Genomic DNA, 453,766 nt, shown 5'->3' on the forward strand with positions numbered 1-453,766 from the left:
GATTTGAGTCGTTCGGAAGCCGAACGTAGCCTCCAGCGGTCGGATGTACGACGCGTCGGCCTATTCGCGTCATTCGTGGCGGGTCGGAATCCGCTCGATCAGTTCGAGCAACTGACGTTCGACCGTTTTCGGCAGCGCAGTCGCGCTAGCAATCTCCTCGAGGTCGTCACTCGTGATCGCGCCGGTCATGATTGAGGCGACGGCGAACACGACCGCACCGAACGGCGGGACGATCACGAGCGAGAGGATCGACGAGTCGATCGCCCACGAAACGAGAAAGATCGACGTTGCCGACACAGTGATCGTGACGAACGTAGCCCCCCAGCGGATGCCCGCGAGCGGTCGGTACCCCATCCGTCGAGCGATGGCCGTCTGGAACACGACGAGGCTTCCGTAGCCGATCGACGTCGCGACGGCGGCTCCGATCATTCCGTAGCCCGGAATCAACAGTAGGTTTAACAGTACGTTGATCAGCGAGCTGGCGCCCGTCGCGACGAGGAGCGGACGAAGCGATCGCCTGGCCTGGTTGATGGCGAGTGACGGTCTCGCGACCGCGAACCCGAGCACGCCCGGGAGCAGCAACAACAGGGGCGTGACCGCCGGTCGAAACGACTCACCTAAGTAGAGCGGAACGAAGTCAGCTGCCAGCGCAGCGAGGCCGAGTACCAGCAACGTCGTAAACAGGAACACGTACCGCGTAACGATTTGTGATTGTTGCTCGATAGCGTCGATGTCCCCACGCTCCCAGAGGTGCGAGACACGCTGTAAGAGCGCGTACTGAACGGCGATCGGTGCGAACCACAAGACTTCAGCGATCACCAGCGCGCCTTTGTAGTATCCCACGAATTCGTCGGACAACCAGACCTGGAGCAAGAGCACGTCGACGTGGTACAGGGACGTCAAAAAGAGGAAGAAACCGATCGTGCTCGCGGTGTAGGTGAGAATCTGTCGTTTCGGAAGGTCCACACCGCTCGAGAAGAAGGCCTGGCGAACGGGCAACAGACGGCTGACGATTGCCAATCCGAACACGATGGTGAACGCACTGGAGACGATGGATCCGAGCAATACGCCCTCGACGCCGTATCCAAGGTAGACGAACGTGATCGCGAACGCGACGAATAGCGTCTCCTTGACTACTTTTAGCGGTTCCGAGCGAGACTCCAGTTGGAGTCCCATGAGCGTCCACAGGACGTGCGTCGCCAGCTGGTTGAAAACGAGGTACGCGGCAAGCACGTAGAAGAGTGACGTAAACGCCGGTCCGAACGTGGATGCTGCGAGACCCGTGTACGCCGCCAGAGAGAATAGCGTAGCGGCGAGGAGCCCGATGACGAACACCGCTCTGAACACGTACCCGAAGATGGCGGCTTGCCACGCCGCGTCCGACCGCTCGGAGATGTACTTTCGTACCGTATCGCCCGTTCCTGAGACCAGAACGATTCCGACGACGGAGTAGACGGATAGGACGAGCGCGTACCGACCGTACTCGACCGGTCCGAGGAGCCGAACGAGAACTGGTGTGAACCCCACTCCGAGGAGTAAGATGTACGCCTTCGAAACGATGATCGAGACGACCGCGGATGAAAATGAATTGCGCATGGTTCAGACTAGAGCGTGCGTTTGCCCCGGTGACTGCATGCTACTCGGAAGTTTGATCACGAGAAAACCCGACCAACGACTCTCGATTTAATTTCTGCCGTTCTCTCTTGCACGGACCCAGGGGTAATCGATGTCGAGGACGTAACCCATCGGTGAGCGACGCGTCCGCCGTTCAGCGCCGCCAGGGCGACCTGTGGATAGCCCCGCTCCCACGTAAGACTGGGGGCCGCGTGGGTAGCGAAGCGTTCCTTGAATCGAAACAGTCCGTTTCGAAAGTCGGGCTCCGTTCCACGGAAGTTGTACGTCTCGTAGCCATTGTCGATGGCCCACTTAATGGCGTGTTCGTGGATCAACTCCGATGCGTTGTACTCGAAATGATCCTCCGTAACGCCCGAACAGAGATAGTGAAGCATCGACCGTTCGTCGTCCAGCACGAACAGCATCAGTCCGCGTCGTTCTCCGTCGACGTGGAGCGAGAATATCTTGATCCGTTCGGGGAGGTTGCGAAGTTCGAGAAAGAACGCTCGAGTCAATCGGGTGCCACCGACACGTTCCGCGACATCGGTATAATTCGAGTGCATCTCGCTGAGGACTGCTCTGGTCAGTTCTTCCTCGACGACCTCCCCGTCGTGATCGTGTCCTCGCCTGATCGCTCGTCGCCTCGAGCTATCCATCTCGGCGAGGAGGGCGTCCCAGTCGCGCGACGTATCGAGGAACATGTCACAGTTAGTAATTCGCAGGTTGTACCCGTGTTCCAGGAAGCTATCGTGGTATCGAACGTAGGACGAATCGACGTTACTGATCTGGTGAAATCGAACCGACCCATCACTGAGGCGGGCCGTCGATTCGAGTATTAGATCGAGCGCGGTTTCCTCGTCGCCCATGGCGATTGGACCACCCGAGCCGGGTCTAATACTGTTGAGGCGTCGAACCGGGGTCGACCCAATCGAACTGACGAAGTTTGGAGAAATCGCGATGGGGTTGCCCTTCTTTTCGACGAGTAGATGACGTGGCTCGAGCGGTTGACCCCGTTCGACTGCCCGGAGCCAGCCGTAACGATGGAAGACGCTTCCCAGATCGGCCTGCTCGACGACGTGGTTCCACTGGTTTCTATTGGCCTGTTCGATGCTATCGTGACGCGTTACAGTGAGGGACATAGGGCTTCGTTACGGTCGATTAACGGCCCACAGGGAAGCAGAAATAACTTCGTCCGAATCCTCAGAGTAGTGTGACGTTTTCGACCGTGGCTCGAGGATGAATCGATTCCTGCGACGGCGAAACCCCCATCGATCCTCTCGAGTCGAACCGAGTAGTACTCGTCTGCCCCAATGTCGTTGGTCTTCGTTTCGACGGTTTCGTTAACACTCGACCGATGACGTCGGTCGCAATATCGGACCACCGCTATCAGGTTGAGATAGACGTCTTGCATCGCATATAATTAGATATATAAAATTCCTGACTACCGAAGAGGTCGGTATACCGTTTCAGATACACTGTGAACGGCATCGATTCGGGTGACAGACGGGTCCACATCCGTTCTCCAGCCAGTACTCGATCACTAATTCAGGTCACGAATCGACGAGCGAGGATACGGCTCACAGACGGTGGGGCGAACGTATTCCAACCGTGGATTACTCGAGAAGCGCCACGAATACGGTCGCTATAGTTTTTACCGTGTTGCTCGTTCGATCCATCCACTAATGAGACCGCACCGAATGCGGTTCGTCCTCGTTCAGTGTTCGTGGTTGCTGGGAACGGTACTCGTGCTCTCGATGACCGGATTCTTTACTTACGGCCTGTTTATTCTGTTCTCCGCACTCGGCGTCGCCATCTTGACGAACCTGCTCACCATGTCACACGTGCAGCCACGATGGGTCGATCGACCACGAATCCTCACCAAGGTCTTGCTGGCGGGCGCCGCAGCGGTGCTCTGCTACCGTTTCGTCAGCCTGTTCGTCCTGTCGCCATAGCCAGTGCTCCGTCACGCGTTAATCGATGAGACGAACCGGACACGAATATCGGTTCGTCTCACCACTTCAGGTTCGACACGACACCAGTTCACCGGTGGCAGCCGGGATATCAGCGACAGCCTTCGCTTCGAACGACGCCTACCGATACTCGAGGACCCACGTTCCGTCGTCGGATAGCGCAGTAGCCTCGAACGAGATCCGGCGGTCGAGACCGACTGCGAGACCCACTGCGAGGAAGGAGGCGACCGGATGGTCGAACTGATCCGGGGGGCCGAAGACGTTCCCCGAAATGGTAATCGTGACGACCCCCTCGTCCGGTCGCACGGTCGCGTCGGCGTCCGTGACGAACTCGAAACGGTGTTTGAGCGAATCGGTCAACTGTTCGGTCAGCAGTTCCGGAGAGCTCGCAACTGGTTCGTCCAGTTCCCGCTCGAACTCCCGGAACAGCGTTTCCCCAGTCGGTTCGAGGACGAGTCCACGTTCCTCCGAGTCGACGATAGAGAATCCAGCCGCGTCTTGGACGCCGCCGTCGACGGCGGCCGGGACGAATAGCCGAGCCCCGGATTCGGCGCCGTCCGGGTTCGGCACGTAAATTCGCTCGGTACTCGAACCGAACGTCGTCGTGATCGCCTCGAGGTTAGTCGCACACGTCTCGTACACTTCGGCCCCATCTCTGGCCTCGATCGACCGCGTCCCCGTCACTCCGTACGTTAGAATACTGGCGAACAACCCGATCCCGCCGAGCGAGAAGAGGACTTCACGACCCGCCGATACGACGAACCCAACAGCGAAACAGAACACGCCGATGGCGACGAATCCCGCTATCGTGAGTCGCTCTCGCGTCGTTCGAGCGCCGGTGGGGAACTGTACCGTCCGATCACGAACGACGGAGGTTCTGGCACCGTCGGCTGGGGCAGTTCCTCCTTCGAAAGCCCGCTTTTCACCACCCTGGTCGAACGCAGCGGACGACGCATCCGGCGTACTATCGTACTCTTCCGGGCTCATGTGGGAGTACTCAAATGAGACGGCGGTTCGTTCGAATGGGAGGTCACGTCGACGCACGACCGTGCCATCTGAAGCCAGCGAGGGACGGACAGGCGTCGTGGGCACGAACCAGCTTCGTCCCGCCACCGAGGGACGTGCGAGTAATCGTGGCCGTCTGTGGGGGTCGTCACAGTGTCTCTTCTCAAACTACCGAGGACCACTGCTTTAAATTGCTGGTCGTCAATCACGGTTTACCTGCCGTGAAAGGGTCTAAACGGCCGATTTCTTGCAGTGGGGCCGCGGCCATATCGCGCATCACGACAGCGTTTGGTGGTTCAACTATCATTGGACCCAGACAGTCCGGACAACCGTCCATCCGATTTTAATCGCGGTTCGTGAAAGAGACAGAGAGGATGATTCGTTCGCTCGTTCGACCGCACGATCGTCGACTGCCAGCGGACCTGACGGTAGTCCTCGCTCTCACGGCCCTGACGAACGTCGTCGTGTTTGCCCCGGTGATACGGGAAACGCCCCTTCGCGTTCCGTTCGGTCTCGTCTTCGTCCTCGTCGCTCCAGGATACGCGCTGATTGCTCTCGTGTTCCCGGAGCGCGGGCCAGTAGACCGGTTCGACGATGCCGGAAGCGGGGTTCAGTCGCCGACGACCATTCTCGAACGTCCCCGGTCGTGGTGGGGAACGATCGACGGCCCGGAACGCATCGCGTTTTCGATCGCTTCGAGTGCCATTATCGTTCCGGTGATCGGTTTCATCCTGATCACTGCGCAGGGGACGTTCCGATTTGGACCGACGTTCGTCGCCGTCTCGGCCGTTACCGTCGCCCTCACGGCCGGCGCAATCTGGAGACGCCTTGCGCTCCCGCCGACCGATCGGTTTCGAGTTCCATATGACGAGTGGATGGACACTCTTCGCACGTCGGTGTTCGATCCCGACTCTCGCGGTTCAGCGATCCTGAACGTCGCACTGGTCTGTACGATACTGCTCGTGATCGCGAGCGTTGGATACGCCGCCACGGCACTCCCACAGGACGACGAGTACTCCACGATATACGTTCTCTCCGAGGATGATGCCGATTCGGTACTCGAGATCCCACCGGGAGAGAGCCAGGAGGTCGTCGTGGGGGTCGACAACCACGAACGACGCACGACGACGTACACGGTCGTCGTCGTCGAACAGGAGATGGACGTCTCGGAAAACGAAACCCGCGTCGTCGACCAGCGCGAGCTCGAGCGGTTCGAGGCGACGACCGATCACGGCGAAACGTGGCGTCTCGCTCACGACGTCGAGCCGACTGCGAACGGCGAGGTGCGCATCGTCTGGTTGCTGTACGTCGACGACGTTCCCGCGGAGCCGTCGATCGAGTCTGCACCATACCGGGTGCACCTGTGGGTTGAGGAAGCCGATTTGTGAGTATTCGTGATGGAGAAACGGCGAACCCGTTGCCCACTTCGACTCCTCTCTACCTGCTTCGACTCATTCCTGCCCTACTTCGGCCCCCTACCCGATCCTGTTCTGGAGAACCCGCCGAAGTTCGCGCGAAAACGGAACAGGATCGTCGAGTCGAAAGACGTCGAAGTGAGGCGTCCGGATGCACGACTCGAGAAGGTCTTGTGCCGTGTCCAGGACCGGGGGCCGGTCGACGAGTATCGGCTCGTCTCGTCGAAGACTAAGCAGGTAGTTTGCTTCGCCATAGAGGTAGTGACTTCTGACGCCACGTTCGTACTTCGCGTCGATCGACGAGCCACGGCCGAGCGCCTGCAGCCAGTAGTACGCCGGGAAGTCGGCGCCCGCCCGGACCGCACAGGGGAGCGATTGCCAGAACCGCGGGTTGATCTCGAGCAGTTTGTACTCGCCGGTGGTGGTGTCCTTCGCGTACTCGATGCACGCGATGCCGTGCCAGTCGAGACTATCCAGTAGCGCCCGGCCGACCGCCTCCAGTTTCGGATCGCGTATGGATTCCCGATAGACGCCGCCACCGCCGGTGTAGGACGTCCCGCGGATCTGTCGGTGCTGGAACGTCGCAACCGCCTCGCCCTGATCGTACAGCGCGCCGAACACGTACTGGTCGTCGTGTCGAATGTACTCTTGGACGATCGGTTCGTGTCGCATACCGGAGCGAATCGTCGCTTTGTCGGGTTCGTCTCCCGGTTTGACGTAGACCACGTCTTTTTCGACCGCGGACGTATCCGAGGCGAGCGACGGCGTGAGTTCCGACGTGAGAAGATTGTACCGGGATTTGATGACGGACGCGACGTCCCACCGGTCGACCTCGTCGAGACATCGCGTTTCGGGAACCGGAAGGCCGGCCTCGCGAGCAGCGTCGAAGAGTTTCGTCCGGTCGTTGACGACCTCGAGCGCCTCGGTCGGCGGCGCGATCACTGACGCGTATCGTTCGAACTCGTCCCGGTAGGTCGCGAACACGTACGGATCGGCCGGGCGGAGAGGGAGGATCGTTCGGACGTCCGGTCGAGCGGCGATTCCCTTCAGTGCGTCTTTGTACGCGACGAGGTCGTCGTCGGGGGAACAGATCTGGATCTGTTCGTCACAGAATCGCGATCCGCCAGCAGGGACATTTTCGTGTTCCGAGGCGACGATCGTGTGAACGCCGCGCTCGGCGAGCGAGCGAACGCACGTGTAGCAGGCGGGGTTGAATTTCGCGGGGAGCAAGACCGCTCCCTGGCCGGACGCGTCGGTGACCATCGAGACGAACGAGAGGGTGCAACGGTATTAACGGCGACAACTGTTCGTCTACGTAATTACGTGTTTCTGTCGTCTCTCGCAGGCGTGGTCGGACGTTGCATTCCGTCTCGATGGCGAACGAGGGAGTGCCGTCGACGCGTTCAGTAGTGGTCTGGTTTCGCCGCGGGAGGTGATAAACCGTCTCTCTCACTTCACCGCAAGATCGCGAGAACCACCTCTCTCGTTTCGTCGCGGGAGGTAACGGAACCCCTCGAGCGACGGCGGCATTCCAAATGCCCTATATTTTTACCCCCTCGCTGGCATCTACAGCGTAGATGCGAATCGCGTTCGTCTCCTTCGAAACCGCCCACCACCGAGAGACGGAGACGAACGAACGGTTCCGGACCGTTCTCGACCTCCTCACCGACCGCGGCCACGACATCCACGTCTGCTGTGCCCAGTTCTGGCCCGGTGAGCCGTCCACGCTCGAGCGAGACGAGATCACGTACCACGGCGTCTCGACCGGCCTCGAGGCGCGCCAGTCGTTCCTGCTTCGCCTCCCGTTCGTCCTCCGGTCGATCGGCCCGGACGTGATTCACGCGAGTGCCGATCCCGCGGGCCAGGTGCGGGCGGCCAACTGGGGGGCGACGCTGGCTCGAGCCCCGCTAGTCCTCGAGTGGTACGGCGCGGGAATCGGCGTCGACGGTGCCGTTGGCATCCCGGACGACCGCGGCCATCGCTACGCGGCCCGGAACGCCGACCGCATCGTCACGCCGTCGCGGATGGTCCGGACCTGGGTCAGAGAGCGAGGCGCTTCGGGTGAACGCGTCGACGTCGTCCCGAACCCGATCGACCTCGAACGGATCGAGGCGACGCCGCCGGGCGACCGAGTCGACGTGGTCTACGCCCGGCGACTCGACGAGGGGGCGAACCTCGAGAGCCTGCTTCTGGGGCTCGCGGAACTCCGGGACCGCAACTGGCACACGCTCGTCCTCGGGGACGGCCCGCAGCGAGGGATGTACGAACAACTCGCGCGGGACCTGCGGATCGACGACCGGGTGACCTTCGCCGGGGAGACGAGTCGGGACGAGCGCATCGCGGCCTACCGGAGTGCGCACGTCTTCGCCCAGACGGCCACCGAGTGCGTCTTCCCGACCGAGTTCGCCTGGGCGCTCGGCGCGGGCTGTGTCGGCATCGTCGAGTACCACGCCGACTCCGCGGCCCACGAACTCGTCGAGGGCTGGGAACGGGGCTTCCGGACCACGAGCGAACAGGAACTCGCCGACGCTATCCTCGAGGCCGGCGACCTCGAGCACCGGACCTACGACGAGTCGTTCGCGAACCTGGATCGGGAGGCGGTGCTGGAGACGTACCTCGAGACCTATCGGGAGCTCCAGGACGCACGCGGGCTGCTCTAGCGCTGACCGCCCGTCGAGGCCCTTTTCCAACTCGATGCCCTGTAGCCGATAATGAATGAGCAAGCCGAGGATGTCGATGCGGGATTCTGCGACGGCGAAGACGGCTCCGAGGCCCGCCAGCGCTGTCGATCGCTGGTGAACGCGATTGACGACGGGATCACGGTCGTCGACGCCGACGGCGAGGTGACGTTCGCGAACGAACGTGCCGGGGACCTCCTCGAGCGGTCCCGAGACGCCCTCGTCTTCGCCGACGATGCTCGCTGGAATTTCGTCGACGAGGCCGGCGAACGGCTCGAGCCAGGTGACTCCCCGTTCGATCGCGTTTGCGCTCGACAGACCCCGATCTCCGATCAGATTGTCGGTCTCCGTCGCCCCTCCGGAGCGTGCACGTGGCTGTCGGTCGACGGCGCGCCACAGTGGAACGAGAACGACGAGTTCGACGGCGCTGTCTTCGTGTTCGAGGACGTCACCGACCAACACAACGCGGAGAGCGAAGTCGAGGAAATCCTCGGACGGGTAACCGACGCGTTCTACGCCCTCGACGAGGACTTCCGGTTCACCCACGTCAACAACCGGGCCGAAGAGTTGCTCCAGGCGACCGAGGACGAACTGCTCGGCGAAGTGCTGTGGGAACTGTATCCGGAGGCTGCCGAAATCGACGATGTGTGGAACGCCTTCCAGGCGGCGATGGAAACCCAGGAACCCCAGGGGTACGAACTCTACTTCGATCCCCTGGAATTCTGGGTCGAAGCGACCATCTATCCCTCCGAGACCGGCGTGTCGGTGTACTTCCGGGACGTCACCGAGCGCAAGGAGCGCGAGCAGTATCTGGAGGCTGCCAAGACGCAACTTGAGGCCGCGACGGAAGCCGGCGCCGTCGGCACCTGGGAGTGGTACGTCCCCGAGGATTCGTTCGTCACCGGTGCCTCATTCGCTCGAACGTTCGGCGTCGATCCGGAAGCCGCTCGCGAGGGCGTCCCGCTCGACCAGGTGCTGTCGTCGATCCACGAAGACGACCGCGACCGCGTCGCCGCGGAAATCGAGAACGCCGTCGAGCACTGCGAGTCGTACGAGGCGGAGTACCGCGTCTGGGACGCCGACGACGAACTTCGGTGGGTCGTCGCCCGCGGCCACGTCGAGTGCGACGAAGACGGTAACGCCGAGCGGTTCCCCGGCGCACTCACCGATATCACGGAACGCAAGCGAGCCGAACTCCAGGTCGAAAAACAGTCGAGAGAGCTCGAGACGCTGTTTCAGGTCCTGCCCGTTGGTGCCGTAGTCGCGAACGCAGACGGATCGCTGCGCAGGGCGAACGACACGGCCAGGGACATCTGGGGCGGCGACGTCTTCGATGCCGAATCCGTCGAGGAGTACGAGAAGTACACTGCGGTGTGGTCGGACTCGGGTGAGCCAGTCGGGCCCGAAGACTGGACGATGTACCAGGTGCTCCAGGGCGAGGAAGTCACGGAACCGAACATCTACGAAATCGACGCGTTCGACGGCGAGCATCGAATCATCATGGAACACGGCAAGCCGGTACGAGACGAGTACGGGAACGTGAGCCGCGCTGTCGTGACGCTCACCGACATCACCGAGCGTCGGGCATACCAGCGAAAACTCAAGGAGTCGAACGAGCGCCTCGAGCAGTTCGCCTACGCGGCCAGCCACGACCTCCAGGAACCCCTTCGCATGGTCACGAGCTATCTCCAGTTGCTCGAGAACCGGTACGGCGACGCCTTCGATGAGGACGGCGAAGAGTTTCTCGAATTCGCCGTCGACGGCGCCGAACGAATGCGAGAGATGATCGACGGTCTCCTCGAGTACTCGCGCGTCGATACGCGCGGCGATCCGTTCGAACCGGTCGACCTGAACGGCGTCCTCGAAGATGTCCAGGAAGACCTCACGGTGCGGATCGAGGAGAGCAACGCCGTGATCGTGACCGACGACCTGCCTCGTGTGAACGGCGACGCCAGCCAGTTGCGACAGCTGTTCCAGAACCTCCTGTCGAACGCGATCGAGTACCGGGGTGACGAGCCACCGCAGATCGACGTCACTGCCGAGCAGGCGGGCGAGCACTGGGTGCTTACGGTTCGCGACGAGGGGGTCGGGATCGATCGGGAGGATGCAGAGCGCATTTTCGAGGTGTTCCAGCGGCTGCACACGCACGAAGAACATCCGGGAACCGGTATCGGTCTCGCGCTGTGCGAGCGCATCGTCGAACGCCACGGTGGCGAGATCTGGGTCGAGTCCGAACCTAACGAGGGAGCGACGTTCTCGTTTACGCTTCCCGCGGTTCGTGCGGAGTGAGCGCTGGGTGAATCGATTCCAGACCCGATTCAGGTATCCGTTCTAACCCTGATTCAGTTTCCGGTCCCAGTTCTAATTCCACCCGGTTCCACGATCAGGGCTCGCCACTCGAGACGCCGTCGCCACGAGTCGCCAGCGCCGTCTTCATCGCGGCGACGTTCTCCGGGACGTCGTGGACGCGGACGACGTTTGCGCCGCGGTCGACCGCGAGGGCCGTCGCCGCGATCGTCGGCTCGAGTCGCTCGCCGTGGGCGCGACCGACGCGCTCGAACATCGACTTGTGTGAGTGACCGACAAGAACGGGGCAGCCGAAGGTGCGAAACTCCTCGAGTCGGTCCAGGAGTTCGAAGCTCTCCTCGGGCGTCTTCGCGAAGCCGAGTCCGGGATCGATGAGGATCTGGTCGCGCTCGAGGCCGGCTTTCTCCGCCAGCAACACGCGCTCGGTGAGTTGCTCGATGACGTCCTCGACGACGTCGTCGTACTGGACGTCGCGATTCGGGACGACCGGCGCGTCGATGCTGTGCATGAGGACGACGGGGGCGTCGTACTCGGCGGCGACGAAACGCATCTCGGGGTCAGCCAGCCCGGAGACGTCGTTCACGACGTCCGCGCCGGCCTCGAGGGCGGCCTCCGCCACGGCGGCCCGTCGGGTGTCGACCGAGAGCAGGGCGTCTATGCCTTCGTTCCCGTTCCCGTCCCCCTCTCCGCCCCCACCCTCGTCCACGTCCCCGCCCGCGGCCAACCGCTCGATCACGGGCACGACGCGCTCGATCTCGTCGTCGATCGAGACGGGGTCGGCGCCGGGGCGGGTCGACTCCCCGCCTACGTCGACGATTTCGGCGCCGGCGTCGACCATGCGCTCCGCACGGGCGAGGGCGTCCTCGAGGGCGTCGTACCGGCCGCCATCGTGGAAGCTGTCGGGGGTCACGTTCAGGATGCCCATGATGCAGGGGCCGGACTCCCAGGGGTAGTCTGTCCTCGCGTCAGTCGCTGCGTCGGTCCCTGCGTCCGTCTCCGCGTCCGCGGGGGCGTCCAGCCCGAGGGCCGTCCGCAGATCGTGGGCGATCGACGCCAGGCCGTCCGATCGGTTGGCGAGCGTCTCAGTCAGCCGTTCGTACTGGGCGAGCGTCCCCATCAGGACGGCCTCGACCGGATCGTCCCCGGACCGGACGCGCGAGAGCGAACACTCCCCGCCCACTCCCACGAGTTCCCGTTCGATCGTGGTCGCCCCGTCGCGGGGCAGGGCCATCGTGACGACGCGGTGGACGCCGCTCTCGGTCACGTCGGTGATCGTCGCCGCGTCGACGTCCGCGTGCTCGAGCACGCCACGGGCGTCGTCCCGGTCCCGGACCCGTTTCGGGACGGCCGTTCGCGTCCACCGACGACGGGCCTCGGCGATGGCGAACAGCGACCCGGTGACGAGCACGCAGTCGTCGGGTTCTGCCGCCTCGAGCGCCGCGTTCAGGGCGTCCGGGACCCCCGATACGGTGTCGACCGACGGGGTGCCGGCGTTCGCGAAGACCCGCGCGAGCACGTCGGCGTCCTCGGCGCGCTCGAGGCTCGGTTCGCAGGCGGTGACCCGGTCGGGAGTCGGTAGCGCCGCGGCCATCTCGCGGTGATCCTTGTCGTGCATCGCGCCGACGACGAGGTGGAGGTCGTCGTATTCGAACGAGGCGAGGGTCTCGGCGAGTCGCTCGCAGGCCCCCGGGTTGTGCGCGCCGTCGAGGACGACCAGGGGATCGGTTCCCATGACCTCGAATCGGCCCGGCCAGTGGGCGTTTCGGAGGCCGCGCTCGAGGTCGCGCGTCGAGACGTCGGCGACCTGCCGGGCCAGCGTCGCGGCGATGCCGGCGTTTTCGGCCTGGTGGGCGCCCAGTACCGGGAGGCGGGCGTCGACAGTCCATCCGTCACCGTCGATGGAGACGGCGGCCTCGGCGTGGTTCGTTCGGCCTCCGTAGCGAACGGTGACGTCGGGTCCGTCGGCTGGTTCGCTCTTATCCTCGAGAGCGCCGCCTTCGACAGTTCCCACCGTCACGACGCTGCCGGCGACCGACCGAATCGTCTCGAGGGCCGTCCCGGTCGTCGCCGTGACCAGCGGCGCGTCCGAGGGGGCGACCTGGGCCTTGTCCGCAGCGATCTCCTCGATCGTGTCGCCGATGATCCCCGTGTGCTCGAGGCTAACGCTCGTGACCGCGCTGGCGACTGGGTCGACCACGCTGGTAGCGTCGTAGCGGCCACCGATACCGACCTCGAGGACGGCGACGTCGACGTCTTTCCGACCGAAGTGCCAGCATGCGAGGGTCGTCATCGCCTCGAAGAACGTCGGCGAGGCGCCCTCGGCGGCCTGGGCGGTCAGGTACTCGCCGGTGCGCTCGCCGAACTCTCGAACGGCAGCCTTCGGGATTTTCCGTCCGTCGACGCGAACCCGCTCGCGGAGGTCCTCGAGGTGCGGTGACGTAAAGAGCCCGACCGTGAGCCCCGCCTCCCGGAGGATCGACTCGAGCATCCGCGCCGTACTGCCCTTTCCGTTCGACCCGGCGATTTGTACGAACGAGACGCCCTCGTGTGGGTCCCCGAGGTGCTCGAGGAACGCCCGGGTCGACTCCGTACCCGGACTGGGACGGAATCGCCGCAGGCCGACGAGGAGGTCCGCCGCCTCGTGGTATTCCATACGCGTCACTCAGAGCGCGGCCGCTTTAGGGTGTCGGACCTCGGTGAGCGGAGACTCGAGAGGTGGTGCGTATCGAAACCCGTGGTGGCGCGATCAGTGGTGGCGCGATCAGTGGTGGCGCGATCAGTGGTGGCGCGATCAGTGGTGGCGCGCGTAGATGTCGTATTCGAAGCGATAGCTCCGCACCGGTTTCGGTACTACTCTTTTTATAGCTTTGATCCTCTCGACTGCCACGCGCGGTTCATCTTCGATACCGCGTGTCGAACCAACGTCAGACGCCGCCGTGACCGTTCGGCGGCCGCAACACCATGCCGTCGAGCATCGCCACGAGACCCACCAGACTGGCCATCACGAGCGCGGACTCGAGTGCGATGTCGGCCACCAGACTCGCCACAGCAGTGGCCAGGAAGGCGAGCGGGATAATCGCAAGATGCAGGTCGTAGCGGTCGAAGTCGATCACGAGGTCGAATCGGGGATTAGTCGGCGTATCGATACCTCTCGTCGTCATTGCAATCACCGGTAGGCGGTACGGGGTCGCTCGCCAAATTTGTTTTGATACTCCTGGCGATTACCGTGAACCTGCCGTAGTAGTGGTGACGGCTCGTCGAACGCGACGAGACGTGAGATGCCCTTCGAGAGCCGTCGCTCGGCTCTCTCGCACGCTCGTCGTCGCTGCTAAATGGGGCGAGCGATACGGTAATAATCCGGCGAGCGTCTGTATCGCTATGGGAATCGAAACGGACGGTGATGAGTCGAAACTGGGCGTGGGAATTGCGGTCGGCGTCGGAATGGGGGTATCCATTGGCGTGGCGATGGACAATATCGGTGCGGGAATCGCCATCGGCGTCGGAATCGGCGTTGCGCTCGGAGTCGCGTGGAGCGAGGTCGAAGACTAGTCGACGAACGGCCGTCCGCGTGCACAGGCAATCGCGACCACGAGGGAGTGCGTTCTGTACGTTATTCCGTCCGGGAAGACCCTCTGTTCTGACTCTCGAGAATCGCTCGAGCGTCCGCCTCGATGCGGTCCGTCACGGCGCGTTCGCTTCCGTCGGGCACCTCGAGGTGCTCGAAGTCGTTCATGATGCGGACCATCGCGACCAGTTCGTAGAGCGGTTCGGGGGTCGAAACCGCGTCCGCTCGATCCGGATTCGCCGTCCGGTACCCCGACAGCATCGCCTCGCGGACGAGGGGTCGCCGATCCGACACGCCGGGCAGCCCCGCCAGGAAGGCCCCGCTGTAGAGGTAGGCGGCGAACTCGAAATCGAACGCCGCCGGCACGGCGAGGGTGTAGCCCCAGTCGAGCATCGCGGTGACCTCGCCCGTCTCGGAGTCGACGAGGAGGTTGTGCAATCCGTGATCGTTGCGCCCCATCACGGGATCGAACGGTCCTTCCACCTCTAACGCGTCGATTCTCGCCTCGAGCCACCGGCGTAGCTCAGCGGTGAGCGCCGAAAACCTCGAATCCGCATGGCGCTCGAGTTCGCGGTCGACGTACGCCCGCAGGAACGTCGGCCAGGTCTCCCGCGGATCGCCGACCGTCAGAGTCGACGGCTCGCGATCGGGTCGCCCGCCGACTAGGTCGGGCCCGTCGCGCCGGACGTGGCCGAACTGCTCGACCGCCGGCACCGCGTGTAACTCGGCCAGGTACTCGCCGGTTTCCCGCGCGAGTCGCGAGAGAGCGCCGTCGTCGAGGTGGCACACGTCTTCGTAGGGGAGCGCCTCACCGGGCAGCGCCTCCATCAGGTAACACGGTGCGGGGAGCGTCTCGTGGTCGTCCACGACGCCGAGTACTTCGGGGACCGGGATCGTCGTGTGGGCATCGAGAACGGCCTGGACGCGTGCCTCGTCGGGGATTCCCCACGTTTTCCCGTCGGGAGAACACTTCAAGAACAGACTTCGTGATCCATCGCTACCGTCGACCTCGAGCCGGTAGACCGAACAGAAGCCGCGTTCGACGGCGGTTGCGTCTCGAACCTCGAGCGCCGGGTCGATCGACTGGACAATCGTGTCGACGGCTGACGCCGACAGCGCTCGGGCCTCGGGAACGTCGTCCATAGCCCGGATACCGAATCGTCCGACAGAATTCTTTCGGTGGTATGTGACCTCTTAGCAGTACCCCCCCTTACTAAGGCAAGGCCGGCCCGATCAGCCGCCCCAGTTCGCCGCCCGCTGTGGCCGGTCGGTCACGGCCGCAACGTCGAGATCGCCGTCGAATCCCTCGAGCGCCTCGAAGTACGCGCGAGCGCTGGCCTCCGTCGAGAGGTACGGGACGTCCTCCTCGACGGCCATCTCGAGGGCGTCGCGGTCGTCGCTGACGACGAAGTCGACCTCGCCCTTCATGATCGCGGCGGGGACGTCCTCGAACTCGGCGACGTCGAAGAACTGCTCGAAGCCGTCGACCGCGAGGTCGATCACGGCAGTTCCCTCGCTGACGGCGTTGCCGGCAGCCTGTTGCCCCTTCCAGTAGGCCGTCGCGAAGTCGCTCGCGGTGCCCATCACTTCGCCGGTCGACTTCATCTCCGGGCCGAGGCGCGGGTCGCTTCCCGGCAGGCGGTCGAACGGCAGGACGACCTCCTTGATCGAGGTGTGCTCGGGAATCCGCTCGTCGATGCCCTGCTCCGCGAGCGTCTCGCTGGCCATCACCTTCGCGGCGAGTTTGGCGATTGGGACGCCGGTCGCCTTCGAGACGAACGGCACCGTACGGGAAGAGCGGGGGTTGGCCTCGAGGACGTACACCTCGGTCGGCTCGTCCGTCCCGACGCCGGTGACCGCCAGCTGAACGTTCAGCAGACCGACGGTCTCGAGCGCGGTCGCGATCTCCTCGGTGACCTCGCGGACGCGGGCCATCGTCTCGTCGTCGAGCGAGCGCGGCGGGATCGCACACGCGGAGTCCCCGGAGTGGACGCCGGCGCTCTCGACGTGTTCCATGACGCCGCCGACGAGCACGTCCTCGCCGTCCGAAACGGCGTCGACGTCGAGTTCGACCGCGTCCTCGAGGAACTGGTCGATGAGGATCGGCTTATCGGGGCTCACCCGGACGGCCTCCTCGATGTAGGTCTCGAGTTCGTCGTCGCTGTGGACGACCTGCATCGCGCGGCCGCCGAGGACGTAGGACGGACGGACGAGGACCGGGTAGCCCAGGTTCTGGGCTAGATCGAATGCCTCGTCGCGGCTGTAGGCGGCGCCACCCTCGGGCTGGGCGATACCCAACTCGTCCATGAGTTGGTTGAACCGGTCGCGGTCTTCCGCGAGGTCCATCGCTTCGACGCTGGTGCCCATGACGGTACAATCGAGGCCGCGGCGCTCGAGTTCGGCCTCGAGCGGTTCCCCGATGTCGACGGAGGTCTGCCCGCCGAACTGGACCATGACGCCGTCGGCGCCGGTCGTCTCGACGACGTCGGCGACCTCCTCGGCGGTGATCGGCTCGAAGAACAGGCCGTCGCTGGTGTCGTAGTCCGTCGAGACGGTCTCGGGATTGTTGTTGACGACGTGAGCGTCGATGCCCAGTTCCCGCAGGGCGCGCACCGCGTGGACGGCGCAGTAGTCGAACTCGACGCCCTGCCCGATACGGATCGGGCCGCCGCCGACGACGACGACGCTCTCGACGTCGGTGTCGACCTGAACTTCGTCGTGGGCGATAGGGGAGGAACCCGACTCGAGGGCGTCCCGCGCCGAGTAGTAGTACGGCGTCGAGGCAGCGAACTCGCCGGCGCAGGTGTCGACCTGCTTGAAGGTGCGCTCGGGAGCGGCGGACTCGACCGCGCCTACCTCGGCACCCGCGCGGGCCGCGACTTGCTGGTTCGTGAAGCCGAGTTCGGCGGCCTCGGTGAAGTCGCCCTCGGAAGCGGCGACCGACGCCTCGGCGATGTTCTCGAAGCGCTCGACGTACCACTCGTAGATGCCCGTCAGGTCGCAGACGTCCTCGACGGTGTAGCCACGTTCGAACGCCTCGAAGATGGCGTAGGGGCGATCGGGCGTCGGGGTCTCGAGGTAGTTGGCCTCGAGTTCCTCGTCGGAAACGTCGGCCCAGTCGACGGCGGGGTCGTACTCCGAGGAGCGGAGCGCCTTGAGGAGCGATTCCTCGAACGTGCGTCCGATGGCCATCGCCTCACCGGTCGACTTCATCGCCGTACCGAGTTCGAAGTCGACATCGTCGAACTTGTCCTTGGGCCAGCGGGGGACCTTGGTAACCACGTAGTCGATGGCCGGCTCGAACGCCGCGGTCGTCTGGCCGGTGATCTCGTTTTCGATCTCGTGGAGCCGTTTCCCGAGAGCGACTTTCGCGGTCACGCGGGCGATGGGGTAGCCCGTCGCCTTCGAGGCGAGCGCCGACGAGCGAGAGACGCGGGGGTTGACCTCGACGACCCGGTACTCGCCGCCTGGCGTACCGTCGTCGTGCCAGGCGAACTGGATGTTACACCCGCCCTGGATGCCGAGTTCGCGGATGACGTCGAGCGCCGCGGTGCGCATCTCCTGGTGACCGTCGTCGGGGATGACCTGCGAGGGGGTGACGACCGTCGACTCGCCGGTGTGGATGCCCATCGGGTCGAGGTTCTCCATGTTGCAGATGATGATACACGAGTCGTCGGCGTCGCGCATCACCTCGTACTCGAGTTCGACCCAGCCGGCGATCGATTCCGTGATGAGGACCTCGTTGTTCCGCGAGAGGCGAAGTCCTTTCCGCACGCGAGCGAGGAGTTCGTCCATCTCTTCGACGACGCCCGATCCGGAGCCGCCTAGCGTGTAGGTCGTCCGGGCGATGACCGGGAGGCCGCCGACGGCGTCGACGGCGTCCTCGACGCGTTCGCGAAGGTCCTCGTCCGTGATCTCGGTGACCGACTCGCCCGAATCCAGCGAGATGGTCGTCGACTGCGGCACTGGCTGGCCGATGTTCTCCATACGCTGGCGGAAGAGGTCGCGGTCCTCCGTGGCGTAGATGGTGTCGAGCGGTGTGCCCATGATCTCGACGTCGTACTCCTCGAGGACGCCCTCCTCGGCGAGTTCGGCCGTGACGTTCAGTCCCGTCTGGCCGCCGAGCCCGGCGATGACGCCGTCCGGGCGCTCTTTCCGGATGATTTCAGCGATGGCGTCGGTCGTGATCGGCTCGAGGTAGACCCGGTCGGCCATCTCCGGGTCGGTCATGATCGTCGCCGGGTTCGAGTTGACGAGCACGACGCGCGCGCCTTCCTCCTGGAGGGCCCGGCAGGCCTGCGCGCCTGAGTAGTCGAATTCGGCGGCCTGACCGATCTGAATCGGCCCGCTGCCGATGAGCAGGATCGTGCGTCCGTCGTCCCCGGTGTCGTGGTCGGTACTCATTCGTTGTCCGTCCGAAGTGTGTACATCGTAATAAGCGCCACGAAATAGTGCGATTCTCGAAATAGAATTTCGAATTTCGTACGGTCGGCTCGGGACACCCCGTCGCCGAGAACGATCCGACGGCCGAACTCCTTATGGTAGTACCCAGTCATCTATTGCTAACTACATGTCTGGTGGTGGTAGTGGTGAACGACGGGCATTCGATGGTGGGTCGCTCGTCTACGTCGACCCGACCGACCGAGCGCCGCGAGTCGTCGACGCCCTCGAGTCGTCGTGTCCAGGGCTGTCCGTTCACAGGGTCGAGACGGCTGTAGACGCAGTTCGAACACTCGGCAATCGGTCTGTCGACGGTGTGGTGGCCGTCGACCGGTTCCCCGATTCCGACGGTCTCGAGCTCGTCGAAACGATCCGGCGAACCTATCCAGCCCTTCCGATAGTACTGTACGCCCGTCACGGCTCCGAGGAACTGGCGAGTCGCGCGATTGACGCGGACGTGACGTCGTACGTCCCCATCGACCGCGATAAACCCGAGGACGCTCTCGAACGCCTATGTGAGCGGGTCGAGCGCGTACTGACCTCGAGCGACGACGGCCGCTTCCGCCGGGTCGACGCGATGCACGACGTCGCCCTCGAGTTCGAGGCCTGCCGTGACCCCGAAACCGTCTACCGACTCGCGGTCGAGGCGATGATTCACGTCCTCGAGAGCGACGACAGCGCGCTGTACGTCGAGGAAGACGGCGTGTTGCGCCCGGCGGCCGCCGAGGGCACCATCGTCGCCGAACTCACCGAGGCGTTCGAACCCGACCAGGGGGTCGTCGGCCGGACGTTCCAGTCCGGCGAATCCTCTCTCGACCTCGACATCGGCTCCGACGACGATGCCGATCCCGTTGACGACGAACTTCGCTCCGGGCTCAGCGTCCCCGTCGGGGCCTTCGGTGTGCTCCAGGCCACCTCGCGCGACCCGGCGGCGTTCACCGAGCGCGACCGAACGCTGGCGGAACTGCTCGCGGCACACGTCTCCGCGGCAATCTCGCGCATTCGATCGGAACAGGCCGTCCGTCGCGAACGCGATCGATTCGGCGCGCTGTTTGAGAACGTCCCCGACGGCGTCGTCGTCGTTAGCGATCCGGGATTGGACCGGATCGTCGCCGCCAACCCCGGCTTCGAGCGCCTGTTCGGGTACGAGGCGGACGAGATCGAAGGCGAGATCCTCCGTGAGTCGCTGCTCCCGGCGGGTGAGGACGCCGTCCCAATCTACGACGCGGTCGGCCTGGATGAAGTCGTCACCGAGGAGGTCACGCGACTCACGGTCGACGGTCCCCGGGAGTTCCTCCTCAGGGGGTTCGCCGTCGAACTCGACGGCACCGTCTACGAGTACATCATCTACACCGACGTCACCGAACGGAAACGGCGTGAACGGAAACTCGAGGAGTACCGGACGCTCGTCGAGACGGTGGGCGACCCGATGTACGTCCTCGACGCGGACGGGACCGTGGCGGTGGCAAACGACGCGATGGCCGAGGCGGTCGGCCGATCCCGGCAATCGGTCATCGGCGCTCACGCTCGCTCGTTCATGCCAGAAGCGGCACTCGAACGGGGAATCCGTGAGATTCGGGCGATCCTCGAGGAAGACCGGCAGTGGGGAACGTTCGAATTCGAGTATGCCGACGCCGACGGTCAGAACCACGTTGCCGAAGCGAACATCGCTCCGGTGATCGACGACGACGAACTCGCCGGAACCGTCGGTGTCATCCGGGATATCGGCGAGCGAAAGGAACGCGAACAACGGATCCGCGCGCTTCACGACGGCACCCGACGGCTGATGGCCGCCGAGAACGCCACAGAGGTTGCAACCGTCGGCTGTGCGCTCGCGACCGACATCCTCGAGTATCCGCTCACCGGCATCCATCGGTACGATCCGGAGGTCGACGCCCTCGTTCCGGAGGCGATATCGGACGACGTCGTCAGCCTCCTCGGCGAGCCGCCCTCCATCGAACGTGATGGTGGACTGGCCTGGACGGCGTTCGAATCGGGCGAACCGATGGCTCACGACGATATTCGGGACGAAAGTGGCGTTCGAAATCCCGAGACGCCGATCCGAAGTGAGGCTCACCTCCCCCTGGGGGAGTACGGCGTTCTCCTCGTCTCCTCGACCGAACGAAACGCCTTCGACGAGGAATCGCTCGCGCTCGCGAACATCCTCGCTGCGAACGTCGAAGCCGCCCTCGAACGCGCCGAACGAGAGAGCGAACTCGAGCACCAGCGACGAGAACTCGAGCGCCAGAACGAACGCTTAGAGGAGTTCGCGGGAACGGTCTCACACGACCTCAGAAACCCGTTGACACTCGCGACCGGCCACGTCGAGATGCTCGCCGCCAAACGAGACGAGGGACACCGAGACCACCTCGACGAAGTGCAGTGGGCGCTCGAGCGGATGGACGACATCATCGACGACGTGCTCGTGCTCGCTCGCAGCGGGCGACAACTCACCGACACCGAATCGATTTCCCTCGAGACGGTGGTTCGTCGGGCCGGTCGAACGGTCGATCCAGCGCTCGACATCGACGTCGACGGCTCGCTTCCGGCCGTGACGGGCGAGGAGACGCGACTGCTCGCGCTGTTCGAGAACCTCTTTCGGAACGCCCTCGAGCACGTCGGGTCCGACGTACACGTCACGATCGGAGCGAGCGAAGACGGCTTCTACGTGGCCGACGACGGGCCGGGGATCCCGCCGGACGAACGGGAGGCGGTCCTCGAGTCCGGTTACACGACCCACCCGGAGGGAACGGGGTTCGGCCTGGCGATCGTGACGGAGGTCGTGGACGCTCACGGCTGGGAGGTGGCGGTGACGGAGAGCGAAGCCGGCGGCGCTCGATTCGACGTTTCGCTCGGAGAAGACGGGGGAGATGTCGATGGCGATGGCGACGGCAACAGGGATGACGAACGAGTGACGCAGATCGATACGGAGTAGGTCTCGTTTCGTCGAGACACGGTGACTCGAGCTGCTGACTCAATACACGTCGCCTCGAGCCACGGTGACTCGAGCGCGAGGGGCCGTAGGGCCGTTCACGGTGTTGTCGTGCTCTTGCTCACCTCTCTCCGCATTCGTACTCAGCTATCTCGTTCGGATGGGTCGCTCGCTGGCGGGGCCACCCCGAGACGGCCTTCGACGAACGCGGCCACGTCGGCCGCGAACGACTCGACCTCGTGCCAGTCCGTGAACTCGACGTCCCCGGACTCGTCCGCCGGCGGCACGTCGGGAATCGTCCGCCCCGCAATCTGTTTCATCAGTAGTCGTTTGAGGAAGCCGTACTCCGAGTACCGGAGCGCGCCGCCGAAGAGGCCGACTCGATCCGGATGCCATCCGGTAGTTTCGACGAATTCGTCGACGTATCCCGCCGCCTGCGTCCGTCCCTCCTCGGTTGCAGACGAGAGCGACACCTGGAAGAACTCGGTCGGCTTCGCCGCAAGCGCCTCACTCATCGACCGAACGAACTCGGTGACCGGTTCCTGGTGTTTCCCGGCGTGGATCGATGCCCCAACGAGCACCGCATCGAAGCCCTCTATCTCGAGCTCGTGCGCGGTCTCGGCTGCGTCGACGACCGTCGTCTCGTGGCCGCGTTCGGCGATCTTCTCGCCAATCCGCCTCGCGACGGTCGCCGTCTGTCCTTCACCGGTTCCGTACAGTATCAGAAACGAGGCCACGGTAGGTCACCGTTCCTGGTACGCGTTCGACGTCAATAAAACGGTGGCTCGGACATGGAACGACGAAACGACGAAACGTATCGGCGAAAACAAACGCTGACCTCGCACACGAACGCCGGTCACACCGGCGCGTCGTACTCGCTCTCGAAGTCCCGCACGTCACGGTACTGATCGACGAACGACTCGACGTCGAACTCGAGCATCTGCGTCTCGAACTCGGTGATCGCGTCGCCGTCATCGGCGTGGCTGATCGCGTGTTCCATCAACTCGACGATCAGTTCCACGACGACGACGTGGAGCCGTCGGGCCTCGAAGTCGGTCACCCACAGGAGCGTGTACCCCACGGCGCCGTCCTCTGATGCGTCGTGGACGACCACCTCCTCGGGGAACTCCTCCATGACGATACCGAGCAGGTGGGGCGTGCCGAACTCGTCGAAGTCGTCGGCCGTGTCGACGGTCTCCTGGAGGACCGCGACGAGCGACTCGGGGACGAACCGCGAGGGCGGGTGGACGTCCGTGACCACGGCGTGGCGATCGCCACACGAACAGCTGTACTCGCGCATGCCGAGGTCAATCTCGTGCGGGTCGAGCGACTCTCCGCAGGGTAGCTCGAGGCGGTTGGTGTCGTCGCCCGGGACGCGAGGCGCGGGGTCGGCCATCGCCGGGGTTTGGGCCGGTGTCGTGATAAGGACGACGACTCGAGACGGCCGCGCGTCGAGCCTACGGGAGAAGTTCGTCGTCGATACCCGCCCACTTTTCGTCCTCTTCGGTCCGACGGGCCTCGAGCTGGTCGAACCCGCTCGCGAGCAGGGCCAGCGCGAAGAGCCAGGCCAGCGAGCCGAACGCGACGTTGGCGAGTTCACCCGCGACGGGCGCCGACTCGAGGGCGGCGAGGGCGACGGCGCCCAGTGAACTCACGGTGAGGAAGCTCAGGACGATGACGACGAGGAGGACGAAGACGCGAAGCCAGGAGCCGCGGGTCAGCTCGATGCTCCGGCGGGCCGCATCGATCGGTCCGACTCGCTCGATTGCGAGGTACGGGTGGGTAAACGCGAGGGCCGTGGCGGCGACGAGTCCGGGAAGGACGAACAGTGCGAGGCCGAGTCCCACCAGCAGCGACCCGCCGAACGCGGCGACGACTGTCGAGAGCGTCGTTCGACCGAGTTCGTCGTTCCACCGGGGCGCATCGTTCGACGGTGACTCGAGCGGCGATTCATCCTCGACGGGTTCACCATCGACGTCGTCGGTGTCGTCCCGCCTCCGCGTGCGTGCCGCCCGCTCGGAGAGGACGCGGAACGCCACCACCGAGAGCGCGACGAACGCCACCAGCATGGCGAGCCAGAGCGCGGTCGCCACCCCGACCGAGAGCTCGACCGCGAGGGGCAACTCGTCGGGGAGCGTTTCGAACCCCGGGACGAACAGCTCTTCTTCCTCGATAAACGCCCGCTGGGCCTCGAGCTGGCTCTGGAGGCCGACCAGCATCAGTGCCTGGACGGCGACCAGCCCGCCCAGCACCGTCAGAGCGCGGCGGTCGCTGATGCGCTCGAACGCCTCGTCGATGGCCGTCAGTACCGAGAGCTGGGCCATTTCAGGGCCAGTCGTCGCGAATCGCCTCGTCCGGATCGTCGGCTTCCTCCGGCTCGGTCGACAGCGTCCAATCGGCCGCCTCCGCGGCGTCTTCGACGTGGAGGAACTCCCAGCCGACCTCGTCGGCGAGGGCCTCGTCGTCGTCGCCGACGCCGACGAAGACGTGTCGATCCGTATCGAACTGGCGTTTGACGCTCTCGAGGCTCTCGGCCTTGCCGCGTGGGCCAGAGAAGAAGTCCTGTCGGACCCGGTTCTTCCGGGTGAAGTTCGTCACCACGTACGTCGGCTCCTCGGAGACGACGCCGACGTAGGAACTCCAGCCCCGAGCGTCGTCGAAGACGGCCTCCGGCGAGGCGAGCGCCTGCAGGGCCTCGAGTTCGAACGCGAGCGTCATGTCGCTTCCGCCGTTCATGTCGCCTAGATTGCGTCGCACCCCGGAAAACCGCTTCGATACGCCCGGCGACAGGCCGACGGCACACCACCCAGAGGCGGATTGTCGACCTGCCCGCAGGAGGGGGTGATTCGAAATCCACTCCCGGTAACCTGGAACGACCTGGGCTCAGTCGTAACTCACGCAGAAGTAGTCGGTGTGAATAATCACGTCGCCATCGGCCAGTTCCATGTCCTCGCGGACGGCAGTCGAGCCGGCTTCCACGACCTCGAGGAACCGGGTTAGTGCCTCCTCACTCAGCTGATCAACGTGGCGAACTCGCGACGATGCCGGGATCGATTCGGTTCGCCGGACGGTCAACTGCCGCTGGAGGGGTTCAGTGTCACTGGAGGACATGTTCCAAGATACCAATTGACACGGGCGGTCATAAACGTTCGGTTCCAGGAAGAATCGCGCGGAACAATATGTTCGCCTACTAACGACTCGTTCCGTCCGTCCATGGTGCGTCGTTCCGTGAACTGAATTTTGCACCAATCCTTCCCGCCACTGTCCAGCAACTGTTATCGAGGCACCTCCTCGAGCGTGAACTGGTTCGAGCGACGTCGAAATCGACTCTCGAGAAATCAACTGGCTTGTGCGCTCGCTGTCGCCGTGGTCGCTCGCGGAAACTGGAGTCGAACGATGCTCCCTCGAGGCTCGTTCTCGGCGAACTCGACGTCTCCACCGGATCGAGCAACGATCCAGTTCACGAGCCACAACCCGAGTCCGCTGGCGTGCTCCAGCGACGTCTCCCGTCCGGCAGTCAGCACCTCTTGTTCGACCGCCGGGATGCCCGGCCCGTCGTCGGCGATGACCACGTCGACGGTCGTCTCCGTCCGGTCGAGGGTGACCTCGATCGACGGGTTCGACCGATCGCTGTGCTCGACCGCGTTCTTGAGGACGTTGTCGATCGCCGACGGGTACAGAGGATTAACAAGGGCGAGCGCCGCTTCGTCGACGTCGACGTCGATGCCGACAGTAACGGTCGCATCGTCGTAACTCCGCTGTAGCCGCTCGGTCGCCGCATCGACTGCAGCCGCCATGTCGACCGTCTGATGGTCCGACTTCCCGTGTAACACCATATCGACTTCCCGCGCCAGTTCGCTGAGGTCGGCGAGGGCCGTTGCGTTCTCCTCGATCGTTTCGAGGTACGATTCGCCGCCGGCATCGATGTGATCCGCGAGCAGATCCGCGTAGCCCGTGATGATGTTCACGTTGTTTTTGACGTCGTGTCGAAGCACGCGATTGAGCACCTGGAGTCGCTGTTCGTAGATTCGCTCGTCGGTGACGTCCGTCGAGGTCACGACGAACTCGCCGGCACCGTCGAACAGCGGTTCGGTCGTCGTCTTGAACACGTTCCAGGTACCGTCGGCGTGTGTCACCCGATGTTCGATCGAATCGGTACCGGGTCGCTCTCGAGACTGTGTCCGCAACTCGAGTAGGTCTGCTCGATCGTCCGGATGGACGTACTCGAGGAGCGAATTTCCGACGAGTTGTGCCGGCTCGTAGCCCAACACCCGCGTGATGGACGGACTCACGTATCGGAACGTCCACTCTTCGTCGACGGTCGCGACCACGTTCGGTGACTTTTCGATCATGCTCTGGTACCGTCGCTCGAGCGTTTCCTCGTCGGTCACGTCCTCGAACAGCAGGACTGTCGCAACGGTTCCTCCTGACGTCACGTCCAGCGCAGATACCTCGAGTCGTTTCGTTTCCTCGCTCGTTTCGACCGTGACACGCTCGTTGTCAGCATCATTGTCGACGACCGAGACGACCTCTGGATACGCTTCGAACGCCTCTGGGAGCGAGATTCCGAGTATTCGATCGTCGAACAGCGACCGCGCGGGGTCGTTGGCGTCGATAACGGTACCTCCGTCCGAGAGGACGACCACGCCGTCCGCCAGGTTCTCGAACACCACGTCTCGGGCGACCGGCGAGATTTCGAACAGCCGGTGGCTGAACAACGCCCAGGCGACGAGGGGCGTCGTGAGCAGGAACGCGAGCGGCGTGAGATCGAAAAACAGTGGCGTGATCCACCCGGTCATGCCGACGAGGGTGGCGACGGCCGGTATGAGTCCCGCGACCAACAGGAGTATCGCCTGCCGACGGACTGGCCCGGCCTGGCGTCTCATCGTTCGCCAGAGCAGCACGTAGGTCACGCCGTTGATCGCGTAGGAGTACGCCTGCACGAACAGGAAGAACGCCCCTGGCGTAAACGTGAGCACGTAGAGCCCGTCGACGTATTCGACGGCCGGCTCGAGATACAAAAACTGGTCTGCCCTGCCACCCCACACGAGCAGGAGCGTCGCGGTCGGTAGCGCGGCGAGCAGGGCGAGCCGCTTCCCACGAGCCCACCGCTCCCGTCCCGTGTAGACGAGAACGAAGAGCGGCCACGAGACCATCATCAGGGCGACGCCGGTCCAGACGAATCGATTCCAGGCCAATTTGGCCGACACCGTCGTCGCCGAGACCTGGAGCGCGTAAGTCAGCGACCACCACACGGTCGCAGTGGAGATTCCGAAAAAGGCCACGACGACGGCGTCGTCTCGTCGGTAGTAGTTCCGGAAGACGTACACTGCGAACGCGAACGAGACGAGTGCGGTAACACCGAGAAGCGCCGTCCACAGTGATACGTGCCATTCCATGAGTTGTCTTTCACTGCTTCTGGCGCGAGTCTCTACGCATTCTTCTGTGAGTTCGGACGTTATCCGTGTTGTGGCTCCGCTCGAGCCATTAGTTCGACAATTGATGCGTTAACAGAATTCCATTTGATGCTCGATTGCAGGTGGGCTAAAGCGCATCGAACGAGTGGAATCCGTTGTTTATCTCGATCATTGGTCTGGAACCAACCGATGTGGGAGACGCCCCACACGAGCGTAGAAAATTCTATGACTCCCGAACGGGAAGCCGTCGTATGAAGCCGAAGACGAGGCGGAAACTGCTTTTTCTTGGAGTCCTCCTTGTCCTCATCAGTCCACTATTCTTCTGGTCGACGTGTAGTGATGTGGGATACGGGCCCGACGGGCCGCCGGGTGGCTACGAACTCGAGGGAGTTACTGGCCTGACAGTCACCTATACGCCTGACGGCGGGGTCAATACGTGCACCGCTGGGCTAGGGCCAGTGTATCTCCCGATCGGAGTCGTTATGATACTAACTACATTCGTCCGTTAACTGATCGCTCTGTACTGTGCAATCACCACTTCTGGTTGGTTGACTTGCATCTCGTGAAACAGTTGCGCCGTTCTATCTTGCAGTACCTCGACAAACTACTGAGTTGTTGTCAGAGGTGTAGCGGGAGATACAGAGGATTGATTCGTCGCAACGAGATGCTGTTGGCAATCGTTGCCCGAACCGGTCAAGGAGGGTGAATTCGACATGTGAAACAGTTGTAAATAGAATAACTCAGTCATAATACCTGGATAGTAAAGGGACTCATTGATGGTGGAAGGGGTATGCACGATGTGCATCGCCGTTCGGTCCTTGCAGCAGGTGCAGCGCTTTCGACCGGGATTGGACTCGCCTCGAGTGGGGTCGGCGCATCCGACGTCGATGGGGACCTCCCCGATCCGTCGCTGGTCCCCAACCCGGAGATGGACGAAGACTGGGCGTCGCACCGTGGTGACGCCGGCCACGCCAGGTTCATCGAGGACGGGTACGAGTTCGACGGCGACTCGCTCGAGATCGCCTGGTCCGTTGACCGGACGGACCCCATCGAACTCGGTGACTACACCGTGTACACGACGGCAGTCGCCGACGACACCGTGTATACGACGACGACGGACGGGGTCATCGCCCTCGACGCGGCAGATGGCTCGCTCCTCTGGGAGAACACCGACGTCGACGCGCACAGTCCCGCGGTAGTCGGCGAGACGGTGTATCTCAACGGTGGCGAGATTGTAGCGCTCGATCGAGACGATGGCAGCGTCCGCTGGGAGAGTACGCTCGGTGCCGAGGAGTGGACGGGCAACCACACAGTAGCGTACGACAGCGTCTTCGCCGTCGTCGACGGCACCCTGTACGCGCTCGAGGCCGACGACGGGTCGGTCCGATGGAAAAAAGACACGGCCGTCGTCGAGTCGAGCGACGGTGAAGAAAAGGAGTCCGGATTTGTCACCGGGACCGCCGCAGCGAACGGCCTCGTGTACGCTGGTACGGAGAACGGCACTCTCGCGTTCGATCACACGACCGGAGAGACCGTCTGGCAGAACTGGCGAGGGTACTACAACTACAACTCAGGACACGATATCTACGCGACTGAGACGGCGGTTCTCGTCGAGTTGCCGGGGGAGGAAAACCCGCTTTACGATGCCCAAACTGGCGAGTTGCTGAACCATGTCCCGTCGCATACCGGACGGGCACTCAGCAACGAATCCGCGATCGGAGGAAACGATCAGGGTTACGGCAGTTACTCGGCCCACGACGACGAGTACAAGGACTGGAGCATCGACGTCACGTACACCTACGGGGAGGCCGTTATCAGTGGCGAGACCGTCTACGTCTACTTCGAGGTGGACGGCCACAACCACGGAGACCGGGATTACGATCAGAAACTCGTCGCGCTCGACAAAAACGACGGGAGCGAGAAGTGGACGCTCTCGAAAGACGACGCACCGGTCGGACACATTCGGGCGATCAGCGGCGAGACGATATACGTCGAACACGAAGAGGAACTCTTCGCGCTTCGGGAACAGACGGACGACGAAGATGACTCCGCTGACGAGGGAGACGGAACTGACGACGATGGGCAAGATGGCGCGGACGACGGCGACAGCACCGACGACACCGGTGACGAGGAGACGTCGGACGAAGATGAGGAGTCCGGCGGCGGCGACAGCTGCGAAGTTCCCGGCGACGAAAACGACGACGGCGAGGATACGACCGACTCCGACGGGAACGGATCCGACGACGATGACGAGACCACGACCGACTCCGACGACGGAGACGACGGGGCTACCGAGGCCGAAGAACGCACCTCCCAGACCGACGCGGACGAGTCACCCGGCTTCACGACCGGCGCAGGGATCGTCAGCGGCCTCCTCGGCCTCGAGTGGCTGCGCCGGCAGTCGAATACGGACGAACCGGACGAGTAACAGAGGTTGTCGGGTGCGGTGAATCGCGACGAGAGTCGGTAGAACCCGACGACCTCGCTAACCTGACACCCGCATGCGTGCTATCCGGTAGTTTCGCCAGACGCAGGCAGCTGTCAATCCAGAAGTGATCTCGTTCATACGGATCGAGTGATTCAGATACCCGCTCCTCGAGCATTTGTCGTTGTAACATTTGCGCTGTGAGTTCAGCACAACTGCTACAACGTATCACCGCACGAGGACGTCGACAATAACTATACCTGCGGTGTGTCGATGAACGAGCGACAGGCCCTCAGCGACGACTGCCCGACTATTGATCTTGACTCGGCGCGAGTTCGTCGAGGTCGACTTGCTTCTCGAGGAGGACCTCGGCCTGGTCGGCGACGATACGCTGCTGGCGCATGAGCTGTTTGAGCTTGCTCTGGGCGGAGAGGTCGCCGATGAGGACGCCGCCGACGACCTTGCCGTCCTTGAACGCGATACGGCGCCACTCGGTGTCTGAGTAGCGGCGTTCGGCGTGTTCGTCGCCCAGGGTGGGGTGACCGAAGGAGAGGAACGGGAAGTCGAAGTGGGTAATCGAGTACGAGGAGACCCACTCGAAGGGCTCGGCCTCGTCGTCGGCGGCCATGTTGATGCCCGCGACTCGACCCTGCTCTTTGGCCGAGCCCCACGAGCCGTTCTGGGCCTGCTCGCCCAGGAGAACGTCGTAGAACTGCGTCAGGTCGCCCGCCGCGTAGACGTCCTCGAGGTTCGTCTGCATGTACTCGTCGACGACGATGCCGTTGTCCTGCTCGAGGTCGGTGTCGTGGAGGAACTCGGTGTTGAACGTCAGGCCGATCGCGACGCCGGCGAAGTCACACGGGTAGCGGTTGCCGTCGCCGCCGATGGCGGCCTCGACGCGGCCGTCCTCGTCGACTTCGAACTCGCTGACGCCGCTGTCGAAGATCGGCTCGACGCCTACGTTTCGCATCCCCTCGTGCATGATCTCGGCGCCGTCGGCCGAGAGCGCGTAGCGCCACCAGCGGTCCCCGCGCATCAGGAACTTGCCGTCGACGCCCTGGGAACCACAGACTGCCGCGAAGTCGATGCCCAACAATCCGGCCCCGACGATGACGGCGTCGTCGGCCGCTTCAGCGCTCTCGCGGATCTTTCGGGCGTCCTGGAACGTCCAGAAGTGGTGGACGCCCTCGGCGTCGCTGTTTTCGACCGGCAACTGCGTGGGCGTTCCGCCCGTCGCGATCAGCAGTTTGTCGTAGGGAACGTCGTCTTTTTCGTGGGTGCGGACGATCTTCTCGTCGGTGTCGATCGTCGTCACGTGCGTGTTGAGCGAGAGGTCGATGTCGCGCTCGTCGTACCAGTCCTCGTCGTGGATCGAGATGGGTGCCTCGGGCAGTTTGCCCTTGGCGTGTTCTTTAATCAGGATGCGATTGTACAGCGGTTCGCCCTCATCGGTGATGACGGTGATCGACGACTCCGGATCCTCCTCCCGGAGTGTCTCCGCGGCCGAACTGCCGGAGATCCCGTCCCCGATGATAACGTACTCGGTCATGTCGGGAAATTTCGTAACGGGGGTTAAAGTCGGTTGCTATCTGGACTACCCTCGAGGTCGAGGCGCCATCGTCGAGTAGCCTCGCCGCGGGCGTCGCTCGTTCGTCATCAAGGAATCGATCATACTATACTGTCTATAGCTAGACAATCCGTCCACTCCACATTGCTCATTAGGCTCGAGTCCGTCCGCTCGAGTATGAAACTCCGCCAGAACGCCCGTCACTTCGCCTCCCGAAAGGCCCTCGAGACCCCAGTCGTTCGTTCGGTGGCCATTTCGGGTCTCGTTCGCCTGCACACGAAGATCTTCCTGGGCAAGGCCGATCCGGCCCGTGCCGACGAACGCAAGGCCCATCTCGACGGCCTCTTCGAGGCGACGATGGACAGCTACCTCGAGGCCCTGCGCGCCGGGTACTCCGAGGCCGAGGCCCGCGAGATCACGCACATCCAGGCGAACTTCGACTTCTACAACCACGGCTGGACCGAGATGATGGAGTTCCCCGCCGACGAACTCGAGGACCACTACGACCGCTACCACGACTTCTTCGCGACCTGGGGGATCACGATCGATCGACCCCTGGGCGAGTTCAGGCCCGACGGTGGGCTTCCGGAGGCCCCGTCGACGCCCGAACGCCTCGAGAATCCCGAGCACCCCCACGCCGAGGGCGGGTTCGCCGACGACGTCTACGTGGAGAACGAGGACGGCGAGTTGGTCGTCGGCGGTCAGGACGACCCAGAGAACGTGGACGTCTCGAGAGCCGTCGGCGTGAACGACGAGTCGCTCGAGGAGGAATAACCGTTACGCCGTCCGAAATCGAATAGCCGGCGAGCTACCTCGCCCGTCGGAACGGACGATACCGAGGAAAGTGGTGCCGACGAATCGATTCCACGATCAACACCACCCCTCCGATCCCGAATGCCAGCGCGAGCAGTCCACTCGGACTGATCCAGTCGACGACCGTCTCTCGAGGAATGACGTGATACTGTCCGTCTCGAGAGACGACACGGCCGTCACCCCACGCGATGGCGACGTTCTCGTCGTCGTCGAATCGATATCGTTCACCCTCGACCGCGCCGTCGACGATCCGCCGGTGCTCGGTCGATAGTTCGTCGTACCGAGCGACTCCGTACCGATCTATCTCGTCTGAAACCTCACCGCCGTCCGTAGCGGTTTCCTCGAGGGCAATTTCGTACTCCACCGCAGCGAGTCCACTGAGTATAGCCGGGAAGAAGAGTGCGAAACCGAGAAAGAGCATGCCAAAGTGGAGCCACTCTCTTCGGATCATAGTATGGTTATATATCAAAAGTATAAGTAATTGGCTAAATGTGGGAATTATTAAACGTATTGCTGGGGAAGATACGCCAACGTCGACCCGTACGACAGTGTTCGTTGGCGGTGTCGTCTCCACCTCATCCGGTCGTCACGTCAGTTCTTCCCCGGCGCAGGCCACCGCGGATCGATCGGTTCCTCGATGCGCTCGAGGTCTCCCTCCGTCAACTCGACCCCGACGGCCCCGACGTTCTCCTCGAGGTGGTCGATCGACCGCGGGCCGACGATCGGCGCGTCGACGACGTCCTTGTGGAGGAGCCAGGCCAGTGATACCTGCGCGGCGGTCGCGCCCTGCTCTTGGGCGAGCTCCTCGATGACCTCGAGGACGGCCCAGTTCTCGTCGGTGAAGCGCCGTCTCGTGTACTCGTCGGTCGCGGCCCGCCCCTCGTCAGGATCGTCGTCCCGGTCGTACTTTCCGGTCAGGAAGCCGCCGGCCAGCGGCGACCAGGGGATGACGCCGACTCCCTCGCCCGCGCAGGCGGGAAGGAGGTTCGCCTCCTCGTGGCGATCCACGGCATTGTACTCCGGTTGCATGCAGACGAAGCGCTCGAGGTGCTCGACGTCGGCGGTGTACAGCGCCTTCGTGAACTGGTAGGCTGTCATCGTGCTCGCGCCGACGTAGCGAACGACCCCCTCGTCGATCAGGGCGTCGAGCGCGCGCAGGGTCTCCTCGATCGGCGTCTCCTCGTCCCACCGGTGAATCTGGTAGAGGTCGATGTAATCGGTCCCGAGGCGCTCGAGACTCGCTCGACACTGGTCGAAGATGTGCTTCCTCGAGAGGCCCTGCCGGTTCGGTCCGTCGCCCATGCGTCCGAACACCTTCGTGGCGATCGCGAGTTCGTCCCGGTCGTAGGGCTCGATCGCCCGGCCGACGATCTCCTCGCTCTCCCCGCGGGAGTAGACGTTGGCCGTGTCGAGGAAGTTGATCCCGAGATCCAGCGCGCGCTCGACGATCTCGATCGATTGTTCCTCGTCATCGATCATCCAGGGCTCGGCGCTCCCAAAGTTCATGCAGCCCAGACAGAGACAGGAGACCTCGAGTCCCGTCTCGCCCAGGGTCGTGTACTCCATCTCGTCGGCGTAGCCGATCGTCCGATCCGCCATACTCTGTCACACATCGGTACCCGACAAAAGGGTGCGGGTGGGGACAGCGTCTCGAGTTCTCGAGGTCAGCGAGCGCGGCCACCGAACGCCCCCGCCACTCTGCCGATTTCCGAGTCGCTAAGTACCCCGACGCCAGCCATTTGACCACCGTCTCGCATGTCTCTCGATTCGAACGACCGCTCGATCGCCGGTTTCACCATGGCGGGCCACGCCCTCGTCCACTGGTTCGAGACCTCGATACCGATCTTCCTCGTCGTCTGGCTCGCCGAATTCGACGTGAGTGTCACCCTCGTCGGGTTCGTCGTCGCGCTGGGGTACGCTCCCTTCGGTATCGGCGCACTTCCCGGCGGCGTCCTCGCCGACCGGTACGGTCCGAAGCGGCTCATCCTGCTCTGTCTGCTGGGGATGAGCCTCGCCTTCGTCACCCTCGCGGCGGCCTCCGTCCTCGAGTCTATCTACGCCGTGGCCGTCGGCCTCCTGCTGTGGGGTATCGCCGCCAGCGTCTACCACCCCGCCGGACTCGCGCTCATCAGCACGGGCGTCGAGGAGCGCGGCACCGTCTTCGCCTGGCACGGCATCGCCGGCAACTTCGGCATCGCCCTCGGGCCGTTCGTCGCCGCCACGCTGTTGATCGTCCTCGAGTGGCCCGTAGTCGCCGCCCTGCTGGCGATCCCCGGTTTCGTCGCCGTCGCTTACGGGCTCAGTGCGAACTTCGACGCGACCGCCGCAGTCGCGGACGACGTCGATGCCGGGCGGGACGAGGCGCTCTCGCTGCCGGAGTTTCTCGCCAACTCTCGGGCGCTCTTCGCCAGCGCCTTTGCCATCGTCTTCGTCCTCGTCACCTTCGAGGGCCTGTACTACCGCGGCGTGCTTACCTACCTGCCCGAGATCATGACCGGCCTGCCGGCGCTCGAGGGACTCGAACTGTTCCCGACGCTCGAGCGCTACGACATCGACCCTGGCTTCTACGTCTACGTCGGCCTGCTGGTCGTCGGCATGGCCGGCCAGTATACCGGCGGGAAGCTCACGGACCGCGTTCCAGCGGCTCGCGGGTTGGCCGCACTCTTCGCCGTCCTGGCCGCTCTCGCACTCGCGTTCGTCCCCATCGTCGACCGCGGCCTGGGCGCCCTGCTCGTCCTCTGTGGCGTCCTGGGCTTCGTCCTGTTCGCCATCCAGCCGTTCTACCAGAACGCCGTCGCCGTCTACACGCCCGCCGACAGCCGCGGCCTCTCCTACGGCTACACCTACCTCGGCGAGTTCGGATTTGGCGCGACCAGCATCGCCATCGGTGGATTTCTGCTCGGCGAGGCAGGCCTCGCGACCTTCTTCGTCGCGCTCGCTGGCTTCGCCCTCATCGGAGCCACTCTGTCGGCCGCGCTCGCACTCGGCCTCGACCGCCTGTTCGACCGGACGGACGCGGACTCGAGCGCCGACGCGAAGGCCTAGCGCGCTGCTTCGAACCGGTCAGTCGGCTTCTTCCTCCTGAGGGGCGGTTTCTCGATAACGGACCTCGCGGAACTCCGTCGACCCACACCGGCAGCCGTTCTTCGTTCCGATCGGTTGCAGTTGTCCGTCGGACCAGCTCGTGGCTGCATAGGCGGTCCCGCAGGCGGAACATGCGACGAGTGTACGCTCGCGTTTACCGGAGGGCATCGTACGTGTAGTCCAAGGAGAACGACCATCAGGATTGCTTCGCGTTATACAAAACCCTTTTAAGCGATCTATCGATCCGAGCGGCCTGTCTCGGAGAGCGTACTCCCCAGAATGTGTTTTATTCCGCGCCGAAGGCGAGAGGCGACGGCCTGCTGGGAGATGCCGAGTTCGTCGCCGACCTCCCCCATCGTCACCTCCCGGGGGGTCTCGAAGTAGCCGCGGTCGAAGGCGAGTACCAGCGCTTCCTGTTGGGGATCGGTGAGTGCCGCCTCGGTGTCCGTCTCGACCGGCGTCAACGCGTGGAGGCTCGTCAGCGTGACCGGTACGTCCAGCTCCCGACAGCGTTGCTGGAAGGCCGCGATGTCGCTTCGGTCGTCGCCGCGAACATCGAACGTCCACTCGTGGCTCGTGCCGACGGCTTCGATGAGCGGTATCTCCGTCTCTACGAGCGCGCTGAGTACGCCCGAATACTCGACCGCCCACTCGACGCGCAGCAGATACTCGTCCGCGACGGAGTCGACGAGATGGATGTCTCTGACGCCGGGGTGTTCGGTAAATGCCTCCTCGATGTCGTCGACGACGGTCCCTCGCACCCAGAAGTAGGGCACTACCACGTCCTGTGCGGGGATGATCCGCTCCAGGGAGACCGTCACGTCCGGTAGCTGCTCGAACACGGTCCCCAGCGGGAACTGACTCGAGGGGACGGTAAACGTCGCTTCGGTGGCCATCGTTGAGTCTATTTGTTGTCATCGACCTTCGATTTTGTGGAGCGGATCGAAGCGAGAGACGTAGTTCGTAAGGTCCATTATCGACAGGGAGCCTCATCCGACGAGGGTGGCCGTATCCGAACGGCCGAGATCAGGCCCGTCTACCTCGGGGTGAAACGAAGCCTCAGCCGCAGCGGACCACACCAGTTTTGTCCGCACAGTCGAACCCTCGAGCATGATCGAGGCGACGCTCTGTTTCGTCCTGGACGGCGACGAGGTACTCCTCATCGAGAAGCGACGTGGACTCGGCGAGGGGTGGTACAACGGACCCGGCGGCAAACTCGAGGACGGCGAGACGCCGCGTGAGTGCGCTGTTCGCGAGGTTCGCGAGGAGGTCGGCCTCGAGCTCCCCCTCGAGGCGCTCGAGCAGGCCGGCGAGCTCACGTTCACCCTCGACGGGGAGGTTCACACGGTCTGTCACGTGTTCCGAACGGAGACCTACGACGGCGAACCGGTGGCGACCGAGGAGGCCCACCCCGAGTGGGTTTCAGTCGAGGACGTGCCGTACGACAGCATGTGGGAGGACGATCACCTCTGGCTACCCGCGGTGCTCGAGGGCGATACCGTCGAGGGAACCTTCGCATTCGAGGGTGGACGACCACTCGACGAAGCCGAGTTCGTCGACTACGATCTCGAGCGCGGCGCGTCGCTCGAGGAGTGACCGCGTCGGCGCACACGATTCGGATTATTCGCTGACGTCCCGGTCGTCGGCACGGACCTCGACGACCACGCTGTTCGGTTCGTAGGCGTTCGCGGCGTACCCGCCCTCGTTCCAGGGATACTCGTCGGTCTCGAGGGCGTCGCGCCAGGCTTCCGGTCCGGAGATTCGCGCCGGCTGTCGTCGGCCCAGGTCGTCGGCGGCGCGCGACAGCAGGGTGTGGCTGCCCGGACCAGCGTCCCAGTCGTACCGGAAGAGTCGCCACGCGCCCGCGTAGTCGGGGCCGAACAGTTCTGCATCGTTCCAGGTCTCGCCGCCGTCCGTGGAGACCTCGACGCGGTCGACCGCGTCGTCGCCCGCCCAGGCGACGCCGCGCACCTCGACCGTCTCGTCCGGACGTACGCCGACGGGTGATTCCCCGGACGGGGCGCCGATCAGCGACATTACGTTCGCGTCGAACGTGTACGGGTGCTCGACAGCTCCCTCGAGCTGGGCCCACGTATCGTACGTGTCGACCGTCTCGTTCTCGTCCGGTTCGCTTCCCTGGGGATAGATGCGATAGGATTCCTGTTGCCAGTGGGCGTGTTCTCCGGGACGCTCGAGGCTCCCCTCGGTCACCATCGAGTCCATGACGCGGAGTTCCTCGACCCACTTGACGTTGTTGACGCCGTACCAGCCGGGAACGATCAGGCGAACGGGGTAGCCGTGTTCTCGCGGCAGCGGGTCGCCGTTCATCTCGTACGCCAGCAAGCAGTCGTCGAGGGCCTTCTCGAGCGGAATCGACCGAGCGAACACGTCGTCGCCGTCCGAGGGGTCGCCGCCGACCGTCGTGAGCCACTGCCCGTCGGCCGCTCTCACGCCGTGATCGCGGAGAATCGAACTCACTGGAGTCCCAGTCCAGAGGGAGGTGGCTGCAGCCTCGCAGTCCCACTGGACGCTGCCCGTCTCGGGTCGGTGCTGGCCGCGCCCGTTGCCGGCACACTCCATCGTGTGTGCGACCGCCACGCGCGGATACTCGTCTCGGATGTCGGCCATCGAAAGTTCCCCGTCGAGCCTCCCGGTGAGCGAGACGGTCCACGCGTCGGCGTCGGCGTCCGGAATGTCGTTCCGGTGGCAGACGAAGTGCTCCTCGATCGGCGTGAGCCAGTTCGCGAACGTGCGTCGGCTCGCGGCCCCGAGGACGGTGTACTTGTCGGCTTCGTCTCTCGTCTCCGCGACGCCGCCCGCCTTCTGCTCAACAATCGCGTCGATTTCGCTGTGACGGGCCTCTCGAGGGCGTTCCGTGGCCATAGGTGAGTGGCCCACAGGCAGCACAAAATAGCTATCACTCGCCATCCGAGGTTCACCGATTCGTCCTCTCGAATCGTCGGCTCATCGTCTCGAGTCGACGACCGCGTGCTGCTCAGGGAATCAGCACGACCTTCCCCACACTCTTTCGATCCTCGATGAACTGGTGGGCTTCGCTCGTGTCCTCGAGCGCGAACGTCTCCCCAACGATTACCTCGAGGTCTCCATCGGCCAACCCCCGGGTCAGGTCGGGAACCGCCCGCATGATCCGCTTCGGGTCGTGACGGGACGCCTGTCCGAGATGGAATCCAATGACTGACTTGTTCTCGAAGAGCAGGCGCCGGTTCTCGGCGCTCGCGGGCACGCCGCTCGCCACGCCGTAGGTGACCAGCCGACCGAAGTGCGCGAGGGCGTCGAGGCTCCGGTCGAACACGTCGTCGCCGACGCTCTCGAGGACGAGGTCGACGCCCTCGCCGTCGGTCGCCTCCTCGACGGGGTCGCGGAAGTCGACCTCCGTGTACTGGATCGGGTGGTCACAGCCCAGCTCGGCCGCCAGCTCGAGTTTCTCCTCGGTGCTCGCCGTGCCGAAGACTTCCGCGCCGGCTCGTGAAGCCAGCTGGACGGCCGCCGTGCCGACGCCGCCCGCCGCGGCCTGGATCAGGACGGACTCGCCCTCCTCGAGGCCGCCCCACTCGAACAGACAGGAGTGGGCGGTCAGGAACTGGACGGGGAAGCCGGCGGCTTCCTCGAAGCTCATCCCGTCGGGGATGGGCAGGAGCATCTGCGCGTTGGCGGTGGCGTACTCGGCGTATCCGCCCCCGCCGAGCATGCCGACCACGCGGTCGCCTTCCTCGAGGTCGACGCCTTCACCTGCGGCGTCGACGGTTCCGGCGGCTTCCATCCCGGGGACGTACGGCGGTTCCGGCCCACCCGGATACACGCCGCGTCGCTGCATGACGTCCGCGAAGTTGATCCCCGCGGCCTCGACAAAAATTCTGACTTCGCCCGGTCCTGGCTCAGGTCGTTTGCGATCCGCGGTCTGGAGGACACCACTGTCACCGTATTCGGTAACTTCGATGCTTCGCATACCCCGTCTTCGTGACGGATTTGTAAAAAGGCGAGAGAACCGGAAGAAACGGCCTCGCGGTTCCTCATCGCGACCCGGGCAGAGAGCGAGCGGGTCACCCGCCGGCGGAGAGCAGTTCCGGCAGGTCGGCGATCGAATCGAGGACGTGGTTCGGTTCGTACCGTGCACTCGAGAGGTCGGTCCTGTCGCTCGCCCCCGTGAGCACGAGCGCGGTCGCCATCCCCGATCGGGCCCCCATCTCGACGTCGGTCTCGAGGCGGTCGCCGACGAGCAGGCACCGTTCGGGGGTGCAGTCCATCCTCGCCATCGCGATCTCGACCGCTGTGGGCGACGGCTTTCCGAGCACGCGGTCGAGCGATCGACCGGTAACGCCCTCGATCGCGCCGATCATTCCGGCGGCGTCGGGAATCTCCCCGTCCTCGACCGGACACGTGCGGTCGGGATTGGTCGCGACGAACGGCGTCTCGTCGTCGAGGGCCTCGAGTGCCAGCCGGAGCGTCTCGTAGTCGAACGACCGGTCCATCGACGCGACGACGATCTCCGTCTGCCGGGGATCTTCCGTCACGGTGATGCCGGCGTCCTCGAGTTCGGCAACGAGCGGGCGCTCGCCGACGACCAGCGCTGGCCGACCTGGATGGTTCGCCCCGAGCCACTCAGCGGTGATGGCTGCCGAGTTGAGCACGTCATCGTCGTCGGTCGGAATACCGAACGCGGTCAGCCGGTCGGCGTACTCTGGCGGCCGCTTCGTGGGGTTGTTCGAGAGGAACAGGACGCTCGAACCGGATGCTCGAGCGCGCTCGATCGCGGCCGTCGCTCCAGGAATGAGTCGGTCACCCCGATAGACGGTTCCGTCGAGGTCGAAGATGATGCCGTCGTAGTGCATGCGGAGAGAAAAAGTGGGGTCAGCGCACCTTCGACCGAAGGTACGCCGAGATCAGCTCGCTCACGATGACGACCGCGAGGATGGCGATGAGAATCGTCAACACGCGGTGCCAGTCGAGAAAGTCGATGCTGTTCTGGAGTTCCATGCCGATGCCGCCCGCACCGACGAAGCCGATGATCGTGCTCGACCGGACGTTGATGTCCCAGCGGTAGACCGACACCCCGACGAACGCCGGCTTCACCTGCGGGACGATCCCATACAGCAACGTCTGCGTTCTGCTCGCGCCGGTCGCGCGAACGGCCTCGACCTGCGTCGGATTGATCTCCTCGATCTCCTCCGCGATGAGCTTCGCGACGAATCCGATCGACCGGAAGCCGACCGCCAGGACGCCGGCGAGCGCGCTCGTTCCGAACAGGATTACGAAGATGATCGCCCAGATGATGACGTTCACCGAGCGCGAGGCGACGATGAGGAACTTTCCGAGCAGGTAGGTCGCCCGGTTCGGCGTGGTGTTCTCCGCCCCGATAAACGCGACGGGGAGCGCTAGCAGGATCGCGAGGCCCGTCCCGAGAACGGCAATGTTGATGGTCTCGAGCAGCGGACCGACGATTTCGTTGGCGTACGCGGCGTCCGGCGGATACATTCGGTTGAGGAGGTCCCGAACGGACTCCGGGGCCGTCTCGAGGTACTCGTACCGGACGTTTAGTGCCCGCCAGGAGATCGCAACGACGACGAACGTGACGAGCAGACCGACGTACCGGACGAATCGCCGCTTCCGACCCCTGGTGTCCCACGCCGTCGAGGTATCGGACCCCATCGGTTGATCGGTCATTGTATCCGCCTCCGAATGTAGACGCTCATTGCCTCACCGACGAGGACGACTGCGATGATGGCCATGATGATCGCGATCGCGAAGTCGTACTCGTAGCGGTCGAAGGCGTTGAGCAGCGTCGTCCCGATGCCGCCCGCGCCGACGATGCCGATGATCGTACTCGCCCGAATGTTGATGTCCCAGCGGTAGATCCCCAGCCCCGCGATTCGGGGGATCACCTGGGGATAGACGCCGTACAGCAGGACTTGCAGCGGCGATCCACCGACCGCCCTGATGGCGTCGCGTTGTCCTTCGTCGATGTCCTCCAGGTCTTCGGCGAGCAACTTCGAGTAGAATCCCGGCGTGGCGAACACCAGCGCGATCACACCGGCGAGCGGGCCGATCCCGACGGCCATGACCGCGAGGATGCCGAGCACGAGCTCGTGGAGCGCCCGCGACACCGAGACGATTCCCCGCCCGACGTAGTAGACCGGTCGAGGAACGAGGTTCTCGGCGGCCATCACCGCGATCGGGATGCTGATGATGACGCCGACGAACGTGGCAACGATCGACATCGCCATGCTCTCTATCATTCCGCGGTAGATGAGCTCGCGCTTTCGTGGCCCGAAGTTCGGCGGGTACATCCCCTCGGCGAGACTCGTTGCAGCCTCGTAACCGGACACGAACCGATCGATGCCGATCCGCATCTCCCAGATACTCCAGAGAACGAATCCGGTGATAACCAGGTAGACGGCGTACTTCACCGCGGCGTTGTAGAACACCGTCGGCCGCTCCCACGTACCGGGGTAGCCTCCGTCGGTGCACAGGTCCTCGCTCGTGCGGTCCCCGTTTGTCCCGCTACTCATACGTCTCTGGTCGGGCTCTTGTCCGGCGCGTGCTCGTCAGTGATTGCGGACCCCGGTTCGCTCGAAATCTGACCGTCAGCATCGCGGTGGTCGTTATTCTCACCGCGGTAGATGACGTCGCGCGCGCCCTCGTCGACGGCTTCGGGACCGCCCTGGAAGACGATCTCGCCGTCGTGGAGGCCGACGACGCGGTCGGCGTACTCGAGCGCGAGTTCGACCTCGTGAATGTTGATGAGCACCGGAATCGACTCCTCTCGAGCGATCTCCGTCAGGAGGTCCATGACGGCTCGAGACGTGTCCGGATCGAGGCTCGACGTCGGTTCGTCCGCGAGCATGATCTTCGGGCGCTGGACGACCGCGCGGGCGATGCCGACGCGCTGTCGCTGGCCGCCCGAGAGCTCGTCCGCTCGCTTGTCCTCCATCCCGGCGAGACCGACCCGGTCGAGGGTTTCGTACGCGTGCTGTACGTCCTCCTCGGGGAAGTTCCGACGGAACGCGTTCCAGTTGCTGAGGTAGCCGAGCCGGCCGGAGAGGACGTTCTCCATGACGGTGAGGCGCTCGACGAGTCCGTACTCCTGGAAGATCATCCCGATGTCTCGGCGCGTTTCCCGCAGATCCCGCTTCGACAGCTCGGTCAACTCGGTGTCGTCGAGCCACACTTCCCCGTCGGTCGGCTCCGTCAGTCGATTGATACACCGGATGAGCGTACTCTTTCCGGCGCCGCTGGGGCCGATGATTGCGACGACTTCGTTCCCCGACACTTCCATCGAGGCGCTCTTCAGCGCGTGATCTCCGGTCGGATACGTCTTGTCCAGATCGACTACTTTGAGCATCGGGTATTATGCTTCGTCTTCCTCGTAATCGACGCCGTTGACCTGGTGGTTGACGAGGATGTCGTGATAGTGGGTCGCGTAATCGATCTCTACCCACGTCCCGCGCCCTTCGAACTCCTCGGCGATCTCCGTGTCCTGGTAGTCGTATTCGAGGAACGCCCGCTCGATACCCTCCTGGATGTCGGGGTGGAGGTTGTAACGGTAGCAGAATGAGGTCGTCGGGAACGGGGCGCTCGCCCAGATGCACTTGATCTCCGAAGCCTCGACGTCGCCACGCTCCGCGACGCGGGCGTAGCAGGTGCTACAGATCGGCGCGACGTCGTAGTCGCCGTGGTAGATGCCCGCGGCGCTGTTCTCGTGACTGCCGGAGAACTCGATCTCGTAGTCCTCGCCGGGGGTCACGCCAGCATCGGTGAAGAGCGCGTTCGGCGCGAGGTGACCCGAGTTCGACGACTGGCTGGTGTGAGCGACGCTCTTGCCGGCCAGGTCATCGAGTTCGGTGATTTCGTCGTTGTCGGCCTGCGTGATGACCCACAGCCGGTAGCCGAACTCCTCTTCGCCGACCTGAATGCTGAACGGGACGGCGCCCGAGTTGTTGACTGCGAACGGCGTCGACCCGGTGGAGAAACCGGCGACGTGCAGGCGCTCGTTGCGCATCGTCTCGATCTGGGCTGCGTAGGACTGGAGCGGGTTGTTGACGACTTCCTTGCCGGTCTCTTCCGCGATGTTCTCGAGCAGCGGGTCGAGTACGCCTTCGAAGACGGTCGGATCCTCTGTGGGAACCATCGCGAAGTCGAGCGTGTCGGGATCGATCCACTCGCTCTCGTCGTCTGGCGTTTCCCGTGGTGGACTGCCGTAGACGGGTTCGTCTCGCTCCTCGAAGTTGTCGAGCTCCTCGAGGGCCCCGGTTTCGAAGCTGTGCTCCATCAGCGTCGAAGTTAGCTGCGGGAATTCGGGGTCGAGCGGGTCGAATTCGGGGTAGTCGCCCTGGCTCGAGTCGTTTCCGTTTCCGTTTCCGTCGCCGTTGCCGTCGTCTTCGTCGCCATTTCCACTCAAGCAACCGGCGAGCGTTGCACCACAGCACGCACACGCCGCCCCTTTCAAAAATCGTCGCCGGGATTCATCGCTAGATGCCATAGTGGCAGTAAATATAATGGAACCTAATAAATATGCACCATCCTACGGTCCATTTTGTATGATCCAGTTTCCCTCGTACGGACACAATCTATACTAGCGTTAACTCAATTCTATTCCGAGTACAGAACATTCGTACACTCAGGGCGAATCGTCCCGTTGCTACTCTCACAGTCCTTTTCGTGATCGATAGTCACCCGTCACTCGTAAAGAAGTAGGCAGTAGCCGAAACACTTACTTGATGCAGGTTTTGTACTGATATCAATGGAGTTGTGGGAACGAGTCGACCGTCGGATATCTGACGATCGAAACCGGCTACTCGTCGACGAAGCCGCGCTGAATCCGGCGATCCACCCCGAGCAACCCACCGGTCACGGAGCGAGTGCAGAACGACTGCTCGACGTACTCGAGCCGGCGTTCGACGGGTCGCTCCCACCGTCCTGTCGGGTGTACGGACCACCGGGATCCGGCAAGTCAGTGCTCGTTTCGAGCCTGTTTCGCCTGCTTCGCGAGCGGTTCTCGCCCAGCGACGCGCCCATCGTCACCACCACCCGAACGGCTGTCGTCCCGCGCACGGAGTTCGTCTACGTCGACGCACGCGGGTCGAGTACGTTCGACGTCCTTCGAGACTTGCTCGATGCGCTTACCGTCGAACCGACGCCGAAGCGCGGAATCGGTTTCGACGAGCTCGAACGGCGGGTAGCGGACGCGATGACGACCGCGGAACGAACGGTTCTCGCTCTCGACCACGTCGACGAATCGCACGTGGAGGCGATTCGGAGCCGACTCCCCGCGAACGCGTCACTGGCGACGATCACGGTCGGTCGACGACCGCTAGAGGGCGTCGATAACACGGTTCGAGTTCCAGCCTACTCCACCGAAACGCTCCTCGACATTCTCTTCGCCCGGGCGTCGACTGCGCTCGCCTCCAACGGATTCGAGTACGCGCTTGTCCGCGAAATCGGGGACTGGGCGGCTGGCGACGCGACGAGAGCGCTCACTGCGCTGTACGCCGCCGCGATTTTCGCCGAACGAGACGGGGCGACGAGCGTCGGCACCGAACACGTCGACGAGGCGGTCGAAACCACGCCCGACCGGTGCGTCCACGTCGAGACGCTCACGTCGCTACACGATAGCAAGCGGATCGTCCTCGACCGGTTCGTCGAACTGGGCCTCACGAGTACGGGAATCGACGACACGGCCGTGACGCTCGCCGCAGACGTCGACCTCTCCGCGGAAACCGTCAAGCGACACCTCTACGAGCTGGCCCAGCGCGGCGTATTCGAGCGCGTTCGAACCGACGGCACTGGCGTCGGGCGGCCGTCGACCAGACTGGTCCCTCGGTTCTCACCGGTCGTGTACCGCCGCATTCGAGGCCGGGGTTGACGGTATACGTCCCGCCAACGCGTCATCGACGGCCGACACAGCCGTGATCCACGTCGATACGCGGCCGCCGGTCCCGTGTCACCCGACGCCGTACCTTCGCATCGTTTAAGAGCGCGCTGGCAGACTGTCGAGGTATGAGCGAAGAATCACAGGAACTCGGAATCACCGAGTCCAAGAATCATCGACCCGGCGAGTGGTACGCCGAGGTCGTACAGAAGGCCGGCCTGGCGGACTACGCCCCCATGGGCGGCTTCATCGTCATGAAACCCCGCGGGTACGCGCTGTGGGAGACCCTCCAGGACACCCTCGACGGCTGGTTCAAGGAGACTGGCGTCACGAACGCCTACTTCCCCCTGTTCATCCCCGAGAGCTACCTCGAGCGCGAGAAGGACATCGTCGAGGGATTCGACCCCGAGGTGGCGTGGGTCACCCACGGTGGGCACAACGAACTCGAGGAGCGCCTCGCCGTCCGCCCCACCAGCGAGTCGATCATCGCGCCGTTCATGGCCGAGTGGACCCGCAGCCACCGCGACCTCCCCATGCGGCTCAACCAGTGGTGCTCGGTCGTTCGGTGGGAGGCGACGGACACGAAGCCGTTCTTCCGCACGAAGGAGTTCCTCTGGCAGGAGGGCCACACTGCCCACGAGACCGACCAGGGAGCCTGGGAGGAGGTCTGGACCCGCCTCGAGCAGTACGAACGCGTCTACGAGGAACTGTTCGCCATCCCCGTCCTGAAGGGGAAGAAGCCCGAACACGACAAGTTCCCCGGCGCCGATACCACGACGACCGTCGAGTGTCTGATGCCCGACGGCAAGTCCGTCCAGGGCGGCACGAGCCACCACCTGGGCCAGAGCTTCGCGGAGGCGTTCGACATCACCTTCGCCGACGAGGACGAGAAGGAGCGGACCGCCTACACGACCTCGTGGGGGCTCTCCTGGCGCGCGCTCGGGGCGCTCATCATGACCCACTCCGACGATCAGGGACTCGTCTTGCCCCCCACCGTCGCGCCCACGCAGGTCGTCATCGTCCCCATCTGGCAGGAGGACACCGAGGAGCAGGTCCTGGGCTACGCGAACGAGGTCGCCGACGAACTCGAGGCCGCGGGCTTCCGCGTCGAACTCGACGACCGCGACGAGCGCAATCCCGGCTTCAAGTTCAACGAACACGAACTCGAAGGCGTTCCTCTCCGGATCGAGATCGGCCCCAACGAGGCCGACGACAGCGAGGTCACGCTGGTCCACCGCCCGGACAACGAGAAGACCGTCGCCGACCGCGAGGGCGTCGCCGACACCGTCGAGGAGCACCTCGACGCAATCTACGAGAAACTGTACGAGGCCGCCCGGAAGACCCTCGAGTCGAACGTGCGAACGGCCGACAGTCCCGAGGAGATCATGGGGACGATCGGGCGCCACGGCGGCTACGTGAAGGTCCCGTGGTGTGGCGACCAGGCCTGCGAGGAGGCCATCAAGGAGAAGGTCTCCGCGGAGATCGTCCTCCAGCCTCTCGCCGAGGAGAGCGCCGAGACCGACGGCGAGGCTGCCGCGCCCGAGGACGAAGACGCCAGTTGTACGGTCTGTGGCGAGCACGCCGACCAGCTGGCGTACTTCGCCAGAACCTACTGATCGAGCGGTCCTCTCCCCTGTTCGTCTCGGAACGTTCTTCCGGTGCCCGTGTGTTCGCGTAGCGGCGCCCTCGAGTCCTCGTCTCCGCGTGGACGGGTGGGCGTGAATATGGGTGTACGACCGTGAGCCAGCGAGTGTCTACAAGCGATAGAGAGCGAACGAGTGCAAAGGAGAGTGAGTGTGAGTGAATGAGTGACTCACCCGAACCTAATCGTTTAGCCCCATAGTGCATATGGCTCCGGCGATGACTATCTATCGTGGTGTGCATCCAGCGGATGGACACTACGTGCCTCTGACACTTTCTCTGGCGACGATTCTCACTGAGCGAGAGCGATGTGACCGCCGGCCGGCCGCGAACCGATTTACCGAGCGTTCAATGCCCCTCCTGCGCCCCTAGTACGCGCTTTCGTATTCTCGTACACCCTTACGGTTTTAATTCCCTAATATGGCATTATAATACCCTTAGTCATAATGGGGTATCCTCTTGTGGGTGTGGGTCACTCGAGTGTGTATGACACAGCCACACAGTGACTCGTCTCACGGCGAGCGGGGCCTCGCCAGCCCCGTAGACGAACGGTCGAACTGCGGTCTCGGCGTCGTTATGGACCTCGACGGCGGAGCGAGCCACGACGTCGTCGCCGACGGCCTCGAACTCCTCGTCAACCTCGAGCATCGGGGCACCACCGGCGCCGAAGCGAACACCGGCGACGGCGCGGGGATCGTGCTCCAGACGCCGGACGCCTTCTTCCGCGACGAACTCACAGTCGACCTGCCGCCGCAGTACGCCGCCGGATCGATCTTCCTCCCACAGGAAGACGCCGCCCGCGAGGCGCTCGTCGACCTCCTCGAGGACACCCTCTCCGAGTACGGACTCGAGACCCTCGCCTGGCGAGACGTACCGACGGAAAACGTCGGCCTCGGCGCGACGGCCCTCGAGTCCGAACCCGACGTCTGGCAGGTGTTCGTCTCGTCGACGGACGAACTGGCCGACGACGACTTCGACCGCCGTCTCTACGTTGCCCGGCGCGCGCTCGAGAACGCGGTCGAGGACGCCGACGTCGACGGGTCCGATCGATTCTACGTCTGCTCACTGGACTCGAAGACGCTCGTCTACAAGGGCCTCCTCAAGGGCGAGCAGGTCGCCGAGTACTACCCCGACCTCGCCGACGAGCGCCTCGAGTCGACGTTCGTGATGGTCCACGAGCGCTTCTCGACGAATACGCTCGGGGCGTGGCACCTCGCTCACCCCTACCGGAATGTCGTCCACAACGGCGAGTTCAACACCATCCAGGGCAACGTCAACTGGATGCGCGCCCGCGAGACGGACCTCGAGAGCGACGTTATAGCCGATCTCGAGGCCGTCAAACCCGTCATCAACGATCCCGACCAGTCCGACACTGCGAGCGTCGACAACGCGGTCGAACTACTGTTGCAGGACGGTCGTGACCTCCCGCACGTACTCCGCATGCTCGTCCCCGAGGCCTGGCGCGGCGACGACCAGATGGATCAGGCGCGCAAGGATTGGTACGACTTCCACGCCTCGCTCGTCGAGCCGTGGGACGGCCCCGCACTCGTCGCGGCGACCGACGGCGAACGCGTCGGCGCCGTTCTCGACCGGAACGGCCTGCGTCCCTGCCGGTACGACGTGACGACCGACAACCGCCTGATCGCCGCCAGCGAGGCCGGAGCGCTCGAGACCCCACCAGAGAAAATCGCCGAGCGCGGGCGGCTCCAGCCCGGCCAACTGTTCCTGGCCGACCCGAACGAGGGCCGGGTTATCCCTGACGAAGAGGTCTTCGACGGCCTCGTCGACGACCGCTACGGCGAGTGGCTCGCCCGCGAACAGGTTCGCGTCGAGGACCTCCTCGAGACGGCCGACCCGGAACCACGCCAGGCCGTCAACGGACTGCGTTCTCACCAGGCCGCGTTCGGCTACACCCACGACGAACTCGAGAATCTGATCGAGCCGATGATGCAGAAGGGCAAGGACCCCATCGGCTCGATGGGCGACGACACGCCGCTGTCGGTGCTCACCGAGTTCAACCGGCCGCTGTTCTCGTACTTCAAACAGCTGTTCGCGCAGGTCACGAACCCGCCGCTCGACTACATCCGCGAGGAGCAGGTCACCTCGCTCGAGTCCCGGCTGGGATTCCAGCGCAACCTGCTCTCGGAGTCGCCCGCCCACGCCCGCCAACTTGTCCTCGACTCGCCCGTCCTCACCGACGCCGAACTCGAGGCGATCCGCGATTGCGAGAAAAACGACGTCACGGCGGGAACGGTCGACGTCACCTACGAGCGCTCAGAAGCCGCCGACAAGCCCGATGGCGAGGCCCTCGAGGCGGCCATCGAGCGCGTTCGCGAGGACACCGTCGCGACAATCGAGGCTGGCAACGACGTCGTGATCCTCTCCGACCGTGACGTCGACGACGACCGCGTCGCGATCCCCAGCCTGCTCGCGATGGGCGCCGTTCACCACCACCTCGTGCGTAACGGCCTGCGCAACCACGCCGGGATCGTGCTCGAGTCGGCCGACCCGCGAACCGTCCATCACGTCGCGACGCTGGTCGGCTACGGCGCCGACGCAATCAACCCCTACCTCGCCTACCAGACCATCGAGGACCTCACGGCCGGCTCCGACGGCGCGGACACTGGCGTCGCCATCGACGCCTACGTCGGCGCGCTCGAGGATGGCCTCCTGAAGATCATGGCCAAGATGGGCATCTCGACGGTCGAGAGCTACCAGGGCGCCCAAATCTTCGAGGCCGTCGGCCTCGACTCGAGCCTGGCCGAGGAGTACTTCGAGGGGACCGAGAACCGCACCGAGGGGATCGGCCTCGCCGAAATCGAAGCAGATTTCCTGGAGCGCCACGAGGCCGCATTCGGCGACGAAGCGACCCTCGACCGCCAGGGCGAGTTCGAGCACCGCTCGGGCGGCATCCACCACCAGTGGAATCCCCAGAGCGTCGGGACGCTCCAGCAGGCCGTTCGATCCGGCGACTACGAGCGCTACCGGGAGTACGCCGAGGGGATCAACGACCAGTCCGCAGACCTGCGGACTCTTCGGGGCCTCCTCGAGTTCGATTCCGACCGCGAGTCGATCCCGCTCGAGGACGTCGAACCCGTCGCCGACATCGTCGGGCGGTTCTCGACGGCCGCGATGAGCCTCGGGAGCCTCTCGCCCGAAGCCCACGAGAACAATTCCGTCGCGATGAACCGCATCGGCGGGAAGAGCAACTCCGGCGAGGGCGGCGAACCGCCCGAACGCTTCGGCACCGAGCGCGAGTGTACCGTCAAGCAGGTCGCCTCGGGCCGCTTCGGCGTCACCAGCACGTACCTCTCGAGCGCGGACGAACTCCAGATCAAGATGGCGCAGGGGTCAAAGCCCGGCGAGGGCGGCCACCTGCCCGGTCAGAAGGTCAACGAGATGATCGCCCACGTGCGAAAATCGACGCCCGGCGTCGGTCTCATCTCACCGCCGCCGCTGCACGACATCTACTCGATCGAGGACCTGAAACAGCTGATCTTCGACCTGAAGGCGGCGAACGAGGACGCCGACATCAACGTCAAACTCGTCTCGGAGGCTGGTATTGGCACCATCGCCGCGGGCGTCGCGAAGGCCAACGCCGACGTGGTCCACATCTCGGGCCACTCCGGCGGCACCGGCGCCTCGCCTCGGACGTCGATCAAGCACGCGGGCCTGCCGTGGGAACTCGGGCTCGCCGAGGCGAACCAGATGCTGTGTGCCACCGGATTGCGAGACCGGATCCGCGTCTCGGCCGACGGCGGGATGAAGACCGGCCGCGACGTGGCCGTCGCCGCCCTGCTCGGCGCCGAGGAGTACGTCTTCGGCACCGCCTCTCTCGTCGCCGAGGGCTGCGTGATGGCTCGTCAGTGTCACAAGAACACCTGCCCGGTCGGCGTCGCCACCCAGCGCGAGGACCTCCGCAAGCGCTTCCCCGGCGAACCCGAGCACGTCATCAACTTCATGACGTTCATCGCCCAGGAACTGCGCGAGATTATGGCCGACCTGGGTTTCGAAACCGTCGAAGAGATGGTCGGGCGCGTGAAGGTCCTCTCCCAGCGCGAGGACGTCGACCACCCGAAGGCCCGAACCGTCGACCTCTCGGCCGTCCTGGCCGAACCCGAAGGCGACGTCCGGACCAAAATTCGGGAACAGGACCACGGCCTCGAGGATCACCTCGACCGAACCCTCATCGAGGAGGCCAGCGCGGCCCTCGAGGACCGGACTCCCCAGACCGTCGAAACCGAGATCAGGAACGTCGACCGCGCCGTCGGCACCATGCTCTCGAACCGGGTGTCGAGCCGCTACGGCGAACCCGGCCTCCCCGAGGATACCCTCACCGTCGACCTCGAGGGCACCGCCGGCCAGAGCTTCGGCGCGTTCCTGGCTCACGGCCTCTCGTTCCACCTCGAGGGGAGCGCGAACGACTACGTCGGCAAAGGCCTCTCGGGCGGGAAACTCACCGTTCGGACGCCCGAAACGGCCGCCTACGAGCCGACCGAGAACGTCGCCATCGGCAACGTCGCGCTCTATGGCGCGACCGGCGGCGAACTGTACGTCAACGGCGTCGCCGGCGAGCGCTTCGCCGTACGCAACTCCGGCGCCAAGGCCGTCGTCGAGGGCGTCGGCGACCACGGCTGTGAGTACATGACCGGTGGCGTCGTCGCCGTCCTCGGCGAGACCGGAACCAACTTCGCCGCGGGGATGTCCGGCGGCGTCGCGTACGTCTTCGACCCCGATGCGGCACTCGAGCACAAGGCCAACACCGGCATGGTCTCGCTCCACGAGGACCTCGACGAGGCCGACGAGGCCATGCTCGAGCGCCTGCTCGAGAACCACGTCGCCTACACCGGTTCCGAGCGCGGGCGGGACCTCCTGGCGAACTGGGAGCGCGCCCTCGAGTCGTTCGTGAAGGTCATGCCCGAAGCCTACCATCAGGCGATCACCGAGGACGGGCGGGACGACGTCCGCGCCGAGCTTCCCGAATCGCCCGCGGTAGGTTCCGAATCCGACTCGCCGGAGTTCGCCACGAGCGACGATTAAGAGGGGCGTGCGAATACTAGCACGACGGTCAGGTGGTGGATGGCTCCGACGATCGTTGCGGACGCTCGAATCGGCCACGCTCGAGGCAACGTGGTTTCGTGGAGGGTCGATCCGTTTTTACGTCATATTTCGTCTCGATACCACGCTACGTCACGTCTAGCGGGGGCCCGCACCCGAGGGACCGATGCGGACAGCTCCGACAGTGCGACCCCGGCGTCGTCTCGGCGTAGGTCGGTCGATCCAGCGCCTCGAGTCCGCGTCGAACCGCCCCCCAGTCGGGCGTCGCCGACGGCGAGTGGAGGGCGACCCGGGGGCCCTCGACAGGTCCCACGTACACGTAGCCGACGGCGTCGACGGGCTCGCCGAGCCGGCGTTCACAGGCGCGGGCGTACAGCGAAAGCTGGAGGGCCGCTTCGGGGTCGATCCGCTCGCTCGTCGCCTTGTAGTCGAGGACGACGAGTCGTCCGTCAGGTGCCCGCCGGACCGTATCCACGTAGCCGACGACCGAGCCGTCGACGCCGGGCACGTCGTCGGCCGCAAACGACAGTTCCGCGGCGAGTTCGTCCCACGCGTGAACCGGCGCCTCGAGGTCGGGTTCTCGAGCGTCGAAGTACCGATCGATACACCGGTGGACGGCCTTCTCGTATCCTCGTTGCCCGCGGGCCGTGAGCCGTCTGGTGGCCGCCCGACGCCACTCCCCGGGGCTCGAGTACTCCCGGTAGAACGCTTCCTCGGCCACGGCGTGAAAGACCGTGCCGACGAGTCGCGGGTTCGACTCGCGGCTCGTTCGACCGTTGCCCGGGGTCGAATCGACCCACTGTCGACCGTCGTCACCCGAGACCGGATCGTCGGGCGCCCCGACGACGTACTCGAGGTAATGCTTTCGCGGACACTCGTCGTGGGTTGCCAGCGCGCTGTAACTGTGCTCGAGTGCTTCGGGGAACCGTTCGCGTCCCGATTCCGAGAACGCGTCCGGGGCGAATCGCGAAGCCGCCGTATCCAGCGCTCCGACTCGTCGCCCCGCCGGCGCGTCGAGTTCGGGGACTGTGGGAGCGGCGTCCGCAGCCGGTAGCAGCGTTCGGTTCCGAAGCTGTCGCCCCAGTCGGTGGACGACGTCGAGCGCCTCGTCCGTCTCGAGCGTCCGGTGGCCGTCGGTATCGAGGTAGTCGATGGTGCCGGTGGCGTGCGTCGACGGTTCAGCGAGCGAGTCGGTGACGTTGACGACCGTTTCGGGGTACGTTTCCTGCACCCGGTCGAACGCCGTCACCAGTTCCGACCAGAGGTTCATCCGCTCGCCGGTAACCGACCACTCGATCGCGGAGGGGAGACACGCGTCGGCCATGGAGGCGGCGAGGTCGCCGTCTCCGCCCTCGTAGTCGTAGTTCGAGCCGAAGACGAGCAGGTGGTTTTCCGCCCTGGTGAGCGCGACGTGGAGAACGCGCCAGGATTCAGCCGTCGGCTCCGCGGCGAGATCCGCACACAGCGGCGAGTCGACGGCCGGGTCGAGCCTCGCGGCAAGCAGACGATACCGGGCCCCGTAGGCGTAGTCTCGCCGAACGCACCACTCCTCGTCCGAGAGGTACGGCGCGAGGACCGTGTCGAACTCGAGGCCCTTGGCCTGGTGCACCGTCATGACGTCAACGGCGTCCGCGGACGTGGTTCCCTGCTGGCGGTCGCGCGATCCGCCCGCCAACACCCGCTCGAGCGCGTCGACGAACCGGGTCGAGAGCGACTCGAGCACGTCGGTGCCGGTCCTGGCGTCGACGAACCGTTCGATCCGCTCGAACGTCTGGCGGTCGTCGGGACCCAGAAACCACTCGATGCACGTTCGCTCCCGGAACTGTCGGAGAAACGGCGCTATCGGGGAGGCGTCTTTCGCCGCCGCGAGCGCCTCGAGGTCGGCACGCGCCCGCTCGAGTCGATCCGGTTCGTCGAAGGGTTCGGCCTCGAGGTCGGCCTCGAACAGCGCGTCGTACAGCCGACGGTTGCGGCGGTGGAGGCGGGAGAGATCGGCTTCACACACTCGATATCGTGTGAGAAGCACTCGACGAAGGTGCGTGTCGGCGTCGTGATCGACCAGCACGCGGAGGTACGAGAGAACCGTCTGGGTGCCCTCCGACACGGACCCTGTCGCCGAACCCGACCGCTCGCAGGGAATCTGGCGCTGCTCGAGTTCTGCGGCGATATTCCGCGCCTGTGCGTTCGTCCGGACGATGACCGCGATGTCTTCGAGCGTTCGCTCCGGGACGGATCCACAGTCGCCGTTCAGGAGTCGTGAAATCGCCGTCCCGACCTGTTCGGGTGTCGACGACTCGAGTTCGTCGCTCTCGACTTTCAGCACCCGGTGGGGCGGGTTCGCCTCGTCGTACGCACCTCGGGTCCGCTCGTACTCGCGGAGCGTCTTCGAGGGCTGGGTGCCGTACGAACAGTGGTTCGTCAGGTCCAAGATTTCCTGTTTCGACCGAAAGTTCAACTCGAGTTCGACCGACTCGTGGTCGCCGTCGTTCGCACCGAGACGCTCGAGGCCCCTGGGGTCAGTCCCGCGCCAGCCGTAGATCGCCTGGTCCGTGTCCCCGATGGCGAGGAGGTCTGGTCGATCCGGGCCGCGCGTGAGTTCGGTGACGAGCGTCCACTGGGTCGCATCGGTGTCCTGGAACTCGTCGCAGTAGACGTGGCTCCACCGGCGGGTGATCTCCTCGGCGACGGCCTCGTCTTCCAGCAGGCGCGTCGCGGTCCGAACGAGTTCGTCGAAGTCGACCGCGCCGTCGGTCTCGAGCCTCGCCCGATAGTCGGCGTAGATTTCGGCGTAGTGGCCGGCCTGTCGGAGCACGGCCACGTAGTGCTCGAGTCGGCCGAACGGCGTCTGTTCGACCGTTTTCGCCCCGTCCCGCCAGAGTTCGTTGCCGAAGAGAACGGGCGGCAGGTGCTTCGTCGACGGGTCGTCGAGCGACATCGCTTCTCGCGTTCTCGTCACGCACGCCTGAAGCGTGCGGAGGTAGGCGTCGACCTCTCGAACCACCGGATCGTCGCGAAACGCCGCCGGACCTTCGGCGATCTTCTCTCGACAGAACGTCAACAGCGTGCCGTACTCGACGAGCGCCTCGCGAATTTCCCTCACGTGTTCGTCCCGGTTGAAGTACCGAATCGCCTCGTTGTCGAACGACAGCGATTCCGTCGCCTCGCCGCGGAGCCACAGGAGCAGTTCCTCGAGGAGGTCGAGCGTCCGTTCGTCGGGTAGGGCGTCGATGAGGGCGTCCGGGGCGATCTCCTCGCGACTCATCACCGAGACGAAGTGGTCGACCGATCCGGCGAGCGTCGACGGGGTGGCCGATTTCGTCGGCGCCACGTCGACGGCCGCAAAGTCGTACTCGTACTCGGCGAGGAGCCGGTTGAGTAGCCGTCGTCGCTTCCGCTCGGTGACGACCTCGAACGACGGGGAGAGCCCGAGATAGTAAGCGTACTCTCGAACCAACCGGTAGCAAAACGAGTGGTACGTGTGAACCTCGATCGCCGCCGCGACGGACGGCTCGAGTCGCTCGGTGATCGACGCTCGAATGCTCGCGGCCGCCTCGTTCGCGAACGTCACGACGAGCACGTCGGAGGGATCGACGGCACCGTCCTCGAGCGCCCGTTCGATCCGCGCCAGCATCGTGGTCGTCTTTCCGGTACCGGCGCCCGCGTCGACGGACGTGCACGCGGCCTCGCTCGCGATGACGGCGGGCTGATTTCCTTTCGGGGCTGGGCCCGGGGTCGACCTCGAGAGCCGGTGGTCATCCATCGAAGGCCACCTCGCTCGAGAGGTACTTCGTACAGCAGACGGCGTACGGACACGTCGGGCAGACGTTACGTTCGATCTGGTCCCACCGGGATTCGAAGGCTTCGTCGTCGACGCCGGCGATGGCGGCGGTCGCCACTTGTCGCAACCGATCGTCAACGGTCTGGTTTCGGTGTTCGTGTGTCATCCCGAACGTGTGGTGGTCCAGGTAAGGTTCGGTGAGGTCCACCGGCTCGACGCTCGTTTCGACGCGCTCGCGAAGTGGGTTGACGGTCAGCCGATCCCGATCGAGGACCGGGACCTGGACGTACCGACAGGTACGGGCGTCCGTGAGGGACAGGTGGTCACGAAGCGTCCGCAATCCATCGAGAGCGGCAGCCGTTTCGAGCAGGGTGGCGACCATTTCGGGGGCGAATTCGGCCCGGTCCGGATCGAAGTGTCCGGCGAACCGATCGGCGACGTCGCCGTCCCACGCGGCTCGATAGCGAAGTATCCCCAGGTGTGCGGCGGTCGGGACGAACCGAACCCCGACGAACGACGATCCCTCGAGGACGGCGTAATCGATCGGCACGTCGATCTGGAGAGGAGAGGCCTCGTCGTCATCAGCCGTCGGTCGAGTCGCCGTCACCGTCGATCGAATCGGCAGGTCCGGACCGACGAGTTCGCCGCCGACGCCGCTCGCCCTGGTGGCGTACAGGCACTCGGCGTGGTCGGTACCGATGGCCTCGACGTACGCCCGAATTGCCGCCTCGAGCACTCGACGCTCGTGTCGTCGCTGGGCGCGTGAGTGGACCCCCTCGCCGTAGTCCGCCCAGCGGTTGGCAAACCGGTCCAGGGCACGCGTCTCGAGCGTGTCGACGTCCCCCGCACGAAGGGCATCACAGATGGCCGTTCGGAGCAACTCGAGTCGGGCCGCCTGCGGATCGTCTTCGCCCGTGTGCAGGCCGTACTCGTGGGCGTATCGGTACCGTTGCGGACACCGGAGGTGGGTTCGCACGCCGTCGATCGAAATCGGTGGTGCCTCGGCGCGCGATGGCGGCGACGTCGTCGCGTCGGCCTCGGTGGGGTTCCTCGTCATCGACTCACCTCCCCCGCTGCGAACTCGAACTGCGTGTACACGGCGTCCCGGACCGTCTCGTCGACGTTTTCGTGCTCCAGGGCGAGGGCGAGCTCCTGGATTCGCTCCGCCGTGGCATCGAGGTCGACGGGTTCGCCAATCGACGCACGGCCCAGGAGTGTCTCGAGGTCGGTCCAGGGCACCTCGAGAGTGGCTTCGAGGGTTCGTTGCCGTCCGTAGCCGACGTGGTCTCGGTGTTTTACGTCGACAGGCTCGAGGTCTATCCCGGGCATAACTGTGAGTTCGCGAACGAATCGGGACTCGTCGTGGGTTCGTCGGAGGCCCTCGGTTTCGCGCTCGTACGAACAGCAGTAGAGCCGGGTCCGGGCTGTCCGAGAACCGAGAGCGAGACGTCGACGTGCCCGTTCGGCGTGGTACGTCTCGAAGCGGTCGGCGACGGCCGACCCGTCCGTGACCGTGGCGAACGTCTCCTCGAGCGTCGATGCGGAGGGGTCGGTCACGGCGGGAAAAGATGGCATCGAGCGCAGCCACGCCGTCGGAAACAACGGCGTTAGAAACTGCGTCCCGGGATAGGTGTCGTCGATCAGATCCAGCAAGAACACGACCTCCCGCGAGTCGTACGCCAGGTCGTCGATCGGACAGACGGTTACCCCACCGCCCGGCCCTCGCGTCTCGATGGCGTGGACGTGCGGGGCGTCGTACTCGATCGTTCGCTGGAGCATTCGTCGGAGGCCCTGCCAGTCGGGGGCGACGAGGTCCGTCCGCTCGACGAACCGGGCGATCTCGAGGACCCGGTGAATGCTCTGGAACTGCTCGCGGGCGTCGATCCACGGTTCGTCGCGGGCGATGCGCGCCTTCAGATTCGTTCGCTGGATCCACGACTCGAGTGCGGTCGTCACTGACTGCCCGTGGGCGGTTTCGACGTCACGCGGAGAAAATTCCTCGATGCGGGCTTCGAGTCTGGCGATGACGGGTTCGGTTATCTCGGTCGGGTCGTGTCCCTGCTCGAGAGTACAGTGCGCTTCGATGACGGCGTAGAGTTCGCTAACGGCGGGATCGTCCGCCAGGGAGGGCGTACCGATCGTAGCCGTGGGAACGCCCACGTCGCGAAGGAGTCGTCGTGTCCGGGGAACGCGTTCCGCTCGTGGGACGGCGACCGCGAACTCGTCGAACGACCAGTCGAATCGGTCGCGGAGCGACTGGATTTCGCTGGCGACCCACCGCACCTGCGCTCGAGCGGTTTCCGTTCGAAGTCGGTACGCTCGAGCGGTCGTGTGCTCGTCTTCGTTCTCCTCTTTTCGTTCGTTCTCCTCCTTTCGTTTGTCGTCCTCTCCGCGCTCGTTTTCGGCTTTATCGTCCTCCTTGCGTTCGTTCTCGTCCTCGACATCGGAACGCTGGCCGTAATCGTTCCCGCCATCCCTTCCTGTCGCCAGTGCTCGAGCGACCGCGTCGTGGGCCGGCCTCGATTCGGGTTGTCGCGTCGGCGGCCGGACCTCGAGGCCGTCCGCGATCGATTCGAGCGAACCGGGTTCGACCCGCGTTCGTTCGACGCTCGCGTGGCGCTGGCCGACGCAGACGAGTTCGGCCTCCCCGGTCAGCGCCGCGAGATAGCGCCTGTCGAGGCGGCGAAACTCCTCGAACTGCACGGCGAGAACGGCGTCGAACGAGTCCGTAATCCGCTCATGGAGGCCGTCAGCGTCGGCCTCGAGCAGGTCGACCACTCGTGGGATCACGTCTGCCCGCTCGACGAAGCCCCGAGAGTCGAGTTCGTCGTGGAACCGGTCGTTCATGGCGTAGAGGAAGGCGAGACAGGGGTGGATGGCGTCCCCGTCTCGATCCCCCGTGGCGTCGATCTGTTGCCGGGTCGCCTCGAGCAACAACCGTCCGACGTCGCGGGCGAAACTGTCGTGCTCGCTCGCGCGTTCGAGGTACGGCGGCACGTCGCGACTCGCGCCAGCGATGACAAGCGAGATGAGTTCGATCCGCTCTTCGTACTCGAGGCGTTCGAGTGTCGGGTCGTAGGTCTCGAGGACCTTCGAGGCGTGTTCGGGAAGTGATTCGACTCGCGGGCCGCTGACGGCGTTCTGGGTCGCGTTCGGGTCGTCTGTCGTCTCGGGAAGGACTCGCTCGAGGCGGTCGAGTCCCGCCGGGTGCCGCTTGAGGACGAGGACGTTTTTCGATCCGTGGGACTCGACGAGCGCGGCGTACTCGTCGGCAACGCGCTCGAGGAGGTCGTGACGGGGATACGGGAGGGCGACGAGCGTCCCCTCGAGCGTCGGGGACTCGGATGTCGGCATTGCGGTATGCCACGGAGTAGTGACTGTATAGTACTTAAACCTGTACCCGACCTGGCCGGTTACTGGCCGCTCTGGCTCACGACGCCTCGACCACCGTCAGATACGTCACGTACACGAGCGCGGCGGCAACGAGCGAGATCGCGACGACGGTGACGCCGACGAAGTTCTCGAGGAAGACCGCCGGATCGTCCATGATGTAGGCACCGCCCTCGACCGCGAGGACGAACAGGGCACCGTACAGGGCCGCGACCGCCATGGCGCGAGCGATGGCGACGACCAGCCCGGCTCGGCGGCTGTTGAGGAGTTCGACGACGAACAGCAGGGCAATCGCAAGCAGGTAAAACGGCTCGGGGAGGGCCTGTCCGAGTCCGTAGGGCCCTTGAATCGCGAGCCAGCCGTAGTACGCGAGCGCCAGCAGGACGCCAGCGACGAACGTCATCGCGACGCCGTATCCCGTCGTGTCGTCGACGCGTGGGCGCCTCGACTGTGTCGCGTCGTCGCTCGAGTCGGACGGTTCTGGTGCGGCCATCGTGTATCGTGGTACGTAGGACCGCGAGCGGGTTAGTTCTCGAGGGTACGTTCATCACATTTGATGCGCTGGAAAGTGGGGACAGGGGAGGGGCGTCACTGGGACTGACACGTCGATGACCTGCTGGCCGCGCTCGAGCGGGCCGGGGTGTCACCCCATGGCGTGAGAATATTTATAGCCGGACTTCAATACCACTACGTATGGACGACATTTTCGTTGCCAGATTGATGAGTTCGGATCTCGTAACGGTCGCACCCGACACCCTCGTCGAGGACGCCGGCCAGACGATACTCGAGAACGGCATTAGCTCACTCGTCGTCGTCGACGACGACGGTCGCCTCGAGGGAATCCTGACTACGACCGACTTCGTTACGATCGTCGCTGAGAGTTATCCGAAAGCGGAGACGACCGTCGAGCGCTACATGACGACCGACGTCGTGACCGTCTCACCTCAGCAGCCGATCACCGAGGTGGCGAATGTGATGCTCGAACACGGGGTTCACCACCTGCCGGTCGTCGACGAGGACGAGGGCGTCGTCGGCATCGTCACGACGACCGACCTGGCGGGGTATCTGACGACGATGCGGGCGTCGGTGTAGGTACTGAACTGGCCGATTTGGCCACACAGGGAACCGCGTTTTTACCAGTAATTTATAGCACGGCTTCTTTATTCAGTGTGAGATGTGAAACTCGCGTTCAGTACGGGGGAGAAGACTTATCACTTCAGTTGGGTGATTGGAAATAATGGCTGTGTTGACAGTAGCAACTCTTATTGCAAAGTATTCAGCAGGGGGAACGCTTGGTAGTCTATTTATCGCATATGGTCTAAGAGAGTTTCTGCGGGCAACTGGTGGTGGATTCTATTGTTGCCGTCACGGATTCTATCAAAGTCAAGGAATCATCCTTACATTCATCGGGTGGGCGATACTTTCCATTACAATCCTCAACTTGTATGGGTCGTTGAACGAACAGTAACACACGTAGTTGCCGAATCGCCTGTTTCAGTTTCATGCGCGCACCCGAATAACAGGAAACTGCGCTACTATCTACGGTTACGACTCGAGGAGATGGCGAGCGTCGAGTCCAAGAATCGATCGTCGAGACCCCGCAGTGGTCAGTCGTCCCAACACTGTCAGCGTCTTCGAGGAATAGAACACCGCGTAGACTACTCTGAACGTGCCGTTCGTCGCGCTCGCTCTGTCGTACCATGCATGGATTTGCTATACTAACATGGGGTTTATTCACGTCTCGAGGGGTCGAAACCGCTGGCTCCAGCGTTGAATCCGAAACTCGATATTCCGTACACTCGCGGAGTCAACTGGACGAGTCGAAAGAGAGCGTGGCTCCGATCCCGCGGATAGTACGGTGACGGACGTTCACTCGCGACGGGCACCGCTCACCTGATTCGAACCCGTCGCTCGTTCGATCTGACGTTCGAATAGAAAGAGCCAGTAGAGGGATTTGAACCCTCGACCTAATCCTTACGAAGGATTCGCTCTGCCAGCTGAGCTATACTGGCGCAGGTGTCTGCGTCCACTTCTACGTAGGACCGATAGCCGGCATAAGGATTGCGAATCGAGTCTGTTGCCCGAGTTGGATTCGATCTCACCTCGTCGAGCCGAGCTCGATCTCTCATCTCGAGTCAGGCTCGGGATCCGCTCACTGTGACCGGGTCTAGGCCATCGCCTCACCGCCGCTCGAGGCGCACGTCCAGGCAGACGTTGAGCTCGTGAGGGGCGTAGGATCGAACGACGCGCCGGGTCTCGACGGTCACCTCGTACTCGGGCTCGGCTGCCGCGCGAATCGCTCGCTCTCCCGGTCCGAAGGGGTCGTCCTCGTGCTGGATGTCGTAGTAGTGAATCACGCAGTCGTTACCGGCAATCGTCACCCCGGACTCGAGGAATGCGTCCGCGCTGTGAGGGAGGTTCATCACGATCCGGTCGGCCCAGTCCTCGTACTCGGGAGCGACCTCGCGGACGTCGGCGTCGATGGCCGTCACCCGATCCGCGACGCCGTTCCGGTCGGCGTTCTCCCGGAGGTACTCGATCGCGACCTCGTTGACGTCGACGCCGACGCACTCGGCGCCGCGTCTGGCAAACGGAATCACGAACGGGCCGACGCCGGCGAACATGTCGAAGACGCGCTCGCCCTCGCTCGCCTGCTCGACGACCCGGTGGCGTTCCGTGGCGAGACGCGGCGAGAAGTACACCGTCGCGAGGTCGAGTGCGAACTCACAGCCGTACTCCCGGTGGACGACGGTCGTCCCCTCGCCGGCGACCACGTCCCAGTCGCGTACGCGAGTCTCGCCCTTGATCTTCGAAGCCTTGTTCAGGACCGTCTCGAGCGGGAGGTCGGACGCGACGATCGCGTCGGCGATCTCCCGCGCCCGCTCCGGGTCGTCCTCCTCGAGGAGCGCGGTGTCCCCCAGCCGTTCGTAGGAGGGTTCGAAGCCGAGGAGATCCGCGGGCATCGTCTGTGTATCGCGAGCGGGTACGTCCCGACCGACGAGCGCGTAGTCGACCTCGAGATCCGAGAGCAGGGCGTCTACCGGGCGTTCGCTCGAGTCCGAACTCGATCCCGAATCGTCGAGCGGCACGTAGAGCCAGCCGTCCTCGACGGCGATCTCGAACTCGTCGGCGATCAGGTCCGCGTCGGCGAGCCGACTCCGAACGGTCTCGCCGTGCTCGGGGCGAACGCGGACACACGGCACGTCCATACCTCCCGTCGCTGCTCCGGCGTCCTAACGGTGACGTTTTGTCGCTCGCGCCGGAAGCCCGGCCCATGGCAGGTCGGACGGAACTCACGAGGCTCGAGACGGTCCAGGAATCCCGGTCGTGGCTGTTCACGGTTCGCGACCGCTACGGCGAAGCCGAGGAGGCGATCCTCGTCCCCTGCGAGGACGGCGTCGAGGGGTGGATCAACCGCTGTATGCACGAACCGCAGCGACTCGACGTCGGCCGCGGCGTCGCGATGCGCGACGATGAGATCATCTGCCCGCGACACGGCTCGATGTACGACGCCTGTTCGGGGGCGTGTGACAACGGCGAAGCCGCCGGCACGCGACTCGTCGGCATCGACGTGACCGCCGAGGACGGTCGGGTCTACCTGACGGATTCGATATATCACTTCGACCACGAGGGCGGCCTCGAGGACGACGGAGAGGCGGACGAAAACGGGAGCGACGAAGACGGCGACGACGGTCCGTCATCGACCTCGCACATCTCTTTTTGAGGGGAGTCAGCCGGCGGTGTTCGAGGCCTCTCGAGGCTTAGAAAGGCCTCGAGCGGAGTCGAGATAACTAAACCTCAAGAGCAATCGAGACGCCTGATATCGAGATCAGTCGAGATACCCGAGCACGTCGCTCCCCTCGAGATAGACGAAACCGTGGCGGTCGGCGTAGGCTCGCGCGTCCGCAGGCGCGAGCGCCTCGCCAGTCCGGTCGTCGAGCATCTCACAGACGACGACGGCGGGCGGCAGGTCGGCCTCGAGGGCCAGCGCGACGCCCAGTTCGGTGTGGCCCTCGCGTTGCTCGAGGAGGTCGGGGGCCGCCCGAAGCAGGTGGACGTGACCGGGGACGCGAAACTCCTCGGCGAAGTCGGTTTTGTCCGGATCAGCGGCGGCCTCGCCGAGCGACTGGATCGTCAGCGAACGGTCGTTGTCGGTGATCCCGGTGTAGGTGTCCCGGTGGTTGACCGTCACGGAGAACGACGAGCGCTCGTCGTAGCCCAGGTCGTGGCCGGCCGTTGCCGGATGGTCGACGGCGTCGTCGTAGAACGGGAGGTCGAACGCGTCGGCGACCGCGTCCTCGAACGCGACGCAGACGAGGCCGCCGGCGTCGTTGCGCAGGCGGGAGACGGCCTCGGGCGTGACGGCGTCGGCGTGGTAGATCAGGTCGGTCTCGCCTTCGCGGTCGGCCGCGTCGTGGACGAGGATCGGTTCGCCAGCCTGCAGGCGCTCGAGGGCCGATTCGACGCTCGCGGCAGTTGTCAGCGGTTCCTGGCGGGGGTTGGTGGTGTCTGATCCGTTCATGTTAGCGGTCTCCGACGGTGATCATCACGTGGTCGTCGTCCTCGAGGTCGAGTTCGTCGCGAAGTTTCGCGGGCGCGATCAACTCGAGTTGATCCTCGTCGTGGTGGGTTCGTTCGGGGGCGATCGCGTGGGCGGTCTCGTAGACGTCGCCGTCGGCCGTCTCGACGGTAGCGGGGTGACAGACCGCGGGGCCATAGGTGCGCTCGTCGTTCTCCCAGCCGTTGATCGGAATCGACTCGAGGGAGGCCATCGCCCGGCGCCGTCGCATGCTCTCGTCGTGGAGTTCGACGTTGAGCGTCCCGGGGAACGGCTCGTAGCCCAGGCGGTCGGAAAACTGGCGGCTGTAGCCGGGCAGCGAGATGTAGTGGCGGCCCTCGCCCATGCCGCTGGTGACGACGCCCTCGAGTTCGACCTCGGGGTCGGCCTCGAAGAGCCGTTTGTACTCCTCGTACTCGGTGCGAAGCGCGCCCTCGCCCGCGTCGGTGACGACGACCCACTGGCCGTCGGCGACGGTGTCGCGCTCGAGGTAGCCCGCGCTCTCGAGACGCTGGAGCCGCCGCGAGGCGGTCTGGTTCGACGCCTCGAGTCGATCCGCGAGGGCCGAACAGGAGATTTTGATGTCGCCCTCGAGACCCCCGTCGAGTGCGAGGAGTTTGAGCACGGCAAGTTCGTCGTGCCCGACGGTGGTCGATACGGTCTCGTGCATACGCGACGCTTCGCCCCTCCGTGGCATAAGCGTACCGAATGTGGCACGCATTCCAAAACTGTTATGGGGTTGTCGGCAGTTTATCGCTCCGACGGCCCGGAGTCCTTTCGAGAATGCGTTTTCGACTCCATCGGTATGTATCGATCGGTCCGTCCCAATTTCGATATCCACCCACGACACCGATTCGGAGACGTAGATCGTCCGGTTCGAGACGGCGGAGTCCCGTCACCGACAGGTGGTTCACCAATTGTGATAATTGCCGTCAAAGGGACCCCTTTTCACTCAACCGCTCGAGACAGGGTCGCGCTCCCAGAACTCACTGTCCTTCTTCAGCTTCGGGACCCACGTATCGTCAGTCTTCGAGAGCAGGGCGACCCGCGAGGCGGGAACCTCCTTCACCTCGGTGAACTCGGGCATGTGGGAGGCGACCTCGCGTGCGAACTCGGCGACGTCCTCGTGATCGGGCATTGAGGACCTGTCGAGTCGGCCGCGAGAGTGCCCGACGTGCATGTACGCTTTGAGTTCGACGAAGTCGGGGTCGGCCCGCTGGTAGAAGGCGGCGTACCAGTCCGGGTCGCGCATGTTCTCGCCGTCGATCAGCGTCGTCCGCAGGACGGTGCGCGTCTCGTCCTTCTTGGCGAGGACGTCCATCGTCTCGACGAGGCGCTCCCAGGCGTCGTCCTCCATGGCCTTGACGACCTGGTCGAACGTCCAACGCTCGGGGGCGTCGACGCTGACGTACAGCTGGGTTGGGTCGCACTCTCGCAGGACTTCGGGGCGGGTGCCGTTCGAGACGAGGAACGTCGTGACGTCTCGGTCATGGAACGCCTCGAGCAGTTCCGGGAGATAGGGATACAAGGAAGGCTCGCCGTCGAGGCTGATAGCGACGTGGCGGGGTTCCATGGCCTCTTCGAACACGGACCGGGGGACCTGGTCGTTGCCGCCGAAGCCCGAGAGGAGCTTCTTCTGGAGGCGGATGGAGGCGTCGACGACGGCCTCGGGGTCGTCCCACTCGACGCCCTCGAGTTCGTAGGCGTGGCCGTTGTGGTCGCGCCAGCAGAAGACGCAACGCTCGTTACAGCGGACGACGGGCGTCATCTGGATACAGCGGTGCGATTCGATGCCGTACCAGATGTTCTTGTAGCACTTGCCCTCGCCGCGGAGGGCGTTGGCGGTCCACCCACAGGTCTGGGCAGCGGTGTGGTTCTCGTGGTGGTAGTTCGGCGAGTCGACTTGCATCGGTCCGCCACCGTCGTCCCCGTCTACGTCTACGTCGCCGTCCTCCGACGACGCGTCGGCCCCGGAATCCGCGGCATTGCTCATGATGGAACGCGATTGGACGCCCGCGAGTAAAAGGCGTGTGGTGTCGTGCCAGCGGTTTCTACGAGCGGCGGTCGAGTCACTCGCTATGTCCACGTACCCGCTCGAGCACGCTCAGCGTCCCGTCGGCGTGAGCCGTCTCGAGCACCTCGTCGGCCGCTGCCTTCGCCGCGTCGTCCGCATTGGCGACGGCGAAACTTCGACCGACCGCTTCGAACGTCGAGACGTCGTTCTCGGAGTCACCGACGGCCACCGCGTCCTCGAGGGCGAAGCCGACGTGCTCGGCCAGGCGGGCGACGCCGCGGCCCTTGCTCGTCTCCGGATTGACGACGTGGTAGGCGTAGCTGGTGTCGAGGACCTCGAGGCCGTGCTCGGCGGCCAGTTCTCGGAGGGGTCCTTCGGGTTGCTCGCGATTGACAGCCACCTCGGTCTCGCGCCAGCGGTTGACCGTGTCCTCGGGCCCCCAGCCGAGGTCGTAGCCGGCCTCCTGGTAGGCCTCCGCGACGGCCTGGGCCGCGGCGCGGTCGGCGGTGTAGTGGACGGACTCGCCGGTGTAGACGACGCCGCCGTTCTCGGCGACAACGAGTTCGGGAAGCGCCGCGAAGTGACAGAGGGCGACAGGATACGGGAACGCTTTTCCGGTGGCGACGACGACCGGGGCGTCCCACTCGAGCAGCGGATCGAAGATGCGAGGGTCGATGCCCCACCCCTCCGGGCGGGTGAGCGTGCCGTCGATGTCGAGGACGAGCGGCGGGTCGGCGGTCATACCGAAAGGTGCTCGAGGCGAAGCCTAAAGGAGTCGGTCTTCGGTCGCACTTGTGCCCGCCGCGATCTGGGTACTGCGAGGGCCGAGGTAAAATCACTCCTCGAGTCGGGCGTGAGTGGGTCGAACTGAAGGTCGCTGCTGTGAGTAGAACCCAGAAGGGGTGGTGATCAGCGGTCAGGGCGTCGGGACCCAGACCGTCGTCGGGAAGATGCCGAGGAAGTACGCCACGGCGATCAGAATCGTCCCAAAGACGATGGCCGCCGCGGGCGGGTCCCAGTGGGTGTCGCCGTGGGCGTAGAACACCCGCTGGAACGCTTCCCCGAACAGCGCACAGATGATCCCGAAGACGGCGGCGACGATCAGGGCGACCTCATTGCTGGTCCCCGCGAGAACCGCGTCGCCGCTCGCGACGACCGCCAGCGCGGCCGTCGAGGACGGGAGCGTGATGTGGTGCGTGACCGGGATCTTCTCGACGCCGCAGTTGAGGAAGACGAGGGAGGCGGCGCTGATACCGAACGCCAGGAACGGGCTCTCGGTGACGAGCGCCGTGTACCCGCCCAGGAGGCCGCCAGCCAGGCCGATCATGGCGACGTGGTCCCACTTGTACTGGTGGGGGAGCCACGGTTCGACGGCGAGACGCGAACTCTGGGCGGCCGCCGCCTCCGTCTCTGCTCCTGCGTCCACCTCGCCGCCGTCGGTGATCGCCCGCGTCTCCTCGCGCTCGAACGGCGACATGTCGAAGTAGCCAGTGCCCCGGACTTTCCCGATGATGCTGTAGCCCAGGATTAGCCGGTGAAACAGCGCCGAGAGGACGACCCCCATCGCGATGGGATCCCAGGGCAACCCGAGCGTCGCCGAGGTCACCTGGAGGACGTACCCGAGGACGCCGAAGGCGCCGCCCACGGCGAGGACGTCGGGTTTCGTCCCGAGAGCGTAGGCGATGTTCTTCGCCTCGTGGAAGTCGAAGGCGGTGTCGATGTAGCCCCGGCGAGCGGCGTAGGCCGTCGCCGCAGCACCGCCAGCGAAACTGATTGCCGGAGAGAACGGCGGGCCGAACGCGACATCGCCAGTGATCGCCGCGGCATCCGGATTGACGAGCGTCGCCGACTCGCCCGCGATAACCATGAACCCGGTGAAGATGAACGCCGGAAGCGCGCCGAGGGCCGCCCCGAACGCACCGCCGCCGAACGCGGCGATGAGCATCTCGAGGTCGAGCAGCGCCTCCAGGAGCTCACCGAGAACCATGGTCAGTCGCCTCCGTCGGTGGCCCAGCCGAGCGAGCGCTCGACGGCGTCACTCCAGCGACTGTACATGCGATCGGCTTTCTCCGGATCCATCTCGGGAGTGAACTCGCGGTCGACCTGCCAGTTGTCGCGCAGCCCCTCGACGTCGCCCCAGTAGCCCACCGCCAGGCCGGCCGCGTAGGCCGACCCCAGGGCCGTCGTCTCGTCGACGACGGGACGAGAGATCTCCGAGCCGATGATGTCCGACTGGAGCTGGCAGAGGTAGTTGTTCTTGACCGCGCCGCCGTCGACCTTGAGATCCTGCATCTCGATGCCCGAGTCCGCCTCCATCGCCTCGGCGACGTCTCGCGTCTGGTAGGCGATGGACTCGAGGGTCGCACGGACGACGTGTTCCTTCCGGGTACCGCGGGTCATCCCGACAATGGTGCCGCGGGCGCGCTGGTCCCAGTGCGGGGCGCCTAGCCCCGTGAACGCGGGGACGAAGTAGACGCCGTCGGTCGAATCGACGCTCCTGGCCAGTTCCGCCGTCTCGGCCGGGTCGTCGATCAGCGTCATGTCCTCGAGCCACTCGATCGCCGCGCCGGTGATGAAGATGGCGCCCTCCAGAGCGTACTGGACGGGTTCGCCCGAGCGCTGGAAGCCAATTGTGGTGAGCAGGCCGTGTTCGGACTCGACGGCCTCCTCGCCGGTGTTCATGAGGAAGAACGAGCCCGTCCCGTAGGTGTTCTTGGCCTCGCCGGCGTCGAAACAGGTCTGGCCGAACAGCGCCGCCTGCTGGTCGCCGAGCGCGCCCGCGACTGGGACCTCGGCCTCGAGGAAGCCGTCCGGATCGGTCGTCCCGTAGGTGTCCTCGTCGCTCGAGGGGCGAACTTCCGGGAGCATCTCCCGGGACACGTCGAACTCCTCGAGCAACTCGTCGTCCCACTCGAGGTCGTGGATGTTGTAGAGCATCGTCCGCGAGGCGTTCGTGACTTCGGTGATGTGGTTGCCCGTGAGGTTGTAGATCAGCCAGGTGTCGATGGTCCCGAAGAGGACCTCGCCCTCGGCCGCGCGGTCCTGGATGTCCGATGGCCGGGTACGCTCCATCTTGATCGGGTCGGCGTTCTCGAGGAGCCACTCGGCTTTCGTCGCCGAGAAGTAGGCGTCGGCCTCGAGGCCGGTCTTCTCGCGAATCGTTCCGACCAGACCGTCTTCCTCGAGTTGCTCGACGCGACTTGTCGTCCGGCGGTCCTGCCAGACGAGCGCGTTGTGCACCGGTTTCCCGGATTCGGCGTCCCAGAGCAGCGTCGTCTCGCGCTGGTTGGTGACGCCGATGGCCTCGAGCTGGTCCGGGCTGATCCCGGCCTGGCCGAGTGCGCTCGTGATCACCGATTTGGTGTTCTCCCAGATCTCCATCGGGTCGTGTTCGACCCAGCCGGGTTCCGGGTAGATCTGTTCGTGTTTCTCGTACGCGTTGGCGACGACCTGGCCGCTGTGGTCGAACACCATGAATCGCGTGCCGGTCGTACCCTGGTCTACTGCGCCGACGTATGTGTCTGTCATTGGTGGTCACCCGTTGTGTCGCTCGGTTGCGAACATCTTTACCGACGATCCGGTATTACTGATAAACAACACCAACGATCGGTATAAACATTGCCCAATATGTAAGTCGGTATTTATGTATTTCTCGAGACAACCTCTGTGAACGAAACCATTACTGCCTAGGAATATCGAGTAGACGAATTTACAGGGGCGTTTCTCGCCTGTACTCGTTCGACCCACGAAAACTCCTGACACAACGACGAACTATCTGGAAAAACGGTGATTGTTATGGGTGTTGGCTGACCACCGATAAAATAATGGCGCGTCACCACGTCGTTGAGTCAACGGATGGCATACGATACGGAGGTACTCGTCGTCGGCGGCGGCTCCACCGGCTGTGGCATCGCCCGGGACCTGGCGATGCGCGGGCTCGAGGTGACGCTCGTCGAGCGGGGAAACCTCACACACGGGACGACCGGCCGGATGCACGGCCTCTTACACAGCGGGGGCCGCTACGCCGTGTCGGACCAGGCCAGCGCGAAGGAGTGCATCGAGGAGAACGAGGTCCTGCGCGACATCGCCGGCCACTGCGTCGAGATGACCGGCGGACTGTTCGTCCAGCGCCCGGAGGATCCGGACGACTACTTCCAGGAAAAGCTGCGTGGGTGCAAGGCGTGTGACATCCCCGCACGTGCCCTCTCGGGGCGGGAAGCCCGGGAGATCGAACCCTACCTCGCCAAAGACGTCGAGCGAGCGATTCAGGTGCCCGACGGTGCGATCGATCCCTTCAGACTCTGCGTGGCCAACGCTCTCGATGCCGAATTCCACGGGGCGCGCGTCGAAACCCACGCCGAAGTGATCGACCTCCTCCGCGAGGGCGACGACGTCTACGGCGTCGAGGTCCGCCACGACTCCGGCCCCGGAAAGCGGACCCACCGGTCGCCCGGCGCCACCGAGGAGATCACGGCTGAGTACGTCGTCAACGCGACCGGCGCGTGGGCCGGCCAGATCGGCGAGATGGCCGACCTCGAGGTCGCCGTCCGCCCCTCGAAGGGCGTCATGACCATCATGAACGTCCGCCAGGTCGACACGGTCATCAACCGCTGTCGACCGAAAGGCGACGCCGACATCGTCGTGCCCCACGAGACGACCGCCATCCTCGGCACCACCGACGAGGAAGTTGAGGACCCCGACGACTACCCTGAGGCTGGCTGGGAGGTCGACCTGATGATCGACACCCTCTCGGAACTGGTGCCGATCCTCTCGGAGGCCCGCACGATCCGCTCGTTCTGGGGGGTCCGCCCGCTGTACGAACCGCCAGGAACTGGGACGGTAGACCCCACGGACATCACCCGGGATTTCTTCCTGCTCGATCACGCCGAACGCGACGGCGTCTCGGGAATCACCAGCATCGTCGGCGGCAAGTTCACCACCTACCGGATGATGGCCGAGCAGATTTCCGATCACGTCTGCGAGAAACTCGGCCACCGGGCCACCTGCGAAACTGCAAGCGAACCACTTCCGGGAAGCGAGAACCTCGAGACCCTCGAGGACGCGATGGACGACTTCGGCCTGCGTTCGCCGATCGCGCGACGGAGCAAACAGCGCCTCGGGAGTCGCTCCCAGGAGGTGCTCGGAACCACCGATCCGAACCCGGTCGTCTGCACCTGCGAGGGCGTCACGCGCGCCGAAATACAGGACGCCATCGAGCAATCCGGCTCCGACCTGAACGCCGTGCGAATCCGGACCCGGGCGTCGATGGGCAACTGCCAGGGCGGCTTCTGCTGTCACGTCATGGCCAACGAACTCCACCCCGAGTACGACGAGCCGACGGCACGAGCCGCCTACGACGAACTCTTCCAGGAGCGCTGGAAGGGCGAGCGCCACGCGCTCTGGGGCGAACAGCTCTCCCAGGCGATGCTCACCTACGCGCTGCACGCGACGACGTTCAACGCCGACGGCGATCCGGCTCGAGCCGACGAGCCGGTCGACTTCGGGGCGTTCGACGGCGGACGGCCGGACTCGGCTCGGGAGGCGACCGGCGGCGTCGCGACCGACGGCGGTCCTCGAGACTCCCGACAGCGTGGCGAGGATCCGAAGGGAGGTGATCGTTGAAATGGCCATCACCGACGACGTGTTCGTCATCGGCGGCGGACTCGCCGGCGCCACGGCGGCGCTCGCCGCGGCCGAACGCGGCGTCCAGGTTCGCCTGCTCACCTACAAACAGAGCACGCTCCGACACGCCAGCGGGCTGATCGACGTGCTCGGCTACGCGCCTAATGGAAAGGGACCACTCGCCGACCCCTTCGACGCCCTCGAGTCGCTCCCGGAGGGCCACCCCTACGAACGCGTGGGTGGCGATTCGGTTCGCGAGGCGCTGCTCTTCTTCGACGCGATCGTCGGGGACGCCTACGTAGGCGAGCACACGGACGCAAACGCGCTCGTCCCAACCTCGAGCGGCGCGATCAAGCCCACGGCCCGCTACCCCGCCGGCGTCGCGCCCGGGCTCGCGAGCGATCCCAGCGACGCGCTGCTCGTCGGCTTCGAGACGCTCCCCGAGTTCGATGCCCCCCTCGCCGCAGCCCACCTGGAGGACACCGGCGCTCCGTTCGAGGCCCGCGGCGTCACCCTCTCGTTCCCGGGCATTCGGCGCGACGACGCCAAGGTGACCCGGTACGCGCACCTGCTCGACCGCGACGAGGCCGTCGACGTCGGCCGCGGCGAGACCTCCGCGCGGGCCGCGTTGGCCGCCATCGTCCGCGACCAGCTCGAGGGCGAGTCCCGCGTGGGGTTCCCGCCAATCCTGGGCGACGACAATCACGCGACCGTCCGCCGGGACCTCGAGGAGCGCCTCGGCGTCGACGTGTTCGAGGTGCCTTCGGGGCCACCGAGCCTGCCAGGAATGCGCCTCGAGGACCGCCTGTACGACGCGCTCGAGGACGCTGGCGTTCGCGTCACGACGGGCGTCCCGGTGGTCGACTACGAGGCGGCGGAGCGCAACCGTGGCTCGAGTTCGACGCGAATCGAACACGTCCTCGTCGACCGCAAGGGCCAGGACGTCCCCTACCGCGCCGACGAGTACGTCCTCGCCACCGGCGGCCTCGTCGGCAAGGGCGTTCGATCCGAACGCGAGCGGGTCTTCGAACCCATCTTCAACTGCCACGTCGAGGCGTCGCCGGACCGCTACGACTGGTTCGACGGCGACGCCTTCGGCGACCACCCGTTCGCTCGCTTCGGCGTGGCCATCGACCGCGAGTTGCGCCCGCTCGACGCCGCGGGCGACCTCGAGTTCGCGAACCTGCGGGCGGCGGGTGCCGTCCTCTCGGGGTACGACTTCGCCGCCGAAAAGTCCGGCAGCGGCGTCTCGCTCGCGACGGGGTTCGTCGCGGGCGACCGGGCTGGATCGGAGGTGCGCGGATGAACCGAGCGGTTCGTTCGCGTGCTGGCCCGGACGCACTGTACGGACCGTACGCAGCCTCGAGTGGCCCCTCGAGCAGTGTGTGCGATCAGTGGCGGCCGGATCGACGGGCGACCGAGAGCGAGACCGAGACTTGCGGTGGAGACGAGTTTCAGAGCCAGGCTCAGGCGCACATGCAGATTCAGAGACGGATCCAATTTCAAACCAATATGACGGTGATTCCATGAGCGACGCGACACGACCGACCGACGACCACGTCCCGGGCGACGACGAGTTCGACCCCATCGAGGTCTTTCCGGAAGCCGACGACATGGACCTCCGGCCGGGGGCGGACAACTGCTACAAGTGCTCGACCTGCGATACCAACTGCCCGGTCGCGGAAGTCGACGACGAGTTCCCCGGACCGAAGTTCCAGGGGCCGGAGCAGTGGCGGCTGAAACGCCAGTCCGACCACGACGTCGACGACTCGATCATGAAGTGTTCGAACTGCATGCGCTGTGACCACGCCTGTCCCTCGGAAGTGCCGCTTTCCCAGATGCACAACAGCGCTCGCGGGGAGTACGTCGAGGAGCGGATGAGCAAGCGTTCGCTCGAGTACTGGCGAAACCGTCTGCTCTCGAACTACCGGCTGATGGCCCACCTCGGGAGCAAGGTCCCCCGGCTGACGAACTTCGTAATGGGGCTCACGCTCACCAGTGTATTCAACGAGAAGGTCCTCGGCATCGCGGGCGAACGCGAGTTCCCCGAGTTCGCCACCGAAACTTTCCGGGAGTGGTGGCGAGCGCGGGGCGGTCACGAGGCCTCGAGAGAACGAGCACAGGCGGCTCGGGAGGAACGCGGCGAGTCCGGCGCCGAAAAGCGGGTCGCCTACTTCCACGGCTGCTACTCGAACTACAACACGCCCGAGGTCGGCAAGGCCCTCGTACGGGTGTACGAACACTTCGGCTACGAAGTCGTGGTGCCCGAGCAGCGCTGTTCGGGGACGCCGATGTTCGCGAACGGCATGCTCGACGACGCCCGCCGGGCCGCCGACACCAACGTCCCCGAACTCGCGGCCGCCATCGAGGACGGCGCCGACGTGATCGCTTCCTGCACCTCGTGTTCGATGTCGCTTCGCCAGGAGTACCCCGAACTGTTCGACATCGACGGCGTCGACGACGTCTCGAGTAACACCTGGGAGGGCCTGGAGTACCTCCGCGTCCACGAGGACCTCGAGGGCGAACTCGCGGGGACGCGCGCCGACGTGCCGAACCTGGCCTACCACACTCCCTGTCACGCCCGTAACCAGGGACTGGACGGACAGGCCATCGAGGTGCTGACGACCATCGACGGCGTCGAGGCCCAGGACGTGGGCGAGTCCTGTTCTGGAATTTCGGGCACCTACGGCTGGAAGGAAGAGCACTACGAGACCTCGATGCAGATCGGCGAGGAGATGTTCGAGCACATGGAACGCGCCGACGGCGACACCGGTCTCACCGAGTGTCCAACTTGTGCGATGCAGATGGAACACGGGACCGGATACGAGATCAAACACCCGCTCGAGGTGCTCGAGGCGGCGCTCGTTCCGGACTCTCCAAATGTCGCGCGTGCGACGACGGATGGCGGCGTCGACGAGGTGGGCGAGGCGGGCCGTCGAGACGAGGTGCGCGGATCGGACCGCGAAGACAGGACGGACGAAGCTGACCACGAAGACGGGACGGGCAGACCGGACCGCGAAGGCCAGGACGAGCCGTCCGGAGCGAACTGATGGATCTCGCGGAACGAATCGCCCGTCGGCGAACCGCCCAGCCGCATTCGGGGTTCGTCCTCGACCGGGAGGTGCTGAGCCCCACCGTCCACCGCAGTGAGCCCGTCGGCCGCGGTTCGACCCTCGAGGCGCTCCTCGACGCCGTCGAACCCGCCTTCAGCAACTTTCTGCCGAAACCGTTCGCGGTCGTCGGTCCTGCCGGGTCCGGAACGTCGGCCGTGATCACCGCGCTCTTCGCCGCACTGACGGCGGAGCTGGGCGATTCGACTCGAGCGATCGGGACGACGACGCGCGCCGGCAGCGACCGGCGGGCGATCCGGTTCGTCTACGTCGACGCCCGGCGGACGACCAGTGCGTTCGCCTTCTATCAGGCCGTCCTCTCGTCGCTCTCGACGGATTCCGTTCCGACCAGCGGCGTCGGGACGGACGACCTCCGCGACCGTCTCGCCGCGCGGCTGGCCCGGCCCGACCGCCGGGCAGTGATCGCCGTGGACCACCATGACGAACCGGAAACGATCGACGTGACGAGGGTTCGGGAGTTACTCGAGGCGGTCGACGAGAGCACCACGGTCGTCCCGGTCGGGCGGCGAGCGCCCACCGGGTGGGACGGGTCCGTCGTCGATGTCCCGGCCTACCGCCAGCACGAACTCGTCGACGTGGTGACCGAGCGAACTGCCGCGGGACTGGCCGCCGGCACACTCGACCACCAGACAGTCCGGTCGCTGGCGGAGTGGGCCGACGGCAACGCTCACGACGCGCTAGCGGCGGTGTTCGGCGCCGCGTACCTGGCGACGGAGGCGGGCGCCGAAGCGATCGACGACCGCCACCTCGAGGCCGCGAAGACGGACGTGCCGGGTGGCGGCGTCCACGTCGACCGGGCGCTGGCCCTGCCGGAATCGCGCCAGCGCGTGCTCGTCGCGCTGATCCAGGTGTGTGACGACGAAACCGACCGTCGGTCGATTCGCGCCCTCGCGGACGACATTGCCCGCTCGTCGTCGCTGACGAGCGGAACCGTCAAGCGGTTTCTGTACGAACTGGCCGACAGAGGGCTGCTCGAGCGGGTGTCGATCGACGAGGCGGTCGGGAGCGAGGGAGGGAGTGGTGGTCGCCGCCCGAGCACGCTCGAGCCGCGATTCCCGACGATCGCGTTTCAGGCGTTGACGACGGCCCAGGAGTAACCGAGCGCTCGAGCGGCTTTTAATATAATTCCTATAGTATTAGTGGATCAGTACTGGTTAGAGCCTCGGCGTTCTCCTCACTTTGACGGACGATGATTCGTCGCGATTCTGTCGACGCGCTACTCGAGCACCCGGCTTCGGATCCCCTTCGGAACGGCGTTCGCCACCATCGTGCGGTCGTAGCGGCCGGTTCGCAGGAGGCCGAGACAGAAGACGCCAGCGACGGCCGCGGCGATCCAGTTGCCGTAGAGGACATTGATCGATCCCCACAGGAGCACGAAACTCACCAGGTCGTCGAGGATGAACGGACACTCGTGGACGCGCTCGAGCAGCGCCTCGCGGTCGAAAGCGAGGTCGACGAGAACCACGGCGACGGTCCCTGAGAGGAGCCACCCGACGTAGTTCGAGAGCGGAACACCGTAGTAGACGCCCGTCTCGAACGCCCAGAAGCCGATGGAGACGGCGGCGGGGTCCAGCACGAGGTCGACGGCGACAACGGCGACGACGGCGGCCGGGAGCCGGACCAGCGGGTTCGTGGCCCGCTGGCCGAAGACGAGCACCGTGAGGAGGTAGGCGTTGAGTACGAGCGGAACGAAGAACAGCGGCAAGGCGAGTGGAATCTCCCCGAAGAGCATCGGTCCGAGCGAGATTGCGTACTCGAAGTCGCCGTAGGGCCAGTCGATACGCACGCCCAGCAGTTCGACGCCGTAGGTGTAGGCCGTGAGCAGGCCGAGCCAGCCGAGCGCCCGCCAGCCGATCCGGGGCAGGAGACCCACCACGAGGGGCGAGCGCATCACGAGCGTGCCGAAGAGGATCAACAGCGGGTTGTACGCGAACGGCTCCGGAATTACGCCTTCGGCGCTCCCGACGAGGCTAATTGCGCCCACCAGCGGGAAGATCACGGCGATAGTGAAGCGATTCTCCAGGACGAGCGTCTCGAGGCGACGCTGGATCCGTTCTCTGCCTGCCCGATTCGGAGCTGCCGCGGTCCCGCCGTCAGCCATAGAACACCCCCCAGAGCCCGCCCATCGTCAGCGCCATACCGACGACCGTGTTGATCGCCGGGAACCACCAGTAGGCCCGCGAGACGGCCACGCTCGAGGTCGCCACGCCCAGGACGAAGAACGGGTAGATGCCGAGCAGTAGTCCTAGACGGTAGTCGAGCGCCCCGAAGGCGAGGGCGGCGGCGAGCCAGCAGGCGGCGCAGTAGGCGTAGGTGCGCCGTTTTCCCAGCACGGTCGCGGTCGTCCGAATCCCAGCCCGGCGATCGGGTTCGATGTCGGGAACGGCCGAGAACGTGTGCATGCCCATCGCCCAGAGCCAGGCGCCGACGAGGGCCAGAATCGGCGGCTGGGAGCCAGAGATGGCAGCGTAGGCGGCCGCGCCGGGGGCGATGTAGAGGCCGTTCGAGACCGAATCGAGCAACGGTGTCGTCTTGAATCGAAGCGGCGGGGCGCTGTAGCCCGCACCCAGCACGAGGAAGACGGCGATCCAGGGCCACGACGGCGCCGGCAGCCACGGGAGCAGGACAAGCGGGACGAGTGCGCACGCGACGACGCCAACGGGAACGAATCGCTGCCCCTCGTAGCGCGCTTCGCGACCGTCCTTCTTCGGATTCTCGGCGTCAATTTCCCGGTCGTACACGTCGTTGATTCCGTACAGGAAGACGTTCGCCGGGACCAGGAAGTACGCGAACAGGACGAGCGCGGTGAGCGACAGCAGTTCCCCGACGCTCTCGGCGGCGTAGGCGATTCCCACCAGCACCGGCCCGGCGAGGTACAGCCAGAACCGTGGTCGAGACAGCGTCACCAGGTACGCGAGCGGGTCGAGGATCGGGCGCTCGCTCGAGGAGCGTCGGTTGGCGGTCACGGTGGCTCACCGGGGAACGATTCCCTCGCTGGCAACGGCGCCGTCACCGCCGAGTGACAGTGTCGGTTCACCATGGTTTGGCTTCGGACCTGTGTGTCGGTCGGTGCCATCGTGGTCACCTCGAGTCAGGTACCAGCGCCGTCTGTACCGAAATCCTCGAGCACCTTCTCGGCCGTGAGTTCGCCGCTGATGAGGCACATCGGGACGCCGATGCCGGGTGTGGTGTACGATCCGGTGAAGTAGAGGCCGTCGACTTCTTTCGAGCGGTGTGGTGGCCGAAAGAGGGACGTCTGTCGCAGGGTGTGGGCCATCCCCAGCGCAGTGCCCGCGAAGCTGTTGTACCGGTCGGCGAAATCCTCAATGGAGAACGTCTCCTCGAAGACGATTCGATCCCGGAGGTCGGTGCCCGTGTGTTCGGCGATGTCCGCAAGGACGAAGTCGCGGTACTCCTCCCGGATCTCGGGGGTATCCTCAAGTCCCGGCGCGACCGGGACGAGCACGAACAGGTTGCTGTGGCCCTCGGGGGCAACGGTGTCGTCGGTTTCGGAGGGGACACATAGGTAGTAAGCCGGGTCGTCTGGCCAGGCTGGCTCGTCGAAGATCTGTTCGAAGTGGTGCTCCCAGTTCGTCGGAAGCACGAGGGTGTGGTGAGCGAGGTCCGGCACGTCACCCTCCACACCGAGGTAGCACAAAAACGCGGAGGGGGCGTAGGTACGCGACGCCCAGTAGTCGGCGTCGTAGCCGCGCTTCTCGGGTGGGAGCAGGTCCTGCTCCGTGTGGGCGTAGTCGGCGTTGCTAACCACCAGATCCGTCTCAAGAGGTCCCTTTGGGGTCTCGACGCAGAACGCCCCCTCGCGGCCCTTAATCTCGGTCGCCGGCCGGTTCGTCTCGTAGGTGACGCCGAGTTCGCGCCCAAGGTCGGCGATTCCGTCGATGACCCCGCCGATGCCGTCCTCGGGGTACCAGACGCCGAGGTTGAAGTCGACGTGGCTCATCAAATTGTACAGCGCGGGGGTGTTCCGGGGCGACCCGCCGAGGAAGACGAGTGTGTACTGCATTATCTGCTGGAGCTTCGGGTGGTCGAAGTAGTTCTCGACGTGGCCCTGCATCGACCCCAGCAAAGAGAGGCCGCGGGCATGGCGGGCCACGTCGAGGTCCAGATAGTCGCGCAGGTGCTCGCGGTCCTCGTAGACGAAGTGTTCCATCCCGACCTCGTAGTTCTCCCTCGATTTCTCGAGGTAGCGTTCTAACGCCTCGCCGGCGCCATCTTCGTAGGATTCGAACACGGCTTTGGTCCGCTCGAGGTCGCGCGTGACGTCCACCCGGTCTCCGTCCTTGAAGAAGATCCGGTAGTGTGGATCGAGGTGGGTGAGGCTGTAGTAGTCGCTCGGCGAGCGGTCGAACGTCGCGAAAAACCGCTCGAACACGTCCGGCATGAGGTACCAGGAGGGCCCCATGTCGAAGCGAAAGCCGTCTTTCTCGAGGCGGCTGGCTCGACCGCCGAGTTGCTCGTTCTTCTCGATGACCTGCACATCGGCCCCGGCATTCGCGAGGTAGCACGCCGTCGACAGCCCGCCGATCCCGGCCCCGATTACGACGACCGACTCTCCCGCGAGCGAGTGCATGGTCCCAAAGTAGTGTTGGATCGGTGATAAACGTGTGCCTACCTACGTAGGTGTCGCTGTCGTAGGAGGTCTTTTTTCGCCGGTCGATGTGCTTGCGTAACTGGCTACGGCGAGTCGATACGCTCGAGTAACTGGCCGCCGTGGGTCGCGCATGGACGAACGGACGGTCGTCGTCACCGGCGGGACGCGCGGAATCGGTCGAGCAGTCGCCGCGGCCTTCGCGGCGGAGGCGTGGACGGTCGTCGTCGGGGCTCGAGACGCCGCCGAACTCGAAGAGGCGGTCGCGGACCTCGCCTCGGGGACCGACGGGGCCGTCACGGGTCTCCGGACCGACGTTCGCGACGAGTTCGACTGCGAGCGATTGATGGAGACCGCCTCGAGAGCCGGACCAGAGAGCGGGATCGACGTCGTCGTCGCCTGCGCCGGCGTCTATCACGGGAACGCAGGCGAGACGCCGATCGACGAGGAGTCTTACAGCCGGTTCGACGACCACTGGCGGACGAACGCGCGCGGCGTGTTCGCCACGATCACGGAAGCCCTGCCGCACTTGAGCGACGGCGGTCGCGTGCTTGTGCCGACGGGTTCGGTCGCTCGCGACGGGAAGCTGGGCTACGGCTCCTACGCCGTCTCGAAAGCGGGCGCCGAGGCGGTCGTTCGCGGGTTCGCTGCCGACACCGATACCGACACCGTCGTCGGCTGTCTCGATCCAGGCCAGGTCGGCACCAACCTAACAGGTGGCGAGGGACGGGACCCCGTATCGGTGGCCGAACTCTTCGTCTGGGCGGCGACCGAGTGCGACCCGGACGTGCTTGACGGCGAGGTCGTCGGCCTCGCCGACTGGAAACGAGCGACGAGGGATGAGACGACCAACGGAGTCGACAGGTAGGAAGCGACCGGCGGGTGGACGGATAGGGGCGACCCCGAGACCACAGGTGTTTACGATGCCACGCCGTACGCCCGGTATGACGAGACTGTCGGCGATCACCCGGTGGATCCGAGCGACCATCGATCGCCAGCGCGAGGCGCTCGCGGACGAGGGCACGCTCACCTACCTTCGCACCCGCCCGCAGGCCGCCCTCGGCGCCTTCGGCACCCTGTTACTCTCGATGGACTCGAGGCGAATGGACCCTGATGAGGTCCAGGAACGCTGGGCGGAGCGCTCGGGCGTCTACTCGCCGGAGTTCTACGCCGACATGGGGACGACCGGCGGCACGGAATCGATCCGTTCGGTGCTCGACGCGCGGGTCGACCGCGACGCGACGATCCTGGAGGTCGGCTGTAGCGCCGGTCGTCACCTCGAGCACCTCCGCGAGCACGGCTACGAGAACCTCCACGGGATCGACCTGAACGAGGACGCCAGCGACGTCATGGCTGAGCGCTATCCCGAGTTAGCCGAGGACGGAACCTTCTACTGGGAACCGCTCGAGGACGTCCTCCCGCGACTCGAGGACGGCCAGTTCGACGTCGTCTTCTCAGTAGAGGCCCTCCAGCACATCCACCCAGACAACGAGTGGGTTTTCGGCGAAATCGGCCGCGTGACCGACAACTTGCTGGTGACGAAGGAGAACGAGCCCGACGGCGACCAGTTGTTACGGACCACACAGGTCGAGGACTTTCCGCTCTATTTCAGGCAGTGGAAGCCGATCTTCACCGACCTGGGATTCACCCAGCTGGCCCGGACCGAGGACACCGTCGATACGCTCCGGGTGTTTTACCGGGAGGACTCGGCGCTCGCTCTCGAGGACGACGACCGTGTCGTGGACGAAGCCGGAAAGCGGAGCCCGGTCGAGAACTAAATCGAGTGTACTGTTCAAGCGAGCCGATGCGATCAGGGCGTCGAGCCGCCCGAACGGTCTGCCGACTCGAGTTCTAGCGTACGGACTCGAGTAACAGCTTCTGCTCGACGCGCTTGACCTCGTGTTGGACGTCGCGGACGGCGTCGATGTTCGCCGAAATCGAGCTGACGCCCTCGTTGACGAGGAACTGGACCATCTCGGGCTTCGAGCCCGCCTGGCCGCAGATGCTCGTGTCGATGTCGTGCTCGCGGCAGGTCTCGATCACGTCCCCGATCAGGCGGAGAACGGCCGGGTGAAGTTCGTCGAACCGGTCGGCGACGTTCTCGTTGTTCCGGTCGACCGCGAGGGTGTACTGGGTGAGGTCGTTCGTCCCGAAGGAGGCGAAGTCGATCCCGGTCTCGGCCATATCGCCAACTGAGAGCGCCGAGGCTGGCGTCTCGATCATCACGCCCCACTTGCGCTTCTCGGGGTCGATGCCGGCTTCCTGCATGAGCCGCTTGGCCTGGAAGACGTCCTCGGCGTCGTTGACCAGCGGGAACATGATCTCGACGTTGTCGTAGCCCATCTCGAACAGCCGGCGGAACGCCTCGAGTTCGTAGGCGAAGACGTCCGGGCGGTCGAGGCTGCGGCGGATGCCGCGGTAGCCGAGCATCGGGTTGTGCTCGGCGGGTTCGCCCTCGCCACCCTCGAGTTCGCGGAACTCGTCGGTCGGGGCGTCGAGGGTGCGGACGCGGACGGGGCGCGGGTAGAACTCGTCGGCGACCGTTCGGACGCCCTCGATGAGTTCGCCGACGTAGGCGTTCTCGCCGTTGTCCTCGATGTACTTCGCGGGCGTCTTGCCGAGCGAGAGGATCATGTGCTCGATGCGCAGCAGGCCGACGCCGTCGGCGCCGGTGGCGGCCGCCCGGTTGGCGGCCTCCGGGATCGAGACGTTGACCTTGACCTCCGTGGCCGTCATCGGCTTGACCGGCGACTGCGGCCGGACCTCCTCGACGGGTTCGCGGTCCGCATCGGGTTCGCTCGCCCCCTCGAGGACCGTTCCCTTGTCGCCGTCGAGGGTGACGATTTGTCCGTCCTCCAGGACGGTACTCGCGTTCTGGGTGCCGACGATCGCGGGGACGCCGAGTTCTCGCGAGACGATGGCGGCGTGGCTGGTCATGCCGCCCTCGTCGGTGACGATGCCGGAGGCGCGTTTCATCGCCGGCACCATGTCGGGCGTGGTCATCTCGGTGACGATGATGTCGCCCGATTCGACCTTGTCGAGTTCGTCGAGTTTACGGACGATCCGGACGGCGCCGCTGGCGGTGCCGGGGCTCGAGCCGAGGCCGTCGACGATGACCTCACCAGTTTTCGAGCCCGAGTCGCCGGATTCGCCGCCGGCGACCGATTGTGAGCCGCTGCCATCAGTGAGGCCGGTCGCCGCGTCCGCCTCGACTCCGGACTGGTCGAGCCCTGAGGTTTCGACGTCGGGTTCGAATCCACCATCGATGGTCGTGATCGGCCGTGACTGGAGCATGTAGATGTCGCCGTCGACCATCGCCCACTCGACGTCCTGGGGCGTGTCGTAGTGCGATTCGACGCGCTCGCCGAGTTCGACCAGTTGCTCGAGGTCGGTATCGGAGAGCACCCGCGCGTTCCGGCGGTCCTCGTCGACCTCGCGCTCGACGGTTTCCCCCGTCGCCTCGTCTTTGACGTGCATCACCTTCTTCTCGGCGACGGTGACGTCGATCGAGCCGTCCTCGCGGGAGACGACGTAGTTGTCCGGGGAGACGGCCCCGGAGACGACGGCCTCGCCCAGTCCCCAGGCGGCCTCGATGATCATGGTGGGGTCGCCGGTCGAGGGGTGGCTCGTGAACATGACGCCCGAGGTCTCGGCGTCGACCATCTGCTGGACGACGACGGCGATGTTGACGACGGAGTGGTCGAACCCCTGCTCCTGTCGGTAGTAGATTGCCCGCTGGGTGAACAGCGAGGCCCAGCACCGGCGGACGCGGTCGAGCAGGTCGTCCTCGGTGATGTTCAGGAACGTCTCCTGTTGGCCGGCGAAGGAGGCGTCCGGGAGGTCCTCGGCCGTCGCCGACGAGCGCACGGCGACGAAGGCTTCCTCGTCACCCCCAATCTCGCGGTAGGACTCGAGGATTTCCTCGCGAAGCTCGTCGGGGAACGGCGTCTCGAGGATGAGGTCCTGGGCGCCGTCGGCCGCGCTCGCGAGCGCGGCCGAGTCTTCGACGTCGACGTCGACGACCTCGAACAGTTCCTCGTCGATGCCGGCGTCCTCGATGAAGCGTCGATAGGTCCCGGCGGTGACGACGAACCCGGGTGGGACGGGCAACCCAGCATCCGTGAGTTCCCCGAGAGAGGCACCTTTGCCGCCGACAGTCTCGATGTCGTCGGCGCTGATCTCGTCCAGCCAGAGTACTGCCATCTGTGTCTTCGTGGACACCGCATCGAATAAAGAAGGTTGCGAACGATGCTTACAATTTCCAACTCGATATCGAATGAATTTCTCGGACAGCGTCGGATCTGGTTAGTCGGACGGAACCGTCCGTTCCTCCTCCGAATACCCGTATAGAGCGATATTCGTGAGTTCATAAGCGACCTTCATCGGTGAATAAACGCGCCCCGCTCCGGTGCAGTCCCGAAGTGACTATACCGCTCGAGTGAGATTCACTCGCGTATGGACCTTGCGAAGGTACTCACGCGGACGCTCCAGTATCGGGCTATCGTGACCGGCTCGCTGATCGGCGGGTTCGTACTCGTCGCGCTCGGCCTCATGGTCGGCCTGTCGGGGTCGATCGGCGCGTTGTTCTCGGATCCGACCAGTCCGGGGGAGGCGCTCGAGGTGACGAGTCCGGTAATAACCGTGATCCTCGTGCTCCTCGGGATCGCTATCTGGCAGTTCGGCCGAACGTTCGCGCTCCTGTACACCGTTCCGGTGGCCGCGGGCGAGGAAGCTGCCCGCCAGTTCGACCGGCAGACCCTCAAGAGCGACATCCTGCAGGGCCTCGACGGCCGACTGACGGACCTCGAGGAGGACGTCGCGGAGACCCGCCGGAGCGTCCAGGAACTCAAGCGCGAAGAACACGCCGCGAGTTTCGACGAAGGGACGGCGCTCAAGAGCGGCGCGGGCGACGAACCGTCGGCACTCGAGTCCGGTTCTTCGACTGGCGGCGCAGGGCGGCCGCTCAACCGCGAGGAATCTCGAACGAATCAGGGAACGACCTCGAGTTCTCGGTCCGAATCGGGTTCGTCGGCCGGCACGGGAGGGTCCGACTCGACCGGGTCGGGGTCGAGCCACTCGAGCGACCGTGAACGCGACGAGTCAGGGACAAATCAGGGGTCCGATCCGCTACCCTGAATCGTTCTCTCCTCACATCGTTCGTTCTAGTTTCTTCCGTACACTGGAACGGCGTCCCGTAGCGGCAGCTCCCGTGTACTTGACTGCGATCGATCTCGAGTGTCCCAACTCGACCCTCTAAAAGGTCCTGTAGAATGTTTAAATTTTACAGGAACCTGGGGGCGTGCTGAATACAGGGCGCGAATGCAGCATGGATCAACGATCACTCGGAAGACATTACAATCGCTTAGTGTAGAGAAACGAGATAACACACCGGCCACAGAATATCGAAAATTTGTCTGGATTGTGCGCTGAATATCAGGGACGGAATCACCGAATTGAACCTTTTGTTCGTGGCGCCGGCTCACTCGAGCACGAACCGCCAAATATCTGGAGCGGGGCGTCAACACTCAACTGGTTCGACCCATATCGTCGCAGGTTCTCCGTCGGGAACCCCGAGGAAGATCGCGTATGCTCGGGCGGGCTCATCGTCGCTCAGGTTATCAGCATTGTGGACCACTCCGGGATCGAACCATCCATCACCTGCCGAGTAGGTGCGAGGGACACAATCTCTCTCCCACGTGACTTCGACTTCACCTTCGAGCATGCTGACGAGCACCACTCCTGGGTGGTGGTGCCAGCCGGACGACCCGCCTGGCTCCCACCTGACATCGGCGACGATCATGGTTGACTCACTGTCCAGCGTTTGATGCGCACCGATGGGGACACCGGGGTCATCGTGATCTGTTTCAGCAAACGTGTGCGAGAACGTCGCCGCCAATTCGTCAGGAAAAGGGGCGTGCTCTGCGAGGATATCGACTTCGAAGCCGTCCGGTTCGTCAATGGCGCCGTCCTCACCGTTGGTGTCACTCTCGTTGTCTCCGTCATCAGCAGTTGACACAGGACCGCTCATGGCAAGTGCACCCGCTGTGACCGCGCTCGCTTTCAGGACTGTTCGGCGCAAGAGACCTTTAACTGGGTCTGTATTTTGGCTCATATTCTCTTTCCTCAATCCCCCAACTGTCGTTTTCAGTTAGAGCATTCAACGCAAACGTTAACATACCACATAATACTATCAATCAAACAATAACAAGGAACGTCATAGCTAACAACTCGTTTGAGGATACACCTGCTTAGTTCGCAGCCGTATGTCTCAGTTGGTTCCGAACTGACTGGGTGAAATAAATGGCGCTATTGTGCTGAATTCACCCTCTGTATCTAGCACACCACTTCTGATAGCAACTCGGTAGTTTGTTGAGTTTCTGCAAGAGAGAAGGTGCGAATGTAGCACGGACTGAAGCCGACTTTCAAGGAGTGGTGATTGCCCAATAGAGAGGGCTCCCCTATCGCTCTATCCAGAGGGGAAATTATTATACCTCATTGAACAATAATCGATCTATAGATGGTAAAGTACCTGGCTGCACTGGGGTTCGGATTTGTGAGAGAGTTGATTGGAGAGGGACGCAACAGCAGGTGGCAGCATTTCTTTTGGCGTTAATGGAGATAGCATATTGTTCGGTATTCCACACCTGTTCGGGTCAGTTTCTACCAGCCAATCACTAGGCAGAGCTGATTGACTCCTCTGATGTAGCGGCGACGTCGACGCTTGTCCACTCAAATCGCGCCCCACCCGACTCACTTTCAGTGAGGTCACACTCCCAGCCGTAGGCGTTGGTGATCTGAGCAACAAACGAGAGGCCAAACCCAATACCAACTTCACCAGTGGTGTATCCAGCATCGAAGACGGCGCCGCGGTCTTCCTCTGGGATTCCGCGGCCATTATCTTCAACGTAGAACCCTCCGTCAAGATCACCGATACGAACGGTCACACCCTCATGGTTATTCTCGATCGCATTTGAGAACAGATTCTCGAGTAAATGGTAGAGGTGAACCGGATCGACGTAGATTATCTGTTCGGTTTCGATCACAAGCCGTGCTTGTCCTGATACCAGCGCCGCCCACGCGTCTGTGGCCACGTCTGAAATCGCCACCACCTCTCCCTCCAGAGTTGCTTCATCTACCCGTGCAGTCAGTAGAAGAACACTGATGATCTCGTCGATACGGTTGTGCGCCTGCTCGACCTCGTCGAACGCCTCGTCGTTACCGTCCGCGAAATCATTGAGGCGTATCTGTGCGATTGCCAGCGGGTTTCGCAGTTCGTGTGCGAGCATTTTCGAGAATCCCTCAAGGCGCTCGTTCTGTTGTTGAAGCCGATGTTTGTGCTGTTTGACCTCACGGTTGTGCTGTTTGACCTCACGATTGTGCTGTTCTGCCTCACGAGCGCGGGTCGTAGTTTGAGCTTCGTTCATACCAATTGCGAAGCCACCGAGAATACCGATTGCCATCGTAATCGTAATCGACCAGAGCACCCCGTCAGTAGTCACACTGGGGTCAACGATACGCAAAGAGATGGCGACTGTCATCACTCCTACCGCGCCTAAACACCAGATTGCAATCTGTGAGTACGTCTCCGGGTGGACTCCGGAATGATGCAGCCGATACCCACCGTACAGAAGTACAATACCAGGGAGACCAATCTTGAAGAAATCGAGTACCGCGGGGGTGAGTGACGTCTCCTCGAGTGCACTAAAGAAAACTCTCCAGACAGCAATCGCGACAAACAGGCCTCCGACGGCAGAAATAATGCGTGGCCAGAGATTCCTGTACCCTTCATTATCTGTCGTATTGGCAGACATGGTTTTATAATGATAGATAGCCTCTGTCGCGAAGGGTAGATGACGCGCTTCCGTCTATATTCCCGAGAGATGTACCTCTAGTGACCTGTATGAGTCTCACCCCAAAAGCAATTTCCAGGCAGCAGACGCCTTGTGTTATGATGGCGTACCCGACATTTCCGACCATACTGTTTCACAGGAACGAACAGTGTTTGAATGTGACTTTTGCGTAGGTAACCAATTCATATACTCATTTGGCCGGGCTGACTAAGGTACTCCCAATCAGCCGTCTGGTACCTCGTTGCAATCTGGAGGCCAGCGCTTGTCGTGTAATCCCGAGTTCGTCAGCGACCATTGTTTGCGCTACTTCCCGTGGAGAGTCGTAGTACCCGCGTGCATATGCGAGCGTCAGCGCCTCTCGCTGGGCCTCAGTGAGATCATACTCTTGCCCTGATCGTAAGGGTGCAAGGGCATGAAGCTGGGTGAGTTTGATTGGAATCTCGTTACTGCGACAGTAAGACTGAAAGTTGGAGACAGCTTGTTGTTCGTCGCCACGTATTTCGAACGTCCATTTATCCTGCTTCCCAATGGCTGAGACCAGTATGACATTTGTTTCGAGGATCGCAGTTAAGACGCTCTCGTAGTCGAAGTCCCAGTCAATGCGGATAAGGGCTTCACCAGCAACGTCATCGATCACACGAAGATCGTGAACGCCAGGATGCTCGATTTCGCCAAGTTCACTCTCTGCAACGTCACTGTCCCTCACCCAGAAATACGGAACAACCGCCTTGTCCGTCGGGACAACACGGTCTAATTCGATTTGCGCATCTGGCAACTCCGAAAAAACGGCTGCAAGCGGGAATTCACCGTCTGTAGTAGCAAATGATGCTTCAATGGCCATACGCGAAATACTCGAGTTGGAATAAAGATCTATCGACCACAATGATCGATTCGCAGGTTCTATATCGAGTAATTCAGAAACAGCCGAGGGAAATAAAGAAAGTCATCATGTTGCATACCTTCTCTGAGCCGACCTCGGTCGCCGCTGGATTGGCGAGGACGAACGCAACACCTCGTTGCAGGTTGAGGGTCGGCCTCGCGCAGGCGAGTCACCGCACGGATACCGCTCCGCTCGTCGCCATGAACGCGGGCAACGATCACTACCTCGGGCTCTCCTGGTCCCCGAGCGGTTACATCGAGCGGACCGAAGTCTCCTTCCATGTTCCTGTGGAAATTATCCCGAACACGGGTTTGGCTCGTCTGCTGGCATATACCGGCCCGAACGGAGGGCACGTAGTTCAATCGCGTTCGCTCCGTAGGTTGGTCCCTCTCATCGAGTGTCTAATCAGCATTTACACGAACTCGATTTTACGTCACCAGCGCGAAACAAACGGTGCTGCCGTTCTAAACTCATCCTCTGTATGCAGCAGCCTCGAGCTGCCAGAAAAACGATAGTCTGCTGAGCTGGTGCTGCATACACAGCGCGAATGCAACACGAGATTCTGTTCAATCGGTAAAAGTGGGAGCCGCTCGGTACAGGAGGACAATATACCGAGACAGGTGTTAGCATGCCTAAACCCTGTCAGGAAACGCGTGTTGAATACGGATGACGAATTTCATCTCTTTCTGGCTGAATGCGCACGAAAAAAGACACCCGTACAAGGGTTTAACCGCATTCGAGGCTACAGACCTGTATATGAAAATAGCGGATATGACCGGAACTGCATTTTGGGGGAATGTAGATGCCGATCAAGCCCTCCAAAATTATCAAACCCTTGTTAAGACGGCAGATGCCGGGATCTATCAACTCGACTCCGATGGACGGTTCGTCGGGGTTAACGATGCTATTACTGAGATAACCGGTTACAGCCGCGAGGAACTCGTAGGCTCGCACGTTTCGCTTCTCCTCAAGGAGGCCGCGATCGAACGCGTTGAAGAGAACCTTCGCAACCGGCTCAAAAGCGGTGAAACCCCGGATAACCAACGAACGTTCGACCTGTTGATTGAAACTGCCGATGGCGAATCGAAACCCTGTGAAGTCCGACTGAGCCTTCTTACCGACGATGGTGACTTCTATGGAACGTTCGATATCGTTCACGAAACCTCCGAACAGAACCAGACGGAGCGGACACTTACCTTCCGTGAAAAACCGGAACAACGACTCGAAGAACAAGAGGCGACGTTACGCGAGATTCACGAGGTCATCTCTGATGGAGAGCGATCGTTCGAGGAGAAAGTCAATAGTTTGTTAGGTATCGGGCAGGACGTGATTGGAACGAAGTACGCTTCTCTGTCGCACGTCAACGGAGATGAGTACCGCTTCGAGGTCGTACGCGCACCAGACGGCACAATACAGGCAGGAGATGTCGTTCCGCGTTCGGCGACGGTGTGTGAACGAGTGACCCGCACTGGAGAGTCGCTCGTCCTCGAAGACGTCGCCGCCGACGCGCCGGCACTCGCTGACCGAGCAGAGAACGCTGAGTGGGGAATCGCGTGCTACCTCGCCGCGCCTGTCTTTAAGGACGGAGACCTGTACGGTACGTTCTGCTTCTACGATGACGATGTTCGCGAAGAACCGTTTTCCGACTGGGAAATCACGCTGGTAGACCTGCTAAGTCGGTTGGTCACCTCCGAAATCGAACGGAAAGAACAAGAGGAGGAACTCCGCGAGAGCGAGGAGAAATTCCGCCAGCTCGCCGATCACCTCACAGAAGTCGTCTATATCGAATCGGTCGATGGAGACGAGATACACTACGTTAACCCATCCTACGAAACCATCTGGGGCCAAAACCGTGAGCACCTCTACGAGAATCCAACAGCGTTCGTCGATGCGATCCATCCGGATGACCGAGACCGTGTTCGGAAGCTGGTCACCGAACAGACCGAGTACGAAACGGAATACCGGATCGTCCGCCCCGACGGCAGTGAACGGTGGATCCACGACCGGACAAACGCCGTTCACGACGAAGACGGAACGGTAGCACGAATCGTTGGGATCGCCTCCGACATCACCGAGCGGAAAGCGCGTGAGCAGTATCTGCACGACGCGAAGGAACAACTGGAAGCCGCAACCGAAGCCGGAGCGATTGCCACGTGGGAGTGGGACGTCCCCGAAAATCGGCTGCGCGCCGGTGCCTCGTTCGCCACGCTGTTCGGGATCGATCCTGATGACGCTCGTGATGGTATCCCGCCTGATAAGTACTTGACTTCGATCCACGAGAACGACCTCGAGCGTGTCGAACGAAAGGTTGGTACATCAATCGAGACCTGTGGCGAATTCGAAGCAGAGTTTCGCGTCTGGAACGCCGACGATGAACTTCGATGGGTAGTTGCCCGCGGTCACGTCGAGTGCGACGATGACGGGAACGCCCAGACGTTCCCCGGGGCACTGACCGACATCACGGAGCGAAAACGAGCCCAACTCAAACTCGAGGAGCGAACGAAGGAACTCGAAACGCTATTCGAAGTGCTACCCGTCGGTGTTGTAGTCGCGGATGAAGACGGGTCACTGTGTAGAGCGAACGACACTGCAAAGGAAATATGGGGCGGCAATGTCTTCGATGCGGAATCGGTGGATGAGTACGAAAAGTATTCCGCGGTGTGGGCAGGATCAGGCGACCCGGTCGACCCAGACGAGTGGACGATGTCCCAAGTGCTCCGCGGCGAAGAAGTCACTGAACCGAATATCTACGAAATCAGTACGTTCGACGATGAGCAGCGTATTATTATGGAGCATGGGATGCCAGTCGAGGACGAACACGGTGACGTGAGTCGCGCAGTCGTGACGCTTACTGACATCACGGAGCGCAAGAGGTATCAACGCAAACTCGAGGAGTCCAACGAACGTCTCGAACAGTTCGCGTACGCCGCCTCACACGACCTTCAAGAGCCGCTCCGGATGATTACCAGCTATCTCAACCTCATCGAGCGCCGATACGATGAGGAGTTGGGCGAGGATGGGCAGGAGTTCCTCGAATTCGCCGTCGACGGTGCCGAACGGATGCGTGAGATGATCGACGGCCTGCTCGAATACTCCCGCGTCGAAACGAGAGGCGAACCGTTCGGATCGGTTGCTCTCGAAGAGGTGCTTAAAGACGTTCGAATGAATCTTCAGCTCAAGATTGAGCAATCAGACGCAGAGATCACGGCGGAGTCGCTCCCGCACGTTCACGGAGACGGCGGCCAACTCCGGCAGGTGTTTCAGAATCTGTTGAGCAACGCCATCGAGTACAGCGGCGAGGAGCCGCCCCGTGTTCACATTTCGGCAGCACGCGAGGGATCGAAGTGGCGTATCTCGGTTCGCGATGAGGGAATCGGCATCGACCCCACCGATACCGACCGGGTCTTCGAGGTGTTCCAACGCCTCCATAGCCACGAGGAACACGATGGGACGGGGATCGGTCTCGCACTCTGTAAGCGCATCGTCGAGCGACACGGCGGTGAGATTCGGGTCGAGTCCGAGTCGGGTGAGGGAGCGACGTTTTCGTTCACGTTACCAGCTGCAGACGATCTACGTGAATGACGACCTCTACCGATTAACCACACATCCCTATTGACCGACTATCGACGCCTCCTGAATAAATATCTTGTATTCATTACGACCCACCGAACAGCGTCTTAGCTGACAGAAATCCCACTGATCAACTCGCCAGTTTATCGATCGGCTGATCCAGCGCAAATCACTCAGAACCATGAAGTCGTTCGCTGAATCTATCCTCTGTATTCAGCACGCGATTCGTATCAATCTCTAAGGGTTTCAACAGAGCCTCTCGAACCGACACTCAGGCCTCGAGTATGTCGTCCGCCTCCGCTTCGGGAACCTGTAACGAGCCGTCCAGGACTGTCACCGCCCGGCCGCCGACCTGCACCTGATCGTCGACGCGGACGCGAACGAGCCCCGGACGGTCGACGTAGTGGCCCTGCTCGAGACGCAGTTCCTCGGGGAAGTCGTCGAACGCACCGAAGTGCTCGAGGTAAGCGCCGCAGGCGCCGCTCGCGGTGCCGGTCACGGGATCCTCCGGGACGCCGGCCCCCGGGGCGAACGCTCGGCCGTGGAGGGTCGACTCGGCCTCGAGCGCGTCGAACGTGAACAGGTAGACGCCCGCAGCGTCGACCCGGTCGGCGAGCGCCGCCACGGCGTTCACGTCCGGGTCCGCCCCGCCCACGTCCGAGAGGTAGGTGATCGGGACCTGCAGAAACGGGAGGCCGGTCGAGGAGACCGCCAGCGGGAGGTCCGCGGCGACGCCCTCGAGCCCCGCCTGGTCGACGCCCAGCGCGTCGGCGACGTCCTCGTACTCGAGGTCGACCTCGCAAATCGTCGGGGCGTCCTGGGTCATCCAGACGGTGCCGTCGGCCTCGACGTCGATCTCGAGGACTCCCACGTTCGCCTCGAGGGTCGAGGTTCCGGGCTCAACGTCGCCGTGCTCGGCGAGCCAGGCGAAGCTGGCGATAGTCGCGTGCCCGCAGAGGTCGACCTCCTGGGTGGGGGTGAAGTAGTGGATTCGGCGGTCGGCGTCGTCGCTCTCGAGGAGGAACGCCGTCTCGCTGACGGCCATCTCGTTGGCGATGGCCTGCATCTGCGTCTCCGAGAGGTCGTTCGCGTCCGGGACGACGCCGGCGGGGTTTCCGGCTAGCGGTTCGTCGGTGAACGCGTCGACCTGCAGTATGCGTCTCGTCTCCATGCTGGCGGCGACGGCTGACAGCCAAATGAATCCACCGACGGACGGATCCAACGAAGAGGTGGACGTCATTGGTCGACCCTTCCGAAGAGGTGGACGCCATCGGTCGATGGCTCGATGGCGCTCGTGTCCGAAGGCGGTCGTATTCAGGGCGCTCATGTCCGAAAGCACGCACGTTAGCGCGAATCGGTGGTCGCGTCGACATTCGGATCGCGGTCTCTCTCGACGCTCGTCTCGTCGGTTACAACCTTACCCCCGTCGTGGACGCCAACTGGCGGCAGGTTGACTGAAGCGGCCGGCGAAGTCTCGAGATCCGTCCGTCCCGTCAGTCGACCCAGTTCTCCCTCCTCGCGGGTATCCTGGTCGATGCGCATCGAACAGAACTCGACACCGCACATCGAACAGAAGCGAGCCTCCTTGTAGTTGTCACCGGGGAGCGTCTGGTCGTGGAACGACCGGGCGCGCTCGGGGTCGAGGGCGAGGTCGAACTGGGTCGACCAGTCGAACGCGTACCGAGCCTCCGAGAGGGCGTCGTCCCAGTCTCGAGCCCCGGGGCGGCCGTTCGCGACGTCGGCGGCGTGGGCGGCGATCCGGTAGGCCGCGAGTCCGTCTCGAACATCGTCCTTCTCTGGCAGCCCGAGGTGTTCTTTGGGCGTGACGTAACAGAGCATCGCGGCCCCGGCTCTGGCCGCCATAGCCGCCCCGATGGCGCTCGTGATGTGGTCGTATCCCGGCGCGACGTCGGTGACCAGCGGCCCGAGGACGTAAAACGGCGCGCCATCGCAGACGTCCTGCTGACGCTCGACGTTTTCGGCGATTCGGTCCATCGGGACGTGGCCGGGCCCCTCGACCATAACCTGGACGCCCTGATCCCAGGCCCGCCGCGTCAGGTGTCCCAGCGTGTCGAGCTCGGCGTACTGCGCCTCATCGCAGGCGTCGGCCAGCGATCCCGGGCGGAGGCTGTCTCCGAGGCTGAACGTCACGTCGTACTCCTCAAAGATGGCACAGATGTCGTCGTAGACCTGATAGAGCGGATTCTGTTCCCCGTGGGCTTCCATCCACTTCGCGAGGATCGAGCCTCCTCGCGAGACGATTCCGGTCGTTCGCCCCTCCGTCAGCGGCAGGTGCTCGAGGAGGATTCCCGCGTGAATCGTCATGTAATCGACGCCCTGTCGAGCCTACTTTTCGATCACCTCGAGCAGCAGCTCGGTCGTCAGGTCTTCGGGCGAACCGGCGCGTTTGACCGCTTCGTACACGGGAACCGTCCCGATTGGGACGGGCGATTGCTCGACGTTGGCCGTTCGAATCCGATCGAGGTCGCTTCCCGTGCCGAGATCCATGACGGTATCGGCGCCGTAGTGCACTGCCGTGTGAAGCTTCTCGAGTTCGGTCTCGACGTCGCTCGTCGTCTCGCTGTTACCGATGTTGGCGTTGACCTTGGTCGCGAACGAGCGGCCGATGATCATCGGATCGAGCGCGTCGTGACCGACGTTCGCTGGGATAACGGCGCGTCCGTCGGCGACTGCCTTCCGAACGGTTTCCGGGTCGCGTTGTTCTCGCTCTGCGACTCGTGCCATCGCGTCGGTGACCGTCCCCGATCGGGCAGCCTGTAGTTGCGTCTCTGCCATCGACAACTTAGTGGTACCACTAGATTATAATTCTTCACATCCCAATCTACAGCAACGTACTTATCTGTCGGGCGAGTATGTACCACGATAACACATGTACGAGTGTATCCTCGTCCCGACCGACGGCTCGGTCGAGGGCGAGCGTGCAGTCGAGTACGCCATCGACCTCGCCCGGCTCCACGACGCGACGGTGCGCGCGATCTACGTGGTCAACGCGGCGAACTATGGCGGGCTGCCGATGGAGACCGCGTGGGACGGGATCACCGACGCACTCCGGGAGGAGGGGGAAGCGGCCGTCGAGCGCGTCGTCGAACTCGCACCCGACGACGTAACTGTCGAGACGCAGGTGCTCGAGGGCTCGCCCAGCCGGGTGATCGTCGCCGAGGCCCAACCCGAGAAGTGCGACCTCGTCGTCATGGGGACCCACGGACGCGGCGGCATCGACCGCCTCCTCCTGGGAAGCGTCACCGAACGCGTCGTCAGACGGGCTGGCGTCCCGGTCCTGACCGTTCGCGTCGACGGCGACCGCGACGACGAACTCGAGGGCGTACAGAACGCCCAGGCGACCGTCGAGTAGCCCGTTCGACGCCGATCACTCGACCGGGCGAAGGTGCTCGCAGTCGCCTGCCGTCACCGTCCGATCGCCCTCGTCGGTCGCAACCGTGAGCGCGCCGTGCTCGTCGACGTCGACGGCTCGACCGACGAGTTCGGTTCCGGCGACTTCGACCCGAACGCGCTGGCCGGGCGTCGCCGCGAGCTCGCGCCAGGCGGGGATCACCGCGTCCAGATCCGACCGGTACTCGTCGAAGGTCTCGAGCACTCGCTGGACGAAACGACGTCGATCGACGGCCCCCGCCTCGTCGCTGATGCTCGTCGCCCCCTCGGGCAGGTCGGCGACCTCGAGGTTGGCGTTGACGCCGATGCCGACGACGAGCCACGCGACGCGGTCTGTCTCGCCCTCCATCTCCGTCAGAATACCGGCTAGCTTGCGGTAATCGCCCCCGTCGCCGACCGGCACGATCACGTCGTTGGGCCACTTGATCGCCGCGTCGACGCCCGCCTCTCGAGCGGCCCGGGCCGTAGCGACCGCGGCTGCGAGGGTGTAGAGGGGCGCGCGAGCGGGCGGGATCTCTGGTCGACAGACGATACTGAGCCAGACGCCGCCCGCGGGGGCGTCCCAGGCGCGCTCGAGGCGGCCACGTCCCTCAGTCTGCTGATCGGCCACCACGACGACATTGGTCTCGCCGCGTCCCGCGAGTTCCCGTGCGCGATCGTTCGTGCTGGTGAGCGTCTCGTGATACTCGACCGCGAACGGTGCCTCGAGACCATACTCGATCGCCGGCCCGGAGTAGGCGTCGATCGAATCGCCGGCCAGGACGTAGCCCGATCCGGTGCTCTCGACGTCGAAGCCGGCGTCCCGGAGGGCCTCGACGTGTTTCCAGACGGCCGCGCGCGAGCACTCGAGGTCGGCGGCGAGGTCCGGCCCCGACACGGGGCCATCAGCCAGCGCCTCGAGGACGGCGCGTCGCGTGTCGTTCATGCGTGTGAGGCGGTTCGCGGGATACTTAATCGAGGTGGTCGCGGTTGGCGGCGGTTTGGTCGTGACGGTTCGTCCGGACGAGCGTAAAGGAGGATCAATAGGGAGTCTCGGAGGAGTTCACAGGTTCCTCACGGAGAACCGAAACACGTCACTGAAGAGTGGGTCTCGAGCGGTCCAGTTGACTACGAAAATCCCCTTGGACTCGCCTACACCATCGCGAGCACGGTTCCGCTGAGATACGTTCCCATGGCGACACCGATACCGGCCCCGAGCCCGGAGAGTGCGGCTGATCGCCACGACAGGTTCGTCACCCTGTAGAGGAACGCAGCGGCGGGAATCGAACAGAGCCCTGCAGCGAGCGGATCGGCAGGATGCCGAACAACCCCATCTCGAGAGCGACGACGAGGAGACCGATTCCGAGGAGGAATGCAGCGATGCGCCCCCACTGATACGTCGCTCGCTGCGCATCCATTGTATTTACTTCCGATATCCGAACACATATCTATTGTGATCGGTCGTGCCCCGCTCGTGAACGCCCGAGGATGCTCGTGGACCCGAGATTAGCTCGACGACTGATAGAATCGAATTCGCTAATTCGCCGATTCGCCACCGCCTGAAACCAGACACCGTCGAGACCAGTCTCCCATCGAGACTGATAAACGAACCGTATATTCACCCGTAACTGAATACGGCTGGTATCCCACTCTCGAGTCGACCACGATGGGAGGCGAGCGCGACGGGAACGATGACGTCGGCGGCGGTCGGTTCGGAACCGTGTACCTGGGATCGGACGGACGATTTTACACCAGCTGGGACGTCCTCGAGAAGCACCGCTCGGGCACGTGGGAGCCCTGTCTCCGCCACCGATCCGGTCGACGACTGGTCGCCGACGGTGACGCGCTCCTGTCGTTGACGCCGGTCGCCGCCAGCGACCTGCCCGACTGGCTCGAGATCAGGGTGGCGACGGGCCAGCGACGGGTGAAGACGCGAGCGATCGATACGCGACAGTGACAGTGGCAGCGGGATGTCGCGGGCGAGTGAACCTGCGCCGGTGTCACACACTTAATGGATGGCGATGTGAATACCAAGTTTCTAGATGGTTTCGTTCAACGCTCCGAGCGTGAAGCGTCGGTCGTTTCTCGCCGGGGTCGGATCACTGGGCACGCTGGGAACGCTCAGGTACGCCACGCGCGAGCCGGCGACCGAGATCGAGGTGCGGTTCTGGCTGACCGAGCAGGCCTCGACGTACGACATCGCCGACCTGCTCGCGGCCCACATCGAGGCCGCGCTCGAGTACGAGTTCTGGGACGTCGACGTCTCCTTCGGTGGCGTCGTTCCCGTCGATTCCGAGGACGGGGCCCGACCCGTCCGGTCGGGCCGGTGGCCCATGGCCGTCGGATCGGGGGCGACGGGGATCGGTTCGATCGACGCCGCGAAGGACGTCAACCTGCTGGTCACCGACGGGCCGATGCACACGTCACCGACAGGGTACGCGATTCCACACGTTGCCTCGGTCGGCGGGGCGCGTCACATCGCCGAACTCGAGCCACCGGATCAGGAGGCGGACGAACTCCCGTACTCGCGACCCAACCTCACCATCCAGGTCGTGATTCACGAGGTCGGCCACACGCTCGGGCTTCGCCACGAGCACGGGCGGACGTACGTCGCCAACCAAGCGACCGTGTCGACGCCGATGATGAGCGCCTACGCGTGGGATTCGTCGTTCGACTCCGCGGAGTCTCGGTGTGGTCAGGAGTACACCCCCCCGCCACACCCGGACCGAAAGCTCACTCACCGATTTTCGCTCTGTGCGGAGTCGACGTTACGCGAATACAAGGGTGGCGTTAATCTGCGGTAGTTACTGGGCGTCGATTGCCGAGTGTCCCTTAGACGCCGACTTCTGAGTGTCCGTAGAACAGCTATCTCCAGCCCTCACTCGAACCGCCCAGCCGTCGCGTCGACGAGCCAGTCCAGGAGGTGTGCTACGGCTCGAGGCGATCGAACCTGACACGAGGCGGCCGTCTCCGTCGCTCGTCCGACGGCCACCCCTAGCCCATTCGGGCCGAGGCGACGAAAGACCGTCTCGTCGGTCACGTCGTCGCCGACGTACAGGACGAACGGATCCCGCGCTCGCTTCGACCGAAGCAAGGAGACAGCGTCGCCTTTCGTCCAGGGAACGCGCGGGCCGAACTCGAGGATGGCCTTGCCGTGACTGCACTCCAGGTCGCCGTCTCCGACCCGGTCGACGACCGCTCGCGTCTCCTGTTCGACGACCGGGACCATCTCCCGCGATACGTGGCGGACGTGGACCGTTCCCGTGAGTCGTTTGTTCTCGACGCGACAGCCGGAGACGCCCTGGAGGCGGTCTTCGAGGACGTCACAGCACCGCTCGACCAGCCGGGATCGCTTCCGTGCGACGGGGTGGACGGCGACCGAGTCGTCCCGCGCGAGTTCGAGGCCGTGATTCCCGCCGTAGACCGACGGTCCGTCGACGCGCCGGGAGACGTCGGCGAGCGCGCGCCCGCTGACGATTGCTGTCGTCACGTCCTCGTGGGAGTCGAGGCGCTCGATGGCGCGTTCGGCCGCCGGAAGCGGTCGCGCCCGCTCGGGGTCGTCGACGATGGGGGCGAGCGTGCCGTCGAAGTCGAAACACGCCAGCAGTTCGTCGTGGCGATCGAGTCCGGTCGCGAGGCGTTCCTGCAGGTCTCGGGTCGTTCGTTGCTGAAGGGACATCGGGGACTCAGAGGGATCGTGACACGTCGTTCACTCGTCGGTCGGTTGCTGGAAATCGGGCTGCCTCGATGTGGGCGAACTGCTCGCTCATCCACCACTCGAGGTCGTGTTCGAAGACGTAGTTCCGCAGGGCGGCCATTCGGGTCGTGCGCTCGCTTTTCGGGGCTCCGAGCGCGTCGGCGATCGTTCGCGCGAACCGATCGACATCCGCTGGGTCGATCGTGAACGACGGATAGCCGAGTGCGTCGGCCGCTCCCGCGTGCTCGCTGAGAACGAGGGCGCCATCACCGTCGGTCGATGACGCGACGTACTCCTGGGCGACGAGATTCATGCCGTCGCGGACCGAACTGACGACGAGGAGGTCGGCCTCCCGATAGAGCGTGGTCAGGTCGGCGCGGTCGAGGAAGTCCTCCGTGTAGATGATCGGCTGCCAGTCGTCCGTACCGAAGCGCTCGTTGATCCGGTCGACGGTCGATCGAACTTGCCGTCCGAGTCGATCGTAACTCGGAATCTCCGTCCGACTCGGCGTCGCCTTCTGGAGGAACGTGAACGACTCGCGCCATTCGGGGTAGCCTTCGAAGAGACGCTCGAGGGCGGCCAGTCGCTCCGGGATTCCTTTGGTGTAGTCGAGTCGGTCGACGCCCAGGCCGACCGCACAGTCGTCGGGGATGGCGTACCGTTCGCGCAGGGAATCCCACCTGTCGTCTCCGATCTCTCGGGCCCGTTCCTCGTAGCTGCTCGCGTCGACGCCCATCGGCGTCGCGACGATTTGCGTCTCGTGGCCGTCGTACTGGACCGTACGTTCGCGGTAATCGACCGTCGCAGACGGGAGCGTCTCCTCGACGCACTCGAGGAAAGCCGTCCCGTAGCGCTCGACGTGGAAGCCGAACACGTCGGATCCGAGCAGCCCGACGAGGAGTTCGCGGGCGTTGGGACAGGCGGCGAACGACGACGGGTCCGGCCACGGAATGTGCCAGAACTGAGCGACCGTCGCACCCGCTGGTGCCTTCGCCTGGATCATCGACGGCGCGAGCCCGAGGTGGTAATCCTGGAGCCAGATCACGGACTCGTCGGTGGCCTCTTCGAGGACGGCGTCGGCGAACTGCCGGTTGACGTGACGATACCACTCGAGGTCGGTCGGTCGATACTCGAGCAGTTCGGTCATCCCGTGACAGAGCGGCCAGAGGACGCGGTTGCTGTAGCCCGTGTAGTAGCCCTCGACGGCCTCGTCCGAGAGCCAGACCCGCCGCAGCGTGTACTGATCATCGCTTCCGGGTGGGACGTCGACGCGGTCGTTTTCGTCGGTGACCGCGCGGTCGGCGCTGCCGTCGCCCCACGCGATCCAGGTGCCGCCAGTCGCTCGCATCACGGGGTCGAGTCCGGCGGTCAGGCCGCCGGTCGGTTCGTCGACGGTGACGTCACGCTCGCTCGAGTCGGTTTCGTTCCCGGCTCCGTCGCCGTTGCCGTTCTCGTCGCTATCGCCGTTCCCGGCTCCGTCGCCGTCGTCCCCGCGCGAGCTACCGTCGGCCCACTCGTGACGATACGGCTGCCGGTTCGAGACGACGAGTAGCGATTCCGGGGCGTCGAAATCGGCGCCACCGTCGGTCACGAGCCGTCTACCGTCGTCCCGTAAATCGTTCCCATGATTCGACTCCGCCACCGCTACTCGCTCCGTAGATCGCATCTATGAAATTTCCTCGTTTGCCCTACTGTTTCGTTCGCGGCCTGCAGTCACAGGCCATTGATATACACCACCCTAACCGGCTCGCTGCAGGGACATTCACGGGCGCTCGAGGGTGACGGCGACCGGGCGATCAAACCGTGAACCAGCGACTTGCGATCAGCGACCAGCGACCGACGACCGGCGCCTCGAGCAACGCTCAAGGGGCTCCCCCTGAATCGTCAGCCATGAACGAGCCGTTCGCCGAACGAGTACGGCAGTGCCAGCGAGGACTCACCGACCGTGGTGGCGCCGCACTGATCGCCTCGCCTGGGCCGGCACTCACCTACCTGACGGGCCTCGAGGAATCGCCGTCCGAACGCCACTTCCTGGCAGCCGTTCCCCGCGACGGGCCGCCGGTCGTGGTCGCGCCCGCGATGTACGAGGCGGATCTCGAGGCCGCGCCCATCGACCACGTCATGCTCTGGGACGACGGCGACGACCCCGTCGATGCGCTCTCGAGCGCGTTCGAAACCGCCGGTCTCGAGCCGGGATTCGGGGCCGGCGAGACGATTCTGCTCGACGACCGCCTCTGGACGACCTTCGCCCAGGACGTTCGCGGTCTGTTTCCCGACGCGACGTACGGCCTCGCGAGCGATGTGCTCGAGTCCCTTCGCCTGCGAAAGGATCGAACTGAACGGGCGACTCTCCGACGAGCAGGGGCCCTCGCCGACCGCGTCTCCACGACGCTCCGCGAGCGCGGCGAGGCGGTCGTCGGGCTGACCGAACGGGAACTCGCCGAGGAGATCGATCGATTGCTCGAGGCCGAGGGTGGTCGCGGCACCGCGTTCGACACCATCGTCGCCGCGGGCGAGAACGGGGCGCGCCCGCACCACCAGCCCGACGACCGCCCCATCGAAGCCAGCGATCCGGTCGTCCTCGACTTCGGCGCGTTCGTCGACGCGGACCTCGAGTCGGGGCAAGCCCGCTATCCTGGCGACCAGACCAGGACGATGGTCTTCGCCGGCGACCCGCCCGAGGGGTATCGGGAGGTACACGAGACCGTCGCCCGCGCCCAGCGGGCGGCCGTCGAGCACGTCGAACCCGGCGTCACGGCCGAGTCGGTCGACGCCGTCGCCCGCGAGATTATCGCCGACGCAGGCTACGGCGACGCCTTCGTTCACCGCACCGGCCACGGCGTCGGCCTCGAGGTCCACGAACCGCCCTACATCGTCGAGGGCAACGACCAGGCCCTCGAGCCGGGCATGGTCTTCAGCGTCGAGCCGGGAATCTACCTCGAGGGTGAGTTCGGGGTCCGACTCGAGGACCTTGTGATGGTCACCGAAGACGACTGCGAGCGGTTGAATACGACGCCGCTGGACTGGACGTGCGAAGGGACTCGCCGGTAGCGGAGTTGGCCTCGTCGAGCTGGATGCTGTTGTGTACCCTGGAAACGGTGGCGGAATGAGAACCACTGTGGTCCTGGGCCGTCAGAAGAGTGAACCCTGGTTCAGACTGGCTGGAGAACCGAAGGCTGTGCTGGTGATTGCTCGGAGGCGAGTGCGTCGACTTCCCGTTCGAGCCGGTGGGCGTACCGAAGTCGAAGTTGCCGTGCTTGCGCCCGAGACAGCCGAGGGCTGTCCTCGAACTCCGTCGAGAGCGGACGATAGGCGGAGGGGTCGAATCCCATCGTCTCGAGGTATCGCTCGACAGCAGGCGCCTCGAGCCCGTAATCGATGGCGTCGCTCACGTGCTGTTTCACTCGATCGAACTCGGGAATCGACACTGTCGACCCCGTAACGTCGCCCCGTCCACCGATCTCCACGCGTCTACGCTCGACGAGACTCAAGATGTCTCGAACGTCTTCGGCGAGTTGCAGGACCTGTCCAGGGAGTGCGACGTCCGGGGCCCGCCATTCGATCGTGTCGAATTCGTCGCGCAACCGAACCGGTGCCCAGATCGTATCCTCTGGCGTAAAGTGCTCGTCGAACGTCTCCTGGTCGAAGCCTTCGGCAACTGCCTGTTGGCGAAAGTCGTCGAACGTGGCGTCGATCCGGTCGTTCCACTCGTCTACGTCCTCTGCGTAGGGCCACAATCGGCCGAGCCGGGGATGGTCGCCGTAACACGTCCGCCGGTAGACGTGGGGGCGCGCACAGGCAGCCACGTTCTCTCCCTGGTGGTACGTGGAACTCCCAGCGAGCGCAAACGCCGGGTCCAGTGCGGTCAGGAGGTTCAACTGGTCGGCTTCGGCTCCCTCGATCTGATCGACGTGCAGGTGGGTGCCGGCACAGTAGGTGGCCTTTTCGAACGCTTCGCCGAGCACCTGACGCTGAATCCGCGTTCGAGGCGTATCGCTCGTGCCGAGAGAACCGGCGTTGAGCGGCGTACTGAGCGGGACGAGGTGACGTCCCTCTTCTCGCCCGACGTCGATCGCTTCCTGGAGTCTGGACGCGACCTCCTCCCGGAGTTCGGGGATGCCATCGCACGGATCGGTGACGACCTCGAGCATGGGGTCTGCGCTCTCGGCGTGAAGGTCGTCGATGCGGTCGAGCACCGGTGTTGCAGGTGCGAGTGCACCCGTATCGTCAACGGTCCAGTATTCGAGTTCGAGACTGAGTTGCATGGTGTTGGTGAGCTACTGCACGCTGAGTGGTTTCACATCACAGCGACGGCGGCACGGGATCGACCCCGGATATGGGGTCAGTCGTCGTTCGACCGTACAGAAACCAACCGAGTGAGCGGGAAGACCCCTCTCCCAAAGTGATTTGGGCAGCTGTGATACCGTCGTGAATACAGATACTTGGCGACTCGAACCTCAGGCCAGCTATCGGTCGTACGCGGTGCCACCGGCTATAGAGGGGAGTTCGAACAAATCTGTGTGTTACCTATCCTCTCTGACCAGGAGAACTGCAACGGCGTTCGAAATCGTTCCGTAGTCCAAATCGACAGTGACGCGGGTATTCTCTCAGCGGTTGCCAGGCGGGAATGCGCAATCTCGAGCCGGCGACGATCTGCTCCACGCTGACGCGCGTGGATACTCGAGCGTGTGGATACCGTTTACCGCCGACGAGCGTTCGAGCGCCAGAGCCCACTCACAACTCACAACTCGATCCGCTCGGCGCTCGCCGCCGCCGCTTCAGCACGTTCGAACAGGTCGTCTGGCTCGACCTCGAGCAACCGGTCGAGACGGGCGTTGGTCTCGGCGCGGTTCGGCGCGATCCGGTTACAGCCGGCGTTGATCGTCGAGTCGCGGTAGGTCCCGATCTCGCGGGCCTGCGCGACGATCTCCTGTTTGTCTCGCGTGAGAAGGGGCCGGTGGATCGGCAGTCGCGTCGCACGACTCGTGACGGCGACGTTCTGGGCCGTCTGGCTCGACTTCTGCCCGATAGCTTCGCCCGTGACGATTCCGCTCGCGTCGTGTTGTTCGGCAATCTGCTCCGCGATCCGGTAGAAGAATCGCCGCAGGGAGAGCATCCGCCCCTCCTCCATCGTCTCCGCGAGCAGGGAGACGGTCTCGCCGCCGGGCACGCGATAGACGCTCAGGTCGACGTTCGGCGCGTACCGCGAGAGCGATCGGACGGTCTCGATGGCCCGGGCCTCGTGGTCCGGGCCGCCGTAGTCACCGAGCGCGACGTAGACCGGGATCACCGGCGAGCCCCGGCGCATCATCTCGTAGGCCGCGACGGGGGAGTCGATGCCGCCGCTGACGAGCGCCACCATCGGCGCCTGCGATCGGAGGGGAAGTCCGCCTGGCCCCTCGAGACGGTCGAGGTAGACGTAGGCCGCCTCGTCGCGAACCTCGACGCCGAAGGTCAGGTCGGGCTCCTCGAGGTCGACCTCGGGATCGAACTCGTCCTCGACGGCCTCCCAGATGGCGGTCCCGCCCTGCCGGGCGACGTCCTCGCTCGTGAACGGGAGTCGCTTGTCGGCGCGGGTGGCGTCGACGGCGAAACTGCCGCCGTCGTAGCGGGCGTGGGCGGTCTTGGCGAGTGCGTCGCAAATCGTCTCGAGGTCGGCCTCGACCACGATTGCGGGGCTGGTCGAGACCACGCCGAAGACGTCGGCGGCGGCAGCGGCCGCGGCCTCCACGGCGTCCTCGGTGGTGTGGATCAGCGGGCGGTTCCAGTTGCCCTCCACGTCGCCGGCCACCGAGCGGTCCGCGAGGACGGCCTCGAGGTTCTCGAGCAGGAAGTCGAGCATGTACCGCTTGACGGTGTTGCTCTTCGTGTTGAGGTCCCCGTGTCGGACGAGGACGGTGTCGGCGCCGGGCGGGTGCATGGAGAGAGATAGATGGGCCGACGTATAAGGGGATTACGAGCGACGAAGCCGCGGTACCGGCGGGCGAGACGCTCGAGAACACGGCGCACATCGGGTCGGTAACACGGCTTTTATCCTCACTCGGCCCCTGCTAGAATCGATGACAGACGGGGACGTCGCCGCCTTCACTCACCTCGGCTCGAGCGTCCGGGAGGCCCTCTCCGAACGCGGGTTCGCGACGCCGACGGCGCCGCAGCGACTCGCGATTCCGCCGCTGGCCGCCGGCGAGCACACGCTCGTGATCGCCCCCACGGGGAGTGGCAAGACCGAGACGGCGATGCTTCCCGTCTTCGACGACCTCGTGGCCGACCCGCCCGACGGGTTCGGCGCACTCTACGTCACCCCGCTGCGGGCGCTCAACCGTGACATGCGCGAGCGCCTCGAGTGGTGGGGCGAGTACCTCGGCCTCGAGGTTGACGTCCGTCACGGCGACACCACCCAGTACCAGCGCGGCAAGCAGGCCGAGAATCCGCCCGACGTGCTCGTGACGACTCCCGAGCCGCTCCAGGCGATGCTCACCGGCGAGCGCCTCCGGGAGGGGCTCGAGGACGTCTCCCACGTCGTGATCGACGAGGTTCACGAACTCGCCGCCTCCAAGCGGGGCGCCCAGCTAGCGGTAGGGCTCGAGCGACTCCGCGAACTCTCGGGCTCGTTCCAGCGAATCGGGCTCTCCGCGACCGTCGGCGACCCCGACTCGGTGGGCCAGTTTCTCACGGGCGGCCGACCGTGTACGATTCGCGAAATCGACGTCGGGAGCCGGATCGACGTGCGGGTTCGCCAGCCCGAGATCACGGACGAGGATCAGCGACTCGCGGGCGAACTCGCCACCGACGCGACGACGGCCAGCCACGTCCGATTCATCCGAGACCTCGTTGCCGAAAACGAGTCCACGCTCATCTTCGTCAACACTCGCCAGACGGCCGAGGCGCTCGGCTCGCGGTTCACCCGCCTCGACCTGCCGATCGGGGTCCACCACGGATCGCTCTCGAAAGAGGCCCGCATCGACGTCGAGGACCGGTTCAAGGCCGGCGACCTCGACGCGTTGCTGTGTACCTCCTCGATGGAACTCGGGATCGACGTGGGCCGGATCGACCACGTGATCCAGTACCAGAGCCCGCGCCAGGTCTCGCGACTGCTTCAGCGGATCGGCCGCGCGGGCCACCGCCGCGACCAGGTCTCACGGGGGACCATCGTCACGACCCGCCCGGACGACACGCTCGAGGCGCTGGCCATCGCCCGGCGGGCGAGCGCGGGCGAGGTCGAACCGGCCGAGATCCACGACGGGAGCCTCGACGTGGTCGCCAACCAGATTCCGGGGATCGTCCAGTCGACCGGCTCGCGCCACATTTCGGAAATCCGTGACCTGTTCGCCCGCGCCTATCCGTTCCGCGACCTCGAGGAATCGGCCCTGCGGAGCGTCCTCTCGGAGCTTCACCGGAATCGCATCGTCTGGTTCGACGAGAGCAGCGAGCGAGTCGAGACCACCGGCGGCACCTGGCAGTACGTCTACGCCAACCTCTCGATGATCCCCGACGAGGCGACCTACGAGGTCCACGACATCGCCTCGAGCGGCCAGATCGGCACTCTCGACGAGCGATTCGTCACGACCTTCGGTCAGCCGGGGGCCGTCTTCATCCAGCGCGGGGAGATGTGGCGGATCGTTGAAATCGACGACGACGAGGAGCGAGTACGGGTCACCCCCATCGAAGATCCAGCAGGCGAGGTCCCGTCCTGGATTGGCCAGGAGATTCCCGTCCCCGAACCGGTCGCCCAGGAGGTCGGCGAAATTCGCGGTACCGTCGGCGCCCAACTCGAGACCGGCGCCGAGGACGACGCCGTCGCTCGCGACCTCGGCGGGCGCTACCCGGGCGACGATACGACGCTCCTTGGGGCCGTCTCCGGGCTTCGAAAACAGCTCGAGGGCGAGGCACCGATGCCGACTCACGACCGCATCGTGCTCGAGCGCCAGGGGCGGACGGTCGTCCTCAACGCCTGCTTCGGCCACCGGACGAACGAAACCCTCGGTCGCGTGCTCTCGGCCCTGCTCGGCCAGCAGTCCGGGTCGTCGATTGGCCTCGACACCGATCCCTACCGGATCGAACTCGAGGTGCCGACCGACGTGGCGACGAGCGACGTCGTGGCCGTCCTGACCGAGACGGACCCCGACCACGTCGGCACCATCGTCGAGCTGGGATTGAAGGGATCGGACGCCCTCGCCTACCGCCTCTCGCAGGTCTCGGCGAAGTTCGGCGCGCTCAAGCGCTGGCAGGGCTCCGGCCGCATGTCGAACGAGCGGTTGCTCAAGGCGCTCGAGGACACGCCGATGTACGCCGAGTCGATCCGCGAGGTGTTCCACGAGGACCTCGACGTGACGGGCGCGAGCCGCGTCCTCTCGCGGCTCCAGTCCGGCGAGATATCGCTCGAGACGGTTCGCGGCCGGACGGCCATCGGGAGCGCGGGCCGCTCCGGTGGCAAGGAACTGCTGGTACCCGAGAACGCCGATGCGAGCGTCATCCAGACCGTCAAGGAGCGCCTGCAAGACGACCGGGTGACCCTGCTGTGCACCCACTGTCGGGAGTGGTACTCGCGGACGAAAGTGAAGCGGGTCGCTGAGCAACCCGAGTGTCCGAATTGCGGTTCGACGCGTGTGGCGGCACTGAGTCCGTGGGCCGACGAGGTCCTCCAGGCCGTCCAGGCTGACTCGAAGGACGAGGAACAGGAGGAGCTGACCCGTCGCGCGGTTAAAAATGCGAATCTGGTCCAGAGTCACGGCAAGCGGGCCGTCGTCGCCATGTCCGCCCGCGGGGTCGGCCCGCACAACGCCGCCCAGATCATCAGTCGCTTACGCGAGAACGAGGCCGACTTCTACCGAGACATCCTCGAGAAGGAGCGCCAGTACGCCCGGACGAAGGCGTTCTGGGATTGACTGAGACTGAGCATGGGGCCAGGTTCGGGCGGGAATCGGTCCCACTCGAGCCGCGGTCGTAACGCCCAAGCGTTCACGCCGCGTTCGTCCGACTATGAAGTTCGCGCCGGGTGCGTGGCGCTACGCCATCGTTCCGCTGGTCGTGGCCCCGTTCGCCTACCTCATCAGCGTCGGCGTCGGCATCGCGACCCTCCTGCTCGGCGTCGGGACGCTCGCGTTCTTCCGCGATCCCGAGCGAACGCCGCCCCTATCTGGCGTCGTCGCGCCCGCCGACGGCAAGGTGTCCGTCATGCGGACCGAGGGTGACCGGTTTCGGCTGGGGACGTTCATGAACGTACACAACGTCCACGTCGTCCGTGCGCCGTTCGACGCCACGGTACGGGACGTGGAGCACTCGCCGGGCGGATTCAAACCCGCATTCTCGAAGGACTCCGACCGGAACGAGAAAGTTCACCTGCACCTTGAGCCCACAGAAGGGGCGTTCTCCGAGAATGACGACGAGACCCCCAACTCGAGCGCCGACGAAACCGAATCCCAGGAACGATCGACGGAAGCCGAGGTCACGTTCATCGCCGGCGCGTTCGCCCGCCGCATCCACCCCTACGTCGAGCCTGGCAACTCCCTTGAGCGCGGCCAGCGAATCGGCCACATCGCGTTCGGCAGTCGGGTCGACGTGGTGTTTCCCCCCTCAGTCGACCCCGAGGATCTGGTAGTCGAGCCGGGTCAGAAGATGACCGCCGGAGAGACGGTGATCCTCGAGACCGACGAAAATCTGCTGTCGGGCAACGACGGACTCGACGACGGTCGCTCGAGCCGCTGATCAGTTCCTGGCCGATGTGCGACCGGCCAACCGGCACCAGCCGTCAACCGGTCAGCCAGCACCAGTCGTCAATCGGCCAGCCAACACCAGCCGTTAGCGTTTGGCGTCCACCGCATCCCGGGCCGCCTCGAAGTGGCGCTGCTCGACGACAACGTCGTCGGCGTGGTCGTTCGCCTCTTCGGGACCGTACTTCGTAGCGACCTCGCGGATCGCCCGCATCGAGGCGTCCCGGACGAGCGCCTCGAGGTCGGCACCGGTGTAACCCTCGAGGTCGTCGGCGAGGGCATCGAGGTCGACGTCCTCCCCGAACGGCTTGCCGCGGCCGTGGACCTCGAGGATCTTGCGGCGGGCCTCGAGGTCGGGTTCGGGCACGAGGACGTGCGTGTCGAGGCGGCCTGGTCGGAGCAAGGCCGGGTCGAGGTGGTCCTTGCGGTTGGTCGCTGCCAGCACCACGAGATTCGGATTCTCCCGCATGCCGTCGAGTTCGGTCAGCAGTTGTGAGACGACGCGGTCGGTCACCTCGTGGCCGTCGTCGCGATTGGCCGCGATGGCGTCGATTTCGTCGAAGAAGACGATCGAGGGAGCCGACTGGCGGGCGCGCTCGAACACCTTGCGGATCGCTTTCTCGCTCTCCCCGACGTAGCGGTCGACGATCTCCGGGCCGTCGACGCGGACGAAGTTGACGTCGGTCTCGCCGGCGAGTGCCCGCGCGAGGAGTGTCTTCCCCGTCCCTGGCGGCCCGTAGAGCAGGACCCCCGAGGGCGGATCGGTGTTCGTTCGATCGAAGAGTCGCTCGTAGGTCAGCGGCCACTCGACGGACTCCCGGAGGACCTGTTTGGCGTCCTCGAGACCGCCGACGTCCGCGAAGTCGGTGTTGGGCGACTCGGCGACGTACTCGCGCATTGCAGAGGGTTCGACGGCCGCGAGCGCGGTGTCGAAGTCCGCCCGGGTAACCGTGGGATTCGCGCTCCAGGCCGCGCGATCGTCGGCGTCGGTGGGTCGGCGGCGGATGGCAGCCATCGCGGCCTCGGTGACGACGGAATCGAGGTCCGCGCCGACGAAGCCGTGGGTCCGACTCGCGATTTTGTCGACGTTGACGTCCTCGGCCAGGGGCATCCCGCGGGTGTGGACCTCGAGGATCTCGCGTCGACCGACCATGTCCGGGACGCCGATCTGGATCTCGCGGTCGAAGCGGCCGCCGCGCCGGAGCGCGGGATCGATGGAGTCGACCCGGTTCGTCGCCCCGATGACGATCACCTCGCCGCGGGCGTCGAGCCCGTCCATCAGGGTCAGCAACTGGCCGACGATCCGGTTCTCGGCGTCGCCGTCGTCGTCGCGCGTCCCCGCGATGGAGTCGATTTCGTCGAAGAAGATGATCGTCGGGGCGTTCTCGCGGGCCTCCTGGAAGGTCCGTCGAAGTTGCTCCTCGGACTCGCCCTTGTACTTCGACATGATCTCCGGCCCGGAGATGGTGACGAAGTTGGCCTCGACCTCGTTGGCCACTGCGCGGGCGATCAGCGTCTTCCCTGTGCCTGGCGGTCCGTACAGCAGGACGCCCGACGGCGGCTCGACCCCGAGGCGTTTGAACAACTCGGGTTCGGAGATTGGCAACTCGATCATCTCCCGGACCTGCTCGAGTTCCTCGTCGAGGCCGCCGATGTCCTCGTAGGTGACGCCCGATGGTCGATTCGGCTTGGCCGCCGTCCCTGCCGATCCGCGCCCGTCGTCGCCGTCTCGAGACGGCGTCGAACTCGGCGTATCGGCGCCGTCGGTATCGGTGTCGTCGAAGACTAGCACGGTCGTGGAGCCGGTGATCTGGACGTCGCCCGCGGGTTCGGTCTCGACGACGGTGAAGGGGTCGGCCGCGACGCCCTCGATCCGGATCTGTTCCCCGGCGCGAATCGGCCGGTTGCGCAGTTTCTGGTTGGCGACGCGCTCGGCCAGTCGCGACTCGGCGTCGCTCAGCGACGGCGGCGGCGAGAGCGTAACGGTTTCGGCCTCCCGGATGGACGAGCCGTCCGTCGCTCGCACCTCGACGGTGTCGCCCACGTTCACGCCAGCGTTCGCGCGGGTGTCGGCGTCGATCTGGACGACCTGCTCCGGGATCGCCGGATCCGCCGGCCACATCTTCGCGACGGTTCGCCCCTCGCCCTCGATGACGACGGTGTCGCCGCTCAACACGCCGAGCTTTCGCCGCGCGGTCTCTGGGATCCGTGCGACGCCGCGGCCGGCGTCGCGCTTCTCCGCCGCGCGCACGGTCAGCGTGACGCCGTCGTCAGTCTCGGTCATGACAGATCGTTGTGGGGGAGTCGCCTTGAGAATTTCCCACCAGCGGCGATGCGTTCGATGATCGACGGGGGAGTGTCCATCGATCGGCGTCGAGAGTGGAATCTCTCCAGACGCGGGGTGAATTACGCTGGAAGCGTCGACTGCGACCCGCTAGAATCCGCCACTTCCGCCGTTCGATTCCCGCGCCGTCGCCCGAAACGACAAGGTAGGCACCACCGATTGCTCGAGCGGAAGCCCGCCTCGTGGAGTCGATCTCAGCCTCGCCCTCGACGTTCGACCGACCCCGTGTCAGCGCCATAATTACAGCGCGAGCAACAGTTTCTCTACGTGAAACGTTCGGATAAACAACCGCATAGGAATAGGAGGAAGTCCGGTTTTCCCACCTATGTCGTCCTGGAAACGACGGTCCGTCTTGGCAACAGGTGCAGCACTCGCGACTGGTAGCGTCCTCGTCTCCGCCGGAGCAACTCAGGAGGTGGAGGACTCGCAACAATCGTTCGAAGAGCAAAGTGGCTGGTCCTCCCACCACGGAGGTGTCAAAAACTCGTCGGCTATCCCGCTCGATGGCTGGTTGCCCGCGCCGACGTCGGTCGCCTGGGAGTACGACTACACCGGAGACGTTGCCGTCGTCGATGGGGTCGTCTACCTTCGAACTGACGGGGAAGTACACTCACTCGAGGCCGAGGACGGCACGGTCCGGTGGGAGAGCGACGACGTCGGTGCCGCGGGGACGCCGGCGGTGGTCGACGACGCCGTCTACGTCGGCGGCGACGCAGTGACGGCGCTCGAGGCTCGGACGGGCGAGATTCGCTGGCGAGCGGAATTCGAGTCCGATAGCGAGGTTTCGGTTCCGGAGCCGGTCGTCGCATACGAGACAGTGTACGTCGTCGTCGACGGGACCCTGTACGCGCTCGACCGAACCGACGGCTCGGTCCGGTGGAAGCGAGAGTCCGTCAAACTCGAGACCCGCCATTGGGAGGAAAAAGAGGAGGAGGCGGTTCGGTTCACATCGACGCCGGTCGCCGCTGACGATAAATCGATCTACGCGGGCGTCGGCGATGCGGGCTTCGTCGCGCTCGATCCGGTTACGGGTGACGAGCAGTGGTCCTACCGGAAACTGTATCATGCCACGCATGTTGACTATCACGACCACCTCACCGTCGGGGCGGGACTCCTCTTCACGGGGCAGATCAGCGACGGCGAGGAATTCCCCGTCCTCGACGTGACGACCGGTGATCAAGTCGGCTACACGACGTACCGGTTCCCGCTAGCGGTGACAGAAACGGCAAAAGTCGCGGTGGGCAGAGCCGGCTTCGGAGCGTACCACTACGACACGGACTCCCGGTGGTCAATCGGCGGCTCGACGGACGCCTGGGGCCGACCAATCGTTGCCGGGAAAACCGTTGTCATTCCGCACCACTCGTATTCGAGGGAACAGCCAGAGCTGTACGGATTCGACCTCGAAAACGGGGACGAACTCTGGTCGTTTTCGCTCGCGAAACTCGGCGTCGAGGATTACAGGGGCGCAATGTGGCCGGCCATGTCGTGCGCCGCCAACGGGGACACTCTGTACGTCTCGACACCGGATAGGGTCGCGGCCCTTCGCTCGTCCGAAGACGGGGACGAGAACCCGAACGGCAATCCCCCACGTCTCTCGGTCCAGGCCCCGGAATCGATCGAATACCGGGAAGACGCCGAGCCCGCCGAAGACGGCGCGGACTTCGACGTCACCGTGACGAACCGACGCGACGAGACGACCTCGATCGAGGTCCGGCTCGAGATCGGTCCGTACAACGAGTCGATTTCCCTCGAATTGGACGGTGGCGAGACCGACGCCGTTCACTTCACCGTCACGAGCAGGGATCTCGGGGTTGGCGAACACGACTGGATCGTCTCCGCGAACGACGTGACCGAGACGGGGACACTGGTCGTCACCGAGCCGAAGGAGTGCTGAGCGTCAGGAGCGCGGTACGCGAGACGACTCGACGGCCACGAGACACCTACGCCTAAGCCTCGCCGGCGTGGAGGTGATGGCATGCGACCGGATCGAACCGCTGAACTCGCGCTCTTGCTCGAGGTCGCCGGCACGCCGAAGCCCGGGAACGTCGACCGACACCGCGACCTCGAGGACTTACGATTCGAACACTTCCTCGCAGGGGCCGTGGGAGCCCGCGACGGCCTCGAGATGGCAGCCGACGGCGCATCCGTCGGTCCGGCGTTCGAACGCGCGATCGAAGGCATGGCCGAACAGGAGGGCGGGAACACGCAGTTCGGCGCACTGCTGGTGCTCGTTCCGCTCGTTCGGGCTGCTCGAGACGGTGACGGCCTGACCAGATCCGCCGTCACGAGCGTCGTCGAGGGGACGACCGTCGCCGACGCGGCGGCGTTCTACCGCGCGTTCGATTACGTCGACGTCTTCGTCGGCGACCCGCCCGCGGACATGGAACCCCTCGACGTGCGCCGCGGGAGCGACGCGATTCCGGCCCTCGAGGAGCGCGGGCTGACGCTGTACGACGTGATGGACGGGAGCGTCCCCGGCGACGACGTCGCTCGCGAGTGGATCCGCGGGTTCGAGCGGTCGTTCGCCGCGGCCGACCGCCTCGAAGCGGCCGGGGGATCGATCCTCGAGCGCGCCGCCTCGGTCTTCCTCTCGTTGCTCGCAGAGCGTCCGGACACCCTCGTCGCCGCCCGCCACGACGAGGACGTCGCGGTCGAGGTGACCGACCGCGCTGCGATGCTCTACGAGCGGGACGCCCTCGAGACCGATCGACCGGCGGTCGAGACGTTCGCCGACGAGCTGGTCGACCGGGGGATCAACCCGGGAACGACGGCGGATCTCACCGCGGCCGGGCTATTCATCGCCCTCGAGCGCGAATCGGTCGAGATATGAGTGATTCCGGCCCGGACGGCGACGTTCGCTGGGTACTTGTACAATGCAGTAGGTGCAGTGGGAAGCCAGGTCTGCCATGTCCCGGAGCATCCACGAGCTGAAACAGTGCTTCAGGAATTTGTAAGGAACTAGCAGTCTTCATAGATCGCCAGGGCGTTGCCGATGTCTATTTCGAAGGTCATCCTCGAAGTATGGCAAAGTTGGGTATCTACTTCGTGTTCGAACTTATTATCTCCATGATAATCGAGTGTTAAAGATAATGTATATTGTCCTGGTTTCGCAATATCTTCACGATCTATAGTTTCTGAGGCAGGAACCTCAAATGAATCGTGGAAAATAGTATCTGATCCAGTTTCAACAGAGATGGAAACGGGTCTTTTAGATTCTGTAAGGTTTCGAACTGATAGGGAGAGATCATCCCGTGTTACCCACCAACCGATACCACCAATACTGACGAGTCCTGTCGTGGCTATACCAAAGGTTTTCAAGAATCCTCTTCTATCCATAGAAAATCTATATCCGAAGAGCATATATGATTATTGTAGGATTTACCTCCGTTACATTATTTCTCATAGCTACCATCCACACCATAATCGGTACTAACATCGGCGACCACGAGGACAATCCGGGAACGCCGGCCGATCTCACCGCGGCCGGGTTATTCATCGCCCTCGAGCACGAAACGGTCGAGATATGAGCGACCCGGGAACCGTCGACGACGGCGCGAACACCGTAGGGTGGCCACTCGAGTTACGCGGCGTCAGCGAAACCGTCGTCACCACGCTCGGGCCCAATGGGCTGTGGAACGTCGCCGCACTCGGCGTGTTCGCCGGCGACCCCGCCACCGCCAGAACGTGGGGCAACACGCGAACGCGCCGGAACTTCGAGCGGCGAGGCGAGGGCTACGTCCAGTTCACCCGCGACCCGGTCGACTTCGTCGACGCCGCGCTCTCGATCACCGAACGCGAGGACCCGATCCTCAAGTCCGCCGACGCCTGGGCTCGCGTCGCAGTCGAGCGAGTCGAGACCGGCACGGCCGACGGCACCGGCTGGGCGGAGTGGACGCTCGAGCCACGCGAGTCGGCCGTCGAACGCGAGTCCGTGACGCCGGTCCCAATCAATCGCGGCTTCGGCGCCGTGATCGAGGCGACCGTCGCGGCCTCCCGCCTCGGAGTCGAGGGCTACGACCGCGCGCGACTCGAGGGGCTGTTAGAGCACTGCTTCGAGGTTGTCGACCGGGCTGGCGGCACCAGAGAGCGAGCGGCGTTCGGGAATCTCGTGGCGTACAGCGAGTGGAACCCGTCGGCGCGAGCGCGAGACGAGAACGAATGGCTTTAGAAGGCGCTCACGGAATAACGGGTATGGCAATCAAGCCGGCCTACATCAAAAAGACGGGGAACATCCTCCTGGAGCAGTATCCGGAGGCGTTCACGACCGACTTCGAACAGAACAAAGACAGCGTCACGAAGCTGACGAACATCGAATCGAAGGGCGTTCGAAACCGAATCGCGGGCTACGTCACGCGAAAGAAAGGCGCCGCCATTTCGGCCTGAATTGGGGATTTTCTCGACTGCCACTGAATCGGTGAGTGACGACGCTGACGACCTTTGAGCCGGCGAGTCGACACGATAGCGACTCGAAACACTACGCGTTCGAGCCCACGCTCATCGATCCCGCTCGAGCGCCTCGTCCTCGAGCACGACGGGACAGTCGACGACGCGATAGGTGTCCATCGAAGGCATCTCGAGGATTTCCGTCCCCTCGTGGGTGCAGGCGACCGTGGGTGGGTCGGAAAAGTACTCACACTGGTGGCAGTAACTTCGCTTCGGAATAGTCCGATACTCCCGTTCGGTGGATGGTTCCGGCGACACCTCCGTGGACTCGTCCTCGAGTTCCGCCCAGAGGCGCTCGCGATCGATTTCGGCGACGTCTTCCCGATCGAACAGGTCGTCGATGGCCGGATCCCGCTTCGGCGATGACGTCGCCTGGTCGGAGACTCGTGCCGCGAGGTCGCCGAGGGGGTCCGTACGGTCGTCAGGTTTCTGGGAGGCTGACTCGAGTGCTGGCGGCGTCTCGTCAGTGGTGTCGGGTTCGAGCGCTCGTTCGTCGAACGCCACGGCTCTCGAGTCCTCGTCCGCTTCTGAGTTTTGGCCCGGTCTCGAGTTCGCGTCTGGGTCCGACGCGTCCAAGTTTGACGCGTCCGAGTTCGATGCAGAATCCGAATCTGGGTCCGAGTTCGTGTCTACGTCCACATCACCGTCGTCGAACTCCCGGCTCACATCGCCGCCGCCGTCGCTACGATCGTCACTCATTTGCCTTCCTCCTCGCTCGCGGTCGATTGGTCGTCGACCGCCGGTTCCGCGTCGGCCTCGACCGTCTCGAAGACCGACGCCGTCTCGTCGGTGTCGACCGCCGCGTGCGCTGCCGGTTCGAGGGCCGGCGGCTCGCCCGTCTCGAGCGTGTGCGACCCCAGGAACGAGCGCTTCTTCGAGACGTCCGCGAACTGCGTACCACAGTATGGGCAGGTCGGTTCGGTCAGGAGTCCCATCGAAACGGCCGTCGAACACGCCGCGCAGGTGGCCGTCTGAATCCCGAGCCGACTCGCCGCTCGCTGCAGTCGTTCGGCCTCCGAACGGCGACGCTCGCGAGCCGCGAGGGCGTCTCGCTGTTCGCGAAGGTCGAGCACCGCCGTCGCCAGCGTCGTCGACCGCCGCTCGAGTTCGTCGGTGGTCTCCAGAACGTGCTCGAGGACGTCCTCGAAGTTCTCGAAGCCCGAGTCGACCGCCTCCGAGAGGGCCTCGAGGTCGGCTTCCAGGCTCGAAAGCGCGTCGATCCGGTCCTCGAACGCCGACAGTCGCTCTGCCACGGTCTCGAGGTCCTCGTCGAGCGCTTCGACCGCCGAACGGTCGGCGTACTCGTCATGGTCGTGCTCCTCGGGGGCCTTCCCATCAGCCTCCTGCTTGACCTGGACGACGCGCTCACGAACGTCTTCGACGTGGTCGATGAACTCGGTTCGCTGCTCCTCGAGTGCGGATCGGAGCGTCTCGGAGTCGACGGGCTCGATCCGGTCTTCGTCAGGGCCTTCATCGTCGGGTCCCGCATCGTCGGTGGTGACCGCGTGCGTCGCCGACAGGAGCTGTCGACAGAACGCCGCTCGCGTCTCGCCGTGCCGGTCAGCCTCCTCGTCGATCCAATCGTCCACATCGGCTGGTAACGCGAACGAGACCGCCCCGTCCTCGTGGTTCTCGCTCGCCATGCGTACCCGATTCGACGGGCGCACTCTTAGGGGTTGTGTCGGTTTCAGCGCTCGATACGCGCAGGAGATTGGCTCTCAGCGTGGTATTCGGCTGACGGGTGTAGATGGGCGGATGGCGAGGGATGGAGGTGGGGGCGGTGAAGGGAGGAGATGGGGATATGAGGGCGGTGAAGGGGAGGGGTGGGAGGAGCCTACCGAATTTTTCGAACGTTACTGATGTCGAACCCGCTGTCGCGAATCTCGGTTTCGAACTGGACGATGTTCTCGTCCTCGAGCCGCGAGAGCACGCCTCGAAACTCCTCGACGACCAGCGTTCGATCCCGTTCGGAGCCTCCGCTCTCCCACTCGAAGTGTAGCGTCCCGTCGACGGCTTCCTTGAGCCGACCGAACGCCTGCCCGGTGAGCGTTTCGACATCGACGAGCAACAGGACGATGCCACCCCATCGGTACGCCGCTCGTTTGAGCCCCTTGAGCAGGATCGTCAGATCGCTCTGGGAGAACTGGTCGCTGGTGGCCGCGGCCGCCAGCAGGTCCGTTGCGGAGTCGATAACGACCAGATTCCCGGAAGCGTGTTCCGTGAGGTACTCGCCGAGCGCCTCGAGCACGTTCCGGCGGTTCGTCCCGTCGCCAAGGTTCGTGATGTCGGTTCGCGTGTCGCTGTACCAGTCGGTCGGTACCGGGGTCAACTGGAAGAACTCCTGGGAGAGGTCGACGAACGAGACGGCCGACGTCCCCGCCTCGACGAGGTCGTCGTCGAGGACGAACCGCATCTCGTCGACTATCGCGTCGCGTTCGCTCGTAAAGGAGACGTAATGAACGTTGTCGGGGAGCACGACGCCAGGCTCGAGGTCGCCGTAGTAGAACTCGAACTGGTCGCCGTCGGCTCTGGCGAGGCCGTTCATGGCCGTCGCCGTGTAACAGAACTCCCGGCCGCCGGCACCCGCCTCGGTCGCCAGCAAGACGACGCTTCCGCTCGGTGCGCCGCCGCCGATCATCGCGTCGAACCGCGAGATACCGAGTGGCATCCGCTGCATACGGTCAGCGTCGCAGGGGACTCGCTTACGTGTTGTGGCAGGCTCGAGGTCGTCCGGAGACAGCAGAGAGTCACGCAGTAACGGATGTACTCTCGACTCGAGTGAATCCTCGACTCGAGTGCGTGTCCTCGTCTCGAGTCGCCTCGGAGCCTAAAAACGAAACGACGAAACAACGAAACAACGAAACAACGAAATAATGAAAATCCGACCGACTCGCGCTCTAGAGGAAGCTCTCGATGTGATCGGCGACTTCCTCGGGCGTGTCGCCGACGGGGACGCCCGCGTCGTTGAGCGCGTCGATCTTGCTCTCTGCGGTGCCGGTACCCGAACCGGAGACGATGGCGCCCGCGTGGCCCATCCGCTTTCCTGGCGGGGCCGTTCGGCCGGCGATGAAGCCTGCGACGGGCGTCTCGACGTGCTCGTCGATGTACGCCGCGGCCTCCTCTTCGTCCTCGCCACCGATCTCGCCGCACATGACGATCGCCTTTGTCTCAGGATCGTTCTCGAACAGCTCGAGGGCGTCGACGAAGTCGGTGCCGATGATCGGGTCGCCGCCGATACCGACGGCGGTGGTCTGGCCGATCCCGCGCTGGGTGAGGCTGTCGACGACCTGGTAGGTCAGCGTGCCGGAGCGGGAGACGAGACCGACGTCACCCTCGGCGAAGATGTTGCCGGGAAGGATGCCGAGTTTGGACTCGCCGGGCGTGATCAGGCCGGGACAGTTCGGCCCGATGAGCCGCGTGTCGGTCTCGGTCAGGCGCTTGTTGACCTTCGCCATGTCCTGGGTCGGGACGCCCTCGGTGATCGCGACCGCGAGGTCGAGGTCCGTGTCCAGGGCCTCGAAGATGGCATCCGCGGCGAACGCAGGCGGGACGAAGATGACCGAGGCGTCGGCGTCTTCTTCCTCGACGGCCTCGTCGACCGTGTCGTAGACCGGGACGCCGTGGACCTCCTGGCCGCCCTTTCCGGGGACGGCGCCAGCGACCACGTTGGTCCCGTACTCGAGCATCTGACCGGCGTGGAACTTCCCTTCGCCGCCGGTGATTCCCTGTACAACCACGCGAGTGTCGTCGTCGACTAAGACGCTCATTGTTCTCCCTCCGCGTACTCGACGGCACGCTGAACCGCATCCTCGAGGGTCTGTTCGACCGTCACGAGGTCCTCGTTCAGAATCTCCATGCCTTCCTCCCAGTTCGTTCCGGCCAGCCGCACGACGACCGGCTTTGGAATCTCGTCGAACTGTCCGAGGGCCTCGTTGATCCCTTTGGCGACCTCGTCGCCGCGGGTGATGCCCCCGAAGATGTTGAACACGACCGAATCGACGTTCTCGTCGGAGAACACCATATCCAGCGCGTTGGCGATTCGCTCGGCCTTCGCGCCGCCACCGACGTCGAGGAAGTTCGCGGGCTTCCCCCCGTAGTGGTCCACGAGGTCCAGCGTCGTCATCACGAGACCGGCACCGTTGCCGATGATCCCGACGTTGCCCTCGAGGCGGACGTAGTCGAAGTCGTACTCGTCGGCCTTCTGCTCGAGTTCGTCGCCGCTCGCGGCTTCGTCTTCCATCTCCGCGAGCTCGGGCTGGCGGAACAGGGCGTCCTCGTCGATGTTCATCACGGCGTCGGCCGCGATGACCTCGCCGTCGCTGGTGACCATCAGCGGGTTGATCTCGGCGTCGGATCCGTCGCGGTCGTCCCAGAGGTCGTAGAGCGTCGTCAAGACGCCCGCCACGTCGAGGGCGAGGTCCGGATCGACGTCCGCGTCGTAGACGGCCTTGCGAGCCTGGTAGGGGTGCATGCCGAACGCGGGATCGACGTGTTCACGAGCGATCGCTTCGGGCGTCTCCTCGGCGACCTGCTCGATGTCGACGCCGCCTTTCGTCGAGACCATGGCGACGGGCTTGCCCTCCCCGCGATCCATCGTTACGCCGACGTACAGTTCGTTGACGAAGTCGACGGCTTCCTCGACCAGCACGCGGTCAACGTGGTAGCCCTTGAGGTCCATCCCGAGGATCGATTCGGCCGCGTCGCGGGCCTCGTCGGCGTCCTCGGCGAGTTTGATCCCGCCGGCCTTGCCGCGACCCCCGACCTGAACCTGTGCCTTGATCGCGACCGGATAGCCGATCTCGTCGGCGGCCGCCAGGACGCCGTCGACGTCCGACGCGAGCGTCGACGCTGGCGTCGGAACCCCGGCGTCAGCGAACACCTGCTTCGCCTGGTACTCGTGGAGTTTCATTGCGCACTCGAAAAGCAGTCGCGCCGTTGCTTAAATCATGGGAGTTTGCGTCGAGTCTCGAGTTTCGTGGCTCGAGTTGTCACACCTGGTTACCTGCGATGTGTGCAGCTATGATGGATACAAGGATGAGGTGAGTAATCCCGAAACGTTCCGTGAAACGGGTTTTATCGATGGTCGTTGTGGGATGATCGAGGGGATTACGGAATATCGTACTGCTCGAAAGCAATCGCTTCGTCCCTGACGGTCAGAAGCCACGCGACTCGATCGACTGGGTCGACGTTCTTGCTCATTCTCTCAGCCGCGCCAGCATACATCACAGGGACTCCTCGCCATTTCTTTGACCTGGCATCGTGATGATGTCCCGAAACAACGGAATCGAATTGACTCCCAAACCGACGTTGAATCTGATAGAGATCAACGCTTTTTCGACCGGGTCCAGAAAGCTGCTCGAGCGTCTGGTGGAGGATAAGAATAGAAACGGGTTCACTGACTGCGTTTGGAAACTCGAGAGTATGCCAGCGAAGCTTGCCTTCTGGATGGTGATCGATACCGAAAAGTCGGACCGTCGATTTGACCGATATTCCACTGGTGTCGATCCGTGAGACCTGCACGCTGTCTCTGCTTGCGAGCAATTCGTCGCCTGGTTCTGCCGAGTGATTACCGCGAACGTAGTAGAACGGGATCCCAGCTTCGGCCAGCGGGTCAAAGACGCGTTGCTCGACGGCCTTCGCTTGAACGGCAGTCGCCGTATCGTGGAAAATATCCCCAACGTGTACGACTGCATCGACGTCCTGTTCGATACCGTAGTCGACAGCCGCACTGAACGCCCCAATCGGATCGATCGTTTCACCAGTTCGTGGATGCGTGGTCCGACCGACGTGCGTATCCCCAATCACCAGAATTCCGGCGGTTCGTTCGATCGGACCAATCGAATCGATCTCCGTTCGTTTGCTCGGAGAGAGCTCGAGAGCGTATCCACCACCTCCAGCTTGAACTGCGCATCTGGAAATTCGATACCGGTGGTTTCGCTTCCAGTCAATCGAGATTTTCGCGCCTTCGTAGTCGACGAGCCGTAGTTCGTTTCCTCTACAGTCGACGAGGGCAACTTCCGCTCGCCGCGCGACTTCAGGGTCCCAACAGACTTCTGTAACGGTGAACACCATCGGGCCAGAAAGTCTATCACCAGGAGAGAGATTCTCGATCGTCGCCACCATAGATCACTGGTCTCCCAGACTCGGGTTCCCAGCAAAGGTGTGTCGGCCTCGATCCCCAGTCAGTGGGGAACAGGAGTGGTCACCACTCGAGGCGCGGGACAGGATTCGAACAACGCGAAGACGTGCTCACTTCGTTGCGCGCGACTTCTCTCGTTCGAATCCCTCGTCGCGATGCCTCTCCTCGCGGAGTGCTCGGAGAGGCATGCGCGGGACAGGATTCGAACCTGCGGACTCCTACGAGACAGCGTCCTAAGCGCTGCGCCGTTACCACTTGGCTACCCGCGCTCGAGTTCGAATACACGTCGAATCGGCTAAGAAAGTATCGGTCCGTCCTAGTGCGTCACCGGTTCCTCGGGCGACCAGTCCGGCGGCACGATGAACGTGATGTGCTCGGCGTCTCGCAACTGGTGGAGTTCGGCTGCCTGCTCGGCCAACGATCGGTCTCGATACGGCATCTCGAGCCCACAGCCAGTACAGACGAGTTTGCAAGTTGGTTCGTTCATGTGGTGACGCGTACCCCCCGCCGGGTGCGTGGTCCTTGCTTCGAATCCGAACCGCTTTAGTAAGAGTGACCTAGTGAAATCCCGGGCGAACGGCCAGTTAGCCTAGGGTTTCGTAGCTGGACGTTGTCTGGCGTAGCACGTTATTGCGATGAGAATCACGGCTGCCGCCACAGTCCTCGATAGGTGAACGATGGTGGGACGCGACGGGAGCGATCGCCAACCGTGTGTTTATGGTGCAACCATCCGTTGTAACGAGCATGTACAGCGCCAATACGCGCGTCGAACACGAACCGTGGCTCGAGGAACTCGAGCAGGCCGCGGATCGCCTCGAGCTGACGGGCGAGGCTCGCTCGACGGCCGCCGATCTCTTTCTCGCGAACGTCCCCGAGGCCGATCGATCGAAGCCGGCGGTGCTGGCCGCGAGTATCTACGCCGGGTCGCTCGTCGCGGGCGACGGCCGCACCCAGTGTGCCGTCGCCGAGGCTGCGGACGTCTCCCGCCTCTCCATCCAACAGCGCTGGAAGGACCTGCTGGCTGGCGCCGGACTCGAGCCGCCGAAGTGGTAGACCGATCGGTGATCGAGCGCAACGCGAGTGACTCACCTGGACCTGGAAGAACGCGCAGACGCGCCGAACCGCATCGTCAGCGCAGATCGCCACCGATCCGAGCGAATCAGCTGAGCGCCTGATTCCCTCGCGAACGCATCCTCTTCTATTCGCGATCCACCGTCGCCAGATAGTGAGGGCTTCATTCGGCGCACTGAGTAATGGTCGATACTCCCGATTCACGGGATCGTTCCAGCGGGAAAACACCGATGTCCTTCCGGTAGGCGGCCGCTACACTAGCGAAAGTGTTCCGTTTCCTGATGGTTTTCGAGACGTCGAGACGCGTTTTCGCCCGGTGCGCTCACCGAGTGTCGCCGACCGATTCGCGCTCGAGACGACCACGCCCACCGGCCTCGAACGCCGACGGCAAATGCGAGTAGCGAGGCGTTATTCGTCGTCCTCGCGGGCGAGACGCTTCGCTGCCAGTGCGGTTCCGCCGGCGACGCCTGCGGTGCCGACGACGGCGCCGAAACCGGGGAGTCCATCGTCTTCCGATCCGCCGTTTCCGCCGCTTCCGCTGTCGTCGCTCGAGCCGCCATTACTCTCGTCCGTACTTTCGTTTTCGTCGTTGCCGTTGCCGTCGGCGTCGCTACCATTGTTGTCTGCGCCATCGCCGTCGCTGCCGTCGTCGCCGTCGGCCCCTTCGCTGCCGCCGCTTCCATCGCTTCCATCGCTCCCGTCGCTCGAGGACCCGTCCCCGGCCTCGGGCAGGTCGACGTCACCGAGTACGACGAACGGAAGTTGCGGCACCGATCCGTCGGATTCCGAGAGCACTTCGACGCGGTCCACGCCCTCGGGGGTGACCATGTCCATCACGGCCGGATCGTTCTCGCCAGTGCCGCCGCCGATAACGTACTCGCCGGCCTCGGGGGCGATACCGCGAATCGCGCCGTCCCCGTAGCCGTCGAACGGGGCGACGAGTGCCGCGATACCGATCCCGCCGTCGACATCGACGTCCCAGCCGATGGCGTCGGCAGGAACGCGGACCGAGACCGTGCCCCCTTCCACGTTCGTCTCGACGTTCGACGACACGGAATCGCCCGCCGCCGACTCGACGCTCTTGACCGACTCGCCGTTGACGACGACGCGGTAGTGGTAGGGCGTCGCCATGTTGGCGTTCAGCCCGGTTCGACCCTCCGTGGTTCCCTCTACGTCGGCGTCGGGGTCGTGGACGTACACCTGGAAGAACTGGTGGGAGAAGCCGCGGGGGAGCCCCCAGGGGTTCTGGATCTCGCTGGCCATCGTGAACGCGAACTCGACGTGATCTCGCGAGGCCGAGACGGTCAGTTCGTCGATGTCCCAGGCACCCTCGTAGAAGTCGTCGCTCGTCGGGTACTCGTAGGTCCCCGGGCCGTAGGGCTCGCCGGTGGGTTCGTCGAACGTGGCGACCGGCTCGAGTGTGGTCACGAGCGGGATGTACTGCACTGTCGCTCGCGTCCCGTCGCTGTAGGCCAATCCACGGTACCAGTCGACGTCTGCCGGCGTCACCACGTCGATCGCGTTCGGCGCGGAGTCGTTCTGTGCGCCGCCGAAGGTCGTCTCGGTGGCCTCCGCCTCGGCCTGCATGACGTTCCCCGGCGCGTCCGGATCGTAGCCCAGCATCACCACCGCGACGTCCAGGTCGTCGAGGGGCGTCTCCAGCGCGGCCTTCGGCACGTCGACGAGAATCTCGTCGGCGGCCGGGTTCGCGGCGACGTCGCCCTCGGCGAGGAGCGTCCCGTCGGCGGCCTCGAGTCGCGTCCCGTGTTCGCCGTCGACGACGACCCGGTACTGGTGAGGGCGCTCGAGAGTCGCGTTGACGCCCTCACGCATCTCCGTCGTCCCGTCGTCGGAGCCGTCGCTGAGGTACAACTGGAGGTGCTGGGCGGAGAAGCCCCCGTCGTAGCCGTCGTAGTTCTCGAGGTCGCCGCCGACCGCCGCGCGGAACTGGTAGGTATCGCCGCCGTCGTGAACCGAGAACGCGGTCAGATCGAAGATGCCGTCGGTGAACCGGTCGTCGGTCGGGTACTGGTAGCGGCCGTTGCCGCCCTTGTCGGTTCCCGGGGTGACGGAGAGGTTCGCGATGCGGTCGCCCGCGGCGAAGAACGTCGGCGTCTCGAGGATCGCGACCTGGTCAACCTCGACAGCGCGTCGTTCGTCGTCGGCCTCGACCTCCAGATCCGCGCCGGAGACGACGTCGGTCACGTGCACGTCCGACCGCAGGTCGACGGTCGCTGCCCCTTCGGGGTCGAAGTTGACGATCACGACGACGCGCTCGGGCCCGTCGACGTCCTCGAGGTGGCTGGCGTCGCGGCCGAAGACGAGCACGCGGTCGTCGGATTCGTGCCACTCGCCGACGAGCTCGGCGTTGTTCTTCAGCACGTCGAGGTCGTGGTACGCACTGATGAGTGTCCGGTAGAACTCGAGGTGGTCCTCGTCGTACGCGTCCCAGTTCATGAACGCTCGCTGGCGACCGCCGGGGCGGACGTCGGCGCCACTGTTGACCGAGCCGTCGTCATTGTAGCCTCGAAGGTCGTCCTCGCCCATGTGTCGACCCTTGCCGAAGCGGCTGATCTGGCGCTCCTGGCCGTAGTAGACGAAGGGGACGCCGGGGAGGGTGACGCCGGCGGCCCAGCAGGCGCGCTGAAGGGCGGCGCCGCCCTCCCACTCGTCGTCGGAGGTCTCGTCGTGGTTCGGGTTCGCCTGGTCGATCACGGTCTGGTTGAGCAGGCGCAACTCGTCGTGGTTCTCGGTGGCGTTGAGCACGAGCGAGTGGTCCGGGATCCCCTCCGACGCTCGCGCCCGTACGTCGTCGTAGAGGTCGGTGGGCGAGGCCAGTCCGCCGGCAACGTCGTGGGTCGTCGTCGTGAACCCCTCGGTGTCGAAGTGCATGTCGAACTCGTTCTCCGAGAAGGCGGGATCCTTCGGGATCGTCTCGTCGAGCATGAGGAACTCGCTATCGTTCGACCGAACGACCTCGCGGACCGCCTTCCAGAAACTGTGGGGGACCCCCCAGGCAATGTCACAGCGGAAGCCGTCGACGCCGACCTCGCCCGACCAGAACTCGGCAACGGCGAGCATGTGCTCGCGGACCGCCACGTTGTCGTAGTTCCAGTTGGGCATGACCCGGAGGCCCCAGAAGCCGGTCGGACTGGGGGCCGGTTCCACCGTCTCGCCGTCGTGGGTGATCGGCGCCTCGAGGCGGTCCCACCAGTCGAAGTGTTTCGAGTCCTCGTTCCAGGCTTCCACGGGCGGGTACTCCCAGCTCGGTGCTGGCGGTTTGGATCCCTGCTCGGCGATGGTGTCCTGGAAGTAGTCGTGTCCCCGTCCGGCGTGGTTGCTCACGAGGTCGAAGACGACCTTGATGTCCTGCTCGTGGCAGGCGTCGACGAATGCCGCGTAGGCCTCGATGGGATTCATCCCGTCCGGGACGAGGTCCTCGGCGATTCCGAAGTAGTCGTTCGTGTCGTAGCCGTGCGGTCCGCCGCCGGGCGGCCCCTCCTGGAAGCCGGAATCGTTGTTGTTGCCGTACAGTTTGTCGACGCTCTCGGCCGGAACGACGGGCGTCAGCCAGACCGCGTCGACGCCCAGATCGGCGAGGTAATCGACGCCGTCGATCAGGTCCTCGAACGTCGTCGCGCCACGTTCGCCCGCCCACGAGCGCGGGAAGATCTGGTACATGACGCCCTCGGCCATCCACTCCGGCGGGCGGTTGGGCAGGTTGATCGCGCCGTCGGGTCCGAGTTCGATCGTATCGAGGGTGCTCAGGCTGTCGCCGTCGTAGGCGACCGCGTGGACGCGGGCAGGCTCGCCCTCGAGGGCCGACTCGGGTACGCGCCCGGTTAGTCCGTCGACCTGAATCGCGTCGGTAGCGAGCGCGTCGCGGTCGTCCGCGAGGAAGGCGACCTCGAGGTCGGCCCGCGTCGCCCGACTGTTCGGCGCGAGTCGCGCGTTCGTCTCGAGGACGTACTCGCCGTCCTCGTACCGTCCTTCGAGTTCGATCCGGGGCTGGCCGCCTGCTCCCCCCTCGGATTCGGGAAACGCGTGGATCGTCAGTTCATGAGTGCCGTCGGGCGCCTCGAGTTCGAGGACGTAGGTGCCGGGGACGTCGGCCTCGAACTCGGCGACGTTGTCCCGGCCCTCGTCGTACCTGGGTCGATCCAGGTCGAGTGACGACTGGTAGGTGAGCTCGACCTCGCTCCCCTCTGGACGCTGCGCGACGGACCAGGTGAAGTCCTCAGCTGTGTAGCCCTCCGGGTTCGGGCTGGCCTCGGGTACCCGCGGGGCGAGGTTGTCTCGCCCGCCAATCATCTCGGGGCCGACGAACGCCGAGTTCCACAGTTTCTCGCCGACCTGGACGAAGCGCGGGTGGCCGGGGTGGAAGGAGTCGATGCCGCTTGCCGTCACGCCCTCCGGGGCGCTCGCCGCGACCGAGCCGCTCAGTCCGGCCGTCAGTCCGTAGGCGCCGAGTCCCGCAACGCCGCCGAGGACGGTTCGTCTGTACAGCGATCTCGAGTCGTCGTCTCGTGAATTGTCGCTCATGGTTGGTGGATCGTCCGATGGTGTCCGCGAGCGCGAGTTCGGACCGCCGCTCGAGCGTGCGACTCGAGGCCGTGTGCCGTGTCATCGCGCCTGATGGCTGTTGCAAGTGGGGTGTAATTATTCCTCACACTTAGAGATATCTATTGGCGCTCCGACGAGATTAGGAAATCCGTACGTCGTCAGATAGCGGCGGTCGACCCGCTCGAGGGTTCGATCGAGTTACGGTTCTCGATCGATACTGACGGTGATAGCCAGACGCGCCGCTCGAAGACCTCGTTCGCATCCCGCAGAAAATCTGAACGGCGCTCAAGGTCGCGTCTCGGCGCCGAACGAAAACTGGCCGAATCCGCTCGGTACGTCGCGTTACTCTGGCCGAGAGGACTCCCGCCCCTCGCGGTCGGGCGTCAGGTTCCCGTGCTCGTCGATCTCGCCGTTGACGATGCGAGTACTCGAGATGATGTCGTCGTCCTCGGCCCGGACGTGGGGGACGACCACGAGTTCCAGCGGGTCGTGGCCGCGCTCGCGGCGCAGGTCGTTGATTTTCTTGCCACCATCGACCGTCTCGGGCGAGACGATCAGGTAGTCGAACTGGGCCTCTGTCGCGATTCCCGTCGGCTCGGTGAGCGTCCGGACCTCGAACTCGCGGTCGTGTTTCTCGGCGAGTGCCTCGAGTTCGGCCTCCAGGTCGCGCTTTCGCTCGTCGTAGGGGCGGACGTACCGGTCGACGTGTCGGGTCTTCGGTGCAAGTTCGTTGCTGGTCAGCCCGACGGTCACGTCCCCGAGTTCGAACGCCCGTTCGAAGAGCCGTCGATGGCCATCGTGAACGGGGTCGAAGGTCCCACCAAGCGCGACGTCCATACCCGTTGTCACTGGTGGGGTGCGTATAAAAGGGTCGAATCGTCGATTCCCGCTCTCGAGCGATATACGACGATCGTCGAACATCCGCTTCGCATCGTTTTTTGTACTGCACGTTCCTCTCCCCGATATGGGACTGGACGAAGACTCGCTGGAGTATCACCGGAGCGAGCCACCGGGCAAGATCGAAATTTCGACGACGAAGCCGACGAACACCCAGCGAGACCTCTCGCTGGCGTACTCGCCGGGCGTCGCCGCGCCGTGTATGGAGATACACGAGGACGAAACCGACGCCTACACCTACACAGCGAAGGGGAACCTCGTCGGCGTCGTCTCGAACGGCTCCGCCGTCCTCGGACTGGGCGACATCGGCGCGCAGGCCTCGAAACCCGTCATGGAAGGCAAGGGCGTCCTGTTCAAACGCTTCGCCGACATCGACGTCTTCGACATTGAACTCGACGAGGCCGACCCCCACAAATTCGTCGAGGCCGTCAAGATGATGGAACCGACCTTCGGTGGCGTCAACCTCGAGGACATCAAAGCCCCCGAGTGTTTCACCATCGAGGAGCGCCTCCGCGAGGAGATGGACGTCCCCGTCTTCCACGACGACCAACACGGGACGGCCATCATCTCCGGCGCCGCGCTCGTCAATGCCGCCGAAATCGCCGGCAAGGACCTCGAGGACCTGAAAATTGTCTTCTCGGGCGCCGGTGCGAGCGCGCTCTCGACGGCCCGGTTCTACGTCTCGCTGGGCGCGAAGCGAGAGAACATCCAGATGTGTGACTCCTCAGGGATCATCACGCAGGCGCGAGCCGACGCCGGCGACGTCAACGAGTACAAACGCGAGTTCGCCCGCGACGTCCCCGAGGGTGACCTGGCGGACGCGCTCGAGGGTGCGGACGTCTTCGTCGGCCTCTCGGTCGGCGGCATCGTCTCCCCGGAGATGGTGGCGTCGATGGGCGACAATCCGATCATCTTCGCGATGGCAAACCCGGACCCCGAAATCGGCTACCAGGAGGCCAAAGACGCCCGCGACGACGACGTCATCATGGCCACCGGCCGCTCGGACTACCCCAATCAGGTCAACAACGTCCTCGGGTTCCCGTTCATCTTCCGCGGCGCTCTCGACGTTCGCGCGACCGAGATCAACGAGGCGATGAAAGTCGCGGCAGCCGAGGCGCTCGCCGACCTCGCCCGCCAGGACGTACCCGACGCGGTCGTCAAGGCCTACGGCGACGAGGCGATCCAGTTCGGTCCCGACTACATTATCCCCAAGCCGGTCGATCCGCGGGTGCTGTTCCGCGTCGCCCCCGCGGTCGCCCAGGCGGCGATGGACTCCGGCGCGGCCCGGACCGAGATCGACGTCGAGGCCTACGAGGAGCAACTCGAGGCCCGCCTCGGGAAGTCCCGGGAGATGATGCGCGTCGTTCTCAACAAGGCCAAGAGCGACCCCAAACGCGTCGCGCTCGCGGAGGGCGAAGACGAGAAGATGATACGGGCAGCCTACCAGCTCCAGGAGCAGGGGATCGCCAACCCGGTCCTCATCGGCGAGGAGGACACGATCGCCCGGACGGCGGCGAATCTCGGCCTCGACTTCACGCCCACTGTTGCGGACCCGACCGCGGGCGCCTACGACGAGTACGCCGAACGGCTGTTCGACCTGCGCCAGCGCAAGGGGATCACGCGCTCGGAGGCGACCGAACTGATCCGCCGGGATACGAACTACTTCGGCAGCGTGATGGTCGAGGAGGGGGATGCTGACGCCCTGCTCACGGGACTGACCCACCACTATCCCTCGGCGCTTCGACCGCCGTTGCAGGTCATCGGCACTGCCGACGACGTCGACTACGCCGCCGGCGTCTACCTCATGACGTTCAAGAATCGGATCGTCTTCTGTGCGGACGCCACCGTGAACCAGGACCCCGACGAGGAGGTGCTGGCGGAGGTCACGAAACAGACCGCGAAACTCGCCCGCCGGTTCAACGTTGAGCCGCGGGCAGCCCTGCTCTCGTACTCCAACTTCGGGAGCGTCGACAACGAGGGGACGCGAAAGCCACGTCGCGCCGCCGCGATGCTCCAGGGCGACCCCGAGGTCGACTTCCCCGTCGACGGCGAGATGCAGGCTGACACGGCCGTCGTCGAGGACATCCTCACCGGTACCTACGAGTTCTCCGACCTGGACGCCCCGGCGAACGTGCTCGTCTTCCCGAACCTCGAGTCGGGCAATATCGGCTACAAACTCCTTCAGCGCCTCGGCGGTGCGGAGGCCATCGGCCCGATGCTCGTCGGGATGGACAAACCGGTTCACGTCCTCCAGCGGGGCGACGAGGTCAAAGACATCGTCAACCTGGCCGGAGTGGCGGTCGTCGACGCCCAGTCGGAGTAACGCGCGTACTGGTGTTCGGTAATTTCGATTTTTGACTTTCAACTCCCGATCGCCAACCGCCACGGTGCGACTCTCGGACGACTAGCCGCTCGAAGCCGGTGCCAGGTTCCAGGTGCCAGTGAGGAGTGAGAATGGCCACCTCGGGAGGGGGGAGGGTGGGAGAGGTGGCCAGATTCGATCGTCAACGGGTGAATTCCAAGCGGTCTGTGTCCTCTCGCGCTCGAGGTTTCAGACCAGGTTGAAAGTCACCGACAGACACAAAAAACGTTGACCTGTCGTATTCAAGTACGCGTTCAGACGGTGTCACGGCCTCGGTTTCAGCACGTAGAACCGATTCTCCGAGTTCGGCGCTCGATTCGGCAGTTCGCCGTCTTCCGACTAGGGGCCACACGTCGAGTAACGCCGTTCACCCTACGAAGGTCACCCAAACACGCGATCGACGTCGAGTCTCACGTAGTGCCAGAGCGTGCCCGTCAGACCGGTCGCTGCGATCCGTCGACCCGACGTCTCGACCAACACCCGCGGACAGTAGCCCGTCGGAAACGAGCGCGCGAGCGTCCGACTGAACGCCGTGTCCTCGTTGGCGACCGGTGGAAAGCCGCCGACTGCCTCGAATGCGTCGCGGTGGACGAACGTGTTGAACCCCGGCAGGACCGGCCGCTCGAGCCGCGGGAACACATAATTGATCGTCGCCTCCATGCACTTCGCCCGGAGTGGGCCGGTCACCCGACAGCGCGAGGAAGCCGCGGCCAGCCCCTCGGCCTCGACGAACCCGAGCATCCGGGTCAGGTACGAGGCGCGAACCTCGGTGTCGGCGTCGACGAAGGCCAGCCACTCGCCCTCGGCCTGGTGCGCACCACGGTTTCTCGCCGCCGCGATTCCGTCCGCCGGGCCGGAGACGACCGTCACGTCGTACTCGCAGGCGACGTCTCGAGTGGCGTCGCTCGAGTCGCCGTCGACGACGATCACCTCGTAGTCGTAGGCAGTGTCCAGGGCCTCGATGCTCGAGAGGGCCCCTCGAATGTACTCGGCCTCGTTTCGCGCGGGGACGACGAAGCTCACCAGGGGTCTGCTCGAGCGGTCGGCGCGTCTGGCGCGTTGGCCGTCAGTACGGTCGTCCGCGTCGGTACGTTCGGGCTCGTCACCGCCGTCTGCACGCATCTCGGTTCTTCGGTCGTCTATTGTGTCCAACCCCGTCGACCGCCGCCTCGAACGTCGCATCTACGACCCAGGTCTCGAGGCACTGACTTATACTGTCGGCTCTTCGTTCGACTGTCGGTTCAGGTCGTCGGCCAGATCGACGCTCGGGTCCTCTATCCAGGTCGACGTTCGGATCGAGAGACGGCGTCACGGTGTTCTTCGGTTGTGATCGGAGAGTGGTCAGGTAGTGATTGAGTAGTAATCGGATAGTGTACTGATAAGTGGCGCACAATATTTGCCGCGAGCCACTCTCGAGGGTCCCGAGAGCGCCGGTTTGCGCCCCTCGTGCGAAACGTTAAAACGTCAGTCTTGCGAGTTCACGGGTATGACTCGCAGATTCGACATGGATCGCCGTGCGTACCTCAAGACCGTCGGCGCGGTCGGTGCGACCGCCGGCGTCGCCGGTTGCCTTGGCGACGTCCTCGGTGGTGGCGACGAGGACGTGATCGTCCCTGGCACCGCATCTGGATTCGCACCGTTCGAGTTCATCAACGAGGACGACGAACTCGTCGGATTCGACATCGACCTCGCCGAGGAAACCATCGACCGGGCCGGCTACGAGGTCGGCGACTGGACCGACACCGAGTTCGACTCGCTGATTCCGTCGCTCACGGAGGGGAACATCGACTTCATCGCCGCCGGGATGACGATCAACGAGGAGCGCCAGGAAGCGATTGCGTTCTCGGACCCCTACTACGAGTCCGACCAGGCCGTGCTCGTCGCCGCCGGCAGTGACGTCGACGCGAGCGCGGTCGAAGACCTCGAGGGCCTTACCGTGGGCGCACAGGGCGGAACGACCGGTCTGGACGAAGCCGAGGCACTCGTCGAAGAGGGCATCCTCGAGGAAGACGATGTCCGCCAGTACGACAACTACCCGCTGGCAGTCGAGGACCTCGAGAACGGGAACGTCGACGCAATCATCATCGACATCCCCGTCGCACAGAACTTCGCGTCCGGGCGGGACGTCGAAGTCGCGTTCGAGATCGAGACCGGCGAGGTGTTCGGCTTCGGCATGCGTCAGGACGACGACCGCCTCGGCGACATTAACGACGCCCTCGAGGAGATTCGGAACGACGACACCTACGAGGAACTCATCGAAACCTGGTTCGAGTAACGAATCATGGACCCCGTCGTCTTGCAGGCGAGCGACTGGCAGTTCGTCGCCTCGAGCTGGGATTTTCTCCTCCTCGGCACGTTCGTCACGGTCTTGCTCACGATCACGAGCCTCACGCTCGGCTTCCTGTCGGGATTCCCGGCGGGCGCCGTAGAGGTATATGGCTCGGGCTGGCTTCGGGAGACGGTGAGCACCGTCGGCGTCGTCCTCCGTGGAACCCCCATCGTCGTCCTGATCGTCCTCTTTTACTTTGGGTTGCCGATCCCTCGACTCGGGACGATTCCGGGGCTCGACGTAGGACTGGAGGCGTTTATCGCCGCGACGCTCGCGCTCGGCCTTCGAAGCGGTGCCTACCAGGCGCAGGTGTTCAGAGGCGCCATCCAGTCGATCAGCGAAGGCCAGATGGAAGCTGCGCGGTCGGTCGGGATGACGAAAATAGGGGCGATTCGACACGTGATCTTCCCGCAGGCGGTCCGCCGATCGATCCCCGGCTTTCAGAACGAATTTACAATCGTCCTCAAGGACACGAGCGTCGCCTTCGCTATCGGGCTCGCGGAGTTGCTCACCCGAGCGGAGCAACTCTACCTTCGCCCCGGACGCGACACGGCCGTCATGGAGGTCATCATCGCCATCAGCCTGATCTACTTCGTGTTGACGTTCGTGACGAACCGCTCGCTCGACCACTTGCACGACCGCTACGCGATTCCCGGAGGAAACGACTGAGCCTATGAGTCTGTTACGCGTCGACCACGTCGACAAATCCTACGGCGACGAGGAGGTACTGCACGACGTCAGCTTCGAGATGGAGTCCCAGGACGTCGAAGTGATCGTCGGCCCCAGCGGGTCGGGGAAGTCGACCTTGCTCCGGTGTGTCAACCGACTCACCGAGATCGACGACGGCGCCATCTACCTCGACGACGTCGAAATCCACGACATCGACGAGAACGACCTCCGACGGCGCGTCGGCATGGTCTTCCAGGACTTCAGCCTCTTCGCCCACCGGACGGCGCGAGGCAACATCACCCTCGGGCTCGAGGAGGTCCTCGGCCTCTCGAGCGAGGAAGCCGACGCCAGAGCCATGGACTACCTCGAGCGCGTCGGACTCGAGCCCCAGGCGGACTCCTATCCCGCCGAACTCTCGGGCGGCCAGCAACAACGCGTCGGCATCGCTCGCGCGCTCGCGATGGACCCCGAACTCATCCTCTTCGACGAGCCGACCAGCGCGCTCGATCCCGAACTCATCGGCGAGGTGCTCGCGGTCATGAAAGACCTCGCCGACGAAGGGATGACCATGCTCTGTGTCACCCACGAGATGGGGTTCGCCCGCTCGGCCGCCACGACGCTGACGTTCCTGGACGAGGGACGGATCGTCGAGCGCGGCCCGCCCGAGGCGCTGTTTGACGACCCGGAACACGACCGCACTGCCGCCTTCCTCGGCGACCTCACCGTCCACCGATGAGCACGCTCGAGGAGGCTCGCGGCTCGGCAATCGACACCCTCCCCGGTCGGCGACGGCTCGTCGTCGGCGCCGTCGGGATCGTCTTCTGGACGTGGTTGCTCGCCCGCTGGGCCTACCACAACGCGTGGCTCGACAGCCTGTTCACCGCCGTCGGGTTCCCGGACCTAATCCGCTCGGAGCTGGGAGTCAGCCAGCGCGAGCCCTGGCTCCCCCTCGAGCCGTTCGAATCGTTCGACCTCGTGAGCCTTGCGATCGAGTCGGCGCCGTCGCTGGCGGCAGGTGCGTTCATCACCGTCTACCTGACGGTGCTCTCGATGCTCTTCGGCCTGGTGATCGCCGTCCCCCTCGCCGTCGCGCGAACGTACGGCGGCCCGATCCTCAGCCGGGTCTCGCTGGCCTACACCGAACTCATCCGCGGGACGCCCCTGCTCGCCCAGCTCTTCTTCCTTTACTTTGGGTCGCCGCTGGCGAGCGCATTCGACTCGATCGGCTTCGTCGGCCAGGGTGGGATTCCGCGGGCCGCCATCTTCGTCGCCATCGTCGGCTTCACGATCAACTCCTCGGCTTACCAGGCCGAGTACATCCGGGCGGCCCTGCAGTCGGTCGATCCCGGACAGCTCACGGCGGCCAGAGCCGTCGGCCTCTCCAGAACGGAGGGCATCCGCCACGTCGTCCTCCCGCAGGGGCTCCGGTTCGCGATCCCAGGCTGGACCAACGAGTTCATCTACCTCATCAAGTACTCCTCGCTGGCGGCGTTCATCACCGTCCCCGAACTGTTTCGCCAGGCCAGACACATCGGCTCGGATACGTTCCAGTTCACCAATATCTACATCGTCGTCGCGCTGTTTTACCTCGCGCTGGTGCTCACGACTTCGCTCGCGATGGCCCGCCTCGAGCGAACGGTTGCGATTCCAGGACTGGGGACGGCGTCCGAACGGAGCTGATGGAAACACGAACTGATTTTTGGGTAGCGGGCGTAGGCTCGAGTGGCCGATGACGACGTACTCGCTCCGAACCGGACTCGGCACCCGGTGATGACGAGCCCTATGAGTGCTGAGGCCACCGATTTCCTCGAGGTATTTGGCTATGCGGGCCCAACGTGGATAGAGACGAGTCGTCCGCATCGAAGGCAGATCGATTCCCTGGAATTTCGAAAGCAGTCCGCTCCACTCCCCGTTCGGACAGTCGATCGACTCAGAGCTTCTGGGCCTCGCGCGCCTGAGCGGACCGACGTTTGGCCTGCTCGAGGCGGCGTTCGGTCGCGCGGACCCGTGTCGGCGGAAGCGAATCGCTGGCCTCCACCAGCCGCGTCTCGACGGTTTCCAGGCGGGTCGCCACCGCGTCGAGACTCCGGTTCGCACCGCCCCGGTCGCCCGACTCGGCGCGCGTTGCGGCTCGGCGGGCGGCGTCCACGACGGCTTCGAGCGCCTGCGAGAGTCCCTGAATCGCGTTTTCTCGGCCCTGGTCGTCGGATGGGTCCGAGTCGTCGGTCGCCACACCGACACGGGTCTCCTCGGCGAGGTCCGCGAGGTAGGTTGCAAGGGGGGTCTTGCCCGTCCGCGGCTCGTCGATGTGCACTCGTTCCTCATCGCCGGGGTTGACGCGGAACGCGCCGACCTCGCCGTCGCTGTCGCGAATTTCGGTCGTGAACGCTCCGCCGCGGTGGACGTACACCGCGTCGGGGCCGGACAGCGGGGCGTCGTACAGCCGTCCGGCGAAGTCGTCCTCGACGGCGAGGGCGGTGAGGTTGCTGTCGGCGTCGTCAGGATCGATCTCGAGTTTCGTGGCGTTCTCGCGGGCCACGGTGGGGATTTCGCCGTTGACGCCGGCGACCGTTGTGTCGCCGTCGTCGGAGACTGTGATCGTCTCGCTGTGGGGAGCGACGCCAGCGCCGTTTATCGTCAGGGTGTGCTCGCCCTCGGGGACGTCCTGGAGGACGGCGATTCCCTGGAACGTCGGTACCGCTTTGGGGTCGCTCTGGAGCAGTGCGAGCATCTCGATCGACGAGGATTCGGTGGTCAGCCCTTCGTCTTCTGGGGCGTCGTCGGAAGCCACCACGTTCGTGATGCCGGCGACGATCTGGTTGACTGGCGAGGGGTCGCTGATAGCGTCGTATCGATCTGAAAGCGCCTGACGGTGTCTAATTTCGGTGATGTCGCTTGCTGGTTCGTCGTACCGGGCCCCTTTCCAGGGGACGCCGGTCGTCGTGAGGTGGCCGGCCATGGCGTCCTCCGCGAACTCCGGAATGGCGAACTCGAAGCTCAGTTGCGGCCCCGTAAATTCCTCGATGTGTTCGAGTTCGGCCGTCGGGACCAGTTCGTACGCTACGTCGGGGTCTGCCCCCTCACGTCCCCGGTACTCGAAACGGTAGCCCGACTCTCGGCCCGGAAGGTCTGTCGGCGGCGACTGGAGCGTGTCGAACGAGCGGACGGTTAACTCGTCGGGAACGAGATCCGAGGCGTCGACTGACGGAAGCCGCTCGTGTTCGTAGATCGGTTCGCCCTCGAGTTCGGGGACCGCAAATGGGAGCGCCAACCCCTCGTCGCGCGGGAGGCCGTAAGCCAGCGGAATTGCCGCGACGTCCTCGAGGCTCTCGACGACGCTATTGGTGATGTCGGCTACGTCGTCGTCTATGGGGAACCGCTGGAAGTGTTCGGCGTCGGCGTTGACCGAGAGGGCACTAGAGTGCGATCCGAGTTCCGAGAGGATCCGCGGTCGCTGTTCGGGGTCGGGGTCGAGGAACTCGTTGTTCGGCACCGATCGGGAGTGGGAACTGGCGACGTACAGTTGCGGTTCGTCGGTGTCGGTGTCGACGAACACCTGCAGGACCTCCCAGTCGTGCCAATGGAAGTTCGTAGTGAACTGATCGAAGACGGAGTAACACCAGAACTGCACGACTACCAGCGGCGAATCGTCGTACTCGACGGCGTGGTAGAACACCGTCGGTTCTGGCGGTTTTCGTCCGTCACCATCGTTCCGGCGCTTCACGTACCCGTCGAAGGCGTCGAATCCATTCACGACGAATTCGCCATCCCGCTCGCTCTCGTATCGTCGAGGATCTGTCGGGAACCACTGCTCTTGACGATCGAAGTACATCGTCGGTGCGAACCGTTCGGCGAGTGAGCGCGCCCGTTCGTCGTCGAGGTTCGAGGTTGCGTTATCGGCGCTCCGTTCGAGCAGCGAACAGCCCGCCAGTAACGCGGCCGCCCCGCTCGCAACTGTCCCGAGTACTGTCCGTCGGTCGATCGGCAGATCGGTGTCTTTGCTCATTCGTCATCAACTGTGCAGGTCCTGACGATGGCAGCCCTTCCACACGTATCGTCCGGCACGGCCGTACGGTTCCACATCGTCTAGGAACCACCGTGGCGGGAGTACGGATAGGCTTTCTGGAGTTACACAAAGCCGGACGTGACCCAATCTCGCATTGGTAGACTACTGTACGAGCGAACACTACAGAAACTGTAAACACAGTGGCTGTGGATAGTAGACCAGTCGTGAGTGCCGGCGCCATCGAATTACTAGTCCTACTTCTCGTCCTCCCAGGGAAATCGGCGCATTCGAATTCGGATGAGGAGGCTACGGTCGGTCGGGGAACAGTGCGAGGTGACTGATGATAAGCCGACTCTCCAGCCCACCCGCCAACGCGCCCGAGAGTACCCCGATGGTGCTGATGAACGCACCGGTCCGGACGAGATCGATGAAGCCCACGGTCGGCTCCTCGAGACTCGGCCAGTTGGACATCAAATTCGGCGGGAAGACGACCAGTTCGATGACGAGAATGATCGCCCACACGAGCCCGAATAAGCCGACCATCGCCAGCAAGAGGACGAAAAAGACCGTGACGTTGACTAAGGCCGTGTGTTCGGTGACGATCCGATGTCGCTTCCGCGGGAAGGAGAGGTTCTGGACGAACAGGAGGTAGAGCGTTGCCGTGAAGATACTGACGGCCGCGAACAGCGCTGCCGTCACGTTGGTCATGTGGAAGCCGACGTCCCAGGATTCGGCGCTGAAGACGATGACGAGCGTCGGTGTCAGCGCGGCCGTCGACAGCTTCGGTAGCGAGAGCGGCAACAACGGCGCCCGACTGTTACCGAGCGCCTGCAGGATTCGTCCGGGGTTTCGGACGGCACTGGCCGCGTGGAAGACGAGACGCGCTATTGGGCCGCGCGGGCGGGCCTCGGCCGCGGGGAGCTCCGCGGCGATCCGATGGAGATATCGCTCGACGTCCGCGTCGAACGGCGGCACGGCCCGTCGGTCCGGATCGAACTGGAACGGCTCCATGACGCCCCCGTCGGCGTCGCGGTGACGAGCACCCAGCATGTGTCCGACGAGGTGGACCACGAGCGTCGCCGTATTCCAGCGGACGGCGTCGTCCTCGAGCGAGCGTCGAGGTTCGTTGCGGGGCGCACTGCGGAGGTTGTTCGTCGAGACGACCGCGATGCGAGAGAGCGGCGACGCCAGTCCGGGGACGAACCGTTCCTTACTCGAGACGAGCGGAACGTCCGTCACGACGAGGATCAAGTCGTACGGCCCTTCGACCATCTGGTGTGTGGCGCGGTCGAGGAACTCCGAGGGCCGTCGCTTGTCGTGGTCTGCGAGCGGTACCGCGTCCTCGAGGTAGAACCGCCAGGTGACGTCCGTGACCGACGCGAGTTCGTCGACCGTATCTTCGGCAGCTTGCGTCGCAAACGACTGAAGCCGGCCGGGATCGGTTCCCGGCGCGTGAGCGACCAGCACCCCTACGTCGACCTGCAGCCCGGTCGACCCCTCGCACTCGGCCGCCACGAGCGTCGGACCGTCGCGGTCGCCCGATAGAGAACGACACATCGTCCGACGGTTCATCGTGGGGGGTCTTAACGGCTGGTGGCGACGTCCCGGTGTGAGTACCGTGGGACAGGCCGACCTAACCCTGCCAATTCGAAGCGTACTGCTAGCCCGGTACCGTCGCGTTCGATTCTGCCCGAATAACACCTGCCGAAGTGAGTACGGATGGATTCGACTGAGCGGTACGAGTACACCATCTCCGTTCGAGTGCCGAGGCCCCGTTTCTAATGTTTGATTCCTGTCTCCGTCTGTCTAGTGTGACCTCGTGCGTGCAGTAGGTGTATTGACCGTCGTACTTCTGGCGGAGTGCGGACACTGCGATTGACTTCAGCTTCCGATGTGTGTCCGATTCACCTCCGGGAACACCGTTACAGCCGCCTGCATTGCTGCCTGACAGATGGTAGAAGTGACGACCCGTCCCATTCTCGAACGGTCCTCGCGCCCGCATCTGCTCACAACAGGACGGGCAAATAACATCTTCTTCATCGCTCACCTCCTCAGGGATTACAGTCCGGTGGTCCTTCCGAGCAATGAACGGCATATAGTCGGGTAGAATCAGACTACTTCAGCTCTTTCCGGAACGGATTTTCCTTCGCTTCCTGAATATTCTCCTCTTGGACCATCTCATTTGCGCTCTTTTCACCGTGTTTTTTCACAGTCTCTGCTATCCGCTTCTTTGTTTGTCGGAACGTTTCATCAAGCCGCATCTTGGTTCGCTCGTACCCGCTCATATACCGCTCGCCTTTCTCCGTTTGGCGAATTTCGTGTGGTTCATTCTCTTCATCTACTTCGACATGTCCTAGGTCGATATACCGCTGCATCGCCTGAGACAGTCCCGGATCATACGGACCCCGTTCTTCCCTTACAAACGCCAACTCCGAGTCCTCAGCTTCCTCGTCAACGTAATTGTAGAGCAGTTTGTGATACTTAGCCCGGCCTTTGATTTCCCCGTCTGCTTCGTCTAATAGTAAGAGTCGCGGATGGTGAGCTTCGTCATCAGTCATCAGCAATCAACTCCTCCATATCGTCAAACGTGTACTGGACCTGAATTCGGTCTAGAGATTTGACTTGCTGCGGATTGAAGTGGGACTCCAGCTCCTCGTTTGAGGTCATGATGATAAACTGAATATCGGAATCGCGGATGTACTCGAGTGTTTCCTCTCGGATGTCTTCATCGATGTTTGCAAAGGGTTCGTCGAGAACAAGGATTTCCCAGTTGTGCCCGCCTTCTTCGGCTTCGGTTGCTTGCTCTGCTAGCGTATATGCAAACGACAAGTTCAGGAGCCAGATTTCCCCAGTACTTAGTTCATCATATTCCCGAGCACCTTCATTTCCTGGAAGAATAATTGTCCCATCGGATTCTATGTTAATTTCGACAGCCAACTCAGGAGCCATTTCCTGGTAGTTGTCTGACCATGCGTCTCGGAACGACTGTATAATCTCTTCAAAGCTCTCCTGAGAGAGTTCGTCTATACGGTCGTTTATAGCAGTAAGTTCATCATCCAGATCAGCAAGTGTAGCCTCGATCTCTACAACTTCCGCCTCAAGCCGGTCTTTGCGTTCTTGTAATTCCTCAATATGTTCTCGGTGTTGATCCAGTTCCTTTCGTGTTCGTTCTGCCACCGCATCAATGTCGTAGTCGTTGTCCTCAAGCGTATGTTGGGCGAGATCATTCAGGTCAGACAAATCCGGGACGGAATCCTGTAGTGACTCAATCTCGTTCTCAAGTTCGTCCTTCTCCTCTTGGAGTTCTTCGATTTTTGTTTCCAGCGCCTCGACATCGTCATCTGCGCGTTCAACTTTGGAGTTGAGGTGGCTTTTCAGTTCGTCCAAGTCACGCTTCCGACCACATTGCGGACAGCGGCCATTTTGGAGGCGTTGTTTTGCGGTTTCTTCGACGACGATCTGATCGCAAACGGCACAGGTCAATTCCTGGATCGCGTCGACAATGATGTTGTTGACCTGTTGTGTATAGCGCCGTGCTTCACGTAGCTGACGTTGTTTCTTCCGAAGTTCTTGTGCGACTCCCCGTTTCCTAGTGTTGAGGTCGCTCAGTTCCTCACGGATCTCCTCGTTATCCAAAAGCCGTTGTTTGATGATATCAATCCGTCCAGAGTTGATGAGCGATTGAAGATGCTTGATTTTCTCCAGTCGACGTTCATATTGGCCGACGTTGATATCGTCTAGGTCTTCTTTCCGTGGCTGGAGTTCTGTTCGCTGAATTCGTTCAATCTCATGCTCTAATTCTTCTCGTTGTTCTCGAAGTGCCACGATTTCATCCTGAAGGTCGGTATCCACGACACGCCGAATCACTGATAGACGGTCGTCTCCGGATAGCTGTGCAAGTGGTAACTCGTCCTTCTCGGAAAGGAGAAACTGAAGGGTGACGAGTTTCGCTGGACCAATCCTCTCTTCGATTTTCTGGTCTGCTTCCCCCTTTTCGTAGGTTTCGTCGCCGTGCGAGTATTTTCGACCTCCACCTCCGCGTTCGACGATATCATCATCGTCGAAGTGAAATCGAACTGTGCTTTTGCGCCCCGGTGAAACCCCAAAGGTCGCCTGTGGACCGTAGAGGCCGTATAGAAGCGCGTTGAATGTGAGGGTCTTGCCGGATCGATTGCCTCCCATAATAAGGAGGTCATCACCGGACACATCGTCCTTAGTGAACTCGGGGAATTCGTTTCGTGCGAACTGCTTGATGTGGAGTCTACTGATTTTCATATTTTGCTTTGTATGGTTCGGTAATGTCCCGTGCCAAGGTGTTCAGTTGCTCAATTGACCTGCGGCTCAGCCATTGCACTGCGAGGACTGCAATAACGAAGCCGACTATGGCTCCGACAAGGTTCTGGTTATAAAATCCGAGGAATGGTGCACTAATCGCGATGATGAGGCCCGTGAGGATAGTGATGTTATTTTGGTATGCCCGTCGGTCAAAGTCGTCGATGCTTAATTGGACGTTTTCATTCACTGCATGATAGAAGTGATCTTCACCCGTCAGCGTATGTACGTACTCCGTAGAACGGTAGAGTTCTCCTCCTGCCCAGAAATCAATAAGCTCGTTACTGTACCGCTCAACGAGGAACATGACGAGAATGGTCGGCAGTGCGGCGAAGGACTTGTATACATGATTGTCAGGGGCCATCATATGAATTGCCATAAGAGAATAGATGGTGAGAAAGAGAGCACCCCATCCGCTATCCCAGATCTTCGTTGGAATCTGCATATCTGGTAAGACAATCGGATGTTCTCATCAAGGTTACATAAAACATAGGGAATAAATGAAGATGAACTACAGTTGCGACTACAAGTCATTGGGTCCCTGATCGCCAGACGTATCGTCAATCAGTGTGTGAATCGTTTGGAGGCAGTACGAGCGAATGGGGGCAGCGGTGATCGCTGGCCAGTTTCTCGAGGAATCTGGGTCGTATAACGTAAAGTGGAACAAGCAATATTCGTATGATTACGGGGAGAAGCAAATCGACTTCTAGTTGTGAGCGAAGGCGACGAAGACGAAGTCACAACACTCGTTGAATGCAAACATCACGACAACAGAATCGAACAAGATGGAAGTGTGAACATAGGCCCCGGTCAGCTCCTCGCTGGACAGACGGACACGATTTGAGAGCGTTGCCGGCCAATCGTGGCCTATGGCCGCCGAAATCTCCGACCGGGTTCGAGAAATCGCCGAAATTCGCGGCCTTCCGGAGTCAGAAGTGTCGAGCGGGCACTCGAGCGCGGTCTCGAAGACCTGTGGGAGGACCTCGTACTCACGCAGTGCCTCGACGGAGAGCTCGACCGCGAGAAAGCCATCGAGCACGTCGGTCGGACGAAAGTCGAACGCGTCGAACGAGGGCGGAAAGCCGTCGAGGTGGATGTCGACTGGGGACTGAACGCGTGACGCCGCCGCGTCTCGGACTCAGTGACCGTCCGCGTGCGGTTCTTCGAGTACTAGGAAACGACGATATTGTTGCCTGCACGAGGTGTCGCTCTCGACGAGGACGTCGACTCAGCCATCAGAAATCCCTCACGAGTACGACGACTTCAGGGCTAGAATCCATCTAAACGGCGTGGAACTCCCGGCGAGCAGGTAACGTAGGCATGCCACTAACCGTGGCGATGATCTCGCCGTTGCCGGACTATCGATGGCGAGCCGTTCTATACGTCCGCTTTACATTCACAGTGAAGTGAACGATCAAACCGCGAGGCAACGATTCTATTTGATCAGGAGGCGTTTCCACCCTATGCGGCTCGTCCAGTTTCCTGTCCCGAGCGGTGAACGGGCCACTGTCATTTCGTTCCTCGACGACTCCGAACTCGACTACACACTCATCGAAGAAGTATCTAACCGCGAATACGAGGCGATGTTGCTCGTTCCGGTCTCGACAGATGCTACGGATCAGCTCATGGACGGCCTCCGGGACATAGGAATCCAAGAGCGGGGATTCGTCGCCGTTAGCGATCTCGAAACGCTCGTCTCACACCGGTACGAGACGAGCGATGAAACCACGGGTGTAGCAAAGGAGTCGACGGACAACGCGCGCATCGCTCACGAAGAGTTACTTTCTCAAGCCGAACAGATGGCGGAATCTGGTCCGAGTTATTTCACGTTGATCGCCCTTAGCGCGGTCGTCGCCACGGCGGGACTGTTGACCGACAGCGCGGCGGTTATCGTCGGTTCGATGGTAATCGCGCCCCTTCTCGGCCCCGCAATCGGTGCAAGTGTCGGCCGAATGATTCACGAGCCGGAGTTGTTCCGCGAAGGAGTGCGTGCACAGGTGCTCGGAGTCGTCCTCGCGGTCGTCAGTGCGCTCGTATTTTCGCTCGTGGTCCGCTATACGATCGGCGCGGGCATAGAGATTCAGACTCACCAACAAATCGCCCAGCGGACGAATCCGGGTGTGCTCTCAGTTGTAATCGCGATTGCCTCAGGTGTCGCAGGCGCACTGGCGTTCACCACAGGTGCGAGTGCCGTACTGGTCGGAGTGATGATCGCAGCTGCGCTCATCCCTCCGGCAGCTGCCGTCGGCATCGGGGTCGCCTTCGGGGACCCCGTGCTCGCGGCGAGCACTGCCATCCTCGTACTCGTGAACGTTCTCTGTATTAACCTCGCGGGCATGGCCGTCCTGTGGATGCGGGGCTATCGCCCCAAACGGTACCGGGAAGAGAAAATCGCACGCGGGCAGGCGATAAAACAGTTCGTCGTCCTCCTTGTCTGCGTGCTCCTCCTCTCGTCGTTCCTTGTCGGTACGACCCTCGACGCAACCCAGGATGCCGCTTTCGAGAACGACGTCGAACGCGTAATGGCGAACACCGACGCGACCGTTCTCTCACATTCGGTTTCGTACGAAACTAACCTTTTTTCGAGGACGCCGACCGGTGTAACCGTTACCGTTACCGGCGACACGTCGACGACTGCTGCGGCTCTCCAACAGGATATCCTCGAGGAAACCGGACACGAGGTCTCTGTCACTGTTTTCAGTGAAGAAGCGACGGTCGCCGAAAGCAACGAATCGAGCGAAACTCTCTCTGAATTCGGCATTGGTTACTAACCTTCTAAGTGAGACCTCGTTACGCTCGAGTGATCGGTCCCGACTCCTGCTGGATAACCGACCTGTTGTCGGACCCGGTTTCGACCGGCAGGACGCGACAGCGCCAGATACATACCTATATGGCTACCCTCTGCCATGGAAGCCGATAGAGTCGAAACGGCTCAGATATCATGAACGTCAACGAATTTGTCGATGCGAACGAACCCAGGGAGGGTGGCGAGACCTTTCAACTCGAGAGCGACAAACTGCTGGACATCGACCTCGACGGGTCGGTGATCGCGAAGGCCGGCTCGATGATCGCCTACAGCGGCGAGGTCTCGTTCAAAGGAAAGTCCTCCGCCGAGGGCGGCATCAAGGGATTCCTCAAGGAGAAAGCGACGAGCGAGGGAACTCCGGTGATGGAGGCGACCGGCACCGGCCACCTCTACCTCGCAGATCAAGAGAAGAAGATCCAGCTACTCGAACTCGAGGACGGCGAAGAGATTTCGGTCAACGGAGACGACGTGCTCGCGTTCGAATCGAGCGTGAACTACGAAATCCGGACCATCAAGAGCATCGCGGGCTTCTCGGCAGGTGGATTGACGAACGTCTCGCTCGTGGGGCCGGGGTGCGTCGCGATAACGACCCACGGGTCGCCGCTGGTACTACGGCCGCCGGTCCGGACCGACCCGAGCGCGACCGTCGCCTGGAGCGGCACGACGCCCGGGAGTCACGTCGACCGGACGCTCTCGAACATGATCGGCCAGTCTTCAGACGAGACCTACCAGCTCGAGTTCACGGGATCGGAGGGGTTCGTCGTCGTGCAGCCGTACGAGGAACACGGTTCACAGCAGTAGCAGGCCACAGTATCATCGCGGGGCGCACCGTAGGGTGGCCGGTACGCGTTTCAGTTGACGAGACACGAGAGTTGCACTATGAACCGACGAGTCCTCCTCGCTCTTTCGGCAGCGTTCGCACTGACGCTCCCCTGGGTCGTCGTGGGCGGAGCAACGACCATCCTTCCATGGCTCGCGCCCCGGCTGGGACTCGAGTACCAGGCACCGACCGTGCTCGCCACGCTCTCAACCCTCGAGACCGTGTTCGTGACGGGACTCGCCGTCCTCGGCTCGGCGTTCCTCCTCGCGTGGGCCGCCGAGACCGCCGAGAAGGACGTCCCGCAGGCGTTCGCGATTGCCGTTTTGGCCGTCCTGGCGGTGGCCCCCGAGTACGCCGTCGACGCGCTCTACGCGTGGAACGCGGGCGCATTCGCGGGAACCCCGCGGGGCGCCGAAGCCGGGAACCTCGCCGTCGCCAACATGACCGGCGCGAACCGCATCCTCATCGGTCTCGGCTGGGCCGGCGTCGCGCTCTTTACGATCTATCGGACTGGGGCGTCCGACGATCCAGCGGTGCGAAACCGACGCGGCATCCTCTCCGATTCGGTCGTTCTCGACCGCGAGATCGGCCTCGAGGTCGTTTTCCTCCTGCTGGCGACCCTGTGGGCGTTCCTCGTGCCGTTCAACGGCGGCATCGACATCTTCGACATGCTGGTCCTGGTCGGACTCTACGTCTGTTACATCGCGGTAATCATCCGCGGCGACGTCGAACCCGACATGGATCACGTCGGCGTTCCGGCGTACCTCCAGCAATTCCCGAAACGACTCCGGATAGCCACCGTGTTTGCGCTGTTCGCGTACTCCGGGACGATGATCTTTACGGCCGTCGAACCCTTCGCTCACGGTCTCGAGTTCCTGGGCGAGGGAATCGGCATCCCCGCGTTCTTCATGATCCAGTGGATCGCCCCGCTGGCTTCCGAGGCGCCGGAGCTCATCGTCGTCGTCTACCTGGTGAACAAGGCGCGATCGACGGCGGGGTTCAACGCCCTCATTTCCTCGAAGCTCAACCAGTGGACGCTGCTCATCGGGACGCTCGTGGTCGTCTACTCGATCGCGCTGGGGCGCTACGGCGTGCTCGCGTTTGACTTCAAACAGGAGGCCGAAATCTGGCTCACCGCCGCCCAGTCGTTCTTCGCCGTCTCGTTGCTAATCCGGTTCGAAATCTCCGTCACGGAGGCGCTGACGCTGCTCGTGTTGTTCCTCTCGCAGGTTCTGCTCGAGTTCATTATCATCCGAGACTTCGTGACGCTCCCCGTCTCGAGTATCGAACTTTTGCTGGCGTACTCCATCGTCTACATCGTTCTCGGGGTGACGTTGTTCGTCCAGCGTCGTCGAGAATTTTTGCTCCTCCTCCGTCGGACTGCGGGGACGATCGGCGAGGCGATGTCCCCCGGTGACGACCGCGCTCACGGCGCTGACGATTGAATCTGGCTCCATCGTTCGAAGCGTTATACTTCCTCCGCTCGTTTTCGACGAGCCGGGAGGCGTCACGTGTCTGGAGGTTCTTCTGTGCACTGGCTTTCAGCATTTCAGTTGCCTGTGCCTCGAGTCTCGAGTGCGAACTTTTCGAAAGTCCCGGGGTCGCTTCGTACTCGGAGAAGGGTCGATATCGGGGTTCCAATCGCCAGCTACCTGTCCGAGAATCGCGTCGCCCGGGCCCGTCCAGGGGAGCGCACTGCGATCAGTCAGCGGCGGAGCCGACGGCCCTCGGCTGGTCCGGCGCTCCCTCGAGCAGGTAGAGGTAGTCGTCCAGGTCGAGCGCGAACGAGTGTGGCTCTCGGAGGTCGATCCAGGAGTACTCGAACTCGAGGCCGACCTCCTCGCCCTCGCCGGTGACGACGTGGGTGAACTCGTCGGGCGCGTCGTGGACCGTCGCATGGAAGAAGTGTCTGACGTAGTACTTCGGTGGGGATTCGTACCGGTTCCAGACGTCGGTGGCGACGTGGCTGGTCGGGCCAACCGCGCTGAGGCCGCTCTCCTCGACGATTTCGCGAAAGACGGCCGCTCGAGGTGACTCGCCGGATTCGATCGTTCCCTTCGGAATCTGCAGTCCGTCGTGCTCGGGGCTCTCGAACGCCAGTAGCTCCGCTTCGTCTCGAGTGATGTACGCACACGATTTGTGCACGTACGTCGGTGATCGAGTGCCCATTCTATACCACTCAATCACGGTAATACATAAAAAGGTATCACCCAATGAGTCCTAGGATCATTAAAGGTCTCTTCCGACCGACGAGAGAGTCGAGACCGTCGTCCTCGAACGCACCTCGATTCGTCGGCGCGGGGATCCGATTCGCTTGGCTCGTTCGGCTTACTCGACTCGCGGCGCAGTTTCGTCGGTCCGTCCCGGAAGCTCGAGTTCGATCTCGAGTTCCGGGTCGCCCACCCCGTCGAAGTCGATCTCCAGCTCGATCGGTTCGCCGAACGCGAAGGGGAGTTCCCACTCCTCGCCGCTGATCGTGAGTTCGTTGCCCGCCTGGAGTTGTTCGCCCAGGGAGATCAGGAAGGCGCCGACCTCGTCCGCGTCGAGGCGGTACGCCTGTTCGAACTTCCGGCCGCTTCGGATCACCGTTCGTTCGGCGTCGGTTTCGTCTGACGACATGGTGATATCGATTCGGGTCGGATGCGGATAGGGGCGTCGCTCGAGCCAGCGTGACCGTCCAGTAGATTCATCCGGTCGCTCCGACACGAGTACGTATGGACGTCGACCGAGCGGAACTCCGGAAGGGGCTCACCGAGACCCGGCGGTTCCTGCTCGCCCACCACCTGCCCTCGGAACGACACCGGTGTTACTCGCCGGTCGTCTTCGGTCGCCGGGTGGACGTCTGTGCCCGGTGTCTGGGTATCTACCCGGGCATCGTCGCCGGATTTCTCGCGTATCTATTCGCTCCGTTGCCAGCGAACCCGACGCTTCTCGTGGCAATCTTGCCCGCACCCGCACTCCTCGACTGGTCGATGACGACCTTTCGAGAGACCCGCGGAACGAACGCCGTTCGAACGCTGACCGGCGCACTGCTCGGATTTGGCTACGGACTGGGTCTCTCGCTCCTGTTCCTCGAGTCGGTGCTGGCGGTCCTCGTCGTCGGTCTCATCTACGGGCTCCTCGCCGCCCTCTTGCTCTCGTACTCGCTTCGCCGATCCGACTGAACAGCACCTCTTGCACCTGGTTATTTACCTCGAGCGTGAGAAGTTTCGCTGACACCTGTCCATGAAACACTGCATCAACTGCGGCGACGAAATCCAGGATCAGGCATCGGTTTGCCCGAGTTGCGGAGTCAATCAATCGATTTCCCTCGAGGGAAGCCACGGGGAACGCGGCGCGAACGAGAAGTACTGCGTCGAGTGCGGGTCGCTCATCGCCAAGCAGGCGGAACTGTGTCCGGAGTGTGGCACTCGACAGCCCGCGTCGGGCGGTGGATCGGCCAATTCGGACAAGGTTGTCGCCGGTGTTCTCGCACTGTTTCTCGGCGGAATCGGTGCCCACAAGTTCTACCAGGGGAACATGAAACTCGGCGTACTGTATCTGTGTTTCTTCTGGACGTTTATTCCGGAGATCCTCGGAATAATCGAGGGCATCCTCATGCTGATAGCCGACGACGCCGAGTACGAGGAGAAGTGGGCCGACGGGAGTCTGCTGGGCCGATAACGGGTCCAATCGCTGTTCTTCTTGCGAGTACGTCCGCGCCTCGAGACCACCGGCACCCCCACCTTCGTTCATCATCTTCGCCCGCGTAACACCCATATGCTACCCTCGAGCGACGACGCGACCGACACCGGCGATACACGAGCACGAGACGGCGACGCAGCGATCGGAAGCGACCTCGAGCAGGACCGAACGACCATCAGTTCGGTGTTAGGAACACCTATCGTGGGGAAGTCTCCCGGGAAACGACCTGGCGCTCGCGCCTCGATCAGACGACGACCTGGAGCGTTACCATCATGACGGCCATCCTGACCTGGGCGTTCTCGAGTACGGACAACCCCCACTACATCATCCTGATCGCGGGCCTGGTGGTCACCACGTTCCTGTTCATCGAAGCCAGACGCTACCGGGATTACGACGTGTATCGCGCTCGCGTCCGCCTCATGCAACAGAATCTGCTGGCGGCGGCGCTCGATCCCGACGCGCCCGTCGATAACGCCGACTGGCGTGTCGAACTGAGCGACGACTACCGACGGCCGACGGTGAAAGTGTCGACGCTCGAGGCGCTCGCGAACCGACTCCGACGAATCTACCTGGCGCTGTTCACCGTACTGGTGCTGGCGTGGGCCTTTCGGATCACGGCGTTCGTCCCCAGCGACGCCTGGCTCGAGTCGGCGTCGATCGCCCTCGTTTCTGGCGAGGTGGTCGTCGCCGTGTGCGCCCTCTGGTACCTAGCCGCCGTCGCCATCGGCCTCTGGCCGCGCGAGCGGCAGGCGAAAGGGGAGTTTCGTGAGGGCGAGCACGGCGAGTGGAAGTCCGGGCAGTAGACGGCTTCACAATCCCAATGCCACTGAATCCGAGCGACGGTCACTCCGCCGTCTCGACTTCTCTCCGGCCAGTGACGCGGTCCGGCACGAGCCGAAAGTCGCGAAACGTCACGTCGTCGGGCGGCCGTTCGAAGACGTCGACGGCCGGAATTTGTACTGCCCACATCCCCTGAACCGCCGCCGATTCGTATGGCGCGTCCGAGATCTCCTCGAGCGATCCGGTCGCCACGACGCTGTGCCAGCCGTCGTCGGTCTCCGCGTAGACGACGAACGAGACCGGTCGGTCGAGGACCGCTGTCTTGCCGCCGCTGTGTCCCTCCGGGAACGATAGCCGGAAGTAGAAGTGGCCCTCGTCCGCGTAGTAGCCGTAGGAAACCGGAATCGAGAACGGCGGTTCCTCGGCGGTCGAGCCGAACGAGAGAACGCCGGTCCCGCCCCGGTCGAGAAACGAATCGAGGTCCTCGCCACCGAGTTGTACCCAGCGAAGCCCTTGTCCGTGCATGTCAACCGGTACGAGCGTCGGCCAAAAATAGACCGTTCACGAGCGCACGGACTGTCTCGAGAAACGGATCATTTCCGCCCGGGCGCTCCCGGCGCTCTTTGCTCGCCGACGCTCGAGTCCGGCACGTCAATAACGGTTTTCGCTTCCTCCCCATCTCGAGGATTCTCTCGTTTGCTTCGATGCACTGATTCACCCGGACCGCCAAGGGGAACTCGAGCCACGATGCCCGAGACATCCTCGCGCGCCGGCGTCATCATCGCGGGCGGATTTTCGACTCGCTTCCAGGACGGCGACAAGGCAGTCGCCGACCTCGACGGCACCCCGTTGATCGGTCACGTCGCCGACCGACTCGAGGACGTGACGGACGAACTCGTCGTCAACTGCCGCGCCGAGCAGGTCGACGTCCTCCGGGGCGCAGTCGAATCCGAGTCGCGGACGATCCAGGTGGCCGTCGACCAGACGCCCGACCGCGGCCCCCTCGCCGGGATCGCGACGGGTCTCGAGGCCGCGAGCGCTCCCGTCGCGGCGGTCGTGGCGTGTGACATGCCGTTCGTGGAACCGGCGTTGTTCGAGGCGCTGTTCGAGCGACTCGAGGGCGGTGACGCTCGCGATTCCGACGAACGGACGGCAGCCGTCGTTCCGAAACACCCGGACGGCTGGTTCCAGACGACCCACGCGGTCTACCGGGCGGAACCGATGGCCGACGCCTGTCGCGCGGCGCTCGAGGCCGACGAGGGCAAGATACTGGCCGCGCTCGACAGGCTCGAGTGGACCGTCTTCGAGCCGGCCGACTGGAAACGATACGCGACGCTCGACTCGTTCGACAGCATCGACACGCGAGCGGACCTCGAGGCGGCACGGGCGCGGTTCTGACCGGCAGAAAATCGGCCCTCGACCGATCAGGCTACGCGCGGCGACACGAGCAACACGTTCCCCTTCGCGCGGGCAACGATGTCCTCGGAGACGCTCCCGAGCAGGAGCCGTCGCAGGCGGCTGTGTCCGCGTGAGCCAACGAGGGTCGTCGTCGGCTCGTACTCGGACTCGACGTCGAGGATTTCGTCGGCCGGGTCGCCCTGCCGTATCTCGATCCGAGTGTCGATTCCCCACTCCTCGAGCTGGTCAGCGAGTTCCTCGAGTCGCTGGCGGGGATCCTCCCCCTCTGGTAGCCCGGGGTCTTTCGGCGTCTCGACGTGAACGAGGGTCGCCTCCTCGGTAGCGTGCCGGAGATACGAGAACGCGTCGAACGCGCGGTCGGCGTTCTCGGAGAAGTCCGTCGCGTAGAGCATCCGCTGGAACAGGTGTTTGCGGACGATTTCGGGTTCGTCGACGCCGCGCTCGATCCGGTTGACGAGCAACGGCGTCTCGCTCGTTCGCGCCAGGTTACGTGCGGTCGACCCGATCACCCGGTTCTCGAGCGGGCTCTTCCCGCGGGAGCCGACGATCGTCATGCTCGCACCGATCGTCTCCGCGATGCCCCTGATTCGTCGGTGGGGCGTTCCCCGGACGACGTGGCTCTCGACGTCGAAGCCGGCGCCCTCGATGACGTTTCGGTATCGCTCGAGTGCGCGCTCGCGCCGCCCCTCGAAGTCCATGCCGGGCATGCCCGCGTGCACGTTCAAGGGGATGACCGTCACCAGGTGAATCTCCTCGATGCCGATCCGGCCGAGGCACTCGAGGCAGGTCTCGGTCTCGATCGTGGCTTCACTGGCTGCGGACAGGTCGGTTGCGATGACGGCCTTCATAACGTCACTAGGGATCTCCAGGTTTAATATTGTTTCGTACACCCAATACCGTGTTGGGAATGTCTCGGGCATTGATCGCTCTATTCGACGTGTACAACTGGTCGCTCGGTGCAGTTGGGGAGGCGTACGAATTTGCCACCGTTCGTTCTCCGTGATCCGCACAGATGGCTCGAGTCCTCGATTCGCCGGTGCGATGGAGATCAGCCAGCGAACGGTTACAGCGAGCGCGTCGACAGGCGAGCGAAACAGGTGCATTTGACTAGATGCCCTCGTGACTGGTGACCACGCGTTGTCGTGGCTGGGAGTCGATCTGCGCGTGAGACGATAGGGCCCGTGCTCAACCCTCCCGGCGAAGGTCTTCGTATTCCTGTAACGTATTCGAATATCTCTGTTGGTTAGGCGTGGGATAGGTGACAGTAATATTGTGCACTAATCCCAAAAGCGTTATAGGCACTTCTGCAGTAGAAGGTAATGAGCAGAAAACCATGATCCGTACACAACCGGAACGCGCGAAGAACGGAGGTCGAGACGAATGATCGAGCTCGCCTCCCTGTCGGAACCAGTACAGGCAGGCGTCCTCGTGGGAGCCGTCCTCGTCGAGGCGATCGTCCTCTACGGAGGATACGGCTTGCTCGAGCGAGTCGGCGCACCGCCCCTGATCGCCACGATCGAGAACGTCTAACATGGAGGTATTCGGCATCGCGCTCACGATGCTCGTCCTGTTCGTGAGCTTCGGCTTCATGGTCGGCGTCCTGTTCGGCTTCTTCGGGATGGGCGGATCCTTCCTCGTGACGCCGGCGCTCCTGGTCATGGGCTACCCGGCCCGCGTCGCGGTCGGGAGCGGCATGGCGTTCGTCTTCGGGACCGCCGTCATCGCGACGATGAAACACCACGACCTCGGCCAGGTCGACTACAAACTCGGCGGGTTGATGATTGTCGGGACGACCGCCGGCATCGAAGTCGGGCGAATCGGGGTCTTCTACCTCGAGGAACTCGGCCTCGCCAGCGGCGTCATCGGCGTCACGTACGTCGTTCTGTTGGGCGCAATCGGTCTGTTCGTCACCCGGAACGCGCTGAAGAGTGACGGTACCGATAGCTCGAGCGGCCACCACGACGCCGCCGACGAGGAGATCGATCCGGACGCCATCCCAGACCTTGCGAAGAAGATCCAGTCCTACCACGTGCCCCCGATGATGACCATCGCCGGCGGAATCAAAGTCTCGCTGTGGATGGTCCTCGGCGTCGCGTTCGCCACGGGGCTGTTGTCGGGCTTCCTCGGCGTCGGTGGCGGGTTCATCCGCATGCCTGCCATGTTCTACCTGATCGGGGTCCCCGTTCCGGTGGCCGTCGGGACCGACCTGTTCGAAATCGTCTTCTCTGGTGGGATCGGGTCGTTCCTCTACGGCCTCGAGGGCGGCGTCGACCTCTCGATCGTCGCGCCGCTGCTGGCCGGGAGCGCGCTCGGCGCCCGCATCGGTTCGGCGGCGACCAGCATCGTCGACGAGGGCGACATCAAGATATACTTCGGGCTGATGCTCCTGGGTGGCTCGGTCGCCGTCGCGTTCCGCCAGGCCGGAGATTACCTCGGAATCGAGGTCCTGAGCACGATCAGTTTCGCGCTAATCTTGCTCTCGGCGTTCATGGTCAGTGGGGCCGTCATCTACAGCACCATCGCCACGATGCGCCAGAACGCTCGAATCGCTCGTTCGACGGCCGATTAGTCGAGCCTCGAACGCGTTCGGCAGATCTGTTTTCACCGTGACACGGTACTCGAGACCGTCAGCCAGTGGTCTCGAGCGACGCGACCGACAGTGATCGAATATCAATCACCAGTACGGACGGAGCGACTCGAGTTTGAGCCTGCGGGGACACTATATTGGATCGTCGGGTTCGTGCTCGGCAGCCATTCGGGATGCCTCGGTCGCGTAGCGTTCCCGCTGGTCGCGGTCGTCGACCGACCCGAGGTTGTCGGCGTCGACCTCGAGTGCGGCGGTCGTCTCTCGAGCGTCGGTGAAACTCGTGAGCGCCCGTTCCTTGCGGAAGTAGCGCTCGCCGTCGGGCGTCGCGTAGACGAGGATGATGAGGTTCTGTTCGTCGTCGGAGTACGTTCGCTCGACCAGCCAGACTCGAATGCCTTCTTGGTCCCCTTCGGACGCCATAACTGGATCCAGGACGCGGATTCCCAAAGCCGTTTGGCAGTCACGTGCTCCTTCGAGAGGGACCCACTCTCGTCTGCGCCGGGCGACGCTTGCATGACCATGTGTGGCGTTGATCCGGTTTGGTGTTGTTCGTTCTTGTGATGGCGCTACAACAGCTCCCGCGAGACGACGAGATGAAAGACTGCATCGACAACTGCCTCGAGGCCGCCCAGGTCTGTGAGTGGTGTGCGGACGAGTGTGCCGACCACGGCGAGGAGATGGCCGAGTGCATCCGGCTCTGTCGGGACGTCGCCGACCTGGCAACGTTGCACGCGCGATTCATGGCACGCGATTCGGATTACCACGGCGACCTCGCCTCCATCTGTGCGGACGCCTGCGAGGCCTGTGCCGAGGAGTGCGAACAGCACGACCACGACCACTGTCAGGCCTGTGCGGAGGTCCTTCCGAAGTGTGCCGAATCGTGTCGTGAAATGGCCAGCTAGCATGGCAGCACCCCCGCGATCCGAGAGGTGGCTCGGGCTCTCCGCGCGGTCGAAGCCGCTCGTCCAAGCCGGAGCCGCCCTCGGCGTCGGGCTAGGCGGTTTTTTCGACGGTATCGTCCTGCACCAGCTCCTGCAGTGGCACCACATGCTCTCGGCCCGGACGGACACGACCGACCTCGCCGCAATGCGGCTCAACGTCCTCGCTGACGGGCTCTTTCACGTGGCGACCTACGCGTTCACGATCGTCGGCATCGTGTTGATCGTCCGCGCGTGGCGTCATCCGTACGTCTCACCCTCGGGTCGAACGCTATTCGGCTCGGTCCTGATGGGCTGGGGAATCTTCAACCTGGTCGAGGGACTCGTCAATCACCACCTCCTCGAACTCCACCACGTCTGGCCCGACGGGCCGGCGAGCGTTCTGGTCTTCGACGTCGCGTTCTTGCTCTCGGGCATGCTCTTGCTCACGCTCGGGTACGGTATCGCTCGCTCGCACTCGGATGCAGCCGGCGGCGCTCGAGATGGAACCACCTGACTGCGAACAGACTGCTATTTCGATCCTGGAGAGAAATTTGGACTGGGCACAATCTCGAGGAGACGAACGCCGAACTGGCAGCGGAACCGGCAGCCCCCACGATCGAGGCCAACGATTAGGACCTTCGGCGAGTAGACGTACCTACCTTCATGGACTACGAGACCCTTCGCGCGGACATTCCAGCGCTCGAGCACGGCATCTACCTGAACACTGGCGCCGGCGGGCCCAGTCCCCGGCCCGTCGTCGAGACGATCGAGTCGTCCCTCGAGTCCCACGAGTACGACGCGCCGACCGGCGAAGGCATGTACGCCGCTGCCGTCTCGAGCCTCGACCGGGCGGAGGCGGCAGTGGCCGACCTCATCGGCGCTCACGAGACCGAAATCGCGCTCACCCAGAGCACGACCGACGGCATCAACCGCGTCGCCGGCGCGTTCGACTGGGACGAGAACGACGTCGTTGTCCGTACCGACCTCGAGCACCCGGCGGGTATCCTGCCGTGGCGACGACTTGAACGCACGCGCGGCACGGAGGTTCGCGTCCTCGAGACCACGGAAGGAAGACTGGACCTCGAGGCCGCGAAGGACGCACTCAAGGGAGCGACGCTGCTAGTCGTGAGTTCGATCACCTGGACACACGGAACGCGACTGCCGATCGAGGAACTCGTCGAACTGGCACACGACGCCGGCGCACGGGTGCTCGTCGACGCCGTGCAGTCGCCCGGACAGACAGCTGTCGACGTCACCGGCTGGGGAGCCGATTTCGTCGTCGGTGCCGGTCACAAGTGGCTGCTTGGCCCCTTCGGCGCCGGCTTCCTCTACGTCCGCGAGGGGGCCGAACGCGAGTGCGTGCCGGGTGCGATCGGCTACCGGAGCGTGACCGATGCCTCTGCGCACGACTACGAGTACGCGCCCGGCGCTGGCCGGTTCGAGGTCGGCACGACCAGCCCCGCCCTCTACGACGGCCTGGCGGCGGCAATCGACTATCACCAGGAACTCGGGACGGACGCGATCGAGTCCCGTATCGCCGACCTCACCGGGTATCTCAAGGATGGCCTCCCGGACTCCGCATTGCTCAGCCCTCGCGAGTTCGAGTCCGGGCTCGTCACGATTGATGTGCCCGATCCGGAGGCGACGGTGGACCGCCTCGCCGAGCAGGACATCACAGTTCGGTCGCTCTCGTACCCGGATGGCATGAGAGCGTCAGTTCACGCGTTCAATACGCGAGACGACCTGGACGCGTTGCTCGAGGCGTTGAAACGATAATTTCAGGAGTGAAAGAGAAGAATCGGAGCCGATCAGGCGCTGGGGTGAGAGAGCAACAGTTCGATCCCGCTGTCGGCTTCGACCGAGATCTGGACGTCGTCGACGCGGTGGCCGTACTCGCTCGTGTGCTTGCCCGAGCGGCGGATGCGAAGTTTCTCGTCGAGCATCCCCGCGTCGGTCAGCTTCTCGATTTTGCGGTAGGTCGATGAGAGGGGGACGTCACAGCGCTCGGAGAGTTCGGATGCGGTGAGATACGCGGCGTCTTCGTTGAGGGCCTCGAGGATGGTCCGGCAGTCGGCGTCGGTGAGCGCATCGAGAATGGTCTGGACGTCGTCGCCGGTCGTGATCGTCGTCTCGTCGCTTGGGGTGTCGTATCCGAAGGGGCTCGTCGTCGCGGTCAGTGACTGGCTCATACTTCTGTAGAGGAACCGATGGCCCTCGAGTGTACACCACCGATATCGTGGGTTATTTATATAGGGTGGCGAAAATAGCCGTTTCGGGGCCTGTGAACGCATCACACGGCCTCGAGTGGCTGTTGGAACGAGGGCGTCTCGCACACGGCTTGCGGGTCGTCTTCCGGTGGTCGTCATTATCATCGCCATCGCAGAACTCGAGTCCTGGACGTCCTCCACTCCGTCCATGTCGTCGAATCGCGACGAAGCCGGCATTCGTCAACAAAATTCGCCCATCGAGCGTCGGTCGTGAAAAGAGAAGAGAGAAACGGGCGTTCGACTCGTCGGTGACGGGCGGTAATTCAGGCGTCGTTTTCGGCCATCTCTTCGAAGTCCGCTCGAGAGACGGTGCTTCCACAGATCACACAGCCGTTCTCGACGAGGGCGTCCCGCATCGACGCGTTGACCGTGATGGTCTGGGCGCACTCGGGACAGACGAAGCGATAGTCCTCACTTGCACTCATTGCTACTAGGTCAGACACCCTCCAGTAATAAGTTGTCCACTCTCGTTCTGAGATGATGAGAATACCCCACGGGCGTCGAGTCTCGCCCTGCTGGGGCGATTCCTCTCTTCGGGAACGAACGACGGGGCGACGGCGTCGAGGACGTCGCTCGAGTGTCCAGGTCGGTCTGGACGCGTTCGCGCGTCCGCGCATCCGTATCGTGACCGCTGCGGGCCTCACTCGGCCCGCTCACCGACCGAAGGGAGGGTAAACGAGACCGTGGTTCCGTCACCGGGTTCGGACTCCGCCCAGACCTCGCCGCCGTGGCGTTCGACGATCCGCTCGCAGACGGCGAGTCCGATCCCGCTTCCCTCGTACTCCGTCCGACTATGCAGTCGAGTGAAGACATCGAAAATGTGCTCCGTCTCGTCGGGATCGATGCCGATCCCGTCGTCTCGGACCGAAACGACCCATCGGGAGCCGTTTCGTTCCGCCGAGACGTGGATCGACGGCGGCTCGTCGCCGCTGTACCGAATTGCGTTGCTCATCAGGTTCTGGAAGACCTGTCGCAACTGATCGTGGTCGCCCTCGACGGTCGCCTCGTGGAGTGATTCGGCCGTGATCGCCGCATCGCTCTGGGAAATCTGCACCTGGAGGTCCTCGCGAGCGTTCTCGAGGACGGCCTCGAGATCGACCGGCTCGAGCGGTTCGCCGCTCGTTTCCACCCGCGAGTACGCGAGCAACCCCTCGATCATTCCCCGCATGCGGTCGGCCCCGTCGATCGCAAATTCGAGGTACTCTTCCCCATCTTCGTCGAAGACGTCGCCGTATCGGCGCTCGATGAGCTGGAGGTAACTCGAGACCATTCGGAGCGGTTCCTGGAGGTCGTGGGAGGCGGCGTAGGCGAACTGCTCGAGGCGCTTGTTGGATTCTCGAAGACTGGCGACGGACTGCTCGAGTTCGTGCTGGTACTGGTGGCGTTCGATGGCCTCCGCGATGATGTTAGCGACGCTCTGGACGAACGTGACATCTTCGTCGCTGAAGACCTGTGGATCGGTGTCGTGAGCCCCCAGGATTCCCCACGGATTGTCATTCGGGCCGATGATGGTACTAATTCCGCTGCGAACGTCGTGGTTTCGGAGCAAATCCGGACCGGTAAATCGCGTTTCCGCCTCCAGGTCTTCGACGATGATGGGACGATCGTTTGCCAGCGTGTACGCCGCCTGCGAGTCGGCTTCGACGGCGGAAACCGTCGCCGCTCCGACGAGCCCGGGTTTCCAGCCGATCCCCTGGCGAAGGAGCAATTCGTCGGCCTGGGGATTCAGATCGAGCACTTTGCAGTATTCGATGTCGAGCGCAGCCGTCACCCGCTGGGTCGCTTCGCGCATGAGCTCGTCGAGGTCGTCCGTCTCGAGTGCGAGCTGGCCGAGGTCGGCGACGACCTGTTGCTGGCGAATCCGATCCGTGAGCTCCCGTTCGCGGTCTTTCCGCCCGGTGATGTCCTGGGACATGACCAGCACGGCGTACACGCGTCCGCCTTCGTCGGTCAACGGATGGGTACGGAACTCGAACACCTGTTCTGGCGTCTCCAGTTCGAAGACGGTCGATTCGCCCTCGAGCGTCGCGCGATAGTGCGGTTCGGCGACGTCCACGACCTCCGGCGGGAAGGCGTCCTGGACGCGTTTTCCCCGTAGTTCGGTCGGATCGTATCCGGTTTCCTCGAGGGCGTTCCCGGCGACGAGCGTGTGTCGTAACTCGGTGTCCAGCAGCGCGACGGCCCCGTTCGGAAAGTTCTCCGTCAACGTTCGGTAGCGCTGTTCGGACGCTGCGAGACGATCGAGCGTCTCTTCGAGTTCCGCCTGCGTGTCCTGGAGTTCCTGATTGCGCTGCTCGAGAACGTAAGTTCGCGATTTTGCGCGCGCATCGTACGCCCCTGCGCCGAAACCGGCGACGCCAGCGAGCGCAGTGAGGATGAGGAAGTTGTTCACCGGGTCCGATAACTGACCGGCGAGGTAAATGAAGAGGAGAATACTGACAACCACGCCAATCGCGCGGAGACACCAGCGGGCGATGGTCGCGAAGAACCTCGGCTGAATGTCGGTCTGGGGCAGCCCGTATCCCCCGTAGAGAAGCACGAGGCCGGAGCCGCTGACCAGAACGACGACGATTAGTACCGCCGAACTCGGCAGTACTTCGCCAGCCTGCGTGAGTGGCCAGATCACACCGATAGCGGCGTACAGACCCCCGAGTGTGAGGATCGCACGACGCCCACCGAACGTCGAGTGGAATCGGGCCAGGGGATTCATACAATTCCAGACGTAGAGCCAAATAAATAGTACTTCTGGATCCGACCGTCACTCAGACGGACGTATCGTCACCCGGTGTCGATCGTCGCTCGCCCCGCGGCTGCCGGAGCGTCTTTTGGAGGTGGGATGACGAATTGTCATCTCTACCCGACCGTGCGTATCATGCGCGATGGTGGCCTACCCCGCTGGAAGGCCCCGTACCACCACTGGGTATCACGCGGGATGAAATGGCCGTACACCGACACGCCGACCCGGAGTCCGCGGAACCCTATCTTCATTAGGCCGGCCTTCGAACACGACCCTAGACGATGTCGCCGGGAATTCGCGCGACGGTGAAAGTCGGGTCGCCTGAGGGCTGTCCAATCGCGGCCTTTTCACAGCGGACGGGGACGACGGTCGATCGAGTCTCGACGAGTGCCGCCAGCGAGGACAGCTCGAGTCACGGTGGGGGAAGCACCACGGAGTTCCTGGCTGCCACCGACGAGGAGATCGACGACGTCTCCGGACCGATCTTCTCCTACGGGTCGACCAACCTCTATCGCCACGCGCACGACGACTCGAGCTGTCCCTGCGCTTGCCTCGGCTCGTTCGGCTGTCCGGTCCACCGCTACGTCGCCGAGGACGGGGACCTCACGCTGGTCTTTCACGCCGAGGACTTCGACCAGCTCCAGGCGATCATGGCCGAGTTCCGCGAACGGTACCCCGACATCGATGTCCAGCGACTCCTCCAGCCGCCACTACGAGGATCGACCGAAGAGCAGGTGTTCGTCAACCGGGGGAAACTCACCGACCGCCAGCACGAGGTCCTGCAGGCTGCCTACGATGCCGGCTACTTCGAGCGCCCGAAAGGAGCCAACGCGACCGAAATCGCCGCCGAGCTCGACATTAGCCAGTCGACGTTCACTGAACACCTCGTCGCCGCCCAGCGAAAGCTCTTCGAGGACATCCTCGAGACCGACGCGTGATCGTCGGCGAGTGACAACGGAAATAGTTTAATGCCGCATCGGCTTTGACTCTGCATACGACGATGTCACTAGCCGAGGAAACCGAGATGACGGCGACGGAGATCGACGACTTCCTGAGTCGCCACGAGACTGGCGTCCTGGCACTCGCCAGCGACAACACGCCGTACGCGGTCCCGATCTCCTACGGATACGACGCCGACAGCCGATCGTTCTACATGCGACTGGTTTCGACGCCCGAAAGCGAGAAACGCGAGTTTCTCGACTCCTCTCCCCAGGTTCGTCTCGTCGTTTACAACGAACGAGATGGCGGTGAGACCTACCACAGCATCGTGGCCGTCGGTACGCTCGAGACGATCGACCCGGCCAACCTCACTGTCGAGGACGTCGAACAGTACGGAACGACGAAGCGACCGCTGTTCGAAATCTGGGGCGAGTCGAAGGCGAATCTCGACATCCAACTCTATCGGTTCGTACCCGACGACCTGAGCGGGCGCCGAACCGAAATCGATCGCGGGGACGCGTAGATTCTGTCGATTTTTCGGCGTGGATCAGGCTCTCGAGCGGTGGCAATCTGCGGTGAACGCGACAAACGTGGCGAACGCGCTAAAACGCGCCGAATACGTCGAAACGCGTCGAAACGCGCTAAAACGCCATCAGTGGACGAGAAAGTGTTCGCTGGAAACCCTCGTTCCGCAGACTGGACACCCGTATTCGACCGTCGCGTTGCGTACGTCGCCGTCCACGGGGCCTCGCTGGCCGCAGCCCGGACAGGTAAATTCGTAAGTTGTCATTGCAGTCGGTTGGGCACCTCTATCTAGACGAACACGGCGGCTCTCGATAGGGGTCTAGCCACACTATGTGGGGGTGTTTAAACGGGGTGTCGAAGCGCCCGACGAACGAGCAGCGAAACGCAGAGTCGCCACGGCAGGACGAAGGCCAGCCCGAAGACGACGTTGACGAGGACGAACTCGAGCGGGGCACCCCCGGGGAAGTATTCCGTCGCCCGAATCGCGGCACCGACGAGCGAAGCGCCGATCCAGCCGAGCGTGACGTACCGAAGGGTCTCGGAGGGGCTGGAAAGCGTGTCGAACCGGAACGTCCCGACGAGCGGACTCACGAACAGCCAGCCGACCAGAAACGGCACGGCGGTTCGAAGGGTGTGGATCGGGTACGCCCACGGTTCAACGGCGTGCGAGAGCAAGCCGACGCCGAAGAAGGCGAGGATGGCAATCCCGTCGCCGAGAGCGACGACGTTGGCGACGACGGCGATGCTCGAGTTGAGGGTGGCGAGTCGGATGCGTGTGGTTATCGCGTTCATGGTCGGAGACCGACGACGAGCGCTTCGGCGACGATGGCGAGCAGGACGACGCCGAGATAGGCGTTCGAGGCGTGGAAGGTTCGGAGCGTCGAACGGTCAGTTCTGCGGCGACACTGCACGACCGTCGTCCCGAGAAACAGCCCACCCGCGGTGATCGTCGAGAGGGTGAAGAGCCAGCCGAGTGGGGTCACGAGACCGAGCATGGTGGTCATCACCAGCGTTCCGCCGAGGGTCAGGAGGACCCGGCGACGGGCGGCCGAGACGCCCGAGACGACCGGAAACATCGGATAGCCGGCCCGCGCGTAGTCGTCGCGGTAGACGATCGCGAGGTTGTAGAAGTGTGCCGGCGTCCAGACGACGACGATCAGTGCGAGCACAATCGCCGGCAGTCCGACCGATCCCGTGACGGCGGCCCAGCCGATGACGGCCGGAAGCGCGCCCGACCCGCCGCCGATCGCGATGTTCCAAGTCGTATTCGGTTTGAGGACGACGGTGTAGAGCACGCTGTAGTAGACGATGGCCACCAACGTCAGCGCCGCGACGAGGAGGCTGACTAGCGTCACGAGCACGACCATCGAAAGGACGGCCAGCGAGAACGCAAAGAGGGTCGCGCGAGCGGCCGACACCTGATCGGTCGCCACGGGGCGGTCCGCCGTTCGCAACATCTGCTGATCGCGGTCGCGTTCGTAGGCGTGGTTGAACGCCCCGCTCGCTCCCGTGGCCAGCACCCCGCCGGCGAGCGTCGCCACGACGGTCACGCCGTCGGGCCACTGACCGGTCGTTGTCGCGAGCGCCATCCCCGCGAGCGCGAGCAGACACAGTAGCCACATCAGCCGTGGTTTCGTCAACTCGAGGTAGGATCGCCCCCTCGAACGGAGTCGGGCGCGCGTCGACCGTTCCGCGTTGGCTCGAGTCGGGTTCGATACCGGTTCACTCGCGAATGTAGACGACGGCTCGCTTGCGGCTACGGACGGCGGCTCACCTGTGGTTGCGGACGACAGCCCGCCTGCGGATGCGGACGGCTTGCTTTCGGTCGTGGACGACGGGGACGGCTCGCCGACAGCAGGTGTCGTCCGTTCGGTGGTTGACTCGCCCTCGAGCATCCAGCCGAGGGCAGCGAGCAGCGCGGTGAAAAGCACGGCAGCGATCGCGAGGTGGGCTCGTCCCGCGACGGGCTCCCCGGTAACGACGACGAGTCCACCGACACCGACCTGGATCACGAACAGGACCACGCCGCCGCTGATGGCGATGCGCGTCCGCCGACTGGCCTCCGTCTTCCAGGCGCCGAGTGTCGTCAGGGCGAGTAACAGGCCGACGAGCCCGGCGAGCAGTCGATGGCCGAGAACGGCAATCAGCGTGGGATCGATCGGTGACGCGATTCCGTCGGTACAGAGCGGCCACGTCCCGCAGGCGCTTCCGGCGTCGGTCGTCGCGAGCGCCGCCCCCGTCGCGAGCAGTGCGTAGGTTGCGAGCGTCGTTGTTGCGAGGAGGAGGACGAATCGACGTGTCGTAAACAGGGTCGTCATGAGTGAGTAGAGCGTGTTCGAACGGGCGGTTTCGGTCCCGCTCACAGGAAAGCGTTCGAAATGGTCGTACCCGACAATTCCCCCGAACATGTTTCGGCGGGTTCGAGCGACGAAGTGTCTCGAGGGAGGCGGGTGACAGTTCTGGCGTTCACTTCCACCGTTCAGATCCGACGATCGTCGATTTCGACGCCAGTTATCGGAGCGGTCAGGGGTTCGTCCCTCGAGCCCGAATCTACACCCTGGCTGGGTCAGACAGGACGGTACGTTTCGGCGAGCGTCAGCTCGTCAACTGTCGAGAGTCGTGGATGAGAATCGAGGCAGATCGGAGAGGAGACGAGTCGCGGAAAAGAAAGGTGAGTTCCACACACAGCGAGCCTACGGGTTCGGATTGAAGATGTCGGGTTCCGGTTCGCCTTCAACCTCGATGACGCCCAGCATCCCCCGCCGCGCGGCTCGAGTGAGCGCGTGGTCGACGAGCTTGATCGGACCGGGAACCGGGGTCTCCATCTCACCAGCCGCGACGGAGCCGGGGACGACCGGCGCGGTTTCGATGAACCGGCCCGGCTCGGAGACCAGGTCGCCCTCGCGGTAGTACGCATCGAAGACGTTCCCGATGGGGTGGAGGGCACTCGTCAGGTTCGGCCCGCCGTTGGCGAAGAACACGCGAACCCGTTCGCCCTTCTGGACGGTCACGGGGCCGTAGCCGTTCCCGGTAAACGCGTAGGCCTCGCCGTTGAGGGTGACGTAGGTCGGGTCCTCGGCTTTCATCTTGTCGAAGCTGAACGCGTGGTGGCCCTCCTCACCGGGGGCGCCCTTCGTGTACAGTTCGTTCTGTCCGAAGTACAGTTCGCGGTCGACCTCTGGGAGGCCGTCCTCGGGCTCGACGAGGATCGCGCCGTACATCCCGGCGCTGATGTGGTAGTCCATGTTCGGGACCGCACAGTGGTAGACGTGTACGCCGGGGTACATCGCCTTGAACTCGATTTCCGCACTCTCGCCCGGATTGATCGTCGTGTCCTCGGCGCCCCCACCAGGGCCGTAGACCGCGTGCAGGTCGATGTTGTGGGGCATCGAGTTCTCCTCACTGTTCGTGAGCGTGAGGTGGATCGTGTCGCCCTGGCGAACGCGAATCATCGGTCCCGGGATCTGGTCGTCGAACGTCATGTAGTCGAAAGTGACGCCCGGTTCGATCTCCGCGGTGACCTCCGTCGTCGTCATCGAGATTTCGTGGTGACGGGGCTCGTTCCAGTCGACCGGCCCCGGAATGTCCGTCGGATCGGCCGCGACGCGGTCGACGTCGACCGGTTTCGCACTCGCGAGCGACTCTTCCACGTCGCCCGCTGGTTCTTCGCTATTGCCATTTCCGTTGCCGTTTCCGTTCCCTTCGTCAGCGTTCCCGACACAGCCAGCGACCGCTACTGCACCAGCAACACCGAGCCCCTGTAAGAACCGCCGTCGTTTCGAATTCAGTTGGGTCATTGTCCTCACCTGGGAGTATGGCTTGACGTATGTTCAAGTATGAATATGATTCCCGGACAATGGAAATACACACGGAGGTGTTCGGACAGGAGTTTAAATATTTAAAAGACCCCCCGTTATGAGGGTGTCAACTTCAACCATCTCGTCCAGACGGGGTTCGAATCCGATGAAAGCGGAGTCGACATCCCGATTTCCGGTCACTTTCGCCAGATGACGGTCACGACTTCGGCGTCGATCTCGAGCGTCTCGTACGTGTAGCCCCGGTCCTCGAGTTTCGGATACAGGAACTGCGGAGCGCGATCGTTTCGCTGGATTAGTACCGTCTCCTCGGGCAGCTCCGCCAGTCGCTCGAGCGTGTTCGCGAGCGGAGCAGGCGGTCCCAGCGATCGAACGTCGAGCACGGTTCGCGGTCGGTCCTTGGGTGCTGTCGTTCGTTCGACGGCGGACTCGAGATCGTGGCCCTGGTCGTGAGTAGACATACGTCTACAAACGGGTTCGAGGCTCGTCTACTTGTTCGCGAATGCGTTCGGGTGAGGAGCGAGGCTGCTGATCGAGGGTGACAGGAGAGGATGACAACTCGGGGTGACAACTGAGTGCGACAGACGAAAACGTTCGCGCGAAGACGCGAACGGTGGAGATGAACGAGAGTGAGGGTACCAGTATCAGTTTCGAACGGTGCGTTACTCGGCTCGTTTGGGGAACTCCGCGACGAATTTCCCCGCCTCGGCCTGTTCGACGGCGTACCCGTCGACATCGAACTCGTCGACTTCCGCCTGGAACTCGTAGAACAGCGGCTTCGGTTCGTGATCGTTGATGATCGTCAGCGTTTCGCCCGCCTCGAGTTCGTCGAAGGCGTCGTGAATCGTCGGGTGGCGGTCGACCGGCGGGATCGATCTGACGTCGAGTGTCGTCATGCAGTCGTCGGTAGTGGTTCCACCGGTATCGGCGTTCCTCCGAATACGTTCGGGATAGTTTCAGGCAGGCGGTCGTCTCTCCTCACCGGATCGCGTGCTCACGTGCGTATCACACATAATTCAGGAAGCGTTCGGACGGTCGTCGTGTCGGATACGCGAGAACACTTATGCGGATTCGAACGGTACCGATACTCGATGTATCCGACCGATGCTGGCACACACGGATTCCTCACCGTCCAGGTCGCGGTCCTCCTTCACGTTGGACTCGCTCTCGGAACCACGGCCCTGCTTTGGTGGCTCGGACTGCCAGCACGGTTGGCTGTCCCCGCCTTCGTCGTCGCTGTCTTCCTTCTGCTGGTCCCCTTCTGGCCGGTCTATGCCGACTTCCATCCGACGTCCGGAGAACGCTAGCGCCGCTGTTCGCCGCCCTCGAGCGAAATCCAGCCGCGGTGGCGATTCGAGATGATAAACCCCACGGTCGTTCCCGACCGATCATATTCTGGGGTAGTAATTAGGGAGAACGGACCCGAACGTGTTCGTATGGCTCACGCGACGCTCACCGTCACGCTCCCGGAGAAGGTATGGGTGCAGGAGGTCTCGAGCGCCCACCCGGAGGCAACCTTCTACGTCGACGCCGCGGTTCCGGGCGCCGAATCGGGGTTCGCCCTGGTTCGAATCACCGGTCCCGACGTCCCGGCCGTCCTCGAGGACATGGAGGACCATCCACAACTCACCGAAATTTCGCTCATCCAGTGGAGCGAGAACGAGGCGACGGTCCACTTCGAGACCACGGCCCCGTTGTTGCTCTTCTCCTCGCGCGACTCCGGTATGCCGATCGAGCTCCCGGTCGAGATCCGACAGGGGAAAGCGACCCTCGAGGTCGCCGGCTCCCGGGACCGACTCTCCCAGCTGGCCGACCAGTTCTCCCGATTCGGTCTCGAGTACCGCATCGACAGCGTCCAGGAACGGCTCCACGACACGCAGTTACTGTCGGAGCGCCAGCACGAACTCGTCGTCGCCGCCGTCGAACACGGGTACTACGACACCCCGCGCCGGTGTTCGCTGACCGACCTCGCCGAGCGTCTCGGCATCGCGAAGTCGACCTGCAGCGAGACGCTTCACCGGGCCGAAGAAGCGATCATCAAGCAGTTCGTCGAGAATCTGGTCGACGTAGAACGACAGCCTCCGCTCGAGGAGGAACTGGTGTCCTGAGCGACCACACAGACGCAATTCTCTCGTTCTCGAGCAAACAGTACGTTTCTCCGAACATCATCGGGTGTGTTCCCGTGGTCTGGAAACCACCACTGAAATCCTATATCCGTCGTCCATACTTCTGCCAGAGGTATCATGACTGTACACGATAAACGGAAACGGCGATTTCTACGGGCCGTCGGGGGAGCGCTCGTCTTTGGCGGACTCGCCGGGTGTCTCGAGGACGAGGAAGCTAGCGGCGGGAACGGGGACAGTGATGAAAGTGAAAATGGCGGGAACGGCAACGGGAACGGGAACGGCGGCGGCGACTACGACTTCGACGGCTACCTCGACGACGCCAACAACTACGATGGCGTCGAAGACCACACCGGCGAGTCCGAGGTCACCGTCGACGTCGGTGCCGGCTCGGACGGCTTCGCGTACGGCCCCGCAGCCATCGTCGTCGACTCGGGAACGACCGTCGTCTGGGAGTGGACCGGCGCCGGCAGCCCACACGACGTAATCGCCGAGGACGAAAGTTTCGAGAGCGAGATGCTGAGCGACGAAGGCGAAACCTTCGAACACACCTTCGACGAGACGGGCACCTTCACCTACTACTGCTCGCCCCACGTCAGCATGGGCATGAAAGGCGCCGTCGTCGTCGAATAGCTCCAGCCATGATCGCACTATTCACGACGCTGACGCCGAGGTGGGCTCGCGTATGAGCGCCGACGAAGCCGAATCCGGCGACGCCACGGAGACGCTCGAGGCGCTCCACACCGAAGAATGGGAGGCGGAGATGCGCGAACTACTCGAGGACGGCGAGTACGACGCCGATCTCGGGCTGGCGATGGCCAAGGACGCCCAGCGCCTCGTCGCGGGCGAGTTGACCGAAGCCGAGTTCGCCGCGCGCTACCACGACGCGGTCGTCGAGGAGTTCGAGGTCGACGACACCGAATTGCCCGAGGAGCTGGCAGGGCTCGAAGACGTCGACGACGAGCGTTCGCTGGCCGACAGACTGGCTGCCCTCGAAGAGGACGGCGAGATGGACCGCCGCGAGGTGATGAAGAAGATGGGTGCCGCGGGACTCTTCCTCGGACTCGGCACCTGGGCCACGGTGGACAGCGCCGAGGGCGCAGACCCGGCCGCGGCCGCCGGCGAGGGCGAAGACGAGGGCACGCAGTACGGGATGGTCATCGACCTCGAGAAGTGCGACGGCTGTCTGGCCTGCGTGGTCGCCTGCAGCCAGGAGAACAATACCTCGATGGGGGCCAACTGGATGTACGTCTTCACCTACGAGGAGCCCGACCAGGACGGCCACAACTTCCTCGTGCGGACGTGCCAGCACTGTTCGGACGCCCCTTGCCAGAAGGTCTGTCCGACGACGGCCAGACACAAGCGGACCGAGGACGGCCTCGTCCTGACTGACTACGACGTCTGCATCGGTTGCCGGTACTGTCAGGTGGCCTGCCCCTACGGCGTGAACTACTTCCAGTGGGGCGAACCCGACACCCCGCAGTCGGAACTCGATCCGGAGCACGTCTACGACGGGCGCGATCGCCGGGTCGACAGCCGGCCGCCGAAGGGCGTCATGGGCAAGTGTACGATGTGCCCCTCCCGCCAGGACGGCAAGCGCGGCGAGGACAAGATCGGCACGACCGCCTGCGAGGACGCCTGTGCGATGGATGCCATCCACTTCGGGGACATGAACGACGAGGACAGCGACCCCAACCGCTACCTCGAGCAGGTCCGGGAGGAAACCCCCAACGACCGCGAGACGTTCCCCAACCGGACCGAGAACAAAGTCTCGACGTTCCGGCTGCTCGAGGAACTCGGCACCGACCCGAACGTCGTCTTCGTTGGGAACGAACCGGGCCCCGACGCGAAACAGGTCGAAGGGCCCGTGGCCTACGAGGACGTCGGACAACTCGACCGCCGGAAGGAAGTGCTCGACGACGGCACGTTCGCCGGAGGTGTCTCGCCGTGAGCACCCAACGTCCGAGCGAAGCGGACATCGTTCGGCCGATGCAGCGCACCTCGAAGGGATACTACGGCCTGCTCGCGGTCGTCTCCCTGGGAATCCTCGCGTTCCTGATCGGCTGGGGACTCCAGCTTCGAGACGGCCTCATCGTCACCAGTCTCGGGGACTGGGGCTCGAGCGGCGGCGTCACCTGGGGGCTGTACATCGGCGCGTTCATCTGGTGGGTCGGGATCGCCCACGGTGGGATCATCCTATCGGCAGCGGTCCGCCTCCTCGGGATGGACCGGTACAAGCCTGTCGCCCGACTCGCGGAGTTGCTGACGATTGCCGGCCTGACGGCGGCCGGATTGTACATCATCATCCACGTCGGCCGGCCGGACCGAATCGTCACGAGCATCCTGCTCAACTACCACGAGACGATCCACACCTCGCCGCTGGTCTGGGACGTGACCGTCATCACGCTCTACTTCGTGATGACCGCGACCTACCTCGCACTGACGATACGCTACGACGTGACGCGTCTTCGCGACGACCTCCCGGACCGACTCGAGCCGCTGTACCGGGCGCTGACGATCGGGTACACCGAAGAGGAAGACGAGGTCGTCGAACGGATGGTCTGGTGGCTCGCGCTGGGGATCATCATCCTCGCGCCGCTGTTGCTCCACGGGGGAGTGATCCCGTGGCTGTTCGCCCTGCTGTCGTCGATGCCGGGCTGGTCGGGCGCGATTCAGGGCCCCCAGTTCCTGACCATCGCGCTGACCTCGGCCATCAGCGGCGTCCTGATCGCCTCCTACGCGTTCCGACGGGCCTACGACTGGGACCACATCATCACCGACGACGTGTTCCGCGGGCTCTTGCTGTGGCTCGGCTTCTTCAGTCTGCTGTTCCTCTGGCTCCAGCTCCAGCAGGTCATCAACGGCGTCTTCGCGCCGCCGGTCGACGTCGACTACGCGATGCACGCCAAACTCGCTCAGCCGCTGTACTGGGTGTCGATGGGCCTCGTCTTCGGAACGATGGCGTACGTCTTCGCCCAGACGCTCCGCCCGTCGCTGTTCAGCCTCAAGCGCAGCATCGCTGCGGCGGTCGCGGTGCTCTGTGCGACGCTGGTCGAGAAGATCCTCTTCGTCGTCGAGGGGCTCATGCATCCGACGTTCAGCCTCTACAGCGGCGTCCCCGGATCGTACGTCCCGAGCCTCGTCGAGCTCTCCTCGCTGGTCGGGACCATCGCCATCGTCATCACGTTCTTCATGCTCGTCGCGAAGGTCATCCCGGTCGTCGAACTCCACGCGATCGAGGAACTGCGGGGTCACGACGACGAGGCCGAATCGACTCCGACGGCTGACTCCCCAATGGAGGTGAACGCGTAATGGAGTTCGGCCCCGGCACGTGGCTTATCTTTGGGATCATCCTGGTTCCGGTCTACGTCGTCCTCCTGGCGTGGTATCTCGGTGAGCCCCGCGACAGAAAGACGGCGACCCTCGGGGTTGTCTACCTCGTTGGACTGACCACGCTCCTGTGGACCGCTATGTTCATCAAGACGGTGATTCTCGACGTGATCTTCTTCTAATTTCATCGCCGCCCTTCGACCCGCGTATCGAGCGACGAACGACACCGACTACCGATTCAAACCAAACTGAACCTATGACCGTATCCGCATCCGACCTCCGTACCCAACTCGCAACCGTACAGGACCCCGAACTCGAGGACGACATCGTCTCGCTCGGCCTGGTCAACGACATCTCGATTGAGGACGACACCGCCCGGATTTCGCTGGCGTTCAACGCGCCCTACGCCCCCGCTGAGATGACGATGGGGAATCGCATCCGCGAGGTCGTCGCCGACCTCGACGCGGACCTCGAGGCCGACGTTCGCGCCAACGTGGGCACAGACCACGGCTTCGACGAGGAGATTCTCCCCCGAGTCAAGAACGTGATCGCCGTCTCGAGCGGCAAAGGCGGCGTCGGCAAGACGACCGTCGCCGCGAACCTCGCGGCCGGCCTCGAGAAGATGGGTGCGCGGGTCGGCATCCTCGACTCGGACATCCACGGCCCGAACGTCCCGCGCATCTTGCCGATCGAGGGCGAACCCGGAATTACCCCTGACGAGGAACTCGTCCCGCCCCGGTCGGACGGCGTCCGTGTCATCAGCATGGGCTTTCTCACGGAGAACGCGGACGACCCGGCTATCCTCCGGGGGCCGATGGTCAACAACATCATGACCCAGTTCCTCCAGGAAGTCGAGTGGGGCGTCCTCGACTACCTCATCGTCGACCTGCCGCCAGGAACTGGCGATGCTACGCTCAACCTCCTTCAGCTCATGCCCGTCGCGGGGGCCGTCATCGTCACGACGCCCCAGCAGATGGCCGTCGACGACACCCGGAAGGGGCTACGCATGTTCCAGGAACACGACGCGCCGATCCTGGGTATCGTCGAGAACATGTCGACCTTCCAGTGTCCAAACTGCGACGACCAGCACGACCTCTTCGGCCGCGACGGCGGCGACGGCATCAGCGCCGACTACGACGTCCCGCTGCTCGCGAAACTTCCCCTCAATCCCGAGTTCGGCGCCGAAGAGCGCGACGTCCCGCCGGTCAAGGACGACTCGAGCCCCGTCCAGGGGGCCCTCGAGGACCTCGTCGAAACCGTCGTCGACCGCATCGGAGAGGTGAACCGGGCTCGAGTCGCCGACGTAACGGCGAACGAGGTCGAAGAACCCGTTCCGTCCGCGGCCGGCCAGTAGCCGTTTCATTTCCCGTTTCCCGTCGATCGCTCGAGTTCTGCCGCCGTTTCGACGACAGCTATACTTTTTATAGTAATAACCTCGCCCGAATTCGTCACACCTCGAGACCGAGCGCCAGTCGACTTCGACACGGGTGAGCACCTTCGCGAGCACGTGGAGCGACGTCACCCGAAGCGGGACGTCAACTGGTGGGTCGTCGCGGAGGATCCCGCGAAGGAACTTCTGTTCTCGCGGGAGTAACCGCGTTATTCACGCCGGGAATTACGGTGAACGACACGAAACGATACTCGAACACAACGATGGAACTCGAGATCCAGACCACGGACCGACTCAACGTCGTCGACGTGACGTCGACCGTCGAAGACGCCCTTCCCGACGCCGTCGAGAGCGGCACGTGCACCGTCTTCGTCCCGCACACGACCGCCGGGGTGATCGTCAACGAAAACGAACGGCGACTCCTGGCCGACCTCGAGGACGCCCTCGAGCGACTACTCCCGCGCGGGGACGGCTACGATCACGATGCGATCGACGACAATGCGGACGCCCACCTTCGTGCGACGATCCTCGGGGAGAGCGTAACGGTGCCAATCGTCGACGGGGAACTCGCGCTCGGGACTTGGCAGTCGATCCTGTTCGTCGACTGTGACGGACCGCGAACCCGTCGCCTCCGCGTGACGGCGCTCTCGGCGTGATTGCGTATTCGCCCTCGACCGGGGAACGGCGAACGACATCCGCTACCGATCGGACCGGGAGACCTCTGCTGTCGACAGGTGGGTGTTTTATTCCCCTGGCAGTGGTCCACACACCCGACTCGAGCGCTCGACTTTCACGACTGTACCGACTCGAGGCCGAGAGCGTCGTCTTGCACGAGATGACGACGTCGGTCCGGGAAGCCGCTCGAGAACGCGAACCTGAGCCGCGACAGGAACGGAGATGAACATGCCACGACGCACGATTACGACCGCACTCGTCGCGATTCTCGCGGGGTGTTTCGGCGGGTTCGGCGGCCCCGGCGATTCCGGCGGTGGGAACAGCGACGACGACAACCCCGCTCTCTCGAGAGTGGACCAGCGGGGCGACCTCCGACTCACCAGCCCCGCCTTCGACGACGGCGAGCGCATCCCCGACGAGTACGGACGCGGCGACCGGGACGTCAATCCGCCACTCGAGATCGAGGGGGTACCGGACGAAGCTGACTCGCTCGTCCTGGTGGTCGACGATCCAGACGCCGTCGAACCGGCCGGGCGGATCTGGGTCCACTGGCTGGTGTGGAACGTGCCGCCGGAGATGACCACGATTCCGGAGGACTGGGACGCCGCAGGCGCCGTCGAGGGCGAGAACGACTTCGGCGGCGTCGGCTACGGCGGGCCGTCGCCACCGGACGCCGAGCACACCTATCGATTCAAAGCGTACGCCCTCGACGCCATGTTCGACCTCGAGGCGGGCTCCTCGGCCGACGAACTCGGCAGGGCGATAGACGGGCACGTGATCGCACAGACGCAGTTGACCGGGACGTATCCGCCGTAGTTCGGCTGGGCGGGTTCGAACGGGATTCGGCGGTTTATCCGTCGACGAAGTGCTCGAGGGCGTCACCGAAAGCGTGGTCGTTCCTCTGACAAACCCACAGTGGGCGCCCCTCCGGTCCACTGACCTCAATTGTCCGACCGACATCGAGGGGAACACTACTCCTGGATCCCGTAGCGAAGCTCGACGAGCCCGTTCTCGAGCGTCGTCGTTTCTTCCAGCTTCAACCGGTTTCTCGGTCCGTTCGTCCCGAACAGACGAATTCCGCCACCGAGCAGAATTGGGGCGATGGTCAGACGAAGTTGGTCTACCTGTCCCGCCTCGAGAAATGCCCGAGCGACCTGAGCGCCACCCACGAGCCAGATACTGGCGTACTGATCTCGGAGCCGCGGAGCGCGAGGTCCGCAACCGGTTCGTCGACGAACTCGACGGTATCGACAGAGTCCACGACCGGTTCGGTATCGTCGTGAGTTAACACGCACGTCGGCCGATCCTCGTATGGCCACGCGCCGAAGGACCGCACCTGTTCGTACGTATTCGCGCCCATCACGAGGGCGTCGATATCTGCGAAGAACGCGTCGTACCCGCCGTCACCCTGGCTCTCCCTCGTCGATTCAAACGCCTCGAGCCACTCGACGTCGCCGTCATCGTCGGCGATGAATCCGTCGACGCTGGTCGCGATGTAGAGGGTGATCGTTCCGGCGATCACGCTGCTCGTACGACTCCAGGGACGATCGTTCTTGGCCTCGAAGGGTGCGTCCCGTCGATAACGGCGGGCGCTAATCACTAATCGCTAGTCGACTCGAGGGGCCAGTACCAGCAACGCCACGCTGTCCTCGATGGCCTTCGGAGAGACGTACTGGTCGCCGTCGAAGCGGACGATATCGCCGGCCTCGAGTTCGTGTTCGTCCTCGTCGAGTGTGACGGTCAGGCGTCCCTCGAGCACGTAGAAGACGATCTGTCGGTCGGGGTGCTGGTGGGGTGCGATGGAATCGCCGGCGGAGAGCGTGAGCCTGATCGTCTGAGGTTCGCCCTCGAAGACGCGGGCGTGGGGCGCGCCCTCGAGGTCCTCGAGGACAGCGCGTTCGGTGGGTGCGGCGGAATCGGCGGTCGGTTCTGACATATAGTGGTATGCACGGATCCCGGGCCCATGGGGATTCGCCCGAATCGATTCGGTTTCCGGGCCTCGAGCGACGCGCTCACGTCCAAATCTCGAGCGACGACAGATCTCAAACGCCCCTGATCAGGTTGGTTACGCCGATCGTTTCCGCGATCACCCAGCCGACGAACACCAGATAGCTCACGAGCAGCAGGTACGCCTCCCGGGTGGTCAACGAGAGGTCGGTTCGCATGACCGCAAAGAGGACCACCGTGGCGAGGGTGAGCACGCCGAACATCGGGATGGCGACCGCGAAGTCCACCGCGGCCGTCCCGACGATCAACACGCCGATGGGGATCGCCACGAGCAGGTCGAACGTGTTCGAACCGAGGACGTTGCCGAGGCTCGTTTCCTCGTTTCCGCCTCGAGCCGACCGGATGCTCACCAGCATGTCAGGTAGGCTCGTCGCGCCCGCGATAATCGTGACGCCGGCGAGGAACTCCGGGATGCCGAACGTCGTGCTGAGCGATTCGACGCTACCTACCAGCTGGTGGACCGCTACGAGGATCAGGAGCAATCCACCAGCGAGTTTCGCCCACTCTCGAGCGAGGTCGATCGATGGCTTCGCCTCCGTGGCCTCGTAATCGCTGACGTCCTGCCACTGGATGAAGAGGTACAGGCCGTACAGCCCGATCGGGAGCATCGCCAGCGGACGGGTGATTTCGCCGCCGAGTCCCGAGCCGTTGGAGACGGGGTTGTAGATGACCGCCAGCGCGAACGTGATGATCAACCCCGAGACGGCGATCATGTAGAACTGGGCCTCCTTGTAGACGATGGCCCGGTTCGTCTCCATGGTTCCGTCTGAAAAGATGCCGGCGAGTGCGGGGATAACCAGGATGTTGAAGATCGCGGAGCCGACGATCGCGCCGACCCCCATGTCGAACGTTCCTCCGATCGCCGTGAACACGACGCTCGCGAGTTCCGGAAAACTCGAGCCGACGGCGACGACGATCGATCCCTGGACGACGGCCGGGAGTTCGTAGTACGTCGAGAGCGTATCAGCCGACCCCTCGAGCCAACCGCTCCCGATCCAGATCACGCCCGTGGCCACGAGGACGACGGCGACGTCGACCAGCGACCCGCCTGCGAGGACTCCTGGGAAGACCATTGGCGAACGTGTTGGGACGAAAGGGTATAAATCGGTCCGAAATGTCGACGCGCTCGATGGTCCCATGTGCCCGAAGCGCTCGATGCGCCAGATGCGCCAGATGTGCTCGACGCGAATATGTCCGGGACCACCCATAGGGTGCCGGAGCCCCTCTCGTTTGGTATGCGCGGCTTTCGATCCCCGTTCGGCGCGGACGACCTCTTCGACGGCTACGACGAGTACGTTCCGGAAAACGTGCCAAAGCCGGGGCCGTCCCTCGAGGAGCACGACATCTTGACCGGCGACGATCACCTCGCGTTTCATCGGCTCACGCGCGACTGCTTCGAGGAGCGGAAGGTCTACGACATGACCTTCAACTACAACCTCGCCAGGCTCAACCTGGACACCCGCCACCCGGGCGCCGGCTACCGGTACGCCCGGGACCGCGACGACCCCGCGGTCCTCCGGGCGGAGTTCACCCCGACGACGCCGTTTTGCCCGCAGACGCACACCCTCACGATCGGCTCGTTCCGGGCCTGGAACGGTCTCTCCGAGCGCCACGAGTACGACCTCGTTTCGGTTCGCGCGGCGCCGATGCACCACCAGAGCGAGGCGATCAACGCCCAGCTCGAGGAGGTCGAAGCCGCCTTCCTCGAGACGGGTGCGGTCGATCACGAGCCGAGTGGCGACATCGGGTCCAATCCGATGGAGCGCTCGATGGGCGCGACAGGGCCGAGCCGGGGCAGTTCAGACGCGCCGTTCTGACGTTCTGAGCGTCGCGTTTCTGGGTTGTGGTTTCTCGTTTCTCAGGAAGGGTGCTCTCGTTGCTCATCGCTCGCCGCTTTACCGCCAAAATACCCGTCAGCGAACGCCGACCGGAATATGTTCGGAACCATCTCGAGGTAGCTCGAGCCCCTTTCACTGACTATGAGCGCGATACCGGGATCGATCGACGCGGATCGAGGTCCGCCCATGACGATCCCTCTTCGACACTTCCTGGTTGGGACCGGGCTGTTGCTCGCCGGGGCCCTCGCGGGGGCCGTCCAGTCGTTCGGCGGAACCCTCGTTCCGGGGAATCTCGGGCTGGCGCACGTCCACCTCCTGCTGGTGGGCTGGGTCGCCGTGACGATTATGGGCGCGATGACCCAGTTCGTCCCGGTCTGGTCGGGCGTCGCCATCCACTCGAGGCGGCTGGCGAGCGCGCAACTGTGGCTGGTCGTCGCCGGCCTCCTCGCGTTCGCCGCCGCGCTTCTGGTGGGCGCGTACCGCTGGCTCCCGCTCGGCGGGTTCGTGATGCTCGCGGGGTTCTGGACGTTCGTCTACAACGTCGGGCGAACGCTCCGCCGGGCCAGGCCGTGGGACGTCACCGAGCGCCACTTCGCCATCGCACTGGGCTTCTTCGTGCTGTTGACGGGCCTGGGCGTGGTTCTCGCGGCCGGCCTAACGCGGCCGATTCTCGCAGATACCCCTGTGAGCCACGGATCGGTCCGGATGAGCCATGCGACCCTCGCTCTCTACGGGGCCGTCCTCACGACCGTCTACGGGGCGCTCTACCAGCTCGCTACGATGTTCACCCAGTCGAGTCTCCACGGAATCGACCTCCCGCTCCGTCAGCTCGAGTCGGTCGGCCATCCCGTAGGTGTCCTCGCGCTGGCCGGGGGTCGACTCTTCGACGTCGCGCCACTTGCCCGCGTGGGTGCGATCCTCGTCGTCGCGAGCGCCCTCGGAATGAGCGTGATCCTGGCCCGTCGGCTCCTCGAGGCACAGGTGCCCTGGACGCCGATGCTCAGTCGGTACGCCGTCCTCACCGCGGCGATGGGCGGGTGGGCGATCTGGACCGGCCCAGCCTTGTTGCGCGACCCGCTCGACCCGGCTACGCTCTTCGGCGCCCCCGGCGCCTTCTCGCTGTTGATCCTCGGCGTCGTCGGCTTCGTCGTCCTCGGGACGCTCTACCACGTGGTTCCGTTCATCGTCTGGGTCCACCGCTACAGCGACCGGCTCGGTCTCGAACCGGTGCCCATGATCGACGACCTCTACGACGACCGGGTGGCACGCGCTGACTTCGTCTGTTTCGTCCTCGGGGTGGGGTTGCTGGTCGTCAGCGACGCGTTCGCGCTCTCGAAAACGGTCTCGACCCTCGGCGGACTCTCGGTCACAGTTGGCGCCGCGCTCTTCCTGCTCAACGTGATCCTGATCCTCAGACGCCACAGTCCCCACTCGGTGACGGGCTTGCTGTTCGGCCGGTTCTCTAGCGAAGAACCAGGAAGCGAGCCGTCGCCCTCCCAGCCCCAGTCACAGTCCGGCGTCGACTCGCCTCCCAGGTGACCAAAAACAGAAATACGGCTCTGTTGAACCCCTCAGAGAGTGATAGGTTTGAACCACCGTGCTGCATAGAGAGAATGGATGCAGCACATCGAGCCCTTTTATTTCAACCACATTGAATGGAACTAACCGGTACAGATGGGTGCGAACTGAACATGCTCCCTAACGAATAGAGGAGTTCACAGAGGGATGAGCGCTTCTATGATCGTATTGCCCAGACTAGCTTGGTGATCATAACCGCGGTAGTGGTCCGGAAGAAGTGTGTAGAAGTGGTCTATGAACGAATCTAGGAAGAGATTTCTGAGTGGGGTTATCGCTCGAGATGGCTTCCAGGGCAGTGACAGACGTGAATAGGAGAAAGAGAGTGACCCGAAAAGTGGGGCAAATCACGCTCTCAAAAAATTCATAATCGGTTTCCCTCTTGCGTTTTCCGGGTTGGCGGTTACCAGGAAGAGAAACACTATGAAGAGAGCCTCAAGTCAATCTGACGAAATCGGATTCGGCGGTTTAGAGGCTTCTCCGGAGGGATCTCACTCACCCGCTCGAGTCGATCGTAGGCCCGGTCAGTACACGACTCGAAAGTTCAAAATCGGTTCCCTGCTATCGGTTTTGGGTTCTAGACAGCACCAGAATTTCCGAAGAGACTGAGACACTTTTCAAGAAGGTAAACACACCATAGAACGCGTCTCGAACCGGTTATGCACGTTTGACGCTTCGTGCCCTGCATCTACGTAGCGAGTACCGATCACGAAACGGACCTCACTCGACCATCAGTCTCAGAAATCACTGAAACATACGTGAATGGCCCCTAATCGCCTCGAGAATCCTCATACTCGACGATTGGGACACAAGCCTTGCTCTCGAGGAAGATCCTCATCGTGCAATCATTTCTAGACTATCTTCATAATCGGCCCTCGAACAGAGACCAAACCTACTCTTCCGGATGTAGAACCCGATTATGAGGTATCTGAAACGCGATTAGGACGTTTTGTTGTAATCCTCAGTAGATTATAAGAGTTGTCTGCTGAATATAGAGGTTGAGCATTGTTTAGACGCTCCTAAATAGGAGAGTCGAGCGTCATTTCGGGCGAGGTGAATCCGGTAGTCGGCATCCTACAGTACGGTTTCGCACTTTGAGCGCGAGGTGCGAGAGCTAGTCTCTGCTGCGTCTAAACAAGGCCCAAAGGTTGTATTCAGCAAAGCGGCATCTACGGATGATACCTTTATCGCTTGTTTTCACGTTAATCGGATGAATGAGCGAGAATCATACAAACGAAACGACCGGTACGCTTGTTGTTGGAACGTTCCTTACACTCGATGGCGTGATGCAGGCACCGGGTGGTCCTGACGAGGACCGTGACGGCGGTTTCGAACACGGCGGTTGGTCGGTCAACTACTGGGACGAGCAGATGGGCGAAGTCATAGATGGCCAGTTCGCCGAGGCCGATGCGCTGCTGCTCGGCAGAAAGACGTACGAGATCTTCGCCGCGCACTGGCCTCACGTCAATGCGGAGGACGATCCCATGGCGTCGAAACTGAACAGTATGCCCAAGTACGTCGCCTCCAGAACTCTCGATGCGGTGGAGTGGAACAATTCGACGCTCCTCTCGAGAGGCGTCGTGGAGGCCGTTGAGAATCTTAAGAAGGAGCGCGGGGATGTGATCATGACGCAGGGGAGCCACGACCTGATCCAGACATTGCTCGCACACGACCTCGTCGACGAGTTCTGGCTCTGGATCTTCCCCCTGGTCCTGGGAAACGGGAAGCGGTTGTTCGGGGACGGCACGATCCCCACGGCCCTCGAACTGGCGAATGCCGAGACGTCGAGCACGGGAGTCCACATGCTCCGATATGAGCGAGCGGGGGAGATTGAATACGGCTCGTTCGCGTTGGACGATGTGACGGAGTGAGTAGTGGTTCGTTCGTGGGTAAAGTTATACGCGGAGCAGGCGCAATACCACGTCGTTTACGGCGTGGATACGCGCCGTCGCGGGATGCCGTGAACCACCGATAACAGTACGGCTGGATATTCAACGCGTCACGGAATTGGGTAGTATTATATAATCTTGTCAACACTGGTTATGTATGGCGATAGAGGTCGTGGATAGAACACTCGTTGCTTCCATTCGGAACCAGCGAGAAGTTCAGTCCGACCTCGATGCGCTCGGATTCGCCGCCAGCAAACTCTGGAACGTCGGTCGCTGGACCTGCGACCGCGTGTGGAGTGAAACCGGCCTCATCCCCGAGGAAGGCGACCTCAAATCCTACCTCAAGACCCACGAACGCTACGCCGACTTGCATTCTCAATCGAGTCAGCGCGTTCTCGAAGAACTCGCTGAAGCGTTCGACGGCTGGTACGGAAAACGCCGAAACGGGGACTCGAAAGCGAATCCGCCCGGCTACCGCAAACACAACGACGAACACCCACGCTCGACGGTGACGTTCAAGCAGAACGGGTTCAAAGTCGATACCAAGTTCGGCAGGGTTCGCCTCTCGAAGGGCAAAAACCTCAAAGAACACTGGTCCGACTTCACCCTCTGCGATATTGAAACCCGCCCCGACGTGGACTTGGATGAGGTGCGGAGCATCCGGCAAGTCCGTGCCGTCTGGAACACGACGAGTGACGAGTGGGAACTCCACCTCGTCTGCAAACTCGCAGTCGAAGTTCTGGAAACGCCCGGCGAAAACACCGTGGGGATTGACCTCGGTGTGAAAAACTTCGCCGCCCTCGCGTACGAGGACGGCCACGCAGAGTTGTACCCGTTGAACTGCCTGAAACAGGACGACTACTATCACAGCAAGCACATTGCGCGCTGTGACGATTCGGCGTCCGAGCGAGCCACGCGATTGAACGCGAAGAAGTCTAGTCGGCGCATCCACTACTTCCACGCGCTCTCGAAGCACATCGTCGAACACTGTGTCGAAGAGAACGTTGGACTGATAGCCATCGGCGACCTCGGTGGCATTCGAGAAGGCGAGGATGGCGACGTGAAGGACTGGGGCAAACACGGCAACTTGGACCTGCACTCGTGGGCGTTCGACCGGTTCACGAAGATGCTCGAATACAAAGCCGAGGCCGAGGGTATCACGGTCAAGCGTGTGTCGGAGCGTAATACGTCGAAGTCGTGTTCGTGTTGTGGACGCAAGCGCAAGGCGAACCGCGTTGAACGCGGCCTGTACGTCTGCGATGAGTGTGGAATGGTGGCCAATGCGGACGTGAACGGCGCGGAGAACATTCGGCGGAAAGTAACTCCGAGTCTCGCCACGGATGGCGGCGATAGGAGTAACGGCTGGTTGGCACAGCCATCGACTTTCGTGTTCGATACAGAGAGTGGTTGCTTTGCACCGCGATAACACGTGGGCTCGTAAACCCTAATATCTCAACTGCGGTCGGGATTCCCGCGTCTTCAGGCGCGGGAGGATGTCAACAGATCTGAAGGGTCTCAACAGAACCAGAATACGAAATACGAACGTATTCGGACGAGCAATTTCCCGGTTAGACGCGTGAGTAGTGGTCGATGGACACCACAGCAAGTTCGAGCCGTGACCGATCGAGGGTAACGAAGGCCGACTCGAGGCGCGAGTGCCCAGATCCGGATTCGACGAACGTGCTCACCGCCACCTCCGGCTGGTACCTCCTCGGCGGCTACTGGCTCTCGAGTCGCGGAACCCGTCGCGTGCGAGCCGGCGAACTCGCCGTACGGCTGTCGGTCGCGCCGGCCAGCGTTACCGAAATGGTCGACGTACTCGCCGACGCCTCGCTCCTCGAAACGGAGCCCTACGCCGGGTTCGAACTGACCGACCGCGGAACGGCACACGCGGAGGCACTGGCGTGGCGTCAGTGCGTCGTCACCACCTTCTTCGACCGCACGCTCTCGTACGACATCGACGACGAAACCGCCTATCGGATCGGGTACGAACTCCCGGAACGAGGGCTCGTCCGCCTCGAGCGGCGTATCGACCGGACCCGCGAACGAACGTGTCGTCGTCTCGCCGACGACGGGACGTGCCTCGTTAGAACGTTCGGATAGCCCGCTGGACGTTCTCGAATCGTTGCCCACTGTTTTCCGTCGAATACTGCAGGAGACGAGCGTCGAGGGCGAAACTCGAGTCGCTCTCGAGGACGCTTCTCGAAATCGGTTCGCCGGGACGGGTGGGGTGGGTCTTTTACAGTATCGTCCCATGAGTACCACTATGCCAAGTGGGCTGGACCCGACTGAGGAGTACGATGGCTCCATCAGAGTCCGATTACTGGACGATACTGACGGCACTGACGAGATTATCTGTTCGTCGTACTACGAGGCGATCGACGTCGTGAAAGACCGCCAGTACGACGTCACTGCAGCGAAAATCATCGACCGCGACGACGAGGTCGTGTTCACCTCCGTCGATACACGTATCGAAGACTGGGCGGCCGAGTGGGAGCACGCGAAACGGAGCCTCTCCGTCACCGTCGAAGCGTACGATTGCCCCTACGAGAATGTCGCTTGCTTTGCTGACGATCTCTGTGTCCAGTGTAAGATGGACAAGGTGCAAGACGAGTACTGACGCGACCTGCTGCCCGGATCACTTCACCAGAGTACCGATACGGGAGCCCGACTCCTCCTCTCGATACGTCTCCGTGACTGATCTAGTTTTCCTCGAGCAACGCCTCGTCGCCGTGTGTCTCCCTGAGCTCTCGGAGAAACGCGCGCTGTTCGACCAGTCGGTCGGTCGGATCGGCGTACGTATCCTCGAATAATTCGTCGGGATCCCCCTCGTAAGACTCGGCTCGATCGATCATTGCCTGGATCATCTCGCCGATGGTCGACTCGAGCGCGTCGATGCGCTCGCCGTCGAGCAGCCCCTGTCCTCGAAGATACGCTTCGAACCGCCTGACAGGATCGCGTTCCTTCCAGCGTTCGACCTCCGCGTCGTCGCGGTAGACGGTCGGATCGTCCGCCGTCGTGTGCGCGCCGAAGCGGTACTGAACTGCCTCGATCATCGTGGGTCGAGGCTCGCCACCGGCGGGAATTGCCGCTCGATTGCGGACCGCCTCCGTCACGACGTACGTCGCGAGCGGATCCATTCCGTCGACCTGGATGCCGTCGAAGCCGTAGGCGCGAGCCTTCTCCGCGAACGTCTTCGACGGTGTCTGCTGTTCCCGCGGTGTGGAGATCGCCCACTGGTTGTTATTGCAGAAGAAGACGATCGGAACGTCGTAGACGCCCGCGAAGTTCGCAGCTTCGTGGAAATCCCCTTCAGACGTCGATCCTTCCCCGAAGTGAACGAGCGTCACGCGGTCGTCGCCGCGCAACTTCGCCGCCCACGCGTACCCGACCGCGTGTGGGAGGTGGCCACCGATCGAGATGTTGAGCGGCAAGACGTTGTCGTCGGAGAGCACCGCGTTCCCGACCTCGTGCCCCATCCAGTACAACAGGTACTCCCACGGGAAGCCCCTCGAAAGGACGGTCCCGTGCTCGCGGTACTGGTAGGAAATAGTGTCTTCCGTGGCCAGCGCATACGTCGACCCGATCTGTGCTCCCTCCTGCCCGGCAAGCGAAGCGTACGTCCCGACCCGACCCTGGCGCTGGAGACTGATCATCCGCTCGTCGAATCGCCGACACAGGCGCATATCCCGGTACATCGACACCAACGTCTCGTCGTCGAGGTCGGGTACGAGCTCTGGGGCGACGACGGTCCCGTCGGAATCGAGTACCGATACTCGATCGTCCGGCTCCCGGTCGAGTACGTCTCTGATCATAGAGAGGGGATCGGGCAGCGCCACGAAAAGCGTATTGTTGGATGTACTATTGGATCTTGGGAAAACACGTTGGTCTATACGACCCCATCGGCGCTACGGATGACAAACACCGGGATCGGAGACTTGTCGACGACCCGTTCGGAGACGCTCCCCATCGTAATCCGTTTCTCTCGAGGACTCTTCCCATGCGTGCCGATGACGATTAGATCGACGTCGTGAGTCTCGGCGTATTCGAGGATCGCTTTGGCCGGTGTGCCGCGCTCGACCGCCTCGACCCCCTCGAGTCCGGCGTCCGACGCTCGCTCGGTGACGTCGGCGACGGCCGACTCACTCTCACGTTCGAGTTGTGTCTTGATTTCCTCACGCGTCTCGCCCGTTGCTGCCTGGACGATTCGCGTGTCGATGACCGACAGTGCGTGGACTCTCGCATCGTTGTCTGCTGCGATCGGAAGGGCGTGCTCGAGTGTCTGATCGATCGTGGTGCTTCCGTCTGTCGGAATGAGGATCTCGTCGTACATTGTCGGTCTCTGTATCGATTGACACGCCCTGCAGTGAAAAAGACACGTTCCATCACTCGCTCGAGCGAGAGGGGCGTTTCGGTCACTGCAAACGTACCCGCCTCGTTTGGTGGGTATCGGTCTCTAGAATCCGTCCTCGAACACGAACGTTCCCTCTTGCTGTATTCGTTCACCATCGACTTCAATAACCGACTCCTCACTCATGTCGACAATCATGTCCATGTGGACGGCTGAATCGTTGCCCGTACGGTCCGGGCCAACGCTCTCGTCGATGGCACGACCCAGTGCCAGGTGAACGGTATTTCCCATCTTCTCGTCGAAGAGCATGTTATGGGTGAACTGATCGATATCGCGGTTCATACCGATGCCGAGTTCGCCGAGCCGCCGAGCGCCGTCGTCGGTCTCTAGTACGGCCTCCAACAGGTCCTGATTCTTCCCCGCACTGTAGTCCACTACCTCGCCCTTCGAAAAGACGAACTGGACGTCCGTGACTTCGCGCCCGTAGGCCATCAGCGGTTTGTCGAACAACACCTCGCCCTCGACCGAGTCTGGGTTTGGCGCCGTGAAGACTTCACCGCCAGGGAGGTTCTTCTCACCGAAGTCGTTGACCGGCACCATACCGTCGATCGACATGGTGATGTCCGTCGTGTCACCAGAGCGAATTCGTACCTCGTGTCCCTCCTCGAGCAACGCGACCAGATTCTCCTGGAACTCGCGTTGGTCTTCCCAGTCCTTGTTGACGGCATCGTACACGAAATCAGCGTAAGCCGCCGTACTCATCTCGGCGTCCTGTGCGTTCCCCGGTGCGGGGTGCTGGGTCGCAACCCACCGCTTGTCCGCCATTTCTTCCTGGAACGGCTTCATCAACGCTGAATAGGCGGTGGTCTTCTCCGGAAGGACGTCGCTGGTTTCGTTGGTATTCGACGCCGCACGGATAGCGATAGAGGCGTCGACGTTTTCGGCGAGGGCCATGTACGCAGCTGGCGGCCCGTCGTAGTCGTCGGGATCCATCGCCCGCATAAATGCACGCTGGGCTCGGCTACTCGGCCCGATGTAAATCGGTCGAGCACCGCGATCTCCGAGAAGTTCGTTCAGCGCGACAGCCAGGTTTTCAGCTTCAGACGGTGCCTTAATCAGTACCTCGTCTCCTGGCTTCGCAGCGATCGAGTGGTCGACGATGATACGCGCGTGTTCCACGACTCGTGGGTCCATGTCCGTCTGGTAACTGGGCAAGCGTCATCTTGATCGTTCCCAGAAGCACACTTCTGTAAGATGGCTGCAAGAAGTGGACGATGTCGGCCTACGCCTCTCCTGGCACTTCTGGTCTCTAGTCGCCGCTCCTGATGGCCACGTCCGTGATCGTGACGTCGTGGTCAACCGTGGCGACGAGTTCCGTCTCGCCTAGCGTAACGGACACACGGACGCTCGACGGATCGTCGTTTATCATCTCGATCGCCATGTCGTCATCCTCGTCGTAGTACCGCCAGGAAGGATCGTGCAACACGTCAACGCCGTGTTGTTCGAAGAACGAAATGGTAACCGGGTGGTATAGAACCGGGAGCGCGGGTGAAGCCCGTAATTCATCGTCGCAACGTTCGCACTCGAATACCGCTCTAGCGGGCCTCGGATTGACCGACGAAGCCCGTTCGAGGGCCGTATCGACTCGGCCACCGCAGTTCTCACAGAAGCCCTGAAGGAATTTCATCACCGTCGCCCGCATCCAGCGATCGAACGCAAACGGGAGATCCTGACGGGCGAATTGGTCGAGCGTGCCAGGTGGGAACGAGAATTCGTTGCGCCACTCGTCGCACTCCGGACAGTAGAGCAACGCTGTCTCGTTCCCATACTCTGCGACGAGGGCGGCGTGACCGCACATCGGGCACGGTCCGTCGAACTCGAACGGGGGAATCGATGCGTTTGCCGTGTACGACCCCGAGAGGATAGCACCGTACACCTGTTCACCGGCGAACGAGAGTCGGTAGCCGTCTTCGTCCTGGATCACGAAGTGGCCGACGAGTTTCTGAAGGTGATAGTTGAACTTCCCCGAGTCCCGTTCGCTCACAGCTGTCCGAAGGTCCGAAAACGATAGCGGCTCTCCGCCCTTCCCAAGTACCTGAACGATCTCCACGCGGAGGTCGTTCGAGAGCAGTCCGAACACCTCCTCTGGCGGCCGGTGTTCGACCGAAACTGCTTCGTCGTCGCTCATGGACGGTCTATGGCGAGATGGTGAGAAAGCTATTCCGCCAGCCGGCCAGGTGATCTCTGTCCGAGATTCGGTCTTTTCATACGATAGCACTCGATAACTGGATCGGATCTGTGCCGCGGTCTCGACGTTACTATCTACTATCGGAAGTTACCACAGATGGGTAGACCGAACTCGAGTATCCCGGCGTATTCCGTCGTTGACGGCCAGCTCTCCACTACATCTTCGAATTCGTCTTTCCTCAAGAACGATCGATCACCGACGATGGTTCCCGCCAATTCTTCGCTGACGTTCTCGAAGGTAGACCTGGTGTCCTCGTCGACGAAGGCAAGGTCCTTTTTCTCGCTCAGCAGTCTTTGCGGCTAGTAGCGGAATCGAGTAGGGTTTGAGAGGTCGGACTTCGGCTAGGGTTATTTTGCCGTGTACGCACGAGTAGATTCACGACGTCCACGAGAGCAATGCTCTCGTGTGGCTCAGCAGAACGAGTTGTGTAGTGAGGCCGACGAAGCCATCTCGAGCCGGTATTGATACTCTTCTGCCAATATATGGCGGAGCCGGTATTGATCTAATTTCTCAATATAACTGGGATCGAATCGGTTTCCTCGTGTCGTCAACTTTGATGATACGACAGCGACCTAGAACGGAGTTCCTGAGTCGGTCGACCGAGAAATTCGTTCCTTCTGAAGCCTTATTCTTGGTTGCCGGCTACGACAATCTCCCTCCTCTCAATAGGGCTGAGTTGAGCGGTCAACTCGGTTTGTCGACTCCACTCTAACCGAACCTTGTGTCGTCGAGTTTCGCGTTGTGTGCTTTCCCAGCGAGTGGAGAGAAGTCGAGAGTGTATCTGGAACTATAGTGGGTGTTTTCTACACTACTAAGGATGGTGTCGGTCAAACAAATCTCGAAATTGTCAGTTTTGGCGAGAGCTCCCGACTGTGACGCAGATCCTTACACGCTCGTGACTGTGATCGCGGTTCAGTCGCTCGTTGCGCCCCGAGAACCAGGGGCGAGGATGACTCGACCGAGTTCGTAACGGCCGTGGCTTTCCTGTCCGAAACGGCTACTCGATATCAATTATGGACTAGACGCTTTGAGGTCGCTAACAGCCCATTTCGTGAGACGAAGCGGAATCGAGTCACCCGAACGCGAAATCGAGAAATCCGTGGACCGATTCGGCGACCAGTGCCGGTTCGCGATTCGGATACGTCATCCGTACGAGTTCCCGCTCGCGAGAGAGCCCGAGTGCTTCGAGGGAGGTCGTGGTTGGACCCCGTTCCGGTGAATCGACGATTACCGCCTCACCAGCGAGGTCGGCCGAAACGGCCCGGAGTAGCGGACCGACCACGGATGGTTTGGCCGCTACGAGCGGCCCAATCTGCCAGTGGGTTCTCCCCGGCCGGATAACCGCGTAGCCCTCGATTCCGGTCGAGGTTCGCGAGTAGAACCCGCGAACCTCAGGCTCGGCGAACAGTTCCTCGAGTAGCGTGCTCCGGTCGACGCCGACGTGACGACAATCGAACTCGAGGATGGCGTCGACGTCTGGAGAGGTGAGGCGTTCGATGGTCTCCTTATCGTGTCTCGGTTCCTGTTCGTCCGCGAGGTCTTCGGGACGGGGAAGCGTCCCCTGCCAGCGGAACACGGGTTCGACGCGCTCGAACCCATAGTTTCGGTAGATCGGTTCTCCGAGGTGTGTCGCGTCGAGGCCGACGAGGCCGCCTCCGTTCTCGCGTGCGTACTCGAGTCCATGTTCGAAGATTCGACTCCCGAACCCCTGGCCCCTGTGGGCTTCGTCGACGAGCACCATCCCGATCCAGCTGACGTCAGCTCCGTCGCCGTCAGCACCGTAGGTAATCACGGTAGTCGTCGCGACGAGTTCGCCGTCGACGGTGCCGGCGAAACAGCCCGCTGGACAGCACGCGAATAGCCGCTCCCAGTCGGCGGGTAGCTGGTTCCAGCCAGCCTGCGTCGAGAGGGTCAGTGCGTCGTCGAGGTCGTCGGCCGAGAGTGGTCGTATCTCGAGCATTCGATGGGAATGGATGTTCCAGAACGAACATAGCTCTGGCGGTCCGGATGGAGAGACCGTGTCATGGGCTAGAGGAGAGACTGCACTGCCCAATTGCCACCCTTTCGACGATATCCAGACACGAGCACGTGCTCCTGTCGTGTCCGACGGCCTGCCGAACGACGTTTGTCTGTTTCGACCTGGTACAGCCCCGTTCGACGAATCAGCACGGGACCCCGTCCGAGACGTACGAAGTCCGTTTCGAGCGGCCCTAACGTCGGCGTGTTCCTTCGGCGGCGGCGTTCACGAAGACGAAAACACGTTCACAGCGAGGTAATGTTGATCTCGATGATGTTGACTGCCCGCCGAATCATGTCCGGTATTTCCGTCTCGAGGCGTTCCTCGTCCATCCGGCGCACTGGACCAATGATGCTGATCGCACCGTAGACCGTCCCGTCCTGGTCGCGGATCGGCGCACCGACGCCGACGAGTCCCTGGATCGTCTCGCCGTGGTTGTACGCGATCCCACTCTCACGAATCGTCTCGAGTTCCGTGCGCAACGCCTCCTCGTCGGTGATCGTGTTCGGGGTGAAGGCCTCGAACTCCATATCCTGGATGAGTCGGTCGCGCTCTTTCGCCGGCATGAACGCGAGCATCGCCTTTCCGACAGCGGTGTGGTAGAGGGCGTTTCGATAGCCGACGTAAATCTCGGTCTGGACGGCCTTCGCGCCCTGGGCCGTGTACAGACAGATTCCTTCGCCGTCTTCTTCGACGGTGAATAGCGCCATCTCTCCGGACTCTTCGGCGAGTGCGTCGACCTCTGTGGTCGCGATGTCGTAGATGTCGATACGGTTCTTCGCGTAGTGTGCGAGGTCAATGAACCGCAATCCCAGTTTGTACTCGCCGCTCTCGTTGACGACGTACCCACTTTCTTCGAGGGTCGCCAGGTGGCAGTGGGCGGTCCCCTTCGAGACGCCGATCTCCCTGGCGACCTCTGTGACGCGGGCCCCACCGGTGTCCCGGAGCATATCGACGATCGCGAGGGAACGCTGGACCGCTTGAACCGGGTTTTTTGCTTCGGCCATGCCTGGCTAATGGGCGTATGGAGGTGATAAATGTTTGGCTCTGCTAAACACACTCAAATGACATCTACTGGAACGCATTTGCTCTCGATATGCACTCCATGGACCCAATGCTACATAATGACACGGGGGACCACCGGTCCAGTTGGAGTCCGTATTGGTCTCGAACCGATGGGACGTATTTCGACGGTCCAAACGAGCGTACCAGCGTACGTCCGCGAACGCCTCGAGGAGGGAGAGACAATCGCGGATTCACCCTGTTTCCGACCGAAGCGGAAACGAGACGGATTGATTCGCCTGGCTACTGGCCGGTCAGATTCCCACTCACGAACTTGTCTTCGTCACTCGCGTTCCCGTGGAACGACACGTCGCCACAGACGTTGTTCTGTATCCACAGGCCCTCGATCTCCGCCTCCAGTTCATCGGCAAAGTCAATGTCTGTGTCGGCACCGCCGACGGTATTGCAGGCCGTTACCCACAGGTTGGAGACGATGCCATCGGCTCCGTGGTGACCGATGGGAGGCGCGTCCGCCCTGGCGTCGACGTCGGCGACGCGAACGTCGGAGACGTCGCCGCTCGTGGCGACGGACCGGCCCCGGCCGTGCAGCGTACCGGTCACCGACACGTTCCGTGAGTGTTCGATCGTCACGTCGTTGGCAGCGGTATCGTTGTCCAGGACATCGACCTCGAGGGTCACATTCTCGGCGTCTCCGACGTAGACCACGTCGTCCGTGAAACTTCCCGAAACGTCCCCGGACACGGAGACGTTCTCCGCTCCGGCGAGGTTGAGGGCAACGTCGTCGTTCCCGCCGCGACCGACGATGGAGACGCTTTCCAGTCTCGAGTTTCGAAGATTGCCGTTTACCACGTTCGCGCCGGTGCCGGCGAACGTCTCGAGTTCACACCCCTCAAGGGTGAGGTTCGATGCCTGGCCGTACGGGGTATTGATGGCGGCGGGGCGACCGACGACGGTCGTTCCGAACGCCTTCACGTGACTCTGGTTGGGCGACAGCGAGAGCCCGTATCCGGCGTGGTACTTGTCGTGGAGTATCTCCTCGGCACCTTCGATCCGACCGCCGTAGACCTCGTAGGCACCGTAGACCTGCTGCGTGGCGTTCGAGTGGAAGCAGATGCCGTGGAGGTACGCGTTCCTGATCCGCGGGTCGAAGATTCTGACCACGTTCGACCCAGCGTTGATGTCGATCCCGCGTCGGCAGGTGTCGATCGACGGGCGCACGACCGTCGGATCCGTACTGCCGCGAAATTGGAAGGGTTCCCAGTGGGAGGACGCTCGACCCTCGGGGAGGACCGGGTTCGTCGCCTCGCAGTCGACCATCACCGTTCGGAGCGAGTGGATGTCGACGAACGGGAACCCGACGTAGTTCTCGGCAGTGCAGTTGATGAACGTGCAGTCGCGTGCGTAGGCGCACATTAGGAAGCCCTCGGTCTCGTCCTCGCCGTCGCCGTCGGTCAGGTGCATGTCGACGAACCGGCCGCCGACGACCGAATCCAGCAGGAACACGCCGGCGTTACCCGCGCCGTGATCGTAGTTCAGGCCGCGGTCGAGATAGAGCGTCGAACCGTCGATCTCGCGGATGACTGCCCTCGTGGGGCAGGTCCCACGCCCGGCGGTACCGCCCCAGGACAGCGTCGGCGAGTTGTTGTATTTCGTCTCCGAGATCGTGACGTCGTCGCCGACGCTGAACGGCGAGACGTCCTCGACCTCGATCCGCTGATCGCCTTCGCTTACGTCGGTTGCATTGACCGTATCGCCGCCGAAGTCGCTGACGGCAGTCCAGTTACCGAACGAGAGGAAGTGTGCGTACGCTCCGTACCCGACGCCAGTGATTCGTAGTTTGGATCCCGTGCCGAGAACCGTCACGTAGTCTTCGAAGATTTCGTGTTGGCCGTCGAACCAGTACTCCCCATCGGTCATCACCAGGGTGTCGCCGTCGCTCAGATCGTCGATTGCCGCGTCGAGTGCGTCGTCCGACGGTTCCTCGCCCGTGGGATCCGCACCGTAGTCGTCAATGTCGATTACGTCAACCAGTGTACTGTCGGCGTTCAACACGCCCTCGTCGACGCTGAGGTTCTGTCCGGCAAAATCCGAAATCCGTTCTGACGTCGCCGCCATCTCGAGTCCGCCCAGAGCGAGCAAATCGTGGCCGTCGGCGTTTACGTCGCCCTCCCAGCGGGTCCACGGCTGTTTGCTTCGCTCCTGCGCACCGACCTGGCCACTCACCAACCCGAGGCCAGCCAACCCCAGTGCGCTCATCGCCGCTCGTCGGCTCAATGTACTACCAACCGTGCCGTTACGGTCGGATACGTCTGTCTCTCCCCGCTCGCTAGCATCAGTCATGATAGCCATTGACAACCACCGTACTGTGGTAATTAAATTTAACTTAGATTGATTGACAATGGTCCGTGAACGTTCGATTCAATCTACGCTCAGGAGAACGGTCACATGTTGATGTTGGGCGACCGATTCCGCTCGCGTGACCGACACCGTCAGTCGTCTGGCCCGAGGTTCAGCCGCGAGCACGTCGTCTCGATCGAACGTTCAGGACTGCACGCCTCGGTTCTCGAGCACACCGTCGACCGTCTCGTCGCCCGTAATCACGCATACTTATGTCTCTCCTGGCACTGCTCCCCGTATGGAAATCGAAGTCGTCCGTGCCGACCAGTACGTGCGCAACAACGACACCCGAATGCCGTTTCACTTTGGCAACGTCGTCGCGACCGAGGGAGCCCACCACTTTCTCGACCTCGAGATCGCGGTCGACGGCGAGCGGGCGACGGGCGTCTCGATGGTCGGAATCGCCCCGATGTGGTTTCTCAAGGACCCCGACCTCTCGCTGGTCGAACAGAACGAACGCCTGCTCGAGGTGTTCACCGCTGCCTGCGACCACGCCCGGGACCTCGAGCCTGCGCCAACCGTCTTCGACCTCTGGTACGACCTCTACGAGCGCCAGCGCCAGTGGGCTGCCGACACCGAGCACCCGCCGCTGCTCTGGGGTTACGGCGTGAGCATGGTCGAGCAGGCGCTCGTCGACGCCTTCTGTCGCCACCGACAGCTCACCTTCGCGGACGGCATTCGCAGCGGTGCCTTCGGGGTCGACCCCGGGCGAATCTACCCCGAACTCGAGGGCGAATCGCTCTCGGCGTACCTGCCCGAGAACCCGACTCGAGAAGCGGCCGTTCGACACACGGTCGGACTGGCGGATCCCCTCCGACGAGATGAAATCGACGCGACGAACCGGCTCGAGGATGGACTCCCGCAGGCGCTCGAGGAGTACGTCGAGCGCGACGGAATCACCCACTTCAAGATCAAGCTCTCGGCGGACGAAGCGCGCGACGCAGACAGATTGGCCCGCATCGGTGCGGTTCTCGAGGAGGGGGCACACGACACGTATCTCTGCACGCTCGACGCGAACGAGCAGTACGAGAGCGTCCGCGTCTTCAAAGAGCAGTGGGAACGCCACGCCGACGAGCCGGCCCTCGCTGCCGTCGTCGATCACGTCGCGTACGTCGAACAGCCACTCCCACGCGAGCAGGCGCTCACCGACGAGACACGCGAAGTCCTCTCCGAGTGGAGTGACAGCCCGCCGATCATCATCGACGAGTCCGACGACCGATTGGACAGTGCCGGTCGCGCCCTCGAGTGTGGGTACGCCGGAACGAGTCACAAAAACTGCAAAGGCGTCTTCAAGGGCGTCGTCAACGCCTGTCTCATCGAGAAACGCCGCCGCGAGACGGACGGCGACTACGTTATGAGCGGCGAGGACCTCACCACGATCGGTCCGGTCGAATTGCTCCACGACCTGGCGGTGATGGGGACGCTCGGACTGGATCACATCGAACGCAACGGCCACCACTACTATCGCGGCCTGAGCTTCCTCCCCGACGACCTCCAGGAGACGCTCCTCGAGGCCCACAGCGACCTCTACGAGCGTCACGAGGATGGATTCGCCGCGCTCGACGTCGCGGACGGTCACATGCAGTTCGGAAGCGTAATCGACGCGCCGTTCGGCCGGCGTTTCGAACTCGATCCGTCGCGGTTCACGCCGCTCGAGGCGTGGGAAATCGAGTCGATGTACGAGTAGGTACGGGCTCTCGAGGCGGATCGAACTGGGAATCGAATATCGCCGCGGCCACGAGAAGGAATCCCCTCCCTGTCGGCGGCCCCTCTCAGAATTCGCCGTCCCGGACGTGAAACTTCGTGGGTTTGCCGAGGGTAGGACCGTCCTGTTCGACCCACGAGGCGACGAGTTCGACGACGTCGTCGATCGCCATTCTCGGTTCTTCGAATAGCTCGTGACTCCGACTCGCGTCGTTGAGAAGCGCCGTCTCCTTCTCTTCGCCTTCGAACGTCACGTCGCAGCCGAACTCGTCGGCGAACTGTTCGGCGAGGTCGCGCACTGAGAGGACGTTCGGCCCGGTGACGTTCAGGATTTCTGCGGGGGAATCGGCCAGTTCCAGGGAGCGGAAACATGCCGAGTTGGCGTCACCCTGCCAGATGACGTTGACGTGGCCCATCTCGAGCGGAACCGGGTCTTCGGCGTACACTCGCTTCGCGAGGTCGAGCAAGACGCCGTAGCGTAGTTCGACGGCGTAGTTCAATCGCAATAGACACGTGGGCGTCCCATTTTCCTTCGAGAAGTGCTGAAAGACGCGTTCGCGACCCAGACACGACTGGGCGTACTCGCCCACCGGCCCCGTCTCGTCCGTCTCGACCGAGCCGCCGGAGTCGACCGGCACTGGCGGGTAGACGTTGCCGGTCGAGAGCGCGGTGATCCGCGAATCCGCGTACCGGCTCGCGACACGGCCGGGGAGGTAGGCGTTGATCGCCCAGGTTTTGGGCTCCTGGCCGGTCGTCCCGAACTTCATGCCGACCAGGTAGATGACGTTCTCGCAGTCCGGAAGCGACTCGAGCGCGCCCTCCTCGAGGAGGTCCGCCCGAATCGTCTCGGCGCCCCACGACTGGAGTCTCTCCTCGACAGCGGAATCGGAGTACCGCGAGACGGCGTATACGGTCGTGTCGGCGTTTGCTTCCTCGTTCGCGCGGAGGATCCGTCTGATGAGCGTCGGTCCCATTTTCCCGCCCGCACCGAGAACCATGACGTCGCCCTCGAGTTGCCGGGCGAATTCGACGTCCTCGGGGTAGGGCTCGGAGAGGAGATCATCTAGCTGTGCTTCGGTTGAGACTGCAGCGGGGGGTGTATTTCCTTCGCTCATAGCTGGGTATCGCGGGTTACCCTCGAATGGAAACGGCATTTCGATATAAAGGTACCGACGGCCCGACCGAGGTATAGCGACGAGTTCAATCGGACCGCCCGCCACCGATCAGTCGTCGGCCTGAGCGACCGTTTCCAGCAACTCCTCGTAGTTCTCCGCGACCTTGCGGTAGGCGTCCGCGTGTTGCTCTATTACCGCCGGTCGGTTCTGTTTGAACCACGGCACGGCGAAACAGCGTTCCTGAATTCCCTCGGCGACGGGGAGGTCACCTTCTGCTTCGCGAACGTCGCGGTGAGCGTGTGCGAGTCGAGTCGGTTTCCCGTGTCCGTAGACGTCGGCCTCGTTGAGGAGGGGATGGGTGTGAAGCGCGAAGTTACACCCGCCTCTGCAGACGGAGCCCTCGGCCGCGACCGCGTCGGCGAAGTCAGCGACCGGCAATCCGCCCAGTTCCTCGGGATCGTACAGCCCCTTCGGTGCGTACCAGCCGCCGGCGTTACTCCCCTCGTCGTCGGGTCGATGGGCGCGGATGCCTGGGACGTCCTCCAGCAAGTCCCAGAAGTAGTTCATCGCGTCCTGAATCTCCGCCATGCGTTCGTCGTAGTGTTTCAGTTGAACGCGTCCGACGGCGGCGCTGATCTGATGCATCCGGTGTTTGTGACCGCCGAACGGGAGGCCGGAGAATCGAACCAGGTCCTCTCGCTCGAGGGTTTCGGAGTGACGCGAGTAGTGACTGAAGGCGACCGCCCGTTCGTAGATTTCTCGGTCGTCAGTGACGAGCATTCCGGCCTCGCCCACAGCAAAGGACTTCCGACTCATCAGCGACATGGCGCCGACGTCGCCGATGCTCCCCAGCCTGCGGCCCCTGTACTCCCCGCCGTGGGCGTGAGAGACGTCCTCGATGACCGCGACGTCGTGTTCGCGAGCGATCTCCATGATTGGATCCATGTCGGCTGGATGCCCGTAGTTGTGGACGACGACGATGGCTTTCGTGTGCTCGCTGATTCGCTCTTCGACGCTCTCGGGGTCGATACACAGGGTATCGGGTTCGATGTCCGCGAACACCGGTGTCGCGCCCAGCGCCATACACGGCAATATGGCCGCCCAGTAGGTGACGCTGGGGCCGATGACTTCGTCGCCGACGCCGACACCGACGCCGTACATCGCCCCCAGGAGCGACGCCGTCCCGGAACTGTAGCCGAGGCCGTACTCCTGTCCCTGCCAGTCCGCGAATTCCGCTTCGAACTGTTTCGTGATCTCGGTGCCGGACATCAATCCTCGCCGGAGGACATCGAGGGTGGCCGCTTCGTCTTCGTCCGTGATGATCGGCCACGAGAATACGTCGTCGTCATCGACGGTGACCGCTTCGGGGCCGTCGTTTATCGCGAGGGCACGACTCATCGTTTCGTCGTCCTCCGCTCAGTTGGGTACGTCATGTGGGTTCACGAGTGACTAGTGGTTTTGATCACAATATAGATGACGGTCGTTGTACTCTACACCAACGACTTCGTCTCAGGTTCCTAGCGGCCGCGTTTGGGGCCACCAGCGGCCGCATTTCAGGTTGCTAGCAGCCGCTGCTAGCGGCCGCGCTTTTTATCCCAGCGAACGTCACCACGCGAGCGGCAGTTTCGTGGATCAGCGTCGGGTTTGGGATCGGACAGACCTCGAGCGAGCGGACGGCTCTCAGTTACCAGTGTCTCTCAGTTACCGGCGTTTTCGATATCGACCCACTCGCCCGTCTCCGCGGACTCGTAGGCGGCGTCGAGAACGCGGAGGACGACCATCGCGTCCTCGAGCGTGACCGGCGGATCGCGATTCCCGTCGCAGGCCTCGAAGAATTCCTCGACGAAGTCTTTGCCCCACGACCCGCCGTAGCCCGGCGCCGGATCGTACTCGTGGGTGATCGTCCGGTGGGGCGTGCTGGCCCACTCGCCGCTCGCGTCGTCGAGTTCGAGCGTCGTCTCCTCGTCGAACCCGAACTCCCGCCCCATCGGGTCCCAGCTACTCCGACCGTGAGTCCCGTAGAGGTCAATCTTCGTGTCGTAGAGGTCCTCGCCGAGGTAGTACCCACAGTGAAGCGTCCCGAGCACGCCGTCGGCCGTCTCGAGTTGCAACGTCGCCGCGTCCTCGACTTCGACCTCCGCGGTTCCGTCGACCATACACGCGTTGACGCGGGTGATCGGTTCCTCCAGGAGCAAGGTGAGTAACTGAAGCCAGTGGATGCCGAGCCACTGGAGGATGCCACCGCGGCTGGCGTCCTCGTCGAAGATGAAGTGGTCGGTGTCCCGGAACGACAGTTGCGAGGCGACGTATCGAACGTCGAACGCTCGCATGTCGCCGAAGAATCCCTCGTCGACGAGGGCCACGAGCTCCGTCGTGATCGGGTGTGATTGCCAGGGATAGGAGACGCAGACGGTCTCGTTGGCGGCTTCGACTCGCGAGAGTAGGGGCTCGAGTTCGGCGGCGGTTCGGGCAGCCGGCTTTTCCGTGTAGATGTCGACACCCGCGTCGAGAGCCTGTTCGATCGCTCCGGGGGTGTCCCTGTTCGGGAGCGTCAGGAAGACAGCGTCCGGCGATTCCGAACTCAGTAACTGCTCGAGGTCGTCGTACACGGGGACGTCGTCGAGGGTGGCGACAGTGGACGCCTCGAAGTCCGGATCTGGTTCACAGGCGCACGTAACGTTTACGGGGAGCGTCTCGAGCGTCTCGAGGTACGGTTCCGCGTGGTGGTGGTCGAGGCCGACGTAGCCGATCGTTCGATCGGTCACTGGCGTCCCTCCGGTACGACCGGGTTATTGGGCGTCTCGAGCGTCTCGAGCGTCACCATCCTCGTGGTCAGCGCAGAGGGCGCTGTGATTGGATCGGCTTGCTCGTAGCGGTCCGTGCTATCGAAGTCGCGATCGGGCGCGTAGTATTCGTTCAGGATGACGTCGAACGTCACGGCGAACCTGCCTCTGATTGAGATGGACGACTGGGCTGCATTGTTCTCCGCCTTCCGCTAAGGACCTCAGTATAATGTAATTTGTGGGTGCGTAAATTCCACATCAACATTGGTCATCGACGGAGGGGCTGTTCGAACATCGTTGCTGGCTCTCGTCTCAATTCGACGATGCAACGACGCGGTAACTGGTGTGTTTCCTATAGAATCAACGATGTGATAACCGGCGTATTTCTATGAAGTCGACGATAACAGGCGTATCTCCTGCCGAGACCGCAATCTCAACGGAGACTCGCCAATTTCTCCTCGAGGACGCTCCGTGCCGAACTGATCTCGCCGCCGACGAGGAGCACCTGATAGCCGCGGTCGACCGCCGCTTGCGCGGACGAGACCGTCGTCGCGACCCCGCCGACCGGTATCCCCGCGTCCGTCGCGGTCTCGACTACGTAATCGACCCGCTCGTCGAGTTCGGTCGGTGGATCGAGCCACGACCCGCCGAGGGATACCGAGAGGTCCGCGGGACCGACGAAGACGAAGTCGAGTGCTGGAACGGCGAGGATCGACTCGAGGTTCTCGATCGCCGTCTCGTTTTCGATCATCACGCCGATAGCCACCGAGTCGTCTTCGAGTTCGACCTGGTTCGGCGCGGAGTTCCCCCAGGTGCTGTTTCGACTGTTGCCAACGCCGCGGTCGCCGACGCCGCCGTCGTACCGATACCGGGTAGCTTCGACCGCTGCCCGCACCTCTGCCGCGGTCTCGACGCGGGGGATCAGGATCGACCTGACGCCGGCGTCGAGGACCTTCCGGATCAACGGCGGGTCGCCGGTCGGCAGTCTGACGAGGAGTTCGATCCCTGCGAGCTCCGCCGCGCGGGTGAGGTTCTCGAGAACGGTGCTGTCGTACGGGCTCGGACCCGCGTGCTCGAAGTCGAGCCACACGAAGTCGAGGCCGACGTCGCCGTAAACTTCGACGACCGACGGCGAGAACGTCGCACTTTCGGCGCCGAGAACCACGCTACCGGATTCGATTTCGTGCCGTATACTGTTCGTATGATCCATCCACCCGTTACGAGACGAACCACCGTAGTAAGTGTTTCTTCGGTCTTCGCCTCTCCCGACGAACGCAAGCGCTTATCGTATCGGGATTCGTGGCTCGAGGTATCGATGACAGCTGATCTCTGTAGTCGCTCGGCAACTGACCTCGCGGGTTCGATTCGACGAGGCGACCTGTCGCCGATCGACGTCGTCGAGGCCCACCTCGAGCGAATCGACGAACGAAACGATACGATCAACGCATTCCTCACCGTCTGTGACGACCGCGCCCGGGAGCAGGCCCGAGCCGCCCAGCGATCGATCAAAGATGGGGACCCGCTCGGTCCACTCCACGGCGTCCCCGTCGCGATCAAGGACCTCTACGACGTCGCCGGTGTTCGGACGACGTACGGGTCGCGCGTGTTCGAAGACAACGTTCCGAGCGAAAACTCGATCGTTGCCGAACGATTGCAGGCCGCCGGCGCGATCGTGATCGGCAAGACCAACACGCCGGAATTCGGGCGCAGCGGAACGACGGACAACCGGCTTCGCGGTCCGACGCCCACGCCGTTCGACCTCGAGCGGACCGCCGGCGGTTCCTCGGGCGGGAGCGCCGCGGCGGTCGCCGATGGACTGGTCCCGCTGGCTCACGGGACCGACGCGGGCGGTTCGGTTCGGATTCCAGCCTCGTTCTGTGGCGTCTTCGGGTTGAAACCGTCCTACGGCCGCGTTCCGATCGCGAGTCGACCGGACGCGTTCTACCATCACTCACCCACGTGTTGTGCCGGACCGATCACTCGGACCGCCGAGGACGCTTCGCTGATGCTGTCCGTAATGGCCGGGCCGCATCCGCGGGATCCGTTCAGCCTCCCCGACGACGGAACGGCGTACGTCGACGCGGTGACCGACGTGGTCGGCGACCTCCGGATTGGATACAGTCCCGACCTCGGTGTCTTTCCGGTCGCGAACGAGGTGCGCACCGTCGTCGACGATGCCGTCGACGCGTTCGAAGCGGCCACCGACGCCACGATCGAGCGGGTCGACGTCGACTACGGGCGCTCCCACGAGGAGATCCTGGAGACGATGTACACCGGCTGGTCGGCCGTCGGCCACGCGCTCCACAATATCCACGTAAAGCGCGAACACGGAATCGATCTCTACGAGGACCATCGAGACGAACTGTCCCAGTACAGTATCGACACGATCGAACGTGGGCTGGAGTATCCAGCGATCGACTACAAACTCGTCGACGTTGCTCGGACGGACGTCCTCGATGGACTGCAGGACGTCTTCACGGAGTACGATCTCTTACTCTCGCCTACGGTCGGCGTGCCGGCGTTCGACAAGACGACCGACGGCCCCCATTCGATCGACGGCGAACCGATCCCCTCGGGCGGGTGGCACCTGACGCTGCCCTACAACTTCACCGGCCACCCGGCGGCGTCGGTTCCGGCCGGCCTCACCGACGAGGGCCTCCCGGTCGGCCTCCAGATTGCAGGACGCCGCTTCCGCGACGATACCGTCCTCGCGGCGAGTGCGGCGTTCGAACGGATCGACGATCGACGGGTTCCGTTGCCAACTATCTGATCGGATGCGGTATGTGACGATGGCAGGACGCGACTGTCGGACGAGAACGGGGACGAATCGTGCCCGCGCTGGGCCGGTCGTTCCACGTTCCAGTACCTTTATCGCCCTCTCGAGCCTCGACTGAGGCGATGCGAAAGACGAGATTCATCGACGCTGCCGGACGAGTCGCGACCGGCGACTGGACGGCGGAGGGAATCGAAACGGACACCCGGCGCTACGATCCTTCCGAGGTCGAGGTACTTCCCCCGACGGAACCGACGAAGGTGATCGGCGTCGGACCGAACTACGAATCGAACGTCCTCGAGAAGGACGACGAACCGCCCAGAACACCGGGAGACCTGCTGTTGTTCGTCAAGCCGCCGAACACGCTGGTCGGTCACGGTGGCGTCTCGACGTTCGACGGCGAGGGTGAGTACTGTTTCGAACTAGAACTGGGGGTTGTCATCGGCGAGCAGTGTCGAAACGTCTCTCGAGACGAGGCGATGGACGTCGTCGCCGGGTTTACGTGTCTCAACGAGATTACGGACCTCTCGCCGCCGGAAAGCCGCTACGACCCGGCGAACCTCGTTCGTGCGAAGGCGATCGACGACTCCACACCGATCGGCCCCGTTCTCGCGAGTCCGGAGGACGTGCCGGACGATGCAACCATGGAACTGCGCGTCGACGGTGAGGTGAAGCAACGAACGAACCGATCGAACTGCGTGTTCTCGGAGGCGGCAGTAATCGAGGAAATCACGTCGTATCTCACGCTCGAACCAGGCGACGTAATCGCGACGGGGAGCGCCACCGGTGTCGCACCACTTTCCGACGGTGACCGGGTCGAAATCGAAATCGAGGGGATTGGAACGCTGGAACACACAGTTCGAATCGATCGCGAGTGAATCGAAGCGTGGGGGTAGATTCTCGTTTCGAATTACTAAATGTGGTGCATGTTACCGTGGCTCCCGACTTTCCTCGAACACGGGGCAATCAGTCTCCTATACGCTTATTCATACGAAATGGCCGTTTAGGAACTCCAAACCCCCTGTGACTCGTTGGCGTGGTACGTTATGCATTCTACGGTGGTACGATCTGTCCCACCACCAAAATATTACAGGCGTAGGTGTGTAATCCATGGGTGATGACCTCGAGTGATCTACCCCCGCTCTGTCGCGGTAACCGACCCGCCGTCTTCGACAATGATGGTTCACGTGGGTGTACAACACGCCATCGAGCCGACGGTCGAATCTGTTTCGAATCGCAAAACAACTCTATCTGTGCTGCCCAGTGGTCATCGACCGTTCGCAACAGTTATGCCCGAACCTCGAGAGGAACGGGGTATGAGCCTCACCCGGGAGGAGCTTCGTGGCGGATTCCGTGGCCTCGGCCTCGAGGCCGGCGACAGCCTGATCGTCCACAGTTCCCTGCGTCGTCTCGGCTGGGTCGACGGTGGTGCACGAACGGTCGTCGACGCACTCTGTGATACGGTAGGCGACGGAACCATACTGATGCCGACGTTCACCAGGTACGATCGGGCGTACGATCCGGAGACGTCCCCGTCGACCGTCGGTGCCATCACCGAAGCGTTCTGGAATCGACCGGAAGCAGTACGGAGCGCGCACCCGACGAAGTCCGTCGCCGCAATCGGTCCAGACGCCGAGTCGGTGGTCGCCAACCACGAACTCCGAAATTCGATCGGTCCTGGCAGTCCGATCCACCGGCTCATCAACGACAGAGACGGACAGATACTCCTCCTCGGCGTCGACCACACGACGAACTCGGCGCTTCACGTCGCCGAGCGACTGGCCAACCTGCCCTACCGCGACCAGATCGCCGAGACGACGATACGAGGGGAGGACGGATCGACCGAAACCGTCGAAGTGAACCAGGTGCATTGCTCCCACGGATTCGGCGTCGTCGGGAGTATCGCGACCCGACTGGGTCTCGAGAGAGAGGGGCGTGTCGGCGATGCGACCGCGCGCCTCGTCGACGGACGGAGGCTTCTCTCACTGGTCGTGGAGTTACTCAAGGAGCAGCCTGGGCTCCTCCTCTGTGACGTTCCCGACTGCGAACGGTGTGCGTACGCGCGGCGCCGCATCGCTGACCGGCAGTGACTGTATCGTCACCAGTCCACTCCATAATTTGGGGTCACGTCCCTGGATATCTGTGTGAACACACACCAAGGTACAGTTTTGTCAATCGAAACGCCGATCACAGAGACGGCGTTGCGATTCCGAGTTCTCGGTCACCGGTCGCCTCGAGCGATTGACGATGCGTTTCGCATGTCCCTTTCGGAGGTCACGATAACGGATCGGTCCAGCTGCTGTGTTCAGTCGAACCGGTGTATCGGCCCCTCGATCCACCCGTGCTTCGGTTCGTCCCACGAAACGTTTATTATAGCTCTGGCGTGTCAATGCTCAGTATGCGAGCCTGTATTGCGGGAGCGGGTTTCATGGCCCGAACCCACGCGGCGGAGTACGCCCAGATGGACGTCGAGGTCGTTGGCGTCGCCTCACCGAGCGGTCCCGACGAGTTCGTCGCGGAGTTCGGCTTCGAGGCCGAGATTTACACGGACGTCGCGACGATGCTCGAGGAGACAGACCCCGATTACGTCGACATCTGTACCCCGACACACACGCACGTCGAACTGGTGCGGACGGCCGCCGCGGCCGGCGTCGACGTCTTCCTCGAGAAACCGATCGCCAGGACGCTCCCGGAGGCGCACGAGATCGACGAGATTGTCGCCGACGCCGGGCTGACGTTCATGGTCGGTCACGTCGCCCGCTTCTTCCCGAACTACCGAAACGCTCGCGACCTCGAGATCGGAAACGAGGGCGTCGCTCGCGCACGGCGACTCTCGCCGTTTCCGGACTGGGGCTCTGATAACTGGTTTGCCGACCGCGAGAAGAGCGGTGGCATCTTCGTCGACCTGGCGATCCACGATCTCGACTATCTCCGGTGGTGCTGGGGCGACGTCGAGCGGGTGTTCGCCCGCCGCCACCGCGACGACGAGTCCGAACACGGGTTCGTCACCCTTCGCTTCGAGAGCGGCGCCGTCGGCTACGTCGAGTCCTCCTGGGCACAGCCCGACTCGAGGCCGTTTACCGTCGAACTCGAATTCGCCGGCGACGACGGCCTGGTCGAGTTCTCGAGCGCCGAGGAGTCGGCCTACGCCGAGTGGACCGACGGCGACGCGACCGTCGAGAGCCCGCTCGCGAAGAACGGCTATCGGCGGGAACTCGAGCACTTCGTCTCCTGTCTCGACGACGGTTCGGACCCCGAGGCCGGCGCTTCGGAGGGGATCGAGGCGCTTCGCCTCGCGCTCGCCGCCGAGCACTCGGCTGACCGCGGTGTCCCGGTCGCACCCGAGGAGGTGGCGAAATGAGCGACCCCATCGCGATGGGGATCCTGTCGACCGCCCACGTCCACACGGACGCCTACGCCGGTGAACTCGCCGACCGCGAGGATGTCGACTTCGTCGGCGTAACGGACAGAAATTCCGACCGCGGCCAGGAGACGGCCGAACGCCACGACACCGAGTACGTCGCCGACGCCGACGCGCTCCTCGAGCGAATCGACGCCACGGTGATCTGTGCGCCAAACGCCGACCACCGCGAGTGGTTCGAACGGGCGGCCGCCGCCGGCGTCCACGTCCTCTGTGAGAAGCCGCTCGCACCGACTCTCGAGGACGCACGGGCGATCGTCGACGTCTGGCAGGAGTCGGGAATCCGAGCCGGCATCACCATGCCGCTTCGCTTTTGCGGCCCCGCTCAGCGGGCGAAAGAGACCCTCGACGCCGGCGAGGTCGGTAACCTCCTCGCCATCTCCGGAACGAACCGCGGGCAGATGCCCGGAGGCTGGTTCGTCGATCCCGAGGCCGCCGGTGGCGGCGCCGTGATGGACCACTCGGTTCACATCGTCGACCTCGTCTATCACCTCACAGGTCAGGCGGTCGCGGAGGTGTACGCCGAGGTCGGCACGCGGTTTCACGACATCCCGGTCGACGACGTCAACGTCCTCTCGATGGAACTGGCGGACGGAACGCCGTTCTTCCTCGACGGGTCGTGGAGCAAGCCGGACGCCTGGCACACGTGGGGCGACGCGACCCTCGAACTGACCGGCACTGACGCCACGGTCGGCATCGACTACACGAATCAGTCGCTCGTCCACACCGTCGAGTCCGGTTCGAACGCAGGCGTTCACACGGCGTTCTACGGCACCAACGCGAACGCGGGCCTCATCGAGGACTTCGTGAGCAGTGTTCGGGCAGATCGAGAACCGGAGATCACCCCGGACGACGGCCTGTTGGCTGTCGGCGTCGTCGAAGCGGCCTACGAGTCAGCCGAGAGGGGTGAGCCAGTCGAGGTCGCGTTCGACTGACCCTCGACCCGTCGCGGGATTCAGTGTCACGTCCAGGTAGCCGTTCCGGGAGGTGTACGTTCGTCACGCCGTGGTCTCCGGTCTCGAGGCCGTGAGTCTGACTCACCCTCGGTCACCGCTCGGCGGACCGTCCCACTCCTCTCCGTTGTCTCGAGGCGCGTAGTCGAGCACCTCGCGGGCGTGGTCGATGTCGAACCACCGTCGGTCGTTGTCGCTGACGCCGTAGAAGACGTCGAATTCGACGCTGTCGTCCTGGAGCATTCGATCGATCATGTGCCCGCAGTCCCGACGGGAGAACCACGTCGCCTTCAACCGGGCGACCTGTCGATCGTACGTCTCGCTGTCGCGTTCCCAGCGCCCGTCGTCGACGCCGCGCTCCGCGGCGGCGTAGGGGTGGTCCTCCCCGGCCGGCCTGACGCTGGCTATCCGAAGCGCGTAGCACCGTTTCGGGTACGCCTTCGTCTCGACGAAAAAACGAGCATCGTGCTCGCCGAAGAGTTTCGAGACGCCGTAGGTCGAGTCCGGGCGGACGGGAGACCGGTGATCGACAGTCAGGTCGTATTCGGGTTCGTAAAGGTCCGGCGAGAACTCCCGCTCGTACATTCCGACGACGTGGTTCGTCGAGCCGAAGATCACCGATTCGACCTTGGTGTCGGCCGCTGCCCGGAGGACGTTTCTCGTCCCGCGGACGTTTACCCGAAGGATGTCCTCCCAGGACTCGTCGACGAATCCGGGTGCGTAGACGGCCATGTGAACGACGGCGTCGATGCCGTCGAACGCCGGTCGAAGCTGCTCGTAGTCGGCGACGTCCGCGACGACGGTCTCTCGATCCGGCTGCGACTCGATGTCCAGTTCCGTGAACGAATACTCGTCGCGATCGCCGAGCGCCTCGACGATCGCGGTTCCGACAATTCCGTTCGCCCCGGTGATCAGCACGTCCATGGTCGCCAATGTACGAGCGTCGATATAACGGTGGGGCTTCGTTCCCGCTTCCCCCGTTCTTCTCGTGCTCCCCGTTCTGGTTCACCGCTCTTCGCTCGAGCACTCGCAAGAAATCGCCATCGTGGTGTTCTCCGAACGCTAGTCGAGTCACCGCACGTTCGAAGAGGAAGCGTCCGGTACGGTTCGGTTACTCGGTGAGACGCACCGCCCGACCGCTCTCGCTGGACCGGTAGATCACGTCGATCACTCGCTGGACGACGAGCGCCTCCTCGACCGTCTCCGCAGGCGGATCGCGGGTGCCGGCGACCGCCTCGAGGAACGCCCGGTCCTCCGCGAGGTGCATGTCGTTGGCCTCGACGGAGAGGGTATCGACGTCGGCGTCGGCGTCGGCGCTCACGAACGCGAGGTCGGATTCGCTCACCTGGAACGACACGCCACCTTCGCTCCCTCGCACGACGCACGATCTCGAGGGGACGGCCGTGGCGTGCCAGGCCGTCTCGACGGAGATCGTCTGCCCGTCGGCACACCGGAGCAAGGCGGTCGCGGAGTCGTCGACGTCGTACTCGCCGAACTCGGAGCGTGCCCGTCCACTCACCTCGACGACGGTCGGGTAGTCGAGCAGGTACAGGGCGAGGTCGATGATGTGAACGCCCAGATCCATCAGCACGCCGCCGCCGGCCAGTCCCTCGTCGGTGAACCAGCCCCGCCCGCCGCCGGGGACGCCGCCTCGTCGGAGGTAGTCGACGCTCACGTGCGAGAGCGAGCCGAACGATCCCTCGTCCCGGAGCTCTATCGCTCGCTCCGTGAGACTCGAGAACCGCATCGTGAACCCGACCGTACAGAATCCGTCGGCCGCTCGGGCAGCCGCCGCGATCCGTTCGGCGCTCTCGACGGAGTGCGCCAGTGGCTTCTCGAGGAGGACGTCCACGCCTGCCTCGAGGGCATCGACCGCGATTTCCTCGTGGATGCGATTTGGAACGCCGACGATCACCGCGTCGACGCCGGACTCGAGCAGTTCGTGGTGATCGCGGTGGGCCGGGGCGTCGAATTCGTCCGTGAACGACGCCCGCGCGTCCTCGTCTAAGTCTGCGCCGACGAGTTCGGCGCCGAGGTCGTCGATTCGCGTCGCATGAATTCGTCCGATGGTTCCCAGCCCGACGATGCCGACGCGGACCGGAATGTCTTCAGTCATCGCCGAATCCATCACGCGGCCGGTATAAAAATGTGCCTCCAGTCGGCGTCAGTCTCGGTACTCGACCGCCACTGGTTCGCCGCGCTCGTCTGACTCGTAGGCTGCGAGCACGACGGCGGTTTCGCGAAGACCATCCTCGGCGGTGACCAGGGGCGGTCGGTCGTTCTCTACCGCGTCGACGAAATCCTGAAGCAACCCGTCGTCCGGGATCGAACCCCAGTAGACGCCGTCGATGCCTTCGCCCTCGCGGGTGCGCTTGAGCGTCTGGTCGAAGACGTCGATCGAGAGTTCGCCGTCGGTGCCGATCAGGTTCAGCGTCGCGTCGCCCCAGTAGTCCCAGTCGTCTGGCCGGTCCCAGGATCCGTCGAGGGTGAAGATGCTCCCGTCCGAGAGCGCCATCGAGAGCACGTTGATGTCCTCGACTTCGACGCCGTCGTGCATCGTCGAAAACTCCGCGTTGACCTCGACGACCTCCTCGCCGGTGATCCAGCGTACCAGGTCGACGATGTGGACGGTGTGGTCCATCGCCGCGCCGCCGCCAGCGTGTTCGGGACTGGCCGACCACCCCGTCAGGTGGCGGTCGCGCAGCCACGCCCGGTTCGTACCGACCGCGACCCGAAGGTCACCGATCTCGCCCGCCTCGTAGGCTTCCTTCGCCCGCTTCGCGGGAACGCTAAACGGCAACGGCATACAGACGCCCAACTGGACGCCCGCGTCGTCGCAGGCGTTGACGACCGCGCGGGCGTCCTCGAGGCTCGTCGCGAGCGGCTTCTCACAGAGGACGTGGACGCCGGCGGCGGCCGCCCGTTCGACCCACTGGCGCCGGGTCACGTTCGTCGAACAGACGATGGCCGCGTCCACCGATGAGAGCAACGCTGTAGGCTCGAGGAACTCGACGTCGAATCGATCCGCCGCCTCGCGACCGCGTTCGCCGTCGTCGTCGGTCACCCCGACGAACTCGACGTCCGTCCGGGCGTTCAGTCGAGACCCGAATCCGTTCGTGTGGACGTGCGCGGTCGACAGGATACCCATACGGAGCGTCATGCCGTCACCTCGTCGGGCGCGACGCGCCGTCCGGTGTTCGCGGACTCGATCGCCGCGAGCGCGATCCGGAGTGCTTCCAGTCCGTCGCTGCCCGTGATCGGCGGCTCCGAACCCGAGCGCACGCAGTCGACGAACGCCTCGAGTTCGAGTCGATAGGGGTCCTTCTCGAGTGGTTCGTCGATCGGGTCTCGCTGGGGCTCGCCGGAATCGGTCGTGCTGTAGACGTCTATCGGCGAAACCGCCTCGCTGTCGTACTCGAGCAGGCCCTCGTCGCCGGAGAGTTCGAACCGGGTGACGAACGGGAGGTCGGGGCGGTTAGGCCAGCGGGCGTCGACGTGGCCGACCGCGCCGCTTTCGAAGCGGAGCGTAGCGAGTGCGTACTCGTGGTCGTCCCACTGCTTGCGTCGAGCGAAGACGCGTTCGACCGGGCCGAGTGTCCACCGGAGGAAGTCGAAGTCGTGGATCGCCAGATCCAGGAGGACCCCGCCGCTTTTCTCGTCGTCCACGAACCAGGCGTTCTTCTCCGCGAACGGCGACTGGCGGAACAGACGGGCGTTTCCGGGGGTGCCGATGTCGCCCGCCTGGATTCGCTCTCGTGCTTTCGCGTACTCCGGGAAGAACCGGAGGGTGTGGCCCGGCATGAACGTCACGCCCGCCTCGGCGGCCGCGTCTACCATCGCCGTCGCGTCGGCCATCGTTCGCTCGATGGGCTTCTCACAGAGGACGTCCAGGCCATGGTCGACTGCGGGCACGACTAGCTCCCGGTGGGTGTGCGTCGGCGTGCAGACGTCGACTGCGTCGAGGGGTTCCGCGTCGTACATCTCGACGGCGTCGTCGTAGGGCGTCGCGCCGTCGGTGTACTCGGCGACGAACTCGTTCGGGCCGCTCGGCGACGCGACGGCCACGACGTCGACTCCATCCAGCTCGGCGTACCGCAGCGCATGGACGGTCGCCATGAAGCCGCGGCCCAGAATTCCGATCCGTACCATCACTCGAGGCGTACAGGGAGGGGCACGATAAGTATTGTGTCAATTGCTGACGCGGGTTGTGGTCTCGCACCGTCGCCTCTGTGCTCGTTTCCGTACATCGACTCGAGGCGAGAACACTCGCTTCGATCAGCACTCGAGCGCGTTCACAGTGCGTAACGCATCCGATTGCTTCTAATTACCCTATTTATTTCTTTTTCTATAAGAAACATCCTCCTGAGGAAATTTACTTATAACCCTCATGGGTGTTGCCAACAGTGCGAATGGCTACCAATAGACAAGATAGCGGATCCTCGGAGTCGACCGACCCGACAGGCGAAGCGGCGGATCGAGTACCAGCGGGCGAGCGAGAGGAGGGAACAGTCACTCGACGGGCGGCGATGGCGCTGGCGGGCGTCACCGGTGCGGGTCTGCTGGGCGGCGCTGTCGGGCAGGTCGGTGCTACCAGCAACCCACGACCTCGTCGATGGGAACAGGACGTCGATGCACAGGGACACACCCTGAGCGACCTCGGTGCCCTCGAGATGGCCGGGTCCGACCCCATCACCGACTTCGCAGGCGAGGATCTCACTATCGAGGATGGCGTGTTGCGTGCGACGAACGATAGAGACCTGATCAACAACGTCCGCTACGTCGACGTCGCGGAGGGGGCCGCTGCGGTCCAGGAGGCCGTCGACGCGGCCGACGCCGAGGGACACAACAAGGTCGTCGTCTACGGCGACGAGGGCGAGTGGAATCGAACGGTCTACCTCCCCAGCGAGTTCACCCTCGAGATTCTCGACGGCGTCACCATCACGTCCACGATGGACGAAAGCGACACGGAGGTGTTCCACGGGGGTGCCGCACTCATCACTAACGACGACCACGAGAACGGCAACCACGACATCACGGTCCGCGGTGGTCACATCGACTTCGAGGGTGTCGATTCCGACCAGAACGGCATCCGTTGGGGTCCCGTCTGGCTCCACACCGTCGACAACGCGCGGTTCGACTCGATCACCGTCGAGAACGTCGACTGGCGCTACGGTATCGTCTTCACCGACTGCACGCGCTCGAAGATCGTTGATTGCCTCGCGCGCAACACCGGTTATGACGGCATCACCCTCCGGGGTACCTGCGAACACGTCGACGTCGTCCGCTGTTCGACCTACGACAACGTGAACGGGCCGGGCATCCAGGCGGCCCCGAGCATCGGCGAGGGCGGTACCGGCGGTCATCACCTCACCTTCACCGACTGTCGAATGGACGAACACCTGGCGATCCACGGCGTGCGCGGTGGCATTACGGACGTCGCCATACAGGGCTGCTCGGTCCGTCGCATCGGTATCATCCAGGAGGTCGACGGGTTCCGAATCTCGGACTGCGACGTCGACACGATCGCGTTCTCGGCGTTCACCGGCGAGATCCGAAACGGCCGCGTCGACTCCTGTACGATGGCGCCCCGATACGCCGACCACGACGCCCAGATTCCGGCGGCGGTCGTCCTCTGGACGTGGGCGAACGATCTCATCGAAAACGTCAGTTTCAGCAACTGTACCGCGCGAAACCTCGACAAATTCGTCGAGTGCCGGATTCTCGACGAGACGTCCGTCGTCCGCCACATCGACTTCAGCAACTGCGCGTTCGACGTGGGAGACGGCGACGAACCGAGGGCGTTCATCGAGCACACCCGTGACGACGACTGGGTGGTCGACTCCGTAGGTGAACTCTCGAATGTCCGTATCCACGGCTGTAAAATCTGGAACACGGACTCGGTCATCCAGGGAGAGGTCGACGGCGTTCGGATACGGCTGTCGGAGTTCCACGGTGTGAACGAGGACGCCCTCGACGATGGTGATCTCACGAACCTTGAAACGCACCAGAACGACTGGTGGTGACGAGCGAGTCCTGCGAGAACGCGATCATACCGTGACTGCTCAAGGAGTCGGCCTTTGGGATGTTCGATAATCGAGATCGGTTGGATCGGCGAGGACCAGTCCGTTCCACTCGACGTCCCTGCCCGTTACCGCTCGTCCGGCGGCCCGACGCGTCGAGCGAGCGCCGTCGCCGTCGAGAGCACTCGATCCTCGACGCTGTGGTCGAACTTCGCGGGCAGTTCCGTCAGGTGAACGAACCGATCCGCCTCGTAGCCGCCGGCGAAGAGGTCGTCGACAGTCGGAATGTACGTCATGTAGTTGTTCGAGTACCCGGCAACCCACAGTGGACCGGGTAGCCGCTCTTTGAGCTTCAGCGAGTACCCGACCAGCACCTCGCCCGTCAGCGCCACCACCGTGAGGTCCCCGCCGAATCCGATGGCCTGGATCGGGTAGGGATGGGTGCGCGGCAACTCGCCGTGCTCGTCGAGTTCCGCGAGGAGGTGCTCGGCGTGACGCCGCTCGTAGCGCTCCTCGGACTCGAGTTGTGTCTCCAGTTCCTCCCTGGACGGCGGGTCTTCGAACTCGAGGTCGACTTCCTCTTTCACACACCGGAGTGGTCCGTGAACCTCACGGCGCTTTGCGACGAGCGCGCCGCGGACGGCCGTCGCGAGGGACTTGCCGTAGTGTTTCGTCAACTCGAGGTCGCGCTGGGGGTAGGCCTTCTGGTCGCCGCCACATCCCTGGACGAAGACGGCGGTGGCGTCGGGGTACTCCTCCTCGAGGTGTTCCATGGCGTACCCGGCCCAGTCACCGGCCCACTCCCGGATGAACAGGCTCGTCGGATGGCAGGCGTATCCGAATAAGATCCCCCGAAGCGTCTCGTCGTCCGGTGACTCGATCGCCAGCACCGGCACGTCGTGGTCGACCGGCCCGTCCGGGTACGGCTGAAAGCCGATCCCCTGCTCGAGTGGAATGCGTCGGTTCATCGCGATGCCACAGCGGGCGTGACTGTATGTGATCGAGGCGGGGGAGAGGTTCGCGAGTGCTTCGCCGACGAGTTCGATTAGCGTCTCCTCCAGGTACGCGGCGTAGGCTCGCGCTTGCGCACGCTCTTCGTCGTTCAACGAGAAGACCTCGGTCTTGCGCTCCCGGTAGATCGGGCCGCAGTGCGTGTGCGAAGCGTTCAACAGCAGGTTTGATGCCGGGAGGTCGTACTGGTCTTCACAGGCGTCAGTGACCGTCGCGTGCAGGGGCCGCGAGATTGCCAGGATCTCGACCCCGACGGCAACGAAGCGCGTCCCGTTCTCGTCCTCGAGGGCGATCGCCTTCGCGTGGAGGTCCTGCAGCGTTCCCTCGGAGGGTTCCTCGCGGGCACCGAAACCGGCCATTCGCATGGACTCCTCGGGCGTGATAACCTCGCTCGCGGTTCCTGCACGCCACTCGTGATCGTTGTCCGTCGTGCTCATGACACTACTCTGTTCGACCGGGGGCAAAAACGGTCCGGTTGTGGTGGGCATCGTCACTCGACGAAGCAGCCGAAAACGAGTGGGTCGTCCGCGAGAGCGGTGGCGACCGTGCTGTCCGTCGTCCGTGGCCAGTCGCCAGCGGCCCGTCGTGCCGTGGTACCCGCCTCGCTGGGACTACTATGCCTGCACCGTCGCGTACCAGTCCATCCAGGGCTGGTGGCGTTCGAATGCCGCACTCGCCGTGAGCACGGTTTCGTCGCCGAAGCGCGGGCCGATGAGTTGCATCCCGACCGGGAGTCCGTCCACCAGCCCCGCCGGAATCGACGCGGCGGGGTGACCGGTCATGTTGAACGGCCACGTCAACAGCCAGTCGGCCCGCGAATTGACCGGTTCACCGTCGACACGAACGTCGTCGAGCGAATTGCTTCGGATCGGTGGAATGGACGACGTCGGCGTCACGAGAAGGTCGTATCCCTCGTCTTCGAAGACGGTCTGCACGCCGTCGAACATCGCCGTCCGAACCTGGTTCATCCGGCCGATATCGACGGGGGAGTACCTCCGACCCGCCCGGATTCGATCGCGAAACTCCTCGGGAACGTCGTCGGCGTGTTCGCCGAGGAAGTCGATGCCGCTACGGTCCTCAATCGAGTCGGCAATCTTCGCGGTGAACGCCTGCATCAGTCCGAAACGGGTCCGGTCTCGGAGCGTCTCGAGGGTGTGGCCCATGTCGACGTCGACCTGGTCGACGGTCGCGCCCGCTCGCTCGAACGCGGAGAGTGCGTCTTCGATACAGGCCCGAACCGACTGCGAGACGGGGAACACCCCGAGGTCGGGGCTGTAAGCGATCGACCACTCGTCGATCGGTCGGTCGAGTGCGGAGACGTAATCGGCGTCATCCGCCGGCAAGGCGAACGGATCCTGGGCGTTCGGTCCTGCCGTGACCTCGAGGGCGATCGCGGCGTCTTTGACCGATCGCGTCAGAAAGCCCTTGCAGATGAACGGCGAGTGATACTGGAACGCGTTCGGACGTGCGGATTCCGGGATCCGTCCGAAGGACGGTTTCAATCCGTAGACGCCACACCACGCCGCCGGGATACGGACGGATCCTGCCGCGTCTCCGCCCTGGGCGAACGCGGTTTGTCCGTCAGCGACCGCTGCGGCGCTCCCGCCCGAGGAGCCACCGGCGTTTCGATCGAGATCGAACGGGGTCGCGGTCGGTCCGACGAGCAGATTGTCGGTGAGTGGTTTGTGACCGAACTCGGGCGTGTTGGTCTTGCCGATCACGATCGCCCCGGCGTCCTCGAGTCGGCGAACGAACTCGGCGGTGTGGGTCGCGACGTTGTCAGCGAAGGCTCGACAGCCGAACGTGTGTCGAATCCCCTCGCGGAAGGCCGTGAGATCCTTGAGTGCGACGGGTACCCCGTGGAGCGGACCGACCGACTCGCCGTCCTCGAGCGCCCGTTTCGCCTCTTGGGCCTGCTCGCGGGCGTGATCCGCCGCGACGGTGATGAAGGCGTTGACGTCGTCGTTGCGCGCGTCGATTCGCTCGAGGTGAGCGTCGACGGTCGCCGTTGGACTGACGGTTCCGTTGCGGATGCGTTCTGCGAGTTCCCACGCGGGATCGAAGCGACGATCACTGGCCATAGTCCGCTGAAGAAGGTCTCGGAGGGGGCAAAAGCGTGTTGGTGGCGTCGGCTTCGAGGAATCCACCGATTGTGGTTCCTCGACAGCCGAGTTCACGCCTCGAGGGCCAACACTCCTCAGGTCGACGGCATGTCCTCGGCGACCCAGTCGAAGACCGCCTCTCGACGGGCCCGTGGCGGCGGATCGCTGTGTCCGGCCGCACGGAGCCGGGCCTCGTGATAGTCGAAGCTGTTGATGTCGTAGGGTGTGCGTAGCTCGAGTGCGAGTTTCGTCGCCCCGAGTCCGAGTACTCCGGCCGCGGCACCGACCACGAACCCTCGACGTCCGTTGGGCAACCGTGAACCATTTTTCTCCACGAGTTGCTCGTCATGCTATTCGCTATCTATACTCACGTTGCTCGCCCGGCATGAGTTATAGTCTTCGCCCATTCGTCTTCGGAGCGTCCCGTCGCTTTTGGATATTGGTTCCCTGGATACCTGTCGCTGTCGTCGTCCGATCTCTATTCACGGGCTCGAACGATTCGAGTGATCTCTTTCGATCGATTTTCTGACCCCCTCCAGAACGATGTGGGTGATTGTCGCGAGCGAACGTGGTCGTACATCGAGGCGAAGGATCAGCTCGAGTCGAGCGTATCAATCGCCGACCGCGAACAGCGGATCGAATCAGGATTGCTTTCTGACCGCACCCGTTCGGCACCTCTCGTTCTTCTGTGACCGGCCTCTGACCGACCAGACCTCGGCTACCAGTCGTCTCTGGATTCGCCGCGGCTGGCGGTCGGAACTTGCACGAGATAGTTCCATAACGATTTGGGTAAGTAAAGAGGAACGGCCAGTAAATTCTAGAACCCGGCAAATTTCCCAGGCGAATCCACATACTTCGCGGGGAAAGATTTATCGTACCTGGGGCGAGTGTGGTTCCTATGCCAGACGGTGACAAACCTACAGTGGGCACGCGTAGCAACAGGAATCTGACCAGTCGGCGTCACGTTCTCGCCCTGACGGCGGGTGCGACGGCCGGTCTCGCCGGGTGTACGGGCGGCGACGGTGGTAACGGTGGCAACGGAGGCAACGGAGGCAACGGAGGCAACGGCGGCAACGGAGGAAATGGGGGCAACGGTGAGAACCGGACGCTGACCCGAATTGCCGGCAGTACGCTTCCCGACGAGTACAACTTCAACCCTCTCGGTGAAGAGTTCCCGTCCCGACTGGCCGATTTCACCAATGACCGGCAAACGATCGTCTACAACAACGGGAACGTCGAGACGCCGGCTCTCGAGTCCTGGAACTGGGACCTCGATAGCCTAGTACTCACGAAGACGCTTCGTGACGACCTCGCCTTCTGGAACGGCGACCAGTACACCGCAGAGGACCTGTACACGTGGGAAGAAGTGAATCGGCTGATGTCACCCGACGGAAGCCAGTACGAGAACATCGAACTGGTCGACGACCTGACGATCGAGTACACCTACAAGGAGCCCAAGAATCCTGCGCTCATCGAGACCACCGACCTGGGTGGCGTGAGCGGTAACCTTGACTCCCTCAATGCAGAGACGTGGCAACCCCACCTCGAGGCGCTGCAGGACGCGTCGACGGACGAGGAACGTGATGCGGCCGCAACTGAGGTTCTCGAAAAGAAAATCGATATCGACCAGTACATGAACGAAGGGCTCGGCACGGGGTCGTTCGAACTCGTCGACTGGTCCACACAGGGCGTTACGCTCGAACCCGTCGACCACCACCGCTGGTCCGAAGACATCCAGATCGAACAGTACGAGGAACTCGTCGCTGGGGGTGCCGCACAGGACGAGCTAATATCGAACGAAAAGGTCGACTTCGCGTCCGTCGCGATGGAACAGAAGTACAGGGAAGTACTCCCCGACCACTACCAGGACCTCGCGAAGTACGCCTCGAAGTTCATGTACTCGATGACGATCAACTGGAACCACACCGAGGCACTCCAGGACCGTGCCGTTCGTCGCGCGATAACGGCAGTCATCAACACGCAGGACGTCGTCACGAACTTCGAGACTGGACTGCCAATCGACGTCCACACGGGCATCGAACAGGAGTGGAACAATACGTACCTCGGCGACGACCTGGACAACTTCATCGACTACGCACCCCAGGCATCCGACCACGAACTTGCAGATCAGTTCCTCGAGGCCGGTGGCTACTCGCGCGAAGACGGGACGGTTTACAATCCGGACGGCGAAGAACTCGATCCGATCCTGATGCCCATCGGGACGGATTACTTCTTCAACGTCCCAGGACAGACCGTCCACGCCCAGCTCGAGGAGTACGGCTTCCCCGTCGTGTTCGAGGGCCAGGAGCAGAACCAGGTGACCGAGCGGTTCAACGAAACCATGGACTGGGGGCTCACGCCGTACAGCCACTACGCAGCGGACTACCAGCACCCGGTTGGGTTTTTCCGGTACAATCACTCGTTCGGGCTTCGCCTCGTGTCACAGATCGCAACTGGTGGAACCAGCGCTGCGAACGATACGATCCAGCAGTGGCTCGACGACGGCCGCACGCACTCGCCGTACAACGGGAAGCCGCTCGTTTGGGAAATCCCAACCGAAATCGGTCAACTCGACCTCTCCGGCGACACCGAGGAGATCAACCTGGTCGAAATTGTCGACGAGATCATGGTTACGGACGACGTCGAGTGGACCAACGAACAGATCAAAAAGCTGTGTTGGATGTGGAACTTCCACATGCCGGAAATCGACCTGCTCTACCGCCAATCCGGTCGCTGGGCCAACACGCGTGACTTCGACTGGTCGGTCGACGAGGAGTGGCGGCTCGAAACCAACAACGCGCTGTACCCCCTCATCAAGAACGGCACCGTTGGGTACCCATAACGAACCCGCACGGCCGCTCGGTGAGCGGAATTAGCACCGTCTTCTTTCTCTCCCTCTTTCCTCTTCTCTCACGACTTCTGTCCCACGAAAAGCTATACGTCGGCAAACAGGTTCCTAAAAGCTTATGTGAGAAAACCACCCTCCCTTTGGGTATGGAACGGCTGATGATCGAGTTCTCGGTACGTGACGAACCGAACGTCACTGTAAAGTCGACTGCTCCCGTACAGGTGACTCTCTGTGACCGTACGTGACGGAGTGACGACCTCGCCAAACTCCTGGGGGAGGGAGACACTGATCGAAGTCCGGAACGCATCCGTTACGTTCGACATGGAACGAGGGACGTCGAAAGTGATGGACGACGTGACGATGGATATCCATCGGAACGAAATTCTCGGGATCGTCGGCGAGAGTGGCAGCGGCAAATCCATGTTCGCATCGGCGCTCCTGGACGCAGTCGTCAATCCAGGGAGGTTGACCGGCGAGGTAATCTACCACCCTCCTGACGGCGATCCGTTCGACGTCCGGGACCTCGACGAAGAGGAGCTCCGAAAGTTCCGGTGGGAGGAAGTCTCGATGGTGTTTCAGGGGGCGATGGACTCGTTCAACCCGACGATGTCGATCGGCGGCCACTTCAAGGAGACGCTTCGGGCCCACAACCGCGACGTCGAGGAAGGAATGGCTTACGGCCGCGAGTTGCTCACGGACCTGTATCTCGATCCCGAGCGCGTTCTCGACTCGTATCCACACGAACTGAGTGGCGGTATGCAACAGCGCGCCCTGATCGCGCTCAGTCTGTTGCTCGAGCCCAGCGTCCTGGTGATGGACGAACCGACGGCGGCGCTCGACTTGCTGATGCAGCGTTCGATCACGAATCTGCTGGCGAAACTCCACGACGAGTACGAGATCACGATGATCTTCATCACGCACGATTTGCCGCTCGTCGCGGATCTGGCCGATCGCCTCGCCGTAATGTACGCGTTCCAGTTCGTGGAAGTGGGCCCGTGTTACGACATCCTGAAAGACGCCGCCCATCCCTACACTCGAGCACTGTTGAAGGCCGTCCCGAATCTGTCGTCTGCCCTGGAAGATATGCAACCAATCGAGGGTGACAGTCCAGACCCGGTCAACGTGCCGAAGGGGTGTTCCTATCACATTCGGTGTCCGCTGGCAGACGAGCAGTGTGTGGCGGTCGATCCGGAACTCGAGCCCGTGAGCGCCGACCACGAGGTCGCCTGTTACCACTGGGAGGACGCCCGAGAACAGCTCACCTATACACTGAGCGACCAGGAACAGGAGGTGACGTTCGATGAGCCGTAGTTCCGAACCGGTCGTCACGCTGGACGACGTCGGTGTCGAGTTTTCGGACAGGTCGTTGATGCAGACCCTTCGACGGAAGAAGGCAGAGGTCGTCAGGGCGGTCGATGGGGTTTCCCTCGACATCCACGAGAACGAGGTGATCGTTCTCGTCGGCGAGAGCGGGTGCGGAAAGACCACGCTGGGAAAGACGGCCGTCGGCCTGCAGCGACCCTCTGACGGTTCGGTACGGTACCGCGGACAGGATATCTGGGACGCCAAGGACGGAAGTGGTGACGTAGACATCCCGTTCGCGGACATCCGTCGGTCGCTCCAGATCATCCATCAGGATCCGGGGAGTTCACTGAACCCCAATCGAACCATCCTCAGCAGTCTGTCGGTGCCGCTGAAGAAGTGGTATCCAAACTTGAGCGTCGACGATCGAGAGGAACGGATCTACAAACTGCTCGATTACGTCGGGATGAAACCGGCGTCGTCGTACGCGTCGCGGTATCCCCACCAGCTAAGCGGTGGTGAACAACAACGGGTTGCACTGGGCCGTGCGCTCCTGATGAACCCGGACGTAATTCTGGCCGACGAGGCCGTCAGTGCCCTCGACGTCTCGTTGCGGATAGAGATGATGGACCTCATGCACGACCTGCAACGGGAGGTCAACACGTCCTATCTCTTCATTTCACACGACCTCGCCAACGCGTACTACTTCGCGGAGAAGGTCGGCGGCCGTATCGGGATCATGTACCTCGGAAACCTGGTCGAGATCGGTGACGCCGAGGAGATCATCCGAAATCCGAAACACCCCTACACGAAGATTCTTCGGTGGGCGACGCCGGTCATGGATCCGGACGCGGCGAAAGAAGGGGCGAAGGAACTTCCGATGCGAAAAATCGACATCCCGGACCCGAAACACCCACCGAGCGGGTGCCGGTTCCACACCCGGTGTCCGAAGGCTCGAGAGGTGTGTACGACCCAGGTTCCACAGTTGACGCCAGCCGACGAAAGCGGCCGTTCGGACGTCGCGTGCTTCCGGTCTGAGCGGAACCACGAATACTGGAACAGCGAACCGCTTCCGGAGTGAATCGCGACGACGAACTGGCCGTAGACGCTCATTGCTCGCTCTCGTCTTCTCCGGTGGGGTTACTGACGATACTCGATTCCGGAAACAGTCGACGAGAGGGGTACTCGTACGCTTCCGAGGGTCGACTGGTGAGTGAAAACAGGTAGACGCCATCGGTGTTACCCCTCAATTCAGGTTTGGAATCGCACTGAGGGCGTTCAGAGCTTACAGCGAAGAATCGAACCGGACTTGAAGCCGGTTTGACTCATCGGTCGACGCTCGGCGGAGCACTAATAGTCACGTCTCGTACAGATGACGATCGCGACTGACATGGCGACAGTGAGGACAGCGAGCGTTGCGAGGTTCAGGACGACGATGACATACGTCGCGCTCGCTGGTTCGACGACGGTGAGCGAAACTAGCGAGAACGCGATCAGGACCAGGGCCAGTGAGACGCCGAAGATCAGGTAGAGTTTGTACGTACAGACTTGCTTGCCCAGTTCCGCGGTGAACGATCGCCCCATTACGTAGAGTGTCACCGTCGATTCCCATATAACTGTTCGGGTGTCGGTGAAGTCAATGCAGTTGAAAACAATATCCCCCGTCGAGGGCGTCTCCTTGGCATGATAACACCTGACGCAAAGTTTAATATCGACTAGCGAAATGAGCCAGTATGAACTACTATGCCAGGAGAGTAGGGCAAGCAATTATTACGTTATTTTCTGTAATAACGATAACCTTTATTCTCTATCGTCTTATGCCGGGTGGTCCAATCGAGGTTATGCGAGACGAAATGATACAGACCTCCCTTCAACAGGGCCAGGACGTGAACATCGATCAGATCAACCGAATGATCGAATTGCGAACGAACATCGACCCAGAGCAACCAATTCTCGAAGCCTACGCCGAGTACATGGTCAACATCGTCGTCTACCAGGATTTCGGTGAATCCCTCTGGCGTGGCGAGCCAGTTTTCGATATTCTCTTTCGAGCGATGCCGTGGTCGATCTTCGTGAGTATCTACGGGCTCTTGATCGGATTTAGCGCGAACATCGTCCTGGGCGCGCTCATGGCCTACAAGGAGGGGTCCCGGTTCGACAACGTTGCATCTATCGGTGCGACGTTCCTCAATTCGGTTCCGTACTACGTTGGGGCGATCCTGATGCTCTCGTTTCTCGGCTTCAAGTTCGGCTGGTTCCCGACCAGAGGTCGATACGATCCCTCCACGACGGAGGGGTTCAACATCCCCTTCATGCTGAGCGTATTGCATCACTCTGCACTCCCCATCGCCTCGAGTATCATCGTCGGATTCGGCGGCTCCGCGCTGGCGATGCGGGGGAACTGTATCCGCGTCATGGGGGAGAACTACCTTCGAGTAGCCCGTCTCCGCGGGCTGAGTGACAATCGGATCGCGATCCGGTACGTCGGCAGAAACGCAATTTTGCCCCTGTACACGAGCTTCATGATTGGTATCGCCGCGATTTTCAGCAGTTCGATCATCATGGAACAGATCTATACGTATCCCGGAATCGGATGGTACACCTACGAAGCGCTTTCACAGCATGATTATCCGCTCTTGATGGGGCTGCTCATATTCTTCTCGACGATCACCATCACCGGAATCATGATCGCTGACCTGACGTACGGGTTGATCGATCCACGGGCCGGAACGAACGACAAAGAGTCATACTGAGCTGATTTCAAGATGAAACACAACGAACGAACGGCTGACGACGGGGCGAACGAAGCGAGGACTGACGGCGGGTCGACGCCGGACTTCCTGACCAACATGTCCCAGTCATCGATGTCGACGATGTCGAAACGCGAAAGGTACTCACGGGCGATCGACCGCTACTTCCTAACGCAGGCCCGAATCGCCTGGACCGACTGGCGAACCCGGTTTGGAATCGTCGTGCTGGGACTGTTCGTCTTCACCGGAACGGTGGGCGTTTACCTCGTCCCAGAACCGTCGATCAACGAGGCGGAGACGTACATGACCTGGTTCCAGTCGACGGAATACCCTCTTGGCACCGACAATATGGGTCGACCGATCCACAAACAGCTCGTCCACGCCACGCCTGCCGTGCTCAAAATGGGGCTCGCAGGGGCGATTTTCGCCGCAGGCGTCGCGGTCGTCGTCGGGACGGTCGCGGGATACAAGGGTGGGATCGTCGATTACGTCCTGATGCTCATCTCGGACATCCTCATGGTCATTCCCGGGCTTCCGCTAGTCGTCGTCCTGGCGGCCATCTACCAGCCGCGGGATCCATTCGCCGTCGGCGTGATCCTCGCGATCGACAGTTGGCCCGGACTAGCACGGACGATTCGATCGCAGGTTCTGACGCTTCGCGAGGCGTCATACGTCGAAGCCGTCCGCTCGATGGGCGTCTCGACGCGCTCGATCCTCCGAAACGACATTATCCCACAGCTCATGCCGTACGTACTGATCAACTCCGCACAGGCCGCTCGAGGCGTGATCTTCGCTTCCGTCGCGCTGTACTTCCTCGGGTTCCTTCCCTACTCGGAGACGAACTGGGGGACCATGATGAACGACGCGTACGCGACTGGAGGCGCCCTCTCGAACCCCGAGCGGGCCGCACACTGGTTGTACCCGCCGATGGCGGCACTCATACTGCTCTCGTTCGCACTGGTGTTGCTCTCGCAGGGACTGGACAAGGTGTTCAACCCCCGCCTCAGGGCTCGCCACTCCAAGACCGTCGACGATAGTGAGGACGTCACGAACCGAAACTGATCGGTTACTATACTCTTCGTTTTCGTCTTCCTTTTGGTCTTCCCCATCGTCTTCGTCTGCAGGTCCCAACCCTAATCACGGGCTCAAAACCGAGTCTTCCGCTCCGGCCACCTGTATTCCCTCGAGCGCACTCTGGGGAGGTGAAGGTTTATGCAGTTGTCCTCCGAAGGTCGGAGTAACTCACAATGTCCGCGAAGCTGTCCGAAGATTCACAGGGCGTATCGTCACGGATCGACCAGTCGGTCCAATCGTTGCTCGAGCAGCCACTGGCACTGAGTCTGCTGTTTGGCTTCGGTTTGCTCCTGGTCGGAGCGGTTCGAGGAGACGGTACCGTCGCCGGAATGCTCGGGATCTACGGTGCGACGGTCATTCTCGTTTCGGTGGGCCTCTACGTCGTTTTGGCCGTGATACGGCGCGGTCAGTGAGCCACAGACATTTCAACAGTCCATATTTCGAGGATTCTTCTCCCCAAACAAGATGTTCGACTGCATCGTCCGTCGAACAGTCACCGAGCGTATCGTAGGGGAAAGATAGCGAGACTACTACGACCAGTATACGCCCGACCACTCGACGGTAGGTCCCTTCAAAGTGATCGGTCTCTCTCGAGTGCAGCCGGAGAGAACGTGGCGAAAGTACGGTCGGGCGACCGTCAGTTGGTATCTCGGTCTTCGCGTGCCTGTTGTGGTCTCCACGCCGTTCCGGGCGTTCCGAGTTCTGCCGTGAAAACGAACTTTCCGAAGACGTTGTTGTACGCGGTGATCGAGGTATACTGGTCGGTCCACTGGCGGATCGCCGCGCCACCGTCACCAGTCCCTTCGTCCGCACTGAACGGCGGAGCGCGGTCGGTGAAGAACCAGTTGTTCCGGATCGTAGCTCGCTCCCGCGGCACGCCACGGATGACGATCGCCGGCTGTGGAGCGTCGGAGACAACGGCCTTCTCCGACAGGACGACGTTGTTCTCAATGTTCATGCGCACGCCCGCCTGTGGTTCGTCCATATCGTCGACCTCGCCTCCGTGGGCGTCGATCGGTGCCAACTGTGTCCGCGGGCCAAAGAGGTTGTTCCGGACCGTGTAGTTCATCGGCACGTCACCGCCCACGCCGGCGATGGAACGACGATTGTTATCGAAATAGTTGTACTCGATAAGCGGATCGCCGCCGTAGACGTTGATGCCGTACCCGAGTGATGGCGATGGATTGTCGACGAACTCGTTGTGGTGAATGTAGACCCCTTCACACTCGTACTCACCCCACATTCCGACCCGAATGCCGGCGTACGTGAACCCGGAGAACTGGCAGTTGTCCACCTCGACGTCGTCAGTGTCGTCGATCAGGAGTCCGTAGGTGATTCCGACGTCGTAGATACTGTCGATTCCCTTGTCCTCGTAGTCCCAGTGCTCGTGTTCGGGCCCGGACAGTCGAAGCCCGGTGAGTCGAACGTCGTCACCGCCAGTACTGATGAACGCATTAAACCCGTTCTCGTCCTGGGAGAGGAGCGCCCCTTCCGACCCGTCTTGCCCACGGTCGGACGCGAGCGTCACGCCGCCAGGGAGCGTGATAGAGACGCCGGTCATATCGATCTCGGCGTCTCCCTCGACCCAGATGATCTCTCCGGCAGTCGAATCGCCGGCTGCCGTCTCGAGTTCGTCCGCATCGGAAACGACGTATTCGGCCAGGTCTCGGGTGACTTTCCCGCCGTGAGGATACGCTTCAGCACCCTCGAACTCGTCGGGATCGTACGCCTCACCGCCGCCGAGTTCCGGGTTGAACGGCCGCCGGACGGTTTCGTCGTCGAGCTCGAGAATCTCGTCGGTCGACAGGCGAGCGAGGTCGCCCGCCGTTTGAATTCGATTGGTCGATTCGGATGGAGACTGGCTACTGATGTCAAGCGAGTCTGCACCGGTCTTCATCGAACCGGCCGCCAGGACACCGCTTGCGATTCCAACGGATGAAAGATACGATCGTCTGTTCATGTGAGTGCCACACACGATAATGTGACGCAGTGGCACATAACATTCACGTAAAAATTACGTTCGTTAGATGTTGAAATTATTAATCGCTACCTTCTCTGTGATGATACGTTGTTCGTCTCGAAAGTCAATGAGTTAATTCCCGAGATGAGAGTGTCCGGTTGCTCCGACCCGACCTTGTGAGGGGTAGCCTCCAAAGCCAGATTGCTTGGTTCGTGTGGGCACCTCGAATGCCGCGAGTGTCAACAATCGTTTGGAATTGCTAAACGCACGGCGTAGACGGCTTCTTCGATGGATGTGTGGCCGCTCGGAACCGTTTCCCCAGCCAGGGAGGCACATCATTGTACATATTTGTTTCGAATAATCAAACCTGTGGGATACGTCGGTTCTGGTTCGATTCCTTTTTATTTAATCGTCAGGATACCAACCACATCCGCTCCCTTCGTGTGACATACATAATGTTGTAAGCCCCGAGGTGGATGTAACTGAGTGTACCTGTGGAGCGACTGCTCGTCCGCCAGCAGGCCGGTCGATAGTCGACTATCGCCGCAGCAGTCCGGTTTCGGACGTTCGTTTGACCTACCCAAACGAATTGCTGCACGCAACGGATTCGTGTGCACCGTCTCGAGTCCTGCTCGGGTCTGTCTCGGTGGAACGAATGGTTTCTCTGACGAGGAAGGACCATTGCACGCTGGTCGATAGCAGTACGGCGTGTGCATCGACCGACGCTATTACCACACCACTAGAGGTCGATTCGGCCCCGTCGCCTGATCGAACTCGAGTCAATCAGTGGACCAACCGGCCCTCGTCAGACCAGGAACTAACTGGCGTAGTGGTCGTTTTCGGACGGTACCCCTCCGGGAGGACACGACTTCACAGACGGCAATCCGAATGCAATCGTCGGGTACATCGCTCGCCGTTTACTCGACCGAAACGATACGGCCCCGTCCTCGTCGGGTACCGTTCGTGGATATCTATCACCGAAATTGTGTTGTAGGCGTGGTGAGTAGGTGCTTCCGTGACTCCAGCTATCGAGGGGCCGCGGCTCATTCGGCCGGGCGAGTTCCGGGAGACGATGACGCTCACGGAACGATGTTTCGGCTTCGAACGCGGTGGTCTCGAACGGCGAATGCCCCACTGCTTCGATGAAACACGGCCGAACCGACACGCGGTCGTCACCTGCGACGGCGACATCGTGAGCCACGTGGCCTGTGTTCCGGCGGAACTTCGTGCCGGATCCGCGACCGTCGCGTGCTACGGCATCGCTGGCGTCGCGACGGACCCGGACCACCGCGGAAACGGGTACATGACCCAGCTCCTCGAGTTCTGGCTCGACCGCCTCGATTCACAGGACGTCCCCCTCGCGGAACTCGAGGGCGACCGACTCGGCTACGGGCGATTCGGCTGGGAGAACGCCGGCCGAGAGGACCGGTACCGGATCACGCGTCGATCGTTCACTGCTGATCCCGCCGGTTCCGCAGACATCCGCCAGTATCGACGTCGGACGGATCTCGAACTGATCACGGATATCCACGAGCGCGAACGGTACCGGATAACCCGCACCGACCGTGGATACGAGCGGTTGCTCGGCCAGCGCGACCTCGAGATACTCGTCTACGACGGAGATCGACCAGCGTACCTCGCCTATCGCGGGACCGACCCCGCGTCCGTCCTCGAATTCGGCGGCTCGCGCGAGGGCGTCACGACACTGTTCGGATCCGTCCTCGAGACGGAGGCCGAACTGGAGGTGTTCACCCATCCCCACCATCCGCTCGTCCCGTCGTTCTGTGACCTGGCAATCGACTGGGAGACGCGCCCGCATCGAAAACTGAATATCCTCGACCTGCTCGCGACGCTCGAGGCGTACGAACCGCTGCTCGCGGAGCGATGGGCGACCGTCGACGACGACTTCGGGTGTCCATCCGGGGCGGTGACGCTGGCCGTAGAGGGACTCGAGACGACAGACGCCGTGACGGTCGCCTACGACGCGACCGGCGTTCACGTCGAGCGAACGACGCGAGAGCCGGATGTCGTCCTGGACCGGCGGACGATGACCCGCCTCCTGTTTGGCTCGCCCGACGCGTGCTGGCCGATCAGGCGCTCGCGGCCGTTTCTGCGAGCGGTCCTCCCTCTGGAGTACTACTTCTGGCAGACCGAGACGATCTGAGTGGTCGGCGAGCACTCGAGTCACCGGGTCATCGAGCGGCCTTCGCCGTGATTGTCGAGCCGCCTACGCTACGATAAAAAACCGCTCACGCACTCGAGTTCTATCTCGATAACCGATTCAAAACGCTACACGTCGAACGAAAAACCCACACGTCGATCCGTCGATGGGCCTGTTCGCTCCGCTCAGGATCGAGGCGTCTCACCAACGATGGCCGGTTCGCCCGACTCGGCGGCGTCGATGACGGTCCAGTTGAGTGACAGCGTCCGAACAGCGTCCGCGTAATCTGAACGGACGTGTGCGGGGTCGTTTCGATCGACGGCCTCGAGGAAGTTTGTCACCTCCTGTCCGTATCGATCGGTCGGGAGTTCGAAGTGGACCGACTCCTCGCCGACCGTACCGGTGAGCTCCTGTGTCGTGTAATCCAAGTGTAAATGGACATCCTCGCCGACGATATTCAACTCGGCCGTCCACTCCGGCGACGTCACTGCCGAGGAGACGGTGCTGATGACGCCGTTCTCGTGTTCCAGTGTCGCCGTCGTGGCGTCCGGGTAGTCGATCTCCGGGGTTCCGATCCGATCCGTACTCGCAGCCGTTACGCGCTCGATGTCGCCGCCGAGATACCGAACCAGGTCGTAGATGTGAGTCGTCCGGGTGACGATTTCGCCACCGGAGAGTTCGAGTTCGTTCCCCCACGGACTCGCGAGCAGGCTGCTCCAGTAGCGGCCGGTGAGCATCGCAATCTCCCGGCCTTCGAGCAACTCGAGGGCCTTCTCCGTGATCTCGTCGTACCTGAAGACGTAGCCAGTTCCGGTAACGATCCCGGCGTCCTCGATCGCCGCCTGCGTCTCTCGCCCCTGTTCGGGTTTCAGGGCGACCGGCTTCTCGACGAAAACGGCGATTCCGTGTTCCGCGGCGAGGGTCACCTGGTCGTCGTACGCAAACGGGGGGATCGCAATGAACACCGCGTCGAGGGACTCCTCCTCGTAGAGGGTTTCGTGCTCGGTGTACACCGACGCGTTGCGAGGCTCTGCGGCTTCTCGAGCGGCGTCCTCGTCGATGTCACAGATTGCCGTGATGCTCGCGTCACTACTGGCGTCGACTTTCTCCATCAGCGTGGCGGCCATCTTGCCAGCTCCAATGAATCCTACGTCCATACGTCGTTCACCGAGGTAATCCTCTTGTAGGCTTCGATATCAGTACCCACAGTGACAGGATTCGGCGCGCCGGGACCGTAAGTTCGACGTTCGAATTGGGCGAGAGCGACAGTTCTCGAGGTGGCCGCGGTAACGTTCTCGAGGTGGTCGCTGCAGTGACTACTCCGCGAGCGCCCGCAACTCCGCCGTCGAGAGCGGTCGGTTGTAGAGTCGGACGTCCGTCGCGGTTCCGTCGTAGCCGTGATCGAAGAGGTACTCACCCTTCAATAGCGTCCAGCTGGCCCAGTCGGTCTCGAACTCGAGTGGTCCGTCGAAGCGACCCTCGTCGATCACCTCACCGTCAACGGCGAGTGCGAGGCGGTCCCGCCCGTCCCAGACGCCCGCTACGTGATGGGACTCGTTTGCCGCAACGTCTGTCCACGCGACTGTACACTCCTTTCTCGGGCCGCGCAGTGAGAATTCGATCGCCGATTTTCCCGTGAGACCAACTCCAAGCGTGACCGCACCGCCGAAGTTCGCGAGTACCTGCGGCCTCGTTACGTCTCGCGGTTCGATGCGCGCAGCGACGGAGATTCCGCCGGCGAACGTGGCGGCGTCGTAGCGGTCGAATCCGAGATCGACGCCGTGTGACCCATCGCCCTCGAGTTTCGACCCGATTAGCTGGTCGGCGGGCAGCCCGCGGAGGACGGTCTGTGCCGTGTCCATGTGTTTGTACGAGCCCGTCGTCCAGAGAACTGGCACCTCCTCGCCGGCGTTTCGCGGGACGACTGGTCTGATGGCACAGCCGACCGGCCGTTTCGTCATCGTCATCTCCGCCCACGTCTCACCACCGGTATCGGTCTCGAACCGCCGGAGTTCACACTGGTCGCCTCGAGAGACGCAGCCGTAGACGACGCTCGGATCGTCGCGATCGATCGAGAGCCCGCCGGAGTAGTGCAACTCGATCGGCCGTCTGGCGATGTAGCGGCCCGCGTCCGCGAGGTGGTGATCGCACCACTGGTCGCCGTCCCACCGCGCGTACCGGTATTCGTGAGCGAGCGTCGATGGAAACGTCGCGTACGCAACGACCGGGTTGCCATCGTCGTCGACCGCACTGTCCCAGACCCAGGCGTAATGGTTGCCCGCTGCGGTGGAGTCGTAGACGACCTCGAGGTCTGACTTCGTCATCGGTAGGTCGTCAGTGCCAGCGATTTGCGACCCGTCAGCGGCGTGGAAGCGTCCGTTGCGAAACTGGGCGTACATTACGTTCCACTTGGGGGCATCGCCACCGCGCTCGGCGTCGGTGAAGAAGAAGTGAATCGCGTCGTCTCCGCGAGCGGGAACGAAGTACATCGAGTAGTGGCCCTCCGGGGGGACGGCAATTCGCGTCTGGTCGCTCCAGGTCAGCCCGTCGTCTTCGGAAACCCGGTAGTAGAGGTTGCCGTCACCCATGTAGCCGTACTTGTCGTTCGTCACGTCGCGCGTGTATGTTCGATCCCGGTAGAACAGGTATAGCGTCTCCGGATCGTCGGGCGACCGAACCGGGTTCGGATACGTGACGCTTTCCTGTTCGATCTGCCGGGTCGGACCGAACGCCGACACGCTCTCGGGATCGCAGGAGACGGCGTAGTGCAGCGCGTCACCGTTGTGGCCTGCCCAGAACAGCAGAATCCGGCCGTCGTTACGGACGATAAGCGACGGGTTCGTGTGGTCGTCGTCGGAGAACGATTCGTCGACGACGGTCGTCGAAAACGACCGCGTCTCGTGGTCGTAGGCTGCGGCGACGATATCCCGCCCGGTCGGGCCGCCGAGGTAGCAGACGTACGTTCGCTCCCGATCACCGACGTGTCTAACCGCCCGCGGGTTCGTAAACCAGATCCAACGGGCGTCGATTCCGTAGTTACCGTGGTTGCCCTCGAGCGACCGGTCTCGAACGATACCGTCGGGCGATCGCTCGCCCGACCAGTGTCCGAGGAGCCCGCGCGAGAGCGAGGTCTCGTCTCTCATTTCACTTCTATGGAACTCACTCACGTAGTACGGGTTATACGTTTCCCCGTAACCGAAAACGCGTCTCGAGCGCGAACGAATCTTCATGGCCAGTGAGGACGAATCTCCTGGAACAGTGGGCCACGGAGACTATGTCACCTGTCGGTTGCACCGAGTCGACACTCGTACGCAGGAGTGGGGTGACCGGAAATATAATGGTCCAACACCCGAATGATACCGACAGCGATCATGGATTACGACGCACTGCGGGAGAACCTTCGATCAGTTGCCTTCACGATACCGACGCCGTTCAGCGAGGACGGTGAGGACGTCCTCGAGACACGGATTGCCGATAACGTACGGACGCTGTACAATGAGGGCGCTCGGGTCTTCATCCCCTGCGGGAACACGGGCGAGTACTACTCGCTGTCACAGACCGAACGAATCGACGTCGTCAGTGCGACGGTTGACGCGCTGCCTGACGACGCCACGGTCGTCGGCGGGGCCGGTGGCAGCACGAAGAACGCGACCGAACTCCTCGAGTACTACGCCGCCGCGGGGGCCGACGCCGCGATGATCATGTATCCGCGTCACACCTACGTTCATCGGAAGGGACTGATCGAGTACTACCGCACGCTCGCGGAGGCGACCGATCTCGGACTCGTCGTCTACAAGCGCGGTTCGCTGCTCGACGAGACGGTGCTCGAGGAACTCTCGACCATCGAGAACGTCGTCGCCGTCAAGTACGCCGTCAACGACGTCAAGGAGTTCTCCCGATTAGTCGAGACCGTCTCGGGTGAGGTGGAGTGGCTCAACGGTGTCGCCGAGCGCTACGCGCTCGCCTACGCGATTGAGGGTGCGAACGGCTTCACGACGGGAATCGGGAACTTCATCCCGCGCCCCGTCCTCGAGCTGTCGGATGCACTCACCGACCGCGACTGGGCGCGTGCGAAGGAGATCCGTGACGCTCTGCGGTCCTACGAGGACTTGCGCGAGGAGGCAGGCGGCGGCCCCGCGTTCGGATCCGCGAAGAACGTTCCCGTCGTCAAGTACGGTACGGACTTGCAGGGAATGCACGGCGGTACCATCCGCGAACCGCTCGTCGAACTCTCGGCCGAGGACCGTGGCCGCGTCGAGTCGTTCCTCGAGAACCTCGAGCGCGACGGACTCCTGTCCTGAACGGATGCAGGCGGGCTATCACTCGTCTCCCAGGGCGTCGAATCCGTCTCTAACGATACGTATTACTGTCCTCGGTTCGAGTCCCAGATATGACCGCCGAGTCGCTGCTGTTAGACGGTGGGACCGTCCACACCCTCGACGACGATCGGACGACGTCGAACGCCATCAGGTTTCGAAACGGCCGGGTCGACGCCCTGGGAGCCGAGGCTCGAGACGCATCGGATTCGAACGCCGACACCTTCGACCTCGACGGGTGTGTCGTTCTCCCCGGGTTCAACGACGCACACACCCACATTCCGTCGGTCGGAATGACGTTACACGAGACGGATCTCGAAGCGGTCGAACGTCGGTCGGACGCGCTCGGCCTCCTGGCGGAAAACGCTGCGGGCACCGACCCCGGCGACTGGGTGCTCGGCTTCGGATACGACGAGAGCACCTGGCCGGTCGGGGACCGCGAGTACCTCACGCGGGCCGATCTCGATGCTATCAGCAACGACCATCCGATCGCCGCTCAACGAGTTGATGGCCACACGATTTCGCTCAACACGGTTGGTCTGGAACGCGTCGACTTCAAGGGCGTCGAGAGCGACCTTCGACGGGACGCCGACGGCGACCTGACCGGCGTCGTCGTCGAGGACGCGGTGATCCGAGTCCAAGAGGCGACGTATCCGGACCGCGAGAAGGCGCGAACGATCCTAGACCTCGGCGTTCGACAGGCGAACGAACTCGGACTGACGTCGATCCAGGACATGGTCGGGATGACGACGCCACCCGGTGCGGGCGATTCGATTCACGCCGCCTTCCACGACGCGTGGCGCGAGAACGACCTCCCGATCCGCCTGGGCTACTACGTTCACGTCGACCACGTCGACGAACTTTCGACGCTGGAACTTGCCAGCGGCTTTGGCGACGACCGACTTCGGATACTCGGTCTGAAGGTGTTCGCGGACGGGTCAATCGGTTCTCGAACGGCGAAACTGACGGGCGAGTTCGCCGACGACCCCGGCAACGACGGTCAGTTCGTGATCGACCCGGACCACCTCGAATCGGCCTTCGCAACCGCCGCTCGAGCCAATCAACAGATCGCGACCCACGCAATCGGCGACGAAGCGATCGACGTCGTCCTCGACGCCTACGAGGGGGTTCTCGCCGACTACGACGTCTCAGACCCACGATTGCGGATCGAACACGTCGAACTCGCGACCGACGAACAGATCGAGCGGATGGCCGACCTTGACGTCGTCGCGAGTATGCAACCGAACTTCCTGCAGTGGTCCGCATCGGGCGGACTCTACGAGGCGCGCCTCGGCGAACGCTGGTTGCGCGAGAACAATCGCTTCCGGTCGATCCAGGATGCTGGCGTCTCGCTCGCGTTCGGCAGCGACAAGATGCCGTTTGGACCGCTGTACGGGATACACTGCGCGGTGAACGCACCCCACCCAACTCAGCGACTCTCCGTCGACGACGCGATTCGTGCGTACACCCGCGGTGGAGCCTACGCCGAGTTCGAAGAAGGCCGGAAGGGAACGCTCGAGCCAGGGATGCTTGCCGACGCGGTGATCCTCGACCGAGATCCGTACGAACATCCCCAGGAGATCGCTGATTTCGACGTCCTGGCGACAATAGTTGGTGGGGAATTCGTTTACAGGGCTGACGGACAGAACCGCCTCGAGCGATCGGGTGCGTAACGGCGGACTCGAGCATTGGACTCTCTGATGGGGTTCTGACATTCGAAGCGCCACGTATACTGATCTCCTAGAGAGCAACGATGACACAACGATCGTGATCATCAAACTCGAGACATTCTCGTTATCCTTGATATAGTTAACAGCCTGCAGTCATCTGTAAACAGTATCTGGTATTGGGTACGAGCGCAATACCATGGAGCCAGAGCTGATTCTAGATATCGAAGGAACTGACATCGAAGAATCGATCCAGACCCTGTTCCTTCCATCGGCCATCCGAAAATCCGGTCTCGACGATACCGTGATTCTGGAGGACGGCTACGAATATTGACTCTCCCACTTTCAACTCCGATTGAGAAATCACCTCGAGGACGGCGACTGAACCTGCTCGAAACCGGATGGGCAGTCGGGCGAGCGGTCACGAGTGTCTTGCACTAATAGTGAACTACCAACTTACACGAATACCGAACCAATAACTTGAATGATGTGATTCAACGTGAGGTGCTAAACGAGACAGTGGCTGTTCGGGAATCCGTAAGAGGGAGAACATCGTGATCAATTGAAGACTAGATAGCAATACCAACTCTACAACCTGCTCGCCTCTCAGACCTGCCTAACGAGTGCTCCGCCAAGCGTTGACCGATGAGACGAACCGGACACGGGGTATAGTTCGACTCATTACGTCTGGCTCGACAGAGCACCAGCCGCTGTAGACACACTCATCACGTAACTGAACTCGCTTCATCGGCACGATCTCCGACTGCTCAGAGAACGCGTAGCCGCTCAATTGAGTGCGGATGAAGCTCAAGCGTGTATTTTAGCATTCAACAACGACAGTGCAGATTCAATATAGCGACATATGATTCATTTGGGCCTGGGCGGTCATTCCTGTAAACGAAAGATATTGTTTCGGTAGGGTGCCTCGACAAGTTCCTCCCAGTTGTGAGTGTACCTGTCCATCACGTCGCCAACGTCGCCTCTGACGTACTTGACGACGTACGCATCCCCCAGACGGTTGCGCATTTCCGTGGTGAAGAAGTGACGGAAATAGTGCGGCGTGACGTTCTCTTCCGGCCCCGCACCTTCAGCGTACCATCCCCACCCTTCGGCTACCGAACGGACGTGAGATCGCACGGCGTCACTCGTCAACCGTTCGCCGTAATCCCTCGAGAGGCTCACGAACAACGGGTCGGCGTCCGAGATCGGGTCGGGCCGGACGGCCAACCACCGCACGAGTGCGTCCCGCAACTCCTCGTCGATCGGGATTCGGGTGTCTCGGTGGCGTTTGTTCCCGTCGACGCGCTTCTCGTCGTTCACGACGTCTCCAACGCCGACGGTGCTGCTCACGAATAGCGTATCCGGGTGGTCGCGGATCGCCGCTCGAACCGGCTTCGAACGATGGTCTCGAACGGCGGCGTGGTCGAGGTGGACGTCACGCAGGTCGAGGTTGCACGCTTCACCGGCCCGCATTCCGGTCTTCACCAGCAACGTTACGAGCGCTCGTCTGAGAGGATGTTCGATGTCATCGACGAACTCGCCCATCTGTTGGACGGTTACTTGGCGGCGCGTCGGCGAAGAATCGCCCTTCTCGCTCATCTCTTCCATGACGACCACCATGGGATTGGCGTCGAACGTGCCGACCTGGGCCATGTAGCCGTAAAATCGGTTGAGGTGGACAGCCTTCGTCCGGATCGAACCGGGAGCGTAGCCGTCGTCGCGCAATCCCTGGATCCATCGCAAGCAGTCGAGGCGGTCAGCGCTGTCGAGCGTTTCTTGCCCGAGGTGGTCGTCGAACTGCCGAAGCGTCGTCTCGTAATCGTTGACCGTCGTTTCCGACCGCCCGTACAGCTCCATCTCCTCGACGAACGTCGCGATCGGGTCCGTCGTAGCGTCGGCCGATGCTCGCGTGAGGTCTCTTCCTGCCATCTCGGTCACCGGCTAAGGACGAACCCGCCATCCTGGACGGAGTAATCGATGTCACCGGCGTCGTTCAGTCGCTCGAGTGCGGCCGTCGTGGATTGCTCGACCTCGCCGGTCAGTCCATCGACGATTTCGTCGGTTGGGAGAGAACCAGTCTGGCCGAGGTGGGTGAGGATACGCTGTTCGATCAGATCGTCTAGAGTGGTGTCTTCGTCCCCTGCACCCTGGGGGTCGAGGCCGAAATCCCGCCGTCCAGCGTTGATCATCGCACGGATGTACGCCGCTCGAGAGCCGAACCCCATCTGTTCGGCCTCCTCGTCGTATAGCTCGAGTTGGTACTCGGGGACGTCGACATTGAGGGATCGCTTGTTCTGCATCGTCTCACTGACCAGGACTCGTGACAGTCACTTAATGATGGTGGTTGAGGACAGCTTATGCGCCTAATCCGTCTAAAACCACCCAATATACCGGCAAGGTATGTGCTGATTGGTTCCTATTGGACAGTTTAGTGGAGTAAGATGATTTTTCAGTGGGTGAATTTGCGTCGTTCTGACGGCCGTCCAGTTCAGGAGGTAGTGTTGAGTACCCATCACGAGTATCGCTAATTCGCCGAGAAATGATTTCGCCTGGTTCCACTGACCTTAGAGCCCTCGAGTGCACAAAAGAGGACCAGACGGCGTGCAATTGGTATGCGCATTGTCTTTTACATACCTTGTTCACCTCTGCTTCTCCTCTACAACGGCGTGCAAGGTCCAGAGTCGGTATTCAACACGAGCCACTCAAGGACCATTCGATTGGCCAACAGCTTGCATCGAATTTGTTTTCGAAGAAGGCTCCTCGGCCGAAGACTCCAGAAACACTGAGAAAATTGTTAACGCAGTTCACGGCGTAACGTCCACTTGCGTTAGATATCGGGCATCGAGGAGCGCGAGGGTCCGAGTCGAGCGTACAGACGTGCGAGGGAGACTATGGCATCAGCATCGACAACCAGGGCAAACAAAGAGATCGTTCGTCGATTCGCGAACGAGTTCGTTAACGAGAGCAACTACGACACAGCCAGAGAGTTTCTGGACGCGGATATCGTCGATTACACTCCATTGGGCGAAACAACGGGCCGAGAGGCTGTCGTGGAAACCACGAAGGAACTACGGACGGCGTTTCCCGACTTCGTCGTCACTCCGGAAGAGACCGTCGCGGAAAAAGACACGGTCGTCGTCCGGATGACACAGCGGGGAACACACGAGGGAGTGTTCATGGGACACGAACCGACCGGGAACGCGTTCGAGATCGAGGCAATGGCGTTTTTGCGACTCGAAGACGGAAAGATAGCGGAGCGTCGAGTCAGGCCCGACGTACTCGGGATACTCCGACAGTTGGGGGTCACAACACTGCCAACCGCATAATCCGGGCTACCGTGACGCCCATTGTTTTTTCAGTTTTCTGGTTGTAGATCCGTGTTCAGGCCAACATACAGCCGTATCTAATCGATCCGCCGGGTTTCTTCATCTCGAGCTCACACGAAATTGCGTTCAGCCCGGTACACAGTTTTTCTCGACTGTATTCTGTACAGTTGGTTAGTAGATCGCCGCGACTGTCGACCAGTGATTCTCACCACCACGCCACCACCCAACAATCACGAATATTAGTTTTCAATTCCTGTATTATATTTACGAATACATAAATGCCTCTGGCCCGTAACTGGTGTATGAACTCGGCCAAATTCGACGACCCGCTCGATCAGTCCGATCCTCCGATGTATCTACCCGGAACGCCGACCGTCTCGTTCATCGAGTACGTCGAGTTGATCATCAGAACGCTGCGTCGGTGATTCGGTAGGATCGAGCTGCGGGCACGCACACTCTTTCCGCCTGGCCGTCATCAGGGGCTCACGTGAACGAGGTGTTCCTCTTTCTGGGCAAGTGTGCCCTTAAGGTCGTTGCTGACCGACCCAGGCAGCCGATCCTGGAGTTGCTCTGTACTGAGTTCCGCCCATCTCTGCCACACGACATACGTCGTCGATTAGCCGCTCCCAGGTGAACGTCACTTGATCGAGAGTCCCGTCTTCTGAAGTCTGAATTGAAAACTGTACACGAACGAGTACCGAAGCCGGCGAATTCCACGACCGGTAACGCTCGCGATGGAGAAGTGCTCGAGTTCGTTCGTCTGTGTGTACCCATTGGCACGAGACCCCTTCGTACTCATCGATGGCTCGAGGAATCACTCAATACGCAATCCCAGTCCTGCGGTGTTTTTTGACGTCAATCCCGATTACGTTTCTCGCTCGCCCTATCCAATGCTCGTTCGGCTTTGCAATCGGCTTCCTCGAAGGCCACGTCGTAATAACGACGAACGGTTCGTTGACGAACAACGCATGAATAGTCGAGTCGAACTGATTCACCAGTGTCTGGCTCGCTTCAATTGCTTCGACTACGCCATCGCTTCCGTCCGTCGGGGATAGAGTAGTTGACTACACGAGAGAGTACGCTCGTCCCGAATCATCGAGTAATCACGGGTGTCGTTGAAATCGACCCATAAACTACTAAATGCTATATCAATACGGTCGGTGGTTGCGAGAGCAGGTCGGTACAATCGAATCGCAATTCGGCTCAGCGATGGATGCACATTCGAATAGATGCTATATAAGCAATCACACGAACCACGTCTCTACTCCGGTTTGCCGAACGTGTAGAGGAACATAGGCGTCTGTCCGTCGGCACGCGGGGACAGAAATGACGTCACGCGATCGTCGTAGAACGTGAGCCCAGTTCCGCCGAGATGGCGATGTGCGTAAGTCGCCAGATAGCAACGCCCGGCGGTCACCGCCGCCTCGAGCTGTGCCAGTCGGTACCCCCGGTTCCCGAGTCGATTGACGACCGCCTTGAGGTCCGTCAGGAAGTACACGCAGGCCGCAGCTTCCCCGCCGAGGCGCTGATCGAGCGCGAGGTGGGCCGCCTCCTCGCGACACTCGCCATCGATCAGCCGCTCGAGTTCGCCCGCCTTGGGGTGGTAGTGGTATGCGCCGGGTGGGACGTCGTCGACGCCGTTGACGAGTACGTACGCGTCGACGAACTGGAGCGGCGAGGCGTCGGATTCGCGACCGTCGAGCGGAACGCCTCGTGTGGCCCGGTCGAGCACCGTCGAAAATTTCCGAAAGCTCACCGGTTCGCGCTCGTAGGCGCGACAAGAGCCCCGGCGACGGATCGTCGCGTGTAGCGGCCGCTTCGACTCCGTCTCGTAATCGACCGGGTCGAGTTCGATCCGGTCTCCATCACCGCCCTCTCGTTGTCCGACTGACTGCTCTCGTGCCGTAGAGCGCCACTCGCGGACGGCGTCTCCGCTCTCGAGCGTACTCGCCCGCCAGGCATCGTGGACGAGCGGGAACTCCTTCTCTTCAGGCGACAGCGCCGCAGTCGCCGGATCGATTGGTTCGACGGGGGGTGAGTCGGGCGCACGATTTCCGGCGCCGACGGGGACGAGTTCGAGCGGCGCTTCCCGTCGTGGGTCGACACCCAGCAGTTCGACGACGGGCTCGTCGGCAAACCCGAGGACGACCTCCGCGGGGAGGGAAAGCGATTCCGCGGTCGCCAGCAGGTTTGCGAGTACCGTTCCCGAATCCCAGAACGCGTGACGGTACGTCCGGTCGCGGTACTTCCAGGCGTTTCGCCACCAGGTCGACGTCGCGACGAACGTGACCGGCGCAGTCGCGACGCCGTCGTGATCGCTGGCGACCGCGAGCACGCCCCGGTAGTCCCCCTCGCGAAGCACGTCGAGCGACAGCGATCGGGGCTCGAAGTGGTAGACGCCGGCTTTCAGATCCGCGAGGTCGCCACAGACCGCATACAGGTCGACGTGATACAGCGCTCCGGTGCAGGCCGCGGCACGAAAGAGTAGCTCGCGGCCCTGACGGGTGACCTGCTTCGTGATTCCGGTCGAGAAGTACGACAGCGCCGTGAGCGCGTCCAGGTCGACGGCTCGCTCGTGCGAGAAATCGGCGTGGGTGGGCGTGATCGCTGACAGCGCAGGAATGCCGGTCACGCGAACGCGCTCTGATAGCGCTCGGCGCGGGAGGTCCTCGTAGTGCTTGAAGGGGCGAGGTTTGTTATCGAAATCGAGACGGTGGCTGCTCTCCCGAACGCTCCGCGGGGAGTGTTTGGTGCGCTCGTGGTACTCGATGGCGCTGACCATACTGGTTTCCTTCTACGGCAGTCCCAATCAATCCGGGGTTCGTTCCTGCCGTGGAGTTTCCAATTATTGTTACGTCGATCTGGCACCGGACCAGGGACGAAGGTGGCGGAAGCAACGATGGCGAATGCGGAAATAGTGACGAGAGCGGCGGCTTTCAGTCGTACTTTGGCAATCAATCCCGAAACTGGTCTGCGACACGGATCGAGATCCCGGCGTTATTCGCCACCGACGGAAAGCACAACCTTGCCGGTGAGGCCGCCCTCCTCGACCATCTCGTGGGCCTTCGCCACGTCCGACAGCGGCAAGACCGAATCGATCACAGGCTCGAGTCGCCCCTGCTCGACGAGTCGGCGCAATCCGTCGAGGGGACGTCGATCCCGCTCGAGGAACAGCATCTCCACGGTCAGGTTCTTCTGGTAGGCGGTGCCCCACTCACCTTCCGGCTCGAGGATCGTGACCAGCCGCCCGTGGGGCTTCGTGATGTCGGTGCTCTCGACCAGCGTCTCGCCACCGACGGTGTCGAAGACCAAGTCGACCGGTTCGTCGAACGACGACTCGATCACGTCGACGAAGTCCTCCGACTTGTAATCGATGGCGAGCGTCGCGCCGAGGTCTTCGGTCTGTTCGACGGTCGCGGGACTCGTCCTGGCAGCTACCCGTGCACCAGCGGCGTCGGCGATCTGCACGGCGTGGGAACCTACGCCGCCGGCGCCGTGGATCAGTACCGTCTCGCCGGCAGTTACGTCGCCACGTTCGACGATCGCCTCCCACGCGGTCCCGCCCGCGAGGGGGAGCGCCGCTGCCTCTTCGTGGGAGAGCGACTCGGGCTTTCGAGCGACGATCGACTCGTCGGCGACGTGATACTCGGCGTAACTGCCCTGTTCGCCGAAGATTTCGGGCGTGTAGAACACCTCGTCGCCCGCCTCGAAGTCGGTGACTTCGTCTCCGACCGTTTCGACCACGCCGGAGACGTCGTATCCGATGACGGTCGGCGGAGAGATCCCGGCCCAAGAACCCGCCTGCCGAATTTTGCAATCGACGGGATTGACCGACGAAGCGCGGACACGAACGAGGATCTCGGTCGGCCTCGGAGTCGGCCGATCGACCTCACGTTGTTCGAACACCTCGGTCCCGCCGAAGTCGGTGATAACCATCGCCTCCATGCGCGGCCGTACGATTAGCGGTGCCGTATACGTTGGCCCTGCTGGAACCACTTGCTCGTCGCCCGTCTGCGGACCGAGTCAATCGTCGCAGTCCACCAGTTCGGACAGTTTGCGCTTCCAATCTCTATCTGCGTGGGCGCTCATCTCTAACCAGACTGAGCCCCGCTAGAGGGGATCACCGAACGTTGCGTTTTGACCGCCTGGGACGATTACAAGTGAGTGGGAATCGCAACGAAATTGATACTAATCGCACCACCACGACAACCTGTCGCGCTATCTACCGTGCGCGACAGTATCGATCCGATCAGTACCCACCTAGTAGACCCTGACCTGGGATTGGTGACGGGTACCTTCCTCCCCGTCGCCAGTTCAGAGGGATTATCGTATCCAACCGGAGACCTCGAGTCCTGCCTTCCAGCCACACGTATTTTTGGCGTGAGTGGGCCGCCGGCGACTGCCGAGCGACTGCGAAAGCTCGTCGACGACGTCGTCTGTATCAAAACGCCAGCATCGTTCAGTGCAGGTGACCGGGTTTCTGCCACGTTCAGTCAGCTCTCCGGGACGGAGAATGACGTGTCTCAACAACCCGAGTTCGACGGGGCACACGTCAGTTGTCAGTCACACTCATCAGTCACCAGTCACCAGTCACCGCCTCTCGATCCGAGCAACCCGGGCATCACCGCTCGAGCGCTCGATGTGCACGTTGAACTGCTCGTGATCTGCCTCCGTCCGGACGATCCAGTAGCCGCCCTGTTCGTACGGTTCCTCGAGTACAGTCGCGTTCTCGTAGCCCTCTTGGCCAAGCACGTCTCGAGCCATTTCGATCGCGCGTTCGGCGGTTTCGACGCCGGCCTCCGCGGCCGTTCGCGTCACCAGCACCGACGCGTCCGCCCCACGCAGGACGCGCTCCGTGACGCTCCCGATCAGGAACCGATCGAGACCGCGTCGATCGTGTGTCCCCATCGCAATCAGGTCCGCACCGTGTTCGTCGGCGTACTCGAGAATGCACTGGTGTGGCGACCCTTCCTCGATGGCCGTGACGACGTCGACGCCCTCCGGCGCCCGGCGGGCCGCTTCCTCCGTCACGGTCTCGCCCTCGTCTCGAAACGCTTCGGACAGTTCCTCCTCAGATACTTCGAACGAGTAGTTTTGCTCCGCGTCGATGACGTAGAGCACGTGAACGGTCGCACCGAAGCGCTCGGCTATCTCGTAGGCCTGTCCCACGGCACTGTTTGCGGCGTCGCTTCCGTCGGTCGGCAGCAGAATCGTTTGGTACATATTCGACCGTCACCGGCCTCCCTCATTATATTCTTGGGCCGTTATTGTACCCTAGCCGAAGTGGAGAAGCGGTTCGATGATCCCGTCTTCTTCTCTCCATCAGCCGGAACGCTTCCTCGAGATCGTCGGAGTCGAACTCGTGGGTGGTCGTCGGCGTCGAATCGACCAGACCTGCCTCGAGGAACACTCGTTCGCTTGTAGTGCCCGTCAGGGATTCGAACCTTACTCTTGCCGTGAGAGCGTAATTCTCTCTGACGGATAGAACCCCAGCAGATGCCCTCCTGATCACCCGGGATCGGGTGAATATCGGCCGTGTACCGCCAACTGATGGGTGTGACATACTTAAAACAGCGTTACGTTGACCTCTAGGTAAGTCCATTCGACGGGATCACGCACTCGAGGTACGGTATAGTTGGGTGATAGGCGGTTCAGGTCTTTTACCGAGAGTCGACGAACGGAACCCACCGCCCCTGGAATGTCTGTTTCGTCGATGAGGCCCCGATCCCCGGTCGCCCAGACGTCGCGGACGGCAGCGACGGTGCACGCGAGACCGTGGGTGCGACGGGGTTCGAGGAGCTCTCTGCGGGTACCGGTTCGAACTGAGACGTCGAGACAAGGGTCGAGGGAACGCCGAGAAGGGGTCTTCACTCGTCACCAGGGAAGCAGCGACCGCAGCCCGCCTCCCATCATACCGCCGACGACGCCGTCGACGGCAGTCAGCAGCGAGAACGCGAGGATGATCAGTATGGTACTGGGCAGTCCGAAGCCCGTGAGTATCGGGCTGATGGGACCGAGCGAACTGAGCACTAGCAACGGTGGTTCGTTGTATAGCCCCATCATCGCCCCCATCAACCCCGTAATCGTCCCGGAGATGGCACCCACGATCGCGCTTGCGAGCACCGCGTGAAGGAGACCCGATGTAATTCGGCCGACGGCGTACGCCGCGACGAATCCGGCGACAGTCCCGCCGCCGATCCGGCCGAGCAGCGGCACCATCAACGCGTTGAGGTTGACGAGGGCCCCGACGACGACGGCCGCGATGATGATCCACTTGTCGAGCGCCTCGCTCGAGAACCCGGTCTCGGTGAAATCGTGTGACTCGTATTCGTGCATGTCGTCTCTGGTTGGTCGAACAAAGTTCGTATCAATCGTGCGAGGTTGTGCTACAGGCCCAGGTCACCGATGTCGTCGCTATCGTCCGTCTCGTTGTCGTCGGTATCGTTCGTCCCGTCGTCGTCAGCAGTTACGTTCAACGTTTCCGTAGTCCCGTCGAGCCCGTCGGTCGTATTTTCGACGGTTTCGTTGAGGGTCGTTTCAGTCTGGTTGATAGTTTCGCCAGTCGTTTTCGCGAAATGATCTTCGGTTTCCTCGACGGTTTCTTCGGTCTGGTTGGTGGTCTCTTCAACAGTTTCTTCGGTATGGGTTGCAGTTTCCTCGAGCGTCTCTTCGGTCTGATTGGTGGTGTCGTTTACCGTCTCTTCGGTGTGATTAACCGTTTCCTCGGTGGATTCGATTACCTGCTCGTCGGTGTTTTCTGGTTCCTCGGTCACCGTTTCGGTCAGATCGCTGGTGGTGTCCTCGGTGTGGTCGACAGTGTCATTGACCGTTTCCTCGGTGTGGTTTGTCGTTTCGTCGACGGTGTCTTTCGTATGCTCTACGGTCTCCTCAGTTGTTTCCTCGAGATGATCGACGGTGTCGTTGACCGTTTCTTCGGTGTGATCGGTGGTTTCGTTGATTGTGTCTTCGGTGTGGTCGACGGTATCGTTGACCACGTCCTCGGTATTGTCGATAGTGTCGTTGACAGTGTCCCCAGTATGATCGACGGTGTCGTTGACCACGTCTTCGGTATTGTCGACGGTGTCGTCGACCGTGTCCTCGGTGTGATCGGTAGTTTCGTTCACTAATTCGTCGTCGGCTGGCTCCTCAGTGACGCGCTCCGTGACGTTGTCCGTCACGTTACCGACATCCGTGATGGTCTCGTTGGCTCCATCAGTGATGTTATCGTTCGTACTCTCGTTGCCATCTTCCTCATTGACGTCGAAGCCGCCAACACCGGGGACCTCGTTATTCGGGCCGACTTCCACCTGGTAGCCGCTGACCGAGAGTCCGTGCATCGTGATGCCGTCAGCGTTGACGACGACGTTCGTCTGGTTGGTGTCGAAACACTCGCCCATCTCTGCAAGGCGGTTGAGTCCCTCGTTCTGACGGTCGGTGTGCAACACCAACGAGGCGTCCGGTTGGGTCTGCTCGAGTTCGACTCGCCTGTCGTCGTCGAGGTAGATGGTGATATTGTCGTAGTTCGCCTCCTGGACGAGCAACTGGTTGGTATCTGACGTGAGTTGCTGGGCACAGACGGTGCCGCCCTCGATCGCCCCGAACTCGACGGTGACGACGTCGCGCTCGGACGCTTGAGCGAGTGCTGGCATCGTCCCCACTCCGGCAGCGATGCTGCCGAGGACGACCAGCGCTGCGATGACGACTGTGCTCGTTCGGCTCATACGTCGGTCCAGCCCGTCCGTCGTTCGTGAGCAGATCGGTTCACTCGTCGACACCTCGCTGGGTGCGGAGGTCGGTATGACTGCGCAGTCGCGCGGTCGTCGTGCTGACGACTCGGCGGGTGCTCTTGCGCAGTCGGCCGACTGCTCTGTCGACGGTGCTCGGTCCCGACGCTTCCTCCTCCTCTTCCCTGGGTTGCCACGCGAGACAGAGGTTTCCGCCGAGGATTCCGAGCAACATTCCGACGAGCAATCCGCCGAGCGCACCGAACAGCGAAAAGATCGACAGGACGACCCCGACGACGCCGATGACGTCGGAGCTCCCGGGTCGATACAGCGCGAACACGCCCGTCACGAAGACGAACACGCCGAACATCGCGCCGATAGAGAGAAAGCCTGCCATTTCCCCGCCGATGAAGATGATGTCGGGGAGGATCTGCATCGGAACCCAGGTGATGATGATGCCGGCCAGACACAGCAGGATCGCGCCCAGGAACGGACGCTGCATCCGCCACTCGTTGAACCGTTCGCGTCGGCTCCTGGAGTCGGTTTCGGTGGTCATGGATGCTTAGCCCTCGTAGTAGACGTTCACGTCGAGTCCGGGGAGTGTAATCTCATCGGAGGCCAGGTACACCATGTCGATTTCCGCGTCTTCCTGGACCATCCCGGGACCTTCACCTTCGACGTTGGTTAGCAGTCCCTCTTCGGGATTGGAGTTGTCGCCGGCGGTCTGCTGGAACTGCTGGTTCGGATCGTCGCTCTGTTGGGCGTTGATGACCTGCCCGTTGAAGGTCGCCGACTCCGCACTCTGTCCGGACATCTTGAGATACTGTTCGTTCGCCGTGACGGTATCGTCGGTGGTGAACTCAATCATCATCGAACCGTCGAGTCCGGGAAGCGCATCGACCGGCTGTTCTCTCGTCAGCACGAGCCCGTCAATCTCCACGCCCCGCTGTTCGACGACGACGACCGGCGTCGTCCCCTCGTCGTTCTCGCCCGCGCCTGGATAGAGGAGGAACTCCTCGGATCTGATCTCGTCAGCTTCGACGGTAAATCCGCCGGCACCGGCGAGCGGTGCGGCGTAGGCCGTCCCCGACGAAAGTACGATGAGACCGACCAGCGCGACGACGAAAAACGATGCTCCGGTTCCCGTCAGTAGTCGTTTTTTATTGTACATCGTCTTCCTCGTTACTGAACGCGTTCCCTGCCCCCGTCGACTGCCGCAGGTGTGGCTGTACGACCTCGGTTCTGACTCGGTTGGTGGACTGCGTCATCAATCATGACACAAGAGCACGCTTCACACTATCACATATGACCTTTCCTCCTTGTATCCCGGGATCTTTATATACGGATCGAAAACATTCACTTTTTCTTATGCGATAGATGCCGACCAGACACCGTTTGATACGAGATACGGAACCCAACTGATCACCTTGCAGAGAGGGATTGGCAACGCCTCTCAGATGGCTATTTTATTCGCAAATGTCGTTTGGGGAATGTATTCTGCTGGACATTGAGCACCAATATAGCAGAATATCCGGGACGATTGGAAGGTGATCGTTGTTCGAGCGTACACATTGTACAGAAGAATTTTGCTCGGCTCTTCACGTGTCGTCCGTATGGGACGTCGTCGGTTCGTTGCGGCTGTTTGTTGTACGATCTGTGGAACGACTGCGGGCTGTCTCGCTGCAGACGAATCCGAGCCTGAACCAGAGATCGACTCTCTGGAACTCGAGAATCACCGACAAACGTTGATTTCAACACACCAGTAATCATCCATGTTTAATAGTATGAGAATCCACACTAATCCTATATAAATACGCTCGCAAACGCGGGAGAACGACTATCGGATCGAACCGTGCGTGTGAGAGCATGCACCTGAACTCGTTCGACGGCGAAATCGTCGACTTTTACAACGATACCGCGTGGGAGTACCGGTTTTTCTGGAGCGACGTCAACCTCCACTACGGCTTCTACGACGACGAGCACACGACCCACTCGGAAGCCATGGCCAACTCGAACAACGTCTACGCCGACAAACTCGAGGTCGACGAGACAGACACGGTTCTGGACGTCGGCACCGGGCGCGGCGGGTTCCCGGTACACGTCGCCGACGAGTATGGCGCCGAGGTCCACGGGATCGACCTCAGCCCGCTCCACGTCTCGGAGGCCAGAGCAAACGCGCGCGAACGCGGCGTCTCGGAGCGCGCTACGTTCAGCGTCGGCGACTACCACGAGATCCCGTACCCCGACGACACCTTCGATGCCGTCTCCGGGATCGAAACGGTGTGTCACTCCGAGCGGAAACACCGCGTTCTCGAGGAGATCCGTCGCGTCCTCAAACCGGGCGGCCGGCTCATGATCGCCGACGGATACATGAGCCGAACCGAACTGACACCTCCCGAAGCGGAGACATTACGAACGGTTCTCGACGGGTGGGCCGTTCCGGAACTCGCTCACATCAGCGAGTTTCGAGAGCGACTCGAGGAACTGGGGTTCACGGACGTCACGTTCGACGATCACTACGACCGGATCATCCCCTCGTCCCGTCGCCAGTGGTGGCTCTCGCTCGGCGTCACGCCCCTTCTCAAGGTTGCCTCGGCCCTCGGGATCAAAAACGACTCCTCGGTCGACCAGGGAATAACGCTCTACCACCAGCGCGAGATTATCGAGAGCGGAATCGCCGTTCACGGCGACTTCACCGCCGAACTCTCCGTATGACGCAGTAATTCGTGTGGCACGGAGTACCAGCAGTGATCGGACGACGGTCACAGTGATCGTTCCCCTTTCCCCCTCTACCGCGATCGGTTCGTCAACCGTGGTACCGGACGATTACCTGTAAATAGGCGAGAATGCCCCGTCCTCAAGGAGCGAACGGTGTGAGCGAGTAGGGCGGGGATGAATCGCCGCCCACGTTCCAAACGTTTAAGACTAGACATACCATAGTCAAAAACGGAACACGAGGGTTCACTCACAACATGTTCGAAGAGCCAAACGACCCGTTCTCCACGTCATACCGGTACGCTGCGTACCCTGACGAGGCGACGGCTCAAGAGGCTCGGCGACACTTCGACATCCACCGGCAAATCCGCAACCACGCCTTGTATGACAAGCGGCAAGCCGACCCGTGGAACGAACCCTCGGCGTACACCCAACACAAGCGACTCACCCAGTGGAAACAGGAGTGGCCAATCTACACGGAAGTCCACTCGAAAGCCGCCCAACGCACCATCACTCAACTCCACCGAGACCAAACCAGTATCGACGAGTTGACCGCGAAGGGCTACAACACTGGAACGTTGAACTGGAAATCGCCCGACGAAGTTAACAGCGTGACGTACAGTCAATCCGGCTTCGAACTCCGAAGAAAAAAGAGTGGCCGAACGTGCGTCTGGTTAAGCAAAATCGGCGAAATCCCCATCAACTACCACCGCGAAATCTCAGAAGACGTAGCCATCAAGGAAGTCTGCCTCAAACAAGAACCCACTGGCGACTGGTTCATCTCTCTCAGCACCGCCACACCGTGGGAGGAGATGCCCCAGAAACCCGCCGTCGAAGACATCGACTCCGAAGACATGGTGGGTATCGACCTCGGCGTCTTGTCGTTCGCCTATACGAGCGATGGAGTCGCGTACGGTCGCGTCGACCTCGACAAGGACTACGAGCGATTAGCCCGCGAGCAACGGAAGCTCGCCCGCAAGGAAGAAGGTTCGAACAACTACAAACAGCAACGCATCAAAGTCGCCCGAGTGAAGCGACGTATCCGACGCCGAGTGCTTGACTACCAGCGCAAACTCGCTCTCATCCTCGTCTCCGAGTACGACCTGATTTTCGTCGAGGATTTGAGCGTGAAAGAGATGCTGGAAGGCGACCAGAGCGCGAAGAACAAACAGGACGTGGCGTGGGCGCAGTTCCGTCGCGTGCTCACTCACGCGGCGAACAAACACGGTTCCCACGTCGTCGCAGTCGACGCTCGGGGTACGACGATTCAGTGTTCGGGCTGTGATACGAGCGTGTGGAAGCCCATCTGGGTGCGTGAACACTCGTGCCCGACGTGTGGGTTGGAGGTTGACCGCGACCAGAACGCCAGTTGGAACATCCTACAGGAGGGTGTGGAGTTGGTGAACGCTGGTGAGGCCGAGGCGGATACCGAGTCGTTTGGGTGTTTCGAAGCGGAGAATCTAGGCAATGGACTGGCCGAAGATACGCCTGCGAAGACTGCGACCGCTGCGCTTGCGAACAGTGGTTCCTTTGAACCACTTGTAGTAAGTGCAAGTCGCGTCGTCGAGTCAGGAAGTCCCGTTCGAGAGACGGGAAGCCCCACCCTCAACGAAGCCGCCCTTGTGGCGGCTAAGTAGGGTGGGGTAGTTCACGGTGAGAAGCGTTATCAAGAAGTACCCTCACAGTGAGGGGACCATCGTGAGATGAGATACGCAAAATGCATCATTATCTCCGATGACGAGGGGTTACATCCGGTCGATCAACGGATTGCCGACCACCCCGACGTCACGCGAGAACTCCTGCACAACGTCAACCTGCTCGCAGACGATACCATCGTGACCCTCTACGAACTCTCGGGTGATCGGGACGCCCTCGAGTCGATTCTGGACGAATCGTCGAAGGTCCTGAACTACCAGCTCTCGGGCGCCGGCGACGAGATCCACGCGTACATCCATGTCGACGCCGACGAGCGACTCGTGCAACTGTTGAGCGTGATTCGAACGTTCGAGTTCATCTTCGATACGCCGCTCGAGTACACGCGGCGGGGAGGCCTTCGCGTGACGGTGATCGGCGACGTGGGGAGCTTCCAGAAGGCCCTTCCGGACATTCCCGACGGGATCCGGCTCAAACTCCTCAAGACGGGCACCTACGAACCGAACACCGATCGCCTATTCTCACAGCTCACGGAGCGACAACAGGAGATCCTTCAGACTGCAGTCGACATGGGGTACTACGACGTTCCGCGGAACGCGACTCACGAGGCGATCGGGGAGGAACTGGACTGTGCCGGCGGAACGGTCGGCGGCCACCTCCGAAAGATCGAGGCGAAAATTCTCACGCAGATCATTCCTTGAGGTCGGCGACTCGACCGAGTGCGTGGAGACAGTGGTGTATCGAACGGCGGTGTGCAATCGGGTTCTGTTGAACCCCTCAACAGTTGATAGAACTGCATGCTGTGATTTGGTCAAAATTGAGAGATGTATTGCTCAAAAACACTGGAGGAGGTCGCCGTCTTCAACCGGGTCGGGGAGTGCCTCTGAATCGTCGGGAAGGTTTTCGAGGTCGTGGTAGTATTCTGCCTCTGCACGTACAACTCCGGTTTCGTCTATCCCATAGATTGCACCTTCACCGAAAGCATCGTAGTAGCCGCCAGTCCCAGACCCGGACTCTCTCCTGAAGGCAAATCCGAACGCAATATAGATGATAGTAATCTCGTCGTCTCCGTCGATGGTCGCAGTGTCGTGGGAAGTGAACGAAAACTCCACGACATTTTCTCTCCCGCGCTCCAATACGGCCCAGTTTTGCGTGTAGGCCAGTTCGTACTCGGACACATACGATTGGAGCGTTCTTGAATCGAAGTCCGATGGTGGGTCCAGGTACGACTCGACGCCGGCACTGTAAAATTCGTTAGTTTCGCCGTCTTCACCTTCTACCTCGAACGTCTCACATACATCTCCGGTAGGTTCCGGACGGTCGGCGTTCCCACAGTTGCGGCGGCCGGCAATCGAGTTCGAAGGAGGATTCTCCGCCCCGGTGGTGATGTCGGTAGTCCACGCCGCTTTTTGCGTACATCCCGGAACGTCGTCCTCGGTACTATTCTCATCCCGCAACTCGAGATTACCGATACAGCCACTCGTCCCGATGACACCCGCACTACCCACGACAAGGAGCTCGCGACGATTCATCCAGTTTCATCTACAAATATGAGCGACAGCGTAAATAGCTACTCCAGAGTCAAAGCACGATTTGTGCTACCAAGAGTCGGCCTTTCGCTCGAGCCACATTTGCGCCTGTATCAGCAGCGACTGAGATTTCCGCTCAAATTCTGTCAGGAACTGCGTGCTGCATACAGAGGATGGATGCAGCACAGCTATATTATTTGTTTCACGTCGAATTAGTAAACCATCCGTTCAGTAGACCTGCAGACTTCTCAAGAAATGCTCCTTTATTCTCTTTGCTAAATCTATTTTTTAATAATTAATTCTCCAGTTCCTTGAATAGTTACGGCGTGTCCATCAATCATTTGTTCAACAATTAGGTCGTCGTTAGTATTTTTCTCAAAGAGTCGGTCTACTGCTTCAAGATCAACCCAATTAAACAGAGGTTTTCGCTCCATTACTTCTGTTCCCTTTATTGTTCCTAGTGAATCTATAACTGCACAAGAAACGGATTTATATTCTGTATAATTGACCACAATTCCCTCATTTTCAACGTTATTTTGATATTCTATAAGCATGTTTGTTTAATTTAAATTACTTCTGTATCGGTTGGTAATATCCTCAATCTACTCTTTCTACACAATCATAACAGGCTATCTACAAAAGGTAGCACTTCAATTTGAAATGTGAGTTCAACAATGTCTTTATAATCCACTGGGAAATTCCCAGCCTGTACTGAGCGGATATCGGCTCTCGTAGATCGCCCTTCATCTCATGCCATTCGCGCCTTATATTCAGCATCGTCTAGGCGTTCTACCAGAATAGGATCATCTGCCTTCATATGCGATTATCGTCCAGAATTTCGACTACTGATCGAGGCGATGATAGTCCGATAGCCACGATAGAACGGCTGTACCGACGAACGCGTGATGAAAAGCGTCCGTTTGATAGGTCCATTTTTAACTACCACGCGACTACATCCGAACTGTAGATCCTCTTACCCTCGAATTTCAGCGTCTAAACACGGCCAGCGCCCTGTATTTAGACGGTCCACCAATCTGCGTCCCCACAGTCAGATGAACATCATTGGCCCGCATCTATGGTTACCATTGAGTGTTCCAAATGTGCCCCGAGAGGATTTCAATAATAGTGCGGGTTCTTAATTCCCTTAACTAATATATTATAAATACCGTCGGATCCATCAGGCTCCATGTTTTGACATCGTTGCATGATTACGAGTGACTGGGAATCGGAGCAGGATTGACAACCGGTGCGCCGAGATGATCATTCGTCGCGCAATCCGTTCGCGCGACAGACAGAGGCCCTCAATACCCATCTGCCACGCCTGCCGTGGGATCGGTGACGGGTACCCCTCTTCCCCGTCGCCAGTTCTTCTGCTAGGAAGTGTCTGTCGCAAAAACGACCCGTCTTTCCACACTAATTTGTACCGTCTCATGCTATTGTTCGGTGATGGAGCCATTCGAGATCAGTCTACGGATCGTGGCGGGGATCCTCCTCATCGGGCTGAACGCGTTTTTCGTCGCGATTGAGTTCGGTCTGACCCGCGCCCGGCAGTATCCCAAGGCAGAGTTCGATACCCCGTCACTCCGACTCGCGTGGGAAATGACCGACGATCTCGAATTCTACCTGACGACGTGTCAGATCTGGATTTCCGGAACCAGTATCGCGTTAGGGATCGTTGCCGAGCCCGGGTTGGCAGCGCTATTCGAGCCGCTCTTCGACAATACGGTGCTCGCCTCGATCGGAGCTGGCTCGTTACTCGGATTTTTTCTAATTAACCTCATCCACCTCACTCACGGGGAACAGACGCCCACGTATCTCGGCGTCGAACGTTCGAAGCAGGTCTGTCGTTACGGGGCGCGACCGCTGTACTGGTTCGCCAAGGTGCTTGCGCCGGCGATCTGGTTCGGTGACTGGATTGCGAAGCGGACCCTCGGACTGTTCGGTATCGAAATGACTGGAGCGTGGCGTGAAACTGAACAGGAAGTCATCGAGTCTCGCGCCGACCTTCGGAATCGACTCGGGTCAGTCCTCGAAGAAGGCGATCTATCGGACGAACGTCGCGAGGAAGTGATGAACGCATTCAACATCGGCGAGCAATCCATCAGTGAAGTGATGGTGCCGTCCGAGGAGATCGTCGCTGTATCGACCGAAGACGATTCCGAAGTGAACCTGCAGAAGATGGAAGACCGACCGCAAACCCGGTATCCGCTCGTCGGAGATGACCTGACCGATTTCCGTGGCATCGTCTACACTCCAGTCCTTCTCAGACATCGCGAGGAAGTGGCCGACGGTGACATTGACTTCGCCGAATTAGCAGCGCCGCCAATGACGCTCTCGCCCGACGCGGACGTCAGTGATGCGATCGATCAGTTCCAAACGGAACGTCAAGAACTCGCCCTCGTGATTGAAGACGGGGACGTCGTCGGGCTGGTCACCGTGACCGATCTGTTAGAGGCGATTATGGGCGACATCGAAGATCCGCTCGATCAAGAACACTTCGAAGCCACCGACGAGTGAGAGTGAGCCGTGGGGGAAGATTGCCTTCTGTTGTGGTCGAGTTTTATGGCCATAGATACTGTGATTGGAACCAATGTACGATACGATTCTAGTTCCGACGGACGGGAGTGAGTCGAGTGCTGCTGCCGAAGATCACGGTGTCAGTGTCGCTAAACCCCATGCAGCGACGGTCCACTTTCTACACGTGATAGACGCCGGGACGGAAATGGCCGCCTCCGGGAGTATTGCACCAGAGCTCACAGAGACGCTTGAACAAGAGGCAGACGAAATCCTCGAGACGGCATCAACGAAGGCTGACAATAGTGATGTGACATCCGAACAAGTCGTGCGCGAAGGCGTCCCTCACGAAGTGATCGCCGAGTACAGTACCGACAATGGGATCGATCTCATCGTCATGGGAGCGAGTGGCCGATCTGGAATCAAAGACCACCTGCTGGGAAGTTCGACGGATCGTGTCATCCGGTCGGTTGATACGTCTGTCCTCATCGCACGTCCCTAATAACCGATATTCTCAACGATCGATACGCTCCTATTTTCCTCAGCGTGGCTCCGCCTTTGACCAGCAGGGTGTTGTTAAGAAGTGAACGGCGTAATCGCTGCGATCTGTTGAGCGACCGTTGCGATACGAAGGACGAACGCTATCAAGATCGCAAGCGGTAGAAGTCCAATTAAGACGGTGAGGACACTCAGAATGACCACCCTCGGCATAGAGGGCGAAGACCCTGTATAGGTGGTAAGTTGGAAGAGAAGCGTGAGAGGGACCGAGACAGATAATAGGCTGATATAGAGGAGCGATCACGATAGTTTAGCAAGCTCTTCTTTCATAAAGATTGTCGTGAAGTATTGACGAGCAACGTTGAGGTTCTCCAGGTCCGACGCGACCTGGTCAAGCATCGTGTGGAGCTGTTCGCGGCTCTCTTCGCCGTATCTCGCCTGTAGCCGGTGGCACTGGTGGATGAAGTCTCCAAAGTCGACGCCGAGAATTGGAGCGATCACGTTTGACAAGGTATCAGAAGCCGGTTCCAACTGATCGCTAATCTGTTCGCACTGCTTTGGAAGATCTGTTACAAGCTCGTCCCTCCCTTCGTCGGGCGTTCCGGGAAGGACCGCTTCGAGTGAGAGGGCGTGCTGACGGGTCTGTTGGAGGAGTTGGTGAAGAAAGTCCGATGGGTCGGTTGGAATCGGCTGCTGGTCGAGCGCTGCCTGCCGATACTCCGCTGTTCGTTCGATTTCTTCTTTCAACGAATCGGGTGATTCCAGTTCTTGCGAGAGAATTACCTGGTTGATTGCCACTACGACAGTAATGAGCGTGATATTTCCCGTTACGAATGCACTCGCCATATACGTCAATGGAGTGACATTTCGAACACTGAATCGAGTAAGGTTTGGAACGAGTACTACCCCTAGCATGAGAAAAAGCATCCCGATGGCGACAAGATGGCGATGACCGGAGAGGAGAACCCATCTTTTGAATTGTGCTCTCATTTCCCCAACCCATGAACCACTAGTAGTGCAAAAAGACCATGGTGAACCCGGATGGCGTAAGCTATTGTGTCCGGCACAGTTACAGTACCCGACGAGTCCAACAGAGTGGGGGGTTGTCATCACGACTATTAAACAATTAGAATGCTGATCTACCTGATTAGTTCACTACCCTGGATACCGTTCTTCGTAACATATGCCTGGTTTCAATGAATGAAAACGCGAAGCATCTATAGCCAGTCGGCAATAAACGGAGACATCGGTCCCCGCATGATTACTGCTTTCGCAGCCTGGTTCCGCTCGCAGAGAGGGAACGATACTGAACGGACCGCGAACCTCACTCTTCAATTCGCTATCGTCGCTTCGCTCGTCGAAGGCGTTCGTCGGCGCGATCCGAGCGTAATCGTCAACAGCATCGTCTCGCTTCTGTTTGCAGCGATGCCAAGATATCTAGAGAACAGATACGGTGCCCGTTTCCACCCGTGGCAACGACTGTGGGTCTCGGCAGCTGCGTTGGTCCACACGCTGGGGATGCTGGGGCCGTACGATCGGATTTGGTGGTGGGATCACCTCGCTCATACGTTATCCGGTGTCGTTGTCGCAGGGGCCACAGATGTCGCGATTCGAGCGGAGGCCAAAGAGGATACTCAAGGGAAATTCTCGCCGAAATCAAGACCTGCGGTAATTACGGGGGTGACACTCGGGTTCGGAGTTTTCTGGGAGGCACTCGAATACGTCATCCATGCAATCGCCGATCAGCGAGGGTTCGAACCACTACTCGTCCACTACGGACGGTTAGACGCGATTGGAGACATCATCTTCGACCTATTAGGGGCGGGTCTCGTGGTCGTATTTGGTCGACAGAGGCTTTCCAATATCATTGCATCAATTTCGGACGAGGGCGACCAACGATGAGTAAATGTGACCACAAGAGAGAAACGGTGACTCGGGTCAAATGGATAACAGAGGGCTCGTCAATATCGTGAAAATCACCGCGAGGAACTCTACACCTTGCTAATACTGCCACCTCTCTTATAATCATCTGAATGCTAGCCAAAAGCATGGTTGAAGTAAACAAGGTAGAAACGGAGGACGACTATATTCACGTCCGGTTTAGAGATCCGGATCAATTCGACGAAATTCGGACACCCGATTGGGCCGAAGAGCCCGCTCAATCGGTCTCTGAGGGGAGTGAAGTACGAATGGGACAGAAAGAAGATAGTGACGACTGGAAGGTAGAGTCCGTTCTCATCAAAAAAAGTGTAGGAGAAGATAAGGCCAAAGACCAGGCACAAGATATCGTCGAAAAGATCGAGTCGTAAAGATTCCCTTGCCATCGCCACATCGGGAGGACCGCGAGACTCGCGACTACAGCAGCGAACGTGTCCTGGTCACTCAAGGTTTCAACCGGTCAGATTGTATCAGTTTATCAGATTACTCGAGACGGCCATACTCTGGACGTTCACCCCTCCGAGAACGCTGACGATTCGTCGTTTCCGTTCGACGACTCTGGCTGGAGCCGATCGATCGCCTGACCGTACAGTTTCGTGAACGGCGTAGCCGTAATTCCGTGAACGAGTATTGAACTCGCGATGACGAGACTGGCTACCTTCCAGATGATCGCGTTGCCCAGTATTCGGTGAGCAACCGTCGCGTAGAACAGCGCTGCGATCCCGATCGGGCCAAACCAGCCCGCGAATAGCGAGTCGCGACCACTGTCGATTGACCGCACTGCCTGCCAGAAGATCACCATCATCGGCAGGCGCCGTAGAAGCAAGATACCGGCCGTGAGAGCTACGCTGGCCCAGCCGAGCGAAACCCACTGCTCGACTGGGAGAACGATACCGAAAAACACGAAGATCGGGAACGTGAATAGACGAAGTACCGTCTCCTGAACTTTCTGCTCGTCGGCTTCGTCCGCGGCGTCAGCGAACTGGTTGAAGAGGAGCCCGGCCACGAACGCCGCGAGAATTCCGTCGCTGCCGAGCAACTTAACCCCGCCCAGGACAGCAAAGGTGAGCGCGATCGTGACGCTCAACAGCGACGTCTCCTCGAGAAACTCGTGTTCGTGGGATTTGCGTTCAATCCAGCCGGCGGCTGCGCCGACCGCCGCGCCGACGAGCACGGCAACGCCGACTTCCCACAGGAGCGTCGAGACCAACCAGTCCGTGATCGCCCGCTGCGGCGGATGCTGGAGTACCAAAATTGGAAGGAAGACGAGCGGATACGCGAGACCGTCGTTGGCTCCTGATTCGGCCGTGAGAAGGTTCCGGATCGACTCCGGAATATACTGTTCTGCGGTAGTACCGGTGACAATTGTCCCGGCGAGAACTGGATCTGTAGGCGTAACGATTGCTCCGATGAGCAACGCGATCCAGAGCGGCACATCCAGGAATGCATATACCAGTACGCCGCTCACAACCCACATTCCGATCATTCCCGGAACGAGAATCAACGCCATTGAACGCACGTGATCCCGGATGTACCGTTGCGGGAGTCGGAGTGCGGCGGCCATAACGGCGAGCCCTACCGTGAGACGTGCGAACTGTTCTATGATCGTGAACGGATCGCCCCAACTGGAAAGGTGAATCAACTCCAGTCCTAGAGGTCCAATCACGAGGCCGAGAAGCACTGCTACTATCGGCTCGGAGATGAAATACACTTTACTTCGCATCAGTCCAGCGGCGAGGCTCAACAACAGCGCCAGGCTACCGATCGTAACGAATGCGATGTTTAACTCTTCCATACGTGTCGCTTCTTCAAGTGGTGAGATCGTTATCGCGAGCTGGCAGCTTGGAAACGTATGTGTCGACTAGATGGACCTTGAGAGACGAAATAGTGATTTGGCCTGCAAACGCTGCAACACCATTTCAGTCCGGATAAAAGCTGATGCATGCACTCATTCCGCGTACCACGTAGCCTCAGCCGATGGGCAATGCCTTCTGGCTCAACCACAATCTTGAGCAGACCAAGGCTATCTCGTCGATTAGCAAGCTGCCGGAGCACCATCGTGTGTTCAACGTTACGAACAACCGCGATACAGCGGCGAAGGCGGCCGCCCAAAACGGTTCGTGGCTGCTCGGGTCTCTCCTTCGGCTGTGGATCGTCACCCTCGTCGTCAATCTCATTGGCGGGTTCCTCTTCGCATTCGCCTTTGCCGTCGATGGTGACCCTCCATCCGGCTCGGCACACGCACTGTCACGGACGGCCGAAGAGTTCGTCCATCGGCTGATGGGAGGAATGTTCGCGAGAGCCATTATCGGTGGTGTGCTCGTGAGCTTACTCTCGTTCCTCATATAGGCCGTTAACAGCGTTCGGAGCCGCATCGCACTGGTCTACCTGGTCGGGTTTCTGTTGGCCCTCAGGCCGTTCGACCCTGTCATCGTCACTGCAATCCACGCCTTTTTCGGGCTCCTCTTCGACGCCCCAATCGGTTACGGGAAGCTGGCCGAAACGATTGTCATCGCGACTGCAGGGAACTTTGTCGGTGAAATTGGCCTCGTTACGTTTACCCACGTCGCCTAGGCGGTGGGTACGGAGAAATGAACGCATTGGGGAACAAGAACCCGGCCGCATCCAGCCCAGAGTACTTGGGCACTCACTCCATCCGATTCTACAATGACCAATAGAGATGTGGATTCGACGGAGGAGACGACCGAGAACAGGCGGCGTCTCGTTCTCAATCCGACGAGCGGGGAGGGTGATCACGTTGAACAGGCCACTCGACTCGCCGCTGATCACGGATTTCAGACCGCCGAGACAGAACGCGCCAGCCATGCAGTCGACCTCACGATGCAGGCCGCGGCCGACAGTGTCGACCTCCTCGCAGTCTGCGGCGGTGATGGAACCGTCCACGAAGCCGTTCAGGGACTCGTCGCGGCCGACGCACTCGAGGACGTGACGCTTTGTATCATCCCTGCAGGAACCGCGAATATCACCGCGTCGGCGCTGGGGGTCGATAGCATACGCGACGGATTCGCGGCCGTAGAGCGGGGCAACACAGAGCGACTCGACCTGGGGACGGCCGACGGCGAGCCGTTCGTGATGTCGGCCATCGCAGGCCTCCCCGCTGCAGCGAGCACATCCGCCTCTGGAGACCTCAAACAGCGGATCGGCACGCTCGCGTTCATCGTCGAGGGGCTGCGGACCGCTCGGGAGTTCGATGGGCTGAAGGTGGCGGTCGGTGCCGTCGCCGGCGATGAGAAGTACGCGTGGCACGGAGAAGCGCTGTGTCTGCTGATCGGCACTCTCCGACACTTCACCGGGGAAAACGAGCCATCGAACGCCGAAGGTGGCCACTTCGAGGTGACGATCGTCGATCGAGTACCGCCGACGGATGCGATTACCGAGGCCGTCGAACGACGGCTCTTCAGTCGCGATACGCCCCACGTTACGACGATCGAAGCGTCCGAACTCGAAGTTGTCGCCCTCGAGGACGAGCCGGTTCGGTTCAGTCTTGACGGGGAACGCAGAGAGTACGAGAAGGTCGAGATCGGCGTTCTGCCACGGGCACTTCGCGTTTGCGTGGGAGCAGAATATGGTTCGCAAACGTGAGCGAGGGCTCTAACAATAGACGGTGGAAAACAGGGATTGAAATAGGCAACCTCTCAGTGAAGTTCTTGGACATACCGATCGCTACCTTTCACAATCGGCTCTCAGTCTGTGCCACATTTGCGCTCTGTATGCAGCACTCACTCAACCAACTACTCGAGTACTGTCAGAAACGACGTGACCAACTCAGAGAATGAGTTCAGTACAGCGACTTCGGTTGTTTCACGATGAAATCAGTGAACTATCCGCTCACTACACGTGTTGATCAAAAGCATTCGAGGAGGTCGCCGTCTTCGACTGGATCGGGCGTCTCTTTTATGACCTTTCTCTCATCGCCGAAATACCGTTCATGGAGGCGGACGACTCCGGTCTCATCGACCCCGTAGACTGCCTCGTCGCTGAAATTATCATCACCGACGAAATGCCCGTCGTGCGTTCTGTACTCTACGGGTGGAGCAAAACTGATTCCAATGACCGTGATCTCGTCGTAGAGCTCAAGAACTCGTGTCGGATCTCCCCAGTTGTCAAGGGTCTCTGCTCCAGCGCTAATTGCTCGTTTCCCGTACTCCGACACGGCCTTGTTTTGCTGGTAGGCGTCTTCGTACTCGTACACGTACTCTATCAGCGATTCTTCGTCGAACGTACTCGGTGGCTCCGGATACGGCTTGATACCCACGCTGTGTAACTCGTCGATTTCACCGTTCGGCTTCTCTAACTCGAACGTCTCACAAACATCCCCGGTGGGTTCGGGGCGATCCGCGTTCGCACAGTTGCGACGACCGGCGATCGAGTCTGGACCGGGAAACGGGCCGTTGGTATGGTCATCTACCCACTCCGCTTTCGACGTACAGCCCGGGACAACGTTCTCATCGGTGGAGTTTTTATCGTCCAAATTGGCTGAATTTTCACCCTGTGGATTGAGGTTGGCGATGCAGCCACCCGTCTCGAGGAGAACACTCACAGCACCCGCAACGAGAAGTTCCCGACGATTCATACTGTATTGTCTGTCAGTACAATAAGGTGTCTTAAATAGGTACTCCAACCTCAAAGAGTGATTTGAGCTACAACTATTCGATACCTATCTCACCTATACTGACCGATCATCAACTCTCGCTGATTGTCTCTCGTCTCGTGGCACATTCGCGCAGTCTATTCAGCAGACACTGGACGAGTTGCCGAATCGTTGTCAAGAGAAGCAATGCAAGATACTGAAGAGGTATTCAGCAGAGTCCAATAATCAGAGATACTGCTCGACGAACGCTCGATGCTCGTTTGCACGCTCATCACGCTTTTCTTCCGAAGCATCCTGATACCAGAGCGGAAGGCAGGCCATTGCCCCTAACCGGCACGCGAGTCGGTACACGTCCATCCGTTCAAGGATTGGTTCATCGAACGACCACTCAGTTCGTGTCTCAGTATAGGCGGCTCGGAACGTTTCGCGTAAGTGGCTGGTCTGCTGAGGACCATCCGCTTCTGGGCTCAGTAGATAGAACTCTGTCTGTGCGAGATTATTCGCTGGCTCAGCTGCCGAAAGGTTCGCCCAGTCGAGAACAGCCTGTGTTTCCCCCGCTTCCGGATTGATCAGTAGATTTCCAAATCGGTAATCCCAGTGGCAATAGGTCGGTTCACCGGGGGTCGGCAGTGCTGGTACCCTTGCTCGGAGATACTCCCGGACCTCTGGCACAAGGTCGTCAAAGCGTGTCGGGTCGTCCGCAAGTTCGGGATAGAACCCACCATTGGCGAGACTGTCGAGCGTCTCCTCACAGTCGGCTAAGACTTTATCACGAAAGTCGTCGGAGCGAGGGTACTTCTCTGTATCCAGTACGGTCAACTCACCGTTTTGAGCCCCGACCTTGCCTGCGGCAGGGAGCGGTCCGAGCTCATGGAGTTCCGCGAGATTTTGGCCTGCCTCTCGCAGAAGTGTCTCACGAACATCTATTGATAGCTCTTCGGCCTGCCCTTCATAGTTCTCACCTTCGATATATTCCATTAGATAGAACGGAGCCGGATACCTCTCGTGATCGTCACAGTAGCCAAATACTGCTGGTACAGGAATGTTGGTTTCTCGGTTCACGAGCATGAGCAACCGAGGTTCTGATCGTGCGATAATGGGATCGACAAAACCAGCTGTCGTCGCTTTAAGTACAACAGAACGTCTTTTCGGTGTCCGAACGTCAAGAATTGCGACGAGGTCAGTGCCGTGAGTGCTCCGTTTGATGGCGGCGACACGCCAGCGCGGTTTGAGTGCTTCAACCATTCCACGTACCTCCGAATCGGTAATTTGCTCGGAGCGGGGTTTGGGGGTCTCTATGGTCATATGGGGTACTCTCAACCAGATAGGTAGAAATGTTCCGATACCAACTTGTATGCCCCATTCGCGCCCTGTATTCAGCAGATCGTGAGCAAACTACCGAAGCGCTGTCAAAAGTGACGTGTTGAATACAGAGAATAGATGCAGTGAATCCGCTCTGTTTCTTCCATCCAGTTAGTTCTGAACCATCGGATCAGGTGACCTGCGCAAGGAACGCTATTAGAAGATAGGCGGGGGGTTTATGGACTCTGTTCGAATACTAAACACAATGTCTCTTCAGGAGGTTTTGGGACCGGACTCCCTCAATCAAATTGTCTACGTTATTCTTTTATGGGCTATCATCGTGTTCGCGTCTACTTTCATCTTCGACGAGCAAATTGTACGATTAGAAACGGTCATTGGAACGGTAATCCTCCTTGTATGGGTCGTGTGGGGCGTTTATTATCGCCTTGAGCAGGTACAACGGAAGCGATACCGGTGAAAAAGTAACCGTTGACCACACCTTATGGTCACCTCCACGAGCAAACTGTAGTGAGCGGTCACCAACTTTCAAATCCGGCGAGATCTCGTGACCCATTCGCGCTCTCTATTCAACAGACGAGATCAGACCTGGCGAATTTTTATCATGAACTGCCTGCTGGATATAGAGCATAGATGCAGCACAGCAGAGTCGTTTGTTTCACAATCTCAGGCCGGAACCAACTGATACACACAGATACGAACTGACCGCTGAGGTCTCCAATAGCCCTCTTACTCGTAATAGACTTGCAACTTGTCTCCGTCGATGTGTACCTCGTACTCAGTGATCATGAACGAAATCGAGATCGTGCTCTTGTCGGTAACAAGTGCATCAAGCGCTTCTGGGTCAACAAAATCACAGAGGGTACCGTCCACTTCGTCTGAGAGATTAACTGGCCGTGCGTCTTCCAGTGAAGCAAGCGCATTGATGACGGCCATGCTCGGGTCCACATCCGACCAATCATATCGCCTCTGAACCGACTCAGTCGCTGTCATAGTTCCACGTTCCAGAGTAGGACTGGACTCGGATATTTTTGGCGTGATGGATTTGCGCGTAGCTTCCTGTAGCAACTTCTGCACCGTTCCGGTATGCGCTTTGTAGGGGGGGGTGTTGAGCGCTTGTGCTAACTCTGCCTTGGAGGTAGGTGAATCAATTGCCATTATCTGTTTCACAATATCGGTGCAATAAACAGAGTGACACGGCATGGTACACAATGGTGAGTGAATACCGATCAGCCAATCAACTGTAATGATGCCCTGAAATTGCCGGGTTCACGTTTTATGCCCTCACACGAAACGGTCTCTACTACGGCCTGGAAGTGTAACGATATGAGTAACACTGGTAAGGGAGATACTCGGACGATAGCGCTCTGTACGACGTGCGGCTCAATGTACGCCGCACGCGAGAAACCCGATGGAACGGTCCTCCCAATCGGTAGGAACGGATGTTCGTGTGAGAATGCCGCGTTCAAAAAAATAGCTTTGGAGCTTGAAGCCGATGAAACTGGACCGGATAAGATACCTGATTGATCAAAGTCTTTCTTATACTGATCACTCCTCTTCGTAAGAGAGGGAGGCGTATTTAGGCAACTTCTTGACTCCACCGTTTCGGGAAGAGTCCTCCCGAGGATGTGTTTTATCCCCCGCCGGAGCCGAGATCCAACGGCTTGTTGAGAGATGCCGAGTTCGTCGCCGAGTTCTTCCATCTTGTGACTCTTCGGTTATGTTATCAACGTGGATACTTCCAATGCGAGTTCCCGTCTCTGAAGCGAAGGGGATCGAATCTAAACACCCCGTAGTAGAAATCACACCAACTGTGGCAAGCACGTGACGGCGAGAAACTGAGAGTGTATCCATACGAGAAGTAATTATCATCTATTTACATATATCTCCCCTGACGATATTTGTTGGACCTGAATCTTGCAGAGACTCGATGAATTGTCGATATAGTGTCAGACTCCGATTCCCTCAACAGGCTATTCGGCTTGATACGATTCCGAAACGGCGGGAAGTGCAAGCGAGAACGTCGCGCCCTCACCGGGTTCGGAGTCAACCCAGATCCGTCCCCCGTGACGTTCGACGATACGCTGACAGAGCGCGAGGCCGATACCCGTCCCCACGTATTCATCGCGACTATGCAGACGCTGAAATACCTCAAATATGCGCTCCTGATTGTCGGCCTCGATGCCAATTCCCTCGTCGCGCACCGAAATTATCCGCTCGTTTCCACGACAGTCGGCTTCGACGTAAATCCGAGGTGGCTCGTCGCCGCTGTATTCGATCGCGTTACTCAGGAGGTTCTGGAACAATTGCCGTAATTGGTTGACGTCGCCCTCGACACGGGGGAGGTCGTCGAGGTGTACTTCGGCATCACTCTCCTCAAGGTGAAACTGCAAGTCATGGAGAACATTGTCGAAGACGGCCTCGAGTTCGATCGCCTCGAACGAGTCGCCCTGCGTTTCAACACGAGAGTACTCGAGTAGACCGTCGATCATATTGCGCATTCGATCCGCGCCGTTGATGGCGAACGCCAGATATTCCTCACCATCCTCGTCAAGGTCGTCGCCGTAGCGCCGTTCGATCAACTGGAGATAGCTCGAGACCATTCGCAGGGGCTCCTGGAGGTCGTGGCTGGCCGCGTAGGCGAACTGCTCAAGCCGTTCATTCGAGACCTCGAGTTGCTCGATCGCTTCCTCGAGTTTCTGCTGGTACTCCAGGCGTTCAGTGATGTCCTGGGCCATCGTCATCCCAGCGAAGACGTCGCCGCGCTCGTCGGTAATTGGCACCGCGTGAAGGACCCACTCTCTACCCTCGTATTCGACTTCAACCGATTCTTCCTCGCCGTCGAGTGCAGCCTGGAACGCGGGCTCGAGGTCTGCTACGGTTTCGTCGGGCCAGACGTCGTGAAACGGGCGGCCTTCGAGATCATCGGGTTTGACGGGGATCCGATTGAACCCTTGTCCGGCTGCCAGCGTGTACTCAAGGTCGTGATCGAATAGCGTAACGAGACCGTTCGGGAAGTACTCGGCGAGGGTGCGGTACCGGCGTTCAGATTCCTCGAGATCGCGCTCGCGCTCCTTGCGCTCGGTGACGTCGCGAAAGTAGACTGAGATGCCAGTCTCGGACGGATACAGATTTGCTTCGATCCAGAAGTCGAACGTTTCGTAATAGAGTTCGTAGCTGGTCCCCTCCTGTGTTTCCAGAGCCGTATGGAATGCCTCCCAGACCTCGTCGATTTCGGCAGCGGAAGGAAAGACCTCCCCGAATGTCTTCCCAATGAGTTCGTCTTCGGAGTGTTGTAATAGCTCCTCGGCCCGCTCGTTGACGTGGGTGAATCGGAACTCTTCGTCGACTGCGTAGAACGCATCAGAAACCCGTCCGAAAATTTCGCCCAGTTCGGTCTCGAGTTCTCGTTCGCGCTCTTTGAGGGAGGTGACGTCTTCGCCGGTCGTAACGACTCGTTCGATTTCACCCGAATCCTCGAAGAACGGCGATGCGCTGACCGAAAGCCAGCGACGGTTGCCATTTGGCAGTTCGACTTGGAGTACCTCGTCGTGGACTGGTTCACCCGTCCGCAAGGTTCGCGCAAAGGGATGTTCATCCGTCGAGATTGGGTCACCGGATTCGTCGTAGACCGATCGCTTCGACGGATCATACGTCTCGGCCTCGTTCTCAGGGATATCGAGTAAGTCCTGAACGCGGTCGTTCATCCGCGTGACTTCGCCGTCTGCATTGATCACCATGATCCCGACGGGACTGGTTTCGAGAATTTGATCGATCAGGTCACGTTCGCGCTGGAGTTGCTGTTCACGTTCGTCGAGCGTCTGCTCTGTTCGTCTTCTGTCGGTAACATCACGGACGACGCCAACTGATCCCTGAAACGTGCCGTCTTCGATGAGCAGGCTCATCCGCAATTCGCAGTAGCGCGCCTCACCGGCAGCCGTTTCAGCCGTGATCTCGAAGGTTTCGTGTATGGAGCGACCGTTGGCGACGCACTCGGATATTTCTCGTTCGATTCGCCCAACATCGTCATCAGAGAGCAGAATCGAGGCGTGTTCGCCGAGGAGGTCGTCTCGTGCGTAGCCGCTAATCTCGACGATGATATCGTTGACTGCAACAAACCGACCAGCAGCATCAAGCTGGTAGATTCCGTCGTCGACAGTATTGACGAGCGTCCGGTAGCGTTGAATCGTCACAGAATTGTCGTCAGCATCGGCCCAGAACGCAGAATCTGTGGCGTCCGCTCGTTTACTCATGGTTTGATGGTAACCTCTTACACAAATAAATCCCGTGTTGGTTATGGGGGAGGGTACACAGGATGGATGAGTGGGTCCATTTGCTTCTCCCGCTCACTATCGCAGGTCCTCTTCTTGTTTTCGGATGAGGGGCAGAAGTCCTCGATAGTCCTGTGCAGACGACGAGATAGACGAAGTGGTTTTGATGAACCATCCTCTGTATTCAACGCACCCGTATTGGCAGATACTGGAGGAATCTCTGGTCAGTCTGTTCCACCGATCGCCCTCCCATCTGATTGGTCAACAACTTCTGATTCATTCGCGCCCTGTGTCATTGCAAAGACTCGACGAAATATCAAGACGCTGTCAGGATCGGTGTGCGAGATACAGAGGATGAGTTCAGCAATCCAGCTTCATTTGTTCCAGTCGAACTTCGTTGAATGTACTGATTAGCAGATTTTCAAACGTACCCACTGAGGTCTCTATCGTTTCTGGTGGTACTCGCTGTTTGACTCTGACTCCTTACGAATAGGACGGCATCCGAGCCTTCTCAATCCAAAACTCCCCCGTAGACTGAATTAGATCGACAAACGACCCAGGATTGGTAGGCTTCGTCAAGTAAGCGTTCGCGTGTTGTTCATAACTCAAAATAACATCATCACTACTTGCCGAACTGGTCAGCACAATCACTGGAAGTTGCCTCAGTTCAGAATCGCTTTTAATCTCCTCTAACACGTCAAATCCGTTTTTGCGGGGCAAATTCAGATCCAGCAATATCAAATCAGGGCATGGTGCTTCTTCGTCTTCCAAGAACTCAATTGCCTCAACCCCGTCCATGGCGACCTGGATGCTTACGTCAAATCCAGCATCTTGAAAGGCTATCTGAGTTAACTGAACGTCACCGGGGTTATCCTCTACAAGCAAAATAAAGGGAGTTGAATCGTTTTCAGTCACGTATATCAATGGGTTCCCATCTGTACTCGAAGTTGGCCGAATATTTGAATCCATCATTGTTAAATCTACCCGCCAATTACTTCGGTAGCTGATCGGAGAGATTGGCCCTCGACACAGCAACGACTTCTCTTCTACTGAGTAATCGCTACTCATTAGCTCGACGGACTGACGCCGACTTTATACCCTCCGCTTTTCTTGAGTTCTAAGAGGCTTTACCCAAAATAATTTGGCAGTTTCTTTTTTGTAGTCCCGTCAGAAGAAAGGCCATGGACCTGATCTTCACGGCATTGTCCGCTGGCCCGCGTCGCCGAATCCTGGCCGAATTGTACGACCAGCCAGCAGATGGCGTACAGGTCCCCGAGGCCATTCTCAATGACGGGGAGGAACGGAGAGATCTCGAAATCGCGTTGCACCACAAGCACCTCCCCCTGCTGGATGATTACGGCTTCATCGACTGGGACCCAGAGACGAGCAGAGTAATGAAGGGGCGTAGATTTGACGACCTCCAACCATTTCTTGAATCGCTCGACGACCAGGCCGACGAGGTATTCATTCCTTGCCCCAGAAAGGGCCAGTCGTAGGCGTACACCTGGAGTCACGATCTCCGAAGGGCGTCTTAGTAACGGATCACTGGCTCCAGGGGTGACGTCGTCGATCAGCAACCGTTCCCCCTGTAAATTGGCTTTGAAGCCGTGACACATTCGCGCTCTGTATTCAGCAAAGTCGCTAAAACCTATCACTGCTCGAGGGGTTCATCAAAGCCTGCGGTCGTGTGTCTTGCGAAAAAGACCCGCTGTCTCGAGACGAGCATGTCGGCGTCGGAGCGTAATCCAGGGCACAGAACGCGACGCCGGTCGATCAGAAACTGAAGAGGTCGATACCGCCGGTGACGCCGACGACCTGACCAGTGACGTAGTTCGCCTGCTCCGAACAGAGGTACGCGACCAGATTTGCGACGTCTTCCTCCCGGCCGAGCCGCCGCATCGGCGTCGCCTTGGCGATTCGGCCGAAGTGTTCGTCGACCTGTTCGAGCTGGTCGATCGGTAGATCCGCGAGCGCGCCGACGACGATACTCGGCGCGACGACGTTGCTCGTGATGCCGAGCTGAGCGCCCTCGAGTGCGAGCGTTTTTCCGAACCCGATCAGCGCCGCCTTCGTCGCGCTGTAGGACATCTGACCGAAGCCGCCCTGCCAGCCGGCCATCGACGACATGGTGACGATCCGGCCCCACTCGCGTTCTTTCATCTTCGGGTACACCGCCCGAGTGACGTTGTAGGTGCCCGTCAGGTTGACGGCCACGTCGCGGTCCCAGAGCTCGTCGTCGAAGTTCTCCATTTTGTCGCGGGCGTCGACCAGGCCGGCATTGTTGACCAGAACGTCGATACCGTCGACTTCTTCGTCGATGGCCGAAACAGTCTCCGCGACCGCATCCCGATCCGTCAGATCGCACGCGACGGCGTGTGCCGTCCCGCCCGCGTCTTCGACGTCGCTGACGACCGTCTCCGCGGCGTCGACGTCGACGTCCAGGGCGACGATTTCTGCGCCCTCTTCGGCGAGGACCTCGCAGTCGACGCTCCCGATACGACCACCCGCACCCGTGACGAGCGCAGTCTTGTCGTCCAGTCCGAAATCCATGCGTCAGTCGTGAACGGCGACGGAAAAGGAGATTGCTCGCCGGATCGCAGGGGGTTTATACTCCCTCGCTGGCACCGTCGACGATCCGCTAGCATCGTCGGCGAACGCGCTCTTCAACGCCCTCGGATACCAGTGAGTACGCTTTAGCGATTCAGTGGTGGTATTGTGAACAAATGCCAGACGACACGCTCTGGTCGAGCGAGTACGAACGGTTTGGAATCCCCGAGACCCTCGAGCCGTACCCGGACGATCCGGTCCACCAGCTTCTGTACGACGCCGCGGACGAACACCCCGATCAGGGGATCGTGCAATTCGGGCAGCGATTCACCTACCCCGACCTCAAAACGGACGTCGACCGGCTGGCAACCGCACTGCGCGAGCGCGGCGTGACGAAGGGCAGCCGGGTCGCGACGATCCTGCCGACCTCCGCACAGTTCGTCGTCGCCACGAACGCCATCTCGCGTGCCGGCGGCGTACACATCCCGAACGACTTCCTGGACGCCGAGGACGACCTGGTCTACCGACTCGAGCAGGGCGATCCGGAGGTACTGATCGGTCACGACGAACACCGGGAACTGATCCGCTCGCTTCAGGACGAGCTGGGCCTCGAGAACGTGATCCTGACCTCGCTCGAGGACTACTCGGACGATCCGCCGGCCGATCACGAGGAGATCGCCGGCGTCGAGTGGCTCCCGGACGTCGTCGAATCGGCGAACGCCGATCCGCCGGACGTCGCGTTCGACGTCGAGTCGGACGTCCACACGTTGTTGTTCACCGGCGGCACGACGGGACTGCCGAAGGGCTGTCGACTCACCCACCGGAACCTCACCGCGAACGCGCTCCAGGGCGTTGCCGCGCAGTCGCGGATGGCCCAGATGATGCGCGGGAGCGAGGCCGCGGTGATGGCGCTGCCGATGTACCACGCCTACGGTTACTCGATCACGAACAGCCTGCTCGAACTCGCACTCGACGTACTGATCGTGCCCGACGCGCGCGACACCGCGTACATGAGCGAACTGGTCAAGCGCCACGAACCGCTCATCATGCTCGGGGTGCCGACGCAGTTCATGGAGTTGGTCAACGAGACGTTCGAGTCGGACGTGATCGGGATCTCGGGTTCCGCTCCGCTTGCAAACGAGACGAAATCGGCGTTCGCGCGCGAGGCCGGCGGCGTCTCGCAGGGCTACGGTCTCTCGGAGATGTCGCCGATCACCCACTTCGACATTCACGGTCTCCACGACCTGCTGGGCGGCGGCGGAAGCGACGACGGACTGGACCATCCGACCATCGGGCTCCCGGTTCCCGACACGAACGTCAAACTTCGCGACGTCGACACCGGCGAGACCATTCCGCTCGAACGCGCCGCCGAGGAGGGGCTGGAGGGCGAGATGCTGGTCGACGGCCCGCAGCGAATGAAAGGCTACCTCGACGAGGAGAACGATCCCTTCGACGACGAGGGATACGTCGCGACCGGTGACGTCGCGAAAGTCGACTCCAGGGGTCGATTCTACGTCGTCGATCGCGTCAAGAACATGATCAACGTCTCCGGGCTGAAGGTGTACTCCGAGGAAGTCGACGAGTTCCTGTACGGACTCGACGGTGTCAAACGGCCCGCGACGATTGGCGTTCCCGATCCCGAGCGACCTGGCAGCGAGCGGGTCCGAATCTACATCGAGGAGGATCCGAACGCGGCCGTCGACCTCACCGAACGGGACGTGGTCGAGTACCTCGAGGGAAAGGTGCCGAAACAGGCGATTCCCTCGGAGGTCGTGTTCGTCGAGCGGGTTCCGCTGACCGATATCGGAAAGACCGACAAGAAGGCGCTCCAGGATGAAGCGACGCTCGACGTAAGCGTACACTGAACGACAGGACCGTCAGAAACCGAGCGATCGCACGCCTGCGGATCGAAGTTCTCCGGCCGAGTATGGACCACTCTCGTTGCAGGATGATAGACCAATCAGGCTTTATTGAAACCTTCAATTGGTGATAGGTTGTCGAAGCCGTGCTGAATACAGGGCGCGAATGCTGCACATCATCTGACCCGATCTACGAAAGGTGGTGACCGATCAGTTCAGGAAGTATACGCATAATTACCTCCAAAAAACATATAGTGGTAACACACTCATCACAAATGATAATGGCAATGATAACTCGTCGTCACCTCCTTGCTATTTGTGGGATTTCGGCGACAGCGGGTTGTATGGAACGTATCTCTGCTGACTCTGAGACTGGTATTCGGCTTGGCAGTATTCGGATAGCCAATACAACAGATGAAACACAGAAAGTCGATTTGTGGATTGAGAGAGACAACGAGTTTGTGTACCACGACAGCAATGAAATCGAGGCGAATAACGAGGTGTGGATCGAGCCAACGTGGTCGTCTAAGCCAGCAGAGTACGACTTCTATTATGTTATCAGTGGTGTAGACGAGTTGCAAGTCGCCAATCTCACTGAACTCCACGAGGAAGAGACAGAAGGAGACTGCCTCTTTGCAGATATATGGATTGTAGACGGGGTTGAGAATAGTACTGTGACAGCGAAGGATGTCGAAGAACAGGAGGCAGCCACCTGCAACTTCTAAGTCAACGGTCAGTACGCACGTGTAGTGAGCGGATGGTTCACCGATTTCGCTGTGATACAAACAACGTTCTCGTGCTGAACTCATCCTCTATATTCAGCAGACAACTCTTATAATCTACTGAGGATTACAACAAAACGTCCTAATCGCGTTTCAGATACCTCATAATCGGGTTCTACATCCGGAAGAGTAGGTTTGGTCTCTGTTCGAGGGCCGATTATGAAGATAGTCTAGGAAAGGTTTCACGATACCGGTCTCCCTCGAGAGCAAGGCTTGTGTCCCAATCGTCGAGTATGAGGATTCTCGAGGCGATTAGGGGCCATTCACGTATGTTTCAGTGATTTCTGAGACTGATGGTCGAGTGAGGTCCGTTTCGTGATCGGTACTCGCTACGTAGATGCAGGGCACGAAGCGTCAAACGTGCATAACCGGTTCGAGACGCGTTCTATGGTGTGTTTACCTTCTTGAAAAGTGTCTCAGTCTCTTCGGAAATTCTGGTGCTGTCTAGAACCCAAAACCGATAGCAGGGAACCGATTTTGAACTTTCGAGTCGTGTACTGACCGGGCCTACGATCGACTCGAGCGGGTGAGTGAGATCCCTCCGGAGAAGCCTCTAAACCGCCGAATCCGATTTCGTCAGATTGACTTGAGGCTCTCTTCATAGTGTTTCTCTTCCTGGTAACCGCCAACCCGGAAAACGCAAGAGGGAAACCGATTATGAATTTTTTGAGAGCGTGATTTGCCCCACTTTTCGGGTCACTCTCTTTCTCCTATTCACGTCTGTCACTGCCCTGGAAGCCATCTCGAGCGATAACCCCACTCAGAAATCTCTTCCTAGATTCGTTCATAGACCACTTCTACACACTTCTTCCGGACCACTACCGCGGTTATGATCACCAAGCTAGTCTGGGCAATACGATCATAGAAGCGCTCATCCCTCTGTGAACTCCTCTATTCGTTAGGGAGCATGTTCAGTTCGCACCCATCTGTACCGGTTAGTTCCATTCAATGTGGTTGAAATAAACGAGGTCGATGTTCTGCATCCATTCTCTAAATTCAGCACCCGATTCCTATCAACAGTTGAGGGTTTCAACAGAGCCGCCAATCAATATCTCGTCACTATTGAGATTGAGCATAAAGATCCGCGTATCCCATGGATCAGACTGTTCGAGGCGTGTCCACTACTCACTACCATCGGGATTCACCCCCGCACGGTGAACCCGGATCGATAGCTATGACGGACGACGAACTCATCAAAGACATCGAAGCATCGCTCGACAAATCCGACGACGAACTCGAGGACGACCTGCCGGACCTGCTCGGTCGGATGGAGGGCCAGACCGACGAGCTCGTCCGGGAGTACCCGGAGACGTTCGGTCGCGTGGTCAAGCGCATGGAGACGATGGACATCGCGTCGTTCGTCTCGGACAATCCCGAGACCGCAGACCAGTTCCAGGAACTGCTCTGGGCCGGGATGAACGTCCTCGTCGAGACCTCCTCCGAGGTGCAAGAGAACATCAACGAGGACATTACCGTCAACTTCGAGGCCGACGACTGTCCGATGGCGGGCCACCTCGAGGTCGACAGCGAGGAACAAACGATGCGGGGTGGTTCCGGGAAACTCGACGACCCAATGCTCGAAATCACCGGTCCCGCGGACACGCTGGTCGGACTCATCGTCGGCAGCGTCGACCCGATCCAGGGCTTCATGCAGCAGAAGTACGAGATGGACGGCCCCGTCCACAAGGGAACCCGCCTGGCACCGATCATGAACTCACTGTCCGAGCAGGTCCCTGCGGAGTAAGCGAATGCGCCTGACCGACGACCAGTTGGCGTTTCGCGACGACCTCCGGGAGTACCTCGAAGGCGAGATCGAGCCAATCGTCGACGAGAAGGACCGCAATGGACCGATGGGGCGCGACGATCTCGTCGGCTACCTGGACGACCTCCAGGAGCTCGGTATCGGCTTTACGCCTGACACCGTCCACCAGTACTTCGGCGACGTCTGGCGGTTCGTCATCGCGAGCGAGGAGATCAGTCGCGTCTGGCCGAGCCTGAACGTCGCCCTGCAGATGTCGTTCCCGGCGCTGTTCGTCCGCTTCGCCGCCGACGAGACCCAGCAGGCGATGCTCCCGAAATTCGAGGACAACCGGTGTATCGGCTGTCTCGCGGTGACCGAGCCCGAAGGCGGCTCCGATACGGCCCACCCGAACACCGTCGCCCGTAGGGACGGCGAGGAATTCGTCCTCAACGGCGAGAAGGTCTGGGTCGGCAACGCACAGATTGCCGACGTCGCGCTCGTCGTCGCCCACGACGCCTCCGAGGACGTCCAGGATATGTTTCTAGTCGACCGAGCGAACGCCGACTTCGAGACCGAGGAGATGAACAAATTGGGCTGGAAGGGCGTTCCGAACGGGCGCATGGTCTTCGAGGACGTCCGCGTTCCGGTCGAGAACCGATTCTCGACCATCTTCGGAGACGCCATCGCCGACGGACACGACATCTCCGAGATCGTGCCGTTTCCCGAGAGCGTCAGCCAGCTCTTCTTCGAGCACAAGCCGCTCAACGTCATGTTCTCGTTCATGCGAACGGGGATGGCGTTCATGGCCGTCGGAATAATGCAGGCGGCGTTCGACGACGCGCTTGCCTACGCCCAGGAGCGGGAAACCTTCGGGGAGCCGATCGCCGGCCACCAGCTGGTCCAGGAGAAGCTCTACGACGTCCGGGCGGCCATCGAGGCCTCGCGGGGCCTCTCTCGAAGCGCGGCTGAAGCGCTCGTCGACGGCGATCCCGACGCGCGACTGCTCTCGTCGCTCGCGAAGGGGTACGCCTGCGAGCGGTCGATCGAGGCGACCAGCGACGCGCTTCAGGTGCTCGGCGCCGCGGGGCTCGACCTCGAGAACCGCCTGGAGCGGTACTACCGCGACGCCCGCGTGATGACGATCCCCGACGGAACCACCGAGATCCAGAAGCTCATCGTCGGCAAGGAACTGACCGGCACGAGCGCGTACTGACGCGGTACGCTTGGGACTCGTTTTGCACTCCCACCGTCGGCCACTCATCTTCGGGCTCTCATCGTCGACCACTCGTCTCGAGACGGTGGTTTCGGCGGTCGTCGTTGCGAACGCTGACCCTGTTACGTATAAACCGCCGCGCATCCACGGAACAACATTGAGGCACGTTACCAGAGAACGGTACCGACAGACACCACGATGGCCGACACCAACGCAACTCCCGGAACCGACGCCAACTCGGGCGCCGATCCCGACGAGGTGGCGTCTCGAAGCGCGTTCGCGCCAGTCCTCGAGCGGGTCCGATCGCTCGAGGTCGACGCCAGAGAGATCGAAGCCGCGATCGCGGGCGGGATCGCCGGCGGATTCCAGGCGGCCCTGGTCCTGCAGTTGCACGACACCGACGCGATCCGGGAGATCGGGTCGATCTTCGGCGTGCCGACGCTGAACGGGGGGTGGCTCGCGATGTTCGCCCTTGGGGCCCTCTTCGCGCTGCCGTTTAGCCTGTTCGTCGCGAGCTCGATCGATTCGTTCGTCTCGAAGGTGATGATGCTCTCGAGTCGCAACGACTACCTCCGGAAGCTCCTCGTGCCGCTACTCAAGCGATCCGCGCTCACGACGACGACGCTCGGACTCGGCAACGGCTACGGGCTCGCCGTGGGCGTGCTCTTCTCGCTGTTCCTGATGCCGGCGTGGCAGACGGTCGTGATGGGCGTCCCAATGGCGATTCCCAATCTCACGGGTGACGGACTGTTCGGCGTGATCGCGTGGACGCTGTACGGCGGGACCCTCGGACTCGTGTACGGACTGATCATCGAACACTGAGTTCTGCCGTCCTCTCGAGCGATCGGAAACGGAAAACGCGAAACCGGGTCGCCGGCGGTTCGAACAGAGATGCGCTCCGAATGCGAGTTCAAAAGATGAACCGCGACTCGACGTCGGCGGAGATCTCCGCGAGATCGACCGCCGCCTCGGAGTACTGCAGGACCTTCTGCATGCTGCCGTCGATCTCGAACTCGCCCGCCATCAGCATGTTGATGACGTCGCCCTCGCCGCGAACCAGTTTCGCCCACGTGCCGTACTCGCCGATGAGCCGAAATCCGTACTCGCGGTCGTCGATGTCCAGAAGCGTATCCACCCCGTTGCACTTGCCGTCGTAGAGGTCGAGGTACGCGTAGATAATCCCGTCGTCGGCCATGTTCTCCTCAAGCTGGGTGATCAGATCGCTGACGATGTCCGGTAGTGCGCCCCGAAGCTCCGGCCACATTCGTTCGGGGAACTGTCCCATCGTCATTTCTTTGACCTCGGCAGTGAGACGCTCGTCGAGCGATCCGTTCCTGGACTCGACGCTCTCACGTACCTCCGCCGGTGCATCGTCGAGGATTGCCTCGAGTTGATCCTCCGAAAGCGTCGCGAACTCCGCCTCGGTCGCCTCAACGAGTTTCGACGGCAACTCCGCGACTGTGGTGGACTCGATCGGCACGTTTTCGATCTGGAAGACGAACGTTCCGTCGAAGTCGACGCCCCATCCGGCCGAGTGGTCAGCGTACGCGTCGCTGTCGTTGATGGCCGCGCGGTACTGCTCGAGCCACGGTTCGGTCGGGAAGTACTGTTCGATCGGTCGGTGTTGTTGCGTGCTCATGGTGGTTCTCGGGTCACAGCGACCCGATGTACAGCCATGCTCATTGTGAACGATTGTTGTGATTCCCCCGATTATCCGAGGGAGTTTATCAGCAGTACAGGAGAAAATCTCGAGCTTGATCCCAAAATAAATCCGACACAATCCATTAAGTGGCAGTGTCTAGTTAGGCCAGTTCGAGGAACGAGAAGGTCGTTGAGGTAGTTCGGAAAATGCTCGCAGACTTGCTTAGCGAGTCCTAGACCAGTCGGGAGAACGTCAGAGAGTGTCTTGAACATCTCGTACACTACTACAACACACAGCGACCATCAGTCACTCAGCGGACAGACGCCAGCGGAGGTGCTAAACTAGACAGTATCCTTTCTTGGTTCTACCGATGAACCATAGCTTCAAGCATGACAGGTTAGAACGAGCTACTAATGGACGAACCGACTGTCTTCGAACATGTCGTTGCCGACCTGTACGAGCGCGATTATCAGCCACTCGTCCACATTCCTGGGTCTCACCAGGAGACCTACGCAGGGGTCCTCGAGAAATGTGAACCGCACACGATCACGATCGGTGGTCGCTATCCGGACGTTATCGGGTTCACTAACGCTGATCGGGTCTTCGCAATCGAGGTCAAGGGCTCGACCAACATACTGCGAGGGATTGGCCAGGCGCTAACCTACCAGCAGGGCTCTCACATCTCGTATCTGGCCGCCGCTTCGGATGCCGTCGATCCACACACAGATATGCTGCGCTCGAAAGGTGTGGGCGTGATCAGCACCACAAATGACGGTACCACACACTGGGCAAACCCACCGGCCAGCGAAGCGCACGAACAGGTCGTCGACATCGAAGGCCAACTCTCCGTTCGCCTTCGCCGGAGCGACATTTCGGGCGACATCGCAATGTTGTCACTTGCCCAGCCACTGAACTACCTTGCTCCTGCCGTTGCAATCGCCACCAACGGACCGCTCGCAGATGACGAACTCGTCGATTTGCTTGAGGAGAAATACGGATTCAGAGCCGGTAAGTCAGCACTCTCTGGAGCCTCATCTCTTGGGTTAGTCGAACGCAAAAGCGATGATCGCTACCGATTGACTGATCAGGGCAACCTCGCTGTCGCGGTACTTCAGGGGGATCGAATCGCTGATCTGACGGATCTCGAAAGCGTGAAACACTCAGTACGTGGCTCGACTGTCGTCGATAGCCAGCGACCACTCGCAATCCTATTGCGCAACTGCTTCGAGCGCCATCCCGAGTTTCGGCTTCTCCTCGATGCGCTGCGGAAGGAAGGGCCTCGAGTTTACTTCCCAGATCTGCTTGAGCGATTGGTCCACGAGTATCCGAACGTCTTCCTCAGCACGTTCTGTACCCGGAGTGGTCGGACTCGGGCTCGGGAACTCATTGAGGCTGGGCGTACTGAGCGGATCTATACTGATGAAAGCGTGTGGAAAGACATTGTCCGGTCGAACGTGTTGTTCAACTTCGTCCAGCAGCTCAAGCACATCGGTATTCTGGCGCCAGAGACGCGGAGTCACAGTGGTGCGATGAGTGCGTACGATTCTGACGAGAAGCCGTGGATTCTAGCTGTAGAGTAAGCGGTTGATTGCATTTCAACGGCGGATATGGTGGTCAGGAGTTCTACAACAGATCACGACAGACGCTCAAAGCCATTGATTGTACCATCTGAGCCGCTCCCCGATCATCAACCCATCTAGTGGGAATCGGGTTTCGACATTGTGTTCCTCCAAGTGCGGAAGAAGTGAGTACGGTTCACCTTGTGATCCTCCCATCTAAAGGATAAATGTGAACAGCAGAATTGAATTACGTCGCAGTTAATAATTCGTGGAATGCTGTCCAGCAGATCGATCATGATGCTCCAATAGAGTTCGACGCACCGGTCGGTAACAATACTCGGAGGCCGCTCGGCTTCTAGAAGTTGATCACATGCAGGGTGTCCTTTGACGACGAACTCTCCGTTGACCATCACGTATTGAATTCCAACCGGGTAGACGTCCGGATCGACGAACGAGCCGCCCTGTGCGACGGTATCCGGATCGAAGACGGTGAGATCCGCCCAGACCCCTTCTTTCAGCACGCCGCGGTCTTCGAGATCCAGCCGCGCTGCCGGTTGCCCGGTCATCTTGTGGACCGCCGTCTCGAGCGAAATGATGCCGCGTTCGCGGACGTAGTGGCCGAGTACCCGAGGGAACGTTCCGTAACTTCGCGGGTGTGGCACGCCGTCGCCGAGGGGCCCGGTCGGTTTCATCGAGTTGCCGTCGCTTCCAATCATCGTGAGGTCGTGAGCCATGACCGCCTCGACGTCCGCATCGTCCATACAGAAGTGGATGTGTTTGGTCCGGCACCGGTCCGCTACGAGGAGGTCGATGACGATCTCCGCCTGTTCATCGGTGTCCGTCTCTCTCCGTCGAATCGGGAGACGGACAACGGTCGGTGCGGACAGCAGACGGCTGCGCCCGACGGTCCGCTCGCTCGTGGCGACCGGTGACTGACTGCGACCTCGAGTAGACGGTCCGCTGTGGTTCCAGTGACGGCGATGGCGACCGTGTACGCTCGTGCTCGAGTACCTTCCTCGAGTAAGGACAGTACGCGCGTCACGACTGAATTGTCGTCGCCACCCTTCGTTTCAAAGCGACGGGTATCGTCAGTCGCCGTCGCGGATAGGCGTGTCGGGAACGACCTCGGGATCCGGGACGACGCCGTGTCCGGGGCCGGAGAGTTCGTGCGTCGGCCCCGTCGGAACGTCGGTGATTCCCCGTTCGAACGAGTGGTTGCCGTCGAGGTCGACGTACGAAAAGTCTCCGAGGCCGGCGACCAGGTGCGCGCTGGCGTGGAGTCCGAGAGCGCTCTCGAGCATGCAGCCGATCATCACTTCGAGGTTCGCGCCGCGGGCGATTTCGGCGATGGCAGCGCCGCCGGTCAGCCCCGATTTCGCAGCCTTGATGTTGATGACGTCAGCGGCGTCTTCTGCCGCGATACGATGCGCGTCTGCGGGTGTGAAGACTGCTTCGTCGGCAGCGACTGGTATAGGGACAGTTTCGGTAACCCGTTTCAGCCCGCTGATGTCCTCTCGGTGGACGGGTTGCTCGAGGAGTTCGAGATCCAGACCTCTCGTCGCCGCTCTCTCGGCGAACTGAATCGCCTCCTTCGGCGACCACCCCTGATTCGCGTCGACCTTGATCTCCGCGTCGGGTGCGACGTCGCGGACGGCAGCGACGCGCTCGATGTCCGACTCGACGCTCCCGCCGACCTTGACCTTGATTTCGTCGAAGCCCGCCTCGAGCGCAGCCCTCGCTTCTTCGGCTGCGGTCTCCGGATCGACGATCGAGACCGTCAGATCGGTTCTGACGGGACGCGGACGGCCGCCGAAACACTCCGCGAGGGCGATACCCCGCTCCCGACAGTAGGCGTCGTATAGTGCCGTCTCGAGTGCCAGCCGCGAGGAGACGGCCTCCGGAAGCGCCGCATCGAGTTCGGCGACGAGTTTCCGACGATCCCGCAGGTCTCGTCCCTCGAGGACCGACGTTCCAGCGGTGGCGCACGCGACCGCGCTATCGGCGGTTTCGCCCGTGATCGATTCGAGCGGAGCGCCTTCTCCCCAGCCGACGGCTCCCGATTCGGTCTCGAGTTCGACGAGCACGTTCGTCGCCCGATGTTTCGATCCGAGTGAGATCTCGAAGCTATCCGTCAGCGGAAACTCGACAGCGTAGACGTCGACGCGGTCGACGATCACGGGTGGCCCTCCGAGAGCAATCGCCTCGCCCCCGTCATCGAGTCGTCGAGCGATTTGAGATACCGATCGGAGTCCGGATCGAGGCTGTTGATGGTTACCTCGTCGTCGCCGCCGTACGCATGGATGTACTCGGTCCCGCCGAGGCTGATCGCGACGTGTCCCGGGAAAAAGAGGAGGTCGCCGGGTGCGAGGTCGGCTCGATCGACGTCCACGCCCATCGTCTCCTGTTGGTCCGCATCTCGTGGAAGCGAGAGGCCGATGGTGGCGTAGGATACCCAGACCAGCCCGGAACAGTCGATTCCCTCAATCGTCAATCCGCCCCACTCGTAGGGCGTTTCGAGGAACTGCCGTGCGACGGCGACGACGTCGTCGCCCGTTCCTACCGGCGTCATTTCACCAACAGCGGAGGCCGGAAGCGTCATCCGAGCGCCAGTCCGGAACGAGACGGTAACGCGATCATCGTCTCGAGACTCGAGTCGGCAGTCAGTGCCGGCGGGAACGGTCCTCATCGAGGTATCAGACGTCTCGACCGGCGTGGCCGGGACAGCGGTGATCACCGCGTCTGCGACCCACTCGTCCTGTGCGGTCCCTCCGACGTCCGTCAGCGCAGTCGCGTCGACCCAGCCGAGGTAGTTGCCGGGCGTCCGTACCCGATGCCACCTATCACGCTCGTCGTACGCAGTCACGGCAGCCCCGTACAGTAGCTGCGTGACCTGTTCAGCATCGTCGTCCGGCGCGCCGAAGACGGGAAGCACGCGGCGATCGGTCGTTCGCGGCTCGGCGTGGTCTTCGAGTACGGAGAGATTATCGTGAATGTCGCGCGCACTCGTCCGGTCGACCGTCTCGAGGAGGCAACGACGGACCCTATCGGTCTGTACAGTTCCTGAGAGGACGACCGTTCCACGATCCCTCGTTGTGACGTCAACCTCGAAACAGGCGACGCGCTCGTCCGGGGCGTACACGGTCTTCGCTCGCTGAACGCCGAGGCGTTCACTGGAGGTCATCTGGCACCACCGATTTTGCGATGACGTCTTTCGCACGCTCTGGTCGGCGGATTACGTCTACATCCCCGTCTGACCGGACGAGCACCACCGGGGGCTTCGGTTGTGCGTTCGTATGTGAGGCGCTGCCGAGCGAGTACGCACCAATTCGGTCGATCGCGAGGTAGTCGCCGCGCTCGAGCGGCGGTAACGAAATGCCTTCTGCAATGACGTCGCCGGAGTAACAGAGCGGTCCGGCGACGTCGTACTGCTCGCTTCGCTCGCCGTCTTTGAGAGCATAGATCGGATACGGCCAGTACGACGACAACGCGTTCGTTCCGGCGTCGAGAACGGCGAAGTCCGTGTGTGGCGTCTCCTTGACGACGCCGACGGTCGACACCAGGGTACCGGCATTGCCGACGAGTCGCCGACCCGGCTCGAAAAACAGCGTGGGAAGCGACAACTCGAACTCGGCGGCGGTCTCGCGAACCGTCGTCGCGATCTCCGCGACGATCTCCTCGGTATCCGGAACCGGGTCATCGTACTGGATGGGGAAGCCGCCGCCGAGATCGAGGACGTCGATCAGGACGTCGAGCTCGTCCCGTATCTCCGCCGCGAACGCGAGCATTTCGCGGGCGGCAACGTTGTACGGTTCGATGCCACGGATTTGACTACCGATGTGGAGCTGGACGCCGGCAAGCTCGACTGCAGGGGACGATGCGGCACGTTCTGCGACCTCCATCGCCCGCCCGGAGTCGATATCGAGACCGAACTTGGTTTCCCGCGTCGCCGTCGCTACCTCGGGGTGCGTCGGCACCTCCATCGCGGGATTCCCGCGGATCAACACCTTCGGTCGCGTTTCCGTTTTCTCCGCCACGTCGAGTAACCGCTCTAGTTCAGTCGCGTTGTCGACGAGGAGGTACTCGACGCCGAGCGAAAGCGCTCGCTCGACGTCCTCGGGACGTCGATTCATTCCCGTCAGCAGTAACTCGCCGGGTTCGTAGCCGGCTTCGAGGGCTGCCGATAGTTCGCCGTAAGCATACGCCTCCGCGTGACAGCCCTCGTTCCGAAGCACTCTGAGAACCCCCGGATTGTAGTTCGATTTGACGGCAAAATGGATGACTGAGTCTGAATACTGTTCGTCGAGTGCGTTCCGCAGCGTTCGATAGTTCTCTCTGATATCGTCCTCGAAGAAGACGTATACCGGCGTCCCGTATGGAGAGAGTAGCTCGGATGCGATTTCGGTGAGCCGTTCCTTCCGGGCTCCTAATTCCATTACTCGCTATGTCACAGAGTACCGGGGAAAGTTTACACCCTCGCATGCTAGACGCTCGCGTTCGTTGGCGTTAACGGACCGCGAAATCACGAACCAGAAATTGCGTGTGGCTACGTCAGCGGTCCGAATCCGTCCGGTGACCGTCGATGGTTCGTGTTCTGTTCGTAGGCGTAGGCGAGCTCGAGTAACCGGGGTTCGGCGAATCGGCGACCCAGAAATTCCACGCCCACAGGGAGTCCGTCGTCGGTGAATCCGGCCGGAACGACGATCGAGGGGAGACCCGTGTTAGCGGCGAGTTCACACGACAGTTCCTCGAACGGCTGATGGTCCGGGATCCGTACTGGCGGGATCGTCGACGGCGGATACAACAGCGCGTCGAGGTCGTGTTCGGCCATCCGATCGAGTGTATCGGTCCTGAGTTCTCGCCGTCGCTCGAGCCGACGGAGGTACCCGGTATCCTGCTCCAGCGCCTCGGTATCGATAGCCAGCATGATTCCTTCCTCCAGTCGGGATTGAACTGGCGGCGCGATCACCTCCGCTTCGAGAATCTCCCCAATAGTTTCGTAGGGTGCGTCGTCCCCTAACCCTGCCAGGTAGCGATTGATGTCTCGTTTAAACTCGTAGCCGATGACCCGGGCGGAGGCGAGATAGTCCAAGTCGATGATTTCGACCGGGTCGACGACCGTCGCTCCGGCCGCCTCCAGGTCCTCGAGCGCGCGCTTGATCACGGAGGTCACCGCAGTCGCGGCGTCCCGAGAGGCGCTCTCTTCGTTCTGCAACCCGAACAACTCCCTTACGACGCCGATACGGGCACCCTCGAGACCACGTTCGTCGAGGTGGGAACCGTATCCCGTATCGGGGACATTGCCCACGCTCACTGCCGTGTCCGGATCGTCCGGATCATAGCCGGCCATCACGTCGAGCATCCGCGCAGCGTCGGCAACGGTTCGGGTGATGGGCCCCGCCGTGTCCTGCGTCTCGCTCAGCGGCACGATCCCGGTTTTGCTAACCAGTCCGCTGGTCGGTCGGAGTCCCACGAGGTTGTTGAACGCGGGTGGCGACCGAACGGACGAACACGTGTCAGTTCCCGTTCCGACCGTGCCGAGGTTTGCGGCGATCGCCGCCGCCGTTCCGCCGCTCGAGCCCGACGGACGCCGATCCAGCGCGTAGGCGTTTCGCGTTTCACCGCCAAGCGAACTGATCGTATCGACGCCGAAGGAAAACTCCTGTAAGTTCGCTTTGGCGAGGACGATCGCGCCCGCTTCTCGAAGCCGTTCGACGATGAACGCGTCCCGCAGCGGGACCGATTCAGCGAGGGCAACCGATCCGGCCGTCGTCGGCATGTCGTCCGTGTCGTGATTGTCCTTCAGAATGGTCGGGATGCCGTGGAGCGGGCCGACGAAACCGTCGGATTCGAATCGAGCGTCGAGCTGTCTCGCTCGTTCGGCGGCATTCGAATTGACCGTGAGAATCGCGTTCAGTTCGTCGTCGTACTGCTCTATTCGGTCGAGGTATCGTTCGACGATCGATTCGGCAGTGAGCAACTCCATCTCGATACCTTCGTGGAGTTCCTCGATCGTCGCCTCGACGACGTCAATATCCCCGTCAACGGGTGTCGAAGACATGTACTGTAAACTGGTACCGTCGCGATTACTAAATAGTCCACTGCACGTATATATCGTCTACAACCTCGTGTTCTGATGGCGTCTGCTGCCGACTACTGACGTAATCCAACCCAGTATACCAATATGTTAAACGATACGTTCGACCGTAAATTTTTATACGTAGCGTGGCAACAATAGGCACAATCTCCCTCCTATGAAAAAACGGATCGATTTGACGCTGTGGCACAAGCCGTGCTGGATGCTGTCGATAACTCGCGAGTATCCGTCGGCCACGCTCGTTATCACCGATATCTGTTCGGACGGGACCGACATTCTGGCGACGCTGGTCGTCACCGGTGAGGGCGACCTCGACCTGCAAGCAGTCGCAGAAACGGTTGCGACGTACCCGGCCGTTCGAGCGACGGACCTCCTCGAGACGGGCTCTTGCCACCTCCGCTTTCACGCGCGTTTCGATGCGACGAGTTCGGTCTACGACACGATCGTGGAATCGTCACTGACGCCCATCGGTGAAATTCGGATCACCGACGACACAGAGCACTGGACGTTGCTCGCCGACGGCGAGGCGATCAGTTCCGCTATCGCCGACCTGGAAGCGGTCGCTGACGTCGACGTTCGCCGCGTCGTCGACTACGAACCCGACGCATCAACGAATTATACCCTCATCGACGCACTCAGAGACGACCTCTCCGATCGGCAGATGACGTACCTCCTCTCGGCGGTCGAGGAAGGGTATTACGGCTGGCCACGCGACGTCGCTGCGAAGGATCTCGCCGAAAAACACGACGTCTCCGGTCCGACAGCACTTGAGCACCTTCGAAAAGGTGAAGCGATGATCCTCAAACGAGTACTCACCACTGTCAAAGAAGAGGAGCGGAACGAACTCTCGCTCCGCTAGGAGTGTGGTTACTCGCCGGACCGAGCCGTTCGGACCGTTTTGTATTGGTGAGTGTCGATGAACAAGCGATTGCAGCGGTTTTGTCGACCCCAGAGAACCCCGCTCGTATCTGAGATTGCGATCCGTTCCGCAGCTTCGAAGAGAAAATCCACACGCTTCAGAGTGAGAAGTACGTCAATCGAGGTCGGCCGCTTCGATAATCTCTCCGACCAGTTCGTCGATTCGTTCCGTGGCCGTCGCCTCGCACTCACCGGTGAGATTCGAGAGGAGACAGGAGAAGACTACCGCGGGCTTGCCGTCGTGGTCTTCGACATATCCCGAGAGCGTCCGAACGCCGGTCAACGTACCTGTTTTGGCTCTGACCGGAAGCGACACGTCCGTGAGTCGATTTTCGACCGTCCCTTCGGTGCCGGCAAGCGGGAGGGATTGACGGTACTGTTCGCCCCAGGGCTGTTCGAGACACCACTCGAGGACCGCGCTCACACTCGAGGCCGACAGCAGGTTGTACCGTGACAGGCCCGAGCCGTCGCAGAGTCGAGCGGCATCGCTACCATGATTCGTGAGAAACGCCTCCGCGTGTTCTCGCCAGGCGTCCCACGAGCCCTGCCCCTCCAGTTCCAGCGCGATCGTCCGCGCGAGCTGTTCGGCTACGAAGTTGTCCGAGGTGACGAGCATGTCACGTACGAGCGTCGAGAGCGGTGCCGACTCGACGGTCACACACGGGGCCCCGTCCGTCTCGACCGAGTCCTGTTCGATTCGTATCCAGCCATCGATATCGATCGACTTCGCCTCGAGCGCGTCTCGCAGAAGCGAGCTCGCGTGCATCATCGGATCGTCGACGGGACTGGCTTCGACAGCCGTCTCGCCCGGCGGGATCTCACCTTCGACTCGAATGACTTCGGAGGCACGTTTCTTGTACACCTCGAGTCGTTCGGTTGGTCCCGACTCGACGTCGGACTCGATTCGCACGATTTCGGACGTCGGCGACGCGTCGACCGTCACCGAATCGGTACGATGGCTGACTGTGATGTCGACCGTGTTTCGCTCGATCGCAAGCGGCGTGCTCTTGGCACCGTAAGCGAACTGTCCGTCGTCCCACGTCCAACCTGGACCGAGTGACTCTCGATCGAACGCCGAAGCGTCGACGACGATCTCACCGGCGATGGTCTCGATTCCCGCTGCAGCGACTCCGTCGGCGATCGTCATGAGGTCCGCCTGTGAGACGTCCGGTGCGCCTCGTGCGGTGAGGACGAGATCGCCGAAGAGGTGTCCGTCCCTGATCTCGCCGTCCGCATGGACCGTCGTCTCGAATCGGTAGGTGGGCCCCAATTCGGCGAACGCTCTCGCCGCCGTGACGAGTTTCGCGTTCGACGCCGGCAACTGCGGAACCGTCGGATTGATCGCGACTATCGGTTCGTTCGTACGCAGATCGGCGGCATACACGCTCGCACTTATTCGGTCCAGGTCTGGCAGCACCGATTCGACATGGGATCGCGTGTCGGTCTGCCCATCAAGACTCACGATCCTCACCTCGGTCGTCGAAGTTGATGTGGCACGCAGCGGCGCGGTCGGAATGCGTCGTGGGCTCGAGTGGCGGCGGATTCGACTGGCAGATCGATTCGTGGCCTTCGAGGACCTCCCTGGCGGATTCCCACTCACCCTCTAACGCGCGTTCACTAGCCTGCTTGGCGTCTTCGCGTGCCGTGGCCGGAACTCCGTCCGAATCGCCGAGGTACGCGTCGACGACATCGACCGCACCGTCAGCAGCGGTGTCAATCCCCCTGTTACGAACGTCGGACAGGAGATTCTCGTACGCTTCGTATCCGTCTGCGGTAAAGCCGTCCGGGAGGATGAACGATGGACAGCGAGTGTGGAATCGACAGCCTCGCGGGGGGTCCGAAGCACTCGGGACGGTTCCACCGAGCGTCGACTGAACGCCCGGCTGATCCGGGTCTGGGTTTGGGACTGAGCGCAAGAGCGATCTGGTGTACGGATGGTGCTGCTCTGTGAATAGCGCTTCCGTCGGGGACAGTTCGACGAACTCGCCGAGGTACATCACGGCGACCCGGTCTGCGATGTACCTGACGACGCTCAGGTCGTGCGAGATGAGGAGGTACGTGAGTCCGTACTCTTCTTGGAGATTGTCCATCAGATTGAGAATCTGTGCCTGGACGCTGACGTCCAGACCGCTGACCGGTTCGTCAGCGATCACGAGGTCGGGGTTGACCGCCAGTGCTCTCGCGAGGTTGATTCGCTGGCGTTGCCCGCCGGAAAACTCGTGTGGATACCGGTCGTAGTACTCTCGCTTGAGACCGACCTGGTTGAGTAACTCGAGCGAGCGCTCCTGGCGTTTCGATTTCTCCCACCCGGCGCCCTCGAGCGGATCTTCGATGATGCGTCCGACTTTCCGTCGACCGTTTAGGCTGGATTGTGGGTCCTGAAACACCATCTGCGTCCGTTTTCGGAACTCGGATTCGTCGATTTCGTCGGTCCGCTCGCCATCGAACCGAATCTTCCCCTCGGTCGGTTCCTCGAGGCCGACTATCGTCCGTGCCAGGGTGGACTTTCCACATCCGGACTCGCCGACCACACCGAGGGTCTCACCAGGTTCGACCGTGAAGTTCACTCCGTCGACGGCTTTCACGCTCGACTCGTCGAACCGAACGGGGAATCCGTTCGAGTCGCGGTCGAAACGAATCGACGCGAAGAGACCGGAGTGAACCGGAAAGTGTTTTTTCAGGTCTCGGACCTCGAGCAACGGTTCTCGGCCATCGACGCGATCGATTCGCTCGTCCGTACTCTCACGCTGTTTACTGGTGCTCATACGTACCTCCGGAGTGGTTCAGTCATCGGCAGTTTCTCCATCCATCGTCTCGGTACCCTGTTCGTGCAATGCGGGCTTCTTTCGTGTAACAGTCTCGTCGTAGAGAAGGCACGCGACCTCGTGGTGGCTGTCGTCGCCAACGTCGTAGGACGGCGGGATCGCTTTCGGACAGTCGTCGAATGCGACCGGACAGCGAGTGTGGAACCGACAGCCCGATGGTGGCGCCATTGCGCTCGGCATCGTTCCGGCGATCGGATTGATTTCGTCGAGCGTCTCGTCCGGCGTCACCACCGAGTTGAGCAAGGACTGCGTGTAGGGGTGTTTCGGGTTCCGGTACAGTTCCTCGTACGGTGCACGCTCGATCAGCTTGCCGAGGTACATCACGCCGACGCGGTCGCACACCTCTCGAACGACGCCCAGGTCGTGCGTAACGTAGACCATGCTCGTCTCGTACTTCTCCTGAATCTCGTCGAACAGCTCGAGGATACTCGCCTGAATCGTGACATCGAGTGCCGTGGTCGGCTCGTCGGCGATGATCAGCCGTGGGTCGCACGCGAGCGCCATCGCGATCATCGCTCGCTGTTGCATCCCGCCGGAATACTGGTGCGGATATTCGTCGACCCGCTGTTCGGGATCCGGAATACCGACGTCGTCGAGTAGTTCGATCGTTCGCTCCCTGGCCTCTGCTGGCGATCGGTCCGTGTTCTCGACGATGACTTCCTCGATCTGGTCTCCAACGGGAAAGACGGGGTTGAGCGCCGACATGGCATCCTGAAAGATTATCGAGATCTCGTTTCCTCGGATCTCCCGTCTGAGTTCGCGTTCGGAAAGATCGGTCAATTCACGACCGTCGAATCGGATGCTGCCGTCGACGATCCGGCCCGGATCGCGAATCAATCCCATGAGGCTCTTGACTGCGACACTTTTACCGGCCCCGCTCTCGCCGACGATTCCGAACGATTCGCCGGCGTCGACCTCGAAGGTGACACCGTCGACGGCCTGAACGATCCCGCCGGACGTGAAGAAGTACGTCCGCAGGTCCTCGACTTCGAGAAGACTCACTGGCGATCACCGCCGTCGTACACGCCCGACCCACCGTCCGTACTGGTCGGTGACCGACCGTCGCCCTCGAACTCGCCGAATCCATACTCACTGTTCGGCTCCGACGGGAACTCGTCGAGATCGAAGTCGTCGATCCCGACGTCTTCGACGGTCATCTTCGGGTCCATTACGTCTCGCAATCCATCGCCGAGCATGTTGAATCCCATGACTGTGAGGAAGATCATTAGACCGGGGAACAAGGCGACCCACCAGGCGACGAGCAGCGCCGTTCGACCGTCGGCGAGCATTCGACCCCAGTCGGCCGTTGGTGGCTGAACGCCGAATCCGAGGAATGACAGTGCGGCCGCCCCGATAATGATGGTACCCATCGAGAGCGTCGCCTGAACCACAACCGGGGCGAGCCCGTTCGGAACGATCTCTCGAAAGAGGATCGTTCGCCGTGGAAGCCCCGCGAGCTTCGCCGCTTCGACGTACTGTCGATCGCGCAAGGAGAGTACCTCCGAACGCATTACCCGTGCGTACGCCGGGATACCGACGATACCGTACGCGATGAAGAGGTTGTAGATGCTCGGCCCGAAAATCGCCATGAAGATCATCGCGAGGACGAGGCCGGGAATCGCGTACAGGACCTCGACTGATCGCATCAGGCCGTCGTCGACGTAGCCACCGAAGTACGCGGAGACCGAGCCGATAACGACTCCGCCGACGAAGCTGATTCCGACGGAAACGATACCTATCGTAAGCGCCGTTCTACTTCCGTAGATGAGACGCGACAAGACGTCGCGTCCGTACTGATCTGTTCCGAGCGGGTGCGCTGACGAGGGTTCCGCGTACCGCATGCTCTGATCCATCGCGTACGGGTCCGCGTGGATCCACGTGATGATAGCCCGGTCGAACAGGAAGCCATCGATGGCGGAGAATACCGCCATCAGGACGAGCACCCCGATGATGCTGAGTCCGACGATCGACGTCGGACTGTGCCTGAGTTTCAGGATCGTCGTGGCGTAACCGCTTTTCGTGTCGAGCTCTGCTCTCTCCTCACGCGTTCTCTCGTGACTCATCCGTCCTCACCCCGTAACGGAGTCGAGTGGTGACCGCTCGAAATCGTAATCGGTGTTGTGTCAATCATATTTGATCCGTGGATCGATGTACGCGTACGCGATGTCGGTAATCACGACGCCGATCAGGAATATCGTCGAGAAGAACAGCGTCACACCGACGGCGACGGAGTAATCGTGATCGATGAGCGAGTCGAAGAATAGCCGTCCGAGACCGGGAATGGCAAAGATTTCTTCGACGATGACGCTTCCGCCGAGCAACGTCGACAGTTGGAGACCGACGATCGTGATGAGCGGCAACAGCGCGTTTCGAAACGAGTGACGGACCAAGATCTTTCGCTCCCGAATTCCGTAGGCACGAGCCGTTTCGACGTAGTCCGTGCGGAGTTCCTCGATCATGCTCGAGCGAGTCATTCGCATGAGCAACGCGGTCTGCGCCGTCGCGAGCGTCATGACGGGCATGATAAGTAACGTCGCAGACTCGACCGGGTCGATGAACGGCGAGGTGTATCCGGATGCGGGAAGAAGTCCGAGGTGGTACGTCAACACGTATATAAGCATCAACGCCAGCCAGAAGTTTGGCGTCGAAATCCCGGCTAATCCGGCGAATCTCGACACGTGGTCGCCGGCTTCGTTGTGGCGGGCGGCGCCGTATATCCCGAGTCCGATGGCGACCGGTAGCGCCACGATGTACGACAGTCCCATGACGACGAGCGTCGGCTCCATGCGCTCCCAGATGAGATCGGATACCGGCCGGTTGTAGACGAACGATTGACCGAGATCACCCTGTGCGAGTCGCCAGATGTGCTCGAAGTACTGTTCGTAGAGCGGTCTGTCGAAGCCGTGGCTCTCGATCAGTTCGTCGGCCAACTCCTGTCCCGGCTCGGTTCCGAGGTACAGGCGAACGGGATCGCCCGGCAACGCGTGAATCATGACGAATGTCAGCGTTACAATTCCGAACAGGACGGGAACGAGTTGGACGAGCCGCCGGAGGGTATATCGAGATAATCCCATTATTACCTGGTTGGCATCCTCGTCTCGGCTCGGTTCAGTTGTCGACCGTGGCTTGCTGCCACTCGTTGAACGCTTCTTGTTCTCCGAACGGCGTCGGTTCGTACCCCTCGACGGACGAGTGCACGCCGGTCGCGCTCTCGGCGGAGTACACGCCGATAATGGGGTACAGTGGCATCAGGAGATCGACGGCCTCGACGTAGTAGTCGTAGCGTTCGTCCCTGTCAGTGGTCTCTCGAGCGGCACGGACGATTTCGTCCAGGCGTTCGAGATCCTCGAGGTGCTCGTCTTCTCCGCGTTTTCTCGCGCCCTCGTAGAGGTAGCCGATCGACGAGTGGCCGACGACGTCGTCGCTCATCCCGCCGTCGTCGTTCACGAGATCACGAAACATGTAGTAGTAGTACCCGTCAGGATCGTCGTCGCCACCCCAGCCGTACGTGGTGATATCGAAGTCGCCGGTATCGAGAGATTCGAGCCACTCGCCGTCGGAAACCTCGCTGACCGTCGCGCTAATACCGGCCTCTTCGAACTCGTTCTGGAGGACCGTCGCCCGTCCGGTCGTTGCCTCACCGGACATTGCGGTGATTTCGACGTCGAAATCGGTCCCGATCCCCGCTTCCTCGAACAATTCGAGGGCACGATCGTAATCCTGTTCGGGATAGTACTTCTCTTCCCACTCGTCGGCCGGGAAGTCCCACGCGTCGATGACGCCCTGGGGCATGTGCCCCCAGTTTCGACTACCGAGATCGCCCACGGCTCCCGTCATCAGGTCGTCGTAATCGATGAGATAGTGGAGCCCTTCGCGTGCCCTGACGTCCTCGAACGGTCCCTCGAGACAGTTGACGGTGAACCCCTGAAAGTCGAAGTTGTCGAGCTGATAGACGTCGATATCCTCGTCATTTTGCGCTTCGTCGAGCAATGTTTCCGTCACGCCGGACCGGTGGATACTGCCGTCCGCCAGTTCGACGTAGCCGACTTCCGTCTCCGGGATGATTCGGTACTCGAGCCCGTCGAGTTCGGGTTCGCCGAGGAAGTACTCGTCGTGGCTCACGAGTTCGACGCTGGCAGACGGTTCGTGATTCTCGAGTTTGAACGGACCGCTCCCGACCGGATTCTGTGCGAACTCCTCCTGGCCCATCTCTTCGGCGGCTTCTTTCGACACGATCGCCGCGTTCATTTCCGTAAGGGTTCGCTCCAGGAGTCCCGACGGATACTCGAGGTGGAGTGTTGCCTCGAACTCACCGGTCGCTTCGACTTCGTCGATGAACTCGACGTTCGAGAGGTTTGGCGAGTCGTTGTCCGGGTTTCGGACCCAATTGAGCGAGTACGCGACGTCTTCGGCGGTCAGCTGCGTGTCGTTGTGGAAGTAAACGTCGTCGCGGATGTTGGCGACGAACGTCGTTTCGTCGACCTCCTCGAGTTCGCCGTCTGCAAGGTGTGGGACCGTACCGTTTCCGTCCGGCTTCATCATGAGGAGCGAATCGAACATGTAGTGGGCAGCGGAACTGTACCACGCCATCTGATTCATCCGCGGATCGAAGGTCTCTACTTCGTCGGACGTGGCGATTCGGAAGGTCCCCCCGTCTCCGCTGTCGTCTGGATTCGCTCCGAGACATCCCGCGAAAAGCCCGGCGGTCCCGGCGGCCGCCATCGATTTAACGAACCTACGCCGATTCAGGTCTGAAGTAACGCGTTTCTTGTTCATTGCGAACAGTCCTCAGTGTGTTACCTTCTCTCTTCATTACAGGAAAATAGACACACCCTATCATGCTAGACCACTACTCGACCGGTTCGATCTCAGCCGTATTTCCACGTAGCATCCTCGAATTTGCTAATCGTCGACGAAACAACAAGCGTTCTCGCTGCTCGTTCGAGCGGCGTGCCGATGCCCCAAGAGCTACCACGGCTGACCTAACACGCTATCCATGGATATCGATCGAGCCGAACTAGACCGTCTCGTCGCTGCTCGTGGCGGGCCTGGACGAGAATATCACGTCGCTCGAACGTTCGAGGAACTGATCGAACCGTACGTCGACGAGGTTTCGTGGGACGCGATGGGGAACGTGGTCGCGACGAGTTACGGCGACGGAGACGACGAAGAGGTCATGCTCGCCGCTCACACCGACGAACTCGCGTTCCTGATCGACGCGATTTCCGACGATGGGTTCTGTTCGTTCTCGATGCTCGGCGGTCACTATCGAGGGTATTTGCTCGGTCAACAAGTGCGCGTCGGACCAGACGAAGTCCCGGGCGTCATCGGGGCCAAGCCGCGACACTTCATGGACGCCGAGGAGAAAAACGCTCTTCCAGAGACCCTTCACATCGATCTCGGCGCACGGAGTCGAGCGGAAGTCGCTGAATTGAACGTCGAACCCGGCGATCAGGCGACCTGGGACCGCGAACTGACGACTCTCGCCAACGGGCGAGTCACGGGTCGAGCGCTCGACGACCGAATCGCCCTCGCAATTTTAGTCGCTGTCGCGCGAACCGCCGAACCCGATAGAACGGTCCATTACGTCGCGACCGTCCAGGAGGAAGTCGGCCTGCGGGGCGCCCGTGCCGCGGTTCACGACGTCGATCCCGACGTCGCCGTCGCCCTCGAGATCTTTCCGACTGACGACTACCCGATCGACGGCGACCGATCGGTCGACGTCGAACTCGGAGCGGGTCCCGTCGTCGAATTTGGCGACGGGACCTCGGAGTACCTCTTCGGCGGCGTCCTCGTCGATAGACAGAGCCTCGAGTGGCTGAAACGGGCCGGCGAAACCGCCGATGTGTCTCTCCAACACGACCTCATGATCGGTGGAACTACCGACGCAACCGAGTTTCAAAGCGCCGGTCGCGGACGTCACGCCGGGGCAATTGCCGTTCCCTGTCGGTACACCCACTCACCAGTCGAACTGATCGACCTCGCTGACGCCGAGAAAACGGCCGCCATGCTCGTAGCCGCACTCGAGTCCCCGTTTCCGGAGCGAACTGACGTCCGTGGTCGACTGAACCGTTAACTCGTCCACCCTGGAAGACGATAGCGAATAGCGAGACGTCGGAGCGGAAAGAGCATTCTAGCTTCGGCAACGAATCTTCCGCAAACCCTGGGTTAGACGTTCATATTGATTGAGAATTCGAATATTATACGATCATGATACGCCTATGCAAAAGCGAATAGTGACAGTGCGGGAGTTATCCTATTCGATCTAATGCGTTCTGTCAATCTTCGACTGGAGCCTGATCGTACTTCATCGTCGTCTCCGGGCTCTTGTGTCGGAGCTGTGTCTGTGCGGCTGCCAGATCCTCTTCACGCGTCATATACGTCCCCGTCGAGTGGCGGATGGTGTACCAGCTCATCTTCCGGTTTTCGTAGTCAATGCCAGCGATCTCACACAGTTGGTGGAGGATGCGTCGAAGCGACGCGGATCCGTACGGGTTCCCCTCGCGTGTCAACCACAGCTCATCGCGTCCGTTGTACAGATCGTATGTTGCTCGTTGGTCGAGCCATCGCTCGAGCATACTGACAGAGCGCTTGCTGAGGCTGACGCGCCAGTTGTCTTCGTTCTTGGAGCTATCCTCGATCGGAATGCGCAAAATCCCGTTTTCCAGATCGACCCATCCGGCCACGGACCGCTCGACTTCAATGGGCCGTAACGCGGCGTCGAGGCTGACGCTGACAAGGCTGGGGATCTTCCAGCTATTCGCACGCTTCCAGTCGCGTTTCGTGATCTCCTCAACGGGTTTCTCGAACCGCTGGGCGAGATAGGCGTTAGTCTCGCTGCGTTCCCGTGGGCTGACGTTGTTGTAGGACGGGATGCTCCCGTACTCCAACGCCGCTTCGCGGATGAGTTTTCGCTCCTGTAGCGTGAGATAATCGCGCGGCGTTGTCGTCCCGTCGTTCGAACTGAACGTGATCGTGGGCTCCCATTCCTCGCCACCGCGCTCGTAGGCACGCCACTTGAACAGCATCCGCACGGCCTTCTGACACAGGTCGCGGTGGGTGTCGCTACACTCGGCGTAGGCCAGTTCCTGCATCCATGCATCCGCGTGGTCGTGCGTGACTGCCGTCGTGTACTGGCCATCGCAGTCCCAGACGAATCGGCAGAACTGGTCCATCCGGTAGATCCGGTTTTTGACCGTACTCTCTGCGTAGCCGTTCGCTTTCTCCGGCTCGATGCCGAACGTGAGCAGCCACTTGACCATCTCCTCTCGCTCGGTTCGGTAATCGATCAGTTGCCGTTCGCCGAGTCGGTCTTCGGTCGGGCCCGGAACGAGCGTGAACTCGCTTAGATCCATCGCTCTCCCTCCCGAACGAATCCTGCGAATCGGATTGCAGGGCAAATAGTCGGAATCGCTATACGGCGTCGGGGTAACCCGACCATCTCAATCGCATTGCCTTCGAGTTTCATGCTTACGTGAGGTTAGCACGGACTCGAAATCGGGAGACGGCGTCGGGAAAAGGATGCTCCGTCAGGGATTCGAACCCTGGTCATTGCCGTGAGAGGGCAATATGATTGGCCGGACTACACCAACGGAGCGGGTTTGCAATCTATGCTTGCCGAGAAGACTGTTTAAGGGTTGCGTTTCATCGGTACTGTGACCAGCCGTCGCATGCGCGGATCACTCCTCGAACGGCGATCTGGCCGCCTCCGGTTCGAATCCCTCGAGGCTGATGATGTTCTCCCGACCGACGCGAAGTTTGCTGATGGTACCGTCGGATTCCATCTCCGAGAGCAACATGCTCACCTTCGACTTCGACCAGCCGGTTTCGTCGACGATGTTGACCTGTTTCATTCGGCCACCTCGCTCTCGAATGAGTGAGATAACCCGATCCTCATCGCTGAGGAGTTCGTCGTCCGGTATCGGCTGGGCGGACGATTGGTCGGGTTCTCGAGTCGGCTCGGGGCGTGTATCCGGATCCGATTGGTCTGTCCTCGACAGGAGGCCGTACCGGGAGATACCGGCAGCGAGGAGACCGAACAAGATCGCACCGCCAGCGAGTGCCAGTGCGATGGTGGATATCGGGAGCGCCGACTCGTTTTCTGTGTCCCCGTCTGGTTCGACCGATCCACCCGCCGATTCGGTCTCGAAAATGACGCGTGGCTGACCGGCCAGGAACTGTTTTCGGCCGGTCCAGGTGACCGAATCACTGGCTTCGAGGGACGATGCACTGAGCTCGCCGGCCGGTTGGACGTCGGCGAACCGCAGGTCGTCACCTGTTTCGATGACGAGTGTCTGGTCGGAGGAGATGACGAAGTTCCCTTCGAACACGTCGCCAGCGACGACTTCGCCGTCGTTTACCTGCGCGAATCCGTTCCACGTGAACGACATCTCGACGACGCCTCTCGTATTGAACCGCTGTTCGATTCTGGCTGTTCGGTTGAAGTCGGTCGCCTTCATTTCGCGATCGGTCTCCTCTCGACCGATGGTGAGGAGGGCGTTTGCCTGGTCCTTGAAGTCCGTGTATCGTTCCGTCTCTTCGGACTCGAACTCTTCGGCGAACGTCTCGAATTCCGCCTCAGCCTCGTCGTCCTCGAGAATGCGTTCGTATCGGAACGTCCAGATGGCCGATCCGTCGTCGTTGACTGTGACGATGAACGTCGTCGTTTCGAAGCCCTGCTCCTGGAACGAGGCGGCGGTGTTCGCGAATCGATCCTCGCCAGCGCCGAACGCTGGCTGTCCGGTGTCCATACCCGGTTGCCGCTCTCGTTCGACCGCGGTGGTCGAATCGTCGGCGGCCACCAGCGTTCCGCCACCGATTGTGGCGACGAGGAGAGCGATCACGAGGATCCCTGTTCGAAGAGCCGACCCGTTCATTCGTCTCTCTTGTACGTGCTCTCAGTAAAAGACCTTGTGAATGTCGATTCCACTACGGTACGCACCCCAACCGCCTGAAATCACGTGTCGATACGCACAAAGTGGCCCGAGACGTACTTGCTGGCGATGATCGCAAATCTCGCTGCAGGCAAGCAGGTGTTCACGAGCAACGCCTTCCTGGTCACTGGCGATCGGACCGTCCTCGTGGATACGGGAGCGAACTTCGACGTCGTCGAGGCGATCCGCGAACACGTCGACGCGCTCGATGCCGTGGTGCTCACTCACACCCACCCCGATCACGTCGGTAATCTCGAGGCCGTCGCGACGGCCTTTGACGTCGACGTCTGGGGGTTCGACGTGTCGGCCGACGGCGTCGACCACGAACTCGCGGACGAGGCGACGGTCGTCCTCGGCGACGACGAGTACGTCGCGTTGCACACGCCTGGCCACAAGGACGATCACCTCTGTCTGTACGCACGCGAGACAGGCGTGCTGTTCGCTGGCGACCTTGTCTTCCAGAACGGCGCGTTCGGGCGAACCGACCTCCCGGAGGGTGATCGATCGACGCTCATCGACAGCATCGGTCGGCTACTCGAACGAATCGACCCCGGACTCGAGGCGCTTCACGTCGGTCACGGGCCGAGCGTCACCGACGGGCCGTACGAACACGTCGAACTGGCGAGTCGGATGGCCAGGCAGGCCTGACAGCGCTCGCTGGCCTCACTGGTCTCGCTGGTCTCCTCGATGTTCAGGATTTGAGGCCGTAGTAGCCCGGTTCGTCGTCGGTTCGCGGTTCGCCCACCACCAGGTCCTCTGCGTTGGTCATGATCCACGGAATCGCCCAGTCGAGGAGGATGTCCTCCGTCTCGCGGTCGATTTCCGCGTTCGGATCCAGCCCCTGCAAGAGCCGGGCAATTTCGTAGACGCTGTACATCTGGTCGTCCTCGAGGAGTTCCTCGGGCGTGTAGAAGTCACACGGCGGCAAGGTGTCGAATTCGTCCTTTGGAACGGGCATACCTCGACTAACGGGCCTCGCGGCTAAACGGTGTGGGTTTCGACGTTCGTCGCTCGAGGCGAGTCGCTCTAAGCGCGTCCCTTCACGCGCGTCGCTACTCGCTCGCTGTCGGTGCCAAAAAAGTGCGATGATGTACGGAGTCGTCGCTTACTCGAAGTGGTCGAGACACGTCTGGTACTCCTCGGCGACGGAGTCCCAGTTGACGACGTCGAAGAAGCTGTCGATGAAGCTTCCACGGTCCGGGCCGTAGTCGTAGTAGTACGAGTGTTCCCAGACGTCCAGCGCGAGGATGGGGTGAGCGCCCCAGAGCGCGTGGAGGTCATGCCGATCGACTTTGAGGTTGCGGAGCTGCTTCGCGACTGGGTCGTAGACCAGAAGCGCCCAGCCGCCGGCGGCGCCCGCAGCGGCCTTGAACTCGCCCTCCCAGGCCTCGTAGGAGCCGAAGTCCTCCTCGATGCGGTCGGCGAGGTCACCCTCGGGTTCGCCGCCGCCGTTCGGGGACATGTTCTCCCAGAACAGCGTGTGGAGGTAGTGTCCACAGCCGTTGTGCGTGACGTTCTCCAGCGCTGCCGGCGTCGAATCGAAGTCGCCGTCCTCGCGGTTCTGTGCCAGTTCCTCCTCGGCCGAGTTCAGGCCGTTGACGTACCCCTGATGGTGGGTGTCGTGGTGCCAGGTTACGACCTGTTCGGAGATGGATGGCTCGAGTGCGTCGTAGTCGTACGGCAGTGGTGGCAGTTCGTGGTCAGTCATTGGTGAACACCGGTTGGGCAATCGACCGCTGACCTGTTAAACATTGAGGAGGGAAACGCTATCACACCCCACAATCTATCGGCTTCGCTGACCGTCACCATCTCCGACGTATCGCCGTCGAGAGCGGAACTATTGAATCGACTCCTTGTGGTAGGCGTGCTCGAGCCACTCCTCGAGTGACGGCTGGGACCAGTACCTGACCGTCTGGCTCCGCGGGTCGTGGTCGATCACGCCAGCATCCTCGAGTTTTGGAAGGTGAACGTGTCTGAGTCCCGCGGTAATCTCGGACCGTCCGTCCGCCGAACAGTCGCTCCGGCCGTCGTTGGTATGTACGTAGTCGGCGATCTCGTCGACCGACGCGACGCCGTCCGATTGCTCGGACAGGTAATAGAGCGCCTGGCGACGACGACGGCTCGCGAGCAGTTCAAAAACCAGGTCCAGTGAGGGCGTCGTATAACATGCTCGAGCCGTGGATCCCTTCTCCCTGTTACTCATTTACAAACCACCTACCGTAACTTAACATTCGAAACCACCACCCACTTATACTGGTGGGTGCACATTAGATGTTACGTCTATCCGAATACGTACCTGTATTTCTTCTTACATTCGGTCGAGATAGCAAAAATTCGCTGGTCGTCGCGCGGGTCGTTCCGTTCGACGCTGGTCTACTCTCGGGCCAGATACCGGAGAGGGGTCCGATACCCGCCTCGAGTTATTCGTAGAGCCAGGACGCGTCGTGCTGGTCGTAGTCGATCAGTTCGTCCTCGTCGAAGTGGATCGCGATTTCGCGCTCGTTCGCGCCTTCGTCCTCGTGATCTGCCGCGTGAACGACGTTCCGACCGAGGTCCAGTGCGTAGTCGCCGCGGATGGTTCCGGGGGCAGCTTCGAGCGGATCGGTCGCGCCGATCATCTGTCGGACCTGACGCGTGGCGTCCTGGCCTTCCCAGACCATCGGGACGACGGGTCCCCCGGTGATGAACTCGATCAGACCGTCGAAGAACGGCTTGTCCTCGTGCTCGGCGTAGTGCTCTCTGGCCCGCTCTTCGGGCATGTTGATCACTTTGATGCCGACGAGTTTGAGGCCGCGGTCCTCGAGTCGAGAGACGACTTCGCCCACGAGTCCGCGGGCGAAGGCGTCGGGTTTGACCATGACGAAGGTGCGTTCGTGATCACTCACGCTTCTTCACCTTCTTCGGCTTCGGCTTCCCCCTCGGCCTCGGCCTCGGATTCGGATTCCTCTTCGGCCTCCTCGTCCGTTTCGGAGTCGTCCTCGGCTTCCGCCTCACCTTCGACGGTCTCCTCCTCCTCGGCTTCCGCTTCGTCGTCGGCGGGTTCGGTGTCCTCGTCAGCTCCGCCTTCGTCTTCGTCTTCGTCCTCCTCGACGAAATCCTCGTCTTCTTCGGCTTCAGCCTCCTGGTCCGGCTCCGTAGACTCGTCCACCGACGTGTCGACCTGAGTTGGACCCTTGCCGCGACGGCCTTCCTCGGTCCACTCGAGGTCGCGCGGTTCGCGACCGAGCTTGTAGTTTTTCTCCGCCTTCGAGTCGACGAAGTGGAGCACGGTACCGTCGGTGCGAACGTACATGATGCCCGTGCCGGGCTCGATCTCTTCGCCCGTGTAGTCGCAGGTTCGCTTCTCGACCATTATTGTCCTCCGATGGAGTCGGCCTCGCGGGCGGTCTCACGTAGCTGGAGGATGTCCCCCTCGCGGACCGGTCCGAGGCAGTTTCGGGTGATGATGCGTCCCTGGTTCTCGCCCTCCTTGATCCGGCACTTTACCTGCATGGCTTCGCCGTGCATGCCGGTCTTGCCGACGATCTCGATGACCTCGGCGGGCGTTGACCCGTTTTCTGCTTCTTCAGCACTCATCTGTGGTCACCTCAGTCGAGGTCCTCGACCTTTCCGGCGATGTCTTCGACGTCGCTCGACGCCTCGCCGGCGTCGACGATCGCCGCGGCCGCCGAGCCGACCTCGAGGCCGGCGGCGTGACCGACGTCGTCCTGGGTCTCGACGAAGACGACCGGGATGCCCTTCTCGTCGGCAAGTTCGGGGAGGTGCATCACGATCTCCTCTGGCGAGACGTCCTCGGCGACGTAGACGAGCTCGGCGTTGCCGCGCTCGATGGCCTTGGTCGTTTCGTTGGTTCCTTTCTTTACACTGCCTGTGTCTCGAGCGACCTCGAGCGCCTCGAGGGCGTCGTCGGCGAGGTCGGCTGGGATTTCTGTGGTTACGTAGACTGCCATTGGTTGTTCACCTCTCCTACGCGCGGGCTCGCACTCCCCTGCCGTCCGGGGCTGGGCCCGGGCCGGGTCGTCCGGCGAAAGTCCTGTGAGGCTAGGAGTATCATCAACCCCGCGTAGGGTGTACTTGCCAGTAACGGTGCCCCCCTTAAAAGCGTGTTCAAACGAACGGAGGCGTGGGAAACCGTTGCACGGGAGGAAGGCTGGCCGACGGCTCACGGTCGCCTTCGCGATCGACGACCACTCGTCAGGCGGGAACGTGAATGAGAGTCAGTCGACAGTAACTCGCGGGCGAGTGCCAGCCGACAGTAACTTACGACCACCTGTCCGATGAGCCCACATGAACGTCGCCGCGCACGCTCGAGCCCTCCGCGAGGAGGCCGCCTCGGTCGACGAGCGTCGCGGCCTGGTGCTCGCGGGCGACCGCGAGCGGGGGTACGAGATTCTGGCGACGGTCCTCGAGTCCCTCGACGTCCCGATTTCGCGGACGACGCTGGTCGGCCCCGAGGATCGGCTGCGCTGTGAACACCGGACCCAGTCCGAAGCCGGGGCGCTCCTGGGCACCACGCGGGACGTCGTGATCCTCGACGCTCACGACACCCTCGAGCCGAACTCGCTGGGGAAACTCGTGGGAACGATCGACGCCGGAGGACTCTTGATCCTGCTGACGCCACCGCTCGATGAGTGGCCCGATCGACGAGGTTCGTTCGAGCGATCGATGGCCGTTCCCCCGTTCGAACTCGAGGACGTGACCGGACGCTTTCGAGCGCGGCTCGTCGAGACACTTCGCGTCCACCGCGGGATCGCTATCGCGGACGTCGACGACGACCGCCTCGAGGATGACGGGCTGACGCACCCGGCTCCCCGTCTGGCTCGTCGCGGGGACCCCCTCCAGACGCGAGAAGTTCCCGATGTCCTCACCTTCGAAACGGATGCTGCAGACGGCGTCAAGGAGACTCGAGCGTTCCCTCGGGACGCATACGACGCCTGTTACACCGACGACCAGCGAACGGCGCTCGAGACCCTCGAGCGCCTTCGCTCTCCCGAGAACGCCGTCGTCCTCGAGGCCGACCGCGGCCGCGGCAAGTCGAGCGCGGTCGGGCTGGCAGCCGGCTGTTTCGCCGCCGCGGGCGATCACGTGCTGGTTACCGCGCCCGCCTGGGCAAACGCGGCCGAAGCCTTCGCCCGGGCGAGCGAGTTGCTCGCCGCCCGGGACGACCTCGAGAGCGACCCAGGGGCGACCAGTCAGGTACTGTGGACCGTCGACGGCGGAACCGTCGAGTATGCCCCGCCGCTCGAGGCCGTCTCCCGCATCGAAACCACCGACGTCGTACTGGTCGACGAGGCCGCCGCCCTCTCGGTGACGGTACTCGAGTCGCTGCTGGCCGCCGATCGAATCGCGTTCGCGACGACGATCCACGGCTACGAGGGGGCCGGACGCGGATTCTCCGTTCGCTTTCGAGATCGGCTCGAGGCGAGCGACCACGACGTCTTCGAGTACGCCCTGCAGGAGCCGATCCGGTACGCCGCCGGCGACCCGCTCGAGGTCTGGTCGTTTCGAGCGCTGTTGCTCGACGCCAGTCCACCGGTCGCCCCGTTGCTCGAGGAGGCGACCCCGGAGTCGGTCGAGTATCGCCGCCTCGAGCCCGATGCCCTCCTCGAAGACGAGTCGCTCCTCCGGGAGGTCGTCGGCCTGCTCGTGCTCGCCCACTACCGAACCGAGCCGAACGACCTCGCCCGACTGCTCGACGCGCCGAACCTCGAGACGCGGGCCTTGCTCCACGACGGTCACGTCGTCAGCGTTGCCCTGCTGGCACGGGAGGGGAATCTCTCGGCAGCGGATCGAGAACGGATGTACGAGGGCGGGCGCATCCGCGGGAACATGATCCCGGACATACTGACGAGTCACGTGCGCGACGAGTCGGCAGGCGAGTACGCCGGGGTTCGCGTGGTTCGGATCGCGACCCACCACGCGCGGCGCGAGCGGGGGCTCGGCTCACACCTCCTGGAGCGCATCCAGGAGGAGTTCGACGGGGCGGTCGACTGGCTCGGCACCGGCTTCGGTGCGACGCCCAACCTCGTCTCGTTCTGGCGGGCGAACGGCTACCGGACGGTCCACCTCTCGACGACTCGCAACGACACGAGCGGAGAGTACTCGGCAATCATGCTCTCACCGATGACCGGGGCGGGGGAGGCCCTGCTCGAGCGCCACGCGACTCGCTTCGCCAGGCGCTTGCCGAGAGTGCTCTCCGACACCCTGCACGACCTCGATCCTGACGTGGTTCGGGCCGTTACCAGATCGGTCGGGACCGAGTACGGGCTCCCGCTCGAGCTATCGCCCCACGAGTGGCGGATCGTCGCCGGCGCGGCGTACGGCCCTGGCCTCTACGACGTCGATCCCGGGCCGTTCAGGCGACTGGTCGCGAGGGCGCTGATCGAGCACCCGCCAGAACTCGAGGACGCGCTCACCACGCGTCAGGAACAGTTACTCGTCCGGCGCGTCCTCCAGGCTCACACCTGGGACGACGTGGCGGCAGACCTCGAGTTTCACTCCTCCCGTCAGTGCATGCGGGCGTTCGGGTCGGCGCTTCAGCCGCTGGTCGATCACTACGGCGCGGACGTCGCGCAGACAGTTCGCGACCGATTTCTCGAGGACGAACCACGCGAGTAACCCGGCGCCCCCATCCAGCAGTGAGAACTGGCCACAGTCGCTTCGGTCGATGCGGGATCCTACGCGCCGAGGAGTTCGTCAGCGGCCACTTTCCTGGACGTTCGACTCGTTGCCAGGACGAACGTCTCCACCCACGTGCTCTCACCAGGTTCGATTCGAAGCGCTGGGATATCCCCGAACACGTCGGCAAGGGCCGCTCGTGCCGCATCTGCCTCGAGAAGACGGAGAACCGTCTCCTCGAGCCGACATTCGGAAACGTCGCCCAGTTCCGCTACTCCCTCACCGTCCGGTGGGTGGACTTCGACGCGAAACTCCCACGGCGTCATCACGAACGTTCGTCGTTCGTTTCGACGGACCGACCAACCCCGAGATTCCGCGCGCTCAAGCGCCGCCTCGAAATCGGGCACGATCAGACCGAGGTGGTCGAAGTGCGGACGACGGCCGGGGGCGAGTGTAACGTTCACGCCGCCTCGCTGGTGGACCTGGAGTTTGAATCGAAACCCTTCGGGAATTTCGTCGGTCGGCCCGAGGGAAACGCCCTCGCCCCGGACGCTCCCGAATCGCTGATTGAGTGGGAGACCGGCCCGCTCGAGGCGGCTTTCGGCTTCGCCGACGGACGGAGTGTTGAAATGGAGGTGAAAGAGCGTCGATTGCGGCATATGCGAGAGGTAGGATGAGACCGTGATAACGCTGTGGGGTTCACCGAGTGACGAGGCCGACGCGGACGACAGCCCGGAGACAACTGACCCGAGTTCACCGCCGCCGATCGGCAATCGACTCCTCGCTCGTCTCGGCGGCCACGAGTTCGTAGAGGATCGCCCGCCCGCCGTCGTCCTTCGGGCGCAGGATTCGACCCAGGCGCTGGGTGAACTCCCGCTCGCTTCCGCTCCCCGAGAGCACGACTGCGACCGAGGCGTCGGGCACGTCGACCCCCTCGTCCAGGACGTTCGAGGTCACCACGCGGGAGTAGATCCCGTCGCGAAAGCGCTCGAGGATCTCGCGTCGCTCGGCGGTTCCCGTCTGGTGGGTGATCACCGGAATCAAAAATCGCTCGCCGACCTCGTAGGCGAGGTCGTTGTATGCCGTGAAGACGATCGTCCGCTCGCCGCGGTGCGTCTCGAGCACCTCGGCGAGGGCCTCGATCTTCCCCTCGGCGCCGAGCATAATCTCGCGGGCGCGCTGTCGGGCCAGGAGCGCCTCCCGCGCGGCCGGGTCGCTCCCCGAGCGCTTGACGAGTTCCTGGTAGTCCGAACCCGACTGCATCCGGATGTTCGAGCGCGCGAGGTAGTCGGTGAAGGTTCCCTGGTGGCGCTCGTAGGCCTCGCGCTCGCGCTCCGTGAGTTCGATCTCCCGGCGCTTGACGTCGTAGGGCGCCAGGTGTTCGCCCGCGAGGTCGTCGGGCGAGAGTCGGTGAACGACGGGACCGACGAGGTCTTCGATCACCTCGTGGGCGTCGTCGGGTCGCTCGAACGTCGCGGTCAGTCCCAGCCTGGCCGGTGCGGCCAGTAGCCGGGCAATCTGGCGGTAGCCCTCGCCGCCGAGGTGGTGGACCTCGTCGAAGACGACGAATCCAAACCGGTCCCCGACCGCGTCGGCTTTCAGGTACGCCGAGTCGTACGTCGAGACGGTCAGCGCCTCGAATTGCTGCTCGCCGCCGCCGAACCGGCCGACGGGGACGTCGAACTCCGCCTCGAGTTCCGTCGCCCATTGCTCGAGCAGGTCGATCGTCGGGACGACGACCAGCGTCGGGACCGCGAGGCGCTCGATGGCCTCGATGGCGATGACGGTCTTCCCGCTGCCGGTCGGCAACTCGAGGACGCCCGCGGGCGCCGGGTGGGACGGGCCACCGTCGGCGAAGGACAGGCCCTCCCAGCGGTCCGTCTCGAGCCAGCGCTCGAGGGCCGTCCGCTGGTAGGATCGAAGTTCGTACTCGGAGGCGAGGCCCTCAGGCATACTGGTAGTCGCCGCGAGGACCGCGTCCTCGACCGACTCGCCGCGTCGGGCGAGCGCCGCACGGAGCCAGGCGTAATTGACGGCTTCCGTACGAAGAGTGTCCGAACGCGGGTCGAACTCGAGTTCGACGGTGGCCAGTGAGGCGTCTTCGAGGAGCGCCTCGGCTCTGGCCTCGGGCGCCTCGATCCGGATCGTCCCGTCCTCGTACCGGAGACGGATCGACGACGGGGAGCGAGCGGGGGACATCGACTACCGACAGGTCGGGACGACGAGTACATAATTCCCGTGTTCGTTCACGACGGCTTCGGTGACTCGAGTCGTCGACCTCCAGTCCAGAGAGTGGAAACGAGAACGCATACCTCAACCCTTTTATTACCGCTGTGCCTTGTCTGGGACATGAGCGAAGACGAGGGCGCAACCCCCACAGCCCAGGGCGTGCCTGCGGAAGGCGACGCCGAACCGGGGACCGATACCGAAACCGATGGTGATGGTTCGGACGCCGACGCTGACAACGAGCGTCCGAAGGACCGTGACGAGAACGTCAAGGACTCGCCTGCCGGGGAGGACGAGAACGAGGGGGTGTCGGATTCGGCGGGGGATACTGGAGAACTCACAGAGGCTGCGGAACCCGCAGAATCGGCGGAGATGACTCCCGAAAACGGGGACGCAGTTCCACAGACTAGCGACGAGATCCGCGACCTGCTCGAGACGCTGCGGGGCTACGACGACGAAATCGCCCGCGACGTCACCTCCATCGTCGAGATGGCCCGCGACCTGAACGGGACCGTCACCGACCAGCGCGAGGAACTCGAGGACCTGAGCGAGCGCGTCGAGGCCCAGGCCGAAACCATCGGCGACCTCCAGGACCAACTCGAGGAGCGCGAGGAGGAACTCGCCGACCGCGAGGCAACGATCGAGGAGCACGAGCAACAGATCGAGGACCTCAAGGGCCACGTCAAACGGACCCAGGCGGACTTCCAGAACTACAAGAAACGGGCGAAAAAGCGCCAGGAACAGCTCAAAGAGCGCGCGACCGAGGACCTCGTCGGGCGACTCGTCGGCGTCCGCGACAACCTCAAGCGAGCACTTTCGGAGGAGAGCGGCGACGTCGAGACGCTGCGGGAGGGCGTCGAGATGACGCTTCGAGAGTTCGACCGCGTCCTGGCCGAGGAGAACGTCGAGGAGATCGATCCCGAACCGGGAACCGAGGTCGACCCCCAGCGTCACGAGGTCATGGTGCAAATCGACAGCGACCAGCCAGAGGGGACGATCGCCGAGGTGTTCACGCCCGGCTACGAGATGGGCGAGAAAGTGATCCAGAATGCCCAGGTGACGGTGAGCAACGGCGAACTCGAGAGTGAGGACCTCGAGGACGCAGGTGCTGATGCGGACGACGCAGATGCGGACGCCGACGACGATGGCAGTTCTGACGACGAATCCACCGGCAGCGACAGTGATGGCGGTGATGACACTGGCGGCAGTGACGGCAGCGACGCCGACGAAACCAGTGAGGAGGGAGAGCCAGCAATCGACGACGAATCGGGGGAAACTGACGCATCGTTGGACGAGGACGGCGACCTCGAGAACGATAGGAGCGACGTAGACGATGCGGGCAACGACGACGATGCAGGCGACGAGAACGACGATGGCGATACGGGCGATTCTGCAGACGAGACGCCCGACGAAACCGACGATGCGATCGAACTCGGCGGCGAAGTCGCCTCAGACGACGACCTCGACGACGCCGAGCAGTAACCCGTCCTTTGGTTCGACCGCGCCGACTCGAGAAAACGGACGGCCGACAAAACATTCACTACGATTGGTGTAAGGGCTCCTCTCGAGCGCGGTTTCGGGTGGGGTTTCAGAAGTCTTTTGACGGGCTAGAGGCAAGGTTCGCTACGACATGACCGAGGACTTGAACTGGGCTATCGGAGGCGAGGCCGGGGACGGCATCGACTCCACCGGGAAGATCTTCGCCCAGGCACTCTCCAGGGCCGGACGACACGTCTTTACGTCGAAGGATTTCGCATCGCGAATCCGGGGCGGCTACACCGCCTACAAGATACGCACCTCCACGGACCGCGTCCAGAGTGTCGTCGATCGGCTCGACATTCTCGTCGCGCTCACCCAGCGAACCATCGACGAGAACCTCGACGAACTCCACGAAGGAAGCGCCGTCATCTACGACGGCGAACGCTCCTGGGACGCCGAGATTCCGGACGAAATCACCGCCGTCGACGTACCGCTCAAATCGCTGGCCGAGGAGGCCGGCGGCGCGATCATGCTCAACGTCGTCGCCCTCGGGGCCGCCTGCGAACTCACGGGCTTCGACGTCGCCTACCTCGACGAGGCGCTCGAGAAGCGCTTCGGCGGGAAGGGATCGAAGATCGTCGACAACAACAAAGACGCCGCCCGCAAGGGACGGGACTACGTCCAGGAGAACTACGACCTGGATCTGGGCTACGCCCTCGAGACGACCGACGAGGATTACGTCCTGCTCAACGGCGACGAGGCCATCGGAATGGGCGCGCTCGCCGCCGGGTGTCGCTTCTACGCCGGCTACCCGATCACGCCCGCGACGAACGTGATGGAGTACCTGATCGGGCGAATCGAACAGTACGGTGGCCACGTCGTCCAGGCCGAGGACGAACTCTCGGCGATCAACATGGCCCTCGGCGCGGCCCGCGGCGGCGCCCGGTCGATGACCGCAACCTCCGGCCCCGGCATCGACCTGATGGCCGAGACGTTCGGCCTCGTGGCGACCAGCGAGACGCCGCTGGTCATCGTCGACGTGATGCGCTCGGGCCCCTCGACGGGGATGCCGACCAAGCAGGAACAGGGCGACCTCAACATGACCCTCTACGGCGGCCACGGCGAGATTCCGCGCTTCGTCGTCGCCCCGACGACCATCGACGAGTGCTTCTGGAAGACCGTCGAGGCGTTCAACTACGCCGAGAAGTACCAGACGCCCGTCTACGTCGTCGCCGACCTCGCGCTGGCGGTCACCGAACAGACGTTCTCCCCTGAGACGTTCGACATGGACGCCGTCGAAATCGACCGCGGAAACTTGCTCGAGGACGACCAGGTCGCCGAGTGGCTCGACGACCAGGGCCACTTCCGCGCCCACGCCGCCACCGAGGACGGCATCAGTCCGCGCGCGATTCCCGGGATGACCGACGGCGCGCACATGAGCACGGGTCTCGAGCACGACGAACTCGGGCGGCGAACCGAGGACACCGAGGTCCGCGTCGAGCAGGTCGACAAGCGCAATCGCAAGGTCGAGACCGCGAAGGCCGAAGAAGAGTGGGATTACCGCGAGTTCGGCGACGAAGACGCCGACGACCTCGTCGTCTCCTGGGGCTCCAACGAAGGCGCGCTCCGGGAAGCCGTCGCCCTGCTCGAGGACGAGGACGTCCCGGTCCGGGTCATCTCGGTTCCCTACCTCTTCCCGCGACCTGACCTCAACGAGGAGTTCGAGGCCGCCGACGACGTCATCGTCGTCGAGTGTAACGCGACCGGCCAGTTCGCCGACGTGCTCGAGCACGACACGCTCCAGCGGGTCAAACGCATCAACAAGTACACCGGCGTGCGGTTCAAGGCGGATGAACTCGCCGAGGAAATTACCGCGAAACTGAAAGAGGAGGTGCCAGCACAATGAGCTCTGAGGTACGATTCACCGACTTCAAATCCGACAAGCAACCGACCTGGTGTCCCGGCTGTGGCGACTTCGGGACGATGAACGGCATGATGAAGGCCCTCGCGAACACGGGTAACGATCCCGACAACACCTTCCTGGTAGCCGGCATCGGCTGTTCGGGAAAGATCGGGACCTACATGCACAGCTACGCCATCCACGGCGTCCACGGCCGGGCCCTGCCCGTCGCGACAGGCGTGAAGATGGCCCGCCCCGACATCGAGGTCATGGCCGCCGGCGGCGACGGCGACGGCTACTCGATTGGTGCCGGTCACTTCGTCCACGCCACCCGGCGAAACGTCGACATGACCTACGTCGTCATGGACAACCGCATCTACGGGTTGACGAAGGGACAGGCCTCGCCGACCTCACGCTCGGACTTCGAGACGTCGACGACGCCCGAAGGGTCCCAGCAGCCGCCAGTCAATCCCCTCGCGCTCGCGCTCGCCTCGGGAGCGACGTTCATCGCCCAGTCGTTCGCCTCGGACGCGATTCGCCACGCCGAGATCATCGAGGAGGCCATCGAACACGACGGCTTCGGCTTCGTCAACGTGTTCAGCCCCTGCGTGACGTTCAACGACGTCGACACCTACGACTACTTCCGGGACTCGCTCGTCGACCTGAAGGAGGAGGACCACGACCGTCACGATTACGAGGCGGCCAAGGGGGTCATCCTCGACGCCGATAAGGAGTACCAAGGTGTGATGTACCAGAACGAGAACTCGATTCCCTACCACGAGCGACACGGGGTCACCGAGAACATGGCGGAGATTCCGGATGGCGCGCCCGAGAACGCCATGGACCTCGTTCGCGAGTTCTACTGAGTATCGGGTACAGAGTACCGCCACGGCTCAATTTTCGTTTCGTACCGCGTTTCGGCCTGCCGTCGCTACTCGAGAGACGGTGCGGGAACGTCTCGAGACGTCGGGTGTTCGACGGACCGCATCAGGTCCTCGATGTAGACGCCTTCGTCGGGCAGTTGCGTCGGGAAGCCACCGATCAGCACGATCAGGTCGTCGTCGTGGGTGAATTTCGTGACCCAGAGGGTAATCTCGAGGTGTTCGTCTTCGAACTGAGCTTCGGAGGCGAACTCGTCGACGGTCCGGTTCGCGCCCAGAATACCGAGGGCAAACGACTCGCCCGTCGGTTGCGGGTCGGCGAGTCCGTCGAACTCGCTCTCGAGTTCGCCGCCGAGTTCCTCGAGCAGTTCGTCGGTATCCATGTCGGCGAGCGGGTTCATCGCCTTCCCTCCGACCGACATCTTCGGCATGGAAACGGCGGCGAAGACGGCGGCGTCCCGACTCTGCTCCTGGATCGTCACCTCGTTCGTGTACGCGACCGACCAGGCCGACGCGACGATTTCTCGGCCGGCGGCCTCCTCGGTCACGCGTTGCCAGCCCGATTGGTACTCGGCGTAGCCCGTCGACTCGAGCGTCGCCTCGGTGGGGAGCACCGGTTCGGCGGTGTACTCGAGTGGTTCGTTCCCCAGTAGAAAGTCGAGACAGCCGGCGGTCGCCGCGAGCACCCCGGTACCGGCGCCAGCCAGGACCGATCTCCGGTTGATCATTACCTGAAAAAGTCACAGCGGAGGTATATGCGTTCTGGCTACCAGTCGGAAAGGCGATAAATATCCGTGATCGACTCGAGGGAGCGTCGAGCGAACGTATCAACAGTTATCGGGGTGGGCCACGCGCGTTCTGGTATGACGGCATTTTCCAGCCGGGTGGAAGCGGTGTCGATCAGCGGAATCCGCAAAGTGTTCGAGGCAGCGGGCGAGGACGCGATCAACCTCGGCATCGGACAGCCGGACTTCCCGACCCCCGAGCACGCTCGTCGGGCGGCCGTCGACGCCATCGAAGCCGGGAAGGCCGACGCCTACACCTCCAACAAGGGAACCCTCGAGTTGCGCGAGGCCATCTCCGCGAAGTACGACCGCGACTACGGCCTCGGCGTCGACCCGGGCGACGCCATCGTCACTGCGGGCGGCAGCGAGGCGCTCCACCTCGCGCTCGAGGCTCACGTCGACCCCGGCCAGGAGGTCATCTTCCCGGACCCTGGATTCGTCGCCTACGACGCCCTGACCCGACTCGCGAGCGGAACGCCGAAGCCGGTCGACCTGCGCGAGGACCTCACGCTCGACCCCGCCGCCGTCGAGGACGCGATCACCGACGACACGGCCGCCTTCGTCGTCAACAGTCCCGGCAACCCGACGGGGGCCGTCCAGAGCGAAACCGATATGCGCGAGTTCGCCCGCATCGCCGACGAATACGACGTGCTCTGCATCTCCGACGAGGTCTACGAGCACATCGTCTTCGACGGCGAGCACCGCTCTCCGATGGAGTTCGCGAGCACCGACAACGTCGTCGTCGTCAGCGCGTGCTCGAAGACCTACTCGATGACCGGCTGGCGGCTGGGCTGGGTCGTCGGTTCGAACCGCCGGATCGAGCGCATGCTTCGGGTCCACCAGTACTGCCAGGCCTGCGCCTCCGCGCCCGCTCAGTACGCCGCCGAGGCCGCCCTCACGGGTCCCCAGGATCCCGTCGACGAGATGGTCGCGGCCTTCGAGGAGCGCCGCGATGTCGTCGTCGAGGGCCTCGAAGCGGCCGGACTCGAGGTCCCGACCCCGAACGGAGCGTTCTACGCGATGCCGAGGGTTCCCGAGGGCTGGTGTGACGAGGTGCTCTCCCGCGGCGTCGTCGTCGTCCCCGGTGACGCCTTCGGCGAAAACGGCGCGGGCTACGCCCGATTGTCCTACGCGACCAGCATGGACGAACTCGAGGAGGCTCTCGAGATCATCCAGGAAGCGACCGAAGCTGTGCGGTAAGCTCGGTACGTACAGCGGAACTAGCCCGGTAGTTGGCGGGGCACAATAGGTAGAATAGCCACAATAGGTGGGGTGGGTGAAATAAGCGAAATAGATCGGGAGGGCGGGCAGATCCCTTCGGCTGATAGATGACCTGACCAGCGTCAATACGTAACTATAGAATCAGTATCGAATTGATGCATTTTTTGAAGTAATGAGGCCAGTACGATGCAGTCGGTGATACTGTTCACCCTGAAGCATCACTCGAGCCACCCAGAATCGCCGTACAAAGTTCCCGGGCGGATTCGAGATGCATCTTCGCCCGCTCGTGTTCGGGCGAGTCCGCTTCCGCGAGCAAGTGTGCGATCTGTCGAACTCGCTTTCGAGCCGTCGCCTCGTCCAGGTCGTTCTCCGTGGCGTCGCGGGCCACAGCCTCGGCTTCGCCCAGCCAGCGGTTCGTCCGGCGATCTATCGGGAGTTCGGCCGTGGCCTCGAGGTGGTCGTGGAGGCGACGGAAGCGAGCCTCGAGGGAGTCCGGGTCAGTCATCGGTTCACGTACGAACGCCAGCAACGTGGCTGTTCTGGACCGTCGGTTCCCTGGTTGCTGGCTCGAACGCGGAGAAAAGTGATCGAGGCGGATCGGCTCTATATGCCTAGAGGCGTTCGACCGTTTTTAACGCGTTCGTCCGACCGGCCCCGAACTCGGGATCGCTTCGGCCGTCCGTTCCCTCGGCGCCCTGGGCGATCGCGTCCCAGACTCGCCGAGTGTTGCTGCCGGGCGCGAGTTCGCGCACGAGTCCGGCGAGGCCGGTGACCTGCGGGGCAGCCATGGAGGTGCCGGCGGCCCAGCCGTAGCCACCGGGAACGGTCGAGTACACGAGGTTTGTGGGGTACGGCCACTCGACCTCGTCAGGGTCTTCGCTGACGGTCTTCTCCTCGGTTTCGTACCCGCCGCCAGGCGCGCCGACGGCGATCTCGTTCGACCCGTAGTTCGAGTAGAACGCGCGCTCGTCGTTCGGCGCCGTCGCGCTCACCGAGAGCACTCCAGAGAGGCTATTGGGGAGCGTGAAGAGGCCGGCCTGCTGGAGGTTCGCGTCGGAGTTGCCCGCAGAGCCGACGAGTAAGGTTCCGGCGCTCGTGACCGACTGGGCGATCGGTTCCATGACTCGTCGATACTGGTCGGCGTTTGCCGCCGGCGGGATGGGCGACGTTCCGATGCTCATGTTTGCTGCGTCCGCCCCAACTCCGGCAGCGTACTCCATGCCAGCCAGGATGTCACCGAAGGTGGCCCCACCCTCGGTGCCGAAGACGCGAATCGAGACGATAGTCGCGTCGGGCGCAGTACCGAGCATACCGACGCTGCCGTTGGCGGCCGTCGTCCCGGCCACGTGCGTGCCGTGATACCCGACGTCGCCCGTGTGGTCGCCGACCTGCCCCTCGATGATCGACACGCTCCGTTCGGTGTCGACGGTGAGATCGGGATGCGTATCGTCGACGCCGGTGTCGATGATCGCGACGGTCCGCCCAGCGCCAGTCGCGTGTTCGTGGGCCTCCCTGACCTGTTGTACCTGTTTGTCCCAGAGGTACTGGTCGTAGACCTGATCGACCGCCGTGCTGTTTTCCGTGTCCGCCATTTTGACGAGGGCGGGCGTCTCGAGTTCGAACGCGAGGTCGCGCAGTGCGAACGAGACGCCGCTGACGGATTCGAGGTCGTCGGTCGCGTCTGCCGGCCCAGTCGCGAGGAGCACGCGGCCGTTCGCGAGCGTAGACCGAACGTCGAATCCGGCGGCCGAGACGGTATCGGCCGCATCACCCGTTGTCCTGGCGAGGTAGCGCGCCTGTCCGTCGCTCGCACTCGCGAGTCCGGTAAACGTCATCGTTGCGCCCAGTGCACCCAGTCCCTGCAAGAGTGATCGTCGTGTCGTCATTGTGTGTGAATGTCCCGTGAGAGGGATAGTATAACACAGGCCACTACCAGTATATATGTTATGTGCTTGCACACGAGATGAAAGCGACCGATAGCTATACTCCGGCGGCGTCGTCAGTCTCGTAACTTCGACAGGAATCGATCCGCTTCGCGACAGAGAGGGTAGCTACTCTGGATTGGACCGATGTCGCTACGGACGTGTCCAGCGGTCGTGTTCTCGCGATTCGAAACACCCCTCCGGTATTATGTTTCGGGCGAACGTCTGGGGAACTATGGCACTCGCCAGACGCGGGTCCGGACTCGGAGCGGGCGCTCGGGCGTACTGGTCACAGGTGCATCCGGTGTTCATGCTGCCGCCGCTCGCCGCGTCGCTATTCGGTGCGATCCTCGCGCGAGGGATCGATCCCGGCGTCGCGAGCGTACACGTCCTCGCGATGTTCGCGGCGGTCTACACGGCTCACCTCAAAGACGGCTACGTCGACTTCCACGTTCGGGGCGAGGACGACGACCACCCGCTCACCGTTGCTGGCTGTCGTGTCGGTCTCCTGGCGTCGTCGATCCTGTTCGCCGCGTGCTGTCTCTACCTGTTCGTCGTCGTAAACTGGGTCGCCGCAGCGCTCACCGTTCCGACGTGGCTCGTCGCCTACCACCACGCGCCGCAACTCGACACGAACCCGCTCACGGCGACGACCGGCTATCCGCTGGGAATCGCCCTGAGCGTTCTCGGCGGATACTACGCGCAGGCGACGGCGATCAGCCTCCTCGCGCTCGGCTTCGCGATCGTCTTTCTCGTCTTACTGTCGGGAATCAAGGTGATCGACGACACCACGGACTACGACTACGACCGCTCGATCCGCAAGCGAACCGTCGCCGTCGTCGTCGGCCCGGAGCGGGCCTACACCGTCGCCTACGGACTGATGGTCGCAGGACTGCTCGTCGTCACCGGCCTGGCCGTTGCCCGCGTGTTCCCTCCCTCGAGTGTCCTCGCCGTGCTCGCGTTCGGCGCGGTCGCCGTCGTCGCCCGACGCGCGGAGCCGAAACTGGCGACGATGCTCCTCATCCGGGGGTCGTACGTCTTTCTCGCCGTCCTGGTCGCCGCGGTCTGGTTCGAACCGCTCGAGACGTTGTTTAGATAATCGATTCCTCGACAGACGGACTGACGCTCCCCGTGTGAGCGTAGATGCCGACGACCAAGAGGAGTCCCGCGAGGAGGGCGATTCCTGCGCTGGCGGCGTACATCACCTCGAAACCGACGGTCCTCGCCAGCGGGAGGGACACCAGGGGACCGAGTCCACCGCCGACGTCGCCCAGCACGTTGTTCGTCCCCATCGCCCGCCCCATTCGGTCTTCGGGCGTGAGATCGGCGAGTAGTGCCGTTAACGGGCCGCCCACGCCCCCTTGTCCCGCGCCGATGAGGGCACAGCCGACGACCACGGCGACGAACGAGCCTGCGAGGGTCAACACCAGGAAGCCGACCGCGTTCAACACCAGGAACGACACGAGCACGGGTACTCGCGCACCGACGGTGTCGCTCGCGACGCCGCCCGAGATGGTGAAGATGGCACCCATGAGCACGGTGATCGCCATGAGCATCCCCGAGGTTCCCTGCTCCCCGAAGTTGACATCGAAACCCAGGAGTGTCGTCGAGATGGTGAGCGACTCGGCGCCGAGATAGAGCACCAGCGTCGAGAACAGGACACCCACGTAGGCGAAGTAGAGCCCGAAGTTCACGAAGCCGACCGTCAGCGCCGGCACCGTCACCTCGAGGTCGAGTGGACTCACCGACGAATCGTGTTCCTCGACGTGAGTCTCCGGAACCACGGCGTAGGCAATGATGCTCGCCAACCCGGCGAAGGCCGCCGCGAGGACGAACGCCGTCGAGTTTCCGTACACCTCGCTCGCGACCCCGCCGAGGACCAGTCCCGCCGGAAACCCGAACGTGATTCCTGCCCGGACGATGCCCATGCTCGTTCCCCGAGAATCGGCCTCGCTCACGTCCGCGGTGATGGTGTACGCCGTCGCGAACACGAGCGCGCTTCCGAGCCCCCAGAGAACCCTGGCGAGCAGGAACCAGCCCTCTGGGCTCGAGGAGACGACGCCTATCGCAGAACCGAGGAGCGTGTCGGGCCTCGAGGCGTATATCGCGAGCACGTAGCCGAAGGTGGCCACGCCCTCGATCGCCAGTCCGACGACGAACGGCGTGCGGGTGCCGATCCGGTCGATGAGCACGCCTGCGGGCGCGTTCGCCACTAGCCGCGTCCAGCGGTTCGCCGAGAGAATGAGTCCCACCATGACCGCCGAAATGCCGAGCACCTCGCCGAGGTTCGGCAAAATCGGGAAGACGACCCCGCCGCCGAAGCCGACGAAGAAGGTACTCGCGACGACGGCGAACACGACACGGCGGGGGCTGGGTTCGGCAGGGCTCGAGTCCGGCACGGCGAGACACTCGGTGTTTCGTTTCGAGACACGGTCGATGCCCGTTTGGTTCTTGCGAAGGCGGCACTCGAGGGGCGAACGGGAGTTCGACGACGCTGATGAAAAGTAGCCCTTTCGGATGCGTTCAGGCGCTTCCAGGCGCCTTCAGAACGTATCCAGCTCGCCGTCGATGACGCGCTGAGTGATGTCCGTCACGTTCGCGAGGCCGTCGTCGACGATGGCCTCAATTTCAGGGCGGACAGTCTCGAGGTCGACGTCGTCCTCGGTGACGACGTGAACGTCGGCGACGTGAGGTTCGTCGATCGGTCGCCCGATCTGGCTCAGGAGGCGAACCCGGAGGTCACGGATGCCGTCGACTTCGCTCACGACATTCTCGGCGATGTCCGTTGAGAGGAGGTTGTAGATCTTGCCAATGTGGTTGACCGGGTTCTTCCCGCTCGTGGCCTCCATCGACATCGACCGATTTGGGGTGATGAGGCCGTTCGCGCGGTTGCCGCGACCGACGGAGCCGTCGTCACCCTGTTCGGCGGAGGTACCGGTGACGGTCAGGTAGATCGACCCCGCCTCGACGGCGTCGGCGGTGTTGACGTAGACCGAGACGTCGCGGTCGGTGTACTCGCTCGCGACGTCGACGACGTACTCGCGAACCGACGCGACGGCGTCGACGTAGGCGTCCATGTCGGGCACGTGCTCGTCGATCATCGCCGCGGCGACGGTCACGTCGATGCTGTCGCCCTCGCGCTTGCCCATGATCTTCACGTCTGAGCCGAGGTAGGGGTTCTCGGCGGCGAACTCGCGGTTGAGTCGCTGCTCGGCGTTGTAGACGATTTCTTCGGTCTCCGACAGCGGCGCGTGACCGACGCCGAAGCTCGTGTCGTTGGCCATCGGTACCTGCACCTCGTCCTCGCCGAAGACGTCCTGCAAATCGCCGCTCCCCTCACCGAGTTTCACGTCGACGACGACGTCCTCGCCGAAGGTGAGTTTGGGGATCTCGGCCTCGAGGTACTCGCGGGCGGCCGTCAGCGCGATGCGCTCGGTGGGGATGGTCTGTCCATCGTAGTGTTTGGTCGCGCGACCGACGATCAGAATGTAGATGGGGTCGACGACTTCGCCGCCGCCGAAGGCGGGGGCGGCCTCGCCAGCGACCAGCTGGGTCTCGTCTGTGTTGAAGTGAAGCACCTTCCCGACCCGGTCGAGGTATTCGCGGGCGAGTGCGCTGCCGACGCTCTCGGCGATTCCGTCACAAATCGAGTCGGGGTGACCGATCCCCTTTCGCTCGACGATTTCGACTTCTTGGTCCTCGACTGCGTTTCGGTCGATCCGTTCGACCCTGATGTTCCGTTCGCTCATTACACGAGGTTGCGCTGGGACGGTTCTATAACTTGCGAAAACGTTGACGGACGGAAATATGCGGCGAGGTTATACACCGATGGCCGGGTCTGTGCATCGTTCGACTGTCGAATACTCGAGCGCTCACGTCCCACGGTGTACTGGTGCAAGACCTGTCGACGTCGGTGCTGTCTGCTCCTTTTGATGCCCAGTGCGACCGATATCGGAAGGAGAAACGGTTGTGAGTGCGACTCGTTGACCGAAACCGATTTACCAGTTAGTGTTGATTTGGTTCCATGTCCTCTATTCACAATCGACGGCGTATTCCTGCCCGATACGGCATCGTCCTCGGAGCGATTGTGTTGGTTAGTTTCGCCTACGCGGTGATCACTGCGAAGATTCTCCTCTGGGTATGGGGGCTCTTCGCGTTGCTCTCCCTCGGACTCTCCGTGTTCGTGGTCTACCTCTTCTATCGGCTGGTACGTGCTGTCGAACGGATCGCCTATGAACAGTGATCGAGGATCAGTTCGCTCGAGTCGCAGGTGTGCTGAAACGGAGAAATCACGACCGAAGCGACGATTCACCTGTCAGGAGTGCACTGGTGTATCCGTCGGTGTTTCGGAGGTCCTCGAGAGGAGACGGTGGCGATGGGGGTGTCGCAAGGGACTGAAGTGGTAATTCCCAGTGGCCAACATCACGCCACTTCCCGTTCTTGTATCCGACGTTGCGGTATACACCGATTTTTCGAATCCACGCGATTCGTGAAACGTGACGCTCCGAGGGTTCGGTAGTGCGATTACAGCGTACGCATTGCGCAATCCCTGTCGATCCAGGAGCGCGAAGAGCGAATCGTAGAGCGCGCTCGCAATTCCCTTCCGTCGCCAGGCCTCGTTCACGTACACGGAGACATCGACTGCCCACTGGTACGCTGGGCGTTCGTTGTGCGTGCTCGCGTACGCGTAACCCGTTATTTGGCCGTCGTACTCACACACCAGCCACGGAAGTCGTTCCACAGTATTTCGGATGCGTTGAGCCATCTCTTCGACGGTCGGGGGATGAGTTTCAAATGAAATGTGCGTCTGCTCGACGAACGGTGTATAAATCGCTGTAATAGCATCTGCATCTCCCTCCGTTGCCAGCCGAATTGTCTGTTCCATTTGCGGGAATACGGAACCACGCACCAAAAGTACCGGCCGGCGAGGTGATACATACACGAGTATCTCTTACGACCACCATCGTTGCCCCACCAAATTTGCGTGAACTGCATAGCAGTGATGACCGTATCCTATCGTGGAGCACCTCTGCTAGCGAGGTTCAGTAAAACCTGGCGCCGTCGAAACTCTCAATCAGTGATAGTTTAGTGGAGCTATGCTGAATAGAGAGAATGTATGGAGCAGAGCAAGATTTGTTCCTGAGATAACTCTCGATCGGTGCAAAAAAGTTCAACTCCTCTTACGTCCTCCTTACGAAAGCCATGGAACGATACGTCGATGGATTCGTCATCCCGATCCCGAACGAACAGCTCGATGCATACCGTGAAATGGCCAGCGAGGCCGGAAAGCTCTGGATCGAACACGGTGCTCTCGAGTATTTCGAAGGGGTCGGAGACGACATGGAGCCCGACATGGACGGCATGCCAATGGTGACCTTCCCACAACTCGCAGACACAGGGGACGACGAGACGGTCGTGTTTTCATTTATCGTCTTCGAGTCGCGGGACCACCGCGACGAAGTGAACGCGAAGGTGATGGAAGATCCTACAATGGACTCCGACAACTACGAAGAGGAGATGCCCTTCGATCCGGAGCGCATGGCGTACGGTGGCTTCCGTTCAATCGTCAGCTACGAGTAACCATCGTCGTGTATCGTACAGTCTTGACGAACCCCGAGATAGACTGGTTGTGGGTCGTACGCGCCACTTCGGATCTGATGAATCGCCTTCGCCGTCGAATAGTGGTTCCCGTCCACGACAATCGACGCTTCACCGGGATCAGGTTGAAAGAGTGTTAATCGTTCCTCGTGCGTCGTCGTTTCGAAGCTATCAGCGAGCCGCTTGATATGGGCTACGTCAATATCTTCGAACGTGTCCGGTAATTCCGACTCGATGATGCGCTTTGCGGCCCCTCGTATCGTATTATCCGGCGAGAGTTTTCGCCACGAGCTGTCTGCTGGTCCGTCAATTACTCTGAGACGTAGAAATTCCGTCTTATCCAGCTCCGCTGCATACCACGTGATATGATGTTGCCAAATGAATGCGGCCTGAAACGGGCACTGACAAAGTAGTTCCCCAACGAGCTCCCACTCCGCTTCCTTCCGCTCAAAGTTGAAGTCTCGATAGAGTTTTTTATTTTCACGACGGAGCCAATTCCGGGCCACTTCAGCCAGGGGAATTCCTGTTTGTCCCATTTAGCAGAGATGGACATCGAGAGCCAAATCATTGGCGCTGAAACTTCGATGGCAACGCTTTGCTTACTGCGCTTTTGTAGCTTCTTTTACCTTCCGTTCAAGAAGCTGCAGTAGCTCTGCGGTCGGCACTGCTTGATCGTACCTGATTTGGATGGTCTCTTTTCCAGTTTTGTACCCTTTTTCTTCAAGCACTTTGCGATCTTCACTCCGAAACGCATCTGCACCAATGCCAAAGGTAGCGTGGTTCTTGAATGCAGTAAACCCAACGTGAGTACCGTGAAATTCATAGAATGGCACGTTGTACTTTATCCCTTCTTCCGCTTCTGGAACGGTCGAATGGATAATCTCACGTAGTTCTTTGAGCGTTGAACTGGCTACTTCGTCCTGATTCGCAATGTATGATTCAACGTCTTGTGGTTTTGACATTCTACAGTCTCCGTAGGCTGAATAAGGATTACTGCTTTATGATTAAATCGGTGAATTCAGTTATGAGTTCGGCGATACGACGTCTGTCCTGGATCAGCGGCGTGAGAACTGATGTCAACCACGGGGCGCCGAAATAGCAATTCGACCCCAATTCTAGCGAATGACGGTCGTTCGACCTGAAGTACCACGTAGCGGGAGGGGTGAGATTCGGAATCCTAGAAGTATTGCTCGTGATCGTCCTTGTGACACTGTCAGCGGTCCGTATGCGTCGGATCTATCAGGACGGACTCCATGTGGCCGTCGTCGCCGTCCTCGAGGCGCTGGGTTCTCCACGAGCTTCGACGTTACCCCATCTGAATGGTGGCGGCATTATAATGATGGACCGTGTACGTTTGATATGCCTTCTGAACCTTCATTCAAGGTCACTAGCTCGACAGATGTCTCTCCCAGCGAGACGCTTGTCATAGGCGTATCCACAGTTGGACTAGCAGGACTCACCGCTGTGGACCATCTCATCAAGAATAACAATTCTACAGAGTTAGGTCACATCCTGACACGCAATGTCCCTGATATAACTCCCTTTGAAGAAGGAGAACCCCGCTTACCACTACGTCTCTACGACCTACCAGATCTTGATCTGTCGGTACTCGTTGGCGAACTGTTCATCCCTACCTGGGCAGTAGATTCGTTCGTTGAAGCCCTCCTGGAATGGACATCGTCGGCTGGGATCAGTGAGATCACTGTTCTTCACGGTGTTCCATTTCCACACGGCCCCGACGAACACGATGTATTCTATGTTGCGTCTACACCCTACCGAACAAAACAACTGGAAGATACTGAAATCAAACCACTCAAAGGAGGCTATCTCGATGGCATTGCCTCCGAGTTGATAACCTCAAACCTCATCGGTAAGGCACCACCAACTGGCGCCCTTATCACCCCGACTCATCCGCCAGGGCCCGATTTCGATTCTGCCTTACTCTTCCTCGAAGCGCTTCAGCGCATCTATGAGTTTACGATCGATGAAGAAGAACTCCGTCACCGCGCTGACGAGGTCAAACAGTACTATCAGGAACTCGCCAACCAGATGGAACGCTTTGGAAGCGGTGAACGGCCCTCAGGAGGCTATGACTTCCCTGAGGATCGCATGTTTATGTGAAGTAGAAACTATCGTCCACAAGGGCCACGGAGGTCAGTCCTCAGTCCGGTGCGAACGAGGACATCGTCTGCGTACCCGAGGATGGTCTGGGCGATGGATTGCGATGTCGGTCGAGAGTTGGAAGCTGGTTACTGACTGTTAATGGACCGCTCCGCGTTCTGTTGACGCTCGTTTCGGAAGGTCGCTATTAGTGAAAGGGTTCGAAGACCTCGTGAAGGTCTTCCTTGGGGATGTACTCGAGCGCCGTTTCGAGTTTCATCTCGACGACCATCCATGACCGGCTTTTGAAAGAACGACCTCGGGTCTCGAGTGTTAGCCGGCTGCTGGTTCGGGTGACGATTCCGGCCCAGTCTCGACTTTAGGTTTCTCGATGTCTTCGAGCTCGGCACCGGCGGTAGCCTGCTCGAGCTTCGCGATTTCCCTCGTGTAGTGCAGGAAGGTATCGATGGACGCAATGACGACTCTGGCCTCGATGGTGTTAATTCGAGACCGACAATGGAGATCCGCGCCCAGACGTCGATGACTACGCCCTTGTCGAGGATGCGATCGAGAACTCCCGCCAGACTCGAAGAGTCTGGTCGTCGCTGAGGAGACGTCATTGTGATCCCTATCTGGAAGTGGAGCAAGGGGTTCGCTTCACTATTCTGTCTGCGTTGGCAACCCACCACCTGAAAACGGCAGTCAGGAGGTATTCGTGGATGCAAAACGGCCATTTGAAGGTAGTAGGTCTGTCTCATCCCCAAATTTCGAGGAGGGGATAGTTTGGACCGACCACCTATTGCCGAGTACGTGCTTTGTATCTTGCAGAGTTGTAGCGAACTATCGATTCCTGCGGCAGTCTGTTACACAGAACTCCTGTACTGAGCAACCACTGCCCTCGCAAGTCGAGTTATATTTCGTGCGACATTCGCGCTATCTATCTTGGAAAGATTCGGTGAACTACCGAGACGCTGTCAGAAGTGGTGTACAAGATGCAGAGGATGAGTGTAGCACAGCATCGTCGTTTATTTCACACAGCCTCAATAGACTGACTGATCAACAGTCGGTGCGCTACTCCGATGATGGTCCGCTCACTTCGAAGACAACCAGTTCGTTACCCTCGAACAGCAGTTGATACCGATCGATAGTAACGGTAACGGTGGCAGACCCCAATTTCCCGTCTCGAACAAGTGTATCGAGCGCTTCCGGGTCGACATAATCGTGTAGAGTGGCCTCGAAAATCGTTGTGAGTTCAGTTGGGTCAACGTTCTCGAGGTGGGCGAGTGCCTCAATCGCGGCTATACTTGGTGCCGTGGCCAACCAGTCGTACGTTCTTCGCAGGTGGATGGTGGTCGAATCAGACGATGACTCGTCCCCCGGTCGGTCTTCCGCGCTCATTACAAGACCCATGCTATGGATTAGCATAAAGAGCTATGATTTTCTGAGTGAACGTCGGAGTATCCTCACTCCGATCGGTCGGTGTCGGGTTGCCACGTAAAGATGGCGCGAAAAATGACCACGAGGCTATTTCGTTCGCCGGCGCCCCAGATCGCCGTTTCCTCAACCTCACTGTCGTCCGTGCTGCCCATTCATGAGCACACCCACGAGCGCCGTCTCTTCGTCGGTGATCAACAGGCTCCCAGCGGGCGTTTCATCCCACTCTCAGAGAGTTTCGAACAGCTCGATCGACGGCACCTCCTCCCGAACGCGCCCCTCGACCGCCTCCGAGATGCCCGCCAGATAGATCTCGACTCCTCGGCCGGCGGCCTCCCGTAGCGCCTCGAGGTGGTCATCTGTGAGCAACTCGTCGACGGTCAAGTAGACAATCTGCTCGCCGACCTCGGCAACGAACTCGTCAATGCGGGACGAAACTGCCTCTCGACCGGTGACCGTCCAGACGCCGTATCGCGGCGTCGTGTGCTGAATGTCGACGAACCCCAGTTCGTGCAGTCGATCCGCTGCTTCGTACACGTGAGTCCGGGGCACGTTGTTGATGCGAGGGAAGATCTCCCGTACACAATGCCGGTCGAAATGATATCAATCCGCCTTTGAGTGACAGGCTACCGATGATGCTCCCGGTCAGTCCCTCCGTGGGTGAGAGTTACCGTGTGCTACACTCACGCTGAGTATTCAGCACACCGTTTCTATCACATTCTGAGGATTTCAACAGAGTCTAAAATCTCTAATGAGAGTATTACTCTCGAGCAGCCGACCCCGGTCACGACGAACGGGCGCTGATCGCTCGTTCCCACTGCCAGGTCTTCGGGGCTCCAGAAGACCTATTGCCGGGGCGTCGATCCATCAACGCATGCCGGGTGCACGCATCACGAGCGACGAACGGGTGACGCTTCGGACGGTGGAACGCGAGGACGTCCCGTTTCTCCAGCGGGCGTTCGCCAACCCCGAGATCCGGTATCCGATCGGCAACCCCCTCTGGAATCAGGAGCAAGTCGAAATCCCCACCGACGACGAAGACAGCGACCAGTTTCTCGTCTGCCTCGACGACGGGCAGCCGGGTCAACCAGACGAGGACGACGTGGAGCGACTCGGCGTCGTCTACGTCGGCGACGCCCACTACCGACGACCGGAACTGGGCTACTGGCTCGCGCCAGCGTACCACGGCCAGGGGTATGGCTCCGAGGCCGTCTCGCTCGTCGTTGACTACGTCTTTCGGGTCTACGATCACCCTGCCGTCGGCGCCGGTGTCTTCGACTTCAACGACGCCTCTCGAGGGCTGCTTGAGTCCCTCGGCTTCGAGGAGGAAGGGCGGATCCGCCGTGATCGGTTTATCGACGGCGCGTACCGCGACATGATTCAGTACGGCCTTCTCCGCGAGGCGTGGCGAGAGCGGTAGTTCGGCGTCGTCAGTGAGCGACGGTGGGAACGCTCGCCTCGTTCGAGTCCTTGCGCGTGTGCTCCGCTTGTGTGTCCCCTGAGAGCTGTGAACTTATACCACTCGAGGGCGTACTTGTGCCCGGTGATCCCGATGGGCAAAGACATCCTCATGATCGTCGGCGACTTCGGCGAAGACCTCGAGATAATGGTCCCGTTCCAGGCGTTGCAGATGGTCGGCCACGACGTCGACGCCGTGTGTCCGGACAAGGAAGCGGGCGAGACGGTCAAGACGGCGATTCACGACTTTCGCGGGGATCAGACGTACCTCGAGGAGCGCGGCCACGACTTCGAGTTGAACGCGACGATGGACGAGATCGACCCCGCCGACTACGACGCGCTGTGCGTCCCCGGCGGTCGTGCGCCGGAGTACCTCCGGACCTACGACGAGGTCATCGACGCCGTCCAGCACTTCTTCGAGGAAGACAAACCCGTGGCGACGCTGTGTCACGGTCCGCAGATTCTCGCCGCGGCGGACGTCCTCGAGGGCTACGAGATGACGTCGTACCCGGCAGTCCGCGCGGAGTGTGAGGCCGCTGGCTGTTCGTGGGTCGACGGCGTCGTTCGCGACGGCAACCTCGTCACTGGCCAGGCCTGGCCCGACCACGCCGAGTGGCTCGCGGAGTTCCTCGACCTGCTCGGAACGGACATCAGTCACGCCGAGGCTGCGACGGCCGACTGAATCGCCTGTTTCACAACCCGTCCCGCACCACCCGCTGAACCGCCTTTTCGCAATCCGTTCTCCGCTCTTCCACCCCGCTCAACCCTCCAGCACGAGCTCCAGATACGACGTCCGAAGTTGCGTCGCGGGATCGAGGTCGAGGCGCTCGAGGATGGTTGCCGCTCCCTCGCGGACTTCCTCGATCTCGACTTCGGTCTCGGCGTCGGCCTCCACCTCGACGAACTCACCGGCCCCCTCGACCGCGTCGAGCGTGACGGTGTACCCCTCGAGCGAGTAGCGCTCACGGCGTTTTTCGACCGTCGCGACGGGCTCGAAGCCGAGTTTCGTGAGCGCGGCGTCCATGGTCTCGCCGTCGCCGACGGCCGTCTCGTGTTCGGCGCGGGTCTTCGAGTCGTCCTCTAGCAGCGGCCCCTTGTAGGTCACTCGAGCCTCGTGGTCGACGTCGTTCAGGGCGATGGCGGTGCCGGCGTCAGCGTCGGCGTCCGAGTCGTCCACCGCTTCTCGCCGAATGCGCAGTGCTTCGTCGGACTCGGCGAACGACCGGTGGGGGGCGTCGTAGTAGGTGTCCGCCTGGACGACCGTCGCCTCGCGCGTCGCGCCGAGGGACTCGAGACGTGCCCGGACCGCCTCGAGGGTCGCGGGAACCTCGACCTTGAGTTCGACTTCGTACATACGTCGCTCGAGGGACGGGAGCCATAGGAACGTGTCGTTCCGCGGCTGACTCTCGCTCTCGGTCACGAACTCGGTGCTCGAGTGGGGAAGAGAGAGAAACGAGCGGAAACCGAACGCTCGAACGAAAACGTCGGTCTTAAATGCGGACGGCTGATGGTACCACGTATGACCGAGGAAGAGGAGGCCGAGACATCGGCCGATGACGTCGAAACGGAAGCTGAAGACACCGAAGCCGAGGAGAGCGAGGCCGAGGCCGAGACCGAGAGCGGGTTCCAGCCCGGCGACTTCGTGAAGATTGCCTACACCGCCCGCACCGTCGAGGGCGACCAGCTCGTCGACACGACCGACGCCGAGGTTGCCGAAGAGGAGGGCGTCGACGCCCAGGACCGAGAGTTCGCCCCGCGAACGATTGTCCTCGGAGAGGGCCACATCTTCGACGCCGTCGAGGACGCCATCATCGGCAGCGAGGCCGGCGAGGAGGGCGAGGTCACCATCCCCGCCGAGGAAGCCTTCGGCGAGTACGACAACGACGCCCTCGAGACGATCAGCGCGGACAAGATCGACGAGGACGACCGCTACCCCGGCGCGCACGTCCACGTCGACGGCCGCCACGGCTACATCAGCACCATCGTCGGCGGGCGCGCCCGCGTCGACTTCAACCACCCCCTCGCCGGCGAGGACGTCGAGTACGAGTACGAGGTCGTCGAGGAAGTCGACGACCGCGAGGAGCAGGCCGCCGGCCTCTTCGGAATGTACCTCGAGACCGAGCCCGACCTCTGGATCGAAACCGACGAGGTCGAAGAGGAGGTTCCCGTCGAGCCTGACGAAGGCGACGAGGAAGACGAAGACACCGAACCCGAGTTCGAGACTGAAGTCGTCGAGAAGGAGACCCTCTACGTCGAGTCCACGCCCCAAATGGCGATGAACCAGCAGTGGATGTTCCAGAAGCAACAGATCGCCCAGGACGTCATGGACAAGGTCGGCGTCGACCGCGTCATCGTCCAGGAAGTCATCGAGGGCATGGGCGGCATGATGGGCGGTATGGGTGGCATGATGGGTGGCATGGGCGGCGGTGGCGAAGCCGACCTTGAGGCCGCGCTCGAGGACGCTGACGTCGACGCCGACGAGATCGTCGAGGAACTCGAAGCCGAAGCCGACGACGAGTAAACCCAGTTTTTCGATTCTTTCGCGTCCACAGCAGCGATGGCTGTGGCTCGCGATTTCTCGAGGAGACGCATGTATCGGCCCGAGGAGACGTACTGGTCGGCCGATACTATGATAGTCGTCCACTTTTTTGTAGACGACAATGTGGCACGTCCCCCGAACACGTTCGGTAGCCGACGGGCGCCACGTCGTGATGACAATCGGCGCCGCATACGTTGCGTCGTCCGTCCTGCCCGCCATTTTTCCCGGGAGCGAGGAGTTACCACGGGGCGCCCTCCTGATCGTCGTCGTCCTGACGGCCGGACCAGGGCTGGTTCTGCTCTACGGCGGCTATCGACTGCCACGTTCGGCGGTTCACGCGGCGCTCTACGGCCGGATCGCCGGCTGGTGTCTCGGCGCGGTCGGGGTCATGGCAACCATCTTCGCCCTCTCGAGTCTCGTCAGTGACCTGGCGAGCGTCGTCCCGAATGTGTTGATCCTCACTGCGTTGAGCGCCCTCGCCGGTTTCGGAATGGGCGTCTACGACGCTCAGGCGCGGACGCGGGCACGGGAGGCCGAGCAACGGAGCCAGGAACTCGCCTACCAGAACAATCGACTGGAGAGCTTCGCGGGCATGCTTGCCCACGAACTGCGGAACCCGCTGACGATTGCCAAAGGCTACCACGAGCAGTCGCGCCCGCAGGACGAGGACGCCGCCAGACAGGCGTCACTCGCCCACGAGCGCATCGAGGAGATGATCGACATCCTCCTCGTTATCGTCGGTGAATCGCCCATCCACGTCGACGAGGAGCGGGTCGACCTCGCGGCCGTGGCCGAGCAGGCGTGGGAAGCCACCGAGAAAACGGCGACGGCCACGCTCGTCCTCGACACCGATCGATCGATCCACGGTGACGCGATGCACCTGCATCACCTGCTGGCGAACCTCTTTCAGAACAGTCTGGAGCACGCTCGCGAGGACGTGACCGTTCGCGTCGGCGACCTCGAGGACGGTTTCTTCGTCGAGGACGACGGCCCCGGCATCCCGCCGGAGACGCACAGCCAGGTCGTCGAGCCAGGGTTTACGACGAGCTCGCGCGGGACCGGGCTTGGCCTGACGCTCGTCACCCAGTTAGCCGCGATCTACGACTGGGACTGGGCGCTCGCCGAGAGTTGAGACGGCGGCGCGCGATTCGAGTTCACCGAGGTCGGTCTCGAGTAGCCCGTTACCGAGACTCGAGTAGCCCGTTACCGAGACTCGAGTAGCCCGTTACCGAGAGCTGAATCGCACGCTGTCGAGGCTCGAGCAGCCGACTACAGAGACTCGAGCGGCCCGCTTTCGAGACCTGAACCGTCCGTAACAGCATCCATCGTCACGCGATGTCCCGACTCGTGTCAATCTCGACCCGTTCGGAGAGCTGGAGCTTGATGATTTCGGGAGAGGCACCGCCACCCCGGAACTTCGGAATCGCCAGGTGGTTCTCGATTTCCGTCCCCTCGAGGGAGGTCCGCAGGTCGAAGACCGCGTCGGCGACGTGTTCGGTGGTCGGCCGATTGTCGGGCGGGTTGGGTCGCTTGAGACAGTGGAGGACGGCGATCGAGCCCGTCTCAAGCATGTGTGACTTGAGCTCGTTGAGAAACTCGAGGTAGTCCTCGCCGTCGGCGCGCTCCAGGACGTCCATCGTGTCGATGATGAGGTTGGCACCGTCGGGCAGGGCGCTGATGAGGCGGGTCGCTTCCTCGAGGGGGTCGGAATCGGTGACTCGGCGAACGGTGGGGCTGCCGACGCGGCTCATCGAGGATTCGATGGCGTGGCGGACGGTGTCGTCGGTTCGCTCGGTCGTCAGGTACAGGGTGCCGCGAGCGGCCGTCAGTTCGTACAGGAGCAGTTCCGACTGGCTGGCGGGACTCGCGGTGTAGGCGACGACACAACCCGGGGGCAGTCCGCCGTCTAACTTCCGATCCAGCACGTCGATACCCGTTTCCAGCCGACCAACCATGCGATTGTGACCACTTGACCCAGCGCCCGCATAACTCTTTGGCCCGAATCGCCGTCCACTCGGGCGGTTCCGGGCGATTCTTCGTTACGGCGTTGTATTAGCTGCCACCCGAAGCCGAATAATCGGCGGACGCACGTCAGACGGCCCAAAACGTTTATTCGGCCGCGAACTGCTTGTAAGAGACAATGGTCGAACTAGGCGACGTATTCGGGGATCTCTTTTCGGACGTCGATGCAGTCGCACTCTTTGCCCCCAGCGGGTCGTACTACGACCGCCTGGCGGCCGTCGACGACCTGGAGGTGATCGTCGTCGGGACCGAAAACACCGTCAGCGCCGAGACATTCGTCGAACTGCCCCTCGAGTTCCAGGACGTCTCCGAGCGGATCCGGTTCGGACTCGAAGGCGGCCTGGAACAGGGTATCATCGAGGACGGCGACGAACTGGCCTGCGCGACGAGCGTCTTCGGCGACGGCATCGACACCGTCTCGCGAGTCCGGGCGAACATCGACAACCAGTCGGGTATCTACAACCTCTTCGCGAAATCGCGGGCCGACCCCGACGTCATCAAGGCCGTCCTCGAACTGGCGGTCGAACTCGGGAAGAAGGGCCAGAAGGGCAAACCCGTCGGCGCGCTGTTCATCGTCGGCGACGCCGGCAAAGTGATGAACAAGTCCCGGCCACTCTCGTACAACCCCTTCGAGAAGTCTCACGTCCACGTCGGCGATCCGATCGTGAACGTCATGCTCAAGGAGTTCTCGCGACTCGACGGCGCGTTCGTCATCTCGGACTCGGGGAAACTCGTCTCGGCCTACCGCTACCTCGAGCCCTCGGCGGAGGGCGTGGACATCCCGAAGGGGCTAGGCGCCCGGCACATGGCCGGCGGGGCGATCACGCGAGATACGAACGCGATCGCGATGGTCCTCTCCGAGAGCGACGGGATGGTGCGCGCGTTCAAAGCCGGCGAGATTATTCTGGAGGTCGACCCGGAGGAGTACTGACATGGAGATACAGACGCTCGTCGACGAACCCGTCGTGATAGCGATGGCCGTGCTGGTCCTCGGTCTCGTCGTCGGATACGTCGTCGGTCGACTAAACGAAGAACTTCTGCGGGCGGCAGAGGTTCCGGAGGCGGTCGAGGGAACGCCGTTCGAGCGAACCGCCCAGTCGCTCGGTACCTCGACGGTCAAGATCGTCGCTCGACTCAGTTCCTGGTTCATCTACGGCATCGCGCTGTTGACGGCGATTCACATCGCCCAGCTCCTGCCGACGGAGGCGTTCTGGCAGACCATATGGACGTTCGTTCCGCAGGTGTTCGTCGCGGTCCTCGTCGTCCTCGTCGGGTTCGTCGTGGCAGACAAGGCCGAACTGGCCGTCAGCGAGTACCTTCGGGGGGTCAAACTCCCCGAGGTCTCGATCATCCCCAGAGTCGTCAAGTACTCCGTCCTCTTCGTCGCCTTTCTCATCGCGCTCGCCCAGGTCAACGTGGCGGTCCTGCCACTGTTGATCCTCCTGACCGTCTACACCACCGGCCTCGTCCTGATCGGCGCGTTCGCGTTCAAGGACTTCCTCGTCTCGAGTGCGGTCGGCATCTACCTGCTGCTCAACCAGCCCTACGGGATCGGCGATCGCGTCGAGATCGGCGACCACACGGGGATTGTCCAGGAGGTCGACCTCTTCGTGACGAAGATCGAGTCCGACTCGAGAGAACACGTCATCCCGAATCGCGTGGTCTTCGAGGATGGGTTCGTCCGGATCCGGGACTGACGGCTCAATTGCGCTTTCGGCGCGACTCGAGCACTCGATACCCGACGGTCAGGTACCCGACGAGCGTCACGACGAACAGTTCGCCGGAACTCGCGATCGGGAAGATCCGCTCGACGTCTTCGGGTTCTGGGTCCGATCCGCGCGTCGGGTCGAAGCCCGTCGAGTAGTGCGTGTCAGCCGTCGTGCCGCGGGCGGTCGACTCCGAGACCGTGGTTCCGGTTTCACTGGACTCGAGTTCGACGAACGTCTGGACGAACCCGCGCTGGTCGGTGACCAGGAGTTTGCCCGAGAGGTCGAAGAACCGGTCGTGGACGGGCCAGAAGAGGTTGACGCCGTTGTAGAACGCGTCGAGCAGGACGTGCGCGAACAGGACCGCAATCAGGGTTACCCAGCCGATCCGGTAGCCGTAGGCGCCCCACCGCGAGCGGACGACCGATTTCTCGCGTCGCCAGTCCCAGTACAGGACGAGTGCGGGAAGGAGGACGATCCAGAGGTTGTGGAAGGCAGCGCGGTGGGTTCCGGGAACGACGATGCCGAGCAGCGTATCGAGGTCGAGGAGGGCGGTCACGGCCATGACGAACAGGATCGCTCGCGTGTCGAAGCGATCGGCGAGGAGGGCGACCCCGACCAGGCCCGCCAGCCCGACGTGTACGACGGTCGACGGCATGCCCCCATCTCAGAGCCTCGGACCTTGAGTGTTCGCCTCGTCGGTCGAATGCCGGTAGCTACTTGCCACGCCCGTGAGAGCCAGAGGTATGGGCGGACGTGGACGTGGACGTGGACGCGGGCCAAAGCGGGAACTGGCGGAGAAGATCGCAGGAGAGATCACGCTGAGCAACGACCCGGGCGCAACGCTTCGAAAGTGGCGAACGGACTTCGACGTCTCCCAGACCGATCTCGCGAGCGAACTCGACGTCTCCTCGTCGGTGATCTCGGACTACGAGAGCGGCCGTCGAGAGAGTCCCGGAATTGGGGTCGTCCGCCGACTCGTCGAGGGACTCCTCGAGATCGACGAACGCCGCGGCGGCGATCGAATTCGACAGTACGGCCGCGTGCTCTCGGCGGGCTTCGACAGCGACGTCATCTACGACCTGCGCGAGTACGCGACGACGTATCCGCTCGCACACCTCTACGAGACGATCGAGGCGACCGAAATCGCCCCGGGTCACTCCGACCGGATCAGCGGTCACACAGTCATCAACAGCATCGAGGCGATCACCCGCCTCTCGAGTGAGGAGTTCTTTCGCCTCTACGGGCAGAGCACCAACCGGGCGCTGGTGTTCACCGGCGTCACGCGCGGCGAGTCGCCGCTGGTCGCCCTTCGCGTCGTCAACCCGACCCCCAATGCCGTGGTCCTCCACGGACTCGAGCCCGACGACCTCTGGGAGCACGCCGCCGACCTGGCGCGAATCGATGGTTACGCGCTGTCGACGTCGACGCTGCCGCTCGAGGAGTTGCTGGAGCGGCTGGCCGGACTCGAGTGAGGTGTGGCCTGCTGAATGCTACTGCCGAAGGATGAACGTTGAGCGTTTCTGTTGAACGCTTCCGCTGAAGGGTTAACGCTGAGCGCTTCTGTTGAGCGCAACTGCTGCAGGGTGAACGTCGAGCGCTCAGGCGACCTGTTCTTCGTACTCCTCGGCAGTGAGCAGGTCCTCGAGTTCGCTCTCGTCATCGGGGTCGACCGCGAGCATCCAGCCCTCGTCGAAGGGGTCTTCGTTGACGAGTTCAGGAGCGTCGAACAAATCCTCGTTGACGGCCGTGACCGTGCCGCTGACCGGCGCGTACAGATCGGAGACTGCCTTGATCGACTCGACGACGCCGAAGCTCTCTCCCGCCGTGACGTCCTCACCCTCGTCGGGCAGTTCCACGAATACCACGTCGCCGAGTTCGTCCTGCGCGAAGTCGGTGATACCGATTCTGACGCCGTCATCTGTCTCGAGTGCCCACTCGTGTGATTCCTGGTACCGTCGGTCGTCTGGGATATCGAAGCTCATTATACTGTATCGACGAAGGGAGGCGTTTCAATCTTTGCCTTTTTGGGCCGGCCGCGGACGTCGACGCGGATCTTCGTCCCGGCATCGGCGTACTCGACGGGCACGTAGCCCAGGCCGATGGCCGCCTCGAGCGTCGGACTCATCGTCCCGCTCGTAACCGTCCCGATGACTTCGCCGTCGGTGGTCGTGATGTCGTAGCCGTGGCGAGCGATCCCGCGGTCGACGAGTCGGAAGCCGACGAGTTTCTCCTCGACGCCCTCTTCTTTCGCGCGCTCGAGGGCGTCCCGGCCGACGAATTCGGTGTCGAGTTTGACCGTGAAACCGATGCTACACTCGTAGGGAGTGCGCGGGTTCGTCTCGCGGTCGAAGTCCTGCCCGGCCAGGACGAACCCGGCCTCGAGGCGGAGGGTATCCCTCGCGCCCAGACCGCAGGGCTGACAGTCGAAGGCCGACCAGACGGATTCCGCGTCGTCCCATGGGGCGATGACCTCGAGGCCGTCCTCGCCGGTGTAACCGGTGCGGGCGACCCAGCACTTGGACTCGGACTCCGTCCCCTCGACCGTCGTGTACGTCGCCTCGAACCGACTGAGGTCGCTCACCCGGTCGGGGTCGGCGACGACGTCGAACACCAGTTCGCGGGCGTCCGGCCCCTGGATCGCGAACATCGCGTACTCGTGCGTCTGGTTCTCGATGGACGCCTCGAGTCCCCACTCGTCGCGGTGGGTTCGCCAGCGCTCGGTCATGGCCTCGTCGTTGCCGGCGTTCGGAATGAACAGGAAGACGTGGTCGTCACCCTCGTCCGGGAGTCGGTAGACCACTGTGTCGTCGATGATCACGCCGTCCTCGTCGGTGATCGTCGCGTACTGGGAGTCACCGACGTCGAGGGCGGTCACGTCGTTCGACGTGAGTCGTTGCATCAACGCCCGGGCGTCTGGGCCGCTGACCTCGATCTCGCCCATGTGAGAGACGTCGAACTTGCCGACGGATTCGCGGACCACCCGGTGTTCCTCCTGGATCGAGTCGAACTCGACTGGCATCTCCCAGCCGCCAAATTCGGTGACTTTCGCTCCCCGCTCGTCGTGGACCCCACGCAACGGCGGCATCTGCAGCGACATACTCGTCACGTCACCCGCGGGTAAGTAATGTTTTTACATTCAGCCAGTGCTCGAGGGCCCAGTCCTCTCAAAAAAGTGGGTGTACGGGTGGGTGCCTGCCGTGATGGCGAGGGTGATTGGCTGGCGTTACTTGCCGAGTTCTTCGATGGAGAGGGTGTAGTACCCGCTGCCGCTGTAGGAGTCGACGAGGAGGCCGAGTTCCTCGTCACCGGAGAGCGATACGGTGATCTTCTCGTTGCTGTCGGCGCTGATCGAGCGCTCGTCGTAGTCCCAGGTCGACGGTGTGCGTCCGTCGAGGGTCAGGTAGAGGTCGAAGTCGGCGTCGGACGGGCCGGAGAGGGTCACTGTCGCGCTACACGGGTTCGCCGTCTGGAGCGAGTACGTGTAGGAGTGACTGGATCCGCTGTAGAGGTAGTCCTCGGCCGAGGCCGTCTCGACGACGTCACCGCACTCGCCATCGCCTGGATCATCGGGGTCGTCGGGGTCGTCCGGATCATCGGTCCCGCCCTCGACGATGTTCAGGGCGTCGACGCGACCGGCGCCCTGCTCGTCCGACGAGAGACCGATGTCGACGGCCGAGTCCTCGAGGCGCCCCCAGAGGTCGGCCACCGTATCGTCGGGATACGCGGCCTTTCCGAGGGCGGCGACGCCTGCCGCGGCTGGACAGGCCATCGACGTCCCGGAGAGTTCCTCGTAGGAATCCCCGGGAACGGTCGAGAGGACGTTGGCGCCGGGGGCGGCGACGTTGATCTCTGGTCCCACGTTCGAGAAGTCCGCGAGGTCTTCGTTCTCGTCGACCGCCGACACCGCCATGCAGTTTTCATACGCGGCGGGGTAGGAAACCGAACTCCCGTAGTCGTTACCCGCAGCGGCGATGGGGAGTGAGCCGTTGTCGTAGGCGTAGTCGATGGCGTTGCGCATCGTGCTGTTCGAGCCGCCGCCACCGAGGGACAGGTTGATGATATCCGCGCCCTGGTCGGCAGCCCACTGGATAGCATCCGCGATGTCTGAAAGCGACCCACCGCCATCCGCGCCGAGTGCGCGACCGGAGAGGATTCGGGAGTTCGACATGCCGGCGATCCCCGTTCCGTTATCCGTCGTCGCCGCAGCGATTCCGGCGACGTGGGTTCCATGGTTTTCGTCGTTGTTTACTGGAGCGGGATCCTCGTCATCGTCGACGAAGTCGTACCCTTCGTTGCCCTCGAACCGGTCGGCGAGATCGGGGTGGCTGTAATCGACGCCCTGGTCGACGACCGCGACCGTCACGTCCATCGAGCCCAGCGTCGTATCCCACGCCTGGTCGGCGCGAACCTGCTGGGGAGCGTACTGCTGGCCGTAGTTCGGGTCGTTCGGCTCGAGCTGGGTGTAGTACGTCGCGTTTCGCTCCGCGTACTCCACTTCCGGTCGTCGCTCGAGCTGGTCGATGATCGAGTCCATCGTGCCGACTCGATCCTCGTCGACCTCGAGCGCCATGTAGCCGAGCGTCTCGTTCTCGTGAACGACGGCGGCGTGGTCGGGTGTGTTCGCTTCGACTTTGGCTCGCGCAGTGGCCAGTCCCACCGTGTTCGATTTTCCGACGAGAATTTCGTTCTCCTTCGGGCCGGGGGTACGTCCGGGGGTAGCGGCGGTGATCCCACCAAGACCCATGAATGCACCGAGGGCGCCGGCTGCTTTCAGTACGGAACGGCGATCGTAACCTGGACTGCCATGTTCTGGCATGGTGTGGCTATGCGTACCGCAATCTATAATTAAATAGTTGTGAAACCCAGCGGAATTTACTGTCAGTAGATCAATTGATTTGAGAGTTCGGGGTTGGGAAAGTAAATAATGGCACGAATATTGATCAAATCGTGCTTGAAATATACCTCGAGAGGGGAAAACAACGAAGTATAAGTTTATTAAAATAATCTATTACCAGGGTACGATAGTTGGCTGGACACACCAATTTTCGACTGGCGGGTGGCGGTGACGCTAGTACTGTAACGAGGAATAGCTCCGCATCTCGAGTTTCTTCGCTACACCTATTGTACCGCACTGGCTACCGTGACCGTGAGTATGTTCGAGTCCGTGCGCGAGTGGGTGTCAGCCGACCAATCGAAACCATCGGGAGTCGGCCTCTTCGTCGACGGACCGAACGTTTTCCGCGAGGAGTTCGACGTCGACCTCGACGACCTTCGAACCGCCGTCTCCGACCAGGGGCGAACCGCGATTCGTCGGCTCTATCTAGACGAACACGCCACGCCAGGGCTGATTCAGGCGGCCGAAGCTCGAGGCTTCGAGGTGGTCATCACCAGCGGCGACGTAGACGTCAAACTCGCCGTCGACGCCACGGCCAGCGTCGTCGAGGACCGAATCGACGTCCTCGCCATCGCCTCGCGCGACACGGACTTCAAACCCGTTCTCGAGTACGCCGGCGCGAGAGGCGTGGAGACAGTCGCCATCGCACCCGGTTCGTACGGACGGTCGGACGCCCTCCAGAACGCCGCCGACACGGCGCTGACGCTCGAGGACTGACTCGAGGCGACAAGACCCATCGGTTCGAGCGGCGAGACGTTCACGAGCCATTGTTTCGATCGTCGAGTGGGTCGCCTCGAAGCCGATGCCTTTTCCGCCACCGCTCACCCAAGGTCGATTCATGAACGATCACGAGACGCCAATCCTCGACGATCACCTCCACCTCGACCCGGATCACGGCCGCGGTCTCGAGGCAGTCGACGACTTCGCACGCATGGGCGGGACACACCTTTTAGTCGTCAACAAACCCTCCTGGCACCTCGGCGTCGAAGCCAACGCAGGCGAGGACTTCCGACCGGTCTTCGAGCGAACCCTCGAGATCGTTTCCGAAGCGAGTAGCCGACTCGAGGGCCGCGCCTGGCCCATCCTGGGCGTCCATCCGGGGCTGGTCTCGCGATTGGTCGACGAACGCGGAAAGACCCCCGACGATGCCGAATCCATCATGCGGGCCGGCCTCGAGGTCGCCGCCGAGTACGTCGACGCGGGCGACGCGCGGGGGCTGAAATCGGGACGCCCACACTACGACGTGGACGACGAGGTCTGGGCTGCGTCGAACAACGTTATGCGCCACGCGTTCGAACTCGGCGCCGACCTCGAGTGTGCCGTCCAGCTCCACACCGAAGCCACTGAGGACCTGACGACGGTCGCCGAGTGGGCCGAGGACGCCGGCTTGCCGGCACACCGGGTCGTCAAACATTACGCCAGTGGCCGCCTCGTGGGCGTCACCCCCAGCGTGATGAGCGAGAAGGATCGCCTCGAGACCGCTGCGGAGGCCGGCGATCCGTTCCTCATGGAGACCGACTTCGTCGACGACCCCGATCGACCAGGAGCCGTCCTCGGTCCGAAGACGGTCCCGCGACGGGTCAGCTGGCTCCTCGAGGAAGGCCACGAGGACGCGGTCAGGAACGCCCACGTCGAGACGCCGCAACTGGTGTACGGAATCGACACGGAAGCGACGCTCGGGGAGTCCGAAGCGACGCTCGAGGACTGATCGCCGACGGATTTCGCCGCTGGTCGAGAAAGCGAAGAGTAGAGAAAGGCATTTCAAGCGGCCGGTGTAGGTGAGAGTATGAGCAATTCCCCGACCGAGTTCTATTCGGCCGAACGCTGGCAGAACTGGATCGACCGCATCGACGACGAAGAGATCGATCCGGAGGACGAATCCTCCGCCCGCCTCCTCCTGAACCTCCAGGACGACACGGCCATCGCCATCGCCAAAATCGTTGCGGCGTACGACGACGGCGAACTCGAGCAGGAGCAGGCCCTCGAGGAGATCGCCGACGTCCGCGAGATCGTCCTCTCGGAGGTCGACATCGACGACGAGGAGACCCGGATGCTGGTCGACGGCGTCCAGACGAGCCTGGTCTGCGTCTTCATCGCCGCCGAGGAGTACGTCGCCAGCGGCCCGGCCGAGGAGGCGAGCGTCAACGACTACATCGGCGCGGCCGCGGACGCCGAAGCCGAGGAGGATCTGGACGCCGCGCTCGGGTACGCGGCCCAGGCGGGGACGCTCATCATCGACGGCGAGGAACTCGACATGACGATTGCGGAGCAACTCGAGTACGGCCTCGTGACGGAGTGGGTCAACGGCCTGGACAGCCTCCAGAGTGCGATGAGCGATCCGGAAGTTGTCGAGGAAGACGAGTAATCGACGAGACGAGCGGCGAATAGACTGCTTTTCGGGGCTCACGCTGCGGTTTAGTGGGGCCAATAAGCGTATACGTCATCGGGACTATCACTGCGTATGATAGGCCGAGGTGAGGAGCGTGCCGTGTCCACGGTGATCGGAGCGGTCCTCATGCTCGGCATTCTGGTGTCGGCGCTCGCGCTGTACCAGGTGAACGTAGTTCCCGACGAGAATCGGGCAGTGGAGTACGAGCATCAGCAGGCCGTGCAGGGACAGTTACTGGACGTACGAAACGGCCTCGTCAACGCGCCCGACCGTCGCGTCGGTTCGTACTCGGTTTCGCTCGGGACGACGTATCCGCCGCGGAGTTTTACGGTGAATCCGCCCCCCTCGTCGGGGTCGTTGAAACTGGTGGAGGCGAACGAGTCGATACGGCTCGAGAACGTGACGGTCGGGGACGAGGACGCACGAGATTACTGGAATACGACGGAACTGGCGTTCGAGACGGGGGGTCTCGTTTTTCAACCGAATTATAACGAACACCAAAATGCGCCAACGGTCGTCTACGGTAATTCGGTTCTGTACAACGTTCAGGACGGGAATCAAGCTACGCTGACGGGGCAGCGACTGATCGACGGGAACACGATTCGACTGGTGACGCTTGCCGGGAACTATTCTTCGAGTCGGTCCGGGACAGTCGCGGTCGACTTCGAGACGGTGAGTGCCTCCGAGAACTCGGTTGCGATCGAGTCAGACGGGAACGTAACCCTCGAGATACCGACAACGCTGAGCGTCGAGAAGTGGGAACGGTTACTCGAGGACGAACCTCGAGTCGTCTCCGTCGACGGAGGCCCCGGAACTGTGACGATCACGCTCAAGGATGACGATTACCAATTGCAGGTCGCGAAAGTCGGTCTCGGGAGTGGCGCCGAATCGAAGGCGGACGGTCCCGCCTATCTTACGGTCGTCAACGAGCCCCGGGACGTTCGCACTGGTGAAACGACGCGGATGACCGTCGAAGTCCGGGATCGGTACAACAACCCGGTTTCAAACGTGCGGGTGAACGCCACCGACGACGGTTCGAACGCTATTTCTCCGGAGAACAAATCGACCGGACCGGACGGCCAGGTGACGGTTTCGTACAAGGCTAACGAGGACGACGGAGGAGAGACGATTACGCTAGGCGCTAGCTTCACGGTCGACGAAGCCCCACCAGAACTGGACGGAGAGCAACCTGAAAACGTGACTCAAGAGGTGTTCGTCTCTGATTCGTCGAACGCTGGTGGGGTACGCGGAACCGTCGATATCCAGGACGAGATCCGAGAAGACGACGACGAGTTCGAGGTCACCACCTCCGACTTCGACAATCTCGATTCCACGACGGGCGGTTACCTCGTCGTTGAGAACGAATCGCACGAAGTCACTTTCGACACGGTGGGCGAGGATATCGTCACCGTCACTGGGCTCGAGTTTTCTCGAGGTGACGTACTGACGGCGACGCTCTACGAAACCGATACCAGATCGAACGAACTCGACAGCGACACGACCAAGGTAATCGGCGCAGATGAGCCGTTCTTCTCGGTCGAGATTACGAACACAAACGACCCGGTCACCGAGGGCGATACCCTGAGCCTCAATGCGACAGTTGAGAACACGGGCGAAAATACAGATACCCAGGATATTGTGCTGGGTATTGGTGGCGAAACGTATACGCAAGCCGTCTCGGACGTGGAACTCGAGGGTGGAGAACCGCAGACAGTCAGTTTCGAATGGGACACACAAACGGGCGATGCCGGTGAGTATACGGCCACGGTCTCGAGCGAAGATAAAAGTGTAAGTAGACCTGTTACAATTGAACCGCCACGTTTCGAATCCGTTGATGCAGAGGTAACAAGGGAGAACGATCAGAACGGTGTTAAACAAATTCGTTTCGATTATCAACTCACGGGAGAGACTCGGGTTGAGTTCGAGATTCTCGATGAAGATGGGAACCCCGTCGGGAGCGAGTATGAGTCCGTCACCACGTCTGGATCCATTTCCGTAGATGTTATGGATGGTTCGTCTTCTGGTGGGAAACGGGAGCCACGACCGGTTACGGTTGAATCGAAAATACTTCAGACCAGTGAGGCCTGCACATATAGAATCGAAGAAGGCGCTGGTGATGGACCGTTCTCGCTGTGTGAGTAAACTCCTCACCGTTATCGTGGTTAGTACCTCGAATTGGCGTTGGAAACTCAACATCTATGGGGGTTCTATAGAGGAACTATAAGACATCCAAGTGGAACGAGTCAACAACGTCAATCGTCGAAACCACGAACGACAATATCATGTATCCTCACCTGTAGCGTTCTCCTATGACATCCGTCGGTATCGACGCCGTCGAAATTTGGACGGGCAACCTCAAACTCGACTTGCCCGGCACCTTCGCCCCACAGAAGGGCGAGGACCCCGAAAAGTACACCAAAGGGCTGGGACTCAACGCCTCCTCGTTCCCCGACAGCTACGAGGACATCGTCACTATGGGCGCCAACGCCGCCTACCGCCTCATGGACCGCAAAGGCCTCGAGCCCGACGACATCGGCCGGATCGACGTCGCTACCGAGAGCGCATTCGACAACTCCAAGCCGGTTTCGACGTACGTCGCAGGCTGCCTCGAGCAGGTGTTCGAGGGCGACTTCCATCACGCGAACAAGGGCGAGCGGAAGTTCGCCTGCATCGCCGGCACCCAGAGCCTCGACGACGCGTACAACTGGATCCGTGCGGATCGACACCGCGGCCGCTCGGCCATCGTCATCGCCACCGACACCGCCCTGTACGCCCGCGGCGACGCTGGCGAGGCGACCCAGGGTGCGGGCGCGGTCGCCATGCTCATCAGCGAGGACCCCAACCTGGTCGAGCTCTCGGCCGAACAGGGATTCGGGTCGGCCGATGAGACCGACTTCCTCAAACCCAACCAGCAGTTCCCGAGCGTCGACGGCAAGCGTTCGGTCCAGGTCTACCTCGCCCGCATGCGCGAGGCACTGATCGACTACCAGCGCGAGGCCGGCGAGATTACGGTCGGCGACTTCCAGTACGCGCCGTTCCACACGCCGTTCCCGGGCATGGTCCGGAAGGCCGCCCTGCTGGCGTACCGCCACATCACCCGCGACACCGAAATCGAGGAGGAACTGGCCGAGGAGATCGGTCGCCAGCCCCGCGAGGAGGCCTTCGAGGACGAGGAGGCGTTCACCGACGCGATCCGGGAGTACATGGACGGGCTGAAGCGCACCGAGCGCTACCAGGAGTGGTACGCCGAGACGATCGACCCCACTCTGACGATCGCTCGAGACGTCGGCAACTGGTACACCGGCTCGGTCCACGTCGCCCGCGCGAGCGCGCTGAAACACGCCGCGGAGAACGACCGCGACATGGTCGGCGAGCAGCTCCTGGTCGGTTCCTACGGCAGCGGCGCCCAGGCCGAAATCCACACCGAGACCGTCAAGGAAAACTGGCTCGAGGAGATCGAAGCGCTGAACGTCGACGAGCAACTCGAGTCGCGCTACGACATCGACTGGGACGATTACGAGGAGATCCACGACGCGCACAACCACGAGATGGACGTCGACATCGAACCGCTGACGACCCCGGAAGGCGAGTTCGCGTTCGACGGCTGGGGCCGGATGGGCGAGCGGAAGTATCGGTACGTCGAGTGACTCGGCGCGAAACTCGAGCGGACGGCGGGAAAGAGATGCGTTGATAACCCCGTGCTCCGAACCCGCACGTAACGTGTCTGGGACCGAACCCTGCGGCCGGCAAGCAGTGGGGACGACCGACTTTTCAATCACCGGAGACACACCTGCGCTACCATGAACGGAACACGCACCACGGGGAGTCCGTACGCTCCTCACACGGACGACGACACGGCGGCGATGCTCGAGGCGGTAGGCGCCGACTCCGTCGACGACCTGTTCGACATTCCGTCGGCGGTATGGTTTGACGACGAGTTCGAGATTGACGCGCGAACCGAACGCGAGGCGCGCCAGCTGGTCCGCCAGACGCTCGAGCGAAATGACGACCTGGTCGAGTTGCTGGGACGGGGCCACTACGGCTACTACGTGCCGTCGCTAGTCGATCACCTCGCGGACCGATCGGAGTTTCTGACGTCCTACACCCAGTATCAACCCGAGGTCTCCCAGGGCTTCCTGCAGGCGCTGTTCGAGTATCAGTCCCTGCTGGTCGAACTCACCGGACTCACGATTGCGAACTGTTCGATGTACGACGCGGCGACGGCTCTGGGGGAGGCGGCGACGCTCGCCGACCGCGTTCGAGACACCTCGGGCCGTCGCGTGCTCGTTCCGGACCTCCTGCTCGAGGGACGCCGGAGCACCCTCGAGAACTACGTCGCCGGCACGGACCTCGAGGTCGAGACGTACCCGACCGACGACAGCACCGTGGACGTCGAGGCTCTCACGGATACCATCGACGACGACGTCGTCCTGTGCTACGTCGAGAACCCCACTGTTCGCGGCACGATCGAGGAACACCTCGCGGAGATCGGCGACCTCGCCCACGAGCACGACGCGCTGTACGTGCTGGGTTCGGATCCCGTCGCGCTCTCACTGCTCCAGCGGCCAGCGGACGTGGGCGCTGACGTCGTCGTCGGCGACGCGAGCGTCCTCGGGCTGCCGACGAGTTATGGCATGGGCCTGGGACTGTTCGCGACCCGGGAGAGCTACCTCCGGCAGGTGCCCGGTCGCCTGGTCGGCGTGAGCGAGGACGCGACCGACCGGCGAGCGTTCACGCTCACCCTCCAGACCCGCGAGCAGCACATCCGTCGTGAGCGAGCGACGAGCAACATCTGTACGAACCAGGCTTGGGTCGCGCTCCGGACCGCGATGCACGCCGCCTCGCTCGGTCCCTCTGGACTGGTCGACCTCGCAAAACGCGACGTAACGCGAGCCGAGGAGCTCGCCGAACGAATCGACGACCTCGTCGGGGCCAGAGCGCCCGTTCATGACCGCCACCACCTCCGCGAATTCGTCGTCCACGTGGACCAGCCTGCTCGAGCGATCGCGGACGACCTCGAGGAGCGCGGGTTCGCGGTTCACGTCGTCGACGAACACGAACTGCAGGTCTGCGTCGCGGGCGTCTCGGACGAACAGATCGAGGCGTTCGTCGAGGCGTTCGCGGAGGTGCTTCGATGAGCGGTCAGGGACGGAAACGAGAGCTCGAGCAGGGGGAGAGACGGAGCCGACGGTACGACCAGGCCCGATACGTCAGCAACGGCCACTACGAACCGCTCCTCTCGGAGAAAGACAGCACTCGCGTCGACGTCAGCGACGACTCGCCGCTGCCAGACGGTCTGACCCGCGATTCCCTCGAGTTGCCCGAACTCTCCGAACCGGAACTCGCGCGTCACTACACGCGTCTCTCCCAGATGATCTACGGGATCGACAGCGGGCCGTACCCGCTGGGGTCGTGTACGATGAAGTACAACCCGAAGTTCACGGAGGACGTCGCCGCCCTCGACACTGCAGCGGTCCACCCCGACCGTTCTGCGGGGTCGATCCAGGGCACGCTCGAGTTGTGCTACCGACTTCAGGACTACCTCGCGCGAATCGGCGGGATGGACGCCGTGACGCTCCAGCCGCCGGCCGGCGCCGCGGGCGAGTTCGTCGGCATTCGAGTCGCCAGCGCCTACCACGAGCACAACGGGGACGACCAGCGAGACGAGGTGATCGTCCCTGAGAGCGCCCACGGGACGAACTTCGCGACGGCGGCACTGGGCGGGTACGACGTCGTCACCCTCCCGAGCGACGACGGCGGCCGCGTCGACCTCGAGGCCCTCGAGGCCGCCCTCTCCGAGCGGACGGCGGCGCTCATGCTGACGAACCCGAACACCCTCGGGTTATTCGAGCGCAACATAACCGAAATCGCCGAGATGGTCCACGACGTCGGCGGTCTGCTGTATTACGACGGCGCGAACCTCAACGCCCTCCTCGGTCGAGCCCGTCCGGGAGACATGGGATTCGACGTGATGCACTACAACGTCCACAAGACGTTCGCGACGCCCCACGGTGGCGGCGGCCCAGGTGCCGGGCCGGTCGGCGTCGTCGACGAGCTGGCGCCGTTCCTGCCCGAGCCTCGGGTTCGCGAGCGTAACGTCGAGGGTGAGGAAGAGGGCGAGACCGAGTACGAACTGTTCGCCCCCGACCACTCGATCGGCCACGTCCACGGCTTTCAGGGCAACTGGCTCGTCCTGGTCAAGGCGTTCGCCTACATCGCCCGACTCGGCGACGAGGGACTGCTCGATGCGAGCGCGAAGGCCGTCCTCAACGCGAACTACCTCGCCAGTCAGATCGACTACGACGTTCCCTACGGCCCGTTCCACCACGAGTTCGTCGCCAGCGCGGGCGACCAGGACGCGGCCGACGTCGCCAGACGAATGCTCGACTTCGGCGTCCACCCGCCGACGACGAAGTGGCCCGAGATCGTCCCGCAGGCGCTGATGACCGAACCGACCGAAGTCGAGAGCAAAGAAACGCTCGACACCCTCGCCGAGGCGTTCCAGCAGGCGTCGGCCTCGAGCGACGACGAACTCGAGGCTGCGCCCAACCGAACCGCCGTGGGCCGGATCGATCAGACGAGCGCGGCGAGAAACCCGCGGCTCTCCTGGCAGGCGCTCGAGAATGCAGATTCGGGCGAGGACTCAGCCTAACGTCTGCAGAACTTTTCGCTGGGCCGCCGCGAGGTGTTCGCCGAACGTCGAGCGCGTGATTCCAAGCGCATTGGCGACGTCCCCCGCGTTCGACGTCCGCGGATACTCGAAGTACCCCATCTCGTGAGCCGTCTCGAGCACTTCCCGTTGTCGGGCGGTCAGGGAGTCGACTTCCAGGACGAGCGGTCCGTCGCCGTCACCGTCGCCCCCCGAACGGAGCAGTCGTCGAACGCGGACGTCCCCGAATCGGTCCTGGAGGTCCGACATGAGTTCCGAGAACCCAGTCTGATCGTCGACGTAGCAGGTGACCAGCAGCGACCCGTTCTCCGCACTGATATCCGAAACCGGCCAGCCGAGTTCCTCGATACGGTCACAGACGCACGGCGACGCTGCCGAGCGAGTGAATCGATAAACTGCGTGCGAATCGAGGTCGAATATTCGGTCGGCGTCTTCGACTGCATCGTACGTCTCGAGGTCGACCGCAGCGTCGCTCGCGATGGTGAACTCCTCGTCGACGTGCGGTCCCATGTTTCGTCCGGATGCCCGCGTCACGGTCTCGACGGGGGAACCAGTCGTCTCGGAGGCCGCAGCGACCGGACAGGTCGACGGCGTCCGGACGTCGATCTCGACGCGAATCGTCTCGTTCAAAGTGTTCATAGGTACCCGTCGTACTGCGGGTCGAAGGACTTCAGTACGAACACGTTCGGTGATTCCCGTTCCTCGAGTCCCTCTACCTCCCCGTCTCTTGGACCCTCCTTATTCCTCCCTCCCCGTTCGATCGCCGGACCCGCTCAATCGGCGTCAGTCGGCCTCGAGGGTGGCGAGGGTGCACTCGTCGGGTCGTTCCACGGCAGCGGGCCGTCGTAATCCGCGGGAACGTACGGACACAGCGGGTCGCTCTCGAGTGGATCGCCGGTGTAGGCGTAGGCTCGAGAGCGACTCCCGCCGCAGACCGTTCGGAACTCACAGGTCCCGCACTTTCCGCGAATTCGGCCGCGATCACGGAGGGATCGAAACAGCGCCGAGTCGCGATAGATGGCAGTAATCGGTTCCTCGCGGACGTTGCCCGCAGAGGCCGGGAGGAAGCCGGACGGGAAGACCTCGCCGACGTGGCTGACGAACGCGAAGCCGTCGCCGGCGACGATTCCGCTTCGGCGTCGGAGGCCGTCAGCGTCGACCGTTCTGTCGTCCGATTCCCGTCGCTCTTGCAGACGGATGCGTCGGTACTGTGGCGCCTCGGTGGTCTTGACCCCGAACGGTTCGCTGTCGCTGACCTCGCCAAGCCACGACATGACTGCGTCGGCCTCTTCGGGGGAGATTGGCTCGAGGATTCGCCCGCGTCCGACGGGGACGAGGAAGAAGACGCTCCACATGACGACGCCGAGGTTGGCGAGCAGGTCCCTGATCGCTGGGAGTTCGTCGACCGTCTGCCGGCAGACGGTGGTGTTGATCTGGACGGGAACGCCGGCCGCGCGGGCGTCCTTCATCGCCCGAATCGTTTCTTCGAAGCTTCCGGCTTCGCCCCGGAAAGCGTCGTGGCTCTCGGGGGCCGCGCCGTCGAGACTGAGCGCCATCCGTCGGAGCCCCGCCTCGGAGAGCGCGTCGATGCGGTCTCTCGTGACCGACCGGGTTCCGCTCGGCGTGATCGTCATCCGCAGGCCGAGGTCGGTGCCGTACTCGATCAGTTCCGGGACGTCGTCACGGACCAGCGGGTCGCCACCAGATAGCACCACGAGCTGACCGTCTCCGAAGTCGCTCGCGTCCTCGAGCAGTCGCTTCCCGTCGGCGGTCGATAACTCGTCGGGGTGGCGCTCCGGTTGGGCGTCGGCCCGGCAGTGGGTGCACGCGAGTGCGCAGGCCTGGGTTACCTCCCAGATCAGCACGAACGGGCGTTTCGACGTGTCGATCGATCGGCGACCGGGTGGCGCTGGCATGGATACTCACCCGCCGTTGGCGACGCCGCCTACAAAGGGTCGGTTCTCGTTCTCGGGATCCGGGAACGCCGCCCGAAGACGTTCGCAACGAGGGATATACCTCCGAGAACCCAACCGCGAACGAACACGATGGTCGAATCTGTACGTCGCGAGCGAGTGGCGGGGGATCGCCGCGGAACGCCGCTCCCACAGTGGGAGGTCTTCCTTCGGGAGGACCGAGACAAGCGCCTTCATCACGTCGGCAGCGTTTCGGCGACGAGCGTCGAGGAGGCCGTCGACAACGCCTCCCGGCTCTTCGGTCGGTACGCCGCGGACCTCTGGGTGTGCCCGGCCGAGGCGGTCGAGCGGTACTCGACGCGCCCGCTGTCCACTGCCTCCGACTCGCCGGACGAGGCGCCGGGCCAGGAGGTTTCGCCCGAACCTCGCGTTTCCGAGGAAAGTGACGGAGTCCCGCGGGTGAACGACTCGTGATCTCGATCAGCAAGCTCCTCTGTGACCTCGACGCCGAGGGCGACGGACTACGCTACGACGCTGCTGAGAGCTCAAGTAAGCCTCAGATCACGACCGGAAAGCAGCGCCGCCCGGTCGTCGTCTGGAATACGACCCGTCGGTGTAACCTCCACTGCGCGCACTGTTACGCGGCGGCCGAAACCGAGCCTGCAGCGGGCGAGTTTAGCACAACTGAAGCCCGACGTTTCCTCGAGCAGCTGGCAGATTACGGTGTCCCCGTGGTCCTCTTCTCCGGCGGGGAACCACTCGTCAGGCAGGATCTCCCCGAACTCGTCGAGCACGCCGCAGACCTCGGACTCCGGCCCGTTCTCTCGACGAACGGGACGCTCATCACGCCGGAGAAAGCGGCTCGACTCGAGTCGGCCGGGCTACAGTACGCCGGCATCTCCGTCGACGGACTCCCAGAGCGCAACGACGCGTTCCGGGGAAAGGAGGGGGCCTTCGACGCTGCCGTCCGAGGAATCGAGGCCTGCCAGTCGGCCGGGCTCAAGACCGGACTGCGGTACACGATCACCGAGGCAAACGCCGCCGACCTCGAGGGAGTCGTCGACCTGCTGACCGACGTGGGGGTCGATCGATTCTGCTTCTATCACCTCGATTACGGTGGGCGCGGCGCCGATATCACCGACATCGACCTCAGCCCCGAAGCGACCCGTGACGCGGTGAGGCGACTCTGCGATCTGACGCTCGAGTACCACGACCGCGGCGAGGAGATCGAGACCCTGCTGGTCGGCAACTACGTCGACGCGCCCTTCCTCGTCGAGTACGCCGCCGACCGCTTTGGCCCCGAAAAAGCCGAAACCGTCTACCGCCATCTCGATCGAAACGGAGGCGATCCGACGGGTGAGCGCATCGCGGACGTCGACTACGAGGGCAACGTTCACCTGACCCAGTTCTGGCAGGGCTACAGCCTGGGTAACGTTCGCGACCGACCGTTCGGCGACATCTGGGACGACGAGACGAATCCGTTGCTCGCCGATCTTCGAGTGCGCGAGGACCACCTCACCGGCCGATGTTCGACGTGCCAGTATCGGTCGATCTGTCGCGGTGGGTCTCGGTTGCGGGCGCTCTCGAGTGAGTCCCTCTTCGGACCCGATCCGCAGTGTTATCTCACAGAAACCGAGCGTCACGGCGAGTTGCCGGTCGCTCGTTGATAGCCATATTAGATGCTCGCCAGGAGCATGTGGGCCTCGAGGCGAGCCTCGGGCACAGACCAGTCGCGTTACTCGTAGGGGGTGAACGACCCGTTGATGTCCCACTCGTGAATACAGTGGGGGTGACCGCGGTCGCTATCGAGTGCGTGTTGCCAGGCGGACTGGGCGTCGTCCCAGCGTTCCGTCCGGCCACAGCGTTCGCATACCCGCATCGTTGGTTTCTGCATCTGGACGCTCATTGTCAACGGTGAGAACGCTGTACATATAACAGTAGCTGTGACCGGCAAGTGCTGCCCACCCCCTTCGCTCGAGTTCCGTCCTCACACCAGGCAGTCGAGGTCAGTCCTTCTCGCTCGAGACCACTTTGAGAAGGCACTGAGCGGTCAGTACACCGCGTCGACGATCTCCTGATCGAGTCGCTCGAACGACTCGAGGTACTCGCGTCGTTCCTCGCGCAGGGTCTCGAGTTCGCCATCGTAATCGTCGACATACTCGGCGACGCGGAACGCCTCGATGTCCATCCCGGGTACGTTCGCGGGAACTTTGAGGCCGAGTTGCTCGTCCCGGGTCCACTCGACGGTTCCCCGCGCGAGTTCGGTCAGGATCGTCACGGACTCGGTGACGCCGACGTCCTTCGAGTTCGCGTCCGAATCGGGGTAGCCGACTGTGCCCGTGTTCACGACGTAGCACTCGAGGCCGAGCGAGGCGACCAGCTCTCGCAGCCGGTTCCCCTCCTCGCCTTCCGGACCGATAATGAACGGATTCGTCCCCACGACCCGGATGCGCTCGCCAGCCCGGTCGGGGTCACCGGCGCTCGTCTCGATCGATTCGCCCAGCATGAACGCGACCGCCGCCTGCTCGTCGTCGAGTCTGGCGACCGGCGGCATGAGCGGGTTCCGGGTGATGAAAAAGAGCTGGTCGACGTCCTCGAGGTCGATGTCCTCGCTGGCGCTGGGCAGTTTCGAGCGCCGGATGACGGCACGACCGTTCTTCGTGTATCGGTCGTCGTCGAAGTCGACCGTCCCGTCTTCGTCGACGACGACGTTCTCGAACGAGGCCGATTCGTCGGTGACCGCGGCGTGTATTCCTGGTTGTTCGTCGGCGTCCAGGCCGTACGTTTTCACGTAGAGGCCGCCGCCCTCGCTGCCGGCGACCGAGCCGTCCGGCAGGAGCGCACACACGTCGTCCTGGACCATGACCGCCTCCTCGGGGGCCTCGAGCCAGCAGCCGTGGGCCGTGAGCGTCGATTTTCCGGTCGCGGAGAGCCCCATGAAGAGCTGACCGACGGTCTCGAGGTCAGGGACGGTTCCGTCCGCGGTTTCGTCATCGCGTTCGCTGTGGGCATCGGGTTCGTCACGGGCCTGGGCTTCGTCGCGAGCGTCAGCCGCTCGAGCCACGCGAACGCGCTTGCTGCCGGCGTGCAGGCCGAGGCCGCCGAGTCGTTTCGCTCGATGCATGAACAGCCGGAGGAACGATTTCTTCGCTTCGCCGGTGTAGTCGCTGCCGACGACGGCGGTAAACCCGTCGTCAGGGAGGATTCGGATCGCCGTCTCCGATGCGTCCGGAACCTGTACCGTGACGAAGTCTGGGTCCCGTCCGTCGGTCGGGTCGAACAGCATCGCCCATCCGTGAGCGATTCGCGCGTACTCGGCCGGGACGTACAGGCGGCAGCAAAACGTCGTTTCCGGGTGCGTGCCGACGAGTCGGTCGACACAGAGCATCGCGCGGTTCTCGACGGGCTCGGTCGCCCGGTCGATGACGGCGTAATCCGCCTCGCCGAAGTCGTCGTCGACGGCGTTTTTCGTCCGGTCGGCGCTCCTGGACCGGAACTCGCTCACGTAGGACGCGGAGCCGAACTCGGTCGTCGTCTCGTCGGCGGCAGCGAGTTCGCGGAGCCCGGCGATCAGGTCGTCGTCGGTGCGGTGGGTGGGCGGCTCCTCGACCGTCGTCGAGCCCACCGGGCCGTAGTACTGGACGTTCAGGGCACGCTTCGGATCGGCCAGGGACTCGCGGACGTGACGCGGCTGCGTCCCGGTTTCGGACATACTAGGAAGAACCATCACTCTGATACATAAATCCGGAGGATTTGCCAGCCGGTATGCCTCTCATTTCCACGACCCGTTTCAGTACCCCGATTTTTCGCTCGCTGGTCCCGATTATCTGGCCCATAATCTACCGGAATCCACTGTTCGATATGTGATATATTCTCTAAATTTACTCGAGGTCGAAACAATGTATCATCCACGGCTGAGCGGCCCGGACCGACAGAGCAAAGGTCGAACCCGAAGACGCCACGCATGGAACATGATCACGTTCGTCAACTTGCTGGTACGCGACGACGACCTCAGTCACGAGGAGTTCTGTGAGCGCTGGCTGGGCGACCACACCGACCTCGCGTCTGACCTCCCCGGCCTCGAGCGGTACGTCACGTCGACGCCGACCGATCCCTCGAAGTCGGCCTACGACGGTATCGTTCGGCTGACGTTCGCCGACGGCGCGGCGATGGCCGCCGCGTTCGAGTCCGAGGTGGGCCAGGAGGTGCAGGCCGACGCGGCGACGTTCGCCGACATGGAGGCGAGCGAGACGATGGTCGTCGAGGAGACTGTCCACGTCGCCGAGACGGCGCTCCCCTCGGAGGACGACTGAGTCGACCACCATGGACGACACGCACTCCACGCAGACGACCGCCGACCGCGTCGTCGACACGCTCGAGGCGCTCGACGTCGAGTACGTCTTCGGCTACCCCGGCGGGCGCCTCATCGAGGTGTTCGAGACGATCGGCCACCGTGACACCGACGTGACGGTCGTCCGCCCGCGTGACGAGCGCGAGGCGAGCGTCATGGCCGAGGCCTACGGCCGAATGACTGGCTCTCCTGCCGTCCTGGCTGGACAGGGACCCTGGATCGGCAGCCTCGGTGCTATCGGCCAGATGGAGTCCCGTCTCGGCTCTTCGCCGATGGTCGTGCTCACCGAGGCCTCCGAGCGCGGCGACTACTCCACGCTCGCGCCCTACCAGCAGTCCAGGGGCGACTACGGCGGCCTCTCGCTGCCGAAGATTCTCGACGGCGTGACCAAGGAGTGGTGGTTCCCGCGCACGCCGCCGGAAACCGTCCGCACGGTCCAGCTCGCGTTCAAGCACGCGACCGCCGGTCGGAACGGTCCCTGTGCCGTCATCTTCGACGGCTCGGCGATTACGGACGACCTACCGGGGGACGTGACGCCCGGCCTCTGGGACGACGAGATGCAGGTCAGAAACTGGGACTCGAGACCGACGGACCGCGACGTCGCGGCCGCGGCGGACGCGCTCGAGAACGCCGACCGTCCCGTCATTCTGGCCGGTAACGGCGTTCACGCGAGCGCTGGAGGCGACAAAGCCGACGAATCCGACGCCTACGACCGACTCGAGGCCGTGGCCGACGCCTACGACGCTATAGTCGCTACCTCCTATTTAGGTAAGTCGACGATCCCCGAAACCCACGAGCGCGCGGCGGGCGTCATCGGTTCCTTCGGTCACGAGGGGGCGAACCGTGTCGTCAGCGAGGCGGACGTCCTGGTCGTCGTCGGCTGTCGGATGAACCCGATGGACACAAACTGGCAGGCCGAGTCGTTCATCCGGCCGGACGAACAGACGATCATCCACGCCGACGTCGACTCGCGAAACGCCGGTTGGGTCTACCCGGCCGACGTCGGCCTGATCGGCGACGCCGGCGAAACGCTCGGCGCGCTGCTCGAGGCGAGCGAGGGCCGCGACGCCGAAAACGACTGGGCGCTCGAGCGAGCGGCCGAGGCGCGTGAGGACTTCCACGTGGCCGCCTGCGAGGCCGAGAGCACCCCCATCAAACCCCAGCGAGTGTGCAAGGCCATCGAGGCGGTCGTCGACGAGAACACCGTCGTCACGGCGGACTCCGGGAACAACCGCTTCTGGCTCCTCAACTACCTCCAGACCGAGACGACGGGAAGCTACTACGGGAGCGGCGGCGTCGGCGCGATGGGCTGGGCGGCGCCCGCTGCCGTCACCGGCTCCCTCCTCGGGAAGGACGCCATCTGCGTCGCCGGGGACGGCGGCTTCGCCATGACAATGACGGCCCTCGAGACCGCCGTGGACTGCGACGTCGCGCCGACGTTCGTCGTCCTCAACGACACCTCGCTCGGCATGGTTCGCCAGATGGACGACGCCATTCCCGGCGCGCACTTCCACGACACGGACTTCGTCGGCGTGGCGAAGGCCCTGGGCGGCGACGGCGTCCGGGTTACCGACCCTGCGAACCTCGAGGATGCCATTGCAGACGCGAAGGCTGCGTCGGTGCCGACGGTCGTCGACGTCCGGATCGACCCCGACGAGGAGATGGCCGACCAGCTCTCCTCGTCGTTTTACGACGAGGTCGGCGGCCTCCACGAATAGTTCGTCGGAACGACAGCTGTACGAATGTATTTATCCGATGATCACTACTCCTCGGTGATGGCACACCTCGAGCGGCTCTTTGTCTACCCGATCAAGTCACTCGATCCCGTTTCCGTGGATGCGGCCCAGGTTGGCGAAAGCGGAGCGTTCGAGTGGGATCGGCGGTACGCGATCGTCGACGAGTCCGATGCGTACGTCAACGGAAAACGCGAGCGGGCAGTCCACCGGTTGCACACCGAGTACGACCTCGAGCGGAAGACGGTCACGATCGGCGAACGAGGTGGAAAGACGCGAACCTACCACCTCGACGTCGACCGGGATTCCCTCGAGTCGTGGCTCACGGACTTCTTCGGCTACCGCGTCCAGGTCGTCTGTGACGACGAAGGCGGGTTCCCGGACGACACCGACGCCTCCGGGCCGACGGTTATTAGCACGGGGACGCTCGAAGCCGTCGCCGACTGGTACGAGGGCATCGACGTCGACGAGATGCGCCGGCGTCTGCGGGCGAACCTCGAGGTCAACGCCGACGAGGCGTTCTGGGAAGATCGACTGTACGACCGGCCGGGTCGAGCGGTCGCGTTCGAACTCGGCGACGCGACGCTTCTGGGAGTCAACCCCTGCCAGCGCTGCGTCGTGCCGACGCGTGATCCGGACACGGGCGAGGACACCCCCGGCTTCCGGGAGACGTTCGTCGAACGCCGGGAGGCGACGCTCCCGACGTGGGCCGGGTCGGACTGGTTCGACCACTACTTCCGACTCATGGTCAACACGAGGGTTCCCGACGACCAGTGGGAGACCACTCTCTCGGTCGGCGACGACGTACGCCTCGGCGAGTCGACTCGAGTCGCCAGTTCGTAACCGCCCCCCAGATCTCGGGGTTCTTTCGTCCAATACAGGGCGGTACGTCAGCTCTCGGGTGTTCGCAACACGGCCTCGAGCCACGGCGCCATGTCAGAACGCTTTTGCCGTCCACGATGGAGATTCGTGATAATGTCTGCGGACACAGTACTCGTCACGGGTGGCACGGGATTCATCGGTTCGTACGTCGTCGAGGACCTGGTCGAAGCGGGTCACGACGTCGTCGCGTTCGACCTCTCGACCGATCCGCGGATCCTCGAGAAACTCGACGTCGCTGACGACGTCGAGATCCGCCGCGGGGACGTCTCCGAGGTGACCGACGTCATCGGCGCCGTTCGCGAAACCGGTGCGACGCACATCGTCCACCTCGCCGCGCTGCTGACGACCACGGCGCGTGAGAACCCGCGCGCGGCGATGAACGTCAACATCGAGGGGACGAACAACGTCTTCGAAGCCGCTCGAATCCTCGACGACCAGGTCGAGCGCGTCGCCTGGGCATCTTCGGCCGCGGTGTTCGCGCCGCCGACGAACTACACGGAAAACGACGGCTGGGTCACCGAGGACGACCTCGTCTACCCCGACACGCTCTACGGGGCGACCAAGGAGTACAACGAACACCAGGCGCGGGTCTACTACGAGGACCACGGCGTCTCCCACGTCGCGCTCCGCCCGACGGTCGCCTACGGCCCCTACCGCGAGACCGGGGGCTCCGCGTTCCTGGCGAACATCATCGAAAAGCCCGCCCTCGGCGAGCCGTTCGCCGTCGAGTACGGCGACCAGGTGATCGACTGGCAGTACGTCCGGGACATCGCCCAGGCGTTCCGCAAGGCGACGTTCGCCCCTGACGAGCGGCTCTCCCGTCGCGTCTACAACGTTCGCGGGACCGTTGCGACCATCCGCGAGGCCGCCGAGACGGTCGAATCCATCGTCCCCGGTGCCGACCTCGAGGTGTCCGACGAGGGCGAACTCCCGTGGACCCAGAAGCTCGACATGACCGCCGCGAAGGATGACCTGGGATACGACCCCGAGTACGACCTCGAGACCGGGTTCCGGGAGTACATCGACGTGTTGCGGGCCGAAAACGGGCTCGAACCCCTCTGATCGGACGACAGCGAGCGACGGCCGATCCGCGTTTCGCGACGCGCTGATTTTCAATTCTGGTATTTTGAGCCAAAAGGCAAAGAGGCCACCCCGTCATCCGGTCGCATGGCTATCGGTCTCGATATCGGAACGGGGGCCCTCCGGTCGGCGAGAAACGACGGCTCGGAGACGGTCGTCACGAGTCAACCGGCCGCGGTGTTCCCGCTCGAGGATGGCGTGGACGGCACGGACGCACTGGATGAAGAACAATCAGAACTGTCGTTCGAACACGACGGTACGACGTACCTCGTTGGGACGGCGGCCCGTTCGGTTGCCCGAGCAAACGGCACCGAACCGGTCCCGTTGTTCACAAACGGAACGCTCGAGTACGAGTGGTGTGGCCGCGCCCTCGAGACGCTCGTGGCTGCCGTTCTGGACGGATCGGACGCGGAGGAGTGCTGGTACACGACGCCGGGAACGCTCGTCGAGACCGACGGAACCGCGGCCGAGGTGCGAGAGACGGTCGCGACCGCCGTCGCCGAGTGCGTCGACGAAGCGACGCCGATCGGCAAGGGCTTCGCCGTCGTCTACGATCAACTCGGCGAGGACAACTACACGGGGCTGGGCGTCTGCATCGAGTCCCAGACGACGAGTGTCGGCCTGTCGTACTACGGCGTCCCAGTGCTCACCTGCTCGCTCGCACGGGGGAGCGACTGGCTCGTCGAGCGCGCCGTCGCCCAGACCGATCACGCCCCCGACCAGATCGCTTCGATCCTCGAGGGCTTCACGCTCGATCCGAGTGCGGCGACCGGCGACGTCGAGAACGCCCTCGCACGGGCCCACGACGAACTGGTGGCCGACCTGATCGACCTGATACGCGCTCGAGCTGGCGACGCCGACTTCCAGCGAGGACTCAGCGTCCCCGTCGCCGTCGCCGGGGACGAGGCGGTCGTTGGAATCGAGTTCCTCCTCGGCGGCCGGTTCGACGCCGCGTCGCTCCCGTTCTCGATTCGCGGCGTTCGCCTCGCCGAGAATCCCGCCGAGAGCCCGGTTCGAGGCGCGCTCGAGGCCGCCAGAGACGGCGTCGTCGCTTACGAAGGAGTCCTCTGGGGTCACGGTCACCACTCCGAACAGTCGAACGCGGCAGTCGACGCCGCCTCGTCGCCCTCGCCTGATGCGGAGGCGGGAGGAGGTGCGAGCGCGTCGTCCGGTGGAGCCGGTGCCGGTGCCGATACCGATACTACGCTCTCGTTCGACGACGCGGCCAGCCAGACCGAGCGCGCTCGAAGTGACGACGCCATCACACAACTGTTCGAGCGCCTGGGCTCGAGAGACAACGAGATCGATGCAGTGATTGGAGATCTCGAGGCCCTCGAGTCGACGGTCTCGTCGGTGGACTCGTCGATCGCCGAGATCGACGAGACCGTCGAGGCAGTCACGACCGACGTCGAGTCGCTCGCCGACGGCCTCGAGGACGTCGCCGACGCCAGCGCGAAGGCCGAGGACGTCGACGCGCTCGAGACCCGCCTCGAGGACGTTTCAGGTGACCTCGAATCGACGACCGAGGCGGTGGAGTCGGCCAGCTCGACGATCCAGGCACTCGCCGACGACCTCGAATCCGTCGAATCGGCGCTCGACGCTCGTGCGACGCAGGCGTCGCTGGCGGCCGTCGAGGACGACGTGGAATCGACGCTGGAAGCGGTTCGACGACTCGAGCAAACCGTCGAATCGATCGTCGAGACGGCAGACGACCTCGAAGCTGACCTCTCGGCGCTCGAGTCCGACACCGACGAGCGGTTCTCGGACGCGGCCCAGAATCGCGACGGACTCGCCGACAGCGTGTCGTCCCTCGAGGCGGAGCTCTCAGCACTCGAAGAGACGGTCCCCTCGGGCGACGCGTTGGACGCCGTCCGATCGGACCTCGACGAAGCGGTCCAGAAGGTCGACGCTACCACCGCGGCGGTCGAGTCAGTATCGTCGGATCTCGAGCACGTTACCGAGACGGTCGACGCCGCCGAGACCACGCTGGAGGGCCACGAGACGGCGATTCACGATGTGGAGGCGGCCGTCGACGAACAGGTGGCGTCCGTTCGCGAGAACGGAGCCGTTCTCGAGGACCACGCGGCAGAACTCGAGTCCCTGTCCGGCGACTTCGAGACCATCGGTGACACCGTCGCCGCCCACGAGAACGAGCTGTCGAGCCTCGACGACGCAGTCTCCGCGCTCGAGACCGACGCGTCCGAACGCGACGATCGGATCGAGTCGACCGACGAGCGCGTGGCGGCTGCACTCGAGCGCGTCGAATCGATCGAGTCGTCGCTCGAGGAACGAACGACCGCACTCGCAGAGCGCCTTGCGGACGTCGAACCGGCGGTCGATTCGGGCGCCACGGTGACCGAACAGATCGATGTACTGGCCGACGAACGAGAGGGCCAGTTGGACCGATTCGAGGCCATCGAAAACCAGCAGTCGATCCAGGACGACCGCCTCGAGACGCTCGCGTCGGCGGTCGACGACCTCGACGTGCAGTCCGAGGAATCGAAACCGACCGAGAACGCCGACCTCGTTCGGATCGTAGCCGTTGGTGGCGGTAGCGCCGGCGTCGTCGCCGGCGGAACGGTGGCGATGTCGGGTGCGACGCCAGTGGGCCTGGCGGCCGTCGTCATCGGACTCGCTGCGCTCGCGTTCGCGTTCGTGGCGGGCGAGCGGATCTGAATTCCTTTTGTCGGTCGCTTCCCACGGACCTGATTCCACGTACTGATCGACGACGCGCCTCTTTTGCTGCGCCGGACTCCGCCGCCGGAATCAGAGGCATACGCCTGCTCGAGAACTGCCGCGCCGAGCGGGGAATCGCTCTCCTCGCGCCGACGACCCAAAATCGCCACGAGAAACGGCGACGAGGATAACGTTTATCCCGCTCATGCCCGATGTTTACACTAGTCATGGCCGAGGAACCAGATACCGACGAGGGAATCGAACTCGAGGCACGGTTGGCCGAGGGGGAGACCTACGAGCCGCCGGCGTCGTTCGTCGACCAGGCGAACGTGAACGACCCCGAGATTTACGAGGAGTTCGAGGAGAACTGGCCGGAGTGCTGGGAGCGCGCTGCAGACATGCTCTCCTGGAATCAGGAGTACGACACCGTACTTGAAGACGACGACGCGCCGTTCTATCGGTGGTTCACCAGCGGCGAACTCAACGCGTCGTACAACTGCCTCGACCGCCACGTCGAAGACGGCGCGAAGAATCGGGCGGCGATCAAGTGGGAGGGCGAGTTGGGCGAGACGCGCACCTACACCTACAGCGACCTGCTGTACGAGGTCGAGGCGTTTGCGGCCAGCCTTCGAGAACTCGGCGTCGAGGAGGACGATGTCGTCACGCTCTACCTGCCGATGATCCCCGAGTTGCCCATCGCGATGCTCGCGTGTGCCCGCATCGGGGCGCCGCACTCGGTGGTGTTCGCTGGCTTCTCCGCCGATGCCCTCGCGACGCGGATGAACGCCGCCGACAGCGAGTACCTCGTCACCTGCGACGGCTACTACCGTCGCGGCGATCCGCTGAACCACAAGGAGAAGGCGGACAAGGGGCTTCGCGGCGTCGATCACGACGTCGAGACAGTGGTTGTCGACCGTCTCGGCGACGAACTGAACCACTTCCTCGGTGCCAGCGCCCACGATTACGAGGAACTGGTCGACGCACACGAGGGCGAGAGCGTCGAGCCGGTCTCTCGAGACGCCGAGGACATGCTGTTCCTGATGTACACCTCGGGCACCACTGGCCAGCCCAAAGGGGTGAAACACACCACGGGGGGCTATCTGTCGTACGCTGCCTGGACCTCTCACGCCGTGTTGGACGTCAAGCCCGAGGACACCTACTGGTGTGCGGCCGACATCGGCTGGATCACCGGCCACTCCTACATCGTGTATGGGCCCCTGGCACTGGGCACGACGACGATGATGTACGAGGGGACGCCCGACTACCCCGAGAAAGATCGGCTGTGGGACCTCGTCGAGAAGAACGACGTCGACATCTTCTACACCGCGCCCACCGCCATCCGGGCGTTCATGAAGTGGGGCAAACAGTACCCCGATCAGCACGACCTCTCGAGTCTGCGCCTGCTCGGGACCGTGGGCGAGCCGATCAACCCCCGCGCCTGGCAGTGGTACTACGACCACATCGGCGACGGCGAGTGTCCCATCGTCGACACCTGGTGGCAAACGGAGACCGGCGGCATGATGATCACCACACTCCCCGGCGTCGGCGAGATGAAACCCGGGTCGGCCGGACCACCCTTGCCCGGTATCGACGCCCGAATCGTCGACGCCAGCGGCGACCAGGTCGAGGCTGGCAACGCCGGCTATCTCACCGTCAATAACCCCTGGCCAGGGATGCTCCGAACACTCTATCGCAATGACGAGCGCTTCCTCTCCGAGTACTGGCAGGAGTACTCCGACGAAGAGAGCGACGAGTGGGTGTACTTCCCCGAAGACGGCGCGAAAATCGACGAGGACGGCTACATCACCATCCTCGGGCGCGTCGACGACGTCATCAACGTCTCCGGACACCGCCTGGGGACGATGGAAATCGAGAGCGCCATCGTCGGCGTCGAGGGCGTCGCCGAAGCTGCCGTCGTCGGTGGCGACCACGACATCAAAGGCGAAGCCGTCTACGCCTACGTCATCCTCGAGGACGATGCCGACGCGACCGACTCGATGCGCGACCGAATCGTCGAGGGGGTAGAGGACGCCATCGGGCCCATCGCTCGACCCGAAGAGGTCATCGTCACGCCCGAACTCCCCAAAACCCGTTCGGGCAAGATCATGCGTCGCCTGCTCGAGGACATCGCCTCGGGCAACGAACTCGGCAACACCTCGACGCTCCGGAATCCGGAGGTCGTCGAGGATATCGCTGCCCAGGTTGGGGACGACTGAGGAGCAGTCGGGAACAGGACCTAGTAAACAGGTTTATTATTTATCCGCCTGAACGTCAGGGTGCTATGGCAGACGAAGCAGAACTCCGCGAGCAGTTCACCGAGGCGTTCGAAGGCGCAGACTACCCCATCTCGAGTCCAATGGACCTCGTACCCGCCCTGCCGAACGGGCCGGGAACGAAGTTCGAGTCCGGTGACTTCTCGATGACGGCGATGGAACTGAACACGAAGCTCTCGGGCGGTGACTTCCCCTACGAGAACGTCGACTCGTTCGTCGACGACGTTATGGAGCAACTCAAGGAAAAGGACGAAATCTAAACAGTCGGGCAACGTCAATATCGAGCGTTCGACGACAGAACAGTCGCTCGAGCGGGTGCTGACGTGCTAAAATCTTCCGTTCACTGCGTATGAAAGCTGGCGATGTCCTCGTTTCCGCAGGACGGACACGTACTCGACGGCGAGTCGACGCCGGTTCCACACCGCCGACACTCGTAAATCGTTTCGCGTTCCGACTCGGTGAACAGCAGCGATTTGACGGTCTCTATCATCCCATCCCCACTTACAGATGAGGCGGACCCGGTATAAGTGAGTGCGATCGTTTGTGCCGCTTGAAACGAATATGCAACTGGATAAAACGCAAGACTGCGGCGGCTTCGAATAGTTGCAGTGTGACCGGGCGGAAATCAGCGGTAGCGAACCATTTATCCACCCGGGTTGCCAACGGACTAACAAGAACGAGGGACTCGAGATAGTACAGTCGATACGGATGGTTCGCTCACGCGTCCATGCTACCACTGAAAAGTCGACGCTGTTCCTCGAGAACCCCGCCCACCCTCTTCGACGGTCGCATATCGTCTGATATCGTATCCGGCTACCGTCACTGGAGGAGGCGTACGCACCGAGCGGTTACCGCTGCAGGCCCAACGGCCGTGATCCGACTATGTCGACCAGCCCCGATTCACACGCAGTCCTCATCGCCTCATCGACGGACGCCGAGGCGCTCGTCGAAGAACTCGCCGACGGTCTCGACCGTCCGGTTCGAACCGTTGCCTCGAGCGAGGCGTGTCGTCGGCTCCTCGAGGACGGCGCCGAGCAGTTTCCGGTGGTCGTCGTCTTCGCTCGCGACGAGTCGTGGGTTCGGTCGATGCTCGAGTCACTGACGGACGGATTTGACCGTCGACGAACGATCGTCGTCTCGCCAGAAGGATCCGACCAGATCGCGACCGCCGCGATCCGGGGCGGTGCCGACGATTACGTTCCCACGACGTCACTCGGGGCGATCGACGACCGGGTAGAGACCCACTGGGAGCGCGCTCTCGAAGACACCGGCTCGCCCCGTCCCGTCACGACGGCTGCCGAGTTGCTCGCGACGACGTTGCCCGATGAGGTCTTCGTGATCGGAGCGGACGGAACCTACCTCGACGCGAACGTCCGACCCGATGCAGCCGACCTCTACACAATCGCTTCGACAGAGTTCGTCGGACAGACGTTGTGGGACGCGTTTCCGGACCCGCAGGCGAATCGCTTACACGAGGCGGTCACGGCAGCTCTCGAGAACGACGCCATCGAACACGTCGAGTACGAGACGAACACAACTGAAGGCGTGCGGCTGTACGAGGCGCGTGTCGCCCCGATCGACCTGCGCTCGGCCGATCAGCGAGCCGTGATCTGGCTGGCGCGCGACGTCACCGAACGGGCGAATAGGGAGGAAGCGCTTCGACAGCGCCGGGATCAACTCGAGTTGCTCAACCGGATCAACGCCGTCGTCCGGCGTATCATCGAGACGCTCGTCGAAGCGCCGACGCAGTCAGCCGTCGAGGACGCCGTCTGCGAACAGCTCGTCGCCTCCGATCTCTACTGCGGGGCGTGGATCTCTCGACCCTCCGGGAACGACGACGTGGTCTACCAGACGGGGTGTGGCGACGTCGAGTCCTATCTCGAGCGAATCCAGGAGATTGACCTCGACGCAGATCCCGACCGGCCTATCGTCCGTGCGATGCGGGAGAGCTCGATTCAGTCGAGCAACAACCTGTCAGAACGTTCGAGCCTACCCAATCCTCTCAAAGAGGCTGCCCGCGAACACGGCATCGAATCGGCCCTGGCGGTCCCGCTCGCCCACGGTGACAGCGTGTACGGCGTACTGACCGTACTGGCTCGTCGAGCGGACGCGTTCGGCGAGCGCGAAGAGGACGCCTTTCGGCTCCTCGGCGAGACGATCGGCTTCGCCATCAATGCGATCAAGAACCGCCGGCTGCTGTTCGCCGATTCCGTGACGGTCCTCGAGTTCCGGATCGAGGGCGGCGACTCGTTCTCGTTCGACCTCTCAACCCAGTACGACTGCACGTGTACCCTCGAGTGGTCGGGAGCGACGGCCGCCGGTCGAACCTACCAGTACGTGACGGTCGAGGGACTCGACGGGACGACGGTGCACGACGAGGCGACCGCCCATCCCACTGTCGAGGAGTGTCGGCTCATCCACGACGGCGACGACCAGGCAACGATCGAGATCCGACTCTCGGAATCCGCGGTTCGAACGCTCACCGGATACGGGGCAACGGTGCGCGACGTCATCGTTGAGGACGGCGTCGGGCACCTGACGGCCGAGGTCTCCCGGGAGACCGATACGCGCGAGATGGTCGAGGCGATGAAGCGGATCTACACACAGACCGAACTCGTCTCCAAACGCGAGGCCGACCGGCCGGTGATGACCGCCCGCGACCGACGCAATCGAATCGCCGACCGGCTCACGGATCGCCAGCTCACAGCGCTTCGACTGGGATACTACGGCGGCTACTTCGACTGGCCGCGCGGAAGTACAGGCGAAGAGATCGCCGAATCGATGGGAATCGCCGCGCCGACGATGCACCAGCACCTCCGGCGGGGCTTACAGGAAATTCTCCGGGACTTCTTCGACGAAGACGGGACCGACTAGGCGGAGCGACCGACCTCGAGCACCGGAACCACCACGGAATCGATTCCCCCGGAGGCGATGGCGTCGGCGACCGCGTCGAGTTCGTCGTCCAGGACGCGGTCGTCCTTGAGCGGCGGGACGAACTGCCCGACGTGCTCGTAGAGCGCTCCAGTTCCGCTCCCGAGGGCGGCGGCCGTCGCCGCTCGATCGGCCGTCGGCGCGAGGACGTCGACGTCCTCGGCGTTGCCGACGTAGTCGGCCGCCTGCGTCGCACAGACCGCCTCGGTCGCCACGATCCGACGGACGTTCTCGAGCACGCGCCGGGCGTTCAGCGCCGACTGCGAACTCATGCTGACGTGATCCTCCTGGCCGCCGCTGACCGGCGTGTTGTCGCTCGAGGCCGCGCCAATCGATCGGCACTCGTTGAGGAGGGCGGCAGCGGTGTACTGGGCGATCATGTAGCCCGACTGCAGGCCGCTCTCGGGGGCGAGAAACGGCGGCAGGTGATCCTCCTGGAGGTTCGGATTGAGGATACGATCGATCCGGCGTTCGGCGATCGCTCCCAGGTCGGTCAGTGCGAGGCGGGCGTACTCGAGGCGAAGGGCGAGTGGTTGGCCGTGGAAGTTTCCCCCGGAGATGACGGCCGCGCGGTCGGTTCCGGAGGCGCGGTCGTCCGCGTCTGCGGCCGAGAAGACGAGCGGGTTGTCGGTCGCGCTGTTGAGTTCGACCGTCACGGCCTCCCGGAGGTGGGCGATCGCGTCGCGGACGGCCCCGTGGACCTGCGGGAGACACCGCAGGGAGTAGGCGTCCTGAACGCGGTCGCAGTTTCGGTGTGCCTCGACGACGTCGCTGTCGGCCGTCAGCGCGCGAACCGCCGCGGCGCTTCGTTGCTGGCCTGCGTGGGGCCGTACGTCGTGAATGGCCGCGTCGGACGTGGCCGTCGTCCCCAGCGTCACCTCGGTCGTGAGCGCGCCCGCGGCGTCTGCAGCCCGGAGCAGCCGTTCGCCGTCGACGACGACCATTGCGGCCAGTCCGACCGTCAGCTGGGTGCCGTTGATCAACGCGAGCCCCTCCTTCGGCGCGAGCGACAGGGGCTCGAGCCCGACCGCCTCGAGGGCCACGTCGCCGTCGACGCGCATCGGCCCCCCGTCGTCCTGGAGGATCGCCTCGCCCTCGCCGATGAGGACCAGCGAGAGATGAGCGAGCGGGGCGAGGTCGCCACTGGCGCCGAGGCTCCCGCGAGAGCGGACGACCGGCTGGACGTCCTCGTTGAGCAGCGCCACGAGGTGATCGACCACGACCTCGCGCACGCCCGAGTAGCCCGCGACTAACGCGTTGACCCGCGAGACCATCATCGCCCGGACCTCCTCGCGGGTACACTCTCGACCCGCGCCGGCGGCGTGGCTCCGCAGGAGGTTGGTCTGGAGGCGTTCGATCTGGTCCGGCGGGATCCGCTCGTCGACCAGCTCGCCGAATCCCGTGTTGAGGCCGTAGACGGGCTCGCCACTCTCGATCACGTCCTCGACGCGCTCGCGGGAGACGCGAACGCGCTCGCGGGCGTCCGCCGTGATCGTCACGGGGGCAGCGTCTCGAGCAACGGCGACGACGTCCTCGGGGGTGAGCGATCGGCCGTCGAGTTCGACGGGGGCGCTGTCAACGTCAGTCATGCTGGCCTCCGTCCCGCCGTCCTCCGTTCGTTCGTGGACCACCTGCACACGAGCGCACAACCGTCCTTTCCGTCCGCCGTAAACGGTCGACCACATGCCAAAGACCGCGATCATCGTTCTCGCTGGCACCGAAGCACCGTCCGACCTCGGTCGCGTCGTCAACGCCCTCCAGACCGCCAAGGAGTTCGACGACCACGGCGACGAGATTGAACTCATCTTCGACGGCGCCGGAACCCAGTGGGTTCCCGAACTCGCCGACGAGGACCACGATTATCACGCCCTCTACGACGCCGTCGAGCACCACGCGCAGGTCTGCTCGTACTGCGCCGACGCATACGACGTCGACGACGAGGTCGAGGACGAACCCGTCGAGGCGGTCGCGGAGTTCGAGGGACATCCGAGCGTCCGGTCCCTCGTCGCCGACGGCTACGAAATCATCACCTATTGATTCGAACGGGTCCTCCCCGTTCGTGCAACCGCACTCGAGCGCAGCGACGCTCACGACGAACGCACCTCCTCGAGCGCCGTGCCGTTGTCCACGACGACCTGCCCTCGCTTCAGCACCGTCTCCACCGCCGTCGTGTCGAACCGGTAGGCGAGGTGGGCGTAGCGCGGCGCCTCGAGCACGAGTGCGTCCGCCGGAGCGCCGACCGCCAGGGTGCCCGTCCCGTCCGTCACGCCGACCGCTCTGGCCGCGTTCCTGGTCGCACCCAGCAGTGCCTCTGCGGGCGTCATGCCCATCTCGACGCACGCGAGCGTCTGGACGAACTCCATGCTCCGTGAGTGGCAGTTCGGGTTGAAGTCGGTCGCGATTGCCACCGGAGCGCCGGCCTCGACCATCGCCTCGGCGTCGGCGTAGGCCTCCCCCAGCCCGAACGCGGTGCCGGGGAGAAGGACGGGAACCGTTCCGGCCTCGACGAGCGCGTCCACGTCCTCGCGGGTTGCATAGAGCAGGTGGTCCGCGCTCGCGGCCCCGAGGTCGGCCGCGAGTTGCGTCCCGCCCAGGTGGGACAGTTCCTCGGCGTGGACCTTCGGCTCGAGGCCGTGTTCGAGACCGGCCTCGAGCACCCGCCGCGACTGCTTGACGGAGAACGCGCCTTCCTCGCAGAAGACGTCGCAGAAACGGGCGATTCCCTGTTCGGCCACTGCGGGTAGTTGGTCGTCGACGACGGATTCGACGTAGTCGTCGGCGTCGGCGCCCTCCGGAACCGCGTGGGCGCCGAGGTAGGTCGGCACGAGGTCGACGGAGTGGCGCTCGTTCGCGGCGTCGATGGCCTCGAGCATTCGCAACTCGGTCTCGGTCTCGAGTCCGTAACCGGACTTGACCTCGACGGTCGTCGACCCGTGGGCGAGCATGACGTCGAGGTGGTCGAGCAAGTTCTCGACGAGGCGTTCGAGGCTCGCCTCGCGCGTTGCTCGTACGGTTCGGAGGATGCCGCCGCCCTGCGCGAGCAGCTCCTGGTAGCTCGTCCCCTCGAGTTTGGCCTCGAACTCGTCGGAGCGGTCCCCGGCGAAGACCGCGTGGGTGTGTGGGTCGACGAATCCGGGAACGACGGCCCGGCCGCTCGCGTCGACGGCCGTGTCGGCGTTCTCTGGTGGGTGTTCTCGAACGATGTCGTCCGTGGGACCGACGGCGATGACCTCGCCGTCGACAGCGACGAACGCGCCGTTCTCGACGGTCTCGAGGGTCGATCCGTCGTCCGCGCTTCCGTTCCGGTTTCCATTTCCGTCCTGGCTCGCGGCTTCGTCCGCTGTCGGGCCGACCACCAGTTCGCTCGCGCCGTATACGACAGTGGTGTGGCCCTCGGACTCGAGATCTCCCGTATCGCGACTCACGCCGACCACCCCGCGAGCACGTGGGCGACGGCTCGAGCCGCCGCATCGCTCGTCATCCCCCCGCGGTCGAGCGGCGGCGCACACTCGACCACCTCAAACCCGGCGACGCGCTCGTCGGCCGCGATTCGTCGGAGGAGCGCGTACAGTTCGGTCGTCGTCAACCCGCCCGGCGTGGGCGCGCTCACGCCAGGTGCGAACGCCGCGTCGAGCACGTCCACGTCCAGGCTGAGGAGGATCCGATCGACGCCGGTCATCGCCTCGAGCGCTCGGTCCGACGCAGCCTCAAGGTCCTGGCGAACGGTTTCTGCGGTGACGACCGTTCCACCTTGCTCCTCGACGTACTCAGCATACGCGCTCGAGGTCTCGAAGTGACGCGCGCCGACGACGGCGAAGGCGTCTAGGCCGCGCTCGTGAAGTTGATAGTAGGGTGTGCCGCTCGAGGGGCCGTCGATCGGCTCCCGGCAGTCGAGGTGGGCGTCGAGGCTGACGACGCCGACGGAGCCGTCGGCGAGCAAGGGCGAGACGTTCGCCACGGTCAGGGAGTTGTCGCCGCCGAGGAAGACGGGGCGAGCGCCGATCTCGTAGACGGCCTTGGCGGCCGTTTCGGTTCGGTCCTGGACGGTCGAAACGTCGGTGTCGGGGAGTTCGAAATCGCCGAGGTCACCGATTGGGGCGACTGAGCCGTTCGAGCCGATTGGGGCAACTGAACCCACCTCGAAGTGGTGGGTCTTCACGCCGGCCATCGACTCCCGTATCGCACGCGGCCCCTCCCGGGCGCCGCGACGACCGATGACGGCAACGTCGGAGGGCTCCCCGACCAGCACGGCGTCGTACTCGTCGGCGTTCTCGAGGCCAATCGCCTCGACTACGTCGCCGAACGTCTCGTCGTTGGGATCGCTCGAGGGGCTCTCCCACTCAGTGACTCGAGTAAAGGCTGTCACCGCTCGTCACCACCCATCGGGATCGTGACGTCCGACTCGCGGGCTTCATCGAGCGCCTCGTCGTAGCCGGCGTCAGCGTGGCGCACGACGCCCATACCGGGATCGGTGGTGAAGACACGGCGGGCCTTCTCCGCGGCGAGGTCGCTCCCGTCGAGGACGACGTGGTTGTTCGCGTGGAGGGCGTTCCCGATGCCGACGCCGCCGCCGTCGTGGACGCTGACGATGTCGGCGCCCGCGGCGCAGTTCAGGAGGGCGTTGAGGATCGGCCAGTCGGCGACCGCGTCGGTCCCGTCGGCCATCGCCTCGGTCTCTCGGTTCGGGCTGGCGACCGAGCCGGCGTCGAGGTGATCGCGCGTGACGACGATCGGGGCCGAAATTTCGCCGTCGGCGACGAGGTCGTTGATCCGAAGGGCGAACCGCGCGCGTTCGGTGAGGCCATCCTCGTCGCGGCTGAACCCGAGCCAGCAGACCCGCGAGGGCAGCCCCTGGAACTCGACGTGCTCCTGGGCGAGGTCGATCCAGCGGGCGAGGTGTTCCTTCTCGGGGAACAGTTCGCGGACAGCATCGTCGGTACGGTGGATGTCCGCGGGGTCGCCCGAGAGTGCCGCCCAGCGGAAGGGCCCTTTCCCCTCGCAGAACAGCGGCCTGACGTAGGCGGGGACGAAGCCGGGGAAGTCGAACGGCTGCCGGTCGCTCGAGTCGGTGCCCGAGAGGGGCCACGGTCTTTCGCTCTCGTCGCCGTTGCCTGCGCCACCACCGCCGTTCGCGCCACGCCGATAGTCCTGGACCTGCCCTCGAATGTTGTTCCCGTACTCGAATGCGATGGCCCCCCGCTCCTGTAACTCGAGGATGCCGTCGACGTGGCGCTCCATCGTCGCGAGGCTCTCCTCGACGTACGTCTCGGGGTCTCGCTCCCGCAGGGCGTCGGCCTCCTCGACCGAGTAGCCAGCGGGGTAGTATCCCTCGAGTTCGTCGTGAGCGCTCGTCTGGTCGGTGATCACGTCCGGGACGAAGCCGCGCTTGAGCATCGACTCGAGCATGTCGGCGGCGTTCAGGTGGACGGCGACGCTGTAGGCCTCGCCGGCCTCTGCCGCTTCGTCGGCCCGTTCGATGGCCGTCTCGAGGTCGGGGGCACGCTCCTGACAGTAGCCCGTCTCGAGGCGGCGCTCGATCCGACGCTCGTCGACGTCGGCGGCGATGCAGACGCCGTGGTTCATCGTCACGGCCAGCGGCTGGGCGCCGCCCATGCCGCCGAGACCGGCGGTGACGACGATCCGCCTCTCGAGGCCCTCGCTTTCGGGGAAGTGCTGGCGGCCGAGTTCGGCCAGGGTCTCGTAGGTGCCCTGGATGATCCCCTGAGTCCCGATGTAGGCCCACGAGCCGGCGGTCATCTGCCCGTACATAATTTTTCCGCGAGCCTCGAGTTCGTGGAAGTGCTCCCAGTCGTCCCACTTGCCGACCAGGTTCGAGTTCGCGATGAGCACCCGCGGGGCACGCTCGTGGGTCGTGAACCGACCAACGGGTTTGCCGCTCTGGACGAGCAGGGTCTCGTCGTCGCCGAGGTCGCGCAACTGGTCACAGATCGCGTCGTAGGCGTCCCACGACCGGGCCGCTCGGCCGGTGCCGCCGTAGACGACGAGCGACTCCGCGTCCTCGGCCACCTCGGGGTCGAGGTTGTTGTTCAGCATGCGGAACGCCGCTTCCTGGCGCCAGCCGCGACACTCGAGATCGATGCCGGTCGGAGCACCTCGATAGGATCGCCACTGCTCACTCGGGTCGCCGATGCCGTCCCACTCGGTCGACGTGTCCTGGTCACGCTCGATGTTCGAAGACGAGTCTGCCATACGTACGCACACGGTCCGGGCCGGCAAGTGTTTCGAGTAGCCATACGCCGGGTATTATATATGTAGCCAGCCTCGGGCTGACCGTGCACGAAGCGACGTTCCGCCTCGCCGGGTCCGGATCCTACGACGAGATCACGGCCGCGTTCGACGCCCGGCTCTCCCTGTGGTGTAACGACCACAGCGACCTGTTGCTCCTCGAGTGCGAGACCGGTCGTCTCGAGGCAGTCCTCGAGGCCGTCGACGAGTTCGCCGGGATCGACGACGCCATCGTCGACGGAGACGAGGCCGTGGCCGTCACCGGGAACTGCGTCAAGGCGCTCGAGACCGCGGTCGTCGACGCCGTCCTGGACGACCACGGCTGCCTCCTGTTGCCGCCGATTCGATACGCCGACGGAGCGCGGTCGATTCGCCTCCTGGCGCTAGAGTCCGCCCACCTCACCCGCTGTTATCACGACCTGCTCAAGGACTTCGACGTGACCGTCGAGTCGAAGCGGGACCTCTCCTTCGACAGTCTCGACCGCAACCGGACGCCGGACGGGATTGGCGAGCCGTTGCCGGCGCTCTCGCGAAGACAGCGCCAGGTGTTCGCCGCAGCCTACGAGCGCGGGTACTACGAGATTCCTCGGGAGACGTCGATGGCGGCCATTGCCGAGTCGGTAGGCATCGATCGGCGTACCGCCGACGAACACCGTCGGCAGGCCGAGCGGAAAATTCTGGAATCGGTCGCCGAGCGGTACCTCGAGTAGCCCGTTTTGTCCATCGGTTCGCTCCTCGAGCGGCGATTATCTACTTCACACACGATCATCGCCGCCGACGGCTACGTTGTCGCTAGATTCCAGGTGTCGGTATCGGTTAAACTATAAAATGTATAGCTATAACGTGCGCCATCGCTGTTGTCCGACTACTGGTGACCGACCACCACTGTCCTACCGTCAGTTACCGACCACCAGTTTCCGGCCACCGAAGGCCGACACACCGCGGACCTCGTTTCGAACGCGAGTATCTCGCTCGAGCCGATCAAGCACGGTAGCCGTACCCTATCGATCAGGACTGCTCGAACGTGATCGGACGCCCCTCCTCGCCCGACCGGTAGATCGAATCGATGACCCGCTGCACCGCGAGCGCCTCCTCGACGCTCGCGGCGACGTCGTCGTCCCGGCCTTCGACCGTCGCCAGGAAGGCCCGCTGTTCGTCCGAGTGCGCGTCGTTCGCCGCCGGCTCGAGCGTCGAGTCCACGAAGTGGTTCGGCCCGTCCGGACTCGCGGAGTGGATCGTCACCTGGTCTTCCAGAAGGTCGAATCGGGCGGCAGCCTCGGTCCCCTGGACGACGAACTCGTGGGTCGGCGGGCGGTTCGTCGCCCAGGCGACCTCGAGCGAGATGGTCCGGTCGTCCGCACAGCGGACGAACGCGCTGGCGGAGTCGTCCACGTCGAACCCCTCCGGCCCGGCGTCGTCCCCCCACATCTCGAGGTAGGCGTACTCCTCGCGGGAGCCGAACTCGCTTCTCGTGACCCCCGAGACGTCGCTGACGACGGGATGGTCGAGCAGGTAGAGCGCGAGGTCGATGGCGTGGACGCCGAGGTCGATCAGCGCGCCGCCACCGGCGATGTCTCGACGGGTGAACCAGGAGCCGCGGCCGGGAACGCCTCGTCGGCGGACGTAGTTCGCCTCGACGTGGGTTATCTCGCCCATGTCGCCGCGTTCGATCCGGTCGGCGACGAGCCGAACGGCGTTTCGAAACCGGTTGTGGAAGCCGACCGTACAGGTGCCTGCGCTCTCGCTCGCCGCCGCGGCGATGCGCTCGGCACTCTCGAGGGAGTGCGCCAGCGGCTTCTCGAGCAGGACGTGCAGGTCGTGCTCGAACGCGTCGACCGCGTACTCCTCGTGGAACCGATTGGGTGTGGTGATCACGACTACGTCGACCGCGTCGTAGAGCGCGTGGTGATCGTCGTATGCGTCAACGCCGTAACGTTGGGCGAACCGGTCGCGCGCCTGCGTCGAGACGTCCATACCGCCGACGAGGTTGGCGCCGAGTTCCTGGAGGCGGTCGGCGTGGTACTGGCCGATGTTGCCGCAGCCGACGATTCCGGCTCGGATAGGTGTCTCGTCGGTCATCGATTCAGTACAGTTGCTCCTCGCGCTCGGTTCGTTCGCGTTCCTGCTCTCGACGCTGTTCGCGTTTGGCGCGTCCGCGGCGGTACTGCGCGATGCCCGGAAGAATCCTGTTCTTGACGTCGAGGGCAAACGAAACGATCCCGTAGATCCAGAAGAAAAACAGGATTGTCAGCCCACTGTAGTAGACCACCGGAATCAGGCTACTCACGTCGACCACCCGATTCGGAGTCGGCTCGAGCGACGTCGGCAGCCCCCGGCCCGGCCCCGGCTTCGGATTCTGCTTCGGTCCCGGCTCCGGACGTGGCGTGAGCCAGCGACTCGATCCCGTGAGCGATCGCGTTCCCCGTCCCGGTATCGAACAGGTGCACCTTCGACCGGTCGAGCACCACCGAAATCGACTGATCTTCGTCGATGTCCGTGTCCGGATCGACGCTCATCAGGAGCTGGTTCGAGGCCGCCGACGCCTCGTCGCTCGTCATCATCTCGGTGCCCGCGTCGTCGAGCGACAGGTAGACGAAGATCTGATCGCCCATCGGCTCGAGGACGTCCGTCCGGGCCTCGACGACCTCGGAGGCGCTGGTCGCCGAGTCGGCGTTCTCGGTCAGGTAGATGTCTTCGGGCCGGACTCCCATCGTGATCGCCTCGCCCGACGGGACGTCGATCGCGCTGGCGTCGAACTCGAGGTCGAAGTGGTCGGTCGAGAGTCCCCCGGCGGTGATCTCTCCTTCGACGAAGTTCATCGACGGCGAGCCGATGAAGCCAGCGACGAACCGGTTGGCAGGTTCGTTGTAACAGACCAGCGGCGGATCGATCTGCTGGAGTTCGCCTGCGTTGATGACAGCAATGCGGTCGGACATGGTCATCGCCTCGGCCTGGTCGTGGGTGACGTAGATGATCGTCGTCTCGAGCTGTTTGTGCAACCGTTGTAACTCGGTCCGCATGTGGACTCTGAGCTTGGCGTCGAGATTCGCCAGCGGTTCGTCCATCAGGAAGACGTCCGGTTCGCGGACGATCGCCCGTGCGATCGCTACCCGCTGTTGCTGTCCGCCCGAGAGCTCGTTGGGTTCGCGCTCGAGCATGCCCTCGAGCTGGACGATGTCGGCGGCCTGGTCGACCCGGCGGTCGATCTCGTCCTTGTCGTACTTCCGGAGTCGAAGGCCGAACGAGATGTTCTCGTAGACGTTCATGTGCGGGAACAGCGCGATGTTCTGGAAGACCATCGACACCCCGCGATCCTTCGGTGGGAGTTTCGTGACGTCCCGGTCCCCGATGTGAATCGTCCCCTCCGTGGGCTTCGTGAGGCCGGCGATGGTCTCCATCGTCGTCGACTTCCCACAGCCCGAGGGGCCGACGAGGCAGACGAACTCCCCGTCTTTGATCTCGAGGTTCATGTCGTCGACCGCGGTGACGTCTTCGTAGCGTTTCGTGACGTGTTCGAGTGTTACGCGTGCCATTGGTGGTGAATTGTGGTAGTGGTGGTCATTCCTTGAGCGCGCCGGCGGTCAGTCCGCTGACGATGCGTTCCTGGGCGACGATAACGAGGACGACGACGGGGAGGACCCCGACGATGCTCGCGGCCGCCATCAGGTTGAAGTCGGTCGTGTACTGGGTCTGGTAGCTCAGGATGCCGCCGACCAGCGGCGACCAGTTCTGGGGCTGGTTCTCCAGCGCCATGATCGAACTGAAGAAGTACTCGTTGTAGACCGAGATGAACGTCAACACGGCCGCGGTCGCGATTCCGGGGGCCGACAGCGGCATGATCACCCTGAACAGCGCCCCCAGCCGGGTCGTCCCCTCGACGCGCGCGGCATCCTCGAGCCCGTCGGGAATCTGGGCGTAGAACGTCGTCAGGATGAAAATCGCCAGCGGCAAGAACAGCGCGCTGAACGGCATGATCATCGACCCCGGCGTGTTCACGAGTCGGGGCGACTGGAACAGTTCGACGCCCAGGAACGGGATCACGACCGCGTTCCCGAGGAAGGCGTCGAACAGCGGGATCAGGAACGCTGCCGGCGGGAAGTACGAGATCACCAGCACCGCGAGCATGAGCGCCCCGCGGCCGGGGAACTCGAGACGCCCGAAGACGTAGCCAGCGAGCGTCGCGACGGCGAGGACGATGATCGTGGTCGTCGTCGCCAGCACGAAGCTATTGAAGACGAAGAGATGGAAGGGAACCTCCTGGAACACTTCGACGAACGCGGTGACGTTGAACCCCTGCGGGTGCGGGAACTCGAGCCCGATCACTGGCAGTGACCAGTCGCCCGTGAGGATCTGGCTGTTCGGCGTCAGCGCGAGCACGAGCAGCCAATAGAACGGGAACAGCGTCGTCACGAGGAAGAACGCGCAGGCAGTCCAGAACAGCGCCCGGTAGAGGCGTTGGCGCTTTTCTTCCTCCTCGAGGACACCGCGCGTCCAGCGACCGAGTGGCCCCTGCTTGCGTTCGCGGCCGTCGGCAGCGTCCGTCGCGTCTGGTTCCACTTCCGGTTCCGTCGTGGATGGCGTCGCCATGTCAGATCCCACCCTCCTTGTACTGCTGGTAGATGACGCCGATTACGGCCACGCCGATGATGCCAGCGGTCACGAACGCGACCGCGGAGGCGAGCCCCCGACTCGAGTAGAACGTCTCGACGACCATGCACGACAGCGAGGGGACGGTCGTACAGCTCGAGACGGAGTCGATCAGCCCGTAGACGCGCATGGCGTCGATCGTCCGGAAGAGGACGGCGATGCCGAGCGCCGGGAGGACGAGTGGGAACGTGATGAGCTTGAACTGCTGCCACCGCGTGGCGCCCGACACCTTCGCGACGTCGTAGAGGCTCCGATCGATGCTCTGGAGTCCGGCGAGGATGAGCAAGGCCATGAACGCCGTCGTCTTCCAGATGTCGGCCACGGTGACGATCAGGAACGCACTCGGAGGATCGTTGAGCGTGTTCGTCGGGGCGACGATGCCGACCGACGAGAGGTACTGGGTCAGGAACCCGGTGCTCGGGTGGAACATCAGGTAGAAGATCATCCCCTGGATGACGAGCGGAATCGCCCACGGGATGATGATCGCCGCGCGGACCCACCGACGGCCCCGGAAGTCCTTGTCCAGGACGAGCGCCTGGCCGAATCCGATGATCGTCTCGAAGAAGACGCTGATAACCGCGAAGAGGACTGTCACGACGAGCGTGCTGCGCGCCCAGCCCTCGACGTGAACGAACGGGAAGTTCCCGCTCGTGGTTACATCGGGGAGGAAGGTAACCGAACCGGGGAGACGCGGGTTCGCGTCGCCGCTGAACAGGTCGACGTAGTGCTGGAGGCCGACGAACTCCTGCTCCGAATTGCCCAGAATGCCCGTGTACATCGACAGCTCGAACGTTCGCAACAGCGGGTAGAGCGCGATCGTCCCGAGCAGGACGAATACGGGGGTCAACAGGAGGTACGCGAACGCGGTCTCCCCGAGGTTCTCGAGCCACCGCGTAGCCGCGACGAACGGTCCCGATCGCCGCGATTCTCGAGCGGTCCCGGCCGCCTCTCCTTCGGTGCTCATTGTGAGGATTCGATGTCCTCGATGGAGGTCTGGAGTTCGGCGGCGGCCTCCTCGGGGCTCTTCTGGCCAGCGACGGCCTGGTTAGCCTGTTCCGCGATCGCGTTTGCCTGGGAAGGCCACTCCGTGGTGACCGGTCGGGGCATCGCTCCCTCGCCAGCGACCTGAAGCGTGTTCATGTAGTTGGCCACGACGCCGACGGCGTCGGGGTCGGTCGCCTCCTCGGAGTCGAAGAGTTCCGGTTTCGGCGGTAGCCACGCGATGGCCTCGAGCATGCCGAGATTGAAGTCGTCCTCGGTCATGGCAGTGAGTACCTCCACCGCCTCTTCCTTTTTCTCGGTATTGGGGTTCATGCAGATGTGCCACCCGCCCTGTGCAGAGGTCGAGCCACCGGTTCCCGGGTGGGCGCCTTCGCCATCTTCGACGGCGTAAGGGATCGGCATCACGCCGAGGTCGTCCTGGTCCTCGAAGTCGTAGTCCCCGCTGAGCGTTTCGACGATCGAGTACGGCCAGTTGCGGTGGAACGCGGCTTGCCCCTCCGTGAACGGCGAGAGTGCCGGGTTCTCCGTCCACTGGGTAATGTCTGGCGACGCGACCCCGGTCGGGTAGTCGTCGAGTGTGTACTCGTCTTCCTCCTGAGCGGCGAGCGTGTACACCATGCTGAGGGCCTCGATGAACTCCGGTTCGTCGATGGTGACCGGGCGGTCGCCGACCGGGCCGCCCAGGTTCTCCTCGCCGCCGAAGTACGCGCCGCCGAAGGACGTCATGACCTCGTTGAGCGTACAGCAGGCGGTCCCCTCGTAGATGTCCCACTGGGTCGAGAAGCCGAACTCGGCGTTCGACGCCTCGGTGACCTCCTGGGCCGTCTCGGCCCACTCCTGCCAGGTCATCGGCTCGGTCTCCCATTGTTCGAAGTCGTCGTCGGAGTAGCCGGCTTCACGCGCGTACTCCTTGTTGTACAGCATGACCGCGTAGTCCGGGAACAGCGGGATTCCGTAGAGGTCGCCACTCTCGGTATCGCGGACGGTGTTGGTGAACGCCTCGAAGTAGTCGCTGTCGATCCGGTCAAGGGTGTCGTCGTCGAGTTCCTCCGAGAGGTTGGCGATGTAGCCCTGTTCGATGAATACGTTCGCCCACCCCGTGTCCATCATGAACAGGTCGGGGCTGGACTCCTCGGCCTCGAGCAACGAAATGTACTTATCTCGCTGCGCGCCGGAGTCGTCCTCCTGGGAACTGAAGTCGATTTCGACATCGTCGCTCAGCCCGTTTTCGTGGAGCAGGTCCGGCAGGTTGTCCTCGATGTCCGAGATGGTCGTCGATCCCATCGCGATCGTGATGGTGTCCCCGGAGCCGCCATCGCTTTCGTCGCCGTAGATACACCCTGCGAGACTCACCGCGGCCCCGCTCGCCCCCGCTGCTTTCACGAACGTCCGACGCGAGACGCTCGAGTCGATTCCGTCGCTCCCCTGTGAGTTTCTCTCACTCATAGAAGGAGATAACAATGTCGTTCGTATTTATAACTACTGGATCAGGTACAACAGGTGTTGTAAATGAAGCGAAGACAGTCGTCGAGCGGTACGAGTGCTGGAGAAGACATCGTTTGCGGCACACTCACCGGCCCGAGGCGGCGGGTTCGACGCGACGACGTTACTCGACAATAGCACCCGAACGTAGTAACTATTCGTGAAAAGGTAATACTTCATATATTCATCAGGCACTCGAGTCGACCGTGATACGAGTCGCCTCGAGGTCCTCGAGCATCGCGCCCCAGCCACCGACGGTAACGGGTCCGTCCTCGGTCTCGAGGGTGATCGACGCCTCGCCCGCGAGTTGTGCCAGCGGGGCCGGGTGATCGGCTTCCGTCGTGACACCCGCGTAGGTGGCGTCCGTCACCGTCCCGGACCGGGTGACCTCCAGTCCCGAACCGGTCTCGATTCCCTCGACCGTCGCCTCGATCGCCACCCCGTCCTCGAGCAGGGGGATGACGTCACGCAGGCAGTGCCGGAGGTCGACGTAGGTGACGGGGAACTCGTCGTTCCGGGCCGAGTAGATCGTCTCGTGGACCTCCCAGAGGCTGGTCAGGAAGTACCAGTGGAAGACGAAGGTGTGCGTCCGGTCGTTGACGATGACGCCGTACTCGTTCGTCGAGTACCCGTGCGGGGAGAAACACGTCCAGGACCGATCGACGAGCGCGACGAACGGCGAGGGGATCGGTCGACGCCGGGCCTCCGTACAGGTTCGCGCCAGCGACTCCATCGACGGGAGGTCCATCTCGGCGTCGACCGACGGGAACAGACACACCTTCACGTCGGCGCCCCGTTCGAGTGCCGCCGCGAGTGCGTCCTCGAGTTCGTGGTACTGCTCGACCGTCAGGCCGACTTGCACCTGCGTCGTCGCCTCCCGGATCAACTCCTCGGCCTGTGTCAGCACCGTGTCGAGTCGCTTGACGATGCTGACTTTGTGGTCCTCGATATCGGGCCGGTTCCAGCGCTCTTCAATCTCCGTGGCGGCCGTCTCGAAGCGACTCGCCCGCGAGCGAAGGTCGGCGAGGACCTCATCCGGGTCGTGGGCGCGGGCGTGCAAGCTGTCCTGTTCGTAGGTTTCGATGTATCCGTCGTCCTCGAGTCCGCGCAGGACGTCGTAGATTCGCGGATCGGGGACGGAGCTGGCGTGGGCGATGTCGGTTGCCGACGCAGCGCCCAGTTCGAGCAGCGTCACGAAGGCGTCGGCCTGGTACGGCGAGAGGCCCGCGTCCTCGAGCGTCGCGATCAGTTCGTCACCGTCCATGTCGAACCACCAGCCCGCTTGACTGTGGAGGGCGCACGTTCATTCCAGTCGACGTATAACACCCGTTGTAAAAAGCCTGTCTCCAGCGCCACACTCAAGCCGTCCCACCAGAAATTGCCCCGCATGGCTTCGCTTCTCGAGCGCGTTCGACGCCCGGAGTACACCGGGGAGAATCGCTGCTGGCCGTGTACGGTGACCAACGTCGTGCTGCTCGTCGTGGCGGTCGGCGTCCTCGCTCTCAGGGGGCGGCGACGGACCGCGGTGGTGGTCGCGACTGCTGGCGTCGCCGGGATCGGCCTCCGGGGCTACCTCGTTCCGTACACGCCGCACTTGGCACCGAAGCTCTTCGCCAGGCTACCGGTCGATCCGTTCGGCCACGAGCATCGGGGCTCGACGACCGGATCGCTGGCCGACGCTGGCGGGCTCGGAACAGTCGAGGAATCTGGATCGACGACGAGTTCGACCGTGACCGCGGATGCGGCTGCGAACGCGAACGCGGGCACGGGCTCGGGCGATGACACCCCACCGGACGGGGAAGCGGTCCTCACCACGTTGCTCGAGGCCGGCGTCGTCGACGTCGAGGCCGAGGACGTGGTGCTCGACCCAGACTTCCGCGAGGACTGGCGTCGCGAGATGGCGTCGCTTCGTCACCTCGACCTCAAGGCGCTGGCCGACGTGGCCGACGAGGTGACGCCGTCCACGGTAGAGACGCGCACTCGCCGGCAGTGGGGGCGCCCCGTCGTCATCCTCGACCCGGCCGCTGGCGCGCCCGTGACGCTCCACCAGGGAGTCGCCGTCGCCGAACTCGCCGCGGCCCGCGCGCTCGAGGAACGAGTCGACGACGCGGTCGCTCGCGCCGCGGGGCGCCCCCTGCGGTCGCTCCTCGAGGAATGTCCGCTCTGTGGCGGCAAGGTGACGATCACGCGTGCGAGTTGCTGTGGCGAAGCGACCCCGGTCGGCAAGACGCCACAGGAAAAACTCGTCTGTCCGTCCTGTAACGTCCGCTTTTTCACCTACGAGTGAGCGGCCGAGTCGGGTACTCGCCCCGCAACTGAAAGGGACGGTTCCTACCCGGCATCCCCGTACGCCTCGCGCATCTTCCCCTCGAGTAACCCGTCCGGATCGAGGACGATGGTCACGAGTACGAACGGCTCGCTCACGTCGAGCACCCAGACCGAAAACGGCGCCTCGGTCGACTCGGCGGCGCGATCGAGCAAGGGCTCGAGGGGCTTCTCGCCGTCGCGAAACTCGGCGTAGAGGTCGCGCTGACCCGGCTGATCCGCGAAGGTGTAGACCACGCCGTTCGGGCGACCGTCGGTGTCGTGAATCACGCGGGCGTTCATCGCCTCGCCCGCTCGTCGGGCCTCCTCGAAACAGTGCTGGGCGGCCTGGAAGACGGGGGCGTCCGTCCGACGGAAGCGAAACCGGGTCGGCTCGAGAACCGTCCAGGAAGCGAGTCGAGGTTCGCCGTCGTCCCACTCGAGCGTCGCCTCGATCCGGTTACCGTGTTCGAGACCGGGGCCGTTTCGATCCGCGTCGTCGCCCGAATCGGGGTCGCCGTCCAGGTCGGGTCGCTCGACGTACGTCGGATCGGCCGTGTCGACCTCGAGGAGGAGCCACTCGTCCGCGGTTCGCCCCGGGAGGACGCGGGCCGTGGTCTCCGTGGTCTGGTTCATACGCGACACTCGCGGCTGTGGGGCGAAATAGGCTCCGTCTCGAGTGTGGAAAGCCATTCTCGGCGGGCCTCGGTCGGGCCGCTGACGCATCGTTTTTGCCCCTCGAGCCGATACCTCTGGTATGCAGTTCTGCGACAACTGCGGTTCGATGATGAAAGCCGATGGGGACCACATGGTCTGTACCAACGACGACTGCGGCGCGTCGACGGCTCGAGACCGGGAACAAGAAGCCTCGTTCGTCACGACCGAGTCCCAGACGTTCGACGACGTGATCGAGTCCGACGAGGAGGCGAACTTCGAGGGCAAGCCAATCGCGACGGACGTCCGCTGTGACGAGTGTGGCACTGAGGAGGCCTGGTACACGATCAAGCAGACGGCCTCGGCCGACGAGCCGCCGACGCGGTTCTTCAAGTGTACCGAGTGTGGGTACCGCTGGCGGGAGTACAATTGAGGGTCGAACTCGTCTCGAAAACGCTTCGCTAACGGGCTCGAAACCCTCACGAAAGACGATTCACGTGGCAAACTTTCGCGCTGTACGGAGTTTTTAGCAATAGGGCGCGTAGAGTGTTGGTATGCGACTGCACAACAGGGAAGTCCGACAGGACGTTCGCGAACTCGGGGCCCTCCTGGGTGACGTCCTCGAGGACCAGACGTCGCGTCGTGCGTTCGACACCGTCGAATCCTGTCGAACGGCCGCCATCGACTACCGTGCGGGAGACATCGAGTCACGAGAGCCACTGGCCACCGAACTCGAGGGGCTGTCGCCACACCAGCAACGCGTGGTCGCCCGTGCGTTCACGACGTACTTCGAACTGATCAACCTCGCCGAGGAGCGCGAGCGCGTCCGGTCGATTCGACAGGACTCCCAGGACGGAACGCTCGACGACAGTCTCGAGACGGCCGCCGAGGAGCTGTCCGAAGCGGATCTAGAGACCGTCTCGGGCATCCTCGACGACGTGCTCATCGAACCGACGTTCACGGCCCACCCGACGGAAGCGCGCCGAAAGACCGTCAAGTCGAAGCTCCGGACGGTGGCGACCCACCTCGAGACGCTCGACGAGCGGCTGCTGACCGACAAGGAGCGCGAGCAGGTCTGGCGGGACGTCGACGCCGAGGTGACGAGCCTCTGGCAGACCCCACAGGTCCGCAAGCGCCAGCCCGAACCAGAGGACGAGGCCCGGAACGTCCAGTGGTACCTCGAAAACACGCTCTTCGACGTCGTCGGCGAGGTGTACGACGAACTGGCCGACGCGCTGGACGACGAACTCGACGGGGCCATCGATGTCCCCAAACTCTTCGAGTTCCGCTCGTGGGCCGGGAGTGACCGCGACGGCAACCCCTACGTCACGCCCGAGGTCACGGCCAACACCCTCGAACGGCAACGCGAGGTCGTGATCGACCGCTATCGCGAGCAACTCAAGCGGCTCTCGGGCGTGCTCAGTCAGGACGGGAGTCGGATCACCACCGGCAACACGTTCGACGCCTCGCTCGAGGCCGACCGGGAGCGACTGCCGGGAAGCGCCAAGACGGCGAAGGAACGCTACCCGGGCGAACCCTACCGCCAGAAGCTCAAACTGATGCGCGAGCGCCTCGAACGCGTCGGCGACGTTCGCCCCGGTGGCTACGACGACGCCGACGAACTCGTCGAGGACCTCGAGATCATCGCCGACAGCCTCCGGGAGAACAGCGGGGAAACCGTGGTCGAGGCTCACGTCGACCCCCTGCGTAGACAGGTCGCCACCTTCGGCCTCTCGCTCGCCAGCCTCGACCTGCGCGATCACCGCCAGAACCACACGGACGCCATCGACGAGGTGCTCTCGCGGGAAGGCATCGAGTACAAGACCCTCTCGGAGGACGAGCGCGTCGAGTTGCTCACCGACGCCGTCCTCCAGGACGAGACAATCGTCGACCTCTCCCGGACGGAGGACCTCTCGGACACCTCGAGTCGGGTCGTCACCCTCTTCGACAGCCTCGCCGACTGGCAGGCCGAGTACGGCAACGAGGCCATCGACACCTACTGCATCTCGATGAACAACGAGCCGTCCCACGTCCTCGAGGTGCTGTTCCTGGCCGACCAGGCCGGTATCGTCTCCCTGCCGGAACACTGCGGCATCGACATCGTCCCGCTGCTCGAGACGGAGTACGCCCTCTCGGGCGCTCGCCGCATCATGGGGACGCTGTTCGACAACGAAGCCTACGCGCAGGTGCTCGAGGCCCGCGGGCGGACTCAGGAGATCATGCTGGGATACTCCGACTCGAACAAAGAGAACGGGTTCCTGGCGGCGAACTGGTCGCTGTACAAGAACCAGCGCCGACTCGGTCAGATCTGTGACGACTACGACGTGACGATGCGCCTGTTCCACGGCCGCGGGGGGTCCATCTCCCGCGGCGGGGGCCCGATGGGAGAGGCCCTGCTGGCCCTGCCGAATAGCACCGTCACCGGCCAGGTCAAGTTCACCGAGCAGGGGGAGGCCATCGCCGAGAAGTACGGCAACCCCCGTATCGCCGAGCGTAACATCGAGCAGATGCTCAACGCCCAGTTGCGGGCGCGAAAGCAGGCGATCGAGCAACCTGAGGAGCGCATCGAGGATGAGTGGATCGAGGCGATGGACGCCATGGCCGACGCGGCCCGCCAGGAGTACCGCGACCTGCTCGAGACCGACGGCTTCGTCCAGTACTTCGAGCAGGCGACGCCCATCACCGTCATCGAGGACCTCGACCTGGGCTCGCGGCCGGCCTCCCGGAGCGGCGAGCGGACGGTCGAGGATCTGCGGGCGATCCCGTGGGTCTTCTCCTGGACGCAGGCGCGGTGCATCCTGCCGGGCTGGTACGCCGTCGCCGACGGCATCGACGCCTACCTGGAGAACGACGGCGATGTCGAGACCCTGCAGACGATGTACGAGGAGTGGCCGTTCTTCCGCACGACCCTCGACAACGCCGCGCTCTCGCTCTCGCGAACGGAGCTCGAGATCGCCGAGCAGTACGCCGACCTGGCGACCGAGGACCTGCGGGAGCGGTTCTTCCCGCGGGTGTCCGAGGAGTACGACCGCGCGGTCGACCTGGTCAAGACGATCGGCCAGCGTGAAACGCTCCACACGCGCGACTGGATGGGCGAGAACCTCGAGCGACGGAACCCCTACGTCGATCCGCTCAACTTCCTCCAGACGCACCTGCTGGGGCGAACCCACCGAACCGACGTCGAAGAGAGAACGCTCAGGCTGACGGTCAAGGGGATCGCCGCCGGGATGAAAAATACAGGGTAACGGCCCCTGGCGTCGCGTTTCCGAGCATAGTCTTATTACCTCAGCGCGCCTATATCAAGTGAGTCAGCCGTCGTCGTACCCGATTCCTTCGTAGAGATCAGTGCGTGATTCGAGTTGACACAGAGATGATATAGATGCCCACGTTCGAGCACACGATCGAAATCGAAGCGCCCGTAGACCGCGTCTTTCAGTTCGGGATCGACCCCGAGAACTGGCGACGAACCATGCCCAGCCTGACCGATGTCGAGATCGTCGAGGAGACCGATGACGGTCTTCGGATGAACGCCACCTACAGGCTGCTCGGCACCTCGATGGACGGTAAAATGGAGATGCGAATCGCCGAACCGAACCAACACACGATCACCACGTTCGAGAGCCCCGGTATGACCGGGGAGCTACACTACTACTACGCAGAGACCGATTCCGGGACGAAGGTCGTCCAGCGGGCCGATTACGAGTTCGGCGACTCGCTGTTCGAGCGCGTGCTCGAACCCGTCGCGAAGCGGTACAACGAGCGCCAGTTCAAACACTCGCTCCGGACGTCCAAAGAGCTCGTCGAAGCTGAGAGTGCGCCAGAGATGGAAGCCTGAGCCGACGCCATTCACGTCTTTTTTGGCAATATCGAGAACCGCGACGGGGAGGTGTCGAGACGCTGCAATAGCTTACGATAGCGTTCCCCACGCGGTGAGGTCGTCCGATGTCTCGCAATACCGTTCTCTCGAATCTCGAGTTCGTCGTTTCCGTCACTCGAGCGTCGGCACCGGTACCGAATCGAGGACCGCGTCGACGATCTGGGACTTCGAGACCTCGTTGACCGTCGCGTCGGGCGTGAGCACGAGGCGGTGGGCCATCACCGGGTGGGCGACGCGCTTGATGTCGTCCGGGGTGACGTACTCCCGCCCCGCAATGGTCGCGTAGGCGCGAGCGGCCTCGAACAGGCGCTGGGTCCCACGAGGAGAGACGCCGACCTCGACCCGGCCGTCGGTCCGGGTCTGTCGGGCGAGGGCGACGACGTACTCGAGGAGGTCCTCGTCCACCGTCACGGTCTCGGGGACCTGCCGGAGGGCGGTGACGTGTTCGGGTTCGAACACCGTCTCGACGCTCGGGCTCATCTCGTCGCGGCTCGCTCGCCGCTGGAGGAGTTCGATCTCTCCACCTTCGTCGGGATACCCCATCGAGGTCTTCACGAGGAAGCGATCGACCTGCGCCTCGGGGAGCGGGAACGTCCCCTCCTGCTCGACGGGGTTCTGGGTCGCGATGACGAAGAACGGCTGTGGCAGCTGGCGGGTCTCGCCGTCGGTCGTCACCTGCCCTTCCTCCATCGCCTCGAGCAGCGCGGCCTGGGTTTTCGGCGGCGCACGGTTGATCTCGTCGGCGAGGACGATGTTCGCGAAGATGGGACCTTCGTTGAACTCGAACTCCCGGTCCTGCTCGTTGAAGACGTGGGTGCCGGTCACGTCGGATGGGAGGAGGTCCGGGGTGAACTGGATGCGCGAGAACGACAGTCCGAGGGCGGTCGCGACGCTGCGGGCTGTGAGGGTCTTCCCCGTGCCGGGGACGTCCTCGAGCAGGACGTGCCCGCGTCCGACGACGCCGAGGAGGACGGTCTCGAGAAATTCACGGTCGCAGATGACGGCCTCGCCAATCGCGTCGAGTACCGTGTTGCACTCTTCGCTGGCCTGAGTGACGTCCATGGCGTCGGACTCGAGGTGGTCGCCCATATTTCTTCTGTTATTGTCACGTTCGAGGTAGTGGTGAGCAGGTCGCGCTCGAGTAGCGGGTGACGGCTCCAGACAGCGGTCTCGATGCTGGTTCCGGTCCTGAACTCGGGCCGGTCGCGACCGTGGTAACCGACCCCGCGGCTGCGAGAAACCGAAACGGCTAAAATCACCACCCGGCTACGTACGAGTGAGCCGAGATAGCCTAGCCCGGCCAAGGCGGCAGATTCGAAATCTGCTGTCCCCACGGACACGGGAGTTCAAATCTCCCTCTCGGCGTTTTCACGGTCCAACTTGTGAGCGTAGCGAGCGTCCGGATCGTGAAAACCAGACCATGGAGATTTGAATCAGAGGGAAAACCGAACGCAGTGAGGGACGACCGTGGTCCAAATCGCCCACTTGCGTTCTTCCGCGAACAATATCGCGCACAGTGATTGTTGGGACCGCTCTCGACGACGCCGGCCTCAAACGTTGCTACGTTTTCTATATCCACGTACGTCGAAACTCATAATTCTGCACAACCATACGAGGATTGCTACTACCGTGCTCTGAGGCAATCTCGTCGACACCTTCTCCGCAAAGCCTCCTCCGCCGGACACCTATCCTCCACGTCTATGGTATTCGGCCATCTCACTCGTCCCTTTCGTTCGCAAGTTCATGCTGGACGACGAGAACGGGGCCGAGAAACCGGTCGGCAACCTGGTCGGCCGGCATACCGAACACGTACGTTACGAGCGACGGATCCGTCTCACCCATCACGACGGCATCGAACGCTTCAGATGCGTCGACGATCGCATCGAGAGGCTTCTGATCTCGCTCGACTCGTGTCTCGATCTTCGACTCGTCGACACCGAGCTCTCCCAGTCGATCGACCATCCCATCGAGAAGTGTCCCAATGTCCTCGTCCGTTTCCTTCGTCTCGACGACGTGGTACAGCGTTATCGAGGTGTCCATCGCACCGAACACGCCGGCGACGACGCGGGCGAGACGGTCGATTCCCACGGCCCCGCGGACGGCGACGAGCACATCGTCAACCGTCCCGGTGGCGTTCGGGACGAGAACTGCCATGCAGTCGTGCTCGTGAATCGTGCGGTCGATCGTCTTCTGTCCGTCGTGCGTGAAGACGAGTCGCCGTTCGACGGTCGCTCCCGCCTCCTCGAAGATCGCCTCGTATTCGTCGAGACGGGCCGTGGCTCGCTCCTCGAACTGCATCTGTGCCTGTCCCGGTGCGGTCTGTTCGGGAACGACGTGATATCCCAGCAAGACGACGTGGGCGTTCGCGAGGAGACCGGGAACCCCCTCCGGAACCGACTCTCCTTCGAGTACGCGAATCGGAACGAGTATCGATGGTCGGTCCGTCATTTCAGATCTCCCCCTTGAGTATGACGTCTCCAGCGTAATAACGATACCACAGGTACGACACGACCATGACTACGATGCCGATGGCGATCGACGCAGGTTGCATGAAGGCGATCAGACCGAAGCTAGCGAGCGCACCGACGCCAGGCAACACTGGATACCCCGGGACACGGTAACTGGGCGAGTACCACTCGGGATTCCGGCGTCGCAACACGATCAGCCCGACACACATTAGACCGTACATGATCAGGTGGAGAAACGACGCGACCTCCGCGAGCAATTCGACCTGTCCGGTCGCCACGAGCGCGAGAATCGGGCCACCGGCAGCCAGCAGCGCGACGTGTGGAGTCCCATACCGGAGGTTGACTTCGCTCGCTTTTCGGGGTAGCAAGGCATCCCGACTCAATGCGTACACTGCCCGGGAGGCGCTCAGAATCGACGCGTTTGCACTCGAGAACGTTGCCAACAACCCGGCACCCAGGATAGCGACCGCGCCGGGCAGTCCGAGGAACTCACGGGCCACTTCGACCATCGCCGTCTCACCGAACTGACCGAGCCGGTCCGCTCCGAACGCGCTGGTCGCGACGAAAATCGTCACGACGTAGAACACGGTGACGACGAGCACCGACCCGACCATCGCCAGCGGCAGATTCCGCCCCGGCCGCTTGATCTCACCCGCAACGGTTGCAACCTGGGCGAACCCCAGATACGATGTGAACACGAGCGCGGCCGTCGTCAACACCGGGAAGTAGCCTCTCGAGAAGAATTGCTCCGGGACGCTGGTCCGACCAAAGACCCCGAAAGCGTCGAGGACGCCATACGAGAGAAATCCCGTGAGGACGACGAGGAGAATCCCGACGACAATATTCTGCAGCTTGGCTGTGTTTTCTGTGCCACCAATACTCAACGCCGTCAGCGCTGCGCCGAACAGTAATCCAATCCCGATAACGGGGCTGAACGGGAGCCCGACGCCGAGTTCAGCGAACACGGCGCTCGCGTAGTGACCGAGGCCGACGAGATAGAACGCGGAGGCAAACATTAACCCCAACCAGAGTCCGAGACCTACGATTGCACCGTAGGCGGTACCCATCCCTCGCGAGATGAAGTAGTATCCGCCCCCGCTACGGGGCATGGCTGTGGCGAGTTCGGACGTCGGAAGCGCCACGAACAACGCGATCAACCCGCCGATACCAAACGAGACGGTGGCAGCGAGCCCCGCGTTGCTCGCCGCTAATCCGGGGAACACGAAAATCCCCGCTCCGATCATCGTCCCGATTCCGATTGCCAGGCCGCTGACCAATCCAATCGTTCGCTCGAGTTCGACATCGTCGTCGTGGACCGTCGTGTCGTCGGTGACCGCTTCTGGCTCCGCCGCAGGCTCCTCACCGGCGACGTTCTGCCCCGCCGTCTCGACGTCGACGGGCTCTTTGACCATAGCGACGCTATTTTCAACAGTAAAATAAAACCGGCGATGGACCGGGTTGGATGACGTCGACCGCGGGTGCAACGGCTACGGTCGTCGGGGAGAATCACGATGTGAACGGCGAAAGCCGTGCGTACCGCGTAGTGATACTTGCATCCGCGAGCGGAAACCGACAAACAGGAAATGGAACTCGACGCTGTTCGAATACCCTGCTCGACGACGCCAGCCTCAAAGTTCACTATACACCCTATACTATTATACTTAGATAATTATAGTATTGAGTATGAGCGTCGGTACTCGAGCACACCGCTCGAGTCCAATTCCGATCGTTCGACGGTAGGATCTCGACGATACGAAGGAGATCAGCAGGGCGTTCGCCTCCGCGTTCGAGCACGTCACTGAGCACGAAACCATCAAGAATTGTGCGTACTAAGCGGGACCTTGAAGTACGCCTCGAGGCCATACTCGAGTATGAACCGTCGTCAGCGGACGATCACCGCCGTCCTGTGGATCAGCGTCGCGGGCGTGATGGCGATTACACTCGAGCCGTCGGTTCCCACGGATCTTGCGGAGGCCGCCCGCGTGTTCGTCGTCGTCCTGGCGCTCGGCCTCGCGGGCGTGTACCTCTTCGACCCCTGGGGGCTGATCAGCCGAACGCACCAGGTCGGGAAATCGGGTGAGCCTTAGCCCCTCACGACTATCGGCGGGTATGGACACGACCGTCGAGCCGACGATCCGACCGTACGATCCGGCGACCGATGCAGACGGCCTCTGGGCGCTCAAACGGGCGTTCGAACTGGGACTTGGCGAGGGAACGGGCGACGACGGCAAGTCAGAACGGTACGAATCGAAGCTCACCGACGCCTACCGCGAAGGCTACCTCGAGTGGGTCGAACGCTGCCTGGACGAGGAACCAGAGGCAGTGACGGTCGCCGTCGAGCCGGAATCGTCAGGGGACGAGAAAGCGGGGTCGTCGACACTCGTCGGCTACGTATTCGTCCTCCCGGAGTCGCTCGCGTACATCTGGGACGCGGCCATTCTCAACGAAATCTACGTCGCTCCCGACGCGCGCGGGACCGGCGTTGCCGACGCGTTGATGGAGCGAGCGCTCGCGGTCGCCCGCGGCCAGGACCTGCCACTCGACCGACTCGTGCTAGACGTCGACCGCGAAAACGACCGGGCGCAGGCGTTCTACGAGCGCCACGAGTTCGCCAACTGGGGCGAGATGGTCGCTCGAAAGCTTGGAGAATAACGGCGGTCACGGAGTTCGAACGCCACTGCGAGCGCGGAGCCGAACGACGGTGACGGCCCCGAGCGCACCGAAGACGATCGGATAGCCGATCCCGGCGACGAGTATCGACTCGAGCGGCGACGGTCGGATCACCGAACCCTCGATCACGACCGTCGAGACGAGGACGGCGACGATCGTGACGGCGAGGTAGCCGATGGCGACCATCGCGCCGTCGATCGCGGCTTCGGTGATCGACTCGAGGCGCTCGAACTGGTCGTATGCGCAGTACGCGCCGGCCAACGCGATGACGAGCGGCGGCACCAGCAAGAGGAGCCACTCGGCGCCGCTCCCGTTCAGGACGACGTTCTGTTCCGGCGGCAAGAGTCTGAAGAGCCCGCGCCGCGGCACCTCGGTCGCCACCCCGTGGGCGTTGAGGTAGGTCCAGGCGACCAGTTCAGCGGTGAGCGTCTCGCCCGCGGCGGACTCGAGAACGTCGGTCCGGAGATCGACGCGAATCGACTCGCGAGCCAATCCGTAGGTGACCGCGTAGCCGGCGAGCCAGGCGAGTGCGCCAGCGACCACGCCCAGAAACAACGGACGGAGGTCCCCCGCGGCATCCGGTTCGTCCGCACTCGTTCCAGTCCCGGCGCTGGCCTCGTCGTTATCGCCCGACGCCTCGACGCCCGAGTCCGGTATCGCGTTCGTCATCTCGAGTACCCTGATGCGTATTGTCTGTGGGAGCGACCTAAAGCTTCCTTCGTCCTTCATCGACCATCTCGGTCGTCCTGGTTGGTGCCTTCGACGTCGCTCACTCGGTTTTCGTCACTCACTCGAGCAACGACGTTCACTCGAGTACCACCTCACTCGCGAACCGTATACGCCGTCTCGGGCCGATTCGTCTCCCACGCCTCGGCGGTGATTGTGTACCGGTGCAGGTCGCGGATCTCGCCATCGAGTGGCACCCAGTTTCGCAACACGCTGTCGTACGTCCCCCCGTAGCGCTCGACGTACTTCTCGATCGCCCGCTTCGACTTTGCGTTGCCCTTCAGGTAGCCCACCGAGACCACCTCGAGGTCGAGGCGGTCGAACGCGATGGCCATGGTCGCCGCGGCGCGCTCGCTCGAGTAGCCGCGGCCCCAGAACGGTTTGCGAAGCCAGAGGCCGAGTCGGGCGGTGCGCTTCTCCCAGAGCGGGATGAGGCTGGCGACGCCGGCGAACGTTCCGATGGATTCGCCCTCGAGCGGATAGATCGTCCAGTTCGCTCGCGTGGCGTCGTCCCACCGCTTCTCGGACTCGAGGAGGTACTTGCGGGCGTCGTTCGCCGTCTCGTGGACGTCGGTCGTGAGGTGCGTGGCGACCGCCCCGAAGTCAGTGGCCGAGTTCGTGTACTCGTACAGCTCGAGGGGCGTGATCGTCTCGGTCGTCAACGGCTCGAACCGAAGCCGATCGGTTTCGAACGTCTCGGGGAACATTCGGCGAGACGTTCCGCGACGAGGACCGTCACTCTTTGGGCGCCGTGTGAGTGTGTAACGTTCCTGGGCAGGGCTTGCACGTTCCAGCGGACAGGCCCGTGCGTTCCAGTAGGCAGGGCTCCTACTCCAAGTCGTTCGCGGGTAATCGACGACGGAGCCACTCGAGGACGAGTCCTCCGCTAACGAGTTCGGTACCGACGGTGAACCCGGGTGCGCCGTCTCCCTCGTCGTTAGACGAGCCGTTCTCGATGTCCGTCTTTTGGTGGGTATCGTCGAATGCGGCGCCGTCGGTGTCGTCCTCGCGCGTCCCATCGTCGGTTTCGGTAGCGTTCGACGAATGGTCGGCGTCCGTAGTGTCGATGTCGCCGCTTTCGTCCGACGCGACACCCTCGTTCGGCCTCGATTCGTGTTCATCGTCGGTGTCGCTCGCCTCGTCGCCGTCCATAGTGTCGACACCGGCCGCGTCGTCTTCGTCCCCGCCGAATTGGTCCGCGCCGACCTCCGTCGCTGGCTCGAGCGCGACGAGGCTCCCGTGCCCCGAGAAGTACACCGTTCCGTCACCGATTGCGTACGTGAGATCGGGCCACCTCGCCTCGTGAGGGTCCTCGAGTCCGACGGCTGCTAACGGAAACGACCACTGCTCGAGGCCGGTTTCGATGTCGACTCCGAAGATGGCGGGGTCCCCGTCGGCAGGGTGGTACGGAACGACGACCGTGCGGCCACCGATTGACGGTCGTCCCCACGCATCCATCGACCCGCCGACGGTCCAGCTGTGGTCGGTCTCGTAGTTGTACGCGTAGACGCCGTGTCGCTCGGCACTGACTCTGACGGTGTCAGTCGCCGCGAGTGGGAACCGCAACTCGACTCGCTCGAGGACCGCTCCGTCGTTGGCATCGAGGACCAGGCACACTTCTTCCTCCCCCTCGTCGCTGTCACCGTCGACGCCCTCGTCGTCACCGTCGTCGACGTCACCATCGCCGCCGTCGCCGAGCCACGCCACGTAGAGGCGGTCTTCAGTCGCCACGATTGAGGGAAGTCCCTCGCCTCTCGAGGGAGTCTCCTCCTGGACGACCCACACCGGCTCCCCCGACTCGGCGTCGAGCGCGACGAAACCGGCGTCGCCAACGGCGGCATACACGAGGTCGTTCGCGACGGCGACTGGAATCGAAACGAACGACGCAACGTCGGCATCCTGTCGCTCGAGGTCGACCCCACTCCGTCGCCACTGGGGACTCCCGTCGTCGGCGTCGAGCGAGCGAAGAGCGCCGTCGACAACCACGTAGATCGATCCGTCGACGACGGTCGGACTTGGGATCTGGCCGTTCGTCCCGAACGACGTCGACCAGACGGTATCGCCGCTGTCGGCATCGAGCGCCGTCACTCGGTCGCCGGCGACGTAGACGGTGTCGTCGACGACGGCGGGGGTTCCGTCGGCGCCGACGTCCTCTCGTACCCACTGGATGGACCCATCGCTGGCGGAGAGGGCGTGGACACCAGCCCCCGTCCGGAGGTAGACCGTGCCATCGGCGACGACGACGTCGCCATCCTGCTCGTATTCCCAGGCGACCGTCTCGGGCGCTGGAAACCGACTCGAGCCCGAGAGGGCGGCGGTGTTTCCAGGGGTGCCGTGGTAGGACGTCCAGTGATCGGCGTCCGCAGGCGTCACCGCCATCGGGACCGTCGACTTCACATGGGCCCCGCCGCTCGTTTTAGCCGCACCGAGGAAACTGCCGATGACGAGCGAGGCACCGAGAGCCATCACGGTCCGCCTGGGCCAGAGGGACATAGTACCCTCGGCACCACCGGACCTCTTGCTTATTCTGCGTGTAAGTTCAGTTTCGGCGATGAAACGATGGTAATCGCTCCCTAGAGCACTCGAGAGACTGTTTCCTGCACCAACCAGACGATTGTCCGAGATTCGGAGCGTTCGCCGGTCGAGGTGCCGTAACGTGCGGTTTCGAGCGGGCGAGAACTCGGTTCGACAGTCGCATCACCTGCAAATGTCGCCATCCGTCCGAACAGGCGTCGCCTCGAGTCTCGAGTGCCGTGGGTAGAGAGAAGGTGACGTCTCGCCTCGGCTGGAGACGGTCGTCGAGGGTGACGCTCCGCAACCACTAAACGCGACTCGTCCCTACCTCCGACAATGAGCGACTGGACGGAAACGTACCGCCCGACGACGCTGTCGGAGGTACGTGGAAACGACAAGGCCCGCAACAAACTCGAGGAGTGGGCGAAGACGTGGGACGAGCACCGAAAGCCCGTCATCGTCCACGGCAGTCCGGGTATCGGGAAGACCTCGGCCGCCCACGCGCTGGCCAACGACATGGGCTGGCCGGTGATGGAACTCAACGCCAGCGATGACCGCCAGGCCGACGTGATCAAGCGCGTCGCCGGCGAGGCCTCGAAGAGCGGCACGCTGACCGGCGGCAGCGGCGGTCGCCGCCTCGTCATCCTCGACGAGGCTGACAACTTCCACGGCAACGCCGACTACGGCGGTTCTCGAGAGGTCACGCGGGTAGTCAAGTCGGCCAGCCAGCCGATCGTCCTCGTGGCAAACGAGTTCTACGACATGAGCAACTCGCTGCGAAACTACTGTCAGACCATCGAGTTCCGCGACGTCTCGGCGCGCTCGATCGTCCCCGTCCTCCGGGACATCTGTCGACGCGAGGGCATCGAATTCGAGGACGACGCCCTCCGCAAGATCGCCGACGCGACGAGCGGCGACCTTCGGTCCGCGGTCAACGACCTGCAGGCGGTCGCGGAGGGCAGCAAGCGCCTGACGGTCGACGACGTCGTGACGAGCGAACGCGACAGCACTGAAGGCATCTTCGACTTCCTCGACGCGCTCATCAAGGAGAAAGACGCCCACGGCGCCCTGCTGGCTGCCTACGACACCGACGAGACGCCCGACGACCTGCTCAACTGGGTCGAGGACAACGTGCCGAAGGACTACTCGGGCGGCGAACTCGCCGACGCCTACGAGTTCATGAGCAACGCCGACCGCTGGCTGGGCCGGGTGCGCTCGACCCAGAACTACTCGTACTGGCGCTACGCAACCGACAACATCGCCGCCGGCGTCGCCGCCTCGAGGCGCGAGCCCAAAGGCGGGTGGACCCGGTACGGCCCGCCGAGTTATTGGTCGAAACTCGGACGAACCCGTGGGACCCGGGATCGACGCGACGCCATCGCCCAGCGGATCGCCGACCGGGAGGGCGCGAGCATCGGCACTGTCCGCCGGGAGATCATGCCGTTCCTATCGAGCATGACCCACCTCTGTCGAAACCGGGAGTTGACCGTCGCGATGGCGGCCGCCTACGACCTCGACGAGAAGGAGGTCTCGTTCGTCACCGGGAGCGGCGCCGACACCAACAAGGTCGAGTCGATCGTGGAGGACGCTGCCGAACGCCAGGCCGAGGAGACGGTCTCGCACTCCGGTTCCGCGTTTTTCGGCACCGCGGACGCTGAGGGCTCGAGCGACCTGGACGCCAGGAGTGGGGAGGACGCCAGGAGCGACGACGGTTCGAATGACGGGTCGGACTCGAGCGATGAATCCGCTGATTCGGCGAACGCGTCGCTTCTCGACGTAGGGTCTTCAGCTTCAGACGCCGACGACGAGGCGACTTCGGGTTCGGGGACGGGGACGGGTGGCGACTCGAGCGCAGCGGCCGACGATGGTGCGTCGGATGCCGACGTGAGCGACGAGAGCGACGAGAACAAAGACGACGAAGACGACGATGGACAGTCGGGCCTATCAGACTTTTTCTAGCGGCTAAACCGCTCGAGCGGGGAGTACTCTAGGGTGATAGTACGATTCTCGAGAGTTAGTACGACCCCTTGAGGACAAATCTGGACCCTCGAGGACGCGAGCCATCTACAGGAGATCGCAAGCTTCGCCGGCGTCCTGGAACGCCTCGAGGCAGGCAACGAGATCATCGCGGGTGTGCGCGGCCGTCGGGAGCACGTAGACGTACCCCTCCCGAACCGCGTTCCTGGACGTGTGTCCACCAGAACTCGTACGAACGGGCGCGGAAACGATCACGCCCCGCTCGCGAAGGTCGTCCGCCAGGGTCCGGGCCGCGTCCCGCGTCTCGACGTAGACCGGCAGGATCTGCGAATCGCCATCGACCTCGTAGCCCATCGTCAGCAGGCCGTCGCGGAGACGCGTGACGTTCTCCCAGAGGGATTCGCGGTAATCGCCGTGTTTCGAGAGGTGGAGTGCTTCGCTCGCCGCCGCGGCCGCCATCGGGGTCAGACCCGTCGACTCGACGAACGGTGGCGCACGAGCGGCCAGCCACTCGATTAACGCGTCGTCGCCCGCAACGTAGCCGCCCTGGCTGGCGAGCGCCGTCGAAAGCGCCCCCATCTGGATGTCGACGCGGTCGGCAAGCCCCTCGGCCTGGACGATTCCACCACCGCGGACGTAGAGGCCGGTCGCGTGGCTCTCGTCGACCATGATCCAGGCGCCGACCGAGTCGGCGACGTCGCAGAGTTCCTCGAGCGGAGCAACCCACCCGTCCTGACTGAAGATCGAATCGGTGACGACGAGCCAGGATTCGTCGTCGGGTTTGGCGTCGGCGTCGGCCTCGGTATCGGTGTCGACATCGGCGACGGTGTTGGCGTCGGCGTCGACGTCGGCTGTTACTCCACCGATAGCACGCCGCTCGAGGGCGTCCTCCACCGCGTCGCGAAGGGCGTCGGGATCGCAGTGGCCGTACGGAACGACCTCGGTCCCGGCGAGCCGGCAGCCGTCGAACGCGCTGACGTGGGTGTACTCGTCGACGAAAACGACGTCGGGCTCGAGGGCGGTGATCGTTCCGACGTTCGCAGCGTAGCCCGAGGAGAACGCGAGCGCACGGTCCGTCTCGAAGGTCTCGGCGAGCAGTCGCTCGAGGTCGTGGTGGACCATCGTATCGCCGGTCGTGAGCCGGCTTCCGCCGGAGCCGGTCCCGACGGTAGCGGCGGCCTGTCTCGCGGCGTTCTGGACCCGCTGGTTCGCGGTCAACCCGAGGTAGTTGTTCGAGCCGAACACGAGCAACTCGTCGGCCTCGAGGACCGGAAGGCCGCCTCTCGGTGGCTCGGAAACGTAGCCGCGGGAATCGATTCGATCGGTTGGCGCGAGCGAGTACCGTCGGTCCGCGTCGGCCTGGGACGTCAATTGCTCCTCGAAGTCGAACCCGCGGTCTGCCATCTGCCTGAACCGTGACGACCACCGGATTTTACTCTCACGATTCCCGATTTGGACCGTCTAGTTTGCCAACTGCGTTGCGTACCTTGATTTCCCATCCGTTTCCGTATCTCGTGTAGGGATACGTATACTTCGTCAATCGACCGCTGACGTTCGAAACGAGAATCGAATATCACACTTCAGTGACTGTTAATATTCCAAAGCTTAATGCCGATTGATAATCTATTCGGACAGAAGAGCACATGACCGATAGTACGACCGATGAAAAATCGAGGGAGGGAAATTTCGATATCGGTCCGAGCATGGACGAGCTCTTCGGGGAAATCGAAGATGACTCGGCCGACGAGGAGCCGGTTGACTCCGACGAGACAGCACACGGTGACGACGTCGAGGACGTGACTGCTGCCGACCTCTTCAGTCAGCTTCGCGACGAGGCCGCCGCCGACCCCGGAATGAACGAGGTTCTCGAGGACGAGAGCCCCGAGGAGATCATCGCGAGCGCCGACGAGGACGACGAGCCGGTTCACGACGTCGACGACGAGCTGGTCGACGAGGGCGCGCTCGACGACCTGTTGCTCACCGGCCGGACGCGATCCGACGAGTTCCTCTGGATCGACAGCGGTGACGACTCGTCTTCCGCGGACGACGCCGATTCGGGAGCGACCGAAACGGAATCGATCCAGGGAACGGATGGGGTCGAGGACGATTCCGAGTCCGTGTCCGAACCTGAATCCGAGTTGGAATCTGGATCCGAGCCCGAACCTGAAGCTGAATCCGGGTTCGTGGTCGAGGACGAGGGTGAGGGCGAGGACGCAGACACGGGCGAAGCCGATGTCGATGTCGACGATAACACCGAACTCGAGGACGATTCCGCCTCCGGACTCGAGGCAGAATCCAAACCCGAAGCCGAACGGGCCGAGCCGGTCGACGAACCGGACAGTGTCAGTGATGCTGGCGACGCCGACGACGAGAGCGCCCCCGAACCCGACACCGCCCCTGAACCAGACACCACCCCTCGAGCCGGACGCGTCGACTACTCCCTCGAGTCGACCGCGTCGGACGAGGATCCGGCATCAGGCGAGGAGTCCGCACTCGTCGTCTCTGACGCCGAATCGACGGAGACGGACCTCGTTCCGACGGACAACGGAGACGAGAGCGAGGACTCGAGCGGCTTCCTGGGCTGGCTCCGTTCGAAACTTCCGTTCTGAAGAGCGCTTCGAGCATCTCGAGCACAGCGAAATCGTTTTTGACGCAGCGAACGAGCGAGGCGTATGAGCACCGACGACGAGACGAATCCGGAAGGAGACGACGAACTCGAACGCATACGCGAACGCAAGATCGAGGAACTGAAGGCGAAAGCCGAGCAAGACCACCAGCGCGCGTCGAGTCCGGACCAGCCGATCGCCGTCGAGAGCCAGTCGCACTTCGAGCAGGTGCTACAGAAGCACGATCGCGTGCTCGTGGACTTCTACGCCGACTGGTGTGGTCCCTGTCAGATGCTCGCGCCCGTTCTCGACCGACTCGCCACCGAAACCCCGGGAACGATCGCGAAAGTCGATACCGAGGCACTCCCGGGGGTCGCCCAGCAGTACGGCGTCCGCGGGCTCCCGACGCTGATCCTCTTCGAGAACGGCCAACCCGCCAAACAGCTGGTGGGCATGCAGGAGGAATCGACGTTGCGCGGGCTGCTCGAGTAGTCCTGCTCGAGTAGCTCAGGGTGATGTTCAGGGACTCCCGCTCCAGGCGGACGGCAGACTCGGCGACTATCGAACGACCGTTACCGGGACGTTCGCTCGCTTGACGACGATCTCCGCCGTACTTCCCATCTGTAGGCCGGCCGCACCGCCGCGTCCGCGATTGCCCATGACGATCTGGTCGGCGTCCGCGTCCTCGACGTGAGCCACGATTGACTGGGCTGGCGACCCGACGGCGATTGCGGTCTCGAACGACACGTCGTCCTCGAGCGACGCCTTCGCTTCGGCGAAGAGTTCGGCGGCTTCCGACTCCTGATCGGCGAGCCAGGTGTCAGTCAGGGGCGAAAGCTGTTCCTCGGTTGGGGTCACCTCGAACGGATCGATGGCGTGAAACAGGACGATCGAGGCGTCCGGAAACGTTTCGAGGGCGTACTCGAGGGCTGCCTGTGCGTGTGAGGATCCGTCGTGTGGGACGAGAATCGAGCGTGCCATATCGGTTCGATTCGACGGGCGAGACCGTAAAGCCACCACGGGGGTTCGGCGGTGGGGTCTCGCGTCCGGTCAGTGAGTAAACAGCGGTACCTGCCAGTGGAGTGAAATACTCGCCTGTCGTAGCAAGGGACAATGCAACGCGACCGCGAGTTCGGCCGTCGGATCGCCGTCGGATCGATCGTCGCCGCCTTGTTCCTGGTGGTCGCCCACGTCGCTCTCTCGTTTCTCGGCGTCCTCGTCTTCGCGGTCTTCCTCTACTACGCCGTTCGGCCGATCTATCGAGCCCTCGCCCGGTTCAACGTTCCGAGACGGCCGCGGGCGATCCTCGCGCTCGTCCTGTTCGGCGTGCCGTTCCTCGTGCTCATCACGTACACCGTCGCCGTCATCGTCATCGAGACACAGGCGTTGCTCACCGCATACGACGTGCAGGATCAATTTCTCGAGCAGGTAGTCACGGATATCGACGTGACCGGCCTCGACCTCGACGAGATTCGACGCATCGTCACGGACCTCTCCTCGCAAGCCTCCCTCGGCGTCGTGGTGTTGAGTCTCGCGGGGACGGTCAGCGTCGTCAGCGGCGCAGTCGTCCAGTTGATCATCATGGTCACGCTGGTGTACTACATGCTCATCGACGGCCCGCGATTCGTCTCGTGGGCACTCGAGACCTACGACGAGTCGGGCGTCATGCGAGCCTACGCTCGCGCCGTGGATCCTGAACTCTCGATGACGCTCTTCGGCAACATCGTCAACGTGTTCGTCACGGCCATCGTCGGCGTCGTGACGTTCTACACGTACAATTTCTTTGCCCCCGCTGCGGTCGACGTTCCGTTTCCGGCGCTGATCGGCGCGCTGACCGGTATCGGGAGCCTCATTCCGGTCGTCGGCATCAAACTCGTCTACGTCCCCGTCATCGTCCTCCTCGCGGTGAACGCGTGGGCGGCCGGCGACCTCTCGCTCCTCGTCCCGGTTGGCGCGCTGGCGGCCGTCAGCGCAGTCCTCGTCGACTTCATTCCCGACTTCTTCATCCGGGCCCACATCAGCGGCAAGCAAACTCACACGGGCATGCTCCTGGTCTCCTACATCGTCGGCCCTCTCGTTTTCGGCTTCTACGGACTGTTCCTCGCCCCAATTTTACTGATCCTCGTGATCAACGCGATCTATATCCTCCTTCCCTACGTCCTCACCGGCCAACCGTCGGGGGTTCGACAGGCCCGGCTCACCGAGTACCGTGACGGACGACCCGAGGCTTCGAGCGTTGAAGGAACCGAGGCACAGGAGGTCGAACGAACCGAGGCCGAACCAGCCGTCTCGAGCGAAGGGCCATCCGATCACCGGTAACGATCCGTTCGATCGATCGGGAGTCCAAACGCGAGACACTCACGCAAACCGACTGGCTGCTAGCTACTTGGGCCTGGCTCGAGTGTATTCCCTATTGCTCGAATGCGGCGTCGCTCGAGCACAACGAGCGCGGCGTCGTGCGAACCCAGCGAACGCGGCACCGTTCGAATCCAGCGAACACGACGCCACGTTCGAACCAGCAGGTGATCCCCATCACGTCGACACCGCCGCCACACGCTCGATCAGACCCCCCAAACACGCCAGACACGTCCGGTGACGGTGACGGGGACGATCATGCCCGCCACCGAAGCGGCTGGCCCATCGTGAGTGCCGCAGGCGCAGCCGTGCTGTACGTCGGATTCGCGCTTCTCGCCCTGGCGTTCGGCGTCGAGACCGTCCCCGCTCTCCTTGGTCTCGCGGTCGCGCTCCTCGGCGGCGGACTCCTGCTAACCGGGCTGTTCGGCTGGTTCCGACAGGCGTTCCTCCGCCACCAGGACCGTTCCGTAGCCGATCCGGAGGCGAGACGCGCCTACGTCACGACCATGATCCTCTTTCTTGCGACCGATCTCGGTACTTTCGGCGCCGGCTTCATATACTACGCGTTCGTCCGCGTCGGAACGTGGCCCCCCGCCGACCTCCCGCCGCTACTCGGTTCCCTCGTCGCGATCAACACCGCGCTCCTGGTCGTCAGTAGCGTCACGTTCCACTTCGCCCACGACTTCCTCGAGCGCGGACGTGACCGGGCGTTCCTCGGCCTTCTCGGCCTGACCGTCCTCCTGGGCGCCGTCTTCCTCGCCGGCCAGGTCCTCGAGTACTACGAGTTCCTCGTTCACGAGGGGTTCTCGATCACCGACGGCGTGTTCGCGAGCGCGTTCTACGGGTTGACCGGACTCCACGGCCTCCACGTCGCCCTCGGCGTCGTGCTGCTCTCGATCGTCCTCGTTCGCGGCGCGCGCGGTCAGTACGCCTCTGAGCGAGACACGTCCGTGGCGACCGTGGGGCTGTACTGGCACTTCGTCGACGCGGTCTGGCTCTTCCTCGTGGCCACGCTGTACGTCGGGGCGGTCGTTTCGCTGTGAGTCAGCGCTCGCGTCGGTCCCATCGCCGCTCGTCGGCGTCTCGGCTCACTTCGTCATCGTTTCGACCGTGGTCGTCTTCGCCGTCTTCGCTGCCTCCGCGGTCTTCACCATATTCACGGCCTTCGATACCTTCACTGTCTTCACCGCCTCGAGACCGCCCGCCCTCCCGCAATCGTTCTCGAGCGGGCGACCACCGGAACTCCCACGGATAGTTCTCGACGCCGACGAGCGTGAACGCGCCGACGCCGACGAGCAACGAGATAAGCCCCAGCGGGAGCGCGACCGGATCGACGCCGAGACACCGGCTCTCGGAGCGGAGGGTCGCGTACCGCGCTTCGCCTAGGTCTCCGCCGCTAATCACGACGCCGCGGTCGAACGCCTCGCGGTGGTCGAACGATCCCTCGACCGTCCCCTCCTGGTGGGGATCGTCGACTGCCTCGCGAACGGCGCTCCGTTCGGCCTCGGTCAGCGACTCGAATTCGAGCGTCTCGACGACTGGCCCGGCGTCCGAGAGTCGCTGGTCGGTTTCCTCGGGCGTCGACACGCCGATGACGGGATCCGCACAGCCACCGATCGCGGGTTGCACGATTGACCAGCCGCCAAGGACGGTCCCCGCGATCCCCAGCGCGAGAAAGAGCGCGGCGAGAAACGGGAGCGCGTACGAGAAGAGTCGGGACTCATCGTCCCGTCCCCCGGTTCCGTTTTCGGCGTTCGTTTCGCGCGGTCGTCGGTCGTCTCGAGCCGTCATCGATCAAACCTCCACGTCCCATTTGTACGAGGCATAGTCGAGCGCGGCACCCAGGCCGACTCCGTAGGCCCAGTGGGCAAGTATCGAAAGGCCGACGTAGCCGACGAGGGCGAGTCCAGCCTGGTCGGTGTAGAACGCGAGCAGGAACCCCGAGGTGACGATGGTCGCGAACGAGAGACCGCGTGCGATGGGCGTCCGACCGGGAAGGTATCGGGCGATGGTGAGAAAGAGCAACGGCCAGACGGTCGACCCGGCCAGGACGAACAGCGCGTACCCGACGGACGCGCGCTCAGGGGCGCCGATCAGGCCCGCCAGTTCCGTGAACGCCTGGAGGTGAAAAACGCCGATGGCGACGCCCACGGCCAACACGACGGTCATCAGGAGAGTCCCGACCAGGCCGGCGACGGCCCCGACGAACACGTTCTCGGTGACCGACCCCACCAGCGGGCGGATCTGCCTCGAGATCGACGGACTCCCGATCGTTGGGTCGGTGGTCGACGCCGGCCTGGTGGTCGCCGGTTCGCTTGGCTCGATGCCGTACTCGTCCTCGAGGCGACGCTCGAACCACTGCCACTCGCGGGTGAACTGCTCGGATTGCTTGAGGTCCCAGACGTCGGCGTCGTCGACCGGCGGGCCGGCCCAGTACGACCAGAGCATGTTGTAGAGCCACAGCAGGACGCTGATGCCAATCAAGTAGGCGCCGATCGTGGCGACCTGCTGGAGAGGGGCGTACACCGGCGGGTAGTCAGCGTAGCGACGGGGCAGTTCGAGCACGCCGAGGATCACGAGGACGGTGAAGGTGGTGGTCGAGCCGACCACGAGCAGGGTCGCCTGGAAGCGGGCCAGCCGTTGGTCGAACAGTCGGCCGGTGATGATGGGGTACCAGTAGTAGCTCGCGGCGAACATCATGAACGGGATGATCCCCATGACGATCAGGTGGAAGTGGCCGACGACGTAGTAAGTCCCGTGGTAGGTGACGTTGATGGGAACCACAGCGAGGAAGATACCCGTGACGCCAGCGATGACGAAGGTGAGGATGGAGGCGACGCAGAGAATCATCGGCGCGGTCAGGCGAACGGTCCCGTCCCAGATGGTCGTCATCCAGTTGAACACCTTGATCGCGCTCGGGACGGCGATGGCGATCGTCGTGACCATGAACCCGGCGCGGAGGCGGGGATCCATCCCCGTGACGAACATGTGGTGAGCCCACACGCCGAAGCTGAGGACGCCGATGGCCAGCGTCGAGTAGACCACGAACTGGTAACCAAAGAGCGTCCGTCCGCAGAACTTCGGCAGGATGAGGCTCATCAGCCCCGCTGCGGGGAGGAAGATGATGTACACCTCCGGGTGGCCGAAGAACCAGAAGAGGTGTTGCCACAGCAACGGTCCGCCGCCCTCGACCGCGTAGAAGGTCGTGCCCACGTTCCGGTCGAGCAACAACAAGACGATGGCACTCCCCAGGAGCGGGAACGCGAAGACGACGAGCGCACTGGTCGTGAGAATCGTCCACGAGAAGATGTCCAGACGCGCCCAGGTGACGTCCGCAGCGCGTTCGTAGAAGATGGTGACGATGAAGTTGATCGCCGCGAGCGTGGTCGCGATGCCACTCAGATGCAACCCGAGGAGGAGGAGGTCGATCTGCGGATTTGCCGTCTGGACCGACAGCGGCACGTACAACGTCCACCCCACACCGGGTTCGCTCAGCGCCCCGAAGAAGTCGACGAGCGCGTTCTCGCCGAATAGCAATCCGAGGAACTTCGCCGTTACCTCCGAGATGAGCCCCGCTCGAGCCAGCAGGAGGGCCGGTGGGAGCATCCAGAACCCGATGGCGTTGAGTCGGGGGAACGCCATGTCGTCGGCCCCCAGCAAGAGCGGCAGGAAGTAGTTCCCAATGCCGAAGAAGATTGGCGTCACGAAGAAAAACAGCATCGTGATGCCGTGGGCTGTAAATAGCTCGTTGTACGTCGGCTCGTTCCAGACCGAGGCGGCGGGGACGAGTAACTCCGTCCGCATCATCATCGCGTCGATGCCGCCCCAGACGCCGGCCAGGGTTCCGAACGCGATGTACAGCAGCCCGATCTCGCGGTGGTTGGTGGTCGTCGTCCAGCGCTCGAGTCCGGCCCGAACGCTAGCGATGTCGACCGTCAGGTCGCGACTGACGTGGGTCCCGCCGTCCGGGCGAGCACCGTGTCGGCTCGCGCGGTGAGCAATGACGAAACAGCCGAGCAAAATTGCGACGAAGAGCCCGACGCGCAGGAAGGAGGGGTCGGGCATCACGGCGGGTACCTCCCGGGACCGACCCTCGCGACGGGTTTCGAGGAGCGACTGCTCGAGATCCACTGTCCCCAACTCGAGGACTGCCGTTCCCAACTCGAGGGTTGCCGTCCCCAGCTCGAGGTCCACCGTATCTGACTCGAGGGTTGCCGTCCCCAAATCGAGGACCGCTGTTCCACCGTTCGCCGGCCGCTCGAGCGCGGAATGCGGACTCGGGCCTCGACTGTCGGTCGACTCCTCATGCGTCGATCTCACCACGCTACCACGAACTCCATAATGAAACCCTGCCGACGCAACCTCTCGCTGCGCTGACGCCACCGGGGTGGTTATTTGGTCTCGAGCGTGGTCGATTGCCGGGATGGAAGGGCGTTACGTCCGTCTCGTACGGTGGTTGATCGTCGCGACGGCAGGAGTGGTCGCCGTCGCGGCACCCGTCGCCGCCCAGTCGGCCAACCGCGACCTCATCGACGGCCTCTACGTTCAGTTGCTGTACGTTGCACTCCCGCTGACGCTGTTCGTCCTGGTCATCCTCTCGTACGCCGTCGTCCGATTTCGGGACAACGAGGATCCCCGCCCAACCGCGGAGGATCCGGCCCTCGAGATCACCTGGACGGTCGCGACGGCGGTCATCCTGCTGTTCGTCGGCGTCTCATCGTACGCGGTGCTCGCCAGTCCGTACCTGTCACCGGGCGTCCTCCCGGACGAAGACCTGGCTGGGACCGGCGACAATCCGGTCGAGGTCGCGGAGGACGACATGGTCGTCGAAGTCGTGGCTTACCAGTGGGGCTGGCAGGCCACCTATCCGGAGGCGAACGTGACGACCCAGGACGTGATCGTCGTGCCCGCGAATCGTGACGTCGCGTTCGTCATGACCTCGAGGGACGTCATCCACAGCTTCGCCGTACCCAGTCTGGGTCTGCGCCAGGACGTCTTCCCCGAACAGGAGAGCGCCATCCGAACGAACGTCTACGGGACCGGCACCTACCAGGTTCAGTGCACGGAGTTCTGTGGTGCCCAGCACGCTCACATGAGGGCGACGATCGTCGTCGTCGACGAAGAAACGTACCAGACGTGGCTCGTGAACCACGAGGGAGAAGACGACGTGACCGACGCGCCGGCCGTCATGGACTAACTTGAGGATACAGGTCGAGACCGGAACGCGATCCAGACGAGCGCGATGAAAAACGAGACGGGAAGCGCGACGACGAACCCCCAGAGGTAGTTCGCCCCCCACAGCACGACGAGCAGAATCGCGAAGAGACCGACGGCTACCAGCGGGGCGACGGCGATAACGGCCTGCTGTCGGTCGATCTCCTCGGACGGTGAGTGTCCTCGGGCACCCATACGGATACGGGTTCGACACCCTCGAGGGACAAATATCCCCAGTGAGAAGTCTCGAGGCGCACTCGAGAACATCACGGCGAGCAGGTGTACAGCTACGACCCGACGCTCCACCGAGTTTCGTAGGGGTAGCGCTCGGCGCGGTACAGTGCCACGTGGGTTACGACGGCGACGACGACCAGTCCCACGTTCACCGGCGTCGAATCGTACGCGACGACGTTGATGACGATTTCGCCGCTGTAGATTGGCCAGAAGGGCTCCATCGCCGCATCCGGGGCCGACGAGAGCAGGTCGACGAAAATGTGGCTGAGGCCGCCAGCCCAGAACGCGCTCGTCGCGAACACGAACGTCGTTTCGGGAGCAATCGAGTCGCTTCGAATCAGTCGATGGGCGTTCAGCACCTGCGTGAGCGTCCGTGCGGCCACGGCCCCGAAGACGAGGCCGACCACCAGGACGAACGGAACGGTGTGTGTCAACCCGTGGTGTTGGAGTTGGGGATGTGAAAAATAGGACTCGAACAGGAGGTCGACGTCCGGAAGCAGCGCTGTGACCTGTGTGAGCGCGGCGAACGTTACCGCTGGTCGACGACCCCACAGTATCCAGGCCGGAACGGCGAACAACAGTGCCATTGCACCGTGACCGATTGGCTCGACCATCTGCCCCCTTCTAAAACGTGTGGGGTATAATAATCACCCACTCTCCCGGAATAGCCTGCCGTCCCACCGCTTTGATACGATCGGAGGCGGCTACTTCCCGACGAATTTCACCCACTCTTTATCATCGTTGGCGGTGTGTATCAACGGACCATGCCGACGCTCGGCCTCTCCAGGGAGTCGATTCGGGACATCTCGGGAAACCTCGTGCCCCTCGGCGTGCTGCTGTTCTTCGCCGGGTGGTTGCTCCTCGAGCGCCCGTGGGGGTGGGACCTGCTGTCGCTGGCCGTCGTCTACGGGCTCATCTTCTCGCTCGTAGGGACGCTATTCCTGGTCACGTACGTCGTCGCCGTGCGGTTTCAGGAAGCGACACCTGAACGGTGACACCGAGTATGATCGAAGATTCCAACGACGAACCGACCTGGAGCGAACCGACGGCTGAAGCCTCGCACTGTCAGGACTGCGGCCGTCCGTTCGCGACCGAAGAGCGTCGCCTGCTCCATCGGGGACTCGAGCATCCGGATCGACTCAGCGCTCGAGAGCGCAAGGCGTACGCGACGGTCGCAGCGGCAGAACGCGGCGCTCACAGACGCTACGTGCTAGGTGCACTGATCGTACTTGTGGTGACGTACTTCGGGTTCCTGTTCGCGTACGCGGTCGTCGTGTGAGCGAAGTCGCGCGGGAGACACCGCCCTCAGAACGTGATGAGGACGATGCCGGTCACGAAGAGCAAAACGACGACGACGCCGAGAAACAACCCGAAGAGCGATTTTTCGGACATGAGGCGTTCGTCATCGAGCGAGGTGATAAATCTCTTGTCGGGTGAAGACACGTTCCGGGTGTGCATGCGGACGCAACAAACTGCGTTCGGGCATCCGCGCCAGGGAGGCCGAGTGGGGTACGTCGGTCAAAACCGTACGGAAGGTCGAACGTAACTCGTTTCGGGCGGCAAAATGTACACCTGATGAGCTACAACCCACCACCGCGCAACTTATGCCCGTTCGAAATCTCCATTCGGCCAATGGTAACGGTTGACAATGTGCTGGGTCTTCTCAACGAGAAGCGCCGCAGATATGCACTGTACTATCTCAACGAACAGGATGGTGCAGTGCCAGTCGAGGAGGTGGTGGATGCGGTGGCAGACATGGAAACGGACGAAGGTTCGTATCCTCACCCCGACGAGAAGTGGAACAACATCGAACTCTCGCTTCATCACAACCACCTTCAGAAAGCCGACGAGTACGACTTCATCCACTACGATTCAGAGGCGGGCGTCGTCGAACTCGTCGAATCCCCCACCGAACTCGATATCATCCTCACCGTGGCGAACGTACTCGAACGGACGAACTGAGTCGCTCCCGTAGCCGTGCGATTTCGTCGTAAAGCGGTGCCCGAAAACGTCTTCGAGCAATCGTTGATCCAGATCTGCCAACAGTCGCACACTCCGGATCTTCCAGCAATCGCACGAGCCGGATCCTCGAGGGTTCACACCCCTCAACCCGTTACTCGTCCTCGACGAGACAGTAGGCGTGTCCGGGCGTCTCGAAGACCGCCTCCTCGCTGTCGCTCCAGTAGTTCGAGATCCTGGCCCGTTCGGCGTAGTAGATCCGGCCGTCGCGCGGAATCGGTTCGCTGGTCACGTGGCCGCGGTTCATCACCTTCCATCGAACGTCGCCGGTGTCCTTCTCGAGCGCGTAGAGGTGGCCGTCGTAAGAGCCCACCAGCACCGCGTCGGCGGTCACCGTCAGCGACCCCAGTACGTTGCCCTCGACGTGGGTCGACCACAGCTCCTCGCCCGTGTCGGCGTCCAGCGCGTAGACGTTCCAGTCGTCGCCGCCCGTGTAGACGACGTTGGTCTCGGGGTCGATCCCCGGATTCGACATGACCACCTCGCCGAGCTCGAACGACCACTCCTCGCTCCCGTCCTCGAGGTCGAGGCGGTAGAAGTAGCCGTCCCAGGAGCCGACGAACGCGCCGCCGTCGTAGGTCGGGATCGTCCCCTTGACGTGGTGGCCGGTCTCGAACTCCCAGGCAAACTCCAGAGAGGGGAACTCCCAGGCGTAGACGACGCCGTCGTTCGACCCGGTGACCATCCGCTCGGTCTCGGGGTCGATGGCCGTCGAGGGGTGAGGCATCCCCCACAGGCGGTCGTCCTTCCACAGCGGTTCGCCGGTGCCGGCGTCCAGCGCCCACATCGTCCCCGCGTTCGGGTTCGCGTACTCGGTGACGACGTAGATCACGCCGTCCCAGTAGGCCGGACTCGAGCCGATGGCAATCGAGCCGTCGAGCTGGCCGCCCGTCGTGTGCCAGACCTCGTCGCCGGTTTCGGGATCGAAGGCGTACATGTCGCCGTCGTAGCCCCCGAGGTAGGCGACGTCGCCGATGACGGTCGGCGTTCCGTGAAAGCCCAGGGATCTCGAGGCGCCCGTCATCCGCGTCCACCTGTGCTCGCCGCGCGGGGTTACCGCGTGGATACGGCCGGTGTCAGATGGAATCAGGATCGTCTCGCCGTCGGGCGTCGGCAGGGGACTCGACTTCGCTGCGGTGTGGCCGATGTAGTTGACCGGGAGCGACCAGTTGACCGACACCGACTCCGGCACGGTCTCGTTCGGGTAATAACCGAGGCGGCGGAGCCCGCGGCGAAACATCACTGCGTCGTCGCGGTCCGGGTACGTTTCGTCGTAGGGCAGGATCTCGGGGGCGAACGAGTCCTGATCCCGCGAGTAGGTGCCGTACCCGGGGAGCGCACAGCCGGCGAGTCCTGCCAGGGCCAGGCTCCCCCCGGCGAGGACCTGTCGTCTCGAGACGTGCGGTGGACGGGTCATCTGTCGTCGAGCCAATTGGAAGGGTTCTGGTATAGTTCCGCCGGTTCGAGGGATGCCCACGCCGACGTCTCGAGTCGGATTCCTTCTGCCGAGTTACGAAACTCGTTGCTCGAGGAGTCGTTGCCAGGTCCTGAGATTCGTCGTCGAGTCGAGGGATTCGGCGGTCGAACGCGGGTCGCTCGGGCCAGCGTCGCACGCCGATTAGGCCCCTGCTACGATTCGGTACTCTGACGGTGATAGTCTCCCATCTCGAAGGTGACCGAACGAAGATATGCATGTGCCTTATCCTCATAATAGGTATTTTATACGTATTCCGGATAGAACTAAATACAGGTTTGTGGACGATCAGCGTATGTCAACGCACGCAACACACTGGAACGACACCGCGACCTGCCCGTTCTGCGGCGGCGAACTAAGCGACCCCGGCGCCGGGTTCGTCGACCACATCGGCGTCAACCCCGAGTGTGAGACCGAGTTCGATAGCTGGCGCGACAACGTCGTCGACGACCTCGGCGGTACCTGGAGCGGGTAGTCGGGTCGAGCGCCGACCCGAACTCGAGTGCCCTTCGGTCCCTAGAACCCGACCGCCTGCCCGTCTTTTCGCGGTTCCGTCGCCCCGGTGAGTACGTCGCCAGTGCGACGAACGAGCTGTGCACCGCCGAACATCACGGGCGGCAGCACCTGGACGTCGTGGCCTTTGCGCACCAGCCCGGTCTGGTTCGGGAACCGTTCCTCGACGCCGAGGGACCCCTCCTCGCGGTAGCGCCAGCGCGGCGAGTCGAGCGCTTCCTGGGCGCCCATCCCGTAGTCGACCAGATTCGAGACGACCTGGACGTGGCCCTGGGGTTGCATGTATCCGCCCATCACACCGAAGGCTGCCCAGTCGTCCTCGTCGAACTTCGCGATGGCCGGCACGAGGGTGTGGAAGGGGCGTTTGCCGGGCTCGAGGCGGTTCGGATGCTCAGGGTTGAGCGAGAACGAGGCACCCCGGTTCTGGAGGGCGATGCCGGTGTCCCCGGCGACCAGGCCGCTCCCGAAGCCGGCGAAGCGGGAGTTGATGTAGGAAACGAGGTTGCCTTCCGCGTCGCCGACGGTCAGGAGTACGGTGTCGGCGTCCTCGGCGGCCTTCGTCGGCACGCCGACCGCGGAGTCCTGGATCGCCCGCTCGCCGATCGCCGCGGCGCGCTCGCGGGCGTAGTCCTCCGATGCCAGCGGCGGCACCGTCTCGTAGTCAGGGTCGGTAATGTAGTGATGCCCGTCGACGAACGCGAGTTTCGTCGCCTCCGCGAACGCGTGCACCCGCTCTGGCGAATCGTACGCGTGCTCGCCCGCCCCGATTTCCTCCGCGATGTTCAGCGCCTCGAGCGCGATCAACCCCTGGTTGTTCGGCGGTAGTTCGAAAATCTCCGCGCCGTTGTAGGTGGTGCTCACGGGCTCGAGGAACTCGGGTTCGAAGGCGGCGAGGTCCGAAATTGTGAGAAAACCGCCCTTCGATTGCACTTCGTCGGCGATGGCCTCGCCGATCTCCCCCTCGTAGACGACATCCGCGCCCTCCTCGGAGATCGTTCGCATCGACTCGCCCAGGCGCTCGAGCGTCACGACCTGACCTGGATCGGGTGCTTCGCCGTCGAACAGGTAGGCCTCGCGGGCGTGGTCGTCGGTAAAGAGGCGGGGAGCACCCTGCCAGTAATAGGAGATGACCTCCGAGACGGGGTACCCCTCGAGGGCGTAGTGGATAGCCGGCTCGAGGACGTCAGCGAGCGTCAGCGTCCCCAGCTCTTCGACAGTGGCCTCCCAGCCGCGGGCCGTCCCCGGAACTGTGACCGCGTGCGGCCCCAGGAACGGCATCTCGAGGTCGTCGCTCGTGGTGTCGTCGACGGCGTAGCCCCTGGATTCGGGGTACCAGTCGGCAGCATCCTCGCGCTCCCGGACGGAGCGCGTGACGTTCTTGATGGTCGTCTCGGCGGGAGCGCCACCGCAGGCTCGCATGGCGCCAACCTCGCCGCCGGCGGTTCGGTAGAGGGCGAAGACGTCGCCGCCGAGGCCAGTCGAGGTGGGTTCGACGACGTTCAGCGCGGCCGCGGTAGCGACAGCCGCGTCGAAGGCGTTCCCGCCGTCCTCGAGGATCGAGAGGCCGGCCTGGGCTGCCAGCGGCTGGCTCGTGGCGACCATCCCGCCGGTGGCGTGGACCGAGGAGCGTCTCGAGTCGAATCGATCGAGGTCGTAGTCGGTGGTCATGACTGGGGCTTTCGCTCGGGGGTCAAAAGTGCGGGCGTTCCGGCAGGCCGGGACGAAGGCCGGGCGGGAACGGCTGTTGTCTCGATATTACTATAGGAACTATAGCATGTGCGCCACGAACTCGTACCCGCGGGCGGAACCTTCACGGCCTCCGAGTCGAAATCTCAGCGAGAACGCGTCCGAATTCCCCAGCCCATGGCCAACGAACCGTACCTTCCCGGCGTCGACCGCTCCGACGAGAGCGAGGACCGTATCGTCCTCCACGTCGACGCAGACTGCTTCTACGCCGCCTGCGAGCGCCTCCGCGAACCCGACCTCGAGGGCGAACCGGTCGTCGTCGGGATGGGGTACGAACCCGGTGACTCAGTGGGGGCCGTCGCCACCGCCAGCTACGAGGCGCGCGCGTTCGGCGTCGAGAGCGCTCAGGCCATCTCGACGGCGCTCGAGGCGCTGCCCCGGCGGGTCGACGCCGAGGACGATCCAAACCTCGCCGTCGAGGAAACCGGCCACTACCGTCCGGTCGACATGGACTACTACCAGTCGGTCGCCGCCGAGGTGAAAGAGATCCTCCACGATTGCGCCGACGTCGTCCGCGAGGTGAGCGTCGACGAGGCCTACCTGGACGTGACCGAGCGCACCGCCTGGTCGGTCGTCGACGGCTTCGCCCGCCACGTCAAAGACCGCATCCGTCGCGAGGTCGGCATCACCGTCAGCGTCGGCGTCGCGCCCTCGATGAGCGCAGCCAAAATCGCCAGCGACTTCGACAAACCCGACGGCCTGACGGTCGTTCGTCCCGGCGAGGTACGAGAGTTCCTGGCGCCACTCGAGGTCGACTTGCTCCACGGCGTCGGCCCCGTGACGGCCCGCGAACTGCGTTCGATGGGGCTCGAGACGGCGGCGGACGTCGCTGGCGCCGATCCGGAGCCCCTCGTCGATCGGTTCGGCGAGCGCGGCCGCGAACTCTACGAGCGCGCACGGGGAGACGACGACCGCCGCGTCGAACCGAAGGGACTGCCCAAGAGCTTCTCGCGGGAGTCGGCGTTCGACGGACCCGTCGAGGAGCGCGAGCCGAAACTCGAGCTGGTGGAGATGCTCGCGGCAGCCGTCGCCGACCGCGCTCGACGGGAGGGGGCGCTGTACCGGACCGTGGGCGTGAAGGCCGTCCGTCCGCCCTACGAGGTCAACACGCGCGAGCGGTCGTTGCCCGGACCGGTCGACGAACCCGATCTCGTCCGGGAGATCGCCCTGGACCTGTTCGCCGAGTTCGAGTCCGAGCCCGTGCGAAAACTCGGCGTCAGGGTGGCGAACCTCGAGTTCAGCGAGGCCGACCAGGCGAGCCTGGATAGCGTCGACTGGGGGGACCGAGCAAGATCGAATGGGTCGGACTCGAGTACCGACGACGGCGATGACGGCGAAAACGATGCACTTGGCGGAGCGGACTCGAGTTCGCCCACCGAAAGGGTGACCGACGCCGTGGAGCAACTCGACCTCGAAACCGCTCTCGCGTCGGATTCGAGCGGTCGGGACGAGGCCGAACGGTCTACCGACGATGACGACGAGGAACGAGCGAACGGCGAAACGTCGGTTCAGGGCTCCGGACAGGCCTCCCTCGACGAGTTCGAGTAGAGGTCGCTGAGAGCGGCGAAGACGCCGTCGGCCGAAATACCCATGCCAGTTCGTTCACGATAGCCAGATACGCCGCGGAGACAATCAGCGATATTGAAAGTATAAGTTGTCGCAGGAAAACGGTCTAACAGACCAGTCCCGGGGCTATAGACGACCGATCTTCCATGACCGACGATATCGACTTCTACGACCTTCTCGACATCTCATCTGACGCCTCTCAGGACGACGTGAAGCAGGCGTTTCGCGAACAGGTCCGGGTCTACCACCCGGATCTGAACGACGACGACCGGGCACAGGCGCAGTTTACGGCACTCAAGAAGGCCTACGACATCCTGGGCGATCCGGTCGAACGCCAGGCCTACGACCGCCTCGGACACGAAGATTACGTCGCGAAGCGAACGTCGGGGCTACCCTCGCCTGACCTCTGGAAGTCGGCTAGAGACACAGACGAGGATACAGACGCGGATGCGGACGCGGACGAGAGCGAGGGAGACGACTCCTCGAGTTCGAAATCGGGTTCAGATTCAGATTCGAAATCGGGATCGAGGTCGCGTTCGTCGACGACCTCCCACACTACGAAAGCGAGTGCCTCGAGCGCGACGTCGGCAGGCGGAACGACGGGCTCGCGAACCTCGAGTGACAGTGCGAGCGCCGGCGCGGGATCGGCCAGTACGTCCACCTCGAGTACGAGCACTGGCACCGGAACAGGGGCCGGCACCGGGACGAATACCCGCTCGAACGCGACCGCCTCGAGTGCCAGCGCGGGCGGGACGACATCAGGCACCGCCGGCTCGACGGGTTCCCGGACCGAGTCGACCCCGCACGCTCACTCTCACGCTGGCTCTCAATCGAGTCCAGGTCGACTGACCGACAACGCGCTCGTCCGGTGGTGGCGCGACCAGAACTTCGCCTGGCCGCTCATCTGGACGTCGATCCTCGTGTATCTCGCCGGACTCGTTCACTTCGGACTCGAGCACGAAAACGCGCTCTCGACCCTGGCGCTGGAGTTGCAGTCGATCGGAGCCGAGCCGAACGCCATTTGGACCTCCCTCTCGACCAGTCGGCACGGCATCTCGACCCCGTTCGCGTTCGTCTCGAGCGTCGAGCTGGTCGCCCCGCCATCGCCTCTCGAGCCGATCCAGTGGTACGGCGTCCTGGCCGGAATCGTCGGCCTCTCGTTGCTCTTCGTGCTCGCTGCACGGGTCGTCTGGCGCGAGGAGACCTGGGGGCCGATCTCGCTCGACGAGACCATCGTCGTCGGGATCGCGCTCACTGCGGCGACGATGGTCGTCGGCGGTCCGCTGCTCGCGGGAAGCGTCCTCATGCCGCTGCTGATCGGCGTCGTCGTTCACCGAACCCACCAGCTCCCCGGGTGGTCGCCCTCGTACCTCTACGTCCTGGGCGTCCTGGCCCCGCTCGTCGGGTTCGCCGTCGCCGCTGCCGGGTACGCGACGCTTCCAGCCGATCTGGCGCTGTTCGTCGTCGTTCCGCTGCTCGGCTCGTTGGGGCTTCCGCTCCGCGTGAGCGTTCGAAAACGGTTCGGACGGTAGGTACCTATTGTGGCTATTGTCGCCGTCGTGGCGGCCGAATTGTGCTCACCCGATCCGCGTCGCTACGCCCTTCGTCTGCCTGTAATCCGAATCGAGAATCGCCTCGAGTCGCTCGAGCAACCGCTCTCGGTCCCCGGCTTCCCACTCGGCCGGGTCGAGAATCGGGACGACCATGAACCCGCGACCGCGGATCTCCGTCGCGTGGAGGGCGGGCATATCGAGGTCGATTCGATGGCGCTGGGTCGTGTACTCCTGGAGAACGTGATCGGTCGCCCTGGCGCCGACTGGCAGGAGGATGTGGGCGTTGATCGCGCGCAACTCCGCGTCGAAGTAGCGCTCGAGTTCGTCGTACTCGTCGGTGGTCGGCGGTCGGCCGCCGGGAAGGGTACACATGTGGAGGTAGTCGGCGAAGAAGTTCGAGAAGACCGGCTCGCTGGCGGGACCGCTGACGAATCCGACGGCGCGGAAGAGGTCCAGGAGGCGCTCGCTCGTCTCGTGTTCGGTGAACGGGATGCCGGTGGTCTCGCCGCCGTGGATGCCGGGATGGTCCCCGATGAGGTGGAAGTCGGCGTTGGCGTCGCCGTAGCCGAACACGGCGGGGACGTTACCGGGGTCGTGCTTCTGGAAGGGCGATCGCATCCCAAAGGGGTTGCTCGTTCGGTCGGTGACGTTCTCCACGAGGGTACGGAAGCATCGAAGCGAAATAACGGCATTGAACCGTTCCGACGAAGGATTCGGATCGGCGTCGCTCGAGCCGCCCGTTTTCAGGAGTGGTGGCTGGCAGCGGGAAGGACCCGACGAATTGCTCATCCTCGGGAGCGACGATTGGGGGCGAAGGGGTGCCGAGTCGATCTCGAAATGCACGAACGTGAATAATACATTCGCATCGAGGGGAAAGATGGGCACGAACCCGAGCATTGAATAGGCTCGCGGTGTCCGGTTCCGGTATGACGACGATTATCGATGGGAAAGCGGTCGCGAGCGAAATACGAAGCGACCTCACCGGAGCGATCGAGACGCTCGCGGACGCCGGCGCCCGTCCAGGACTGGCGACCGTGCTGATGGGCGACGACCCGGCGAGCCAGACGTACGTGAACATGAAACAGCGCGACTGCGAGGAGGTCGGCATCGAGCCCCACCACGTCGACGTCCCCGGTGACGCCGCCCCCGAGGACCTGTACGAGGTCATCGCGGAACTCAACGACGATCCCAACGTCCACGGCTACCTCGTCCAGTCACCGGTCCCCGACCACGTCAAGTATCGGGACGTGATCCGGCGAATCGACCCCATGAAGGACGTCGACGGCTTTCACCCCGAGAACGTCGGACGACTCGTCGCTGGCGACGCTCGCTTCCGGCCCTGTACCCCCCACGGCGTCCAGAAACTCCTCGAATCCGCCGGGGTCGACACCGAGGGGGCGGACGTGACCATCGTCGGACGCTCGGACATCGTCGGCAAGCCCCTCGCGAACCTGCTGATCCAGAAAGCCGGCGACGGCAACGCGACGGTGACCGTCTGTCACTCTCGAACCGACGACCTCGCGGCCAAGACGCGCGCGGCAGACGTCGTGATCGCTGCCGTCGGCGTCCCCGAACTGATCGACGGCTCGATGATCGACGAGGACGCGACCGTCATCGACGTCGGGGTCAACCGCGTGGACGCGGACACCGAGAAAGGATACGAACTCGTCGGCGACGTTGATTTCGAGAGCGCGAAGGAGCGAGCTGGTGCGATCACCCCCGTCCCTGGCGGCGTCGGCCCCATGACGCGCGCGATGTTGCTCTACAACGCGGTCAAAGCCGCCAGCCTGCAGGAGGGAATCGACATCGAGTTGCCCTGATCCTGACCTCGAGTCCGGTCCTACAGCGTCTTCGCCAGTGACTCGAGGCCTTCTCGTGCGGCCTCGAGTTCGGCCACGTCCCCCTGTACGCCGTTCGCCAGGTGTCGAGTCGTCTCGAGCAGTCGTTCCGCGATCGTCGGTTCGACGTCGCCCTCGAGCATGCGCAGGCGGGTTTCGTGATCGATCAGGCTCTCGAGCGTGCTCTGGGCGTCCTCGAGTTCGAGTTCCCGGTCCGTCTCCTCGACCCAGACCCTGAGGTCACGCCGATAGACACGCACGGCGTCGGCGACGGCGAGGCCTCGAGCCTCGTGAAAGGACGGCGGGACCGTCTCCGGGTCGGGGCGCGTGCCGTCGTCGGCATCGCGCAACAGCGAGAGGAAGTACAGCTCTTCGTCTTCGGTCAGTCGGGAGGTCCGGGCGATGATGTCGGCGGCGTGGCGGAGTTCCATCGCGGCGAGGTACGTGTCGTCGAGCGGGCGAAGGTCCCCGTCGGCGACGAATCCGCGGTTCCGAACGTACTCGCGACAGATTCCTCTCGCGCGGTCAGCGAGTTCGTCGTTCGGCGCTTCGTCGACGGCCCCGCGGACGCTCGTGAGGTCGAACGACGCGGGCCGGTCGGTGGTCGCCGTGCGCTCGCCGGTACCGACGCTTTTGAGGCTCCCGCAGGCCGGACAGCCGACGCTTCCCGTCTCGGCGTACGACCAGCGGGTCCCACAGGACGTACACTCGCGTTCGCCGCGGACGTTCATTGCCGTTCGTACGCGCGCGAGCCCAAAAGTCCCGTCGATGCACGACACCGGCGGCCTCGAACCGATCGTTCGACTCGCTATTTTGTCAGCCAGGTCCCATTAGTTTGGCGAGTGCTTACCCGACGGGAAATGAAGAGACGGCAGTTGCAATGCGTATAGCCAGAACCTCGAGTGAAATACCCGGATTCGCATGTCCCGAGACAGATTCAGCCGACGAAAGTTCGTCGTCGCAGTTGGCGCCGCAGGTACGGCCGCCCTCGCTGGGTGTACCGACGAGGGCCCGGGCGACAATGAATCCGACGACGGCACGGGCGACGATGGCGTTGGTAATGGGGACGACGACGGAATGGGCGACGACGAGAACGAGACAGACGTCGGCGACGACAACGAAACCGACGACGGAATGGAAGACGACAACGAAACCGATATCGGCGACGATAACGAGACGGACGATAACGAGACCGACATCGGCGACGACAACGAGTCGGACGACAACGAGACTGACATCGGCGACGACAACGAGTCGGACGACGAGGAAGAGGCATAACGAGTCCCTCGCGACTCGTCTCGCTCACTTTTCGAACAGCGTCATCACGCGCATCGGGTCGACAGCGTGTCGACCTCGAACGTCGTGGGGCCGCCCAAACGATTTTATCTCGCGCCCGAGAACGGACGGACACGATGACACGGAGTACTCACGCTCCTGGTCGAGAAATTCGTCGATAGCGACGACACGCAGGTACGAACGACCGACGACGGCGTCGTCCTCGAGGTCGGTTCTGCCACCTACGCGTTGACCAGTACCGACGCAGCACAGCTTCGCGACCAGCTCGCCGACGCCCTCTCGCGGACGCGAACGTTTACCCACACGGAAGCGACGCATCGGCCCGACGGTTCCTACGTCGTTGCCCGTCGCGGGGCGACCTCGAGCGGCCACCGAAAGGTCTTCGACTCCTTCGAAGCGGTGGTCGACCTCTTCGAGGCGCTCCCGGCGACGTTCACGGCGGACGACGTCGGGCGAACGGGGCTCTCCGGCAGTCGGCGACATATACTCGTCTGGCATGTCCTGGAGCATCCGGAGTTCCCCTGTGAGTTGCGCCGCAGACAGCCGTTGACCGCTCGAAAAGTCTGATCCTGACCCATCCATGGGCCGGGATTCGAGAGCGGGCGTTCGACACCCGGCCGATCGCGAATCGAATTCCGGGGTCCCACTTTTTACCGTGGGGATACGAGACAGAGCCATGCGTGAAGAGGACGAAATCCGCGAGCAGTACGAGTTTCTCGTCGAGCAACTCGAGAGCGACGAGATGCGCCACGAGGGCGTCAGACAGATGTTCACGTACTACCGCCGGGCGCTGGGCTGGGTCCTCGAGGAGGAACACATGTGATCGTCGAACCCGAACATATTCCGAAACGGACCAGTCACGTTTCGAGGCAGTGTCGGTACCTTTAAGTTTCTCCGGTGAATTCTACCAATTGACGCTTCGCTTTGGAGGGCCGAAGCGTCAGCGGGGACCAATTCAGGGCGGCAAGCAATCACGCGGCCCTTTTCACGCCGCGTGGTTTGCTTTCCTGTTTACAATGCTTTTGAGTGTAGAGTACTGAGATCTTGCCGTCCACTACCGGTTTCGTGTCGTCCACCGTCGGTTTTGTGTCATCCACTACAGTTTCGTATCGGCATGTACGACAGCCGACGACGGTCGATAGAATCGAAGACCGACGACCATCACGCAGGGCACAATTAATTCTAAACGGAACACAATACATCGTAGACATGAGGACATCGTTATGCGTCACGTCTCGCTTACTGGTCGAAGCCCTTACGTTTCGAAAGCCCCCGGCAATCGCGTGTTCGGCGGAATACCTCGTCCATGCGTCGCCTGCAACCCGATATATTTATTAAAATTCGACAAGAAGTACGAGTGGTACGTTCCCAATGTACGACTTGACAGGATTTCAGCGCGACCTCCTCTACGTGATCGCCGGCGAAGAAGAGCCACATGGCCTCGCGATCAAGGAGGAACTCGAGCAGTACTACGAGAAGGAGATCCACCACGGGCGACTCTACCCCAACCTCGACACGCTCGTCGACAAGGGCCTCGTCGAGAAGGGGAGTCGCGACCGACGGACCAACTTCTACACGCTCACTCGACGCGGTCGACGTGAACTCGAGGCCCGTCGGGACTGGGAGGGCCAGTACGTCGAACTCTGAGACGCGTTCTCTCCAGGTATCGCACCCGATTAGCCCGAAATCCGGTTTGTGTACGACGTAATGCTACCAGACGCTCCCCTGCAGATACAGATACTCGAAGCCCCCCTCGACGAGGCAGTCGTTCGGATCGCCCTCGCCGGCGCCCTCGGGATGTTCCTGGGACTCGAGCGCGAGTGGTCACAGAAGTCCGCCGGGATCCGAACGTTCTCGCTGATCAGCCTGCTCGCCGCTGTCTTCACGATTCTCGTCCTCGAGGCCGACGTCGGTGAGAGCCTGTTGCTCCTCGGCGGATTGCTCGTCATCGTCCAGGGCGTGTTGCTCGCCGTCCAGGGGTTGATGAGTGAGGAAGACACCGGCCTCTCGCTGACGACGTCCGTCTCGATGCTGGTCGCTTACGGCGTCGGGTCGCTCGTCGCGGCAGGGTTCGCTATCGAGGGCGTAACCGTCGCCGTCCTCTCCTCGCTCTTGCTCGTGCTCAAGCGCGAACTCCACGAGTTCGCGTGGGGACTCTCGCGCGAGGAGATGCGCTCGACGACCGAGTTCGCCATCCTGGCGTTCGTCATCTACCCCATCTTGCCGGCTCACTACGACCTCGAACTCGGCACGGTGACGATTCCGCTCGAGCCCCAGGTCATCTGGCTCATGGTCGTCGCCGTCGCCGGAATCGGGATCGTCAACTACGCCATCGTCTCGACGTACGGTGGTCGCGGAATCGCGGTCACCGGGTTCTTCGGGGGCCTGGCGTCCTCGACGGCCGTCGTCGGGACGATGCTCGACCACGTTCGACAGCGCCCGGAGGCAGCCTCGTACGCGGTCGCCGCAATCTTGCTCGCGAATGCGGCGATGGCGGTGAGAAATCTCGCGATCGCCGTCGCGTTCACCGCGGGGAGCGCCGTCCCGCCGCTCGTCCAGGCCGTCGTCCCGCTCGGCGCCGTCATCGTGCTCGCGTTCCTCATCGCGTTCCTCATCGCTGACTGGTCTGAATCCACAGAAATGAACCTCGAGAACCCGTTCTCACTGAAGAACGCCCTCGCGTTCGGGGCCGTCTTCTTCGCGGTCCTCGTCTTCGGTTCGCTGGCGGAGACCTGGTTCGGCACGCTCGGGTTTTACGCCACCGCCGTCGCGAGCGGACTCGTCTCGAGTGCCGGGGCGACCACGTCCGCGGTCGTTCTCTATCGCGGGGGGACGCTCACTGCCCCCGAGGCGACCATCGCAATCTTGCTGGCAACAGTCTCGAGTATCGTCGTCAAGGCGGTGCTCGCGGCGACGTCTTCGGATGGGGAGTTCAAACGCAAGGTCGCACTTTCCAGCGGTGCGCTCCTGGCCGGCGGAGCTATTGCCACTGCACTCATCGTCGTCTGAGTATTGCCCGAACCACAACGAATATTTTTAATCAACGGCCGGCGCAACTCAGGTATGGACCGAGATACGGTCGAGCCGCGAGTCGAGACGATGCCGGGCAAACGAGCGACCGAGTGGGCCGAGTACCACCACCAGTTCGCCGCCCCGAGCACCTACGTCTACGACTTCGTCTGGGATACGCAGGCAGACGCTATCGGCCCGTTCTGTACCGACGTCGACGGCAACGTCCTCATGGACTTCACGAGTCACGTCGCCGCGGCCCCGCTCGGGTACAACAACCCGGCCGTTAAGGAGAAACTCGAGGCGTTCGACCTCGTCGACCCGACGAAAATCGCCGGCCAGGACTTCTACGTGAGCGGCGGCGGTTCTCCCTCGAACCCGGACTTTCCCGGACCGTCTCAGCTGATGGATCGACTGATCGATCTCACCGACCACTACGACATGGACCGGGTGTTCCTCTCGAACTCCGGCGCCGAAGCGGTCGAAAACGCGATCAAGATCTGTTACGCCAGCGGCGGCCACCGTGCGATTACCTTCGACGGCGCCTTCCACGGGCGCACCCTGGGCGCCCTCTCGCTGAACCGGTCGAAGGCCGTCCACCGGAAGGGGTACCCCGAGGTGCCCGGCGTTATCAGCGTCCCCTATCCCTCGAGCCAGGAGCACTACGAGAACGACTGGCTCACGGACGGACCCGGCGGAAACGTCGTCGCTGACAAACTCGACCCCGACCGCGGCGTCGTCGATGCCGACGAGGTCGCCTACCTCATCCTCGAGCCGGTCCAGGGCGAGGGCGGCTACCGCGTTCCCCACCCCGAGTTCGCCCGCGACGTCGAGGCCCTCCGGGAGCGGTTCGGCCTGCGGGTCATCGCCGACGAGATTCAGTCCGGACTCGGCCGGAGCGGCGAGATGTGGGCGGTCGACCACCTCGACCTCACCCCGGACGTCATCACCAGCGCGAAGGGGCTGCGCGTCGGCGCGACCATCTCCCGATCCGATATCTTCCCCGAGGAAACGGGCCGCATCTCCTCGACGTGGGGCGCCGGCGACGTCCTCGCGTCGCTCCAGGGCGTGCTCACCATCGACGCGATTCGCGAGCAAAATCTGCTCGAGAACGTACGCGAACGCGGTGAGCAGTTCCGCTCGATCCTCGCCGAACGCGACATCGAGGGCGTTACCGACGTGCGCGGCCGGGGCCTGATGCTCGCACTCGAGTTCGACACCAAGGATCGCCGCGAGGCCGTCGTCGAGGCGGCGATGAAGCGCGGACTGCTCACGCTCGGCTGTGGACACAAGACGCTGCGAATCCTGCCGCCGCTCGACGTCACCGAACGCGAAATCGACCTCGGCTCGCGGCTCCTGCTCGAGGCCATCGACGACGTCGCGACGCAGACGGCGACGACCGCCTGACGGCCTGCGACTCGACCGGCTAAAATATATTTTAGCTAACATATATTCCGCTGGGTCGCGTCTACTCGAGTGATGACGCGATACCACAGCAGACATGACTCACGGACGGGCAACGACTCGCGACCCAGGCTCGAGTTCGGCGAGCGATCGTCGATACAGGGCTCCCTGACCGGACCGTTCGCACAACACGCGCCAGCGACCGGAGGCGCTGGCGTGCACACCCTCGAGTTCTCGACCGGAACGACGATCATCGGAATCAGGGCGGCAGAGAGCGTCGTGATGGCCGCCGACCAGCGAATGAGCCTCGGCGGGCGCTTCACCGCCAACAAGGGCGTCCGAAAGATTTCGGCGGTTCACCCGACCGCGGCGATGGCCATCTCGGGATCCGTCGGCCCAGCGCAGGACGTCATCAGGCGGCTGCGCGCCGAAGCCGGGCTCTACGACTCTCGCCGAGGCGGGCCGATGAGCCTGCCCGCACTCGCGCGAACCGCGGGAGCCCTCGTCCGCGGTCTCCCCGTCGCCCCGCTCCTCTGTGGCGTCGACGACACTGGCGGGCACGTCTACGAACTCGACGGTGGCGGGAGCGTCGTGGAAGACCGCTACGCGGCCGGCGGGAGCGGCATGCAGGTCGCCTACGGCGTGCTCGAGGGCCGAATCGAGGACGACACGGCGCCCGAACTCGAGGCGGCGACGGACGCGGCGGTCGCCGCCGTCGAGGCCGCGAGCGAACGCGACACCGCGAGCGGTGACGGGGTCACCACCGCGACGATCACGGCCGATGGCGTGACCGTCGATCAGCGGAGGGCGAGCTGATGCAGTCGAACCAGCAGGCCTACGACCGCGGGACGTCGATCTTCTCGCCAGACGGCCGGCTCTACCAGGTCGAGTACGCCCGCGAGGCCGTCGCTCGAGGGAGCCCCGTGGTCGGGGTGGAAACGACCGACGGCGTCGTGTTCGTCGCCGACAGCCGAACGCCATCGCCCTTGCTCGCGAACGACAGCGTCGAGAAACTCCACGACCTCGACGGCCGACTGGCCGCCGCGAGCGCGGGCCACGTCGCCGACGCCCGCCGCCTCGTGGATTACGCTCGCCGGTACGCTCAGGAGGAGCGACTCCGGTACGGGGAGGCGCCGGGCGTCGAACCGGTCGCCACGGCCGTGGCCGACCACGTCCAGGAGACGACTCAGTCGGGCGGCACCCGTCCGTTCGGGACCGCGCTCTTGCTCGGTGGGGTCGACCCGGAACCGCGGCTGTACGAACTCGACCCCTCCGGACTGACCCGGCGCTGGCGGGCGACGGCGATCGGCGGCGACAGCGAGACGATTCGGGCGACGCTCGAGGCGACCTACGAGAGCGAAATAGGCAGCGACGACGGCGTTCGGATCGCACTCCAGGCGCTCGCGGATGCTCGAGGCGAGGAGTGGTCCGGCACGTCGGTCGACATCGGCGTGGTCGACTCGAGTGGAATCGATCGATTCGATTCACAGCGGTGTGCACAGGCGCTGGTGGACGCCGGACTCACGTAAGTCGACCACGCCCTCAGGATCACGGTGAGTGCTGGCGGATATCAAGCCCTCACCGGTGAAAGCCAAATCGTCACCCCTTAGATATCAAAAATTCGAAGTCTGAAGTTTGGTAAACTCATAGAAACAGACAGTAACGTAGTGTGAGATTCACTACGACGAGTTCGTTTGTTTCGCGCTTAAACTAGTGAACTACATGCTCAGTAAACCTGCGAACTGATCAGTTTAAATCTCTCCTCTGATTCACCCGTATCCTCACAGCCAAACCTGCTTGGAAAAGCGTTTACCATTTCTACGTCGCTTGTCTTTTGTTATGGGAACAGATAACGAGTCGAACGCTGGTACTGTCGACGCTATAATATCAGGTTCCATGTCCTCAACTGATCTTCCGATAGATCTCGATGATTTCTTTCAACACCTTTCCAACGAACAAACTCGTTACGTACTGTATCTCCTAACGGAAAGGGGAGGGACTGTTCATCTGGAAGAGATCAATGACTATTTTGACAATAGTAGTGACAAAATGATGCTTCATCACACAGTTGTCCCACGGCTGGTTGATTTCCATCTGATCGACTACGATCAGGAGACTAAAGCGATAACACCGACTCCAATTTGTGACGATCTGACATCTGCTCTCGAAACCGTCAAAACATTAGAAAAGGAACCCGTTAACGAGTTTCTGGAACAGATGAACCGATAAACACTCTGAACTGAGCGTATCGATGCGGTGAGTCCTTTACCTGTACTCATCAATCACCACTCCTCGTTGATTGACTCTCACCATATTCTGCATTCGCGCTGTGTATGCAGCACCAGCTCAGCAGACTATCGTTTTCTGGCAGCTCGGGGCTGCTACATACAGAGGATGACTTCAGCACGATGACCTCGTTTGTTCCACACCCAAACTAATGAACCAGCTGTTCCGTAGATATGCGAACAGAACTCGGAGACTCTTCTCCAGTTGAAACAGTATTAACGGAAATATGCTGAATACACGGCGCATTTCTCGTATAGATCCATCAGATCTATTCATAGGAGTTCGCTTTTTGAGTAATGACACTAGACATGTCCGGTGATTCGACGGTGGAAGCGAGCGTAAAGGAAAACGTCGAACCCTCGTCGCGCTCTGAATCGACCCAGATCGTTCCGCCGTGGCGCTCAACGATCCGTTTGCACAGTGCCAAACCGATTCCCGACCCAGCGTGTTCCTCGATCGAATGCAGCCGTTGAAAGATTTCGAAAATACGTTCGGCATCAGCTGAATCAATCCCGATCCCCTCGTCGTGAACCGAAATCGCCCACTCCGCACCATCTTGTGCCGCCGATACGTGTATCCGCGGGGGACCGTCGCCGCTGTAATCGATTGCGTTGCTCAGCAAATTTTGAAAGAGTTGCCGTAACTGTCTTCTATCGCCTTCGACCGTGGGTAACGGCTCTTGTGTTATCGAGGCGTTGGTCTCTTCGATCCTGAACTGGAGATCCGTGAGTACATCGTCAAGAACGGCGTCCAGATCGACCGTGTCGAACGAATCTCTCTGGGTTTCGACCCGGGAGTATTCGAGTAATCCGTCGATCATTTCGCTCATCCGGTCGGCACCATCTACAGCGAAGTCGATGAACTCTTTGCAGTTCTCGTCGAGGTCGTCGCCGTACCGGCTCTCGGCGAGTTCCAGATAGCGCCTTACCATACGAAGCGGCTCCTGGAGATCGTGGGAAGCGGCGTATGCGAATTGTTCTAACCGCTCATTTGACTCTTTGAGTTGTTCCTCGGTCTGTTGCAACGTCTTGTTTCGCTCCTTGAGCGTTTGGGCGTGGGTACGCGCCTGAGCGTTGTTCACGCCGATTCCCAGTCCCGCGATAGAACCGATCGCTAGCAGGACTGCTTGCGTCCCGAACGCGAAACCGACTTCGACGCCGGGATGGACGACGCGTAGTCCGAGCACGATCCCCATCACGACGACTCCTCCAGCGGTCCACGCGACGATACGTGGATAGAACTCGGGGTTAATAGAAGACGTCGGTAACCAGAGTCCGATGGACAGCAGTACGAGACCCGGAACGCTGAGCAAGATCAAATCAAGTCCGGCTTCCAAAAGCCCGCCACTCCTGGAGAACGCGTCGATTGATTTGCCCACCGCAAAGACGAGAAGCAGAATGCCCACTCCAGAGATAACGAGGTGCCAGTAATTCGTGTTCCTCTGACCTGGTTCGATAGGACCCTCGCTCATTAGTCTTTACAAAAATCATCTACGCTGTTTAGCGTGGCTTTTGAACTTCCAACGCCTTTTTAACCATTCTTGGATAGAGGCTCTACCTCGGTGAGCGTACTCCCGAGGATGCGCTTGATTCCGCGCCGGAGGCGAGAGGCGACAGCCTGGTGTGAGATGCCGAGTTCGTTGCCGAGTTCCTCCATCGTTACCTCGCGTGGGGATTCGAAGTAGCCCCGGCCATAAGCGAGCACTAGCGCTTCCTGCTGCGGTCCGGTGAGCGCTTCCTCGGTGGCCGTTTCGACCGGCGTAAGCGCATGCAGTTCGGTCAGTTTGATAGGGATATCCAGCTCTCGACAGCGAGACTGAAAGGTTGCAATGTCGCTTCGCGCATCACCGCGAATTTCGAACGTCCATTGCCGATTCGTGCCGGTGGCTTTGATGAGCGCAATCTTCGCTTCCGTTAGTACGGTCAGCACGTCATCGTAATCCAATGCCCACTCCACACGCAACAGATACTCGTCGCTGACGGAATCGACGAACTCGATCTCCTTCACTCCTGGATGCACGGTAAACGCTCCTTCGATGTTGTCAACCGATGTTCCCCGAACCCAGAAATAGGGGATCACCACATCTCGTGCGGGAATAATTCGCTCTAATTCGACCGTCACATCCGGTAGTTGTTCGAATATGGTTCCCAGGGGGAACTGATCGGACGGAACCGTAAAGTTAGCCTCAGTAGCCATTGACCGAACTGTGGTGTTCTGGCCGTAAATATTCACTTCAGGGACCGCTCAACCAGAACCTGAGCTAGCCCGAGAATTTTGTCTCGATATTCTACAGAAAATAAAAAATCCGCCCCCTGCTGAACGTAGCCTCTGTATTCAACACGCCGTTCTTTACAGCTATCGGTAAAACCAGTCGTCTCTTCGCTACCTGCCTCCCCTGTACTAAGTACTCACTACTTTCATAGATCAGTTACGACCTCGCGCCACACTCGCGCTCGAGATTCAGCACGATCACAGAGACCTATCATTCCTCGAGGGTTTTCAATGGCCGAAGAACGTACTGTCGAGGGCCGATCAGACAGTCACGCTCTCGTCGCTCGAGTCTGTCTCGAGCGCGGGTTGCGTCTCGTCGTCCTCGGCCGTCGATGGTTCGTTCGCATTCGACTCCGCATCGGACCCGGAATCGGAACTGGCGCCGTCGTCGGTACTCGGCCGTCGGCGGCTATCCACGACGGTACCGTCCCCGCTGACGTAGAGAAGCAACGTCTCGTCCTCGAGGCGTGTACTCACGAGGAGACACCACGGATCGCTCGAGACGGCGCGTTCGCGCCACTCGCGACCGACGTTCCAGAGCGAGCGCTCCTGGACGTCGCGGTCGTGTTCGTGGTAGAACGAGACGACCGCGGGGTGTTCGAGGACCGCGAGGGTGACCGGGCAGCGAAGCGACGCTCCGCAGGCCCCACAATCGAAGGCCAATTGGACACGGTCTGGACCGTCGTCCTCGTCGTCGGCCGTTCCGGTTACGGGTTCGACGTCCGCCGTCGTCGCGCCGCCACAGTCGGGGCAGACGTCGTCGGCGAACGTCCGAATGCGGTGTCGATGGTAGGAGTCGAGGGCCGCTGGTATCGAGACCGCCTCTCGAGTCGCGTACCCGCTCGGCGGGAACGACAGTTCCAGAATCGGCGCCTCGCACGCCCGGCACGAAACGCGAGTGACGTTGTCGGTGACGGTCGCGACCAGTTCGGTCTCCTCGCAGAACGGGCAGGGCTCCGGGAGAGCGATCGATTCGCAGTCCACGCTGTCGGTGTAGGTGCCCGCCCGGATCGCTCGCCCGACCTCGCGGCCGGCGTAGGTGAGTTCGTACCGGTCGTCCTCGCGCTGTCGGACGAACTCGCCGGTTAGCTGTCGGAGGTGGTAGGCGAACCCCGCGGACGTGTCGGTGTCGCTCGCCTCGAACAGCCTCGAGAACGTGCACGGCCCGTCCGAGAGCAGGGCTCGGACGGTGCGCATCCGGATCTCGTTTCCGAGCGCCTGGAACGCGTCGCTGGGGGCTGGGCCGTCCTCAGCGGATCCGGTGTCCATGTCACTGTTTGTGATACGAGCGGCCAAAACCCTGTCGACGGCGGGGTGATCAGACGGTCAGAACTGGTAACGGCGTTCGTCGTCCAGTTGCGGGTAGTTGTTCGCGCCCGTCATCTCGTCGTAGGTCATCCCCGAGAGGTACTCGTCGTAGGTTACGTCGTACCCCGAGCGAAGCTGGAAGTCGAGTTTGCCCGTGTCGACCGTCGTCTGGAAGAGCATGTGAACCGCCCGGCGGAGGAGTTCGTCGGTCGATTCGGGCTCGAGTGCCGTCGCCAGCAATGCCAACTCGTTCCGGGTCTCGCGGTCGAGGGCCACGGTGCACTCCTCGCCCAGGTCGGCGTAAGTCGCTTCGATCTCGTCGGTCAGCGCGTCGAGGCTCATGGCATTCCCAACTCGAGGACGATTCATAGACCTTTCGCGCTCGCTGCAAACGCAGGAATCGCTAGCCGTAAGGTCGTCGATTCACAATCCACGACAATGAGCGAGGACGCCGGATCGACCGACGGCGAAGCAGGGTCGCTCGAGTCGACCGCCCTCCCGACTGGAGACGACCTCGAGGACGTCCAGGAGGGACTGATCGCGTGGTACGAGGCCGATCACCGGGAGTACCCCTGGCGCGAGACCGACGATCCGTACGAGATTCTCGTGAGCGAGGTGATGAGCCAGCAGACCCAGCTGGATCGCGTCGTCGACGCCTGGGACGCGTTCCTCGAGCGGTGGCCGACGACGGAAGCGCTCGCGGCGGCTGACCGCTCGGACGTCGTCGGCTTCTGGTCGAGTCACAGCCTCGGCTACAACAATCGGGCGAAGTACCTCCACGAGGCGGCGACCCAGATCGAAGACGAGTTCGACGGCGCCTTCCCGGAGACGCCCGACGGCCTCCAGGAACTGATGGGTGTCGGCCCGTACACAGCCAACGCCGTCGCGAGTTTCGCGTTCAACGCCGGCGACGCCGTCGTCGACACGAACGTCAAGCGCGTCTGTTATCGGGCGTTCGACGTGCCTGACGACGACACGGCGTTCGAGACGGCGGCCAATCGGCTCATGCCCGAGGGTCGCTCGCGCGTCTGGAACAACGCGATCATGGAACTCGGCGCAGTTGCCTGCACCCAGCGGCCCAGGTGCGACGAGGCTGGCTGTCCCTGGCGCGAGTACTGCAGCGCCTACGCGACGGGCGACTTCTCGGCACCCGACGTGCCGACGCAGTCGGCCTTCGAAGGCAGCCGTCGACAGTTCCGCGGGCGCATCGTCCGCACGCTCCGGGAGTACGACGAACTGACCCTCGACACGCTTGGGCCGCGGATCCGCGTCGACTACACCTCCGATGGCGAGCACGGACGCGAGTGGCTCGAGGGACTGCTGTCGGATCTGGCCGACGACGGACTCGTCGAGCTAGACGAAAGCGAGGGGGAGACGGTCGCCAGGCTGCGGGCGTAGTTGGAGCGCGCGTAGGTGGAACGTGATCGCACGCAGGTCGAGTCGACCCTGCATGCAACCGGAACCGGATCGGCTACCCCTCGTTTCGCGTACGACCACACCGGCTACCCATCGGTTCTCGTCACTCGAGCGGCGCGTGGGTCAGTCGATACCCTACGTTATCAGCGTCGTCGCAAGTACCCGCATCGCTCCCATCGGAAAGCTGGACGTCGACCACCTCGTAGAGTCGAATCCCCGACTCCATTCGCGTGACGACGGGCGTCTCGTAGTGGTCGGCCTCGTAGTCGAGACTCGGCCCCGCCGTTCGCTGGCGCTCCCGGTCGACGAACGCCCGGTGACGCTCGAGTCGGCGCTCACCGATCGACCGGGAACGATCCTGGACCTCCCGCACGCGATCATCGAACGCCGAGACGAACGCCGCCTCGAGTTCGTAGCCGATCGAGTGACGGCCGGCACACATCGCCGCCAGGGAGGTCGTCCCCGTGCCCCAGAAGGGGTCGAGGACGGTGTCGCCGTACGTCGAGTACATGCAGCACAGCCGGTAGGGAATCTCGAGGGGGTACGCCGCCGAGCGCTCGCGCAGGTCCTCGTCCGACGAGTCGAGTGTCTGCAGTTCGCCGGTCACGTCCGACCAGAGGTCCGTGAACCAGCGGTTTCGCTCCTCCCAGAAGTAGGCCGCCTCGTAGCGGTCGTCGTCGCCTGGCGGGAACGACCGCCGGGAGTCCCCCTTCCGAAAGACGAGAATGTACTCGTGCTCGAGGGTAACGTAGGCGTTCGGCGGAATCATCCCGCTACCCATGAACTTCGCGGCGCTGTTGGCGGGCTTGCGCCAGAGGATATCGGGGAGGGGATCGAACCCGCGGGCCTCGAACGCCTCGAGCACGCGGGCGTGGTTCGAGTAGACCCGGAAGCTGTCGTCGAGCGTCCGCGTCGCGTCCCCGACGTTGATACAGGCGATGCCGCCGTCGACGAGTACGCGCTCGAGTTCGTCCCACACCTGATCCAGCTGGACGTGCATCGCCTCGAACGCCTCGCGACCGTCCCCTCGATCGAGGGCGTCACCGACGGCCGGGTCGAGTTCGGCGAAGAGGTCGTCCCACATCTCGATCATCGGATAGGGCGGCGACGTCACGACGAGGTCGACCGACTCGTCCGCGACGGCAGCGAGGTCGCGGGCGTCGCCGGTCACGACGCGGTGGGTCGTCTCCATCGTGTGTCTGTGTCTCCGTCGCCCCCTTAGGTCTTCTCACCCGCGTCGGCGGGGTAAGAGGTCTCCCTCCGTCGGCTACGGGGTGAAACACAGAGGACCGGAACGGTGAGGTCGGAACGGCGAGTTCGACTCGAGACCGTGACGGGCCGTGACTCGAGTTCCATCGGTGCACGGATCGACGTTACGTCGTGACTCGAGTTCCAGCAGCGCGAGGTCCGAGCACACTATACCTTTTGAAGTGAGAGAGGTAGAGGGGGAACGTCCCCGCTGCCCGGTATCCGTCTGTGGACAGTTGCCACTCCAGGATTACGTACCGGCAGTTCAGAACCGACTCGAGAAGGCGACGGTGGTCGCCGTGGTTCGATTACTCTTCGTCTTCGTCTTCAGATTCGCCTTCAGCTGTGGCTTCCGCCGCTTCTTCGTCTTCTCCCTCCTCGTCTTCGCCTTCCTCCGAGGCATCCATCGACACCGCGTCCGTGGCTGGTTCGAACTCCTCAATCGGTTCCCACTCGTCTTCTGCGGCCCGGCGACGCCGCCAGGCCAGTGCCGCGACGACGGTCACGCCGAGTACCACGAGTTTCGAGAGCCAGCCACGGCCTCCGGACGGTTCCGCGGCTTCCGATTCGTCCGCCTCCGTCTCCGAGTCCATCTCGGCGGCCGGGATGTCGATGTCGGAAAGTTCCTCTTTCACCTCGTCTCCCAACTCCGAATCAGGGAGTTCCGAGCGCCCGAACAGGTAGCCGATGGCCGCACCGGCGCCGAGCAAGAGTCCCGCCGCCGGAACCATCCGCTTCGACGACGAACTGCCTCCTTCGGCTTCATCGACTGCCTCAAGGATCGGGTCTCGCAATGGCGAGTCCATGCCGACGCCGATCGCTTCTTTGACGACGCGCTCCGAGAGGGGCGTCTCTTTGTCTGGCATAGTTCGACCATCCACACCCCGATAAATAGTTCTGTGCAATGTTTCAATTTGGGCCGCCACTCAGGCGAGTGGTAGGACGTCCCTACTGAACTGACTGACGCGAAATGCTCGCGCTGGACGTCCTCGACGGGCTCGAGCCCGCAACTCCTTTATCGAGCAACCATTCGCGAGACGCACCCTTCAAAACGGGGTCGAAATACCGAGGGCCTCGAGCGCCCCGAACCCACCGAACCCGTACCCGAAGACGAGCGCTGCGGGAATCGCGCCGGCGACGACAGCTCGGACGAACGAGGTTCGGTGGACGACCTGGAGGCCGATCCACAGGAGGACGGTGCCGTACGCACAGACTGCGAGCCTGATCGCGGGTGCGGGAAGCCCGGCGACGAGACACGGCGCCGTCGCGTACGCGATCACCTGCACGGTCTGGCTGATGCCAGCGCGGTCGTCGACGACTACCAGGAGCAAGAGCGTCTGGACGGCCGAGACCATGTGCAACCCGAATGGGGCGACGAACAACACGAGCAGGCTAATCCAGAACAGCCCCTCGAGGACGGGCGAGACGGGAATCGACGGGAAGTTTTCGGGAACCAGTAGATAGTGGGAGGTCGCGGCGATCAGCACCACTGTCATCGCGAAGAGCAGGCCGGGGGCCTGGTCTCCTGGTGCGACCCCTACCCGGAAGAAGTTCCGGGGCCGGACCAACACCTCGACCCACGCGCGAGCGAGACCTCTTGGGCCGCGCTCGCGTCCGCCGTGGGGGTCCTCGATCCACTGAGTCATGTCTCGATCCGCTGGGTCATCGGCCTCGGTTCGTTAGTCTCGTCGGTTTCGATTCGTCGGTCTCATGGGTCTCGATTCCTCGCTCAGTCTCGCCGGAGGGTATGGCAATGTCGACAGCGTGCCTCGTAGGACTCGTCCGCGCCGACGAGGATCGTCGGATCGTCCACGTGGGCTGGCTCACCGTTAACGAGTCGTTGATTGCGGGTCGCCGGCTCACCGCAGCAGGCACAGATCGCCCGGAACTTTTCGACGTACTCGGCGCAGGCGATCAGTTGCGGAAGCGGGTGAAACGGTTCGCCGCGAAACGTCTGGTCCGTCCCGCTGACGATGACGCGCCGACCGTCGTCGGCCAGGTGTTCGCAGACATCGACGAGCGTCTCCGTGAAGAAGTTGGCTTCGTCGAAGGCGACGACCTGCTCGCCGTTGAGGCCGTCGAAGACGGGCTCGAGGTCGCTGTCCGGATCGATGGCGGTCGCCTCCCAGCGTCGCCCGTCGTGTGAACCGACGTAGTCCTCGCCGTAGCGGTCGTCGAGGGCCGGCGTGAACACGGCGACCTCCTGGCCCGCGATCTCGGCCCGGCGGAGCCGTCGAAGCAGTTCCTCGGTCTTTCCGGAGAACATACTCCCCGTGACGACTTCGATCCAGCCACTCTTCGTGATCGCGTGCATCGGATGAAAGCGGGGAAAGCCGAGGTTAAATCGGTTTCCAATTCCGTTCATCCGGCGTTCGATCGCGCCGGCTCGCAGAACGTATCCCATAACGAAACCGGTCCGGTCCGTGTCGCCGGTATGAGCGTCATCCGCCAGCCCGGACGCTTCAGCCGCCACACTCGCCGCCGACTCGTCGGCGTCACGGCGGCGGGGAGTGCGGCGACGCTCGACACCGCCGCTGTCGGGCTCTGGTTCACCCTGATCGTCGTCGAATCGCGAACGCCATCGACCGCACTCGCCGGACTGGGCATCCTCTTCTGTGGGGCGTTGCTCCGGACGGGCGTGTTCGGCGCGACGACGACCTCGATGTACGCCCTGCTCACGCCGCGCCGGATCGGGGTCGCACTTCTCTTCGTTGCCGCCTGGCCCGCCTGGCTGCTCGTCGCCGAACGAATCGGGAACCCCGAGGGACTCCTCGTCGCCGGCCCTCTCCTGGTCGGAATCGTGGCCGTCCAGATCCACCTCGAGCGTCGCGTGTTCCAGCTCCCCGAATCGCGACGCTGTCGAGTCACGTCACTGCTCTCGGGAGCACTCATCGCGGCCGGCGCAACGACCCTGCTCGCGTCGGCCTGGTTGACGAACTGGACGGTCCTCACGGAGCCACTCGCGTTCGGGGCGACCACCGTTGTCTTCCGCATCGAGGCCTACCAGCTGGGCTTTCTCGTCTTCGGCGCGTTCGCGTTTCTCGCCCACCAGCGGCGGTTTCAGCTCGCGCTCGAGCCCTGATCGCCTGGAGTTCCAATCCGTGGTCAGGCGCCGACGTTCTGGTCGCCCTCGAACGTTCCCGGGTCGGGTTCGATGGTCGCGTACTGCACGGCACGAACGCCGAGGGTCGCGACGCGCTCCTCGAGCGAGTCGTCCACGAACGATCCGTCCTGAATCGCGCTGTGGGCGCGCGGCACGGCGACCTGGTGGGGCAACACCCACGCGTTGAGCGCTCGACAGACGGATCGCAGGTGCTCGAGCGTCGTCACGGGAAAGGAGCCGCCGGCGACCCCCACCAGCCCTACGGTCTTGTCCTCGAACTCATCGAACCCGCAGTAGTCGAGGGCCGTCTTGAGGGGCGAGGAGTACGAACCGTGGTACATCGGCGAGCCGAGGAGCACGGTGTCCGCGTCTCGAATACGCGCGGCAACTGTCTCTGCATCTCCTGCGTCCTCGCGGTCGACGTCGGCGTCGTACAGGGGGAGGTCGTAGTTTCGAAGATCGACTAACCCCGTCTCTGCGCCCGCCTCTGCCGACGCCTCGAGCGCCCGTTCGAGGGTGATTCGCGTGTAGCTCTCCTCGCGGAGGCTGCCACAGACTGCCAGCACCTGGACGTCGCTCATGCGGGTTACGATGCAGCGTCGCCCTAAAAAGGTGCGTCAGTCCGAACAGTTGCGAGCGGCTTAACTCGAGGTCGCCGCCTCGATGGCTGCCTCGAGGTCCGCGATGATGTTGCCGGGGTCCTCGATGCCGACCGAGAGCCGGACGAGGTCGTCGGTGACGCCCGAGGCCTCCTTCTCCTCGGCGCTCAACTGCTGGTGGGTCGTACTCGCGGGGTGGATGATCAGCGTCTTCGCGTCGCCGACGTTGGCGAGCAGGCTCGCCAGTTCGGTCGACTCGACGGTCTCCCTGGCGGCCTCGTAGCCCGCCTCGAGACCGAATGTGATCATGCCGCCGTAGCCGCCCTCGAGGTAGCGGTTCGCGTTCTCGTGGGTCTCGTGTGACTCGAGGCCAGGGTAGTTCACCCAGGAGACGGCCTCGTGGTCTTCGAGGAATTCCGCGACCGCCAGCGCGTTCTCGCAGTGGCGTTCCATCCGGAGGGGCAGGGTCTCGAGGCCCTGGATCGTCTGCCAGGCGTCGAAGGGCGACTGCTGGTTCCCCAGGTCGCGCAGGCCGCGAGCGATGGCCGCGTAGGTGAACGCCGCCTCGCCGAAGGTCTCCGCGAAGTTGACGCCGTGGTAGGCCGGATTGTCCGCCGCGAGTTCGGGGTACTTCTCGGGATAGTCGGCCCACGGGAACGACCCGCCGTCGACGACGACGCCACCGACGGTCGTCCCCGACCCGTGGAGCCACTTCGTCGTCGAATTCCAGACGATGTCCGCACCGTGCTCGAGCGGGCGACAGAGCGCCGGGGTGGCGAATGTGTTGTCGACCACCAGCGGGGCACCGTTGTCGTGGGCGATTTCCGCGATGCGCTCGATGTCGGGGGTGTCGAGCGCCGGGTTACCGATCGTCTCGAGGTGGACGAAGGCCGTCTCTTCGTCGATCGCGTCCGCGTAGGCGTCGTAGTCGAGCGTGTCGACGAACCGCGTCGTGATCCCGCGGCGCTCGACGGAGTGGGTCAGGTAGGTGTAGGTCCCGCCGTACAGCGAGGAGGCGCTCACGATGTTGTCCCCGGCACTGGCGAGGAGGAACGTCGTGAGGTCGAACGCGGCCATCCCCGAACTCGTCACCGCGGCGCCGACCCCGCCCTCGAGGGCAGCCAGTCGCTCCTGGAGCGTCTCGAGGGTCGGATTCATCAACCGCGAGTAGATGTATCCAGGCTCCTCAAGGGCGAACTGCGAGGCGGCGTCGTCGGCGTCGTCGAAGACGTACGACGTCGTCTGGTACAGCGGCGGGGCTCGCGCACCCGTCGCGGGGTCTGGTTCCTGTCCAGCGTGGACGGAATTCGTGGCGAACGATCGGTCTCGGTCGTCGCTCATACGATGATACAGCGTGGCTCGAGGCATTACCCTGCGCAGAGTGGCTAGTATTGCCGTCTTCGACGACAGGTCGGTCGGAACGGGGCTCGCGCCCCACAGAAATCGATCCACCCGGTGAGACGCTTCTCCCCGTGTCGAGTACGTACACGTCCGCTGAGCGGGCTATAGGCCTCGAACGCTTGTAAGTGCAAGTACAACGGCTACCGGTTTTGGAAGCAACTAGTCTCTCGTGAGCGACACCGATAATTCCGGGTCGGACACCCATGACTCTGGGTCGGACACCCCTGGCACGGACCAGGAGGAGATCAACGAGGACGCCCGACTCCTGGGTAACGAACCCGACGCGGACGCGATCGACGAGCCGGTCACCGATAGCGAGCAGGAGGCTCGAGAGAGCTACTGGATGATCAAGGAAACGATCGCTATCGGCCTCATTTCGATCGTCGGGATCAGCCTGATCGCGTTCGGGGCGATGCAGGCGACCGGTCTCATCGAGCTTCCCGGGTGGCTCGGAAACTCGCCGTTCGTCCACTGGTCCCTGTTTCTGGTCCTCGGCCTCGTACTCGTGCTCGTCTTCGCCTGGAGCCAGTGGGGAACGACCGTCGATCGGTAATCAAGGCAGGAATGTATATTGCAAAATGTAGTTTATATATACGGGTTGGGAGCTAACGCGTGCAGACGATTCCTGCTTCGCATTCGTTTGCAGGACGCTGATTCAGGCCATGAACTGGACGTTCAGTCGTTCCTCGATGATTTCGTGGCCGAATCTCGAGTCAGATTATTCATAACCCCAGGAGATGCCGCGGTCGCAGTCGAGTGGGCACAGTCCATTTTGTGAAGCTGGCGATTCGAGTGAGTCTACGCCATCAGGATCGTCGAGCACTCTGACGAACGCGAGACGTGCTCTGACGTCGCCGAATCGTTCGCCGTCTAAAAATGACAATGGCGTTTCTCACGCTCGTTCAGTGTACTCGATTCGGCGCTGAAAAATCGCTGAAACGGAGATGTCGGGTACCCCTCGCGAAAATTACGTTTCGTACGCTGGTTACACCGCACTCGAGTCGATGCCGTTGATCTGAACGAACCCGTACGAGCAGTTCGGGCAGTGCCACTTCACCTTCTCGCCGAGATGCATGGCTGTACTTGCCGCCCGGTAGAACGTCTGTTCACCGCAGTCGGGACACTCGGCCTCGAGTTCCATCGTCATGCGCGTCGATTGCGTCTCGAACGAGTTTAACGTACTGATTCGCCGATGTACGATTCACTCTCGATCCCGGCATGAACGATATAGTGGTATATGGAATCGGGTGCGTGACTCTCGTTTCCTGCATCCCGCGGACTCGAGTTCCCGGCGAGGAATTCGTCGGCGATGGTGTGGAACCCGGTGACCGCTCGCGATACGCTCGTCAAACGGCCGAACCGCACCTCGAGGCATCGTTCGGCGGGGAAACTAAGACGTACCCGGCCGTTTGCTCGCGTACGATGCCGATTTACACCGGACGCGGCGACGACGGCGGTACGGATCTGCGAGACATGACGCGCGTGTCGAAGACGGATCCGCGGATCGAAGCGTATGGGACGGTCGACGAACTCAATGCGCTCCTGGGGACGATCCGGCCGACGGGACACGCGGACGTCGACGAGCAGTTGCGGACGGTCCAGAATCATCTTCACGTCGTTCAGGCCGATTTCGCGAATCCCGATCCAGGCGGGGACGACCCGGTAATCACCGCGGAGCACGTCGAGCGAGTCGAAACGTGGATCGACGACCACGACGAGGACCTCGAGCCCCTTCGCTCGTTCATCCTCCCCTCCGGCGGGGAGTCGGGAGCCAGGTTACACCACGCTCGAGCGGTCTGTCGACGCGCCGAACGACGAGCGGTCGCGCTGGCGGACGCCGAGCCAGAGGCCGTCAACGAGAACGCGGTGCAGTACCTGAATCGGCTGTCAGACGGGTTGTTTACGCTGGCTCGAGTGGTCAATCAGCGCGACGGCGAGGGTGAGGAGACGCCGACGTACTGATCGGGACCGGCCGTGAAAGGAACGCTTAAGTTTCGCCCGCGGATACCCTCGGTTGAGGGTTGGTGATCTAGTCCGGTTATGATACCTCCTTCACACGGAGGAAGTCGGCAGTTCAAATCTGCCCCAACCCACTCCAATTGCGAACGATTTCTATGGGTCCGTTTACACACTCGAGAGCCCCTGTACCGACCAATTCGGAATTTTGGCGGGCTTAGGATGGAGGATCGATTTGCCGAACCCAATCGAATTCCACACGCTTCCGGCCTCCCTCTGGGATTCCGATAAAGTGGTTTATGCCGGAGTTTATCAATCTATCGACGATCCACACGGAGTATTAAGTTTGGCGACAGGAATTGGCTTATTATTCGGCCTCTTGATCTGCGTCGGCAATCCTGTAGAGCTTCCACCCCACAAGGGGTTCGTCTGAAAGTATGCCGCTCGCTCCACTCCAGATCCAATTTCTTCTTTCAACCACACTAGGTGTTCGTCTGAATGGGAGGCGCGTATCCACTGGCTCGAGCGGTCACCGATCCCCTTTCGTTGTACAGTATCCATTATAATACTGGACGAATAACTCCAAGATTGCTGAGATAGCTTAATGAAAGGAAATATTCGTTAGTCACGTCCACATCTGGCACATATTCAGCGTGCCCTGATTGTCAACAGCGGGAAGAATTGACCGATAGATTCAGCGATTCCATTGATCGCTATCAATTCCGGTTCGATGGTGATGGAATCAGCGTCATTTTAGGCTTTGTTGAGGTATTTATCTGGGAGGATCCCCTCTTCGACCAGGAGTATTCGCGCATTTCGACGAACGAACCGATTCTTTGGGCGCTTTCCTTCAGCCCGGATACGCTCTTTGATCTTGTCTGCAACTTTGTCTACCATTTCGGCACCGCCACAGTCCGCAACGCTTTCCAACGTCTTTCGATATCCTTCCTCCGACGCCGGGAAGCCCTGTCTGTTTTCAATAATCTCGTTGTTGACGCTCTCTATCTCGTAGAGATGACCTTTGATCCGGAGTTCCAAGGATCGCTCCATACTTTTGTCCCGGACCGAGTGACCATATAGTTCCGTATCGCTGGAACCGCCAGTCCCCGGATTGCCAATGTCACTAGTCTTCGGATGGGCTGGTTTCGCAATCCGCAGGCCACTAATTTCGCGTGTGTCGTGATCAACAACAGCCGACTTGTCGCAGTCACCAATATCGCTCGTGTCGCGTTTCCCAATGAATGGGATGTCACAATAGCCTATCGTCTGAATGCCGGGTTGCCACGGTCGGCCAACCGAGGATTGGATACCACCTCTTGAGAGCTGAACGCCAACGATGTGCTTACAATGGTAACTCGACTCCAACCGAAAATCACCAGACTCAAAGGCGGGATTGGGGGCTATCCAAAGATGGCTTGAGCCGGAAATAAATCGAAGGCATTGTGGAAATGGCGGCCCTGCACCCCAGTTAAGCCAAATCGCTCAGCTTAGTTCGCGCAGTATAGAAATCCTAAATGGAGAATTGGTGATTCGGTTCCAGAACAAAACCGGAATTGGTGGTTAAACTATACAAAAGAGACTAATTCTAGCAACACCCTGAGCTTTTCAAAATAATAGTCGGGTGGTTTCACCAACTACCAACCTCTCACCATTATATTTGTAAGTCCAATTCATTGAGTAGTTCACGTGATGCCATATAGAACCGGTTTCGTTACCGATGAGCAAAACGGCACGATGCACAGTCTAAGCAAAACTCGACAGCACGGTCGAAAACAGAAACGGGAAACCAATGAGTAACGACAATTTGGAGCCGATTTCGCCCGAAGATGCCATCGAGTGGTACCAAGAGCACCGGCATGATGAACTCCGGGAAGCGACTCGACGCACACACCGTTACGCGCTCGAGATTTTCCAAGCGTGGGCCGAGGAGACCGGGCTCACCAATATTAATGAACTCGGTGGACGTGACCTCGTCGCGTTCAAAACCTGGCGCAAAACCGAAACCGACATCAATACGATCACCCTCAATGGGACGCTTGGCGTCCTGCGACGGTTCCTCCGTTTCTGTGAGACGATCGAGGCCGTAGAGGAAGACCTAGCTGAGCGGGTCCCGCTTCCGAACGTTCCACCGGACGAGGAGGTCAAAACGGACGTACCCGAAGATCAGCAGGTAGAGGCTATCCGGACTTACTATGGACGCTTTGAGTACGCATCCCGGTGCCACACGCAGTTCGAACTCGTTGCTGAAGTCGGGATTCGACTCGGTGCTCTTCGAGCGATCGATCTCGAGGATGTTCGATCGGACGAGAGGGTCATCCATCTCCGCCATCGCCCGGAACATCCAGATGTGTACGGCACGCCGCTAAAAAACGGATCAGACGGCGAGCGAATCATCAACGTCTCGCCGCACCTGCTAGCGATACTGGGGGACTATGTCGGTCATAATCGGCACGACGTGACCGACGAGTTCGACCGGGAGCCGCTGTTCACGACGCAACAGGGGCGCGTCTCTACGACGACTGTTCGCCGGGATTTCTACAAGCTTACTCGACCTTGCGGATACGACCCTGACTGCCCCCACGATCGCCAAATTGACGACTGCGAAGCGGTCGCTCCCGCGAAGGCCATGCACTGTCCATCCTCATTCAGCACGCATCCGCTCCGGAAATGGGCTATCATGAATCAGCTTGACGCGGGCGTCCCCAAGGAGCTTTTGAGCGACCGGGTCGACGTGTCGGTACCCGTCCTGGAAAAGCACTATGACCAGCGGAGCGAGGAACGAAAATCCCGTCAGCGGCGGGAGGTGCTGGAGACGACGATGGAGCAGTATGCGATGACTGATGGCGGTCGACCGATGGACGAACCGGATGGCTTGTAACAGACAGTGTTGAAACGGTCTTCGGGCGGAGAGACTCTGTTGAAACCCTTAAAGATTGATAGGCATGACACGCTGAATACAGAGGATGGATGCAGCACGGTCAGTTCATTTATTTCATCACATTCGGGGAGAACCAACCGATACACACACATGCGAACTGACCGTCGCGTCAAAAAGACACTGGGCGACACGAAGACCTGAGAGTCAAAAACCGCTCTTACGCCACTTTTGCGGGGGAGGCTTTCGTGAGGACTGCGACCCACTGATTCGAATCGCCTTCGTGCTCCGGGTGTCCATAGCTGAACTCAGATATCTCCCACGGAGTTCCGATGGTAGCCTCCCGAAGGCGGTCCACACTAAACAATCTGAACAAGAGTGTCCGGCCCACCTCCCCCTCATACTCACAATGGAAGACACGGTATGCGAGACCGGGCACCGGATCTTCCCGGTAGGCGAAGACGTCTCGTGTTATCGCTTTCTCAGGTGCGTAGTTGTCAAGGATCGCAGTCGCGTCAGGCGTGGTAACGTATGCGAGGTCATTGAGGAACTGCCGGACGCCCGCCATCGACCCGGCAAGTCCCAGTTGGGTGCCGTTTGAAAGGGCTGTCCGAAACCGATCCCGTTCGAAATAGTCACGGAGTGAGAACATGTCCGCGTAGCGGGCGTCTTTCACACCACGACCGTGCATCGTTTTTATGAGGTGCTCACTGACTTCGATAGCGACGGTTTCGAACTGCTCTTGGAAATACAACGTATCACGACCGACGCCAGCACCCATATCGAGAAACGGTCCGTCAATCAGCGGGTCAAACCACTCGTCGGGCTCGTATTCGCCGAAGTACCAGTGTTCAATTGCGTGTTCACGTGTTTCATCACCATCCCGGTCGATGAGTGGCTCCTCCCGTTCGCCAAGATAATGGTCACGGATGGCCCGCCCAAATGGATCCGGATCCATATGGTGTGTTATCACGACTCAATTATAATAAATCTACAATGATAATGTGTAGCATTAACATTCAGACTCGGTCTAATCGAAGCGATCGGGTCGCGGGTAGAGGCGACGACCGTCCGATCGGTGCCAGACGGGCCGAATGTCGTCGTCGACACACTCCCGGGCGAGGAGCTGACGGCCGATCTCGTCACGCCGACTGGGCACGCCCTCGCCGACGTCGAGGACGAGTACGTCCTCGCGGGATGGTCAGCGACTCGAGCTAATCCGGTCCCGAAAACGTACGAGGTGGCGCTTAAACTGCTCCGAAAGGAGTGACTCCGTAGAATCCAATGTTCACGAAATTACTCAAGACGTTGCAGACGATTATCGATGCACTGCTCACGAACAGCGACGACGTCGACGACCGTGGCGTTCGCGGCGGCCGGGGTGACGAACCGGACCCTGATCCTGAGATCGTCGACGAACCAGAACTAAAGCCGAAACCGAAACCAGAAATAGACGAGGACGACATCTTCTCGCTCTGGGTCTGGAAGTGAATTCGACTTGCTCGAGTTTCGCTGTGGTTTCGGACGACAAGGAACCGTATATTGAAATTCGGCCGTTACCTCAACATTATTAGTCGAATTCGAGTTCCCAATTGCCATCCGCTTCAACGACAACCCAGACGACTCCTTCATAGCTTACGTGGGTCTCACCTTCAAACTCGCCGATTTCGTTGAAGATGATTTCACCATCAAGGAAGCTGGTTGCGTCCTCGTCTACAACCTCAACGATGAAATTGGACTCACCACTGTGCTTGCCGGAGACAACAGTATTGCCCTCAAGTTCGATAGGCCCAACAACGTCGTTACCCTCGCCACTGGCCTCAGCCGGAAGTGAGTGTATCTCGCTATCCTCCGGGAACGGTTGTGCGACCGTAATCTCCCAGTCGCCGTCTGCATTTACATCGAGCCTGTACGATCCATCCGGAAGACCAACCCCCGTGACACCGTCGACTGCGCCGATTTCATTGACGAGATACTCCTCGGTCTCGCCGGTTTCTTCGTTTATGATCTCGACCTGGAAGTTCGAGCCGCCATCGTGTTCGTAATCAAACGCCGTAAACGCGCCTCCGAGGGTAATCGTGTCCGTAACTGTCTGACCGCTACCCGAGAGGGTCTGTGCATTGGAGTCGTGATAATCGCCCGTCTCGCTAATCGATTCGAGGGTCGTAAGCTGGGGCTCTTCGGAACCACTGTCGCCGTCACCGGAGCTGCTTCCGTCGTCCGAACTATCGTCATTATCACCACCATCTGAGGAATCGCCCCCATCTGCAGAGTCGCTTTCACCGTCATCTTCGGCTCCATCACCATCACTATCCTCTGGATCGCCATTGGAGCCATCATCACTTTCGCTCTCATCACCTTCATCAGATCCATCGTTACTGGAGCTGCTGTCCTGATCATCTGTGTTTTCAGAACCAGGGTCGTTGCTGTCGCCATTCACCTCTGGTTCAACACCATCGCCAGTATCTGTGTCTGGCCCAATCGCACCTATCGCCCCTATCGCGACAAATACGATGAGAAAAACGATGACTGCCGAGGTCCACCCTCCGGCTCCAATTCCAGGGATGGATCCGAGGGAGGAATTCTGGATTGAATCATCTAACCCATTACGGTTCGTTCCGATCGCGAACAGTAAATAGAATGGCAGAACGATAACGACAAGCGGCAATAAGATGAAATACAGAAGTCCTACCAGGATATTGCGTTTTGTATTTCCTGCTTCTGCTAACGGGATGTGATCGGAAACAGCCATAAACGATGCATCAATACACTCACTGATTAGTATTCCGGAATGTTCGGTTATAGTCACTGATGGCGGTACACTAGCCTGTAACTCAAGCAGAGTCAGTGGCTGTGAAACGTTGGAGTTTTGCCACCGCTTCGCCAGGCCCGAGCCCGTATGCTTCACCCATCCCGACCGCAAGCCAGTGCGCTCGCCGGGCAATCGTCTCGTTGACTTCGTCGCTGTTCGCGAGCGCCTCAAGGGCAACGATCGTCACCCAGTCCTCTTCCGGTGTGGTCTCGAAGTCCATCGCTGGTACTGGCCGCGTGACCGTATATAAACTACAGTATAGCCTGCAAATACGCCAGGCACCTTCATTCACTCGAGTGAGAGATCATCTGGCACGGTTTGTTGACATCTAATTGGCGAGTGGCCACAGGGTTCTATAGTGATGCGTTGGATCCTCGGATATGAAACGTCGCATCTTGCCGATCTTCATTGCACTCGGGATTGGATTCGGTATTCTGTTCTACTTCATCGGCCGGCATATCGTTCGAGAGATACTGGCGGATGCTGAGGTGACGTTTGGTCCACTCCTGGGAACGTCACTCTCGATCGTGGTTCCCCTTCTAGTCCTAGTTTTGATTTCAGGGCTTTCTCTCAGTTTGGTCTCGAAGCTCGAGATCCTCAAAATGTAACGGGAAACGGTTCGAGTCGGCCTATAATATTATCATTAGTGACTGTCAATCTAACTGTGATGGTTCAAGAGACTGCAGCCCAACTGACCGATTTTCTGGATGAGCAGTTCGGCGACGAACTCCGTAGTGTTGGCTATTACACGCCGGAGGGCAGCGAGTTTATCTACACTCGTGAAGACGTCGAATCTGCATACGACAGCGGCCAACTCCAGCGAATATTCCGCGATAACCGATTGGAAGCACTTAATACACCCCACCAGGAGTCGCTGTACGCTCACGGAGATTTGATTGCGACCGCTCGGTTTTTCGACCACGCGACGGAGCTTCACTTCGTCGTCGACGAAACCGAAGGGATCGTCGCCTCGATCAACGCAGGCACGGCTGACGATGTTCGCGAGCTGGTGTGTGAGTGTGCCGACGTCGTCGAGCCCAGTAGTGCGTAAGTCAGAGTGCTGGCGCCACACCTACCAACAGTAGAATCGGCCTTAAAGTCCGAACGTTGGTGATATCAGTGTGTCAAACGCGGGGAAATGATGGTGGTTGGTGGTTGGAGGATGAGCTACACCTGGGTTGGTGATGTCCCCCTCCCTGCGCAATTGACCGTCTTGGCCAGACCTATGTTATTCTATCGGTTAAAACCGCGCGAGAGGCGTTCTTCGTACGGTTTTTGACAAATATGGCCGTTGCTACGTGAAAGGTTCTGTTGAAATCCTATTCTTTAGATGTGTTTTAGCGTGAAACGCACGCTCACTACACGTGCGAACTGACCGTTCTCATGATAGCCGTACACGATCGATTTCAGCGACGTTCAAATTCATAACGTACTCTATGATACAGTCCTCGCAAACGGATGCCCAGTTGATATCTCCTCCCTCAAATGTTACTTTAGTCACTTTCCCATCCTCTCTTTGACAGTCGGTACATTCCATAGTTGATTTCGGGAGTTGGTTTCGGGGATAGAAACGGATGGCACTGTGTGTTGTCTATACAAACTGTACTTAAGGATATGTGCTTCACGTGTACTTACCGCAGGGGGTGCCAAACCTTCATGTTCTAAGGATCGCAACAGAGTCGCATGGAGTTAGGAAGCGGGGCGATCATGTGTTAATCAGATCTGTCGACAACGACAGACAGCGCCCCGCTCAGATTAATGTGAAATAGCTACTGTTAGTCTATCGACCGCATGTCCGTCGACGATAGGCCCTTTAAATCCGGACCCGAACTCGCGGCGCCGCTGCTCGCGATTGGAGTGCCTATCGTCGTCTTACTCGCGATCGCTGGCTCGCAATAGGTGTAGTGACGAAACTTGATCTTCACAAGATGTGAGTAACGTCCGTTCCCCTCGATCGACAGAGGTCTCTTAGTTCTCCTTGGGAGGTAAGTTGGCGGTTTTTAGCCAGAAGTCCTCAATCGCCTGTGCTAGTTGATCGACTTCATCCGGTGAAGTGAGATCGCTAACGATCTCCTCGCGATCAGTTCGCAAGTCTACTAAACGGAAAATTCAGCGAAAACCATTCGGAATAAATAAAACTCGTTTGCTGAAAACATCCTCCGAGTCGATCACGTTGTTTCTGACAAAAACCGCGTAGCTCATTTAGTCTATGCTGAACTGAAAGCGCGTAGTCAACACGTCGAGAGCGCTCAAAAGCGGGTGACGGAGTCCTTCGTCCCCTCCACATTGTTCCATGGAAGAGTTTTACAATCAGTGTGACATCGTTCGAGTCATGGCGACTGAGGCGACCTTTACCGTCCCATCCGATCAGTTCCCCCTCGGTACCGTGTTCGCACAACTCCCGGACGTGACGGTCGAACTGGAGCGACTGATTCCGTCACAGGACGTGGTGATCCCCTACTTCTGGGTTCGAGGAACGGAAGTTGACGACATCGAGGCCGCGTTTGATGCCCACCCGGGCGTGAGGGACATCCAGCTCGTCGATTCCGTCGATGGCGAGTATCTCCTGCGGGTCGAGTGGTCGATCGAGTACGACGACGTGCTGAGCGTGCTGACTGAGACCGGCGTTCCGCTCATCAAAGCGACCGGCACGAGCCGTCGGTGGACGTTCGACATTCGCGGAGACACTCGAAGCGATCTTGCAACCTTTCAATCTCGCTGTCGAGAGTTAGACATCCCGGTCACGCTGACAGAACTGCACGCATTGACACCGGTCGAAACCGAAACCGCGGCAGCACTCACTGACACGCAGCAAGACACGCTGGTACTCGCCTACGAGCGTGGGTACTTCGAATCCCCGCGCGAAGTGACGATGGCAGAACTCGGCGACGAACTCGGCATCTCTCAGCAGGCCATCGCATCCCGGCTCCGCCGGGGGATCAAACACATCCTCGGCAGTACCCTTCCCGAAAAGCTAGAGTCGAATCGAGAAGGTGCTTAAAGACCCGTTGGATACCCAAAAGAAGCGCTGACGGTATTACTCGTTGAAGAGATAGTTATGCCCAATGGAACGAGCAAACGGACAGCCGTCACCTGTGTCGATTGCGGATCGGCCTATGCAGCGAGGCAATGGCCTGACGGCACGGCACAACCGATCGGGGCGAGAAACGGCTGTCAATGCGGGTCAACCGAATTTCAGGCCGTCGGAAAGACGAGTACTACGGGTTTTCGAGAGGACTGAATTGAACGACGAGTGGGCTACTGAGCAGACAGAGAAAATGCGCGAAACTCTCCTGGTGGACTTAACCTCTGTATTCAGGGTACGGTTCCTATCAACGGTTGATGTTTTCAACAGATTCCCGTCAGTTGCTTCCGTCATTTCCGAGAGGATCAGCCATTTCAACGGCTTTACTCCTCGGTAATCATCTACAGAGTAGTTCCCGGAAATAGCGGAAATCCACAGCCAATTGTTATTACCTCTGTCTGAGGACGTCAGTCTATGGTCATTAGAGACGAGGATGTCTTCGACGAGGACTGGGTCCCCGGTGATATCAAGCACCGGACCCAGGAACTCATCACCTTCTCGAACGCACTCGCGCCGGCGATCGGTGGCGTGGTCGATAACGTCGTTACAATTTACGGCCCGCCTGGAGTGGGAAAAACTGTCTCTTCGATGTACGCCCTCGAGCAACTCAAGATGAGCGACGAGGACGTCGTCACTGTCATGGTGAACTGCTGGGTCAACTACAAACCCTTTGAGGTCCTCGAGAAAATCCTCAGAACGTTCGTCAACACCCCAGCCGGTACTCCTCGAACGAATCCGCGAAGCCATCGACGATCTCGACAAGCCCGCCGTGGTCGCGCTCGACGAGGCCGATCGCCTGGACGATAAGGATCTCTTGTACCGACTATACGAGATCGAAGGTCTCTCGCTGGTGCTCATCAGCAATCGGCGCCACCAGTTTTTCTCATCACTCGATGAGCGCGTTATCTCCCGGCTGGGTGGCTCGACCGATATTCGATTCGCGGAGTACTCCACGACGGAGCTGACCGAGATCCTCGGGGACCGGGTGAAGGCCGGCCTCCAACCGGGGGCGATCGATGACCGCCAGGTCGAACGAATCGCGGCCGCGTCGGGCGACGCTCGCGAAGCGATCAAAACGTTACACAAGGCAGCCCAGCGCGCTGAGAGAAACGAGCGACCTATAACTGACGAAGACGTCAAAAAGGCGATCGAGGCAGCCGCTTCTACCCCACGATATTCGACGGAGGGACTCAACAATCACGAGGTGTCGCTGCTCAAAATCGTCCATAGCGAGGGCGAGATCGCTGCTCGAGAACTCCACGAGAAGTACGAGGCGAAATGGGAGAATCGCGGCCGTACGAAACGCCAGCGGCGGAATATGCTCGAGAAATTGGCGAAGTACAACTACATTGAGGCCGAAGGCAAGTCCCGGTGGCGACGATATCGGTCGCTCTTAGATGAAGCTGAAGTGGTTGCTTAGTCGGCTCTGTTGAAGTCATTAGAAATTGACAGAATGTGCCTGCTGAATACAGAGGCTGTATTCATCAAGGAGAGATTCTTCCTTTCATCTTCACTCCGGCGAATCAGTTATTGCGTAGAGGTGCGTAGTGAGCAATAATTTCACTAGGACTGTTGTCTAAGAAGGAGGTTTCATCAGAGTCTTGTGAACGTAATCGCTGAACGACATTGTTATCTATGTCCCATGCTTGGATACTGTGAGCGTTCCGAGCGTGATCATCGCCCTGACGCCTCTATCCATCATGGAAGCCAATCACCCCTCAACATCCTCCACTGACGCATCGGCCACATTCGAACACGAACTCAAGGACCTGATCATCTCGGCGTATGGCCGTGGAGCCGCCGTTGAAGATACGTGGGAGTTTCCCGGACCTGTTTCCGATGCCCCGAATTGGCGAGTCACGATCGAAAAAGTGCCGCCCGCTGAGCGGACATACGATCCATCACTGCTCGAAGAGTGATCAGGAAATTGAATAGATAACCCGAGCCGATCGACAACATATACAGTATATTAGTTTTCTAGCACTTTGTGAGAACAAGAAGATATATGAGGGTTCCTAATCCACGTAGTGCCAGACGTACTCTGCTGAAGTTGGCGCGCGATGATGTGTTGGATAGAACGCCGTGTAGGTACAGTACCAGCAGATAACCATGACAGCACTAACCAGAGACCCGAACCAGCCCGACGATGAGCGCCGCGATATCACCCCGACGCAGCTGTTTACGGCCTTTTCCCACGACCGTCGACAGCACGCAGTGGCATATCTGGCGCAAAAACCGGCGGCCATCCCGCTCGGCGATCTGGCCGAGTACATCGCGATCAAAGAAGGCGAGCCGACGAACGAACGATACGAACGCGTTCTCACCGACTTGGCGCACTGTCACCTGCCGCACCTTCGTGATGCGGGACTCGTTCGATACAGCACGGACGAGGAACAGGTGGAATTAGCGGTCGGGCGAACAGTAGTTGCGCCGTATCTGGAACTCTGCGGTCACGCTAACGCATAGACGACTGTCCAAGGGTTTTCGCGAGACGTTCCGGTGTGGTGACGATAGTAAGGGTGCAAATTCGTTCACTACAACGCCTATACTGAGCGCTCACCACCTTCGCAAATCGATCCAGATCTCGTGCGACATTCGCGCTATGAGTTCAGCAGTCGCTAAACAAACAATCCGATTCCTGCCAGAAACGACGTGACCCACTCAGAGATTGTATGTCTTCAGTTCGGTCAGGAATGACGCAACACTGATGCTCGTGGTAGTTCACGCTTCGAGCGCGGCGTTGAATAACGCGGTGTCAGCGTATGATCTCCACTGAATGATCTTCCCCTCCTCGAAATCGAAGACGTGCGCGTTCGGGTATTCGACTGACTTTCCCGTCTTGGTAGACGTACCACTCCAAGTGAGAAGTACAACGACGGTATCATCGTCCTCGACGTACCGCTCTGGGACGACCGAAACATCCTCCCACTCAGTTCCTACCCTGGAAAAGACGTTCTCAACAATCTCGTCGAATCCGTGGTGTGTTCCCCCGCCAGCGATCCCCTTTGGTTCGTGTAACTCCACATCTGGATCCATGATGTTTCGTATGGCCTCGAAATCACCCTTGCTAAACGAATCGTATAGTTCCTGTACTCTCACGGTATTGGGCTTCTCTGTCTCTCCTGGCATATCACCATAGACGATAGCCGGACCTATAGCCTCATGGTGGGCATGCCATCATGCGCATCGACCCAGTAATTGGTGGGAACATTGACCGAGTTAACACTGTTATCAACACAGGTTAGACAGGGAAGCACACCGAGAGGATCCCTGCGGTCACTGTCTATATCATTTCCGACGGTTCGTTCCGGCCGATCCTCGATGCTGCATATGCGCGCTGTATTCAGCAGAAACTGAGCTTCCTCCTCAGATTCTGTCAGAAGATGCCTGCTGAATATAGAGCATGTATCCATCACGACAGCGACTGCTTTTCACCCTGGGCTGAATAAGGTAGGTGTAGACGGCTGTTGTGAACCTACCCAAATCAAGTAGAGTTTCGCAAGCTCACTACGGCCGCATATAGGCGTATCCTTCTGTTTGCAACCGCGTAACTTCCACGGCGCCCTCTGGGACGGTCTCAACGCCGGTAACGAGGTCGGATTCGTCAAGATCCATCATTTCCAGTGTGTTGCTGCAGGCTTTGAATGAGACACCGTCGTCCAATAGGGCCCGAACTTGCTTCTCGGTCTCTTGGCCGGTTTGGATCGCCTTCACTGCACCTGCCTGAACGACAACCGCAACGTCGTCAATACTGCCAGTCTCATCGTCTAAGATGTTTCTGGCAATAGCCAGTGCTGTTTCTTGTTCGTTCTCGTCACCTGAAATGAGATGAATAACTGTTTGCATGTGTTTCAACGAAGGGGAAGTAAGGGCTACTGCCTATTGCTTGCAAGTGAAAAGATCTGCGAAGGGTGTGATTCCGGGAAGAACCGAATAATGAGACCCCCGAAATCGTTACTTTGTCCCTCTGTCTGTCCCGGTTCAATTGAGACTGGAACACCGTCTCCTCCGTGCCAAATATGCGCTCTGTATTCAGCAAGATCTGGTCGAACTACCGAACCACTGTCAAGAGGGGCGTGCTGGATACAGAGCGCGAGTGTGGCATTGACTGAGGAGCGATCAACACGGAAGGTCAAACGCTCAGTACAGCGAATATACGTAGCAGGCTATTCAGATACTATCAAGGCGAAAAAAGAGGGACCTGTACTATAGTTCATCTTCCATGTCGGCCACAAGTCGGACCATCGTCTCTAACTGCGGAAATCCTCGATACCGAACGGTGGAACTGCGTCCATCGTGCTCAATTATCCCCGCTTCTTCCAATTTTGGCAGTGTAACATGCTGGAGGGCGATGGCTGCCTGCTCCCGAGTGTCGATGGTATCGTCATGCTCGTAACTGTACGTGATGAGGGCTTCGTACGACGCCACAGTAGGCGTTGATTCCTGAAAGTAGTAGAGGACCGAGCGACACCGCTCATTTGCAAGCGCAGAACACACCTCACCAACTGCGATATCCTCGTGTGAGGGAGTGGACTCATCGTTATTGGTGGCAGGTGGCATACGACACGTACCAGTCTGAGGCGGGAGAGTGTGTATCTTGACCGGTCTGGTTATTTTTATACCACCTGCTCCCAGTCAGTCGGAATCGGCCACTGACGAGAGCAACACAGAGCGAAGTACCGTCTCGTTGCCCCGACGAATGCGGTCTGACAGTGCCTGCTTCGAGAGCCGAAGCTCGTCCGCCAATTCGTCGAGGGAGGTTTCACGTGGCGTGCCGAAATAGCCCCATTGGAGGGCGAGGACGAGCGCTTCGCGTTGTTTCTGCGAGAGGTTGAACTGATGGCCACTATCGGTCGTTTCTCGTAACGTGTAGGTACGCTCGATGATGAGTTGGAAGTCGTGGGTGGTGCAGTAGTTATGAAATTGTGAGAGGGCATCGTGATTGGTAAAGCGAAGTCGAAACTCCCACGTGTCACCCCCGTGCGCTTCGAGGACGATTGCGTTCGTCCGTGCAATCCCTTCCGTGAGGTCGCCCTCGCGGGGTTCGTTCCATTCGACCCGGTACAGGCCGCTGTCCTCGATCCTGTCGAGAGTGTGGAGTTCTTTGACGTAAGGACTGTCCCGTACCTTCGTTTCGAACGCGTTGAAGCCGGTTCCGGTCGCCCACAGGAACGGCATCTCCATTGACCCTGTCGGGACAATTCGCTCAAGTTCGATGTGCATCTTCGGTGGCCCCGACAGCACCCTGCCGAGTGTAAACGCCTCTGCCTCAATTGTGAACTCTACGATGACGCTCATTACCGTGACTATACACGCGCTACACGCGTATGGATTCTCCTGTTTTTGTGGAGAGTTCTAATCCGGAAATGCTCGATAAGTACGTGTAGTGAGTGGTTAGTTCACCTGTTTCGGCGTGAAAGCAAATGAAGTTGTCGTGCTGAACTCATTCTCTGTATGCATCAGCCCCGAACTGACAGTGTCACGATAGTCTGCTGAACTGGTGCTGTATACAGAGAATGAGTTCAGCAAGTTAACCGTGTTTATTCCGAGCGGCCTGTGCTGAATAGGATAGTCGGTGGGCTTGCGAACTGACCAGAGAAAGAGGTTAGTTGACCGCTGGATTCACAGTAGTCCTCATCGTTCGATCCGTGCCAGATTCAAGGTGATGGAACACGGTACTCAAATAGATGTTTTAGTTAAGCCAAGGTATATGCGAGTGGTTAGCAAAGCATCAATATGAATCGACGCTCGTTGCTTCGGGGGATTGAGCTCGCCGCTGTCGGTAGTATTTCTGGTTGTCTTTCACAAGCCAAAGACGATTCGAACGGGCATACACTGGAAAACGAACCTGAAGCACTAAGCGAAGAGGGTGAGTGCGAATATCCGGAAGCTTCCCTGAAAATGCATGAGCCTGTTCGTGAAACCCGGACAAACTCATCGGTGGTGAATTATTTCGAACTTCATGAATTATCAAAAACACTTTTTGATTTTTATGTTTCCAGAGGAAGTGCCGTCGCTTGTGGAGACGCGAAGCATTTTCGCAAAATGTTCCGGGACCTAACAGATATTGGAGAATATCCTTCCCCCAATGATTCGAACTCTCGCTACTCTACACTATATATTCGTTCAAGTATTGGTTATTTCGAATTAGATGAGTTTATACTGTATGATCAGGTTTTGAGATGAAGCCTCATTAGTGAAATCCTATACTGAGCGTTCGTCCTCTGGGTTGATAACGCACTACCGATTGCCACATTCGCGCTTTGAATTTAGCAGACACTGGACAAGCTACCGAATCGTTGTCAAGAGAAGCATGCAGATACAGAGGGTAGATCCATCAGATTTTGAGGGGAACGGTTATACTCTGACGAAGCAAAGAAGGAGAGTATTAGGTGATATTCGTTGGTCAAATCGAAAGCAATTTTTCGAAAAGGAGTGGACGTCTCTGTCCATGACGACCAGGTTCTGTCTCTGACCCGTTGGGTCGCACGCTTCATAATCCCGTTTTTGGCCGCGGCGTTTCTAGTTCTGTACGGACTGCCAGATCGGACGACCGAGTTCTTCGCGTGGACGATCCGTCCCGAGATGACGCCGATCATAATGGGTGCTGGCTACGGAGCAGGCGTGTATTTCTTCTACCGCGTTTCCACCGTCGACGCATGGCACAAAGTCGCCCCGGTCTTTCTCGGTATCGCCACATTCACCTGGGTGATGGCTATCGCCACCGTGCTTCACTGGGAAAAGTTCAACCACAGTCATCACACGTTCTACCTCTGGGTCTTTCTTTACGCAGTGACACCCCTACTTATTCCCACTATTTGGGTACTCAATCGTCGAACCGATTCTGGTGAGATAGCAGTAGATGCGATCTGTCTTCCACAAGCGGTACGAGTACTCGGAGGCAGTATCGGTGTTGTCCTCACAATCAGTGCCGTCGCTCTGTTTGTCACCCCCGAATTAATGATCGGTGCCTGGCCGTGGACGATCTCTCCCTTGACGGCGCGCATTTTGGCCGGATGGTTCGTGCTCTTTGGCGTCGTGAACGGCGTCGTCGTGCTCGATCCGCGCTGGAGTGCGGCCCGAATACTGATCCAAAGCCAGATACTCGGTTTCACGCTGGTACTAATCGGTGTCGCTCGCGTCTGGGATAACTTCGATCCGTCGAACATACTGACGTGGGGTATTGTCGGCTGGATGATGCTGTATCTGAGCGCCATACTCGTCCTGTATACCGGTATGGAAACGCGCTGAAACGCTCCCGGATGGGACTATCCCATGGTGCTGGAGACACGCTTTGAGTTCAGCAGACGTTGGACAAACTACCGAATCGCTGTCAAGAGAGCCGTGCAAGATATAGAGTGCATATGCAGCACGAAGAGGGTCCCTGCGCTCTGTCCGGAGTGAAGGAAACTGGGCGAGGTTATCGTTGTATTCGAGGATGACGCCGGGCAGGCAACCGGTGATGAGCGGGATTCCGTGCTCTATAGAGTCGAACTAGCCGAGAGTGGGAAGCGCGTGGATGTTCGGTGGCGTGATCTACGGCCAGAATAGCCCCATTCGTTATCCGAACAGTCTATCTTCAGACCCCTGCAACGCAGCTCGAGCCTCTTTCGGAGCCTTAAGTAACGCTATCTCGTAATACTGCTCGATAGAGAACCGGACTATGTCGTGGCGGACGCGTTCAGAAATGACTTGGTCCACTTCCTCCCATGGCAGTTCCATCAGTTCGTCGACCGTCATCTCCTCAGCATCTTCCATCCGCCGGTCGGCTTCCTTCTCAAAAGCATCTATAATTTCCTCTGCTTCCTTCGTGCTGATGTCGAAATCCTCGGGCTGGCTTATCTCCCCGATAATCTCCAGTACATCGCCCATCTCGACGTCAGTCTCCACATCTAACTCTTGAAGGAGTTTGTACTGGTGGCGCATCACACCTGCAATCGAATCGGCGTCTTGGTCCGGTGCCGGGAGGTGAGCGAGATGATACGCGAGCCCGGCAGCGCGTCGCGTTTTCGCGAACGTGTCGCGGTCAACCATCGACAGCACACCGGATGGAGGCGTGTTTACACGTGCATCCATGGCAGTTGTAGCTGGAATTAGTTCCTCAATCTTGTCGAGGTCTATTTTCCGGTCGTTTTGGACACGACGGCCAACGGAGCGTACGTCCGAGAGGTAATCTTGCAGTTCTCGGTGCCAGTCGTGGACTCGTTCTCTGCGACTGGAACGGCGGTCTCTCCACCAGTCGACAAGTTTTGATCCGCCGATTTTGACGGCGGCGAGAGCCACGCCGGCGACGGTGATTTCTCCCAGAGTGATGCCGAACGGGAGCGTCATTTATTCTGATAATTGTGGATGAAGTATATAAACTACTGCACACCTCGCTTCATCACTGTGCCCATATCCTCAAACCGAAGTGGATGGTTCTGTTGAAATCTTCAACAGTTGATGGGAATCGGCTGCTGAATACAGAGAATGAGTTCAGCACAACGGCTTCGTTTGTTTCACGCCAAACCCAGTGAACGGCTCGCTCAGTAGAAGTGCGAACTGAGCATACTTGATACTGCGTTTCGCTTGAAATCAGTCCTTTGAGTCAAGGAGCTGACCGTTGGTCGTCCGTCGATTCGGGCTGTAACTGGCGGACGAGGTTCAAATGCATCAAGTGAAGATGCATTCCAATTCCGTACAGAATGGTCCCCAGTCCGACGAACGTAAGCGGCATAAGTATCGACTCGATCGCCTGTGAGGGACTGTCAAGATTTGCGGGAAGGACGACACCAACGGCTAACAGAAACGCAGTGAGGATGATTATCAATCCTATACGGACCGCGTGGGAGTATTTTCCGACCTGTTGGATTCGTCTTTCAATCTCCTCTCGGGAGGGGGCAGTCTCACGAGCCATAGCGTATGATTTCTAGCATCGTACAAAGTTATTCAAGCCGACAATACGCTGATGACGAAAAAAGGGTTTGTGGACGGGCAGAATTGGTTGCGGGTTCTACGTTGACGTCATTTCCCGACAGGAGTCGGCACACTCGCGAAGCACTTCAGCACACACCTGACAGTGTTCTTCATCGTGTTGTTCGCACTCGTCCGCACACTCTTCGCATGCACTAGCACAGGCTTCTGCAAGTTGCGTGCTGTAGTTCGAGTTCCGTGCCATGAAGCGTGCGTGCAGCGTCGTGAGATCGGCGACATCCCGACAGAGACGAAGGCACTTGGCCATTCCTTCGCCTTCACCAGCACATTCATCAGCGCACCATTCACACGCTTGAGCGGCTTCGAGACAGTTGTCAATGCACTCTCCCATCTGGTCGTTCACGTGGTCGATTTGAGTTAAAGCCATCACTCACAGTACCAGCACTCTACGGCGTAAAACCAGGGCTGGAATAGGCAACCGTTCACTGAATACCCTGTACTGAGCGCTCACCACTTCGGAGATCGAACTAAATTTCGTGCTGTATTTGCGCTCTGTATGCAGCAGAGGTTACAAGAATCGTGAGTGGGCTGTTAGTTATCAGTGATGTGCTTGCCGGAGTGCATCGGCGGTCGCTGTTCCGGAAATTCGAATGTATTTCTGGGCAGTGGCGAGATCGCTCCATCCCATCAATGCCTGTAGTGGGACTGGCGCCACTCCCTGATAGGCGTGATAGCTCGCAGCCGTTGCTCGCAAACAGTGTGGGTAAACACGCCCTCGAAGATCGGCAGCCTTGGCAGCTTCGTTCACCCGCCTGTTGATCGTCGAGCGCGAGTGTGGAAACGAATCGTATCGATTGGCGAAGCGTTCGATGCATAATTCGAGACGCAAAGACAGGTCGAAGGGGATCGCCCGCGCGGAGGAGACCGTCTTTGGGTGCCACCGGGCCTCTACTGCCTCGTCCTCGGTGAGGTCGTCACAGTGACTCGCTTCCTGAGCTGCTTGACGACGACAGTACCCACAGGCACACGGCTCGTGCTGTGGAATCTGGAGAAGCTTCCGATCCCAGTCGATCCACGTGGTCTGGAGATGTGAAATCTCGCCCCCACGCAGCCCAAGCCGACCTGCGACCAAACAGATGAATCGCGCCTGGAAATCACGGGGACTGGGTAACTCCGAACAGGCTTCGAGTAACAATTCAAACTCTCGGTCGGTGAGGACGTCTTCGTGAGAATGTCGTGTCGTCAATGCTCGTCGATGTCGTTTCGCCCACGTTGATGACTCAGATTGATGCTGTGCCATTACAGCCGGAGGTGTGCGCGGTTCCCAGAGAAACTATCCAAAACTGAGATTGTTCGACAGTGCTGAATATAGAGGATGGATGCAGCAAACCGCCATAGTTTATTTCAAGTGGTTCGTGCTGAAGCTGCCGATCAGTAGACCTGCGTACTGGTCGCCAATCATCCTATCCGGTAGCCGTGATGTCTGTAGCTCCGTGCTATCAGTGAGCAGTGGAACAAGGGACGGAACGCCAGTAATTCTACCATGATTATTTCCCATGACACCCTGTAGCAGTCACTGTGTCTGAATCAGAGAATATCTCGTCAGTGGATTCGGTGACCGACCGCCTGATGCGGTGGATATTACTTACCGGTGATCGATTCCGAATCACCGTCGCTATCACTGGGTTGGTTTTCGCCATTTTTCTTCTGTTCGGGTTCACCGGATTCATTTCGCTATCCGTCTCGGAACGGGCTGTCTGGTTTCTCAGCGGGACGATGAGCGGTCTCCTCACGCTCATCGCCATCGCCGTTGGTCTCAATCAGATCGTTCTCTCGCAGGAATTGGGCTCGCTCGATGATCTGTACGACCGGACGAAGGGAACGTTCGATATCCATCAGCAAATTGCGGACACCACGAACGTCTCCGTGAGTTCACCACAGGCGTCGGAATTTTTCCTGCAATTTTCAAACGCCATCAACGACCGAGCGGGGGGAGCTCGAAGCGGCGGGTGAGAAAGCCACCAACGAACAACTGCAAGAGGAGATCAGAGACTATACCGAAACACTCACCGAACAGACCGACAACATTAGCGTCGATCTCGAAGACCTCGGTTTCGAGCTGACCGATACACTGATCGTCCTGCTTGATTATCACGATTCGTGGCAACTCCACACGGCGCGTCGTCTCGATGCCACGTACCAGAATGAGCTTTCGGAGACCGCGATCGAGGCGCTCGACGAATTAAAGGATCTCTTCTTGGAAGCTCGACGCCGCGCGCGATTATATCAAATCGTTGTGGATACAGCGAGAACTCGCAGAACTGTCGCGAATGATGCTGTACACCGGACTTCCGGCGGTCACCGTCACCGCACTCGGCATCTTTATCGCCCCAAAAATACCCGGTTTCACGATTGCACGCCCGATCATTGTCGTCCTCCTCAGCGCGACTGTCGCTGTCTCGCTTGTACCGCTTTCGGTCCTTCTCGCGTACGTGGTACGTATTGCGCTCATCGCCCAGCGAACGGCAGCGTTCGGCCCCTTCATCCCGGAAGACGAACAGCAGCGAATCAGCGGTCAGGTCATGACGGAATCACAGAAATCGGACGAGTAATACCGTAAGGTGTGGACAGCGATTATTGACTGAAGTGTTTTGATTTCTCGACGAACATATGTCGCCATGGACACAATAGAATCGGGAATTCTCGGTGTACAGGTGACGCTTGTAGGGTTGTTTCTGGTCGTGTTCTTCGAGGGAGTGTATCCGTATCCGCTGGTGGGTCTTCTGTTCGGACTGGTGGGTACCGCTGTCGTGCTGACAGGAATGTTTTCCGGGACGGAGAGTTGATACCTTTCTCCACTGGACTGAACGCTGTGTACTTCGTCTGTACTGCGATCGTCGCCTTCGTAAATTAAGTCGAATCTCGTGCAACATTCGCGCCCTGAGTTCAGCAAGACCTGATCGAACTACCGAACCACTGTCAGTAGTGGCGTGCTGCATACAGAGGATGAGTTTAGCACGGCACCCTCATTTATTTCACATGTGTGGGCCGAAACCAACCGCTACATGCGAATGCTTACTGCGCACATTCAATCTCGGGATCTCAGTACTTTCCTATTTTGATAGAGTCTGACGGATACGTTCTACTATTTTTTCCTCATCAGTCATTTCGACTGTTTCTGTCCCGCCATCCCCCATCTTTTCTCTCGAGTCCCAATCATCGTCTTCCCCCTCTTCGTTCATTTCGCCAGTCGCCTCACCGCCTTCTCCGAACATCCCGCCTACTTCTTCACGAGGTTCGTCGACCATCTCATCACCCTCTTCACGGTCTTCGACCATCTCATCACCCTCTTCACGGTCTTCGACCATCTCATCACCCTCTTCACGAGGTTCGTCGACCATCTCACCACCCTCTTCAAGCATCTCGCCGGTTTCTTCACTACGTTCTTCGACCATCTCGCCGGCCTCTTCACCACCCTCTTCGACCATCTCGCCCGCCTCTTTACCCCGTTCTTCGACCATCTCACCGGCCTCTTCACCGCGTTCTTCGACCATCTCACCCGTCTCTTCACTACGTTCTTCGAGCATTTCACCGGCTTCTTCGACCATCTCGCCGGCCTCTTCACCGCGTTTTTCGACCATCTCACCTGCCTCTTCGAGCACCTCGCCGGCCTGTTCACCGCGTTCTTCGACCATCTCGCCGAACTGTTTGCTTCCCTCTTCGGGCTGATCGCTGAATCCCTCGCTGGACTCTCTGATTCGATTGGCGACGTTCTCCGTCGTCGCCTCCGTCTTTTGTGCTACTTTTTGACCACTCTGCTGGACTTGATCGGCCGCGCCTTGGGTCATCCCCCACGTCCGACCTTTGATCGTGGCAGTGACTCCATGGCCCTGTTTCGAGGAATCGTCG

At 62.2% G+C, this 453,766-nt stretch carries 414 protein-coding genes, 5 tRNA genes and 9 pseudogenes (1 of these 428 running past the window's edge); 198 read left to right on the plus strand and 230 right to left on the minus strand.

All coding sequences use genetic code 11. The annotated features are described in order from the left end of the window. Positions 1-69: 69 nt before the first annotated feature. Together ACFQS4_RS09005 and ACFQS4_RS09010 are read right to left on the minus strand one after the other, a co-directional pair. Positions 70-1,596, minus strand: coding sequence for an oligosaccharide flippase family protein (locus ACFQS4_RS09005; protein ID WP_500192942.1), 1,527 nt, complete (start codon positions 1,594-1,596; stop codon positions 70-72). A gap of 56 nt (positions 1,597-1,652) precedes the next feature. After that, the gene (locus ACFQS4_RS09010) at positions 1,653-2,480 is read right to left on the minus strand and encodes a peptidoglycan bridge formation glycyltransferase FemA/FemB family protein (protein ID WP_500192944.1); all 828 of its coding nucleotides are present in this window, start codon (positions 2,478-2,480) and stop codon (positions 1,653-1,655) included. A gap of 816 nt (positions 2,481-3,296) precedes the next feature. Between ACFQS4_RS09010 and ACFQS4_RS09015 the strand changes: the two genes are divergently transcribed. Beyond that, positions 3,297-3,566: a DUF8044 family membrane protein gene (locus ACFQS4_RS09015; protein WP_497901188.1), complete on the plus strand. Its 270-nt coding sequence runs from the start codon at positions 3,297-3,299 to the stop codon at positions 3,564-3,566. A gap of 138 nt (positions 3,567-3,704) precedes the next feature. Here ACFQS4_RS09015 and ACFQS4_RS09020 read toward each other — a convergent pair whose 3' ends face one another. Then, a complete protein-coding gene (locus tag ACFQS4_RS09020; protein ID WP_497901189.1) occupies positions 3,705-4,571 on the minus strand; it encodes a DUF7982 domain-containing protein in 867 nt (288 codons plus the stop codon). 392 nt (positions 4,572-4,963) lie between these two features. Between ACFQS4_RS09020 and ACFQS4_RS09025 the strand changes: the two genes are divergently transcribed. Continuing rightward, positions 4,964-5,977 carry a DUF8471 domain-containing protein gene (locus ACFQS4_RS09025; RefSeq protein ID WP_497901190.1) on the plus strand — a complete coding sequence of 338 codons (1,014 nt, stop codon included), beginning with the start codon at positions 4,964-4,966 and terminating at the stop codon, positions 5,975-5,977. A gap of 87 nt (positions 5,978-6,064) precedes the next feature. Here the strand turns inward: ACFQS4_RS09025 and ACFQS4_RS09030 are convergent, their stop codons facing one another. Continuing rightward, positions 6,065-7,267 carry a carboxylate--amine ligase gene (locus tag ACFQS4_RS09030; protein ID WP_497901191.1) on the minus strand — a complete coding sequence of 401 codons (1,203 nt, stop codon included), beginning with the start codon at positions 7,265-7,267 and terminating at the stop codon, positions 6,065-6,067. 314 nt (positions 7,268-7,581) lie between these two features. Here ACFQS4_RS09030 and ACFQS4_RS09035 point away from each other — a divergent pair, with 314 nt between their 5' ends. Together ACFQS4_RS09035 and ACFQS4_RS09040 are read left to right on the plus strand one after the other, a co-directional pair. Beyond that, positions 7,582-8,664 (plus strand): glycosyltransferase family 4 protein, encoded by a 1,083-nt coding sequence (locus ACFQS4_RS09035; protein WP_497901192.1) that lies wholly within the window; start codon positions 7,582-7,584, stop codon positions 8,662-8,664. Between the two features lie 51 nt (positions 8,665-8,715). Next, positions 8,716-10,971: a PAS domain-containing sensor histidine kinase gene (locus ACFQS4_RS09040; RefSeq protein ID WP_497901193.1), complete on the plus strand. Its 2,256-nt coding sequence runs from the start codon at positions 8,716-8,718 to the stop codon at positions 10,969-10,971. Between the two features lie 94 nt (positions 10,972-11,065). On the opposite strand, the gene folP is transcribed toward ACFQS4_RS09040, so the two are convergent. Further along, positions 11,066-13,642, minus strand: coding sequence for a dihydropteroate synthase (gene folP, locus ACFQS4_RS09045; RefSeq protein WP_497901194.1), 2,577 nt, complete (start codon positions 13,640-13,642; stop codon positions 11,066-11,068). 271 nt (positions 13,643-13,913) lie between these two features. After that, positions 13,914-14,150: a DUF8015 family protein gene (locus ACFQS4_RS09050; RefSeq protein WP_497901195.1), complete on the minus strand. Its 237-nt coding sequence runs from the start codon at positions 14,148-14,150 to the stop codon at positions 13,914-13,916. Between the two features lie 217 nt (positions 14,151-14,367). Between ACFQS4_RS09050 and ACFQS4_RS09055 the strand changes: the two genes are divergently transcribed. After that, entirely contained in the window at positions 14,368-14,538 is a 171-nt protein-coding gene (locus tag ACFQS4_RS09055) for a glycine zipper domain-containing protein (protein ID WP_497901196.1), read from the plus strand. A gap of 61 nt (positions 14,539-14,599) precedes the next feature. On the opposite strand, the gene ACFQS4_RS09060 is transcribed toward ACFQS4_RS09055, so the two are convergent. Both ACFQS4_RS09060 and carB read right to left on the minus strand, forming a co-directional pair. Next, on the minus strand, positions 14,600-15,697 hold the full coding sequence (locus tag ACFQS4_RS09060; protein ID WP_497901197.1) for a phosphotransferase family protein: 1,098 nt from the start codon (positions 15,695-15,697) through the stop codon (positions 14,600-14,602). A gap of 90 nt (positions 15,698-15,787) precedes the next feature. Continuing rightward, positions 15,788-18,958 (minus strand): carbamoyl-phosphate synthase large subunit, encoded by a 3,171-nt coding sequence (gene carB, locus ACFQS4_RS09065; protein ID WP_497901198.1) that lies wholly within the window; start codon positions 18,956-18,958, stop codon positions 15,788-15,790. A gap of 166 nt (positions 18,959-19,124) precedes the next feature. Here carB and ACFQS4_RS09070 point away from each other — a divergent pair, with 166 nt between their 5' ends. After that, positions 19,125-21,929: a PAS domain S-box protein gene (locus tag ACFQS4_RS09070; RefSeq protein ID WP_497901199.1), complete on the plus strand. Its 2,805-nt coding sequence runs from the start codon at positions 19,125-19,127 to the stop codon at positions 21,927-21,929. Positions 21,930-22,069: 140 nt separating this feature from the next. On the opposite strand, the gene ACFQS4_RS09075 is transcribed toward ACFQS4_RS09070, so the two are convergent. The 6 genes from ACFQS4_RS09075 to ACFQS4_RS09100 all read right to left on the minus strand — a co-directional run bounded on the left by ACFQS4_RS09075 (position 22,070) and on the right by ACFQS4_RS09100 (position 27,325). Next, a complete protein-coding gene (locus ACFQS4_RS09075) occupies positions 22,070-22,663 on the minus strand; it encodes a flavodoxin domain-containing protein (protein ID WP_497901200.1) in 594 nt (197 codons plus the stop codon). A 119-nt stretch (positions 22,664-22,782) separates the two neighbouring features. After that, positions 22,783-23,322 (minus strand): DUF5815 family protein, encoded by a 540-nt coding sequence (locus tag ACFQS4_RS09080; protein WP_497901201.1) that lies wholly within the window; start codon positions 23,320-23,322, stop codon positions 22,783-22,785. A 61-nt stretch (positions 23,323-23,383) separates the two neighbouring features. After that, complete coding sequence (locus tag ACFQS4_RS09085) at positions 23,384-24,250, minus strand: DUF7847 domain-containing protein (protein ID WP_497901202.1); 867 nt, start codon at positions 24,248-24,250, stop codon at positions 23,384-23,386. A gap of 1 nt (position 24,251) precedes the next feature. Next, a complete protein-coding gene (locus ACFQS4_RS09090; protein ID WP_497901203.1) occupies positions 24,252-24,662 on the minus strand; it encodes a DUF7124 domain-containing protein in 411 nt (136 codons plus the stop codon). Positions 24,663-24,809: 147 nt separating this feature from the next. After that, complete coding sequence (locus tag ACFQS4_RS09095; RefSeq protein ID WP_497901204.1) at positions 24,810-25,037, minus strand: DUF7979 domain-containing protein; 228 nt, start codon at positions 25,035-25,037, stop codon at positions 24,810-24,812. 227 nt (positions 25,038-25,264) lie between these two features. After that, positions 25,265-27,325: a histidine kinase N-terminal 7TM domain-containing protein gene (locus ACFQS4_RS09100; protein WP_497901205.1), complete on the minus strand. Its 2,061-nt coding sequence runs from the start codon at positions 27,323-27,325 to the stop codon at positions 25,265-25,267. 808 nt (positions 27,326-28,133) lie between these two features. Between ACFQS4_RS09100 and ACFQS4_RS09105 the strand changes: the two genes are divergently transcribed. After that, positions 28,134-29,771, plus strand: a complete 1,638-nt coding sequence (locus tag ACFQS4_RS09105; RefSeq protein ID WP_497901206.1) for an outer membrane protein assembly factor BamB family protein — start codon at positions 28,134-28,136, stop codon at positions 29,769-29,771. 307 nt (positions 29,772-30,078) lie between these two features. On the opposite strand, the gene ACFQS4_RS09110 is transcribed toward ACFQS4_RS09105, so the two are convergent. Further along, positions 30,079-31,317 (minus strand): NAD(P)/FAD-dependent oxidoreductase, encoded by a 1,239-nt coding sequence (locus ACFQS4_RS09110; RefSeq protein ID WP_497901207.1) that lies wholly within the window; start codon positions 31,315-31,317, stop codon positions 30,079-30,081. 195 nt (positions 31,318-31,512) lie between these two features. On the opposite strand from ACFQS4_RS09110, the gene ACFQS4_RS09115 reads away from it, so the two are divergent. After that, positions 31,513-32,109: a DUF6149 family protein gene (locus ACFQS4_RS09115; RefSeq protein WP_497901208.1), complete on the plus strand. Its 597-nt coding sequence runs from the start codon at positions 31,513-31,515 to the stop codon at positions 32,107-32,109. Positions 32,110-32,143: 34 nt separating this feature from the next. Here the strand turns inward: ACFQS4_RS09115 and ACFQS4_RS09120 are convergent, their stop codons facing one another. Together ACFQS4_RS09120 and ACFQS4_RS09125 are read right to left on the minus strand one after the other, a co-directional pair. Then, the gene (locus ACFQS4_RS09120; RefSeq protein WP_497901209.1) at positions 32,144-32,599 is read right to left on the minus strand and encodes a DUF7979 domain-containing protein; all 456 of its coding nucleotides are present in this window, start codon (positions 32,597-32,599) and stop codon (positions 32,144-32,146) included. Positions 32,600-32,739: 140 nt separating this feature from the next. Beyond that, positions 32,740-33,714, minus strand: coding sequence for an aldo/keto reductase (locus ACFQS4_RS09125; protein ID WP_497903174.1), 975 nt, complete (start codon positions 33,712-33,714; stop codon positions 32,740-32,742). A gap of 189 nt (positions 33,715-33,903) precedes the next feature. Here ACFQS4_RS09125 and ACFQS4_RS09130 point away from each other — a divergent pair, with 189 nt between their 5' ends. Beyond that, positions 33,904-35,193, plus strand: a complete 1,290-nt coding sequence (locus ACFQS4_RS09130; protein WP_497901210.1) for an MFS transporter — start codon at positions 33,904-33,906, stop codon at positions 35,191-35,193. Between the two features lie 275 nt (positions 35,194-35,468). Here ACFQS4_RS09130 and ACFQS4_RS09135 read toward each other — a convergent pair whose 3' ends face one another. Continuing rightward, on the minus strand, positions 35,469-36,128 hold the full coding sequence (locus ACFQS4_RS09135) for a helix-turn-helix domain-containing protein (RefSeq protein ID WP_497901211.1): 660 nt from the start codon (positions 36,126-36,128) through the stop codon (positions 35,469-35,471). Positions 36,129-36,342: 214 nt separating this feature from the next. On the opposite strand from ACFQS4_RS09135, the gene ACFQS4_RS09140 reads away from it, so the two are divergent. Continuing rightward, positions 36,343-36,828: an 8-oxo-dGTP diphosphatase gene (locus tag ACFQS4_RS09140; protein ID WP_497901212.1), complete on the plus strand. Its 486-nt coding sequence runs from the start codon at positions 36,343-36,345 to the stop codon at positions 36,826-36,828. 24 nt (positions 36,829-36,852) lie between these two features. On the opposite strand, the gene ACFQS4_RS09145 is transcribed toward ACFQS4_RS09140, so the two are convergent. The 7 genes from ACFQS4_RS09145 to phnD all read right to left on the minus strand — a co-directional run bounded on the left by ACFQS4_RS09145 (position 36,853) and on the right by phnD (position 43,729). After that, entirely contained in the window at positions 36,853-38,115 is a 1,263-nt protein-coding gene (locus ACFQS4_RS09145) for a sulfite oxidase (protein ID WP_497901213.1), read from the minus strand. Positions 38,116-38,227: 112 nt separating this feature from the next. After that, the gene (locus ACFQS4_RS09150; RefSeq protein ID WP_497901214.1) at positions 38,228-39,199 is read right to left on the minus strand and encodes a quinone oxidoreductase family protein; all 972 of its coding nucleotides are present in this window, start codon (positions 39,197-39,199) and stop codon (positions 38,228-38,230) included. A 94-nt stretch (positions 39,200-39,293) separates the two neighbouring features. Further along, entirely contained in the window at positions 39,294-40,082 is a 789-nt protein-coding gene (locus tag ACFQS4_RS09155; protein ID WP_497901215.1) for an HAD-IIA family hydrolase, read from the minus strand. A 19-nt stretch (positions 40,083-40,101) separates the two neighbouring features. Then, the gene (gene phnE / locus ACFQS4_RS09160; RefSeq protein ID WP_497901216.1) at positions 40,102-40,914 is read right to left on the minus strand and encodes a phosphonate ABC transporter, permease protein PhnE; all 813 of its coding nucleotides are present in this window, start codon (positions 40,912-40,914) and stop codon (positions 40,102-40,104) included. Further along, a complete protein-coding gene (gene phnE, locus ACFQS4_RS09165; RefSeq protein ID WP_497901217.1) occupies positions 40,911-41,759 on the minus strand; it encodes a phosphonate ABC transporter, permease protein PhnE in 849 nt (282 codons plus the stop codon). The genes phnE (ACFQS4_RS09160) and phnE (ACFQS4_RS09165) overlap by 4 nt, the downstream gene beginning before the upstream one ends. After that, positions 41,756-42,592, minus strand: coding sequence for a phosphonate ABC transporter ATP-binding protein (gene phnC / locus ACFQS4_RS09170; protein WP_497901218.1), 837 nt, complete (start codon positions 42,590-42,592; stop codon positions 41,756-41,758). Before phnC ends, phnE (ACFQS4_RS09165) begins: the two co-directional genes overlap by 4 nt. 6 nt (positions 42,593-42,598) lie before the next feature. Continuing rightward, a complete protein-coding gene (phnD, locus tag ACFQS4_RS09175; RefSeq protein WP_497901219.1) occupies positions 42,599-43,729 on the minus strand; it encodes a phosphate/phosphite/phosphonate ABC transporter substrate-binding protein in 1,131 nt (376 codons plus the stop codon). A gap of 261 nt (positions 43,730-43,990) precedes the next feature. Between phnD and ACFQS4_RS09180 the strand changes: the two genes are divergently transcribed. The 3 genes from ACFQS4_RS09180 to gltB all read left to right on the plus strand — a co-directional run bounded on the left by ACFQS4_RS09180 (position 43,991) and on the right by gltB (position 51,799). Further along, positions 43,991-45,112 carry a Cdc6/Cdc18 family protein gene (locus tag ACFQS4_RS09180; RefSeq protein ID WP_497901220.1) on the plus strand — a complete coding sequence of 374 codons (1,122 nt, stop codon included), beginning with the start codon at positions 43,991-43,993 and terminating at the stop codon, positions 45,110-45,112. Between the two features lie 134 nt (positions 45,113-45,246). Beyond that, positions 45,247-46,734 carry a proline--tRNA ligase gene (proS, locus tag ACFQS4_RS09185; RefSeq protein WP_497901221.1) on the plus strand — a complete coding sequence of 496 codons (1,488 nt, stop codon included), beginning with the start codon at positions 45,247-45,249 and terminating at the stop codon, positions 46,732-46,734. A 511-nt stretch (positions 46,735-47,245) separates the two neighbouring features. Further along, entirely contained in the window at positions 47,246-51,799 is a 4,554-nt protein-coding gene (gene gltB, locus ACFQS4_RS09190) for a glutamate synthase large subunit (protein WP_497901222.1), read from the plus strand. Positions 51,800-51,944: 145 nt separating this feature from the next. Here the strand turns inward: gltB and ACFQS4_RS09195 are convergent, their stop codons facing one another. The 4 genes from ACFQS4_RS09195 to ACFQS4_RS09210 all read right to left on the minus strand — a co-directional run bounded on the left by ACFQS4_RS09195 (position 51,945) and on the right by ACFQS4_RS09210 (position 59,478). After that, complete coding sequence (locus ACFQS4_RS09195) at positions 51,945-55,577, minus strand: UvrD-helicase domain-containing protein (protein WP_497901223.1); 3,633 nt, start codon at positions 55,575-55,577, stop codon at positions 51,945-51,947. Further along, positions 55,570-56,652, minus strand: a complete 1,083-nt coding sequence (locus tag ACFQS4_RS09200) for a hypothetical protein (RefSeq protein WP_497901224.1) — start codon at positions 56,650-56,652, stop codon at positions 55,570-55,572. The genes ACFQS4_RS09195 and ACFQS4_RS09200 overlap by 8 nt, the downstream gene beginning before the upstream one ends. After that, entirely contained in the window at positions 56,649-58,949 is a 2,301-nt protein-coding gene (locus ACFQS4_RS09205) for a hypothetical protein (RefSeq protein WP_497901225.1), read from the minus strand. The genes ACFQS4_RS09200 and ACFQS4_RS09205 overlap by 4 nt, the downstream gene beginning before the upstream one ends. 76 nt (positions 58,950-59,025) lie before the next feature. After that, entirely contained in the window at positions 59,026-59,478 is a 453-nt protein-coding gene (locus tag ACFQS4_RS09210) for a hypothetical protein (RefSeq protein WP_497901226.1), read from the minus strand. Positions 59,479-59,678: 200 nt separating this feature from the next. Here ACFQS4_RS09210 and ACFQS4_RS09215 point away from each other — a divergent pair, with 200 nt between their 5' ends. After that, the gene (locus tag ACFQS4_RS09215; RefSeq protein ID WP_497901227.1) at positions 59,679-60,077 is read left to right on the plus strand and encodes a CBS domain-containing protein; all 399 of its coding nucleotides are present in this window, start codon (positions 59,679-59,681) and stop codon (positions 60,075-60,077) included. 847 nt (positions 60,078-60,924) lie between these two features. On the opposite strand, the gene ACFQS4_RS09220 is transcribed toward ACFQS4_RS09215, so the two are convergent. Both ACFQS4_RS09220 and ACFQS4_RS09225 read right to left on the minus strand, forming a co-directional pair. After that, positions 60,925-60,997 (minus strand) — tRNA-Thr (locus ACFQS4_RS09220). Positions 60,998-61,165: 168 nt separating this feature from the next. Further along, a complete protein-coding gene (locus tag ACFQS4_RS09225) occupies positions 61,166-62,194 on the minus strand; it encodes a class I SAM-dependent methyltransferase (protein ID WP_497901228.1) in 1,029 nt (342 codons plus the stop codon). 65 nt (positions 62,195-62,259) lie between these two features. On the opposite strand from ACFQS4_RS09225, the gene ACFQS4_RS09230 reads away from it, so the two are divergent. Beyond that, the gene (locus ACFQS4_RS09230; protein WP_497901229.1) at positions 62,260-62,709 is read left to right on the plus strand and encodes a Rieske (2Fe-2S) protein; all 450 of its coding nucleotides are present in this window, start codon (positions 62,260-62,262) and stop codon (positions 62,707-62,709) included. A 105-nt stretch (positions 62,710-62,814) separates the two neighbouring features. Here ACFQS4_RS09230 and ribB read toward each other — a convergent pair whose 3' ends face one another. From ribB to glpK, 6 genes are all read right to left on the minus strand, one after another. After that, on the minus strand, positions 62,815-63,507 hold the full coding sequence (ribB, locus tag ACFQS4_RS09235; RefSeq protein ID WP_497901230.1) for a 3,4-dihydroxy-2-butanone-4-phosphate synthase: 693 nt from the start codon (positions 63,505-63,507) through the stop codon (positions 62,815-62,817). 1 nt (position 63,508) lies between these two features. After that, positions 63,509-64,213, minus strand: a complete 705-nt coding sequence (locus ACFQS4_RS09240; RefSeq protein ID WP_497901231.1) for a DUF120 domain-containing protein — start codon at positions 64,211-64,213, stop codon at positions 63,509-63,511. Positions 64,214-64,495: 282 nt separating this feature from the next. Continuing rightward, entirely contained in the window at positions 64,496-65,536 is a 1,041-nt protein-coding gene (gene twy1, locus ACFQS4_RS09245) for a 4-demethylwyosine synthase TYW1 (RefSeq protein ID WP_497901232.1), read from the minus strand. Positions 65,537-65,612: 76 nt separating this feature from the next. Continuing rightward, entirely contained in the window at positions 65,613-66,299 is a 687-nt protein-coding gene (locus ACFQS4_RS09250; RefSeq protein WP_497901233.1) for an HAD-IIB family hydrolase, read from the minus strand. A 174-nt stretch (positions 66,300-66,473) separates the two neighbouring features. After that, positions 66,474-67,544, minus strand: coding sequence for a DUF7973 family transport facilitator (locus ACFQS4_RS09255; RefSeq protein WP_497901234.1), 1,071 nt, complete (start codon positions 67,542-67,544; stop codon positions 66,474-66,476). A 2-nt stretch (positions 67,545-67,546) separates the two neighbouring features. Then, a complete protein-coding gene (glpK, locus tag ACFQS4_RS09260) occupies positions 67,547-69,085 on the minus strand; it encodes a glycerol kinase GlpK (RefSeq protein WP_497901235.1) in 1,539 nt (512 codons plus the stop codon). A gap of 327 nt (positions 69,086-69,412) precedes the next feature. Here glpK and glpA point away from each other — a divergent pair, with 327 nt between their 5' ends. From glpA to ACFQS4_RS09280, 4 genes are all read left to right on the plus strand, one after another. Then, complete coding sequence (gene glpA, locus ACFQS4_RS09265; RefSeq protein WP_497901236.1) at positions 69,413-71,179, plus strand: anaerobic glycerol-3-phosphate dehydrogenase subunit GlpA; 1,767 nt, start codon at positions 69,413-69,415, stop codon at positions 71,177-71,179. A 1-nt stretch (position 71,180) separates the two neighbouring features. Beyond that, on the plus strand, positions 71,181-72,485 hold the full coding sequence (gene glpB / locus ACFQS4_RS09270) for a glycerol-3-phosphate dehydrogenase subunit GlpB (RefSeq protein ID WP_497901237.1): 1,305 nt from the start codon (positions 71,181-71,183) through the stop codon (positions 72,483-72,485). A 220-nt stretch (positions 72,486-72,705) separates the two neighbouring features. Beyond that, positions 72,706-74,229 (plus strand): anaerobic glycerol-3-phosphate dehydrogenase subunit C, encoded by a 1,524-nt coding sequence (locus ACFQS4_RS09275; protein ID WP_497901238.1) that lies wholly within the window; start codon positions 72,706-72,708, stop codon positions 74,227-74,229. After that, the gene (locus ACFQS4_RS09280) at positions 74,229-75,407 is read left to right on the plus strand and encodes a Cdc6/Cdc18 family protein (RefSeq protein WP_497901239.1); all 1,179 of its coding nucleotides are present in this window, start codon (positions 74,229-74,231) and stop codon (positions 75,405-75,407) included. The genes ACFQS4_RS09275 and ACFQS4_RS09280 overlap by 1 nt, the downstream gene beginning before the upstream one ends. Before the next feature lie 119 nt (positions 75,408-75,526). On the opposite strand, the gene cruF is transcribed toward ACFQS4_RS09280, so the two are convergent. The 3 genes from cruF to crtID all read right to left on the minus strand — a co-directional run bounded on the left by cruF (position 75,527) and on the right by crtID (position 78,901). Then, positions 75,527-76,411: a bisanhydrobacterioruberin hydratase gene (gene cruF, locus ACFQS4_RS09285; RefSeq protein WP_497901240.1), complete on the minus strand. Its 885-nt coding sequence runs from the start codon at positions 76,409-76,411 to the stop codon at positions 75,527-75,529. Continuing rightward, complete coding sequence (locus ACFQS4_RS09290; RefSeq protein ID WP_497901241.1) at positions 76,404-77,276, minus strand: prenyltransferase; 873 nt, start codon at positions 77,274-77,276, stop codon at positions 76,404-76,406. The genes cruF and ACFQS4_RS09290 overlap by 8 nt, the downstream gene beginning before the upstream one ends. A gap of 125 nt (positions 77,277-77,401) precedes the next feature. Next, complete coding sequence (crtID, locus tag ACFQS4_RS09295) at positions 77,402-78,901, minus strand: bifunctional phytoene desaturase/3,4-desaturase (protein ID WP_497901242.1); 1,500 nt, start codon at positions 78,899-78,901, stop codon at positions 77,402-77,404. A gap of 151 nt (positions 78,902-79,052) precedes the next feature. Between crtID and ACFQS4_RS09300 the strand changes: the two genes are divergently transcribed. Further along, a complete protein-coding gene (locus ACFQS4_RS09300; RefSeq protein ID WP_497901243.1) occupies positions 79,053-79,787 on the plus strand; it encodes an SDR family oxidoreductase in 735 nt (244 codons plus the stop codon). 76 nt (positions 79,788-79,863) lie between these two features. Further along, entirely contained in the window at positions 79,864-80,697 is an 834-nt protein-coding gene (locus ACFQS4_RS09305) for a class I SAM-dependent methyltransferase (protein WP_497901244.1), read from the plus strand. 73 nt (positions 80,698-80,770) lie between these two features. On the opposite strand, the gene ppsA is transcribed toward ACFQS4_RS09305, so the two are convergent. Continuing rightward, positions 80,771-83,122 (minus strand): phosphoenolpyruvate synthase, encoded by a 2,352-nt coding sequence (gene ppsA, locus ACFQS4_RS09310; protein ID WP_497901245.1) that lies wholly within the window; start codon positions 83,120-83,122, stop codon positions 80,771-80,773. A 252-nt stretch (positions 83,123-83,374) separates the two neighbouring features. Here ppsA and ACFQS4_RS09315 point away from each other — a divergent pair, with 252 nt between their 5' ends. Beyond that, a complete protein-coding gene (locus tag ACFQS4_RS09315) occupies positions 83,375-84,055 on the plus strand; it encodes a hypothetical protein (RefSeq protein WP_497901246.1) in 681 nt (226 codons plus the stop codon). Positions 84,056-84,437: 382 nt separating this feature from the next. On the opposite strand, the gene ACFQS4_RS09320 is transcribed toward ACFQS4_RS09315, so the two are convergent. The 3 genes from ACFQS4_RS09320 to ACFQS4_RS09330 all read right to left on the minus strand — a co-directional run bounded on the left by ACFQS4_RS09320 (position 84,438) and on the right by ACFQS4_RS09330 (position 87,610). Continuing rightward, positions 84,438-84,947 carry a cupin domain-containing protein gene (locus ACFQS4_RS09320; protein ID WP_500192976.1) on the minus strand — a complete coding sequence of 170 codons (510 nt, stop codon included), beginning with the start codon at positions 84,945-84,947 and terminating at the stop codon, positions 84,438-84,440. Between the two features lie 646 nt (positions 84,948-85,593). Continuing rightward, entirely contained in the window at positions 85,594-86,730 is a 1,137-nt protein-coding gene (locus ACFQS4_RS09325) for an ATP-binding protein (RefSeq protein ID WP_497901248.1), read from the minus strand. Between the two features lie 229 nt (positions 86,731-86,959). Next, entirely contained in the window at positions 86,960-87,610 is a 651-nt protein-coding gene (locus ACFQS4_RS09330; protein WP_497901249.1) for a helix-turn-helix domain-containing protein, read from the minus strand. A gap of 810 nt (positions 87,611-88,420) precedes the next feature. Here ACFQS4_RS09330 and ACFQS4_RS09335 point away from each other — a divergent pair. Both ACFQS4_RS09335 and ACFQS4_RS09340 read left to right on the plus strand, forming a co-directional pair. Continuing rightward, positions 88,421-88,783, plus strand: a pseudogene (locus ACFQS4_RS09335) (PAS domain S-box protein); the annotation flags it as partial. A gap of 129 nt (positions 88,784-88,912) precedes the next feature. Beyond that, positions 88,913-91,231, plus strand: a complete 2,319-nt coding sequence (locus ACFQS4_RS09340; protein ID WP_497903175.1) for a PAS domain-containing protein — start codon at positions 88,913-88,915, stop codon at positions 91,229-91,231. A 259-nt stretch (positions 91,232-91,490) separates the two neighbouring features. Here the strand turns inward: ACFQS4_RS09340 and ACFQS4_RS09345 are convergent, their stop codons facing one another. Beyond that, a complete protein-coding gene (locus ACFQS4_RS09345; RefSeq protein WP_497901250.1) occupies positions 91,491-92,390 on the minus strand; it encodes a PhzF family phenazine biosynthesis protein in 900 nt (299 codons plus the stop codon). Between the two features lie 173 nt (positions 92,391-92,563). Beyond that, positions 92,564-94,015 (minus strand): annotated as a pseudogene (gene thiC, locus ACFQS4_RS09350) (phosphomethylpyrimidine synthase ThiC). Positions 94,016-94,109: 94 nt separating this feature from the next. Between thiC and ACFQS4_RS09355 the strand changes: the two are divergent. Continuing rightward, complete coding sequence (locus ACFQS4_RS09355; protein ID WP_254155928.1) at positions 94,110-94,592, plus strand: universal stress protein; 483 nt, start codon at positions 94,110-94,112, stop codon at positions 94,590-94,592. A gap of 15 nt (positions 94,593-94,607) precedes the next feature. Here the strand turns inward: ACFQS4_RS09355 and ACFQS4_RS09360 are convergent, their stop codons facing one another. Next, entirely contained in the window at positions 94,608-95,555 is a 948-nt protein-coding gene (locus ACFQS4_RS09360) for a biotin--[acetyl-CoA-carboxylase] ligase (protein WP_497901251.1), read from the minus strand. Between the two features lie 307 nt (positions 95,556-95,862). Next, on the minus strand, positions 95,863-96,027 hold the full coding sequence (locus ACFQS4_RS09365; protein WP_497901252.1) for a hypothetical protein: 165 nt from the start codon (positions 96,025-96,027) through the stop codon (positions 95,863-95,865). 248 nt (positions 96,028-96,275) lie between these two features. Between ACFQS4_RS09365 and ACFQS4_RS09370 the strand changes: the two genes are divergently transcribed. Next, positions 96,276-96,566: a hypothetical protein gene (locus ACFQS4_RS09370; RefSeq protein WP_497901253.1), complete on the plus strand. Its 291-nt coding sequence runs from the start codon at positions 96,276-96,278 to the stop codon at positions 96,564-96,566. 85 nt (positions 96,567-96,651) lie between these two features. Then, a complete protein-coding gene (locus ACFQS4_RS09375) occupies positions 96,652-97,413 on the plus strand; it encodes a peptidase M10A and M12B matrixin and adamalysin (RefSeq protein WP_497901254.1) in 762 nt (253 codons plus the stop codon). 74 nt (positions 97,414-97,487) lie between these two features. On the opposite strand, the gene otsB is transcribed toward ACFQS4_RS09375, so the two are convergent. Beyond that, positions 97,488-98,288: a trehalose-phosphatase gene (gene otsB / locus ACFQS4_RS09380; protein ID WP_497901255.1), complete on the minus strand. Its 801-nt coding sequence runs from the start codon at positions 98,286-98,288 to the stop codon at positions 97,488-97,490. Positions 98,289-98,295: 7 nt separating this feature from the next. Further along, the gene (locus tag ACFQS4_RS09385; RefSeq protein WP_500192993.1) at positions 98,296-99,972 is read right to left on the minus strand and encodes an alpha,alpha-trehalose-phosphate synthase (UDP-forming); all 1,677 of its coding nucleotides are present in this window, start codon (positions 99,970-99,972) and stop codon (positions 98,296-98,298) included. 224 nt (positions 99,973-100,196) lie between these two features. Between ACFQS4_RS09385 and ACFQS4_RS09390 the strand changes: the two genes are divergently transcribed. Next, complete coding sequence (locus ACFQS4_RS09390) at positions 100,197-101,357, plus strand: aminopeptidase P family protein (RefSeq protein ID WP_497901257.1); 1,161 nt, start codon at positions 100,197-100,199, stop codon at positions 101,355-101,357. A 101-nt stretch (positions 101,358-101,458) separates the two neighbouring features. Here the strand turns inward: ACFQS4_RS09390 and ACFQS4_RS09395 are convergent, their stop codons facing one another. Next, positions 101,459-102,571: a glutamate-cysteine ligase family protein gene (locus ACFQS4_RS09395; RefSeq protein WP_497901258.1), complete on the minus strand. Its 1,113-nt coding sequence runs from the start codon at positions 102,569-102,571 to the stop codon at positions 101,459-101,461. A 476-nt stretch (positions 102,572-103,047) separates the two neighbouring features. After that, positions 103,048-104,226 carry a tRNA sulfurtransferase gene (locus tag ACFQS4_RS09400; RefSeq protein WP_497901259.1) on the minus strand — a complete coding sequence of 393 codons (1,179 nt, stop codon included), beginning with the start codon at positions 104,224-104,226 and terminating at the stop codon, positions 103,048-103,050. A gap of 139 nt (positions 104,227-104,365) precedes the next feature. Between ACFQS4_RS09400 and ACFQS4_RS09405 the strand changes: the two genes are divergently transcribed. Then, positions 104,366-107,191: a DEAD/DEAH box helicase gene (locus ACFQS4_RS09405; RefSeq protein WP_497901260.1), complete on the plus strand. Its 2,826-nt coding sequence runs from the start codon at positions 104,366-104,368 to the stop codon at positions 107,189-107,191. 94 nt (positions 107,192-107,285) lie between these two features. Continuing rightward, positions 107,286-108,011 carry a protein sorting system archaetidylserine decarboxylase gene (locus ACFQS4_RS09410; RefSeq protein WP_497901261.1) on the plus strand — a complete coding sequence of 242 codons (726 nt, stop codon included), beginning with the start codon at positions 107,286-107,288 and terminating at the stop codon, positions 108,009-108,011. Between the two features lie 93 nt (positions 108,012-108,104). On the opposite strand, the gene ACFQS4_RS09415 is transcribed toward ACFQS4_RS09410, so the two are convergent. Continuing rightward, positions 108,105-110,300 carry an AAA family ATPase gene (locus ACFQS4_RS09415; RefSeq protein WP_497901262.1) on the minus strand — a complete coding sequence of 732 codons (2,196 nt, stop codon included), beginning with the start codon at positions 110,298-110,300 and terminating at the stop codon, positions 108,105-108,107. A 412-nt stretch (positions 110,301-110,712) separates the two neighbouring features. Between ACFQS4_RS09415 and ACFQS4_RS09420 the strand changes: the two genes are divergently transcribed. Together ACFQS4_RS09420 and ACFQS4_RS09425 are read left to right on the plus strand one after the other, a co-directional pair. After that, on the plus strand, positions 110,713-112,254 hold the full coding sequence (locus ACFQS4_RS09420) for an outer membrane protein assembly factor BamB family protein (RefSeq protein ID WP_497901263.1): 1,542 nt from the start codon (positions 110,713-110,715) through the stop codon (positions 112,252-112,254). 81 nt (positions 112,255-112,335) lie between these two features. After that, positions 112,336-113,190, plus strand: a complete 855-nt coding sequence (locus ACFQS4_RS09425; RefSeq protein ID WP_497901264.1) for a triphosphoribosyl-dephospho-CoA synthase — start codon at positions 112,336-112,338, stop codon at positions 113,188-113,190. A 128-nt stretch (positions 113,191-113,318) separates the two neighbouring features. Here the strand turns inward: ACFQS4_RS09425 and ACFQS4_RS09430 are convergent, their stop codons facing one another. Beyond that, positions 113,319-113,696, minus strand: coding sequence for an Ig-like domain-containing protein (locus ACFQS4_RS09430; RefSeq protein WP_497901265.1), 378 nt, complete (start codon positions 113,694-113,696; stop codon positions 113,319-113,321). A 187-nt stretch (positions 113,697-113,883) separates the two neighbouring features. Between ACFQS4_RS09430 and ACFQS4_RS09435 the strand changes: the two genes are divergently transcribed. Together ACFQS4_RS09435 and ACFQS4_RS09440 are read left to right on the plus strand one after the other, a co-directional pair. Next, positions 113,884-114,528 carry a DUF447 domain-containing protein gene (locus tag ACFQS4_RS09435; protein WP_497901267.1) on the plus strand — a complete coding sequence of 215 codons (645 nt, stop codon included), beginning with the start codon at positions 113,884-113,886 and terminating at the stop codon, positions 114,526-114,528. A 23-nt stretch (positions 114,529-114,551) separates the two neighbouring features. Beyond that, positions 114,552-114,743 carry a 30S ribosomal protein S17e gene (locus ACFQS4_RS09440; protein ID WP_497901268.1) on the plus strand — a complete coding sequence of 64 codons (192 nt, stop codon included), beginning with the start codon at positions 114,552-114,554 and terminating at the stop codon, positions 114,741-114,743. A gap of 111 nt (positions 114,744-114,854) precedes the next feature. Here the strand turns inward: ACFQS4_RS09440 and ACFQS4_RS09445 are convergent, their stop codons facing one another. The 8 genes from ACFQS4_RS09445 to ACFQS4_RS09480 all read right to left on the minus strand — a co-directional run bounded on the left by ACFQS4_RS09445 (position 114,855) and on the right by ACFQS4_RS09480 (position 121,429). Then, a complete protein-coding gene (locus ACFQS4_RS09445) occupies positions 114,855-115,502 on the minus strand; it encodes a DUF8135 domain-containing protein (RefSeq protein WP_497901269.1) in 648 nt (215 codons plus the stop codon). After that, a complete protein-coding gene (locus tag ACFQS4_RS09450; protein WP_497901270.1) occupies positions 115,499-116,446 on the minus strand; it encodes a hypothetical protein in 948 nt (315 codons plus the stop codon). The genes ACFQS4_RS09445 and ACFQS4_RS09450 overlap by 4 nt, the downstream gene beginning before the upstream one ends. Positions 116,447-116,637: 191 nt before the next feature. Beyond that, entirely contained in the window at positions 116,638-117,480 is an 843-nt protein-coding gene (locus tag ACFQS4_RS09455; protein ID WP_497901271.1) for an RAD55 family ATPase, read from the minus strand. Positions 117,481-117,700: 220 nt separating this feature from the next. Then, entirely contained in the window at positions 117,701-118,570 is an 870-nt protein-coding gene (gene sucD / locus ACFQS4_RS09460) for a succinate--CoA ligase subunit alpha (protein WP_497901272.1), read from the minus strand. Further along, positions 118,567-119,712, minus strand: a complete 1,146-nt coding sequence (sucC, locus tag ACFQS4_RS09465) for an ADP-forming succinate--CoA ligase subunit beta (RefSeq protein ID WP_497901273.1) — start codon at positions 119,710-119,712, stop codon at positions 118,567-118,569. Before sucC ends, sucD begins: the two co-directional genes overlap by 4 nt. A 197-nt stretch (positions 119,713-119,909) precedes the next feature. Next, the gene (locus ACFQS4_RS09470; RefSeq protein ID WP_500193009.1) at positions 119,910-120,923 is read right to left on the minus strand and encodes a metallophosphoesterase family protein; all 1,014 of its coding nucleotides are present in this window, start codon (positions 120,921-120,923) and stop codon (positions 119,910-119,912) included. Between the two features lie 206 nt (positions 120,924-121,129). Further along, positions 121,130-121,211 (minus strand) — tRNA-Leu (locus ACFQS4_RS09475). 47 nt (positions 121,212-121,258) lie between these two features. Further along, on the minus strand, positions 121,259-121,429 hold the full coding sequence (locus ACFQS4_RS09480) for a hypothetical protein (RefSeq protein WP_253434770.1): 171 nt from the start codon (positions 121,427-121,429) through the stop codon (positions 121,259-121,261). Positions 121,430-121,686: 257 nt separating this feature from the next. Between ACFQS4_RS09480 and ACFQS4_RS09485 the strand changes: the two genes are divergently transcribed. Next, positions 121,687-121,995 (plus strand): cyclin family protein, encoded by a 309-nt coding sequence (locus ACFQS4_RS09485; protein WP_497901275.1) that lies wholly within the window; start codon positions 121,687-121,689, stop codon positions 121,993-121,995. 426 nt (positions 121,996-122,421) lie between these two features. On the opposite strand, the gene ACFQS4_RS09490 is transcribed toward ACFQS4_RS09485, so the two are convergent. Then, positions 122,422-126,555 (minus strand): glucodextranase DOMON-like domain-containing protein, encoded by a 4,134-nt coding sequence (locus tag ACFQS4_RS09490; protein ID WP_497901276.1) that lies wholly within the window; start codon positions 126,553-126,555, stop codon positions 122,422-122,424. 363 nt (positions 126,556-126,918) lie between these two features. Further along, positions 126,919-127,413 carry a phosphopantetheine adenylyltransferase gene (locus tag ACFQS4_RS09495; RefSeq protein WP_497901277.1) on the minus strand — a complete coding sequence of 165 codons (495 nt, stop codon included), beginning with the start codon at positions 127,411-127,413 and terminating at the stop codon, positions 126,919-126,921. 127 nt (positions 127,414-127,540) lie between these two features. Between ACFQS4_RS09495 and ACFQS4_RS09500 the strand changes: the two genes are divergently transcribed. Then, positions 127,541-129,796, plus strand: a complete 2,256-nt coding sequence (locus tag ACFQS4_RS09500; protein WP_497901278.1) for an NADP-dependent malic enzyme — start codon at positions 127,541-127,543, stop codon at positions 129,794-129,796. A 420-nt stretch (positions 129,797-130,216) separates the two neighbouring features. Here the strand turns inward: ACFQS4_RS09500 and ACFQS4_RS09505 are convergent, their stop codons facing one another. Continuing rightward, on the minus strand, positions 130,217-130,957 hold the full coding sequence (locus ACFQS4_RS09505) for a glycosyltransferase family 2 protein (RefSeq protein WP_497901279.1): 741 nt from the start codon (positions 130,955-130,957) through the stop codon (positions 130,217-130,219). Between the two features lie 364 nt (positions 130,958-131,321). On the opposite strand from ACFQS4_RS09505, the gene ACFQS4_RS09510 reads away from it, so the two are divergent. The 4 genes from ACFQS4_RS09510 to ACFQS4_RS09525 are packed head-to-tail and all read left to right on the plus strand — an operon-like array spanning position 131,322 to position 134,513. Beyond that, positions 131,322-132,110, plus strand: a complete 789-nt coding sequence (locus ACFQS4_RS09510; protein WP_497901280.1) for a transporter substrate-binding domain-containing protein — start codon at positions 131,322-131,324, stop codon at positions 132,108-132,110. Between the two features lie 6 nt (positions 132,111-132,116). After that, on the plus strand, positions 132,117-132,833 hold the full coding sequence (locus ACFQS4_RS09515) for an amino acid ABC transporter permease (RefSeq protein ID WP_497901281.1): 717 nt from the start codon (positions 132,117-132,119) through the stop codon (positions 132,831-132,833). A 4-nt stretch (positions 132,834-132,837) separates the two neighbouring features. Beyond that, positions 132,838-133,569, plus strand: a complete 732-nt coding sequence (locus ACFQS4_RS09520; RefSeq protein ID WP_305882359.1) for an amino acid ABC transporter ATP-binding protein — start codon at positions 132,838-132,840, stop codon at positions 133,567-133,569. Then, on the plus strand, positions 133,566-134,513 hold the full coding sequence (locus ACFQS4_RS09525; RefSeq protein WP_497901282.1) for an amino acid ABC transporter permease: 948 nt from the start codon (positions 133,566-133,568) through the stop codon (positions 134,511-134,513). The genes ACFQS4_RS09520 and ACFQS4_RS09525 overlap by 4 nt, the downstream gene beginning before the upstream one ends. A 250-nt stretch (positions 134,514-134,763) precedes the next feature. On the opposite strand, the gene ACFQS4_RS09530 is transcribed toward ACFQS4_RS09525, so the two are convergent. The 5 genes from ACFQS4_RS09530 to ACFQS4_RS09550 all read right to left on the minus strand — a co-directional run bounded on the left by ACFQS4_RS09530 (position 134,764) and on the right by ACFQS4_RS09550 (position 141,616). Beyond that, positions 134,764-136,839 (minus strand): hypothetical protein, encoded by a 2,076-nt coding sequence (locus tag ACFQS4_RS09530; RefSeq protein ID WP_497901283.1) that lies wholly within the window; start codon positions 136,837-136,839, stop codon positions 134,764-134,766. A gap of 306 nt (positions 136,840-137,145) precedes the next feature. Further along, positions 137,146-138,396 carry a hypothetical protein gene (locus tag ACFQS4_RS09535; protein WP_497901284.1) on the minus strand — a complete coding sequence of 417 codons (1,251 nt, stop codon included), beginning with the start codon at positions 138,394-138,396 and terminating at the stop codon, positions 137,146-137,148. A 557-nt stretch (positions 138,397-138,953) separates the two neighbouring features. Further along, a complete protein-coding gene (locus ACFQS4_RS09540) occupies positions 138,954-139,397 on the minus strand; it encodes a hypothetical protein (protein ID WP_497901285.1) in 444 nt (147 codons plus the stop codon). Continuing rightward, entirely contained in the window at positions 139,390-141,021 is a 1,632-nt protein-coding gene (locus ACFQS4_RS09545) for an SbcC/MukB-like Walker B domain-containing protein (protein ID WP_497901286.1), read from the minus strand. The genes ACFQS4_RS09540 and ACFQS4_RS09545 overlap by 8 nt, the downstream gene beginning before the upstream one ends. Before the next feature lie 79 nt (positions 141,022-141,100). Next, on the minus strand, positions 141,101-141,616 hold the full coding sequence (locus ACFQS4_RS09550; protein WP_497901287.1) for a hypothetical protein: 516 nt from the start codon (positions 141,614-141,616) through the stop codon (positions 141,101-141,103). Positions 141,617-142,040: 424 nt separating this feature from the next. Here ACFQS4_RS09550 and ACFQS4_RS09555 point away from each other — a divergent pair. The 4 genes and pseudogenes from ACFQS4_RS09555 to ACFQS4_RS09570 all read left to right on the plus strand — a co-directional run bounded on the left by ACFQS4_RS09555 (position 142,041) and on the right by ACFQS4_RS09570 (position 146,242). After that, positions 142,041-142,291 (plus strand): annotated as a pseudogene (locus ACFQS4_RS09555) (hypothetical protein). Between the two features lie 244 nt (positions 142,292-142,535). Then, entirely contained in the window at positions 142,536-143,942 is a 1,407-nt protein-coding gene (locus ACFQS4_RS09560) for a TIGR00341 family protein (protein WP_500193020.1), read from the plus strand. 170 nt (positions 143,943-144,112) lie between these two features. Next, on the plus strand, positions 144,113-144,778 hold the full coding sequence (locus ACFQS4_RS09565; protein ID WP_497901289.1) for an AIM24 family protein: 666 nt from the start codon (positions 144,113-144,115) through the stop codon (positions 144,776-144,778). Positions 144,779-144,856: 78 nt separating this feature from the next. Beyond that, positions 144,857-146,242, plus strand: a complete 1,386-nt coding sequence (locus ACFQS4_RS09570; RefSeq protein ID WP_497901290.1) for a calcium:cation antiporter family protein — start codon at positions 144,857-144,859, stop codon at positions 146,240-146,242. Positions 146,243-146,498: 256 nt separating this feature from the next. On the opposite strand, the gene ACFQS4_RS09575 is transcribed toward ACFQS4_RS09570, so the two are convergent. Continuing rightward, entirely contained in the window at positions 146,499-146,966 is a 468-nt protein-coding gene (locus ACFQS4_RS09575) for an NUDIX hydrolase (protein WP_497901291.1), read from the minus strand. A 159-nt stretch (positions 146,967-147,125) separates the two neighbouring features. Further along, on the minus strand, positions 147,126-147,416 hold the full coding sequence (locus ACFQS4_RS09580) for an amphi-Trp domain-containing protein (protein ID WP_497901292.1): 291 nt from the start codon (positions 147,414-147,416) through the stop codon (positions 147,126-147,128). A 95-nt stretch (positions 147,417-147,511) separates the two neighbouring features. On the opposite strand from ACFQS4_RS09580, the gene ACFQS4_RS09585 reads away from it, so the two are divergent. From ACFQS4_RS09585 to ACFQS4_RS09595, 3 genes and pseudogenes are all read left to right on the plus strand, one after another. Continuing rightward, complete coding sequence (locus ACFQS4_RS09585) at positions 147,512-147,961, plus strand: DUF2085 domain-containing protein (RefSeq protein ID WP_497901293.1); 450 nt, start codon at positions 147,512-147,514, stop codon at positions 147,959-147,961. Between the two features lie 61 nt (positions 147,962-148,022). Continuing rightward, a complete protein-coding gene (locus ACFQS4_RS09590; RefSeq protein ID WP_497901294.1) occupies positions 148,023-148,460 on the plus strand; it encodes an NINE protein in 438 nt (145 codons plus the stop codon). Between the two features lie 96 nt (positions 148,461-148,556). Then, positions 148,557-149,284: pseudogene (locus ACFQS4_RS09595) on the plus strand (DUF2270 domain-containing protein). 40 nt (positions 149,285-149,324) lie between these two features. Here the strand turns inward: ACFQS4_RS09595 and ACFQS4_RS09600 are convergent. Beyond that, entirely contained in the window at positions 149,325-149,786 is a 462-nt protein-coding gene (locus ACFQS4_RS09600; RefSeq protein WP_497901295.1) for a pyridoxamine 5'-phosphate oxidase family protein, read from the minus strand. A 222-nt stretch (positions 149,787-150,008) separates the two neighbouring features. Between ACFQS4_RS09600 and mobA the strand changes: the two genes are divergently transcribed. Beyond that, entirely contained in the window at positions 150,009-150,659 is a 651-nt protein-coding gene (gene mobA, locus ACFQS4_RS09605; protein ID WP_497901296.1) for a molybdenum cofactor guanylyltransferase, read from the plus strand. Between the two features lie 26 nt (positions 150,660-150,685). Here the strand turns inward: mobA and ACFQS4_RS09610 are convergent, their stop codons facing one another. Beyond that, a complete protein-coding gene (locus tag ACFQS4_RS09610; protein ID WP_497901297.1) occupies positions 150,686-151,528 on the minus strand; it encodes a universal stress protein in 843 nt (280 codons plus the stop codon). Positions 151,529-152,060: 532 nt separating this feature from the next. Between ACFQS4_RS09610 and ACFQS4_RS09615 the strand changes: the two genes are divergently transcribed. Next, positions 152,061-152,210, plus strand: coding sequence for a DUF7512 family protein (locus tag ACFQS4_RS09615; RefSeq protein WP_497901298.1), 150 nt, complete (start codon positions 152,061-152,063; stop codon positions 152,208-152,210). 1 nt (position 152,211) lies between these two features. After that, positions 152,212-153,249, plus strand: a complete 1,038-nt coding sequence (locus ACFQS4_RS09620) for a sulfite exporter TauE/SafE family protein (protein WP_497901299.1) — start codon at positions 152,212-152,214, stop codon at positions 153,247-153,249. A 150-nt stretch (positions 153,250-153,399) separates the two neighbouring features. Here ACFQS4_RS09620 and ACFQS4_RS09625 read toward each other — a convergent pair whose 3' ends face one another. Continuing rightward, positions 153,400-153,687 carry a DUF7967 family protein gene (locus tag ACFQS4_RS09625; RefSeq protein ID WP_497901300.1) on the minus strand — a complete coding sequence of 96 codons (288 nt, stop codon included), beginning with the start codon at positions 153,685-153,687 and terminating at the stop codon, positions 153,400-153,402. Positions 153,688-153,827: 140 nt separating this feature from the next. On the opposite strand from ACFQS4_RS09625, the gene ACFQS4_RS09630 reads away from it, so the two are divergent. From ACFQS4_RS09630 to ACFQS4_RS09640, 3 genes are all read left to right on the plus strand, one after another. Next, on the plus strand, positions 153,828-154,169 hold the full coding sequence (locus ACFQS4_RS09630) for a four-helix bundle copper-binding protein (protein ID WP_497901301.1): 342 nt from the start codon (positions 153,828-153,830) through the stop codon (positions 154,167-154,169). A gap of 1 nt (position 154,170) precedes the next feature. Continuing rightward, positions 154,171-154,701, plus strand: coding sequence for a DUF2243 domain-containing protein (locus tag ACFQS4_RS09635; RefSeq protein WP_497901302.1), 531 nt, complete (start codon positions 154,171-154,173; stop codon positions 154,699-154,701). 149 nt (positions 154,702-154,850) lie between these two features. Next, positions 154,851-155,963, plus strand: coding sequence for an aminotransferase class V-fold PLP-dependent enzyme (locus ACFQS4_RS09640; RefSeq protein ID WP_497901303.1), 1,113 nt, complete (start codon positions 154,851-154,853; stop codon positions 155,961-155,963). 32 nt (positions 155,964-155,995) lie between these two features. Here the strand turns inward: ACFQS4_RS09640 and ACFQS4_RS09645 are convergent, their stop codons facing one another. From ACFQS4_RS09645 to ACFQS4_RS09655, 3 genes are all read right to left on the minus strand, one after another. After that, positions 155,996-156,376 (minus strand): helix-turn-helix domain-containing protein, encoded by a 381-nt coding sequence (locus ACFQS4_RS09645; protein ID WP_497901304.1) that lies wholly within the window; start codon positions 156,374-156,376, stop codon positions 155,996-155,998. 341 nt (positions 156,377-156,717) lie between these two features. Continuing rightward, entirely contained in the window at positions 156,718-156,879 is a 162-nt protein-coding gene (locus ACFQS4_RS09650; protein ID WP_497901305.1) for a DUF7560 family zinc ribbon protein, read from the minus strand. A gap of 215 nt (positions 156,880-157,094) precedes the next feature. Next, complete coding sequence (locus ACFQS4_RS09655) at positions 157,095-159,164, minus strand: sensor histidine kinase (RefSeq protein ID WP_497901306.1); 2,070 nt, start codon at positions 159,162-159,164, stop codon at positions 157,095-157,097. A 308-nt stretch (positions 159,165-159,472) separates the two neighbouring features. On the opposite strand from ACFQS4_RS09655, the gene ACFQS4_RS09660 reads away from it, so the two are divergent. Continuing rightward, complete coding sequence (locus ACFQS4_RS09660) at positions 159,473-160,129, plus strand: helix-turn-helix domain-containing protein (RefSeq protein WP_497901307.1); 657 nt, start codon at positions 159,473-159,475, stop codon at positions 160,127-160,129. A gap of 62 nt (positions 160,130-160,191) precedes the next feature. Further along, on the plus strand, positions 160,192-160,653 hold the full coding sequence (locus tag ACFQS4_RS09665; RefSeq protein WP_497901308.1) for a pyridoxamine 5'-phosphate oxidase family protein: 462 nt from the start codon (positions 160,192-160,194) through the stop codon (positions 160,651-160,653). Positions 160,654-160,782: 129 nt separating this feature from the next. Here the strand turns inward: ACFQS4_RS09665 and ACFQS4_RS09670 are convergent, their stop codons facing one another. The 6 genes from ACFQS4_RS09670 to ACFQS4_RS09695 all read right to left on the minus strand — a co-directional run bounded on the left by ACFQS4_RS09670 (position 160,783) and on the right by ACFQS4_RS09695 (position 165,366). Then, a complete protein-coding gene (locus ACFQS4_RS09670; protein WP_497901309.1) occupies positions 160,783-160,920 on the minus strand; it encodes a DUF7560 family zinc ribbon protein in 138 nt (45 codons plus the stop codon). 77 nt (positions 160,921-160,997) lie between these two features. Next, the gene (locus ACFQS4_RS09675) at positions 160,998-161,447 is read right to left on the minus strand and encodes a DUF3054 domain-containing protein (protein ID WP_497901310.1); all 450 of its coding nucleotides are present in this window, start codon (positions 161,445-161,447) and stop codon (positions 160,998-161,000) included. Continuing rightward, positions 161,444-163,018: a heme o synthase gene (locus ACFQS4_RS09680; RefSeq protein ID WP_497901311.1), complete on the minus strand. Its 1,575-nt coding sequence runs from the start codon at positions 163,016-163,018 to the stop codon at positions 161,444-161,446. Before ACFQS4_RS09680 ends, ACFQS4_RS09675 begins: the two co-directional genes overlap by 4 nt. A 330-nt stretch (positions 163,019-163,348) precedes the next feature. Next, a complete protein-coding gene (gene nirK, locus ACFQS4_RS09685) occupies positions 163,349-164,452 on the minus strand; it encodes a copper-containing nitrite reductase (RefSeq protein WP_497901312.1) in 1,104 nt (367 codons plus the stop codon). A 197-nt stretch (positions 164,453-164,649) separates the two neighbouring features. After that, positions 164,650-164,931, minus strand: coding sequence for a DUF2249 domain-containing protein (locus ACFQS4_RS09690; protein ID WP_497901313.1), 282 nt, complete (start codon positions 164,929-164,931; stop codon positions 164,650-164,652). A 201-nt stretch (positions 164,932-165,132) separates the two neighbouring features. Next, positions 165,133-165,366, minus strand: a complete 234-nt coding sequence (locus ACFQS4_RS09695; RefSeq protein WP_253434883.1) for a DUF2249 domain-containing protein — start codon at positions 165,364-165,366, stop codon at positions 165,133-165,135. 195 nt (positions 165,367-165,561) lie between these two features. Here ACFQS4_RS09695 and ACFQS4_RS09700 point away from each other — a divergent pair, with 195 nt between their 5' ends. The 10 genes from ACFQS4_RS09700 (at position 165,562) to ACFQS4_RS09745 (ending at position 172,804) form a co-directional block, all read left to right on the plus strand. Next, the gene (locus ACFQS4_RS09700) at positions 165,562-165,777 is read left to right on the plus strand and encodes a hypothetical protein (RefSeq protein ID WP_497901314.1); all 216 of its coding nucleotides are present in this window, start codon (positions 165,562-165,564) and stop codon (positions 165,775-165,777) included. Positions 165,778-165,906: 129 nt separating this feature from the next. Further along, positions 165,907-166,578 (plus strand): helix-turn-helix domain-containing protein, encoded by a 672-nt coding sequence (locus ACFQS4_RS09705; protein ID WP_497901315.1) that lies wholly within the window; start codon positions 165,907-165,909, stop codon positions 166,576-166,578. Between the two features lie 135 nt (positions 166,579-166,713). After that, a complete protein-coding gene (locus ACFQS4_RS09710) occupies positions 166,714-167,226 on the plus strand; it encodes a halocyanin domain-containing protein (RefSeq protein ID WP_497901316.1) in 513 nt (170 codons plus the stop codon). 52 nt (positions 167,227-167,278) lie between these two features. Beyond that, complete coding sequence (locus ACFQS4_RS09715; protein WP_497901317.1) at positions 167,279-168,544, plus strand: 4Fe-4S ferredoxin N-terminal domain-containing protein; 1,266 nt, start codon at positions 167,279-167,281, stop codon at positions 168,542-168,544. Continuing rightward, positions 168,541-169,905 (plus strand): NrfD/PsrC family molybdoenzyme membrane anchor subunit, encoded by a 1,365-nt coding sequence (gene nrfD / locus ACFQS4_RS09720; protein ID WP_497901318.1) that lies wholly within the window; start codon positions 168,541-168,543, stop codon positions 169,903-169,905. Before ACFQS4_RS09715 ends, nrfD begins: the two co-directional genes overlap by 4 nt. Next, a complete protein-coding gene (locus ACFQS4_RS09725) occupies positions 169,905-170,105 on the plus strand; it encodes a hypothetical protein (protein ID WP_311136822.1) in 201 nt (66 codons plus the stop codon). Before nrfD ends, ACFQS4_RS09725 begins: the two co-directional genes overlap by 1 nt. A gap of 74 nt (positions 170,106-170,179) precedes the next feature. Then, positions 170,180-171,277, plus strand: coding sequence for an Mrp/NBP35 family ATP-binding protein (locus tag ACFQS4_RS09730; protein WP_497901319.1), 1,098 nt, complete (start codon positions 170,180-170,182; stop codon positions 171,275-171,277). Between the two features lie 299 nt (positions 171,278-171,576). Next, positions 171,577-171,969, plus strand: a complete 393-nt coding sequence (locus ACFQS4_RS09735) for a secondary thiamine-phosphate synthase enzyme YjbQ (protein ID WP_497903176.1) — start codon at positions 171,577-171,579, stop codon at positions 171,967-171,969. Positions 171,970-172,070: 101 nt separating this feature from the next. Then, the gene (locus ACFQS4_RS09740; protein WP_497901320.1) at positions 172,071-172,214 is read left to right on the plus strand and encodes a hypothetical protein; all 144 of its coding nucleotides are present in this window, start codon (positions 172,071-172,073) and stop codon (positions 172,212-172,214) included. Positions 172,215-172,339: 125 nt separating this feature from the next. After that, entirely contained in the window at positions 172,340-172,804 is a 465-nt protein-coding gene (locus tag ACFQS4_RS09745; protein WP_497903177.1) for a YbhB/YbcL family Raf kinase inhibitor-like protein, read from the plus strand. Between the two features lie 155 nt (positions 172,805-172,959). Here ACFQS4_RS09745 and ACFQS4_RS09750 read toward each other — a convergent pair whose 3' ends face one another. The 4 genes from ACFQS4_RS09750 to ACFQS4_RS09765 all read right to left on the minus strand — a co-directional run bounded on the left by ACFQS4_RS09750 (position 172,960) and on the right by ACFQS4_RS09765 (position 175,068). Next, a complete protein-coding gene (locus ACFQS4_RS09750; protein WP_497901321.1) occupies positions 172,960-173,157 on the minus strand; it encodes a dihydrofolate reductase family protein in 198 nt (65 codons plus the stop codon). Then, positions 173,109-173,510: a dihydrofolate reductase family protein gene (locus tag ACFQS4_RS09755; RefSeq protein ID WP_497901322.1), complete on the minus strand. Its 402-nt coding sequence runs from the start codon at positions 173,508-173,510 to the stop codon at positions 173,109-173,111. The genes ACFQS4_RS09750 and ACFQS4_RS09755 overlap by 49 nt, the downstream gene beginning before the upstream one ends. Positions 173,511-173,594: 84 nt before the next feature. Then, positions 173,595-173,924: a cupin domain-containing protein gene (locus ACFQS4_RS09760; protein WP_497901323.1), complete on the minus strand. Its 330-nt coding sequence runs from the start codon at positions 173,922-173,924 to the stop codon at positions 173,595-173,597. A 106-nt stretch (positions 173,925-174,030) separates the two neighbouring features. After that, positions 174,031-175,068 (minus strand): sodium:calcium antiporter, encoded by a 1,038-nt coding sequence (locus tag ACFQS4_RS09765; protein ID WP_497901324.1) that lies wholly within the window; start codon positions 175,066-175,068, stop codon positions 174,031-174,033. 162 nt (positions 175,069-175,230) lie between these two features. On the opposite strand from ACFQS4_RS09765, the gene ACFQS4_RS09770 reads away from it, so the two are divergent. From ACFQS4_RS09770 to ACFQS4_RS09795, 6 genes are all read left to right on the plus strand, one after another. After that, on the plus strand, positions 175,231-175,812 hold the full coding sequence (locus ACFQS4_RS09770; protein WP_497903178.1) for a DUF7998 family protein: 582 nt from the start codon (positions 175,231-175,233) through the stop codon (positions 175,810-175,812). Between the two features lie 162 nt (positions 175,813-175,974). Continuing rightward, complete coding sequence (locus tag ACFQS4_RS09775) at positions 175,975-177,372, plus strand: hypothetical protein (protein WP_497901325.1); 1,398 nt, start codon at positions 175,975-175,977, stop codon at positions 177,370-177,372. 1,250 nt (positions 177,373-178,622) lie between these two features. Beyond that, a complete protein-coding gene (locus ACFQS4_RS09780) occupies positions 178,623-179,279 on the plus strand; it encodes a dihydrofolate reductase family protein (protein ID WP_497901326.1) in 657 nt (218 codons plus the stop codon). Between the two features lie 175 nt (positions 179,280-179,454). After that, entirely contained in the window at positions 179,455-180,723 is a 1,269-nt protein-coding gene (locus ACFQS4_RS09785; protein ID WP_497901327.1) for an RNA-guided endonuclease InsQ/TnpB family protein, read from the plus strand. A 164-nt stretch (positions 180,724-180,887) separates the two neighbouring features. Continuing rightward, the gene (locus ACFQS4_RS09790; protein WP_497901328.1) at positions 180,888-181,400 is read left to right on the plus strand and encodes a metal-dependent transcriptional regulator; all 513 of its coding nucleotides are present in this window, start codon (positions 180,888-180,890) and stop codon (positions 181,398-181,400) included. Between the two features lie 163 nt (positions 181,401-181,563). After that, entirely contained in the window at positions 181,564-181,917 is a 354-nt protein-coding gene (locus ACFQS4_RS09795; protein WP_497901329.1) for a hypothetical protein, read from the plus strand. A gap of 82 nt (positions 181,918-181,999) precedes the next feature. Here the strand turns inward: ACFQS4_RS09795 and ACFQS4_RS09800 are convergent, their stop codons facing one another. The 7 genes from ACFQS4_RS09800 to ACFQS4_RS09830 form a co-directional block, all read right to left on the minus strand. Next, complete coding sequence (locus ACFQS4_RS09800) at positions 182,000-183,112, minus strand: thiamine pyrophosphate-dependent dehydrogenase E1 component subunit alpha (protein ID WP_497901330.1); 1,113 nt, start codon at positions 183,110-183,112, stop codon at positions 182,000-182,002. A 74-nt stretch (positions 183,113-183,186) separates the two neighbouring features. Continuing rightward, positions 183,187-183,630: a universal stress protein gene (locus tag ACFQS4_RS09805; RefSeq protein ID WP_497901331.1), complete on the minus strand. Its 444-nt coding sequence runs from the start codon at positions 183,628-183,630 to the stop codon at positions 183,187-183,189. 123 nt (positions 183,631-183,753) lie between these two features. Further along, complete coding sequence (locus ACFQS4_RS09810) at positions 183,754-184,842, minus strand: aminopeptidase (RefSeq protein ID WP_497901332.1); 1,089 nt, start codon at positions 184,840-184,842, stop codon at positions 183,754-183,756. Between the two features lie 115 nt (positions 184,843-184,957). Further along, entirely contained in the window at positions 184,958-185,836 is an 879-nt protein-coding gene (locus tag ACFQS4_RS09815) for a DUF7351 domain-containing protein (protein ID WP_497901333.1), read from the minus strand. Between the two features lie 1,132 nt (positions 185,837-186,968). Further along, positions 186,969-187,856, minus strand: coding sequence for a GNAT family N-acetyltransferase (locus ACFQS4_RS09820; RefSeq protein ID WP_497901334.1), 888 nt, complete (start codon positions 187,854-187,856; stop codon positions 186,969-186,971). A 302-nt stretch (positions 187,857-188,158) separates the two neighbouring features. Next, positions 188,159-188,920, minus strand: coding sequence for an IclR family transcriptional regulator (locus ACFQS4_RS09825; protein ID WP_497901335.1), 762 nt, complete (start codon positions 188,918-188,920; stop codon positions 188,159-188,161). Positions 188,921-189,218: 298 nt separating this feature from the next. Beyond that, positions 189,219-191,192: a hypothetical protein gene (locus ACFQS4_RS09830; protein WP_500193055.1), complete on the minus strand. Its 1,974-nt coding sequence runs from the start codon at positions 191,190-191,192 to the stop codon at positions 189,219-189,221. Positions 191,193-191,571: 379 nt separating this feature from the next. On the opposite strand from ACFQS4_RS09830, the gene ACFQS4_RS09835 reads away from it, so the two are divergent. Beyond that, complete coding sequence (locus ACFQS4_RS09835; RefSeq protein ID WP_497901337.1) at positions 191,572-193,020, plus strand: enolase-like domain-containing protein; 1,449 nt, start codon at positions 191,572-191,574, stop codon at positions 193,018-193,020. 85 nt (positions 193,021-193,105) lie between these two features. On the opposite strand, the gene ACFQS4_RS09840 is transcribed toward ACFQS4_RS09835, so the two are convergent. The 5 genes from ACFQS4_RS09840 to ACFQS4_RS09860 form a co-directional block, all read right to left on the minus strand. After that, positions 193,106-194,152 (minus strand): NAD-dependent epimerase/dehydratase family protein, encoded by a 1,047-nt coding sequence (locus ACFQS4_RS09840; protein WP_497901338.1) that lies wholly within the window; start codon positions 194,150-194,152, stop codon positions 193,106-193,108. 108 nt (positions 194,153-194,260) lie between these two features. Next, complete coding sequence (locus ACFQS4_RS09845; RefSeq protein ID WP_497901339.1) at positions 194,261-195,550, minus strand: DegT/DnrJ/EryC1/StrS family aminotransferase; 1,290 nt, start codon at positions 195,548-195,550, stop codon at positions 194,261-194,263. Between the two features lie 299 nt (positions 195,551-195,849). Continuing rightward, the gene (locus ACFQS4_RS09850; RefSeq protein ID WP_497901340.1) at positions 195,850-196,917 is read right to left on the minus strand and encodes a Gfo/Idh/MocA family protein; all 1,068 of its coding nucleotides are present in this window, start codon (positions 196,915-196,917) and stop codon (positions 195,850-195,852) included. Then, positions 196,914-197,090: a hypothetical protein gene (locus ACFQS4_RS09855; RefSeq protein ID WP_497901341.1), complete on the minus strand. Its 177-nt coding sequence runs from the start codon at positions 197,088-197,090 to the stop codon at positions 196,914-196,916. Before ACFQS4_RS09855 ends, ACFQS4_RS09850 begins: the two co-directional genes overlap by 4 nt. Positions 197,091-197,368: 278 nt before the next feature. Further along, positions 197,369-198,145: an HpcH/HpaI aldolase family protein gene (locus ACFQS4_RS09860; protein ID WP_497901342.1), complete on the minus strand. Its 777-nt coding sequence runs from the start codon at positions 198,143-198,145 to the stop codon at positions 197,369-197,371. A 105-nt stretch (positions 198,146-198,250) separates the two neighbouring features. On the opposite strand from ACFQS4_RS09860, the gene ACFQS4_RS09865 reads away from it, so the two are divergent. The 5 genes from ACFQS4_RS09865 (at position 198,251) to ACFQS4_RS09885 (ending at position 204,064) form a co-directional block, all read left to right on the plus strand. Then, positions 198,251-199,705 carry an amidase gene (locus tag ACFQS4_RS09865; RefSeq protein WP_497901343.1) on the plus strand — a complete coding sequence of 485 codons (1,455 nt, stop codon included), beginning with the start codon at positions 198,251-198,253 and terminating at the stop codon, positions 199,703-199,705. A gap of 128 nt (positions 199,706-199,833) precedes the next feature. After that, on the plus strand, positions 199,834-200,586 hold the full coding sequence (locus ACFQS4_RS09870) for a fumarylacetoacetate hydrolase family protein (protein WP_497901344.1): 753 nt from the start codon (positions 199,834-199,836) through the stop codon (positions 200,584-200,586). A gap of 438 nt (positions 200,587-201,024) precedes the next feature. Beyond that, on the plus strand, positions 201,025-201,798 hold the full coding sequence (locus ACFQS4_RS09875) for an AAC(3) family N-acetyltransferase (protein WP_497901345.1): 774 nt from the start codon (positions 201,025-201,027) through the stop codon (positions 201,796-201,798). Between the two features lie 308 nt (positions 201,799-202,106). Continuing rightward, positions 202,107-203,069: a Gfo/Idh/MocA family protein gene (locus ACFQS4_RS09880; RefSeq protein ID WP_497901346.1), complete on the plus strand. Its 963-nt coding sequence runs from the start codon at positions 202,107-202,109 to the stop codon at positions 203,067-203,069. Further along, positions 203,066-204,064, plus strand: a complete 999-nt coding sequence (locus ACFQS4_RS09885; protein WP_497901347.1) for a Gfo/Idh/MocA family protein — start codon at positions 203,066-203,068, stop codon at positions 204,062-204,064. The genes ACFQS4_RS09880 and ACFQS4_RS09885 overlap by 4 nt, the downstream gene beginning before the upstream one ends. 102 nt (positions 204,065-204,166) lie before the next feature. Here ACFQS4_RS09885 and ACFQS4_RS09890 read toward each other — a convergent pair whose 3' ends face one another. From ACFQS4_RS09890 to ACFQS4_RS09905, 4 genes are all read right to left on the minus strand, one after another. Beyond that, entirely contained in the window at positions 204,167-205,006 is an 840-nt protein-coding gene (locus ACFQS4_RS09890; protein WP_497901348.1) for an NAD-dependent epimerase/dehydratase family protein, read from the minus strand. A 187-nt stretch (positions 205,007-205,193) separates the two neighbouring features. After that, positions 205,194-206,198 (minus strand): Gfo/Idh/MocA family protein, encoded by a 1,005-nt coding sequence (locus tag ACFQS4_RS09895; RefSeq protein WP_497901349.1) that lies wholly within the window; start codon positions 206,196-206,198, stop codon positions 205,194-205,196. 48 nt (positions 206,199-206,246) lie between these two features. After that, a complete protein-coding gene (locus tag ACFQS4_RS09900) occupies positions 206,247-207,242 on the minus strand; it encodes a Gfo/Idh/MocA family protein (protein ID WP_497901350.1) in 996 nt (331 codons plus the stop codon). Then, positions 207,239-208,231, minus strand: coding sequence for a Gfo/Idh/MocA family protein (locus ACFQS4_RS09905; RefSeq protein ID WP_497901351.1), 993 nt, complete (start codon positions 208,229-208,231; stop codon positions 207,239-207,241). Before ACFQS4_RS09905 ends, ACFQS4_RS09900 begins: the two co-directional genes overlap by 4 nt. Before the next feature lie 260 nt (positions 208,232-208,491). Between ACFQS4_RS09905 and ACFQS4_RS09910 the strand changes: the two genes are divergently transcribed. Next, positions 208,492-210,105, plus strand: coding sequence for a glycoside hydrolase family protein (locus ACFQS4_RS09910; RefSeq protein WP_497901352.1), 1,614 nt, complete (start codon positions 208,492-208,494; stop codon positions 210,103-210,105). Positions 210,106-210,230: 125 nt separating this feature from the next. Here the strand turns inward: ACFQS4_RS09910 and ACFQS4_RS09915 are convergent, their stop codons facing one another. From ACFQS4_RS09915 to ACFQS4_RS09925, 3 genes are all read right to left on the minus strand, one after another. Next, the gene (locus tag ACFQS4_RS09915; RefSeq protein ID WP_497901353.1) at positions 210,231-211,550 is read right to left on the minus strand and encodes a neutral/alkaline non-lysosomal ceramidase N-terminal domain-containing protein; all 1,320 of its coding nucleotides are present in this window, start codon (positions 211,548-211,550) and stop codon (positions 210,231-210,233) included. A 177-nt stretch (positions 211,551-211,727) separates the two neighbouring features. Continuing rightward, positions 211,728-213,194, minus strand: a complete 1,467-nt coding sequence (locus tag ACFQS4_RS09920; protein ID WP_497901354.1) for an amidase — start codon at positions 213,192-213,194, stop codon at positions 211,728-211,730. A 116-nt stretch (positions 213,195-213,310) separates the two neighbouring features. Continuing rightward, positions 213,311-213,505, minus strand: coding sequence for a hypothetical protein (locus ACFQS4_RS09925; RefSeq protein ID WP_497901355.1), 195 nt, complete (start codon positions 213,503-213,505; stop codon positions 213,311-213,313). Positions 213,506-214,113: 608 nt separating this feature from the next. On the opposite strand from ACFQS4_RS09925, the gene ACFQS4_RS09930 reads away from it, so the two are divergent. The 3 genes from ACFQS4_RS09930 to ACFQS4_RS09940 all read left to right on the plus strand — a co-directional run bounded on the left by ACFQS4_RS09930 (position 214,114) and on the right by ACFQS4_RS09940 (position 218,446). Then, on the plus strand, positions 214,114-216,057 hold the full coding sequence (locus tag ACFQS4_RS09930; RefSeq protein ID WP_497901356.1) for an ABC transporter substrate-binding protein: 1,944 nt from the start codon (positions 214,114-214,116) through the stop codon (positions 216,055-216,057). Positions 216,058-216,294: 237 nt separating this feature from the next. Continuing rightward, positions 216,295-217,374, plus strand: a complete 1,080-nt coding sequence (locus tag ACFQS4_RS09935; protein ID WP_497901357.1) for an ABC transporter ATP-binding protein — start codon at positions 216,295-216,297, stop codon at positions 217,372-217,374. Continuing rightward, on the plus strand, positions 217,364-218,446 hold the full coding sequence (locus ACFQS4_RS09940) for an oligopeptide/dipeptide ABC transporter ATP-binding protein (protein WP_497901358.1): 1,083 nt from the start codon (positions 217,364-217,366) through the stop codon (positions 218,444-218,446). Before ACFQS4_RS09935 ends, ACFQS4_RS09940 begins: the two co-directional genes overlap by 11 nt. Before the next feature lie 269 nt (positions 218,447-218,715). Here the strand turns inward: ACFQS4_RS09940 and ACFQS4_RS09945 are convergent, their stop codons facing one another. Next, positions 218,716-218,949 carry a hypothetical protein gene (locus tag ACFQS4_RS09945; RefSeq protein ID WP_497901359.1) on the minus strand — a complete coding sequence of 78 codons (234 nt, stop codon included), beginning with the start codon at positions 218,947-218,949 and terminating at the stop codon, positions 218,716-218,718. Positions 218,950-219,098: 149 nt separating this feature from the next. Between ACFQS4_RS09945 and ACFQS4_RS09950 the strand changes: the two genes are divergently transcribed. The 3 genes from ACFQS4_RS09950 (at position 219,099) to ACFQS4_RS09960 (ending at position 221,602) form a co-directional block, all read left to right on the plus strand. Further along, the gene (locus tag ACFQS4_RS09950) at positions 219,099-220,118 is read left to right on the plus strand and encodes an ABC transporter permease (protein WP_497901360.1); all 1,020 of its coding nucleotides are present in this window, start codon (positions 219,099-219,101) and stop codon (positions 220,116-220,118) included. A 12-nt stretch (positions 220,119-220,130) separates the two neighbouring features. Then, positions 220,131-221,177: an ABC transporter permease gene (locus ACFQS4_RS09955; RefSeq protein WP_497901361.1), complete on the plus strand. Its 1,047-nt coding sequence runs from the start codon at positions 220,131-220,133 to the stop codon at positions 221,175-221,177. 185 nt (positions 221,178-221,362) lie between these two features. Then, positions 221,363-221,602, plus strand: coding sequence for a hypothetical protein (locus ACFQS4_RS09960; protein WP_497901362.1), 240 nt, complete (start codon positions 221,363-221,365; stop codon positions 221,600-221,602). A gap of 224 nt (positions 221,603-221,826) precedes the next feature. Here the strand turns inward: ACFQS4_RS09960 and ACFQS4_RS09965 are convergent, their stop codons facing one another. After that, positions 221,827-223,086 (minus strand): right-handed parallel beta-helix repeat-containing protein, encoded by a 1,260-nt coding sequence (locus ACFQS4_RS09965; protein WP_497901363.1) that lies wholly within the window; start codon positions 223,084-223,086, stop codon positions 221,827-221,829. Between the two features lie 1,078 nt (positions 223,087-224,164). Here ACFQS4_RS09965 and ACFQS4_RS09970 point away from each other — a divergent pair. Continuing rightward, positions 224,165-225,313: a GNAT family N-acetyltransferase gene (locus ACFQS4_RS09970; RefSeq protein WP_497901364.1), complete on the plus strand. Its 1,149-nt coding sequence runs from the start codon at positions 224,165-224,167 to the stop codon at positions 225,311-225,313. 182 nt (positions 225,314-225,495) lie between these two features. Here the strand turns inward: ACFQS4_RS09970 and ACFQS4_RS09975 are convergent, their stop codons facing one another. Together ACFQS4_RS09975 and ACFQS4_RS09980 are read right to left on the minus strand one after the other, a co-directional pair. Continuing rightward, positions 225,496-226,467: a Gfo/Idh/MocA family protein gene (locus ACFQS4_RS09975; RefSeq protein WP_497901365.1), complete on the minus strand. Its 972-nt coding sequence runs from the start codon at positions 226,465-226,467 to the stop codon at positions 225,496-225,498. A gap of 159 nt (positions 226,468-226,626) precedes the next feature. Further along, positions 226,627-228,453 carry a BNR-4 repeat-containing protein gene (locus tag ACFQS4_RS09980; protein ID WP_497901366.1) on the minus strand — a complete coding sequence of 609 codons (1,827 nt, stop codon included), beginning with the start codon at positions 228,451-228,453 and terminating at the stop codon, positions 226,627-226,629. Between the two features lie 228 nt (positions 228,454-228,681). On the opposite strand from ACFQS4_RS09980, the gene ACFQS4_RS09985 reads away from it, so the two are divergent. From ACFQS4_RS09985 to ACFQS4_RS09995, 3 genes are all read left to right on the plus strand, one after another. After that, positions 228,682-229,611: a dihydrodipicolinate synthase family protein gene (locus ACFQS4_RS09985; RefSeq protein WP_497901367.1), complete on the plus strand. Its 930-nt coding sequence runs from the start codon at positions 228,682-228,684 to the stop codon at positions 229,609-229,611. 89 nt (positions 229,612-229,700) lie between these two features. Further along, positions 229,701-231,299, plus strand: coding sequence for an amidohydrolase (locus ACFQS4_RS09990; RefSeq protein WP_497901368.1), 1,599 nt, complete (start codon positions 229,701-229,703; stop codon positions 231,297-231,299). A gap of 193 nt (positions 231,300-231,492) precedes the next feature. Further along, on the plus strand, positions 231,493-231,627 hold the full coding sequence (locus ACFQS4_RS09995; protein WP_497901369.1) for a hypothetical protein: 135 nt from the start codon (positions 231,493-231,495) through the stop codon (positions 231,625-231,627). 551 nt (positions 231,628-232,178) lie between these two features. On the opposite strand, the gene ACFQS4_RS10000 is transcribed toward ACFQS4_RS09995, so the two are convergent. Further along, positions 232,179-233,222: a tyrosine-type recombinase/integrase gene (locus ACFQS4_RS10000; RefSeq protein WP_497901370.1), complete on the minus strand. Its 1,044-nt coding sequence runs from the start codon at positions 233,220-233,222 to the stop codon at positions 232,179-232,181. A 5-nt stretch (positions 233,223-233,227) separates the two neighbouring features. After that, entirely contained in the window at positions 233,228-233,593 is a 366-nt protein-coding gene (locus ACFQS4_RS10005) for a DUF5805 domain-containing protein (RefSeq protein WP_497901371.1), read from the minus strand. 591 nt (positions 233,594-234,184) lie between these two features. Between ACFQS4_RS10005 and ACFQS4_RS10010 the strand changes: the two genes are divergently transcribed. Together ACFQS4_RS10010 and ACFQS4_RS10015 are read left to right on the plus strand one after the other, a co-directional pair. Further along, positions 234,185-234,619, plus strand: coding sequence for an ester cyclase (locus tag ACFQS4_RS10010; protein WP_497901372.1), 435 nt, complete (start codon positions 234,185-234,187; stop codon positions 234,617-234,619). A gap of 302 nt (positions 234,620-234,921) precedes the next feature. Then, positions 234,922-235,044: a hypothetical protein gene (locus ACFQS4_RS10015; protein WP_497901373.1), complete on the plus strand. Its 123-nt coding sequence runs from the start codon at positions 234,922-234,924 to the stop codon at positions 235,042-235,044. 836 nt (positions 235,045-235,880) lie between these two features. Here the strand turns inward: ACFQS4_RS10015 and ACFQS4_RS10020 are convergent. From ACFQS4_RS10020 to ACFQS4_RS10050, 7 genes are all read right to left on the minus strand, one after another. Further along, entirely contained in the window at positions 235,881-237,401 is a 1,521-nt protein-coding gene (locus ACFQS4_RS10020) for a SagB/ThcOx family dehydrogenase (protein WP_497901374.1), read from the minus strand. Between the two features lie 215 nt (positions 237,402-237,616). Continuing rightward, a complete protein-coding gene (locus ACFQS4_RS10025) occupies positions 237,617-238,564 on the minus strand; it encodes a zinc-binding dehydrogenase (RefSeq protein ID WP_497901375.1) in 948 nt (315 codons plus the stop codon). Positions 238,565-239,209: 645 nt separating this feature from the next. Then, positions 239,210-239,842, minus strand: a complete 633-nt coding sequence (locus tag ACFQS4_RS10030; protein WP_497901376.1) for a universal stress protein — start codon at positions 239,840-239,842, stop codon at positions 239,210-239,212. 651 nt (positions 239,843-240,493) lie between these two features. Continuing rightward, positions 240,494-240,955: a hypothetical protein gene (locus ACFQS4_RS10035; RefSeq protein WP_497901377.1), complete on the minus strand. Its 462-nt coding sequence runs from the start codon at positions 240,953-240,955 to the stop codon at positions 240,494-240,496. 50 nt (positions 240,956-241,005) lie between these two features. Beyond that, positions 241,006-242,340 (minus strand): hypothetical protein, encoded by a 1,335-nt coding sequence (locus tag ACFQS4_RS10040; protein ID WP_497901378.1) that lies wholly within the window; start codon positions 242,338-242,340, stop codon positions 241,006-241,008. Between the two features lie 40 nt (positions 242,341-242,380). Then, the gene (locus ACFQS4_RS10045; RefSeq protein ID WP_497901379.1) at positions 242,381-242,899 is read right to left on the minus strand and encodes a DUF6114 domain-containing protein; all 519 of its coding nucleotides are present in this window, start codon (positions 242,897-242,899) and stop codon (positions 242,381-242,383) included. 6 nt (positions 242,900-242,905) lie between these two features. Next, complete coding sequence (locus tag ACFQS4_RS10050) at positions 242,906-243,514, minus strand: DUF6230 family protein (RefSeq protein ID WP_497901380.1); 609 nt, start codon at positions 243,512-243,514, stop codon at positions 242,906-242,908. 695 nt (positions 243,515-244,209) lie between these two features. Here ACFQS4_RS10050 and ACFQS4_RS10055 point away from each other — a divergent pair. From ACFQS4_RS10055 to ACFQS4_RS10065, 3 genes are all read left to right on the plus strand, one after another. Then, positions 244,210-245,058 carry an SAM-dependent methyltransferase gene (locus ACFQS4_RS10055; protein ID WP_497901381.1) on the plus strand — a complete coding sequence of 283 codons (849 nt, stop codon included), beginning with the start codon at positions 244,210-244,212 and terminating at the stop codon, positions 245,056-245,058. Positions 245,059-245,315: 257 nt separating this feature from the next. After that, positions 245,316-246,695, plus strand: coding sequence for an RNA-guided endonuclease InsQ/TnpB family protein (locus tag ACFQS4_RS10060; protein WP_497901382.1), 1,380 nt, complete (start codon positions 245,316-245,318; stop codon positions 246,693-246,695). A gap of 66 nt (positions 246,696-246,761) precedes the next feature. Next, positions 246,762-247,412 (plus strand): helix-turn-helix domain-containing protein, encoded by a 651-nt coding sequence (locus ACFQS4_RS10065; protein WP_497901383.1) that lies wholly within the window; start codon positions 246,762-246,764, stop codon positions 247,410-247,412. A gap of 132 nt (positions 247,413-247,544) precedes the next feature. On the opposite strand, the gene ACFQS4_RS10070 is transcribed toward ACFQS4_RS10065, so the two are convergent. Further along, entirely contained in the window at positions 247,545-248,243 is a 699-nt protein-coding gene (locus ACFQS4_RS10070) for a hypothetical protein (RefSeq protein WP_497901384.1), read from the minus strand. 278 nt (positions 248,244-248,521) lie between these two features. Continuing rightward, the gene (locus tag ACFQS4_RS10075; RefSeq protein WP_497901385.1) at positions 248,522-248,794 is read right to left on the minus strand and encodes a HalOD1 output domain-containing protein; all 273 of its coding nucleotides are present in this window, start codon (positions 248,792-248,794) and stop codon (positions 248,522-248,524) included. A gap of 892 nt (positions 248,795-249,686) precedes the next feature. On the opposite strand from ACFQS4_RS10075, the gene ACFQS4_RS10080 reads away from it, so the two are divergent. Continuing rightward, the gene (locus ACFQS4_RS10080; RefSeq protein ID WP_497901386.1) at positions 249,687-250,757 is read left to right on the plus strand and encodes a hemolysin family protein; all 1,071 of its coding nucleotides are present in this window, start codon (positions 249,687-249,689) and stop codon (positions 250,755-250,757) included. Positions 250,758-250,830: 73 nt separating this feature from the next. Then, on the plus strand, positions 250,831-251,256 hold the full coding sequence (locus ACFQS4_RS10085) for a universal stress protein (protein ID WP_497901387.1): 426 nt from the start codon (positions 250,831-250,833) through the stop codon (positions 251,254-251,256). A 74-nt stretch (positions 251,257-251,330) separates the two neighbouring features. Here the strand turns inward: ACFQS4_RS10085 and ACFQS4_RS10090 are convergent. Continuing rightward, positions 251,331-252,362 (minus strand): annotated as a pseudogene (locus ACFQS4_RS10090) (DUF7972 family membrane protein). A gap of 90 nt (positions 252,363-252,452) precedes the next feature. Between ACFQS4_RS10090 and ACFQS4_RS10095 the strand changes: the two are divergent. Further along, the gene (locus ACFQS4_RS10095; protein WP_500193112.1) at positions 252,453-253,154 is read left to right on the plus strand and encodes a DUF2238 domain-containing protein; all 702 of its coding nucleotides are present in this window, start codon (positions 252,453-252,455) and stop codon (positions 253,152-253,154) included. 146 nt (positions 253,155-253,300) lie between these two features. Next, on the plus strand, positions 253,301-253,561 hold the full coding sequence (locus ACFQS4_RS10100; RefSeq protein WP_497901389.1) for a hypothetical protein: 261 nt from the start codon (positions 253,301-253,303) through the stop codon (positions 253,559-253,561). Positions 253,562-253,701: 140 nt separating this feature from the next. On the opposite strand, the gene ACFQS4_RS10105 is transcribed toward ACFQS4_RS10100, so the two are convergent. After that, entirely contained in the window at positions 253,702-254,985 is a 1,284-nt protein-coding gene (locus tag ACFQS4_RS10105) for a cation:proton antiporter domain-containing protein (protein ID WP_497901390.1), read from the minus strand. 182 nt (positions 254,986-255,167) lie between these two features. On the opposite strand from ACFQS4_RS10105, the gene ACFQS4_RS10110 reads away from it, so the two are divergent. The 3 genes from ACFQS4_RS10110 to ACFQS4_RS10120 all read left to right on the plus strand — a co-directional run bounded on the left by ACFQS4_RS10110 (position 255,168) and on the right by ACFQS4_RS10120 (position 256,793). Further along, positions 255,168-255,539, plus strand: coding sequence for a formate/nitrite transporter family protein (locus ACFQS4_RS10110; RefSeq protein WP_497901391.1), 372 nt, complete (start codon positions 255,168-255,170; stop codon positions 255,537-255,539). A 54-nt stretch (positions 255,540-255,593) separates the two neighbouring features. After that, on the plus strand, positions 255,594-255,764 hold the full coding sequence (locus ACFQS4_RS10115) for a hypothetical protein (RefSeq protein ID WP_497901392.1): 171 nt from the start codon (positions 255,594-255,596) through the stop codon (positions 255,762-255,764). Positions 255,765-255,857: 93 nt separating this feature from the next. Beyond that, complete coding sequence (locus tag ACFQS4_RS10120; protein WP_497901393.1) at positions 255,858-256,793, plus strand: diacylglycerol/lipid kinase family protein; 936 nt, start codon at positions 255,858-255,860, stop codon at positions 256,791-256,793. A 262-nt stretch (positions 256,794-257,055) separates the two neighbouring features. Here ACFQS4_RS10120 and ACFQS4_RS10125 read toward each other — a convergent pair whose 3' ends face one another. The 3 genes from ACFQS4_RS10125 to ACFQS4_RS10135 form a co-directional block, all read right to left on the minus strand. Continuing rightward, entirely contained in the window at positions 257,056-257,784 is a 729-nt protein-coding gene (locus ACFQS4_RS10125; protein ID WP_497901394.1) for a hypothetical protein, read from the minus strand. 243 nt (positions 257,785-258,027) lie between these two features. After that, complete coding sequence (locus ACFQS4_RS10130; RefSeq protein ID WP_497901395.1) at positions 258,028-259,107, minus strand: phosphotransferase family protein; 1,080 nt, start codon at positions 259,105-259,107, stop codon at positions 258,028-258,030. Between the two features lie 744 nt (positions 259,108-259,851). Next, a complete protein-coding gene (locus tag ACFQS4_RS10135) occupies positions 259,852-260,280 on the minus strand; it encodes a HalOD1 output domain-containing protein (RefSeq protein ID WP_497901396.1) in 429 nt (142 codons plus the stop codon). 168 nt (positions 260,281-260,448) lie between these two features. Between ACFQS4_RS10135 and ACFQS4_RS10140 the strand changes: the two genes are divergently transcribed. Continuing rightward, positions 260,449-260,649 carry a hypothetical protein gene (locus tag ACFQS4_RS10140; protein WP_500193122.1) on the plus strand — a complete coding sequence of 67 codons (201 nt, stop codon included), beginning with the start codon at positions 260,449-260,451 and terminating at the stop codon, positions 260,647-260,649. A 65-nt stretch (positions 260,650-260,714) separates the two neighbouring features. On the opposite strand, the pseudogene ACFQS4_RS10145 reads toward ACFQS4_RS10140, so the two are convergent. The 3 genes and pseudogenes from ACFQS4_RS10145 to ACFQS4_RS10155 form a co-directional block, all read right to left on the minus strand. Beyond that, positions 260,715-260,840: pseudogene (locus ACFQS4_RS10145) on the minus strand (bacterio-opsin activator); the annotation flags it as partial. A 255-nt stretch (positions 260,841-261,095) separates the two neighbouring features. Continuing rightward, the gene (locus tag ACFQS4_RS10150) at positions 261,096-263,375 is read right to left on the minus strand and encodes a PAS domain-containing sensor histidine kinase (RefSeq protein ID WP_497901398.1); all 2,280 of its coding nucleotides are present in this window, start codon (positions 263,373-263,375) and stop codon (positions 261,096-261,098) included. Positions 263,376-263,876: 501 nt separating this feature from the next. Beyond that, positions 263,877-264,308: a response regulator gene (locus ACFQS4_RS10155; protein ID WP_497901399.1), complete on the minus strand. Its 432-nt coding sequence runs from the start codon at positions 264,306-264,308 to the stop codon at positions 263,877-263,879. 266 nt (positions 264,309-264,574) lie between these two features. Here ACFQS4_RS10155 and ACFQS4_RS10160 point away from each other — a divergent pair, with 266 nt between their 5' ends. Further along, positions 264,575-264,889 carry a DUF7344 domain-containing protein gene (locus ACFQS4_RS10160; RefSeq protein ID WP_497901400.1) on the plus strand — a complete coding sequence of 105 codons (315 nt, stop codon included), beginning with the start codon at positions 264,575-264,577 and terminating at the stop codon, positions 264,887-264,889. 277 nt (positions 264,890-265,166) lie between these two features. On the opposite strand, the gene ACFQS4_RS10165 is transcribed toward ACFQS4_RS10160, so the two are convergent. Then, a complete protein-coding gene (locus ACFQS4_RS10165; protein ID WP_497901401.1) occupies positions 265,167-265,943 on the minus strand; it encodes an SDR family NAD(P)-dependent oxidoreductase in 777 nt (258 codons plus the stop codon). Positions 265,944-266,116: 173 nt separating this feature from the next. Between ACFQS4_RS10165 and ACFQS4_RS10170 the strand changes: the two genes are divergently transcribed. The 5 genes from ACFQS4_RS10170 to ACFQS4_RS10190 all read left to right on the plus strand — a co-directional run bounded on the left by ACFQS4_RS10170 (position 266,117) and on the right by ACFQS4_RS10190 (position 272,357). Further along, positions 266,117-267,805 carry an AMP-binding protein gene (locus ACFQS4_RS10170; RefSeq protein ID WP_497901402.1) on the plus strand — a complete coding sequence of 563 codons (1,689 nt, stop codon included), beginning with the start codon at positions 266,117-266,119 and terminating at the stop codon, positions 267,803-267,805. Between the two features lie 338 nt (positions 267,806-268,143). Then, complete coding sequence (locus ACFQS4_RS10175) at positions 268,144-268,524, plus strand: hypothetical protein (RefSeq protein WP_497901403.1); 381 nt, start codon at positions 268,144-268,146, stop codon at positions 268,522-268,524. Between the two features lie 1,231 nt (positions 268,525-269,755). Beyond that, positions 269,756-270,325: an SCP2 sterol-binding domain-containing protein gene (locus ACFQS4_RS10180; RefSeq protein WP_497901404.1), complete on the plus strand. Its 570-nt coding sequence runs from the start codon at positions 269,756-269,758 to the stop codon at positions 270,323-270,325. A gap of 4 nt (positions 270,326-270,329) precedes the next feature. Beyond that, entirely contained in the window at positions 270,330-271,535 is a 1,206-nt protein-coding gene (locus ACFQS4_RS10185; RefSeq protein WP_497901405.1) for an acyl-CoA dehydrogenase family protein, read from the plus strand. Between the two features lie 198 nt (positions 271,536-271,733). After that, on the plus strand, positions 271,734-272,357 hold the full coding sequence (locus ACFQS4_RS10190; protein ID WP_497901406.1) for a hypothetical protein: 624 nt from the start codon (positions 271,734-271,736) through the stop codon (positions 272,355-272,357). An 88-nt stretch (positions 272,358-272,445) separates the two neighbouring features. Here the strand turns inward: ACFQS4_RS10190 and ACFQS4_RS10195 are convergent, their stop codons facing one another. Further along, complete coding sequence (locus ACFQS4_RS10195) at positions 272,446-273,174, minus strand: SCP2 sterol-binding domain-containing protein (RefSeq protein WP_497901407.1); 729 nt, start codon at positions 273,172-273,174, stop codon at positions 272,446-272,448. 242 nt (positions 273,175-273,416) lie between these two features. On the opposite strand from ACFQS4_RS10195, the pseudogene ACFQS4_RS10200 reads away from it, so the two are divergent. Continuing rightward, positions 273,417-273,522, plus strand: a pseudogene (locus ACFQS4_RS10200) (integrase core domain-containing protein); the annotation flags it as partial. Between the two features lie 68 nt (positions 273,523-273,590). After that, positions 273,591-274,757, plus strand: a complete 1,167-nt coding sequence (locus ACFQS4_RS10205; protein WP_497901408.1) for a hypothetical protein — start codon at positions 273,591-273,593, stop codon at positions 274,755-274,757. A 116-nt stretch (positions 274,758-274,873) separates the two neighbouring features. Here the strand turns inward: ACFQS4_RS10205 and ACFQS4_RS10210 are convergent, their stop codons facing one another. Further along, a complete protein-coding gene (locus ACFQS4_RS10210) occupies positions 274,874-275,428 on the minus strand; it encodes an amidohydrolase family protein (protein ID WP_500193135.1) in 555 nt (184 codons plus the stop codon). Positions 275,429-275,461: 33 nt separating this feature from the next. Between ACFQS4_RS10210 and ACFQS4_RS10215 the strand changes: the two genes are divergently transcribed. Continuing rightward, entirely contained in the window at positions 275,462-275,668 is a 207-nt protein-coding gene (locus ACFQS4_RS10215; protein ID WP_500193138.1) for a hypothetical protein, read from the plus strand. 156 nt (positions 275,669-275,824) lie between these two features. On the opposite strand, the gene ACFQS4_RS10220 is transcribed toward ACFQS4_RS10215, so the two are convergent. The 4 genes from ACFQS4_RS10220 to ACFQS4_RS10235 form a co-directional block, all read right to left on the minus strand. Next, positions 275,825-276,913, minus strand: a complete 1,089-nt coding sequence (locus ACFQS4_RS10220; RefSeq protein WP_497901410.1) for a dipeptide epimerase — start codon at positions 276,911-276,913, stop codon at positions 275,825-275,827. Next, complete coding sequence (locus ACFQS4_RS10225) at positions 276,910-277,917, minus strand: C40 family peptidase (RefSeq protein WP_497901411.1); 1,008 nt, start codon at positions 277,915-277,917, stop codon at positions 276,910-276,912. Before ACFQS4_RS10225 ends, ACFQS4_RS10220 begins: the two co-directional genes overlap by 4 nt. After that, entirely contained in the window at positions 277,904-279,169 is a 1,266-nt protein-coding gene (gene lysA / locus ACFQS4_RS10230) for a diaminopimelate decarboxylase (RefSeq protein ID WP_497901412.1), read from the minus strand. Before lysA ends, ACFQS4_RS10225 begins: the two co-directional genes overlap by 14 nt. Positions 279,170-279,279: 110 nt before the next feature. Then, positions 279,280-280,794 (minus strand): amidase family protein, encoded by a 1,515-nt coding sequence (locus tag ACFQS4_RS10235; RefSeq protein ID WP_497901413.1) that lies wholly within the window; start codon positions 280,792-280,794, stop codon positions 279,280-279,282. Between the two features lie 193 nt (positions 280,795-280,987). Between ACFQS4_RS10235 and ACFQS4_RS10240 the strand changes: the two genes are divergently transcribed. After that, entirely contained in the window at positions 280,988-281,689 is a 702-nt protein-coding gene (locus tag ACFQS4_RS10240) for a helix-turn-helix domain-containing protein (RefSeq protein ID WP_497901414.1), read from the plus strand. A gap of 174 nt (positions 281,690-281,863) precedes the next feature. On the opposite strand, the gene dacB is transcribed toward ACFQS4_RS10240, so the two are convergent. From dacB to ACFQS4_RS10270, 6 genes are read right to left on the minus strand one after another with little or no spacing between them, the layout of a single operon-like run. Further along, a complete protein-coding gene (dacB, locus tag ACFQS4_RS10245; protein WP_497901415.1) occupies positions 281,864-283,210 on the minus strand; it encodes a D-alanyl-D-alanine carboxypeptidase/D-alanyl-D-alanine endopeptidase in 1,347 nt (448 codons plus the stop codon). After that, complete coding sequence (locus tag ACFQS4_RS10250) at positions 283,200-284,513, minus strand: ABC transporter ATP-binding protein (protein ID WP_497901416.1); 1,314 nt, start codon at positions 284,511-284,513, stop codon at positions 283,200-283,202. Before ACFQS4_RS10250 ends, dacB begins: the two co-directional genes overlap by 11 nt. Positions 284,514-284,531: 18 nt before the next feature. Then, the gene (locus ACFQS4_RS10255) at positions 284,532-285,575 is read right to left on the minus strand and encodes an ABC transporter ATP-binding protein (RefSeq protein WP_497901417.1); all 1,044 of its coding nucleotides are present in this window, start codon (positions 285,573-285,575) and stop codon (positions 284,532-284,534) included. Then, positions 285,572-286,636 (minus strand): ABC transporter permease, encoded by a 1,065-nt coding sequence (locus ACFQS4_RS10260; protein ID WP_497901418.1) that lies wholly within the window; start codon positions 286,634-286,636, stop codon positions 285,572-285,574. The genes ACFQS4_RS10255 and ACFQS4_RS10260 overlap by 4 nt, the downstream gene beginning before the upstream one ends. 60 nt (positions 286,637-286,696) lie before the next feature. Next, a complete protein-coding gene (locus ACFQS4_RS10265) occupies positions 286,697-287,647 on the minus strand; it encodes an ABC transporter permease (RefSeq protein WP_497901419.1) in 951 nt (316 codons plus the stop codon). A 34-nt stretch (positions 287,648-287,681) separates the two neighbouring features. Continuing rightward, a complete protein-coding gene (locus tag ACFQS4_RS10270; protein ID WP_497901420.1) occupies positions 287,682-289,295 on the minus strand; it encodes an ABC transporter substrate-binding protein in 1,614 nt (537 codons plus the stop codon). A 274-nt stretch (positions 289,296-289,569) separates the two neighbouring features. Between ACFQS4_RS10270 and ACFQS4_RS10275 the strand changes: the two genes are divergently transcribed. After that, the gene (locus ACFQS4_RS10275; protein WP_497901421.1) at positions 289,570-290,649 is read left to right on the plus strand and encodes a M42 family metallopeptidase; all 1,080 of its coding nucleotides are present in this window, start codon (positions 289,570-289,572) and stop codon (positions 290,647-290,649) included. 202 nt (positions 290,650-290,851) lie between these two features. Here the strand turns inward: ACFQS4_RS10275 and ACFQS4_RS10280 are convergent, their stop codons facing one another. The 3 genes from ACFQS4_RS10280 to ACFQS4_RS10290 form a co-directional block, all read right to left on the minus strand. Continuing rightward, positions 290,852-291,928 (minus strand): tyrosine-type recombinase/integrase, encoded by a 1,077-nt coding sequence (locus tag ACFQS4_RS10280; RefSeq protein ID WP_497901422.1) that lies wholly within the window; start codon positions 291,926-291,928, stop codon positions 290,852-290,854. A gap of 167 nt (positions 291,929-292,095) precedes the next feature. Further along, positions 292,096-292,170, minus strand: a tRNA-Glu gene (locus ACFQS4_RS10285). An 82-nt stretch (positions 292,171-292,252) separates the two neighbouring features. Then, entirely contained in the window at positions 292,253-293,449 is a 1,197-nt protein-coding gene (locus ACFQS4_RS10290; RefSeq protein WP_497901423.1) for a DUF4897 domain-containing protein, read from the minus strand. A gap of 126 nt (positions 293,450-293,575) precedes the next feature. Here ACFQS4_RS10290 and ACFQS4_RS10295 point away from each other — a divergent pair, with 126 nt between their 5' ends. Further along, complete coding sequence (locus ACFQS4_RS10295) at positions 293,576-294,154, plus strand: MBL fold metallo-hydrolase (protein ID WP_497903179.1); 579 nt, start codon at positions 293,576-293,578, stop codon at positions 294,152-294,154. A gap of 43 nt (positions 294,155-294,197) precedes the next feature. Here ACFQS4_RS10295 and ACFQS4_RS10300 read toward each other — a convergent pair whose 3' ends face one another. The 7 genes from ACFQS4_RS10300 to rpl7ae all read right to left on the minus strand — a co-directional run bounded on the left by ACFQS4_RS10300 (position 294,198) and on the right by rpl7ae (position 297,456). Beyond that, the gene (locus ACFQS4_RS10300) at positions 294,198-294,464 is read right to left on the minus strand and encodes a DUF5827 family protein (RefSeq protein WP_497901424.1); all 267 of its coding nucleotides are present in this window, start codon (positions 294,462-294,464) and stop codon (positions 294,198-294,200) included. A gap of 147 nt (positions 294,465-294,611) precedes the next feature. Next, the gene (sod, locus tag ACFQS4_RS10305; RefSeq protein WP_497901425.1) at positions 294,612-295,214 is read right to left on the minus strand and encodes a superoxide dismutase [Mn]; all 603 of its coding nucleotides are present in this window, start codon (positions 295,212-295,214) and stop codon (positions 294,612-294,614) included. A gap of 129 nt (positions 295,215-295,343) precedes the next feature. After that, complete coding sequence (locus tag ACFQS4_RS10310) at positions 295,344-295,709, minus strand: winged helix-turn-helix domain-containing protein (protein ID WP_497901426.1); 366 nt, start codon at positions 295,707-295,709, stop codon at positions 295,344-295,346. Between the two features lie 217 nt (positions 295,710-295,926). Next, complete coding sequence (ndk, locus tag ACFQS4_RS10315; RefSeq protein ID WP_497901427.1) at positions 295,927-296,391, minus strand: nucleoside-diphosphate kinase; 465 nt, start codon at positions 296,389-296,391, stop codon at positions 295,927-295,929. After that, positions 296,388-296,858, minus strand: coding sequence for a 50S ribosomal protein L24e (locus ACFQS4_RS10320; protein WP_497901428.1), 471 nt, complete (start codon positions 296,856-296,858; stop codon positions 296,388-296,390). Before ACFQS4_RS10320 ends, ndk begins: the two co-directional genes overlap by 4 nt. After that, positions 296,858-297,082 (minus strand): 30S ribosomal protein S28e, encoded by a 225-nt coding sequence (locus ACFQS4_RS10325; protein ID WP_253435051.1) that lies wholly within the window; start codon positions 297,080-297,082, stop codon positions 296,858-296,860. Before ACFQS4_RS10325 ends, ACFQS4_RS10320 begins: the two co-directional genes overlap by 1 nt. Before the next feature lie 11 nt (positions 297,083-297,093). Further along, positions 297,094-297,456, minus strand: a complete 363-nt coding sequence (gene rpl7ae / locus ACFQS4_RS10330) for a 50S ribosomal protein L7Ae (RefSeq protein ID WP_497901429.1) — start codon at positions 297,454-297,456, stop codon at positions 297,094-297,096. Positions 297,457-297,793: 337 nt separating this feature from the next. On the opposite strand from rpl7ae, the gene tmcA reads away from it, so the two are divergent. Further along, the gene (gene tmcA, locus ACFQS4_RS10335; protein ID WP_497901430.1) at positions 297,794-300,124 is read left to right on the plus strand and encodes a tRNA(Met) cytidine acetyltransferase TmcA; all 2,331 of its coding nucleotides are present in this window, start codon (positions 297,794-297,796) and stop codon (positions 300,122-300,124) included. A gap of 59 nt (positions 300,125-300,183) precedes the next feature. Here the strand turns inward: tmcA and ACFQS4_RS10340 are convergent, their stop codons facing one another. Then, positions 300,184-300,783, minus strand: a complete 600-nt coding sequence (locus tag ACFQS4_RS10340; RefSeq protein ID WP_497901431.1) for a VOC family protein — start codon at positions 300,781-300,783, stop codon at positions 300,184-300,186. 94 nt (positions 300,784-300,877) lie between these two features. Then, positions 300,878-302,323, minus strand: a complete 1,446-nt coding sequence (locus ACFQS4_RS10345) for a DEAD/DEAH box helicase (RefSeq protein WP_497901432.1) — start codon at positions 302,321-302,323, stop codon at positions 300,878-300,880. 150 nt (positions 302,324-302,473) lie between these two features. Between ACFQS4_RS10345 and ACFQS4_RS10350 the strand changes: the two genes are divergently transcribed. The 3 genes from ACFQS4_RS10350 to ACFQS4_RS10360 all read left to right on the plus strand — a co-directional run bounded on the left by ACFQS4_RS10350 (position 302,474) and on the right by ACFQS4_RS10360 (position 306,595). Further along, positions 302,474-303,832: a nucleotide exchange factor GrpE gene (locus ACFQS4_RS10350; protein ID WP_497901433.1), complete on the plus strand. Its 1,359-nt coding sequence runs from the start codon at positions 302,474-302,476 to the stop codon at positions 303,830-303,832. Positions 303,833-303,980: 148 nt separating this feature from the next. After that, positions 303,981-305,735, plus strand: coding sequence for a 2-oxoacid:acceptor oxidoreductase subunit alpha (locus tag ACFQS4_RS10355; protein WP_497901434.1), 1,755 nt, complete (start codon positions 303,981-303,983; stop codon positions 305,733-305,735). Continuing rightward, positions 305,732-306,595, plus strand: a complete 864-nt coding sequence (locus ACFQS4_RS10360; protein ID WP_497901435.1) for a 2-oxoacid:ferredoxin oxidoreductase subunit beta — start codon at positions 305,732-305,734, stop codon at positions 306,593-306,595. The genes ACFQS4_RS10355 and ACFQS4_RS10360 overlap by 4 nt, the downstream gene beginning before the upstream one ends. 65 nt (positions 306,596-306,660) lie before the next feature. On the opposite strand, the gene ACFQS4_RS10365 is transcribed toward ACFQS4_RS10360, so the two are convergent. After that, complete coding sequence (locus tag ACFQS4_RS10365; RefSeq protein ID WP_497901436.1) at positions 306,661-307,338, minus strand: DUF6517 family protein; 678 nt, start codon at positions 307,336-307,338, stop codon at positions 306,661-306,663. Between the two features lie 135 nt (positions 307,339-307,473). Here ACFQS4_RS10365 and ACFQS4_RS10370 point away from each other — a divergent pair, with 135 nt between their 5' ends. After that, positions 307,474-308,595 carry a pyridoxal phosphate-dependent aminotransferase gene (locus ACFQS4_RS10370; RefSeq protein WP_497901437.1) on the plus strand — a complete coding sequence of 374 codons (1,122 nt, stop codon included), beginning with the start codon at positions 307,474-307,476 and terminating at the stop codon, positions 308,593-308,595. A 226-nt stretch (positions 308,596-308,821) separates the two neighbouring features. Here ACFQS4_RS10370 and ACFQS4_RS10375 read toward each other — a convergent pair whose 3' ends face one another. Together ACFQS4_RS10375 and ACFQS4_RS10380 are read right to left on the minus strand one after the other, a co-directional pair. Then, entirely contained in the window at positions 308,822-309,121 is a 300-nt protein-coding gene (locus tag ACFQS4_RS10375; RefSeq protein WP_497901438.1) for a DUF8152 family protein, read from the minus strand. Positions 309,122-309,227: 106 nt separating this feature from the next. Then, positions 309,228-310,502 carry a S8 family peptidase gene (locus ACFQS4_RS10380; protein WP_497901439.1) on the minus strand — a complete coding sequence of 425 codons (1,275 nt, stop codon included), beginning with the start codon at positions 310,500-310,502 and terminating at the stop codon, positions 309,228-309,230. 271 nt (positions 310,503-310,773) lie between these two features. Between ACFQS4_RS10380 and ACFQS4_RS10385 the strand changes: the two genes are divergently transcribed. After that, positions 310,774-311,637 carry a UbiA family prenyltransferase gene (locus tag ACFQS4_RS10385; RefSeq protein WP_497901440.1) on the plus strand — a complete coding sequence of 288 codons (864 nt, stop codon included), beginning with the start codon at positions 310,774-310,776 and terminating at the stop codon, positions 311,635-311,637. On the opposite strand, the gene ACFQS4_RS10390 is transcribed toward ACFQS4_RS10385, so the two are convergent. Then, positions 311,630-312,937: an MFS transporter gene (locus ACFQS4_RS10390; RefSeq protein WP_497901441.1), complete on the minus strand. Its 1,308-nt coding sequence runs from the start codon at positions 312,935-312,937 to the stop codon at positions 311,630-311,632. The genes ACFQS4_RS10385 and ACFQS4_RS10390 overlap by 8 nt on opposite strands. A gap of 144 nt (positions 312,938-313,081) precedes the next feature. Then, positions 313,082-314,287, minus strand: coding sequence for a methionine adenosyltransferase (locus ACFQS4_RS10395; protein WP_497901442.1), 1,206 nt, complete (start codon positions 314,285-314,287; stop codon positions 313,082-313,084). Positions 314,288-314,562: 275 nt separating this feature from the next. Here ACFQS4_RS10395 and ACFQS4_RS10400 point away from each other — a divergent pair, with 275 nt between their 5' ends. Beyond that, complete coding sequence (locus ACFQS4_RS10400; RefSeq protein WP_497901443.1) at positions 314,563-314,781, plus strand: DUF8066 domain-containing protein; 219 nt, start codon at positions 314,563-314,565, stop codon at positions 314,779-314,781. Positions 314,782-314,853: 72 nt separating this feature from the next. Here the strand turns inward: ACFQS4_RS10400 and ACFQS4_RS10405 are convergent, their stop codons facing one another. Then, positions 314,854-315,423, minus strand: a complete 570-nt coding sequence (locus tag ACFQS4_RS10405; protein WP_497901444.1) for a GNAT family N-acetyltransferase — start codon at positions 315,421-315,423, stop codon at positions 314,854-314,856. Positions 315,424-315,740: 317 nt separating this feature from the next. Here ACFQS4_RS10405 and ACFQS4_RS10410 point away from each other — a divergent pair, with 317 nt between their 5' ends. Then, complete coding sequence (locus ACFQS4_RS10410) at positions 315,741-316,118, plus strand: DUF1428 domain-containing protein (protein ID WP_497901445.1); 378 nt, start codon at positions 315,741-315,743, stop codon at positions 316,116-316,118. Here ACFQS4_RS10410 and ACFQS4_RS10415 read toward each other — a convergent pair. Together ACFQS4_RS10415 and ACFQS4_RS10420 are read right to left on the minus strand one after the other, a co-directional pair. Then, complete coding sequence (locus tag ACFQS4_RS10415) at positions 316,109-316,672, minus strand: hypothetical protein (protein WP_497901446.1); 564 nt, start codon at positions 316,670-316,672, stop codon at positions 316,109-316,111. The two genes, ACFQS4_RS10410 and ACFQS4_RS10415, sit on opposite strands and share 10 nt — an antisense overlap. 63 nt (positions 316,673-316,735) lie before the next feature. Beyond that, positions 316,736-317,098, minus strand: coding sequence for an iron chaperone (locus tag ACFQS4_RS10420; RefSeq protein ID WP_497901447.1), 363 nt, complete (start codon positions 317,096-317,098; stop codon positions 316,736-316,738). A gap of 397 nt (positions 317,099-317,495) precedes the next feature. Between ACFQS4_RS10420 and ACFQS4_RS10425 the strand changes: the two genes are divergently transcribed. Further along, a complete protein-coding gene (locus ACFQS4_RS10425) occupies positions 317,496-318,257 on the plus strand; it encodes a proteasome assembly chaperone family protein (RefSeq protein ID WP_497901448.1) in 762 nt (253 codons plus the stop codon). 312 nt (positions 318,258-318,569) lie between these two features. Here ACFQS4_RS10425 and gvpA read toward each other — a convergent pair. The 3 genes and pseudogenes from gvpA to ACFQS4_RS10440 all read right to left on the minus strand — a co-directional run bounded on the left by gvpA (position 318,570) and on the right by ACFQS4_RS10440 (position 320,207). Continuing rightward, a pseudogene (gvpA, locus tag ACFQS4_RS10430) lies at positions 318,570-318,856 on the minus strand (gas vesicle protein GvpA). Between the two features lie 451 nt (positions 318,857-319,307). Continuing rightward, positions 319,308-319,634: a HalOD1 output domain-containing protein gene (locus ACFQS4_RS10435; RefSeq protein WP_497901449.1), complete on the minus strand. Its 327-nt coding sequence runs from the start codon at positions 319,632-319,634 to the stop codon at positions 319,308-319,310. A 264-nt stretch (positions 319,635-319,898) separates the two neighbouring features. Then, complete coding sequence (locus ACFQS4_RS10440) at positions 319,899-320,207, minus strand: hypothetical protein (protein ID WP_497901450.1); 309 nt, start codon at positions 320,205-320,207, stop codon at positions 319,899-319,901. A gap of 337 nt (positions 320,208-320,544) precedes the next feature. Here ACFQS4_RS10440 and ACFQS4_RS10445 point away from each other — a divergent pair, with 337 nt between their 5' ends. Further along, complete coding sequence (locus ACFQS4_RS10445) at positions 320,545-321,090, plus strand: GNAT family N-acetyltransferase (protein ID WP_497901451.1); 546 nt, start codon at positions 320,545-320,547, stop codon at positions 321,088-321,090. A 132-nt stretch (positions 321,091-321,222) separates the two neighbouring features. After that, positions 321,223-321,810, plus strand: a complete 588-nt coding sequence (locus ACFQS4_RS10450) for a DJ-1/PfpI family protein (protein ID WP_497901452.1) — start codon at positions 321,223-321,225, stop codon at positions 321,808-321,810. 78 nt (positions 321,811-321,888) lie between these two features. On the opposite strand, the gene cyaB is transcribed toward ACFQS4_RS10450, so the two are convergent. Continuing rightward, positions 321,889-322,482 (minus strand): class IV adenylate cyclase, encoded by a 594-nt coding sequence (gene cyaB / locus ACFQS4_RS10455; RefSeq protein WP_497901453.1) that lies wholly within the window; start codon positions 322,480-322,482, stop codon positions 321,889-321,891. A 165-nt stretch (positions 322,483-322,647) separates the two neighbouring features. On the opposite strand from cyaB, the gene ACFQS4_RS10460 reads away from it, so the two are divergent. Together ACFQS4_RS10460 and ACFQS4_RS10465 are read left to right on the plus strand one after the other, a co-directional pair. After that, a complete protein-coding gene (locus ACFQS4_RS10460; RefSeq protein WP_497901454.1) occupies positions 322,648-323,649 on the plus strand; it encodes an FKBP-type peptidyl-prolyl cis-trans isomerase in 1,002 nt (333 codons plus the stop codon). Between the two features lie 190 nt (positions 323,650-323,839). Then, positions 323,840-324,799 carry a sensor histidine kinase gene (locus tag ACFQS4_RS10465; RefSeq protein WP_497901455.1) on the plus strand — a complete coding sequence of 320 codons (960 nt, stop codon included), beginning with the start codon at positions 323,840-323,842 and terminating at the stop codon, positions 324,797-324,799. Positions 324,800-324,995: 196 nt separating this feature from the next. On the opposite strand, the gene ACFQS4_RS10470 is transcribed toward ACFQS4_RS10465, so the two are convergent. Next, complete coding sequence (locus ACFQS4_RS10470) at positions 324,996-325,622, minus strand: RAD55 family ATPase (protein ID WP_497901457.1); 627 nt, start codon at positions 325,620-325,622, stop codon at positions 324,996-324,998. A gap of 185 nt (positions 325,623-325,807) precedes the next feature. Here ACFQS4_RS10470 and dacZ point away from each other — a divergent pair, with 185 nt between their 5' ends. Together dacZ and ACFQS4_RS10480 are read left to right on the plus strand one after the other, a co-directional pair. Beyond that, a complete protein-coding gene (gene dacZ / locus ACFQS4_RS10475; protein ID WP_497901458.1) occupies positions 325,808-326,620 on the plus strand; it encodes a diadenylate cyclase DacZ in 813 nt (270 codons plus the stop codon). A gap of 1 nt (position 326,621) precedes the next feature. Beyond that, positions 326,622-327,386: a mechanosensitive ion channel family protein gene (locus ACFQS4_RS10480; RefSeq protein ID WP_497901459.1), complete on the plus strand. Its 765-nt coding sequence runs from the start codon at positions 326,622-326,624 to the stop codon at positions 327,384-327,386. A gap of 4 nt (positions 327,387-327,390) precedes the next feature. Here the strand turns inward: ACFQS4_RS10480 and ACFQS4_RS10485 are convergent, their stop codons facing one another. Then, positions 327,391-328,053 carry a metal-dependent hydrolase gene (locus tag ACFQS4_RS10485; RefSeq protein ID WP_497901460.1) on the minus strand — a complete coding sequence of 221 codons (663 nt, stop codon included), beginning with the start codon at positions 328,051-328,053 and terminating at the stop codon, positions 327,391-327,393. Positions 328,054-328,141: 88 nt separating this feature from the next. On the opposite strand from ACFQS4_RS10485, the gene ACFQS4_RS10490 reads away from it, so the two are divergent. Further along, a complete protein-coding gene (locus tag ACFQS4_RS10490) occupies positions 328,142-328,870 on the plus strand; it encodes a helix-turn-helix domain-containing protein (RefSeq protein ID WP_497901461.1) in 729 nt (242 codons plus the stop codon). Between the two features lie 126 nt (positions 328,871-328,996). Here the strand turns inward: ACFQS4_RS10490 and gcvH are convergent, their stop codons facing one another. From gcvH to ACFQS4_RS10505, 3 genes are all read right to left on the minus strand, one after another. Beyond that, complete coding sequence (gcvH, locus tag ACFQS4_RS10495) at positions 328,997-329,380, minus strand: glycine cleavage system protein GcvH (protein ID WP_497901462.1); 384 nt, start codon at positions 329,378-329,380, stop codon at positions 328,997-328,999. Then, positions 329,380-330,495, minus strand: a complete 1,116-nt coding sequence (gene gcvT / locus ACFQS4_RS10500) for a glycine cleavage system aminomethyltransferase GcvT (protein ID WP_497901463.1) — start codon at positions 330,493-330,495, stop codon at positions 329,380-329,382. Before gcvT ends, gcvH begins: the two co-directional genes overlap by 1 nt. A gap of 126 nt (positions 330,496-330,621) precedes the next feature. Further along, positions 330,622-332,214, minus strand: coding sequence for a S8 family serine peptidase (locus ACFQS4_RS10505; RefSeq protein ID WP_497901464.1), 1,593 nt, complete (start codon positions 332,212-332,214; stop codon positions 330,622-330,624). Positions 332,215-332,550: 336 nt separating this feature from the next. Here ACFQS4_RS10505 and ACFQS4_RS10510 point away from each other — a divergent pair, with 336 nt between their 5' ends. The 7 genes from ACFQS4_RS10510 to gcvPB all read left to right on the plus strand — a co-directional run bounded on the left by ACFQS4_RS10510 (position 332,551) and on the right by gcvPB (position 341,333). Further along, a complete protein-coding gene (locus tag ACFQS4_RS10510; protein WP_497901465.1) occupies positions 332,551-333,009 on the plus strand; it encodes an NYN domain-containing protein in 459 nt (152 codons plus the stop codon). Between the two features lie 121 nt (positions 333,010-333,130). Further along, entirely contained in the window at positions 333,131-334,000 is an 870-nt protein-coding gene (locus ACFQS4_RS10515) for a TatD family hydrolase (RefSeq protein ID WP_497901466.1), read from the plus strand. Between the two features lie 78 nt (positions 334,001-334,078). Further along, positions 334,079-334,657, plus strand: coding sequence for a DUF2150 family protein (locus ACFQS4_RS10520; RefSeq protein WP_312907704.1), 579 nt, complete (start codon positions 334,079-334,081; stop codon positions 334,655-334,657). A 987-nt stretch (positions 334,658-335,644) separates the two neighbouring features. Beyond that, a complete protein-coding gene (locus ACFQS4_RS10525; RefSeq protein ID WP_500193188.1) occupies positions 335,645-336,823 on the plus strand; it encodes a CARDB domain-containing protein in 1,179 nt (392 codons plus the stop codon). A 167-nt stretch (positions 336,824-336,990) separates the two neighbouring features. Continuing rightward, on the plus strand, positions 336,991-338,328 hold the full coding sequence (hmgB, locus tag ACFQS4_RS10530) for a hydroxymethylglutaryl-CoA synthase (protein WP_497901468.1): 1,338 nt from the start codon (positions 336,991-336,993) through the stop codon (positions 338,326-338,328). A 153-nt stretch (positions 338,329-338,481) separates the two neighbouring features. Then, positions 338,482-339,819 carry an aminomethyl-transferring glycine dehydrogenase subunit GcvPA gene (gcvPA, locus tag ACFQS4_RS10535; protein ID WP_497901469.1) on the plus strand — a complete coding sequence of 446 codons (1,338 nt, stop codon included), beginning with the start codon at positions 338,482-338,484 and terminating at the stop codon, positions 339,817-339,819. After that, positions 339,816-341,333, plus strand: coding sequence for an aminomethyl-transferring glycine dehydrogenase subunit GcvPB (gene gcvPB / locus ACFQS4_RS10540; RefSeq protein ID WP_497901470.1), 1,518 nt, complete (start codon positions 339,816-339,818; stop codon positions 341,331-341,333). The genes gcvPA and gcvPB overlap by 4 nt, the downstream gene beginning before the upstream one ends. Here gcvPB and ACFQS4_RS10545 read toward each other — a convergent pair. Together ACFQS4_RS10545 and ACFQS4_RS10550 are read right to left on the minus strand one after the other, a co-directional pair. After that, positions 341,325-341,990 carry a helix-turn-helix domain-containing protein gene (locus ACFQS4_RS10545; protein WP_497901471.1) on the minus strand — a complete coding sequence of 222 codons (666 nt, stop codon included), beginning with the start codon at positions 341,988-341,990 and terminating at the stop codon, positions 341,325-341,327. The genes gcvPB and ACFQS4_RS10545 overlap by 9 nt on opposite strands. Before the next feature lie 134 nt (positions 341,991-342,124). Next, on the minus strand, positions 342,125-343,267 hold the full coding sequence (locus ACFQS4_RS10550; RefSeq protein WP_497901472.1) for a TIGR04053 family radical SAM/SPASM domain-containing protein: 1,143 nt from the start codon (positions 343,265-343,267) through the stop codon (positions 342,125-342,127). A gap of 129 nt (positions 343,268-343,396) precedes the next feature. On the opposite strand from ACFQS4_RS10550, the gene ACFQS4_RS10555 reads away from it, so the two are divergent. Both ACFQS4_RS10555 and ACFQS4_RS10560 read left to right on the plus strand, forming a co-directional pair. After that, the gene (locus tag ACFQS4_RS10555; protein ID WP_497901473.1) at positions 343,397-343,738 is read left to right on the plus strand and encodes an Htur_1727 family rSAM-partnered candidate RiPP; all 342 of its coding nucleotides are present in this window, start codon (positions 343,397-343,399) and stop codon (positions 343,736-343,738) included. Beyond that, the gene (locus tag ACFQS4_RS10560; RefSeq protein ID WP_497901474.1) at positions 343,735-344,931 is read left to right on the plus strand and encodes a TIGR04347 family pseudo-SAM/SPASM protein; all 1,197 of its coding nucleotides are present in this window, start codon (positions 343,735-343,737) and stop codon (positions 344,929-344,931) included. The genes ACFQS4_RS10555 and ACFQS4_RS10560 overlap by 4 nt, the downstream gene beginning before the upstream one ends. Positions 344,932-344,999: 68 nt before the next feature. Here ACFQS4_RS10560 and ACFQS4_RS10565 read toward each other — a convergent pair whose 3' ends face one another. Together ACFQS4_RS10565 and ACFQS4_RS10570 are read right to left on the minus strand one after the other, a co-directional pair. Further along, on the minus strand, positions 345,000-345,170 hold the full coding sequence (locus tag ACFQS4_RS10565; protein ID WP_497901475.1) for an HEWD family protein: 171 nt from the start codon (positions 345,168-345,170) through the stop codon (positions 345,000-345,002). Positions 345,171-345,314: 144 nt separating this feature from the next. Next, entirely contained in the window at positions 345,315-346,976 is a 1,662-nt protein-coding gene (locus ACFQS4_RS10570) for a phosphoenolpyruvate carboxykinase (ATP) (protein ID WP_497901476.1), read from the minus strand. Between the two features lie 259 nt (positions 346,977-347,235). Here ACFQS4_RS10570 and ACFQS4_RS10575 point away from each other — a divergent pair, with 259 nt between their 5' ends. From ACFQS4_RS10575 to ACFQS4_RS10605, 7 genes are all read left to right on the plus strand, one after another. Next, on the plus strand, positions 347,236-347,577 hold the full coding sequence (locus tag ACFQS4_RS10575; protein WP_497901477.1) for an EthD family reductase: 342 nt from the start codon (positions 347,236-347,238) through the stop codon (positions 347,575-347,577). A 10-nt stretch (positions 347,578-347,587) separates the two neighbouring features. Then, positions 347,588-349,333, plus strand: coding sequence for a thiamine pyrophosphate-binding protein (locus ACFQS4_RS10580; RefSeq protein WP_497901478.1), 1,746 nt, complete (start codon positions 347,588-347,590; stop codon positions 349,331-349,333). A gap of 57 nt (positions 349,334-349,390) precedes the next feature. Continuing rightward, entirely contained in the window at positions 349,391-350,191 is an 801-nt protein-coding gene (locus tag ACFQS4_RS10585) for an MOSC domain-containing protein (RefSeq protein WP_497901479.1), read from the plus strand. Between the two features lie 132 nt (positions 350,192-350,323). Further along, a complete protein-coding gene (locus ACFQS4_RS10590; RefSeq protein WP_497901480.1) occupies positions 350,324-351,292 on the plus strand; it encodes an NAD-dependent epimerase/dehydratase family protein in 969 nt (322 codons plus the stop codon). 105 nt (positions 351,293-351,397) lie between these two features. Further along, complete coding sequence (locus tag ACFQS4_RS10595) at positions 351,398-353,986, plus strand: disk-shape morphogenesis protein volactin (RefSeq protein WP_497901481.1); 2,589 nt, start codon at positions 351,398-351,400, stop codon at positions 353,984-353,986. A 227-nt stretch (positions 353,987-354,213) separates the two neighbouring features. Next, positions 354,214-356,202 carry an acetate--CoA ligase gene (gene acs / locus ACFQS4_RS10600; protein WP_497901482.1) on the plus strand — a complete coding sequence of 663 codons (1,989 nt, stop codon included), beginning with the start codon at positions 354,214-354,216 and terminating at the stop codon, positions 356,200-356,202. Positions 356,203-356,267: 65 nt separating this feature from the next. Continuing rightward, positions 356,268-356,519, plus strand: coding sequence for an MTH865 family protein (locus ACFQS4_RS10605; RefSeq protein WP_497901483.1), 252 nt, complete (start codon positions 356,268-356,270; stop codon positions 356,517-356,519). Between the two features lie 80 nt (positions 356,520-356,599). Here ACFQS4_RS10605 and ACFQS4_RS10610 read toward each other — a convergent pair whose 3' ends face one another. Continuing rightward, complete coding sequence (locus ACFQS4_RS10610) at positions 356,600-356,749, minus strand: hypothetical protein (protein WP_497901484.1); 150 nt, start codon at positions 356,747-356,749, stop codon at positions 356,600-356,602. A gap of 392 nt (positions 356,750-357,141) precedes the next feature. Here ACFQS4_RS10610 and ACFQS4_RS10615 point away from each other — a divergent pair, with 392 nt between their 5' ends. After that, the gene (locus tag ACFQS4_RS10615; protein ID WP_497901485.1) at positions 357,142-359,133 is read left to right on the plus strand and encodes a bacterio-opsin activator domain-containing protein; all 1,992 of its coding nucleotides are present in this window, start codon (positions 357,142-357,144) and stop codon (positions 359,131-359,133) included. Here the strand turns inward: ACFQS4_RS10615 and hutH are convergent. After that, positions 359,130-360,779, minus strand: coding sequence for a histidine ammonia-lyase (gene hutH / locus ACFQS4_RS10620; protein WP_497901486.1), 1,650 nt, complete (start codon positions 360,777-360,779; stop codon positions 359,130-359,132). The two genes, ACFQS4_RS10615 and hutH, sit on opposite strands and share 4 nt — an antisense overlap. A 94-nt stretch (positions 360,780-360,873) precedes the next feature. Between hutH and ACFQS4_RS10625 the strand changes: the two genes are divergently transcribed. Beyond that, on the plus strand, positions 360,874-361,227 hold the full coding sequence (locus ACFQS4_RS10625) for a DsrE family protein (protein WP_497901487.1): 354 nt from the start codon (positions 360,874-360,876) through the stop codon (positions 361,225-361,227). Between the two features lie 50 nt (positions 361,228-361,277). Here ACFQS4_RS10625 and hutI read toward each other — a convergent pair whose 3' ends face one another. The 3 genes from hutI to hutU are packed head-to-tail and all read right to left on the minus strand — an operon-like array spanning position 361,278 to position 365,400. Continuing rightward, positions 361,278-362,624 carry an imidazolonepropionase gene (gene hutI / locus ACFQS4_RS10630; RefSeq protein ID WP_497901488.1) on the minus strand — a complete coding sequence of 449 codons (1,347 nt, stop codon included), beginning with the start codon at positions 362,622-362,624 and terminating at the stop codon, positions 361,278-361,280. Then, positions 362,612-363,556: a formimidoylglutamase gene (hutG, locus tag ACFQS4_RS10635; protein WP_497901489.1), complete on the minus strand. Its 945-nt coding sequence runs from the start codon at positions 363,554-363,556 to the stop codon at positions 362,612-362,614. The genes hutI and hutG overlap by 13 nt, the downstream gene beginning before the upstream one ends. Next, positions 363,553-365,400 carry a urocanate hydratase gene (hutU, locus tag ACFQS4_RS10640; RefSeq protein ID WP_497901490.1) on the minus strand — a complete coding sequence of 616 codons (1,848 nt, stop codon included), beginning with the start codon at positions 365,398-365,400 and terminating at the stop codon, positions 363,553-363,555. The genes hutG and hutU overlap by 4 nt, the downstream gene beginning before the upstream one ends. Before the next feature lie 83 nt (positions 365,401-365,483). Here hutU and ACFQS4_RS10645 point away from each other — a divergent pair, with 83 nt between their 5' ends. After that, on the plus strand, positions 365,484-366,146 hold the full coding sequence (locus ACFQS4_RS10645; protein ID WP_497901491.1) for a helix-turn-helix domain-containing protein: 663 nt from the start codon (positions 365,484-365,486) through the stop codon (positions 366,144-366,146). Between the two features lie 298 nt (positions 366,147-366,444). On the opposite strand, the gene ACFQS4_RS10650 is transcribed toward ACFQS4_RS10645, so the two are convergent. From ACFQS4_RS10650 to ACFQS4_RS10680, 7 genes are all read right to left on the minus strand, one after another. Further along, on the minus strand, positions 366,445-367,515 hold the full coding sequence (locus tag ACFQS4_RS10650) for a Gfo/Idh/MocA family protein (RefSeq protein ID WP_497901492.1): 1,071 nt from the start codon (positions 367,513-367,515) through the stop codon (positions 366,445-366,447). Positions 367,516-367,519: 4 nt separating this feature from the next. Then, positions 367,520-367,723: a DUF8005 family protein gene (locus ACFQS4_RS10655; RefSeq protein WP_497901493.1), complete on the minus strand. Its 204-nt coding sequence runs from the start codon at positions 367,721-367,723 to the stop codon at positions 367,520-367,522. Next, the gene (locus ACFQS4_RS10660; RefSeq protein ID WP_497901494.1) at positions 367,716-368,969 is read right to left on the minus strand and encodes an ABC transporter ATP-binding protein; all 1,254 of its coding nucleotides are present in this window, start codon (positions 368,967-368,969) and stop codon (positions 367,716-367,718) included. Before ACFQS4_RS10660 ends, ACFQS4_RS10655 begins: the two co-directional genes overlap by 8 nt. A gap of 25 nt (positions 368,970-368,994) precedes the next feature. Further along, positions 368,995-370,023, minus strand: coding sequence for a carbohydrate ABC transporter permease (locus tag ACFQS4_RS10665; RefSeq protein ID WP_497901495.1), 1,029 nt, complete (start codon positions 370,021-370,023; stop codon positions 368,995-368,997). A 1-nt stretch (position 370,024) separates the two neighbouring features. Then, positions 370,025-371,047 (minus strand): carbohydrate ABC transporter permease, encoded by a 1,023-nt coding sequence (locus tag ACFQS4_RS10670; protein ID WP_497901496.1) that lies wholly within the window; start codon positions 371,045-371,047, stop codon positions 370,025-370,027. Further along, positions 371,044-372,531: an extracellular solute-binding protein gene (locus ACFQS4_RS10675; protein ID WP_497901497.1), complete on the minus strand. Its 1,488-nt coding sequence runs from the start codon at positions 372,529-372,531 to the stop codon at positions 371,044-371,046. Before ACFQS4_RS10675 ends, ACFQS4_RS10670 begins: the two co-directional genes overlap by 4 nt. Before the next feature lie 223 nt (positions 372,532-372,754). Further along, entirely contained in the window at positions 372,755-373,831 is a 1,077-nt protein-coding gene (locus ACFQS4_RS10680) for a TrmB family transcriptional regulator (RefSeq protein ID WP_497901498.1), read from the minus strand. Between the two features lie 123 nt (positions 373,832-373,954). On the opposite strand from ACFQS4_RS10680, the gene ACFQS4_RS10685 reads away from it, so the two are divergent. Beyond that, positions 373,955-374,854, plus strand: coding sequence for a DUF8054 domain-containing protein (locus ACFQS4_RS10685; protein ID WP_497901499.1), 900 nt, complete (start codon positions 373,955-373,957; stop codon positions 374,852-374,854). A gap of 44 nt (positions 374,855-374,898) precedes the next feature. On the opposite strand, the gene ACFQS4_RS10690 is transcribed toward ACFQS4_RS10685, so the two are convergent. Continuing rightward, positions 374,899-375,507, minus strand: coding sequence for a DUF6663 family protein (locus ACFQS4_RS10690; RefSeq protein ID WP_497901500.1), 609 nt, complete (start codon positions 375,505-375,507; stop codon positions 374,899-374,901). 121 nt (positions 375,508-375,628) lie between these two features. On the opposite strand from ACFQS4_RS10690, the gene ACFQS4_RS10695 reads away from it, so the two are divergent. From ACFQS4_RS10695 to ACFQS4_RS10705, 3 genes are all read left to right on the plus strand, one after another. Next, positions 375,629-375,958, plus strand: coding sequence for a transcription factor S (locus ACFQS4_RS10695; RefSeq protein WP_497901501.1), 330 nt, complete (start codon positions 375,629-375,631; stop codon positions 375,956-375,958). 121 nt (positions 375,959-376,079) lie between these two features. Next, positions 376,080-378,770 carry a phosphoenolpyruvate carboxylase gene (gene ppc / locus ACFQS4_RS10700; RefSeq protein ID WP_497901502.1) on the plus strand — a complete coding sequence of 897 codons (2,691 nt, stop codon included), beginning with the start codon at positions 376,080-376,082 and terminating at the stop codon, positions 378,768-378,770. Positions 378,771-378,904: 134 nt separating this feature from the next. Next, positions 378,905-379,360 (plus strand): SRPBCC family protein, encoded by a 456-nt coding sequence (locus ACFQS4_RS10705; RefSeq protein WP_497901503.1) that lies wholly within the window; start codon positions 378,905-378,907, stop codon positions 379,358-379,360. A gap of 153 nt (positions 379,361-379,513) precedes the next feature. Here the strand turns inward: ACFQS4_RS10705 and ACFQS4_RS10710 are convergent, their stop codons facing one another. Further along, positions 379,514-380,464 (minus strand): AAA family ATPase, encoded by a 951-nt coding sequence (locus ACFQS4_RS10710; RefSeq protein ID WP_497903180.1) that lies wholly within the window; start codon positions 380,462-380,464, stop codon positions 379,514-379,516. A gap of 218 nt (positions 380,465-380,682) precedes the next feature. Here ACFQS4_RS10710 and ACFQS4_RS10715 point away from each other — a divergent pair. After that, a tRNA-Ser gene (locus ACFQS4_RS10715) sits at positions 380,683-380,767 on the plus strand. 351 nt (positions 380,768-381,118) lie between these two features. On the opposite strand, the gene ACFQS4_RS10720 is transcribed toward ACFQS4_RS10715, so the two are convergent. Then, positions 381,119-381,850, minus strand: coding sequence for a universal stress protein (locus ACFQS4_RS10720; RefSeq protein WP_497901504.1), 732 nt, complete (start codon positions 381,848-381,850; stop codon positions 381,119-381,121). A 1-nt stretch (position 381,851) separates the two neighbouring features. Further along, complete coding sequence (locus tag ACFQS4_RS10725) at positions 381,852-383,282, minus strand: APC family permease (RefSeq protein WP_497901505.1); 1,431 nt, start codon at positions 383,280-383,282, stop codon at positions 381,852-381,854. Positions 383,283-383,741: 459 nt separating this feature from the next. On the opposite strand from ACFQS4_RS10725, the gene ACFQS4_RS10730 reads away from it, so the two are divergent. Both ACFQS4_RS10730 and ACFQS4_RS10735 read left to right on the plus strand, forming a co-directional pair. After that, complete coding sequence (locus ACFQS4_RS10730) at positions 383,742-383,957, plus strand: hypothetical protein (RefSeq protein WP_497901506.1); 216 nt, start codon at positions 383,742-383,744, stop codon at positions 383,955-383,957. Positions 383,958-383,979: 22 nt separating this feature from the next. After that, positions 383,980-384,522 (plus strand): GNAT family N-acetyltransferase, encoded by a 543-nt coding sequence (locus ACFQS4_RS10735; RefSeq protein ID WP_497901507.1) that lies wholly within the window; start codon positions 383,980-383,982, stop codon positions 384,520-384,522. Between the two features lie 6 nt (positions 384,523-384,528). Here the strand turns inward: ACFQS4_RS10735 and ACFQS4_RS10740 are convergent, their stop codons facing one another. The 3 genes from ACFQS4_RS10740 to ACFQS4_RS10750 all read right to left on the minus strand — a co-directional run bounded on the left by ACFQS4_RS10740 (position 384,529) and on the right by ACFQS4_RS10750 (position 387,759). Further along, positions 384,529-385,269, minus strand: a complete 741-nt coding sequence (locus ACFQS4_RS10740; protein WP_497901508.1) for a DUF7978 family protein — start codon at positions 385,267-385,269, stop codon at positions 384,529-384,531. 92 nt (positions 385,270-385,361) lie between these two features. Further along, complete coding sequence (locus ACFQS4_RS10745) at positions 385,362-385,973, minus strand: GNAT family N-acetyltransferase (protein WP_497901509.1); 612 nt, start codon at positions 385,971-385,973, stop codon at positions 385,362-385,364. Between the two features lie 121 nt (positions 385,974-386,094). Next, the gene (locus tag ACFQS4_RS10750) at positions 386,095-387,759 is read right to left on the minus strand and encodes an outer membrane protein assembly factor BamB family protein (protein ID WP_497901510.1); all 1,665 of its coding nucleotides are present in this window, start codon (positions 387,757-387,759) and stop codon (positions 386,095-386,097) included. Positions 387,760-388,116: 357 nt separating this feature from the next. Between ACFQS4_RS10750 and ACFQS4_RS10755 the strand changes: the two genes are divergently transcribed. After that, positions 388,117-389,739, plus strand: coding sequence for a replication factor C large subunit (locus ACFQS4_RS10755; protein ID WP_497901511.1), 1,623 nt, complete (start codon positions 388,117-388,119; stop codon positions 389,737-389,739). A gap of 105 nt (positions 389,740-389,844) precedes the next feature. On the opposite strand, the gene ACFQS4_RS10760 is transcribed toward ACFQS4_RS10755, so the two are convergent. After that, positions 389,845-391,161, minus strand: a complete 1,317-nt coding sequence (locus ACFQS4_RS10760; protein ID WP_497901512.1) for an aminotransferase class I/II-fold pyridoxal phosphate-dependent enzyme — start codon at positions 391,159-391,161, stop codon at positions 389,845-389,847. Positions 391,162-391,460: 299 nt separating this feature from the next. Between ACFQS4_RS10760 and ACFQS4_RS10765 the strand changes: the two genes are divergently transcribed. Beyond that, the gene (locus ACFQS4_RS10765) at positions 391,461-392,366 is read left to right on the plus strand and encodes a hypothetical protein (RefSeq protein ID WP_497901513.1); all 906 of its coding nucleotides are present in this window, start codon (positions 391,461-391,463) and stop codon (positions 392,364-392,366) included. A gap of 63 nt (positions 392,367-392,429) precedes the next feature. Further along, complete coding sequence (gene trxA, locus ACFQS4_RS10770) at positions 392,430-392,855, plus strand: thioredoxin (RefSeq protein ID WP_497901514.1); 426 nt, start codon at positions 392,430-392,432, stop codon at positions 392,853-392,855. A gap of 66 nt (positions 392,856-392,921) precedes the next feature. Here trxA and ACFQS4_RS10775 read toward each other — a convergent pair whose 3' ends face one another. After that, positions 392,922-393,344 carry a universal stress protein gene (locus tag ACFQS4_RS10775; RefSeq protein WP_497901515.1) on the minus strand — a complete coding sequence of 141 codons (423 nt, stop codon included), beginning with the start codon at positions 393,342-393,344 and terminating at the stop codon, positions 392,922-392,924. A 132-nt stretch (positions 393,345-393,476) separates the two neighbouring features. Here ACFQS4_RS10775 and ACFQS4_RS10780 point away from each other — a divergent pair, with 132 nt between their 5' ends. After that, positions 393,477-394,682 carry an AI-2E family transporter gene (locus tag ACFQS4_RS10780; RefSeq protein ID WP_497901516.1) on the plus strand — a complete coding sequence of 402 codons (1,206 nt, stop codon included), beginning with the start codon at positions 393,477-393,479 and terminating at the stop codon, positions 394,680-394,682. A 212-nt stretch (positions 394,683-394,894) separates the two neighbouring features. Beyond that, positions 394,895-395,761 (plus strand): cytochrome c oxidase subunit 3, encoded by an 867-nt coding sequence (locus tag ACFQS4_RS10785; RefSeq protein WP_497903181.1) that lies wholly within the window; start codon positions 394,895-394,897, stop codon positions 395,759-395,761. Between the two features lies 1 nt (position 395,762). Here ACFQS4_RS10785 and ACFQS4_RS10790 read toward each other — a convergent pair whose 3' ends face one another. After that, positions 395,763-396,509 (minus strand): hypothetical protein, encoded by a 747-nt coding sequence (locus ACFQS4_RS10790; RefSeq protein WP_497901517.1) that lies wholly within the window; start codon positions 396,507-396,509, stop codon positions 395,763-395,765. 3 nt (positions 396,510-396,512) lie between these two features. Further along, positions 396,513-398,783, minus strand: coding sequence for a DUF6789 family protein (locus ACFQS4_RS10795; protein ID WP_497903182.1), 2,271 nt, complete (start codon positions 398,781-398,783; stop codon positions 396,513-396,515). A gap of 358 nt (positions 398,784-399,141) precedes the next feature. Between ACFQS4_RS10795 and coxB the strand changes: the two genes are divergently transcribed. After that, positions 399,142-399,915: a cytochrome c oxidase subunit II gene (gene coxB, locus ACFQS4_RS10800; protein WP_497901518.1), complete on the plus strand. Its 774-nt coding sequence runs from the start codon at positions 399,142-399,144 to the stop codon at positions 399,913-399,915. On the opposite strand, the gene ACFQS4_RS10805 is transcribed toward coxB, so the two are convergent. Together ACFQS4_RS10805 and ACFQS4_RS10810 are read right to left on the minus strand one after the other, a co-directional pair. Next, positions 399,912-400,127: a DUF8142 family protein gene (locus ACFQS4_RS10805; RefSeq protein WP_497901519.1), complete on the minus strand. Its 216-nt coding sequence runs from the start codon at positions 400,125-400,127 to the stop codon at positions 399,912-399,914. The genes coxB and ACFQS4_RS10805 overlap by 4 nt on opposite strands. A 92-nt stretch (positions 400,128-400,219) precedes the next feature. Beyond that, on the minus strand, positions 400,220-400,780 hold the full coding sequence (locus tag ACFQS4_RS10810) for a metal-dependent hydrolase (RefSeq protein ID WP_497901520.1): 561 nt from the start codon (positions 400,778-400,780) through the stop codon (positions 400,220-400,222). A gap of 135 nt (positions 400,781-400,915) precedes the next feature. Between ACFQS4_RS10810 and ACFQS4_RS10815 the strand changes: the two genes are divergently transcribed. Together ACFQS4_RS10815 and ACFQS4_RS10820 are read left to right on the plus strand one after the other, a co-directional pair. Continuing rightward, positions 400,916-401,161, plus strand: a complete 246-nt coding sequence (locus ACFQS4_RS10815) for a DUF6684 family protein (RefSeq protein ID WP_497901521.1) — start codon at positions 400,916-400,918, stop codon at positions 401,159-401,161. Between the two features lie 8 nt (positions 401,162-401,169). After that, complete coding sequence (locus ACFQS4_RS10820; RefSeq protein WP_497901522.1) at positions 401,170-401,445, plus strand: DUF7410 domain-containing protein; 276 nt, start codon at positions 401,170-401,172, stop codon at positions 401,443-401,445. Positions 401,446-401,471: 26 nt separating this feature from the next. On the opposite strand, the gene ACFQS4_RS10825 is transcribed toward ACFQS4_RS10820, so the two are convergent. After that, positions 401,472-401,609, minus strand: coding sequence for a hypothetical protein (locus ACFQS4_RS10825; RefSeq protein WP_500193225.1), 138 nt, complete (start codon positions 401,607-401,609; stop codon positions 401,472-401,474). 189 nt (positions 401,610-401,798) lie between these two features. On the opposite strand from ACFQS4_RS10825, the gene ACFQS4_RS10830 reads away from it, so the two are divergent. Next, complete coding sequence (locus ACFQS4_RS10830) at positions 401,799-402,128, plus strand: DUF7344 domain-containing protein (RefSeq protein WP_497901524.1); 330 nt, start codon at positions 401,799-401,801, stop codon at positions 402,126-402,128. Between the two features lie 151 nt (positions 402,129-402,279). On the opposite strand, the gene ACFQS4_RS10835 is transcribed toward ACFQS4_RS10830, so the two are convergent. Continuing rightward, a complete protein-coding gene (locus ACFQS4_RS10835) occupies positions 402,280-403,602 on the minus strand; it encodes an outer membrane protein assembly factor BamB family protein (protein WP_497901525.1) in 1,323 nt (440 codons plus the stop codon). A 352-nt stretch (positions 403,603-403,954) separates the two neighbouring features. Here ACFQS4_RS10835 and ACFQS4_RS10840 point away from each other — a divergent pair, with 352 nt between their 5' ends. Continuing rightward, positions 403,955-404,134, plus strand: a complete 180-nt coding sequence (locus ACFQS4_RS10840; protein WP_497901526.1) for a DUF7501 family protein — start codon at positions 403,955-403,957, stop codon at positions 404,132-404,134. A 41-nt stretch (positions 404,135-404,175) separates the two neighbouring features. On the opposite strand, the gene ACFQS4_RS10845 is transcribed toward ACFQS4_RS10840, so the two are convergent. After that, complete coding sequence (locus ACFQS4_RS10845; protein WP_497901527.1) at positions 404,176-405,840, minus strand: gamma-glutamyltransferase family protein; 1,665 nt, start codon at positions 405,838-405,840, stop codon at positions 404,176-404,178. A 195-nt stretch (positions 405,841-406,035) separates the two neighbouring features. Here ACFQS4_RS10845 and dinB point away from each other — a divergent pair, with 195 nt between their 5' ends. Both dinB and ACFQS4_RS10855 read left to right on the plus strand, forming a co-directional pair. Further along, on the plus strand, positions 406,036-407,466 hold the full coding sequence (gene dinB / locus ACFQS4_RS10850; RefSeq protein WP_497901528.1) for a DNA polymerase IV: 1,431 nt from the start codon (positions 406,036-406,038) through the stop codon (positions 407,464-407,466). A 164-nt stretch (positions 407,467-407,630) separates the two neighbouring features. Then, positions 407,631-409,016 (plus strand): J domain-containing protein, encoded by a 1,386-nt coding sequence (locus tag ACFQS4_RS10855; RefSeq protein WP_497901529.1) that lies wholly within the window; start codon positions 407,631-407,633, stop codon positions 409,014-409,016. 45 nt (positions 409,017-409,061) lie between these two features. Here ACFQS4_RS10855 and ACFQS4_RS10860 read toward each other — a convergent pair whose 3' ends face one another. Further along, positions 409,062-409,694: a uracil-DNA glycosylase family protein gene (locus ACFQS4_RS10860; protein WP_497903183.1), complete on the minus strand. Its 633-nt coding sequence runs from the start codon at positions 409,692-409,694 to the stop codon at positions 409,062-409,064. 269 nt (positions 409,695-409,963) lie between these two features. Between ACFQS4_RS10860 and ACFQS4_RS10865 the strand changes: the two genes are divergently transcribed. After that, the gene (locus tag ACFQS4_RS10865) at positions 409,964-410,857 is read left to right on the plus strand and encodes a bifunctional methylenetetrahydrofolate dehydrogenase/methenyltetrahydrofolate cyclohydrolase (RefSeq protein WP_497901530.1); all 894 of its coding nucleotides are present in this window, start codon (positions 409,964-409,966) and stop codon (positions 410,855-410,857) included. 20 nt (positions 410,858-410,877) lie between these two features. On the opposite strand, the gene ACFQS4_RS10870 is transcribed toward ACFQS4_RS10865, so the two are convergent. Then, positions 410,878-411,606, minus strand: a complete 729-nt coding sequence (locus tag ACFQS4_RS10870; protein ID WP_497901531.1) for a DUF7117 family protein — start codon at positions 411,604-411,606, stop codon at positions 410,878-410,880. A gap of 190 nt (positions 411,607-411,796) precedes the next feature. Between ACFQS4_RS10870 and ACFQS4_RS10875 the strand changes: the two genes are divergently transcribed. From ACFQS4_RS10875 to ACFQS4_RS10915, 9 genes are all read left to right on the plus strand, one after another. Beyond that, positions 411,797-412,153 (plus strand): hypothetical protein, encoded by a 357-nt coding sequence (locus ACFQS4_RS10875; RefSeq protein WP_497901532.1) that lies wholly within the window; start codon positions 411,797-411,799, stop codon positions 412,151-412,153. A 246-nt stretch (positions 412,154-412,399) separates the two neighbouring features. Next, positions 412,400-412,738 carry a DUF7528 family protein gene (locus ACFQS4_RS10880; protein WP_497901533.1) on the plus strand — a complete coding sequence of 113 codons (339 nt, stop codon included), beginning with the start codon at positions 412,400-412,402 and terminating at the stop codon, positions 412,736-412,738. A 109-nt stretch (positions 412,739-412,847) separates the two neighbouring features. Next, complete coding sequence (locus ACFQS4_RS10885; RefSeq protein WP_253435269.1) at positions 412,848-412,994, plus strand: DUF8555 family protein; 147 nt, start codon at positions 412,848-412,850, stop codon at positions 412,992-412,994. 548 nt (positions 412,995-413,542) lie between these two features. Beyond that, positions 413,543-413,818 (plus strand): PadR family transcriptional regulator, encoded by a 276-nt coding sequence (locus ACFQS4_RS10890; RefSeq protein WP_312907806.1) that lies wholly within the window; start codon positions 413,543-413,545, stop codon positions 413,816-413,818. 60 nt (positions 413,819-413,878) lie between these two features. After that, positions 413,879-415,180 carry an MgtC/SapB family protein gene (locus tag ACFQS4_RS10895; protein WP_497901534.1) on the plus strand — a complete coding sequence of 434 codons (1,302 nt, stop codon included), beginning with the start codon at positions 413,879-413,881 and terminating at the stop codon, positions 415,178-415,180. A gap of 54 nt (positions 415,181-415,234) precedes the next feature. Beyond that, positions 415,235-416,587 carry an aminotransferase class III-fold pyridoxal phosphate-dependent enzyme gene (locus ACFQS4_RS10900; RefSeq protein ID WP_497901535.1) on the plus strand — a complete coding sequence of 451 codons (1,353 nt, stop codon included), beginning with the start codon at positions 415,235-415,237 and terminating at the stop codon, positions 416,585-416,587. Positions 416,588-416,659: 72 nt separating this feature from the next. Then, positions 416,660-417,400, plus strand: a complete 741-nt coding sequence (locus ACFQS4_RS10905; RefSeq protein WP_497901536.1) for an Ntn hydrolase family protein — start codon at positions 416,660-416,662, stop codon at positions 417,398-417,400. Beyond that, positions 417,400-418,113 carry an archaeal proteasome endopeptidase complex subunit alpha gene (locus ACFQS4_RS10910; RefSeq protein ID WP_497901537.1) on the plus strand — a complete coding sequence of 238 codons (714 nt, stop codon included), beginning with the start codon at positions 417,400-417,402 and terminating at the stop codon, positions 418,111-418,113. The genes ACFQS4_RS10905 and ACFQS4_RS10910 overlap by 1 nt, the downstream gene beginning before the upstream one ends. 310 nt (positions 418,114-418,423) lie before the next feature. Then, positions 418,424-418,813 carry a hypothetical protein gene (locus ACFQS4_RS10915; protein WP_497901538.1) on the plus strand — a complete coding sequence of 130 codons (390 nt, stop codon included), beginning with the start codon at positions 418,424-418,426 and terminating at the stop codon, positions 418,811-418,813. Positions 418,814-419,138: 325 nt separating this feature from the next. On the opposite strand, the gene ACFQS4_RS10920 is transcribed toward ACFQS4_RS10915, so the two are convergent. The 4 genes from ACFQS4_RS10920 to ACFQS4_RS10935 form a co-directional block, all read right to left on the minus strand. After that, a complete protein-coding gene (locus ACFQS4_RS10920; protein ID WP_497901539.1) occupies positions 419,139-420,341 on the minus strand; it encodes a sensor histidine kinase in 1,203 nt (400 codons plus the stop codon). A 59-nt stretch (positions 420,342-420,400) separates the two neighbouring features. Further along, complete coding sequence (locus ACFQS4_RS10925) at positions 420,401-421,066, minus strand: helix-turn-helix domain-containing protein (RefSeq protein WP_497901540.1); 666 nt, start codon at positions 421,064-421,066, stop codon at positions 420,401-420,403. Positions 421,067-421,402: 336 nt separating this feature from the next. Then, complete coding sequence (locus tag ACFQS4_RS10930) at positions 421,403-422,410, minus strand: winged helix-turn-helix domain-containing protein (RefSeq protein ID WP_497901541.1); 1,008 nt, start codon at positions 422,408-422,410, stop codon at positions 421,403-421,405. A 57-nt stretch (positions 422,411-422,467) separates the two neighbouring features. Then, positions 422,468-422,791 carry a ribbon-helix-helix protein gene (locus tag ACFQS4_RS10935; protein WP_254156331.1) on the minus strand — a complete coding sequence of 108 codons (324 nt, stop codon included), beginning with the start codon at positions 422,789-422,791 and terminating at the stop codon, positions 422,468-422,470. Between the two features lie 96 nt (positions 422,792-422,887). Between ACFQS4_RS10935 and ACFQS4_RS10940 the strand changes: the two genes are divergently transcribed. Further along, entirely contained in the window at positions 422,888-423,847 is a 960-nt protein-coding gene (locus tag ACFQS4_RS10940) for an HhH-GPD family protein (protein ID WP_497901542.1), read from the plus strand. 121 nt (positions 423,848-423,968) lie between these two features. Here the strand turns inward: ACFQS4_RS10940 and ACFQS4_RS10945 are convergent, their stop codons facing one another. From ACFQS4_RS10945 to ACFQS4_RS10960, 4 genes are all read right to left on the minus strand, one after another. Continuing rightward, the gene (locus ACFQS4_RS10945; RefSeq protein WP_497901543.1) at positions 423,969-425,057 is read right to left on the minus strand and encodes a DNA-methyltransferase; all 1,089 of its coding nucleotides are present in this window, start codon (positions 425,055-425,057) and stop codon (positions 423,969-423,971) included. A gap of 364 nt (positions 425,058-425,421) precedes the next feature. Then, positions 425,422-425,979 carry a hypothetical protein gene (locus tag ACFQS4_RS10950; protein ID WP_497901544.1) on the minus strand — a complete coding sequence of 186 codons (558 nt, stop codon included), beginning with the start codon at positions 425,977-425,979 and terminating at the stop codon, positions 425,422-425,424. 180 nt (positions 425,980-426,159) lie between these two features. Further along, entirely contained in the window at positions 426,160-426,759 is a 600-nt protein-coding gene (locus tag ACFQS4_RS10955) for a YIP1 family protein (RefSeq protein WP_497901545.1), read from the minus strand. Positions 426,760-426,842: 83 nt separating this feature from the next. Then, the gene (locus tag ACFQS4_RS10960) at positions 426,843-427,427 is read right to left on the minus strand and encodes a thymidine kinase (protein ID WP_497903184.1); all 585 of its coding nucleotides are present in this window, start codon (positions 427,425-427,427) and stop codon (positions 426,843-426,845) included. A gap of 120 nt (positions 427,428-427,547) precedes the next feature. Here ACFQS4_RS10960 and ACFQS4_RS10965 point away from each other — a divergent pair, with 120 nt between their 5' ends. Next, positions 427,548-428,195, plus strand: a complete 648-nt coding sequence (locus ACFQS4_RS10965) for a hypothetical protein (protein WP_497901546.1) — start codon at positions 427,548-427,550, stop codon at positions 428,193-428,195. Between the two features lie 23 nt (positions 428,196-428,218). Here the strand turns inward: ACFQS4_RS10965 and ACFQS4_RS10970 are convergent, their stop codons facing one another. Both ACFQS4_RS10970 and ACFQS4_RS10975 read right to left on the minus strand, forming a co-directional pair. Then, on the minus strand, positions 428,219-428,797 hold the full coding sequence (locus tag ACFQS4_RS10970) for an NADPH-dependent FMN reductase (RefSeq protein ID WP_497901547.1): 579 nt from the start codon (positions 428,795-428,797) through the stop codon (positions 428,219-428,221). Positions 428,798-428,857: 60 nt separating this feature from the next. Continuing rightward, positions 428,858-430,156: an O-acetylhomoserine aminocarboxypropyltransferase/cysteine synthase family protein gene (locus ACFQS4_RS10975; protein ID WP_497901548.1), complete on the minus strand. Its 1,299-nt coding sequence runs from the start codon at positions 430,154-430,156 to the stop codon at positions 428,858-428,860. Positions 430,157-430,385: 229 nt separating this feature from the next. Between ACFQS4_RS10975 and ACFQS4_RS10980 the strand changes: the two genes are divergently transcribed. Beyond that, positions 430,386-430,769 carry a hypothetical protein gene (locus tag ACFQS4_RS10980; RefSeq protein WP_497901549.1) on the plus strand — a complete coding sequence of 128 codons (384 nt, stop codon included), beginning with the start codon at positions 430,386-430,388 and terminating at the stop codon, positions 430,767-430,769. A 432-nt stretch (positions 430,770-431,201) separates the two neighbouring features. Here ACFQS4_RS10980 and ACFQS4_RS10985 read toward each other — a convergent pair whose 3' ends face one another. Beyond that, positions 431,202-431,363, minus strand: a complete 162-nt coding sequence (locus tag ACFQS4_RS10985; RefSeq protein ID WP_497901550.1) for a DUF7838 family putative zinc beta-ribbon protein — start codon at positions 431,361-431,363, stop codon at positions 431,202-431,204. Between the two features lie 275 nt (positions 431,364-431,638). Between ACFQS4_RS10985 and ACFQS4_RS10990 the strand changes: the two genes are divergently transcribed. Both ACFQS4_RS10990 and ACFQS4_RS10995 read left to right on the plus strand, forming a co-directional pair. Beyond that, positions 431,639-432,178: a cob(I)yrinic acid a,c-diamide adenosyltransferase gene (locus ACFQS4_RS10990; protein ID WP_497903185.1), complete on the plus strand. Its 540-nt coding sequence runs from the start codon at positions 431,639-431,641 to the stop codon at positions 432,176-432,178. 56 nt (positions 432,179-432,234) lie between these two features. Beyond that, positions 432,235-432,309 (plus strand) — tRNA-Val (locus tag ACFQS4_RS10995). Between the two features lie 616 nt (positions 432,310-432,925). Here ACFQS4_RS10995 and ACFQS4_RS11000 read toward each other — a convergent pair. Continuing rightward, entirely contained in the window at positions 432,926-433,222 is a 297-nt protein-coding gene (locus ACFQS4_RS11000; protein ID WP_497901551.1) for a hypothetical protein, read from the minus strand. 739 nt (positions 433,223-433,961) lie between these two features. Between ACFQS4_RS11000 and ACFQS4_RS11005 the strand changes: the two genes are divergently transcribed. Next, the gene (locus tag ACFQS4_RS11005) at positions 433,962-435,050 is read left to right on the plus strand and encodes a tyrosine-type recombinase/integrase (protein ID WP_497901552.1); all 1,089 of its coding nucleotides are present in this window, start codon (positions 433,962-433,964) and stop codon (positions 435,048-435,050) included. Positions 435,051-435,267: 217 nt separating this feature from the next. Here ACFQS4_RS11005 and ACFQS4_RS11010 read toward each other — a convergent pair whose 3' ends face one another. Next, complete coding sequence (locus ACFQS4_RS11010; protein WP_497901553.1) at positions 435,268-436,005, minus strand: class I SAM-dependent methyltransferase; 738 nt, start codon at positions 436,003-436,005, stop codon at positions 435,268-435,270. Between the two features lie 120 nt (positions 436,006-436,125). Here ACFQS4_RS11010 and ACFQS4_RS11015 point away from each other — a divergent pair, with 120 nt between their 5' ends. Together ACFQS4_RS11015 and ACFQS4_RS11020 are read left to right on the plus strand one after the other, a co-directional pair. Then, the gene (locus tag ACFQS4_RS11015; RefSeq protein ID WP_497901554.1) at positions 436,126-436,317 is read left to right on the plus strand and encodes a hypothetical protein; all 192 of its coding nucleotides are present in this window, start codon (positions 436,126-436,128) and stop codon (positions 436,315-436,317) included. 14 nt (positions 436,318-436,331) lie between these two features. Beyond that, positions 436,332-436,538: a hypothetical protein gene (locus ACFQS4_RS11020; RefSeq protein WP_497901555.1), complete on the plus strand. Its 207-nt coding sequence runs from the start codon at positions 436,332-436,334 to the stop codon at positions 436,536-436,538. A gap of 79 nt (positions 436,539-436,617) precedes the next feature. On the opposite strand, the gene ACFQS4_RS11025 is transcribed toward ACFQS4_RS11020, so the two are convergent. Together ACFQS4_RS11025 and ACFQS4_RS11030 are read right to left on the minus strand one after the other, a co-directional pair. Continuing rightward, entirely contained in the window at positions 436,618-437,799 is a 1,182-nt protein-coding gene (locus ACFQS4_RS11025) for a hypothetical protein (protein ID WP_497901556.1), read from the minus strand. 82 nt (positions 437,800-437,881) lie between these two features. Next, positions 437,882-438,079 (minus strand): hypothetical protein, encoded by a 198-nt coding sequence (locus ACFQS4_RS11030; protein WP_497901557.1) that lies wholly within the window; start codon positions 438,077-438,079, stop codon positions 437,882-437,884. Between the two features lie 447 nt (positions 438,080-438,526). Here ACFQS4_RS11030 and ACFQS4_RS11035 point away from each other — a divergent pair, with 447 nt between their 5' ends. From ACFQS4_RS11035 to ACFQS4_RS11060, 6 genes are all read left to right on the plus strand, one after another. Next, positions 438,527-438,910, plus strand: coding sequence for a DUF7522 family protein (locus ACFQS4_RS11035; RefSeq protein WP_497901558.1), 384 nt, complete (start codon positions 438,527-438,529; stop codon positions 438,908-438,910). Positions 438,911-440,191: 1,281 nt separating this feature from the next. Further along, positions 440,192-440,860, plus strand: a complete 669-nt coding sequence (locus ACFQS4_RS11040) for a helix-turn-helix domain-containing protein (RefSeq protein WP_497901559.1) — start codon at positions 440,192-440,194, stop codon at positions 440,858-440,860. A gap of 498 nt (positions 440,861-441,358) precedes the next feature. Then, complete coding sequence (locus ACFQS4_RS11045; RefSeq protein WP_497901560.1) at positions 441,359-441,751, plus strand: hypothetical protein; 393 nt, start codon at positions 441,359-441,361, stop codon at positions 441,749-441,751. After that, positions 441,714-442,364 (plus strand): Cdc6/Cdc18 family protein, encoded by a 651-nt coding sequence (locus ACFQS4_RS11050; protein WP_497901561.1) that lies wholly within the window; start codon positions 441,714-441,716, stop codon positions 442,362-442,364. Before ACFQS4_RS11045 ends, ACFQS4_RS11050 begins: the two co-directional genes overlap by 38 nt. 235 nt (positions 442,365-442,599) lie before the next feature. Beyond that, entirely contained in the window at positions 442,600-442,863 is a 264-nt protein-coding gene (locus tag ACFQS4_RS11055) for a hypothetical protein (RefSeq protein WP_497901562.1), read from the plus strand. A 190-nt stretch (positions 442,864-443,053) separates the two neighbouring features. After that, on the plus strand, positions 443,054-443,410 hold the full coding sequence (locus ACFQS4_RS11060) for a DUF7344 domain-containing protein (protein ID WP_497901563.1): 357 nt from the start codon (positions 443,054-443,056) through the stop codon (positions 443,408-443,410). 255 nt (positions 443,411-443,665) lie between these two features. Here ACFQS4_RS11060 and ACFQS4_RS11065 read toward each other — a convergent pair whose 3' ends face one another. From ACFQS4_RS11065 to ACFQS4_RS11080, 4 genes are all read right to left on the minus strand, one after another. Further along, the gene (locus tag ACFQS4_RS11065; protein ID WP_497901564.1) at positions 443,666-444,073 is read right to left on the minus strand and encodes a nuclear transport factor 2 family protein; all 408 of its coding nucleotides are present in this window, start codon (positions 444,071-444,073) and stop codon (positions 443,666-443,668) included. Positions 444,074-444,451: 378 nt separating this feature from the next. Next, positions 444,452-444,790, minus strand: a complete 339-nt coding sequence (locus ACFQS4_RS11070) for a DsrE family protein (protein WP_497901565.1) — start codon at positions 444,788-444,790, stop codon at positions 444,452-444,454. 360 nt (positions 444,791-445,150) lie between these two features. Beyond that, positions 445,151-445,504: a DUF7344 domain-containing protein gene (locus ACFQS4_RS11075; RefSeq protein WP_497901566.1), complete on the minus strand. Its 354-nt coding sequence runs from the start codon at positions 445,502-445,504 to the stop codon at positions 445,151-445,153. A 75-nt stretch (positions 445,505-445,579) separates the two neighbouring features. Next, positions 445,580-446,242: a helix-turn-helix domain-containing protein gene (locus tag ACFQS4_RS11080; RefSeq protein ID WP_497901567.1), complete on the minus strand. Its 663-nt coding sequence runs from the start codon at positions 446,240-446,242 to the stop codon at positions 445,580-445,582. Positions 446,243-446,680: 438 nt separating this feature from the next. On the opposite strand from ACFQS4_RS11080, the gene ACFQS4_RS11085 reads away from it, so the two are divergent. From ACFQS4_RS11085 to ACFQS4_RS11095, 3 genes are all read left to right on the plus strand, one after another. Further along, on the plus strand, positions 446,681-447,130 hold the full coding sequence (locus ACFQS4_RS11085) for a hypothetical protein (protein ID WP_497901568.1): 450 nt from the start codon (positions 446,681-446,683) through the stop codon (positions 447,128-447,130). 216 nt (positions 447,131-447,346) lie between these two features. After that, positions 447,347-448,195 carry a hypothetical protein gene (locus tag ACFQS4_RS11090; RefSeq protein WP_497901569.1) on the plus strand — a complete coding sequence of 283 codons (849 nt, stop codon included), beginning with the start codon at positions 447,347-447,349 and terminating at the stop codon, positions 448,193-448,195. Between the two features lie 159 nt (positions 448,196-448,354). Beyond that, positions 448,355-448,495, plus strand: a complete 141-nt coding sequence (locus tag ACFQS4_RS11095) for a DUF8139 family protein (protein ID WP_497903186.1) — start codon at positions 448,355-448,357, stop codon at positions 448,493-448,495. Positions 448,496-448,504: 9 nt separating this feature from the next. Here the strand turns inward: ACFQS4_RS11095 and ACFQS4_RS11100 are convergent, their stop codons facing one another. The 4 genes from ACFQS4_RS11100 to ACFQS4_RS11115 all read right to left on the minus strand — a co-directional run bounded on the left by ACFQS4_RS11100 (position 448,505) and on the right by ACFQS4_RS11115 (position 451,157). Further along, a complete protein-coding gene (locus ACFQS4_RS11100) occupies positions 448,505-449,275 on the minus strand; it encodes a hypothetical protein (RefSeq protein WP_497901570.1) in 771 nt (256 codons plus the stop codon). Between the two features lie 256 nt (positions 449,276-449,531). Then, the gene (locus ACFQS4_RS11105; RefSeq protein ID WP_497901571.1) at positions 449,532-449,840 is read right to left on the minus strand and encodes a hypothetical protein; all 309 of its coding nucleotides are present in this window, start codon (positions 449,838-449,840) and stop codon (positions 449,532-449,534) included. Positions 449,841-449,936: 96 nt separating this feature from the next. Next, positions 449,937-450,284 carry a four-helix bundle copper-binding protein gene (locus tag ACFQS4_RS11110; protein WP_497901572.1) on the minus strand — a complete coding sequence of 116 codons (348 nt, stop codon included), beginning with the start codon at positions 450,282-450,284 and terminating at the stop codon, positions 449,937-449,939. Positions 450,285-450,455: 171 nt separating this feature from the next. Then, positions 450,456-451,157, minus strand: coding sequence for a tyrosine-type recombinase/integrase (locus ACFQS4_RS11115; RefSeq protein WP_497901573.1), 702 nt, complete (start codon positions 451,155-451,157; stop codon positions 450,456-450,458). A 314-nt stretch (positions 451,158-451,471) separates the two neighbouring features. On the opposite strand from ACFQS4_RS11115, the gene ACFQS4_RS11120 reads away from it, so the two are divergent. The 4 genes and pseudogenes from ACFQS4_RS11120 (at position 451,472) to ACFQS4_RS11135 (ending at position 452,703) form a co-directional block, all read left to right on the plus strand. Beyond that, on the plus strand, positions 451,472-451,870 hold the full coding sequence (locus ACFQS4_RS11120) for a DUF7972 family membrane protein (RefSeq protein ID WP_497903187.1): 399 nt from the start codon (positions 451,472-451,474) through the stop codon (positions 451,868-451,870). A 31-nt stretch (positions 451,871-451,901) separates the two neighbouring features. After that, a pseudogene (locus tag ACFQS4_RS11125) lies at positions 451,902-452,051 on the plus strand (DUF7972 family membrane protein); the annotation flags it as partial. A 55-nt stretch (positions 452,052-452,106) separates the two neighbouring features. Next, on the plus strand, positions 452,107-452,469 hold the full coding sequence (locus ACFQS4_RS11130) for a DUF7972 family membrane protein (protein WP_500193768.1): 363 nt from the start codon (positions 452,107-452,109) through the stop codon (positions 452,467-452,469). 66 nt (positions 452,470-452,535) lie between these two features. Then, a complete protein-coding gene (locus tag ACFQS4_RS11135) occupies positions 452,536-452,703 on the plus strand; it encodes a hypothetical protein (protein WP_497901575.1) in 168 nt (55 codons plus the stop codon). Positions 452,704-452,970: 267 nt separating this feature from the next. Here the strand turns inward: ACFQS4_RS11135 and ACFQS4_RS11140 are convergent, their stop codons facing one another. Next, positions 452,971-453,766, minus strand: the 3' portion of a protein-coding gene (locus tag ACFQS4_RS11140) for a hypothetical protein (protein WP_497901576.1). Its footprint extends 200 nt past the window's final position; only the last 796 of its 996 coding nucleotides appear in the window; the start codon falls outside the window, past its right edge; its stop codon occupies positions 452,971-452,973.

The organism is Saliphagus sp. GCM10025317, from assembly GCF_042663665.1.
In the GTDB taxonomy this organism is placed as follows: Archaea; Halobacteriota; Halobacteria; order Halobacteriales; family Natrialbaceae; genus Natronosalvus.

Bases quoted from the DNA above. Each gene is read 5' to 3' on its own strand.
- ACFQS4_RS09005 (WP_500192942.1), bottom strand. From the start codon at position 1,596: ATGCGCAATTCATTTTCATCCGCGGTCGTCTCGATCATCGTTTCGAAG.
- ACFQS4_RS09010 (WP_500192944.1), bottom strand. From the start codon at position 2,480: ATGGGCGACGAGGAAACCGCGCTCGATCTAATACTCGAATCGACGGCC.
- ACFQS4_RS09015 (WP_497901188.1), top strand. From the start codon at position 3,297: ATGAGACCGCACCGAATGCGGTTCGTCCTCGTTCAGTGTTCGTGGTTG.
- ACFQS4_RS09020 (WP_497901189.1), bottom strand. From the start codon at position 4,571: ATGAGCCCGGAAGAGTACGATAGTACGCCGGATGCGTCGTCCGCTGCG.
- ACFQS4_RS09025 (WP_497901190.1), top strand. From the start codon at position 4,964: ATGATTCGTTCGCTCGTTCGACCGCACGATCGTCGACTGCCAGCGGAC.
- ACFQS4_RS09030 (WP_497901191.1), bottom strand. From the start codon at position 7,267: ATGGTCACCGACGCGTCCGGCCAGGGAGCGGTCTTGCTCCCCGCGAAA.
- ACFQS4_RS09035 (WP_497901192.1), top strand. From the start codon at position 7,582: ATGCGAATCGCGTTCGTCTCCTTCGAAACCGCCCACCACCGAGAGACG.
- ACFQS4_RS09040 (WP_497901193.1), top strand. From the start codon at position 8,716: ATGAATGAGCAAGCCGAGGATGTCGATGCGGGATTCTGCGACGGCGAA.
- folP (WP_497901194.1), bottom strand. From the start codon at position 13,642: ATGGAATACCACGAGGCGGCGGACCTCCTCGTCGGCCTGCGGCGATTC.
- ACFQS4_RS09050 (WP_497901195.1), bottom strand. From the start codon at position 14,150: ATGACGACGAGAGGTATCGATACGCCGACTAATCCCCGATTCGACCTC.
- ACFQS4_RS09055 (WP_497901196.1), top strand. From the start codon at position 14,368: ATGGGAATCGAAACGGACGGTGATGAGTCGAAACTGGGCGTGGGAATT.
- ACFQS4_RS09060 (WP_497901197.1), bottom strand. From the start codon at position 15,697: ATGGACGACGTTCCCGAGGCCCGAGCGCTGTCGGCGTCAGCCGTCGAC.
- carB (WP_497901198.1), bottom strand. From the start codon at position 18,958: ATGAGTACCGACCACGACACCGGGGACGACGGACGCACGATCCTGCTC.
- ACFQS4_RS09070 (WP_497901199.1), top strand. From the start codon at position 19,125: ATGTCTGGTGGTGGTAGTGGTGAACGACGGGCATTCGATGGTGGGTCG.
- ACFQS4_RS09080 (WP_497901201.1), bottom strand. From the start codon at position 23,322: ATGGCCGACCCCGCGCCTCGCGTCCCGGGCGACGACACCAACCGCCTC.
- ACFQS4_RS09085 (WP_497901202.1), bottom strand. From the start codon at position 24,250: ATGGCCCAGCTCTCGGTACTGACGGCCATCGACGAGGCGTTCGAGCGC.
- ACFQS4_RS09090 (WP_497901203.1), bottom strand. From the start codon at position 24,662: ATGAACGGCGGAAGCGACATGACGCTCGCGTTCGAACTCGAGGCCCTG.
- ACFQS4_RS09095 (WP_497901204.1), bottom strand. From the start codon at position 25,037: ATGTCCTCCAGTGACACTGAACCCCTCCAGCGGCAGTTGACCGTCCGG.
- ACFQS4_RS09100 (WP_497901205.1), bottom strand. From the start codon at position 27,325: ATGGAATGGCACGTATCACTGTGGACGGCGCTTCTCGGTGTTACCGCA.
- ACFQS4_RS09105 (WP_497901206.1), top strand. From the start codon at position 28,134: ATGCACGATGTGCATCGCCGTTCGGTCCTTGCAGCAGGTGCAGCGCTT.
- ACFQS4_RS09110 (WP_497901207.1), bottom strand. From the start codon at position 31,317: ATGACCGAGTACGTTATCATCGGGGACGGGATCTCCGGCAGTTCGGCC.
- ACFQS4_RS09115 (WP_497901208.1), top strand. From the start codon at position 31,513: ATGAAACTCCGCCAGAACGCCCGTCACTTCGCCTCCCGAAAGGCCCTC.
- ACFQS4_RS09120 (WP_497901209.1), bottom strand. From the start codon at position 32,599: ATGATCCGAAGAGAGTGGCTCCACTTTGGCATGCTCTTTCTCGGTTTC.
- ACFQS4_RS09125 (WP_497903174.1), bottom strand. From the start codon at position 33,714: ATGGAGTACACGACCCTGGGCGAGACGGGACTCGAGGTCTCCTGTCTC.
- ACFQS4_RS09130 (WP_497901210.1), top strand. From the start codon at position 33,904: ATGTCTCTCGATTCGAACGACCGCTCGATCGCCGGTTTCACCATGGCG.
- ACFQS4_RS09135 (WP_497901211.1), bottom strand. From the start codon at position 36,128: ATGGCCACCGAAGCGACGTTTACCGTCCCCTCGAGTCAGTTCCCGCTG.
- ACFQS4_RS09140 (WP_497901212.1), top strand. From the start codon at position 36,343: ATGATCGAGGCGACGCTCTGTTTCGTCCTGGACGGCGACGAGGTACTC.
- ACFQS4_RS09145 (WP_497901213.1), bottom strand. From the start codon at position 38,115: ATGGCCACGGAACGCCCTCGAGAGGCCCGTCACAGCGAAATCGACGCG.
- ACFQS4_RS09150 (WP_497901214.1), bottom strand. From the start codon at position 39,199: ATGCGAAGCATCGAAGTTACCGAATACGGTGACAGTGGTGTCCTCCAG.
- ACFQS4_RS09155 (WP_497901215.1), bottom strand. From the start codon at position 40,082: ATGCACTACGACGGCATCATCTTCGACCTCGACGGAACCGTCTATCGG.
- phnE (WP_497901216.1), bottom strand. From the start codon at position 40,914: ATGACCGATCAACCGATGGGGTCCGATACCTCGACGGCGTGGGACACC.
- phnE (WP_497901217.1), bottom strand. From the start codon at position 41,759: ATGAGTAGCGGGACAAACGGGGACCGCACGAGCGAGGACCTGTGCACC.
- phnC (WP_497901218.1), bottom strand. From the start codon at position 42,592: ATGCTCAAAGTAGTCGATCTGGACAAGACGTATCCGACCGGAGATCAC.
- phnD (WP_497901219.1), bottom strand. From the start codon at position 43,729: ATGGCATCTAGCGATGAATCCCGGCGACGATTTTTGAAAGGGGCGGCG.
- ACFQS4_RS09180 (WP_497901220.1), top strand. From the start codon at position 43,991: ATGGAGTTGTGGGAACGAGTCGACCGTCGGATATCTGACGATCGAAAC.
- proS (WP_497901221.1), top strand. From the start codon at position 45,247: ATGAGCGAAGAATCACAGGAACTCGGAATCACCGAGTCCAAGAATCAT.
- gltB (WP_497901222.1), top strand. From the start codon at position 47,246: ATGACACAGCCACACAGTGACTCGTCTCACGGCGAGCGGGGCCTCGCC.
- ACFQS4_RS09195 (WP_497901223.1), bottom strand. From the start codon at position 55,577: ATGGATGACCACCGGCTCTCGAGGTCGACCCCGGGCCCAGCCCCGAAA.
- ACFQS4_RS09200 (WP_497901224.1), bottom strand. From the start codon at position 56,652: ATGACGAGGAACCCCACCGAGGCCGACGCGACGACGTCGCCGCCATCG.
- ACFQS4_RS09205 (WP_497901225.1), bottom strand. From the start codon at position 58,949: ATGCCGACATCCGAGTCCCCGACGCTCGAGGGGACGCTCGTCGCCCTC.
- ACFQS4_RS09210 (WP_497901226.1), bottom strand. From the start codon at position 59,478: ATGGCCGCACCAGAACCGTCCGACTCGAGCGACGACGCGACACAGTCG.
- ACFQS4_RS09215 (WP_497901227.1), top strand. From the start codon at position 59,679: ATGGACGACATTTTCGTTGCCAGATTGATGAGTTCGGATCTCGTAACG.
- ACFQS4_RS09225 (WP_497901228.1), bottom strand. From the start codon at position 62,194: ATGGACGTGCCGTGTGTCCGCGTTCGCCCCGAGCACGGCGAGACCGTT.
- ACFQS4_RS09230 (WP_497901229.1), top strand. From the start codon at position 62,260: ATGGCAGGTCGGACGGAACTCACGAGGCTCGAGACGGTCCAGGAATCC.
- ribB (WP_497901230.1), bottom strand. From the start codon at position 63,507: ATGAACGGATCAGACACCACCAACCCCCGCCAGGAACCGCTGACAACT.
- ACFQS4_RS09240 (WP_497901231.1), bottom strand. From the start codon at position 64,213: ATGCACGAGACCGTATCGACCACCGTCGGGCACGACGAACTTGCCGTG.
- twy1 (WP_497901232.1), bottom strand. From the start codon at position 65,536: ATGAGCAATGCCGCGGATTCCGGGGCCGACGCGTCGTCGGAGGACGGC.
- ACFQS4_RS09250 (WP_497901233.1), bottom strand. From the start codon at position 66,299: ATGACCGCCGACCCGCCGCTCGTCCTCGACATCGACGGCACGCTCACC.
- ACFQS4_RS09255 (WP_497901234.1), bottom strand. From the start codon at position 67,544: ATGGTTCTCGGTGAGCTCCTGGAGGCGCTGCTCGACCTCGAGATGCTC.
- glpK (WP_497901235.1), bottom strand. From the start codon at position 69,085: ATGACAGACACATACGTCGGCGCAGTAGACCAGGGTACGACCGGCACG.
- glpA (WP_497901236.1), top strand. From the start codon at position 69,413: ATGGCATACGATACGGAGGTACTCGTCGTCGGCGGCGGCTCCACCGGC.
- glpB (WP_497901237.1), top strand. From the start codon at position 71,181: ATGGCCATCACCGACGACGTGTTCGTCATCGGCGGCGGACTCGCCGGC.
- ACFQS4_RS09275 (WP_497901238.1), top strand. From the start codon at position 72,706: ATGAGCGACGCGACACGACCGACCGACGACCACGTCCCGGGCGACGAC.
- ACFQS4_RS09280 (WP_497901239.1), top strand. From the start codon at position 74,229: ATGGATCTCGCGGAACGAATCGCCCGTCGGCGAACCGCCCAGCCGCAT.
- cruF (WP_497901240.1), bottom strand. From the start codon at position 76,411: ATGGCTGACGGCGGGACCGCGGCAGCTCCGAATCGGGCAGGCAGAGAA.
- crtID (WP_497901242.1), bottom strand. From the start codon at position 78,901: ATGCACTCGCTCGCGGGAGAGTCGGTCGTCGTAATCGGGGCCGGGATC.
- ACFQS4_RS09300 (WP_497901243.1), top strand. From the start codon at position 79,053: ATGGACGAACGGACGGTCGTCGTCACCGGCGGGACGCGCGGAATCGGT.
- ACFQS4_RS09305 (WP_497901244.1), top strand. From the start codon at position 79,864: ATGACGAGACTGTCGGCGATCACCCGGTGGATCCGAGCGACCATCGAT.
- ppsA (WP_497901245.1), bottom strand. From the start codon at position 83,122: ATGGCAGTACTCTGGCTGGACGAGATCAGCGCCGACGACATCGAGACT.
- ACFQS4_RS09315 (WP_497901246.1), top strand. From the start codon at position 83,375: ATGGACCTTGCGAAGGTACTCACGCGGACGCTCCAGTATCGGGCTATC.
- ACFQS4_RS09320 (WP_500192976.1), bottom strand. From the start codon at position 84,947: ATGAGCGGTCCTGTGTCAACTGCTGATGACGGAGACAACGAGAGTGAC.
- ACFQS4_RS09325 (WP_497901248.1), bottom strand. From the start codon at position 86,730: ATGTCTGCCAATACGACAGATAATGAAGGGTACAGGAATCTCTGGCCA.
- ACFQS4_RS09330 (WP_497901249.1), bottom strand. From the start codon at position 87,610: ATGGCCATTGAAGCATCATTTGCTACTACAGACGGTGAATTCCCGCTT.
- ACFQS4_RS09345 (WP_497901250.1), bottom strand. From the start codon at position 92,390: ATGGAGACGAGACGCATACTGCAGGTCGACGCGTTCACCGACGAACCG.
- ACFQS4_RS09355 (WP_254155928.1), top strand. From the start codon at position 94,110: ATGTACGAGTGTATCCTCGTCCCGACCGACGGCTCGGTCGAGGGCGAG.
- ACFQS4_RS09360 (WP_497901251.1), bottom strand. From the start codon at position 95,555: ATGAACGACACGCGACGCGCCGTCCTCGAGGCGCTGGCTGATGGCCCC.
- ACFQS4_RS09365 (WP_497901252.1), bottom strand. From the start codon at position 96,027: ATGGATGCGCAGCGAGCGACGTATCAGTGGGGGCGCATCGCTGCATTC.
- ACFQS4_RS09370 (WP_497901253.1), top strand. From the start codon at position 96,276: ATGGGAGGCGAGCGCGACGGGAACGATGACGTCGGCGGCGGTCGGTTC.
- ACFQS4_RS09375 (WP_497901254.1), top strand. From the start codon at position 96,652: ATGGTTTCGTTCAACGCTCCGAGCGTGAAGCGTCGGTCGTTTCTCGCC.
- otsB (WP_497901255.1), bottom strand. From the start codon at position 98,288: ATGTCCCTTCAGCAACGAACGACCCGAGACCTGCAGGAACGCCTCGCG.
- ACFQS4_RS09385 (WP_500192993.1), bottom strand. From the start codon at position 99,972: ATGCGATCTACGGAGCGAGTAGCGGTGGCGGAGTCGAATCATGGGAAC.
- ACFQS4_RS09390 (WP_497901257.1), top strand. From the start codon at position 100,197: ATGAACGAGCCGTTCGCCGAACGAGTACGGCAGTGCCAGCGAGGACTC.
- ACFQS4_RS09395 (WP_497901258.1), bottom strand. From the start codon at position 102,571: ATGCAACTCAGTCTCGAACTCGAATACTGGACCGTTGACGATACGGGT.
- ACFQS4_RS09400 (WP_497901259.1), bottom strand. From the start codon at position 104,226: ATGCACCCGCCCGGCGCCGACACCGTCCTCGTCCGACACGGGGACCTC.
- ACFQS4_RS09405 (WP_497901260.1), top strand. From the start codon at position 104,366: ATGACAGACGGGGACGTCGCCGCCTTCACTCACCTCGGCTCGAGCGTC.
- ACFQS4_RS09410 (WP_497901261.1), top strand. From the start codon at position 107,286: ATGAAGTTCGCGCCGGGTGCGTGGCGCTACGCCATCGTTCCGCTGGTC.
- ACFQS4_RS09415 (WP_497901262.1), bottom strand. From the start codon at position 110,300: ATGACCGAGACTGACGACGGCGTCACGCTGACCGTGCGCGCGGCGGAG.
- ACFQS4_RS09425 (WP_497901264.1), top strand. From the start codon at position 112,336: ATGCGACCGGATCGAACCGCTGAACTCGCGCTCTTGCTCGAGGTCGCC.
- ACFQS4_RS09430 (WP_497901265.1), bottom strand. From the start codon at position 113,696: ATGGATAGAAGAGGATTCTTGAAAACCTTTGGTATAGCCACGACAGGA.
- ACFQS4_RS09435 (WP_497901267.1), top strand. From the start codon at position 113,884: ATGAGCGACCCGGGAACCGTCGACGACGGCGCGAACACCGTAGGGTGG.
- ACFQS4_RS09440 (WP_497901268.1), top strand. From the start codon at position 114,552: ATGGCAATCAAGCCGGCCTACATCAAAAAGACGGGGAACATCCTCCTG.
- ACFQS4_RS09445 (WP_497901269.1), bottom strand. From the start codon at position 115,502: ATGAGTGACGATCGTAGCGACGGCGGCGGCGATGTGAGCCGGGAGTTC.
- ACFQS4_RS09450 (WP_497901270.1), bottom strand. From the start codon at position 116,446: ATGGCGAGCGAGAACCACGAGGACGGGGCGGTCTCGTTCGCGTTACCA.
- ACFQS4_RS09455 (WP_497901271.1), bottom strand. From the start codon at position 117,480: ATGCAGCGGATGCCACTCGGTATCTCGCGGTTCGACGCGATGATCGGC.
- sucD (WP_497901272.1), bottom strand. From the start codon at position 118,570: ATGAGCGTCTTAGTCGACGACGACACTCGCGTGGTTGTACAGGGAATC.
- sucC (WP_497901273.1), bottom strand. From the start codon at position 119,712: ATGAAACTCCACGAGTACCAGGCGAAGCAGGTGTTCGCTGACGCCGGG.
- ACFQS4_RS09480 (WP_253434770.1), bottom strand. From the start codon at position 121,429: ATGAACGAACCAACTTGCAAACTCGTCTGTACTGGCTGTGGGCTCGAG.
- ACFQS4_RS09485 (WP_497901275.1), top strand. From the start codon at position 121,687: ATGTACAGCGCCAATACGCGCGTCGAACACGAACCGTGGCTCGAGGAA.
- ACFQS4_RS09490 (WP_497901276.1), bottom strand. From the start codon at position 126,555: ATGAGCGACAATTCACGAGACGACGACTCGAGATCGCTGTACAGACGA.
- ACFQS4_RS09495 (WP_497901277.1), bottom strand. From the start codon at position 127,413: ATGGACGTCGCGCTTGGTGGGACCTTCGACCCCGTTCACGATGGCCAT.
- ACFQS4_RS09500 (WP_497901278.1), top strand. From the start codon at position 127,541: ATGGGACTGGACGAAGACTCGCTGGAGTATCACCGGAGCGAGCCACCG.
- ACFQS4_RS09505 (WP_497901279.1), bottom strand. From the start codon at position 130,957: ATGCGTGCAGACGGCGGTGACGAGCCCGAACGTACCGACGCGGACGAC.
- ACFQS4_RS09510 (WP_497901280.1), top strand. From the start codon at position 131,322: ATGACTCGCAGATTCGACATGGATCGCCGTGCGTACCTCAAGACCGTC.
- ACFQS4_RS09515 (WP_497901281.1), top strand. From the start codon at position 132,117: ATGGACCCCGTCGTCTTGCAGGCGAGCGACTGGCAGTTCGTCGCCTCG.
- ACFQS4_RS09520 (WP_305882359.1), top strand. From the start codon at position 132,838: ATGAGTCTGTTACGCGTCGACCACGTCGACAAATCCTACGGCGACGAG.
- ACFQS4_RS09525 (WP_497901282.1), top strand. From the start codon at position 133,566: ATGAGCACGCTCGAGGAGGCTCGCGGCTCGGCAATCGACACCCTCCCC.
- ACFQS4_RS09530 (WP_497901283.1), bottom strand. From the start codon at position 136,839: ATGAGCAAAGACACCGATCTGCCGATCGACCGACGGACAGTACTCGGG.
- ACFQS4_RS09535 (WP_497901284.1), bottom strand. From the start codon at position 138,396: ATGTGTCGTTCTCTATCGGGCGACCGCGACGGTCCGACGCTCGTGGCG.
- ACFQS4_RS09540 (WP_497901285.1), bottom strand. From the start codon at position 139,397: ATGACTGATGACGAAGCTCACCATCCGCGACTCTTACTATTAGACGAA.
- ACFQS4_RS09545 (WP_497901286.1), bottom strand. From the start codon at position 141,021: ATGGGAGGCAATCGATCCGGCAAGACCCTCACATTCAACGCGCTTCTA.
- ACFQS4_RS09550 (WP_497901287.1), bottom strand. From the start codon at position 141,616: ATGCAGATTCCAACGAAGATCTGGGATAGCGGATGGGGTGCTCTCTTT.
- ACFQS4_RS09560 (WP_500193020.1), top strand. From the start codon at position 142,536: ATGGCGAGCCGTTCTATACGTCCGCTTTACATTCACAGTGAAGTGAAC.
- ACFQS4_RS09565 (WP_497901289.1), top strand. From the start codon at position 144,113: ATGAACGTCAACGAATTTGTCGATGCGAACGAACCCAGGGAGGGTGGC.
- ACFQS4_RS09570 (WP_497901290.1), top strand. From the start codon at position 144,857: ATGAACCGACGAGTCCTCCTCGCTCTTTCGGCAGCGTTCGCACTGACG.
- ACFQS4_RS09575 (WP_497901291.1), bottom strand. From the start codon at position 146,966: ATGGGCACTCGATCACCGACGTACGTGCACAAATCGTGTGCGTACATC.
- ACFQS4_RS09580 (WP_497901292.1), bottom strand. From the start codon at position 147,416: ATGTCGTCAGACGAAACCGACGCCGAACGAACGGTGATCCGAAGCGGC.
- ACFQS4_RS09585 (WP_497901293.1), top strand. From the start codon at position 147,512: ATGGACGTCGACCGAGCGGAACTCCGGAAGGGGCTCACCGAGACCCGG.
- ACFQS4_RS09590 (WP_497901294.1), top strand. From the start codon at position 148,023: ATGAAACACTGCATCAACTGCGGCGACGAAATCCAGGATCAGGCATCG.
- ACFQS4_RS09600 (WP_497901295.1), bottom strand. From the start codon at position 149,786: ATGCACGGACAAGGGCTTCGCTGGGTACAACTCGGTGGCGAGGACCTC.
- mobA (WP_497901296.1), top strand. From the start codon at position 150,009: ATGCCCGAGACATCCTCGCGCGCCGGCGTCATCATCGCGGGCGGATTT.
- ACFQS4_RS09610 (WP_497901297.1), bottom strand. From the start codon at position 151,528: ATGAAGGCCGTCATCGCAACCGACCTGTCCGCAGCCAGTGAAGCCACG.
- ACFQS4_RS09615 (WP_497901298.1), top strand. From the start codon at position 152,061: ATGATCGAGCTCGCCTCCCTGTCGGAACCAGTACAGGCAGGCGTCCTC.
- ACFQS4_RS09620 (WP_497901299.1), top strand. From the start codon at position 152,212: ATGGAGGTATTCGGCATCGCGCTCACGATGCTCGTCCTGTTCGTGAGC.
- ACFQS4_RS09625 (WP_497901300.1), bottom strand. From the start codon at position 153,687: ATGGCGTCCGAAGGGGACCAAGAAGGCATTCGAGTCTGGCTGGTCGAG.
- ACFQS4_RS09630 (WP_497901301.1), top strand. From the start codon at position 153,828: ATGGCGCTACAACAGCTCCCGCGAGACGACGAGATGAAAGACTGCATC.
- ACFQS4_RS09635 (WP_497901302.1), top strand. From the start codon at position 154,171: ATGGCAGCACCCCCGCGATCCGAGAGGTGGCTCGGGCTCTCCGCGCGG.
- ACFQS4_RS09640 (WP_497901303.1), top strand. From the start codon at position 154,851: ATGGACTACGAGACCCTTCGCGCGGACATTCCAGCGCTCGAGCACGGC.
- ACFQS4_RS09645 (WP_497901304.1), bottom strand. From the start codon at position 156,376: ATGAGCCAGTCACTGACCGCGACGACGAGCCCCTTCGGATACGACACC.
- ACFQS4_RS09650 (WP_497901305.1), bottom strand. From the start codon at position 156,879: ATGAGTGCAAGTGAGGACTATCGCTTCGTCTGTCCCGAGTGCGCCCAG.
- ACFQS4_RS09655 (WP_497901306.1), bottom strand. From the start codon at position 159,164: ATGAATCCCCTGGCCCGATTCCACTCGACGTTCGGTGGGCGTCGTGCG.
- ACFQS4_RS09660 (WP_497901307.1), top strand. From the start codon at position 159,473: ATGTCGCCGGGAATTCGCGCGACGGTGAAAGTCGGGTCGCCTGAGGGC.
- ACFQS4_RS09665 (WP_497901308.1), top strand. From the start codon at position 160,192: ATGTCACTAGCCGAGGAAACCGAGATGACGGCGACGGAGATCGACGAC.
- ACFQS4_RS09670 (WP_497901309.1), bottom strand. From the start codon at position 160,920: ATGACAACTTACGAATTTACCTGTCCGGGCTGCGGCCAGCGAGGCCCC.
- ACFQS4_RS09675 (WP_497901310.1), bottom strand. From the start codon at position 161,447: ATGAACGCGATAACCACACGCATCCGACTCGCCACCCTCAACTCGAGC.
- nirK (WP_497901312.1), bottom strand. From the start codon at position 164,452: ATGACCCAACTGAATTCGAAACGACGGCGGTTCTTACAGGGGCTCGGT.
- ACFQS4_RS09690 (WP_497901313.1), bottom strand. From the start codon at position 164,931: ATGTCTACTCACGACCAGGGCCACGATCTCGAGTCCGCCGTCGAACGA.
- ACFQS4_RS09695 (WP_253434883.1), bottom strand. From the start codon at position 165,366: ATGACGACACTCGACGTCAGATCGATCCCGCCGGTCGACCGCCACCCG.
- ACFQS4_RS09700 (WP_497901314.1), top strand. From the start codon at position 165,562: ATGTATCCGACCGATGCTGGCACACACGGATTCCTCACCGTCCAGGTC.
- ACFQS4_RS09705 (WP_497901315.1), top strand. From the start codon at position 165,907: ATGGCTCACGCGACGCTCACCGTCACGCTCCCGGAGAAGGTATGGGTG.
- ACFQS4_RS09710 (WP_497901316.1), top strand. From the start codon at position 166,714: ATGACTGTACACGATAAACGGAAACGGCGATTTCTACGGGCCGTCGGG.
- ACFQS4_RS09715 (WP_497901317.1), top strand. From the start codon at position 167,279: ATGAGCGCCGACGAAGCCGAATCCGGCGACGCCACGGAGACGCTCGAG.
- ACFQS4_RS09725 (WP_311136822.1), top strand. From the start codon at position 169,905: ATGGAGTTCGGCCCCGGCACGTGGCTTATCTTTGGGATCATCCTGGTT.
- ACFQS4_RS09730 (WP_497901319.1), top strand. From the start codon at position 170,180: ATGACCGTATCCGCATCCGACCTCCGTACCCAACTCGCAACCGTACAG.
- ACFQS4_RS09735 (WP_497903176.1), top strand. From the start codon at position 171,577: ATGGAACTCGAGATCCAGACCACGGACCGACTCAACGTCGTCGACGTG.
- ACFQS4_RS09760 (WP_497901323.1), bottom strand. From the start codon at position 173,924: ATGTCAGAACCGACCGCCGATTCCGCCGCACCCACCGAACGCGCTGTC.
- ACFQS4_RS09765 (WP_497901324.1), bottom strand. From the start codon at position 175,068: ATGGTCTTCCCAGGAGTCCTCGCAGGCGGGTCGCTGGTCGACGTCGCC.
- ACFQS4_RS09770 (WP_497903178.1), top strand. From the start codon at position 175,231: ATGCGCGGCTTTCGATCCCCGTTCGGCGCGGACGACCTCTTCGACGGC.
- ACFQS4_RS09775 (WP_497901325.1), top strand. From the start codon at position 175,975: ATGAGCGCGATACCGGGATCGATCGACGCGGATCGAGGTCCGCCCATG.
- ACFQS4_RS09780 (WP_497901326.1), top strand. From the start codon at position 178,623: ATGAGCGAGAATCATACAAACGAAACGACCGGTACGCTTGTTGTTGGA.
- ACFQS4_RS09785 (WP_497901327.1), top strand. From the start codon at position 179,455: ATGGCGATAGAGGTCGTGGATAGAACACTCGTTGCTTCCATTCGGAAC.
- ACFQS4_RS09790 (WP_497901328.1), top strand. From the start codon at position 180,888: ATGGACACCACAGCAAGTTCGAGCCGTGACCGATCGAGGGTAACGAAG.
- ACFQS4_RS09795 (WP_497901329.1), top strand. From the start codon at position 181,564: ATGCCAAGTGGGCTGGACCCGACTGAGGAGTACGATGGCTCCATCAGA.
- ACFQS4_RS09800 (WP_497901330.1), bottom strand. From the start codon at position 183,112: ATGATCAGAGACGTACTCGACCGGGAGCCGGACGATCGAGTATCGGTA.
- ACFQS4_RS09805 (WP_497901331.1), bottom strand. From the start codon at position 183,630: ATGTACGACGAGATCCTCATTCCGACAGACGGAAGCACCACGATCGAT.
- ACFQS4_RS09810 (WP_497901332.1), bottom strand. From the start codon at position 184,842: ATGGACCCACGAGTCGTGGAACACGCGCGTATCATCGTCGACCACTCG.
- ACFQS4_RS09815 (WP_497901333.1), bottom strand. From the start codon at position 185,836: ATGAGCGACGACGAAGCAGTTTCGGTCGAACACCGGCCGCCAGAGGAG.
- ACFQS4_RS09820 (WP_497901334.1), bottom strand. From the start codon at position 187,856: ATGCTCGAGATACGACCACTCTCGGCCGACGACCTCGACGACGCACTG.
- ACFQS4_RS09825 (WP_497901335.1), bottom strand. From the start codon at position 188,920: ATGGCCGAAGCAAAAAACCCGGTTCAAGCGGTCCAGCGTTCCCTCGCG.
- ACFQS4_RS09830 (WP_500193055.1), bottom strand. From the start codon at position 191,192: ATGAGCGCACTGGGGTTGGCTGGCCTCGGGTTGGTGAGTGGCCAGGTC.
- ACFQS4_RS09835 (WP_497901337.1), top strand. From the start codon at position 191,572: ATGGAAATCGAAGTCGTCCGTGCCGACCAGTACGTGCGCAACAACGAC.
- ACFQS4_RS09840 (WP_497901338.1), bottom strand. From the start codon at position 194,152: ATGAGCGAAGGAAATACACCCCCCGCTGCAGTCTCAACCGAAGCACAG.
- ACFQS4_RS09845 (WP_497901339.1), bottom strand. From the start codon at position 195,550: ATGAGTCGTGCCCTCGCGATAAACGACGGCCCCGAAGCGGTCACCGTC.
- ACFQS4_RS09860 (WP_497901342.1), bottom strand. From the start codon at position 198,145: ATGGATCATACGAACAGTATACGGCACGAAATCGAATCCGGTAGCGTG.
- ACFQS4_RS09865 (WP_497901343.1), top strand. From the start codon at position 198,251: ATGACAGCTGATCTCTGTAGTCGCTCGGCAACTGACCTCGCGGGTTCG.
- ACFQS4_RS09870 (WP_497901344.1), top strand. From the start codon at position 199,834: ATGCGAAAGACGAGATTCATCGACGCTGCCGGACGAGTCGCGACCGGC.
- ACFQS4_RS09875 (WP_497901345.1), top strand. From the start codon at position 201,025: ATGAGCCTCACCCGGGAGGAGCTTCGTGGCGGATTCCGTGGCCTCGGC.
- ACFQS4_RS09880 (WP_497901346.1), top strand. From the start codon at position 202,107: ATGCGAGCCTGTATTGCGGGAGCGGGTTTCATGGCCCGAACCCACGCG.
- ACFQS4_RS09885 (WP_497901347.1), top strand. From the start codon at position 203,066: ATGAGCGACCCCATCGCGATGGGGATCCTGTCGACCGCCCACGTCCAC.
- ACFQS4_RS09890 (WP_497901348.1), bottom strand. From the start codon at position 205,006: ATGGACGTGCTGATCACCGGGGCGAACGGAATTGTCGGAACCGCGATC.
- ACFQS4_RS09895 (WP_497901349.1), bottom strand. From the start codon at position 206,198: ATGACTGAAGACATTCCGGTCCGCGTCGGCATCGTCGGGCTGGGAACC.
- ACFQS4_RS09900 (WP_497901350.1), bottom strand. From the start codon at position 207,242: ATGACGCTCCGTATGGGTATCCTGTCGACCGCGCACGTCCACACGAAC.
- ACFQS4_RS09905 (WP_497901351.1), bottom strand. From the start codon at position 208,231: ATGGTACGGATCGGAATTCTGGGCCGCGGCTTCATGGCGACCGTCCAT.
- ACFQS4_RS09910 (WP_497901352.1), top strand. From the start codon at position 208,492: ATGGCTACCAATAGACAAGATAGCGGATCCTCGGAGTCGACCGACCCG.
- ACFQS4_RS09915 (WP_497901353.1), bottom strand. From the start codon at position 211,550: ATGAGCACGACGGACAACGATCACGAGTGGCGTGCAGGAACCGCGAGC.
- ACFQS4_RS09920 (WP_497901354.1), bottom strand. From the start codon at position 213,194: ATGGCCAGTGATCGTCGCTTCGATCCCGCGTGGGAACTCGCAGAACGC.
- ACFQS4_RS09930 (WP_497901356.1), top strand. From the start codon at position 214,114: ATGCCAGACGGTGACAAACCTACAGTGGGCACGCGTAGCAACAGGAAT.
- ACFQS4_RS09940 (WP_497901358.1), top strand. From the start codon at position 217,364: ATGAGCCGTAGTTCCGAACCGGTCGTCACGCTGGACGACGTCGGTGTC.
- ACFQS4_RS09945 (WP_497901359.1), bottom strand. From the start codon at position 218,949: ATGGGGCGATCGTTCACCGCGGAACTGGGCAAGCAAGTCTGTACGTAC.
- ACFQS4_RS09950 (WP_497901360.1), top strand. From the start codon at position 219,099: ATGAACTACTATGCCAGGAGAGTAGGGCAAGCAATTATTACGTTATTT.
- ACFQS4_RS09955 (WP_497901361.1), top strand. From the start codon at position 220,131: ATGAAACACAACGAACGAACGGCTGACGACGGGGCGAACGAAGCGAGG.
- ACFQS4_RS09960 (WP_497901362.1), top strand. From the start codon at position 221,363: ATGTCCGCGAAGCTGTCCGAAGATTCACAGGGCGTATCGTCACGGATC.
- ACFQS4_RS09965 (WP_497901363.1), bottom strand. From the start codon at position 223,086: ATGAAGACCGGTGCAGACTCGCTTGACATCAGTAGCCAGTCTCCATCC.
- ACFQS4_RS09975 (WP_497901365.1), bottom strand. From the start codon at position 226,467: ATGGACGTAGGATTCATTGGAGCTGGCAAGATGGCCGCCACGCTGATG.
- ACFQS4_RS09980 (WP_497901366.1), bottom strand. From the start codon at position 228,453: ATGAGAGACGAGACCTCGCTCTCGCGCGGGCTCCTCGGACACTGGTCG.
- ACFQS4_RS09985 (WP_497901367.1), top strand. From the start codon at position 228,682: ATGGATTACGACGCACTGCGGGAGAACCTTCGATCAGTTGCCTTCACG.
- ACFQS4_RS09990 (WP_497901368.1), top strand. From the start codon at position 229,701: ATGACCGCCGAGTCGCTGCTGTTAGACGGTGGGACCGTCCACACCCTC.
- ACFQS4_RS09995 (WP_497901369.1), top strand. From the start codon at position 231,493: ATGGAGCCAGAGCTGATTCTAGATATCGAAGGAACTGACATCGAAGAA.
- ACFQS4_RS10000 (WP_497901370.1), bottom strand. From the start codon at position 233,222: ATGGCAGGAAGAGACCTCACGCGAGCATCGGCCGACGCTACGACGGAC.
- ACFQS4_RS10005 (WP_497901371.1), bottom strand. From the start codon at position 233,593: ATGCAGAACAAGCGATCCCTCAATGTCGACGTCCCCGAGTACCAACTC.
- ACFQS4_RS10010 (WP_497901372.1), top strand. From the start codon at position 234,185: ATGGCATCAGCATCGACAACCAGGGCAAACAAAGAGATCGTTCGTCGA.
- ACFQS4_RS10015 (WP_497901373.1), top strand. From the start codon at position 234,922: ATGAACTCGGCCAAATTCGACGACCCGCTCGATCAGTCCGATCCTCCG.
- ACFQS4_RS10020 (WP_497901374.1), bottom strand. From the start codon at position 237,401: ATGGTCAGCGCCATCGAGTACCACGAGCGCACCAAACACTCCCCGCGG.
- ACFQS4_RS10025 (WP_497901375.1), bottom strand. From the start codon at position 238,564: ATGGAGGCGATGGTTATCACCGACTTCGGCGGGACCGAGGTGTTCGAA.
- ACFQS4_RS10030 (WP_497901376.1), bottom strand. From the start codon at position 239,842: ATGTACCAAACGATTCTGCTGCCGACCGACGGAAGCGACGCCGCAAAC.
- ACFQS4_RS10035 (WP_497901377.1), bottom strand. From the start codon at position 240,955: ATGCACGAATACGAGTCACACGATTTCACCGAGACCGGGTTCTCGAGC.
- ACFQS4_RS10040 (WP_497901378.1), bottom strand. From the start codon at position 242,340: ATGAGCCGAACGAGCACAGTCGTCATCGCAGCGCTGGTCGTCCTCGGC.
- ACFQS4_RS10045 (WP_497901379.1), bottom strand. From the start codon at position 242,899: ATGACCACCGAAACCGACTCCAGGAGCCGACGCGAACGGTTCAACGAG.
- ACFQS4_RS10050 (WP_497901380.1), bottom strand. From the start codon at position 243,514: ATGTACAATAAAAAACGACTACTGACGGGAACCGGAGCATCGTTTTTC.
- ACFQS4_RS10055 (WP_497901381.1), top strand. From the start codon at position 244,210: ATGCACCTGAACTCGTTCGACGGCGAAATCGTCGACTTTTACAACGAT.
- ACFQS4_RS10060 (WP_497901382.1), top strand. From the start codon at position 245,316: ATGTTCGAAGAGCCAAACGACCCGTTCTCCACGTCATACCGGTACGCT.
- ACFQS4_RS10065 (WP_497901383.1), top strand. From the start codon at position 246,762: ATGAGATACGCAAAATGCATCATTATCTCCGATGACGAGGGGTTACAT.
- ACFQS4_RS10070 (WP_497901384.1), bottom strand. From the start codon at position 248,243: ATGAATCGTCGCGAGCTCCTTGTCGTGGGTAGTGCGGGTGTCATCGGG.
- ACFQS4_RS10075 (WP_497901385.1), bottom strand. From the start codon at position 248,794: ATGCTTATAGAATATCAAAATAACGTTGAAAATGAGGGAATTGTGGTC.
- ACFQS4_RS10080 (WP_497901386.1), top strand. From the start codon at position 249,687: ATGGAGCCATTCGAGATCAGTCTACGGATCGTGGCGGGGATCCTCCTC.
- ACFQS4_RS10085 (WP_497901387.1), top strand. From the start codon at position 250,831: ATGTACGATACGATTCTAGTTCCGACGGACGGGAGTGAGTCGAGTGCT.
- ACFQS4_RS10095 (WP_500193112.1), top strand. From the start codon at position 252,453: ATGAAAACGCGAAGCATCTATAGCCAGTCGGCAATAAACGGAGACATC.
- ACFQS4_RS10100 (WP_497901389.1), top strand. From the start codon at position 253,301: ATGGTTGAAGTAAACAAGGTAGAAACGGAGGACGACTATATTCACGTC.
- ACFQS4_RS10105 (WP_497901390.1), bottom strand. From the start codon at position 254,985: ATGGAAGAGTTAAACATCGCATTCGTTACGATCGGTAGCCTGGCGCTG.
- ACFQS4_RS10110 (WP_497901391.1), top strand. From the start codon at position 255,168: ATGGGCAATGCCTTCTGGCTCAACCACAATCTTGAGCAGACCAAGGCT.
- ACFQS4_RS10120 (WP_497901393.1), top strand. From the start codon at position 255,858: ATGACCAATAGAGATGTGGATTCGACGGAGGAGACGACCGAGAACAGG.
- ACFQS4_RS10125 (WP_497901394.1), bottom strand. From the start codon at position 257,784: ATGAATCGTCGGGAACTTCTCGTTGCGGGTGCTGTGAGTGTTCTCCTC.
- ACFQS4_RS10130 (WP_497901395.1), bottom strand. From the start codon at position 259,107: ATGACCATAGAGACCCCCAAACCCCGCTCCGAGCAAATTACCGATTCG.
- ACFQS4_RS10135 (WP_497901396.1), bottom strand. From the start codon at position 260,280: ATGGCAATTGATTCACCTACCTCCAAGGCAGAGTTAGCACAAGCGCTC.
- ACFQS4_RS10140 (WP_500193122.1), top strand. From the start codon at position 260,449: ATGAGTAACACTGGTAAGGGAGATACTCGGACGATAGCGCTCTGTACG.
- ACFQS4_RS10150 (WP_497901398.1), bottom strand. From the start codon at position 263,375: ATGAGTAAACGAGCGGACGCCACAGATTCTGCGTTCTGGGCCGATGCT.
- ACFQS4_RS10160 (WP_497901400.1), top strand. From the start codon at position 264,575: ATGGACCTGATCTTCACGGCATTGTCCGCTGGCCCGCGTCGCCGAATC.
- ACFQS4_RS10165 (WP_497901401.1), bottom strand. From the start codon at position 265,943: ATGGATTTCGGACTGGACGACAAGACTGCGCTCGTCACGGGTGCGGGT.
- ACFQS4_RS10170 (WP_497901402.1), top strand. From the start codon at position 266,117: ATGCCAGACGACACGCTCTGGTCGAGCGAGTACGAACGGTTTGGAATC.
- ACFQS4_RS10175 (WP_497901403.1), top strand. From the start codon at position 268,144: ATGGAACGTATCTCTGCTGACTCTGAGACTGGTATTCGGCTTGGCAGT.
- ACFQS4_RS10180 (WP_497901404.1), top strand. From the start codon at position 269,756: ATGACGGACGACGAACTCATCAAAGACATCGAAGCATCGCTCGACAAA.
- ACFQS4_RS10185 (WP_497901405.1), top strand. From the start codon at position 270,330: ATGCGCCTGACCGACGACCAGTTGGCGTTTCGCGACGACCTCCGGGAG.
- ACFQS4_RS10190 (WP_497901406.1), top strand. From the start codon at position 271,734: ATGGCCGACACCAACGCAACTCCCGGAACCGACGCCAACTCGGGCGCC.
- ACFQS4_RS10195 (WP_497901407.1), bottom strand. From the start codon at position 273,174: ATGAGCACGCAACAACACCGACCGATCGAACAGTACTTCCCGACCGAA.
- ACFQS4_RS10205 (WP_497901408.1), top strand. From the start codon at position 273,591: ATGGACGAACCGACTGTCTTCGAACATGTCGTTGCCGACCTGTACGAG.
- ACFQS4_RS10210 (WP_500193135.1), bottom strand. From the start codon at position 275,428: ATGAAACCGACCGGGCCCCTCGGCGACGGCGTGCCACACCCGCGAAGT.
- ACFQS4_RS10225 (WP_497901411.1), bottom strand. From the start codon at position 277,917: ATGACCTCCAGTGAACGCCTCGGCGTTCAGCGAGCGAAGACCGTGTAC.
- lysA (WP_497901412.1), bottom strand. From the start codon at position 279,169: ATGGAATTAGGAGCCCGGAAGGAACGGCTCACCGAAATCGCATCCGAG.
- ACFQS4_RS10235 (WP_497901413.1), bottom strand. From the start codon at position 280,794: ATGTCTTCGACACCCGTTGACGGGGATATTGACGTCGTCGAGGCGACG.
- ACFQS4_RS10240 (WP_497901414.1), top strand. From the start codon at position 280,988: ATGAAAAAACGGATCGATTTGACGCTGTGGCACAAGCCGTGCTGGATG.
- ACFQS4_RS10250 (WP_497901416.1), bottom strand. From the start codon at position 284,513: ATGAGCACCAGTAAACAGCGTGAGAGTACGGACGAGCGAATCGATCGC.
- ACFQS4_RS10260 (WP_497901418.1), bottom strand. From the start codon at position 286,636: ATGAGTCACGAGAGAACGCGTGAGGAGAGAGCAGAGCTCGACACGAAA.
- ACFQS4_RS10265 (WP_497901419.1), bottom strand. From the start codon at position 287,647: ATGGGATTATCTCGATATACCCTCCGGCGGCTCGTCCAACTCGTTCCC.
- ACFQS4_RS10270 (WP_497901420.1), bottom strand. From the start codon at position 289,295: ATGGCGGCCGCCGGGACCGCCGGGCTTTTCGCGGGATGTCTCGGAGCG.
- ACFQS4_RS10275 (WP_497901421.1), top strand. From the start codon at position 289,570: ATGGATATCGATCGAGCCGAACTAGACCGTCTCGTCGCTGCTCGTGGC.
- ACFQS4_RS10280 (WP_497901422.1), bottom strand. From the start codon at position 291,928: ATGGATCTAAGCGAGTTCACGCTCGTTCCGGGCCCGACCGAAGACCGA.
- ACFQS4_RS10290 (WP_497901423.1), bottom strand. From the start codon at position 293,449: ATGAACGGGTCGGCTCTTCGAACAGGGATCCTCGTGATCGCTCTCCTC.
- ACFQS4_RS10295 (WP_497903179.1), top strand. From the start codon at position 293,576: ATGATCGCAAATCTCGCTGCAGGCAAGCAGGTGTTCACGAGCAACGCC.
- ACFQS4_RS10300 (WP_497901424.1), bottom strand. From the start codon at position 294,464: ATGCCCGTTCCAAAGGACGAATTCGACACCTTGCCGCCGTGTGACTTC.
- sod (WP_497901425.1), bottom strand. From the start codon at position 295,214: ATGACTGACCACGAACTGCCACCACTGCCGTACGACTACGACGCACTC.
- ACFQS4_RS10310 (WP_497901426.1), bottom strand. From the start codon at position 295,709: ATGAGTAACAGGGAGAAGGGATCCACGGCTCGAGCATGTTATACGACG.
- ACFQS4_RS10320 (WP_497901428.1), bottom strand. From the start codon at position 296,858: ATGGTCGAGAAGCGAACCTGCGACTACACGGGCGAAGAGATCGAGCCC.
- ACFQS4_RS10325 (WP_253435051.1), bottom strand. From the start codon at position 297,082: ATGAGTGCTGAAGAAGCAGAAAACGGGTCAACGCCCGCCGAGGTCATC.
- rpl7ae (WP_497901429.1), bottom strand. From the start codon at position 297,456: ATGGCAGTCTACGTAACCACAGAAATCCCAGCCGACCTCGCCGACGAC.
- tmcA (WP_497901430.1), top strand. From the start codon at position 297,794: ATGAACGTCGCCGCGCACGCTCGAGCCCTCCGCGAGGAGGCCGCCTCG.
- ACFQS4_RS10340 (WP_497901431.1), bottom strand. From the start codon at position 300,783: ATGCCGCAATCGACGCTCTTTCACCTCCATTTCAACACTCCGTCCGTC.
- ACFQS4_RS10345 (WP_497901432.1), bottom strand. From the start codon at position 302,323: ATGTCCCCCGCTCGCTCCCCGTCGTCGATCCGTCTCCGGTACGAGGAC.
- ACFQS4_RS10350 (WP_497901433.1), top strand. From the start codon at position 302,474: ATGAGCGAAGACGAGGGCGCAACCCCCACAGCCCAGGGCGTGCCTGCG.
- ACFQS4_RS10355 (WP_497901434.1), top strand. From the start codon at position 303,981: ATGACCGAGGACTTGAACTGGGCTATCGGAGGCGAGGCCGGGGACGGC.
- ACFQS4_RS10360 (WP_497901435.1), top strand. From the start codon at position 305,732: ATGAGCTCTGAGGTACGATTCACCGACTTCAAATCCGACAAGCAACCG.
- ACFQS4_RS10365 (WP_497901436.1), bottom strand. From the start codon at position 307,338: ATGATCAACCGGAGATCGGTCCTGGCTGGCGCCGGTACCGGGGTGCTC.
- ACFQS4_RS10370 (WP_497901437.1), top strand. From the start codon at position 307,474: ATGACGGCATTTTCCAGCCGGGTGGAAGCGGTGTCGATCAGCGGAATC.
- ACFQS4_RS10375 (WP_497901438.1), bottom strand. From the start codon at position 309,121: ATGACTGACCCGGACTCCCTCGAGGCTCGCTTCCGTCGCCTCCACGAC.
- ACFQS4_RS10380 (WP_497901439.1), bottom strand. From the start codon at position 310,502: ATGACGACACGACGATCACTCTTGCAGGGACTGGGTGCACTGGGCGCA.
- ACFQS4_RS10385 (WP_497901440.1), top strand. From the start codon at position 310,774: ATGGCACTCGCCAGACGCGGGTCCGGACTCGGAGCGGGCGCTCGGGCG.
- ACFQS4_RS10395 (WP_497901442.1), bottom strand. From the start codon at position 314,287: ATGAGCGAACGGAACATCAGGGTCGAACGGATCGACCGAAACGCAGTC.
- ACFQS4_RS10400 (WP_497901443.1), top strand. From the start codon at position 314,563: ATGTCCTCTATTCACAATCGACGGCGTATTCCTGCCCGATACGGCATC.
- ACFQS4_RS10405 (WP_497901444.1), bottom strand. From the start codon at position 315,423: ATGGAACAGACAATTCGGCTGGCAACGGAGGGAGATGCAGATGCTATT.
- ACFQS4_RS10410 (WP_497901445.1), top strand. From the start codon at position 315,741: ATGGAACGATACGTCGATGGATTCGTCATCCCGATCCCGAACGAACAG.
- ACFQS4_RS10415 (WP_497901446.1), bottom strand. From the start codon at position 316,672: ATGGGACAAACAGGAATTCCCCTGGCTGAAGTGGCCCGGAATTGGCTC.
- ACFQS4_RS10420 (WP_497901447.1), bottom strand. From the start codon at position 317,098: ATGTCAAAACCACAAGACGTTGAATCATACATTGCGAATCAGGACGAA.
- ACFQS4_RS10425 (WP_497901448.1), top strand. From the start codon at position 317,496: ATGCCTTCTGAACCTTCATTCAAGGTCACTAGCTCGACAGATGTCTCT.
- ACFQS4_RS10435 (WP_497901449.1), bottom strand. From the start codon at position 319,634: ATGAGCGCGGAAGACCGACCGGGGGACGAGTCATCGTCTGATTCGACC.
- ACFQS4_RS10445 (WP_497901451.1), top strand. From the start codon at position 320,545: ATGCCGGGTGCACGCATCACGAGCGACGAACGGGTGACGCTTCGGACG.
- ACFQS4_RS10450 (WP_497901452.1), top strand. From the start codon at position 321,223: ATGGGCAAAGACATCCTCATGATCGTCGGCGACTTCGGCGAAGACCTC.
- cyaB (WP_497901453.1), bottom strand. From the start codon at position 322,482: ATGTACGAAGTCGAACTCAAGGTCGAGGTTCCCGCGACCCTCGAGGCG.
- ACFQS4_RS10460 (WP_497901454.1), top strand. From the start codon at position 322,648: ATGACCGAGGAAGAGGAGGCCGAGACATCGGCCGATGACGTCGAAACG.
- ACFQS4_RS10465 (WP_497901455.1), top strand. From the start codon at position 323,840: ATGACAATCGGCGCCGCATACGTTGCGTCGTCCGTCCTGCCCGCCATT.
- ACFQS4_RS10470 (WP_497901457.1), bottom strand. From the start codon at position 325,622: ATGGTTGGTCGGCTGGAAACGGGTATCGACGTGCTGGATCGGAAGTTA.
- dacZ (WP_497901458.1), top strand. From the start codon at position 325,808: ATGGTCGAACTAGGCGACGTATTCGGGGATCTCTTTTCGGACGTCGAT.
- ACFQS4_RS10480 (WP_497901459.1), top strand. From the start codon at position 326,622: ATGGAGATACAGACGCTCGTCGACGAACCCGTCGTGATAGCGATGGCC.
- ACFQS4_RS10485 (WP_497901460.1), bottom strand. From the start codon at position 328,053: ATGCCGTCGACCGTCGTACACGTCGGGCTGGCGGGCCTGGTCGGGGTC.
- ACFQS4_RS10490 (WP_497901461.1), top strand. From the start codon at position 328,142: ATGGGCGGACGTGGACGTGGACGTGGACGCGGGCCAAAGCGGGAACTG.
- gcvH (WP_497901462.1), bottom strand. From the start codon at position 329,380: ATGAGCTTCGATATCCCAGACGACCGACGGTACCAGGAATCACACGAG.
- gcvT (WP_497901463.1), bottom strand. From the start codon at position 330,495: ATGTCGCTGCAGATGCCGCCGTTGCGTGGGGTCCACGACGAGCGGGGA.
- ACFQS4_RS10505 (WP_497901464.1), bottom strand. From the start codon at position 332,214: ATGCCAGAACATGGCAGTCCAGGTTACGATCGCCGTTCCGTACTGAAA.
- ACFQS4_RS10510 (WP_497901465.1), top strand. From the start codon at position 332,551: ATGTTCGAGTCCGTGCGCGAGTGGGTGTCAGCCGACCAATCGAAACCA.
- ACFQS4_RS10515 (WP_497901466.1), top strand. From the start codon at position 333,131: ATGAACGATCACGAGACGCCAATCCTCGACGATCACCTCCACCTCGAC.
- ACFQS4_RS10520 (WP_312907704.1), top strand. From the start codon at position 334,079: ATGAGCAATTCCCCGACCGAGTTCTATTCGGCCGAACGCTGGCAGAAC.
- ACFQS4_RS10525 (WP_500193188.1), top strand. From the start codon at position 335,645: ATGACCGTCGAAGTCCGGGATCGGTACAACAACCCGGTTTCAAACGTG.
- hmgB (WP_497901468.1), top strand. From the start codon at position 336,991: ATGACATCCGTCGGTATCGACGCCGTCGAAATTTGGACGGGCAACCTC.
- gcvPA (WP_497901469.1), top strand. From the start codon at position 338,482: ATGAACGGAACACGCACCACGGGGAGTCCGTACGCTCCTCACACGGAC.
- gcvPB (WP_497901470.1), top strand. From the start codon at position 339,816: ATGAGCGGTCAGGGACGGAAACGAGAGCTCGAGCAGGGGGAGAGACGG.
- ACFQS4_RS10545 (WP_497901471.1), bottom strand. From the start codon at position 341,990: ATGAACACTTTGAACGAGACGATTCGCGTCGAGATCGACGTCCGGACG.
- ACFQS4_RS10550 (WP_497901472.1), bottom strand. From the start codon at position 343,267: ATGCCAGCGCCACCCGGTCGCCGATCGATCGACACGTCGAAACGCCCG.
- ACFQS4_RS10555 (WP_497901473.1), top strand. From the start codon at position 343,397: ATGGTCGAATCTGTACGTCGCGAGCGAGTGGCGGGGGATCGCCGCGGA.
- ACFQS4_RS10565 (WP_497901475.1), bottom strand. From the start codon at position 345,170: ATGAGCGTCCAGATGCAGAAACCAACGATGCGGGTATGCGAACGCTGT.
- ACFQS4_RS10570 (WP_497901476.1), bottom strand. From the start codon at position 346,976: ATGTCCGAAACCGGGACGCAGCCGCGTCACGTCCGCGAGTCCCTGGCC.
- ACFQS4_RS10575 (WP_497901477.1), top strand. From the start codon at position 347,236: ATGATCACGTTCGTCAACTTGCTGGTACGCGACGACGACCTCAGTCAC.
- ACFQS4_RS10580 (WP_497901478.1), top strand. From the start codon at position 347,588: ATGGACGACACGCACTCCACGCAGACGACCGCCGACCGCGTCGTCGAC.
- ACFQS4_RS10585 (WP_497901479.1), top strand. From the start codon at position 349,391: ATGGCACACCTCGAGCGGCTCTTTGTCTACCCGATCAAGTCACTCGAT.
- ACFQS4_RS10590 (WP_497901480.1), top strand. From the start codon at position 350,324: ATGTCTGCGGACACAGTACTCGTCACGGGTGGCACGGGATTCATCGGT.
- ACFQS4_RS10595 (WP_497901481.1), top strand. From the start codon at position 351,398: ATGGCTATCGGTCTCGATATCGGAACGGGGGCCCTCCGGTCGGCGAGA.
- acs (WP_497901482.1), top strand. From the start codon at position 354,214: ATGGCCGAGGAACCAGATACCGACGAGGGAATCGAACTCGAGGCACGG.
- ACFQS4_RS10605 (WP_497901483.1), top strand. From the start codon at position 356,268: ATGGCAGACGAAGCAGAACTCCGCGAGCAGTTCACCGAGGCGTTCGAA.
- ACFQS4_RS10610 (WP_497901484.1), bottom strand. From the start codon at position 356,749: ATGATAGAGACCGTCAAATCGCTGCTGTTCACCGAGTCGGAACGCGAA.
- ACFQS4_RS10615 (WP_497901485.1), top strand. From the start codon at position 357,142: ATGTCGACCAGCCCCGATTCACACGCAGTCCTCATCGCCTCATCGACG.
- hutH (WP_497901486.1), bottom strand. From the start codon at position 360,779: ATGACTGACGTTGACAGCGCCCCCGTCGAACTCGACGGCCGATCGCTC.
- ACFQS4_RS10625 (WP_497901487.1), top strand. From the start codon at position 360,874: ATGCCAAAGACCGCGATCATCGTTCTCGCTGGCACCGAAGCACCGTCC.
- hutU (WP_497901490.1), bottom strand. From the start codon at position 365,400: ATGGCAGACTCGTCTTCGAACATCGAGCGTGACCAGGACACGTCGACC.
- ACFQS4_RS10650 (WP_497901492.1), bottom strand. From the start codon at position 367,515: ATGACCGACGAGACACCTATCCGAGCCGGAATCGTCGGCTGCGGCAAC.
- ACFQS4_RS10660 (WP_497901494.1), bottom strand. From the start codon at position 368,969: ATGGCACGCGTAACACTCGAACACGTCACGAAACGCTACGAAGACGTC.
- ACFQS4_RS10665 (WP_497901495.1), bottom strand. From the start codon at position 370,023: ATGGCGACGCCATCCACGACGGAACCGGAAGTGGAACCAGACGCGACG.
- ACFQS4_RS10670 (WP_497901496.1), bottom strand. From the start codon at position 371,047: ATGAGCACCGAAGGAGAGGCGGCCGGGACCGCTCGAGAATCGCGGCGA.
- ACFQS4_RS10675 (WP_497901497.1), bottom strand. From the start codon at position 372,531: ATGAGTGAGAGAAACTCACAGGGGAGCGACGGAATCGACTCGAGCGTC.
- ACFQS4_RS10680 (WP_497901498.1), bottom strand. From the start codon at position 373,831: ATGGACGGTGACGAACTGATCGCGACGCTCGAGGACGCGGGCCTCTCG.
- ACFQS4_RS10685 (WP_497901499.1), top strand. From the start codon at position 373,955: ATGGCTTCGCTTCTCGAGCGCGTTCGACGCCCGGAGTACACCGGGGAG.
- ACFQS4_RS10690 (WP_497901500.1), bottom strand. From the start codon at position 375,507: ATGAACCAGACCACGGAGACCACGGCCCGCGTCCTCCCGGGGCGAACC.
- ACFQS4_RS10695 (WP_497901501.1), top strand. From the start codon at position 375,629: ATGCAGTTCTGCGACAACTGCGGTTCGATGATGAAAGCCGATGGGGAC.
- ppc (WP_497901502.1), top strand. From the start codon at position 376,080: ATGCGACTGCACAACAGGGAAGTCCGACAGGACGTTCGCGAACTCGGG.
- ACFQS4_RS10705 (WP_497901503.1), top strand. From the start codon at position 378,905: ATGCCCACGTTCGAGCACACGATCGAAATCGAAGCGCCCGTAGACCGC.
- ACFQS4_RS10710 (WP_497903180.1), bottom strand. From the start codon at position 380,464: ATGGACGTCACTCAGGCCAGCGAAGAGTGCAACACGGTACTCGACGCG.
- ACFQS4_RS10720 (WP_497901504.1), bottom strand. From the start codon at position 381,850: ATGACGGACCGACCATCGATACTCGTTCCGATTCGCGTACTCGAAGGA.
- ACFQS4_RS10725 (WP_497901505.1), bottom strand. From the start codon at position 383,282: ATGGTCAAAGAGCCCGTCGACGTCGAGACGGCGGGGCAGAACGTCGCC.
- ACFQS4_RS10730 (WP_497901506.1), top strand. From the start codon at position 383,742: ATGAACCGTCGTCAGCGGACGATCACCGCCGTCCTGTGGATCAGCGTC.
- ACFQS4_RS10735 (WP_497901507.1), top strand. From the start codon at position 383,980: ATGGACACGACCGTCGAGCCGACGATCCGACCGTACGATCCGGCGACC.
- ACFQS4_RS10740 (WP_497901508.1), bottom strand. From the start codon at position 385,269: ATGAAGGACGAAGGAAGCTTTAGGTCGCTCCCACAGACAATACGCATC.
- ACFQS4_RS10745 (WP_497901509.1), bottom strand. From the start codon at position 385,973: ATGTTCCCCGAGACGTTCGAAACCGATCGGCTTCGGTTCGAGCCGTTG.
- ACFQS4_RS10750 (WP_497901510.1), bottom strand. From the start codon at position 387,759: ATGTCCCTCTGGCCCAGGCGGACCGTGATGGCTCTCGGTGCCTCGCTC.
- ACFQS4_RS10755 (WP_497901511.1), top strand. From the start codon at position 388,117: ATGAGCGACTGGACGGAAACGTACCGCCCGACGACGCTGTCGGAGGTA.
- ACFQS4_RS10760 (WP_497901512.1), bottom strand. From the start codon at position 391,161: ATGGCAGACCGCGGGTTCGACTTCGAGGAGCAATTGACGTCCCAGGCC.
- ACFQS4_RS10765 (WP_497901513.1), top strand. From the start codon at position 391,461: ATGGACGAGCTCTTCGGGGAAATCGAAGATGACTCGGCCGACGAGGAG.
- trxA (WP_497901514.1), top strand. From the start codon at position 392,430: ATGAGCACCGACGACGAGACGAATCCGGAAGGAGACGACGAACTCGAA.
- ACFQS4_RS10775 (WP_497901515.1), bottom strand. From the start codon at position 393,344: ATGGCACGCTCGATTCTCGTCCCACACGACGGATCCTCACACGCACAG.
- ACFQS4_RS10780 (WP_497901516.1), top strand. From the start codon at position 393,477: ATGCAACGCGACCGCGAGTTCGGCCGTCGGATCGCCGTCGGATCGATC.
- ACFQS4_RS10790 (WP_497901517.1), bottom strand. From the start codon at position 396,509: ATGACGGCTCGAGACGACCGACGACCGCGCGAAACGAACGCCGAAAAC.
- ACFQS4_RS10795 (WP_497903182.1), bottom strand. From the start codon at position 398,783: ATGCCCGACCCCTCCTTCCTGCGCGTCGGGCTCTTCGTCGCAATTTTG.
- coxB (WP_497901518.1), top strand. From the start codon at position 399,142: ATGGAAGGGCGTTACGTCCGTCTCGTACGGTGGTTGATCGTCGCGACG.
- ACFQS4_RS10805 (WP_497901519.1), bottom strand. From the start codon at position 400,127: ATGGGTGCCCGAGGACACTCACCGTCCGAGGAGATCGACCGACAGCAG.
- ACFQS4_RS10810 (WP_497901520.1), bottom strand. From the start codon at position 400,780: ATGGTCGAGCCAATCGGTCACGGTGCAATGGCACTGTTGTTCGCCGTT.
- ACFQS4_RS10820 (WP_497901522.1), top strand. From the start codon at position 401,170: ATGATCGAAGATTCCAACGACGAACCGACCTGGAGCGAACCGACGGCT.
- ACFQS4_RS10830 (WP_497901524.1), top strand. From the start codon at position 401,799: ATGGTAACGGTTGACAATGTGCTGGGTCTTCTCAACGAGAAGCGCCGC.
- ACFQS4_RS10835 (WP_497901525.1), bottom strand. From the start codon at position 403,602: ATGACCCGTCCACCGCACGTCTCGAGACGACAGGTCCTCGCCGGGGGG.
- ACFQS4_RS10840 (WP_497901526.1), top strand. From the start codon at position 403,955: ATGTCAACGCACGCAACACACTGGAACGACACCGCGACCTGCCCGTTC.
- ACFQS4_RS10845 (WP_497901527.1), bottom strand. From the start codon at position 405,840: ATGACCACCGACTACGACCTCGATCGATTCGACTCGAGACGCTCCTCG.
- dinB (WP_497901528.1), top strand. From the start codon at position 406,036: ATGGCCAACGAACCGTACCTTCCCGGCGTCGACCGCTCCGACGAGAGC.
- ACFQS4_RS10855 (WP_497901529.1), top strand. From the start codon at position 407,631: ATGACCGACGATATCGACTTCTACGACCTTCTCGACATCTCATCTGAC.
- ACFQS4_RS10865 (WP_497901530.1), top strand. From the start codon at position 409,964: ATGACGACGATTATCGATGGGAAAGCGGTCGCGAGCGAAATACGAAGC.
- ACFQS4_RS10870 (WP_497901531.1), bottom strand. From the start codon at position 411,606: ATGAACGTCCGCGGCGAACGCGAGTGTACGTCCTGTGGGACCCGCTGG.
- ACFQS4_RS10875 (WP_497901532.1), top strand. From the start codon at position 411,797: ATGTCCCGAGACAGATTCAGCCGACGAAAGTTCGTCGTCGCAGTTGGC.
- ACFQS4_RS10885 (WP_253435269.1), top strand. From the start codon at position 412,848: ATGCGTGAAGAGGACGAAATCCGCGAGCAGTACGAGTTTCTCGTCGAG.
- ACFQS4_RS10890 (WP_312907806.1), top strand. From the start codon at position 413,543: ATGTACGACTTGACAGGATTTCAGCGCGACCTCCTCTACGTGATCGCC.
- ACFQS4_RS10895 (WP_497901534.1), top strand. From the start codon at position 413,879: ATGCTACCAGACGCTCCCCTGCAGATACAGATACTCGAAGCCCCCCTC.
- ACFQS4_RS10900 (WP_497901535.1), top strand. From the start codon at position 415,235: ATGGACCGAGATACGGTCGAGCCGCGAGTCGAGACGATGCCGGGCAAA.
- ACFQS4_RS10905 (WP_497901536.1), top strand. From the start codon at position 416,660: ATGACGCGATACCACAGCAGACATGACTCACGGACGGGCAACGACTCG.
- ACFQS4_RS10910 (WP_497901537.1), top strand. From the start codon at position 417,400: ATGCAGTCGAACCAGCAGGCCTACGACCGCGGGACGTCGATCTTCTCG.
- ACFQS4_RS10915 (WP_497901538.1), top strand. From the start codon at position 418,424: ATGGGAACAGATAACGAGTCGAACGCTGGTACTGTCGACGCTATAATA.
- ACFQS4_RS10920 (WP_497901539.1), bottom strand. From the start codon at position 420,341: ATGAGCGAGGGTCCTATCGAACCAGGTCAGAGGAACACGAATTACTGG.
- ACFQS4_RS10925 (WP_497901540.1), bottom strand. From the start codon at position 421,066: ATGGCTACTGAGGCTAACTTTACGGTTCCGTCCGATCAGTTCCCCCTG.
- ACFQS4_RS10930 (WP_497901541.1), bottom strand. From the start codon at position 422,410: ATGGACACCGGATCCGCTGAGGACGGCCCAGCCCCCAGCGACGCGTTC.
- ACFQS4_RS10935 (WP_254156331.1), bottom strand. From the start codon at position 422,791: ATGAGCCTCGACGCGCTGACCGACGAGATCGAAGCGACTTACGCCGAC.
- ACFQS4_RS10940 (WP_497901542.1), top strand. From the start codon at position 422,888: ATGAGCGAGGACGCCGGATCGACCGACGGCGAAGCAGGGTCGCTCGAG.
- ACFQS4_RS10945 (WP_497901543.1), bottom strand. From the start codon at position 425,057: ATGGAGACGACCCACCGCGTCGTGACCGGCGACGCCCGCGACCTCGCT.
- ACFQS4_RS10950 (WP_497901544.1), bottom strand. From the start codon at position 425,979: ATGCCAGACAAAGAGACGCCCCTCTCGGAGCGCGTCGTCAAAGAAGCG.
- ACFQS4_RS10955 (WP_497901545.1), bottom strand. From the start codon at position 426,759: ATGACTCAGTGGATCGAGGACCCCCACGGCGGACGCGAGCGCGGCCCA.
- ACFQS4_RS10960 (WP_497903184.1), bottom strand. From the start codon at position 427,427: ATGCACGCGATCACGAAGAGTGGCTGGATCGAAGTCGTCACGGGGAGT.
- ACFQS4_RS10965 (WP_497901546.1), top strand. From the start codon at position 427,548: ATGAGCGTCATCCGCCAGCCCGGACGCTTCAGCCGCCACACTCGCCGC.
- ACFQS4_RS10970 (WP_497901547.1), bottom strand. From the start codon at position 428,797: ATGAGCGACGTCCAGGTGCTGGCAGTCTGTGGCAGCCTCCGCGAGGAG.
- ACFQS4_RS10975 (WP_497901548.1), bottom strand. From the start codon at position 430,156: ATGAGCGACGACCGAGACCGATCGTTCGCCACGAATTCCGTCCACGCT.
- ACFQS4_RS10985 (WP_497901550.1), bottom strand. From the start codon at position 431,363: ATGACGATGGAACTCGAGGCCGAGTGTCCCGACTGCGGTGAACAGACG.
- ACFQS4_RS10990 (WP_497903185.1), top strand. From the start codon at position 431,639: ATGCCGATTTACACCGGACGCGGCGACGACGGCGGTACGGATCTGCGA.
- ACFQS4_RS11000 (WP_497901551.1), bottom strand. From the start codon at position 433,222: ATGGAGCGATCCTTGGAACTCCGGATCAAAGGTCATCTCTACGAGATA.
- ACFQS4_RS11005 (WP_497901552.1), top strand. From the start codon at position 433,962: ATGAGTAACGACAATTTGGAGCCGATTTCGCCCGAAGATGCCATCGAG.
- ACFQS4_RS11010 (WP_497901553.1), bottom strand. From the start codon at position 436,005: ATGGATCCGGATCCATTTGGGCGGGCCATCCGTGACCATTATCTTGGC.
- ACFQS4_RS11020 (WP_497901555.1), top strand. From the start codon at position 436,332: ATGTTCACGAAATTACTCAAGACGTTGCAGACGATTATCGATGCACTG.
- ACFQS4_RS11025 (WP_497901556.1), bottom strand. From the start codon at position 437,799: ATGGCTGTTTCCGATCACATCCCGTTAGCAGAAGCAGGAAATACAAAA.
- ACFQS4_RS11030 (WP_497901557.1), bottom strand. From the start codon at position 438,079: ATGGACTTCGAGACCACACCGGAAGAGGACTGGGTGACGATCGTTGCC.
- ACFQS4_RS11035 (WP_497901558.1), top strand. From the start codon at position 438,527: ATGGTTCAAGAGACTGCAGCCCAACTGACCGATTTTCTGGATGAGCAG.
- ACFQS4_RS11040 (WP_497901559.1), top strand. From the start codon at position 440,192: ATGGCGACTGAGGCGACCTTTACCGTCCCATCCGATCAGTTCCCCCTC.
- ACFQS4_RS11045 (WP_497901560.1), top strand. From the start codon at position 441,359: ATGGTCATTAGAGACGAGGATGTCTTCGACGAGGACTGGGTCCCCGGT.
- ACFQS4_RS11060 (WP_497901563.1), top strand. From the start codon at position 443,054: ATGACAGCACTAACCAGAGACCCGAACCAGCCCGACGATGAGCGCCGC.
- ACFQS4_RS11065 (WP_497901564.1), bottom strand. From the start codon at position 444,073: ATGCCAGGAGAGACAGAGAAGCCCAATACCGTGAGAGTACAGGAACTA.
- ACFQS4_RS11070 (WP_497901565.1), bottom strand. From the start codon at position 444,790: ATGCAAACAGTTATTCATCTCATTTCAGGTGACGAGAACGAACAAGAA.
- ACFQS4_RS11075 (WP_497901566.1), bottom strand. From the start codon at position 445,504: ATGCCACCTGCCACCAATAACGATGAGTCCACTCCCTCACACGAGGAT.
- ACFQS4_RS11080 (WP_497901567.1), bottom strand. From the start codon at position 446,242: ATGAGCGTCATCGTAGAGTTCACAATTGAGGCAGAGGCGTTTACACTC.
- ACFQS4_RS11085 (WP_497901568.1), top strand. From the start codon at position 446,681: ATGAATCGACGCTCGTTGCTTCGGGGGATTGAGCTCGCCGCTGTCGGT.
- ACFQS4_RS11100 (WP_497901570.1), bottom strand. From the start codon at position 449,275: ATGACGCTCCCGTTCGGCATCACTCTGGGAGAAATCACCGTCGCCGGC.
- ACFQS4_RS11105 (WP_497901571.1), bottom strand. From the start codon at position 449,840: ATGGCTCGTGAGACTGCCCCCTCCCGAGAGGAGATTGAAAGACGAATC.
- ACFQS4_RS11110 (WP_497901572.1), bottom strand. From the start codon at position 450,284: ATGGCTTTAACTCAAATCGACCACGTGAACGACCAGATGGGAGAGTGC.
- ACFQS4_RS11115 (WP_497901573.1), bottom strand. From the start codon at position 451,157: ATGGCACAGCATCAATCTGAGTCATCAACGTGGGCGAAACGACATCGA.
- ACFQS4_RS11135 (WP_497901575.1), top strand. From the start codon at position 452,536: ATGGACACAATAGAATCGGGAATTCTCGGTGTACAGGTGACGCTTGTA.